Origin of the sequence: Rahnella sp. 2050 (assembly GCF_040544515.1) — a bacterium.
Lineage (GTDB): Bacteria > Pseudomonadota > Gammaproteobacteria > Enterobacterales > Enterobacteriaceae > Rahnella > Rahnella aceris.
This window is the reverse complement of sequence record NZ_JBEPKE010000002.1, coordinates 922,747-1,343,263: the sequence shown is the minus strand read 5'-3', so window position 1 is coordinate 1,343,263 and position 420,517 is coordinate 922,747. Positions and strand designations below refer to the sequence as shown.

Genomic DNA, 420,517 nt, shown 5'->3' with positions numbered 1-420,517 from the left:
TGATTGTGTTCATGTGATATCACTCCTGAATTAATTGCAGTCAATAGAGTATGGCACTGGCTACTTCAGGGAGGGGCGTCCATAACATCACTACACAAGGCAATGGCGCAGACGGCTACCGGATAGCGCTGCACGGAATGGAGCGTCTAAAATAACAAACGCAATGCTGTCGGGCTTTCACAGCCCGACGAAGTTATCGAAGCCGCAGCAGGCGTTTGAAAGGATTAAGGTTCAGAGATTTGGTATGCAGACTTATTTTTATGGCGAGGTCTTTATCTCTCAGATAATTACATGCCACCCCTACACGCTTAGGCGTACAGGGTAAAAAACCACCCTGCATATAGCCAAAGGCCCTGGCACGTAATGGTGAAGCGATAAGTCCTGCATTGATGACCCGGCCAACAATATTAGCGCAATTCTTCCCGACGGTACGAAATGATGATCCTCCTGCTTTATGACAAATATCATACCAGGCTGTTTTCATCGCACTCTCGTCCAGGTTCATCAATCCATAAATAACATCTGGTGGGTTACCTTCGGTACGGGCATCAGAACGATAAGTCGTTGAACTGGTATTCCCCATGCAAGCGATTCTTGAAGGGTATTTACCGAACATGATTTTTTTATCTTCTGTTTGTGGCCACCAGCTGACATAAGGACTGGTTTCTAAAATATCACCAATAAACATTGACGCATGGCCTACATTCCCACCATCCGGATACCAGATTAATACCCATGCACTATAACAAGTGCCGGTACCACGAGTCGGGATGCGAGTTCTGACAAAATCCCGCAGTGATGCTACATCCTTTAATTCCATTTTCTCAAATCCGTAGAGGCAAAAATGTATTTTACAGACAGGAGAAATGAGAAAAAAATACAAATTAGAGATACGAAATCAAGATATATTTAGGCAGGTTATCTGTCATAACCAGATAAAATGGTTAACACGCTGATAATAAAGGGCAATCTAACCAGCCTTATATTGTTAAACGTTATAACTCAAAGGCTGAACAGGATTTATTGAGATCTTTCCGCCGTCAGTTCCGCGATACGCATAATCACTGCAACCGCTTTTTCCATTCCTTCGAGCGTTACGAATTCGTGTTTGCCATGGAAGTTATAACCGCCGGTGAAGATATTCGGGCATGGCAAACCGCGAAACGAAAGTTGCGCGCCATCAGTGCCACCACGAATGGGCTTCATGATTGGCTCGATATCGCAATCTTTCATCGCCTGCTGAGCCAGCGCAATAATGTGCGGATGCTGAGCCACTTTGTCGCGCATGTTGTAATAGTGATCGTCGAGCGTCACTTCGATATAACAATCACGGTGCAGGCCTTTGCCGACCACGTGTGCGACATCAATAATTTTTTGCTTACGGGCTTCGAACTGCGTTTTGTCGAAATCACGGATGATGTAATGCATTTCCGCACGCTCAACGTTGCCCTTGATGGTCGTCAGATGGTAGAAACCTTCGTAACCTTCTGTATGTTCGGGCGTTTCATCTGCAGGCAGCTCGTTGTGAAAACGCGTCGCCAGTGACAGCGCATTCACCATCACCCCTTTGGCACTGCCCGGATGCACATTATTACCGACAATTTTAATCGTGGCCGACGCAGCGTTGAAGTTCTCAAACTCCAGCTCCCCCACTCCGCCACCGTCGACGGTGTAGGCCCACTGCGCGCCGAATGCAGGAATATCAAAACTCTGCGCGCCTTTGCCGATTTCCTCGTCTGGCGTGAAGGCGATACGCACCGGTCCGTGCGGAATATTGCTGTTTTTCAGTCGCACCATCGCGGTAATAATTTCTGCGATACCAGATTTATCATCAGACCCGAGCAAGGTTTTGCCGTCGGTGGTGATAATCGTGTGCCCGAGAAGCTGATGTAATACCGGGAACATCACCGGAGATAATATTTCATCGCCATTACCCAGTGCGATATCGCCGCCGCGGTAATTTTCCACAATTTGTGGATTAACGTGTTTAGCCGTGAAATCAGGCGCGGTATCCAGATGGGAAATAAAACCAATCACCGGCACTTTCCAGGCCACATTGCCTGGCAAGGTGGCCATCACGCAGCCTTTATCACTGAGCGTAACCTGAGAAAAACCTAGCTCGGTCAGTTCATTACGCAGGGCCTGCGCCAGCCTGAGTTGTCCATCGGTGCTGGGCGTGTATTTAACATTGGGCTTAGATTGAGTATCGAAAGAAACATAATGAAGAAAACGATCAAGCAACTTATTCATTTGGGTATCCTCTGGCGGCTGGGTTTTATTATGCGCAGCATGAAAACCCTGAATATTGCGTCAGGTCATTTTTCACCAAGTTTAACGAGATATGTCTATGGGGCAGGCGCAATTTTTGGCGAGAACAATAAAAAAAAGCCTGGTGATCACCAGGCCTGGTCTTTCTTGGTCAGGAACTTATGGACAAATTCCGGTACGACCTGGCTCGCCAGCCCGTAGTGCTTCATATCGAATTCGCTTTCAACCTGACTCGGTTCAAGATTCAGTTCAACAGCACAGGCGCCGCCGATGCGCGCTTCATGGACAAATCCCGCGGCCGGATAAACGTGGCCAGACGTACCGATAGCGACAAAAAAATCGGCTTTAGCCAGCGCATCGTAAATCTCGTCCATGCCAAAAGGCATTTCACCGAACCAGACTATGTGCGGGCGCAACGGTGCCGGAAACTGACAGCAATGACAGCGGTCATCCACAGTCAGATCGCCCGGCCAGTCCAATACCTGCCCCGATTGCGTACACCGCACTTTTAGCAATTCGCCGTGCATATGAATGACGCGTAAGCTGCCCGCGCGCTCGTGCAGGTTATCGATATTTTGCGTAACCAGCAGGAAGTTCTCACCGAGCGCTTCTTCCAGCGTGGCCAGCGCGTAATGTGCGGCATTCGGTTTGAGATCTTCTGCCTGCAACTGACGGCGGCGCTCATTATAAAAACGCTGTACCAGTTCAGGATCACGGCGATAGCCTTCGGGCGTCGCCACATCCTCAACATGATGTTCTTCCCACAAACCGTCAGCGGCGCGGAAAGTACGAATGCCAGACTCGGCGGAAATCCCTGCGCCGGTCAGCACCACGACAAACGGCTTCTTCAACGACGCAGCCGCCATCGAGTCACGGTGGAAAATATTCGACCGGAACCGCTGATGGCGAATGCGCTTATTTTTGCGAAACCGACACAGACGATGACGTGTGCGCATGAAGTGCTCCTTACTCTCTGTGTCTGATTAAGACTTCATTTAAAAATGGATTACTGACCGCCACTGAGTACGCGGGCAGGATCGATACGGCTCGCACGCCGCGCCGGATACCAGCTTGCCAGCAAACTCAGCACCAGGGCGGTTACCAGCACCCCTGCGACATCCAGCCAGTGAACTTCAGAAGGCAGGAAGTCGATGAAATAAATATCGCCCGACAGGAACTGGTGACCGGTCAGTTTTTGCAATGCATTGACGATGTTAGTCAGCTGGAAGGCCGCAATCACGCCGATCACTACACCTGCAACGCTGCCGACCAGCCCCGCCAGTAAACCGTACCAGATGAAGACTGCGCGGATAAGTCCGTCTTTCGCACCCAGTGTGCGCAAAATCGCAATATCGCTGCTTTTATCTTTCACCGCCATCACCAGCGTTGAAACGATATTGAAGCAGGCCACACCAATCACCAGCACCATCGCCATATACATGATAGCGCGCACCATCTGGATATCACGGTACATGTAGCCATAAGTTCCGATCCAGCTGCTGATATAAACGTAAGCCTGAGTCACTTCACCGGCGTCGTGCACCAGTTTCTGTGCGGCAAAGACATCGTTCACTTTGATATCAATACCGGTCACGCTGCTGCCCATATCCTGATATTGCTGGGCATCGGCCAGAGGCACCATGCCAAGGCTGTGATCAAGTTGTCCGCTGAGCTGCAAAATACCGGCAACCTGCAGGCGAATACGTTTTGGCTGCAACAGCTTCATTTCCGGGTCGCTGTTCGGGATCATCACGGTCACCCAGTCGCCCTGCTTCACGCCCACCGCATCCGCGACGCCTTTGCCGAGGATCAACTGTTGCTGACCGGCTTTAAAATTTTGCCAGGCATTATTCTGCACGAATTTCGGCGCGGCACTGACACGTGGTTCACTCTGTGGATCAACACCTTTCAGTTGGATGGCGCGCAGTTTGGCGCCGTGCTCAATCAGGCCGTTGAACTGGATATAGGGTGCAGCCGCCACAATACCCGGCACTTTTTCCACCCGATCCAGCACACCCTGCCAGTTGTTGAACGGCTGATTGACCGGCCGGATTTCGCCGTGCGGTACGACCGCCAGTACGCGTTCTTTCAGCTCACGTTCAAAACCATTCATGGCGCTGAGGCCAACGATCAGCACCGCCACCCCCAGTGCAATGCCTAACGTTGAAATCACCGAAATCAGCGACACCATGCCGCTGCGACGGCGTCCACGACTGAACCGCAGGCCAATCAATAATGAAAAAGGAATGCCAGACATTACTTCGCTCCCAGCAACATCGATTCCTGCTGCAACTTGCCGTCACGCATTTCCAGCTGACGCGTCAGACGGTTCGCCAGTTGCAGATCATGCGTCACCACCAGAAACGCCGTGCCCTGGCGCACATTCAGTTCGCCGAGCAATTCGAAAATGCTGTCGGCATTGCGCTGATCGAGATTACCGGTCGGTTCATCGGCCAGCACCAGCGAAGGATTATTCACCAGCGCACGGGCAATTGCCACTCGCTGACGTTCACCACCGGAAAGCTCGGAAGGACGGTGATTGCTGCGATGTTGCAGTCCCACCGCTTCGAGCATCGCCAGCGCGCGTTCCTGCACTTCGGCAGATTTCTTTTTGCCAATCAGCAGCGGCATCGCGACGTTTTCCAGCGCGGTGAAATCCGGCAGCAAATGGTGGAACTGATAAATGAAGCCCAGCTCGCGGTTACGCAATTCAGATTTCGCCGATGAAGACATCGCATTCAGAGACTGGCCTTTGAAAATCACTTCGCCGGACGTCGGGGAATCGAGTCCGCCCAGCAAATGCAGCAAAGTACTTTTGCCGGAACCGGAGGTGCCGACAATCGCCATCATCTCACCCGGCTGCATAGCGAAACTGACGTCACGCAGCACGTCGGTGTGCATTTTACCTTCCTGATAAGTCTTACAGAGGTTTTCACACTGCAATAATAAAGAATTACTCATAACGTAAAGCCTCTGCGGGATGGGTGGCAGCAGCGCGCCAGGAAGGATAAAGCGTAGATAATAAAGCAATAGCCATAGCAACCAGCGCGATGACCACGACCTGAACCGGTTCGATATCGACCGGCAGCGACGCGCCATCGAGCATCAGCCCGATAGCTGGCATAATTGTATTCAGTTGGGTGGCCAGCACCACGCCGAGCACGGCACCGAGCAACGCGCCGATCACACCGGCACTGGCACCCTGCACCATGAACAGCGCCATAATCTGGCGACGGCTTAAGCCCTGTGTTTGCAAAATGGCCACTTCGGCTTGCTTCTCCATCACCAGTAAACCCAGTGACGTAATAATGTTAAACGCGGCGACGGCGACGATCAGGCTCAGCAACAGCCCCATCATATTTTTCTCCATGCGCACCGCCTGGAACAATTCGCCGCGGCGTTCACGCCAGTCTTTCCAGCTTGCACCGTCAGGCAGTTTTTGCGTACTCAGACTGTCGACGTCCAGCGGTTTGTCGAGGAACAAACGCCAGCCGGTGACATTGCCTTTCGGATACAGCATCAGACGTGAGGCGTCCTGAATGTTCACCAGCATCTGGTAACCATCCACTTCGCTGTTGGCGGAGAAAGTGCCGATAACGTTGAACAAACGCTGGCTCGGGACGCGGCCGACTGGCGTGAACTGGCTGACACTGGTGACCATCAGACGCAGTTGATCGCCACGGCGCACTTTTAACTGCTGCGCCAGCTGATCGCCAAGAATAACGTTGTATTTACCGGGTTGAAGTTCCTGCTGGGCAACCCCAATTAAGTATTTCGCCAGCGGGTCTTTCTGGTCAGGATCGACACCGAGCATCACGCCCACCGCGACGCTGCCTGGGCTTTGCAGCACGACATCGCCGGTGGTCAGCGGTACAGCGCGGTTAACACTTTTCAGCGCCGACACCTGTTGATGGGTGATTTTCTGAGGGTCGAGGGATCCGCCCGGCGTGGTGATTAACGCCTGAGGCATCAGACCCAGGATGTTACCTTCCAGATCTTTCTCAAAACCGTTCATCACTGACAGCACGGTCACCAGCGCCATCACGCCGAGAGTGATACCAATGGTGGATAACCAGGAGACAAACCGCCCGAAGCGGTCCGAAGCACGCCCGCGCATGTAGCGCAGACCTATAAATAACGCGACAGGTTGATACATAACATCCGTTTTAAGTGCTTGGCCGCAAATAAGTGCGTGGCGCAGACTAAAGTGATCAAGGATAATAAAGGCTAGCACCGCTTTATGGAACCATTAACCCAAAGTAATCGGTTTAACTTTGTGACGCCGTTGACCCTTTTATACAGACAACGGGTTGACCCCGATTACCCCTGCAAAGCAAGATACGGTCTGCTAATTGGCCTCCGACAGCCGCCAAAACGAGAACTCAACACAGCCTATGTCTCAAGATTATCGTTATTCGTTGCCTGAACGCCCGGGCGACAACCGCCTGTTAGGCCAGCTTACAGGCTCCGCCTGCGCGCTGGAATGCGCCCAAATCAGTGAACGCCATACAGGCCCGATCCTGCTGATTGCGCCTGATATGCAAAATGCCCTGCGCCTGCGCGATGAAATTCAACAGTTTACTGACAACAAAGTCCTGAGTATTGCGGACTGGGAAACGCTACCTTACGACAGTTTTTCTCCACATCAGGAAATTATTTCTTCACGCCTTTCCAGTTTGTATCAGCTTCCTACTATGGAACGCGGCATCATTATTCTGCCGGTGAATACGCTGATGCAACGCGTCTGCCCGCACGAATTCCTGCACGGTCACGCGCTGGTGATGAAGAAAGGTCAGCAGCTTTCGCGCGATAAATTGCGTGCACAGCTGGAACAGGCCGGTTATCGCAGCGTAGATCAGGTGATGGAGCACGGCGAGTTTGCCACCCGTGGCGCTCTGCTGGATTTGTATCCGATGGGCAGCGAAGAACCTTATCGCATTGATTTCTTTGATGATGAAATCGACAGCCTGCGCATTTTCGATGTGGATACCCAGCGCACGCTGAGTGAAGTGGAACATATCAATCTGCTACCCGCGCACGAATTTCCAACCGATAAAAATGCCATTGAACTGTTCCGCAGCCAATGGCGCGAGAAGTTCGAAGTACGTCGCGATGCCGAACACGTTTATCAGCAGGTCAGTAAAGGGACCTTCCCCGCCGGTATCGAATACTGGCAGCCGTTGTTTTTCAGTCAGCCTCTGACCACGCTGTTCAGCTATCTGCCGGAAAACACGCTGGTGCTGAATACCGGCGATCTCGAAGCCGCCGCTGAGCGCTTCTGGCAGGACGCCTGCCAGCGTTACGAAAGCCGCCGGGTCGATCCGATGCGTCCGCTGCTCGAGCCGGAAAATCTCTGGCTGCGTGTGGAGTCGCTGTTTACCGAGCTGAAAGCCTGGCCACGTGTTCAGCTGCGTACTGATTCGCTGCCGAAGAAAGCCGCCAATACCAATCTGAGTTACGAAAAGCTGCCAGATTTATCCGTTCAGCCGCAGAATAAAGCGCCGATGGATAACCTGCGTCGCTTTAATGAATCCTTTGCCGGCAGCCTGGTATTCTCTGTAGAAAGTGAAGGCCGCGGCGAAACGCTTCAGGATTTGCTGGCACGCATCAAGCTGATGCCGACGCTTATCACCCGGATTGAAGAAGCCGATATCGCCGGTCGTTACATCATGATCGGCGCGTGCGAACGTGGTTTTCTGGATGCGGATAAACAGCTGGCGCTGATTTGTGAAAGCGATCTGCTTGGTGAACGCGTGGCGCGTCGCCGTCAGGACAGCCGACGGTCGATCAACACCGATACACTGATCCGTAATCTCGCCGAACTGCGTCCCGGCCAGCCGGTAGTGCATGTCGAACACGGTGTGGGCCGTTATCTCGGGCTGACAACGCTTGAAACCGGCGGCATCACTGCCGAATACCTGATACTGACCTACGCCGGTGAAGACAAACTGTATGTGCCGGTATCATCGCTGCATCTCATCAGCCGCTATGCCGGTGGCGCGGATGAGAGCGCGCCGCTGCATAAACTCGGCGGTGAAGCCTGGTCAAAAGCGCGGCAGAAAGCGGCCGAGAAAGTGCGCGATGTCGCTGCGGAACTGCTGGATATCTACGCCCAGCGCGAAGCCAAAAGTGGTTTCGCGTTTAAGCACGACAAAGCACAGTATCAGCTGTTCTGTCAGGCTTTCCCGTTTGAAACCACGCCGGATCAGGCACAGGCCATTAACGCGGTACTGACTGACATGACCCAACCGCTGGCGATGGACCGGCTGGTATGTGGCGACGTCGGTTTTGGTAAAACCGAAGTGGCGATGCGCGCAGCCTTCCTCGCCGTTTCCAACAATAAGCAGGTGGCCGTTCTGGTACCGACCACCCTGCTGGCACAACAGCACTTCGATAACTTCCGCGACCGCTTCGCCAGCTGGCCAGTGCGCATCGAAATGATGTCGCGTTTCCGCAGCGCCAAAGAACAAAACGTCGTGCTGGAAGATGCGGTTGAAGGCAAAGTCGATATTATTATCGGCACACACAAACTGCTGCAAACCGATCTACGCTGGAAAGATCTGGGACTGCTGATTGTCGATGAAGAGCACCGTTTCGGCGTACGTCATAAAGAGCGCATCAAGGCGATGCGTGCAGACGTAGATATTCTTACCCTGACCGCAACGCCTATCCCGCGTACGCTGAACATGGCCATGAGCGGCATGCGCGACCTGTCGATTATTGCCACACCGCCTGCACGTCGTATGGCGGTGAAAACCTTTGTGCGCGAGTACGACAGTCTGGTCGTGCGTGAGGCAATCCTGCGTGAAATTCTGCGCGGCGGGCAGGTTTATTATCTCTACAACGATGTCGAGAATATCGAGAAAGCCTCGCAGCGGCTGGCCGAACTCGTGCCGGAAGCGCGCATTGCCATCGGCCACGGTCAGATGCGTGAACGCGACCTCGAGCGTGTGATGAATGATTTCCATCACCAGCGTTTCAACGTGCTGGTGTGTACCACCATTATCGAAACCGGTATCGATATCCCGACGGCGAACACAATCATTATTGAGCGCGCCGACCACTTTGGTCTGGCGCAGTTGCATCAGTTGCGTGGCCGCGTAGGGCGGTCACACCATCAGGCCTATGCGTATCTGCTGACGCCGCCACCGAAAGCCATGTCGGCCGATGCACATAAACGTCTGGAGGCCATTGCCTCGCTGGAAGACCTGGGTGCCGGTTTTGCGCTGGCGACGCACGACCTTGAAATCCGCGGTGCTGGCGAACTGCTCGGCGAAGGCCAGAGCGGCCAGATGACCAGTATCGGTTTCTCGCTGTATATGGAGTTGCTGGAAAACGCCGTCGAAGCGTTGAAAGAAGGCCGCGAGCCATCGCTGGAGGATTTAACCACCAGCCAGACCGAAGTTGAAATGCGCATGCCTGCGCTGCTGCCGGAGGATTTCATTCCTGATGTGAATACGCGCCTGTCGTTGTATAAACGTATCGCCAGTGCGAAAACCGAAGGCGAACTCGATGAACTCCGCGTTGAGCTGATCGACCGTTTTGGCACACTGCCGGACGGTGCGCGCAATCTGTTGCTGATTGCCGTGCTGCGCCTGAAAGCCAAAGAACTCGGCATCCGGCGGATTGAAGGCAACGAGCGCGGCGGATTCATTGAGTTTGGCGATAAGAACCGTGTGGATCCGGGCTTCCTGATTGGTCTGTTACAGAAACAACCCCAGGTTTACCGGCTGGACGGCCCGACAAAACTGAAGTTTGTGTTAGATCTGACTGATCGCCCGAAACGCCTGAAGTTTGTCGGTGACATGCTGAATGAGTTTACTGAGCATCTGATCTGAATCTGATCTTCATGCGTTAAAAAAAGCCTGAGGTTTTCACCTCAGGCTTTTTATTTTCCACACTTCCCGCTTGATTATGAACGGGTAAGTTGCAACTGACCGCTTTTATCCAGCGGAATTTGTGTGCCCGGATCGTGGTCCATACGAACTTTCCCTTGCTGATCGCCTATTTTATAGGTCACATCATAACCGAGCGTTTTATCTTCTTTGTCATACACGGTTTTACAGCGCTGCTGTTGCGTGGTGTAGGTGTCGTTTTCCTGCATGCTGCTCTGCACGCGGTTACCCGCATAGCCACCGCCCAATGCACCCGCTACCGTCGCAACATCACGTCCGCGGCCGCCACCAAACTGGTGACCCAGTACACCACCGGCGACTGCACCGAGCACGGAGCCAGCAATCTGATGTTCATCCTGTACAGGACGTCGGTGAGTGACCGTCACATTACGACATTCCTGACGCGGGATTTTCGTGGTTTCTTTGATTGGCGTCGCGCTGACAACCTGCGCGTACTCCGGGCCAGATGAAAAAACATTCATGCTTGCAACGCCAGCAATGCCCAACGCCGCAGCCACACCGATACCGACCCCAGCTAACATTGACTTGTTCACAGGACTTCCTCCGCAAATGTTACCACGCAATGACTCCGTTACCGGAGTCCCTCAGCGGACAGCTTCACATCTGAGGTTCGGCGTGCGTGAATCGCCGTCTGTGACCATCTGTTCTTGTAAACTTATTGTTAAGTCTGCACACCTAAACGTAAGCAAACAATAAGACGAAATCTGTAAGTGAGATAAACAACCGGTGCATCCCCCTGTTTCGGAGAATTCTTAGCAGACAACCTCATCGTGGCGGGATCTTATGCTGTTCACAGGGGTATTCATGCAGATAAGAAAAAGCCTGTCAGAAACAGGCTTTGGGCTATGAAACGATTCAGCTGACGTTGAAAAAAATATCAGCGGACAGGTATCAGTGCAGTTTAAGACGCGGACGGATCACCCGGTTAATGCCGCCGACCAGCATCATCAGACCGGTTTTAATGTAACCGTGCAATGCAATCTGGTGCATACGGTACAGCGAGATATAAACCAGTCTCGCCAGACGGCCTTCGACCATCATAGAACCGCGCATCAGGTTACCCATCAGGCTGCCGACAGTACTGAAGCGTGAAAGGGAAACCAGTGAACCGTGGTCTTTATAGACGTAAGGTTTCAGGCTTTGCCCCTTACGCTGCGCCATGATGTTGGCAAAACAACGGGAGGCCATCTGATGCGCTGACTGCGCACGCGGTGGCACGAAACCGCCGGATGGCTGCGGACAGGAAGCGCAGTCGCCAATCGCATAGATGTTCGGGTCGCGCGTGGTCTGCAGCGTCGGTTCCACCACAAGCTGATTGATACGGTTGGTTTCCAGACCCGCGATGTCTTTCATGAAATCAGGGGCTTTAATCCCCGCCGCCCAGACCATCAGATCGGCGTCAATGAATTCGCCGGACTTGGTGTTCAGACCGTTCTTATCCGCGCTGGTCACCATGGTTTGCGTCAGAACGCGTACGCCCAGTTTAGTCAGCTCGTTATGCGCCGCAGCAGAAATACGCGGTGGCAGCGCAGGCAGAATACGTTCACCGGCTTCCACCAGCGTGACGTTCAGCGCTTCGCTGTCCAGCCCTTCGAAACCGTAGCTGTGCAGTTGTTTTACCGCATTATGCAGCTCGGCAGACAGCTCGACACCCGTCGCCCCGCCGCCAACAATCGCAATGTTCACTTTCTTCTGCTTGTCTGCACTGGCAGAGAATTTGAGGAACAGGTTCAGCATTTCGTTATGGAAACGGTGCGCCTGATGCGGGTTATCCAGGAAGATGCAGTGGTCTTTGACGCCCGGTGTACCGAAATCGTTAGACGTGCTGCCCAGCGCCATCACCAGGGTGTCGTACGCAATATCCCGTACCGGCACCAGCATTTCGCCGTTCTCGTCACAGATTTCAGCCAGTTTGATGGTCTGATTTTCACGGTCGATATCGGTCAGTGAGCCAATCTGGAAGGTGAAACCGTGGTTGCGGGCATGAGCCAGATAGCTCAGCGCATCCACGCCGTCATCCAGACTGCCGGTCGCCACTTCGTGCAACAGGGGTTTCCATAAATGGCTGTGGTTACGGTCGACCAGAATGATCTCCGCTTTTTTGTTGCGGCCAAGTTTATGGCCCAGGCTGGTCGCCAGTTCCAGACCGCCGGCGCCACCGCCGATAATCACAATTTTCTTCATTGGTGATGTCAAAATGACCCCCTCAAATGTGAACCAATTGTTATATAAGAGTAAAAATATAATCCTTATATAACATAGGGTTGCTTAAGTTAAATCGGTATCTGAGACGGAGGATATCACGCGTGGTGATTTGGTCATACCAAAATTGATATAGGTCAATTTAAATTCATTTGGCTAATTTGACTTAGGAAAATGGCACGCATTTTGACATCTTTAAATCAGCAAGTTAGACGCGGATCTGCCATGAAAACGAATTCTGAAGCGGGAATGTCACAAATAAAAAACCACTGCGCAAAGGCAGTGGTTTTAGCGATTTCAGAAACGAAATGTTAAATCAGACGATATTTTTGAACGCTTTAATGCGTTGCAGATGCGTCGAGATATCTTTGAATTTATGGCTCTGATGCTCGTCCCATTCAACCGGATAATAGTGATGCAATTTCTCAGCCGTTTTGCTGCTGTCGAGCACGCCATCTTCACGGGATAAAATCACCAGACAGCGGTCGCGGTTTTTCTCGCGGAAATCGCTGATGCACTTGGTGGCGATATCTTCATACTCTTCCGGGCGGTCGATTTTCCCGGTCATATTATCCTGCGGTGACAAATTCGGATTGAACATCACCTGGCGGATCCCGCACAGGAAACCGATGCGTTCAGCCCAGAATCCGCCAAGTCCGACGCCGCAAATCAGCGCATTCTTGTCCGTCGTTTCCTGCAGCACTTTATCCACTTCTTTTAGCAGATGTTGCATGTCATGACGCGGGTGCAGCGTGCTGTAACTGATGAAGCGCACGTCCGGATCAATGAACTGTAACTGCAACACTTTCTCGTGATTACCGGGACTGGTTGAATCGAAGCCATGCAAATAGATAATCATCGTTTACCTCATCCTGAATGTGCGTTGAACCCTTCACGTGGTCGGAAAAACGTTACAGGGCAGCCTGTTTATGTTCCTGCCAGCGGGCGTCGAGTGTGGTCAGATCACGGTTTGCCTCTTTCCAGCGTCTCGAATTTTGCAGGTCCTGACGGGCCTGTTTTCCACTATACAGTCCGCGATGATACAACTGTGCAACGCGCTCAGCGTTGACCGGAGACAGGTTATCCAGCACGCTGACAGCGCCCTGCCGGTTGTTACAGGCCAGGATCATGTCGCAACCCGCATCCAGAGAGGCCTGCGCGCGTTCGGGATAAGACCCCATGATTGCCGCACCTTCCATTGAGATATCATCGGAGAAGATCACGCCGTTGAAATTCAGCTCTTTGCGCAAAATTTCCTGCAACCAGTATGGCGAACCGCTGGCCGGACGTGGATCGGCCTGAGTATAAATCACGTGCGCCGGCATCACGGCATCCAGTAATTTACGTTCGTTGAGCTGACGGAAGATAGCCATGTCGTGCTGGCGGATAACTTCCAGCGGGCGATCGTCGTGTGGTGTTTCTTTATGGGAATCCGCGCTGACGGCACCGTGCCCCGGAAAATGCTTACCGGTGGTTTTCATGCCAGCGGAATGCATACCGAGAATATACTGCTCAGCCATTTCAAGCGCTTTCCGGGGTTCTGCATGGAACGAACGTTCGCCGATAGCTGCGCTGATATGTCCGATATCCAGCACTGGCGCGAAGCTGATGTCGATATCCATCACAATCATTTCCGACGCCATCAGCCAGCCGCTTTCCTGGGCCAGACGCCCCGCTTCGTGCGGTTCATTGAGCGCCGCAAAAGATTGCGCGGCAGGCAGACGGGTAAAACTTTCGCGGAAGCGCTGTACGCGCCCGCCTTCCTGATCCACGGCCAGCACCAGCCTGTCGTGCGACGCGGCGCGGATCTGGCGGATCAGTTCATGCAACTGATCGACATCATGATAATTTCGGGTGAATAAAATCAGCCCGCCCACCAGCGGGTGCTGCAAAATTTCACGTTCTTCGGCATCCAGCGCATAGCCAGCGACATCCAGCATTACAGGTCCCAACAAAATGGACGCTCCTTTTCATTTTTCAGACAATTATCACGGGTGCAACGGGCGCACCCATTCAAGATATTTACTCTCGCCGGTCTGCTGCCAGCGCACTTCGAACCACATCAGCATCAGGTAATCAACCCAGGGGATCCAGCGTTTAACCCGCTGCTGCAAAAGAGATATTTCCTGATAGCCGCCAGCATCAACGTATTCGCCGATGAACGCATTTTGCTGCTGCGCGTTCCAGTCGTTGCCACGAATAATCGCCGCCAGCTCCAGCGCAATGTCCGCATTCGCCGCATATTCCCAGTCAATCAGCCGCAGCCCGTCTGGCGTACTAAGCACATTACCGGCGTGAATATCCATATGTACCAGCGCCAGTTTCAGCGGTGACGGCGGATCCTGCGACAACATTTTGCGGTGCAAACGCAGCCAGTGCGGCGTCAGCCTGCGCCGGTCGATATGTTGCCAGTAGCGGGCAAATTGCTGCTGTAAATCCAGCCGGTAGCCTGATAGTGGCAACTGGTGTAACTGCACCAGACACTGGCACAAGGCTTTCTGGCCTGAAACGGCGGCGAGTGCCTGATCTTGCAACGGCGTTCCGCCTATCCAGTCGACTATCAGCCACGGCGGCGAATAAAGTCTGACACAAGGGCCTAATTTGTGCCGCGCGATATGCCGCAAAATCACAGATTCGCGTTGCCGGTCAGCGCCCAAAGCTTGCCGCTGTACAGACTGATGTCGTGCCAGAAACTCACCGGCAGACGAGCTGATTTTCCAGCTTTCGCCGGTCAGCCCGGCAACCGGTAATAAACGAAAACCGGCGGTTTTCACCGCCGGATAATGTTGTTCAATCAGTTGCCGGAGTTCGTGTTGCAGAAGCTCAGCGTTAATTCTGAACTGCACCGCGGCCTGACCAGATGATTTCACCACTCGGTGCGGTAATCAGACGCATCGACATGGTCGGCGCTTTCACATCACCACTCACGGTACTGTAAAGCACGTACTGCGCTTTTACGATGTTTGCCAGGCCGATGGCCTTACTGACCGAAGCCAGACTGTCATCCGGCGATAATCCCAGAGACTGTTTGGCAGAAGCCAGTTGCTCGGCGGGTACCACCTGGAAGGTCGTGTTGTTGGCCAGTGCATTGCGCAATGCATCGGTGGCTTTTGCCATTTGCAGGGAACCATTGGTGCTGTTTTTCACGCCATCCACCAGCAGAACGCTGCCCGGCTGCACACCACCGGATTTCAGCATTTTCGCAAGCATTGGCTCAACAGTTGCGGTCCAGTCGATATTGGCAAATTTAGGCGGCTGCGGAACTGGCTGGACCTGCGGTTGCTCCGGAACCGGCGGGTTAACCGGTGGCAACGGTTGCTGTGGCTGCTGCGGTTGCTCAGGCTGCTGTGGCTGGTTTGGCAACGTACAACCGCCAAGGATCAATGCGGCCATTGCCACAATGAGGAAATACTTTTTCATCAACCTTCTCCGTGCAAAAAATTAGAGATAAAGGTAAATACGCACACTGTACGCATCAAGATTGCCGTTCAGGGAACTGACGTCCACGCTGCTGTTCGCCGGAACAGTAATGGTCCTGGCCTCGGCGACCGGGAATAAATCCAGCCCCTGTTTATCATACCAATAGTAACGATAATGCAGGGTGACTGAGTGTGGCTGGTTGTTATCCAACCTGGTTGTGGCTTTTTTCTGCCCGCCGGAATCAGATACGGATGGCGAACCTGGGATTATGCCTGCCGTCAGAACGGGGGATTCCATTACCACTCTTTGTTGATTATTCAGCGCAATAGTGGGCTTGCTGCTACAACCTATCAACAAAATCACTGGCAATAACGCCATCAAAAAACGCATGTTTACCCTTACTGACGTGACAGCAATGGACCCAGTGCACGGCCACCGACCAGATGCATATGGATGTGATAAACCTCCTGACCAGCATCACGGTTGCAGTTGACGATCAGGCGGTAACCGCTTTCGGCGATGCCTTCCTGTTCGGCAATTTTCGCGGCCACCGTCATCATTCTGCCCAGCGCTGCTTCATGCGTCGCATCGACGTCATTCATTGTCGGGATCAGAACATTCGGGATAATCAAAATATGGCTGGGTGCCTGAGGAGAAATGTCGCGAAACGCAGTGACAAGTTCGTCCTGATAAACCACGTCGGCAGGGATTTCACGGCGAATGATTTTGCTGAAAATTGTCTCTTCGGCCATCTTAACTGTCCTTAACAAAGTAAAAAGCGTTGTACGCAGTATGGGTTAGAATTTCCATTCCTTTCAACCTGATTACGCTTTTTGATGCTTAATTGACGCAGAAAGCGTCAGCCAGCGCTCCGCTGAATCGCAGACATAAAAAAAGGAGGCCGAAGCCTCCTTTCTCAGAACCAGACATTGCTCACCATTAATGGCTACGCATGTACTCGTCCATATCGGTTTTCAGGTTGTCAGATTTAGTACCGAAAATCGCCTGAACACCAGAACCTGCAACTACCACACCTGCCGCACCCAGTTTTTTCAGGCCAGCCTGATCGACTTTGGAGACGTCCGCTACGCTGACACGCAGACGGGTAATACAGGCATCAAGGTTAGTGATGTTGTCTTTGCCGCCGAAAGCCTGAACCAGAGAGGCGGACATTTCAGAACCGCCCTGCGCGGTGGTTTCGCTGGTAGAGTCTTCACGACCAGGTGTTTTCAGATCCAGCTTCGCAATCAGGAAACGGAAGATGCTGTAGTAAACAACCGCATACACCGCACCTACGATTGGGAACAGCCAGATTTTGCTGCTGTTACCACTCAGAACGATGAAGTCAATCAGACCGTGCGAGAAGCTGGTGCCGTCACGCATACCCAACAGGATACAGATTGGGAATGCCAGACCGGCCAGAATCGCGTGGATCACGTACAGGATCGGCGCAACGAACATGAAGGAGAATTCGATTGGCTCGGTGATACCGGTCAGGAACGCAGTCAGGGCAGCGGAAATCATGATGCCGCCGACTTTTGCACGATTTTCAGGTTTCGCTGAATGCCAGATAGCAACCGCAGCGGCTGGCAGACCGTACATTTTGAACAGGAAGCCACCTGACAGTTTACCTGCAGTTGGGTCACCGGCCATATAACGTGGGATATCGCCGTGGAACACCTGACCTGCAGAGTTCACGTACTCACCGATTTGCATCTGGAATGGAACGTTCCAGATATGGTGCAGACCAAACGGAACAAGTGCACGTTCTACCACACCGTAGATACCGAATGCCACGACCGGGTTCTGGTAAGCCGCCCATTGTGAGAAGGTCTGGATACCTGTACCGATTGGCGGCCAGATGAAGGACAGAACCACACCCAGGATAATCGCAGCCAGACCAGAGATGATCGGAACAAAACGTTTACCGGCGAAGAAGCCCAGATATTCTGGCAACTTGATACGATAGAAACGGTTGAACATGTAAGCCGCAATCGCACCGGAGATGATACCGCCCAGTACGCCGGTATCGGCCAGATGCTTGGCTGCAATTTCTTCAGCGGGCAAATGCAGAACCAGTGGAGCCACAACCGCCATGGTTTTCACCATGATGCCATATGCCACAACGGACGCCAGTGCAGAAACACCGTCGTTGTTAGTGAAGCCTAAGGCAACACCAATAGCAAAGATCAAAGGCATATTAGCGAAGACTGAACCACCGGCTTCGGCCATAACATGAGAAACGATCAGTGGCAGCCAGCTAAAGTTTGCAGAACCGACACCAAGCAGGATACCTGCGATTGGCAGTACGGATACTGGCAGCATTAGCGATTTACCGACCTTTTGAAGGTTTGCAAACGCGTTCTTAAACATAATTGATTGTGCTCCTGAGTAATGATTCTTTTTGATACTTATTGCGGTTTAGCCTGATAACTAACCGCTTTGCAAAAGTGTTGCGAACCTTTTGCTGTCGGGTGTCTGAGCACCCCTTTTAATTTTTACGCAGGGTAAAATAATTCCCTTTGTTAATGTTTGATGGCAGTCACGTTTTTCTGAAAAATGCAGTAAGAGCGTCTTAAAAGCCACCATTTATCAACATAAAATCCGAATAAAAGCCCCCTGACACCGCCTAAAACGGTGCCAAAATACCTCATTCAGAGGATTAATTACGAGGTGAAAAATAAATACAGAGAATATGACCTGGCCTAAAGTGACATCAGGGAAGAAGAATCGATGTGAAATAATCGTGAAAAGTTGGCTGTCGTGGCTTCGGCAAGTTGTTCCACGCTCACGCCTTTGAGCACTGCCATGTAGTCGGCAACGTCACGCACATAAGCAGGCTGGTTTTCCTTTCCGCGATGCGGAACCGGTGCCAGGTATGGCGAATCAGTTTCTACCAGCAGACGATCCAGCGGGACGTAACGTGCCACTTCACGCAGCGCATCGGCATTACGGAAAGTCACAATTCCGGAGAAAGAGATATAAAAACCCAGATCGAGCAGGAATTTTGCGGTCGGCAAATCCTCGGTAAAGCAATGGAGTACACCACCGCACTCCCCTGCTTTCTCTTCTTTGAGAATATCCAGTGTATCCTGGCGGGCATCACGGGTATGGACGATCACCGGTTTGTTCAGCTCGCGGCCAATACGGATGTGCTCGCGGAAAGAGTCCTGCTGCAGTTTCAGCTGATGCGCTTCTTTCTGATAAAAATAATCCAGACCGGTTTCCCCCATCGCCACCACTTTCGGGCTGGCGGCAAGCTCACGCAGCTCGTTGAAATCGTAACCATCGTCGATATTCAGCGGATGAACACCGCAGGAAAATGCCACGTCCGGGCGATCACCAATCAGCTGCGTCATTGCCCGATAGCCCGGCAGGGTTGTTGCGACGGCCAGCATAAATTTCACATCACGTTCGCGGGCTTTTTCCAGCACACTGTCCACGCCTGAATGCAGCTCGTTGTAATCCAGGCTGTCGAGGTGGCAGTGGGAATCGACTAAAAACATAATAATTAACTCGTTGCGGTATGTTGAAGATAAAGAGTATATCAGCGCGATAGCGCGGAACTGAAAACTGACGAGGAAACCGCCCCCTGAAGCATTTGTTCCCATTCCAGCAGCTGTTCTGTCAGCAGCAGTTCGCGGTTTACCCCCACGATGGAAATCAATTGCTGACGGCAGTGCATCCACGCCGTAACCGACTGTTGCAGAGATGCGTTAGACTGCGCGCCTGCCAGCAAAGCAATCAGCGGCTGCTGATCGTGATTAATGATGAACTGCCCGGCATGTTGCTGCCATTTGACAGCATCCAGCAGTAACGTCGCCAGCCAGTACAGGCGTTCAGCGGCATCCTCATGATTAAGCTGAGACAACAGAGAAAGCATATCCTGCTGCTGGCACTGAACGTAAAGCTGCTGGCAAAGCGCCACGCGTTGTTTCCAGCGCTCCGGCTGCAACAGTTCAATGGCCGATAATGGCCCGCCGTTGGCCAAACGCAGGGCGGTTTTAATCGCGAACGGATCCGCGCTGAGCTGGCGGTTTATCCAGTGCACCGCCAGCGTTTCTTCAGGCACCGGCAGATGCCAGTAGAAGCAGCGACTGCGGATCGTCGCCAGTAAAGCCGAAGGCTCCCGGCAACCGAGCAGGAAATAAGTGCCAGCAGGCGGCTCTTCCAGCGTTTTCAGCAAGGCATTGGCCGCCGCTTCGGTCAGCATTTCCGTCTGAGGGATCCATACAACTTTTGCGCCGCCCTGTTGCGAATAGTTGTACAGCGTTTCAATAAGCTGACGCACCGGGTCGATGCCCAGAGAGCTTTTGCCCTTTTCAGGCTGGAGAATATGCCAGTCAGGATGGTTTCCGGCAATCATCAGCTGGCAGCTGTGGCAGGTTCCGCAGCTTTTTTCCCCGTCCTTATGCCGGCACAGCAACCATCGACTCAGACCATACACCAGCGCCTCATCACCCATCCCCGCAGCCGCATGCATCAGCAAAGCGTGGTGGCCACGCCCCGTCAGATATTGCCCGACCAGTTGTCTGTACGGGCCACTGAGCCACGGATACCAGTTCATGATGCGTTGCCTTGTAAAACCTGCTCATCGAACCAGTTTTTCAACGTCAGCTCGATGGAAGCGGTGACCTGCTCAATGGATTGGGAGGCATCGATGGTTTTGATGCGGCTGTCTCCGGCAGCAAGTTCGAGATAACGCGTACGCGTACGCTCAAAGAAAGGCAACGCTTCCTGCTCAATACGATCCAGTTCCCCACGGGCACGGGCACGTTGCAATCCGATAGCCGGAGGCAGATCAAGATACAGCGTCAAATCAGGACGGAAATCACCCAGGACGGTATCACGCAAGGAGGTCATCAGTTTGGCATCAATCCCGCGACCACCGCCCTGGTAGGCCTGTGAAGAAAGATCATGCCGGTCCCCGACAACCCACGCGCCACGCGCCAGTGCAGGCAAAATTACCGTTTCGACCAGCTGAACACGGGCGGCATAAAGCATCAGTACTTCTGCTTTCACGGTAGGTTTTTCGCCATCGACGCCGCGTTTGAATAAATCGCGTAATTTCTCAGCAAGCGGCGTTCCACCCGGTTCACGGGTGAAGACGATTTCGCCCACGCCGTGCTGACGCAGAGCATTGACGACCACGTCATGAGCAGTAGTTTTCCCTGCCCCTTCAAGGCCTTCAATCACAATGAAGTTACTTTTCATTCTTATTCTTAAGCGCCTCTATGTACACACGAACCGCCTTGTTATGGTTCTCAAGGTTAGTGCTGAAAGTATGCCCGCCTTTGCCGTCTGCGACAAAGTATAGATACGGGGTTTTCGCCGGATGCGCGGCGGCCTGCAGTGAGGCTTCGCTCGGCATCGCAATTGGCGACGGCGGCAGGCCGGTGATCACGTAGGTATTGTACGGAGTCGGCGTTTCCAGATCTTTCTTGGTGATGTTGCCAGTGTATTTATCACCCATCCCATAAATCACCGTCGGATCGGTTTGCAATCGCATACCAATACGCAGGCGGTTAATAAATACTGAAGCGACTTCAGGGCGCTCATCTTTAACTGCAGTTTCTTTTTCAATGATCGACGCCATGGTGACCATATCAGCAGGTGTTTTATACGGCAGAGAATCCATGCGGCCTTTCCAGATATCCGCCACCGTTTTTTCCATCCTTACGTGAGCACGTTTGAGCAGAGATAAATCGGTCATGCCCGCAGTGTAATGGTAAGTATCCGGATACAGCCAGCCTTCGAGATTTTTGGTGTCCGTTGCGCCCAGCGCGGCGGCAATGTCTTCGCCACTTTTACCACTGAGTTCATGCTTCAGATACTCTGATTTATCCAGAACTTTCATCCAGTCGCTGAGCTTAAAGCCCTCTACAAAACGAACGCTGAATTGGGCCTCTTTACCGCTTTTCAGCAGCTCAAGCATCTGACGTACTGTCATGCCTTTTTCAAAACGGTAAGTACCAGCTTTAAACTCGCTCAGTTCAGGTTCTAAACGTAATAACCACGGAAACCACGGATTGGGCTTCATCAGTTTTTTGTCAATTAGCAGTGTTTCCAGCACCACGCGTCCCGTGCCTGCGGGCAGGGTAAAGATAGTTTCGCTGCTGACATTGATCGGGCGATCCGCAAACTGTTTTACTTTTTGATAGGCAAACGTCGCCAGCCCTAACAGAATCAGGGCAATGAGGGCGAAGATTTTGGTCTTTTTGTTTGTCATTGTTTAATCACTTTTTCTTAACAGCTCTGGAGCAGGAAATCGCACAAACGCCGTGAAATGTAATATTTGTCATCGACCTGATTCACCGGCAGAACGGGCATCAGGGCGTTACAAATCAGGATTTCGTCAGCATCTGATAATGTTTCCGCAGATTCACTGACGATGTTCACAACCCAGGGGGATGTCGCTTCAAGTACGCGGATGACGTGCTGACGCATAAGACCATCAACGCCGGACTGCGATAAATCCGGAGTAAACACCTGATTTCCCTTACGCCAGAATAAATTTGCCGCACAGCATTCCACCAGGCAGCCCGAGGTGTCAACCACCAGCGCTTCATTGGCATCTGTCTGGTCAAGATGCATGCGGATCATTACCTGTTCCAGCCGGTTAAGATGTTTTATTCCGGCCAGCAACGGGTTCTTACTCAGTGTGACCGGGCTCAGCGCGAGTTTCACGCCCTGTTGCCGCCACGCGTGATAATGCACCGGATAATCAGACGCAGAAACAATACGCGTCGGCGCAGAGCAACCTGCGGCGCTGTAACCTCGGCCGCCCTGCCCGCGCGTCACGACGGCTTTAACCACTGCCTCTTTCTGCTGTCCGGCAGCCAGAACCATTTCCTGTTCCAGAGCCGTCCAGTCCACACCTTCAATCCGCAGTACCGACGCAGCACGTTGCAGACGCTGAATATGCCCGGCCAGAAACACAATCACACCGTCTGACACCCTGGCTGTGGTAAAGCAACCGTCGCCAAACTGCACTGAACGGTCACTTGCCGACAACATCGCGGCCGCCACACCATTAATCCACATGGTTACTTCCTCCGGTTCTGGAGCTTATGGTCACGATTCTCTGACAGCAGAGCCTGCGTGAGCCGGTCTGTCGCATCAAGGAGAGCATTCTTACTTTATCGTATTGACACGCGCTGCCAGCAGGAACACGCATCCCGTTTACGCATTGTTGTATTCAGTCTTCGCTTTAATTCAGACAACAAAAAGGCCCGATTAACGGGCCTTCACAAACACAGCTTGTGCGGGATCAGATCTTACGGAATACCAGCGAACCATTGGTACCGCCGAAACCGAACGAGTTGCACAAGGAATACTGCATATCTTTAACCTGGCGCGCTTCGTGAGGGACGAAATCCAGATCACAACCTTCATCCGGATTATCCAGATTGATGGTCGGCGGAACCGCCTGGTCGCGTAATGCCAGCAAGGTGAAAATGGACTCCACCGCACCCGCTGCGCCTAAGAGATGGCCGGTCATCGACTTTGTCGAGCTGACCATAACTTTATGCGCATCAGCACCAAAGACGGATTTAACCGCCTGGGCTTCGGCTTTATCACCCGCCGCAGTCGAGGTGCCGTGTGCGTTGATGTAACCAATCTGAGCCGCAGAAACACCCGCGTCACGCAGTGCGTTCTCCATCGCCAATGCCGCACCCGCGCCATCTTCCGGCGGTGATGTCATATGGTAAGCATCGCTGCTCATGCCAAAACCGACAATTTCAGCATAAATTTTTGCACCGCGTTTACGGGCATGTTCGTACTCTTCCAGCACCATAATACCTGCGCCGTCACCCAGTACGAAACCATCACGATCTTTATCCCACGGACGACTCGCCGCCTGAGGATTGTCATTGCGCGTTGAAAGCGCGCGTGCTGCACCGAATCCACCGACGCCCAACGGGGTACTGGCTTTTTCCGCGCCGCCTGCCAGCATCACGTCGGCATCGTTATAAGCGATGATACGTGCTGCATGACCAATATTATGCACCCCAGAAGTACAGGCTGTTGCAATAGAAATACTCGGCCCACGCAACCCGAACATGATACTCAAATGACCTGCAATCATGTTGACGATAGTGGATGGAACGAAGAAAGGACTAATTTTGCGGGGTCCGCCGTTAACCAATGAGGAATGGTTTTCTTCAATCAGACCAAGCCCACCGATACCGGAACCGATCGCCGCACCAATGCGTGGCGCGTTCTCAGCAGTTACCTCAAGCCCGGAGTCTTGCATCGCCTGAATACCGGCAGTAATACCATACTGAATAAAGGCATCCATCTTGCGGGCATCTTTGCGCGGGATGAAGTCTTCACAGTTAAAATCTTTTACTAAGCCAGCAAAACGCGTTGCGTAGGCACTAGTATCAAAATGGTCGATCAGGCTGATGCCACTCTGACCGGCAAGGAGAGCGTTCCAAGTGGACTCTACAGTATTGCCGACAGGAGACAGCATGCCCAGTCCAGTCACTACAACTCGACGCTTAGACACGTATGTCCTCCAGGGAGGGAAAAAAGTAGTAATACCGTGGGATAAAAAAAACTTAGGCGGTCAAATGACCGCCTAACTATCTAAACTTAAAGCATGTACGCTTACTGTTGGCTAGCGTTGATAAAATCAATTGCTGCCTGAACAGTAGTGATTTTTTCAGCTTCTTCGTCAGGGATCTCGGTATCAAACTCTTCTTCCAGAGCCATAACCAGCTCAACGGTGTCGAGAGAATCAGCGCCAAGGTCGTCTACGAAAGATGCAGCATTCACTACTTCTTCCTGTTTAACACCCAGCTGTTCAACGATGATTTTCTTAACGCGTTCTTCGATAGTGCTCATACTCTTAAATTTCCTATCAAAACTCGCTTTCGCGATGGTTTTCGTAGTGTATAAAATGTTGAAAAAGATGCAACTAAATCCAGGCTGTTCAAACCACGAATTTGCTCTATTTTGCGGTTTTTACCGCAAAAAACGCAAATAATTTCGTAATTTTTAAATCATGTACATGCCGCCATTGACATGTAATGTTTCACCCGTGATGTAGCTGGCCTCGTCAGAGGCTAAAAAAGCAACGGCGCTGGCAATTTCTTTGGCATCGCCCAACCGGTTGGCTGGAACTGATGACAAAATGCCTGCGCGTTGATCATCTGTCAACGCCCTTGTCATATCCGTCTCAATAAAGCCAGGAGCGACGACGTTGACAGTAATGCCACGTGAAGCGACCTCACGTGCCAAAGACTTACTAAAACCAATCAAGCCAGCTTTAGCCGCCGCGTAATTCGCCTGCCCTGCGTTACCCATGGTGCCAACAACGGAACCAATTGTAATAATCCGTCCACACCGTTTCTTCATCATAGCCCGCATGACAGCTTTTGACAGCCGAAACACTGAAGTCAGGTTCGTATCCAGGATATCCTGCCACTCATCATCCTTCATACGCATGAGAAGGTTATCACGGGTAATGCCGGCATTATTAACTAAAATATCAATTTCGCCAAATTCAGCTCGAATCGTCGCCAATACTTGCTCAATAGATGCAGAATCAACCACATTGAGCATGATACCTTTGCCATTCTCGCCTAAATATTCGCCGATCGCTTCTGCGCCTTTCTCGCTGGTCGCAGTGCCGATCACTTTCGCGCCACCAGCAACCAGTTTTTCTGCGATTGCGCGGCCAATACCACGGCTGGCACCGGTAACCAGTGCAATTTTGCCTTCGAAGCTCATACTCATCCTCTTATTACTGTTCAAGCGCCGCTGCCAGACTTGCCGTGTCATTCACAGCGGCAGCCGTCAGGGTGTCAACAATACGTTTGGTCAGACCGGTCAGCACTTTACCTGGTCCCACTTCTAATAACTGTTCTACGCCTTGTGCAGCGATGTATTCGACAGACTCAGTCCAGCGAACCGGGCTGTACAACTGACGTACCAGCGCACTGCGGATCGCTTCAGGAGACGTTTCGACTTTCACGTCAACGTTATTCACGACAGAGTACTGTGGCGCATTGAAAGTGACATTTTCGAGCGCAATCGCCATCTTTTCAGCGGCTGGCTTCATCAGTGCACAATGTGAAGGTACGCTGACAGGCAGAGGCAGAGCACGTTTTGCACCGGCTTCTTTACATGCTGCACCAGCGCGTTCTACGGCTTCTTTGTTACCCGCGATCACAACCTGACCAGGCGAGTTAAAGTTCACCGGAGAAACAACCTGACCCTGTGCAGATTCTTCACAAGCTTTGGCAATGGCATCATTATCCAGACCAATGATCGCATACATCGCGCCAGTTCCGGCCGGAACGGCTTCCTGCATCAGCTTACCGCGCAGTTCAACCAGAGAAATCGCCTGTTTAAAATCCAGTACACCAGCACAAACCAAAGCGGAATACTCACCCAGACTGTGGCCAGCCATCAGAACAGGCTGAGTGCCATTCTGTTGCTGCCATACGCGCCAGATGGCGACAGAAGCGGCCAGCAATGCCGGTTGCGTCTGCCAGGTTTTATTCAGTTCTTCAGCCGGCCCCTGCTGCACCAACTGCCATAAATCGTACCCCAGTGCCGAAGAAGCCTCGGCAAATGTTTCTTCAACCACCGGATGCGCAGCGGCTAAATCAGCCAGCATACCGAGTGTCTGAGAACCCTGACCAGGGAAAACCACCGCTATTTTTGTCATTTTTATCATCCTGTTAAATCAAAAACGTACCAGCGCCGAGCCCCAGGTAAAGCCACCGCCAAATGCTTCGAGCAACACTAATTGCCCGCGCTGAATTCTGCCGTCCCGGACCGCTTCGTCAAGTGCTGCAGGCACAGAAGCCGCCGACGTATTGCCATGACGATCGAGCGTAACAACGACTTTATCCATGCCCATGCCCAGCTTTTTCGCTGTTGCGCTGATGATACGCAGGTTCGCCTGATGTGGCACCAGCCAGTCAAGAGCAGAGCGGTCGAGATTATTTGCCGTCAGGGTTTCATCAACAATGTGCGCCAACTCAGTCACCGCGACTTTGAAGACTTCATTACCCGCCATAGTGACATAAGCAGGTTTTTCTGGTTCTGACTGGCTAGGGTACGCCAACGTCAACAGATTACCGTAATGACCATCGGCATGCATGTGAGTGGAGATGATGCCTTGCTCTTCGGAAGCTCCCAGCAATACTGCGCCAGCGCCATCTCCAAAGAGGATCACCGTGCCACGATCTTCAGGATCGAGTTTACGGGATAGCACATCAGATCCAATCACCAGCGCGTATTTTACAGCACCGTTTTTAATGTATTGATCGGCAACGCTCAGCGCATAGGTGAAACCTGCACATGCCGCCGCCAGATCGAACGCTGCGCAATCCCTGATGCCGAGCATATTCTGCACCTGGCAGGCTGAACTCGGGAATGCATGTGAAGATGAGGTTGTTGCAACAATGATCAAACCTACGTCGCTTGCGCTGACGCTGGCCATTTCAAGTGCTTTTTCAGCAGCGTGCAGGCCCATTGTGGCCACAGTCTCATCCGGTGCAGCGATACGACGTTCACGAATACCCGTACGTGTGACGATCCACTCGTCGGAGGTATCCACCATTTTTTCTAAGTCGGCATTAGTCCGAACTTGCACGGGCAAATAGCTCCCCGTACCGAGAATCTTTGTATACATGTACGATCAGTCACTCTTGGGTAATACAGCTTCAAGGCGCGCGGCAATCCGCTGAGGGACTTGCCGCTGCACCGCCTGCACAGCCTGTTCGATAGCAACAGCAAACGCACGCTGGTTTGCTCCGCCGTGGCTTTTAATAACGATGCCCCGTAATCCTAACAAACATGCGCCATTATACTGGTCGGGATTGAGATGGCTAAAACGCTTTAGCAATTTTTTCTGCAGAATCCGACCTAACCATTTCAACCACCAGGCCTTCTTGCCACCCTCTCCCGAGGATTTTAACAGTGACAAAAACATCCTTATTACACCTTCCATGGTCTTGAGCGTAACGTTACCCACAAAGCCGTCACACACCATCACATCTGTTTTACCGGTCAGAAGGTCGTTACCTTCAAGATAACCGATATAGTTGATTAGTGCGGTATTTTTTAAAATCGCGGCGGCTTCACGGATATTATCCAGCCCTTTGCTTTCCTCTTCGCCGATATTGAGCAAGGCAACGCGGGGATTCGTGATCCCCACCACCTGTTCGGCCATCACAGCCCCCATCACGGCAAACTGGACCAACATCGTGCTGTCGCACTCAACGTTGGCGCCCAGATCCAGCACCACAGTTTTACTACGTTGCTGGTTAGGTAGCACGCTCATCAACGCCGGGCGCTCAATGCCATCCAGCGGCTTGACAACCAGCTTGGCTAATCCCATCAGTGCGCCGGTATTCCCGGCACTGACACACGCCAGTGCGTCACCACTCTTGATCAGTTCCAACGCCACACGCATCGAGCTTCCTTTACTGGCCCGTATAGCTTGCGACGCACGTAAATCGCTGGCTATAACTGATTCAGCAGGAATTATCCGAATTCGTTCTGTTAAAGAAGGATCGGCTTTGGCTAAGAAAGGTGTGATTGCGTCGGGATCGCCGACCAGAAGGAGGTCTAATTCAGAATTAGAGATCAGTGCCTGCAATGAAGCAGGCACTGTGACGGAAGGACCGAAATCTCCGCCCATTACATCTAACGCGATGGTTAGACGAGTCAAGGTATCGCCTTGCCAGCACTTATCACGTGAATAAGTTGCAGACAAATATCAGCCGATTACCTTGCGACCGCGGTAGAAACCGTCGGCAGTGATGTGGTGACGCAGGTGAGTTTCACCAGAAGTCTTGTCCACAGACAGAGTGGAAGTGGTCAGAGCATCATGTGAACGACGCATGCCACGTTTAGAACGGGTTGGTTTATTCTGTTGTACGGCCATGGACCTTACTCCTTAAGTACTTTTCTTTAAACTCGCTAATACGGCAAATGGATTTGGTTTCTCCGCCTCTTCAGGCAGTTTACCGAATACCATGTCCGCTTCGGACACTTCACAGTGTTCAGATTCATGTACCGGCACGACAGGCAGTGAAAGAATAATTTCGTCTTCAATCATTGCCAGCAAATCAACTTCGCCAAAATCATCGACTTCGATCGGCTCGTACGCTTCCGGTAATGCCTCAGCCTGTTCATCATTCTGGACAGGACTAAAACAATATGTTGTGTGAACCTGATGTTCAAACGTCTTACCGCATCTCTGGCATTCCAGAGTGACAGCAACATCGGAGTGGCCGGTAATCACAGCCAGACGCTGTTTGTCGATATTAAACGACAAAGAGGTTTGTATATCAGAATCCACACTGACCACTGATTGGGCAACACGCGTAACCTGATCAGCAGTATAGACACCTGTATAGTCTAAACGCTTCTGGGCAGTGCGAACCGCATCAAGGGTCAGGGGTAATTTTACTTTTTGCATAGGGCGCGCATATTAACTTTGTAACGACAGAGAGTCAAAGAAAAAGGCCTTAAAACCGCACCTTTCACCAATATTCGCTTCCGCAGCGGCCGACAGTTTAAAATGTGCGATTCAATAACGCTACGCTTTGTGAAAAAAAATTATGTCAGCACATCAAAAAAAATTACTTCTGGCTTCAACATCGGTTTACCGCAAGGCCCTTCTCGATAAAGCCGGCCTGGTATTTTCCTGCGCCTCACCCGCCATTGATGAGACGCCGGGTCGGGACGAAAAACCCGCCGAACTGGTGCAGCGTCTGGCTTACAGCAAAGCCAGCGTGCTTGCAGCTTTGTATCCTGAACACCTGATAATCGGTTCTGATCAGGTCTGCGTGATTGACAGAAAAATAACCGGCAAACCGCACACGTTTGATAACGCATTCCACCAGTTGCGTGCTGCCAGTGGCAAGACAGTGACGTTTTACACCGGCCTGAGCCTGTATAACGGCGAAACACAAACGGCGCAGACTTTATGTGAAACATTTGACGTGACCTTCCGGTCATTAACTGATGAAGAAATTACCGGTTATTTGCATCGCGAACAACCTTATGACTGTGCCGGGAGCTTTAAATGCGAAGGACTGGGGATCACACTTTTCGACAGTCTGGCAGGACGCGACCCGAACACGCTGATTGGGTTGCCTCTTATTGCCCTGCTCGCCTTGTTGCGTCAGGAAGGCATCAATCCGTTGCTATAAAAGGAATAAAAAAGGCGCACTCTGTGCGCCTCTGTTTACTATTCGCACTTTAACGTGCTGTCGTTTTACCCCGTAAAACTTTCAGGCAGTTACGCAGTTTGGCATCCATCGGTGCTTCAATACGCATCGTCTCACCCGTGTTCGGATGCTCAAAACGCAACGCCGCCGCATGCAGGAATAAACGATTGAGGCCTGTTCCGGACAGTTTTGCATCGAAATCACGCTCACCATAGCGGTCATCAAACGCAATCGGATGTCCGGCATGCAATGCGTGTACGCGGATCTGATGGGTTCTGCCGGTCACCGGGCTGGCTTTAACCAGAGTTGCAAACTCATAACGTTCTTCAATTTTGAAGCGCGTTTCTGAAGGCTTGCCTTCGGCATTAACCCTGACAATACGTTCGCCGCTTTGCAGAATATTTTTCAGTAAAGGGGCCTGCACGACTTTGCAGTGTGACGGCCATTCACCCCGGACCAACGCCAGATAATCCTTTTGCATGCTTTTCACACGCAGTTGCTCATGTAAGGAACGCAGTGCAGAGCGTTTCTTGGCGACCAGCAAAACACCGGAAGTATCACGGTCCAGACGGTGAACCAGTTCCAGAAAACGAGCATCCGGACGCAGCGCACGCAGGCCTTCAATCACGCCGAAACTTAAACCACTGCCGCCGTGTACGGCAGTGCCGGAAGGTTTATTAAGGATCAGCAAATGATCGTCTTCATATAAGATGCAATCCGCCAGCGCGGCGACTTTATCCAGCTTTGCAGAAACAGGCGCTTCATCACGTTCAGCAACACGAACGGGCGGGACACGCACTTCATCACCGGCAATTAATTTATATTCCGGCTTAATTCTTTTCTTATTTACCCGCACTTCACCCTTACGCACGATGCGATAGATCATGCTCTTCGGCACGCCCTTAAGGATTTTAAGTAAGAAGTTGTCGATACGCTGACCAGCTTCGTCGTCAGAAATGGGGATTAATTGTACAGTTGGATTCTCAGTTTTCATGGCTCGCGATTCTAAATATCCGGCACGGTTCGCGCCACTGATTTTTATGTGCTTAACTTTTACTTTACCAGTAACAGCACAGGAAAACCTTCTCACTCCCCCTGTTTTTTAAGAAAGCTCAGGTTCTGACAATGCGGCGCATCTCTCATTGAGGTAAATATCTTACCTGCTTGGGAAAAGTCACCTTGCTATCACAGTGCCTGCAATGGAATAATGAAGTCACTTTCGGCGTTGTTTCTCTTAAGTTAGGGAAAACGCAGGAATTATAGATTTGCCTGATCGCACAAAAACGCAGCAATGGCGTAAGACGTAATGTGAAATCAAGCAATTAGCGGGCTGCGGGTTGCAGCTTGGCCGGCGAATGGAATGAGATCTGTTAACGCAAATTCAGAAGCTATTCCCCTAATAAAAGTGCTGCTTTCACAACGCTGGTGTCTTTAATACAGCAAAAGCAGACTTACCGAAATAATGCGCCCCTATGCAAGCGACAGCCGTGAGGTTGACGATTTGCGAGAAGACTCGGGGCCAACGGTTTATCCGGTCATGAGGTCATTTTGCCCGCAGCTCTGTCAATAATGGAATAATAATGAGTAAGTTAAGATGAAAAGAATGTTGATTAACGCAACTCAGCAAGAAGAGTTGCGCGTTGCCCTCGTAGATGGACAGCGGCTGTATGATTTGGATATTGAAAGTCCGGGCCATGAGCAGAAAAAAGCGAATATTTACAAAGGTAAAATCACCCGCATTGAGCCAAGTCTGGAAGCAGCATTCGTAGATTACGGCGCGGAACGACATGGTTTCCTCCCTCTGAAAGAAATTTCCCGCGAATATTTCCCAAGCAATTATTCTTCCCATGGCCGCCCGAACATCAAAGATGTGTTGCGCGAAGGCCAGGAAGTCATTGTTCAGGTAGATAAAGAAGAGCGTGGAAATAAAGGCGCAGCACTGACGACGTTTATCAGTCTGGCCGGTAGTTATCTGGTTCTGATGCCAAACAATCCACGCGCAGGGGGTATTTCCCGCCGTATTGAAGGCGATGACCGTACTGAACTGAAAGAAGCCTTGTCTTCCCTGCAACTGCCTGATGGCATGGGACTGATTGTGCGTACTGCCGGTGTCGGTAAATCCGCAGAAGCTCTGCAGTGGGACCTGACTTTCCGTCTTAAGCATTGGGATGCGATCAAGAAAGCCGCTGAAGGCCGCCCTGCGCCATTCCTGATCCATCAGGAAAGCAACGTTATCGTTCGTGCGTTTCGTGATTACCTGCGCCCGGACATCGGTGAGATCCTCATCGATAACCCGAAAGTCCTCGAGCTGGCAAAAGAACATATTGCTGCTCTGGGTCGTCCTGATTTCAGCAGCAAAATTAAGCCGTATGTTGGCGAAATTCCGCTGTTCAGTCATTACCAAATCGAATCGCAGATTGAATCCGCTTTCCAGCGCGAAGTCCGTCTGCCTTCCGGTGGCTCTATTGTTATCGACAGCACCGAAGCGCTGACCGCTATCGACATCAACTCCGCGCGTGCAACCCGCGGCGGCGATATCGAAGAAACCGCATTCAACACCAACCTTGAAGCTGCAGATGAAATTGCCCGTCAGTTACGCCTGCGTGACCTCGGTGGTCTGATTGTTATCGACTTCATCGACATGACACCTGTTCGCCATCAGCGCGAAGTAGAAAACCGTCTGCGTGATGCCGTTCGTCAGGACCGCGCCCGTATTCAAATCGGTCGCATTTCCCGTTTCGGTTTGCTGGAAATGTCCCGTCAGCGCCTCAGCCCGTCATTGGGTGAATCAACGCACCATATCTGCCCGCGTTGTGCAGGTACTGGTACCGTCCGTGACAACGAATCTCTGTCACTGTCGATTCTGCGCTTGATCGAAGAAGAAGCACTGAAAGAAAATACTAAAGAAGTGCATGCCATCGTTCCGGTGCCAATCGCTTCTTACTTGCTGAACGAAAAACGTGAATCGGTGAATGCCATCGAGAAACGTCAGGGTGGTGTGCGTGCAGTGATCGTGCCTAACGATCAGATGCAAACTCCGCACTACCATGTTCTTCGCGTTCGTAAAGGCGAAGAAATTTCTGCACTGAGCTATTTGCTGCCACAGATTCATGAAGCGGAAATGCTGCAACCTTCAGAAGAGTTGCCGACTGAACGTCGTCGTCCTGAGCAACCGGCACTGGCTGCGTTTGCGCTGCAAAGCGAAGCGCCTCCATCCAGCTTTGAGCAGGCAGCAGTGACCGAAGAACCGGTTAAAACCAGAACGGCAACAGTTAATGCGCCTGCGACACCTGTTGCTGAGAAATCAGGGTTTGTCAGCCGCCTTCTGAGTGGTTTGAAAAGCTTGTTCGCACCGGAGCCACAGCAGGAAGTTAAACCTGTTGAAGCACCGCAAGAGACGCCGGAAGCTACTGAAACGGAAAACCGTCGTAACAACGAACGCCGTAATCAACGCCGCCAGGGCGGACGTCGTGATCGCAACGGAGAACGCGGTGAGCGCAATGACCGCGGTAATCGTGGTGAACGTGGCGAAGGTCGTGACAACAATCGTGATAATCGTGGTGAAAGCCGTGATACCCGCGAAAATAATCGCGAACAGCGTGATGATCAGCAGCGCCGTGGCCGCCGTAATCAGGAACAGGTTGTTACCGAAACCCGTAGCGAAGAAGTTGAAACTGTCGCTCGTGAAGAACAGCAGCAACAGCCTCGCCGTGAACGTTCGCGTCGCCGTTCTGAAGACAAGCGTAAACCACAAACTGAAGAGAAAGTTCAGGATGTCGCAGTTGTCGAACAAGTTGCTGCTCCGGTGGTTGCCGATGACACTGAGCAGGAAGATCGTCAGCCAACTCAGCGCCGTCAGCGTCGTCAGTTGTCGCATAAAATCCGTTTCGAATCTGAAGCAGAAGTAGATCATGAAGAAGAAGCTGCAGCTCAGTTATTGATCACCGGCACTCGCCCTGCGGCGCCAGCGATTGCTGAGCAGGAACCTTCTGATGCTGAAACCGCAAACGTTGCTGATAGCGAAGATAATCAGAATGACAACGCCCGTGAAAATGGCATGCCACGTCGTTCACGTCGTTCTCCACGCCATCTGCGTGTAAGCGGCCAACGTCGTCGTCGTTATCGTGATGAGCGTTATCCGACCCAGTCACCAATGCCACTTGCAGGTGCGTTCGTTTCTCCGGAAATGGCTTCGGGTAAAGTCTGGGTCACTTATCCGGTTGCTCAGTCCTCTGAACAACAGGTTACTGAAACAGAAACTCCTGAAGTGCTGACTGAGCAGGTCGAGATTGCACAGGCGAATACACCGGTCATATCTGACATCACTGAAGTTACGCAACAGCCAGTCGCAGAGCCTGTCAATGATGTTGTTGACGCTGCACCACAAGAGGTGCCGGCCGAAATCGCAGCAGCAGACGTTGCACAACCTGTAGCCGACGAGCCAGTGCTGGTCGAACCGGCAACAGCTGAACCTGTTGCAGAAACACCTGTGGTTGATGTTGCGCCAGAAGCGCTCGAGCCTGCGATCGTTGAACCCACAGATGTTCTCGCTGCATCTGAAGTTCAGGCACCTGCGCCAGTCGCCGAACCCGAAGTGAAAGCTGAACCTGTTGCTGAAGTTAAACCTGCTGTGGAAACTGCGCCAGTCGCAGCCGCTCCGGCAGGTACTGAAGCTGCGGTTGTTGCACCTCGCTTCAAGCACCTCGCAACCGCGCCAATGACGAAGGCGCCAGCACCTGCCTATGTGCCAGAGCCACCTCGTCACAGTGACTGGATTCGCCCTGAGTTCAACTTTGAGGGTAAGGGCTCTGCAGGCGGCCATGCGGCAGCCACCACTGCAACAGCCCCGGCCACCAAACCTGAGATGCCAGCCGAGTAATCGCTGACCACTCAGTCTAAAAAAACCCGCCTCGGCGGGTTTTTTTATAGAAACTGTTGAAGATTCAATCTCATCAGGCCAGACTTTTCAACCGGCGAATCGTGAGTTCCTCCAGTTTACCTTCCAGGCTTTTTGCAAAATGCTGGAAATGTTCAGTTTTGTTGTGCTGATTCAGCGCTTCTTCAGAGGCCCATCGCTCGTAGAAAACAAAAGTCCCTTCTGTATCGAGATCCTGATGCAACTCATATTGCAGGCACCCTACTTCCTGTCGGCTTGGTTCAATTACGTCAAGCAACGCTTCTGTCACTTTTGCCGTAAACTCTTTTTTAGCGACAATAGTGGCAACAACTCTGATTTCCATAATGGTTCTCCTGTTTTTTTGGTCATGCTTAGCGGCGAACCGGTAAGCACTCTGACTAAAATCTGTCCCCACTATGAACCTTTCGACACATTGATTTCAATACGAACTTTATTTAACAGATGCAACACATCGCTTTTACGCTTATTCTTGTTCCCCGCCGTTAATGCTCCCATTACCGCACCTGATCCCAATATCTTGTCTCTCAATGCCGGAGTTTTGCCTGATGACCGCAACACCGCAAGTTTTGAAAATCCGCCGTCCAGATGACTGGCATATTCACCTTCGTGACGACCAAATGCTCAGCACGGTGTTACCTTTCACCAGTGAAGTATTTGGTCGTGCGATTGTCATGCCAAACCTGAGTCCTCCCGTAACCACCGTGGCGGCTGCGATAGCATATCGTGAACGTATTATGGCCGCGTTGCCTGTCGGACATAATTTTACCCCTCTGATGACCTGCTATCTGACCGATTCTCTGGATCCGGAAGAAATTGCCCGCGGTTTCGAGCAAGGCGTGTTCACAGCAGCAAAACTGTATCCGGCGAACGCGACAACAAATTCCCAGCATGGCGTTTCTGATACCAAAATGATTTACCCTGTTTTGGAACGTATGCAGAAAATCGGTATGCCTTTGCTGATCCACGGTGAAGTCACTCACAACCATGTTGATATTTTTGATCGTGAAGCCCGCTTCATTGATGAAGTGATGGATCCGGTGCGTCGTCAGTTCCCTGAATTGAAAATTGTCTTCGAGCACATCACCACCAAAGAAGCCGCGCAGTATGTTCTTTCCGGCAATCAGTATCTGGGCGCAACCATTACGCCGCAACATCTGATGTTCAACCGCAATCACATGCTGGTTGGCGGCGTGCGCCCTCACCTGTTCTGTCTCCCCATTCTCAAACGCAACGTTCATCAGGAAGCATTGCGTGAGGTCATCGCCAGCGGCGCGGATCGCTTCTTCCTCGGTACCGACTCTGCGCCGCACACCAAAGACCGTAAAGAATCGAGCTGCGGATGTGCAGGTTGCTTCAATGCCCCACTGGCGTTATCGGCTTATGCGACCGTCTTTGAAGAAATGGATGCACTGCAACACTTTGAGGCGTTTTGCTCCCTTAACGGCCCGCGTTTCTATGGCCTGCCGCTCAATGAAGACTTCATCGAAATGTCTCGTATACCGGTGACGCAGCCGGAAGAAATTGCGTTGGGCAATGAATCTGTTGTGCCATTCCTCGCAGGTCAGACACTGAACTGGAAAGTGACGTCGAACTAAATACAAATTCTCACAAGCGTGTATTGCACTGATCATGATTTGACTGTATAAATATACAGTCAAATCTATTCAGGAGGTCCTATGCGTGTTGAAGTCACAATCGATAAAACCAAGCCTCTGCCTGCTGGCGCGCTGGACGCGTTATCAGGTGAATTGAGTAAAAGAATTAACAAACAGTTTTCTGACCGCGAAAATAAAATTCAGGTCCGCTATGCGGGGGCAAATAGCCTGTCCGTTTTGGGTGGCGCAAAAACTGACCGTGACCTTATCGAGGAAATTCTTCAGGAAACCTGGGAAAGCGCTGATGACTGGTTCTCAAATCAGAACGATGAGTAACCCGATGAAATCCCTGAAAAGCCATTCACTTTTTACTCCCTATCTATAATAATCAGGTTTATTAAAACCACGCCGCAAGGCTATTGGTGTATTTCACCGGGCGTCGCAGTCCGGTTTTTTATTCTTTTTTACTGCATAAAACAGACTCTTCTGAAAAATAAAATTTAAGTTAATCTCAGATTATTCCGCTGAATAAATAATCAACACAAATTATTTACAATTTAATACGCTTAAATCACTCCATAAATCGGTTTATCTGTTTATACTGAAATTGCTCACATGATAATGAGCCGCCTTGATCCTCAGATAGTCACTCACGTCAGTCACTACAATATAAGGGGTCTATATGGACAGAAATGATGAAGTTATTCAGACACACCCGCTTGTTGGTTGGGATATCAGTACCGTCGACTCTTATGATGCCATGATGATACGCCTTCATTACCTGTCTTCAAAAGACCAGACACCCGAGGATGCTCAGGTAGACAGAACCTTGTGGTTAACTACCGACGTTGCACGGCAACTCATTAACATTCTTGAAGCCGGCATCGAAAAGATAGAATCTAACGAGTACGAATACAGTGATCACCGAAAACACTAATCTTTACCTGCCAGTCTGAGGCACCAGCGATTTATCCTGGTGCCTTTTTCTTTGCCTCCGCGCTGCTTGCCTTCTTCGCCTTAAACTCTCTATCATGCCAGTAGCCAGTTTGTTAAAAATTCTTACCACAGGAACGTTTGAATTATGGATTACGATCTCATTATCGTAGGCAGCGGTTCGGTCGGTTCAGCCGCAGGCTACTACGCCACCCGTTCCGGCTTGAAAGTGCTGATGATAGATAGCGCAATGCCACCCCATCAGGCGGGCAGTCACCATGGCGAAACACGCCTTATCCGCCACGCTTACGGCGAAGGTTCCCGTTATGTGCCAATGCTGCTGAGAGCTCAAACGCTTTGGGATGAGCTGGCAGAACTGAGCAGCGATAAGATTTTCCATCGTAGCGGCGTCCTGAATATTGGTCCTGAAAACTCTGAATTTATCGGTAACGTTAAGAACAGCGCAGAAACCTACAACCTCGTCATACAATCCCTCAGTGCGGCTGAAATTCGTGAAAAGTGGCCTCTGTTCACGCTGCAGGACGGCTATTGCGGTGTATACGAACCCAACTCGGGTTTTCTGCAAAGTGAAATGGCGGTTGCGGCATACATTCGTCTCGCACGGGAAGCGGGTTGTGCGCAATTATTCAACTGTCCCGTTGAAAGTATTAACTGGCTGGATGATGGCATTGAAGTCTCAACGATTGACGGAGTCTACCGCGGGGCCAAACTGGTAGTAACGGCGGGAACCTGGGTCACGAAAATCCTCCCGGAATTACCCGTGAAACCTCTGCGTAAGGTGTTTGCCTGGTTCCATGCAGATGGCCGCTACAGTGAAGAAAACCATTTTCCAGCCTTTACGCTCGAAACTCTGCAGGGCGATCAGTACTACGGATTCCCCTCAGTGAAGGATGAACTTAAGTTAGGTAAGCATAACGGTGGTCAATGGATAACGGAACCCGAGCAGCGTAAACCTTATGGCAGCGTCAGTCAGGATGGCACAGAGTCCTTCAATTTCTTCCGCCATTTCCTGCCGGGTGTAGGTGTCAGTTTGCGTGGTGCGTCATGCACTTATGACATGACGACTGATGAAGATTTCATTATTGATACCCTGCCGGACAGAGAAAATACCTTAGTGATTTCGGGATTAAGTGGTCACGGTTTTAAATTCGCCAGCGTATTAGGGGAAATAGTTACTCACTTCGGTAACAATCATCCTATTCCTTTTGATCTCACCCCCTTTTCTCTTACGCGGTTCAATTAACGTAAAATAATTTCAACCCTCGTGAATATTTATCGAGGGTTATCATTTTATTAACGATACGATTTTTCAATTCCAGTTTGAACAAGATCAATAGACTGGAATTTACGAATTGACAGCATTATAGAAAAGAATCTATGCTGGATACAGAAATCACAGGAGTGGTTTCGGCGCGTAATGTTACGCATGACAAGGACGTGGTATGAAAATTTGTATAATTGAACCCTGTGGTTTTACGCGTTTAGGAATTTTCTCTTATCTTATTGAAAATAACAGCCTCGATATTATCGACACTGTGAATATTTCTCACTCCCTCAATCTAATTCCTGAATTTCAACCTGATATTATTCTTGTGAATATGACAAACCATTGCCATAACGCAGAAGTATCTGAGGAATTAAAAGCGTTTTTTGAATTTTGTCAAAGCGCCCGAATATACTGCTACGTTGACGCCAGTTACCCGGATTCTGAAACACCGATTGCCGTTACCCGCGAAGTCTCTATTCTCAACAAGCAGGCACTCACCTCCCTCTTGCAGCAGATTGCAGCAGATCCCGAAGCATTTATGCCGATAAATAACTTCGGTTTGCCAAAAATGTTACTTAGCGATCAGGAAATTCTGGTAATGAGCTACTGGATGTCTGAGATGCCGAACTACCGCATTGCCAGAAAATTAAACATCAGCAGCCGTACAGTATATGTCCATAAACGACATCTGGCGCAGAAAATCAAAGTCCGTAACCGGCTGGAATTTTGTTTCATTTACAACCTGATAAAGTATTTATTCTGGCCCATTGATGATATTTCTGCGACGCCAATCAGCCGACAAATTAAAGACGACTTGCAGATGATTTACAAAACTTATAGCTAAACCTGCAAAAACCCTAAATGCCCTGATAATTCAGGGCATTTTATATCATGATATTCTTCACCCATCTTTTTAAAAATCTTGTTTTTATCCCTTCTCTCTCGCCAGGTTGCACTATGACGACAGAAGCCGACGATGGCCTTAATGTTAGCAGACTCATCTTGAGCAGCCTCACCAATGACAAGCATAATTTCTCGTCACGCGACTCCCACAAAAATCACAAACATCCTGCTTTCAGTGATTCGCTTAATGCATAAAAAAATTGAAATGTTTGCTCATCATTTTGAAGAGAAAAGCTAACTTTTATGTTCTGGCGGACCATCGCCCAGAAGCACGGCAATTTTGTGACCTGCCGCCGTAGGTTCAAGGGCTATCTTGAGCACAATCGTCAGCGGCACCGAAAGCAACATGCCGACCGGCCCCATCAGCCATCCCCAGAATATCAGCGACATAAAGACCACAAGCGTCGATAACCCCAATCCGCGCCCCAGAATTTTCGGATCAATAATGCTGCCGAAAATCAGATTGATGAGGATATAGCCCCCTGCCAGGATCAACCCTTCACTGAAACCGTTAAACAAAAATGCCTGAATGATCGGCGGAATAGCCGCGATAAAAGAACCAATATTGGGAATGTAATTCAGGGCGAAAGCCAGCATCCCCCACAGGAACGCAAAACGGATGCCGGTAACTGCCAGCAAGGCCCAAACTGCCAGCCCCGTCACCACACTTATCAGCGTTTTGATCACCAGATAGCGTGTCACGCTGTCCAGGGCACGCTGAATATTAGCCATTCCTTTGCCCGGGTCCTCAGACATCTGCTCCACTTTGTAGGGCAGTTGCGGGACTTCAAGCAGCATGAATGCCACGGTCATCAGCAGTAAGAACAGACCGGCCATGGCGTTGGACAAATAGCTGATTAACTTACTGACCATATTCAGCGTCGCCGCCGGATCGATGTAACTGGCCAGTTGCTCGGGAGATAACGTCAGTTCGCTTTGCGGAAACCTGGCCTCAATATCACTGAGTTTGTCGACAATAAGCCCGCGATATTGTGGCAATGTGCGGGCAAATTCATTGAGCGTCACCAGCAGTTTGGTGGTCAGAAAAACCATCATGCAAATAACCAGCGTTGCCACCAGCAAAACAGCGAGTGCCCGGGGCACCCGCCATTTTTCCAGTAAGACAATCAGCGGATTCAATACGAAAGCCAGAAACAGCGCCAGAATAAAGGGCACGATGATATCTGCAGCAGATTTAATCCCCGCGAAGATCACTACCAGCATCGCCATCATTACAACAATTTTCAGACCCTGAGTTGTCACGATCGTTTTACGCAAGCCTTTCTCTCCTGAAGCTGGCCGGATCCTTAGCGAGATTTCACCCACTCACGCAGACGCTGGATATGCAGATACAGCGCCGGAATAAACAGGATCCCCACCGTCGTGGATAGCAACATACCACTGAACACCGTAACGCCGATGATATGCCGACTCATGGCACCTGCACCGGATGCCATGACCAGCGGTAACACCCCGAGAATGAACGAGATTGCCGTCATCATTACCGCACGGAAACGCTGTTTCGCGCCGTCCTGCGCCGCTTCGCTGACAGATGCCCCCTCTTCTCTTCTGGCTTTTGAGAATTCAACAATCAGAATGGCATTTTTCGCCGCGAGGCCGATTAACAAGACCATACCAATCTGAGCATATACGTCGTTGCTCAGCCCCGCCATGTGCAGGCCGCCGATTGCACCAAACACCGCGAAAATCACAGAAATCATCACAACAAGAGGAATGCTCCAGCTTTCGTATTGCGCCACCAGAAACAGATACGCAAACAGCAGTGCCGCGGCATAGATAAGGATGGCCTGGCCACCAGCCTGAATTTCCTGCAATGACATGCCGGTCCATTCATAGCCGTAACCCGCAGGCAGCTTCTCGCTCAGGATATGTTCCATCTGCGCCATCGCCTCACCGGAACTGATGCCGGGTGCCGCCGAGCCGCTGATAGCCAGTGAAGGGAACTGATTATATTGCGTGATAAACGGTGCACCCAGCGACGGTGTCAGTTCAACCATCTTCGCCAGGCTAACCAGTGAGCCGTTGTCGCTGCGTACCGTGAGTGTGGATATCTGGTCTGCGCGCTGGCGATCTTCCATTTCGTTTTGCATCTGCACATTAAACAGGCGGTTATTGATGATGAAATCGCTGACGTTCACGCCACCAAGTGATGTCTGCAACGTACCGAAAATACGGCTGACCGGTACCTGTAACAGCGCCGCACGGTCACGATCCACACTCAGGGCGATTTCCGGCACGGATGCACTGAAGGTAGTAAACACACGGCTCAGATGAGGATCCTGGTTAGCGGCCTGGATCAGCGCCTGTCCGGTGACAGCCAGTTCCTGTGGCGATTGCCCCTGTAACGCCTGCAAACGTAAATCCAGCCCTGAGGCCGTACCTAATCCGGAAATCGCGGGCGGATTTATTGCCATAATCATTGCAGAGGGAATACCCGACATCGCCGGTTGCAGGCGACCAATCACCTGATCCACACTGTCGCGATCGCCCCACGGCTTGAGCAACACGATACCAAATGCGGCGTTTGGCGAACTCCCGCCACTCAGCAGGCTGAAGCCACTGATGGCGATCACATCCTCGACCGCCGGGTCTTTTTGCATAATCTGCTGCATCTGCCCGAGCACGGCATCGGTGCGGTTTAATGACGCCCCGTCGGGTAACTGCACATTCACGAAGAAGTAGCCCTGATCTTCATCCGGCAGGAAGGATTTTGGCAAACTGCTGTAGCCCCATACACAGGCTCCGCCGATCACCAGAACCGTTACAACGCTGGTGAACACATTTTTACTGATGCCCCGTGCGGCTTTCACATAGACATCGCGAACAGCGTCCAGCCCCTGATTAAACCAGTGGAAAACACGGGCCGGCTTCGCAGGTCGCGGCTTGAGAAGGGTTGCGCACAGCGCTGGGGTCAGGGTCAGCGCGTTGATACTTGAAAGAACAACGGCCGCCGACAGAGTGACAGCAAACTGACGATACAGCGCACCGGTAATACCCGGCAGAACCGCAATGGGCACAAATACCGCCAGCAGAACCACAGTAGTGGCGATGACCGGCCCGGCAATTTGCTTCAGAGCTTTGCGGGTTGCGGCCACACGCCCGAGCGACGGATCCTCCATCATCAGGCGCTCAACGTTTTCCACCACCACGATGGCGTCATCGACCACTACCGTCAGCGCCAAAATAATGGCAAATAAGCTGAGGGTGTTGGCGGAATAGCCAAAGGCATAAAGCACGGCAAACGTCCCCAGTAAAGACACCGGAATGGTCAGTGCGACGATGAATGTCGCCCGCATACTTTGCAGGAACAGATAAACAATCGACAGGACGACGACGAAGGTCAGTACCAGTGAAACGGCAATCTCATCAAGCGTAGCACTGACAAAACGAGTCGAGTCGAATTTGATTTCATAGGTAAGATCATCCGGGAAATTGCGTGCCTGACGCGACATTTCCTCCCGCACAGCATTCGCCACATTCAGCGCATTTGCCCCCGGTGCGGGATAGACTGACAGGAAGGCAGACGGCGTCTGATTCAGTGTCGCATTCACCTGATAATCCTGCGCACCCAGTTCAATACGCGCGACATCGCGCAAACGCACCGTACCGCCATGAGCATTTTTACGCACAATAATATTGCCGAACGCTTCCGGCGAACTCAGACGCCCCGCGCCGCTGATGGTCAGGGTTTGCTGCTGCATTGACGGACTCGGTGACGCGCCAATCTGCCCGGCCGCCGCCTGCACATTCTGATTCTGAATAGCGGCGCTGATTTCCATACTGCTGACATCCAGCGCTTCCATTTTGCGCGGGTCCAGCCAGATACGCATGCTGTAATCACGGGAACCGAAAACCCGGACATCACCTACACCATCCACACGCGCCAGCGCATCACGCAACTGAATGCTGGCAAAGTTGCTGATAAACAGCATGTCATGGGTATTTTCCGGTGAAAGGAGGCTGATGCCCATCAGAATATTAGAAGCCTGTTTGCGCACCGACACGCCCGTGTTCAGCACTTCCGGCGGAAGACGTGAGCTGACCTGTGAAATACGGTTTTGTACTTCAACAGCCGCCGTATCCGGATCCGTACCGCTGGCGAACGTAATAGTCAGGGTGTAGCTGCCGTTATTGCCGCTATTCGACGACATATACAGCATGTTACTGACACCGTTAACCTGCGCCTCAATCGGCGCGGCAACGGATTCCGCTACGTCCCGTGCACTCGCACCGGGATAAATAGCACTGACTGACACCACGGGTGGCGTGATATCCGGATATTGCTCAACCGGAATGACCTTCAGGGCGACGGCACCGATCAGCGCCGTCACCAGCGCGATGACAACCGCAAAGCGGGGTCTTTTAATAAATTGCTGGAGCATCGTTATTCCTTAACGTTTCTTCGCGGCCATATCCGGGGCATCCGTAGCAGCCCGTGCATTCACTTCCATACCTGGCCGGATCCATTGCAGGCCTTCTGTCACAACTTTTTCTCCGCCCTGCAAACCCTCAATGACGAAATAGCCGTGTCCCGTTTGTGCACCAAGACGCACCGGGCGTGCTTCCACGCGCTGTCCGGCATTCACCAGCAAGACAAAGTGCCCTGCCGCATTTTGCTGCAAAGCCTGCGCAGGCAGTACCGGCAGAGAATGTCCGGAACGCGGCGCTGCGGCCACATTCACGGTGCCCCCCGGCAGCAAACGATGGTCTGGATTTGCCACAGTCAGCCTGACCGGCAAGGTCCCTGTTTGCGCATCAATACGATTGCCGAGGGATTCCAGCACGGGCGCTTTCATATAAGGTGAACCGTCCGATAAGCGCAGAGAAAGCGTCATGTTATCGGCAGAGAAAGCGTCTTCCAGCGTGCCACTGCTGTGGCTGGCACTGAGAACATCACGTTCATTCACTGAAATCACCACACGTACCGGATCGAGCTGCACGATTTCCGTGAGTGCACCGCTGGCCGGATTCACCAGACTGCCGGTATGAAAATGGCTCACGCCGATGCGCCCTGCAATGGGCGCCGTAATGCGGGTATAGCTTAGTTGCAGTTCCTGCGTTTTTAACGCCGCCTGCGCCTGCGCGACAGCCGCACGGGCGGTATCACGGGCAGCCAGCGCGGTATCGACATCAGACTGGCTGACGGTACGCGCATCACCGAGACGCTGTATGCGGTTCAGATGGGTTTGTGCATGGCGTGCGGTAGCATTGGCGCTGTCGAGCTGGGCTTTGGCCTGAGCGACAGCCGCCTGATGCAAGGCGGGATCGATTTCATACAAGACGTCGCCGGCATTCACAAACTGCCCCTCCTCAAAGGCCCGGCGGGCGATAAATCCTTCCGTCCGGCTGGTCACATTGACGGCCTGAACAGCTTCAAGACGCCCGAGATAGGTCCGGCTGACGCCATCAGGTTGAGTGGTGATGGTCGCCGTGGTCACCGTCGGCAAAGGCTGCGCCGCCACGCGGGTCAGGGGGAATAATAATGTTGTCAGCAGCACTGGCACTGCCATAAAACGGCTCATTGCAGGAAACATATGTCACTCTCCATGTGATGTCGGATGGTGCTCTTTTAATTCAGCTAAAGCGCCCACACCGGCAAACATCAAATATTAATCTATAAAAAAATTCCTAATCAGGATTATTGAGAATTATAAATATTGTCTGATATCACAAACTGATCTCGATCACCTCGAGAATCAACCTTTAACATATTTACGTTTTATTTAAGAAACATTTAGATTGATAGCCTGAATAACAAAACTTCATGTTCACATCAAAATGACCGGCTAATGAAAAGCATCAACAAGGATTAATCACTCCTGAAATCATTATTTTTACTCAAATTTTTAGTATCAGGATTAACTTTACCTTCGATGACAAAACCTTACAGACCCCTGTCATCACTGAAACCGATATAATCAAAACCGCCGTAAGATAACAAAAGCAAAAGCACTGAAGGAAACCTTCCTGATACCATCAAAAATAATGAACAAGTTAAATTAATCGGTTAATTTGAAAATAATAGTTTGCCAATATGTTTCCAAATGTTTATTTTCCACAAACACCCTCTTCACTGAGAACATCATCTTATGCTGTGGAAAAATACACCTGCACGCTTTGGCCATATTTCAGTGTTAATTCACTGGCTCATCGCTTTGGCCGTTTATGGTTTATTTGCACTGGGATTATGGATGGTCGGATTGGGCTATTACGACACCTGGTATCACCGTGCACCGGAAATACATAAAAGTATCGGCATCCTGATTTTTGCTGCGATGGTATTCCGTCTTGCTTGGCGGTTTATTTCTCCGCCACCTAAGCCGCTGGCAAGCTACAGCGTGAAAACGCGTATTGGCGCCTGGCTGGCTCATGTTCTGCTGTTCATCGGCCTGTTCGGCATTCTGATCAGCGGTTATCTGATTTCGACGGCTGAAGGTCAGCCTGTCAGTGTCTTCGGCTGGTTTGAGATCCCTGCCACACTGTCTGGACTGGAACAACAGGCCGATATCGCGGGCACGCTGCATCTGTGGATGGCGTGGGGCATTGTGATCATCTCAGGTTTTCACGCCCTTGCCGCGCTTAAACATCATTTCATCGATCGTGACAGCACCCTGACCCGCATGCTGGGGCGCTGATCCGGCTCACGGTCAGCTCTTTACTTATGTTGTTCATATTATGGATAAACGGAGAATAACCATGTTGAAAAAGACCACTCTGGGTTTAACCCTGGCGTCGCTGTTACTGGCGGCGGGTTCGGCAACGGCAGCCAGCTACAAGATCGACAAAGAAGGTCAGCACGCTTTTATTGAATTCCGTATCAAGCATTTAGGGTACAGCTGGCTGTACGGCAGCTTTAATGATTTCGATGGCGGATTCACTTTTGATGAGAAAGATCCCGCTGCGGATAAAGTGAATGTCACGATTAACACCACCAGCGTATTCACCAATCACGCCGAACGTGACAAACATTTGCGCAGCGCTGAATTCCTGAATGTTGGCAAACATCCGCAGGCCACATTCAAATCAACGTCAGTGAAGAAAGAAGGTGAAAATCTGGCAGTGACTGGCGATTTCACGCTGAACGGCGTCACCAAACCTTTAACGTTACAGGCTAAGTTGCTCGGTCAGGGCAAGGATCCATGGGGCGGTTATCGTGCAGGTTTTGAAGCGGCAGGGTCCATCGCGCTGAAGGATTATGGAATTACTACCGATCTCGGTCCGGCATCGCAGAATGTCGAGCTGATTATTTCGGTCGAGGGTGTGCAGGAGAAGTAATCCCCTTCCCTCAACGTATAAAGCCCTGAATCGCTGCCGCCATTCAGGGCTTTTTTATACACGCCGGTCAGTCGTTTTCAGGTGCCGGAATATGCATGGTGGTTTGCAATAAGCCTTTGGACTTATTGAATATTTTTATGCCATTCTCACGACCCGCGCGCAATGCACGTTGTTCTTCTACTGGCAGCTTCAGCTCTGTCATACAGATTTCGCTGCAACAGCCGTCAAATTTCGCCGCACACGTCGGGCACTGAATAAACAGCAGATGGCAGCCGTCGTTTTTGCAGTTGGTATGGTTATCGCAGGCCACACCGCACTGGTGACAGTGTGCAATCACGTCATCGGAAATACGCTCGCCCATACGTTCATCAAAGACAAAGTTTTTGCCTTTAAATTTTACCGGTAACCCCTGCTCTTTGGCACGGCGTGCATATTCGATAATACCGCCTTCCACGTGATAGACGTTTTTAAAACCGTTATGCAACATGTACGCGCTGGCTTTCTCACAGCGAATGCCGCCAGTGCAATACATCACGATTTTCTTGTCTTTGTCTTCTTTAAGCATATCAACGGCCATAGGCAGTTGATCGCGGAAAGTGTCAGACGGGACTTCAATCGCATTATCAAAATGCCCCACTTCGTATTCGTAGTGGTTGCGCATATCGACAAACAATGTGTCCGGATCGTCAATCATGGCGTTGACCTGTTCGGCTTTCAGGTACTCACCCACATTTGACGGGTCGAAAGAATCATCATCAATCCCGTCCGCGACAATGCGGTCACGCACTTTGAGACGCAACACCCAGAAGGATTTACCATCATCTTCCAGCGCGACATTCAGGCGGATCTGATCCAGCGCCGGATGGCTGGAAAACAGCACGGTTTTGAACGCTTCAAACTGGCTTTGCGGCACGCTGATTTGTGCGTTAATCCCTTCTTTTGCCACGTAAATACGGCCAAATACGTTAAGGCGTGTCAGGCTGACGTACAGGGCGTCACGAAAGGCTTTTGGATCTTCGAGCTGGAAATACTTATAAAAAGAAACCGTAGTGCGGGGCTCAGTTTCAGCCAACATGCGCGCACGCAGTTCCTCATTAGAAATACGGTTATGTAACACTGGCATGGTGTACGTTCCTGTCTTTCAGGGGAATTTAACTATTGATACCGAATAGCTACTTTTGAAGCGGCAAGATTATACATTAAAGCAACAATGAGGACATCTCCCGTTGCAAATTCGTCAGGAGAAAAACACCTGCTGTACATTGCCCATTTTTGAAATGCGATAACCTATTCTTAGTTGTTATCTATTCTTGTAGTCCATCACCACGCTGAATTTTAAGGGGCATGAAACATGAGTAAGCTTTTTGAACCGATTTCCTTAGGGAAGCTGACACTCGCTAACCGCATCGTGATCGCGCCAATGTGCCAGTATTCATCCGACGAAGGGAAAGCCACGTCCTGGCATCACGCGCATCTCGGGCAGTTATCCTTTTCAGGTGCGGGTTTGCTGATCCTGGAAGCGACCGCTGTCGAGGCCGTGGGGCGTATCTCGGCTCAGGATCTGGGCTTGTGGGACGATGCAACCGAAGCGGCCATGAAGGATTTAGTGACCGGCTTACGTGAAAACAGCGATATGCCACTTGGCCTGCAACTCGGACATGCGGGACGTAAAGCGTCGTGTGCTGCGCCGTGGCAAGGCGGAGCACAAATCGCCCAGTCAGCGGGTGGCTGGCAGACGATTGCGCCTTCCGCCGTCGCCTTCACCGAAGGCACTGAGGCCCCGCAGGCAATGTCGCTGGAGCGAATCGCTGAGCTGAAAAAAGCCTATGTCGATACAGTTCGTCGCGCCGACCGTCTGGGCTTTAATCTGCTGGAACTGCACGGCGCTCACGGTTATCTGCTGCACCAGTTCCTGTCACCACTTTCAAACCAGCGCACCGACCAGTACGGCGGCTCACTGGAAAACCGTATGCGCCTGCTGCTGGAGATCTTCGGGGAAATCCGTGCGGCATTCCCGGCAGAAAAACCGATTGGTGTGCGTATTTCCGCCACCGACTGGGTGGAGGGAGGCTGGGATCTGGAGCAATCCATTGAACTCGCCAAAGCGCTTGATGAACTGGGTTGCAGCTACATTCACGTCTCCAGCGGCGGTCTGAGTCCGCATCAGAAAATCACCGTCGGCCCGAACTATCAGGTGCCATTTGCTGATGGCATTAAGCGTTATGTGAAAATGCCGGTGATCGCTGTGGGTCTGATCACTGAACCGGAACAGGCGGAAGCCATTATCGGCACCGGACAGGCAGACATGATTGCTCTGGCACGCGGTATTTTGTATAACCCGCGCTGGCCCTGGCATGCAGCGGCAAAACTGGGAGAAAAAGTGGCCGCGCCGAAACAGTACTGGCGCAGCGAACCGCATAGCGTCAAAGGCCTTTTCCTGCCGGAATAATAACCAGATTTAAGATTCACGCGAAAGTCGCCAGAAAGGGGATTTTGCAAACGTGATCACGGGCGGCCCGATAGCCGCCCGTTTCATTGACAAAAAGACATTCTCTATTGATATTTGAATTGATGGTGAATGAATATGCCGGGACATTAATGAGAATTCGTTTTGTTTTTCATTCACTCAACCTATAAATAAATGAGGTATTAGTGCCGTGAATTTTCACCTCACATCAAAAAAATGCCACAATATGTCACTTTGCTGCAGAAGATAACGGACAACACATATTCCGGATGAATATGTGTGCGTGTTTCTGTGGCAGGCTGCTGCATTAGACAGAGCTTATAAACTTTCTACTTCGACTCACTGACGCAGAGATTCTATGACTCAGGTACCAACCTTTAATCGTTCGTTACTGCACCCTCGTTACTGGATCACCTGGATGGGTCTGGGACTGCTTTATGCACTGGTGTTACTGCCTTATCCGGTTATTTATCGCATCGGTACCGGGCTAGGTCGCTTCTCAATGCGCTTCCTGAAACGTCGCTATAAAATCGCCAGACGCAATATCGAATTGTGTTTCCCGGATATGCGTCCGGAACAGCGCGAAGATATGATTGTGAAAAATTTCGAATCCGTCGGCATGGGGTTGTTTGAAACCGGCATGGCGTGGTTCTGGCCAGACTGGCGCATCGAGCGCTGGTTTAAAGTCAGCGGTCTGGAACATATCCAGCATGCGCGTGATAACAAGCAAGGCGTTCTGCTGATCGGTGTACATTTCCTGACGCTGGAACTGGGTGCACGTATCTTTGGTATCCATAATCCGGGCGTGGGGGTTTACCGTCCTCACGATAACAAGCTGATGGATTGGATCCAGACCAAAGGCCGAATGCGCTCGAATAAAGGGATGCTGGATCGCAAAGATCTCAAAGGGATGATCCGCAGCCTCAAGCAAGGCGACATCATCTGGTACGCGCCTGATCATGACTACGGCCCGCGCGCCAGCGTATTTGTACCGTTCTTCGCGGTCGATAAAGCCGCCACCACCACCGGGACATATCTGCTGGCACGCATGGGCAAACCGGCAATTATTCCCTTCACTCCGCGCCGTCTGCCGAAAGGGGAAGGTTATGAGATGATTATTCACCCTCAGGTCGCTGACTTCCCGCTGGATGATGAAGTGGTTGCCGCCACGTATATGAACAAAGTGGTGGAAAACGAGATCTGTCAGGCGCCGGAGCAATATATGTGGCTGCACCGTCGTTTTAAAACACGCCCGCAAGGTGAGCCTTCGCTCTATAAAGCCCTTAGCGATTAATCACCCGGAACCGGTCCGGCAGCCGCAGGTCCGGTTTTTTTGATTTGCTTCATCAGTTTTTTTCACAGACTTCTTCAAACTTATCAGATTTGATCCCACCCGATTTAGGCCAATACTCTCTCCATAATTTCTGCATGTGATTACTCCGCTGATTTTGGAGCCGCGTGCCTCCCGCCTCTTAAAGGCATGTTACCTTTGCAAGGAACACATTATGTTGGCAAAACTGAACTCCGCTTTTACCCGTGCTGTTGATCATCAGAACTTTGGTAAGCTTTTGTTGCGTCTGACTTTTGGTATTTTAGTTTTATTCCACGGTGTAGCAAAAATGGAAAATGGCGTGGGCTGGATTGCACAGATGTTACAGGCTGATGGCCTGCCGGGCTTTATTGCTTACGGTGCGTACATCGGTGAAGTGATTGCGCCGGTTCTGATTATTCTGGGCATCTTGACCCGCCCTGCCGCTCTGGTGCTGGCATTCAACATTTTAGTGGCAGTTTTCCTGGTCGTGGGTGGCAAATTTTTCACCGTTACTGAAGTCGGTGCATGGGGGCTGGAAGGTGAAGCTCTGTACTTCTTTGGTGGTCTGGTCATCATGTTCCTGGGCAGCGGCCGTTACTCTGTCATGAAGAACGAAGCCCTGCGCTAAGATCCGGTTTTAGTATTGCGTTTTTAATTCTTTGTCTGTCGCGGTCAGCCTCCTTGCTGACCGTTTTTTTGGCTTTCATCTGCTCTCCCTCACTCCTCAAGACTTTTTGAACCTGTATTTCACTTCGCTTGTTACAGTTCGTTAACATCATTGAAGTGAATGATAATTAGGCGCATAATTATTAAGCCAATTGATTGTTACTTATGCTCTGCCTTGTTTCTTTGTGTCATTCCAGAGCGAATCTGACCTCTTTCTTCGGTATTTTATGACTTCGGCCTCTGAACCTGAAATCGCCCCAGATCCCATTAACTGGAAACGTAATCTGTTTGTCGCCTGGATCGGTTGCTTCCTGACCGGTGCCGCATTCAGTCTGATCATGCCCTTCCTGCCCCTTTACGTGGAAACCCTCGGCGTAACCGGTCATGAATCCCTGAATATGTGGTCGGGGCTGGTTTTCAGTATCACCTTCTTGTTTTCCGCCATCGCCTCCCCCTTCTGGGGCGGACTCGCGGACCGTAAAGGCCGCAAAATCATGCTGCTGCGATCCGCACTCGGCATGTCCATCGTCATGGTATTAATGGGCTTCGCGCAGAATATCTGGCAGTTCCTGATTCTTCGCGCGTTACTTGGCTTGCTGGGTGGATTTGTTCCCAATGCTAACGCGCTGATCGCCACACAAATCCCACGCAATAAAAGCGGCTGGGCGCTGGGTACGTTATCAACTGGCGGTGTCAGCGGTGCGCTGCTCGGGCCACTGGTCGGAGGGTTGCTGGCGGACAGCTATGGTTTGCGTCCGGTGTTCTTTATCACCGCGTCGGTGCTGTTTTTGTGTTTCATCATGACGCTTTATTTTATCCGTGAGCAGTTTGTCCCGGTGAGCAAAAAAGACATGCTGAACCGTAAGCAGGTCTTTGCCTCGCTGAAAAATCCTAAACTGGTGCTGTGTTTGTTTGTCACCACCATGATTATTCAGGTGGCGACGGGTTCGATTGCGCCGATCCTGACGCTTTACGTACGGGAGCTGGCCGGTAATACACAAAACCTGGCGTTTATCAGCGGCATGATTGCTTCGGTACCTGGCGTGGCCGCGCTGATGAGTGCACCGCGTTTAGGCAAACTCGGCGACCGGATTGGCCCCGAGCGGATCCTGGTGGCGATGATGGCGTTATCTGTGTTGTTGCTGATCCCGATGGCCCTGGTACAAACTCCCCTGCAACTGGGTATTTTGCGTTTTCTGCTGGGTGCCTGCGATGGCGCATTGCTGCCGGCCGTTCAGACCCTGCTCATCTATAACTGCACTAATCAGGTAGCAGGACGGGTATTCAGCTACAACCAGTCGTTCCGTGATGTGGGCAATGTCACCGGTCCGTTACTGGGTGCGGCGGTCTCAGCCAGTTACGGCTTCCGGACGGTATTTTTTGTTACGGCGATGGTGGTGTTATTCAACGCGGGATATTCGTACTGGTGTCTGCAACGCCGGCCTCATCAGGCCATGATTGACTAAATTCCAGCCGACGAAGCAGCGAGGCTTATTGAGATTTTTCTGCCAGCGGCGGCACTGACATGTAATCCGGCACCTCGACGACGGCAAGACGCACTTCGTAATGCTTGCCTGCCGTTGTAGCCGGAAGTACCGACGTCAGTTTCTGAATAGTTTCAGTCGGGTTATCACTGGCTACGCTGGCACAGAACAGTTGCCCCGGATGGCAAAAGCCGACCATCATTGGCGGCGGTGGCAGCATGCCCTCGCCGTGGAAGGGTGGCAACCCGTGCGGCTGTTCTATCGGTGATTGGGGATGTGTATTTTCAGCCGCGGTACTGGCCACGCTGAATAATACGCCAAGGCCACACAGCGGCATGAGCAAAACGCGGGAAAGAGTCTTCATAACATTCACCTTATCTTGAGAAGTCTGAATCACTTTATGCCTCAAACGCTGCCCGTGTAGCCGGTTTGCTAAACTTTTACCCTCTCCCCTCACAGCCTTTGCAAAGCTGAAATTCCGCTGACATTCGCGCCTATGCCGTCCAGTCCCGCAAAGCCAGCACCACCCGATAACCGTCAATATCCTCGAAGGTTTTACCGCATTCATCCCAGTAGGGATTAAACGAAGGCACGACGATAAAACCGGCCTGCAGCATCCGTTCGCACTGCGTCAGCCACTGCTGATTATCAGGAATATAGAACACCAGGAGATTATCTTCGGTGGGCGCACGCCCCACGGAGGAACCGAGATGATGGGTAAACTCGAGATGATAATGATGATGCGGATGCCCGACCAGCACGCCATCAAACCCCTGGTGGTCACTAAAACTGCCGATGATGTCGAAACCCAGCCCCTGCGAATACATGCGGGCTACCTGCTCAAGATTGTCCGTCGGGCGCGCCACCCGTAATACTGATTGTCGTGAAACCATGTGCACTCCCGTTTTTTAAACCGCCGCAAAGTCGCCAGCGAGAAATTGAGAATAGCAGAAATAAATCCGACTGATTTAGTCTGAAAACTTGCATCCTGTCAGTTATAGACAACAATCATTTAATCAGGTTTTCCCCTGTCAGATGGCCGTTACTTGTTCATTAATAACGCTATTTGCTGCACAACCATTAACAGTTTCAACTCAGGAGACAACAATGAGCATGTATGCAACGCTGGAAGAAGCTATTGATGCCGCCCGCGAAGAATTCCTTGAAGCCGCGCAGGATAGGATCCATGACGACGAAGAGCCAGTTCCGGACCAGTTTAATCTGCAGAAATACATCATGCAGGATGGCGATGTGATGTGGCAGGCGGAATTCCTCAGCGGCGAAGGTGATTCCATCGATGCGCTGACGTTCCGCAGCGGTGCGGCGGCGCAGGCTATCTTTGATGAGGACTATGATCAGATAGAACTCGAAGAAGAATGGCAGGAAGAAGCCACGTTGTATGAATGGGATGAAGGTGAATACCAGCATGAACCGCCGCTGGATACTGAAGAAGGTAAAGCGGCAGCTGAAGAATGGGACGATGAAGACGAGTATCCGGGTCGTGATATTGATTAAGTGATTTTATTCGTAAGGCCCGTGGCGGGCGTCAACCGGCAGCATGAAAGTGTCGACAATCATCGACAGCGGAACATCGATGACGGTGACATAACGCCACGGACTGTCCCGCAAATCCCACTGCACACCGGGATAATACTGGTTGCCATGCCCCTGTCCCGGCACAGTCCGGCTGATAATACTGCCGCATCCGGTCAGTACCGTCGCCACTAACGCCAGCACGCATCCGCGAAAAATAACCCGATTAATCACTCACCCAACCTGTCGATTCAATTCAAAAGAGGCACATTCAGAAGCGCTGAACAGCGCTGTCAGCTTATCATGCACAGCGCCTGCCTTATGTTAAGGCGAGGTAAAATTCCTGCATGACCTGCTAAAGAGTAACCCGTCTTTCATCACAAAGAAAACGGGCAGTATGTTTTCACATACTGCCCGTTTTTTATTCACTCCATGTCATTTTCAGGCGGGTTTAACTTCCAGCGTCTGAGTGACAGGGAATGCCTGCGCATTGCGAGGTAATTGCTGGTAGTAAGCACTCCAGGTCTGCTGATCAGGTTGCGTCCACACCGCAGAGTGTAAACGCGCCATCAGCACCGGATCGCTCAGCAGAATCAGACGATCCGCCTTGCCCAGATCCTTAGGACCGGTTTTCAGCGCATGCTCCAGGTGGGCACGACGGCCGTTTTCTACCGTTTCACGCAACAGGTGACGGGATGTTGCCATCGCCGTTGCCAGTGCGTTGAAGCCCGGATCGAAGACCGCATGCATAAAGCCATTTTGCAGCTTACGCGAACGGTTCAGCGCCAGATATTCCTCGGTAGCCACCAGTTCACGCGGAGGATCATATTCTTCCGGGATCAGGAACAGCTTGGCCTTCTTACTCTTAATCCCCAGCGTTGCACGGCTCGACAGCACAGAGACGATTGGCGACAGGATCAGGGAGAAGACGATTGGCGCAAGCCACCACAGGAAACGCAAGTCCAGCCACGCCATACCGGCAGCCCAGACCGCACCCAGCAACAGCTGAGAACCATGACGTTTAAAGGCTTCGCCCCACGGAGTATCGTCGTCATCACGCTGCGGTGAGTTCCAGACCACTTCCCAACCCAGGAACGCGCTGACCACGAAGACGGTGTGGAACAACATACGTACCGGCGCCAGTAATACTGAGAACAGCATTTCGAGGAACATGGAAATCAGCAGACGGAATGCACCACCAAACTGTTTCGCCCCCTTCGCCCAAATCAGCACGATACTCAGCAGTTTTGGCAGGAACAGCAACACCATGGTGGTCGAGAACAAGGCTATCGCCAGTTCAGGACGCCACTGCGGCCACACAGGGAACAGCTGACGGGGTTGCAGGAAATACTGCGGTTCCATCAGTGTGTGCACGACCTGCAATGCGGTAGACAAAGCCAGGAACGTAAACCATAACGGCGCGGACAGATAAGACATCACGCCGGTCAGGAACACCGCACGGTGAACCGGATGCATCCCTTTCACCAGGAACAGGCGGAAGTTCATCAGGTTACCGTGGCACCAGCGACGGTCGCGTTTCAGCTCGTCGAGCAGGTTCGGTGGCAACTCTTCATAACTGCCCGGCAGATCATAAGCAATCCACACGCCCCAGCCCGCACGACGCATCAATGCCGCTTCCACAAAGTCATGAGACATAATGGAACCGGCGAAGGAGCCTTCACCGGGCAATGGTGCAAGCGCACAATGCTCAATGAACGGTTTCACACGGATAATGGCGTTATGGCCCCAGTAGTGGGATTCGCCCAACTGCCAGAAATGCAGACCGGCGGTAAACAACGGACCGTAAACACGGGTCGCAAACTGCTGGCAACGTGCATACAGCGTATCCATGCCTGACGCTTTTGGCGCAGACTGGATAATACCGGCGTTCGGGTTGGCATCCATCAGACGGGCCAGGCCGGTCAGACATTCGCCACTCATGACGCTGTCAGCATCGAGAATAACCATATAGGCATATTCCCCGCCCCAGCGACGGCACCAGTCATCAATGTTACCGCTTTTACGTTTCACACGACGACGACGACGGCGATAGAAAATACGTCCGTGACCTTCAACGTCGCGGCACACTTCCATCCAGGCTTTTTGTTCCGCTACGCAGATATCCGGATCGTAACTGTCGCTCAGCACGTAGATATCAAACTGATCCAAATCACCCGTCGCTTTAACAGATTCATACGTTGCACGCAGACCCGCGAAAACGCGCTCCACGTCTTCGTTACAAATCGGCATGATCAACGCGGTACGGTTGTTCGGATTCAGCGGCTCATTACCTTTCGTCGAGGCGGTAATGCTGTATTTGTCCCGACCGATGAGCAATTGTAAAAAGCCCATCAATGCCGTCCAGAAACCGGCCGACACCCAACAGAACAGAATGGCGAACAGCACCAGGATCCCGGTCTGTAAGACGTAAGGCAGCAGTTGCAGAACCGACTGTTGCCAGTCCTGATTGAGCATATCGCTTGGGTCGATGAGCGCCCAGCCCTGATACGGCAGAATGGTTTTCATGTACCAGGTCGCGATCGCCGTCTGCACCAGCATCAGAACCAGCAGGATATAGCGACGCACGGAACCGGCGTGACGCCAGCGCTTTTCTGACTCGGGCATATCTGATGTGGTGTGACGCGAAACCGCGCTGCGCCCCATCATATTGTCCCAGAAACGCCCGACCGGGTTGGTGCGCCAGACATCAGGGAACATGCTGGAACGTTTAACCGGTGGCATGGCGCTGGCAATCGTACGCCCTTCGTTATCGACTTCGTCTAACGAGCCCTTTTCAAGGGCATCAGGCCAGCTTGCGCCGACGCGGGCTTTCACTGACACCAATGGCGCATCAGGATCGGCCGCATCAGCTGTGGTCGAGGCATCACCGCCTAAACGGTGATGTACGGTAGCAAAAGCCTGCCCCGGCTCAGCGGGAAGCTGCTGAGAGAGCGCCGCTTTCTGTTCATCAGTAAGCGGCAAAGCTTCTACATAATCTTGAGTAGAGTGCATTGACTTATTCATTTGCAGGCAGCTGATAGCTCCAGGTTTCACTCAGAGTTTTGTCGCCATTGGCCAGAGAAGCGCGCATTTCGATCGCCTTCTTAGGATCCTTCACTTTCAGGCGCAGCGTCAGACGCCAGCCCTTCGTTACAGGATTATAGCGTACGGAGTTTTCAACCAGATCACCGTTGTCGCCCACGCTGACCTGAGACACGACTGGCGTGTCGCTCTTCAGCGCTTTCAGGTTTGGACCGACGAAGTCGACGAGGAAAGCAACGCTGCCATCTGGCTCACGGATCAGATTCGACTGTTTCACATCTCCGGTAGAGCGCATGGTGCGTTCAACCCACGCCAGATCAGGAGAATGCAATTTCTCTTCTTCACGGGTGAAATGTAAACGATAGTTCAGGCTGAGCGGTTTGCCTGCATCGGGTAACTGATCAGGGGTCCAGAAGGCGACGATATTATCGTTGGTTTCATCCGCCGTCGGGATTTCCACCAGTTCAACTTTCCCTTTACCCCAGTCACCTTTGGTCTCAACCCAACCGCTTGGACGCAGGTCATAACGATCGTCCAGGTCTTCGAAGTTAGAGAAACTGCGACCACGTTGCAGCAGCCCGAAGCCTTTCGGGTTCTCCATCGAGAACTGGCTGACGGCAAGGTGTTTCGGATTGTTCAGCGGACGCCAGATCCATTCACCGTTACCGGCGTGAATAGACAGTCCGTTGGAATCATGCAGCGCCGGACGGTAGTTCAGCACCGGCGAAGGCTGGTTTGCGCCAAACAGGAACATGCTGGTTAACGGAGCCACACCCAGTTTGCCGACTTTATCGCGCAGATAAACCTGAGACTGCACATCGACAGTGGCTTCTTTACCCGGATAAACGTCCAGACGATAAGCACCGGTCGCACGCGGGGAATCCAGCAAGGCGTAAATGACTAAATGCTTTTCATCCGGGTTAGGACGTTCGATCCAGAACTCACGAAAACGTGGGAACTCTTCGCCGGAAGCCAGCGCGGTGTCGATCGCCAGACCACGGGCAGACAAGCCATAAACCTGGCCTTTACCGATGACACGGAAGTAGCTGGCACCCAGCACACTCATAATCTCATCATCTTTGTCGGCTTTATTGATGGGATAAAGCACTTTGAAGCCGGCAAAACCGAGGTTTTTCACTGAGTCAGCGTCATGCTTGACGTTGCCAAAGTTGAAGTAGTCCGGGCTGTATTTGATTTCTTTGACTGAATCAGCCGTTACTTCGTTGATTTTCACCGGAGTGTCGAAGTACATACCCTGATGGTAAAACTCAAGCTTGAAAGGCGTATTCAGGTTTTTCCAGTACGCTTTGTCATGATTGAATTGAATTTGTTGGTAGTCTGCGAATTTGAGATCGCGGAACTGAGACGGAAGATTGCTTTTCGGCGCTTCGTAACCTTTATCGGCTAACGCCTTCGCTTGTTTGGCAACATCATCTATAGAAAAAGCCCAGGCAGATGAGGTGAACATGGTCATCAACACTGCGGCACTTAGCAAACGGACTTTGATCATACGTGACCCTATGGAAAAATTTTTATCCGACACCTTGTCTCCTTTACGCGCGCTTCATTCATTTACTGTAACTATTTTAAGGGAAGTGTCAGGTTTCCGACAACTTGAGCAGTCGATGGTTCATCCATTGATGAACCGTTTAAGCGCAACAGGGTACAAGGATATCAATTCGATGAAACTCCGGCTATGGAAACTTGTCCTATAACAAAGCATGTTTTAAGGTTAGAAACTAAACTAATGTCAACGATGGTCATTTTTGCTTACGTGCAAAATTAGCCTTAAAGACAAATTACGCTCTAAAATTAGGATGAGCTACTTACAACGGATACGTAATGACACAGCCAAAACCACAACGTGAGTTTTTCTTAGACTCCATCCGCGCATATTTGATGCTGCTGGGTATTCCTTTCCATATATCATTGATTTACTCCAGTCATATCTGGGCGGTAAACAGTGCAATACCCTCTGACGGCCTGACAATATTTAATGATGTTATTCACGCCTTCCGTATGCAGGTGTTCTTTGTTATCTCGGGCTATTTTTCTTATATGCTGTATGAGCGCTATGACCCGCAGCAGTGGCTGAAGGTGCGTCTGGAGCGGGTTGCCATCCCGCTGGCGGCGGCCTTCCCGCTGATCACGATTCCGCAGCTCTATTTCCTGATGAAATTCACCAGCAAGTTTTCTGACTGGAATAATATGGATTTTTATCAGAGAATTAATGTGACTGTATGGGAACTGGTCTCGCATTTATGGTTCCTGTTAACCCTGGTTATTCTCACCAGCATTTGCTTTTACCTCTTCAAATTTATTAAAGAAATTAAGAATAGTCGTATTCAAATAATAAAAAGCCGTACAAATAGCTTAGGAAAAATCTCAATTATATTTCTTTTTATCGGTTTAATTTACGCGGCATTTAACAGAAGCCTGTATCTTTTTGCACCAAATTTACTTTCCAACGGCGCGTTTAATTTCATCGTCATGCAAACGTTGTTTTATCTGCCGTTTTTCATCCTGGGTGCACTTGCTTATAAATTCTCCTGGCTGAAAGAACTGTTTCTGAAACCGTCCGCGACTGCCGGGGTAGTCAGCATTTTCCTGTTCGCCGCTTACATGTTCAATCAACATGTCAATACGCCACAGCTGTACTCAATGGAAATCGATGCCATCATCACTACCCTGCTCGGGTTCCTGATGGTCAATGTGGTGTTTTCATTCAGCCATTATTTACTGAATTTTCAGGCGCCATGGATCACCTATCTGGTGAACTCATCCTTGTTTATCTATCTGATCCACCATCCTTTAACGCTGATTTACGGTGCGTTCATTACACCGAAAATTCACAGCGACTGGCTGGGATTCTGGCTGGGGCTGGTGTTTGTATTCGGTATCGCCTTTTTGCTGTATGAAGTGCATAAGCGCATCCCGATCCTGCGGTTCCTGTTCTCTGGCAAACCCCAGCATCCGGCTAAAAAGAATTCAACCGACGCGAATCCGCCGCAAAATCAGGCTTCCTGATACGCGGACATTGACCCCATACAAAGTCAGCGACATGAAAAAGGCGACCTCCGGAGTCGCCTTTTTGTTTCAAAATTTGTTATTCAGCGCGATGTGATATCAATTGTCGGGATCACAGACATCCCGACTTTCAGACGCTTCGCATCGGGCTGATTACTGTCGAGCACAATTTTAACCGCCAGACGCTGTACAACTTTAGTGTAATTGCCGGTCGCATTGTCCGGCGAAATAGGCGAAAACGTCACGCCGGTGGCAGGCGAAATGCTGTCCACCTTCCCTTTGAGGGTCACACCCGGCAACGCATCCACCTTAATCTCAACCGGCTGATGCGGCTGCACATCACCCAGTTGTGTCTCAAGGTAGTTCGCCACAATGTAAGCGTTTTTCAGCGGCACCACGGCCAGAACGCGTGCTCCTGCAGCCACATATCCGCCGATACGCAACGAGCGCTGCCCGACCACGCCATCCACCGGCGCCGTAATTTCGGTATAAGAAAGATTCAGCTTCGCCTGTGCCAGCGCCGTTGCGGCTGAATCGATTGCAGCTTTCGCTTCTGCCTGTTCCGCTTTCAGCACATCAACCTGCTTTTCAGCGCCAAGTGCTGCGGCCATATCACTCTGCTGCGCAGCCAGTTTTGAACGTAAATTGGCATCAGACTCATCACGTGCATCGGCCGTGCCGGAGCCATTTTGCAGCAGGCGTTTATAACGGTCAGCACTCTGACGCGCATAAGCAATACTGGCCGCATCAGCATTAACCAGTGCCCGGGCCTGCAAGATAGTCTGTTGTTGTTTCGCCAGTTGCGCGGTCAGGCTGAGCATCTGCGCATTAGCGGTTTCCAGATTTGCTTCTGCCGTCAGTACCGCATTGCGGTAATCACGATCGTCGATTCGGGCAAGTACATCGCCGGCTTTCACCATCTGGTTATCCTGCACGTAAACATCCGCAATCGTGCCGGAAATCCGCGGCGCGACCAGCGTGGAATCTGCAGAAACAAAGGCATCGTCAGTAACGGGTAGAGTGCTCTTGCCGAGTATCCACAAGGCGATGACAACCAGAAATATCACTACCACAGCGGCACACAGCCAGCTCAGGCGGACAGGTGAGGTTTTTATCATGATGTTGTTCTCTCGTACTTTTCAGAGTGGAATACTACGGTTAATAGTGATGCGATACTCAGGGACGTTTAACCAGAGACTGAGGCGGATATGTGCGTTTAGGCAAAATGGCGACCAGCAATATCAGGGAGAGTGCCAGCCCGATGATCACCATGTAAGCGTCCGATATTCCCAGCACCAGCGCCTGCTGTCTCACCCCTTGAGAAAACCGGGTGAGTATTTCTGTCGAAATCGCTGCGCCGCCGCTGTTCAGCGGGGCCAGAAAGCTGCTGTCGCCACCATATGGCTGTGAGAGCAGATAGCTCACGCTACCGGCGTGATTGAGCAAAACATTGGAATGGAATTGTTCGCGTTGGCTGACAAAAACAGCCAGCAAAGAACCGCCCATCACGCTGCCCAAACCGCGGGTGGTGTTAAACATCGCGGAGGCAAAAGGCCCTTCCAGTGGCTGTACAACACTGGTTGCACTCATCAGGATCGGCAGGACCGCCATCGGTTGTCCGAAAGCCTGCATAATCTGGATCAGATAGAAATTATCGCGCGCCCAGGCACCGGTAAGATGTGTTCCCCAGTAACAGGAAAAGCCCACCAACCCTAATCCGCAGACAAGCACCCAGCGGCTGTCTATCCAGCGCATGGTCAGCACAAAAGCGATCAACGGGGCGAGTAATAGCTGCGGTAAACCGATAGTCAGCGCCAGCGGTCCGACCTGTATGGCACGAAATCCGCCAACCTGCTCCATATAACTGGCGGGTAACGCGGAGCCCGATAAGAAGAGAAACATCAGAGCGAACAACGTGATTAAGCCGTGCGTCAGATTATGTCTTCTCAGCATTTGTAATTTGAACAATGGCAACGGGTGATACCATTCGTTGACCAGGAAAACCGTCAGCAAGCCAAGCGCCGTGAAAAACATCAGCGTAATCAGCGGCGAACTGAACCAGTCGAGGCGTTCTCCCTGCTGCAAGGCCAGCACCAGCAGCGTTACTCCGCCCGTGCCAGTCAGCATGCCAACGACATCCATTTGCCGGAAACGCTCAAAACGCGGCGGATCCTGCGGCAGCCCGTGGGCAATCATCGCTACCGCCAGCAGACACGGTGGGATCACCTGCCAGAACACCCACTCCCAGCCGACATAATCGGTCCAGATGGCCGCCAGTGAAGTCGCCATATTTGGCCCGAAAGTCGCCGTCAGCGCATAAGCACTCAGCCCGTATAACTTGTATTGCGGCGGCATAAAACGCAGGGCGGACGTCATCAGTAACGGCGGCAAAGCACCACCGAACACGCCCTGAACTGCGCGCAGTGCAATGAATACCGGCAGATTTGGGGTGTACGGCAAAACAGCGGCAATAAGAACAAAACCCAGCGTGACGAACACGGTGAAACGACGCAGTGAAAAGGTCATGGCAAACCACGGTGCCAGCATCATTGCGGAGACTTCCGCCGCCTGATAGGCACCAATCAGCCATGAGCCCTCATCTGTGCTGATGCTGAGTGCGCCACGAACATCGGCAAGCGCAATGTCAGTAACACGGTCGTTAAGGCCAGAACACAATGAGGCGATTAAAACCCCCAGTAACCCGATAACCAGCCTTAACGTAAAAGGGGGCGGCACGGGCAGTGCAGCAACAGGCGCCATTGTGATTGTCTGATTCATCGTTAACTCCACCGCTTTATCATGGCGGCGATAGGAAGAAGGCAGGTTTTGTGTCGCAGAAGTGCAAAATAAGCGACCTGCATCACAAATATTTCGATGCATTGCACCACATTGTGATACACACAGAAATACTATAATACGGTGCACTGTATTGCAATGTGATTAAAAATTGTTTTTCACCCGTTGAGCCATTACATTGACCACTCAGGTTTATGGACAGGATCACGCACGGAGATAAAGGAGAAATCATGGCTCAGGACAATCCGGCAGACGAAGAACGCAGCGGTGGGATTCAGGTGATCTCGCGGGCGGCCACCATACTCAATTCGCTGGGAAAACATCCGCAGGGAATGAGTCTCGGTGCCATTGCCAATGAAGTGGATTTACCACGTTCGACTGTGCAGCGCATCGTCGCCGCACTGGCCGAAGAAGGGCTGGTTCGCTCAGAAGGTAGCGGAGGCGTACGGCTTGGCCCGACGCTTCTGAAACTCGTTTCAACGGTCCATACCGATGTCATCGCCATCGCCTCCCCATTTCTGCGTCAGCTTTGCGACAACACACAGGAAACGGTGTCGCTCGGGCGGGCAAGTGGTCGGCAGATCGCCAATATTCACAGCATTGTGGCCGAGCGGGAACTGCGCGTGGTGCCGCGCGTCGGCCTGAATCTGCCCATTTACAGCACATCGAGCGGCCGTGCCCTGCTGTCGCTAAAAACCGATGAAGAGATCCGCATTATTGTCGGGGATGTGCTGGAGCCCGCCACGGAAAATACCGTGCGTACCCTTGACTCACTGCTGGAAAAAATCGCCAGTGTGCGGGAAAGCGGAATTGCGATGGAAGAGGGAGAAACGGTAAACGGCGTTACCACGCTGGCTATCGCAATAGATACAATTTTAGGCCGTTACTCGGTATCGGTACTTTTCCCTACTGCCCGGCGGGCGGCCAAAGAGTCGCAAATCCGTGAAGCGTTGCTGGAATGCAAACATGCCCTGATTGGCGAAATTGGTAAATTGGATGAAACCCAGGTATCCGGTGGAAAATAATAAAGAAAGGAATTGCCGTGTTTGATGTCATTTTGTTAGCCGTAGACGGCTCAAAGCAATCCCTTCTCGTGATTGATCTCGCCCGCCAGCTGGCAAAGGGACGAGCTTCAACGGTTTTCGTCACCTGCTGCATTGACGAGTCTTACGCACTGGAAAATAACGGCGATGTTCCCGGTGAAATTGTCAGCTACCCGCCAGCAGAAGAAGAGCAAAACACCGCACGCGCCGTGGTCGGGCATGCGCTGGAAATTTTGTCGCAAGCAGGGATCAATGCGAAAGGCAATCTGATCGTCGGTCCGGCCGGAGAAGCGCTGGTGGCTGAAGCTGAAAGAATCAATGCCTCGGTGATTGTCATCGGCCACCGTCAGCTTTCAGCGTTTGGACGGATGATGAAAGGCTCAGTCAGTGCGGAAGTGATCGCGGCCGCCCCCTGCCCGGTTATGGTTGAAGTTCGCGGTAATTAATATTTCTGATGCCAGACGACAAAAAGCGCCCTCAGGCGCTTTTTCAGACGGATAAAGAACAGCAATAACGAAGCGGATTATTTAATGTTTATCAGTCCCATGGATTTTGCCCAATCTGAGATGTGATCCCGATAAAAGAAAGTGATGTCCAGTTCCAGTGAACATTCCTTTGATGGCGTCACACTGCCTAAACACGGATATTCCAGCGGACGATATTCAAAAAGGAAATCATCCATTTCCTCATCAGTCATCAACTTATCGCCTTCTATTTTATCCTGATAGAAATAGGCATCCAGCATCCAGGCGCGGTATTCAAAATCATTTTTAATCAATTGCATAGGAATAATCTCGCTAAATGACATGTTACATATCTGACAGGGCTTTCCCCTGTATGACGGCCTGTTTCATCAGATATGTGTCGTATTCGAGCCATCCATTGCCGATTTCATAACAAGAAATTAACATATTAATGACCGTTAGCAAGCTGCAATTACTCTTAAAAAAGTTTTTTCCAAACTCACCTGCGCTCAATAGAATGAAAAAACATCTTTATATAATTCAAATAAATGAATCACATTATTTGCATTCATAAAGTAATTAATTAGGAGAGAATTATTAATAGCGGGGGGAGAGAATGTGGAAGGAACAGAACTGACATTGGGGATGCTTTTGCATCGCCACTGCCAACCCTGTTCCCAAAATCTTTAACGTCTGCCCTTCAACTCATCAAACTTTCGTTACCAGCGGCCCGGAGGCGGACCTTCGCGCCAGTGTCCCGGAGGGCCATCACGCCAGTGCCCAGGAGGGCCATCGCGCCAGTAGCCGGGTGGCGGGCCTTCATGCCAGTGCTCATGATGCCAGTAGCGTGGCGGCGGCGGGGCCGGTTCGTAATAAACCCAGTGCCCGCGGCCTTCATCACGATAATGCTGGTCCCACCAACCCGGTGGACGCCAGTCACCACCATCCCAATAGTATCCGCGGTCGTCACGGTCTCCGATATGCAGTGACAACCCTGGCATATTAACGCCAAGCTCGACGTTCGCCTGTGCGACAGCTGGCAAAGTTAGCAAAACGGCGAGAACTAAAATTAGTTTTTTCATTGTGAACCTCACGACCTGCTTATCAGGTGGTGTCAAAGTACCCCCAGCTATCTTCCTGTTCTATAGGAATTTATCCCAAAAAAAAACCCTTAACGTAACCCTTACATTTGCGTCAATCCACCACCTCGTCCAACCAGGCGCAACGCTATGGCTGCAAAGGAAATTCAGTTCAACATTGCAAAGCCGTTATAAATGACAGATACAAAAAAACCGCCGAAGCGGTTTTCTTTTTGCTGCTTTGTTGTGCAAAATCAGATTTTGCAGCCTTCGCAGTCACTTTCGTCCTGAACGGCTTCAGGCACTTCTGCTGCTTTTTCAGCTGCTTTCACTTCGGCAGTTTCCAGTGCAGCATCAATGTCAAAATCAAAAATATCGTCGCTCATTATCATCACCTTAAATGTTCAAAATCGCGTTCAGTATAAACGACAGCCCCTGCCAGGCGCCGGTTTTTTTGTGCCCTGCTGCCGCCGCATTTGCATAAAGTGCATCGGGAAACCATAGTTATGGTGAATGCAACGGTGTAACAGAGACACCTTTATGAATATGAAATAAACACGAGGAGAACCGGATGACGACGTCAAACATCAAAGCGTGGGCAAATACCCGTGAAACCTCTCACGAAATCGCCGAGGCCATTTTCGAACTGGCGAATAACGACGAGACGCTGGCACAGAAAATCTGGGAAGAAGGTAACGACGAAGTATTGCCTATCGCGTTCGCCAAGACCAAAGAAGACCATTTGTTCTGGGGCGAAGAGAAAATTGATCGGCAAAATGTCTGATAGCCACAGCGTGAACGGCTGACGCTCAGCCCTGAGTCAGACTTAGGGCTGAATCTGCATTAAACCGGCCTGGCAGTTAGCTGTCGAAGCCAAATCCCATTTTATGCGCCCACTCAAAGATTTGCTCTTTGTAGAAAAAACGCGGCTCACACACCCCCGGTTCGCCTGGTGTCTGGATCATCACAGCCACGCACGGATAAGCCACCGGACGGGCGTCAAAGATAAAGTCATCCACTTCCTGATCGGCAAACTCAGAGGTTTCGCCTACCGCACTCGCCTGGAATATTTCATCCATTATCCACTGACGGTATTCAAATTCGTTGCTGATAAATTTCATCATTTACCTCTGCCTGGCTTTTACTCTGCTTGCGGTCATTGCCGGGTTAAATCAATGGTGTAAGGCGTCGCCGCCACAGCAAGGGCACACTTCGGCGCGCGTTACCGACATTTGCGCACTGCCGTCGGAGTCCCATTCTACTCTCAACGGTTTGCCGTTATCGTGTACGACTTTGATGAAACGATCAAAATGTGCAGCCTGCCCGGTCATCGTTTCGGTGACTAACAGTTCATCGCCAGCATAAATACGTGCAGTAGCTTGCGTGTCCTGCTTTTCGCCCGAAATGATTTTGTGCAGATGGTGAATGGTAAGTTTGATTCGTTCCACTATAGCTCCTGTCACGGCTCAACATCATTTTCTCGTTTAAACACATTCACGAAAATGATGCCCAGCCGCTATTTTATCAGAGCATGCAGGGTAACGTCATGGCCTGATGCCATGTTTAGAGGGGTTAAGAGTGAGCTAACTGTGCTGTTCCGGTGCTATCTGGCAAATGGCGTTCCAGCCGGGCCAGATCGTAAACATCATAGAAATCCACAAAACCTTTATGTCGGACAATGGATTCAATGCGGTTTTTGATGTGCTCGCTGACATCAGGGGCGCTGAGTATTTGCTTCACGGCATCAGCAGAAAGCTCGCGGCTGAAATACCATTCGCCGTTATAACAAACGCGTAAATCAAGCACCCCGATATCTTCGTAGCGATAAACTGGCTTAATTTCCAGCAACAGCATCGCGGACATAAAGATCAGGAAAGCCGTAAATCCGATAAACCAGCCGAGCCCCATATAAGGTGAAACGTACATGACGATGCCCACGGCGATATACCCGACCAGCATAGCCAGACATAACCAGGGATGGTTTATAAAGAACTCAGCATTGATCCGCGCTTTACCATCGCGCCCTTCCTGACGATTGATGCGATCAATTTCACTGTTTAATACGTTTTTGATTACGTCCATCTCATACCTCATTGCGTCACGACTATAATGCAATCTGATTACATAATTTTATCACGACAACTGTTATAGCGCGTAGAGCAGTTCACCGCCGTTAATCGGTAAACTGTTATAGTTTGGTATTTGCACCTTACTCAACATGGAACCCGTTCAATGCATGTCAGATAAAAGGAGATCATCGTGGCATTATTAATTGTAGAGAGACCGGCCAAAAAGCTGGTGAGCTACCGGGTGGTTGGCCCCTATCAGGAGTCAATCCACAGTGGTTTTCAGCAACTGATGAAATGGGCTGTACGGCATCATCAGCCGCAAAACGAATGGCTGACGTGGTTTCATGATAATCCTGACACCACACCGGCAGAAGCTTTACGTGCTGATCCGTCGGTGTGTGTAGCCGATAATTTTATTCTCGATGATGCAGAAGGACTGGCGTTGCAAACGCTGCCGGGAGGCACGTATGCGGCGTATCACACCACGATCACAGACGGCAATTTTGAAAAGGCCTGGCGGGAATTCTACAGCCAGCTGCTGGCCAGTACGAGCTATCGCCCGGACGGAAAAGCGTGCTTTGAGCACTATCTCAGCGACGGCTCCAAAAATGGCATCTGGGAAGTGGTTTTTTATCAGTCGGTCGAAAAAATCCCGGCAATCCGCTGAAGTGTTAAACCAGCAGCGGAATGTCGGAGAGCTCGCAGAAATCGACATAAGCCTGTGGTGGTTCAGCGTCGCTGACCACCACATTAAAACGCGCAAGCGGCGCGATGGCTGCGGGCCTGACCTGATCAAATTTGCTGCTGTCAGCGACGAGAATGCTCTGCGCTGAGCGTTCTATGGCCTGATGTTTCATCAGTAATTCATCAAAATTAAAGCAGGTCACACCGTGTTCAATACTGACGCCCGCAGCGGAAATAAAGGCTTTCGCCGGGCGGATAAAGTCGAGTTCACTGCTGCGCCCGATAGGCGTAAAAATACTGTTACTGGATTTAAACGCACCGCCGCACAAGATGACTTCACAGTGAGGTTTATCCTGCAGCGCCAGAAACGTATTGAGCGAGTAACAAATGGCCGTAAATACCCGGTTATCGGCAATGCTTTCAATCACATAAGGCATTGTCGTGCCACAGTCAAAAAATACCGTATCGTTATCCTGAATAAGACTGGCTGCGCGGGCAGCGAGACGTTGTTTCTCTGCAACATGGCGGGTTTTCTGTTCACTGATAAAGTAGTGCGTCGCCGGATTATTCTTCGGATCAATCACAATATAACCGCCGAGTAAAATTACCGGTGCGGGTGCTGCGCTGAGATCACGGCGGACAGTCATTTCCGAAACATTGAGCAGTAAAGACGCTTCTTTAAGGTGAATTTTGTCGGTCTTTTTTAATGCCAGCAACAGACGCTGAATCCTGTCTTCACGCTTATTTTCCATGATGTTATCCCGTGCCTTCCCGGTTCGCAGCCGCTCACTATACCGTTGCCCGTCAGTCACCGCAAACCCCGGTAACGCCTGACATTACTGCAGCTGAATAAGCGTCAGATAACCGCCAAATACAGCGCCCGTATCAATATAAAACTGATTGGCAAACTGCATTGCATGTTCAACCGGCGTGTGACCGAAATAAAATTCATCAGCGCCAGCTATCGGTTGAAAGCGACCCGCCAGCGCAGAATTCACACGTTCACGATCCCAGATAACCTCATCACCATCCATTAGCTTATCGAACACATATTCATTGGAAAGGTAATCAGCATGGGCCACCACGATACGCCTGCCCTCACGGTTCGTCAGTTCGAGAATATGTGGCAGCGTGTCAGCCTGTAAAATCAGCGCTTTCGCCTCTTCTTGTTTGTCGTGTTCAAGAGCATAAAACCAGTCGCCGCCATTACGTAACCAGCGCGGGATATTCTCTTCGTTTATGGCATCAATCGCCATCTGCTCGTGATTTCCGCGTACACAAGCAAACCAGGATTCATTGAGCAGTTGCAAACAACCGACACTGTTAGGCCCGCGATCGGCAAGATCCCCCACAGATAACAGCAGATCGCGGTGGGGATCGAAAGACACTTTCGCCAGCTTTTCCCCAAGCAAACTCAGGCAACCATGCAAATCGCCAACAATATAAATGTGTCTGTATATTGAACAATCAATACGCTGGTACAGAGCAGGAGTCATACTTCGCCAAAATCCATAATCAGGATGAATACCTTAAGTGTAATGCAAGATGATAATGAGGAAAGCGGAGAAAATCGGGAGAAGACTTTACTCTCTCATCAGCGGCTTATGCGCTCTCTACACTGAGTTGACGCTGAAATCCACTGATAATTAAATTATCGTTAAGTAACTGACGCCTTTTTGTGCTAGACTACTGCCCGCTCTAAGTAAAACCGGAGGTTTTATGAGTTCCACAGTTTTAAGCGCTCAAGACGAGTGTCCGTTATGTCAAAGCAGGAATAAGACGTCGGTTAATATGTCGGCGAAAATTGTTACTGTGACCTGCACTTCGTGTGGCCGCTACAGTATCTTCCGCAAAACCATGGAAGAGATTTCAATCGACAGGAAGAAACGCGTTGCCCTGCAGGCGTTTTTCACCAGCCAGCCTAACTACCATTTGCCGCTATCAATCAGGGCATTGAGCAACACTGATTCATCGGGTGAATTCTGACCCTAAAAACGCCCCTCGGGGCTGTTTTAATTCCTGATTTTCTTCATCCCTTTTACTCAACAACCGACATTGTGTTCAGAGCACCTCATTCTGGCTGAGGTCGCGTGCGCGAAGGATGTTATTGAAGAAACACTTAAGGCCCCTGTTGCAGGTGGCCTTTTTTATTGCATCTGGATTACGCGAATTTCAGGCATAAAAAAACCACCCGAAGGTGGCTATAACGACATTACTACTTTATTGCTTTTGATTATTCAGCTAATTTTCCCATGGTACCCGGGACGAGACTTGAACTCGTACAGCCATAAGCCGAGGGATTTTAAATCCCTTGTGTCTACCGATTCCACCACCCGGGCTCCGGGAAAATTGGAGGCGCGTTCCGGAGTCGAACCGGACTAGGCGGATTTGCAATCCGCTACATAACCGCTTTGTTAACGCGCCTTAAATCTTACTACTTGTCTTGCACTTAAACCAATTCACGAACCAGTTTAAGAAAATTTGGAGCGGGAAACGAGACTCGAACTCGCGACCCCGACCTTGGCAAGGTCGTGCTCTACCAACTGAGCTATTCCCGCTTTAATCAGAACGTACTGATTTTTTTAACTAATCTTCTGGCACAAGACTGGCTGCCTTCCGATGCGTTGCATTCTACTGACCTGACGGATTGAGTCAATAAAATTATCTGCTTCATGCGTTCGTTTGACGTTTTTTACGGCAGTTTGATCAGGGTTCCAGCAAATCATGGCGCGCAGCGTTGAGATATTGGAACATTGACCAGAAAGTCAGCACTGCAGCAATATAAAGTGCAACCACGCCAACCCAGACCACAATAGCATCAGGACGCCACAACAGCGCGACCAGCGACAGCATCTGCGCCGTGGTTTTCACTTTCCCGATCCATGAAACCGCCACACTGCTGCGTTTTCCAATCTCAGCCATCCACTCACGTAGCGCGGAAATAATGATCTCGCGGGCAATCATGGTCGCAGCCGGTAACGTAATCCACCAGGAGTGAAAATATTCAGCCACCAGCACCAGCGCGATCGCCACCATCACTTTATCGGCTACCGGATCAAGGAATGCACCGAAACGCGTCGTTTGCTTCCAGCGGCGTGCCAGATAGCCATCAAACCAGTCGGTCACGGCAGCAAAAACGAAAATCAACGCACAGACCATTGATGCCCATGGATAAGGCAGATAAAAGGCCAGCACGAAGAACGGTATCAGTACAACGCGGAACAGGGTGAGGCACGTAGGTATATTAAATTGCATAGCGAAGGTAACTGTTTGTCCGGTGTGGATATTATGAGTATGTTGCTACATTGCCCTTAGTGTTTCAACGCATTATGAATCTTTTCTGCCAATGCGATAGAAATACCCGGTACCTGTGCAATTTCCTCTACGCTGGCATTCAGTAATGGCTGAATGCCTCCCATGTATTTCAGTAAAACCTGACGCCGCTTCGGCCCGACGCCTTCAATTTCTTCCAGCGCACTGGTCGTACGGACTTTCGCACGTCTCTGCCGGTGGCCGGTAATCGCATGGTTATGCGAGTCATCACGAATATGCTGGATGACATGCAACGCTGGCGAATCAGCGGGTAACGCAATCCCCTCACCTTCCGGCACAAAGAACAGCGTTTCGAGCCCGGCCTTACGATCCGCACCTTTCGCGATACCAATCAGTAAAGGTTTGGATTTGTCCCACTCCACATTCAGCGAATGAAACACATCCAGCGCCATGCCGAGTTGCCCTTTGCCGCCATCAATAAAGATAACGTCAGGAATTTTATTGTCATCGAGCGTCTTACCATAGCGACGCTGCAATACCTGCGCCATCGCCGCGTAATCATCGCCGGGCGTAATGCCGGTAATGTTGTAGCGTCGGTATTCAGAACGCACCGGGCCATTGCCGTCAAAAACCACGCAGGAAGCGACTGTCTGCTCGCCCATAGTATGGCTGATGTCGAAGCATTCCATACGGTTAATTTCCGCAAGATTCAGTGTTTTTGCCAGTTCAGACAGCCGCTGATGGATTGTCGACTGCTGAGCCAGTTTGGTCGTCAGTGCAGCAGAGGCATTGGTGCGCGCCAGTTTCAGATAACGGGCACGGTCGCCCCGCGGCTTACTCTGGATTTGCACTTTGCGCCCGGCCAGTTCGCTGAGCGAATCGGCCAGCAGATCTTTTTCCGCCAGACTGAAATCCAGCAGAATTTCGCCGGGCAGTGTCCGTTGCTGACTGCCCTGCAAATAGAATTGTCCAACGAAGGTCTGCACCACTTCGCCCAGATCGGTGCCGCCTGGTACTTTCGGGAAATAACTGCGGCTGCCCAGCACTTTGCCCTGACGGATAAACAGAACGTGCAGACATGCCATACCTGACTCGAAGCCCACGCCGATCACATCCAGATCTTCGCTGTTACCCGACACGAACTGACGCTCTGTCACGCGGCGTACAGCCTGAATTTGATCTCTTATCCGCCCGGCATCTTCGAAGCGCAGCGCTTTACTGGCTTCTTCCATGCGGTTTACGAGCTGTGTGACGACCTGCTGGTCTTTACCGGACAGGAAAAGGCGAACGTATTCCACCTGATCTTTATAATCTTCCTCACTCACCAGCCCTTTGACACACGGCCCCAGACAGCGACCAATCTGATATTGCAGACAAGGGCGCGAACGGTTGCTGTATACGCTGTTTTCACACTGGCGGATCGGGAAAAGTTTTTGCAGCAGCGCCAGTGTTTCGCGCACGGCATAGGAATTAGGAAAAGGCCCGAAATACTCGCCTTTGGCGTGCTTAGCACCGCGGTGAACTGAAAGTCTTGGATGATTATCCGCGCTGAGGAAGATCAGCGGATACGACTTATCATCGCGTAACAATACGTTATAACGCGGCTGATAAAGTTTGATGTAATTATGTTCGAGGAGCAGCGCTTCGGTTTCCGTGTGGGTCACCGTCACATCGATTTGCGCGATGTTTTTGACCAGCGTTTCGGTTTTGCGGCTGGAAACCTGGACGCGAAAATAACTCGAAAGACGTTTTTTGAGGTCTTTGGCTTTACCTACGTAGATTACGGTGCCGCTGGCGTCATACATTCTGTAGACGCCAGGCTGGCTGGTGACCGTTTTCAAAAAGGCTTTTGGGTCGAAACGCTCATCACTCACTGCCTGATAAAGTCTCCGTATTGAACAAACCGTGCCGGATTGCCAGATGTGTTAACTCAACATCACCGCTGATATTTAATTTACTAAACATCCGATAACGATAACTGTTAACTGTCTTCGGGCTCAAGTTCAGCTGTTCAGAAATTTCATTGACCTTTTGTCCCTTAGTGATCATCAGCATGATCTGCAGTTCACGCTCGGATAAGGAATCAAAAGGCGTTTCAGATTGTGGTTCAATCTGGCTCAGTGCCATTTGCTGAGCAATGTCGGAGGCAATATAACGCTGACCCGAATCAACCAGACGGATAGCATTGACCACTTCCTGTGGAGCTGCGCCTTTGCTCAGGTAACCGGAAGCCCCCGCCTGCATCACTTTGGCCGGTAGCGGGTTTTCAGTATAGATCGTTAACATGATGATCTTGATATCTGGCGAAAAGCGGACAATTTTCTTGGTCGCTTCAAGCCCGCCAATACCTGGCATGTTCATATCCATCAGGACAATATCAACGTCATTGGTCCGACACCATTTGACGGCATCTTCACCGCATTGCGCCTCACCAACAACTTTGATGCCTTTGATATCTTCAAGAATGCGTCGGATCCCTGCGCGCACCAGTTCGTGGTCATCAACAAGAAGAACGCTTATCAAAGAGAATTCTCCAAAAAATAAGGGCAACACACCGTCAGGGACTTCACGCTTGTCTTACGTAAACCTACGTATCGAACATTAAAAATTTGCTCTCAGACAGCTTATAAATGAAGAGAAGGTGGCAAATAAGAGGCCAATATCAACTAACTCGCCCCACTACCGCTCATCGGTAGTATTTTTAAAGCAGAAAGACACAGTTATTTATTATAGCCCGCGTATTTTACTCTATCAGACGTTCCTGACCAAGGAATGTCTGCAAAAAACTACTTTGCTGAATGTAAATGAGAAGTACCACCAACTGTATTAATAAATTATTAAAAATACGTGTCTAATCAAAGATCAAGCAGAAAAATCTGCGGTCTCTTTTAAGCGGTAAGTAAATAACTCCAGGCCCTTACTCATATCTGAAACTCTCTTTACGCCATGCTGGCTATTTAAGCGTCAGCACTGTCACTTCATATATCTATGATATATCCAATTATTATTTGCGATCGCACGAATTGATGATGGCTTATATGAATAAGTCTGCACATAAAGATGAAAAATTCTCAATCCCCCATTACGTTTAGTATTCTTTACTCATTGTCCGGAAACACTATATGCAGACGCTTAACCTCCCGTTTTAAGCGGCCATTCTGGCCTTGCCCTAAAACGTGCCAACTATGCTAAAATGCGGCCACTTTTCACCTGTTCAGAATTCGGTGCGCTGCCTGACAGCTTGCCTGAGGGGATACAAATAATGAGTAATTGCGATTTTACGACTGAAGCAAACGTTGAAACACTGGCAACAGAAGTTGCCTGCCTGAAAGCCACCCTGACCCTGATCCTCAAAGCGATTGGCCAGGCTGATGCAGGTAAAGTGATGCTGAACATGGAGCGTTTTGTCGCGCAGATGGAAGACGAACAGCAGGCTGCCGTGTTCAAAAATTCCCTGCAGCAAATCAAGTTTGCTTACCGTCAGTAATGCTATTTCAGAGTCTGTCACCCTGACAGGCTCTGCCTCTCTCCGCCCGGTTATTCCCCGCAATGTCTGCTATAATCATGCCCTGCATTCATTCAATGAGGACATAAGCATGAGCGACGAAAAGAATAAAGAAAACAAAAGCAAAGCCGACGAAGTCCATGTCAGTGACGGGCTGGGAGAACTGTTTGAAGTTTCTGAACAACTGACGGAAGAAGAAATTGAAAAAGCGGCAGAAGAAGCCAAACAAGCCGTAGAAGACGCCAAAAAACAGAAAAATCATTGATCAATGCATCACAACTTCCTTGCCCCGCATCAGGTGCTTGCGCCTCTGGCTATTGATTATCAACATGGTGACAGCGAGCCAGCCCACAGTCACAACTGCTCACAACTGATTCATACGCTATCCGGTATTGTAGAAGTGCATACGTCGCTCGGCACCTGGATGGTGCCGCCCGGGCGCGGGGTCTGGCTGCCTGCAGAGGTTGAACACAGTCTGCGTTTTATCGGCGGTGTAAAGGCCCGCACGCTGTTTGTCGATCCCCTCGCCCGTGCTGACTTACCTGCGCAATGTCAGGTAGTGCAGATTTCTCCGCTGCTGCGTGAACTGATTTTGGCCTCGCTGACTATTCCGGCCGATTATCTGCCCGGCGGGCGCGATGAACGCATCATGGAATTATTGCTTGATGAACTGCGTCTGTTGCCGACACTGCCTCTTTATCTGCCGGAACCCAACGAGCCGGAGCTGAGCGGGCTTTGCCAGCAAATTCGTGCAGATCTTTGTTCAACGTGGGAACTGGAAGATGTCGCGCAACGTCTGAATATCAGCAGCCGAACGCTCTCACGCCGTTTCCAGCGTGAAACGGGATTACGTTTCAGTGACTGGGTTCGCCAGGCAAAATTGCTCGAAGCACTGAACCAGCTTGCCGTTGGCGTTTCAGTTATTGATGTGGCGCTGGCACTCGGCTACGACAGCCCGAGTGCCTTCAGTGCGATGTTTCGCCGGTCGCTTGGCGTCTCACCCAGCGAATATTTTAATCAGTCATAATGGCGCTGGCTGCATTGAACAGTGCCTGCAATGAAGCACTGGACACATCGCTGTCAATCCCCACGCCATAACACGTTTCGCCCAACCTCCCCCGACAGCTCAGATACGCCACCGCGCGACTGTGGCTCTGATGTCCCAGCGTATGTTCATGATAATCGCCGATTTCCAGGAGCACATCGTAACTGCGACGCAATGCATCCGCTGCACCGGACAGCAAACCGTTACCGCTACCCGTAATATGTTGTTCTTCATTACGATAGCGGATCCGCGCACTGAAATGGCAGACGGTTTGCTCATCGCTGCGGATGTCATAACTGAGCAATTTCACCACGGGCAGATCGGTTAACCCGTAACGCTGCCGGAACAGTCGCCAGATATCGCTGGTGCTCATTTCCTTGCCATGCGTATCGGTTTCACGCTGCACCGCTTTACTGAAATCAATTTGCAAACCGCGCGGCAATTTCAGCCCGTGATTCTGTTCCAGCAACCAGGCCGCCCCGCTTTTCCCGGACTGGCTGTTCACGCGGATCACCGCTTCATAACTGCAACCGACATCCGCAGGATCTAACGGCAGATACGGCACGCGCCAGACCGTGCTCTCTGATGTTTTCTGTGCAGCAAACCCTTTTTTGATGGCGTCCTGATGCGAGCCCGAAAATGCCGTAAACACCAGTTCACCGGCATACGGATGGCGCGGATGCACCGGTAACTGGTTACATTCCTCCACCGCCTCGACAATCGTCTGCAAATTGCTGAAATCCAGCTGCGGCGAGATGCCCTGCGTGTAAAGGTTCAGCGCCAGCGTCACAATATCCACGTTGCCGGTGCGTTCACCGTTACCAAAAAGACATCCTTCCACACGGTCGGCACCGGCCAGCATCGCCAGCTCAGCACAGGCCACACCGGTTCCGCGGTCATTGTGCGGATGAACGCTGATGGAAACCTGTTCGCGGTGGCTGAAATGACGGCAGAACCATTCAATCTGGTCGGCATAAACATTCGGTGTGCTGACTTCTACTGTTGCCGGTAAATTAATGATCATCGGCCTTTCATTGCCCGGTTTCCAGACATCCGCCACGGCTTCACACACTTCCAGCGCAAACTCCAGTTCAGTGAAGCAGAAGGTTTCCGGTGAATACTCAAATGTCCATTCAGTTTGCGAATATTGCCCGCACAACTGACGAATTTGCTGAGCGCCGCGAACCGCCAGCTCGCGCGTTGCGGCCTGATCCTGATTAAATACCACTTCACGGAACACAGGCGCAGTGGCGTTATATAAATGCACAATGGCACGCGGCACATCTTTGAGTGCCTCGAAGGTGCGGGCAATCAGATCCGGCCGCGAAGGCGTCAGCACCTGAATCACCACATCATCCGGGATGAGCCTCTCTTCAATCAGGCTGCGGACAAAATCGAAATCGGTTTGTGAAGCCGAGGGAAACGCCACCTCAATCTGCTTAAAACCACACTTCACCAGCAAATCAAAAAACTGACGCTTACGGGCATTATCCATGGGTTCTGCAAGCGCCTGATTGCCGTCACGCAAATCACTTGAACACCATTGCGGCGCTTTACAGAGCACATTTCCTGGCCACTGGCGATCGGGTAAATTCACCTGCGGGAAGGGGCGATATTTTTGCGACGGGTCGTTTAACATACGATTCTCCTTTTATCATTGGGCAGCGGTTATGTTCCGTTAAATACATAGTACGCAAACGATAACTTCCTGCGCCTGACTAACTGACAGTCACCCTCGCAAAACGGACAAAAAGAAAATGATCATAAAAAAACCCGCATTCTGCGGGTTTATTCATTTTGTTATTTATTGCCGCTGCCTTCCGGCCGGATATTGTAGGTTCCGAAGAAGCTGCGATCCGTTTCCAGACTGATACTTTTACCATTCGCATCAACGGTAATCGAACCTGATGTCTTGGTCAGCGCGCAGGCAATGCGAACATCAATAGTGCGCATCCCGTTCGGCACATTCAAATCCACGTACTGATTAAAATGCAGGGAAGCCACGGTTTGTCCGTCTAAAAACACTATCAGCGGACAGGTTTTCTCAAACGGCACGACTGACCACTGATCTAAACGGTGTAAACGGATGTGGGTCTGCCCTGCCGGCGCTGCCGAGCTGGCGTTAGCGAAAGATGACTTGACCTGCAGCGTCGGTTCATAAGGATTGGCCGCACACCCGGCTAAAAATAAAGCAGCCAAGGCCACCAGTGTTTTTTTCATCGTTATCTCCCTGAGTTTATGCACGAATGATAGCAGTGTGCGCGCAGCGGGCAACAAAAAACCGGTGGGAGCGTGTACGGAGTGTCCGCAAGCGTAAAAAAGTCATCTAAATCTGTGACGTTAGTACAAAAAAACATCACCCGAATTGCTAATAGTCCTCCACTGGTATTTGATATTCTTGTTAGGATTTATCCGATCAGTTGTTCAACTCAGTTTCAGGAATCACTATGTACAGCTACACATTAATCGCCCCCGCAGGGATCGTTAAAGCCTACGAAGACGAATTCCGCGACAAAGGGATTGAGTTACTGGTTGCCAAACAGAATCGTTCGGAGACGGTCGTCTTGCGCAGTGACCGGTTCACCGAAGAAAGCACATTTATCACGCACGTTCATCTGCTGATCTTCAGCCTGTGCATGCGTGTACAAAAACAACTCAAAAATGGCAATGCACCCAATACCACCATTATGTATTGATGCATTCCTGCACTTAACACTGTTTTGGCCTCAAACCGGGGCCTGACAGCTATTCCCTGTATTTCTTCCTTCCGCTCATCTTTATATGCCATAAAAATATTCCTGCCAGATTGCGTAAATAAACGACAAACCGTTGAGGTTTATTTCCCGACAGGCGATGACTTTATTAGCAGTGCATAAAACAGAGGAACTGACGGATTAAAGAAGAAGGGAAATAAAAGCAGAAGGAGCTTAATGCATTGATTAATCATTTGTTGGTGGGTCGTGGCGGGTTCGAACCGCCGACCAATTGATTAAGAGTCAACTGCTCTACCGACTGAGCTAACGACCCAACGGGACGGATTATTCTCCTCTGCAAGGATGATGTCAAACGCTTACCCTCACTTTTTTGCCGTTATTTTCATTAATATTTGTGAAGCTCATCACTCTTAAAAACGCTATTATTCCCACCGTCTCTGAAGAGACTTGATTAATTAACACTCAGTTATCCGCGATGTAAAAATTACGATACATTTTTTCCGTTGGCATTTTTCATGCCAGTTATAATAAATGCGCACTTAACATTACTATTACAACGTTCACGCACGCTGTCGTTCCGGTCGTGGTGACCAAAGGGCCACTCAGAGCTCAAAAAATTGACGTAAATGAATGCGATATGGCGGAGTTCATACGCAAAAAGCAAAAAACAGGAATCAATACAACATGCAAGAAGAGTCAAAAATCCTCGTCCAGCCTGGGGAAGAGAACGCTGAAGGTTTGCGGCGAAATCTTTCCAACCGTCATATCCAGCTCATTGCCATTGGCGGCGCGATCGGTACCGGCCTGTTTATGGGCTCAGGCAAAACCATCAGCCTCGCCGGTCCGTCCATCATCTTCGTCTACATGATCATCGGCTTTATGCTGTTTTTCGTCATGCGCGCGATGGGCGAACTGTTACTGTCCAACCTCGAATACAAATCTTTTAGTGATTTTGCCGCCGATCTGCTGGGCCCGTGGGCCGGGTATTTCACCGGCTGGACCTACTGGTTCTGCTGGGTGGTCACCGGCATCGCCGACGTCGTCGCTATCACCGCTTACGCACAGTTCTGGTTCCCCGGACTCTCGCAATGGGTCGCATCCCTGCTCTGCGTGCTGGTGCTGCTGAGCCTCAATCTCGCTACTGTGAAAATGTTCGGTGAGATGGAATTCTGGTTCGCGATGATCAAAATCGTCGCCATCGTCGGGCTGATTATCGCCGGGCTGGTGATGGTGCTGACGCACTTCCAGACGCCGACCGGCACCGTCGCGTCCTTCAGCAATCTGTGGAATGATGGCGGGTTCTTCCCGAAAGGCGTGAGCGGTTTCTTTGCCGGTTTCCAGATAGCGGTGTTCGCGTTTGTCGGTATCGAACTGGTGGGCACCACCGCCGCAGAAACTAAAGATCCGCAGAAATCCCTGCCGCGCGCCATCAACGCCATTCCGCTGCGCATCATCATGTTTTATGTGTTCTCACTGATCATGATTATGTCGGTGACACCCTGGAGCCATGTGGTGGCGGATAAAAGCCCGTTCGTTGAACTGTTCGTACTTGCCGGTCTTCCGGCTGCGGCGAGCATTATCAACTTTGTAGTGCTGACTTCGGCGGCGTCTTCCGCCAACAGTGGCGTATTCTCCACCAGTCGCATGTTGTTCGGTCTGGCACAGGAAGGCAATGCGCCGAAAGCGTTCGGCAAGCTCTCTTCCCGCGCTGTACCGTCGAACGGCCTGACATTTTCCTGCATCTGCCTGCTCGGCGGTGTGGTGCTGATTTACCTGATCCCGAATGTGGTGACGGTCTTCACGCTGGTCACGACCGTTTCGGCGATTCTGTTTATGTTCGTCTGGACCATCATCCTCTGCTCTTATCTGGTCTACCGCCGTCAACGTCCGCAACTGCACGAAGCTTCAATCTACAAAATGCCGCTCGGCAAACTGATGTGCTGGGTCTGTATGGCATTCTTTGCTTTTGTTCTGGTACTGCTGACCTTGCAGGATGATACCCGTCAGGCGTTACTCGTCACGCCGCTGTGGTTTGTGATTCTGGCGATTGGCTACGGGTTGCGCAGACGCCAGTCCTGATTGCACGAATATACTGCCAAAGGTATTTGGTAATCACAGTGTCCTGAATTACTGAGGAGCATAAAAATCCTCCTCAGTAATTCTCTCTCATTAATTATTAATCTCTTTTTTATTATAAAGGCGCTGCAAATCCTTTGCGGTACTTTCATTTAAATATTTAAATCATAAACATTCACTAAAAAATATAATTTCCTCTGCGTGATTATTTATGATACACGCCCGCCTCATACCTTAGTTAGCATTAAATTGAATTTAATGTCGATTAGCGTGAGGTCTATATTATGTGTTCTGCAAAGCAAGATGTACAACCAGAAATTATCATTCAGGATAATGACCCCTCTATTATTTATACCGGAAACTGGACCCGATATACCGGACGAGCATACAGCGATGATGGTGCAAGTATGGCGCTGTATGATAACGGTAAGTATTTTGAATACACATTTACCGGTTCAGGCATTGGGTATTACAGCGAAGGAAATACCGATCAGGGCGAAATAGATTTTTATCTTGATGGCGTGTTACACGGTACGGCAACAACCAAAACTTCAACGCGCCAGTACAGCGATCTTATTTATTATATTACCGACATATCGCCCGGAGAACATACTTTTAAAGGGGTGAAAAAAAACGGATCCTGGATGCTGCTTGATCAGCTTAAAGTGTATAACGATGCCGCGCTTACCGCTGAAGTAGAGCAATTTTTAGGCGCAGGCAGTGAAGGGACAGCACGGCTTCAGTTCAATCAATCGCTGGATAGCCAAAGCGGAACTGAACCGGGAAATTATCAGTTGAACAACGGAGCAAGCGTTATCTCCGTCACTTTAAGCAATGACCGAAAGACTGCTGACCTCACCATTACCGGGCTGACCACGCAAACGGATTACACACTCACGTTGAGCCAAATCAGCAACCAGATTCTGACCACCACCGTTCAAAACCAGACCTTTACGCTAAACTACACTGCACTTCCTGCGGAACAGGTTTATGACGACCCGGTCGCCGACATTGTATATGCCGGTAAGTGGACGCACAGCACGAACCGTACACAAAGTATCTTTTATCACACCACCTCGTATACCCAGAGTAATAACTCTGCGACCTTTACACTAAACTTTATTGGTACCGGTATTTCTTATATTGCCGAAAGCAGTAGCGATCAGGGTGATGTTGAAATTTATATTGATGGTGTGTCTCAGGGCAGAATAAGCACCTGGTCTTCCACCCATCTGGACAGCCATATTCTGTATCAAAAGGTGGATTTACCGTTTGGTTCACACACGATTCAGGGAATTAAACGTTCGGGGTCTTATGCACATCTGGATGCATTAAAAGTCTACAATGCCGGTGATCTTGAAATTGTTGAAACCACTACCGACAGTAATAACAATATTCTGGTGACGTTTAACCAGGCTCTGTATTCAACGAGTGCGTTAACTCTCACTAACTCTGTGCTGGATAATAGTGGCGTTATTCAAAGTGTCGCGCTGGATGATTTAAAAACCACACTGACACTTAATGTGCCTGACTTACAAACTGGAATTCCCTATACCCTGACTTTCCACGGATTTAAAAATGAGATCCTGACGAAAGATTTTGCCGATATTCAGGCCACGTTTACTTACAACCAGGGCATGAAGTATTACTACACCTTTGATGATGAAACTGACGGGGCTTTCTTAGAGACCATTAATAACCAACGTAGTGCAATAAGCCAGGGGCAAGCCCCCTCGCTGGTGACGGCAAAGCTTAACAATGGTATCGATTTTGCCAGCGGGCAGCCGGGTTATATTGATTTAGGCGTGCTTGATTGTTTGCAATATTCCGCCTTTACCGTGGAAGCCTGGATATACCCGCGTTCAACAGCGATGAGTATGATCGTCAGCCAGGACACGCGTAATAACAACAACCAGCGCTGGCAGCTTTATACCCAGGACAATCAGCTGGTTTGCACGATGTCGAATGATACCAACAGCACCTCATTTACTTTAAAAACCAAGTCTTTTATTCCGCTGAATGCCTGGACCCACGTCGCCATTTTGCGCCAGGGTGATGAATATGCCCTGGCCGTTAACGGCAATATGGCGATGACAGGCGGCAGTAACGTGGTGCAAACGAACGTCACCACTTCGGTGAAAGTGGGCGGACGGCTGGATACCAACGGCGCGGTGACGGATGCTTTCGACGGTATCATTGATGAAGTTAAATTCTTTGATTCACAGATAAGCCCGCAAACGTTGAGCGGGCATTATCGTCAACTGGCCGACACGAACTTCAACCTTCAGGCGAGTAACGGCACGCTGAAAGCTGCGTTTGTTCACCCGCAATCTGTCGAGCCTGTGCTGAGTGATTTCCGGACACACCTCAAAGTGAACAGTGAAATGCGCGTGGGTTTGCCAATAACTGGTTTTGTGTGGGATGCGGCAAGCAATACGGCAACACTCTCTTTCACGCCACTCGAACTTGCGGCGGTTGAACAAAATATCATCTTCACCGTGCGTTATCGGGAGTTGCCTGTCGATGCGGATTTCTCGCTGGAACCGACCACGATAGCCGCGCCTTCCCTCTCGTCACTGGTATTAAACGGTTCGTTACTGACGCGCGAAATTTTACGCCCGGATTATCTTTTTACTGACCCCGGCGGTTTTGCAGAAAATGGCAGTGAATACCTGTGGGAAGTGGCGGGCAGTACGACTGGCCCATTCAGTACCATCAACGGGTTGCATACCCGCACAATGATGCTGTTGCCTGAGCACAACGGGAAATACATTCGTGTCACGGTTACACCGCGCAATGAACGCCTGTGCTTTGGTGAGTCACAATCTGTGATTGTCGGGCCTGTCGTTGCGCGAAGTGGCAACCCGCGAACCGACTGGTTCCGCAATGCGCACTACGGCGTATCGCACCATTTCCTGCCTAACTATCTCAATCTCTCATCGGATATTCCGCAAGATGAGAAATGGCAGCCGGGCGAAAGCTGGGACGATTTCCTCAGTACTTTTGACGTGCAGGCTTATGCCAAAGCCGTCAGCGAAACGGGGGCGGGATTTGTTCTGCTGACGATGGATCAACATGCCGGATATAACCTTGGCCCGAATAAAACTCATGACGCCATTCTGGATATTGAACCTGGCGTGCGCAGCGCCATTCGTGATTTGCCGCTGGAAATGGCTCAGGAACTGGCGAAATACGATATCAAACTGATGTTGTACATGATGGGTTACGCGCCTGCTAAAGCCAGCCTGGTCTATTACGATGATGACGCGAATCAGCACTCGCCGGATCGCTGGGGTGACATGCTGGTCCCGCATCTGTACGAATGCTCCCCGTTTGACAACGTTATCACGTCAGAAACCACGCGCATGAATTACGCGGTGGTAAGAGAGTTTGGTGAACGCTACGGTGATTTGTTAGCAGGCTGGTGGTTCGATGGCATGTGGAATAACTACACCGACATGAGCCAGCCCTACAATATCAATGACGTGGTGGACGGCTCGCGGGCGGGGAATCCGGACCGAATTGTCACCGGGATTGGTGTTCATACCCTGACTTACACGGATTACTCAGCGGGTGAATCCTACGGCTCGAAAAATGCCGAAGGCAACTATGTGATGACTGACCTGCCGGACACACGCTGGGACAGCAACGACGGCTATCATCAGTGGTTCCGCTGGATAGCACTCGGTAACCAGGCGGTGAATGCGGGCTGGGGCGCGATGGGTTCAAGCGATACCGGTAAACATTACGACACCGACGCGCTCGCCCAATGGGTGAAAGACGTAGCTGCCCGTGATGGCGTGGCCTGTATGGATATTCGCATCAACCGTTTCGGAGAACTGGACCCGATTGTTTCTCAACAACTTGCGGCCGTCAACGCGGCAGTTTATCCGTCCCTCGATGACGAGCAGTTGCTTGATAAAGTACAGCAAACCACGCTGCGCTATTTCTGGGACTACGCACACCCGACCAGCGGTCTGGCTTTTGAGCGGTTATATCGCAACAGCGATGCCGGGCCTGATGAACCCATTGCGATTGGGGGGAGCGGCTTTGGCATCATGGGGATTTTAGTGGCGATTGAGCGCGGTTTCGTCAGTCGTGAGGATGGGTACGACCGCATTAACAAAATGGTCGATTTCCTTGGCGGGCCGACCACGCGCTACAAAGGGGCCTGGCCGCACTGGATTAACGGCAGCACGGGCGCGACCATTCCGTTTGGTTCCGATGATAACGGTGCCGATCTGGTGGAAACGTCGTATATGGTGCAGGGCTTGTTAACAGCGCGTCAGTATTTTAACGACACTGCGCTGACGGACAAAATCAACGCCCTCTGGCATGACATTGACTGGAACTACTTCACCAATAACAGCAACAGCCTGTACTGGCATATCGATAAAGATTTGCAGTTCACCATGGGGATGAAAATCACCGGCTGGAATGAGGCGATGATAACCTATCTTTTGGCTATCGCTTCTCCGACGCATGCCATCGACCCGGCACTCTGGAAAAGTGGCTGGTCACAGGGAAGTTATAACAACAAAAACAAAGTCTATTACGACATCACGTTGCCGATCGGCCCGACGATGGGCGGCCCGATGTTCTTTATGCACTACTCGTTCCTCGGTTTTGACCCGCGTAACCTGCGGGACAGTGCTAATAACGTGAATTATTTCCAGCAGGGTGAAGCGCAAAGCCAGATCCAGCAGGCTTACAGTATCGATAATCCTGGCGGATTTAACGGCTATGCAGAAAATTACTGGGGACTGACATCGGGTTACGGGCCTGCAGGTTATGCAAGTCATGATCCAACGTCTGATGACGGCACGATTACCCTTACCGCTGCACTATGTGACTTACCTTATTTACCTGAAGCGTCGATGGCAGCGCTGCGCCATTTTTATGACGACCTGGGAAATGCGCTGTGGACAGAGAAATGCGGGTTTATTGATGGTGTTAATCTTTCCAAAAACTGGTATTCCGATGGATATCTGGCCATCGACCAGGGGCCAATCATTGGCATGATTGAAAACCATCGTAGTGGATTGTTATGGCGCTATTTTATGACCTGCCCTGAAATTCAGCAGGCCTTATCTCTTATCGGTTTTGTCGATGATGACATTCCGCCACGTGAGAGTTAATTAACGGTCGGATCTCCGGTGTTTGTCTGCGAGAGTCAATGCAGGCAAACACTTCCCACCGTTATGACAACACTTTGATGCTAACACCTCAGTCCGGGGAGCCCACGGGCTCCTTTTGCTTTATTGCAGATTACTCCACTTCCAGCGCCTGTCTGAACTGATCCCACATTTTCACCGCCGACGGTCTGGCGGATGCCACTTTCACCGGCAGTTCTGGCGGTGCACCGGCTTTCATCTCGCCGAGATCGAACACAAAGGTGTAATCCGGTTCCTGCCCCATACGTAAATCGCTGACCAGAATATGGCCGCCCTGCTCTTTTACGCTGAAAAAGCCGTGGCTGAACCAGGCGACACGCGCCAGAAAGGCATTATCTTTGTGTGCTTCATACAACGCTTCGCCGCGCGGATAGAAGCGGAAACGGATCGGCGAATCCGGATGCAGCAGCGAGGTAAACCCTTCGCCGTAACTGTCTTTACTCATCACCACCACACGCCACACCAGCGAATTGAGCGGGGTCGGCGTGACCAGAATCTGTGTGCTTTCGATGTTCTGGCGTTGTAATTCCTCGCCCACATGCCGCGTCACCTGATGTTGCTCGAAGGCGGTACAGGCCAGATATAAACAACTCACGCCCAGCAGCACGTTATTCCACATGATCCCACGCTGTTGCTCGCGGTACAGCGCCAGCCCGACGCCGATGATCAGCGGTAAGGTATAAAGCGGATCGACGATGAAAATGCTGCCGACCGCAAACGGATAGTTTGTGAATGGCAATCCAAGCTGCGTGCCGTACACCGTCATCAGATCCAGCAACGGATGAGTGATCAGTGCCAGCCAGGCCGCGCCCCACCAGCGTTTGAAATGCTGCCCGCCGCTGAGCAATTTTGCCATCAGCCAGGCAATCAGCGGCGAAACCAGCGTCAGATAAAACAGCGCATGGCTTTCGGTGCGATGCAGGGTCATATTGCTGATGGCGTCACCGTGATCGTAAAACACATCCAGATCGGGCAAGGTTCCGCATACCGCGCCAGCCAGTGCAGATTTCCACACCGGCACCCGTTTGCCCATCACCGCAATGCCGACCGCAGCGCCAAGAACTAATTGTGAAACCGAATCCATTCTGCCCTCTCAGACCCGAAGCTGAATGCCTTCGGTAATAATGCGCTGCACGTTACTCACCGTTTGTTCAAAGAACTCAGGATCACTGAGCGTTTTGCCGGTGATGGCTTCGACCTGCACGCCGAAATCGGCGTAATGCTGCGTGGTCGCCCACAGCATAAATATCAGTTGCATCGGGTCAACAGGTGCGATCAGTTCTGCTTTAATCCAGCCGCGTATCACATCCGATTTATCTTCCACCAGCGTTTTCAGGCTACCGCCCAGTTCCTGTTTCAGCAGCGGCGCGCCCTGCACCATCTCCAGACAAAACAGCTTTGATGCCTGCGGGTGATCGCGCGAAACGCACAGCTTCAGGCGGATATATTCCCGGATAGCTTCCAGCGGATGTTGATCCGACTGCAACGCTTTCAGCGGCGCCAGCCAGATATCCAGCAACCCTTTGAGCACCGCGATATACAAATCTTCTTTCGACGGGAAGTAATACAGCAGATTGGTTTTGGACACGTCGGCGCGCTCGGCAACCTGATCCAGACTGGTGCCATGCATGCCGTACAACGAAAAGAACTCCAGCGCCGCCGCCATGATATTGCTGCGTTTGGCGGCGACGGCCCGCGAGCGTCGCGTCGGCGCTTTCGCCGCCGTCTGGCGGGATTTTTTCTCTCCGGCGTGAGGCAACGGAGGTTCAACCAATGGCTTCACAATGTCTCCCTGAGACAAACAGCAAGACGGAAATCATAACAAATGGAGGTACAAGCGACTATCGCTAAGCCTGTCGATGATGAAAGTAACACCAAAGACAATAAACATTAACCACAAAGAGTTATCCGTTTAACAAATTTGCACCATTTTTGTTCAATCCTGCCTGATAGATGTGCAGTTATTTTTGACCAGATGGTCTGAAACAGACCATTTGCTCCACCTGAAAACGAAACACATTTTTAACTCATTGATAACACTGCGCATTCTAAAAGTGGCATCACGTTTGCAATAGCTTTCCCGTCAGGAGATTTCAGCACGGTGCAATTCGGAACCCGCAGGACGCACTCAAGCCGCGCAGAGATTTTCGCAATCCCTTGTTTTGGTAATTTTTATTTTCAACCGAGGTGAGCTATGAAAATCGGTGTATTCATTCCTATCGGCAACAACGGCTGGTTAATTTCAGAAACTGCGCCGCAGTACAAACCGACCTTCGAACTGAACAAAACCATCGTGCAGAAAGCGGAGCATTATCATTTTGATTTCGCGCTGTCGATGATCAAACTGCGCGGCTTCGGTGGCAAAACCGAATTCTGGGAACACAATATGGAGTCGTTCACGCTGATGGCCGGTCTGGCTGCCGTGACCTCCCGCATCCAGCTTTACGCCACCGCCGCCACGCTGGTGATGCCTCCGGCGATTGTGGCGCGCATGGCCGCCACCATTGATTCCATTTCCAACGGACGTTTCGGCGTGAACGTCGTCACCGGCTGGCAGAAACCGGAATACGAGCAAATGGGCATGTGGCCGGGCGATGACTATTTCAGCCGCCGCTATGATTACCTGACCGAATACGTCAGCGTGCTGCGCGACCTGTGGGGCACCGGTCACTGCACACTCGACGGCGAATTCTTCAAAATGGACGACTGCCGTGTCAGTCCGCGCCCGCAGAGCGAAATGAAAGTGATCTGCGCCGGACAAAGCGATGCGGGTATGGCGTTCTCCGCCAAACATGCCGATTTCAACTTCTGCTTCGGCAAAGGTGTTAACACACCGACCGCCTTTGCACCGACCGCCGCACGCATGAAAACGGCGGCCGAAGCCGAAGGGCGCGACGTTTCTTCTTATGTCCTGTTTATGGTGATTGCCGACGAAACCGACGCCGCTGCCCGCGCCAAATGGGATTTGTATAAATCCGGTGCTGACGCCGAGGCGCTCGCGTGGCTCACCGACCAGAGCAGCAAAGACACAAAATCCGGCGCTGATACCAACGTCCGCCAGATGGCTGACCCGACTTCGGCGGTCAATATCAACATGGGCACACTGGTCGGTTCTTACGCCAGCGTTGCCAGAATGCTTGACGAAATCGACACCGTGCCCGGCGCAGGCGGCGTACTGCTGACCTTTGACGATTTTGTCGAAGGCATCGAAAACTTTGGCCGTTATATCCAGCCACTCATGAAAACCCGCCAGCACATCGGCACTGAGCAGAAAGAGGTCGCATGATGAACGTTGTTGAGAATCAAACTGTGGTCCGCCGCGAGCCCCACAACACCGGCGAGGAAACGATCCTCACAGCACGTCCTGAAGCCATTGCCTTTACGCCGCAGCAAACGGCGCTGATTGTGGTGGATATGCAAAACGCCTACGCCTCACAGGGCGGTTATCTGGATCTGGCGGGGTTTGATGTCTCCGCCACCGCGCCGGTGATTGCCAATATCAAAGTGGCGATTGCCGCTGCCCGCGCCGCCGGAATCAAAGTGATTTTCTTCCAGAACGGCTGGGACAATCAGTACGTCGAAGCTGGCGGTGCCGGTTCGCCTAACTTTCATAAATCCAATGCGCTGAAAACCATGCGTAAACGCCCGGAACTGATGGGCAAACTGCTGGCGAAAGGTGACTGGGATTATGACCTGGTGGATGAACTGCAGCCGCAGCCCGGCGACATTGTCCTGCCCAAACCACGCTACAGCGGCTTCTTCAATACTCAGCTCGACAGCCTGCTGCGCAGCTACGGTATTCACCATCTGGTGTTCACCGGCATCGCCACTAACGTCTGCGTGGAATCTACGCTGCGTGACGGCTTCTTCCTCGAATATTTCGGTGTGGTACTGGAAGACGCCACCCATCAGGCCGGGCCGGAATTCGCGCAAAAAGCGGCGATTTATAATATCGAAACCTTCTTTGGCTGGGTCTCCAGCGTACGTAATTTCTGCGACGCCGTGGGTTACAAAACTGAACAAAACGCGGCCTGACCGCTTTCTGAAAAGGACAATTAACCATGCCTAAAAGCGCCATTATTCCGGCTGGCAGCGGCGTTCCGCTGGCACCTTTTGTTCCGGGCACCCTCGCCGATGGCGTGGTGTATGTTTCCGGCACGTTGCCGTTTGATAAAGACAACAATGTCGTGCATGTCGGCGACGCCGCTGCGCAAACCCGCCACGTACTGGAGATCATCAAAAAGGTGATCGAAACCGCAGGCGGCACAATGGATGACGTCACCATGAACTCAATTTTCATCACCGACTGGGCGAACTACGGTGCGGTAAATCAGGTTTACGCCGAATACTTCCCGGGCGAAAAACCGGCACGGTTCTGCATTCAGTGCGGGCTGGTGAAACCGGATGCGCTGATTGAAATCGCCTCGATTGCCCATATCGGCAAATGATGCGTGCGATGGAACCTGTCCTGAACTCCCTGAGGTAACAGCATGTATTACAAGGTACTGGGTAAGAAAAATGCTGATGCAGAAACCGTCGTGCTTTCCTCCGGCCTCGGCGGTTCCGGTGGTTTCTGGCAGCCGCAACTGACCATGCTCGCGGAGCATTTCCGCGTGGTGGTCTATGACCAGCACGGTACCGGCGTCAGTCAGGGCACGGTGCCCGCCGGTTACCGGATGGAAGACATGGCCGATGAACTGGCGGGTATGCTCAACGGGCTGGATATCAGCCGCTGTCATCTGGTCGGTCATGCGCTCGGCGGCATTATCGGCCTGCATCTTGCCCTGCGTTATCCGGCGTTGTTGCAAAGTCTGGTGGTGATTAACGGCTGGACGAAGCTCGACAGCCAGACGCGGCGCTGCTTTGAAGTGCGGCAGAATTTACTGCTCAACAGCGGGGTCGATGCCTACGTGCAGGCGCAGCCGCTGTTTCTGTATCCGGGTGACTGGCTTTCTGAACATGACGCGTTATTGCAGGAAGAGCGCCAGCATCAGGTGGCGCATTTTCAGGGGATGGAAAACCTGCTGCACCGTTTGCAGGCGCTGATGAATTCAGACCTGACGGCGTCGCTTGGACAAGTGATCACCCCGACGCTGGCTTTCAGTTGTAAAGACGATTTGCTGGTGCCGTGGTCGCGTTCGGTCGATCTCGCTTCCCGTCTGCCTAACGGCGAACACACGCAAATGCTGTACGGCGGCCACGCCATGAGCGTAACCGACCCGGAAACCTTTAACCCGATTTTACTGGACTGGCTGCTGCGGCACTCATCGCAAGCGTCCGCTACGCCGTCCGGTCACCTGCCCACGGAGACATCATGGCCGAAGCATTAACCGCCACCGCGCTGGCAACCTTATTCACCGAAGCCCGCACACACAACGGCTGGCTGGATAAACCGGTCACCGGTGAACAACTGAAAACGATTTACCAACTGGCACGCATGGGGCCGACCTCAGCCAACTGCAGCCCGCTGCGCATCGTGTTTATTCAGAGTCCGGAGGCGAAAGAAAAACTGGCTCCGGCGCTTTCGGGCGGCAATCTGAAAAAAACCATGACTGCGCCGGTGACGGCGATCATTGCCTGGGATCCGGAATTTTACGAACTGCTGACGGAACTGTATCCCTCCGGCGATGCCCGTTCGTGGTTCACCTCCAGCCCGCAACTGGCGCACGACACGGCATTTCGCAACAGCAGCTTGCAGGCCGCGTACCTGATCATGGCCTGCCGCTCCCTCGGGCTGGATACCGGGCCGATGTCCGGTTTTGACAACGCCAGAGTCGATGAAACATTTCTGGCGCAGGAAGGCTGGAAATCTAATTTCCTGATCAACATCGGTTACGGCGATCACAGCAAAGTGTATCCGCGTGCACCACGCCTTGATTTCGACCGCGCCTGCCGCGTGCTGTAAGCATCAATGAAAAAATTTGAGGACACGACCATGCCATCCACCCTGAACGCCACACTGCCTGTTCCCGATATGCCAGTCGTCGAGAAACACGCTGCCGTTGAGAAACACGCTGCCGTTGAGAAACACGCTGCCGTTGAGAAACAAGCCGCCGTTGAAAAACAAGAGTATCGCGATGCGATGGCGCGCCTCGGCTCAGCCGTCAACATCATCACCACCGACGGCCCCGGCGGACGTGCAGGTTTCACCGCCTCCGCCGTATGCAGCGTCACCGATTCGCCGCCGACATTGCTGGTCTGCCTGAACCGCTCAGCGTCGGTGTATCCGGTCTTCAAAGAGAATCAGGTGCTGTGCGTTAACACGCTGGCTGATTGCCATGAGTCACTGTCCAATTTATTCGGTGGAAAAACGCCGACGGAGCAACGCTTTGAAGCCGCTGAGTGGGAACGCCTCGCCACCGGCTCGCCGATCCTCACCGACGCGCTGGTGTCGTTTGACTGCAAAGTCACGCAAATCACCAGCGTCGGCACCCACGACATTTTGTTTTGTGAAGCCGTTGCGTTACGACGCAACGACGACAGCCACGGACTGGTGTATTTCGACCGGCGCTATCACCCGCTGATGCGTCAGATAGCCTGATAACTCAATCCTCAACTTAGTAAGGGTCGTGCATGGCAAATACCTGGTTTCCACAATGGCGTAAAAGAGAAGGCAATCTGGATGGCGCGGTGATCGCACCGGATGAACGATTGCCGTTCGGATCGACAGTAATCATGGGGCTGCAACATACGGTGGCGATGTTTGGTGCCACCGTGTTAATGCCATTGCTGATGGGTTTTGATGCCAACATGGCGATTTTGATGTCGGGCATCGGCACCCTGCTGTTCTTCCTGGTGGTCGGCGGACGCGTACCCAGTTATCTCGGTTCCAGCGCCGCGTTTGTCGGGCTGGTGATCGCCGTGACCGGCTACAGCGGCCATGGTGCGAACCCGAATATCGGCGTGGCGCTGGGGGGCATTATTGCCTGCGGCGTGATTTATACATTGATCGGTTTTGTGGTGATGGCAGCCGGTACGCGCTGGATTGAACGTCTGATGCCGCCGGTCGTCACCGGTGCGGTGGTGATGGCAATTGGTCTGAACCTCGCGCCGATTGCCATTAACAGCGTGTCGGCCTCGTCATTTGACAGCTGGATGGCGGTAATGACCGTGCTGTGTATCGGCTCGGTGGCGGTGTTCACCCGCGGCCTGGTGCAGCGCCTGTTATTGTTGCTCGGTCTGGTGGCGGCGTACCTGATTTACATGGTCATTACCAACGGCCTCGGGCTGGGCGCACCGGTAGATTTCAGCGCTGTGGCACAGGCGCCGTGGTTTGGCATCCCGGCCATCACCACGCCGGTGTTCAGTTCTCACGCCATGCTGATGATTGCGCCAGTGGCGGTAATTCTGGTGGCGGAAAACCTGGGCCACATTAAAGCCGTGGCCGGTATGACCGGCAAAAATCTCGACCCGTACATGGGCCGCGCGTTTGTCGGTGACGGTCTGGCAACCTTACTTTCCGCCTCGGCGGGCGGCACCGGTGTCACGACTTATGCCGAAAACATCGGCGTGATGGCGGTCACCAAGATTTACTCCACGCTGATTTTTGTTGCTGCGGCGATTGTTGCCATTGTGTTGGGCTTCTCGCCCAAGTTTGGTGCACTGATCCACACCATTCCGGGGCCGGTACTCGGCGGCGCATCGATTGTGGTGTTCGGACTGATTGCTGTGGCAGGTGCCCGCATCTGGGTACAAAACCAGGTGGATCTGGGACTTAACGGAAATTTGATCATGGTGGCAGTCACGCTGGTACTGGGTGCAGGCAACTTTACCCTGAGCCTGGGCGGCTTCAGCATGGGCGGCATCGGCACAGCCACGTTTGGTGCCATTTTACTCAATGCCTTCCTGAGTCGCAGCAAACAGGCAAAAATTCAGCCTGAAATAAAAGCTGGCACAGAAGCTGCATTAAAAGATCACTGACGACCTCAGTTTCTCCTTAGCTCATCATTTTTGATGATCGCCAGCGGTTAGCCGGTCCACCCGTCCGGATTAGCCGCTGGTTTTTTTCTTTCTGCCTCCCGCACATTTTCCCTAATGCCGTTTCCAGCTAACGATTGCAAAATTCCTTCGTTCACCTCCCTCTTAAATTGGTTTGTTATGGGCTCAGCACTTTGGTTCTAAGCACGCCAAAGTCATCACCTGTCACCATGACCAATAAGAAAAAGGGTTTAACGATGAAGAACATTCGCCGGATTAACGCGGTGACCCGCGCACTGGCTTTAGGGGCACTTCTCACCAGCACGTTTTCTGCCATCGCCGCCGACGGCACACCGGTTCAGGGCGGCACGCTGATTTATCTTGAACAGCAGGCGCACACCAACCTGTATCCGCCCGCAGGTGGCTTCTACCCGAACGGCGGCATACTCAATCAGATCACCGACAAACTGACTTACCAGAATCCGAAGACGCTGGAGATTGAACCCTGGATTGCTGAATCCTGGTCATTCAACGCAGATAAAACCGAATACACCTTTAAACTGCGTCCGGGCGTGACCTTCTCCGACGGCACGCCGCTCGATGCCAACGCGGTCGCCAAAAACTTTGATACTTACGGTCTGGGCAACAAAGAGCATCACCTGCCGGTTTCCGAAGTCATCAACAATTATGACCACAGCGAAGTGGTTGATCCGCTGACCGTGAAGTTCTATTTCAAAAAATCCTCGCCGGGATTCCTGCAGGGCACGGCAACCATTGGCTCCGGTCTGGTGTCGCTGAGCACGCTGGATCGTAATTTTGATGCGCTGGGCGACGCCACGCACATCATCGGTTCCGGCCCGTTTGTGGTCAGCAAAGAAACGCTGGGGCGTGAAGTCGATCTGACTGCCCGCAAGGATTACAACTGGGGGCCGAAAAACCTTAAACAGCAGGGTCGCGCGAATCTTGACGGCATCAAAGTGATCGTGACCGGTGAAGACAGCGTGCGTATCGGCGCACTGCTGGCGGGTCAGGCTGATTTCATCCGTCAGGTTCAGGCGTATGACGAGAAACAGGCCAAAGACCAGAGCTTCCCGCTTTATGCCGCGCCGACCAAAGGCGTTAACGACAGCATATCGTTCCGGCCGGACAACGCGCTGGTGTCGGATCTGAAAGTGCGTCAGGCGCTGCTGCACGCCACCAACAGCAAACAGGTGGTCGATACGCTGTTCTCGCCAAACTATCCGCAGGCCACTTCGGTGATTGCCAAAACCGCAGCCGGTTATGTCGATCTGAGCCACAAACTGACCTACGACCCGACGCTGTCCAAAAAGCTGCTCGATGAGGCGGGCTGGAAACCAGGCCCGGACGGCATCCGCCAGAAAGACGGCAAAACGCTGTCACTGACTATTTATGAATCGCTGCCACAGCCGCAGAACAAAGAGGTGTTGCAGCTGGTTTCCCAGCAATGGAGCCAGGTCGGCGCGAAGCTGAATATTCTGGCGGGCGACGCGGGCAGCCGTGTGGCGGATAACCTCGATCCGGAGAAAACCCCGGCTAACGTGGTGGAAGTCGGACGCGCCGATCCGGACGTCATCAAAAGCTCCTTCTACCCGACCAACCGCGATGCGCTGCTGCAAAAAGGCGGCCTGAGCAGCAAGGTGAAAAGCTTCCGCGACGACAAACTTAACGATTTGCTGACCGCGATTTCTGCCGAAGTCGATCCGAAAAAACGGCTTGAACTGACCGGTGACGTGCAGAACTACCTGCTCGATCAGGCGTATGTCATTCCGATTTTCGAAGAGCCGCAGGTGTTTGCCGGTGCGCCGTATTTCAAAGGCGTAAGCTTTGAAGCGGTCGGGCGTCCGAGCTTCTACGGCGCATGGCTGGAAAAGCATTAACTGACGGGGAGTAAATCATGAGCCGATACGTGAGCGGTCGATTCGGGCAGGCTTTGCTGGTGTTGTGGGCGGCGTTTACCGTCTCCTTCATCCTGTTGCAGGTGCTGCCCGGCGACGCGATTCTGATTAAATTCCAGAACCCGGACATGGGATTAAGCCCGGCACAAATCGCCGATATGCGTGCCGCTTACGGCGCGGATGTGCCGGTCTGGCAACAATATCTGCATACGCTGGGCAATTTCCTGCGCGGGGATCTGGGTTACTCGATTCAGGCTGGCGTACCGGTCACCGAATTACTCAGCAGCAACTTTCCGCCGACACTGCGTCTGGCGCTGATGGGTTTTGCTCTGGCCGCCGTGGTGGCTTTTGCGCTGGCATTTCTCTCCAGCCTGCTGCATTTCGGCTGGCTGAAAAATGCTTTGCAGGCGGTGCCGTCGCTGTTTATTTCCATCCCGACCTTCTGGCTGGGCATCGCGCTGATTCAGTTTTTCTCGTTCCATCTGCGCTGGATCCCGGTGATTAATCCGGGTGAATGGGTCGGGCTGATTCTGCCGGTTATCACCCTGGCGGTACCGATTTCCGCGCCGCTGGCGCAGATCCTCATCCGCAGTATTGATCAGGTGCAAACCCAGCCGTTTGTCGCCGTCGCCCGCGCCAAAGGTGCCAGCCGCAGCGGCGTGTTGTGGCGTCATGTGGCGCGCAACGCCCTGCTTCCGGCGCTGACCATTGCCGGTTTGCTGTTTGGCGAACTGATTGCCGGAGCGCTGATCACCGAAACCGTCTTCGGTCTTAACGGCCTCGGGCAACTGACCCAGCAGGCAGTGAATAATCAGGATGTCGCGGTATTGCAGGCGATTGTGGTGATTTCCGCCGCCGCCTTTGTTGGCATCAATTTACTGGTCGATTTGCTGTATCCGCTGCTCGACCCGCGCCTTAAAACCTCTGCCTCTAAACATTCAGGAGGAGCCACCGCATGAGCAGTTTACCGCTTGGCAAAAGCATTCTGTCGTTGCCGGTGACACAGCGCCGCCGCTGGAAACCTGCCCGCCTGCAACCGGGGTTAATTCTCGCCTGGCTGGTGATGGCGACCGTCATTTTGTGGGCGATTGCCCCCGGCTTATTTACGGATTACAGCGGTACCGAAGGGATTGCCGGTGCGCAGCGTCTGGCGCCGCAGGCCGGACACTGGCTGGGCACGGATCAGCTCGGCCGCGATGTGTACGCGCGCATTGTGTATGGCGCATCGCATTCCCTTTCCGGCGCACTGGTTGCGGTGGCGCTCGGGCTGGTGTTCGGCACCGCGCTAGGGCTGGCGGCGGGTGCCAGCGGCGGTCTGGTGGATGCCATTGTCATGCGCATCAATGACGTATTGCTGTCAATTCCCGGCCTGCTGTTGTCACTGAGCGTGATTATTCTGCTCGGCTTCGGCACGGTGCACGCAGCGATTGCCGTCGGTGTCACGTCGGTTGCCAACTTCGCCCGCCTGGCACGTGCCGAAGTGGTGCTGGTACGTCACAGCGATTACGTCGAAGCCGCGTACGGCAGCGGCGGTTCCTTCTTCTCTGTTTTGTGGCGACACATTTTGCCCAACTCGCTGACCTCAGTGATCGCCTTCTCGGCGTTGCAGTTTGGCAGCGCGATTCTGGCGATTTCCACCCTGAGTTTTCTCGGTTATGGCACGCCACCGCCGACACCGGAATGGGGTTTACTGATTGCCGAAGGCCGCAATTACATTTCCACCGCCTGGTGGCTGACCACCTTCCCCGGCGTGGTGGTGGTTTTAGTGGTGCTTTCCGCCAACCGCATCAGCCAGTCATTACGCAGGAGAACGCGATGAACGCACAGGCCACTTTTACGCATGACGCTCCGCCGGTTCTCGAACTGGAAAACGTATCGATTGCCTACGACGGCAAACCGGTGGTGCATAACGTATCGTTTTCCATTAACGCCGGGGAGGTGCTGGCGCTGGTCGGCGAATCCGGCTCAGGGAAAACCACCACCGCACAGGCGATTATTGGCCTGCTGGCAGAGAACGGCCATATCGAACAGGGCGAAATCCGTCTGAACGGTTCCGACATCAGCCAGTGGTCGCAGCGCCGTCTTGATGCCCTGCGCGGTGCGCGCATCAGCCTCATTCCGCAGGATCCGACCAGTTCGCTGGATCCGGTGAAAACCATCGGTTCGCAGGTGGCGGAAATTCTCGATATCCATCAGCGCCTGCCGCGTGTGCAGCGCGACGCCCGCGTGGTGGAACTGCTGTCACACGTCGGTCTTTCGCATCCTGAGCAACGGGCGAAACAGTATCCGCACGAGCTTTCCGGCGGCATGAAACAGCGCGTTTTAATCGCCATTGCCATTGCGCTGCAACCGGCGCTGATCATCGCCGATGAGCCGACCAGCGCGCTGGACGTCACAGTGCAAAAACGCATTCTGGATTTGATCGACGAACTGCGCCGCGAATCCGGCACCGCCGTGTTACTGGTGACACATGACCTGGCGATCGCTGCCGAACGCGCCGACCGGTTGCTGGTGTTCCGTCACGGCAAAGTGCAGGAACAGGGCATCACACGCGAGGTGCTGGATGCACCGAAAAGTGATTACACCCGCCAGCTTTTCGCCGATGCCCCGGCCCTTTCCGGCCGTCACCGTGCACAACTTCGCGCAGCGGAAGATCCGGTGCTGGTGGTCGAAAACATCACCCATGATTTCACGCTGGGTGGCAAACATCAGGCGGCGTTCCGCGCGGTGGATCACGTCTCTTTCAGCATTCCGCGTGGCACCACCCATTCGCTGGTCGGCGAATCCGGCTCTGGCAAAACCACGCTGGCGCGCATTCTGCTCGGTTTTCAGAAACCGGACAGCGGACGCGTACTGATCGACGGTGAAGACATCACACGGCTAAAAGGTGAAGCCTTGCGGCAGTTACGCAAGAAAATCCAACTGGTATATCAGAACCCGTTCGCCTCGCTGGATCCGTCGCAAACGCTGTTTCGCGTGATCGAAGAACCGCTGCTGAATTTCGAAAAAATCCCGGCTGCCGTGCGCCGTGAACGGGTGCTGGATATCGCCCGCCGCGTGGCGCTGCCGGAAGAATTACTCAGCCGTAAACCTCGCGAACTGTCCGGCGGTCAGCGCCAGCGTGTGGCGATTGCGCGCGCACTGATTTTAGAGCCGAAAGTGCTGATCCTTGATGAAGCCACGTCGGCGCTCGACGTCACCGTGCAGGCGCAAATCCTGACGTTACTTCAGCAGTTACAGGACTCACTCGGCCTGACCTATTTGTTTATTTCGCACGATCTGGCCACCGTCCGGCAAATCTCACACAGCGTCTCGGTGTTAAACCGCGGGCAGCAGGTGGATTCCGGCAAGGTGGAAGACGTTTTCGCCCTGCCTTCCAGCGATTACACCCGCCAGCTAATCGATGCTATTCCCGGTCGCCACCGCGCCGCATAAACCAGACCATGAAACAAGAGGGACATTATGAGCAGTAAACGTCTTGGATTTTTCACCCGCCTGCTGGACAACACCAGTGCGCAGGAACGTTACCGGCTGGCGACCGAGCAAATCATTCATGCCGAACAGTTAGGTTTTGATTCCGCGTGGGTCGCGCAGCACCATTTTCATGAAGCCGAGGGCGGCCTGCCTGCGCCACTGGTTTTTCTTGCGCTGGTCGCGGCACATACCCGCTTTATCCGTCTCGGCACCGGCGTGATCACGCTGCCGATGGAAAACGCATTGCGCGTTGCCGAAGACACCGCCGTGCTGGATTTACTCTCCGGCGGACGGCTTGAAATCGGTTTAGGCTCAGGCGGCACACCGTCATCTTTCCCGCCGTTCGGGCTGGAAAGTCACGAACGCGGTACGGCATTTGGCAATAATCTGCAAACCCTGCTCACCGCCTGGCGTGGCGAACCGCTGGCGGGCACCGATAACCGCTTATATCCGGCGGCGCCGCAACTGGCGAACCGCGTCTGGCAGGCGACTTTCTCGGTGGACGGCGGCGCACGTGCCGGTAAATCCGGCGACGGGCTGATGCTCTCGCGCACCCAGCCACGTCCGGTGGACGCGCCGGATTTGCGTCTCGATGAGCTGCAAAACCCGATCATTGATGCCTATCTGGATACGCTGCCCGACGGCGTAGCGCCGCGCATCATGGGTTCGCGTACCGCATTCGTGACCGAAAACGGCGACGAAGCGCGTGAGCTGGCGCAAAAAGGCTTACGCCGTCAGGCCGAAAATCACCGTGCCAGCGGACAGACGGTGCAAGGCGACACGCTGGATGATTACATCCGCGCCTTCGACGTGCATCTCGGCACGCCAGCGCAGGTGACCGCAACGTTGCAGGCCGATACCGCGCTGGCCCGCGTCACCGATCTGGCGTTTCAGGTGCATTCCATCGATCCGCCGCATCCGTATATTTTACGTTCCATCGAACTGATTGCCCGTCACGTTGCGCCCGCGCTCGGCTGGGTTCGCCGCACGCCGCAACGCAGTGTTTCCACCTCTTCTGCCGATTCCTCATTCTCAAGGGAAGCCCTATGACTACCTGTTCGACCGACCTGCTGGAAAAACTGGCCGATATTGCCCCGGATTCCGCATTGAAACAGGCTCGCGATACCCGCGACGCCACCACCCGTCACGCACAGGGCAGCTATGACGCGCTGTTTACCGAACAGGATGGCGTGGATTTCTCACTGGCTGAGCGCCTGCGGCTGGCGCAAAACGTCGCGCGCTGGCACGGCGATTCGCAGCTGACTAATCACTATTCCGAGCGTTTGCAGGATTTGCCGGATATCGACGAAACCGCGCGCCTCGACGCGGCACTGACCCACGGTGAACGTCTGAGCTTCAAACCTGCCAGCGCGACGCCGGCGCATTTGCAGGCACTGAAAAAAGCCGGCTGGTCGGTGGATGCCATTGTCACGCTGTCGCAACTGATCGCCTTCGTCAGTTTCCAGAGCCGCGTGCTGCGCAGCTACCGTCTGATCGGTGGCAAGCCGGTGGAGAACGGCAGCAATAAGCCGGTCGGTGCCGCGTTCTGGCGCACCGAACCCAATACCCACAGCGGCCGCGATGCACCGCAGGCCTTTACTCAGGAAGAACTGGGCTGGGAGCCGTGGATCCCGGCAAAAAAACTGGAAGAATTTGATGAAGCCCAGCAGGCTATTCTGGCGAAATTCGGCCATACCGATTCTGACTATTTCCGCCTGTTAGGTCGTAATTTACCGGTACTCGAACAGCGCACGCTGACCGACAAAGGGATTTTCTATACCTCCGGCGGGTTGCCGCGCAAAGAGCGCGAACTGGCGGCGACGGTTGCCAGCAAAATTAACGGCTGTATTTATTGCGCCTCGGTGCATTCGCGCAAAGCCAGCCAGCTTTCCAAACAGACGGAAGATGTCCAGCGTCTGATCGACACCCCGCCGGGCGGCATTCTCAGCAAAGAACAATCTCCGCGCTGGCAGGCTGAAATTGATTTCGCCGCCGCGCTTTCCGCTACCCCACCGGTCGCCACTGAGCAGCACATTGCGGCGCTGCGCGAGCAAGGTTTAAGTGAGCTGGAGATTGTCGATCTGGCGCAGTCTGCGGCGTTCTTCGCCTGGGCAAACCGTCTGATGTTAACGCTGGGAGAACCGTTTAATGACTGAAGCACAACATTCGCAGCCCCTTCGCCCGCAGCTTGATCACGTGGTGATCAACGTCGCCGAACAACTGGATCAGGCCGGGCAGCAGTTCCGCCGTTTGGGGTTTCATCTCACGCCGCGTGGCCATCACTCGCTGGGATCCAGTAATCATCTGGCGATTTTCGGCGAAAACTATCTTGAACTGCTCGGCTATGAGCCGGGCAACGCTCACACCCGCAAAGACCTGTGGCAGGCGCCGCTCGGCCTGACCGGTCTGGTGTGGAAAACGCAGAATTCATCGGCGGTGTACGAACATCTGCAACAGCAAGATATTGCCGGTTCCGCACCGGCGGAGTTCTTCCGCCCCGTCGGGCTCAACGACGGCACTTCACCGAATGCGCGATTCCGCACCGTACCGCTGGCCGCCAGCCGCGTACCGAATGGCCGCAGTTTCTTTTGTCATCATCTGACGCCGGAACTGGTGTGGCGCAACGAATGGCAACACCACCCGAACGGTGTTGCCGATATCACCGGTTTCGTGATTTCTGCGGCAAATCCGCAGGAAGCCGCTCAGGTGTATGGCGAATTGTTTGGTGTCAGTGCGCTGGAGTTCAAACCGCAGGAAGTCGTGCTGCGCGCAGGCCGCGCCACCGTCCGGTTTATCACACCGGAGCAAGCCGCCGCCGAATTCGGCATTGTGCCGGAAGGCGAGAACGGCAGCGCCCGCATGGTCGGACTGGAATTCGCCACGCGGTCGCTGGAGGCAGTACGGAATAGTTTGCGGGTCGGGGAAATACCTTTCAGGGATGACGTTAACCGTGTGTCTGTCCGGGCAGCGGACGGGCTTGGCGTGGCGCTTGGATTCAGCGAGGAATGATCTGCTTTTAGCTCCTCCCCCTGCGAAGGGGGAGGCCGGGAGGGGGTTTTAAGTATTAACGCAAATGCCTGTCCGGTAACTTAACCCGCTGATTTGTCTTTAATACCCCACCCCAACCCTCCCCTTCGCAGGGGAGGGAGTCGATCGAGTTTCCGCTGAAGACTTTAGATCTTTTCGCTCTTAGTTATCACTTTTATTTTGTTGCTTAAATTCCCTGATATGTTAAAACTCTGCTACTGCGAGTCTTAGACGGCTAAACGTCTAAATCCCCAACCGTCTATTTAATAAGGCCCAACGCCCAGTGACTTCCTCCCTCCTTGAGATGCGTAATATCTCGATTTCATTTGCCGGTTTTCCTGCCCTGCGCCAGGTGGATTTCACGCTGGAAGGCGGATCCGTCCATGCATTAGTCGGCGCAAACGGCGCGGGGAAATCGACGCTGATGGCGGTGCTTTCCGGCACGCATGACCATTACACCGGGCAGATCACTATCGACGGCGAAGCGGTAAATATCCGCCTGCCGCATCATGCCCGCGAGCACGGTATTCATCTGGTGCAGCAGGAAGTGGACGTCGCGCTGGTGCCGACGCTGAACGTTGCCGAAAACATCATGCTCGACCGCCTTTCCGAACCGGGCCATCTGCATAACTGGCCGCAGCTTTACCGCCAGGCGCAACTGCTGACTGAGCAGCTCGGCCTGAACATCAGCCTGCGGGCGCGGATCGAAAGCTGCACGCTGGCCGAGAAACAACTGATTTTGCTGGCGCGGGCGTTATCGCATAAATGCCGTTTTCTGATCCTTGATGAACCGACCGCCCCGCTGGATCAGGCGGAAAGTGCACGCCTGTTCGCGCTGGTCCGCAAGCTGAAAGCCGCCGGAATGGCGATCGTATTTATCTCGCACCGCATTCATGAACTGCGCGATATCTGCGACCGTATGACGGTGCTGCGTGACGGGCGTCTGGTCAGCGATGACAGCATGGACGGCCTGAGCAACGAGCACATTATCGAGAAAATGATCGGCCATCAGCTCGACGATATTTATCCGCCGCGCCGTCCGCCGCACAGCGGTGAAACGCTGCTAAGCATTCACGGGATGCACGATAAAGACAAACTGCGCGATATCTCGCTGCGACTGCATCGTGGCGAAATTCTCGGCATTGCCGGGCTGGCGGGTGCCGGAAAAACGGAACTGTGCAAAGCGTTGTTTGGCGCAACGCCGAGTCAGGTAGAAAGCGGTGAGCTGAATGGCAAACCGTGGAAGCCGAAGGAGCCGCACCTTTCTGTCGAACAGGGGCTGGCGTTAGTACCGGAAGAACGGCGCAAGGAAGGGATTTTCATTGACGAAAATATCCCGATGAACCTGAGTGTGACCGCTGATGACACCTTTTCGCGCTGGAGTATTTTCAACGCGCGCCAGTCGCTGTCATGGGCAAAAGACATTATCAGCCGCTTAGGCATTCGCGCTTCCGGGCCGATGCAGAAGCTGGCCCGGCTTTCCGGCGGCAACCAGCAAAAGGTCGCCATCGGGAAATGGCTGCGCAGTGAGAGTCAGGTGTTGATCTTCGACGAACCGACCAAAGGCGTGGACATCAAGGCCAAAACGGACGTGTTCAGGCTGATCGACGGCCTGGCGCAACAGGGAAAAGGCATTATTTATGCTTCCGGTGAGTTCGCCGAACTGGTCGGTTTATGCGACCGCATTCTGGTGTTATGGGACGGCCGTATCGTCGCCGAACTGAACGCCGCAGACGTCGACGAAGAAACCTTATTAGTCTATTCAACCGGAGGAATACCCGCGTGAACAAAGCCGTGGTGAGTAAAGAAAACGTGCCCGATGCCCGCCAGCCGTGGCGTCATCAGCTGTTCGAATTTTTATATAAATGGGGCATGTTGCTGACCGTGGTGTTGCTGATCGCCGCTTTTGGTCTGGCGTCAGATAACTTCCTCGAACCGTCGAACATCATCAATATCTTGCGTTCGATTGCCATCGTGACGGTGATTGCCATCGGCGTGTCGATTTCCCTGGCGGTCGGCGGCTTCGATTTATCGGTCGGCTCCACGGCATCGCTTGCCAATGCGCTGGTGATTTCGATGTTCGTCTGGCACGGTTTTGGCACGACCGAAGCGATACTTATCACGCTGGCGTTGTGTACGCTGGTCGGCCTGTTCAACGCCTTTCTGATCGTCATCCTGAAAATTCCTGACATGCTGGCAACGCTCGCCAGTCTGTTTGTGATTCAGGGCGCAGCGATGACTTACAGCTACGGCGGTTCCATCACTGAAAACATGTTATTGCCGAGCGGCGACATGGCCGAAGGCACGGTCCCTGCGGTGTTCAGCCTGCTCGGTCAGGTGCCGGTGATTGTGATCGTGATGGCCGTCGTGACCATTGCGGTGCAACTGTTTATGTCGCTGACCAAGCATGGCCGCCGCATGTACGCCATCGGCGGAAATCCGCTGGCCGCACGTCTGGCGGGGATCCGCACCGCGCGCTACCGCGTGATTGCTTATGTGATGTCATCTGTTCTGGCCGGTGCAGGCGGGATTTTGCTGGCTTCACGCATCGGTTCTTCGCAGGTGAATGCCGGTGGCGGCTATCTGATGGACGCCGTTGCCGCCGCTTATATCGGTTTCTCGCTGGCAGGTTCCGGTAAGCCTAATGCGCTCGGCACACTGCTTGGCGCGGTGATTTTAGGCGTGCTGTCGAACGGGCTGGTGATGTTGTCGGTGCCGTATTATGCGATGGATATCATCAAAGGGTTAGTGCTGGCAGTGGCGTTAGCGCTGACGTATATCCAGAAGAGATAGCGGAGGCCGCTGCTATATTTCGGCCTCTTTAAGGTCAACACCGTGGGCTCGCCGCCCACACTGGCCCAAAGGGTTTTAAACGAAACCCTTTGGAATCCTGCGTTTTTTTAACTGCGCGCTTCGCTCGCTGGCTATGTTTCAGAAACCACAGCGACAGGCTGGAAATCTTGCCGCTGCGCGGTACCTTCTCTCGGTCCTGGAGCCTCGGGTCTCCAGGCCGCTCCGTTCAGCAAGATTTCTGAATCGCCCGCACGATCTTAAATTCAAAGGCAGAATGATTTCATCTTTTAGATAAATGGAATGGCGTGCTCAAAATCCAGCTGAACGGAGCGGCTTCGAGACCATAGGCTCGAAGACCGAGAGAAGGCAGTGCGAAGCACCTGGATTTGCGCCACTCACTAATGCCCCAGAACATGTCCGTCATACCTGCGACAGCGCGCAGTGAAAGAGCCCGGGGGGTCTTGGGGGGCGGCGGCGATAAGCCGTCCCCCAAGTCGGTGTGGGCCGACGCCCACGACCTTGAATTTGAAGTTGAAGTTGAAGTTGAAGTTGAAGTTAAAACCGCCCCTGATTCGGTCAAAATCAGATCACACCAGCACCTTATACATCACACTCGTCGACTCCAGCATTCCCCCCGTCGACATCGCATAATGCGGAATCGTCCCGCTCAGGGTGAAACCCTGATTTTCATACAATGTCTGTGCCGGACTGCCGGTGACGGTATCCAGCACCAGCAAGGTTTTGCCCTCTTCCCGCGCCAGCGCTTCAACCGCCGTCATCAGTTTACGCGCGATACCCTTGCGGCGGCCATCGGGGTGAACCATCAGTTTAACCACGTCACCGCGGTGCGCACCGTTGGCGGGCTGATCGACCACCAGTTGCACCGTGCCGATGATTTTGCCTGCCATGCGCGCCACCAGCAGGCGTTTTTCGCCACGCTCAAAAGCCGGTAACAGCTTTTGCCAGAACGCCTGCGCCTGCACAAAACCGAAAGGCAAAATAAAACCGATGCTGGCACCCAACGCCACGGACTGCATCAGGGTTTCGGCCAGCGCATCCAGATCGATTTGCGACAATACGCCGCCCTGCACTTCACTGATCACCACTTCATTGCTGTTTTGCATCATGTTAAACCTTACTCAGTCAGACATTTAAGGACGTGAAATGACGATGGCGTAGCGGGCATCTGCGGGGCCGGGCACATAGAAAGAAGTCCTGCCGTGAAGATGAAAACGCAGGCAGTCGCCCGGTTCCAGCCGGTAGCTGCGGCCATCGAGCGCAAATTCCAGTACGCCTTCAAGCATCCAGATATGCTGTTCGAGTCCCTCTACCGGCGGTGCGTCGTAAGTAATGCTGGCGCCAGCTTTCAGCACACCTGAAATCAACTCAGCACGAAAACCCGGTGCCGGTGCGGAAACGGAACGACGCTCGAAGCCGGTTTCCCGGTCATGCCACACCGGTTGTTGCGATGCGCGGATAAGCTCCGGGGGGTTATCTTCCAGCGCCATCAGCAAACGGGAAGTGGTCAGCCCGTAAGCCGCACTCAGTTTGCCCAGCAACGAGGCCGTCGGGCTGGTCTCTGCCCGCTCCACGCGTGAAAGTGTCGCGCGGCTGATGCCGGTCATCTGCGCCAGTTGTTCAAGTGACCAGCCCTGGCTGACGCGTAATTCTGCCAGCCGTTCCGCCAGACGGAGATCGTGATTGTCCTGCCCTTCTCCCATTTTCTTATCCTGCTGTAAAATCTCAATACAGGGAAAATATCTCTTATATGAGAATGTCGCAAGTTAAAAAAGTGTAACCAAAAGGATTTTCCAAGTTGTACAAAAATAATAAAGTTGTACAACTTTACGATGTGGCGCTAGAGTTAGCTTATAAGTGGTATGAATATTTGGATGGAAATATGTCTCTGTACAGCATCGGTGAAGTCGCCCGAATTTGTGGTATCAACCCGGTCACGTTGCGTGCCTGGCAGCGGCGTTATGGCCTGCTGAAGCCACAGCGCACAGAGGGTGGCCATCGTCTGTTTAATGATGATGATCTCGACACCATCCGCACCATTCTGGGCTGGATCAATCGCGGTATTCCGGTTGGTCAGGTGAAATCTTTGCTGGAAGGTAAAGTGGACGTGCTACCCGTTGGCTGGTCGCAGTCAGAACATCAGCTGCTGACCGCCTTACAGGATGGCCGCCCGCAAAAAGTTCGTCAGTTGATGCTGGAGTTCGGTCGTGAATACCCGGCGGTAACATTTGTGAATAACGTGCTTCGCCCCCTGCGTGAGCGCCTGAGTTCCGGCGATTCACGACTGCTGATGCTGCGCAGCCAGCTTGACGGTCTGATCATTGAACACGCGGTGATGTGCATGAACGCCGCCCGTAAGCGTCCCGGACCGGCTGCCACGTTGATCGGCTGGGGGAATACAGACAGCACCGAGTTGTGGCTTGAGGCCATTGTGCGGTGCGAAGAAGGTTTGCAGGTCGAAATATTGCCGGTTCCTCTCAGCGAGCCGTATCTGGAAAACCTGAGCGGCTCGCAAATTCTGTTGTGGTCCGAAGGCAAGCTGACGCAGGTTCAGCGCCAGCGGCTGCAGCACTGGATGGCGCAGGGTTTGTCGATCATCCTGCTGGGCAGCTCAGCTATCCTGCTCGGCGCAGAAGAAACAGACGCTAAGGAAGATGAGCTCAGCGCCTCCCCCGATGACGATGATCATCGCGCCAGTCTTCGTATTGAGCCTGCTCGTCGGGAGGGGAAAAATGATGCTTAAACATGCTTCTGAACACGCAACCCCGGCCGATGTTCTGGCACGGCTGTGCGAATTTTACCGTCACCTTGATACCAGCCGCCTGCCGCAGCTTTCCCTTATTTATCATCCGAATGTGGTGTTTATCGATCCGGTTTCACATTACGACGGCGTGGATGCGCTGGAACACTATTTTGCGCAGCTGCTTGAGAAAACGAATTACTGCCGCTTTGAGATCCAGCCTCCACTTATTCAGGGTGACGAAGTGTCGCTGTTCTGGCGGATGGAATTCTCACACCCGGCGTTGAAAAAAGGTCAGGCAATGTTTCTTGATGGCACAAGCCATCTGCGCCTGAATGAAAACCTTATTATCTATCAGCGCGATTATTACGATCTCGGTGCCATGTTGTACGAGCACATTCCGGTGCTCGGCGGTGTCGTGCGCGCCGTCAAAGCCAGGTTGAAATAATGGGGCGCGTACTGATTACCGGTGCCAGTTCTGGCATTGGCAAACAACTGGCACTGGATTATGCCAGCGGAGGCTGGGAGGTCATTGCCTGCGGGCGAGATGGCGCAAAGCTGACGGCCGTCGCCGCCACCAGCCCGCTGATCATCCCGCTGTGTTTTGATATCACCGATTTACAGGCTACCCGTGAAGCATTGCAGGGCAGGCAGGCCGATTTAGTGATTCTTTGCGCGGGCACCTGCGAATATCTCGACAACGGCGTCGTCGATGCCGAGAAAGTCATGCGGGTGATGAACACCAATTTTTCCGGTCCGGTCAATTGCCTCGACGCCCTGCTCCCCGGCTTAGCGCCCGGCAGCCGGATAGCGCTGGTGGGTTCCGTCGCCTGGCTGCTGCCGTTTTCACGCAGTGAAGCCTATGGGGCATCCAAAGCCGCGCTGGCCTTTTTTGCCCGCTCTCTGGCGGTTGATCTGGCGAAACGTCAGATTCACATTTCGCTGATTCAGCCGGGTTTTGTCGAAACACCACTGACATCGCGCAATGACTTCCCGATGCCGATGATGGTGAGCGTCGCCCAGGCGTCGAAGCACATTCGTAAAAAACTGGCGCGCGGTGCGAGTGAAATCGCCTTCCCTCCGCTTTTTGCCCGTTTACTCAAGGTGCTCTCCTTGCTGCCCGTCAGTTTGCAACAATGGTTATGCCGGAAAATGGTGAAATAAAATGACAACAAAAGTGGCGATTGTAGGCAGCGGAATTTCAGGGCTGAGCTGTGCCTGGCTGCTGGCAAAAAGTCAGCCCGGCTGTGAGATTACCGTCTTTGAAGCGTCTGAAACCTTAGGCGGACATACTGCCACGCAGGATGTGATTTCCGACGGAAAAGAATACGCCATCGATACCGGTTTTATTGTCTATAACTCCCGGACATACCCGCATTTTATTGCCCTGCTCAAAGAACTGGGCATTGAAGGACAGCCGACGGAAATGAGTTTTTCCGTACGCAATCCGGTTAATAAACTCGAATACAACGGCCACTCGCTGAACAGCCTGTTTGCCCAGCGCCGCAACCTGCTCAAACCGCAATTCTGGCGCTTTATTCTCGAGATCCTGCGGTTTAACAAACTGTGCAAGGCGCGCCTGCTGAATCCGCACAATGACGAAGATACGCTGGCTGACTTGCTCGATCAAAACGGTTTCACCCCGTTTTTCGCCCTGCATTATGTGCTGCCGATGGGGGCGGCCATCTGGTCTTCTTCGCTGAGCGATATGGCGAATTTCCCCCTGTCGATGTTCCTGCGCTTTTTCGATAATCACGGATTACTGGACGTCAGCAACCGCCCGCAATGGATGGTGGTCCCCGGCGGTTCACGGGAATATATCCGCCGGATGCAGGAAAAACTGCCGGCCCGCGTCAGGCTGCTGACCAGCGCACCGGTCAGTAAAGTCGTCCGCACACCCTGCGGTGTGACGCTGCATTCCCCGCATGGCGAGGCGCATTTTGATCAGATTATTTTCGCCTGCCATTCCGATCAGGTGCTGACCATTCTGGGTGACAACGCCACTGCTGATGAGCAAAGCATTCTCACTGCCCTGCCTTATCAGAGCAACGACGTCATTTTGCATACCGATACCCACCTGCTGCCTCGCGAAAAACGCGCCTGGGCGAGCTGGAATTATCAGTTGCCGAACGCGCTGAATCTGGCGGACCACGCGGATATACGCGACAGCAATCCTTCGCACCGCCGCCGCGCCAGCGTGACCTATAACATGAATATTTTGCAGGGGCTGAATACGCCGCAGACATTTTGCGTGTCACTCAATCCGCTGACGCCGATTGATGAAAACAAAGTCCTGTTCCGCACCACGTATATGCACCCGGTTCTCAATCTGGCCAGCCGCCACGCACAGCTGGAACGCCACCGGATCAACGGCCACAACCGCACCTGGTTCTGCGGTGCGTACTGGTACAACGGCTTTCACGAAGACGGTGTCAACAGTGCGCGTGACGTGGTGGAACAACTCAATCTGCAACTTTTCAGTGCGCAGCAACAGAATGAGCAGGAAAAACGGGAGGCGTCATGAACAGCCAGTTGTATGTCGGCACGGTGCGCCATCGGCGGTTTACGCCGGTTGAACACCGATTCGACTACGATATTTTCATGCCGCTGATTGACCTTGATGAACTGGACCAGTTACCTGCACAAGGTATCCAGCTCGACCGGTTTTCCGCCGCCAGTTTTCGCCGCAAAGATTATCTCGGCGGCGGTGATATCAAAACCAAAGCGCAGGCGAGAATCGAAGCGCTGACCGGCGAACGCCCGGACGGGCGGGTGATGTTGTTATGTCAGTTGTGTTATTTCGGCTGTTATTTCAATCCGGTGAATTTTTACTATCTTTATGATCAGCATGGTGTTTTGCGCTGGATGCTGGCCGAGGTGCGCAATACCCCCTGGAACGAACGTCACACCTACGCCGTTCTGCCTGACGGTTCACAACCGGTGCCGAAAGCCTTTCATGTGTCGCCCTTTAATCCGATGGACATGGTCTATCACTGGCGGCTGACACCCCCTGGAAAGCAGTTACACATCACTATCGAAAATCACCGTAAAGAACGGGAATTCGATGCAGCCCTTTCACTGACAGCCCGTCCGCTGACCCGCGCGGCGTTGCGTCAGCAATTGTGGCGGCTGCCTGTCATGACCGCTAAAACCGCACTGACTATCTACTGGCAGGCACTGAAACTGTGGCTGAAACGGGCGCCCATTTATTCTCATCCTCCCGTTGATAAGGACTGACCATGAGCCAACCTGAAATGCAACTCGCCCGTGAAGGGACGAATAACAGGCGCAGCAAAGCGGCGCGCGCGCTCATCCTTAGCGTCCTGAAGCAGCTCAAAGGCGCGGGCCTGACGCTGCGTGAACCCGGTGAGCAGGCGATATTTTTTGGCGATCCGACGGCTATCTTGCAGGGTGAAATTGACATTCTGCATCAGCGCGCTTACCGGCGTGTCTTACTGGGCGGCAGCGTCGCAGCGGGTGAGAGTTTTATTGATGGCGACTGGACCACGCCTAATCTGACCGTCGTGCTGCAACTGCTGGCCGAGAACCTGAAGCTGGTCGATAAAATCGAGGCACGCCTCAGCTGGCTCAACACACCGGCCAAAAAAGTCATTCATTTTTTCCGCCGCAACAGTCCGTCGCAGGCGCGTAAAAATATCTCGGCGCATTACGATCTGGGCAACGATTTTTATCAGGGTTTTCTCGATGAGAAGATGCTGTATTCCTCCGCCTGGTATCAGGAGCCGCAGATGACGCTGGAACAGGCGCAGGAAGCCAAAATGCGCCGCCTGTGTGAACAGCTGCAATTAAAAGCGGGCGATCATCTGCTGGAAATCGGCACCGGCTGGGGCGCGATGGCCGAATTTGCCGCGCGCGAATACGGCTGTCAGGTCACCACCACCACCATTTCCCGCGAGCAATATCGCTTTGCCTGTGAGCGGATTGAAAAAGCCGGGCTGAGTGACCGCGTGACGGTGCTGTTCGAAGACTATCGTTCGCTGCAGGGGCAGTTCGACAAACTGGTGTCGATAGAGATGATCGAAGCAGTCGGCAAACGCTATCTCTCCACCTTTTTCAAACGCTGCAATGCGCTGCTCAAACCGCACGGGCGTATGGCAATTCAGGCAATCACCATCGCCGACCAGCGTTATGCCGCCTACAGCCGTAACGTCGATTTTATTCAGTGCTACGTTTTTCCCGGCGGTTTTCTGCCCTCAATTACCGCCATGAATGACACCATGACCCGCTGCACCAGTCTGGTGGTGCGTGATCTGTTCGATATCGGTTCCGATTACGCCCGCACCCTTCATGAATGGCGTGAGCGGGTGCAGCGCTACTGGAATGCACAGACTGACGGCGTGCAGGACGAATATTTCCGCCGTCTGTGGCTGTTTTATCTGTGCTACTGCGAGGCAGGTTTTCGTGCACGCACCATCAGCACCGTGCAGTTGGTCGCCGAGCGACGCGGATGAAAACCTTGCGCTTCTGGCTGCTGACACTGGGTTTTGATGCCTGGTGGACGCTGGCCGTCTGGGGGCGCGGACGGTTTATCCTCTTCCTGCTTTTAAGCAGTTTTCTGATGCTGGCGTTTGCACCATCAAAACGCCGGTTGTGGGTCGCCACTGCCTGTACGCTGGGCATCATGATGGACTCGCTGTGGTGCATTTTGGGTCTGTTTGAATTTAGCGATTCTTCCGCCGTACCGCCGTGGATGATGGCGTTATGGCTGGGCTTCAGCGCCTGGTGGCTGTGGTTACTCGGCTATTTACGGCTGACATGGTACTGGCTGATGCCTGTCGGCGCGGTCAGCGGCCCGCTGGCCTATTACCTCGGCATGCAGCTCGGTGCCATGCAACTTCTCGCCGCACCGGTTTATGTCTGGCTTCTGCTGGCGGCGGGCTGGGCGATATTCTTACCGCTGATCAGCCTGCCGGTGCTGCTCAGCCATGACACAGAGCGGAAAACCTGATGATGCGCGCATTTCTGGCCGTACTTTCGCTGATGATTTCTTTCTCTGCCTTTGCCGCCACGCCGTGGAACCAATGGCAACAGGTCGGACGTGCCACGCTGAGCTGGGGGCCTTTTGAGGTTTATCATTCGCAACTGCTGACGCCCGACGGTACGTATCAGGCCGGAAAATGGCCGCAGGCGCTGAAGATTGAGTATCTGCGCAGTATTGATCATCAGGAGCTGACCAAAGCAACAGAAGAGCAATGGCAGGCACTGGGATTGCTGGCACAGGCACAGAAAAATGGCTGGCTGGAGGCGGTACAAAACACCTGGCCGGATGTCAGCAACGGCAGCGAAATCATGTTTGTCGCCACTGAAAATGGCGGCCAGTTTTACAGCCAGCCCGCAAACAGCGTGCTGAGCACACCGGTCGGTCAGCCTTTCAGCCCGGCATTCCGCGATGCCTTTCTGGCGATCTGGCTCTCGCCCGCCACGCAATATCCTGATTTACGCAGCAAGCTGACCGGCGCATCCGCGTCCGATTAATGGCATCTTATGGAGGTTTTATGACTGTTCTGCGCAAGATTTTTGTCACGCTGATCGTCGGCGGAATGCTGTTACTCACCGGCTGTAAAGCCAATATTCAGGATTACGCACAAGCGCAACCGAAGCTGGATATTTTCACCTGGTTTGCCGGTGACAGCGTGGCCTACGGCATGGTGCAGGATTACAGCAACAAACAGACCCGGCGCTTCACCGTGAAAATCCGCGGTGATGTGGCGGGCGATACGCTGACGTTGCATGAAGACTTTGTGTATGACGACGGCGAGAAACAGACCCGCGTCTGGCGGATCCGCAAACTGGCAGACGGCAGCTATACCGGCACGGCGGGCGACATTATCGGCACCGCCACCGGGCAATCCGCAGGCAATGCCTTTAACTGGAAATACGTGATGGACGTAAAATCAGGCGGCAGCACCTACCGGCTGACGTTCGATGACTGGATTTATCAGCAGGACGAACAGCACTTGTTTAACGTCACCGCGCTGAAAAAATTCGGCGTGGAAGTGGCGCGGGTGACGATTTTCTTTGAGAAAAAATAGGCTTAACCCGGTCTGATCCCTCCCCTGCGAAGGGGAGGAGCAAAACAAAATCAGCTTTCACATTTGCGAAAAGGAAGCGGTTTAAACCTTCACTTCTTTAATCACCGTCTTCTTACGCCCGAACACCAATTTCCCCAGCGTCACCAGCAGCACCGCGCAGAGGATCACGCCCAACGCCACCCATTCGACCGGAGACAAGGATTCACCGGCGAAGCCGATGCCGAGCAACACCGCCACAATCGGGTTTACATAGGCGTAACTGGTGGCCACGGCGGGACGCACAGTTTTCAGCAGAAACATATAGGCGCTGATGGCAATCATCGAGCCAAATACCACCAGATAACCGAGCGCCAGAAAACCGCTCAGCGAAGGCGTCGCGGTCATGTGTTCCCCGGTGACACGACTTGCCACCAGCAACACCACACCGGCGATAATCATTTCCGCCGCACCCGCCATCAGGCCGGTTGGCAGCGGCAAGCGAGAACTCCACACCGAACCGAATGCCCAGCTTAGTGAGGCGAGCAGGATCAGCGCCGCGCCCCACGGGTTCCCTTCCAGATTACTGCCGGTATTAAGCAGCACAATCCCGAACAGGCCGATGGCGACACCGGTCCATTCCAGGCGGCTGTTGGGCATTCCCCACAGGCGGCTGAAACACAGGGTAAACAGCGGCACGGTGGCGACCATTACGGCGGCAATGCCCGACGGCACCTGCATATGTTCCGCCACCGTCACCAGCCCGTTACCGACAGAGAGCAGCAAAATACCTACGGCACCGGCGGCCATCCACTGTTTCAACGTCGGGACTTTATGCCCGCGCAGCAATAAAAACGTGAACAAAATACATCCGGCGACGAAGAAACGCAGCCCGGCCATCATCAGCGGTGGCCAGCTTTCCACGCCCACGCGGATCACGAAATAGGTCGAACCCCAGATAAAATACAGCGCAAACAGTGCAGCAATTAATGGCAGCAGGGAACGGGTGGCGGAACCAGTCATAGGAATAACTTATTAGCGTGATAATGAAGGCAAACAGTTAACGCTATTGCCCTGATTTCCGGCAAGGGAATCCGTGCGATCGCGTCAAAATGTTGCTAAAAAGTTTCTGTATATGACAAAAAATGCGCTGGCATCACCGTTAAAAGTAATCACAGCATGAATAGTCTGTTGCAGGGGTGAGGAAACGATTTATAATTCGCCGTTCAAAATCCTGAGGTACTGCACATGAATTCGCTAGGCAAAAAATTATTTATCGCGCTGTTTGGTCTGATGGCGATTGGCGCAATTGGTGGCGTGATGGTTGCCGGTTATGCGGTGGTGATTCAGGACGACGCGAAACCGGTCAGCGATAACGACGCCCCTTCCGTGGTGCCTGCGCCGCCGTCTGCATCAACGAACTGATTCGTCCACTGACCGCTGCTGCCAGCGTTGTAACCCTTGGCTCCAGCGTTCAAACAGCATATCTACGCAAATCGCCAGCAACGCGACAATCACCGCACCCTGCAATACGTAGGCGGTATTAAAACCGCTCAGGCCGATGATAATCGGCGAGCCGAGGCTTAACGTGCCGACCGACGAGGCAATCGCCGCCGTCCCGATATTGATAATCACTGACGTGCGGATGCCGGAAATAATCACCGGCGCGGCCAGCGGAATTTCCACTTTCCGCAGCATCTGCCAGCGGCTCATCCCCACGCCCTGCGCAATCTCCCGCGCCGACGCCGGTACCGATTCAATCCCGGCAATCGTCCCCTGCAGGATCGGCAACAACCCGTAAAGCACCAGCGCAATAATCGCCGGTTTTTCACTGAATCCCATCACCGGCACCGCGACTGCCAGTACCGCAACCGGCGGAAACGTCTGTCCCATCGCCACCAGCGTTTCCACCAGTGAACGGAATTCTTTGCCCGCCGGACGTGTTACGCCCACCCCCGCCGCTACGCCGATAATCACCGCAATCAGGCTGGAAATGCCGACCAGCAACAGATGGGCTTCCACCAGCGCGGCAAAGCTTTCCTGCTGATACACCGGCCTGCTGAGTTCAGGGAACATCCAGTGGAACAGCCCGCCGAGCGAGGTCATACCGAAAATCAGCGCCAGCAATAAAGCGAATAACCAAATCAGAGGATCTGCAAATACCCGTTTCATGCGCGGCCCTCCGGTGCGGTCAGATCCGCAAAATGCAGCACGCCGAGCGGTTGCCCTTGTTCATCCACCACCGGTAACTGCTGAGCCTGCTGCACGACAAATTTTGACAGCGCCTGACTGAGGCTCATGGTATCGGTCAGCGGTAACTGGTTGCCGGAATACGACTCGCCGCGCCGCATCAGCGAACCCACTTCGCGCAGCGACAACAAGCGGATCCCCATCTCGCTGCCACCGAAGAAATCACGCACAAACGGCGTTGCCGGTCGGGTCAGCAATTCCAGCGGCGTCCCCTGCTGCACCACTTGTCCGTCATTGAGCAGTACGATGCGGTCGGCCAGCGCCAGCGCTTCGTCGATGTCATGCGTCACCAGTACGATGGTGCGGTGAGTGATTTTATGGATGCGCGCCACTTCTTCCTGCAACGTCGCGCGGGTCACCGGATCGAGCGCGCCGAAAGGTTCATCCATCAGCAATACTTCCGGGTCAGAAGCCAGCGCCCGTGCCACACCGACGCGCTGCTGTTGTCCGCCGGAAAGCTGATGCGGATAACGATGACGGAACTGTTTCGGGTCAAGATTAAGGAGTTCGAGCAGTTCAGTCACGCGGTCACGGATTTTCGCCTTCGGCCATTTCAGTAATTGCGGCACGGTGGCGATATTCTCCTCCACCGTCCAGTGCGGGAACAGGCCAATGGACTGGATCGCATAACCCATCCGGCGGCGCAGATCCTGCGCACGGAATTTTTCTATGGGTTCACCGGCAAATAAAATCTCCCCGCGATCGTGCTCCACCAGCCGGTTGATCATTTTGAGCGTGGTGGATTTCCCCGAACCGGAGGTGCCGATCAGCACCGTGAATTCGCCTTTGGCCATTTCCAGCGTGAGATCGCGCACGACCGCTTTTCCGGCAAAGTGTTTGCTAACCTGCTTGAAATGAATCATCTGCGTGTGGTTTCCAGAATTGAGACTGCAAATTTAAAGACGCTGTCGACAACAACGGCCATCAGCACCGCCGGGATCACCCCGAGCAAGACCAGATCCAGCGCACTGCTGAGCAGACCCTGGAACATGATGGCGCCCAGTCCGCCCGCGCCAATCAGCGCCGCAACCATCGCCATACCGACCGTTTGCACCGCAACAATGCGCACACCTGTCAGGATAACCGGCAAGGCAATCGGCATCTGCACGCGGAAAAACACCTGCGCACGGTTCATGCCCATGCCGCGGGCAGATTCGATCACCGATTCCGGCACCGACTCCAGCCCGGCAATCACCCCGCGCACCAGCGGCAACAGCGAATACAGCACCAGCGCGATAATCGCCGGTGCCAGCCCGATGCCACTGATGCCGTGTTCGGCCAGCCACGGCAGCGCTTTTGCCAGCCCCGCCAGCGGTGCGAGCAGCAGGCCAAACAACGCAATCGACGGCACGGTCTGAATAATATTCAGCACCGACAATACCGGCCCGCGCCAGCGGGGTTTACGGTGACACAGCAACCCGACCGGCAGACCGATCAGCACCGCAGGCACCAGCGTGCCAAACAAAATGCCAAGATGCTGCCACAGCGCATCGTTGAACACGTCGGAACGGTTGTCATATTCCTTAAGCAGCGAAAGTTCGGCAAGCTGACCGTACGCCAGCAGCAAAACCACCGGCACGACCATCTGCACGTTGAGCAAAATACGCAGGCTGTGATTACGGGTAAAACGGGAAATGGCGTCGGAGGCGATCAGCAGACAAAGCGCCGCACCTGCCCAGAAACCGCCGCCGAGCGAGGTGCGCGCGATACTGTCTTCATCGCCCCCCGCAAGTTGCACCGCGCTGTGACCGGCCAGCCAGACCAGCACGGCCAGCAGGATTTCCGCCAGCAGCATCACCAGCAAATGATGGCGGCCATAAAGGGTCAGAAAGGCACAGGCCAGCAGCAAAACGGCAGGCAACAGGAGTAATGCAGAATAGCCATGCAGCAGGCTCGCCAGTGAAATACCTTTACCGGATACCAGCCGGTTGGGCGCATGGCTGACAAAAGCCAGCCCGAAACCGGCCAGCAACAGCAGCAAAACCAGCGTCAGCAGGACGCGGTTTTTAACGGGTGAGTGATAAGTCAAAACATTACCTGATATCAGAGAGCACGACCCGAAGATCGTGCTCAGGGCGGTCACTGCCCGGTTATTTTTTAACGAAACCTTTTTCCTGCAAGTACTTCGCCGCCACCTTCTTCGCATCCTGACCATCAACCGCGATTTTCGCGTTCAGCCCCTGCAGCGTTTTGGTATCAAGCGAAGCAAACACCGGTTTGAGCAATTCAGGAATGTTCGGATGCGCTTTCAGCGCGGCCTCGCGGATGACAGGCGCAGGCGCGTAAATCGGCTGTACGCCTTTCGGATCTTCCAGCGTTTGCAGGCCGAGCGCCGCTACCGGGCCGTCAGTGCCGTAAGCCATTGCCGCATTGACGCCGGAAGTCTGCTCAGCGGCCGCTTTGATAGTCACCGCCGTATCACCGCCCGCCAGAGACAACAGTTGCGCCTGATTAAGCTTGAAGCCATAGGCATTCTCAAACGCCGGTAAGGCATCCGGACGCTCGATAAACTCGGCTGACGCCGCCAGTTTGAAATCGCCGCCGCTGCTGATGTATTTGCCCAAATCACCCAGCGATTTCAGGTTGTGCGCACTCGCGACGTCCTGACGTACCGCGATAGTCCAGGTGTTATTGGCCGGAGACGGATTCAGCCAGACAATTTTGTTCTGGTCGTAATCCAGCTTTTTGACTTTATCGAAACCGGCCTGCGCATTTTTCCACGCCGGGTCTTTATCGTCGGAGAAGAAGAACGCGCCGTTGCCGGTGTATTCCGGATAGATATCGATTTCACCGGCGGTGATTGCGCCACGCACCACTTTCGTCGTTCCCAGCTGTAATTTATTGGTAGTGTGAATACCGTTGGCTTCCAGCACCTGAATAATAATGTTACCGAGCAGCGACCCTTCGGTATCAATTTTTGAGCCGACACGCACGGCATCATCAGCGGCCTGTGCGCTGAAACTTAACACGGAAGCCAGCGCCAGTGCTGCCACTGAAAATCCCCGTACTCGCCCAGTTGTTACAGTCATGTTCTATCCTCTTATCGGGTTATGTTGGTTTTTGTCGCCCGGCGACTGCTCTGTCTTTCGGCTTTCATCTGAATAAACAAGCTGCTAACAAGAATAGTCCAATTTCGCGCAGGGAAACGGAGGGTGAGCCATAAAAGCAGGCGGCGGAAGCGGAGTAAAATGCATAAATGTTCGAAGCTTATCCGCTAAATCACTGAGACAAGACAGGCTGTTTCCCCCGAAGAAGATGTTCAGCGCTGCCTTTTAGATCACTTTGTTTTAACTTATAGCCATTTGTTTTCACGCAACGTCTAATCAGAACTTGTGACCGGCATCACCTCGCCTCTATGCTGGTTTTTTTGTCAAAAAGCGTAAACACAACAATGTCTGATTCAATTGCGGCCTCTCAGACCGCCTCTTCAGGGGATTACAGCGCAGATTCTGCGTCTGACCAGCCGGTGGTGATTCGTTCCGCTGCCGATATTACTCAGTTAGTGAACCGCGGCGCAGCGAAAATCAGCGACGCACGCATCGTGATTGCTATCGCACTCGGCGGCGTCTTCCTCGACGCTTATGACCTCGGTGCGCTGGCTTTCGGAATGAAAGATATCACCCGCCAGTTTGGCCTGACGCCTTCCGGCGCGGGCTTTGTGGCCTCGGCGATCACTTTCGGGGCGATTGTCGGCGCATTGTTCGGCGGCTATCTGACCGACAAAATCGGCCGTTACCGCGTCTTTATGGCTGATATGTTCTTCTTCGTGATTGCCGCACTGGCCTGCGCCTTTGCACCGAATGAATGGGTGCTCGGCGGGTCGCGCTTCGTGATGGGATTAGGCGTCGGCATCGATTTACCGGTGGCGATGGCGTTTCTTGCGGAGTTCTCAAAACTTCAGGGGCGCGGCAATAAAGCCTCGCGCGTGGCAATGTGGTGCCCGACGTGGTACGCGGCGATCAGCGTCTCGTATCTGCTGGTTCTGCTGCTTTACGCAGTACTGCCTGCCACGCACACCGACTGGTTGTGGCGTCTGATCCTCGGCTTCGGCGCGGTGCCTGCGATTCTGATTATCGCTATCCGTCACCGTTATATGAATGAATCGCCGGTCTGGGCGGCCAATCAGGGCGACCTGCAAAGCGCGGCGGCGATCCTGAGAAAGTCTTACAACATCAATGCGGTAGTGGCTGAAGATGCGGACAAAACACCGCAGGTGAAAGTGCGCAAAGCCGCATGGCGTAACTACGGCACGCTGTTGCAGGGCATTTATCTGCGCCGCACCCTGCTGGCGACCGTGACGGCGGTGGCCTCGTCATTTGCCTATAATGCGGTGGCATTCGGGTTACCGGTGATTTTATCCAGCTTCCTCCAACAGTCGATGATCAGCACCATTCTGTTCTCGCTCGGCCTGAACCTGTGCTTCGCCTTCGTCGGTGGTCTGATTGCGGTACGGTATGTGTCGAAATTTGGTGCATGGAAAATGACCTACGCCGGTTACGCCTGCCAGCTGGTGGCGATGATCGGTCTGGCACTGGTCGGCCGCCCGGCAGACGGTGGCGAAGCCGCAATTTCCATCGCCATGCTGGCGTTATTCCTGTTCGGTCAGGGGTTCGGGCCGGGATCGCACACCATGACATTTGCGTCACTGAGCTACCCGACATCACTGCGCGGCATGGGTGTCGGCTTCAACCAGACGCTGATGCGCGCCAGCTCCACCCTTTCACTGTTCCTGTTTCCGGTGCTTTCCGCCGCACTCGGCACCGGCGTGTTCTGGGTGATCGCCTTAGCGCCACTGGCAGGCTTAATCGTACTGACAGCGGTACGCTGGGAACCGTCGGGATATGATGTTGATGCTGAGGATTTTCAGCAGGAAATTAAACCGGTTTAGGTTTTTGCCTTGCTCCTCCCCCTGCGAAGGGGGAGGCTGGGAGGGGGTTTTAAAGACAACACAATAGGTACTGCACTCTTCAACTCTTTGATTCTTCTTTAATACCCCACCCCAACCCTCCCCTTCGCAGGGGAGGGAGCAGATCGGTATTCTTACTCATCTCTGTGAGAAAACTGAGAGAGTGACATCAAACCACCGCACTTCTCGGCGCAAACACATACCCGATATCGTTCTTGATCATCGCGGCGACCAGTTCAAATCCGCCATTCGGTCTGGCCTGCGCAAACTCCAGTTCGCTGGTAAACACCGGACTGACCCAAAACAGATTCACCGGATCCCCGTAAATTTTTGGCAGACGCATTTTGTCTGCCGGACCGCATAATGCGGAGGAAATCACGTGTCCTTCAAAGCCGAGCGGTGCCATCGGCGACATCAGCGTGTGGCCTTCACCCAACCAGCTGAGAGTCGTCCAGGGAATCTGTGCATAACCGGATAACGCGCTGGCCATCTGCACGGCATTTTCTTCTGTCACATATTCTTTGCCGACCGAAAAGGCGAGTTCGATGCGACGATGCTTTTCTGCTTCATCGTTGAAAACAATATCAATTTGCGGCATCGGACGGATACTCATGCCGACCGTGAAGAAGTAATAATTCTCTTCATCTTCATGCTGAGTAATCGCCATCGGCGGCCAGTTGCCCTGATTGATCAGATAATATTTCAGTGATGAGCCAAAGCGATCTTCGTAGGATTCCAGCAGCTTGCGCTGGATTTTCGGCCACGGATTGCTGAATTCATTTTGCCAGTCACGCCAGAACAGGCGGGTCTTTTCTGCCAGTTCACATTGCGTGTTGGTCGAGGCAGAACCCAGCGGGAAGGTCAGCGGATTCTGTTTAATGCAGCCGGCGGAATAACACACCGAATGGTCGATATACAAACTCCAGCCGGGGATCACCGCCAGCAATAATCCCTGATACCACAACGCCGCGCCGTCATCGCTTTCATTCCAGAGGATCTGAATTTGTGCAGGCTCCAGCGGCGCTTCGCCCTCCAGATTGCGGCAGTATTGCGCCGCCAGCATCGGGGCAATCCCCTGCTCCATTGCCTCTGTGTCATCGTTCAGCGGTGCGGGCACCAGATTACGTACCCAGCAGGCGCGCATTTTCGGAAAGCGGTCGCGCAAATCTTCGCGGGCGAAAATATAAAAATACACCACGCGGTTATCCTGCTCGACCAGCGCGGTCAGGGTTTGTTTGTCGTTACTGACTTCAGCAACAATGTCGGACTGGCGCATATGACCTCAACAATATCAGGAAGCTTATTATTCCCTGTGATGGTCAGTGTAGAACGGATAAGCCAGGCCGATAACGGGCAATATTCCCAAAAATCCCCGATAAATCATTAAAACAGGTGCTTTTTTGTCAAAATATCAACATCAGCGGCAATACATCCGAAACAGCTGCGCCAGATGCGCGGCCATCGGCGTCAGCGTGGTATCACGTCGCTGAATGAGATAGAACGTGGCTTTCGGTAGCGGCAGATCAAGATCCAGCGCGACCAGACTCTGGCCGATCACCGGATCGTTAATGACATCGACGGACAACACGCTGAGAAAATCGGTTTTGGCGATCAGGCTGGTGCAGGACATAAAAGTTTCGCAAATCACGCTGATATTCGGCTCGGCATCCATTTCGCTGAACACTTCGCTGAGCAGTTTGTAATAGCTGCCGCGTGGCGTCGGCATCGTCCAGTCGCAATGCAAAAGCTCCTGCATCGAACGGGCATGCTGCATCGGATGACCACGCCTTGCCACCACGCGATACTCTTTATCCATAAGCTTTTCATATAACAGTTCGTTATCAAAGGGTCCCTGATAATAGGTATTCACGGTGAAATCCAGCTCGCCCTGACGCAGCTCCGGGATCATTGATACCAGTTGTCCCTCGGCAATCCGCACCTTCACATGGGGGAATTCACGGTGAAAACGGTCAATGACTTCCGGCATGATGGTGCGGGCAATACTGGCACCGACGCCGATATTGACCCTGCCGCTGGTCCCGCCGAGGCGCTGAGCGATGTCTTCCTGCGCCACCCGCAGCTCTTCCAGAATCAGGCTTGCGCGCTTAAAAAACGCGTCACCACAATCAGTTAGCGTCACGCCCTGACGGCGACGGACAAATAACCTCGCCCCCAGATTTTCTTCCAGTTCTTTAATTGATTTGGTCAGCGCGGGCTGTGAAAGATTCTGCATCCGGCTGGCGGCACGAATACTGCCCTGACGTGCGACCGAAACAAACGCCCGCAACTGATGCATTTTTATTTGTGATGGCATGAGATTCTTTGATAACCCCTGATTATCACTAAGAAGATTTTGGCATCTTATATGCCCTGAACGCTTTATGTACATTGAAAATCATATCAGGCCGCCTTTCGCCGCTTTCTGCGTGCGGGTCTGCACTTCCCGAAGCTTTGATTTCCTCCTTTCTGCCGCTGTGCGGAAAGCCTGCATGTCTGTGTAAAAAGAGAGTCCGTGATGGTTAATGAGATTTCTGAACGTGTAGAAAAGCTGTTCCCTTCCCTGCAAAAGCAACGTCGTGATCTGCATAAATACGCCGAATCCGGCTGGCTGGAGTTTCGTACCTCCACGCTGGTGGCCGATCGTCTGGAAAAACTGGGCTATTCACTGCAACTCGGCAAAGAAGTCATCGACGCTGATTCGCGTATGGGGCTGCCTTCCGCTGCCGTGCTGGCCGAACAGGAGCAGCGCGCACTGGAACAAGGCGCGATTGCCCGCTGGATGCCGCATTTCTCCGGCGGTTTCACCGGGATTGTCGCCACGCTGGAAACCGGTCGCCCCGGCCCGGTAATGGGTTTTCGGGTGGATATGGACGCGCTGGATTTAAACGAAGTACTGGAAGACCAGCATCGCCCGTTCCGCGACGGGTTTGCTTCGGCCAATAACGGCATGATGCATGCCTGTGGTCACGACGGTCACACCACCATTGGCCTCGGGCTGGCAGACGTGCTGATGCAGGTGCGCGACCAGCTCTGCGGCACCATCAAGCTGATTTTCCAGCCTGCCGAGGAAGGCACGCGCGGCGCGAAATCCATGGTTGAAGCGGGCGTGGTGGACGACGTGCAATATTTCACCGCCGTGCATATCGGCACCGGCGTACCGGCTAATCACATCGTGTGCGGTAACGATACTTTTATGGCAACGACCAAGCTCGACGTGCACTTCACCGGCGTGGCCTCACATGCGGGCGGTAAGCCGGAGGATGGCCGCAATGCCCTGCTGGCAGCGGCTCAGGCTACGCTCGGTTTACACGCGATCCCGCGTCACAGCGGCGGTGATTCACGCATTAATGTCGGCGTTTTACAGGCAGGTACCGGGCGCAATGTGGTGCCTTCCAGCGCCACGATGAAAGTAGAAACGCGTGGCACCACTAATGAGGTGAACGAATTTATTTATCAGCAGGCGCTGAAAGTGATTTCCGGCGCAGCCGAAATGCATCAGGTGAAATTCGACATCAAACTGATGGGCGCGGCGCAAAGCAGCACGCCGACGCCCGCCTGGGTGAATTACATCCACCGTCAGGCGGAAAAACTCGGCGAGTTTGAGCAGATTATCGACCGTCAGGAAGGCGCAGCGGGTTCGGAAGATGCCACCTATATGATGGAGCGCGTAAAAGCCCGCGGTGGCGAAGCCTCTTATGTCATTTTCGGCACTGATCTGAGCGCGGGTCATCACAATGAACTGTTTGATTTCGATGAAAAAGTGATGTCTCAGGGCATTAAAACCCTGGCGGCACTGGCGCTGAATATCGCTGAATTCAAAGGGGAACGCTGATGACGTCGCACGTGCCACATCAACAGAACGTCGTGAATTTCATCAATGATTTCATCGATAACCAGCAACCCGCGCTGGCAGAAATCAGCGATGCCATCTGGGATCATCCTGAAACCCGCTTTGTCGAATCCTTCTCTTCTGCATTACTGGCCGACAAACTCGACGCCAGCGGATTTACTGTTGAGCGCGGCGTCGGTGGCATGGAAACGGCATTTATCGCCAGCTTCGGCAGCGGAAAACCAGTGATTGCCCTGCTCGGCGAATTCGACGCGCTGGCCGGTTTAAGCCAGAAAGCCGGTTGCGATGTGGCGCAGCCACTGGTGGAAAACGGCAACGGCCACGGTTGCGGCCATAATCTGCTGGGAACGGCGGCACTCGGCGGCGCGCTGGCAGTGAAAGCCTGGATGGAACGTGAAAACATTCAGGGCACGGTGCGTTTTTACGGCTGCCCGGGTGAAGAAGGTGGCTCCGGCAAAACCTTTATGGCCCGCGAAGGATTGTTCGATGACGTCGATGCCGCACTGACATGGCACCCGGAAACCTACAGCGGCATGTTCAGCAACCAGACGCTGGCCAATATTCAGGCGTCGTTCAGCTTTAAAGGCGTGTCCTCACACGCCGCCACCGCGCCACATCTGGGTCGCAGCGCGCTGGATGCCCTCACGCTGATGAACACCGGGTCGAACTTCCTCCGTGAGCACATCATTCAGGAAGCGCGCCTGCATTACGCGATCACCAACGCGGGCGGGATTTCGCCAAACGTGGTGCAGGCAGACGCCGAAGTGCTGTATCTGGTACGCGCGCCGCAAATGGATCAGGCGCAGGCGATTTTCGACCGCGTAGTGGATATCGCCAAAGGCGCAGCGCTGATGACCGGCACACAGATGTCGATGCGCTTTGACAAGGCCTGTTCCAACTACGTGCCCAACCGCACACTGGAAAGCGCGATGTATCAGTATGTGCAGGCTTTCGGCACTCCGCATTACACCGCCGAAGAGCGGGCGTTTGCGGCGTCGATTCATGCCACGCTGAGCGAACAGGATATCGATAACAATCTGCTGAATATCTCCCGTACCAGCGGCGCGGAAGGCGTGGAATTCGCCGAAACCTTGCGCCATTCCCCGCTGACAGACTCCGTTGCTCCGTATGCCCCGAACGGCAATATCCTCTACGGCTCAACGGACGTCGGTGATGTGAGCTGGCTGGTGCCGACGGCGCAGTGTTTCAGCCCGTGTTTTGCGGTCGGTTCGCCGCTGCATACCTGGCAGATTGTGTCGCAGGGGCGGACCTCCATCGCCCATAAAGGCATGTGTCTGGCAGCGAAAATCATGTCATCGACCGCGATAGACCTGTTCACCCGGCCGGATTTACTGACGGCCTGTCAGAAAGAGCGCGATGCACAACGTGCACGACACCCGTATCAGTGCCCGATCCCGGCAGGCGTAAAACCTTCGCCATTGAAATAAATCACGGGTGTCAGTTAATGATGTAAACCGCTCATTCGCGTCCCGTTCCGGCACGGATGAGCGGCATAAATATAAAAAAAGACAAACACGACAGAGGGTTAACAGATGAGTATTCAGGCGCAAGATTCCGGCCAGAGTCCGGGGGGATTTCTTCAGTGGGTTGAACGTGTGGGGAATAAAATTCCCAACCCGTTTTTGTTATTTGTTTACCTGATCGCCGTGCTGATGGTCGCCAGTGCGGTGATTTCATGGCTGAATATTACGGCAGTAAACCCAACCAACGGTGAGGTAATCCATGTAAAAAACCTGCTGAGCGTGGAAGGTATTCAGTGGATTTTGCCGAACGTCATTAAAAATTTCAGCGGATTTACCCCGCTCGGCTCGATTCTGGCACTGGTGATTGGTGCCGGACTGGCGGAGCGCGTCGGGCTGCTGCAAAGCCTGATGTACAAAATGGCGTCCAAAGTAAACGCCCGTTACGCCAGCTATATGGTGATTTTTATCGCCTTCTTCAGCCACATTTCGTCGGATGCCGCACTGGTGGTGATGCCGCCGCTGGGCGCACTGATTTTCCTCGCAGTCGGACGTCATCCCGTGGCTGGTTTACTGGCGGCTATCGCCGGTGTTGGCTGCGGTTTCACGGCTAACCTGCTGATTGTGACCACCGATGTGTTGTTATCCGGTCTGAGTACCGAGGCGGCAAAGGCGATTAATCCGGCGGTTCAGGTCAGTGTGATCGACAACTGGTACTTTATGGCAGCCTCGGTGATTTTGCTGACCATCGTGGGTGCCATTCTGACCGATAAATTCGTTGAACCGCGCCTGCCGGTGTATCACGGCGAGCGTAACGAAGAGATGAAAAAGCTGACGCCGGAACAGAACCGCGGCCTGATGGCGAGCGGCATTGCGGCGCTGGTGTTTATCGCCCTGGTCGCCTTGCTGGTGGTGCCGGAAGCCGCGCCGCTGCGCAATCCGAAAACCGGCGGCATCATGCCTTCGCCATTTATTCAGGGCATCGTACCGCTGATTATTCTGTTCTTTTTCGTGATTTCAGTGCCTTACGGCATGGTGACCAAGCAGATCCGCAGCGCCAGTGACGTGCCGGATTTGCTGGTGGATCCGATGAAATCCATGGCGGGTTTTATTGTGATGGTGTTCCCGCTGTCCCAGTTTGTGGCGTTTTTCAACTGGAGTAATATGGGGAAATTCATGGCGATCGGGCTGACGGATGTGCTGGAAAACTTAGGCATGACCGGCATCCCGGCGTTTCTCGGCCTGATTTTCCTGTCGGCATTGCTGTGTATGTTTATCGCCAGCGGCTCGGCAATCTGGTCGATTCTGGCACCGATATTTGTGCCGATGTTTATGCTGCTCGGTTTCCATCCGGCGTTCGCGCAAATCGTGTTCCGCGTCGCGGATTCTTCGGTGATCCCGCTCGCGCCGATGTCGCCGTTTGTGCCGCTGTTCCTCGGGTTCCTGCAGCGCTACAACAAAGAAGCGAAACTCGGCACCTATTATTCGCTGGTGCTGCCGTATCCGATTGTGTTTTTCGTGGTGTGGCTGCTGATGCTGGTGGGCTGGTATCTGCTGGGTCTGCCCATCGGTCCGGGCGTTTATCCGCATCTTTAACGGTCAGTGCAGACGCCCCATACGGCGCATGGCCCGGTGCCATGAGCCGTTTCTCACCGCCCAGCGCAATACCCCTGCAATGCAACGGGTGGCGAAACGAATCCTCCGGCGCTTCGGCGGGGAAAGGGAAATCCCCAGTTGCATGGCTGCCCACTCAGGCAATAACTCAATGCCAGCCTGAATCATCAGGCTGCCCACCGGCCTGGCCAGACGGCTCGGCGCAGGTGCATTCTGCAATAATCTTACCACTTCAAGCGTCCGTTCATCGCAGCGCAACTGCGGGCGCATCGCCTGCAGATAGGCCTCTACCGCATCGACACTCTCCGGCACATTTGCCGCCCCCAGGCTTTTCGCCACACGGGAAAACTCCTGATAATAGCGGTTCTGATCGCTCAGGCTGAGCGCAGGATTGCGATAACGCAGATGCGATTGCAGGAAGCTGTACGCTTCAGCTACGTGCACCCAGACCAGTAAATCCGGATCGCTGGCCGCATAAGGCGTGCCGTAAGCATCGGTACCGGTCACCCGCAAATGAATGGATTTTACTTTTTCGATTAACGCGTTGGCGTCATTAACAGGCGCAAAAGTCGTCCCGGAAATGAACTGACTGGTGCGACGAAGTCGCCCGAGCATATCTTCACGAAATGAGGAATGATCCCAGATACCGGCAAGCGCCAGCGGATGAAGCATTTGCAGCAATAAGGCACTGACACCGCCACAAAGCATGGATGAGAAGTCTCCGTGAATTCGCCAGGTGATGCTTTGCGGACCAAACAGTCCCGGGTCACCCGGCGGATTCTCAAAGTCTATACCGCCTAACGCCAGGCCCGAAAGACTCAGCACCTGACGTTCTATTCTCTTTCTTAACAATTATCTTAACTCAGTGATTAATGTGCGGCTTTGCTGACAACCGTGGCTTTGGTCAGCTCCGGCCACAGATTCATGACCACGTCAATCAGCCGGTTGAGTTCATCAGAACTTGCGCCGTCACGGGCCTGTACGGAGAAGCCCTGAATGGTGCAGGCCAGGTATTTCGCCAGCAGCGCGCTGTCAGTTACCGCAGTCAAATCACCGCTCTGTTTTTTCTTCTCGAAATATTCAAACAGAGTGCGTTCCTGCGAAAGGTGGCGCGCACGCAGCATTTCGGCAATATCCGCAGAAGATGAAGACATCCCGGATGATGCGCTGATCATAAAGCAGCCACTTGGCGTGTCGCAGTCGGTAAACAGCTCAACGATGGCACGCAGATAGCGCCCAACCGTATCCTCAACGGACAAATCTGTTCTGCTCAGTAAACATGAGCTCTTTTCGTAAAAGTTTTTCAGATAATGTTCAACGGCTGCGCGGAAAAGCCCTTCTTTGTTACCAAATTCGGCATACAAAGTTGGCGCTTTTGCACCGGTTGCTTCGACCAAATCGGCTAATGAAGTGGCCTCGTAACCATGGCGCCAGAATAAATTCAAGGCCTTGCTCAGAGCAGTTCCACGATCGAACTGTTTTGGGCGACCGCGACTTTTCCGGACCAAAGCCGTCTGTTCAGTGCTCATACACCCTCCTTCCATCACCATTGTGATTATGGTTATTAAAATAGTTATAGAAATAACTTAACGATCATTATTAAAAATAGTTGCGCACAAGTCCAGCGGAGTTTATCATTTAATTATCGAGCGATAAGAAAATCACTCAAACCCGCAAAGCTGCACAACTAAAACGCTTTTATAAGCCTTTTGCAGACAACACATTCAGGACGTAACATCATGAGTAACTTTAAAATCCTTCTTGCAGTTCTGGCATTAACCGCTGTACCGGTTGCCAATGTTGCCGCACAGCAGGTTATCATGATGCCTTTGCAGAGTCAGGAAGTGCGGATGGTCAATGTGACCGGTGACAGTAACTTCTGTAACCCGGCCACCTGTACGAACAAAAAAATCGAACAGGGCCGTATTCCTACTTCTCCCACTCAACCACCTGCGCCTTCAACCTCTGGTCATCAGCCCGCTTCTGTTTATTACTAATGACCACGGAGCCTGATGACAGACCGTCAGGGCAGGAATCACGATAAGGCGGCTTATGTCGCCTTATCGTGATTCCTGGCCGCCCCATGTTTTATCACCCTCGCTGGCCAGAACCAACCATTAACTTAGCGATCATTAAAGATTCATTCAGCAAAATTATGCATAAAGGATTTTCAATTCTTATCGCGAATCATTTTAAAAACATTCATTTAACAAAATGAAAACAAAAACCGCGTTTAGCGTGACATTCATCACAGCACGATTAGTTAACGTTCATTAAAAAAACATCTTGCACAAACTCTCAACACTCCCTATCATTTACTTATCGAACGTTAACTAATAACTAACGTTGACCCGAAACTGAGGTTCCTGAATAAGGCACCCCGAATAAAAAATTGACTAACAGGAATTAACATCATGAAAACTATCGCAATGACAATCGCAGCACTGACACTTGCTACCGCTTCTTTCTCTACCCTGGCGGCGACTGAGGTTCAGTCTGTACCTGCGGGTGAACAAACTATCGGTACTGTCAGCGCCTCTTCAAACGGTGACCTGAGCACACTGCAGTCAAAACTGAACGCGAAAGCCACTGAAGCCGGTGCAAGCTCATACCGCATCATCGGTGCTTCTGGTGAAAACCATCTGTACGGTACTGCTGAGCTGTATAAATAAGGCCTGAAGATTTCGTTAGCAGATTGTTCCGCACAATAAGTTAACGATTAATAAATAAATGAGTTGCATAGAATGTGATCCAGGTCTAACATTTACTTATCAACTGTTAAGAAATAACAGTCGGACCTAATAATCACCTGCTGATAAACAGATAAAAAGGAAGGCCATCATGAAAAATATCACTATGACTTTAGCTGCAATTGCGCTTGCTACCGCCTCATTCTCTACCCTGGCAGCGACTGAAGTTCAGTCTGCACCAGAAGGTCAACAAGCAATTGGTGTGGTAAGTGCTTCTTCAGGCAACGATTTATCAAGCCTGCAGAACAAACTGAATGCAAAAGCCAACGAAGCGGGTGCAAGCTCATACCGTATCATCGGTGCTTCAGGTGAAAACCATCTGTACGGTACTGCTGAGCTGTATAAATAAGCACAAGAATAAGCAATTTAAGGGTACAACAGCATTTAGTTAACGATTAATAAGCTAGATGTTGTATCGGACAGAAGACAGCTTTGCACATTAAATGAACGTTGATGACAACGCCTGGCAAAGCTCAAAAAAAACGAAATGAGGAAAATAACATGAAAAACTTAACAATGACTCTTGCTGCAACCGCACTGGCTACCGCTTCATTCTCGACTCTGGCAGCGACTGAAGTTCAGTCCGCACCGGCAGGTCAGCAGGCAATTGGTGTGGTCAGCGCAACATCAGGTAACAGCCTGAGCAGCCTGCAGGACAAACTGAATGCTAAAGCCAGCGAAGCCGGTGCAAGCTCTTACCGTATCATCGGTGCTTCAGGTGATAACCATCTGTACGGCACAGCTGAACTGTATAAATAAGCTGAAGTAAGCAGTAAAAAGCAGTAAGCAGAAGAGGCGGCGTTTGCCGCCTTTTTCGTGTCTGTGTTTTATGAAAAATTTCTCTGAATGCCCCCTGCCCGCCTGACCTTGTGCTACATTTTTCTCTTCTATTTCCTTAAGGCCCTCTTTCCCAATGTAACGAACTCTCATCACTGACAGTTTTTCTTCTCCCTGTTGCCTGCGGGCAATTCGGGGTTTCTGTTATTTCTGATGAGAATCCCTTTCATGAATTCGTTATTAATTGCGCTCATACGCGCACTGCGCAGCCATCGCTGGCTGCGGCTGCTGGGCTTTGCCTTTATTTTATCATCTCTGGGTAATGGCCTGACGCAGGTGGTGGTTTTTGGTCAACTGCTGCGCTGGAACGCCTCCCCTGCTACGCTGACTTTCGCTTATATGCTGGCAACATTGCCCGGCTTTATCGGAAGTCTGTGGGGCGAACGCCTGTGCAGAAAAATGTCGCCGCTGCAGATTTTGATCCTGACCGAAATTCTCGGCATGGTGGCATTGATATTTCCGCTGTACGGCTTGCTGTCACACAATATTTCCGCGTTGCTGGCTGTTCAGTCTGCCGAGGCGTTGCTCAGCGGGATGAGTTATCCGGCGCTCACGTTGTTATTCAAACGCGGGCTGAGTGTTGATGAGTTACCGGCAGCGACGGCAATGGAAACGCTGATCTTCGCGGCGCAGGTCATGCTCGGCACCGGCACAGGGGTTTTGTTGTTCAATGTTGTTTCGCCACTCAGCATTCTGCTGCTTGATGCCCTGAGTTTTGCCGCATCTGCCATTTTGCTTCTGATCACCCGGAAAATATTTCAGGCCAGATGCGCCGACACAACGCCCGCTGATTCCGCCGTACCCGCGTCACTGCGCTGGAAAAATTACTCACCGCTATTTTAACCCCATGGGAGTGCTTTTCTTCGGCATATCTCGCAAGAATTCTCCTTACTTATCTCGTCAGACGTTGGCTGTCGTATAAAGACGTTGGCGTGAGGCATATTTAGGTATAAAATTTTATACACAAGGAAAGTGATGGTGATTAAAGATATCGACTGGCGTGGAAGTTCGTTGAAGGATTTACGTGATTTCCCCACAGACGCCAGAAAAAGAGCAGGCTATGAACTTGAACAAATTCAGCATGGGCTTCCCCCAACACAATGGAAGTCAGTCAGCGACTGGGGAGCTGGCGTGGTTGAAATCAAACTTGATGTGTTTGCCGGTACTTTTCGGGTTATCTATCTCGCTAAATTCGACGAGGCCATTTACATCCTGCACTGCTTTGCGAAAAAGAAGCAGCAAACCAGCCCGAAAGATATTTCCATTATGAAAAGCCGCTATGCCCAAATTGTCCGGGAGCGCCACAGGAGAGAAAATGAAAAAGGATGTTATTGATGTCGCATCACGACATATCACACCAGCAGGCGGAAATGTTTTCGCCGATTTGGGATTCAGCGCTGTCGAAGCACAGGCTTTACATGCCGATTCACAGCGTAAAATTGCCCATACTCTGGCGCTCAAAGAACAACTGATGACTGAAATTGGCCTCTGGATCGCCCATCAGAATTTACTTCAGAGCGATGCTGCAAAAATTTTGCAAGTTTCCCGCCCGCGCGTTTCTGACGTAGTGAACAAAAAGACGGATAAATTTACGCTCGATGCCCTGATTCTGATGCTGAGTCTGGCCGGAAAACAGGTAAAGCTGGTGGTTGAATAATCAGCAAAGAAAACGACAAAGGCAGGGATTTCTCCCTGCCTTTTCATCTCAATGCAAAATTTGAATAATCAGTTGGCAGAACTCTTCAGTTGGTTATCCTGCTGATGTTGCTCGAGCGCCAGCTCAATCAGGCGGGTGATCAGCTCACTGTAACTTAACCCGCTGGCTGCCCAGAGTTTCGGATACATACTGATGTTGGTGAAGCCCGGTAATGTATTGATTTCATTGATGACGACATCGCCCTGTTCTGTCAGGAAAACGTCCACACGCGCCATGCCGCGACATTCCAGCACCTGAAATGCCTGCAAGGCAATGGCGCGGATACGGTCGTGGGTCTCACGGGGTAAATCAGCCGGAACCGCAATGGAAGCACCGGATTCGTTGATGTATTTGGTATCGTAGGAATAAAACTCGTCGTGCAGGATCACTTCGCCACACACACTGGCCTGCGGGTGATCGTTACCCAACACAGCGCATTCAATTTCACGACCTTTAATGGCCGATTCCACCAGCACTTTGTGGTCGAAGCTGAAGGCTTTATCCAGCGCACGCTGATAGCCATCTTCATCACTGACTTTACTGACGCCCACCGATGAGCCCTGATTCGCCGGTTTGATAAAAAGCGGCAGACCGAGTTGTTGCGAAACACTGGCAAAGGTATTTTTCTGACGGTTCGCACGTGTCAGGCACACAAACGGGGCAACAGCCAGACCGGCATCGCGCAGCAAACGCTTGGTGACATCTTTATCCATGCTCACGGCGGAACCCAGCACGCCGGACCCCACGAAGGCAATATTTGCCATGCGCAGCAGCCCCTGCAAGGAACCGTCTTCCCCCAGCGTTCCGTGCACTATCGGGAAGATCACATCCACTTGCGACAACGCGCTGGCGCTGTGAGTCTCAATTAACTGATTCTCAGTCTGACCGGGGATCAGTGCAACCTGGTTATTCGAGCGGTTCAGGGCAATCAGCGACGGATTTTCAGCATTGATCAGGTAGTTACTGGCATCATTAATATGCCATTCCCCTTTCTTATCAATGCCCAGCAATGTCACATCAAAGCGTTGTTTATCAATCGCATCCACAATGTTTTTTGCCGACTGCAGTGACACTTCATGCTCTGCCGATTTACCACCGAAAATAATACCAACCCGTAATTTACTCACCTGCTGCTCCTTGTCGCCAGCCTCAGCGGACGGCGAACGTTTCTATAAACAACCACGACTAATCAACAACAAACAGTTTCGCGCCAATTGGTGTGGATGAACGGTGTGCTTCAGCATTGTCCGCCACCTGATAACTCATGCCCGGCGATAAGGTGAAATTCCGTCCGTCCTCAAGACGCGTATGAAGCTCCCCCTCCAGGCAGAACAAAACATGGCCTTTACTGCACCAGTGATCAGCCTCATAGCCAGGTGAATATTCAACGATACGCACACGGATATCGCCAAATTTTTGTGTACGCCACAGCGCCATGCCGGTATCACCCGGATGCTGCGTCGGCGTGACATCACTCCAGTCAGTCGTGCAAAACGGAATCGCATCAAGCTTCATGAGTTTCTCAATGTCGGGAAAAGGAAGGAAAGCCAGCATAAAAGTGAGCGGTAAATTTATCAATCGCTTGCTGAAAACAATTCATTAACAGCCGCTCGCAAAGTTGCGTAAAGCCGATTGTTCTTAGAGACAGGCTGCAGCGCACGTATGGCAGGGCCAGGGGAGAATGCGGGCAGCACACGCCATACCGTTGTGTTGCATGAGATGTCTGTGGGACAGCGGTCACGTTTTTTCGACTATGCTTAATGTTCTGTTGAGAACGCAGAAAGGCGCACGCACCTCAATTCCAACGTGCCGTTGTTTTCGACGACACGCCACAAAACAAGGAGCAACATATGCCATATCAAACGATAAATCCGTTCAACAATAAGCTCATCAAAGAATATCAAACACATAACGATCAGCAGGTTGAAGAGGCACTCTCTGCCGCCCATGCTTTATACAAATCTGACTGGGGTCAGGGCGATATTAAGCAACGCGTTAACGTGCTGCATAAATTGTCAGAACTGATGGCTTCCCGTGTCGATGAACTGGCGGAAGTGGTCAGTGTAGAAATGGGGAAACTCATCGGCCAGAGCCGTGGCGAAGTGCAGATTTGCGCGGATATTGCGAAATTCTATGCCGAAAACGCCGAGGAATTTCTCAAACCTGTGCCGTATAAATCCGATCTCGGCGAAGCCTGGGTCGAACATCATCCGATTGGGGTGATCATGGCCGTCGAGCCCTGGAATTTCCCGTTCTACCAGTTAATGCGCGTACTGGCACCGAATCTTGCCTCAGGTAACAGCGTGGTCGTCAAACACGCCAGTATCGTTCCCCATTGTGCGGAAACCTTTGAGAAACTGGTTACCGAAGCGGGTGCCCCAAAGGGCGCTTATACCAACCTGTTTATTTCTCAGGATCAGGTCAGTGCCATCATTGATGATGACCGCGTTCAGGGTGTCGCGCTGACCGGTTCGGAGAAAGCCGGTGCGGTCGTGGCTTCACGGGCGGCATCTAAGCTGAAGAAATCGACGCTGGAACTCGGCGGGAATGACGTGTTTGCCGTACTCGATGATGCGGATATCGATAAAGCTGCCAAAGCCGGTGCGCAGGCCCGTGTCTCTAATGCCGGACAGGTGTGTACGGCGGCCAAGCGCTTCATTATTCATGAAAAAGTCGCCGATGAATTCCTTAAAAAATTCACCGAACACTTCAAGGCACTGAAGATCGGCGATCCGCTGGATAAATCCACCACACTGGGACCGTTGTCCTCTGCCGAAGCGGTGAAAACGCTGAGCAAACAAGTGGATGATGCCGTGAAACACGGGGCGAAACTGCACTTTGGCGGTAAAAAGGTGGCAGACAATCCGGGCAACTTCTTTGAGCCAACGATTCTGACGCACATTACCCGCGATAATCCGGCCTATTTCGAAGAGTTCTTTGGCCCGGTCGCACAGGTGTACGTGGTGAAAAATGATGAGGAACTGGTGAAACTTGCCAACGACTCACATTACGGCCTCGGCGGTTCGCTGTTTACCACCGATCTGACCCGCGCCCGTAAGCTGGCGAGCCAGATTGAAACCGGTATGGTATACGTCAATTCGCCGACGGATACCGCTGCTGAACTGCCTTTCGGTGGTGTGAAACGCTCGGGCTTCGGCCGCGAACTCTCTGATCTCGGTATCAAAGAATTTGTGAACCAGAAACTGGTGGTGCTGGCCGCGAAATCATAAATATTTCAACCAGAGTTCTATACCCAAAATAATTCGGGCTGCAGGACAAAAGCTTCAGCTTTTGAACAGCGCTTGCGCTGGCCCTAATAGGGCGAGGCTTGCCGAGTAACGCGGAAAGTGAAGGGATCCCGATGAGCTTACTCAGGTAAGTGATTCGGGTCACTGAACGCAGCCAACGCATCTGCGGTTCGAATTATGATGGGTAGCCTTGATGCATGACAAAGCGCTGTCCTTATTCCCCTCTCTATAATCAGACCCGTTTGTCTTCCCACGGGTAAATCACATGGCTTATGAACTCAATCTGGACTGGCCGGAATTTTTAGAAAAATACTGGCAAAAAAAACCTGTTGTTATCAAAAAAGCGTTCTCAAATTTTGTTGATCCAATCTCTCCAGACGAATTAGCCGGTCTGGCGATGGAGCCGGAAGTGGACAGCCGTCTGGTGAGCCATAAAGATGGTGAATGGCAGGCAAGTAACGGTCCTTTTGAAGATTTCGACGGGCTGGGTGAAACCGGCTGGTCACTGCTGGCACAGGCCGTAAACCACTGGCATTTGCCTGCGGCAGAACTGGTGAAACCTTTTCGCGTATTGCCGGACTGGCGTTTAGACGACCTGATGATTTCGTATTCCGTGCCCGGCGGCGGTGTCGGCCCGCACATCGATCAGTATGACGTGTTTATCATCCAGGGCATGGGCAGCCGCCGCTGGCGCGTGGGCGATGCTCTGCCGATGCGTCAGTTCTGTCCGCACCCGGCGTTACTGCATGTGGATCCGTTCACGCCAATCATTGATGAAGATCTTGAACCTGGCGACATTCTGTATATTCCGCCGGGCTTCCCGCACGACGGCTTTACCCATGAAACCGCCCTCAACTATTCCGTCGGTTTCCGTGGCCCTAACAGCCGCGATTTCATCAGCAGTTTTGCTGACTACGCGCTGGAAAACGATCTGGGCGGCAGCCATTACAGCGATCCGGATCTCAGGCTGCGCGACCACGTCGGGAAAGTAGAAGATTACGAGCTGGAACGTGTGCGCCAGATGATGGTTGAGCTGATCAGCCAGCCGGAAGATTTCAAACAATGGTTTGGCCGTTTCGCCACTACGCCCCGCCATGAACTGGATATCGCGCCAGCCGAACCGCCATACGAATCACATGAAATTGCCGATGCACTGATGCAGGGCGAAAGCCTGGTGCGCCTGAGCGGTCTGCGGGTTCTCAACGTCGGCGAACGTTTCTTTGTTAACAGCGAGCCGCTGGAAACATCGCAACATGCCGCCGCCGATGCGCTGTGCCGCTATACGCTGATCAGTAAAACAGAGCTGGGTGCTGCGTTGCAGGATCCTGAATTTGTCGCTCTGTTAACAGATCTGGTGAATCAGGGTTACTGGTATTTCGACGAGTAAACTCCCGGCGATTCAATAACAGCAAAGGCGGCATCCATCCCGGATGCCGCCTTCTTTTATTCTGTTTCGACCGTTAACATTTACGAGCGATAAAGCTCCACCGGCGGCTTCATTTTCCGTTCTTCCGGTGCGAATAAACTAATCTCTTCGCCCAGGATATATTTGGCGCGCAGCATCGCGGAAATCTTGTCCATAATCATCACGATAGCCACTAAAATCAATGTGATAAACATCACTACATCCCAGTTCCACAGACGCATATTTTCCGCATACACCAGACCGATCCCGCCCGCGCCAACAAAACCAAGAACAGCGGCTGAACGGGTATTGGATTCAATCTGATACAGCGACAACGCAAGGAATGTCGGGAAGGATTGAGTGAAAATCCCGAAGCGGTGCGTTTGTAGCGGGGAAGCCCCCAGCGCCCGCAGGCCGCGGCTCGGCGAACGATCTACCGCCTCATGCCCTTCCGCATAAAGCTTGCCAAGCAAGCCTAAATCCTGCATCACGATCGCCAGCACACCGGCCAGCGGCCCCATGCCGACAGCACGAACGAAAATCAGCCCCCAGATCGCCATATCCAGCCCGCGTAAAACATCCAGAAGACGGCGGATGACCATGGAAACGGGTCTGAGAACCGGCGTCGACATCACATTACGCGCCGCAAGGAATGAAAGAGGCAATGCGAGGAAAGACGCGGTGATGGTTCCGGAAAACACAATCGCCAGCGTGATAGCTATTTGCGAAAAATAATACATAAACGGCCATTCGGAAACGTTATGCCAGACAAACATCCGCAGGAAATAACGTCCTACTTCGCGGGTGCCGCGCACCACTTCGCTCCATGGAATACCGAAATAACTGAAGAAATAGACGTAGTACAGCGTAATCACGACAGCCAGTATCGCGAGGTAGCGCAGATAGCGGCGCTGCGCGGCAAACAGATGCCCGTGCTTCTGCTTCAGGCTGCTGACCACATGAGGTTCGAGCGCATCAGTTAACATCAGAAAGTGCCCTCCACAACGCGTTTGCGCAATTTACCGGAAAGAAAATCCATCGCCGACACCACCAGAATAATCAGCAGTAAGGTCATGCTGACCTGGTCATATCGGTCCAGTTTGATTGAGGTCATCAGCTCCTGCCCGATACCACCGGCCCCGACCAGCCCGAGGATAGTCGACTGGCGGAAGTTAATTTCGAGGCGCATAAAGCTGTAGGATAAGAAGATCGGTTTCACCTGCGGCCACATGGCGAAACGCATGCGCTGCAAACGCCCCGCGCCACAGGCTCTGAGTCCGCGCACCGGTTTATCCGATGCGGTTTCAATGGATTCGTAGAACAATTTGGTCAGACTGCCGGCAGTGTGTAACGTCAGGGCGATAAAGCCCGGAATGGCACCGACGCCAAACGCCATCACACACATTACCGCCCAGGCCAGTTCCGGCATGGTGCGCAGGAAAGCGACAAAGGTACGGATGCTGAATTTCACCCATTTAGGCGAATCCGTATTGCTGGCGGCGAGAAAAGCCAGCACGACTGCCAGCGCCGTCGACAATATCGTCGAGGACAACGCCAGCTGAATAGTTTCCCAAATCAGCGGCAGCTGAATATTGAGACGATATCCCCAATACGCCAGTGAACCTTCTGTATGTCCGTCAGCAAATAACAATGACCAGTGTAATACCGGCACCGTCTGACCAATATAATCAAAGAAGCTCGGCGCGGAGACAATAATCGTTTTTAAATTAAGTTCGGAAACATTGCCTGACCACAGATATAACAACAACATCAGCCCTGACCAGATCAGCGCTTCCCGCTTTTGTTTACCGCGTATCTGCTGGTAATAACGATTGAAGTCTTTGTTCAAAATAATATTTCCGATTTGCGATAATCATTATTCCTCCCCCTGCGAAGGGGGAGGTCAGGAGGGGGTATTAAAAAAACAATAATGGTAAAAGCTTTCGCTTCCTGAGTTGCCATTAATACCCCACCCCAACCCTCCCCTTCGCAGGGGAGGGAGTTACGGGTTAGCGACCGCCTTTAGTCAGCTCACGCTTCATATCAATAATCTGCTGATATTCAGCCAGGGACGTTTCGCCGATATGCTGTTTGCCGCCCACCGCTTTTACGAAACAAGCGTGGTCATCTTTATCCAGTTTCTTAATGGCAGAAACCAGCTTAGCTTTAAATGCCGGTGGCAAATCGCTGCGCACTAAAATCGGACCATTAGGAATTAATGGCGATTCCCAGATAATGCGGATTTTCTTCATCAGATCCGGATGGTCCATGCGGATCATGCGGTTGAATGCACCGGAGGTATAACCGGTTTCGCGGTCGCCGATCATTGAAGTCCAGGTGACTGCGCCTTCGAACTGGCCGTTCAGCACGCCAAGAATATCCTGCTCATGGCCGCCGGAGAAGGTTACGCTGGAGAAGAAGTTGTTGTATTTGTTATCCGTCGTGCCGCCAAATTCTTTCTTGAATGTCTGGTTTGGGATCAGGTAACCCGAAGTAGAATCCGGGTCAGCGAAACCGAATGATTTGCCTTTCAGGTCAGATAATTTCTGGTACGGGCTGTCGGCTTTCACGACAACCACGGAGTGATAACCCCGGGATTTATCCGTATCGTCAATGACAATGCCGACCAGATCCACCGCTTTCGGATTATTAATATAAACCGAAGCAAAAGATGACGGGGACATGCTTAATACCATATCCACTTTCTTACCTAATAACCCCTGAATAACACCTGAATAATCGGATGAATTACGCAGTTTGGTATCCACATTTAATTCTTTATCGAAGAAATCTTTTACACACTGATTATCGCCGATTTGCTGGGTGGCATTCTGGCCACCCAGAATACCTAAGTTTAATTCTTTAGGAGCATCTTCTGCCATGCTGTGCATTGCAGTAAAAGAACCTGCTACGAAGACTGCCAGACGTAATAACTTCTTCATGTAATGATGACCTTGTGTAGATTGAGAGAAAGTAGAAATAAGCACTGCAAAATAAATAACGTTATTGTTTAACTGTTTATCGCTTCGTGTTCTTCACCGTATAACTGATGCAAAATGCCTTCAGTTAACTGGTCCGGATGGCCGTCGAAAATAATCTGCCCTTTCGCGATGCCGATAACGCGGGTGCAATAATCTTTCACCAACTCGACAGAGTGCAGGTTGACCATCACGGCGATATTCTCTTCGCTGACTTTTTTCAGCGCATTCATGATGCGCAGGGTATTTTTCGGATCCAGTGACGCCACCGGTTCATCGGCCAGCAGAATTTTCGGGTTCTGCATCAGCGCGCGACAAATCGCCACACGCTGCATCTGGCCGCCGGAAAGGTTTTCGGCACGCTGCAATGCATGCGGCAGCATGTGCAACCATTCAAGCAAAGAGATGGCGCGGGCGCGGTCTTCGTCATCGAACTGGTTAAAGAATGATTTGAACGTTGAGGTGTGGCTGAGACGCCCCAGTAACACATTTGTCAGGACATCCAGACGAGGCACCAGGCAGAAATCCTGAAAAATCATGCCACAGCCTGAACGCCAGCGACGCAATGCTTTGCCGGTAAGCCCGGCCAGCTCCTGCTGTTCACCATTTTCGTAATGACATACCACACTGCCATCCGTGAGCGGGATCGTACCGTTGAGCACATGCAGCAGGGTGGATTTACCCGCGCCAGAACGGCCAATTACCGCCACGAACTCACCGGCGTGGAGATCAAAATTGATGTCATTCAGGACACGCTGACCCGATTTATAGGATTTCACCAGGCCTTTGACGTCCAGAACTTTGTTCAGATGCTGTGGCCCGGTCTGAGGATATTCAGCCTGTGCCAGCTTAAGTTGAGCTTGCGCCATGATGCTGTCTCTCGGTTGCTTTCGTTATCTGGCGTTCATTAAGCGCGAGTTTTATGACACATCAATGACGATTTAATGGACAGCGCATGACAAAAATGCAACAGATTAAGTGAAATTACCTAACCCATATCCCGAATGACGTTTAACTTAACAAGTATCATTTAAGTCTATGATTAGATGGCATCCCATCAAAAAAGGAAGATGAAATGGATAATCAGTCACTCATCGCCACGCTGAAAGAGATTGCCGGCAGCCGCCACGTTTTAACCGGCGACAGCAACACCGAACGCTACCGCAAAGGGTTTCGCTCCGGTGGCGGCAAAGCGCTGGCGGTCGTATTTCCACAAACGCTGCTGCAACAGTGGCAACTGCTCAAAACCTGCATCGCCGCCGACAAGATTGTCATTATGCAGGCCGCCAATACCGGGCTGACCGAAGGTTCGACGCCCAGCGGCGACGACTATGACCGCGACATTGTTATTTTCAGCACCCTGAAACTGGACACGATCCAGTTACTCGACGGCGGTCATCAGGTGATCGGCTTTCCCGGCAGCACCCTGTATAAGCTGGAAAAAATCCTCAAGCCCTACAACCGCGAACCGCATTCAGTGATTGGCTCGTCCTGCATCGGCGCATCGGTGGTCGGCGGGATCTGTAATAATTCTGGCGGATCGCTGGTGAAACGCGGCCCGGCGTATACCGAAATGGCGCTCTATGCACAAATCGATGCACAAGGTGAATTGCGGCTGATTAACCATCTGGGCATTAATCTTGGTGAAACGCCGGAAGAAATCCTGACACGTCTGGAAAAAGGCGATTATCTGGAAACCGATATCCAGCATGATCAGCGTCTGGCGTCGGATCACGATTATGCCTCACGTGTCCGCGAAGTGGATGCGGATACGCCGTCGCGTTTCAACGCGGATGAGCGACGTTTATTTGAAGCTTCAGGTTGTGCGGGCAAGCTGGCGGTTTTCGCCGTGCGGCTCGATACGTTTCCGGCAGAAACGCAGCAGCAGGTTTTCTACATCGGCACCAATGACACGGCGGTGCTGACAGAATTACGCCGCCAGATCCTGCGTGACTTCGCTAACCTTCCGGTGGCAGGGGAATACATGCACCGGGATATTTTCGATATCACCGAAGTCTATGGCAAAGACACTTTCCTGATGATCGACAAACTTGGCACCGACAAAATGCCGGACATGTTTACTGCCAAAGGAAAGTTCGATGCACACGCCAGCAAGGTCCCTTTCCTGCCCAAACATTTCAGCGACCGCGTGATGCAGTGTCTGAGCAAAGCCCTGCCGAATCATCTGCCACCGCGTATGAAGCAGTATCGTGACCGGTTTGAACATCACTTACTGCTGAAAATGTCCGGCCCCGGTATTGACGAAGCCCGAACCTTTTTGACACGTTTCTTTAGTGATGGTCAGGGTGATTTCTTTATCTGTTCCGCCGACGAAGGCAAGAAAGCCTTCCTGCATCGCTTTGCCGCCGCCGGTGCCGCCGTGCGGTATCACGCGGTACATGAAAAAGAAGTGGAAGATATTCTGGCGCTGGATATCGCACTGCGCCGCAATGACCGCGACTGGTTCGAGACATTGCCGGAAGATATCGACAATCAACTGGTGGCAAAACTGTATTACGGCCATTTCATGTGCCACGTTTTCCATCAGGATTACATCGTCAAAAAAGGCGCAAACAGCAAGGCGCTGAAACACAGGATGTTAGAACTGCTCGACGCCAAAGGCGCGGAATATCCCGCCGAACATAACGTCGGCCATTTGTATCTGGCAAAACCACATTTGAAAGAATTCTACCGGCAGGCAGACCCGACCAACAGCTTCAATCCGGGTATCGGGAAAACCAGTAAGATGAAGAACTGGCAGGAATAATGTCCTTCAAAAGAGGAATGGCGTAGTCGGCGCAGGCAGTTTGTTCCCAGACAGCGCGGAGGACCCGGAGCGTACATAAAGTACGTGAGGAGTCCGAGCACTGCCCGGGGGCAAAATGGCAAGTAAGATAGCCATTAAGTTAAAATAACTGTGTTCCGTAACCCCACATAATTACCGTCAGAGCCAGAAGCAGCTCTAATACCAGAACGCCCATTGCCAGTGTTGAACTGGAGAACAGGAACCCTTCGCGACGGTCGATATTGAGGAAGTTAGGAATGCCGAGATACAACAGGTATCCGCTGTAACACAGGCCGATCAGCCCGACAAACAGGCATAACCAGACCATCGGATACAGGGCTACGACCCCGCTGAGGAACATGGGTGTGGCCACGTAGCCGGCAAAGACGATACAGTTGTTGAGTGTCGGGCGGCTGTCATAGCGACGCGCCATTCCGTAGATAATCCGCCCCATCAGTGCGACAGCAGCGAGCATCAGAACATAGAAAATGACGGCGATATAAGACGCGGTAAACATGGAAACCATCAGCTTCTCGCCATCACCGAAGTTCCAGCCAAGTTGTGTTGTTCCGATGAAAGAACAGACAACCGGGATGAGCGCCATTAAAAGAACATGGTGGGAATACACATGTGAAACGGTTTCCCGCTCACGCTGGATTTGTTGCAATTCGGGACCCGGATTGGATATCAGTCCCCAGACATGATTAGCCATGAAACACCCCCTTGTACGCCGAAAGCCGCCAGCAGCGCGCAGTGATAAACCTTCGGGATTGCCCGTCAGACAAGGGCATAAAGAAGGTGGCGACCTGTCTATATTATAGTCGCTCTTGCCAGCTTTGCTGATACGGCCAATTCAGCGTAATGGGAGATCAACCGTATCAGGTCGCCGTTAGTGAATATAGCGTGCAGCCGTAAACGTCACGCCAACCAGTACCAGCATCATGCTGACAATCCATCGGGTCTGTTTAATCATGAGATCGTAAAACATTGCCTGCATTGCACTCAGTGAAGCTTCAATCTTCACAAAGCGTTCATCTACTTTTTCAAAGCGCCGGTCGATCTTCTCAAATCGTTGTTCTATTTTGTCAAAGCGCTCATCTACACGATCGAACTGTTTATCGACCTGTTGAAACTGTTTATCTACCTGTTCAAACTGTTTATCTATCCTCACCAGATGATCGTCAATTCTCAGCAGGTGCCCGTCGATGCGCGCGATGCTCTGTTCGGTTTTCCCGACACGACCCCCGATATCTGTCACCGCTTCAGTGAGCGTGACCATCTGGTGCTCCAGTTTGCCGACACGGAGATTCGTCTCCGTGATCACTACCGTTAGCTGACTGACCTGCTGTTCCACCTTCCCTACCCGCAGATTCAGCCCGGCAATTTCCTCACCATTTTTGATTCCCTGCTTTTCAATATTGTTGATCTGGTTTTGCATGAGCTTTTCCATGAGCGATTTTCCTTTGTAATCTTCCGGCCAGGCAGGCGCGCCTGGAAAATAGAGCATCCTGTTGATCGGCGATAGATCCCGTCTGCTGAGCTGAAACATAGTTGTTGTCCCTCACATGAGCTTTCCCTGTTTAGAAATCCTTAATCTGGCCACAGTTTGCACTGGATAAATAACCACCTCAAATCAATTTCCTTCTCGATAAATACGCGATTGCTTATGTATCTATATATGGTTGAGTTGCATTACCTTAATGAATAAATACCAATGAAAATAACCTGTTACGGGGATCGTTAACAGGTCAAACTTAAGGAATTACGGACGGGCGCGGGTTATGGAAATCATAGCGTGCACCGGGGAAACCGGGCATTTTCCAGCCCGCATTAACTCATCAGTTTTTACAGGTAAAAAAGTCTGCGGTACGGTTAAAAAATCATTAACGTAGAGGCAGACACTTATCAGGAGAATTACATGCGCATTACCTGCTTACACACGGCCGACAGCAATATTGCGGTTTTCGAAAATACGGCTCACGAACTTGGGCTGGATCAGCATAAGTTTGTGCATGTTTCGCGGCCCGATTTACTGGCTGCAGCCGAAAAGGCGGGCGGGCTGACTGCAGAAATTCGTCAGCAAACGGCGGATGTGCTGCTGGCATTGAGTGAAAATGCCGATCGCGTTTTACTGACCTGCTCGACGCTGGGTTCTGCCGCGACGCTTGCCAGCGAAAGTGCCGCGGTGCCGGTGTTGCGTGTCGATCAGACGCTGGCGGAACAGGCCATGAAAACAGCGGGCAGTGTGGTTGCACTCTGTGCGGTCGAAACGACCCTGGAGCCGACGCGGCAGTTGTTCGCGCAGGTGGAAAAACATCCGCAGGCGCAGTTTGAAATCCATCTGGTGGCAGGCGCATGGGAAAAGTTTAAGCAGGGGGATCTGGCCGGATATTTACAGGCTATCGCGGCGGCGGCTGATGTGGAATACAGGCGAGGCGCGGCCTGCGTGGTGCTGGCTCAGGCTTCGATGACCGGTGCGGCACAACTGACCCAAATGGGCAAACCGCTTACCAGCCCGGAATGTGGTCTGCGCGCGGCACTGGCCTGAAATTAGCAAGCACACAGCAAAAATGCAGGCAGAAGCTATACTGATAAGGAATATCATTGGCTTAGCCGGATGGCCGATGACGACTGAAGGTTATGTTAAGGAGAAAACATGAAAATTATTCTGTGGATCATCGCCATCATCTTTATCGTCGGCTTACTGACCCTGACAGGGGTGTTTAAACTGATTTTCTGACCACGTTGTCTGTCCCTGCAAAACAAAAAGTCCGGCATCTGGCCGGACTTTTTCATTTCAATCATCTGCTCAATCATCCGCCTCTTCGACGGAAGGCTGCGTTTTCTGCTGCTCTTTCTGCTTACGGTAGTTTTTGGCAATCTGTGGAACAGGCACTGCTTTGCCGGTTTCCATCCAGGTGCGCAGGCGGTTGGCATCGGCAAAGGCCGTAAATTTCCCGAAGGCATCCATCACGACCAGCGTAACGGGCTTGCCGTTAATGGTGGTACGCATCGCCAGGCAATGGCCGGCTTCATCGGTGTAACCGGTTTTGGTCAGCTGGATATTCCACGACGGATTCATGATCAGATGGTTGGTATTACGGAACGGCAATGCATACGCCGGATGGCTGAAGACAGCCGTTTTTTCAGCAGTCGTACTTAGCTGACCGATCAGCGGATAGCGCTGTGAAGCCAGCAGCAGCCGTGTTAAATCACGCGCGGTGGAGACGTTGCGCGGCGACAAACCGGTCGGTTCAGCATAATGCGTATGGGTCATGCCCAGCGATTTCGCCTTCGCATTCATAGCATTGATAAATGCAGAATAACCGCCCGGATAATGTGCCGCGAGACTGGCCGCAGCCCGGTTTTCTGAGGACATCAGCGCCAGTTGGATCATCTGACGACGGGTAATTTCACTGTTCAGTTTCACGCGGGAGAACACGCCACGCATTTCAGGTGTATTACTGATATCGATATTGATCACTTCGTCGAGTGGCAGATTCGCATCAAGCGTCACCATCGCGGTCATCAGTTTGGTCAGGGAGGCAATCGGCCTCACCTCATCCGGATTTCGGGAATAAATCACTTCGTGGCTTTTCAGATCCACCACCATGGCACTGCCGGAAGCAATTTGAACGATCGGGGCGACGGCCGGCTCATGCTTTGCAGCGGTGGCGGCAGGGGCAGACAACATGCCTGTATTTAAGGCTAATAAGCTCAGAACCAAAAGACGGATTTTCACATGCATTGCTCTGTATTTAGAAAGTTGTCATTAAGATATGTCGTAACAGCGGGCGGAATTATAAGTGAGGCGAAAAGTCTTAGCACCCGCAATTTTCAATTCTATTTGTCACAAAGTCTGTCACCACCACCCACAGACCGTGGAACGACGAGTAAGTGAACACTTGCGTAAGAATGCACTGAAAAAATAAAGGGACGCTCAGAAAGCGTCCCTTCGAAATACACAGGTGAATATTATTGATTGTCGATCAGATAACCAATCTCCTTCGACGTCTTCAGCACGCGCACTTCAGTAAATAACTCTGTCGCCTCTTCGTACTCTTTACGCAAATAACTCAGCCACTGTTTAATGCGCGCAACGTGATACAAACCGGTATCGCCCTGCTTTTCCAGACGGGTGTATTTCTGCAACAACGTTATTACCTCCGGCCACGGCATACGCGGTTCGTTGTACTTCACCACACGGCTGAGATTCGGAATATTCAGCGCACCGCGCCCGAGCATCACGGCATCACAACCGGTGGTGTGCAGACACGCCTGGCCGCTTTCGTAATCCCAGATTTCACCATTGGCGATCACCGGAATACTCAGGCGTTGACGGATTTCGCCAATCGCAGCCCAGTTAATACGTTCCGGCTTGTAGCCGTCTTCTTTGGTACGCCCGTGCACCGTCAGTTCCGTTGCACCCGCCTGCTGCACGGCATCTGCAATTTCAAAACTGTGTTCCAGCGAATCCCAGCCGAGACGCACTTTGACAGTCACCGGTAAGTGAGCGGGCACCGCTTCACGCATGGCTTTGGCGCCCTGATAAATCAGCTCAGGATCTTTGAGTAACGTTGCGCCACCGCCACTGCCGTTAACCAGTTTGGACGGGCAACCGCAGTTGAGATCGACACCGTAAGAGCCCAGTTCCACCGCACGGGCGGCGTTTTCGGCCAGCCATTGCGGATACTGACCGAGTAGCTGAACGCGCACTAACGTGCCCGAAGGCGTGCGGCTGGCATGATGTAATTCAGGACACAAGCGATAGAAGGATTTGGCGGGAAGCAGCTGATCCACCACGCGCAAAAACTCGGTGATGCACAAATCGTAGTCGTTTACTTCTGTGAGAAGTTCACGAACCAGAGGATCAAGCACACCTTCCATCGGAGCCAGTAATACGCGCATCGCAGTTCAACCCTTAAAAATGACGCGCAAGATTACCGCAAGGCCCGCCGCCGGGCAATTACCCCTGAGACAAATCGCCGCTTAATGAGGTTTTCGCCCTGCCCTGCAAGCGTCTGACTCTGACGGAGCGCCAGGCAATCCACACCGCCAGAAGCGCAGGCACCGCAAACAGCAGGAACATCCAGAATGCCGCGCTGGCTGCACCGCTATCCCCCTTATCGACGCCTGCAAAGTTAGCCACCGTTCCGGCTAACGCCGCGCCAAGCGCCGCCGCAAAAGATTGCACCACGGTTATCGACGCACCGGCTTTTTCGCGATCCTCTTCCGGTGCCTGTTGCAGAACGCGGGTCAGCAAATGCGGCCAGCCGAGGCCAATCCCAAAACCGGCCAGCGTCAGCCCGAGCACTACGCCACTGATATTCAGCCACGGCAGGCCGAAAGCGACCGGTACGGTGAACAACAGTAAAAGCAAACCGGCAGCCAGGATCAGTGGCCCGCAGATAATCGCGCCATCCGCGCGACGGCCTGTCCAGCCGGAACTGGCCACTTCACTTAATGTCCAGCCCGCGGCCGCCGCGGCAGTGATGTATCCGGCAGCCAGCGGGGTCTGACCGTGTAAATGTTGCAGCAGATACGGCACAAACAGTTCGCAACCGAGGCCGATAATCAGCAACGTCATCACCAGATACAGGCCATAGAGCGGTGAGGAACGGCGTAAAGCGTTGCGCGGCAGCAGTCTGACATCCGCCGTAAATTCGCGGTGGCGCAAGATTAAAATCATCGCCACCGCGACCACGAAACCGAGCAAGTTAATCAGCCCTGATGAAGACAGACTGCCCGCCGATACCACTAACACTGCGCCGGTCAGCAAGGCCAGTTGCATCAGCGGCAGCGGTTCGTCCGGCTGCCGGTCGTGCCGGGATTTTGGCAAAATCCGCCAGACCCACACCCCGAACAGCGACGTCACCGGCAACAGCAAACCAAACGCCCAGCGCCATGCATGCAGTTCGGCGAAGATACCCCCTACCGCCGGGCCGACCAGCGTCGCAATGCCCCACATCGCCGAAATCAGCGCCATGGCGCGCGGCCAGAGAGATTCTTTAAACAGGAGGTTGATCATCGCGTAGGAGAGTGCGAACAGGAATCCGCCCCCCAGTCCCTGCAGCGCCCGTCCGAGCAGCAGCACCGGCATATTCGGCGCGGCGGTACAAATGGCGGCACCGGCAATAAAAATAGCGGTCGCCATCAGATAGCTGCCACGCGGCCCGGCGGTGCGCATCAACCGTGCAGAAAGTGCTGAGCCGAGAATGGAACACACAACGTACAGCGTAGTGTTCCAGGCATACCACGCCAGCCCGCCGATATCCTGCACAACGGAGGGTAAAATCGTGATGACGATGTAGCTGTTAGTCGCATAAAGCGCGACGCCTGCGCTCAGGGTAATGGCACTGCCGCGGTTTTCGGCGCTGAATAAATCCGCCCATCCGTTCTGACTTCCCGACATTTTCTCTGCATCCCTTTGGTTTGTACTTTCCACGCATTGAAGCGTGCTGTGGTTATGATATGATTAAAACAAGAAATAACTTGGAATATTTTTTACGTAATCTAGAACCCGTCGAGGCAATATGTCAAGCAATGACCTGGAAAATAAAAATGACGTACGGCAAAGCGTCGCAGAGCGCTTACTGATGCTGCTGAAAACCCACGGGCAACTTCAGGCCAGCGATGGCGGCCATCTGCTGGGTACCACAGGTGAAGCCGCGCGCCAGCAGTTTGTGAAGCTGGCGAAGGAAGGACTGGTGGACGCCAAATCTGTCTCACAGGGTGTCGGACGCCCGGCGCAGTTCTGGCAACTGACCGCCGCCGGTCATGCGCGATTTCCCGATGCCCACGCTGACCTCACCGTACAACTTTTGCAACTGATCCGCACCTCTCTGGGGGATTCGGCGCTGGATCAGCTCATCACCTCGCGGGAAAAAATCACGCAGGAACACTACCGCCAGGCGATGCTCGGGGCGGTGTCGATGGAAGACAAATTGCAAAGGCTGACGGATATCCGTACCCGTGAAGGCTATATGGCGGACTGGAAAATGCAGGAGGATGGCAGTTATCTGTTTGTCGAAAATCACTGCCCGATTTGCGCTGCCGCAGCCACCTGTCAGGGATTTTGCCGTGCGGAACGCGATGTATTCAGCGATGTGCTGAACGCCAGTGTCGAACGCACCGAACATATTTTGCAGGGTGCACGCCGTTGTGCGTACGTGATTCGTTAGATTACCCGCGAAAAAAAACCGCCTTCAGTGAAGGCGGTTTGATTGAATTACAGGGGATCCGGAAACTTATTTGTTGCCGCTGCCTGCATTGCCGGTGCGACGCTGGCCTGCATGGGCAGGACGCGAACGTGCCGGACGGTTCTCAGCTGAACCACGGTTTTCTGAACCCCGGTTTTCAGACGTACCGCTGCGCTGACCGTTACCGCCCTGACGCGGAGCGCCTGAACGTGGAGCACCCGTACGCGGTGCGCCAGGACGCTGGCCCTGACGTGGCGCGCCACGACTACCACCACCGCCGCTGCCCTGACGACCATTGATGATCGGCTCAGCTTTGATGCTCGGATCGGGCTCGTAACCTTCCAGTGCGATGCGAGGAATTTCACGTTTCAGCAGACGCTCGATATCACGCAGCAGTTTGTGTTCGTCCACACACACCAGAGAAATCGCTTCACCGGTGGCTTCCGCACGACCGGTACGGCCGATACGGTGAACGTAATCTTCCGGTACGTTTGGCAGCTCATAGTTGACCACGTGCGGCAACATATCGATATCCAGGCCACGCGCAGCGATGTCTGTTGCCACCAGAACACGGACAGAACCGGCTTTAAAATCAGCCAGTGCACGGGTACGTGCGCCCTGACTTTTGTTGCCGTGAATAGCAGCAGCCGTGATGCCATCTTTATTGAGTTGTTCGGCTAAATGGTTTGCACCATGTTTTGTCCGGTTGAACACCAGCACCTGTTTCCAGTCGCCTTCACCGATCATCTGCGACAGCAATTCTCTTTTGCGTTTCTTATCAACAAAATGAACGCTTTGTTCAATTTGCGCAGAAGCGGTGTTACGACGCGCGACTTCGACAGAGGCCGGGTTGGTCAGCAACTTGCTCGCCAGACCTTTAATCTCATCAGAGAACGTCGCGGAGAACAGCAGGTTCTGACGCTTGGCAGGCAGTTTTGCCAGCAGGCGACGGATATCGTGAATGAAGCCCATGTCCAGCATGCGGTCGGCTTCATCCAGCACCAGAATTTCAACCTGAGATAAATCAACAGCACGCTGATGTTCCAGATCCAGCAAACGACCCGGCGTTGCGATCAGCACATCCACACCACCGCGCAGTTTCATCATCTGCGGGTTGATGCTCACACCACCAAATACCACCAGAGAACGCAGGGTGAGGTATTTGCTGTAGGCCTGTACGTTTTCACCAATCTGCGCCGCCAGCTCACGGGTTGGGGTCAGGATCAGCGCACGAACCGGGCGACGTCCTTTGAATTGCGCGTTGGTATGGCTGAGCATATTGAGCAGCGGCAAGGTAAAACCAGCGGTTTTACCGGTACCGGTCTGCGCACTCGCCATCAGGTCACGGCCTTCCAGCACGACAGGAATAGCCTGACGCTGAATAGGCGTAGGTTCGCGATAGCCCTGTTCTTCAACAGCACGCAAAATTTCGGCACTTAAGCCGAGGGAATCAAATGACATATAAGGAAAAGCTCCAGTCCACTCTAACCCGAACGGGGTTCGGTGCAGTTTCAAGAGTGGATGATCAGACGAGGCAAATGAGGCATTACCACGAGGATTCGGCACAAACTGCAGTGCGCCAGTTGGGGCGATAGTAGCACAAAACGCCGCTCTGCGTGAAGTTATCTCCTTCAGGCCTGTAACTGATGGTTACAGCCGCAGATTCTGGTAACAGTTTCAGGCCGCATAATCTGCCGCGATAATCCGAAACTTTGACACAGGATAATCAATTATAAACCTGATGAATGGGTTCCCACTTTTTGCGTCCCACTTCACAGATTTGATTGCTATGCTTCTTTTCTCTCACTCCTCTGTCCATAAGGCTACATCGCTGCAACATGGAAACCTGGAAAGTAAATTTAATCTCCGTCTGGCTGGGCTGTTTTTTTACCGGCATGGCGATGAGTCAGATCCTGCCTTTTTTACCCCTTTATATCGAACAACTTGGCGTAACGTCTCATGAATCCCTGAGCCTGTGGTCAGGGCTGGTATTCAGCGGCACGTTCCTGGTTTCCGCCATCGTTGCGCCGTTGTGGGGCAGTCTGGCTGACCGCAAAGGCCGCAAACTGATGTTGCTGCGCGCCGCGCTGGGGATGGCGATTGTCATGATGTTGCAGGGGTTCGCCACCAACGTCTGGCAGCTTTTCATTCTGCGCACACTAATGGGCCTGACGTCCGGGTATATTCCCAACGCGATGGCGCTGGTCGCCTCGCAGGTCCCCCGCGATAAAAGTGGCTGGGCGCTCGGCACGCTGTCTACCGGTCAGGTATCCGGCGTGATTATCGGCCCGCTGCTCGGCGGCTTTATGGCTGACCATCTCGGCCTGCGCACGGTGTTTTTCGTCACCAGCGGCATGCTGTTTATCAGCTTTCTGATCACATTATTTTTGATTAAAGAACGCGTTGTGCCGGTCACCAAAGCCAACCGTCTGAGCGGCAAAGCCGTATTTACTACGCTGCCCTACCCGTGGCTGATTGTCAGCCTGTTCGTCACCACCATGATGATTCAGCTCGCCAACGGTTCCATCAGCCCGATCCTGACGCTATTTATCCGCGAACTGTCATCGGATACCAGCAATATCGCCTTTATCAGTGGCGTGATTGCCGCCGTGCCGGGCGTTTCCGCGCTGATGGCCGCCCCGAAACTTGGCAAGCTCGGCGACCGCATTGGCGCGCATCGCATTCTGATTGCCGCGCTGGTTTTTTGCTTCATTCTGTTTTGCCTGATGGCACTGATTAATACGCCGACCCAGCTCGGGATCCTGCGTTTCATGCTCGGTTTCGGCGATGGCGCGCTGATGCCTGCGGTACAGGCGTTGCTGGTGAAATACAGCAGTGATCAGGTCACCGGCCGGATATTCGGTTACAACCAGTCTTTTATGTATCTCGGGAATGTGGTCGGGCCGCTGATTGGCTCAAGTGCCTCGGCACTGCTTGGCTTCCGCTGGGTGTTTATCGTCACGGCGATACTGGTGCTGTTCAATACGGTGCAGGTTTGGTGGAGTTTTCGGCAGGTGCCGACGGGGCGGGTCAGGTTTTGATTTGCTCCTCCCCCTGCGAAGGGGGAGGCCGGGAGGGGGTTTTAAGGGCTGACACCATTATCCCTGCACACTTCAGCTTTCATTTTTTGATCTTAATACCCCACCCCAACCCTCCCCTTCGCAAGGGAGGGAGCTAATAAATCTAACCTGTCAGCATAAAAAAAGGGACACTTCTCAGTGCCCCTTTCTCATATTTGAAATCAAAAAACCTTACCGGCGGTTGCCGAAGATCCGCAACAACATCAGGAACAGGTTGATGAAATCGAGATACAAGGTCAGTGCGCCAACAATCGAGTATTTACGAAAGTTATCGCGGTCATCCGCTGACAACTGCGCACCCATATTTTTCAGCTTCTGCGTGTCATACGCCGTCAGACCGACGAAGATCAGCACACCAGCGTACGAAATGATGTTCGCGAGGCCGGAGCTTTTCAGCCACATGTTCACCAGTGATGCCAGCACCAGACCAATCAGCGCCATGAACAACATGCTGCCGATCCCGGTCAGGTCGCGCTTGGTCACGTAACCGTAGACACTCATTGCGCCGAACATACCGGCAGCGACGATGAACGTTCCGAAGATTGAATCACCGGTGTAGACCAGAAAAATGCTGGAAAGCGTCAGACCGGTCAGTGCGGAATACAGCATAAACAGGCCGGTGGCGACCGTGCCGCTCAGGCGGTTCACCATGCCTGAAATCACGAACACCAGCGCCAGTTGCGCGATGATCAAGCCGAAGAAAGTAATCTGGCTGGAGAAAACAAAGCTCATGATTTTTTCAGAGCCGGAAGCGTACCAGGCCACAAATGCGGTCAGCAGCAAACCACAGAACATCCAGCCATACACTTGCGCCATGTACGCCTGAATGCCGGTATTCGCGCGTTCAACAATTGAACCGTTACTGCGTGGATATCGATCCATGATGATTACCCTTTTGCATGGAGGATGAAAAATGAGGCCAAAACAGCCTCCCGATTTGTAAAGCGTATCACAGATAGAGAGAAAAGCATGGGAGGTCTGCGTGTGGTTGAGGCGCTATTTACCAGCGCGCCGCCGCCTGTTTATCACTGTCGCGGGCATCGACCCAGCGATCACCCTCTTCTGTGGCTTCACGCTTCCAGAACGGCGCGCGGGTTTTCAGATGATCCATAATGAATTCATTGGCTTCAAAAGCCATGCCGCGATGTGCGCTGGTCACGCCGACAAACACAATTTCATCGCCCGGATACATGGGTCCCACACGGTGATAAACAGACACACGTTGCAGCGGCCAGCGGGTACGGGCTTCAGCAACAATCTCAGCCAGCGCTTTTTCGGTCATGCCCGGATAATGTTCCAGCGTTAAGGCGCTGACATGATTACCCAGATTATGATTACGCACTTTGCCGGTAAACGTGACCACGGCACCGTCGGCGTCCGATTGCGCCAGCCAGTTGTACTCATCACCCACGCTGAACGGCGCGGCATCAACAACAATTTTCGTCTGATCCATCTCAGCCCCCGGTGACCGGCGGGAAGAACGCCACTTCATCGCCCGCATGCAGCGGATGCGCCATCGTGGTCAGCGTCTGGTTAACCGCCACCAGTAATTTCCCGGATTCCAGCGCCAGTGCCCAGCGGTCGCCGCGTCCGGTGAGCGAAGCGCGCAGCTCTTCCACCGTGGCGAAATCAGCAGGGAGTTGCAGACCGGAGGTGCCGGTCAGTTCGCGTACCTGCGCGAAGAACAGAATGTCGATCATACTTCCACCTTACCTTCCGCCTTAAAATCTCCTGATTTACCGCCGCTTTTCTCCAGCAGGCGGATCGGGCCAATCACCATATCTTTTTGCACGGCTTTGCACATGTCGTAGATAGTGAGTGCCGCCACAGAAGCCGCCGTCAGCGCTTCCATTTCCACGCCGGTTTTACCGCTCAGACGGCAGCGGGATTCGATGCGCACACGGTTATGTTCCGGCTGTGCTTGCAGATTCACTTCCACTTTGGTCAGCAGCAGCGGATGACACAGTGGGATCAGATCCCAGGTTTTCTTCGCCGCCTGAATGCCAGCGATACGCGCCGTAGCAAACACATCACCTTTATGGTGATTGCCGTTGATGATCATCGCCAGCGTGTCAGCGGCCATTTCAACAAAAGCTTCGGCGCGGGCCTCGCGGACCGTTTCGGCTTTACCGGAAACATCCACCATGTGAGCGTCGCCGGACGCATTAATATGGGTCAGTTCAGACATACTTATTTCTTCAAATGTGGAGTGAAATTGCACGGCCCCTGACGGGCATCGAGCTGCGCTTCAATAATGTTGTCCCAGGCGGTCTGGCAGGCGCGGGTTGAGCCGGGCATAGCGAAAATCACCGTCTGGTTGGCGATGCCGCCGATGGCGCGCGACTGAATCGTCGAGGTGCCGATATCTTCAAACGACACCATGCGAAACAGCTCGCCAAAACCTTCGATTTCACGGTCAAACAAAGGCTTCAGCGCTTCCGGCGTATTGTTGCCCGCGTTAAAACCCGTGCCACCGTTGACCAAAATCGCCTGAATCTTTTCATCCGCAATCCACGCAGATACAACAGCGCGGATGCTGTAAATGTTCTCTTTGACAATTTGCTGCGCGACGACATGATGGCCGCCTTCGGTCACCGCTTCTTTCAGGTAATGCCCGGACGTGTCTTCAGCGTCGGTTCGGCGGTCAGAAACCGTCATGATCGCGACAGATAAAGGCAAGAACTCTTTACTGGCTTTGCTCATCAGTTTGCTCCTTAAACGATCAGTACCGGGTTTAGCCGCCGATAAACGACAGGTTCTGAGTAATTCCGGTATTGCCTTCATGCAGGAAGTGGGTTTGTTTTTTACGGCTGAGGCCGCCCTGAATGCGGTCCATCAAATCGTCCTGTTGCATGTCGTCGGCTAATAAATCCCGTAACGGAATGCCTTGCTCGCCGAACAGACACAAATGCAGATTGCCGAGGGCAGACACACGCAGCCGATTGCAACTGGCGCAGAAGTCTTTTTCGTACGGCATGACCAGACCGATTTCACCCAGATAATCCGGATGACTGAAGACTTGCGCGGGGCCATCACTGCGTGAGCGAAGTTGTAACTGCCAGCCCTGACGCACCAGTTGCTCGCGCAGCACCTCACCGGAAACGTGGTGTTTGCGGAACAAGTCGCCGCCGTCGCCGGTTTCCATCAGTTCAATGAAACGCAGCTGGATCGGACGGGTTTTTATCCAGTCGAGGAAGGTATTCAGGCTGGCGTGATTGACATCGCGCATCAGCACGGTATTGACTTTCACCTTGCTGAAACCGGCGTCAAAGACCGCATCTATACCCGCCATAACGTCGCGGAATTTATCCTGACCGGTGATGGCGTGAAACTGGCGGGCGTCGAGACTGTCGACGCTGACGTTGATGTTGGTCAGCCCCGCATCGCGCCATTTCGCAATATCACGTGCCATGCGGTAACCGTTGGTGGTGACTGCCAGCGTTTTGATGGAGGGGTTTTCGCGCACTGCGGCAATGATCTCGCAGAAATCGCGGCGCAGCGACGGCTCTCCACCGGTCAGGCGCACTTTTTCCGTTCCCAGATTGGCGAACGCGCGGCTGACCCGACGGATTTCATCGGGCGAGAGAAAGCTTTTATTGCTGTGTCCGTGCGGCTTGTAGCCATCCGGCAGACAATAGGTGCAACGAAAATTGCACACATCTGTGATCGACAGCCGCAAGTAATAAAACTTGCGGGCAAAAGCATCAGTAAGTTGAAGCACCTTAACACCTTTCCAGATACGGGAGATGCGGGCATTTCTGCCATGCACCCTGGTGACTTTCGTCACGGCCAGGGCTCCATATTGTTTCTGTGGGAACGACGTCAGAAAGGCAACTTAGGAACCAGGGCTAGGAGTTGATTCATGCCGTCCGTAGCGGATCGAGAATGAATACGGGGGTAACGGGGGATATTCTAACGCCGCAAAGTCCTGAACGCCAAGATGGTTTTTCGTTATGTATTTTGATACATAACGATTTTTTACGACAAAAGGCTGCATTTTCAACGCTGAAACTGCCCGGTTTTTAATGTCCTGAGAGTGGCGTGAAGGGATAACATCTTGTTGCAAAATTAGGTAAAATCCGCCGCAGAAAACGATGTAAACCCGCCGCTCCCCATTTGAAAGGAAAACCATGCGCAACCGAACATTAGCAGACCTCGACCGGGTGGTGGCATTAGGCGGAGGTCACGGGCTGGGCCGTGTGATGTCTTCACTCTCGCTGCTGGGTCCGCGCCTGACCGGCATTGTGACGACCACCGATAACGGCGGTTCGACTGGCCGTATCCGCCGTTCCGTTGGCGGCATTGCCTGGGGTGATATGCGCAATTGCCTGAATCAGCTGATCACCGAACCGAGTCTGGCGTCGGCGATGTTCGAATACCGTTTCAGCGGCCAGGGCGAGCTGGATGGCCATAATCTTGGCAATCTGATGCTGCGCGCGCTGGATCATCTCACCGTGCGCCCGCTCGAAGCGATCAATCTGGTACGAAGCCTGCTGAAAGTCGACGCAGAACTGATCCCGATGTCAGAACAGCCGGTCGATCTGGCGGCCATTGATGCCAATGGTGAACACGTCCACGGCGAAGTCAACGTCGATAAACTGACGCTGATCCCGCGAGAACTGCGGCTGGAACCTCAGGTGCCGGCCACGCGCGAAGCGTTACAGGCCATTGCTGAGGCAAATCTGATCCTGATCGGGCCGGGGAGTTTCTTTACCAGCCTGATGCCGTTGTTACTGATGAATGATCTGACAACCGCGCTGCGCCGCAGCCGGGCGCATATCGTGTATATCGGAAATCTGGGGAAGGAACTGAGTGTCGCCGCCGCGTCGCTGACGCTGGACGACAAACTGGATATGATCGAGAAACGCATCGGCCGCCGCGCCGATGCCGCGATTGTCGGGCCGAAAGTCAAAATCGGCGGAAGTGCCACTGAACATCTGATTATTCAAAGCCCGCTCGAAGCCAGTGATGTGCCCTATCGTCATGACCGCGACATGTTACGCATGGCGATTGAAGAGGCGCTGCAAAAAATGATCTGATTGGTAAACATCAGAGATAAGAAAGGCCGCGCGATGCGGCCTTTTTTGCGTCCGAAAACTGAATTTACTGCCAGTCAGCCAGGATTTCCGCAGTGGTTTTTACCGTTACCGGATTTCCCGGCACAGATAACTCACGCCACACTTCATTATGCTGCCCGATCAGTTGCTGCGCCGTCGCGTGTGTGCGATCGCCGGTAGTGTGCGCATCTGACGCAACCGTCACGGCATAGCCTTTGCTGGCAGCGATTTTGATGGTGGTGTCTACGCAATAATCCGTTGCACAACCGCAAAGGGTAAAACGGGTCGCATTCAGTTCCTGCAGAACGTTATCGAGTGAAGTGCGGTAGAAGGAATCACAGGCGGTTTTAGTCACAGAAATCGCGCCTTCCGGCTGATGCAATTCCGGTAATATCTGCCAGAATTCGCTGCCTTCGGTCATTTCACCTTCAGCGTGCTGAATGAAAATAACCCGCCCTGCCCGGTCAATCAGCTGATTAATGCGCTCAGCCCGTCCGCTGCGGTCATAACGCGGGGAAGCGAACACCCCGTTTTGCATATCCACCACGATAAGAACATGTTGCTCTGACACGATCCTTCCCCTCAAATGAACAGAATGAAATGCGCCTAAATTACTTTTTCACCAGCGGATGGTTATTCCACGGGCTGTCGGCAGCCGGTTTGGCGGTGCTGACTTTTGGCTTTTGCGGAGCCTGTGCTGAGAGCGGTGTGCGGCGCTTGCTGCGGGTCATATCCGGGCGCAGATGACCTTCAATGAAATCCAGATACAGCGTTTCCACTTCCTTACGCGCCCACGGCGTGCGGCGCAGAAATTTCAGGCTGGATTTCACACTCGGGTCGCTTTTGAAGCAGTTGATATTCACCTGCGAGGCCAGCGCCGGCCAGCCAAAGTTATCCACCAGCGTTGTCAGCAGTTTTTCCAGCGTGACGCCGTGCAGCGGATCTTTCGCTGCGCCAGGGTTTTGTGGTGTATCAGTCATTGGCTCGCTCTTCGTTAAAATGTCTGGGTCATGATTTTTAAGCCGCGCAGTCTACCACCCTTCTCGTTACGAAATCGCAATAAACTGCTCACGCAAGGCATGCAACTCGTCGCGCGTGTTGGCCGCCTCTTCGAATTCCAGATTTTGCGCGTGCGCATACATCTTGCTTTCCAGCTCTTTGATGCGTTGCTCCAGCGCTTTCGGCGTAAGCGATTTGAAGGTTTGCGCCGCTTCGGCATCGCGTTTGTCTTTGTTCTTTTTGGTTTTCGGCTGACCGAGTTGCAGGATGTCGGAGATCTTCTTGTTCAGCCCCATCGGCGTGATGCCGTTTTCGAGGTTGTACGCTTCCTGTTTGGCGCGACGTCGTTCAGTTTCTTCAATGGCGCGGGCCATTGAATTGGTAATTTTATCGCCATACAGAATCGCTTTACCGTTGAGGTTACGCGCCGCACGGCCGATGGTCTGGATAAGCGAACGTTCAGAACGCAGGAAGCCTTCCTTGTCCGCATCGAGAATCGCCACCAGCGACACTTCCGGCATGTCCAGCCCTTCGCGCAGTAAGTTGATGCCGACCAGCACGTCAAATTCCCCCAGACGCAAATCGCGGATAATCTCGACGCGCTCGACGGTATCGATATCAGAGTGCAGGTAACGCACCTTCTCGCCGTGTTCTTCCAGATACTCAGTCAGATCCTCGGCCATACGCTTGGTGAGCGTGGTGACCAGCACACGCTCGTTAATCGCCACACGCTTGCGGATTTCAGACAGCAGGTCATCAACCTGCGTGGTTACCGGTCGCACTTCGATGATCGGATCCAGCAAACCGGTCGGACGCACGACCTGATCGACCACATCGTCACCGGATTTCTCCAGCTCGTATTTGCCCGGCGTGGCCGAGACATAAATACTTTGCGGCGCCAGGGCTTCGAATTCCTCAAAGCGCATCGGGCGGTTATCCAGCGCCGAAGGCAGGCGGAAACCGTATTCCACCAGCGTTTCTTTACGCGAGCGGTCGCCTTTGTACATACCGCCGATTTGCGGAATGGTGACGTGCGATTCATCGACAATCAGCAGGCCGTCAGCCGGCAAATAATCAAACAGCGTCGGCGGCGGCTCGCCCGGCCCGCGGCCAGACAGATAACGTGAGTAGTTTTCGATACCGGAGCAATAACCCAGCTCGTTCATCATTTCGAGATCAAACTGCGTACGCTGGCTGATGCGCTGTTCTTCCAGCAATTTGTTGTTGGCCAGCAACACTTTGCGGCGATCCGCCAGTTCGACTTTAATTTCTTCCATCGCCTGCACAATACGTTCGCGTGGCGTGACGTAGTGCGTTTTCGGGTAGATGGTGAAACGCGGCACTTCATGCTGCACCTGGCCTGTCAGCGGATCAAACAGCGAAAGGCGTTCAACTTCCTGATCAAATAACTCAATGCGCAGCGCCAGATCGTCCGATTCCGCCGGGAACACATCAATCACTTCGCCACGCACGCGGAAAGTACTGCGCTGGAAAGCCTGATCGTTGCGTGCATATTGCAGTTCCGCCAGACGACGCAGGATCGAACGCTGATCGATAATCATCCCTTTGGTCAGGTGAAGCATCATTTTCAGGTATAAGTCCGGGTCGCCCAGACCGTAAATCGCAGAAACAGAGGCCACCACAATGACATCGCGCCGTTCGAGCAGCGCTTTGGTGGCAGAAAGACGCATCTGCTCAATGTGTTCGTTCACCGAGGCGTCTTTTTCGATAAAGGTATCGGAACTCGGAACATACGCCTCAGGCTGATAATAGTCATAGTAAGAGACGAAATATTCGACGGCGTTTTCCGGGAAGAACTCTTTCATCTCGCCGTATAACTGTGCGGCCAGCGTTTTGTTGGGGGCAAGCACCATCGTCGGACGGTTCAGATCCGCAATCACATTCGCCACGGTAAAGGTTTTTCCTGAACCGGTTACCCCGAGCAATGTCTGGTGCGCCAGTCCGTTCTCCAGCCCTTCTTCCAGACGGCGTATTGCCTCAGGCTGGTCACCTGACGGTTTAAATTCGGAATGCAGTTTGAACTCTTTACTCATGACGGGCTACCTGACTGAAATGGGAATGCATAGGGCCGTGCGCGCTGAACGGGTGAACAGTTTGCGGAAAAATAGTATGAAAGACTTCGCGATTTTTGCCAGCCCTGATTTTACCTTCGCTATAATACTGTATATAAAACCAGCTTCCAATCGATAAAAAGTGTTGGCGTTTTAACGTGCTGTCGATGCTGCACTTTTTTAGGATATGACGAATGAGAATTCTCACCATCAGATGACATTTTTTCCCAAAATCCGCATTCCCTCCATTTTCTGACCACAGGTTGACGAAGATTGACACAACTATGACGAACGAATTACGGCTGTATTGCTTTTAACTAACTCGTTGATTAAAAACAGTATCATTAAAAAGCTGCGAATACGGGCAAACTAAGCGGAACCCGCATGCTGACTCGTCTGTAGCAACTTTTCTCACTCTCATGCACAAGGTTATCCACAGGAATAGTGGATAAGTCCCAGCACGCCCCGCGCTGCGGGAGTTGGTAAAAAACTGAATTTTGCCTTCCGTGGGTCTGAAAGGTCTTTTTTAGTTATTTTTTATCTTTTTTATCTCCTTATTTATGCCTATTTTGCCTAAATTTCTGGGCTGATGTTTCTTGCAAAAAACAAAAGTGCATCTCACCAGAATTTTTTGCTCACGTTTGTCCATGTGTTTGCACCAAAAACAGTGAAGACGGCACTGGCAAAGTGCAGGTCACCGTGGACTACTCCTTATGGGGTAATCTCAAAAACCTCAGAAATGCTAATGAATAATCCGAAATCATCAGCGGCGCGCCTGTTAACACCCCTGTAACTTCTCTTTCCCTGGCCGTTTTTACAAACTTGGCCTGAGAGTTGCAACGTCTCTGCATGTGGAGGTTGCGACAGCCGGAACTGCTTTTTTCGCCCCGCCATAAAAAATGAGAATTTCCCTGCTTTCAGGCAGGAAAAATCATTTTTAGCGCAAGGAAATGCCCCTTAACCCCATTTATCACTGATTAAGGGGGATTTATCTGTAATTGATGCTGTCAGGTTAGCCGTCAACAAACGGAATTAAATTCTGCGTTGGGGCATTAACAGCGGAACATAAATGTCAGAAATATGACAGTGGCCGTCAAAATGAAGTTCAGCGGAAGGCTCCGTGCGGGAGGGAGGTCTGATGTTAAGTGTAAAATCAGTTAATCAGTATTATGGGCAAAAACATATTCTGTGGGATATCAATCTCGAACTGTACCGCGGTCAATGTACCTGCCTGATCGGGCGAAATGGCGTGGGAAAAACCACGCTGGTGAACTGCATCATGGGGCATCTTCCGGTGAAAAGCGGCGCCATCTCCTGGCAGTCGCGTGACGAAGAGCCGCAAAGTCTGCTGAATTTGCCGGTCGAAAGCCGCGCGCAAATGGGGATTGGTTATGTGCCACAGGGACGGCAGATTTTTTCGCAGATGAGCGTCGATGAAAACCTGCAAATCGCCATGATGGCCAGCCGGAATAAGACCCGTCGCGTGCCGGAAGAGGTGTATGACCTGTTTCCGACATTAAAGGAGATGGGGGCGCGCAAAGCCGGTGAGCTCGATGAAAGCCAGCAGCAGCAACTGGCAATCAGTCGTGCGCTGGTTCAGGAACCTGAATTACTGATTCTGGATGAACCGACCGAGCACACCAGCGCATCGATGGCGGCAAACATGGGCAATATCATTCACCGCCTGAACCGTGATCTCGGCCTGACATTGTTGCTGGTCGGTCATAAACTGCCGTTCATCCGCAGCGTTGCCGACCGGTTCTGCCTGGTCGACGGCGGACGCAACATCGCGCAAGGCACACTGGCGCAGCTTGACGATACATTAGTCAAAAATTATCTGACCGTCTGACGTCTCATGCCGTGAGACGGTTAAGATGAAGATACTGTCCCAAATTAACGTCAGTTCCGGCACTCAGGTACGGGATCTCGCCCAGCAAAGGCGCAGGCAGCATACGCGTGAGCGTATCCATGTATGCCTGATGATGCTTCCCCGTTTCCTGTACGTCGTTAGCTATCCAGCCCGCCAGATGCAACCCGCTTTGTGTGATGGCCTGCGCCGTCAGCACGGCGTGGTTAATGCAACCCAGCCGCATGCCTACCACTAACACTACCGGCAACTGCTCGGCGATAACCCAGTCAGCAAAGGTATAATCTGCCGTCAGCGGTGTGTACCAGCCGCCTGCGCCTTCCACCACCACCCAGTCCGCCAGCGGTTCGAGATGACGTAATCCGTCTGATAGCACCCGCGGATCAATCGGCCGTTTTTCCAGTTCGCTGACGATATGTGGCGAAGTCGGTTCGATAAAGGTGCAGGGGTTCACTTCGTCATAACGCAGCCCGACGGTGCTGTAAGCCTGTAACGCCAGCGCATCACTGTTGCGCGGGCCTTCGCCGGTCATTTCACTGCCGGATGCCACCGGTTTGTATCCGGCTGTTTTGTGTCCTGCCTGCGCGGCAGCCTGCAAAAAAGCGGTGGTCGCGACGGTTTTACCGACTTCAGTGTCGGTGCCGGTAATAAAGTATTTTTGTTTCATGAAAAGCCTGGTGTTGGTTTTAGCTCCCTCCCCTGCGAAGGGGAGGGTTGGGGTGGGGTATTAATGGCAACTCTGACTTTCAAGTTGCCTGCAAAACCCCCTCCCAACCTCCCCCTGCGAAGGGGGAGGAGTAAATCAGCGTGGGATAAGTTCTTCGACCTGCAAAATGCCGTAGACCAGCCGGTAGTTGAGCGGCAGGATGCCGTCGCGGCGGGCATAGTGTTTGTCCAGCAATTGCAGACGTTCACGCCCGCCCAGACCGCCGAGGCGACCATTTTTGATGTGCGTCGCACCGATGCCTTTCAGCGAGCGCAGCAGCGACATCACATCGGGGAATTGAGCAACATGATCGCTGAAGGTCACATCATGGCGATACGGCGCGCAGGCTTCGGCGATTTTGTCCGGCGTCAGGAACTGATTCACGTGACGTCGGCCATCGACCTTCATCCATGCCGCGGCCAGCTCATTGAGCGAACCTTCTGCCAGCGTGGAAAACAGCACCAGCCCGCCGTTGCGGGTGACGCGGTGCATTTCTTCCAGTGCGCGTGGCAGCGCGTTACACCACTGCACCGCCAGATTGCTGAAGCAGATGTCGACAGAGTTGTCGGCAAACGGCAAACGTTCGATGTCGCCCGGCACGTATTCATCAGCAGAATCCAGCTCACGGGCGCGATTTAACATGCCCTCAGAGAGATCCAGCGCAATGACATGTTTACCCTGCGCACGCCAGTAACGGCTGAAGTGGCCGGTGCCACAGCCCGCATCGACGACAATCTTACCGGCGTCTTGCAGATACGGCGCAGCCAGCGCCAGTAATTCCTCACCCACATCACGCTGCAACTGCGCGGCGTTTTCGTAACTGATAGCGGCACGACTGAACGCATCGGCCACCGCTTGTTTGTTCACTAATTCAGTGACTGCACCCATGAAGGGACTCCAGCAAAAAATCGATATCTTCCGGCTCATGCGCCGCTGTCAGGGTAATGCGCAGCCGCGCACTGCCCGGTGGCACCGTCGGTGGACGGATGGCGCTGACCCACAATCCGCGATCGCGCAAGGTGGATGCCAGATCCAGCGCGGGCTGGTTTTCACCCACAATCACCGGCTGGATCGCCGTCTGTGAACCGGTCAGCGGATACGGCAAACCGGCGGCACCCGCGCGAAAACGGGCAATATTGGCGGCCAGTTTATCACGCAGACCGTCATCCTGCCGGACTCGTGCCAGTGCAGCCTGTAACGCGCACACCTGCGCGGCGGGCATCGACGTGCTGTAAATCAGATGGCGGGCAAACTGCAACAGGTAATCGGCGGTAGCATCATCACACAACACCGCCGCGCCGCTGCAACCGAAAGCTTTTCCGAATGTGACCACCAGCAGTTCCGGCCGGATGCCCTGTTGCCAGCAACTGCCGCGCCCTTCTTCACCGGTAACGCCCACACCGTGCGCGTCATCAACCATCAGCCAGCTACCGTGCGCTTTGGACAAGTTATGCAGATCAGCCAGCGGCGCGGCGTCGCCGTCCATACTGAATACACCTTCGGTCACCACCAGCGTTTCACCGGCTACGGGTTTTTCCAGCAGGCGCTGCAGGGAATCCGGCTGATTGTGGTGAAAACGCCGCAACTGCGAAGGTGCATGGGTTGCGGCTTCCAGTAAAGACGCGTGACTGAGTTTGTCAGCCAGCACGCGATCCTCAGCCTGCATCAGCGCCGCGAGAATCGCCTGATTCGCCGCAAAACCGGAGATAAACAGCAAAGCCCGCGGATATCCCTGCCACTGCGCCAGTTGTTGCTCAAACGCGGCATGCACCTCGCTGTAACCGGTGACGTGTCCTGAACCGCCGCTGCCGACACCGTATTTAGCCGCACCCTGCTGCCACGCGGCGATCACCTCAGCGTCCTGACTCAGGCCGAGATAATCGTTACCGGAAAAATTCAGATAACGCCGCCCGCCCTGCGTCAGAAAACGCGCACTGCCGCCCTCATTCGGCTGCCGTACACGAAATGCCGCCGCCTGTTTGCGCGCCGCCACCGCGTCGTTGATCCGCGTTTGCCAGCTCACCGGTTATACCGCAGCGTTGTAGAACTGATCGGTATCGGCGTGGACCAGCTGCTCGGCAAGCGCGGCCTGCTGCTGGTTATCGCCCATTTCTGTTTCAAATGACTGCGGGTTAAGCCCCAGCTTGCCGAACAGAATCAGGTCTTTATCTTCTGCCGGGTTTGGCGTGGTCAGCAGTTTGCAGCCGTAGAAGATGGAGTTGGCACCGGCCATAAAGCACATCGCCTGGGTCTGCTCACTCATCTGCTCACGTCCGGCAGACAGACGCACATAAGATTGCGGCATCATGATGCGCGCGACCGCGATCGTGCGGATGAAATCAAACGGATCCACATCGTCATTATCCGCCAGCGGCGTACCTTTCACTTTCACCAGCATGTTGATCGGCACACTTTCCGGCGGCACCGGCAGGTTCGCCAGTTGCATCAGCAAACCGGCGCGGTCTTTGACGGTTTCACCTAACCCCACAATGCCGCCGGAACAGACTTTAATGCCCGCGCCGCGCACTTCCGCCAGCGTATCCAGGCGTTCCTGATAGCTGCGGGTCGTTATGATGCTGCCGTAAAATTCCGGCGAGGTATCAAGGTTATGGTTGTAGAAATCCAGCCCGGCGTGCGCCAGACGCTGTGCCTGCGTAGTGTTCAGCGTGCCGAGGGTCATGCAGGTTTCCATGCCCATTTCTTTCACGCCCTGCACCATCTGCTCGAGGTACGGCATGTCACGATCGTGCGGGTTTTTCCACGCCGCGCCCATACAGAAACGGGTTGAACCGGCGGCTTTCGCCTGTCGGGCAGATTCGAGCACCTGCTCGACTTGCATCAGACGTTCAGATTCCAGCCCGGTTTTGTAACGGGAACTTTGCGGGCAATATTTACAGTCTTCGGGACAGGCACCGGTTTTGATCGACAGCAAGGTGCTGACCTGAACCTGTCGCGGGTCAAAATGCTGACGGTGAATTTGCTGCGCTTCGAACATCAGCTCCAGGAATGGCTTATCGAACAGGGCCTGCGTTTTTTCCAGCGTCCAGTGGGTGCGGGCAGTCATTGCGACTCCTTTAAAAAGTGTTCAGTTGTATTTTTTTCATAATCCGTAAACCATTTTTAATTTGTTTTGGTTTACCGTCAACGTTAAAATTATTTTTTAGTTTACAGCTTACGCCTCAGGATTCGTTTATGACTCCCGCCGATATTGAATTCGACCAGCGCCACATCTGGCATCCGTATACCTCCATGACCAAACCGCTGCCCGCCTATCCGGTGGAATCCGCGTCCGGCGTGATGTTGCAACTGGCTGATGGCCGCAAACTGGTTGACGGCATGTCGTCCTGGTGGGCGGCAATCCACGGTTACAACCATCCGCAGTTGAACCAGGCGGCCATCGAACAAATCGGAAAAATGTCACATGTGATGTTTGGCGGGATCACCCATCCGTCGGCGGTTGCGTTGTGCCGCCGTCTGGTAGAAATGACCCCCGCCGGGCTGGAATGCGTGTTTCTGGCGGATTCTGGTTCGGTGGCCGTTGAAGTAGCACTGAAAATGGCGATGCAATACTGGCAGGCGCGCGGTGAAAAACGCCAGACGTTGCTGACCCTGCGCAACGGCTATCACGGCGACACCTTTGGCGCGATGTCAGTCTGTGACCCGCAAAACTCGATGCACAGTTTGTATCAGGGTTATCTGCCACAGCATCTGTTCGCCGATGCGCCGCAGAGCCGTTTTGACGGGGAATGGGATGAGGCGGATATCGCGCCATTTGCCAAAATGCTGGACGAAAATCACCGCAAAATCGCCGCAGTCATTGTAGAACCCATCGTTCAGGGGGCGGGCGGGATGCGGATTTATCACCCGCTGTATCTCAAACGCGTGCGTAAGTTATGCGATGAATATGGCGTGTTGCTGATTGCCGATGAAATTGCCACCGGATTTGGCCGCACCGGCAAGCTGTTTGCCTGTGATCACGCCGGGATTTCGCCGGATATCCTCTGCCTCGGCAAAGCCCTGACCGGCGGCTACATGACACTTTCCGCCACGCTCACCACCCGCCATGTGGCGCAGGTGATCAGTGACGGCGAGGCGGGATGTTTCATGCACGGCCCGACATTTATGGGCAATCCGCTGGCCTGCGCGGTCGCCAGCGCCAGCCTGCATTTACTTGCGGAAAACCGCTGGCAGGCGCAGGTATTGAGCATTGAGAAACAGCTGAATGCCGGTTTACTGCCGCTGGCAGCACATCCGGCGGTCGCCGATGTGCGGGTGCTCGGGGCGATTGGTGTGGTGGAAATGCGCCAGCCGGTAGACATGGCGCAATTGCAGAAGCATTTCGTCGGTCAGGGCGTGTGGATCCGCCCGTTCGGCAAGCTGATTTACCTGATGCCGCCGTACATCATTTCACCTGAAGAACTGAGCAAACTGACCGGCGCAATCGCCAGCGCACTGGCTGCGCTTTACTGATTAGCCTGTGGTGACTAACCGGTGTGAGGTAGATAACAGCGCGCTCAGTTTTTCCCGGCTGAGCCGCGCTTCTTCATTAAGAAAATCAATTGCCACTTTCAGCGCAGGGGTCGGGTTTTCCGGATACAGCAACGTATAAGACGCGCCGCTTGCCACGCACAACGGGAACGGCGCAATCACCCTTCCCGCCTGCAAATCATCTTCAATTAATGTCAGATCGCCTATCGCCACACCGTAGCCCTGCAACGCCGAATTGATCGCCAGATCCAGCGTATCGAAATGCTGTGATTTGGCTGACGGCAATCCCTGTACGCCCTCCTCCCGCAGCCACAACAACCAGTCGCGACGGTCACGCGTCGGGTGAAGCAGCGTTTTATCGGCCAGATCCGCCACTTTCGTTTTCCCTTTATGACGCGGCAGAAACTCCGGCGTACACACCGGCGTCAGCACTTCATCAAACAGATGATGCGCCCGGCGCTGTGATTCCGGCGGACGACCAAACACTACGGCAGCATCAAAATGTTCGTTGCTGAAATCCACGCCGTGGGCGATGGAAGCTGTCAGCTCAATCTGCAAATCCGGCCTGTCGTTTTGTAGCTGGATAACACGCGGCAACAGCCAGCGCATGGAACAGGTCGGGCATTTAATGCGTAAGGTATCCGGATGCGAACCCACACGTTGCAGGGCTTCTCCCATCAGCGCCAGTGCCTGTTGTACCGGCGGCAACAACTGCGCCCCGCGCGGGGTCAGCGTCAGCCCGCGGGCCTGACGTAAAAACAACGGATAACCCAGCGTGGCCTCAAGTCCGGTGATCTGGCGACTGACCGCGCCCTGGGTGATGTGCAGCAACGCCGCCGCGTGTGTCAGATTCAAGGTTTGCGCAACCACGGCAAAGGTTTTCAGCACGTTGAGCGAGGGTAAATTCAGATACGGCAGTTCAGGAGAAAAACTCACAGTTACCTCGTCAGAAACGTTATAAAGCCATGACTTCAGATCATAACGAGTATGACAAACTTTCCATTGTCGGCACAGGGGAACTATTGCTTAATCATTCAACACCCGTTTTTACCTTCTCATGGCCACCCGGCCTGCTTTTTGGGGAAAATGCTATGAAGAGCGCCATGTCGCCCCTGTCAAAATTACCTGACGTCGGCACCACCATTTTTACCGTTATCGGCCAGCTCAGCGCTGAACATAACGCCCTGAACCTGTCACAGGGGGCACCGAATTTCTCATGCCAGCCCGCGTTAATCGACAGCGTCGCAAAAGCCATGCGCGAGGGGCATAACCAGTACGCACCAATGAGTGGCGTGGCGGCATTACGCCATGCGTTGTCCGCCAAAGTCGAAGCGCTTTATGGCTGCAAATATGATGCCGACAGCGAAGTGACGGTGATTGCCAGCGCCAGCGAAGGCCTGTATTCCGCCATCAGCGCCCTGGTACATCCGGGCGATGAAGTCATTTATTTCGAGCCGTCATTTGACAGCTATGCACCGATCGTCCGTTTACAGGGCGCGAAGCCGGTGGCTATCGGCCTGTCGCTGGATGATTTCAGCATCGACTGGGATCAGGTCGCCAGCGCGATCAACAGCCGCACGCGAATGATCATCATCAACAGTCCGCATAACCCGACCGGTGCCATTTTCACTGAATTTGATATCGAACGACTGACCGCGCTGACCCAAGACACCGACATCGTGATTTTGTCCGATGAAGTGTATGAGCACGTGGTGTTCGACGGCGAGCGCCACGAAAGCATGGCCTGCTATCCGCAACTGGCTGAGCGCAGCGTGATTGTGTCGTCTTTCGGCAAAACCTATCACGTCACCGGCTGGCGTGTGGGTTATTGCCTGGCACCGGCAGAACTAATGGATGAAATCCGCAAAGTGCATCAGTTTATGGTGTTCTCTGCCGATACGCCGATGCAGGTCGCATTCGCCGAAGCGCTGGCTGACCCGCAAAGTTATCTGGGACTGGCCGATTTTTATCAGCAAAAACGCGACCTGCTGGCCGAAGCCCTCAGCGAATCCCGCTTTGAATTACTGCCAAGCCGTGGCAGTTTCTTTATGCTGGCGCGTTTTAGTCATTTCAGTCCGCTGACCGACGACGAATTTGTGCTGAGCCTGATCCGCGATCATCAGATCGCGACCATTCCGCTGTCAGCCTTTTACAGCAATAACCAACCAACAGGGCTTATCCGTCTGAGCTTTGCCAAAGATAACGACACGTTGTACGAAGGCGCACGCCGGTTGTGTCGCGTCTGAACCTTTGTATTCATCTCAATAACGCCGGGGAATTGTGAATAATGAAAAAATTGAAAATCGCATTGCTGTTAGGTTGTGCCGTCGCGTCTTTCTCCGCACTGGCGGACGGTTCCACGCTCAAATTTGGTCTGGAAGCGCAATATCCACCGTTCGAATCGAAAAGTGCGACCGGTGAATTACAGGGTTTTGATATCGATCTGGGCAACGCCGTCTGCGCCGCCGCCAGTGTGAAATGCGACTGGTACGACACTTCTTTCGACGGCCTGATTGCGGCCCTGCAGGCGCGTAAATTTGATGCGATTAACTCGGCGATGAACGTGACGGATAAACGTCGTCAGGCGATTGATTTTACCAACGTGATTTACCGCGTCCCCACCAAACTGATTGCGAAGAAAGATTCCGGCCTGCTGCCGACCACGGAGTCGCTGAAAGGCAAGCATATCGGCGTGTTACAGGGGTCGATTCAGGAAAGTTATGCGCAGGCACACTGGGCACCGAAAGGCGTGGATATCGTCTCTTATCAGGATCAGAATCAGGTGTATCTGGATCTGTCATCCGGTCGTCTCGACGGCACATTAGTGCTGGCCCCGGCCGGTCAGACCGGTTTCCTGTCGCGTCCGGACGGTAAAGATTACGGCTTCGTCGGTGACGCCGTACGCGATGACAAAATTCTCGGCAGCGGCATCGCCTTCGGCCTGCGTAAAGGCGATACCCAGTTGAAAGAAAAGCTGGATACAGCGATCGCTAAAGTGCAAAAAGATGGCGTGGTGAAAGAGCTTTCGAAGAAATACTTTGGTGATATTGATGTGAGCGTGAAGTAAAGCCGCCAGGAAGACAGGTTTAACTTTTGCGCCTCCCTCTGCGAAGGGGGAGGCCGGGAGGGAGTTTTTAAGGGCTAACACCTCGTCAAAAAAACTTCAACCCATTGATTTTGCTTTAATACCCCACCCCAGCCCTCCCCTTCGCAGGGGAGGGTGCCACTTAATACTCCGAATTTACAATGACTTCTTCGCCAAACGCACCGGCTTGTGGCAATGGTTTGTAGCTTGAGTTAGAGGCGCGCAGTACGCGGATCCCCCTCGCGCTCACGGCCTGAGCGGCAGTGATATCATTGTCAGAGTCGCCATAAAACACTTTAATTTGCTTATCTTTCAGCCACTGCGTTTTTGTGTTCTGACCGGCTTTGTCACCGGCGAAAATAACCGCATTCACTTTGTCCTGCGGGATTTGGAAATCGTTCTGCAGCGTCTTCGTCACGGTCTCAGTTTTGGTTTCGCTGCGGCCGGTCACGAAGTAAATGCTGTCGCCGCGTTTAAGGTGCATGGCAATCAGGCTCTTTGCCACCTCTTTTGGCATGCTGAAATCATCCCAGCCGTTGTTCATTTTCTCCCAGAATTTCGGGTTCTTCAGATAATCCTGTTTTCCGGGGGAAAACTCGACCTGCCCGCGGTAAAAGCCCGGCGAGGAAAACAACACCGTGTCATCGATATCAAAACCGACAGCTATTGGCGGGCGGCCGTTCAGGCTGTTTTCAATTTGCGCGACCGACACCCAGTGAACCGGCGATTGCTGCGCGAGTTGCGCCACATTGACGCCCGGCCAGAGCGGCGCGGGCGCGGGCTCTTTGGCGAAGGCAGACTGATTCAGGCTGAGCAACAGGAAAACGGCACTCAGTGCCAGAGGAGTTTTACGCATTAGGATCCCTTTTTTATGCTTATTAATCTTGCAGATAAAGTGGAGCAACGGGTCAAAAATCTTACCGACCATACCTGTGCAACCTGCAGATTTAAAGGAATTTTCCGGCAGATGTCATAGGAAAAGATGATGGTCACATTTCAGGGAAAAATCGCAGGGTTTATTCAAACATGGCATAAAGCGCTTGGTTCGAAAACTGTTTAGCGTCCTATACTTATTCCCAATTACGTTAGCTTTTAACTTTCTTATAAGAAAACGAAAAGGAATGACTATGCCCCAGTTACAGTCTGAAAACCGCCGCATCGTGCTGGCTTCACGCCCTCACGGCAAACCCGTCGATGACAATTTCCGTCTGGAAAAAGCGCCGTTACCGCAGGCCAGAGACGGTCAGTTATTGCTGCGTACCGTGTGGCTTTCGCTCGACCCGTACATGCGCGGACGTATGAGCGATGCGCCTTCTTACGCTGCGCCGGTACAAATCGGTGAAGTAATGACCGGCGGCGCAGTTTCCCGCGTGGTGGAATCAAAAAGCCCGGATTTTAAAGCCGGGGATTTCGTGGTCGGCAGCACCGGATGGCAGGATTATTCCGTGGCCGACGCCAAAGCCGTGAAGAAACTCGAAGGCGCGGCACTCAAACAACCTTCCCTTGCACTCGGTGTTTTAGGCATGCCGGGCTTCACCGCTTTTATGGGGCTGCTGGATATTGGCGAACCCAAGCCGGGGGAAACGCTGGTCGTTGCTGCAGCGACCGGGCCGGTCGGCTCGCTGGTCGGACAAATTGGTAAAATCAAAGGCTGTCGCGTGATCGGGATTGCCGGTGGTGAAGAGAAATGCCGCTATGCCGTTGAACATTTCGGTTTCGATGAATGCCTGGATCACCGCGCCCCGGATCTGGATAAACGCCTGAAAGCGGCCTGCCCGGATGGCATTGATGTGTATTTTGAAAACGTCGGTGGTGCGGTGTTTGATGCCGTATTGCCGCTGCTCAATACCAAAGCGCGTATTCCGCTGTGCGGGCTGGTTTCCCAATATAACGCGACCGGTCTGAAAGAGGGACAAGATCGCCTTTCCCTGCTGACCGGCACCATTCTGAAGAAACGCATGCGTGTGCAGGGCTTTATTATTTTTGATGATTACGGCCATCGCTATCCGGAGTTTGCAAAACAGATGAGCGAATGGTTTGAACAAGGGAAAGTGAAATTCCGCGAAGATATCGTGGAAGGATTAGAGAATGCACCGCAGGCGTTCTTTGGCCTGCTTGAGGGTAAAAACTTTGGCAAACTGGTCGTTCGTGTCGGTCAGGACTGATTACTCCTTAACTAAAGCTGACGGCGTCCACAGGAGGTAACATGAAATTACTGATTGTATTGACATCACACGATAAGCTCGGCGAAACCGGTAAGAAAACCGGTTTCTGGCTGGAAGAATTTACCGCGCCTTATTACGAGTTTCTGGATGCAGGCGCCGGGCTGACGCTGGCCTCGCCGAAAGGCGGACAGCCACCACTCGATCCGAAAAGTGATGAGCCGGATGCGCAGACCGAAACAACCGAACGCTTCCGCAGTGATAAAGATGCGCAGAAGGTGCTGGCGAACACGCACAAACTTGCTGATGTTAACGCTGATGACTTCGATGCCATTTTCTATCCGGGTGGTCACGGACCGTTGTGGGATCTGTCTGAAGACCCGCATTCCATCGCGCTGATCCAGGCTTTCTGGGCAGCGGGCAAACCGGTTTCTGCGGTCTGCCACGCGCCGGGGGTGTTGCGCAATGTGCTGGTGGAAGATGGCACGCCGCTGGTGAAAGACAAGCGCGTAACCGGCTTTAGTAACAGCGAAGAAGACGCGGTTGGCCTGACCGACATCGTGCCTTTTTTGGTCGAAGACGAGCTGAAGAAAAATGGCGGCGATTACAGTAAGGCAGCGGACTGGCGGCCTTATGCCGTCACCGATGGCAAACTGATCACCGGTCAGAATCCGGCCTCTTCCAGAGCAGTCGCGCAGGCATTACTGAAAATGCTGGGCGGCGGCGAGGTCGGCAAGTAATCTGCCCGTGACTATTTCATCATCTGAAGAGGGTTCTATGGCATTTACACTCACCAGTAATGATTTGCGCGATGGCGACAAAATGCCGGAAACGCAGGTTTTTAACGGCATGGGCTACAACGGCGACAACCTTTCGCCGCATCTGGCCTGGTCCGGTGCCCCCGAGGGCACCAAAAGTTTTGTGATAACCGTTTATGACCCGGATGCCCCGACCGGCTCCGGCTGGTGGCACTGGGGCGTCGCGAATATTCCGGCAGACGTCACCGAATTGCCGCAAGGCGCGGGCTCCGGCAAAGGCGGTTTACCTGCCGGTGCCGTGCAGACCCGCACCGATTTTGGCAAAGCCGGTTATGGCGGCGCAGCCCCTCCGCAGGGCGAACACCATCACTATCATTTCACCGTATACGCCATCGATACAGAAACGCTGGAAGTCGATGAGAATGCCAGCGGCGCGTATCTCGGCTTCAATGTGCATTTCCATACTCTCGGCAAAGCATCACTGACAGTGATATACAGCTGATTCCTGTGGTATAAAAGACGCAGAAAAGGTGGTCAGTTTTACTGGCCACCGTTTTTTTATTGCGGCGATGACCGCAACATTGAAAAAAAAGAACAATCTTCTTCATCAAGGAGTCAGTCACAGTGAAAATTTCCACCCTGTCGCGCGCGTGCGCTATGTTGTCTGCCAGCCTGATCCTGGCGGCATGCAGCAGCAGCCATCAAGGCTTATCCAGCCAGGTTGCTCCGGGCACCGCGTCACTGCCCGTGTTATCAGCGGACGAAGCGGCCAATTTTACAACGAAAAATTATCTGGCCTTTGGCGGCCCTTCTTTGCAGGTTCAGCAACAGGGCTGGTTCCCTAAACTGGCCAGCACTGACGGTGTGAACACCCATTTCGTGGTCGGCCCGCAGTTAGGCACCGACGGCGCAGAATACTCTAACGTTCAGATGGCGGTAAACGCGGCACTGGCTGTGCGTAACCACGGTGAACGTATCTTCATTAAAATCCTGCCAGGCACTTACAACGGCGCCGTGTACATCCCGGCGGGTTCACCACCGGTCACCTTATTCGGTGCGGGCAACAGCTCTGCTGATGTGACCCTCGCACAAGGTCTGGAAGCCGCAGCGGCACCCGCCACTTACCGTTCAACAGTCAGTCCTAACGGCCAGTTCCTGCCGGGCGATCGCGCGTTCTATATGTTCCAGAACTGCGCCACCCTGACCACTGAAACCATCGGCACCGGCTGTACCGCGACCGTGTGGTCACAAAGCAACGGTGTGCAGATTCAGAACCTGACCATCGGCAATTCCCTGCTCGATACTGTTGACGGGGGCGATCATTCCGCCGTTGCGCTGCGTACCGACGGTGACAATGTGATTCTGGATAACGTGCGCCTGATTGGCCGCCAGAATACCTTTATGGTGAACACCGCCAACATCCACAACCAGACTGACAACAGTCGTTACAGCCGTGCATACGTGCATAACAGCCTGATCGTGGGTGATGTGGATTACGTATTTGGCCGGGCGAATGCCGTCTTTGACCACGTTGAATTCCACTCCGTCAGCAGCCGTGGCGTGAAACAGGCGTCTGTCTTTGCGCCAAACACGCCAGCCGCTGCGCCGTATGGCTTCCTGGTGATCGACAGCAACCTGACCGGCGACCGTGGCTTCGAGCAGGCTGCGAAAGCGAAAATGGGGCGTGCGTGGGATGCTGATGGCGCAAGCAGCCAGCTGGTAATCCGCGACAGCAGCTTCGACAACAGCTATGACCAGATGAATCCGTGGGGCGCTTCTGTCTTCTCCGGCCAGCCATTTGCCGGCAACGTGCCAAAAGATGAGAAACAACAGCGCAATCTGAATGACACTAACTTCAACCGCCTGTGGCAGTACAACAACGTGCTGACACAGCCTGCGAAGTAATTCAGTCTGATGCCATGAAAAAACCGCCGGGGTTGCCTCCGGCGGTTTTTTTTCGTTCTGCGGACTTCGTTCTGCGAAAATGTTACAACGCTTCGTTGCCCAGACGGAATACCGACACCGTGCGTTCCAGATTCACCGCCTGCTCATCGAGCGAAGCCGCCGCACTGGCAGACTGCTGAACCAGCGCCGAGTTTTGCTGGGTGACGGTATCCATCTCTGCCACCGCCTGCGCAATCTGACTGATGCCGCGACTTTGCTCGTCAGACGCCGATGCGATCTCATGAATGATTTGCGTGACATGACGGACAGAGCCGACGATTTCTTCCATGGTGTCACCCGCTTTGCCAACCAGCACAGAGCCGTTATTGACGTTAATCACCGATTTACCAATCAGCCCTTCAATCTCTTTCGCCGCCTGCCCGCTGCGCTGCGCAAGGCTGCGGACTTCGCTGGCGACCACGGCAAAACCGCGGCCCTGCTCCCCTGCCCGCGCCGCTTCAACCGCAGCATTCAGCGCCAGAATATTGGTCTGGAAAGCGATGCTGTTGATGACCGTGGTAATTTCGGAAATCTGCTTCGAACTGACAGTAATCTCTTTCATCACGCCCACGACATCGGCCACCAGTTTACCGCCCCGCGCTGCCGTATTGGCCGCATCGGAGGCCAGCTGACTGGCCTGCGCTGCATTGTCGGCGTTCTGTTTCACCGTTGAGGTCAGTTGTTCCATGCTGGCCGCTGTTTGCCCCAGCGCTGCCGCCTGCTCTTCGGTACGGGCTGACAGATCGATATTACCTGCGGCTATTTCGCCCGAAGCGCGGGTCACCTGCGTTACGCCTTCGCGGATATCACCGATGATGCCGTGCAGGTTCTGGTTCATGGTTTCAATGGCGCGGCTCAGTTGCCCCACTTCGTCAAAACTGTGGCTGGTGGCATGAGTAGAAAGATCACCGGCAGCGATACGTTCTGCGGTTTGCAGCGTGCGGCGCAGAGGAAGTGTCAGCTGACGGGTCATGCGCCACGAAATCAACACACCGGCAACCACAGTCGCCACAATGATCACCAGCATTTCAGAAATGGTGCGCGTCACTTCGTTATGCAGATTGTTCATCTCATGATCGAGCAACGTGTTAGACGCAGAGGTCAGGGCCAGCCCGGCTTCGGCCAACTGCGCGGTGATTTTTTCCGCATCGCTGCCTGCCGGAGGATTCAGCGTGTGCTGCCAGCTTTCACGATAACGGCGGATATTTTCCGGCATGGTTTCCACCAGACGCTGGTCTTGCGGATCCCAGGAGTACGCCTCAACATCAGCCTGACGGGCTTCCAGTTTATCCAGCGCCTGGCGGTTTTCTTCAACAAATTTGGGGTCTTTGCTGGCCATATATGAAAGCCGGGTAAATTTGGCATCGCTCAGCAAATCGTTAACGGTCTTAAGCAAGGACGCCTTTTCAGCGCGTTGATTGATGCTGGTCAGATGGTAGACACCGGACACAGCGATAAAGGATCCCAGAAGCAACACCAGCGCAAATCCTGCACCGAGCTTGCTGGCAATTGTGGCATGGCGAACCCGGCCAGCGATCCCTGAAAGTACATTCATTTTCTTCTCCCTGATAACCAAAAGGACTGACTCTGAAGTGGCAACGCCACCGAAGAATGAGTGAATAACGGGAGAGTTATCGACCAGCAATGTTCAACATTTATAGAAACATTAAAATATTTCTTATCAATAGCACGTATAGCACAGGCAATAAAAAAGCCCCTTATTACAGGGGCTTGATCATTATTTCAGAGCGGTATTATTGATCAGTTAAAAATAAATCATTAGGTAAACTAACCAGTAAACAGCCGTGATTAATTAATTTCCAGAATGCTTACCCACATCGGGCCTTTACCCACTGCGTAGGTTTTCAACGTCGTCAGCTGACCGTTTTGCGGATCAATTTTCGCCACTTCAATCGCATCCGATTTCTGCCCTGCGGTGATCACATACTGGCCGGAGTGATCAATATTGAAACCACGCGGCTGTGTCTGGGTGACGTGATGCCCGGCCAGTTCAAGCACGCTGCCATCTTCTGAGACGGTCAGCACAGAAATCAGGCTGGCAGTACGGTCTGAGGCATACAGGAATTTGCCGTCCGGCGTGATGTGCAAATCGGCCGCCCAGCAGGTGCCGGTGAAATCAGCGGGCATAATCCCCAGTGTCTGCACCTGACGGTATTCGCCGCTGGTGACGTCTTTCTGGTACACATCCACGCTGCTGTTCAGCTCATTTACACAGTAGGCAAAATGATGATTCGGGTGGAATGCCATATGACGCGGGCCCGCACCCGCTGCGGTTTTCAGCTCCGGCGCGTTATGCGGCGTCGCTTCGCCGTTCACACTGAAGTCAAACTGGCGGATACGGTCTTCTTTCAGCGCCGGGATCATCAGCACCTGATTGGTCGGGTCAATATTGGCTGAGTGCGGAGCCTGGATGTTTTCCAGCACCTGCACCGGGGCCAGCGCGAGGCCTTTTTCATCCAGCGGATGAATGCTGACATTGTTAAAGCTGTAGGACGCGGAGAACACAAAACGCCCCTGAAGGTCTATACCCAGATGCGTCGGACTGCCCGGCAGAGGTGCCATCGCGGCTTCTTCCAGTTTACCTTCATGGTCGATGCGGTAGGTCAGCACGCCGAACTCAGGACGTACGCCGACGTAAAGACGATGACCATCGGGATGAATCACCATCGGCTGAACCTGTCCCGGAACGTCCACCGTTTGCAGCAGGCTCAGTTCACCATTGTCTGCCAGACGAAAAGCGTGGATTTGCTGGCTCTCAGGGCTGGCAATGTAGACAACTTGCTTCATCACATCTCCTTATTAAGACTGAATGAGTCGTTATGTTTTTTACAGCGTAGCTCAGGTTAGCACGATACGACGGCACCTTTAGTGCCGGATACCCGGTTTAATTAGCAGGCTAAAAAAGGTAATATGGCGATAATTTCCCCTTATTCCCCCTCACTTACGATGGACTGCTCATGACTTATCGCATTATTGCGCTCGATCTCGACGGGACGCTGCTGGACCGCCAAAAACGTATCCTTCCAGAATCCCTTGCCGCACTGGCCGATGCCCGTGCACAGGGAATCAAAGTGGTCGTCGTGACCGGACGCCATCATGTCGCTATCCATCCGTTTTATCAGGCATTGCAGCTCGATACACCTGCTATCTGCTGTAACGGCACCTATTTGTATGATTATCAGGCACGTAAGGTCTTAACTTCTGATCCGCTGGATCCGGTCAAAGCAAAAAAAGTGGTCGACTTGCTGGAATATCACGGCATCCACGGTCTGTTGTATGTCGATGACGCCATGCTGTATCAGCAACCGAGCGGCCACGTCAGCCGGTCCATTGCCTGGGGGCAAACCCTGCCGGAACATCAGCGCCCAAACATTATTCAGGTGAACAGTCTTCGCGAAGCCGCTGATGATGCGCAGTCGATCTGGAAATTCGCCACCTCACATCAGGATCTCGATGCCCTGCATACGTTTGCCTCGCAGGTTGAAAACGAGCTGGGTCTGGCCTGCGAATGGTCATGGCATGATCAGGTGGATGTGGCGAAAGGAGGCAACAGCAAAGGTCGCCGCTTGCAGGAATGGGTCGAATCGCAGGGTATGAGCATGCAGGATGTGGTGGCGTTCGGTGATAACTACAACGACCTGAGCATGCTGGAAAATGTCGGTCTGGGCGTGGCGATGGGCAATGCAGCAGATGCTATCAAAGAACGTGCCGCGCTGGTGATTGGCGATCACGAAACACCCGGCATCGCTGAAGTTATCCGTAATAAAGTGTTGAACTAATTTTACCAATGCACCTTCCTCTGCCACAGAGGAAGGTGTTTTTTTTGCAGGATAATCAGTCGCTTTTCAGCGTCTTATTCCTGACCGGCCGGACGGCGCGGGTAATTAATTGCTTATTCTCGTCGAAGTACCGGCTGGGCCAGATCACCGACGGATGGATATCCAGAGCCTGAGCAATGATCAGTTCCCCTTTCGGCCACGGACGCGCCAGCGCATTGGCCAGTGTGGATGAGCCTAAACCGGCTTGACGCGAGACCGCCGCCAGTGAGGATTTTTTCTTACGTAATGCAGCAATGATATCTGCCGGATGCCAGTCATTTTCCATTTTTATCCCTCTTCCTTATGTTGTTTGTTCAACTATCTGAATTGTGAATTACACTGACATATAACGATGTCCAGTAACTCTAAACAACAATAATGTTAAGTGATGCTAAACATAACGTCAATACAGTTTCTATGGTTATTGATAATGATCCCACATCGACTGAAATCCGCACGGACAAAAGCCAGACTTACGCAGGAAAAATTGGGTGTTTTAGCCGGAATAGATGAGAGCACTGCGCGTTCGCGGGTGTCGCAATATGAAAACGGCACGTACAGCCCGAACTTCGACACCATGTGTCATTTCGCCCGGGTGCTTAACGTGCCGGAATGCTATTTCTATATTATTGATGACGCGTTTGCCGAAGAGGTTCTGGTGCTTTACGCCGCCTTTAACCCGTCAGAAAAGTAAGGTGCAATACGATTAACGACTGACCGACACACTTTTGATCTGCGCATACAACCACTGGCCTGCGCGGATCATCAGTTCGTCCCGCGCCCACGGCGAGATCCGCGCCCAGATGATGTGATCGGCCATCGCCAGTTTGACCTCCACCTGATTCCCCAGATCCAGACATTCGAGCACTTTCGCTGGCAGAATATTGCGGATACTGCTGTTGTTAGCCGTCGGTTGCAGCACCAGCGAAACGTCCGTGGAATTCACGCGAATGCGCAACGCCGTGCCGGGCGCCTCTTCGACTTTACTGATCCATAAACGCTGATCGCCAATCGCCAGTGCGGTCATTTCATAGCGCGGATGATGTTCCAGTACGCTGACATTCAGCACGCTGCTTTGCTCTTCTTTCGGCAGCCACGGCCGCATCACATTGCTCGCCCACACGTCTTCCAGCGTGCCCATTGCCAGCACTTTACCGCCGTCGAGCACCAGCACTTTTTCCGCCAGACGTAAAATCTCATCGAGGCTGTGCGTCACATACAAAATCGGAATGCTGACTTCCTGCGCCAGACGCTCCAGGTAAGGCATCAGTTCGCGTTTACGCGGGATATCGAGCGCGGCCAGCGGCTCATCCATCAGTAAAATTTCCGGTGCTGTCAGCAGCGCACGACCAATTGCCACCCGCTGTTTCTCGCCACCTGAAAGCGTGAGCGGGAAGCGGTCCAGCAAGGGGGTGATACCGAGCAACCGCACGATGTTATCGAACTGTCCGCGCATCGACGGCGCCATGCCGTATTGCAGATTGCCTTTCACACGGTAATGCGGGAACAGTCGCGCATCCTGAAAAACATAACCGACGCGGCGTTTTTCTGGCGGCAGGAAAATGTTGTTTTGCTTATCCGATAAGATGCGGCCGTTCAAGGTAATGCGGCCACTATCAGGTTGGGTCAGGCCGCCGATCGCATTAATCAGCGAGGTTTTTCCTGCGCCTGACAAACCAAAAATGGCCGTTATCCCCTGCGCCGGTAAGGTCTGCGACACCTGTAATTCCAGGCTGCCCAGCGTCTGGCTGAAATCGAGTTCAAGCATGTCAGCCTCCCAGCCGGATACGGCTGCGTTTTGCCAGCCAGTCAGAAATCAGCAATGCCGCCAGAGACAGCAGGATTGCCAGCACGCAAAGCCGTGCGGCAGCGCCTTCCGCGCCCGGCGTTTCAATCAGGGTATACATCGCCAGCGGAATGGTGCGGGTCTCACCCGGAATATTCGAGACGAAGGTGATCGTTGCACCAAACTCGCCCAGCGAACGGGCAAATGCCAGCACCACGCCGGCAATGACGCCCGGCACGGAAAGCGGCAGTGTGATGGTGAAAAAGACCCGCCACGGCGAAGCACCGAGCGTGCGGGCGGCGAGTTCAAGTTTGGGGTCAACCGCCTCCAGCGACTGGCGTATCGCCCGCACCATCAGCGGAAATGCCACCACCGCCGAGGCCAGCACTGCACCGTGCCAGCTGAAACTGAAGCTGAAACCAAACCATTCGTACAGACGCTGGCCGATAAAGCCGCGCCGCCCCATCACCACCAGCAGCAAATAGCCAATCACCACCGGCGGTAATACCAGCGGCAAATGAATAATACTGTCGAGCAGGGACTTGCCGGGAAAGCGGCCGCGGGCGAGGACCCACGCCATCAGAATACCAAGCGGCAGACTGCAAACAACGGCCAGGCTCGATACTTTCAGACTAAGAAGTACCGCCTGCCACTCATATTCACTCAACATCATGTCGGTTTCTTAATCCTGAATTTATGTGTCGCAGAGATAAAATATCGGCAAAAATTTCGCAGGCTTTAATTTACGTCAAAGTATAGAGAATCACACACGGGGAAAGAAACCGGGATGGACAGATAAAGCCTGCGCTGCGCCAGGAGGCTTTATCTGTTTTCAGCAACAGCGATGAACTTAGCCGCGAGGCGTGAAACCGTATTTTTTGAAGATTGCAGCCGCTGCCGGGGTTTTCAGATAATCATAAAAACCGCTGACGGTGGCATTTTCGTGCCCTTTCACCATCGCCATCGGATACTCAACCGGCTTATGGCTGGAGGCAGGGAAAATCCCGATCACTTTCACTTTTTTACTGGCGACGGCGTCAGAACCATAAACTATGCCCACTGGCGCTTCTTCGCGTTCAACCAGCGCCATGGCCGCACGGACGTCGCTGGCGCGCGCCAGTTTAGGTTCCAGCGTGGTCCAGGCCCCCAGTTTTTGCAGCGCTTCTTTGGCATAAATCCCGGCCGGGACATGATCAGGGTCACCCACCGCCAGGCGGCTGTCGCCCGTCAGTTTGGTCCATTCGGTTTTCTCAGAGATGTCGACTTTGTTGATTTTGCTGTTAGCCGCAGAAATCAGCACCAGTTCGTTGCCCAGCAACGTGTAACGGGTGTTATCGACCATCTGCTGCTTGCTGATGGCATAATCCATCCATTGCTGATCGGCAGAAATAAACAAATCTGCCGGCGCGCCCTGTTCAATCTGGCGGGCCAGTGTCGAAGATGAGGCGAAGGATGAGACCACCTGCACGCCTTTTTCTTTCTGGTATTGGGTGGCGATATCCTGCAAAGCATTGGTGAGTGATGCAGCGGCAAACACCGTGATTTTCTCTGCTGCCTGCGCCTGAACGCCAAGCCCTGCGACCAGAATGGTTGCGGTGAATACTTTACCCCATTGATATGTCATCGTTTTCCTTCGCCTTTATGAAGAGATATTTCGCTATGTAATCTTTAATATAGCGCGACGAAAAACGATGTCATTCATTTTTATGAGTCAGGGGGAGATAACCTATGTTTTTTTGATCTGAACTATAAAAAGAAAACCCGGAAAAAAGAAAACCCGGCGCAAGGGCCGGGTTCCGGAAACAAACAGTCTCATTAATCAGTAATGAGGTTTCTCACGGGATTCTTTAGAGTGGCCCACGTGAGAGATGATGTTGAATACTTCGCCCAGCCCCCAGATCAAGCCCAGGATCACAGCGATGAAGACCGGCACCATGATGGCAGCGAAAATCAAACTTTCTAATAGTTCTAACATGATAGCCTCACTTAACTGGCTGAATCGCCCTGAGGCGATGTTGGACTTCGTACATGAAGTCAAAAACGAAAAATCAAACTGTTGCGGATAATAACAGCACGGGACGGTAATTACTTTAGCATTTAGCCAACTTGCCTGCCTGCAGGTTTAGCGGCGACAATAAGCCATGATTCTAACAAGGAAGCTGCGATGCAAGCCGAAATTCTCTTAACCCTTAAACTTCAGCAACGTTTGTTTGCCGATCCGCGCCGTATTGAATTACTGCGGCAGGTGCGCCACACCGGTTCAATCAGTCAGGGGGCTAAGCTCGCGAACATCAGTTACAAAAGCGCCTGGGATGCCATCAATGAAATGAATCAGCTTGCCGATCAGACGCTGGTCGATCGCAGCACCGGCGGGAAAGGCGGTGGCGGCGCAGTGCTGACACCTTACGGCGAGCGCCTGATCCAGCTTTATGAATTACTGGCGCAAATCCAGCAAAAAGCCTTCGACGTGCTAAAAGAAGATTCGCTCCCTCTCGACAGTTTGCTGGCGGCCATTTCACGCTTCTCCCTGCAAACCAGCGCGCGCAACCAGTTCTTCGGCAACGTGATTGAACGCGATAACAGCACCGTTCAGCAGCATATTGATGTCCTGCTGGCTGACGGCAAAACAAAAATCCGCGCCGCGATCACTGAACAAAGCGCAGACCGTCTGGCGTTAACGCCCGGCAAGGAAGTGCTGGTGCTGATCAAAGCGCCCTGGATCACCCTTGGCTTCACCGCAGAAAATCCGCATAACGCCTTGCAGGGCAGTGTCACCCACATCCAGCGCGGTGAAAACAGCAGCGAAGTGCTGATGAAACTGCAAAGCAGTGAAATTCTGTGTGCGACGGTACCGAATGCCGAAGCCGATAAACTGGCTCTGAAAAACGGTCAGAGCGTTTACGCGCAGTTTGATGACGACAAAGTGATCCTGGCCACCCTGTGCTAAAAGCAGAATTTAATCAGTATCTTGCAAAATCAGCGTTTTCATTTTGCAGATTTGTCAATTGACTTGCGAAGGTGCAGCGCTTATCCCTTGTTTTATAATCATTTGAAAATGAGAGATTAAGATGTCGTCGTTACATATCTCGCAAGGCGTTTTCCGTCTCAGTGATACCCGAACCCTCACACTTTCTGATCTGAATATCCAGCAGGCCGACAGCTGGGCGTTTGTCGGCTCAAATGGCAGTGGAAAATCCGCACTGGCACGAGCGCTGGCAGGCGATTTAACCCTGCTGAAAGGTACCCGGGAAAACAATTTTCCGCATATTGTGCGTCTCTCATTCGAACAGTTGCAGAAGCTGGTGGCCGATGAATGGCAGCGTAACAACACCGACTTACTGAGCGAAGGTGAAGACGATACCGGCCGCACCACCGCTGAAATTATTCAGGATGAAGTGCGCGACCCCGCCCGCTGTGCTGCCCTTGCCGCACAGTTTGGTATTGAGAAATTGCTCGACCGCCGTTTCAAATATTTATCGACCGGCGAAACGCGCAAGACACTGCTGTGCCAGGTGCTGATGCAAAAACCCGATTTGCTGGTGCTTGATGAGCCGTTCGATGGCCTCGACGTCAACGCCCGGGCGCAACTGGCACAGTTGCTGGAAACCTTGTCCGGCAAAGGTCAGACGATGGTGCTGGTGCTTAACCGCTTTGACGACATTCCTGCATTTGTGAAAAATGTCGGCGTTCTGGCTGACTGCACGCTGGCCTCGGTGGGTGCGCGCGAACAGGTGATGGCTGATGCGCTGGTCGCGCAACTGGCACACAGCGAAAGCCTGAACGGCATGGCTGTGCCGGAAGCAGAAGATCCGACAGCCCGCGTCAGTCCGCCTGCCGACAGCCCTTTGATCGTACTGCGTGACGGCGTGGTGCAGTACAACGACAAGCCGATCCTGCACAATCTGAGCTGGCAGGTCGATCACGGTCAGCACTGGCAGATCACCGGCCAGAACGGTGCCGGGAAATCCACCTTACTGAGCCTTATCACCGGCGATCACGCACAGGGCTACAGCAATGATCTGACGCTGTTCGGTCGCCGGCGTGGCAGCGGTGAAACCATCTGGGACATCAAACGCCATATCGGCTACGTCAGCAGCAGTCTGCATCTGGATTATCGCGTCAGCACCAGCGTGCGCAATGTCATTACTTCCGGCTTCTTCGATTCGATCGGCATTTATCAGGCGGTATCTGACCGGCAGAGATTGCTCACCTCGCAATGGCTGACACTGCTCGGACTGGACGGCGATGCCGGTGATAGCCCGTTCCACAGTTTATCCTGGGGACAACAGCGGCTGGCGCTCATCGCCCGCGCGCTGGTCAAGCATCCGGCGCTGTTAATTCTGGATGAACCTTTGCAGGGTCTGGATCCGATCAACCGCCAGCTGGTGCGCCGTTTTGTCGATATTCTGATCGGCGAAGGCGAAACCCAGTTGCTGTTTGTTTCGCATCATGCGGAAGATGCGCCGGAATGTATTACTCACCGGCTGAGCTTTATTCCTGATGGCGAAATCTACCGTTATCAGATTGACGCGCTGTAACGTTATTTTGCTTCGCCTTTGCGGGAACCATCAGCGCGGTCACGACACCAGCCAGCGCCAGTGCCGCCAGCAATGCAAATCCGTTTTCAATCCCCTGCTGGCCGGGGTTATTTCTCAGTAGCAGAATGAGCAGTGCCAGTATCACTATGGTACTGCTCACCCGAACCCAACCTCCCAGCAGGATTGCATAATGGTATTCGGCCCCGGTGAGCAGATCCCTTTCTGCCGCGGCGGCCTGGCGAACCATACCCGCCCCGAATCCGGTCAGTAACAATCCCGGCAGCAGCACCGGCCAGAACGAGGGTGTCATCGCCATCCCCTCCAGTCCGCCCGCCACAATCATAAAACCCCACAGCAAGGTGCGGGCAGATGTCATTCTCCGCCCGAGCTTTTCGCTGAGCGCTTTGCCCGGCAGCATTATCAGCAATAAGGCAACAAAGCTGAGAATAATGCCCGGTACGCCCAATCCGTAAAGCTGATACATCGCCACCGCCAGCATGAACCACGTGGCATAAGTGACCGCTGTGACGAAAATACGCGTCCAGAGACTTATCTGTAACAGCAACGACGACCGCAGATGACGTGGCAGTAGCGGTTCGGGGTGATAACGTTCGCTGATGATAAACAGTACAAAAAAGAGTGCGGCAGCCCCCGCCAGCGAGTGGGACAGCGGTGTGTCCAGACCGTAAAAGGCGACGCTCAGCAGTGTCAGCGCCAGGTTCAGCACAAACAGCGTGCCCAGCGCAGACGCCAGCAACGGCATGGGTAATTTTTTGGCGTTCATAGCAAGTTCCTTTATCAACATTCATCGGCTCAGCAGATGAATATGCTTCATCTTCATCGTGTTGATAAAAGAGCTTACACCGCCTATTTTAGCTAACTCAAAGTCATAGATTTCAGCAATGGATGAAAATAACTCATCATGAAGAAGATCCGTTTACCGCCGCTGGGTTCGCTCAAAGCGTTTGATGTCGTGGCGCAGCAAAGGAGTTTCAAACGCGCGGCAGAAGATATCGGCGTGACGGCCACCGCCATCAGCCATCAGATCCGTGTGCTTGAAGAAGCACTGGGCACGGCGGTGTTTGAGCGCAGCGCCCGTGAGGTCAGGCTAACCGCTGCGGGGAAAATTCTGCGCCACGCCACCCGGCAGGCATTTGCCGGATTACAGGCAGCCGTCGAAGAAATCCATCACGCCGGGTTGCCTGCGGCACTGACACTGACCACCACGTCCAATTTCCTGACGCACTGGCTGGTGCCGCGGCTGGCGGACTTAAAAGCCGCAGCGCCCGAAATGGATTTACGCCTGCACACCGGCATCGAACTGGTGGATTTAACCCGTAATACCGTGGATGTGGCGATCCGTTACAGTGAATCCGCCAATGAAAGCCTCGATTCAACGTTGCTTTATCACGACACTTTTGTGCTGGTTGCCAGTCCTGCACTGGCGCTGAAAACGATGGAAGATCTGAAAGAGGTGACGTTGTTTCATGTGGAAAACCGTCATATTCCCCATCCTTCTCCCGACTGGGAAAACTGGAAAAAACACGTCGGTCCCGCGCAATTAAATACCGACAGCGGCCTGCGCTTTACAGATGAAACCCATGCCATTCAGGCGGCAATTGCCGGTCAGGGCGTGGCGATTGTCAGCAGTTTGCTGGCACATGACTTCATTGAAAAAGGCATTCTGACCACGCCATTCCCTCAATATCTTCCCGGCGCAAACTATTATCTGGTGACCGCAAAAGAGAAAGCACTGCGCGAGGACATCGTGACGCTCCGCCGCTGGTTACTGGACAAAATGTCGGCATTTCCCCGGCTGGAGTCTGAAAATGAGCACGGAAAACTGATTCAGACAAAGCATAAATGTTAGTGTAAGCGATTACACAACCCATCCTTTCTGGATTACTGCCGGCTGCAGAAGGCTTTCTGCATGGCACGCAGCACCTGTTGAGTCATGTTGAAAGGTGGTAAACTGTTTGTGTAAGCGATTCCATTTTATTGGGGATGGATCACCTTTTTCAGCCTTGCAGCGTGATATCGTTGCATCAAGATAATCATCGGGGAGCTCTTATGTACGTCTTAGTCACAGGTGGTAGCGGTTACATCGGTAGTCATACTTGCGTGCAACTGATTGATGCAGGCTTTACGCCAATCATTCTTGATAACCTTCATAACAGCAAAGTCAGCGTACTGGAACGCATCCACAGCCTGACCGGCAAAACGCCGCTGTTCTACGAAGGTGATATTCGCGACCGCGCGCTTCTCGATAAAATTTTCAGTGAGCACCCTGTTCATTCCGTCATTCATTTCGCTGGCTGGAAAGCCGTGGGTGAATCGGTGGCAAAACCGCTGGCTTATTATGACAACAACGTCACCGGCACGCTGGTGCTGGTTGAAGCCATGCGTGAAGCTGGCGTTAAAAACCTGATTTTCAGCTCTTCGGCGACCGTGTATGGCGATCAGCCAAAAACGCCTTACGTCGAAGATTTCCCGACCGGCAATCCGTCCAGCCCGTATGGCCGCAGCAAACTGATGGTCGAGCAAATTCTGCAGGATGTGCAGCGTGCAGAACCTGAATGGAGCATTACGCTGCTGCGTTACTTCAACCCGGTCGGCGCACATCCGTCTGGCCTGATGGGTGAAGATCCCCAGGGCGTGCCAAATAACCTGATGCCATTTATCGCGCAGGTAGCGGTAGGCCGTCGTGAGTCCGTGGCGATTTTCGGCAACGATTATCCGACCCCGGACGGCACCGGCGTGCGTGATTATATCCATGTGGTGGATCTTGCCGACGGCCATCTGGCGGCAATGAAAACCCTGCACAACAAAGCGGGCGTACATATTTATAACCTGGGCGCGGGCTTCGGCCACAGCGTGCTGGATGTGGTAAATGCCTTCAGCAAAGCCTGCGGCAAGCCCGTGAATTACAAGTTTGCACCGCGCCGTGAGGGCGACTTACCGGCTTACTGGGCGGATCCGACCAAAGCGGCGAAAGAGCTGAACTGGAAAGTCACCCGAACGCTTGAAGACATGGCCAACGATACCTGGCTATGGCAGTCGAAAAACCCGCAAGGCTACCCGGACTAAGGTGCACTAAGGAAAGTTTATGACCACGTTTAACCCGATTGATCACCCGCATCGCCGCTACAACCCGCTGACCGATCAGTGGGTGTTAGTCAGCCCGCACCGCGCAAAACGTCCGTGGCAAGGCCAGCAGGAAGCCGTTTCGCAGGAAACGCTGCCTGCGCATGACCCGGACTGTTTCCTGTGTCCGGGCAACACCCGTGTGACTGGCGATGTGAATCCGAAATACACCGGCACGTTTGTGTTTACCAATGATTATGCCGCGCTGATGCCGGATACCCCTTTTGCGCCGGAAAGCGATGATCCACTGATGCGCGTTCAGAGCGCACGCGGCACCAGCCGGGTGATCTGTTTCTCGCCGGATCACAGCAAAACGCTGCCACAACTGTCGGTTGAAGCCCTGACGGAGATCGTCAGAACCTGGCAGGAGCAAAGCGCGGATCTGGCAAAAACCTATCCATGGGTGCAGGTTTTTGAGAACAAAGGCGCGGCGATGGGATGCTCCAACCCGCATCCGCATGGTCAGATCTGGGCCAACAGCTTCCTGCCTAACGAAGCCGAACGCGAAGATCGCCTGCAACGCACCTATCTTGAACAGCAAGGTTCGCCGATGCTGCTGGATTACGTGCAGCGCGAACTGGCCGATGGCAGCCGTACGGTGGTCGAAACCGAACACTGGCTGGCGGTGGTGCCTTACTGGGCAGCGTGGCCGTTCGAAACCTTGCTGTTGCCGAAAGTTCACGTCAAACGCATTACCGAACTGAGCGATGCACAACGCGGTGATCTGGCGCTGGCGCTGAAAAAGCTGACCAGCCGTTATGACAACCTGTTCCAGTGCTCTTTCCCGTATTCGATGGGCTGGCATGGCGCGCCATTTACCGAAGACGACAACGAACACTGGCAGTTGCACGCACATTTCTATCCGCCGTTGCTACGTTCAGCCACGGTGCGCAAATTTATGGTCGGCTACGAAATGCTGGCTGAGACCCAACGCGACCTGACAGCGGAACAAGCCGCCGAGCGTCTGCGGGCGGTGAGTGATGTCCATTATCGTGAGGCCGGAGAAAAATAATGAAACTGAAGACCAAAACCCTGGAAATCTTTGCCGATAAATTCGGCTACCCTGCCACCATTACCATCAAAGCACCGGGCCGCGTAAATCTGATCGGCGAACATACCGATTACAACGACGGTTTCGTGCTGCCATGCGCCATCGATTATGAAACAGTGATTGCCTGTGCACAGCGTAATGACCGCACCATCCGCGTGATCGCCGCCGATTTCGATAACGACGAAGACAGCTTCTCGCTCGACGAGCCTATTTTGCACAGCGATGCGCACCCGTGGGCCAACTACGTGCGTGGCGTGGTGAAGCATCTGATGCTGCGTAACAAAGATTTCTCCGGCGCGGACATGGTGATCAGCGGCAATGTGCCACAGGGTGCAGGCCTGAGTTCATCCGCATCGCTGGAAGTGGCGGTCGGTCAGGCGCTGAAATCATTGTACGATCTGCCGCTGGACGGCGTTGCGCTGGCACTGAACGGTCAGGAAGCGGAGAACCAGTTTGTCGGCTGTAACTGCGGCATTATGGATCAGCTTATTTCTGCGCTGGGCAAAGAAAATCATTCACTGCTGATCGACTGTCGCTCGCTGGAAACCCGTGCAGTGTCCATGCCGAAAAACGCCGCGGTGGTCATTATCAACTCCAACGTGAAACGCGGTCTGGTGGACAGCGAATACAATGCCCGTCGCGAACAGTGCGAAGTGGCGGCACGCTTCTTTGGCGTAAAAGCGCTGCGTGACGTTGACCCTGCCCTATTCTTCTCCATTCAGGATGAGCTGGATCCGGTCGTTGCCCGCCGTGCACGTCACGTCATCACAGAAAATGACCGTACGCTGGCAGCAGCTGATGCGCTGGCCAGTGGCGACCTGAAACGTATGGGCGAGCTGATGGCAGAATCTCACGCCTCAATGCGTGATGATTTTGAAATCACCGTGCCGCAAATCGATAAGCTGGTGGAAATCGTTAAAGAAGTGATTGGCGATAAAGGCGGCGTGCGCATGACCGGCGGCGGCTTTGGCGGTTGCATCGTGGCGCTGGTGCCGGAAGACATGGTGGAGAAAGTCCGTCATGCCGTTGAACAGCAATATCACGCGCACAGCGGTCTGAAAGAAACCTTCTACGTTTGCACAGCTTCCCAAGGAGCAGGCATATGTTAAAACCTGAAAACACGCAACTGGCGCCCGATGGCCAGCCGTTTGAACAGGTTACGCTACAGAATGCGGCGGGTGCCACCGCCACATTCATGGACTGGGGCGCGACCTGGTTATCCTTTACCCTGCCGCTGACGGATGGCTCCACGCGTGAACTGCTGCTGGGCTGCCAGTCGCCGCAGGAATACATGAACCAGAGCGCGTATCTGGGCGCGACCGTCGGACGTTATGCCAACCGTATCGCCCGCTCGCAGTTTGATATCGACGGCAAACCGCATCTGGTGGTCGCCAATCAGGGCGTGCATCAGCTTCACGGCGGGCCGGAAGGTTTCCATGCGCGTCGCTGGACTATTCTCGAACAGACCGCGCAGAAGCTGACGTTTCAGCTATTTTCGGCCGACGGCGATCAGGGTTATCCGGGCAACATGACGGCGAAAGTGCATTACCAGCTGACTGACGATAACCGTCTGGAAATCCGTTACGAAGCGACGGTTGATAAGCTGTGCCCGGTCAATCTGACCAATCATGCCTATTTCAATCTCGACGGCGAAGGCACCGATGCGCGCCAGCACAAGCTGCAACTGTTTGCGGACCGTTTCCTGCCGGTCGACAGCGATGGCATTCCCTGTGCGGATCCGACCCCGGTTGAAAACACCGGCATGAATTTCAACGCAGCCAAAACGCTGGCGAAAGATTTCCTCACCGACCGCGACCAGCAACGCGTGAAAGGCTATGACCACGCCTATCTGCTCAACCGCACCTGCAACAGCGGCAGCAATCCGGCAGCGCATTTGTGGTCTGCCGACGGCAAAGTCAAAATGACAATGTTTACGTCTGCGCCCGCCGTGCAACTCTACAGCGGTAATTTCCTGGGCGGAACACCGAACCGCAGCGGCGGTGAATACGCCAGTTACAGCGGTGTCGCGCTGGAAAGCGAATTTCTGCCGGACAGCCCGAATCACGCCACCTGGCCGCAACCGAGCTGCTGGGTCAAACCGGGTCAGACGTATAAATCCTCGACGACGTATCAGTTCTTCGCGTTGTAATTCGTTCAGGACAGGGCTTCCAGGCTCTGTCCTTTTCCCAAACTTCTTCGAATTTGTGACTGACTGCGCATCTGCTTCCGCACTTTCTCAGCTAAACATCTAAACTCAGAGGGTGTCCTGCATAAAAGGACGTTTATTAAGGAGTTTTGATATGCGTTTACCTGTTGTGCTATCCCTGCTGGCAACGCTGTGCGCGGCGGGTTCCGCTCTGGCGGCGGACCCGGTGAAAGTCCCTTCTCCTGCTCAGACTGAGCAACGCCAAAAAATGACCGATTGTAATCAGCAGGCCACTACGCAGTCCCTGAAAGGGGATGAACGTAAAAAATTCATGAGCAATTGTCTGAAAGCAGAGACTAAAACTGACGATAAAATGAATCCTCAGCAGATGAAAATGAAAACCTGTAATGCCGATGCCGCGAAGCAAAATCTGAAAGGCGATGCGCGTAAATCCTTCATGAGTACCTGCCTGAAAAAAGCCAGCTGATCACGCTGACCTGCTTGTACAAAACGCGCTGTCAGGGTGACCTTCTGCGCGTTTTGTTTTACATCGTCGCAGCAAATTCGTTATGTTTAATACAAACAGCGTCCCGCAAAGATTTCCTGAGGAAGTTTCAGATTGCTGAGTGGGATGCCCAGACCCTATAATGATAACTGTTATCATTGAAAATTGAGTTAACTGAGGAGTTTAGCTATGGCTGTAACCAAGCTGGTGCTGGTAAGACACGGTGAGAGTGAGTGGAACAAAGAAAACCGCTTTACCGGTTGGCATGATGTTGAACTGTCCGATAAGGGCCGCACCGAAGCAAAAGCTGCTGGTCAGCTGCTGAAAGACGAAGGCTTCCAATTCGATTTTGCATACACCTCTGTGCTGAAACGTGCCATCCACACACTGTGGAGCGTTTTGGACGAACTGAACCAGCCATGGCTGCCAGTTGAGAAATCCTGGAAACTGAACGAACGTCATTACGGTGCGTTGCAGGGTCTGGATAAAGCAGAAACTGCACAGAAATACGGTGACGAGCAAGTTAAACAATGGCGTCGTGGTTTTGCTGTGACGCCACCAGAACTGGATCGCGCTGACGAACGTTTCCCTGGCCACGACCCACGTTACGCTAAACTGACTGCGGCAGAACTGCCAACGACAGAAAGCCTGGCGCTGACCATCGAACGCGTCATCCCTTACTGGACTGAAGTGATCAAACCACGCATCGCCAGCGGCGAGCGCGTCATCATCGCGGCACACGGTAATTCCCTGCGCGCACTGGTTAAATATCTCGACGACCTGAGCGAAGAAGAAATTCTGGAACTGAACATCCCTACCGGTGTTCCACTGGTTTACGAGTTTGACGAAAACTACAAACCAATCAAACGTTACTATCTGGGTAATGCCGACGAAATCGCAGCGAAAGCAGCGGCCGTGGCAAACCAGGGTAAAGCGAAGTAATTTCACGTTTTCTTCTGCGTTAAGCAGGAAGATTGGCAAGGCACGCACACGCGTGCCTTTTTTGTTTTCTGAATCCGACACTCCCCCGCCCTTATCCGGATTTCCGGTAAATCCTCCCTGTTGTGAAAATCGTGATCCAACGCCGGCTTTTCAGATAACAGTTTTGCTACATTCATTTAAACTTTCGAATGAAAGTAATTTAATATTCGTACGAAATAATCATTTCAGCAACCTGCCGGAGGTTTTATGGATAACAGATTTACGTCAACGACATTACCTGTTGATTATAAAAAGAATATTATCGAGATGAAAAAACAACTCCGCGCACAGATTAGCGATGTTGAAGGACTCTTCCGTCAGGTATGCGAAAAAATTGAAACGGAGATCGCCGCAGCACGGGCGGAGGAGGCAGCGAACGGGACTGCATGGCCACAAATCAGCTGGGCAGCGCTGGCGGAAGGCCGGGTTTCTGATGCGCAAATTGCTCAGGTGAAACGCCGCGGCTGTCTGGTGGTCCGTCAGACATTTGACCGCGATGACGCGCTGGCGATGGATAAATCCATGCTGCATTACCTCGATGCCAACCATTTCGATGAGGTCTACCGCGGGCCGGGTGATAACTTCTTCGGATCGCTGGAAGCTTCCCGGCCTGAAATTTATCCGATCTACTGGTCTCACGCGCAAATGGAAGCCAGACAGAGCCAGGAAATCGGCACGGTTCAGTCATTTTTAAACCGTCTCTGGAAGTTCGGGGACCATCAGGGCGCATGGTTTAATCCTGACGTAAATATTATCTATCCGGACAGGATCCGCAGGCGTCTTCCGGGCACCACTTCTAAGGGGCTGGGCGCGCATACCGATTCCGGCGCGTTAGAACGCTGGCTGTTACCGGCGTATCAGAAAGTCTTCCGCAAGATTTTCACCAACCGTTTTGAGGAATACGATCCATGGGATGCGGCTTTCAGACCCGACGTCAATGAATACGATGTGGAAAACACGACGAAATGCTCAGCGTTCCGGACATTCCAGGGCTGGACTGCGCTATCTGATATGCAAACCGGACAGGGCTTGCTGCACGTCGTTCCGGTGCCTGAGGCGATGGCGTATGTGCTGCTGCGTCCGCTGCTTGATGATGTGCCGGAAGATGAACTCTGTGGCGTTGCGCCTGGCCGCGTTTTACCTGTTTCAGAAAAATGGCATCCGCATCTGATTAAAGGCCTGTGCAGTATTCCGGAACTTCAGGCGGGCGACTCGGTATGGTGGCATTGTGACGTCATTCATTCCGTCGCGCCGGTTGAAGATCAGCAAGGATGGGGAAATGTGATGTACATTCCAGCCGCGCCGCTGTGCGAAAAGAATGTCGCTTATGCCCGTAAGGTACACGAAGCGCTGAAGACAGGCGCTTCACCAGCGGATTTCCCCCGCGAAAACTATGAAGCAAACTGGACAGGCCGATTCCTTGAACGAGATCTCAACGCTAACGGACGGCTGGGCGTAGGGCTGAAGAAGTAACTCCGCGGCTACGTTTTCAGTAATGCATAAAACAATAAGCCCCGATAATTAACCGGGGCTTTGACTTTCTCATCAGGCAAAATCAGAAACACGTTAGCACTGAAAATAACGTTGTATTAATTGCGCAAGGAAAGCCATAAACAAGCCAAACCACAAGATTTTGATAAACCAGCGAGCGTACCGCCAGAGATAACGTTCCCTTTCATTAGCTTTGTGAATGGCTTTATCCAGTTCGTCTTCTGTCATCATCCTGCTCTTGCTTTATCAGGTATTTGAATCTTCTACTATCCTGATATTCATCCGTTTAATACGTGAGTAAATCCACAATCCCAGGCAAATAAATGTTCCAAAGAATAGCGTGAACACTTGTGACATTAAGCAGGCAAGGACCGGCGCGGTGATAAACGCTGTAATGCCATAGACGTATTCGCCATTCAGTAAAATCACGTCATACCCAAAAGCCCCCATAATTCCCATCAGCAAACCCACAGGTAAGGCTGCAAACAGCATGCCGACAGACACCAATTTATAGACAGTCCCGGCGGTGATTTTTCGGATTTCTATTGTTCTTATCTGTACTGCGTTCATCTCTCATCCCTGTCAGTTTTTATTGTTAGCAAAAGATAATGTTACACCTCGCGGTGAAAAAATAAACTTCATATTCAACACATTGAGCGATGAATTCATGTAAGTTATTTCTGAACGCCATCAAAAAGGAGATAACAATGCCCGTCAGACTCGCCTGCCCCGATGAAGCGGAAATACTCTGGGAAATCAGAAATCAGGCTATCCGCCACGGATGTAAAAATACCTATGGCGCAGACATTGTGATGGCGTGGACGCCCGAACAGATGCCTGCCGGATATCGCAAAGCTATTGCGGAGAATCCTTTTTTTGTCGCACAGGTGCACGGGCTGGAGACACCGGCGGCAACAGGTTTTCTCGATCTGAAAAATGGCAGTGTTGAAGCGATTTTTACGTTGCCGGAATTCGAAGACAAAGGTCTCGCCACGCAAATTCTTGCTGCCATAAAAGCGGAAGCCAAATCGCGGGGATTCACAGCACTTACGCTGGCTTCCACACCGAATGCTTTTGAATTTTATAAGAGGAACGGTTTCAGTCTGGTAAAAGAGAGTCTTTACCGCTCTGAGATGGCGAATGCTGATTTGCGTTGTATGGATATGAAATGCACGCTCTGAACATATTCAGGTAATAAAAAGCCCCGCAAAAGCGGGGCTCAGAAAGATATGCTGGCGTTAAAGAATTATCCGCGACGCGCTTTAACGGCGTTCGCGAGATTACGCAGCAGCACTTCGGTATCTTCCCAGCCGATGCAGGCATCGGTCACGCTCTGGCCGTAAACCAGTGGCTCGCCGCTGTCTAGGCTCTGATTCCCTTCGACCAGATGACTTTCGACCATCACGCCCATCACCGCCTGTTCGCCACCCGCAATCTGACCACAAACGTCTTCACACACTTCCATCTGCTTTTTGAATTGCTTACTGCTGTTGGCATGGCTGAAATCGATCATAATACGGGCTGGCAGTCCGCCTTTTTTCAGGCCTTCTTTCACTTCCTGCACATCCTGAGCACTGTAGTTTGGCTTTTTGCCGCCGCGCAGAATGATATGACAGTCGTTATTCCCGCTGGTGTTCACGATAGCGGAGTGACCCCATTTGGTGACAGACAGGAAGCAATGCGGCGCGCCAGCCGCGTTGATGGCGTCGATCGCCACTTTAATGGTACCGTCGGTGCCGTTTTTGAAACCAACCGGGCAAGATAAGCCGGAGGACAACTCACGGTGTACCTGAGATTCCGTGGTACGTGCGCCGATGGCGCCCCAGCTCATTAAATCCGCCAGATATTGTGGCGTAATCATGTCCAGGAACTCGCCCGCCGCTGGCAGACCGCTGTCATTAATATCCAGTAACAGTTTGCGGGCAATGCGCAAACCGTCGTTAATCTGGTAGCTGTTATTCATGTGCGGATCATTAATGAGCCCTTTCCAGCCCACCGTAGTGCGCGGTTTTTCAAAATAAACACGCATCACCACTTCCAGCTCACCTTGCAGCTCTTCACGCATTTTCAGCAAACGGGCAGCGTATTCTTTCGCGGCTTTCGGATCGTTAATGGAGCACGGCCCGATGACGACAAGAAGGCGATCATCGTTTCCTTTCAGTATCTTATGAATGGCATTGCGAGCCTGAGAAACTGTTTTTGCCGCTTTGTCAGTGGCGGGAAATTTTTCGAGCAGGGCAACCGGAGGTAAAAGTTCTTTGATTTCTTTAATGCGTAAATCGTCGTTTTGATAATTCATAACTGTTCCATTCGGGTGTTCATAAGAGACAAAGCGAAACGCTGACCGCGTTCAATCTAGCCGTATTGAATGTCAGTGTAAACCTGCTTTTACACCTACGATTCGTCTCATTTTGATTTAGGACATAATTTATTTAGCTAGGCTTTTATCAGGCACATGAAAAACGACCATGGACCTTTAACGAAACAATGGAGATGAACATTATGAAAAAGCTCGCAATCATGTTACTGACCGCAACCATGGCGCTGACCACCGGCGCTGCTTATGCTGCCGGCGAATCCTCAGCCAGCGATAACAATGGCCAGGCAAATCAGTCCGGATCGCCGGGTTCAATTCAGAAAATTGCGCCAAAAAGTGTGAGCAACGATCAGATCAACAATACCAGTAAACCTGTGAATGAAGTGAATACCAAAACGGATACCACTACGCATCACATGAGCAAAGACAAACAGCATAAGAAAACCATGTGCAAAGATGGCCGTTGTCCGAATCAGACCCCGGGCACAACACCGTCGAAAGAAACCGGTAACTAATCCCGTCACGGTTGTTCACACAGGAGGAACTTTGTTTCCTCCTTCTTCCTTAACTTCCCCTTCTTGCAACACGTTATGATTACGCTATTGTGATTGTCTCGGTTCATCATTTTTGTGAATATAATTATGTCTTCTTCCCTGTTACCACAGGACAAAAACAGTCGCCGTTTGTTGCTGGCTTTCCTCGTTACTGTGATTTTCATGGTGGCCGAAGTGATTGGCGGGCTGGTCTCCGGCTCTCTGGCGCTTCTGGCCGATGCAGGACACATGCTGACTGACGCCGCCGCGCTGCTTGTCGCATTGCTTGCCGTACGCTTTGCTAAACGTAAGCCGAATACCCGCCATACTTTTGGCTATTTGCGCCTGACGACCATGGCGGCCTTCGTCAATGCCGCTGCGCTGCTGGTGATTGTCGTTCTGATTGTCTGGGAAGCCATCGCGCGATTCTTTAATCCACAGCCGGTGATGGGCACCACTATGCTGGTGATCGCCATCGCTGGCCTGTTTGCCAATATTCTGGCCTTCTGGCTGCTGCATCAGGGCCAGGAAAAAGCCAACATTAATGTGCGTGCCGCCGCGCTGCATGTTCTGGGTGATTTGCTGGGGTCAATTGGGGCGGTCGCTGCGGCGCTGATCATCATGTATACCGGCTGGACACCTGTGGACCCGATTTTATCAGTGCTGGTTTCCTGCCTGGTGTTAAACAATGCCTGGCGGTTGCTGCGGGAGAGTTTCCATGAGTTGCTGGAAGGCACACCGGAAGAGATCGATATCAATAAACTGCGCCGGGATTTATCCCTGAGTATCCCGGAGGTGCGCAACGTGCATCACGTTCACGTCTGGCAGATTGGTGAACAGCGTCTGATGACCGTGCACGTGCAGGTTGTTCCACCGCACGATCACGACGCGCTGCTTTACCGCATTCAGCACCATTTACTGGAAAAATGCCGCATCGGCCATGCCACGATACAGATGGAATATGGCCAGTGTGAAGCACCGGATTGTGAGATGAATGAAATTCCCGTGACCAGCGCCGGGCACGATCATCATGGTCATAGCCATGCACATCATCACCACTGATTCCTCAGGTCAGAACGAGAAAGCAAAACGCCTCCGTTATGGAGGCGTTTTTTATGGTCGCAAAATCAGGCCGGTTGCAAAGGCTGAGAACCGTTTTGCTTTGCACTTTTGATCCACAGCCACGAACCGTTCAGTGCAATCAGCGTCAGCAGCACGTATTCAAGCGCCATCGCATAAACGCCCTGATAAGCGAAAATCGCGACGCTGATGACATCAATGATGACCCACAGCAGCCAGTTCTCGACATATTTTCGGGTCATCAGCAGCATTGCCACAATCGACAACACCATCATTGACGAATCCCAGAACGGGAAGGCATCAGGTTGCAGTTCAGGCATCTGCACATTCAGCCCCAGCGCCTGCATCAGATTCACCGCCACTAGCGTCAGGGTGGCAAAAACACGGTCAATGTTGAAGGTCATCAGCAGAATGCCTGCGACGCACACTACGCCCCATATCAGCGCTTTGCCACGCGGCAACCAGCGGATCTGCAATTCAGCTTCCTGATCGGCTGTCTGACGACTCCAGGCATACCAGCCGTAGATATTCGCGGCAAAGAAGAAAATCTGCAGCAGCAGGCTGGCGTAAAGCTGGATCTGGAAAAAGATGATCGCAAACAATGTGACGTTGATCAGACCGAACGGATAGTTGATCAGCTTTTCTTTGCTGGCGTACCAGATGCAGAGCAATCCAAAAAGGGTGCCTACAGCTTCAATCCACGACAGGTCATATCCGCCCTTTCCAAGCGGTATATGAACCAGAATATTGCTGGTACTGAAAAAATCCATCATCACATCCTTTTCCTTTTATTGTCAGTCACAAGACATTATCAGTCACAAAAAATGCTTACAGCGCTTTAGCCTGCGTCCGTAATCTAAGTTGGGCAGCAAAATCCAGCATGCGATTCAGGGGGATCAGTGATTTCACACGCAGCGCTTCGTCAACCTCGATAGCATGTTCCGTGCCGCCGTGTTCCAGACCTTCAGCAATGGCTTTAAGGCCATTCATCGCCATCCACGGACAATGCGCGCAGGTTCGGCAACTTGCGCCCTCACCCGCCGTCGGCGCTTCAAACAATTCTTTGTCCGGGCACGCCTGCTGCATTTTGTAAAAAATGCCACGGTCAGTGGCGACGATCAGTTGCTTCTGAGGCAACGTTTTTGCCGCCTGAATAAGCTGACTGGTAGAACCGACCGCATCAGCCATATCAACGATCGCCTGAGGAGACTCCGGATGCACCAGAACAGCGGCGTTCGGATACAAGCCTTTCATTCGGGCCAGGGCCTGTGTTTTAAACTCGTCATGGACGATACAGGCGCCCTGCCAGCACAAGACGTCTGCCCCCGTCTGCTTACGGACGTAATTTCCGAGGTGCCGGTCAGGTGCCCAGATTATTTTTTCACCCAGACTATCGAGATGTTCAATCAGCTCAACCGCAATGCTTGAGGTCACGACCCAGTCGGCTCTGGCTTTTACTGCTGCTGAGGTATTAGCGTAGACCACAACGGTGCGGTCGGGGTGCTGGTCGCAAAAATCTGAGAAAGCTTGCTCCGGGCAGCCCAGATCCAAAGAACATTCAGCGTTGAGGGTTGGCATCAGCACGGTTTTTTCCGGGCTGAGGATTTTGGCCGTTTCTCCCATGAAGCGCACACCCGCGACAAGCAGGGTCGAAGCAGGATGCTGGCTGCCAAAACGCGCCATCTCTAAAGAATCCGCGACAATACCACCGGTTTCTTCAGCGAGCGCCTGAATTTCAGGATCGGTGTAATAATGCGCCACCATCACGGCATCACGTTCCTTCAGCAGTTTTCTGATCTTCTCTTTATAGAAGGTCTTTTCATCTGCATTCAGCACGGCGGGTTTCGGAGGGAAAGGATAAACCGTCGCATTCAGATCCAATGTTTCGCTCATACTCGTTATCTCATTCAGTCAGGCAACTTGCCCGGATAGCCATAAGCCACAACAGATCCCACCCGGGAATCCTTAGTTTTGTATGCTAAACAAAATACCGCAAAAAGCAGGGAAAGTCGTCCAAATAATAGACGCAGGGCTTAAAATGTTTACTGGACTTAAAAGAGTCTCGAATGAGACACGCAACGGGGGAACAAAAAGCGAAGACTTAAGAAAAAATGAGGTCTTTTGGGACTCACATGCGAAAAAAGCGCCAAAAGGCGCTTTTCTCTGAATTCTGCAATTTAGATGGCTTCACTAAAAAAGTGGTGGGCCGTGCTGGATTGACTCGGTTTCACCTCGCCCTGCGGGCAACGCTTGCGCGTTGTCGTCTCGCTTCGCTCGGCTCGAACCTATGGTTCTCATCCTGCACTGCTTCACTACATTTTCCACTTTGAAAGTGGTGGGCCGTGCTGGATTCGAACCAGCGACCAATTGATTAAAAGTCAACTGCTCTACCAACTGAGCTAACGGCCCATCTAAATGCTGCGTACTGCTTTTACTGTCGGCTTCTAAAATTATTCAGGACATTACACTCTAAAGAGTGGTGGGCCGTGCTGGATTCGAACCAGCGACCAATTGATTAAAAGTCAACTGCTCTACCAACTGAGCTAACGGCCCTTCCTGAATACTGCTTATTGCCAGCGTGTCTTGCAGTTGGTGTGCAAGCCACATGCAATGCTGATTTAGATTGGTGGCCGTGCTGGATTGACTCGGTTTCACCTCGCCTGCGGGCAACGCTTGCGCGTTGTCGTCTCGCTTCGCTCGGCTCGAACCCATGGTTCTCATCCTGCACTGCTTCACTGCATTTTCCACTTTAAAAGTGGTGGGCCGTGCTGGATTCGAACCAGCGACCAATTGATTAAAAGTCAACTGCTCTACCAACTGAGCTAACGGCCCATCTAAACCTGCTGCATATTGCCTAAATCTCTGACAGCGTTAGCCGTTTGGAGTTGTCTGGGCAACGGCGGCATATATTACTTATTTAACTTTTCAGTGCAACTTTAATTTTCAGAAAGAGTGCTAACTGATGGCGTTTCACACACTCAAGCCCAGAAAATGCACGATATGTACATTTTCCGGACCTGAACGAGGAACTATTTTGCAGATAAACGTTTTTGAGCTTGTTTTGCCGCATCGGTATTTGGGTACTGTTTCACGACCTGTGCGAAGACGGCTTTGGCTTTATCAGCCTGCCCTTTCTCCTGCATGATCACCCCAACCTTGAACATTGCGTCAGAACTTTTTGGAGACTTAGGGTAGTTTTTGACCACAACTGCAAAATAATAGGCAGCATCGTCTTTTTTACCCTTGTTGTAATACAACTGTCCCAGCCAGTAATTGGCATTAGGCTGATAAGTTGAATCAGGATATTTTTTTACGAAACTCTGAAAAGCCGCAATGGCTTCATCATACTGTTTCTTTTCCAGCGCCAGTGAAACTGCAGCATTGTAGTCACTGTTCACGTCACCGGTGCTTGCCGGGGCTTGTGCAGCACCCGCATCAGGCGTTGTGGCAGCAGAACCGGAAGCGTCACCTGTGGCTGCTGCAGCACCCGTGCTGACGGCTCCGGCAGAACTCTGGCTTAAGCTGTCCAGTTGATTAAAAATCTGCTTCTGGCGATCACCAAGCTGACTCAACTGATATTGGTTCTCCTGGATTTGACCACGAAGAGTATCCATATCACGTTGGGTATCAGAAAGTTGTTGCTGGAGTTGAGTTAATAGCTGGCTGTGAGCGTTAGAAATACGCTCCAGAGAGGTGACCCGATCTTCAATCGAGCCTGAGCCGACATTACTGATTGGCGCTTGGGCAGTAGCGGCCCATGGGACCGCTACGCCAACCAGTAACGACAGACTCAACAAGTGAGTTCTGAAGTTACTGCTCATACTACTCTCTTAGTATACCAGTACGGCACGACGGTTTTTAGCGTATGCCGCTTCGTCATGGCCCAGTACAGCTGGTTTTTCTTTACCGTAAGAAACGATAGAGATTTGGTCAGCAGAAACGCCTTTGCCTTGCAGGTACATTTTAACAGCAGTAGCACGACGTTCGCCCAGGGCGATGTTGTACTCTGGAGTACCACGTTCGTCAGCATGACCTTCTACAGTCACTTTGTAAGACGGGTTGCTACGCAGGAAAGCAGCGTGCGCGTCCAACATCTGAGCGAATTCAGAAGACACATCGTATTTGTCCAGGCCAAAGTAAACGATGTTGTTTTTCTGCAGTTCTTGCATCTGCAGACGAGCTTGCTCTTCTGAAGACATGTTTGCGTTTTCAGTGCCTGCGCCAGAGTTCAGACCCATACCGTTGGATTGGTCGTTGTCTGCGTTCTTGTGAGAACTACAAGCAGCTACTGCCAGTACAGGCAACGCCAGCATCAGCCCTTTCAGCACTTTATTCAGTTGCATCTATTCGATCCTTTTATAATTTTTTGCCATACATAGTTTTTCTATGCATTACAGATACGGCGACCAGGCAGGAAATTTGACCTGTCCATCAGTTGCCGGAAGACGCGCTTTGAAGCGCCCATCAGTCGATACCAACTGCAATACGGAACCCAGTCCTTGAGAGGAACTGTAAATTACCATGGTGCCATTTGGTGCGAGGCTAGGCGTTTCATCCAGGAACGTGTCCGTCAATGTTTGAACGGCTCCCGTTGCCAGATCTAGTTTAGCGATGTGCTGTGTACCGCTGGCGCTGCTCACCATAACCAGGAACTTGCCATCTGTACTTACGTCAGAGTCCTGATTCTGCGAGCCTTCCCAGGTCAGACGCTGAGGCGCACCGCCATTAATGTTGACTTTATAAACCTGCGGACGACCGCCCTGATCCGACGTGAATGCCAGATTCTGGCTGTCCGGGAACCAGGTTGGTTCCGTATTGTTGCTACGTCCGTTAGTCACCTGACTAATCTGGCCAGAAGACAGATTCATCACATACAGGTTCAGGCTACCGTCTTTAGACAGTGCGAAAGCCAGTTTGCTGCCATCCGGAGAGAAAGCAGGTGCACCGTTGTGACGAGGGAATGAAGCAATCTGCTTGATTGCACCGTTTGCCAGCGTCTGAACCACCAATGCTGAACGACCGCTCTCAAAGGTGACGTAAGCCAGTTTGCTGCCGTCCGGAGACCAGGCCGGAGACATCAGAGGCTCAGGTGAACGGTGAACGACAAACTGATTGTATCCATCGTAATCCGCTACACGCAGTTCATACGGGAATTTCCCGCCGTTAGTCTGCACGATATAAGCGATACGGGTACGGAATGCGCCTTTAATACCGGTCAGCTTTTCAAACACTTCATCGCTGGCGGTATGGGCGGAATAACGCAACCATTGTTTGGTCACTTTGTACTGGTTTTGCGCCAGCACGGTACCTGGTGCGCCAGAGGTATCCACCAGTTGGTAAGACACCACATAGCTGCCATCGGCTGCAGGCTGAACCTGACCGATAACAACAGCATCAATACCCAGCGCGGTCCAGGCTGCAGGGGTCACTTCTGCGGCGGAGGTTGGCTGCTGAGGCATACGTGATGCATCAATAGGATTGAATTTGCCACTGTTACGTAAGTCAGCAGCAACGATACCACCCACATCTTCAGGTGGTGTACCCGGGCCAGCCCATTTGAATGGCACAACGCCAATCGGACGAGCTGTATCTACCCCTTGGGTAATTTCAATGCGAACTTCTGCATGAACCACAGATGCCCACATCATCAAAAGGCCGAACGCTACTCGAAATGCCTGCTTCATTGTATCTCCCTTATCTGGACGTATCTGCCCGCGATAATTTAGCAGAATTTTAACAAACCAACGCACACAAAACTAGAATCACACCCTGCAAACCATCGTAAAAATCTGAAAAGTTATCATTTTCATCTTTTATTGAGGTTTGAAATCTATCGGAGCATTTTTAAATACTTCATAGACGGCTTCAGAAGGCGGTTTCGGGAACTTCGCCTGTCGGGCTGCGGCAAGCGCCGCCTGACACAGTGCAGGATCCCCACCTTCTGCCGACACACTGATTAATGAGCCATCAGGGTTCATTTTAACGCGCAACGCACAGGTTTTGCCTGTATAAGATGACGCGTCATAGAATCTGCTCTCGATGGCAGCCTTAATCTGGCTACCATAGTTCGCAATATCAGCCCCGGATGCCCCCGCCTTTTTCTGAGTCCCCTTCCCTGAAGGAGCAGAAGCGCCGCCACCTGTTGCGCCTTTCGGTGCATTTTTGGAGTCGGCAAGGCCATCAAATAAGTTATTCGCATCAGCGGCTTCTTTGGCTGCGGCGGCGGCGGCAGCTTTTTTATCCGCTGCAGCTTTCTTGGCAGCAGCGGCAGCTTCCGCTTTTTTCTCTGCGGCAGCGGCAGCTTTTGCATCGGCGGCGGCTTTGGCATCGGCGTCAGCTTGTGCCTTCGCATCAGCCGCGGCCTGAGCTTTTGCCTCAGCAGCAGCCTGTTTTTTGGCTTCTGCGGCCGCTTCTTTCTTAGCGTCCACTTCGGCTTGTTTCTTCGCTGCGGCAGCGGCGGCGGCAGCTTCAGCCTCTGCTTGTTTTTTAGCATCAGCTTGTGCTTTAGCCGCTTCTTTCGCAGCATCTGCTTTCGCCAGAGCGGCCGCTTTGGCCGCTTCAGCCTTCGCTTGTGCGGCAGCAGCTTCTGCCTGTTTCTGCTGTTCTTTCGCCTGCTCAGCGGCTTGTTCAGCCTGCTTCTGCTGCTGAGCCTGTTCCTGAGCCTGCTGCTTGGCATTTTCCTGCGCTTGCAGACGCTCTTTCTCAAGTTCTTTCAGGCGTTGCTGTTCTGCGGCCTGTTTCTGTTGCAGCTCTTCAGCCTGTTGTTCTGATTTTTTCTGACGCGCTGCGGCAGCACGTTGGGAATCAGCCTGCTGCTGCTGCTGACGGTTGTACTGATCGACCACGGCACTTGGATCAACCATTACGGCAGAGATATCGCTACCGCCACCGCCGCCACTCATGCTGGTATCTTCGTCCAGCGATCCCCAAATCAACAGGGCTATAATGATGATATGCAGAACGACCGAAACAATAACGGCGCGTTTGAGCTTATCGTTTTGTTCAGTTGCAGTTGCCTTTACCAAAATAGATTTCCCAAGACAGGATTACTAAAAACCCGGTTTCCTGTATTGCCTGTCATACTTTTAACAAGCCAGAGAATGCCGGGTTTCAAATAAGTGTTACAAATTACCTATCCTCAGATAGGTTGTGTCATCAATCCGACAGACTTCACGCCAGCCTGATGCAGCATGTTCAGCGCCTTAATAATTTCATCATAAGGCACATCTTTCGCACCACCGATCAGAAATACCGTCTTCGGATTGGCCTGAATACGGCTGGTCGCTTCCGCGATCACCTGCTGTTCAGGCAATTGTTCCATACGCTGATGGTCAACCACGATGGTGTATTGACCCACGCCAGACACTTCAACAATCACTGGCGGATTATCATCGCTGGACACCGTTTTAGAATCCGTTGCGTCAGGCAAATCAACTTCCACACTCTGGGTAATGATGGGCGCTGTTGCCATAAAAATCAGTAACAGAACCAGCAGTACGTCCAGCAGCGGAACGATATTGATCTCCGACTTACCTTCGCGACGGTTACGACGACCTCGTGAACGAGCCATACTCTCCCCCTTTAGTTACTGCTGGTTTCGCGAGAGAAAGCCTGACGGTGCAGGATAGCCGTGAATTCTTCCATGAAGTTATCGTAGTTTTGCTCAAGCTTGTTCACACGCTGGTTCAGGCGGTTGTACGCCATAACAGCAGGGATAGCGGCAAACAGACCAATCGCGGTGGCGATCAGTGCTTCTGCGATACCCGGAGCAACCATTTGCAACGTTGCCTGTTTCACAGAACCTAAACCGATAAAGGCGTGCATGATCCCCCAGACTGTACCGAACAGACCGATATAAGGGCTGATAGAACCGACAGTACCAAGGAACGGAATGTGAGTTTCAAGTGATTCGAGTTCACGGTTAAAAGAAATACGCATCGCACGTGAAGAACCTTCAATCACGGCTTCTGGCGCGTGGCTGTTGGCACGATGAAGGCGGGCGAACTCTTTAAAACCGGAATGGAAGATCTGCTCTGCCCCGCTCAGGGTTTCGCGGCGGCCCTGACTTTCCTGATACAGACGGGAAAGTTCGATACCGGACCAGAATTTATCTTCGAACGCTTCTGCCTCGCGGGTGGCGGCATTCAGCACTTTGGTGCGTTGAATGATGATCGCCCAGGACGCGATAGAGAAGCACACCAGGACAAGCATAATCAGCTTGACCAGGATGCTGGCCTTCAAAAATAAATCAAGAATGTTCATGTCAGTCACTGCTTAAACTCCGCGACAATAGACTTAGGAAGCGCTCGGGGCTTCATTTGGTTTGGATCAATGCATGCGATCAACACTTCTGCAGAACTCAGAAGGTTTCCATGCGAATCAAGAATTCGTTGTGCAAAAGTAAGAGAAGCTCCGCGAATGGACGTAATCTCACTCTGAACATCCAGCAGGTCATCTAAGCGAGCTGGTGCAAAGTATTCGACCGTCATGCGGCGGACAGCAAAAGCGACGTGTTCACTCAGCAACTGCTGCTGGTGAAAATTGCGTTGGCGCAACATCTCTGTGCGAGCCCTTTCATAAAAGGCGACGTATCGGGCATGGTAGACCACACCTCCCGCGTCTGTGTCCTCAAAATAGACACGAACCGGCCATCGGAACAACGAATTACTCACTGTACATCCCGTAATGCAATTTGACGGCACTACTATACGCAAGAGAATTGGGGTTGGGAATGGGTAGGATTGCTGGAATGAAAATAATTATGGGCCAGCACGGCCCATAAGAAAATTACTGTAAATTTGTCTTTTTTTTATGCAAAAAATCAGCTGAAAAAGTAATAAAGTCCTGCAGCTAGCGCAATCATCGCCAGCAATGGCGAGAAGAAAGCCTTCCAGACTGATTTATTCGGGCGAAAACCCAGGCCGTGGATCACGCCACTGCACACAGCCCATATCAAAATGAGCCCATGCCAGACTTCAAGCTGACTGGTCGACGAGGCAAACATGCCCGGTTTCCAGAAAACGCAACCGGCCAGTGCCAGTGACATCACAAGCGAAAGGGCCCGCAAGGGGCCCTTGTCTGTGATGGCGTAGAGTTTATCCACGATCACACTCATTATTACTTCTCTTCTTTAGCCGCTTTATTGGCTTCGCTGTGTTCAAACGCCAGCGCGGTAATGATACCGAATGAGCAAGCCAGTAAGGTGCCGAGGATCCAGGCAAAATACCACATGGTGTTCTCCTTAATACAACGAATGCTTGTTGTTCTCGATGTAGTGTTTATCGAGGCGCCCGAACATCTTGTAATACGCCCATGAGGTGTAAATCAGGATGATTGGCACAAAGATACAAGCGACAACGGTCATCACTCTCAGCGTCAACAGCGTAGATGTTGCATCCCACATTGTCAGGCTGGCATTCGGTTCAGTGATAGAAGGCATCACGAACGGGAACATAGTGATACCGGCAGTCAGGATCACACAGGCGATAGTCAGTGAGTTACTGATGAACGCCAGCGCGGCTTTATTCATGCGCGAGAACAAAATGGTCAGCAGCGGCAAAATCACACCTAACGCAGGAATTGCCCACAGGCCCGGCGTCTTGTTGAAGTTCGCCAGCCATGCACCCGCTTCATGAGACACAGTTTTGCGCAGCGGGTTAGACGGACCCGCGTGATCCATAACGGATGTCACGGTGAAGCCATCAATCCCTTTCACTAACCAGATACCCGCCAGCAGGAAGCACACCATCATCACCAGCGCAGAAATCTGCGACGCGGTACGGGTACGCAGGTGCAGTTCACCCACAGTACGCATTTGCAGGTAGGTAGCGCCCTGGGTGATCAGCATAGTCAGGCTCACCAGACCGGCCAGAATGCCGTACGGGTTCAGCAAGCCCAGCAGATTACCGGTGTAGAACAGACGCAGGTCGCTGTCGATATGGAACGGCACCCCTAACAGAAGGTTACCGAAGGCCACACCGAACACCAGAGCGGGCACGAAGCTGCCGATAAAGATGCCCCAGTCCCACATGCCACGCCAGCGAGCGCTCTCGAGTTTTGAACGGTAATCAAAGCCCAGCGGACGGAAGAACAAGGCGCACAACACCAGCACCATCGCGGCATAGAAGCCGGAGAAAGCCGCTGCGTAGACCATCGGCCAGGCAGCGAACAATGCGCCACCGGCCGTAATCAGCCAGACCTGGTTGCCGTCCCAGTGCGGGGCGATGGCGTTAATCATCACGCGGCGGTCAGTATCGGTTTTACCGATAATGCGCACCAGGATGCCTACGCCCATATCAAATCCATCGGTGACGGCGAAGCCGATAAACAGCACGCCAATCAGCACCCACCAGATGAACCGTAAAACTTCATAATCAAACATAAGTGGACTCCCTATTACCGAGCTTGCTCAAGTGGCGCTGAAGTTTGTTCATAATGATAACGGCCAGTTTTCAGGCTGCTTGGGCCCAGGCGCGCATATTTGAACATCAGGAACATTTCAGCGACCAGGAACAGGGTGTACAGACCGCAGATGAGGATCATCGAGGACAGTACATCACCCACAGTCAGTGAAGAGTGTGCAACCGCAGTCGGTAACACTTCACCAATCGCCCAAGGCTGACGACCATATTCAGCCACGAACCAGCCCGCTTCGACAGCAATCCACGGCAATGGCAGGCCGATGAATACCGCGCGGTGTAACCAGCGTTTCTGACCAATCTTGCCGCGCAGGACGGTATAGAAGGACAGCGCAATCAGGACGAACATCAGGATGCCGCAGGCAACCATGATACGGAATGCGAAGTACAGAGGCAGAACGCGTGGAATAGAATCTTTGGTCGCTTTCTGAATCTGTGCGTCAGTCGCTCCCGCCGGGTTGTCGGTATAGCGTTTGAGCAACATACCGTAGCCCAGATCCTGCTTAGCATTTTCAAAATCGCTGCGGACTTTCGGGTCAGTATTGCCCGAACGCAGTTCTTCCAGCAGGGTGTACGCTTTCATACCGTTGCGGATACGCACTTCATGTTGCGCCATCAGGTCTTTCAGACCAGTAACCGGCGTATCCACGGAACGCGTAGCAATCAGGCCGAGCAGGTAAGGAATTTGAATGGAATATTCATTTTCCATTTTGTCCTGATTAGGCATGCCGAACAGCGTGAAACTTGCCGGTGCAGGTTGGGTATCCCACTCTGCTTCGATAGCCGCCAGTTTGGTTTTCTGTACGTCACCCATTTCATAACCGGATTCATCACCCAGTACGATAACGGAGAGCACTGCGGCCAGACCGAAGCTTGCAGCGATAGCAAATGAACGCTTCGCAAAACCTACGTCGCGGCCTTTTAACAGGTAGTAAGAGCTGATAGCCAGAATGAACATCGCGCCAGTCACATAACCAGACGCTACGGTATGAACGAATTTAACCTGTGCGACCGGGTTCAGAACCAGCTCAGAGAAGCTGACCATTTCCATACGCATGGTTTCGTAGTTGAAGGTCGATGCAATCGGGTTTTGCATCCAGCCGTTCGCCACCAGGATCCACAGTGCTGACAAGTTTGAGCCAAGGGCAACAAACCAGGTCACTGTCATATGCTGAACTTTAGAAAGACGGTCCCATCCGAAGAAGAACAGGCCCACTAAAGTGGATTCCAGGAAGAACGCCATTAAACCTTCAATCGCCAGAGGCGCACCGAAGATATCACCGACGTAATGTGAGAAATATGACCAGTTAGTCCCGAACTGGAATTCCATGGTTAAACCGGTTGCAACGCCCAATGCAAAGTTAATTGCAAAAAGTTTGCCCCAGAATTTGGTCATATCTTTATAGATTTGTTTGCCGGAAAGCACATAAACCGTTTCCATAATTGCCAGTAAAAACGCCATACCCAGCGTTAATGGGACAAATAGGAAATGGTACATGGCTGTTAAAGCAAACTGTAAACGCGACAGTTCAACGATATCAAACATCTTGACCCCTTGCTCCTCGGAGGAAGACCCCAAATTGCGATCTCTGACGAACCGGTTGCCGGAACGCCTCATGACTACCAGTATTCAAATGTGTGCAGAACAGAGAGCCAGCATTCAGTGCGAGTAACGCTGTCAGCGGGACACTCTGAACCCGGAAAAAGCGCGATCAGCGGGCCTGTAACAGGCTGATGAACGGGCAAAATCACGGGAAAAATAATCATACAAAAAACGGATGGTTACAGGAGCATTATGTTACGCCAGTAATCCCACACATTAAATAGGTTTTTTAGTGACCCAAAGCGGATTTCCGTGTACAGGTCAATTTAAGAACAAAACAGTGATAATCGCTGTAATTGATCTGACGCAATTTAAGCCTATCTCATTGTTTATTTCTATAATGTCTTCATCAATTTCGAAAAAAATATTTCAGGATGTTAACCGTTGGTTTCATTGAGCTTTAAGGGTGGCCTTTATGTTAATTAATTGTGTTTATATGGTTATCGTTAATATTTATTTTGCTACCTGTTTAAACCTAATTATTAACCTTTTATTTCCAATGAACCTATCGTGCTGTGTTAATAAATATAGCTCAATTCAGCGAATGTTAACTATTTCGCTTAAAATAAAAAAGGCCACCCGAAGGTGGCCAACATGTCGAATCTTTTTCTTAAATAAATCGGCTTCACCCGCACCGTAATTTCACCGGTGCGGGTGGGTAATACTTATTGCGGAAGCAATGATTTCACGGCTTCGCCGATATCGGCCAGGCTGCGAACGGTTTTCACGCCTGCCGCTTCCAGCGCTGCAAATTTCTCATCAGCAGTGCCTTTACCACCGGCAATGATGGCGCCTGCATGGCCCATACGTTTGCCTTTAGGCGCAGTCACACCCGCGATATAGCCCACAACCGGTTTGGTCACGTGTGCTTTGATGTACGCGGCAGCTTCTTCTTCCGCGTTACCACCGATTTCACCGATCATCACGATCACTTCAGTCTGTGGATCTTCCTGGAACAGCTTCAGGATATCGATGAAGTTAGAGCCCGGGATCGGGTCACCGCCGATACCGACGCAGGTAGACTGGCCGTAACCGTAATCAGTTGTCTGTTTAACGGCTTCATACGTCAGCGTACCGGAACGGGAAACGATGCCCACTTTGCCTGGCAGATGAATGTGGCCCGGCATGATGCCGATTTTGCATTCGCCCGGCGTGATAACACCCGGACAGTTTGGCCCGATCATCACTGCATCGCTCTGATCCAGTTTCACTTTAACCACCAGCATATCCAGCGTCGGGATGCCTTCAGTGATACAGATGATCAGTTTAATACCTGCATCCAGCGCTTCCAGAATAGAGTCTTTACAGAACGGTGCCGGCACATAAATCACAGACGCCGTTGCGCCGGTAGTTTCTACCGCTTCACGCACGGTATTGAACACTGGCAAGCCCAGATGCTCGGTGCCGCCTTTGCCTGGCGTAACGCCGCCAACCATTTTGGTGCCGTAAGCGATGGCTTGTTCGGAGTGGAAAGTCCCCTGGCTACCGGTGAAACCCTGGCAGATAACTTTGGTGTTCTTGTTGATTAAAATCGACATTATTTCCCCTCCACTGCCGCGACAACTTGTTGAGCCGCATTCGTCAGGCTGGTCGCTGCAATGATGTTCAAACCGCTGTCTGCCAGTTTTTTGGCACCCAGCTCGGCATTGTTACCTTCAAGACGCACCACAACCGGTACGCTGACGCCCACTTCTTCCACCGCGCCGATGATACCGTCGGCGATCAGGTCGCAACGAACGATACCGCCGAAGATGTTAACGAAGACAGCTTTGACTTTTTCATCGGACAGGATGATTTTGAAGGCTTCGGTCACGCGTTCTTTGGTTGCGCCACCGCCAACATCCAGGAAGTTAGCCGGTTCGCCACCGTGCAGTTTCACGATATCCATGGTACCCATTGCCAGACCGGCACCGTTCACCATGCAACCGATGTTGCCGTCGAGTGCAACGTAGTTCAGTTCCCACTGCGCTGCCTGAGATTCACGGGCATCTTCCTGGCTGTAATCGCGCATTTCACGCAATTCTGGCTGACGGAACAAGGCGTTGCCGTCTGCACCCAGTTTGCCGTCGAGGCAGATCAGGTCGCCAGCGGTAGTCACCACCAGCGGGTTGATTTCGATCAGCGCCAGATCGCGCTCAAGGAAGATGTTCGCCAGACCCATGAAGATCTTGGTGAACTGCTGAACCTGCTTACCGGTCAGGCCCAGTTTGAAAGCCAGTTCGCGCCCCTGATAAGGCTGCGGACCTGCCAGCGGATCCAGTGCCACTTTATGGATCAGGTGTGGCGTCTCTTCTGCCACTTTCTCAATTTCCACGCCGCCTTCTGTAGACGCCATGAACACCACGCGACGGGAGCTGCGATCCACTACCGCACCGAGGTACAGTTCCTGATCGATATCCGTTGCCGCTTCAACCAGGATCTGGTTAACCGGCTGACCGCTGGCGTCTGTCTGGTAAGTGACCAGACGTTTACCCAGCCAGTGCTCAGCAAAAGCGCGGATCTCTTCTTTGCTTTTGACCACTTTCACGCCGCCCGCTTTACCGCGGCCACCGGCATGAACCTGACATTTCACCACCCACGGACCGGCACCGATTTTCGATGCAGCCTCTTCCGCTTCACGCGGGGTGGAACAGGCGAAGCCCGTCGGTGCTGGCAGGCCGTAGCGCAGGAACAGCTGTTTCGCCTGATACTCGTGTAAATTCATGATGTTCTATCCATTCTTAGTAGGAAGGCTTATCAGGGCACAGCGAACTGTGCCGCAGATTTTTCGATCTCTAATCTTTCGCAGTGCCGGGACTAGACGTCCAGCAGCAGACGAGCCGGATCTTCCAGCATCTCTTTAATGGTCACCAGGAAGCCGACCGATTCACGGCCATCAACCAGACGGTGATCGTAGGACAGCGCCAGATACATCATTGGCAAAATCACTACCTGACCATTGACCGCCATAGGACGATCTTTAATGGCATGCATGCCGAGGATCGCACTCTGTGGTGGGTTGATGATTGGCGTGGACATCAGGGAGCCGAAGACGCCGCCGTTGGTCACAGTAAAGTTACCGCCGGTCAGTTCTTCCACTTTCAGTTTGCCGTCACGACCTTTGATCGCCAGCTCTTTGATTTGCTTCTCGATATCCGCCATGCCCAGCGTATCGACATCACGCAGAACCGGGGTCACCAGGCCGCGTGGCGTGGATACCGCGATGCTGACATCGAAATAGTTGTGGTAAACCACATCCTCGCCGTCAATAGAGGCATTCACTTCCGGGTAGCGTTTCAGTGCTTCAACCACGGCTTTCAGATAGAAAGACATGAAGCCCAGACGCACGCCGTGACGTTTTTCGAAACCATCACCGTACTGCTTACGCAGATCCATGATTGGCTTCATGTTGATTTCGTTGAAGGTCGTCAGCATCGCAGTGCTGTTCTTCGCTTCAAGCAGACGCTCAGCAACACGCTTACGCAGACGGGTCATAGGCACACGTTTTTCGCTACGTGAACCCAGAGCCGGAGCGGCGCTGGTCGCTGCCGGAGCGGCGGCTGGCGCGGCTGCCGGTTTCGCGTCTTTGGCTTTCGCCAGATGCTGTTCGATATCTTCACGGGTCAGACGACCACCAACACCGCTGCCTTTAATCGCGCTGGCATCCAGAGAATGTTCAGCAATCAGGCGGCGGATAGCCGGGCTGAGTGCGTCGTTGTTCTCTTCTTCCAGTGCTGCTGTGTGGCGTGCCGCAGGAGTCGCTTCTTTATCGGAGCTTTTCTCAGTGCTTGGCTTACCGCTGCTGTTACCCGGACGAATACGCGCCAGGATCTGACGGGAAATGACCGTCGCACCTTCGTCTTCGATAATGCTGTCCAGGATACCGGCTTCACTCGCCGGGACTTCCAGAACCACTTTGTCGGTTTCAATTTCTACCAGTACATCGTCACGCTCAACACTGTCGCCCGGCTTTTTGTGCCAGGTGGCAACCGTCGCATCCGCAACGGATTCAGGAAGGTCAGGGACCAGAATATCTACGCTACTCATTATCAATCCTTCTTATGTTCCATATAGTTAACTGACACCGACGCGGTTATTTAACGTTCAGCGCATCGTTAACCAGATCTTGCTGTTGCTTCTGGTGAACGGACATGTAGCCCACTGCCGGAGAGGCAGAGGCCGGGCGTCCTGCGTAACGTAAAGAAGCCCCGAAAGGAATCACTTCACGGAAATTGTGCTGGCTGCAATACCACGCGCCCTGGTTCAGTGGCTCTTCCTGACACCAGACGAAATCATGAACGTGTGAGAATTTCTCAAGCACTTCCTGAATTGCCTTGTGCGGGAACGGGTAAAGCTGTTCGATGCGGACAATCGCCACATCGGTTTGCTCGTTTTTGCGACGTTGTTCCAGCAGGTCGTAATAAACCTTACCGGAGCACATCACCACGCGCTTAACCTGTTTCGGATCCAGTTCGTCGACTTCACCAATCGCTGGCAGGAAGCTGCCGTCAGCCAACTCCTCAAGCGTAGAAACCGCCAGAGGATGACGCAACAGAGACTTCGGTGACATCACGATCAGCGGACGGCGCATACCGCGCAGTGCCTGACGGCGGATCATGTGGTAAACCTGCGCCGGGGTAGACGGGATACATACCTGCATATTTTGCTCAGCGCAAAGTTGCAGATAACGTTCCAGACGCGCGGAGGAGTGCTCCGGCCCCTGCCCTTCGTAGCCGTGCGGCAGCAGCATCACCAGACCACACATGCGGCCCCATTTCTGTTCGCCGGAACTGATGAACTGGTCGATAACCACCTGTGCACCGTTGGCGAAGTCACCGAACTGCGCTTCCCAGATGGTCAGGGTGCGCGGTTCAGCGGTCGCGTAACCGTATTCAAAGGCCAGCACCGCTTCTTCGGAAAGCACGGAATCCCAGACATTGAATTCGCCCTGGCTGTTATGAATATTGGCCAGCGGCACGTACACGGAACCGTTTTTCTGGTTATGGATCACCGCATGGCGATGGAAGAAGGTGCCGCGGCCGGTATCTTCACCGGACAGACGAATCGGAATACCTTCATCTACCAGCGTAGCGTAGGCCAGATTTTCCGCGCCACCCCAGTCGAACTTCTTATTGCCTTCGGCCATCTCGTTACGGTCGCCGTAAATCTTGGCAACGCGGGATTGCATTTCGATAGCATCAGGCACATGGCTGACACGACGCGCCAGTTCCTGCAGGCGTTTCAGCTCGACCTTGTTCGGATAAGCCTCATCCCACTCATGATTCAGATACGGTGACCAGGTGAAAGTGTGCATGTCATTCTGACGCCACTCTTCCACCACGCATTCACCGGCATCCAGCGCATCGCGGTACAGGTTGACCATTTCCGTGGCATCTTCGAGGCTGGCTACGTTTTGCTCAGTCAGGACATCAGCATAAATCTTGCGTGGCGTCGGGTGTTTCTTGATCTTGTTGTACATCAGCGGCTGGGTTGCGCTAGGTTCGTCGGCCTCGTTATGGCCGTGGCGACGGTAGCAAACCAGGTCGATCATGACGTCACGTTTAAAGGTGTTACGGAAATCCAATGCCAGGCGGGTCACGAAAGCCACCGCTTCAGGGTCATCGGCATTGACGTGGAAAATCGGTGCCTGCACCATTTTTGCAATATCGGTACAGTAATCGGTAGAACGCGCATCTTTCGGATTCGAGGTGGTGAAGCCCACCTGGTTATTAATGACGATACGCACGGTACCGCCCACTTCATAACCGCGTGCCAGCGACATGTTCAGGGTTTCCTGAACCACACCCTGACCGGTAATGGCCGCGTCACCGTGAATGGTGATTGGCAGAACCATGTTGCTGCGCGCTTCGTCCAGACGGTCACGACGGGCACGAACAGAACCGATGACCACCGGGCTGACGATTTCCAGGTGCGACGGGTTAAACGCCAGCGCCAGGTGAACCATACCGCCTTCGGTTTCCACATCAGACGAATACCCCATGTGGTATTTCACATCACCGGTGCCCAGGTGTTCTTTATGCTTACCGGAGAATTCGTCGAACAGGTCCTGAGGTTTTTTGCCCAGCACGTTGATCAGTACGTTCAGACGACCGCGGTGCGCCATACCCAGCACGACTTCGCGGGTTCCGTTTTTGCCGGCATGACGGATCATTTCTTTCAGCATCGGAACCAGCGCATCGCCACCTTCGAGTGAGAAGCGTTTTGCACCCGGGAATTTCGCCCCCAGATAACGCTCCAGACCTTCTGCAGCGGTCAGCTCTTTAAGAAACGTTTTCTTCTCATCATTGGTGAAGCTCGCACGACCTGCCACGGATTCGATTCGCTGTTGGATCCAGCGTTTCTCTTCAGTGTTGGTAATGTGCATGTATTCCGCACCAATGGAACCGCAATAGGTTTGCTTCAGGGCTTTATACAGCTCGCCGAGCTGCATGGTTTCCTTGCCAATGGCAAATGAACCGACGTTGAAGGTTTCCTGGAAATCAGCTTCAGTCAGATGGTGGAACGCCGGGTCCAGATCAGGCACGGCGTCCAGCTTCCACAGGCCGAGGGGATCAAGGTTTGCGTTCTGATGACCACGGAAGCGGAAGGCGTTGATTAACTGCAGCACCTTGACTTGCTTGGCATCCGTTTCCGGATCGCTGATGGAGGAGTTATAACGTGACGCGTCTTTCGCCAGGCGGCGGAAGTAGTCCCGAGTTTGAGAATGGAGTTGCTCTGGTTTCACACCCACTGTTGGTAGCTGTTTAAAAATCGAACGCCAGCTATCGTCAACGGAACCAGGATCGGTTAAGTAGTCTTCATAGAGTTGCTCTATGTAAGACTGGTTTGCACCCGCCAGATAGGAGGAATCCAGCCAGGCCTTCATTGCGCCGTTCTGCATCGTGATCCCTTAAGCTTTGAAGCTTTAGTTTTCGCCGTGGTTAATAATAATGACCGTGATACACCGCGGTAAAACGGTTTTCCATACTAAAACAGTTCGTTGGTTGAGCGGTTGGCTCTTCAAGGAACCTTCAGAAATCCGCCATGCGCGTGACTGATTTTTGAAGTTACCCTGCTTATTTCTGCTGCCTTTCGGGGGATTTTTATCTCCCGGTTTTTGACCCGGCTATCTTACTCCAGTCAGGCGCAACTTTGTTGCACTTGTTGCTACTTTGTTATTAAAAAATTAATTATTTGCTATCCCCACCTCAGTTACCACATTTGTAACTAAAGAAAGCGAAAAACCGGTGGTAACTAAATAACAGCGGGAACCTGAGTTCCCGCTGTGCGTGCTTATCAATCAGGCACCGCGTTGTAGCAGCATCGATTTAATATGGCCGATAGCCTTGGTCGGGTTCAGCCCCTTTGGACATACACTCACACAGTTCATGATGCTGTGGCAGCGGAATACACTGAAAGCATCATTCAGATCGTCAAGGCGCGATTGTGTCTCGGTATCGCGGCTGTCGATCAGGAAACGGTAAGCGGCCAGAAGACCTGCCGGACCGACAAACTTGTCGGGATTCCACCAGAAAGACGGGCAGGACGTTGAACAGCAGGCGCAGAGAATACATTCGTACAATCCGTCCAGCTTTTCGCGGTCATCCGGCATTTGCAAATGTTCACGCGCCGGAGGATTTTTCCCATCATTCAACAAGTAAGGCTTAATCTTCTCATACTGCTTATAGAATTGTCCCATGTCTACTACAAGGTCACGGACAACCGGTAACCCCGGCAACGGACGGATTACAATTTTCTTGCTGCCGTTACGCAACGTCGAGACGGGGGTGATACACGCCAGGCCGTTTTTGCCGTTCATGTTGACGCCATCTGACCCGCAAACACCTTCACGGCATGAGCGGCGGAAAGCCAGCGTCGGATCCTGTTCTTTCAGCAAAATCAGCGCGTCGAGCAACATCATATCGCGCCCTTCTTTAGCTTCCAGCACGTAATCTTTCATGTACGGCACGTCATCAACGTCCGGGTTGTAGCGATAAATCGAAAATTCAATTTTCATAATCTGTCTCCGCTCCGCCCTAGTAAGTACGCGCTTTCGGCGGGAACGCCGCGCGAAGCTTAGGCTGCATGTTCACCTCACGGCGGGTCATGCTTTCTGTTTCTGGCTGATACAGCGTGTGGCACAACCAGTTCGCATCATCACGCTCAGGGAAGTCGAAACGGCTGTGAGCACCACGGCTTTCAGTGCGGTAGTTTGCAGAGACAGCGGTGGAGAACGCAGTTTCCATCAGATTATCCAGTTCCAGACACTCAACGCGCTGGGTATTGAATTCTGAGGACGTATCATCCAGACGGGCAGATTTCAGACGCTCGCGGATCACTTTCAGTTCTTCCAGACCTTTCGCCATCGCATCACCTTCACGGAATACCGAGAAGTTGTTCTGCATGCACGATTGCAGGTCTTTACGGATAGCCACCGGATCTTCACCTGAACGGGTGTTGTTCCAGCGGTTCAGACGCTCCAGAGATACATCAATGTCGTCCTGAGAAGCATCACGGCTTTCGCCCTGTTCGGTGATAGATTCCTGCAGATGCATACCCGCCGCACGGCCAAACACCACCAGATCCAGCAGTGAGTTACCACCGAGACGGTTAGCGCCGTGTACCGATACGCAGGCAATTTCACCCACCGCGAACAGACCCGGAATCACTTCATCCTGACCCTGTGCGTTAACACGCAGCGCCTGACCGGTCACTTTGGTCGGAATGCCGCCCATCATGTAGTGACAGGTTGGGATAACAGGGATCGGTTCTTTCACCGGATCGACGTGTGCGAAGGTACGCGACAGTTCAAGGATGCCCGGCAGGCGGGATTCCAGAACGTCTTTACCCAGATGATCGAGTTTCAGTTTAGCGTGCGGGCCCCACGGACCTTCGCAGCCACGGCCTTCACGGATTTCGATCATGATGGAACGCGCCACCACGTCACGACCCGCCAGGTCTTTGGCATTCGGCGCATAACGTTCCATGAAACGTTCGCCGTCTTTATTGAGCAGATAACCGCCTTCACCACGGCAGCCTTCTGTCACCAGAACGCCTGCGCCGGCGATACCGGTCGGGTGGAACTGCCACATTTCCATGTCCTGCACCGGAACACCTGCACGTAACGCCATGCCAACACCGTCGCCAGTATTAATGTGGGCGTTGGTGGTGGACTGGTAAATACGGCCTGCGCCGCCGGTCGCCAGTACGGTCGCTTTGGCTTTGAAGTACACCACTTCGCCGGTTTCAATGCAGATTGCGGTACAGCCGACGATCGCGCCGTCCTGGTTTTTCACTAAATCCAGTGAATACCATTCGGAGAAAATCGTGGTGCCTTTTTTCAGGTTTTGCTGATACAGCGTGTGCAGCAAGGCGTGACCGGTACGGTCAGCGGCGGCCGCAGTACGTGCCGCCTGCTCGCCACCGAAGTTTTTCGACTGGCCGCCAAACGGACGCTGATAAATGCGGCCATCTTCAAGACGGGAGAAAGGCAGCCCCATGTGTTCGAGTTCCAGAATCGCTTCCGGCCCGGTTTTACACATATATTCAATGGCGTCCTGGTCACCGATATAGTCGGAACCTTTTACGGTGTCGTACATGTGCCATTCCCAGTCATCCTCATGGGTGTTACCCAGCGCGACGGTGATACCGCCCTGCGCGGACACCGTATGGGAGCGGGTCGGGAAGACTTTTGAAATCAGGGCGCAAGACAGCCCCATTTGTGAAATCTGTAACGCGGCACGCATACCGGCGCCACCTGCACCGATGACGACAGCATCAAACTCTCTGACTGGCAGATTCATTTACTACGCTCCCCAAACAACAATTGTTCCGTAAAGTAGGTAAACCACTAACACCACGACGATAGCCAGTTGCAGCATCAGCCGGACAGCCAGCGGTTTCACATAGTCCGTTAACACCTGCCACATGCCGATCCACGCGTGTATCAGAATTGAGAGCAGCGCCAGCAGTGTGAATACTTTGGTGATGGAGGAAGAGAAGAAGCCATGCCAGACATCAAATGTCAGTTCCTGAGCCAGAACCACGAAGCCCAGAATATAGAGGATATACAGGGTGAGGATAATTGCGGAAGCACGCAGTAACAGCCAGTCGTGCACACCATTACGCCCTAACGCAGAAACGTTGCTTACCATACGAGAACTCCAGCCAGAATTGACAGCACGACGGTCAGCCCGATTGCCACCTGGGCAGAACGGGTACCGGCAGCCAAACTCTCTTCGATATAGCCAAAATCCATCAGCAAATGGCGTACGCCACCGCAAACGTGATAGGCCAGCGCAGTGAGTATTCCCCAAAAGATGAATTTGACGAAGAAGCTATTCATGATGGCGGCAGCATGCGCAAACCCTTCAGGAGAAGAGAGAGACAGGCCTAACAGCCAGAGGAGGATACCGACGGCGACGAAGGTAATTACGCCAGAGACTCGGTGTAAGATGGACGCTATCGCAGTAACAGGAAACCGGATCGTTTGCAGATCCAGATTGACAGGTCTTTGTTTTTTCACGGTTTTGCCCACACAGCTCTTATTATTTTTCCTCCGGTCCGGAGCAGTATGTCAGACAGCACCCTTTCCTTCGTTCTTGTCGTTGTGGATGCGTTGACTTACCGCCTCCCCACAGAACCAATAACGTTGGAAAGCTGAGCTAAAAGCCCAACATTTCACGCGCTCAAACAACGACATCCGATGTGCTTAAACGGCGCAGAAATGTGTTTTCCTTTAAGTCCATTTTCATAAAATCTGAGACAAAAAAGAGAGTGCTGGGTGCTCCTACTTCGGATTGCCCGGAGACCTTGTAGGAGTATAGGTTGATCACATTCCTATTACAATTGCCCTACAAATGCTTTATTCACATTTCTCCGAAACAGTGAGTTAGCTCCCATTTTTCACAAAAGACACGAAATAAATTATCCAGTTTGACATTTGATCAACATTTCCATTACAAATGAACTATCCCTATAGGACTGTGATTCTGCGCACATACCGGCTTCGCCTTCACGCACCAAAATGGTGAAAGTTTCTGAAGAATCAGTGGATCACACAATCGCAATGCAGGGTCTTCCCTGACGGCTCAAGTTATGCAAAAGTGGTGATTGTGTAAATCCTCATACTCTTCACAGGTACTGAGCGACAGAACAGTAATGATTTACCGAATCGTTAACAACGATGAAACGCCGCTTGTTTGTCACAGAGCAGTCTGAGACTGCACTTCGACTCAGCTCTACGTTCCCTTCCCATTCGATCGCAGAGCTAAGGCTGACAATAATAATGACCTTACAAGGCGTCGCTTCCAGGCATTTCTGTTGTTACTGATTTTTAAAAATAAGGCGCTAAGGAGACTGTAAATGGCTGATAAGAAAGCGACACTTACCCTACAAGGTCACGACCCGATTGAACTAAACGTGCTGTCCGGCACACTGGGCCAGGATGAAGTGGATATCCGCACCCTCGGTTCTAAAGGTCTTTTCACTTATGACCCCGGTTTCACCTCTACTGCATCCTGCGAGTCCAAAATCACCTATATCGACGGTGACGAAGGCGTTCTGCTGCACCGTGGTTTCCCGATTGACCAGCTGGCACAGGAGTCCACTTTCCTTGAAGTGAGCTATTTGCTGCTGAACGGCGAAGTGCCGACTCAGAAACAGTACGATGAATTCAAAACCAATGTCACCCGTCACACCATGGTGCATGAGCAAATCACCCGTCTGTTCCACGGCTTCCGTCGCGACTCTCACCCGATGGCTGTGCTGTGTGGCGTCACCGGCGCACTGGCCGCCTTTTATCACGACTCCATCGACGTAGAAAACGAACGTCACCGTGAAATCGCGGCTTACCGTCTGCTGTCTAAAATGCCGACCGTCGCTGCCATGTGTTACAAATATTCTATCGGCCAGCCGTTTGTATATCCGCGCAACGACCTGTCCTATGCAGGTAACTTCCTGCACATGATGTTCGCCACCCCATGTGAAGAATACAAAGTGAATCCAATTCTGGAACGCGCGATGGATCGTATTCTGATCCTGCACGCTGACCATGAGCAAAACGCCTCCACGTCCACCGTGCGTACCGCCGGTTCTTCTGGCGCTAACCCGTTCGCCTGTATTGCTGCCGGTATCGCGTCCTTGTGGGGACCGGCTCACGGCGGCGCGAACGAAGCTGCACTGAAAATGCTGGAAGAAATCAGCAGCGTTGATCACATCCCTGAATTTGTGAAACGTGCAAAAGACAAGAATGATTCTTTCCGCCTGATGGGCTTTGGTCACCGTGTTTACAAAAACTACGACCCGCGCGCAACCGTGATGCGTGAAACCTGTCATGAAGTGCTGAAAGAGTTGGATCTGAAAGACAACCTGCTGGAAGTAGCGATGGAGCTTGAACATATCGCACTGAACGACCCGTACTTCATCGAGAAGAAACTGTACCCGAACGTCGATTTCTACTCCGGCATCATCCTGAAAGCCATGGGTATTCCCTCTTCCATGTTCACCGTGATCTTCGCGATGGCGCGTACTGTTGGCTGGATTGCTCACTGGAGCGAAATGCATCAGGAAGGTATCAAAATTGCCCGTCCTCGCCAGCTTTATACCGGCTATGACAAACGCGATTTCCATTCTCAGCTGAAAAAATAATTCCCTCCTGTCCTAATATACAAGGCCGATGAATAATTCATTGGCCTTTTTATTTATTCAACCCAAAGAGACCTTAATTATATATTAAGCATAAATTAACGATTCAATATATCAGTACCAATATTTGACGCTTATCCTTCCGTGATATACCATCCCCCCGAAATTCATCTGACAATAAACTCATAGTCATCAACAATATGATTCATTGCAATCCGCCAATTAAAAAAGCGTATTAATGAAACATGTAAGATAAACACGCCATTATTAAAACAAAGGACATTTTGACATGGAAGAATATCGGGAACACCCGCATTCATTTAAAAAAACATTATTATCGAGCGCCATCTTTAGTCTTTTATTACCGTCATCTATTGCACTTGCAACAACCACATTTTCAACGGGCATAACCCCTGCTGATGCCTTGAGTTTCGCTACGACGGGTACGGGCGATCACGCTTACACCATCACCGGCGCGGGTACAGAAGTTATTGTTGATGGTGAAATCACTATTCCCGGAATACCTTCGCCAGTGCCCGTTCAATCCGTGGTTTCCACGACCGGCAGCGAAGCTTATGCATTCAATATTATTAGCGGAGGTAAGTTAATCCTTAATTATGCTGATGTCAGCACAACAGATTCCAGCAAAACATTTAACATTATTACTGGCGCATCAGCCGAAATTAATAATACCGACATCCGTACGGGTAAAGATGACAGCAGTGTTATTTATGTCTCAGATGTCGGTTCAACATTAACAGGTAATGATATACGTATCACCAGTGATGCCGCTCAGGCACAGGGAATTAATATCCAGTCGGGTGCATCGGTGAACCTGAGTAATGTAAACATAGAATTAACTAACGCAAAACATGCGCTCACCGTTTCTGACGCCTCATTGAGCATTGAAAATCTCACGGTTAAACAAAACTCTGCAGGTTCCCAAAATGTCATTTATGCGTCAGGTTCCAGCGATGCCAAAAGAACTACCGTTGACATAATAAACGGCAACGTCGAAATGACCGGCACTGACGATATCATGGTGAATAGCAACGCCTATAGCGATGTGACGTTGACAGGCGGGACCTACACCACGACAGGCAATAATAACATCGGTTTTTTTGCCAGTCAGGGCGCAACGCTAACGGCCAAAAATATAGTGCTCAAGACCGAAGGTACCCGTTCAGCCGCTGCTTTAGCCACAGGCTCCGGGGCTATGGCACTTGATACCGCTGAGATCACCACAACCGGTACGGGAAGTAATCTGCTGGTTGCGATGAATGATTCTACCCTTGATGCCAATGCGGTTACGGGGATTTCTACCGGCGAAGGGGCTTCCGCTGTCCGTTCCTACGCCAACAGCCAGATGACCATCAGCAACAGCGAGTTATCGGCCTCCGGTGCATTCGCAAATGGCATCTATACGCAGGGTTTTGATGCAGATCATCAGGCTATCGTGACGCTGGGTAACAGCCTTGTCAGCAGCGCCACCAGTGAGGGAATACTGGCTGCAGGTGCCAATACCCGGATTAACGTGAACAACCGGTCAACCGTGCAAAGCGGAAACGGTATTCTGCTGAGAGCCGGAAGTTTCACAGATACTGATACGGGCGTTACCGCGCAAAGTCAGGTGAATTTATCTGCCAGTAATTCTTATATGGAAGGCGATATCATTGCCGATACCGGCAGTGTTGTGGATGTCTATCTTAACAGCGGCTCTGAATGGCAAGGCATCACCGCCAGTACCAACAGCATTAATATCGACGATTCCAGCCGGTGGACGCTGACCGGTGATTCCACGATTTCGCAGATGAACTCCGGTGGCACCACGTTCTTCACACATAACGGTAATGAATACTCTGAACTTACCGTGAACAGCAATATGACCGGCGACGGCACATACCGTATCAATACCTATCTGGATGACAGCAACTCGCCGACAGACAAGATCCACGTAACGGGCGACATTACCGGTCAAAATACCTTGTTTGTCACCAGCACAGGCGGCAACGGTAACTATACACAGGGCAACGGGATTGAAGTGGTTACCGTGGATGGAACCAATACACAGGGAACCAATGCCTTCACGCTGGGGAATTCTGTCTCAGCGGGTGCGTTCAACTACGGGCTGCGTAAAGGTGATATCACCACCGGTGAGGGTGAAAACTGGTATCTGAGCACCTGCGCTAATTATGATTGTTCAACGCCGATCCCTGCCCCTACGCCTGATCCAACGCCTGATCCAACGCCAGATGATAATCCGGACGCGAATCCGGACGCCAATCCGGATGTGAACCCAACTCCGACGCCATCCGACGACATCCAGCCATGGCGTGAGGAAGTGCCGGGATATATCGCGGCACCGGCGCTGAATATGCAGTATGGCTTTGATGCGATTGGCACTTATCACCAGCGTACCGGCGGTGATGTGCTGCATAAAGACGGCGCATGGGGTCGGATTGTCGGTACTCACACCGAGAATGACGCAGGCCGTTACAGCTATGATACCGATACCTGGTATGCGCAGTTGGGTATGGATCTGATATGGGATAAAAACGAAGAAAACACCGAACGCAGTGCCGGTATTCTCGTGACACTCGGACGTCAGAATACCGACGCGGAAGACAGCCTTCGCAGCAATAACCCGATATATTCCGTACAAGCTGGCAGTGTAGACAGCGACATCTATAGCCTCAGCGGTTACTACACGCTAAAAGCGCAGGATGGCGGCTACATTGACGCGGTGGGTATGGGCAGCTGGTATAAAAACAGCTATGACAGCACGCATGATGCCGATCAGGACGGTTATGGCGTCGCGTTATCAGTAGAAGCCGGCAAACCCTTTACACTGCATGAAAATCTGAAAATTGAACCTCAGGCGCAGGTGATTTATCAGTATCTGAATCTGGAAGATTTCAACGATGGCATCAGCAATGTCTCCGGCGTATCAACCAGTAATGCGCAGGCACGCGGCGGTGTGCGGTTGTTCATGGATAATCCAACCTGGACGCCTTATCTGACGCTGGATGCCGTCACGACTATTGGCGATGAACCCGAAGTACAATTCGCGACTCAACGGCTTAAAGCGGAATTCAGCGACAGCTGGTGGCAGACTGGCGCAGGGCTGGCGGGCAAACTCAGTGAAAATACCACGATTTATACAGACGTCCGCTACCAGAAAGGATTTGATTCAGATCTGGAAGGTTACAGCGGTAATCTGGGTATCAAAGTGAATTTCTGATTCTGAAAACACTGAGCAAGGGCACTCCGGTGCCCTTTTCTTTTTTATCTTTCAGACCTGGCACACCGGACACCAGAAGAATGGTCGCGATGACACACTGGTTTTCATGATCGGATCGCCGCAACGTTCACATGGCTGGCCTGTGCGGCCAAATACCTTAAAACGGAACAGCGCGCCGTGATGCACATTTTCATCCATCGTACCTCGCGTGGCGTACGACAACCGCGCAACAGACAAACAGGCATCGGCCAGCGCATCCCGTTCCGTGTCATTCAGCTCTTTCGGTTTATGATCCGGCAGCAGTTTCGCCAGCCAGAGAATTTCCGCCCGCAGATAATTCCCCAACCCGGCCAGAAAAGCCTGATCCAGCAACATTCCGCCTAACTGCCGGTTGCAGAATTTAGGTGAAAGTAACCGTTCACGTACCTGTGCGACCGTCAGTCGCTCATCCAGCACGTCGGGGCCGATACGTTGCAGGAACGGATGCTTTTCGATTTCCGCCGTATCGTAAATACTGATTTCGGACGCGCTGTAGAGCAAAATCGCCGCTTCGGTGGTTTCCAGCTTTACCCGCAGCGAGCGTTTGGTTTCTTTCGCCACTTCACCGGCATTGACCACCCGCCAGACGCCGTAAAGCTGATTGTGGCTGTACAACGTCAGTCCGTTGGAAAAGTGCGTCAGCAGGGCTTTCCCCCGCGTTTCAATCGACGTGATTCTGGTTCCACGCAGCGCTGACTGATAAGGTTTCAGCGCAGGAAACGCAAACCAGACATCCGTCAGAGGCTTATTCACTACCGCCGTAGCCAGCACATCGGCCGCACGGCGAATTTCAGGACCTTCAGGCATCAGTGAGTCGCACCCCCGGCAATTTTCAAATCTTGTTCCGTGTGCAGCGCGATGGCGATCGTCAGCTCAAGGGCGTTCAGAACAGTATGTACTGACATACTTGGCGCCCCCGGATGATGCGCGGCCTGTTCAGGCAGATAAGGAATATGGATAAAACCGCCCTTCACCACCTTACAGGCAGGCTGCGCCAGACGATGCATCAGGCCGTACATCACGTGGTTACAAACGTAGGTACCGGCGGTTTGCGACACCGATGCCGGGATTCCCGACTCGCGCAATCCGTTGACAATTGTCTTGATCGGCAGAGTGGAAAAATACGCCGCCGGGCCGTCGCTGACAATCACCTCATCCACCGGCTGATTGCCGTCGTTATCGGCAATACGCGCGTCATCGACGTTGATCGCCACGCGTTCGATGCTGAAATCATTGCGGCCACCGGCCTGTCCGACGCAGATCACCATTTCCGGCAGCACTTCATCGATCGCCGCATTCAGCGCATCAATGGCTTTGCCGAACACGCACGGCAACTGACGAACCACAATCTGCGCGCCCGACAATTCCAGGTCGCCCAGTTGCTTTACTACTTCCCATGATGGATTAACGCGCTCGCCGCCAAAAGGCTCAAAACCGGTGACTAAAACTTTACGCATAGAGGTACTCCTCAGATTTTGCAAAAATCAGCCTGCGCTGATCTGAATATCCTGTTCAGCAAACGCGTGCCTCAACCGGCGGGCAAACGTCAGCGCGTGCTCACCATCACCATGCAGACAGACAGTCTCCGCATTAACGGGCACCCAGACACCTTCGCGGCTGAGCACTTTTTGTTGCTGTATCATCGACAATGTCTGATCCAACGCCAGTTCGTCGCTTTCGATCATCGCATCCGGCTGAGTGCGCGGCACCAGTGATCCGTTGTTCTGATAACGCCGGTCAGCGAACACTTCCTGACGGGTTTGCAGGCCAAGGCGTTCGCCAGCACGAATTAATTCGCTGCCCGCCAGCCCGACCAGACGCAATGCCGGATCCACCGCATGTACCGCTCGGGCGATGGCATCCGCCAGCACGGCGTCGGTTGCTGCCTGGTTGTACAACATGCCGTGCGGCTTTACATGCACCATATGTCCGCCCTCCGCACGGGTGATGGCAGCCAGCGCACCCAGCTGATACACCACCTGCGCATACACGGTTTCGGCAGGGAGTTGCATGGCGGTGCGGCCAAAATTTTCCCGATCAGGGAAACTCGGGTGCGCGCCAATCGCCACACCGTATTTCAGCGCCCGGCGCACGGATTGCTGCATGGTCTGCGCGTCACCGGCATGAAATCCGCAGGCGATATTGGCTGAACTGACGAGCTGCAACAGCGCCTCGTCATTCCCACAGCCTTCGCCTAAATCGGCGTTAAGATCAACAACCATGCAGCCCCCGTTTAATCTGTTCGATAAAGAGTGATTGCTCACGTAAGGCCTTCTGCGCGTCTTCCGGTGTGCATTTGACGAAATGAATCGGTTCGCCCAGGCGGATTTGCGCCAGATTATACAAATCCGCCTCAATAACACAGGCAATACGCGGATAGCCGCCAGTGGTCTGAGCATCGGCCATCAGAACAATCGGCTGGCCACCATGTGGCACCTGCACAACGCCCGGCAATAAGCCGTGCGACAGCATTTCACGGTCAGTTTCGCGTTTCAGGGTATGCCCGTGCAGACGGTATCCCATACGGTTACTTTGCGGGCTGAGCTGCCAGGCGGCGCGCCAGAATTCATCGCGCGACTTCTCGCTGAATTCCTGATACTCCGGCCCCGGCAATGCACGAATGCGGTTGCCAAACAGCAGTTGTTTAATGCCACCGGTTTTTTGCGGTTGCCGGAACGAATCACCGATGGGCAACATATCGCCATCCTGCAACGGACGCCCGTGGAAACCGCCGAATTTGGCTTTCAGATCGGTACTGCGTGATCCCATAACTTCCGGCACATCAATGCCGCCGGAAACTGCCAGATAGCTGCGCATGCCGCGGGTGGGCATTTTCAGAGTCAGCACCTGCCCCGGTTTCACTTCGTAACACCAGCCGGTCCACACCTCTTTACCATCAAGTTGTGCGTGACAACCGGCGCCGGTCAGCGCGATCCAGCCTTCGCGGTGAAACCCGGCACTGAACTGACCGAGGGTAATTTCCAGCGCAGCCGCATTTTCGTCATTGCCAACCAGCAGATTGGCAGACCGCAGCGCCGGGGCATCCAGCGCGCCGGACTGACTGACGCCCTGCTGGCGGTAACCATTGCGGCCTAAATCCTGCACCGTGGACAACATCCCGGCGCGTAAAACCTTCAGCATACGCCCTCCTTCTGTGGCACAAAACGCACGCTGTCGCCCGGCAGCAATAATGTCGGCTGTTCCCGCAGCGGATCAAACATCGCGATGAGCGACTGGCCGATCAGTTGCCAGCCCCCCGGGGTCTCAAGAGGATAAATACCTGTCTGACTGCCGCCAATGCCAACCGAACCCGCAGGCACTGACAGGCGCGGTTCGCCGTGACGTGGCGTGGCAAGTGTCGCAGGCATGCCGCCCAGATAAGGGAAACCTGGCTGGAAACCGAGAAAATAGACGATGTAATCAGCACCTGCATGACATTCGACGACCTGCCGCGGCGTCATGCCGGTATGACGCGCCACGTTGTCCAAATCCGGCCCCTGCGCCTTCCCGTAAATCACCGGAATTTCGATCAGCCGCGATTCAGGCTCGATGGCTTCGCTTTCTTCCCACCAGTTTTGCAGACGCTCAATGGCATCCAGCGCCGAACTTTGCGCCTCGGAGAGTAATACCGTCAGATTATTCATGCCGGGAATGACTTCACGCACGCCCGGATACGCGGCGCGATCCTGTAAACGTTGCGTCAGCCCCCAGATCCGTTGCTGGCTTACCAGTGATACCGGGGGTTCAAGTTCCAGCACTACCGCGCGTTCGCCCAGCAGGTAACATCGTGCTCGTTGCACTCAGGCACTCCTTAAAGAAGGGTTGTGGATCATTGGGTTATTCATCGAATCAATAGCGTGAGATTTGTTATCAGTTATGCGTGAAACAGAGTGCTGATGTCAACTCATCTGCCTCTTTGCGCAGGCGACGGAGGTTTCGCCCGCCGCCTGCAACTGCTACTCTCAGAAACGTTGCTGTTTTTTAGCGTTTGGATAACGCCTTCGTTACACAATAGGGATGGCCTGTGAGAAAACCATTAGCACTCTTTTTTCCGCTCTACACCACGACATTACTGATGTTACTGGGTTCCGGCCTGCTGACGACTTACATTTCCCTGCGTCTTTCCGCGATTCATGTCAGCGGCGCGATGATCGGGGCGATCATCGCAGCCAACTACATCGGGCTGGTGATCGGCGGCAAAGTCGGCCATATCCTGATCGCCCGCGTCGGCCATATTCGTGCCTACGTTTCCTGCTCCGGCATTATCACCGCCGCCGTGCTGGGCCATGGCCTGACTGACATCATCCCGGTCTGGGTGGTGCTGCGCCTGATCATCGGCTTATGCATGATGGTGCAATATATGGTGCTGGAAAGCTGGCTCAACGATCAGGCCGAAGCCAGTCAGCGCGGCGTGGTTTTCGGCTTTTATATGGTGGCGTCTTATCTCGGGATGGCGCTTGGTCAGGTCGTACTGATGCTCAACAGCGATTTAGGCGTCAGTACGCTTATCGTTATTGCCTTGTGTTTTGCCCTGTGCCTGGTGCCGATTGCGCTGACTACACGCACCAACGTCGGCCATATGTCGCCAGCGCCGATGGAACTGAAATTCTTTATTGGTGCTATCCCCAAAGTGCTGGCTATCACGTTGCTGATTGGCATGGTCGTCGGTTCGTTCTACGGGCTGGCGCCGATTTACACCAGCCAGCAATCGCTGAGCACACAACAAACCGGTCTGTTTATGGCGCTGGCGATTTTCGCCGGGCTGCTGGCACAGTTCCCGCTCAGCTGGCTTTCCGACCGCTATAACCGCAACATGCTGATGCGCATAAACGCCATCCTGCTGGCCGTTACCGCCCTGCCGCTGGCGTTGTTCAGCCACATCTCATTCCCGCTGTTGCTCGCCATTGGTTTTGTCGTCAGCCTGATGCAGTTCACGTTGTACCCGCTGATCGTCGCACTCGCCAATGACATGATCGAACCGGAGCGTCGCGTCTCGCTTTCAGCCTGTCTGCTGATGGCTTTTGGCGTCGGCGCCTGTATCGGCCCGCTGGCGGTAGGCGCGCTGATCGAACCGCTGGGTGGCAATATCCTGTATGCGTTTTTTGCCCTGTGCGGTGCCGGGATTGTGGCACTGAGCCGGACGTCGAAAAAGGAAGAAGAAACACAGATGGCGGTCGATGCACCGGTTCCGCACATCGCCATGCCGGACAGCCTGAGCAGTTCCCCGCTCTCGCCTGCGCTAAACCCGGCGTTTGACGAACAGATGATTCAGGAAACCATGCCCGCACCGGAAAACGTGGTGGAACCGCAGGTTGAGGAAAGCGAAGCCGCAGAGGAAGAAGAAGAGGAAAGCAAGTATCCACCGCAGGGCGCAGACCCCGAAGTGGATACCGGATTACAGCGGGCGTTTACCCTGCTGGAAGACAACGTTTCTGAAGAGACGGTCGAAAAGAAAAATTAGGCAGGATTGTCGATGTCGATGAACATGACGTCTAACCCGTGTTCCGCTGCCAGCCATTCGCCCAGCGCTTTCACGCCATAACGTTCGGTGGCGTGATGGCCTGCGGCAAAGAAATGCAGGCCCATTTCACGGGCAATATGAATGGTTTGTTCAGACACTTCGCCGCTGATAAAGGCATCGACGCCAAATTCTGCGGCTTTCTGAATGTAGCCCTGACCGCCACCGGAACACCATGCCACGCGACGGATTTCGGCAGGTGCATTCTGTGAACTGTGCAGCACGTTGCGATCCAGCGTCACTTCAATGCGCTGGCGGAATGCTTCACCGGTCAGTGGTTTTTCCAGCTCGCCCCACGGCAACAGCAGGGCAATTTCCCCCTGCACGTCGATACCGAACAGTTTCGCCAGTTGCGCGTTATTCCCCAGCTCCGGATGGCCGTCCAGCGGCAGATGGTAGGCGTACATATTGGTATCCGTTGCCAGCAACGTCTTAAGACGGTTACGCTTCATGCCGCGGATTTCAGCCGGTTCGTCTTTCCAGAAATAACCGTGATGCACCAGAACCGCATCAGCTTCGACAGCAATCGCGGCATCCAGCAGATCCTGCGACGCCGTCACGCCGGTCACCACGCGCTGCACTTCACGACGCCCTTCAACCTGCAATCCGTTCGGTGCGTAATCTTTGTAATTGCTGATATCCAGTTTCTGATTAATCAGCTTTTCAAGCTGGAGATTATTCATGGCGTTTCTCGTTATTAATGGATGGTCTACTTGATCTCTAATTTATCACCCTGCGCCATCCTGACAAAATTCACGCCCAGATTATTCCCTTTTTCCAGCTGCGCCATGATCGCCTGTTCAGGATCTGCCCCGGCTTTCAGGCTGGGTTTAACGTGGCTGATAATCACCGTCAGGCCTTTCAGCGAACCTTCGCCACCGGCGTATTGTTGCAGCGTTCCCAGCTCTTTCAGCAGCCAGTGCGGCGTCAGATGCCCAAACAGTTTGCTGTCGGGTACGCCATCGGGATACGACGTTTCGATAATCAGCCCTTTCAGCCGTTGTGCTTTCACTTCATCGCCCAGCACGCGCCACACGGTATCGAGATTTTTTGATTTCTCGACTTCATCCGGGCCGGTGTCGCCGAAGAAGGCAAAAGACTGATTATTGCGGCTGACCAGGATCATGCTGGATGGCGTACCGCCGTGACTCAGAGGATAAATAATGCCGTCCAGACCGGTCAGCCCGAGAGAAAATCTCTGTGCCGGACGCTGCTGGTTGAGGCGATAGGTGCCGATACGTAAACCACTGCCGGAGTCGGTAAAGTTCGGCCAGACGCGACCATTGAAATAATGCTGACGCAGCGTGCCAATGGTATCGGCCATGCCGTAAATCGGTTTTTTGCTGTCTTCCGGCGAGCTGATAATCAACCCTGCAAGATGGTCGAGATGACCGTGACTGATAAAGTATCCGCCAATCAGGTTACGGAAAACCGCGCCCTGCGGGGTCAGCGGTGCGGCATTTTCGGCGGTGACCTGCGGAAAACTGCCTTTCTCCAGCGCCTTGCGGATGCCCGGTAAAACAGAACCGGCATCCAGTCCGAGATAGAGTTTTTGATCGTCACTTCGGATCAGATAGGAGGTGAGGTTACCTTCTTCGACGCCGCCGTTCACGCCGAGCGCCACAACATCAAATCCCGCATTGGCCTGGCCCGCCCAGCATGCCAGCATCATCGCCAGCAGGTATTTTTTCATCACATCGCTCCTTGTCGTGGTGAGAGAGTAAAGTCAGTCTGACCGGTTTTTTGCCGCCTCAAACGCCGCGAGCGTGTCTTTTCTCGCCTGCGCGTGATCAATAACCGGCAGCGGGTAGTCTAGCACGCGATGATGTTTTTCCGCCCAGCGATGCGGTTGATGAATGTCTCTTTCCGGCACATCCGCGAGTTCAGGCACCCAGGCTTTGATAAAGCGTCCGGCTTTATCAAAACGTTCGCCCTGTGTCGTCGGATTGAAAATACGAAAATACGGCGCGGCGTCAGTACCCGTCGAAGCACCCCACTGCCAGCCGCCGTTGTTGGCGGCCAGATCACCATCCAGAAGTTGCGACATGAAATAGCGTTCGCCTTCACGCCAGTTGATCAGTAAATCCTTCACCAGAAAACTGGCGACAATCATACGCAGACGGTTATGCATCCAGCCAGTCGCATTCAGCTGACGCATAGCCGCATCTACAATCGGATAACCGGTTTTCCCGTCTTTCCACGCCTGCAAATCATCGGGCGCATGACGCCAGCGCACGTTGTCAGTCCATGCAACGAACGGCTGATGTTTGCAAAGTTTCGGCCAGGCGACGATCAGATGGCGGTAAAACTCGCGCCACACCAGCTCATTCAGCCAGCCGAACGCGCCGCCGTCGGTTTTCTCCAGCACGTCCGGGCATTCGGCGCGCAGACGGTTCAGACACTGGCGCGGCGAAAGCACGCCAATGGCCAGATACGGCGAAAGCGAACTGGTGCCGTCGGCCGCCGGTAAATCACGTTGTTCGAGGTAATCCTGCACCTGTTCACGACAAAAACTTCGCAGCCGGTTACGCGCGGCTTCCTCGCCAATCGCAAAATGATCGCCGATATCCGCCAGCGGATAATCGAACGGCATCAGCCGGTGTGTCACCACTTTTTCAGCATTTTCTCGCGCCTGTGGCGCAGGCAGCGAACGGCTGTCAGATTCGGTCAGGCGGGATAAAAACGCGCGGCGAAAAGGCGTATAAACCTTGTACATTTCATTATTGCCGGTCATTACCGAACCCGGCGGCAGCAGCAGACTGTCGTCAAAAGCGTGGCAGATGACCGATTCACTGACCGCGTTCTCCAGCGCCGCATCACGCTGACGCTCGTTGAACTCATACTGTTTATTGTAAAACAGCGCATCCACTTTTTCGGTTTTGCAGAAATCTTTCAGCCACGCCACGCTGTCGGCAAAATCATCACACTGGTGGTAATGCAGACCGATGCCACGCTCAGCCAGCGCATGCTGTAACGCCTGAAGATGTTGATAAATAAACATCGCCTGCCGCGGTGCCATTTCATGTTGTTTCCACTGTTCGGGCGTGGCAACAAATACGGCAATAACACGCGCCTGCGGGTCTTCACAGGCGGCATGCAACGCGCGATTGTCGGTTATCCGCAGGTCATTACGGAACCAGACTAAATGCGTGGTCATATTTTCCCTTTTATATCCGTATTAATGTCCGTATCGAAGTTTTAAAGCTTCCGGATAAGGCTCGAAATAACGCTGGTCAGCCAGATAGGCATCCGGGTATTCCGACATGTAATGTTTGAGCAAGGTGATCGGCGCCAGCAACGGCTGCATGCCCTGGCGATAGCGGTCGATCAGGCCCGCAAGTTCCTGACGCTGCGGCGAACTCAGCTGTTTGCGGAAATACCCCTGCACATGCATCAGCACGTTGGTGTGATTGCGGCGCGTGGCTTTGTGGAGCAACAGGTTCATCAGCCGTAACCGGTATTCAGTGAAGTAGTCCTCAAGGGAATCCCACTCTGCCATCGCAGCCACAAAGCGCCCCAGCTCACGATATTCCGGCTGAGAATGGGCCAGCAAAATGAGTTTATAACGGCTGTGAAATGCCATCAGTTTGCCGCGCGTCAGGCCACTTTCGCGAAGCTGGTTCAGTTCAAACAGCGCAAAAACGCGCTCAACAAAATTCTCCCGCAGCACCGGATCGTTTAACCGGCCATCTTCTTCCACCGGCAACCACGGATGCTGTTTCATCAGCTCGGCGGTATACATCCCGATACCGGCTTTTTTGGCATCTTTACCGTTAGCGCTGTACACCCGCACCCGCTCCATCCCGCAGCTCGGGGATTTTGCACAGACGATATAACCGCAAAGGCCGGTCAGCGGCGCCACGCGTTTTTCGGCGTAACTCTGCATCTTTTCGGTGACGTCGATGCACTCGTCATTGCTGAAACGCATCACGATACTGTCATCCATTTTCACCAGACGCAGCGCCGGACGCGGCGTCGGTAAGCCTATCGCCATTTCCGGGCAGATCGGCTCGAACCGCACATAAGGCGCCAGTTGCTCTACGGCAAACGCCAGACGTTTATGCCCGCCATCAAAGCGGACATTTTCACCCAGCAGGCATGCACTGATACCAATCGGAATTGTTTTCGTCATTGTCGGCGCCTTGTGTCCCAGAAAGGAAAGTAAGAGGTGGCATTGATTCATCACCCTTATGTATAACTTTAGCACAAGTTATACATAAAAATAATATTGTACAAGTTTATCGACAGGCAATAAAAAACCCCGCGGGGAACGGGGTTTCTGGCTCCTCCCCTTCGCAGGGGAGAGAGCTAAATCAGTAAAAGTCTTGGGTCGCCATCTCGGCATGACTCAGCCATACCGGCTTATCGCTGGTTTTCATCCAGACACGGTGTAAATAGCTGTAAAAACGGGCGCGGTCAGCGCGGAACAGCATGACCGGCAGGGCCAGAACACCGGCAGCGATAACAAAAGCGCGGCGGGCCAGTATGCGGGTCATTGTGTATGGCGTGTAATCATTCATCGCGTTGCTCCTGTGCAATTTGGAAAGTTTTCGGAAACTGTAAGTTGTGAAAAATATACTGCAATTGATGAAATTTTACTACTCATCTGACCACTTTAAAGTGTAAATTTTCGCCAATTTTGGCCTGTTGCTGTAATTGAGTTACAAAATGGTTAAATAAATACGTAACCCAGGTTAACCACCAATTCCTAAGTCATTGGAGTAACAGCAAGGCAGCAGGCGAAAGCATCCCGATGAGCGGACTCAGGTCAGTGATTCGGGTTAGTGAGCGCAGGTAACGCCGCTGTGGCTTTAAGGACGAAGGAATTTTTATACTTTTTTTACACGCAGGAACGCTTTCTTTTCAGGATCTTTTCCCGCCTTTCCTTATTCTCGCCACAACATAAAAACACACCTGTGGAGGTGGATTGTGAGTGTTGGCGTAATCTGCGGCGCATTACTGGTTCTTCTGCTGCTCGGCTATCTGGTTTATGCCCTGCTGAATGCGGAGGATTTTTAAATGGCTGCAACCGGATTCTTACTGATTGCCAGTTTTATGCTGGTGCTTTTGCTGCTGGCAAAACCACTGGGTAACTTTATTGCTCAACTGATTGAAGGACAGCCCGGCGCATTTATTCAGCGCATAGAAAACGGTGTTTTACGCACGTCTGGCAGCAGCAATGCTGAAATGAACTGGTGGCAGTATGCACTGGCGATCATGGTATTTAACATTCTGGGCATTATCGTGCTGATGGCGCTGCTGATGGCGCAAGGCGTATTGCCGATGAACCCGCAGCATTTCGGCGGATTGTCATGGGATCTGGCCTTTAATACCGCAGTGAGTTTCGTGACCAATACCAACTGGCAGGCTTACAGCGGCGAAAGCACGTTGAGCTATCTCAGCCAGATGGTCGGGCTGACTGTGCAAAACTTCCTCTCCGCAGCGACCGGTATCGCCGTGGCGTTTGCCCTGATCCGCGCCTTTGCACGCCCTTCAGCACACACCATCGGCAATGCCTGGACGGATTTATGGCGCATCACACTGTATCTGCTGCTGCCGGTGGCTTTCCTGCTGGCACTGTTTTTCGTCAGTCAGGGTGTACTGCAAAACTTCGAAGCGTACCAGCACATCACCACACTGGAAGGCCTGCAACAGACCTTACCTATGGGGCCGGTGGCTTCGCAGGAAGCGATCAAAATGCTCGGCACCAACGGCGGTGGCTTCTTTGGTGCTAACTCTGCCCATCCGTTTGAGAACCCGACCGCACTGACCAACATGGTGCAGATGCTGGCGATCTTCATTATCCCTTGTGCCTTGTGCTTCGCTTTTGGCCGCGTGGTCGGCGATAACCGTCAGGGGCACGCGCTGGTCTGGGCGATGTCGGTGATTTTCGTGGTGTCGGTCGTGGTAGTGATGTACGCCGAGCTTAAAGGCAATCCGCACTTCATAGCACTTGGTGCCAGCAGCAATTTTAATATGGAAGGTAAGGAAAGCCGCTTCGGCATTCTGGCCTCCAGCCTGTACGCCGTCGTCACTACGGCGGCCTCGTGCGGTGCGGTCAACGCCATGCACGATTCCTTTACGGCACTCGGCGGTATGGTGCCGATGTGGCTGATGCAGATTGGCGAAGTGGTGTTCGGCGGCGTGGGTTCCGGTCTGTACGGCATGCTGCTGTTTGTACTGCTGACGGTGTTTATCGCCGGGCTGATGATTGGCCGTACACCGGAATATCTCGGTAAGAAAATCGACGTTTACGATATGAAGATGACCGCGCTGGCAATCCTGGTGACACCGACGCTGGTGCTGCTCGGCACGGCACTGGCGCTGGTCACCGACGCCGGTCGCGCAGGCATTTTAAACCCCGGCGCGCACGGATTCAGTGAAGTGCTGTATGCGGTGTCTTCCGCCGCCAATAACAACGGCAGTGCGTTTGCCGGGCTGAGCGTCAATACGCCGTTCTACAACCTGTTGCTGGCAGCCTGTATGTTCTTCGGCCGCTTCGGCGTCATCATTCCGGTGCTGGCGATTGCCGGTTCTCTGGTGATGAAAAAACGCCAGCAGGCAGGCAACGGCACGTTGCCGACATCCGGCCCGCTGTTCATCGGTCTGCTGGTCGGTACCGTGTTGTTAGTCGGTGCACTGACCTTTATTCCGGCGCTGGCGCTGGGACCGGTGGCAGAACATTTGCAGGTCTGGTCAGCACAGTAATGCTGCGTAACTCGTTGAACTGATGAATATAGAGACTAAAAAGATGAGTCGTAAACAACGTGCGTTATTTGAACCCCGTCTGATCCGCACTGCCCTGCTGGATTCGGTGAAAAAACTGGATCCCCGTGTTCAGTGGCGCAATCCGGTGATGTTCGTGGTGTATCTGGGCAGCATTCTGACCACACTGATCTGGCTGGCAATTCTGCTGCACCGGACCGACGGCAGCGCGGCTTTTACCGGCAGCGTGTCGCTGTGGCTGTGGTTTACCGTGCTGTTCGCCAACTTCGCCGAAGCACTGGCGGAAGGCCGCAGCAAGGCGCAGGCGCAGAGCCTGAAAGGCGTGCAGAAAACCAGTTGGGCGAAAAAAATCTACGAACCACGCCCTGAATCGCCGGTGATTAAAGTCGCCGCCGATACCCTGCGCAAAGGCGATTACGTGCTGATCGAAGCAGGCGATACCGTGCCATGCGACGGTGAAGTGCTGATCGGCGGTGCGTCGGTGGATGAAAGCGCCATTACCGGTGAATCTGCGCCGGTCATCCGCGAATCCGGCGGCGACTTCTCCTCGGTCACCGGCGGGACGCGCGTCTTGTCAGACTGGCTGGTGGTCGAATGTTCGGCGAACCCTGGCGATACCTTCCTCGACCGTATGATTGCGATGGTCGAAGGTGCGAAACGCCGCAAAACGCCAAACGAAGTGGCGCTGACGATTTTGCTGGTCGCGCTGACGCTGGTGTTCGTGCTGGCTACCGCCACGCTGTATCCGTTCTCGCTGTTCAGCGTTGACGCCAGTCACGCCGGTATTCCGGTGACTGTCACCGTGCTGGTCGCCCTGCTGGTGTGTCTGATCCCGACCACCATCGGCGGTTTGCTGTCGGCGATTGGCGTGGCGGGTATGAGCCGCATGCTGGAAGCGAACGTCATCGCCACCAGCGGCCGTGCGGTGGAAGCCGCCGGTGACGTGGATGTGCTGCTGCTGGATAAAACCGGCACCATCACGCTCGGTAACCGCCAGGCATCGCAGTTCCTGCCCGCGCCGCAGGTGACGGAACAGGAACTGGCCGATGCCGCGCAGTTATCCTCTCTGGCTGATGAAACGCCGGAAGGCCGCAGTATTGTGGTGCTGGCGAAGCAGCGCTTTAACCTGCGTGAACGCGATATTCATTCGCTGAATGCAACCTTCGTGCCCTTCTCCGCGCAAACCCGCATGAGCGGCGTCAACGTCGGTGACCGCAGCATCCGTAAAGGGGCGGTTGACGCTATCCGTCGCCATGTGGAATCCAACGGCGGTACCTTCCCGAAAGCCGTCGAGGGGCTGGTGGAAACCGTGGCGCGTAAAGGCGGCACGCCGCTGGTGGTCGCTGAAGGCGCGAAAGTGCTGGGCGTGGTTGAGCTGAAAGATATTGTCAAAGGCGGTATCAAGGAACGCTTTGCCGAGCTGCGCAAAATGGGCATTAAAACGGTGATGATCACCGGGGATAACCGCCTGACCGCCGCCGCGATTGCCGCCGAAGCGGGCGTGGATGATTTTCTGGCGGAAGCCACACCGGAAGCCAAACTGGCATTGATTCGTCAGTATCAGTCAGAAGGTCGTCTGGTGGCGATGACCGGCGACGGTACCAACGATGCGCCGGCGCTGGCACAGGCCGATGTCGCGGTGGCGATGAACTCCGGGACGCAGGCAGCGAAGGAAGCCGGGAACATGGTCGATCTCGACTCCAACCCGACCAAGCTGATTGAAGTGGTGCATATCGGTAAACAAATGCTGATGACACGCGGCTCGCTGACCACCTTCAGTATTGCCAACGACGTGGCGAAGTATTTCGCCATTATCCCGGCGGCGTTCGCGGCAACCTATCCGCAACTCAATGCGCTGAACGTCATGCACCTGACGTCGCCGTCTTCGGCCATTATGTCGGCGGTCATTTTCAACGCCCTGGTGATTGTGTTCCTGATCCCGCTGGCGCTGAAAGGGGTGAGCTATAAAGCCATGAGTGCCGCCGCCCTGTTGCGCCGTAACCTGTGGATTTATGGTGCGGGCGGGCTGCTGGTGCCGTTTGTGGGTATCAAGCTGATAGACGTGATCCTGACCGTTTTACATCTGAGCTGATTTTTAAGGAAGACCATTATGTCCGTTACAAGAATGTCCTATGTGCGTCCGGCTCTGGTGATGACAGTTCTGCTGACGCTGGCAACCGGCGTCGTTTATCCACTGCTGACCACCGGCGTTTCAGAGCTGGTATTTCGCCCGCAGGCGATGGGTTCGCTGATTAAAGACAGCGGCAATAAAGTGATTGGCTCAGAACTGATCGGGCAGAATTTTACCCGCAATGATTACTTCTGGGGCCGGCCGTCCGTCACCTCCGATTCGCCGTATAACCCGATGGCGTCGGCAGGGAGTAATCTGGCGGCCAGTAACCCGGCGCTGGATCAGGCAGTGAAAGACCACGTGGCAGCGCTGCGCAAAGCCAATCCGCAAAGCCCGGCAACGGTGCCGGTGGATCTGGTGACCAGCAGCGGCAGCGGACTGGATCCGCAGATTTCAGTGGAAGCGGCACAATGGCAGGCTCCGCGCATTGCTGCCGCACGCGGGCTGCCACTGGCGCAAGTGAATAAATTGATTGATGATAATACATCATCACCGCTGATTGGTTACCTTGGCCCCGACGTCGTTAATGTGCTCGGCCTGAATCAGGCGCTGGATGAACTGAAAACCCATTAACCAACCTCACAGGATAATATGACAGAAGATCGCCCCGATCCCGACAGCCTGCTGGCGCTCGCCAACGAGAAGCCACGCGGGCAACTGAAAGTCTTTTTCGGTGCCTGCGCGGGCGTCGGTAAAACTTTTGCCATGTTGCAGGAGGCGCAGCGCCTGCGCGCCACCGGCCTCGACGTGCTGGTTGGCGTGGTGGAAACCCACGGCAGGCAGGAAACACAGGCGCTGTTGCCGGGGCTTTCTCTGTTACCGCCGAAACGCATTCAACACCGCGGACGTCAGGTGCAGGAGTTTGACCTCGACGCTGCGCTGGCCCGCCGCCCTGCCCTGATCCTGATGGACGAACTGGCGCACAGTAATGCTGCCGGTTCGCGCCATCCGAAACGCTGGCAGGATGTCGAAGAGTTACTCGATGCCGGTATCGACGTATTTACCACCGTGAACGTTCAGCATCTGGAAAGCCTGAACGATGTGGTCAGCGGCGTCACCGGCATCATTATTCGTGAAACGGTTCCCGACCGTCTGTTTGATGGCGCCAGCGAAGTCGTGCTGGTGGATTTACCCCCCGACTCCCTGCGTCAGCGCCTGAAAGAAGGCAAAGTTTATATTCCCGGTCAGGCCGAACGCGCCATCGAACACTTCTTCCGCAAAGGCAATCTGATTGCCCTGCGCGAGCTGTCCCTGCGTCGTACCGCCGACCGGGTGGACGATCAGATGCGCGAATACCGCGATGATCAGGGCATCAGCCGTGTCTGGCATACCCGCGATGCGCTGTTGCTGTGTATCGGTCACGGTGGCGGCAATGAGAAATTAGTCCGCGTCGCCTCGCGCCTGGCAGCGCGCCTCGGTTGCGTCTGGCACGCGGTGTATGTCGAAACCCCGCGTCTGCACCGTTTACCTGAAGGTCAGCGTCGCGCCATTTTGCGTTCCCTGAAACTGGCGCAGGAACTGGGGGCAGAAACTGCCACGCTCTCCGATCCGCAGGAGGAACAGGCGATTTTGCGTTACGCCCGCGAACATCGTTTGGGCAAAATCATGACCGGCAGACGCCGTGAAAAGCGCTGGAAATTCAGCGCCAGTTTTGCTGATAAGCTGGCGGAAATCGCGCCCGACCTCGATTTAATCGTCGTCGGGCTGGAAGATGCACCGGTCACGCCCCTGCGCAAAGAGCAGGACTCGCGCACGTTTGCTGATCGCTTCAGTCGCCAGTTGTGGGGCTGTGCACTGGCCGTGGCGCTGTGCGCGGTGATCACCGTGATGTCGCAATGGCTGGTGCCGACGTTCGATCAGGCCAATCTGGTGATGGTGTATCTGCTCGGCGTGGTGATTGTCGCGCTGTTTTATGGCCGCTGGCCGTCGGTGCTGGCGGCGGTGATTAACGTCATCAGCTTTGATCTGTTTTTCGTGCAACCCCGTGGCTCGCTGGCGGTGACTGACGCGCAATATCTGGTGACTTTCGGCGTGATGCTGACTGTCGGCATACTGATCGGGAACCTGACAGCAGGGGTGCGTTATCAGGCGCGTATCGCCCGTCACCGTGAAAAGCGTGCGCAGCATCTGTATGAAATGTCCAAAGGGCTGAGCCAGTCGCTGACGCCGGAAGCCATCGCGCAGACCAGCCGCCACTTTATTTCTTCCAGTCTGAATGCCAAAACCGCCATTTTGCTGCCGCAGGAGAACGGTGAACTGGCGCAGCCTGCGGGTGAAATCACCTCGATTGTGGTGGATGACGCTATCGCCCGCTGGAGTTTCGACAAAAAACTGCCAGCCGGTGCGGGCACGGATACCCTGCCTGGCGTGCCGTACCAGCTTCTGCCGCTGATTGCATCCGGCGAATCACGCGGCCTGCTGGCGGTCGAACCGCCGAATATCCGTCAGTTGTTAGTGCCTGAACAGCAGCGTCTGTTGCAGACCTTTACCGTGCTGATTGCCAATGCGCTTGAACGTCTGCATCTGGCTGCCCGCGCGGAAACGGCACGGCTGGAAACCGAACGCGAACAATTGCGCAACTCGCTGCTTTCAGCGCTTTCCCACGATTTACGTACCCCACTGACGGTGCTTTTCGGGCAGGCGGAAATCCTTACGCTGGATCTGGCGTCGGAGGGCTCGAAGCACGCACCGCAGGCCAGCCAGATCCGCCAGCAGGTGCTGAGCACCACGCGGCTGGTGAATAATCTGCTGGATATGGCGCGCATTCAGTCCGGCGGATTTAATTTGCGCAAAGAGTGGCAGTCAGTGGAAGAAATCACCGGCAGCGCATTGCGGATGCTCGAACCCGTACTGGCGCACGACAACATCGAAATTGATTTGCCGAAGGAAATGGTGTTGGTTAACTGCGATGCCAGCCTGATTGAACGGGTGCTGATCAATTTGCTGGAAAATGCCCATAAATATGCCGGAACCGGTGCGACAATTGGCATTAAAGCCACGCCGCTGGATGAATGGCTGGAGATGGAAGTCTGGGATAACGGCCCTGGTATTCCGGCTGGCGCCGAGCACACCATTTTCGAAAAATTCGCCCGCGGTAATAAAGAATCCGCCATTCCGGGTGTGGGGTTGGGATTAGCGATTTGTCGTGCCATTATTGAGGTGCACGACGGACGGATCTGGGCGGAAAATGGCCCGAACGGCGGTGCGCGTTTTCGTTTCAGGCTGCCGCTCGAGGCATCGCCGGAGATGGAAAGTGACATGGAATCAGACATCGACGAGGTATCGTGAGCGCATCCCCGATAAATATTTTAATTGTTGAAGACGAAAAAGAGATCCGCCGCTTTGTGCGTACGGCACTGGAGGCGGAAGGCCTGCGGGTATTTGAAAGTGAAACGCTGCAACGCGGGCTGATTGAGGCCGGCACGCGTAAACCGGATCTGGTTATTCTCGACCTCGGTTTACCAGACGGTGACGGCCTGACGTATATTCGTGATTTGCGCCACTGGAGCGCCATCCCGATTATTGTGCTGTCGGCACGCACCCGTGAGGAAGACAAAATTGCCGCGCTGGATGCCGGTGCCGATGATTTTCTCACCAAGCCGTTTGGCGTGGGTGAACTGCTGGCGCGGGTTCGTGTGGCCCTGCGCCGCCATACGGGCAGCGCGCAGGAAAGCCCGCTGGTGACGTTTTCTGATGTGACGGTAGATTTGATCAACCGGCGCGTACAGCGTAACGGTGATGACTGTCATCTGACGCCGATTGAGTTTCGTCTGCTGGCCGAACTGCTGGCGAACAGCGGCAAAGTCATTACTCAGCGTCAGTTACTGAGCCACGTGTGGGGCCCGAATTACGTCGAACACAGCCATTATCTGCGCATCTACATGGGGCATTTGCGCCAGAAACTGGAAGCCGACGCCACCCGGCCACGTCATTTACTGACCGAAACCGGCGTGGGCTATCGCTTTATGCCTTAGGTTCGTCAGTCTGCGGTTTGGTTTCGGCAAATTCGGCTTCCAGACTTTCTGCAGCCTGCTGCAAAATCGCACTCACCCGCACCACCTGTTCCGGCGTTAAATCCGCACGCATCATGTTACCGCGCAGTGCATGCCTCAGGCGGTGCATCGACTCATGAATGCCCTCTGCCAGGTTGTTTTCACGCGGACGCTGCGCGCCAGCCAGACGGGCAAAAATCACATCAACCACCGCCTGATGTTGCGCCAGTTCCACTTTACCGGCTTCGGTGATCTGATAACTTTTCCGGCCATTACCGGTGGCGACAGGCTCGAGGAAATCCTGCTCTTCCAGCAGCGTCAGCGTCGGATAAATCACGCCAGGGCTTGGTACGTAAAGACCTGACGATGCCTCTTCAATCGCTTTGATCAACTCATAACCATGGCTCGGTTTTTTCGCCACCAGCGCCAGCAGGACGCGGCGTAAATCACCGTGTTCGAACAGACGATGTACACCGCGCTCGCCACGACCACCCCGACGACCATCGCCACGCCCGCGATGTTCACGCCCTTCCTCACCCCTGTCTTCCCCACGATGACGACCATCACGGCGTAACATGTGACGCTCACTGTGATCACTGCGTTCTGATTCATGACGGCAATGGCCGCGATGCCCTTCTTCCCGGCTACCGTGACCGCGATGGCGACCTTCAAACATTTTGCTAAACATAATTTATGTCCCATTTAGATATATCGAATTATTTCGATATATCTAAACTAGATCGGTTTTCAGAAACTGGCAAGCCGAAAAACGCATTTAGATAACTCTTTTTGATGTCTGAACTTCCGGCAAAAAATGGACAAAAAAAAGCGCTGAATAATCAGCGCCTTTGATGAGAAGCAGAGAACGGCTTATTTAGCGTCGGCAAGCACTTTGCTGACGATTTCTACCGCTTCTTTCTCGATTTGCTCACGGTGTTCAGCACCGAGGAAGCTTTCACAATAAATCTTGTAAGCTTCTTCTGTACCGGACGGACGAGCCGCGAACCAGCCGTTTTTGGTCATCACTTTCAGGCCGCCGATGGACGCGCCGTTGCCCGGTGCGTTGGTCAGACGGGCGGTGATCGGGTCACCGGCCAGCGTGTCGGCTTTCACCTGTTCAGGAGAAAGTTTAGACAACGCGGCTTTCTGCGCATGAGTCGCAGGTGCCTGAATACGGTTGTAGCTTGGTGCGCCAAAGCGGGCAGCCAGCTCATTGTAATGTTCCTGCGGGTTCTTACCGGTAACGGCAGTAATTTCCGCCGCCAGCAGGCACATGATGATGCCGTCTTTGTCGGTAGACCACGGCGTGCCGTCGAAACGCAGGAAAGAAGCCCCTGCACTTTCTTCGCCACCAAAACCGAAGCTGCCGTCAAACAAACCATCAACGAACCATTTGAAACCAACCGGCACTTCCACCAGTTTACGGCCCAAATCTTCCACCACGCGGTCGATCATCGCACTTGAGACCAGCGTTTTACCGACGGCAACGTCTTTGCCCCACTGCGGACGGTGCTGGAACAGATACTGAATCGCCACCGCCAGATAATGGTTCGGGTTCATCAGACCCGCAGGCGTCACGATACCATGACGGTCATAGTCAGGATCATTAGCAAAGGCCAGATCGAATTTATCGCGCAGCGCCAGCAGACCCGCCATTGCGGATTCGGACGAGCAGTCCATACGGATCACGCCGTCGTGGTCGAGATGCATGAAACGGAAAGTCTGATCGACTTCATCGTTCACCAGCGTCAGATCCAGTTTGTAATGCTCCGCGATGCGTTTCCAGTATTCGATACCGGAACCGCCGAGGGGATCCACCCCCAGTTTCAGACCCGCTTTCTGAATCGCAGCCATATCAACGATGTCGGTCAGCCCTACGATAAACGGCTGAACCAAATCTTTCGCTGCCAGATGACCACTTTTCCACGCCAGATCCAGAGACTGACGTTTCACACCTGTCAGCTTCGCGGCCAGCAATGCGTTAGCACGTTTCTCAATCACGGAGGTCAGGTTGGTATCCGCCGGACCGCCGTTGGTCGGGTTATATTTGATGCCGCCATCTTCCGGTGGGTTGTGCGAAGGCGTGATGACGATGCCATCCGCCAGCGCGCCGCCGTTGCGGTTATGCGTCAGAATGGCGTGAGACACAGCCGGTGTCGGCGTAAACCCGTTGTTTTCCTGAACAATGACATCAACGCCATTGGCGGTCAGCACTTCCAGCACGGAAATAAACGCCGGTTCAGACAACGCGTGCGTGTCTTTACCCACGTAGCATGGCCCGGTGGTGCCCTGCTCTTTACGCACTTCGGCAATCGCCTGAGCAATCGCCAGAATATGCGCTTCATTAAAGCTGTGACGCAACGCGCTACCGCGATGGCCGGACGTGCCGAATTTCACAGCATGCGCCGTGTTTGCCGGATCCGGTTGCAGAACGTAGTACTGTGACGTTAACTGCGCCACATTGATCAAATCGCTTTGCTGAGCAGGTTGCCCTGCACGGGGGTGATTAGCCACTGGCGCTTCTCCCTTACGCTGAAATTAAAGGGTGCCGCAAACTTTGTCAGTCAGTTCCGTCGGGAACTGCATGAGCTGCATGATGTGTTCAATCATGCTGCGTTTGCGACCTGTGTTGGTATTCGTAATAACCCAATACGGCGTTCCGGGAACGTGTTTAGGCTTGGTATGAATGCCGTTTTGCAGCAAGGTTTGCTGGTCACCGGCAAAGTAAGTCCGCGTGCGCCCGGTCAGAGAGTCGGTCGCCGTCGCAAATTCTTTAGGGTTCAGGGTATACAAGGTCGAGAGGATCAGCATAAAACGGTTAACCGCTTTAGTCTGTTCTGCGTATTCGTCGGACAGCAACAGTTCACGAACGGCGCGGACTTTATCACGCGACGTCGGTGCGGCGGCGGCGGCAGGTTTTTCCTGCGCGACAGTTCCGGCGATAACAGAAGTGGTCACTGGTACGGCAGGAGCGGTCTGACCGGCAGTAAACTTCAACATACGGCGTAAAATATCAGACGCACTTTCACCGATTGCTTGCGTGTGGCTGGCAATGTAGCGGTAGAGTTCTTCGTCAACCTCAATAGTTTTCATCTTTATCCAGTACTGTTTTTCTACTTAATTCATTCGAAAGGATTATACAAATTTCTACGCAGTAACAAACAGAGGAATTGCGCCGCGAAGTAAAATCCAGACAACTTCCCGATTTTGCTGCATGCAGGCTCCGGCCCGTTCTGCTCCTGGTAGTCAAATCCCGCTCAGGCATCTGGCAGAAACTTTCTGTTTTAAAAAATTATCCGCAAGTCATGATAACCTAATGAGATTGTTTATCTGTATGAACTTCTCTATGAAATTACATTATCGCCTGCAAGAATCTGAAGTCGCTGGCAGCACTGCACTGCCGGTTTTGCTCATCCACGGATTGTTCGGCACCCTTGATAATCTGGGCATTCTGGCCCGGGACCTGAGACAACAGCATAACGTGTTACAGGTGGATTTGCGTAATCACGGCCAGTCAGGACGTTCTGATGAAATGTCTTACGCCACCATGGCGCAGGATTTAGTGGAAACGCTGGATGCTGTTGGTTTCCAAAAAGTCATTGTGATCGGCCATTCAATGGGTGGGAAAGCGGCGATGGCGTTGACGGCACTGATCCCCGACCGTATCGAAAAGTTGATCGCCATTGATGTCGCGCCGGTGGATTATCACGTGCGTCGCCATGATGAGATTTTTGCGGCGATTAATGCCGTGACCGAGGCAGGACTCCGCGACCGTACCTCCGCTACCGAATGTATGCGCACGTATATAAAGGAAGACGGCGTGATCCAGTTCCTGCTCAAATCATTCCAGCAGGGAGAATGGCGCTTTAACGTGCCGGTGCTGCTCAGTGAATACGAAACTATTACCGGCTGGGAAGACGTGCCTCCGTGGGATCACCCGGCGCTGTTTATCCGTGGCGGGCTATCGCCGTATGTGCAGGATGAATATCGCGACGCGATTGCCCGACAATTTCCGCAGGCCAAAGCGCATGTGGTGGCGGGAGCCGGTCATTGGGTGCACGCGGAAAAACCCGATGCAGTACTGCGCGCGGTGCACCGTTTCATCGATGCGGCCTGAGGTTTAACATCCTGGGGATAAATTGTGCAAAAAGTCTGCACAACTTAAGAAGTTATCATGAAATCAGGGCAATCAGGCGTTGTGAACCCCTGGTGCGCCAGTGTATGATTGCGCGCTATAATTTTGCCGCCCCGTTTACTCACAGTGAGTCGCGGGAGGTGAATTGGGTCAGGGTTTCTTAGCCCGAAATGTGTGAAACGCTCGTCAGGAACCGGCTTGCGGTTTTCCGATGTAAAAACTTCCCTGGTTGTACCGCTACCTATGGCAAAAGAACAACTGGATCGCACGACGATTGATCTGTTCGCAGATGACCGTCGTCCGGGGCGTCCAAAAACAAATCCGCTATCCCGTGATGAACAGCTCAGGATCAATAAGCGCAACCAGTTACGCCGCGATAAAGCGAGCGGCCTGCGTCGTGTGGAGCTGAAAATGAATGCCGATGCTGTTGATATGCTCAATAAGCTGGCAGAAGAACGCAATATCAGTCGTAGCGAATTGATTGAAGAGATGCTGCTGTCGCATCTTAACGGTCATGAAGGCTGATTGAAAAGCGGGTAACCCTCTCAGGCTACCCGTTTGTTTTTTCTTACTTATTCCATATTAATTCACGTCTTCCTGCTCAGAACGTTTCCCAGTTTTCAGCACTTTTCGCCGAAAGCATGCTGGTATCCGGACGCAATAACGGTGCGGAAATTGACTTCGCCGGACGTGAACCGACGCTCGTCACGCTATCTTTAAGTTTGAACGTAGCAACGGCATTGTTCAGCAATGAAGCCTGCTCTTCCAGTGATACCGCAGCCTGCGACGCCTGTTCTACCAGCGCGGCGTTCTGCTGTGTGACGCTGTCCATTTCTGTGACGGCAACCGCCACCTGACTGATTCCTTTGCTTTGCTCATCGGATGCAGAGGCGATTTCCGCCATGATGTCAGTGACATGCGTAATTGAGCGCACCACTTCATTCATCGTCTGACCGGCGTTTTCAACCAATTTCGAACCGCTGTCGACGCGGGAAACCGATTCGCTGATAAGCTGCTCGATTTCTTTCGCCGCCTGCGCACTGCGTTGTGCAAGATTGCGCACTTCGCTGGCAACCACTGCAAAACCGCGCCCCTGCTCGCCCGCACGTGCCGCTTCGACGGCAGCATTCAGCGCCAGAATGTTGGTCTGGAAAGCGATGCTGTTAATCACAGAAGTGATTTCAGCAATTTTCTTCGAGCTGCCGGAGATATCTTTCATGGTGCTGACCACGTCTGCCACGATGTTGCCGCCCTTCTGCGCGGTGGTGGAAGCCTCCATCACCAGCTGGCTGGCGTGATGCGCGTTATCGGCATTGTGTTTAACGGTAGCCGTCAGTTCTTCCATGCTGGCAGCGGTTTCTTCCAGCGCCGACGCCTGTTCTTCCGTACGGGAAGACAAATCGTTGTTCCCGGCTGAAATTTCTGACGCGCCCTGATAGATGTGATTGGTGCAGTTGCGGATGGTCTGAACGGTATTGACCAGGCTCAACTGCATCTCGTTCAGCAACGGAATCAGCTTACCGGCGCAGTTTTTACCGAATTCTTCCAGATAAAACGTCAGATCGCCGCTGGCGATCACCGCGAAGTGACCGCGGATTTTATCCAGCGGCTTCACCAGCGCCATCACCAGATAACGGTCAGTCAGCAATAAAATCACCAGCCCGATACCAAATGCCGTCAGCAGAATCACTTTGCTAAATGACGTCAGATGGGTGGATTGCCGTTGTGCCGCATCAAAATCGACAGCGATCTGACCGCTGACTTTCTCCATCGATGAGCCAAAGCTGCGGCTCAGTGCAGGTACGGTGGAATTGGCTAGCTGGTTATAGGACTCCGTATTTTTGCTGCGGGCTGCGTCGAACAATGGCGTGACGCCCTGCGTGATCAGATTTTCCCAACTGGTGATTAATTCCTGCACGGAGGAATCTTCCAGCCCCGGATGCGGTGCCGCTTTAAAACTGGCCAGAGCCTGCGTCAGCCCGCTGAGTGATTGTTTGGCGGTATCAAAAATTTCCGGACCTTTTGACGGATCGGCCTGAAGCTGTGCCACGGCGCGGCTCAGGCGCGTCACGGTACGAAAATACTGATCATTTCCTTTATTGATCAGCGCCATATTGTTGACCAGCTCGGTACTATTTTTGGTATTTTGGGTCAGTGTGTCCAGTGAGGTGACGGTGTAAAGGGAAACACCTGCCCACATGACGCAAAAGATGCCAAGAATGGTTAATAAAGCGGCCCTGATGGTGATATTTTTTAAAAACTGCACGATATGCCTCTCTCGAAACATGTCTGTTTCTGGCCTGAGGATTGACGGGGATGCGGAGAATCAAGACAGGTAACCAGCAGGCAAGTGCCCCAGGACATGTTTGAACACCTCTCCGGGCATCGATTTCTTTATTATGTTGAGATTGCTCCCGAATCATCTATCGGCGGAATGTTCTCGAAATTTAGTATTGTGACGACTTATTTCTCAAACTTGCTTTTGACCTCATTAACCCTGAGGTTAATTCGCCGCAGGTGAAAGCACACAAAGGCGATAACACTTAAAAATATTGCCCGATAAACTTATTTCCCAGTTAAGAAGGCGAGCAGAAGCATATTCTCCGCCGCACGAGTTTGCTATCATCTGCATTATTATTGCCTGCGTTGCAGAGCACTTCATTGAGAACAAGAGGTTAGGTAATCTTATGGCCGTTGTAGGTATCTTCTTTGGATCCGATACAGGTAACACCGAAAACATCGCAAAAATGATCCAGAAGCAATTGGGTAAAGATGTTGCAGAGGTGCATGACATTGCGAAGAGCAGCAAAGAGGATCTGGAAAAATTCGATATTTTGCTTATCGGCATTCCAACCTGGTATTACGGTGAAGCGCAGTGTGACTGGGACGACTTTTTCCCAACGCTGGAAGAGATAGATTTCGAAGGTAAGCTGGTGGCACTGTTTGGTTGCGGTGACCAGGAAGACTACGCCGAATATTTCTGCGATGCGCTGGGCACCGTGCGCGATATCATTGAGCCACGCGGCGCAGTGATTGTCGGACATTGGCCTACCGAAGGTTACCACTTTGAAGCATCTAAAGGCCTGGCGGATGATAAGCACTTCATAGGACTGGCAATTGACGAAGATCGTCAGCCCGAACTGACCAGCGAACGTGTTGATGCCTGGGTGAAACAGATCACAGAAGAACTTAGCCTTTCTGAAATTATTGGCTAAAAACCCTGTTGGCCCTGAGGATTTATTCTACAATTGAAGGGCCAAACTATTACTGAAATTAACAATTTAACTGCTACAAAATTGTAACTTTCGGTCGTATCAAGGTACACTGAGTTCCTCTGTTTTTTCTATTGATCAAGTCGTTGCATTACAAATGTGACCGGCAATTTGTGATCTTTATTAACAGGCTGTCGTTGACGAGAATTGGCACATTGCGTTAAACGAAGAGACTAAACGAATAATTTTGTGCCGCCGATGCCACAGGCTGCATGCCTCAACTTGATTAGCACATAGTAACAGGACTGAATCCGCATGACTGACAACAACACCGCACTGAAGAAAGCCGGCTTAAAAGTCACGCTTCCGCGCCTCAAAATCCTGGAAGTGCTGCAAGCGCCGGAAGGTCATCACGTTAGTGCGGAAGATCTTTACAAGCAACTGATTGATATGGGTGAAGAAATTGGCCTGGCGACGGTTTACCGCGTTCTGAACCAGTTTGACGACGCCGGTATTGTCACCCGTCATAACTTCGAAGGCGGCAAGTCCGTATTCGAACTGACCCAGCAACATCACCACGACCACCTGATCTGTCTGGATTGCGGTCGTGTGATCGAATTCCGTGACGAATATATTGAAGGTCGTCAGCGTGAGATTGCTAAGAAACACGGTATCAAGCTCACCAACCACAGCCTGTATCTGTACGGCCACTGTGAAGCAGGCGATTGCCGCGAAGATGACTCTTTGCACAACGATAAACCTGCGCAGTAATCTGCACAGGCTTTGACTAAATTAACCGCTGAAAAGCGGTTTTTTTATGTCTGATATCGACGCAGATTGAGCCCGGATAGCAGGCATAAAAAACCCCGGCAAGCCGGGGTATGTTTCGCTGCTGAGATTCACGGCTTAGGTGAATTGTTCGTTTTTATTTCCTGCCAGATTTTCCCGCAATCAGCAGCATATGCCTGACCGTCGCCAGTTTTACGCGCCGTCAGACATCGCTGATAATCCACCACGCGCACCGTCTCCTGTTCTGCAAATTGCTGGTGGGCTTTTTCCTGTTTCAGTTTATTCAGTAACACCTCGCAGGATGCCAGTTTGTCCGGATTGCCTTCTGACGTATTGATACAGGCACGGTAATCTTCCCGCGTTTGGGATATTTGTGCCTGATCGGCGGTGGGTGCACAACCGGCCAGCAAAACAGCCGAAACCATGATCATCAGTAATTTATTCATCGACATAGCGACCTCAGAAAATAGTAAATGGAGCGATAACGATGAATTTCACGTCTTTTTCATCCTGGAAAATGTTGCCGTAACCGCCGCCCCAGCTCGGTATGTCCGAATGGTTGTCGTACTGGGTGTAATGCAGTTTGAACAACGTCCCTTTGGCGCGCCCTTCCTGAATGGTGTACAGCGCATCCAGGCTCCATGCGCTTTCTTTCAGACGCTGGCTCTGGTCATAAGCGGCGTTGGTGCTCGGTTTGGCATCCCACGCATAGACGTACGAACCACCGACCGCGAACCCCGGCAGGTCCCATTTCGCCAGATCATAAAGCACGCCGGCATACACGGCTTTTTCACCATTGGCGTTGAAGTCCGAGCGGTTGTCCCACCACACATCAAGACGGCCGTTTGAGGAAGAATAAGTCGGGGTCATGCGCTGCAGGAAGTAGCCCTGATTCCCTTCCGCTTTCACCATCGTCCCTTCCAGACGCCAGTTAAACTGCCCGGTGGTATAGCCAAAGGTCAGTGCCTGCAACCATGCCAGACCGTCATACAGACTGTTCGGATCATTCTTGTCACTGATGCGGTCTTCTGCACCATAGAACTGATAGCTGGTGGTCAGCGGATTGCCCAGCAGATCCATTTTGTACGAGGCTTTAGCAAAGTACTGATCGACATAACTTTCAGCCTGGCCAAATGCGCCTTCCAGTACGAAGTCATTTTTAAAATCATATTTCGCACCGAGCGAATGAATATAAGAAACGCCGGTTTTCTTGTCATTCTGGCGGAAATCATCCATTTCCAGATGCCACGGCGATTTATATTCATCAGCCCACATATAGGAGAAACTCAGTTCACCCGGGTCACCGAAATCGTGTTTATAACCGGCTTCCGCACCGCGATACGTACCCGGCATAAAGCTCCAGTGCGGTGCGATCAGCGTCTGTCCGGTAGGCTGAATATACCCTGCGTGCCCCCAGAATCCGCCGTATTTGAATTTACCGGCTGCCTTATAAAGACTGACCCCACTTTTATCCCCGGAGTAATCTTCGTCGTAGGCGCGGTTGCTGTTGGAAAAGGCGATTTCGTTGGGATGGCCGCTCTCGCTGCTCTCGGCCATTTCAATCGCCGTAAAGGCTGCGATATCAATACCAAACATGTCCCAGGCATAGCCGGAAGAAAAATCGAGGTTCAGGTTAGCGGTAGAATGCGAAAGGTTGGTTGTATAGTCTTTGTAGTGGTCACTCGCCGGATCCATGTCCTTGCGGTCACGTTCACGCTGCCAGTAGTACACACCGCCGGTCAGTGTGGAATCATCAATAAAACCGGCTGCTTTGGTCTCTTGTGAAAACATCATTCCGCCACCCAGTAAGGTGCCGGCGAGAGAATACATGGCAGGTTTCAGGTAAGCCGATCCCTTGCCCCTGTTACGGTGCTTGTGCATAGAGATTCCTCATGTTGACTAAAAAAACGAGCAAAACCCAAACGGGTATAAAAAGCGGTCGCCAGAGGCGTAACCGGTTAAATCAACATCAAGAGTATTTTTCGCGACGCGAATTATCAATGAGTAATTAATCATTAATTATCGAAATATGACAAAGTGCACATAAAGATGAAAAAGCATTACAGAGGTATGCAGGAAAGGATTAAAGCAATGGACTATAATAATATATAATTAAAACATACGATTAAACAAAATCATCTTACAGTTTAAACGTTTCAGCAATATGAACGGCTGTGGCACAACGTTTTAAAAGTAAGCATAGGAAATACATTAATTCGCGACGAAAAACAAAAGGCATCTCTGACAAGAATAACAGGCGAAAAAAAACGCAGCCTGAACTGCGTTTTTATTACCTCATACTGAGGGCTTACGCGACGGGTTTGCTTTCCCAGGTATCACGCAGGCCAACGGTACGGTTAAACACCAGATGTTCAGCACTTGAGTAGCGGTTGTCGGCACAGAAGTAACCTTCACGCTCAAACTGCAGGCTGATTTCAGCCTGTGCAGCCACCAGTGATGGCTCCACGAAACCGTGGGAAATCACCAGGGAATCCGGGTTGATGGTGGTCAGGAAGTCTTCCGCCTGGCCCGGGTTTGCGACGCTGAACAGACGGTCATACAGGCGGAACTCAGCCGGTTTGCCTTCAGACGCGGACACCCAGTGGATCACGCCTTTCACCTTGCGGCCATCGGCAGGATCTTTGCTCAGCGTGTCGATATCGTAAGAACAGAAGATAGTGGTGATATTCCCTTCCTCGTCTTTCTCGATACGTTCTGCTTTGATCACATACGCATTACGCAGGCGCACTTCTTTGCCCAACACCAGACGCTTGTACTGCTTGTTGGCTTCTTCGCGGAAATCAGCCTGATCGATGTAAATCTCACGGGTAAACGGCACTTCGCGGGTGCCCATTTCCGGTTTGCCCGGATGATTCGGCATCTTCACCATCTGCACATCATCACCGGTAAAGTTTTCAATGATCACTTTAACCGGATTGATAACCGCCATGGCGCGCGGTGCGTTCTCGTTGAGATCGTCACGGATGCAAGATTCCAGCGCCATCATTTCGACGTTGTTATCCTGCTTGGTAACGCCGATACGACGGCAGAATTCACGGATAGACGCCGCGGTATAGCCCCGGCGACGCAGACCTGAAACGGTCGGCATGCGCGGGTCATCCCAGCCTTCAACAATCTTCTCGGTCACCAGCAGGTTCAGCTTGCGCTTGGACATGATGGAGTATTCGAGATTCAGACGGGAGAATTCGTACTGACGCGGGTGGCATGGAATAGAAATATTATCCAGAACCCAGTCGTACAGACGACGGTTATCCTGGAATTCCAGCGTACACAGCGAATGGGTGATCCCTTCCAGCGCATCGGAAATGCAGTGGGTGAAATCGTACATCGGATAGATGCACCATTTTTTACCGGTCTGGTGATGTTCTGCGAATTTAATACGGTACAGAACCGGATCACGCATCACAAAGAATGGCGAGGCCATATCGATTTTTGCACGCAGACACGCAGCGCCTTCGGCGAACTCACCGTTACGCATTTTTTCAAATAACGCAATGTTCTCTTCCACGGTGCGATCGCGGTACGGGCTGTTTTTACCCGGCGACGTCAGGGAGCCGCGATATTCACGGATCTGGTCAGGAGACAGTTCATCAACATACGCCAGACCTTTGTTGATCAGTTCAAGCGCATAAGCATGCAGTTGATCAAAATAGTCCGAGGAGTAATGAATATCGCCGCTCCAGTCGAAACCTAACCACTGGACGTCGCGTTTGATTGACTCAACGAATTCGATGTCTTCTTTTGCCGGGTTGGTATCGTCAAAACGCAGATTACACTGGCCCTGATAGTCTTGCGCGATGCCGAAATTCAGGCAGATAGATTTTGCATGACCGATGTGCAGATAACCATTAGGCTCAGGTGGGAAACGGGTGTGAACGGTATTGTGTTTCCCGGTCGCCAGATCTTCATCAATAATCTGACGGATAAAATTTGTTGGGCGGGCTTCAGCCTCACTCATTGTGCAATTCCTCTACGCAACATTGACTCTACGGATAACCGCTTATGTTCCAACAAGCCACGCCGGGAAACAACCGTTAGTTGCATTAAATCGTGGTTATCTCTGCTGCCTCTGTCCTCAGACAATAAAAAGCGGGAAGAGATCGCTCTCTTCCCGCTGTCACTACGTCGACCTGTTACGTCATCCGCAGGGTTATTTGCCCTGGATATCGAACAGTTTCGTTTGACCGGCAACCACTGAACCGCTGGCCAGTGACGTCACACCGGTATAATCATCAATATTGCTGACGACTACCGGGCTGATCATTGAGCGCGCATTGGCATTCAGATAATCCAGATCCAGTTCCAGTACAGGCTGACCGGCAGTGACTGTTGTCCCTTCTTCAACCAGGCGGGTAAAGCCCTGGCCGTTCAGTGCAACAGTATCAATCCCCATATGCACCACGATTTCAGCACCGGAAGTCGTTTCCAGGCAGAACGCATGATTGGTATTGAAGATTTTCACCACCGTGCCCGCAGCCGGCGACACAACGATTTTATCGGTAGGACGGATGGCAACACCATCACCCACCGCTTTGCTGGCAAAGGCTTCATCAGGCACCTGATCCAGCGCCACAATGTCACCGGTAACCGGAGACACTAAAGTTTCCACTACCGTTTTCACGCTGTTTGGCACTGCCTGAGGTTTGATTTCAGACACTGGCGCAGCCGGAGTCACGGTAGCCGCAGCAATCGGGCCTGCATTCAGTGCGGTACGCATCGCACCGGCAATGATTTCGGCACGGGTACCGACAATCACCTGCACGCTTTGTTTATTCAGACGGATAACTCCTGAAGCGCCCAGACGTTTCGCCAGTCCGTCGTTGACCAGTGCGGAGTCTTTCACGTTCAGGCGCAGACGGGTGATACAGGCATCAATGCCGGTCAGGTTTTCTGAACCGCCGATGGCACTGATATAACGACGTGCCAGAGCAACGGTTTCATCACCTTTGTTGCCAGCAGATTCCACATCAACGTCGTAACCGTCCGCTTCGTCACCGGCCACTGCCAGTTCACGTCCCGGGGTCAGCAGGTTGAATTTCTGGATGGTGAAACGGAACACCACATAGTAAATCACGAAGAACACCAGACCCTGAGGGATCAGCATGTACCAGTGAGTCGCCAGCGGGTTACGGGAAGACAGCACCATATCCACCAAACCTGCGCTGAAGCCGAAACCGGCAATCCAGTGCATGCTTGCTGCGATGAAGACCGAAATCCCGGTCAGTACGGCGTGAATCACATACAACACCGGCGCAACGAACATGAAGGAGAATTCCAGCGGTTCGGTGATACCGGTAAAGAAGGAAGCGAAAGCAGCAGCCAGCATGATACCAGCAACTTTTGCTTTGTTTTCAGGACGTGCGCAGTGGTAAATCGCCAGTGCCGCGCCCGGAAGACCAAACATCATGATCGGGAAGAAACCTGCCTGATAACGACCGGTGATACCCACCACCGCTTTACCTGACTGGATAGATTCCTGACCACCGAGGAAGTTAGGGATATCGTTAATACCTGCAACATCAAACCAGAACACGGAGTTCAGTGCATGATGCAGACCGACCGGGATCAGTAAACGGTTGAAGAAGGCATAGATACCGGCACCGGCAGAACCCAGTTGCTGGATATGCTCACCGAAGGTCACCAGACCGTTGAAAATCAGAGGCCATACATACATCAGGATGAAGGCAACGATGATCATCAGGAAAGAAGTCAGGATCGGAACCAGACGACGACCACTGAAGAATGACAGCGCTTTCGGCAACTCGACGTGGCTGAAACGGTTGTACAACTCAGCAGAAATGATACCGACTAAGATACCGACAAACTGGTTATTGATTTTACCAAATGCCGCCGGCACCTGGTCTAACGGGATCTTCTGAATCATGGACACGGCTGCAGGCGAACACAGCGTGGTCAGCACCAGGAAACCGACAAAACCCGTCAGTGCAGCTGCACCGTCTTTGTCTTTGGACATGCCATACGCCACACCGATCGCAAACAGTACGGACATGTTTTCAATAATGGCGGAGCCAGATTTAATGAAAAATGCCGCCAGCGCATTGTCTCCCCCCCAACCCACAGGGTCGATCCAGTAACCGACGCCCATGAGGATTGCGGCGGCTGGCAACGTAGCAACGGGCACCATTAATGCCCGGCCAATCTTTTGTAAATAACTCAGTATATTCAACATTCCCCCTACTCGCCCGTAAGCGAATCACCAAAGTAGTTTAATTAGTATGTTTACTACCTTTTACATTTACCGTTCCGATTTAACCAACTGCAATTGCGAGTGTAAAAATATTATTTCGTATCGCAAATTAAAACCTCTCTTTTTGTGAGATTTGTCACCAAAAAGAGGTCATAACATGCCATTTCACTGGTCAATACACCAAACTTATTTTATCATTAAAAAAATCCAGACGGTATTGTGCCAGTCATAAACCGTTGCGGTGGTTTACGCTTAACAAGACCGCCCTGAACCCAAAACTGCTTTCTGACTTATTGTCCCGCGCTAGCACTTCTGCGGAGGACAGACACATTATATTCAATATTCTGAAACTAAGAGGTATCTGATGAGACTTATTCCATTAAACACCCCCACTGAAGTTGGCAAATGGGCTGCACGTCATATTGTTGAACGCATCAACGCATTTAAACCCACTGCTGACCGCCCTTTTGTTCTGGGCTTACCAACCGGTGGTACGCCGCTCGAAGCTTACAAACATTTAATCGCCATGCATAAAGCAGGCCAGGTTAGCTTTAAGAACGTAGTGACCTTCAACATGGACGAATATGTCGGTCTGCCGCAGGAACACCCTGAGAGCTACCATACGTTTATGTACAAAAACTTCTTTGACCACGTTGATATTCCACGCGAAAACATCAATCTGCTGAATGGTAATGCACCAGACGTCAACGAAGAATGCCGCCAGTACGAAGCGAAAATTAAGTCTTACGGCAAAATTCACCTGTTTATGGGCGGCGTGGGTAATGACGGTCATATCGCATTCAACGAACCAGCCTCTTCTCTGGCTTCCCGTACGCGTATCAAAACCCTGACCCATGAAACCCGTATCGCGAACTCACGTTTCTTCGACAACGATGTCTCTCAGGTGCCAAAATACGCCCTGACCGTTGGCGTGGGCACGTTGCTGGACGCAGAAGAAGTGATGATTCTGGTGACCGGCCATGCGAAAGCGCAGGCGCTGGAAGCGGCAGTTGAAGGTAATATCAACCATATGTGGACCATCAGCTGCCTGCAATTGCACGCGAAAGCCGTTATGGTGTGTGACGAACCGTCCACCATGGAACTGAAAGTCAAAACTGTTAAATATTTCCGCGAGTTAGAAGCGGAAAATATGAAAAATCTCTGATCCAAAATTATGCCCAAAGCCAGTCGGGTTGCGGCAAGGCGGCAACGAGCGAATCTCCGGGAGCTTACTGAAGTAAGTGACCGGAGTGAGTGAGGCCGCCAACGCAGCAGCAGCGTGACTGGAGAAGGGCAAACGTACTAGGGGGCATGATGTACGCTTTAGTGAACGGCCGGGTCTATACCGGTCATGACGTTCTGGATAACCACGCGGTGGTCATTGCCGATGGCAAAATTGAACGTGTCTGCCCGGTAAGTGAATTGCCGGCGAATGTGGAAACCCGCAGTCTGGATGGCGCCATTCTTGCCCCCGGATTTATCGATCTGCAACTTAATGGTTGTGGCGGCGTGCAATTCAACGATTCACTGGAAGCCATTTCAGTAGAAACGTTAGAAATCATGCAGAAAGCCAATGAAAAATCCGGCTGTACCAGTTTCTTACCGACGCTGATTACCTGTAGCGACGACTACATGAAACACGGTATCAGCGTGATGCGTACCTATCTGGAAAAGTATCCTAACCAGGCACTGGGTCTGCACCTTGAAGGACCCTACCTCAGCCCGCTGAAAAAAGGCACGCACAACCCGGCCTTTATCCGCCTGCCAGACAGCGCGATGATTGATTTTCTGTGTGCAAACGCGGACGTGATCACCCAACTGACGCTCGCACCCGAACAGGTTGATGCAAAATATATCCGCCAGATGCGTGATGCAGGAATAGTGATTTCCGCAGGCCATTCAAATTCCACCTATGCTGAAGCCCGTGCCGGTTTTGCCGCAGGTATCAGCTTTGCTACGCACCTTTATAATGCAATGCCAGCCATCACGGGCCGTCAGCCTGGTCTTATTGGTGCAATCTTCGATACGCCAGAAGTCTATACCGGCGTGATTGCTGATGGTCTTCACGTTGACTGGGCGAATATTCGCAATGCGAAAAAGCTCAAAGGCGAGAAGCTGGTGCTGGTCACTGACGCAACGGCTCCGGCTGGCGCGAATATTGATGAGTTCATTTTTGCCGGTAAAACAATATACTACCGTGACGGACTCTGTGTGGACGAAAACGGAACACTGAGCGGCTCTGCGCTGACGATGATCGAAGCGGTACAAAATAGCGTCGAACATGTTGGCATCGCGCTGGACGAAACGCTGCGTATGGCAACGCTTTATCCGGCACGCGCCATTGGTGTTGAAGACCAACTGGGCAGCATCGAAGCAGGTAAAGTCGCCAACCTCACCGCGTTCACTCATGATTTTAAAATCACAAAAACTATCGTTAATGGTGACGAAGTTTAATTGAGCGGATAACAGCATTGATGACAACTGGCGGACAGCAGGCACAAATCGGCAACGTTGATCTGGTTAAGCAGTTAAACGGCGCGGCGGTTTACCGCCTGATTGACCAACAAGGTCCCATCTCGCGCATTCAGATTGCTGACATGAGTCAGTTAGCGCCCGCCAGTGTGACCAAAATTACCCGACAATTGCTTGAGCGCGGGCTGATTAAAGAAGTTGATCAGCAGGCTTCCACCGGAGGGCGCCGCGCTATTTCTATCATCACCGAAACCCGCCCTTTCCATACCATCGCAGTACGTCTTGGTCGCCATGATGCGACGATAACGCTTTATGATCTCAGCGCAAAATCGCTGGCCGAACAACATTACGCCCTGCCCGAACGCACTCAGGAAACCCTGGAGAACGCGCTGTTCGAGGCTATACAGCAATTCATTGAACTAAATCAGCGCAAAATCCGCGAACTGATTGCCATTTCCGTCATCCTTCCGGGGCTGGTCGATCCGAATAAAGGCATCGTGCGCTATATGCCGCATATCAGCGTGGGCGCGTGGAAATTAGTCGATGCGCTGGAAGCCCGGTTTAAAGTCACCAGTTTTGTCGGCCACGATATCCGCAGTCTGGCGCTTGCCGAACACTACTTCGGTGCAACCCGCGACTGTCAGGACTCCATTTTGGTTCGTTTACACCGTGGTACCGGTGCCGGAATCATCGTTAACGGCCAGATTTTTCTCGGCAGTAACGGCAACGTCGGTGAAATCGGCCATATTCAGATCGACCCGCTGGGCGAACGCTGCCACTGCGGTAATTTCGGCTGTCTGGAAACCGTTGCGGCTAACGCTGCCATCGAAAATCGGGTGCGCCATTTACTGACGCAAGGCTACGCCAGCAAGCTGAGTCTGAATGACTGTTCAATTTCGGCGATCTGCAAAGCGGCCAACCGCCACGATCCGCTGGCAACCGAAGTCATCGAACACGTTGGCCGCCAGCTGGGTAAAGGGGTGTCGATCGCGATAAATCTGTTCAACCCGCAAAAAGTCGTGATTGCCGGCGAAATCACCGAAGCCGATAAGGTTCTGCTTCCGGCAATTCAGAACTGCATTAATGCGCAGGTTCTGAAAGATTTCCGCCGTAATTTACCGGTAGTGACCTCTGCCCTGAATCATCAGTCAGCGATTGGTGCGTTTGCCCTGGTTAAACGGGCGATGCTGAATGGCGTTCTGTTACAGCGTCTGATGGAAAATTAAGACGTGCTATAGTATCTGGCTGCCAGGAATGGGACTGAAAATGTGGGTTTGGAAATTATGACGATAAAGAACGTAATTTGTGACATTGATGGCGTGCTGTTGCACGACAATACCGCAGTACCTGGCGCCGATCGTTTTCTGGCGCGGATTCAGGAACAGGGAATGCCTCTGGTTATTCTCACTAACTACCCTTCCCAGACAGCACAGGATCTGGCAAACCGCTTCGGCGCTGCCGGTCTCGACGTGCCTGAAAGTGCATTTTTCACCTCTGCGATGGCCACAGCCGATTTCCTCAAACGTCAGGAAGGCAAAAAAGCCTATGTCGTCGGCGAAGGTGCGCTGATTCATGAACTCTATAAAGCCGGTTTTACCATTACCGATATCAATCCTGATTTCGTGATTGTCGGCGAAACCCGTTCTTATAACTGGGACATGATCCATAAAGCCGCCTATTTCGTGGCAAACGGCGCGCGCTTTATCGCGACAAATCCTGATAACCACGGACACGGTTTTGTTCCTGCCTGCGGCGCATTGTGTGCACCGATCGAAAAAATTACCGGACGCCAGCCATTTTATGTCGGCAAACCGAGTCCGTGGATTATCCGTTCGGCGTTAAATAAAATGCAGGCGCATTCCGAAGATACCGTCATTGTGGGGGATAATCTGCGTACTGACATTCTGGCGGGCTTCCAGGCAGGTCTGGAAACCGTTCTGGTGCTGACTGGCGTTTCAACGCTCAACGATATTGAGGGAATGCCTTTCCGTCCGACCTGGATTTACCCTTCAGTTGCCGATATCGACGTGATTTAAGCGTTTCCGGCCACTGCCTGAAAACGAGCCTGGATCTTTATTCAGGCTCTTTTTTTTGTCTTGCCGTCTGATTTTTATCCACTTTTCTCTTTTTTGAATCCTCCTCAATTTTTGGCGATTAAATTAATAATCCGCTAATAAAATCGCCATAAAACTGGTGATTCATCAAAGATCACCCACCATCAACCAACTATTTATCAGAAGAGCGTTAAACCACTTGCACAACATAGGGGTTTTGACGCATTTTCATAGTCAGCAACGCAACAACGCCGGGCTAAAACTGAAAGAACGGCAACGTTGATCCTCATTCGTAATCATAAAAATAACAGCCAGAGAAAGGTCGTTAGGGAGAAAGTCATATGTGTTCAATTTTCGGTGTGCTCGATATCAAAACTGACGCTGTCGAGCTGCGCAAAAAAGCGCTGGAACTGTCGCGCCTGATGCGTCACCGCGGACCCGACTGGTCCGGTGTGTTTGCCAGCGATAAAGCCATTCTGTCGCATGAGCGTCTGTCCATTGTCGACGTGAACAACGGCGCACAACCTTTGTACAACGCAGCACACACCCACGTTCTGGCTGTGAACGGCGAAATTTACAACCATCAGGCATTGCGCGCAGAACTGGGCGACAAGTATGAATTCCAGACCGCATCTGACTGTGAAGTCATTCTGGCGCTGTATCAGGAAAAAGGCCCTGCCTTCCTCGATGAACTGCAAGGTATGTTCGCCTTTATTCTGTATGACACAGAAAAAGACGCGTACCTGATTGGCCGCGACCATCTGGGCATTATCCCGCTGTACATGGGCTACGACGAACACGGCAACATGTACGTCGCTTCAGAAATGAAAGCGCTGGTGCCGGTTTGTCGCACCATCAAAGAATTCCCGGCAGGCAGCTATCTGTGGAGCCAGGACGGTGAAATTCGCGAATACTACCAGCGTGACTGGTTTGACTTCGAAAACGTCAAAGACAACGTCACTGACGCTGCGGCGCTGAAAGATGCACTGGAAGAAGCGGTAAAAAGTCACCTGATGTCTGACGTGCCTTACGGCGTGCTGCTGTCTGGTGGTCTGGATTCCTCCGTGATTTCCGCCATCACCAAGAAATTTGCCGGCCGCCGTATCGAAGATAAAGATCAGAGCGAAGCCTGGTGGCCGCAACTGCACTCCTTTGCCGTCGGTCTGCAAGGTTCACCGGACCTGCGCGCTGCTCAGGAAGTCGCCAACCATTTAGGCACCGTGCACCACGAAATTCACTTCACCGTGCAGGAAGGTCTGGATGCTATCCGCGATGTTATCTATCACATTGAAACGTATGACGTCACGACTATCCGCGCATCAACGCCGATGTATCTGATGTCGCGTAAAATCAAAGCGATGGGCATCAAAATGGTGTTGTCTGGCGAAGGCGCAGACGAAGTGTTGGGCGGCTACCTGTATTTCCATAAAGCACCAAACGCTAAAGAATTCCATGAAGAAACCGTGCGTAAATTGCTGGCCCTGCATATGTATGACTGTGCGCGTGCCAACAAAGCCATGTCAGCCTGGGGTGTTGAAGCCCGCGTCCCGTTCCTGGACAAAAAATTCCTCGACGTCGCGATGCGTATCAACCCGAAAGACAAGATGTGCGGCAACGGCAAGATGGAGAAACATATCCTGCGTGAATGTTTCGAGTCTTATTTGCCACACAGCGTGGCCTGGCGCCAGAAAGAACAGTTCTCTGATGGCGTAGGTTACAGCTGGATCGATACCTTAAAAGAAGTGGCCTCTCAGCAGATCACCGATCAACAGCTTGAAACTGCACATTTCCGTTTCCCGTACAACACGCCGACCTCGAAAGAAGGCTACCTGTACCGTACGATTTTTGAAGAGTTATTCCCGGTGCCAAGCGCGGCTGAATGTGTGCCTGGCGGGCCGTCAGTGGCCTGTTCTTCAGCGAAAGCTATTGAATGGGACGAAGCGTTCAAAAACATGGACGATCCTTCTGGCCGTGCCGTTGGCGTGCATCAGTCCGCTTATAAATAACCGATTTACCGGTAAATATCCTTGTAGCAAACGGGCCTCTTCAGGCCCGTTTTTTAATGGGTAAAGTCAGTAAAAATAATGTCTTTTGTCCAATTAATCACCAGAGTGGTTATAAGCCAGACAAATGGACGCCGTCAGGCCTTTTTCTCCAAAAAAGGTGTTGACGCAAAACGGTCATATACGCATAATGCGCCCCGCAACGCCGATGAAGGTAGCGCGAAAAAAGATGGCTACGTAGCTCAGTTGGTTAGAGCACATCACTCATAATGATGGGGTCACAGGTTCGAATCCCGTCGTAGCCACCATCTTTTTGCGGGAGTGGCGAAATTGGTAGACGCACTAGATTTAGGTTCTAGCGCCGCAAGGTGTGCGAGTTCAAGTCTCGCCTCCCGCACCATTTCCAGACATCGGCAGCACAGTTGGGGTATCGCCAAGCGGTAAGGCACTGGTTTTTGATACCAGCATTCCCAGGTTCGAATCCTGGTACCCCAGCCATTTTCTTACCTTTCACATTGTTGTACTGATGTGGTTGTGAGGAAAATCCAATTTGAAGAAGTTGTACTGTTGGGGTATCGCCAAGCGGTAAGGCACTGGTTTTTGATACCAGCATACCCTGGTTCGAATCCAGGTACCCCAGCCATACTTCTTTCTGTATAATTGGTAAGCACTTGAAATTTATTATTAAGTTAGTTAAATTAGTGCTTGAAGTTTTGAAGTAAGTCAGTAGAATTTGGCTACGTAGCTCAGCTGGTTAGAGCACATCACTCATAATGATGGGGTCACAGGTTCAAATCCCGTCGTAGCCACCATTTTACTTGCAGTACACTACTCAAAAGGTAGTGAGAAACAAAATTGGGGTGTCGCCAAGCGGTAAGGCTCTGGTTTCTGATACCAGCATACCCAGGTTCGAATCCTGGCACCCCAGCCACATTAGAAAGGCCTGCTTTTTAGCAGGCCTTTTGCTTTTCTGTATTTTAAATATTTATCTAAAAATAGAGGTCTGGTGGAGATGTTTTCCCACCAGCCTTGACGTCATTAAATCCCCAATGCGTATTTAAGTGCTTTGGTTTTCAGTGCGCCCGTACGTTGTGCGGTCATCAGCGCCAGATTACGCAACGCTTTCACCGGTGCCAGATCGTTACTGAAGGCGGTATAGAATAAATCCATCCCGCTTTGCATCAGCAGATTATCCAGACGACGCTGACGCTGATAGCGCAGTAAGACTTTCTCGCTGCTCCACGCTTCATCATGGTCACGCGCCTTTTCCAGCACCGATAACAATGCTTCCACATCACGGTATCCCAGATTGACGCCCTGCCCTGCCAGAGGATTGATGGTGTGCGCTGCGTCACCCACCAGCGCCAGCCCCGGTAAGACATAACGCTGAGCGTGACGGCGAACCAGTGGGAATGCACCTGCGGATATTGCTTTCACTGTGCCCAGCCGTGCCGGGAAAGCCTGCATCACTTCTGTCGTAAGTTGCTGCATATTCAGCGTTTTCAGATAACGGATACGCTGCGGGCTGTCATACCAGACCAGCGAGGCCTGATTATCAAACAGCGGCAGGAACGCCCGCGGGCCGGAAGGGAAAAATTGCTGCCATGTCACGTCCTGATTCGGCGTTGCGGTTTCGACATGAATCAGCATACAGTGCTGGCGGTATTCCCAGCCATCCACACCAATCCCCGCTAACTGCCGCACCAGGGAATTCGCACCATCGGCAGCGACCACAAGTGGCGTGCGCAGTAATTCACCCGTAGTCAGTTGCAAAGACCAGGTTTTATCATCGTGCTGCAAAAGGTGACGCAATTTTGCCGGGCACAAACGGGTCAGACTGGTGAGGGCATCAAACTGTTGCCACAGCGCCAGCTGAAGTACCCGGTTTTCGACCATGAAGCCCAGTTCCGGCAATCCGAGAGACTGCGCATCAAATTTCACTTCAGAACCGTCAACTTCCCAGGTTTCCAGGCGGCGGTATGGGACTGAGCGCATTTTCTCAACCGCCCCCCACGCCCCCAGTTTCTGTAAAAAGCGCACAGACGCACAACCAATCGCGGAGATACGCAAATCAGCCGGCGCTGACGGATCAAACCCGGCAGGTTCTTCATTCTCTATCAGAGCGACCTGCAATCCCTGCTGCGCCAGCCCCAGGGCTGTGGCAGCGCCCACCATGCCGCCACCCACAATGACTGCATCAAATGTCTTCTCAGAATTATTCATTTTATTCCGGCTTTCTGTTCAGTTCATTATGCGAAGTGTACCGGATTTTTGTGTTGGCATCAGGGCCTAAGCTGCTTTCCTGCACTGGTCAGCACTGGAGTGAGGGTTTACAATAGCGCCCCTGAACTATGCTATGCACTGCGGCACTGCCGATCTAACGTTTCCCGTATTGAGTACTGACACGCTGATGACTAAAAAACTGCACATAAAAACCTGGGGCTGCCAGATGAATGAATATGATTCATCCAAAATGGCTGACCTTCTCGACAGCACCCATGGTTACCAGCTGACGGATAACGCTGAAGAAGCAGACATTCTGCTGCTGAATACCTGCTCAATAAGGGAAAAGGCGCAGGAGAAAGTGTTCAGTCTGCTCGGACACTGGAAATTACTGAAAAAGAAAAACCCGAATATTATCATTGGGGTGGGTGGCTGCGTCGCATCACAGGAAGGCGAAATGCTGCGTAAACGTGCGCCTTGTGTCGACATCGTCTTCGGTCCGCAAACCTTGCATCGTTTACCGGAAATGGTGAACCACGTACGTGGCACCAAAAGCCCGGTCGTGGATATCAGCTTTCCTGAAATCGAAAAATTTGACCGGCTGCCGGAACCGCGCGCAGACGGCCCGACCGCTTTCGTTTCCATCATGGAAGGCTGCAACAAATATTGCAGCTTCTGTGTAGTGCCTTATACGCGCGGTGAAGAAGTCAGCCGCCCGTGCGATGACGTATTGTTTGAAGTGGCACAACTGGCCGCGCAAGGCGTGCGTGAAGTTAACCTGCTGGGCCAGAACGTTAATGCGTATCGTGGCGATGCGTTTGAGGGTGGCGTGTGCACCTTCGCTGAGCTGCTGCGTCTGGTGGCAGCGATTGACGGTATCGACCGTATTCGTTTCACCACCAGTCATCCGGTCGAATTTACTGATGATATTATAGAAGTCTATAAAGATACGCCTGAAGTGGTGAGCTTCCTGCATCTGCCGATCCAAAGTGGTTCCGATCGCATTCTGACGATGATGAAGCGTCCTCATACAGTGCTGGAATATAAATCGACTATCCGCAAGTTACGCGCCGCGCGTCCTGATATTCATTTCAGTTCAGATTTTATCATCGGTTTCCCTGGCGAAACGAACGAAGATTTTGAACGCACGATGGATTTGATTGCGCAGGTGAATTACGACGTCAGCTTCAGCTTCATCTATTCTCCGCGTCCGGGCACACCGGCGGCAGATATGGTTGATGATGTGAGCATGGATGAGAAGAAACAGCGTCTGGCGCTGTTACAGGACAGAATCACACAGCAAGTCATGCGCTTTAGCCGCGCCACGCTGGGTACTGTTCAGCGTATTCTGGTGGAAGGCACGTCCCGCAAGGACATTATGGAGCTGACCGGCCGTACCGAATGCAACCGCGTGGTCAACTTCGAAGGCACACCGGACATGATTGGTAAGTTCGTTGATGTCGAAATTGTCGACGTGTATGCCAACTCACTGCGCGGTGTGGTTGTCCGTACGGAAGAACAGATGGCGCTTCGCCTGCATGAATCACCACAATCAGTTATCGAACGCACCCGCAAAGAAAATGAATTGGGCGTTGGACTATATCAACCCTGAACCACCAGAATAATGCACAGCCTGAAATCAACAGGGCGCTCCGGCGTCCTGTTTCTTTTGAGATTTTCGGTAATAACCTCATCATAAGGGTTTAATTTTCCAGCAAAGGCCGCATATCCGGATGACGGTGCCTGCAACTGCTGCCACGGCGCAGCATATTTTGCCAAGGGCATGTATTATTAAGTCAGGTATGGTTGGCGGCTGAAAGCAGTGACTCAGCCGGGTGAAATGACAACTGGTCCGAAGTGACCCAGAGGATTCGTTTGAACGTTGTAACACAAGAGATTTTACTGGAGCCCGAAGACAACCAGCGTTTGCTGAGCCTGTGCGGGCCGTTTGATGACAATATCAAACAACTGGAGCGCCGGTTGGGCGTTGAAATCAACCGTCGTGATAACGCGTTTAAATTGGTCGGAAAGAGCCTGCCGGTTGCGGCAGCCGCCGACATCCTGCGTGATTTATACGTTGACACTGCGCCGCTGCGCGGTGAGATCCAGGATATCGATCCTGAAAAAATTCATCTGGCGATCAAAGAAAGCCGGGTACTGGAACAAACAGCAGAAAGTGTGCCCGACTTCGGCAAAGCGGTCATCATCAAAACCAAGCGTGGCATGGTGAAGCCGCGCACGCCCAATCAGGCGCAGTATATCGCCAACATTCTCGACCACGACATCACCTTCGGGATCGGTCCTGCAGGTACCGGTAAAACATATCTGGCCGTGGCTGCTGCGGTGGATGCGCTGGAGCGTCAGGAAGTGCGCCGCATTCTTCTGACCCGCCCTGCCGTTGAAGCCGGTGAAAAACTGGGCTTCCTGCCGGGGGATCTCAGTCAGAAAGTTGACCCATATCTGCGCCCGCTGTATGACGCATTGTTCGAAATGCTCGGTTTTGAGAAAGTTGAAAAACTGATTGAGCGCAACGTTATTGAAGTCGCCCCGCTGGCTTACATGCGTGGACGTACATTGAACGACGCTTTTATTATCCTTGATGAAAGCCAGAACACGTCTATCGAACAAATGAAGATGTTCCTGACCCGTATTGGCTTTAACTCCAAAGCGGTGATCACCGGTGACGTGACGCAAATCGACTTGCCGCGTCATCAGAAATCAGGGCTTCGTCATGCGATTGAAGTGCTGTCGTCAGTCGAAGAACTCAGCTTTAACTTCTTCCACAGTGAAGACGTGGTACGTCATCCGGTCGTTGCGCGCATTGTTGTCGCGTACGAAGCCTGGGAAGAAGAAGATCAAAAACGCCGCGATGCGATTGCCGCAGAGCGTAAACATGAACATCAGAACAGCTCAACACAACAGGCCAGTCAATGAACACGGTAATCCTCGATTTACAAATTGCCTGCGAAGATGCAGCAGGTTTACCGCCAGAAAATGATTTCCAGACCTGGCTTGAAGCGGTTCTTCCTCAGTTTCAGGAAGAATCAGAAGTCACAATCCGTCTGGTCGATATCCCTGAAAGTCATGAACTTAATATGACTTATCGTGGGATGGATAAACCGACCAACGTGTTATCCTTTCCGTTCGAAGCACCTCCTGGTATGGAGATGCCGCTTCTTGGCGACCTGATTATTTGTCGCCAGGTTGTGGAGAAAGAAGCAAAAGAGCAGGACAAAGAACTTCTGGCTCACTGGGCGCATATGGTCATTCACGGCAGTTTGCATTTGCTGGGCTATGACCATATCGTTGACGAAGAAGCCGAAGAAATGGAATCGATTGAAACTGAAATCATGCAGGGTCTGGGGTATCCGGATCCGTATATTTCAGAGAAAGAAGATAACTAAGCTTCACAGTAAACTCGCGTAATGCCTGCCTGATAACGTGTTTATCCGCAGGCGTTTCGCATAATTTTCACTAACTACGAGTAAAAAAAACCAAACGCCATGAGCGATGACCATTCACAAAATAGTGACAGCCCCAGTCCCAAGAAGGGCTTCTTTTCCCTTATCCTTAGCCAGCTTTTTCACGGTGAACCAAAAAACCGTGGCGATTTGGTTGAGCTGATCCGTGATTCAGAACAAAACGATCTGATCGACCCCGATACCCGTGACATGCTGGAAGGCGTGATGGATATCGCCGAGCAGCGCGTCCGGGACATCATGATCCCACGTTCACAAATGATCACGCTAAAACGCAACCAGCCGCTGGAAGAGTGCCTCGATGTCATTATTGAATCTGCACACTCACGCTTCCCGGTGATCAGCGAAGATAAGGATCACATTGAAGGCATCCTGATGGCCAAAGACCTGCTGCCGTTTATGCGCACAGAGTCTGAGCCATTCAGCATAGATAAAGTGCTGAGAACCGCGGTCGTTGTCCCTGAAAGCAAACGCGTAGACCGCATGCTGAAGGAATTCCGCTCACAGCGTTACCACATGGCGATTGTCGTTGATGAATTCGGCGGCGTTTCAGGTCTGGTAACCATAGAAGATATTCTCGAACTGATCGTCGGCGAAATCGATGATGAGTACGATGAAGCAGAAGATCTGGATATCCGTCAGCTCAGCCGCCATACCTACACCGTCCGCGCACTGGCACCGATCGAAGATTTTAATGAAGTGTTCCGGACCCATTACAGTGACGACGAAGTCGATACGATTGGTGGTCTGGTCATGCAGTCATTCGGCCATTTACCGGCGCGTGGTGAAAGCATTGAAATTGACGGTTACCTGTTCAAGGTTGCGATGGCTGACAGCCGTCGTATCATTCAGGTTCATGTAAAAATACCGGACGACGCGCCGCAACCGATACTGGAAGAATAATTACTTCATGGCAATTGCCTCTTTATATCAACGCCAGCGGGTTCGCGCCCTGCTGGCGCTCTTTTTCGGTGCCTGTGGCACGCTGTCATTTTCCCCTTATGACTTCTGGCCTGCGGCGATCATTTCGCTGTGCGGTCTGCTGGCATTAACGCTCGATCGTCGTCCGGCTCAGGCCGCGCTCATCGGCTTTTTCTGGGGAATGGGTCTTTTTGGCAGCGGCGTAAACTGGGTTTATGTCAGCATCGCCACGTTTGGCGGCATGCCGGAAGCGATCAACCTTTTCCTGGTGGTCTTGCTGGCAGCGTATTTATCGCTGTACACGATGTTGTTTGCCGGCTTGTTCAGCAAACTGTGGCCGAAAACCACCTGGTGGAAACTGGCACTTGGCGCGCCCGCCTTGTGGCAAGTTACTGAATTCCTGCGCGGCTGGGTGCTGACCGGTTTCCCGTGGTTACAGTTCGGCTACAGCCAGATCGACGGTCCGCTGAAAGGCCTCGCGCCGATTACCGGCGTCGACGGCATCACGATTTTACTCACCTCGCTGAGCGGACTGATTGTGTACGCAGTACATCAGCGTCGCGTCACACCGGGAATTATCGCTGTTGCCATGCTGTTACTGCCGTGGCCGCTGCGTTATATCCACTGGTATCAGGAACAGCCAGATAAAACGGTCGATGTGGCACTGGTTCAGGGCAACATTCCACAGTCCATGAAATGGGATCCGAAAGCACTGGAAAGTGCGCTGCAGACCTATCTGGATCTCAGCCGCCCGTACGTGGGTAAATCCAGCATGATCATCTGGCCGGAATCAGCAATTTCAGACATTGAATCCGATCAGCAGGGCTTCCTGAGCATGGTGGATAATATCTACCGCTCACACGGCACCCAGTTAATCACCGGCATTATCGATGCCCGTCGCAATGAAGAAGGCATGAAAGTGTATAACAGCGCCATCGTGCTCGGCGGTGAAAAGCCCTATCACTATCCTGACGAAAACCGCTTCAACAAACATCATCTGGTGCCTTTTGGAGAGTTCGTACCGCTGGAAGCCATTCTTCGCCCGCTGGCACCTTTCTTCGATTTGCCGATGTCCGGGCTGACCAGTGGTGATTACGTGCAGAAACCGTTGTTTGTCAGTGGCCTGAATCTGACCACGGCGATTTGTTACGAAGTCGTCTTCGGCGAACAGGTGCGCGACAATCTGCAACCGGATACTAATTTCCTGCTGACGATTTCAAACGATGCCTGGTTTGGTCATTCGATTGGCCCATGGCAACACTTCCAGATGGCGCGAATGCGTTCGCTGGAACTGGGCCGTCCGTTGCTGCGCAGCACCAATAATGGCATTACCGCCGTCGTTGATGCTCAGGGCGATGTGACCCACGAAATTCCGCAGTTTACCCGTCAGGTGCTGAACGTGAAGGTCACACCGACAACGGGTATGACACCTTATGCCCGGGCTGGCTGGTGGCCGGTGTGGTTTGCTACGGCAGTCATGGCGGCAGTTGCGCTGTGGTTGGGTCGCCGTAAATCCTGAGTACAAGCGTTTTGTTTCTAAAACAGGCACCTCCGGGTGTCTGTTCTTTTTTGTAGCACCCCTTTTTAATCTCAATACCCCTCCCCTTTTACCTGCTGCCGATTGTTTCGACTGCGGCATTAAGCGCTGCCGATTTGCCCGCTTATGAAGTTAAATCAGGCCATTTGGCACGACTCTTGCTACATCTGATTGAAAGATATCTGATTAGTTACTTTTTATGACGGGATGCATCATTTTGGTACAAACAGGCTGCTCCTCATGCACTTTCCGGGTGCATAGCCGTTTGATTGCTTTGATTTGGTGCGTGTCTCGTCTCAAAAAAGAAACAATGTGGTTTCATAATATTCACATTCAGCTATTTTCTAGCTTCATATGACGAGGCATTAGTACTTTCTGATCCCTGAGTTTGGATCCCTAATGACAGCAAGGAGTTGGACATGCAATTGCGCAAATTGGCGTTATCAGTACTGTTGGCAAGCGTTACCGTGAGCAGCTTTGCTCACGCAGAAGAACTGACCGGCACCCTGAAAAAAATTAAAGACAATGGCGTTATCGTGGTGGGTCACCGTGAATCCTCAGTGCCATTCTCTTACTACAACAACGAACAAAAAGTTGTGGGTTATTCACAGGACTATTCTGACGCTATCGTTGACGCAGTGAAGAAAAAACTGAACCTGCCTGACCTGCAGGTCAAAATGATGCCAATCACTTCGCAGAACCGTATCCCGCTGCTGCAAAACGGCACCTACGATTTCGAATGTGGTTCAACCACCAACAACCTGGAACGTCAGCAACAAGCAGCCTTCTCTGACACCATCTTTGTGATCGGTACACGTCTGCTGGTGAAAAAAGGTTCAGAGATTAAAGATTTCACTGACCTTAAAGGCAAAACTGTTGTTGTAACCTCCGGTACGACTTCCGAAGTTCTGCTGAACAAGCTGAACGAAGAGAAAAAACTGGATCTGCGCATCATCAGTGCCAAAGACCACGGTGACTCCTTCCGTACGCTGGAAACTGGCCGCGCAGTGGCCTTCATGATGGATGACGCCTTGCTGGCCGGTGAACGTGCGAAAGCCAAGAAACCAGACAACTGGGAAATTGTCGGTACGCCGCAATCCAAAGAAGCTTATGGCTGCATGATGCGTAAAGACGATGCTGAGTTTAAAAAACTGGTTGATGACACCATCGTGCAGGCACAAACCTCCGGTGAAGCAGGCAAATGGTTTGAAACCTGGTTCAAAAAACCAATTCCTCCGAAAAACCTGAATATGAACTTTGAGCTGTCCGATGACATGAAAGCTCTGTTCAAAGCGCCAAACGATAAGGCGCTGTAAGTCATACCAAATGGACGGGTATAACCAAGAGAAGAGTGAAAAGTGACTAAAATACAAGGTTGGACCACCAACCTGTGATGATACAGATGCGGGGTGGTCGTTCCCCACCCCGCATTCTTTCCCATTCACTTTAGGCGAATTGCGTCATCACTCAGATGGGTAAGCCTTTACCCGCTTTACGGAGTTTTTATGTCAATAGATTGGAACTGGGGCATTTTTCTGCAACAAGCCCCCTTCGGTAACACCACTTATCTGGGCTGGATTTGGAATGGATTTCAGGTCACTGTCGCACTGTCAATTTGCGCATGGATAATCGCCTTCCTCATCGGTTCTCTATTCGGTATTTTGCGTACCGTCCCCAACCGCATCCTTTCGGGTATTGGTACCTGTTACGTCGAATTATTCCGTAACGTGCCATTAATCGTGCAATTCTTCATTTGGTATCTGGTGGTCCCTGAACTGCTGCCTGAAAATATCGGCATGTGGTTTAAATCCGAACTGGCGCCTGACGTACAGTTCTTCACTTCCTCGGTAATTTGCCTCGGGTTGTTCACCGCCGCCCGTGTATGCGAACAGGTGCGTGCAGCCATCCAGTCCCTGCCAAGCGGACAACGCAATGCCGGACTGGCGATGGGCCTTACGCTGCCGCAAACTTACCGCTATGTGCTGTTGCCCAATGCTTACCGCGTGATCGTGCCGCCAATGACCTCTGAGATGGTTAACCTGGTGAAAAACTCCGCCATTGCCTCGACCATTGGTCTGGTTGATATGGCCGCACAAGCCGGTAAGCTGCTGGATTACTCCGCGCATGCGTATGAATCATTCACTGCAATCACCGTTGCTTATGTCCTTATCAATGCCGTCATCATGCTGCTGATGCATTTCGTAGAACGTAAAGTCCGCCTGCCGGGCAACATGGGAGGGAAATAAGCATGCATGAATTCGACTGGAGTTCTATTGGTCCCGGCCTGCCCTATCTGTGGCAAGGCATGGTCATTACGCTGAAGATAACGTCGCTGGCGATTGTAGTCGGTATTTTGTGGGGCACCCTGCTGGCGGTCATGCGCCTGTCAACGTTCAAGCCGATCAGCTGGTTTGCCTCGGCTTACGTCAACCTTTTCCGCGCGGTTCCGCTGGTCATGGTGCTGTTGTGGTTCTATCTGATTGTGCCGGGCTTTCTGCAAAAAGTGCTCGGACTGTCACCTAAAACCGATATCCGCCTGATTTCTGCGATGGTCGCGTTTGCGTTATTTGAAGCGGCGTATTACTCGGAGATTATCCGCGCAGGGATTATCAGCATCGCACGCGGTCAGTCTTCTGCAGCGCTGGCGCTGGGTATGACGCAATGGCAATCCATGAAGCTGGTTATCCTGCCGCAGGCTTTCCGCGCGATGGTGCCGTTACTGCTGACGCAGGCGATCGTTTTGTTCCAGGATACTTCGCTGGTGTACGTTCTGGGCCTCGCAGACTTCTTCCGCAGCGCATCTAATATTGGTGACCGTGACGGTACACTGGTTGAGATGGTGCTGTTTGCAGGACTTATTTACTTTGTTATCAGCCTTTGTGCTTCCTTGCTGGTGCGTTATTTGAAGAAAAGGACCGTTTCATGATTTCACTGAAGAATGTTTCTAAATGGTACGGGCACTTTCAGGTGCTTACCGATTGCAGCACCGAAGTTAAAAAAGGTGAAGTTGTGGTGGTTTGCGGGCCTTCAGGCTCAGGGAAATCGACGCTGATCAAAACCGTTAACGGACTCGAACCAGTTCAGAAAGGTGAGATCCTGGTCAACGGGACGCCGGTCAATGACAAGAAGACCAATCTGGCGCAACTGCGTGCAAAAGTGGGCATGGTTTTCCAGCATTTCGAACTGTTCCCGCACCTTTCCATCATCGATAACCTGACACTGGCACAAGTCAAAGTTTTAAAACGTGATAAAGCGGCAGCGAAAGACAAGGGCCTGAAATTACTGGATCGTGTCGGTTTGTCCGCGCACGCCAATAAATTCCCCGGCCAGCTTTCCGGTGGTCAGCAACAGCGTGTGGCGATTGCCCGTGCATTGTGTATGGATCCGATCGCGATGTTGTTTGACGAACCGACGTCCGCTCTTGATCCGGAAATGATCAACGAAGTGCTCGACGTTATGGTTGAGCTGGCAAACGAAGGTATGACAATGATGGTGGTGACACACGAAATGGGCTTCGCCCGTAAAGTGGCCAACCGCGTGATTTTCATGGATGAAGGCAAGATTGTAGAAGATCGCAATAAAGACGATTTCTTCAATAATCCGGAATCCGATCGCGCCCGGGATTTCCTGGCGAAGATCCTGCACTGACCGGCACTGAAAAAAAGAAAGCACACCTGCCCCGACTCTCCGGGGCAGGTGTCTGACGCTTAAGGTTCAAACGGACGACGCGTAAACTCAGTGTTACCACATTTCGGGCATTTACTCAGAATTTCCGGCGTATACACCGCTAAGTGAAAATGACAGTTTTCACACACCAGATTGCCCAGACCGACGACTTCTCCGCTGTGATAAATCCCGTGATGGCTGACATCTTTAAAAACCTCTTTCCATTCCAGCTGGGTTTTATCGGTCATATCGGCCAGCTCTTTCCACAAGCTTTCTTTAATGACCCGCATGAACACACTGTCCGTGCCGTCATCTTCTTCTGCCACGGCTTGCTGGTTTTCTTCATAGTTGCGGGCAAATTCGTGCAAATCGCGGCGTACCGCCGACGTTAACTGTTCAATCTGGATTTCCGTCAGCTTGCCCTCTTCCTGCAGTCTGACGCGGGCATCCTGTACCAGCGCGCTGATATCACGTTCACCGTGTTTTAACCGCTCGGTCAGTGATGTCACCAACTGACGGTAAGATTGCGTAATATTGCTCATATTTCCTCTCCTTGAACTGTCATAACCATTTTCACGGCGGGAACGCACTGCCTTTATTTTAGTCGTAAATCCCTGATCCGTTGCGCAGATTATCTCGCGCTGACTCGCAGATTATGAATATTGCGCCAGAAGCGGACAGAAATTCCCTTTAGCCTTCGCTGGGTGTTGTTGCTCCAACCGCTTATCAGCTATGCTATGCGGATCTTTTGATTAAAACTTTTTGAGCTACAGGCGTAGCTGTTTTCACTCACAGGACCACCGGCCGCCATGCAAGAGCAATACCGTCCAGAAGACATCGAGTCACACGTTCAGCTTCACTGGCAAGAGAAGCAAACCTTCAAAGTTACCGAACAGCCTGGCAAGGAGAAATATTACTGCCTCTCCATGTTGCCTTATCCATCAGGCCGTCTCCACATGGGACACGTGCGCAACTACACCATCGGTGACGTGATTTCCCGTTACCAGCGCATGCTCGGTAAAAACGTTCTGCAGCCGATTGGCTGGGATGCGTTTGGCCTGCCAGCGGAAGGAGCAGCGGTTAAAAACAACACCGCACCTGCGCCGTGGACTTACGAAAACATCGAATACATGAAGAACCAGCTTAAATTGCTGGGCTTCGGCTATGACTGGGATCGTGAAATCGCGACCTGTAAGCCTGATTATTATCGCTGGGAACAATGGTTCTTCACCAAGCTGTACGAAAAAGGTCTGGTTTATAAGAAGACCTCCGCAGTGAACTGGTGTCCGCATGACCTGACCGTTCTGGCGAATGAACAGGTTATCGACGGCTGCTGCTGGCGTTGCGATACCAAAGTAGAACGTAAAGAAATTCCTCAGTGGTTTATCAAAATCACCGATTACGCCGATCAGCTGCTTAACGATCTGGACACGCTGGAAAGCTGGCCAGAGCAGGTGAAAACCATGCAGCGCAACTGGATTGGCCGTTCCGAAGGCGTGGAAATCACCTTTGATGTGGCTGACAGCGATGAAAAAGTCACGGTGTACACCACCCGTCCTGATACGTTTATGGGCGCGACCTACGTCGCTGTGGCTGCCGGTCATCCTCTGGCACAGTTGGGCGCACAGAATAATCCTGCGCTGAACGATTTCATCGACGAATGCCGTAACACCAAAGTTGCCGAAGCAGAAATGGCGACGATGGAAAAGAAAGGCATGGCAACCGGTCTGTTTGCCATTCACCCGCTGTCTGGTGAAAAGCTGCCAATCTGGGTCGCTAACTTCGTGCTGATGGAATACGGTACCGGCGCAGTGATGGCCGTGCCTGGTCACGATCAGCGCGACTGGGAATTCGCCACCAAATACGATCTGCAGATCAAGCCGGTTATCCTGAATCTGGACGGCAGCCATCCTGACGTCAGCGCAGAAGCCATGACTGAGAAAGGTACACTGTTCAATTCTGGCGAATTTGATGGTCTCAGTCACGAAGACGGTTTCAATGCCATTGCCGATAAACTGGTTGCTCAGGGTGTCGGTCAGCGCAAAGTGAACTATCGCCTGCGCGACTGGGGGGTTTCCCGTCAACGTTACTGGGGCGCACCAATTCCGATGATCACGTTGGAAGACGGCACCGTTATTCCTGCGCCTGAAGATCAACTGCCGGTTATTCTGCCCGAAGACGTCGTAATGGATGGCATCACCAGCCCGATTAAAGCGGATCCTGAGTGGGCGAAAACTACCGTCAACGGTATGCCGGGTCTGCGTGAAACCGACACCTTTGACACCTTCATGGAATCTTCCTGGTATTACGCGCGTTACACCTGCCCGCAATATGACGAAGGTATGCTGGATCCTGCGGCCGCCAACTACTGGTTGCCAGTCGATCAGTATGTCGGTGGTATTGAACACGCCATCATGCACCTGATGTATTTCCGCTTCTTCCACAAACTGATGCGTGATGCAGGTTTGGTGGAGTCTGACGAACCGGCCAAGCGCCTGTTGTGTCAGGGTATGGTTCTGGCTGACGCGTTCTACTACACCGGTAACAGCGGCGAACGTATCTGGGTTTCCCCGGCGGATGCCATTGTTGAACGTGATGAAAAAGGTCGCATCACCAAAGCCACTGACCCGCAAGGCCACGAACTGGTTTACGCGGGCATGAGCAAGATGTCCAAGTCTAAAAACAACGGCATCGACCCGCAGGTGATGGTCGATAAATACGGTGCAGATACCGTGCGTCTGTTTATGATGTTCGCTTCTCCGGCAGAAATGACGCTGGAATGGCAAGAGTCCGGCGTTGAAGGGGCAAACCGCTTCCTGAAACGTGTCTGGAAACTGGCCTTCGAGCACACAGAAAAAGGTCCTGTTGCCGCTCTGGATGTGGCTTCTCTCAATGAAGCACAGAAAGATCTGCGTCGTGACTTGCATAAAACCATCGCCAAAGTGACCGATGATATCGGTCGTCGTCAGACCTTCAACACCGCTATCGCGGCAATCATGGAACTGATGAACAAGCTGGGTCGTGCACCTCAGGATAGCGAACAGGACCGTGCGCTGCTGCAGGAATCCTTGCTGGCGGTTGTCCGTATGCTTTATCCATTCACTCCGCACGTCTGCTTCAGCCTCTGGCAGTCGCTGCAAGGAGAAGGCGACGTGGATACCGCGCCATGGCCACAAGCTGATGAGCAGGCAATGGTTGAAGATTCCAAGCTGGTCGTTGTACAGGTGAACGGTAAAGTGCGTGCTAAAATCACCGTAGCCGCTGATGCTACCGAGCAACAAGTGCGCGATCGTGCGGCAGAAGAACATTTGGTCGCAAAATATCTGGATGGGGTTACGGTTCGCAAAGTAATCTACGTCCCGGGCAAACTGCTTAACCTGGTTGTAGGTTGAGTCAAGGAGGATCTGTGCGACATCCCATAATGACATTGCTGCTCACCGCAGCAGTGCTGGTTACAGCAGGTTGTGGATTCCATTTACGTGGGAAAACCAATGTTCCTGACGAACTGAAAACAATCGTTTTGGACAGTGGGGATCCATATGGTCCGTTGACTCGTAATATCAGGACCCAGTTGCGTCTAAGTAATGTGACCATTGTTGATGATCCGACCAAAGAACAGCGTAAGGATATCCCGTCGCTGCGCATTGGGGCTGAGTCAGTGGGTCAGACTACCGCATCAATCTTCCAGGACGGTAAGACTGCGGAATATCAGATGGAAATGAACATTAATGCGACGGTTCTGATGCCTGGCAAGGATTTGTATCCTATCCATGTAAAAGTGTTCCGTTCCTTCTTTGACAACCCGTTAACGGCGCTGGCCAAAGATAACGAACAGGACATCATTATCGAGGAAATGCGCCAGCAGGCTGCGCAGCAACTGATCCGTAAGTTGCTGACCGTCCATGCTTCAGAATTGCAGAAAGCAGAGGATGTCGGCGGGCGTCAGGTAGAAGTCATTTCTACCGGTTCATCAGCCACGACGTCGTCTGATGCCTCTGCGGCATCTTCCACGGCACCGGCCACCCCTTCCGCACAATGATCCGAGTTTATCCGGAACAACTTGCCGCGCAGCTCCGTGAGGGGCTGCGCGCTTGTTATGTGTTATGTGGAAACGACCCTTTGCTTTTGCAGGAAAGCCAGGACAGCATACGTCACGCTGCCCAGCAGGCTGACTTCCAGGAGCACTACACCTACATTCTTGACGCCCATACCGAATGGGAGTCCATCTTCAGCATCTGTCAGGCCCTGAGCCTGTTTGCCAGCCGGCAGACCCTGATGCTTATTCTGCCCGAAAATGGCCCGACGGCGCCGATGGCAGAACAATTACTCAAACTGACCACCCTGCTCCACGACGATATTCTGCTGCTGTTGCGCGGTACAAAACTGACTAAAGCGCAGGAAAACAGCGCCTGGTTTAAAGCGTTAAGTGACAAAGGTGTTTTCGTCAGTTGTCAGACGCCCGAACAGGCACAACTTCCCCGCTGGGTGACCCGTCGCGCCAAAGAACTTTCACTTGAACTCGATGAACCGGCTAATCAGCTTTTGTGCTACTGCTATGAAGGAAATTTGCTGGCGCTGGCGCAGTCGCTGGAGCGTCTTTCCCTGCTCTATCCGGATGGCAAACTCACGCTACCGCGCGTCGAAGAGGCCGTCAACGATGCGGCACATTTCACACCTTATCACTGGCTGGATGCGTTACTGGCCGGGAAAAGTAAGCGAGCCTGGCATATTTTGCGTCAGTTGCAACAGGAAGACAGCGAGCCGGTTATTTTACTGCGAACCGTACAGCGTGAGCTGCTGATGCTGCTCAATCTGAAACGGAAAATGGACACGACGCCGATCAGGACCCTGTTTGATCAGCAAAAAGTCTGGCAAAACCGCCGGGCGCTGGTGACTCAGGCACTGCAACGCCTGTCTCTTGCCCAGCTGTCTCAGGCCGTTCGCTTACTGACCCAGATGGAAATCACACTAAAACAGGATTACGGTCAGTCAGTCTGGGCCGAGCTTGAAAGCCTGTCTATGCTACTCTGTGGGAAATCCTTACCCACCGGATTGACGGAGTTGGGTTCGTATTGAAGCAGGACACCGTTATGCCGCGCCGCGCCGCACATTCTTCTGCAACCGCTGAAAAGCTGCTGGCTTTTTTTGGCGGTACGTTTGACCCGATCCATTATGGTCATCTGAAACCCGTTGCAGCGCTGGCAGCGCAGGCCGGGTTTGATCAGGTGATCCTGCTGCCCAACAACGTTCCTCCCCACCGGCCACAACCCGAAGCCACGCCGCAGCAACGTCTGCATATGGCGAAGCTGGCTGTGGCGGATAACGCGCTGTTTTCAGTCGACCCCCGCGAGCTGGCTGTTGATACGCCCTCCTACACGATTGAGACACTTGCAACGTTACGTAAAGAACATGGCGACAAATGCCCGCTGGCGTTTATCATTGGCCAGGATTCGTTACTGACGCTGCATAAGTGGCACCGCTGGGAATCGTTACTGGATTTCTGTCATATCGTGGTGATGGCGCGTCCGGGTTATCAGGAACAACTTGATACACCGGAACTGCAGAAATGGTATGACGCCCATCGGGTGAATGATGCCAATGCGCTTAAGCAAAAACCGGCCGGATTCATTTATCAGGCCAATACCCCATTGCTGGATATTTCAGCGACTGAAATCCGTGAACGCCGTCATGCGGGTCTTGATTGCTCAGATTTACTGCCTTCCGCCGTTGAGCGTTATATAGAATCACAGGGCTTGTACCGCGAGTAGCTAACGCGTGCTATACTGCGCCGCTTAATTTCGGCTCTCGATAACGCTGCGTAATCAACCAATACAATGTATTGATTGTTAAACGTTTTAAGCTGTTTTCCAGACAACCGCTATGTTTATCCTTCATGAGATTGATCATTGCTTCGGTGCCACACCGGCGGACATCTCGTGAGGTCAATTGTTTCAAACATCCCCAGGGGGAACCTTTGCAAGGTAAAGCGCTCCAAGATTTTGTTGTCGATAAAGTCGATGACCTGAAAGCACAAGACATCATCGCCATTGATGTTAAAGGTAAATCCAGTATTACTGACTGCATGATTATCTGTACCGGCACGTCAAGCCGCCATGTCATGTCCATCGCCGGGCATCTGGTTGAAGAAATTAAAGCCGTTGGCCTTGATGCCATGGGTGTGAAAGGCATTAATGAAGCTGACTGGGTGGTTGTCGATCTGGGCGAAGTGATCGTGCACGTTATGCAGGAAGAAAGCCGTCAGTTGTATGAGCTTGAGAAACTCTGGGGCTGATGCGTGAAGCTGCAACTTGTCGCCGTCGGCACCAAAATGCCTGACTGGGTGCAAACCGGTTTTAACGATTATCTGCACCGTTTCCCTAAAGATATGCCGTTTGAACTGACAGAGGTTCCGGCCGGGAAACGTGGGAAGAACGCAGACATCAAGCGCATTCTTGAAAAAGAAGGCGAGCAGATGCTGGCCGCTGTCGGTAAAGGGAATCGCATCGTGACGCTGGATATTCCAGGGACACCATGGGAAACCCCGCAACTGGCGCAACAACTGGAACGCTGGAAGCAGGACGGACGCAATGTCAGCCTGTTGATCGGCGGTCCGGAAGGGCTGGCACCGGCCTGTAAAGCAGCAGCGGAACAGAGCTGGTCGCTCTCTCCGTTGACGCTTCCTCACCCGCTGGTGCGGGTTCTGGTGGCGGAAAGTCTTTATCGCGCCTGGAGTATTACCACTAATCATCCATATCACCGCGAATAACGGGTGGTGAATGTCAGCAACATGAATTAAGTAGTGGGATGAAAATAGATCGTAACCCTTTTCGCGACTATACGGCTGAATCAGCCCTCTTTGTGCGCCGTGCACTGGTGGCGTTTATCGGCATTCTGCTACTTAGCGGCGTTTTAGCTTTTAATCTTTATAATCTGCAAATTGTCCGTTTTCAGGATTACCAAACCCGTTCTAACGATAACCGTATCAAGCTGGTGCCGATCGCGCCCAGCCGCGGCATTATCTATGACCGCAACGGTACGCCGCTGGCGCTGAACCGCACGATCTATCAGCTTGAACTGGTGCCGGAAAAAGTGGACGATTTGCAGGCCACGCTTGAAGGCCTCAAACCGATAGTTGACCTCACGCAGGAAGATATCGATAACTTCAAAAAAGAGCGCCAGCGTTCGCGACGCTTTACGTCTATTGCCGTCAAAACGGCCCTGACTGAAGTTCAGGTTGCGCGTTTCTCCGTCAACCAGTTCCACTTCCCCGGCGTTGAAGTCAAAGGCTATCAGCGTCGCTACTATCCGTATGGTTCAGCGCTGACGCACGTTATCGGCTATGTATCGAAAATCAATGACCGTGACGTTGAACGCCTCGATAAAGATGGCATTCTGGCCAACTATGCCGCCACGCACGACATTGGTAAGCTCGGCATTGAGCGCTATTACGAAGATACGCTGCACGGTAAAACCGGCTATGAAGAAGTTGAAGTGAACAACCGTGGCCGCGTTATCCGCCAGCTACACGAAGAACCGCCGCAGGCGGGCAAAGATATTTACCTGACGATCGACTTGCCATTACAGCAATATATTGAAGTCTTGCTGACCGGCAGCCGCGCCGCTGTGGTGGTTACCGATCCGCGCGATGGCGCCATCCGTGCACTGGTGTCTAACCCGAGTTATGACCCGAACCTGTTTGTGGATGGCATCTCCAGTAAAGATTACAACACGCTGCTTAACGACCCCAATAAGCCGCTGATCAACCGGACAACGCAGGGGGTTTATCCGCCAGCGTCTACTGTGAAACCGTATATTTCAGTTTCTGCGCTGACAACGGGTGTTATCAATAAAAACACCTCCCTGTTTGATCCAGGCTGGTGGCAGTTACCGGGTTCAGACAAGCGTTACCGCGACTGGAAACACTGGGGGCATGGTCGCCTGAATGTGACGAAAGCCCTTGAGGAATCGGCTGATACCTTCTTCTATCAGGTTGCTTATGATATGGGGATTGACCGTCTTTCCGAGTGGATGGGCAAATTTGGTTACGGCCAGTACAGCGGTATCGATTTATCAGAAGAACGTAGCGGGAATATGCCAAACCGCGACTGGAAATTTAAACGCTTCAAAAAACCCTGGTATCAGGGCGACACCATTCCGGTGGGTATCGGTCAGGGCTACTGGACCGCAACTCCAATCCAAATCATGAAAGCCATGACCACGCTGATTAATGACGGCAATGTCAAAACGCCACATTTGTTGCTGAGCACCAAAGTTGACGGCCAGCAGGTGCCGTACAAACAACAGGAAACGACCCAGATTGGCGATATTCATTCCGGCTATTGGGAAATTGCCAAAGACGGTATGTATGGCGTAGCAAACCGTCCGAACGGTACGGCCCGCAAGTACTTTGCTGACGCGCCTTATAAAGCCGCCGCAAAATCCGGGACAGCACAAGTTTACGGTTTGAAAGCCAATGAAATCTATAATGCGCATAAAATCGCTGAGCATCTGCGTGACCACAAGCTGATGACCTCTTTTGCACCCTATGACAAACCGACCGTGGCCGTTGCCGTAGTTCTGGAGAATGGCGGTGCGGGTCCGGCAGTGGGGACAATTTCACGCCAGATACTCGACCACATTTTACTGGGCGACAACACGACACAATTACCGGCTGACGCGCCAGCGCCACCGGGAACCGAAGGTGATTAACCGTCAATGACTGAGAACCAACAAAAAAGATCATTGTGGTCGAAAATGCATATCGACCTGACGATGTTGCTGATCGTGCTCGCGCTGCTGACCTACAGTGCGTTCGTGATGTGGAGCGCCAGTGGTCAGGACATGGGCATGATGGAACGTAAAATCGGCCAGATCCTGATGGGTCTGGTGATTATGCTGGTCATGGCACAAATCCCGCCGCGCGTTTACGAAAGCTGGGCACCTTATCTCTACATCTTCTGCGTTTTCCTGCTGGTGCTGGTGGATGCCTTCGGCAGTATCAGTAAAGGTGCACAGCGCTGGCTGGATCTGGGGATCATTAAATTCCAGCCGTCAGAACTGGCGAAAATCGCCGTGCCTCTGATGGTCGCGCGCTTTATCAACCGCGACGTTTGCCCGCCTTCACTCAAAAATACCGCGATTGCCCTGGCATTAATCTTCATCCCTACCCTGCTGGTCGCGGCACAGCCCGATCTGGGCACCTCGATTCTGATTGCCGCATCCGGTTTATTCGTGCTGTTCCTTTCGGGCATGAGCTGGAAACTGATTGCCGTCGCCGCCCTGCTGGTTGCCGCATTTATCCCGATCCTGTGGTTCTTCCTGATGCACGACTATCAGCGCGACCGCGTCATGATGTTGCTTGATCCTGAAAGCGATCCGCTGGGTGCGGGCTATCATATTATTCAGTCTAAAATTGCCATCGGCTCTGGCGGTTTTTCCGGCAAAGGCTGGTTGCATGGCACGCAGTCTCAGCTGGAATTCCTGCCCGAGCGACATACCGACTTTATTTTCGCTGTACTCGCCGAAGAATTGGGGTTGATTGGTGTTCTGGTGCTGCTTGGGCTGTACTTATGCCTGATCATGCGCGGTCTGGTGATCGCCGCCCATGCACAGACTACTTTTGGCCGCGTGATGTCCGGCGGACTGATGCTGATTCTGTTCGTTTATGTGTTTGTTAACATCGGCATGGTCAGTGGTATTGTCCCGGTAGTTGGGGTACCTTTGCCTCTGGTCAGCTATGGCGGGTCAGCACTCATCGTGCTAATGGCAGGGTTTGGTATCGTTATGTCGATACATACTCATCGAAAAATGTTGTCGAAAAACTTATAGAGGTGAGCAATGCGTAAGGAGTGGCTTGGAGCTGTCATTATCGGTTTGCTGTTAAGTGGTTGTGCCACTGAAGATACACAGCAACAACAACCGGCACCGCAGCAAGCCTACAATGGCCCTGTGGTAGAAATCGGCGGGGCTGATCCGCGTTACGAACCTTATAATCAGGGCACGATGCAGGATTATACCGTTAACGGTAAAACCTATAAGATCATCAAAGACCCGTCCAACTTTTCGCAGGTAGGGCAAGCGGCCTGGTACAGTCAGGAGAATGGAGGCAACACTACCGCGCTCGGTGAAGAATTCGACCCGACAGCCATGACCGCTGCGCATCCGACATTGCCGATCCCAAGCTATGTCCGCGTCACCAACATGGCGACAGGACGCATGCTGGTCGTGCGTGTTAACGATCGTGGCCCTTATGTGCCGGGCAAAATTATCGATTTGTCTCAGGCTGCGGCAGACCGTCTGAACCTGACCAACAGTACCAAAGTACGCATTGATTTTATCAACGTTGCGCCTGACGGTACGCTTTCCGGCCCGGGGACTATTGGTACGACCGTCGCCAAACAATCTTATGCATTACCGTCTCGTCCAAGCTTAGGCGCCAGCAACATGGGTACGCCTACGCTGACAGCAGAGCCGGTGAATACGTCAGATGTACGCCCGATCAGTAACAGCACCCTGAGTAATCCTAATGCTGCGCCATTAACGAATGACGAAGATAACAACGGCGCCGTAGCCTCTGCGCCAGCAGCGACCACGATGTCCGGTAACAGCAGCGGCGGCGGGTTTCTGAGCGCGCCAACACCTCTGCGTCAGGGTGTGTTAGAAGGCAGCGAACCGGTAACAGCACCGGTTGCTGTCGCCAGTGCCGCGCCGGTAGCAGCAGCTGCGGCCTCCGCAGCGCCTGCGCATACCACTGCCATTCCTTCCTCGGGATTTATGGTACAGGTTGGCGCACTGAGTAATCCTCAGAACGCGCAACTGTGGCAAAAAAGCCTCAGCCAGCGCTTCTCTGTACCCGGTAAAGTACAGGCGAATGGCAGCACCTATCGCGTGCAGCTTGGTCCGTTCAGCACCCGCCAGCAGGCCGAACAGCTGAAACAGCGACTGGCCAGCGAAGCTCAGCAGCAGTCTTTCGTCACTGCTGGCATGTAATCTCAAAATACGGGGCATCGGCCCCGTTCTTATAAGTCCCCTGCCTTATAAGTAAAAGTCAGTAAGCGCCGGTAATCGAAGATGTCTGACTTATGACTCTTCTGCTATAGTGGCGCACGTTTATCACTTACTCCCACGGATGTTGTTGTCCCGATCATGAAACTTGTAAATACTTCACGTTTAGTCAAAAGCCTCGCATTTGGCACCGTAATCACTCTGAGTGCAGCGTCCGCCTATGCCGACGATGTTAATTTAAAAACAATGATCCCTGGCGTTCCGCAGATTGATGCTGAAGCCTATATCCTGATCGACTACAACTCCGGCAAAGTTCTGGCAGAAATGAATGCCGATGCGCGCCGCGACCCAGCCAGCCTGACTAAAATGATGACCAGTTATGTTATCGGTCAGTCCATCAAAGCCGGCAAAATCTCTCCGACCGACATCGTTACCGTGGGTCCGGACGCCTGGGCAACCGGCAATCCGGTGTTCAAGGGCTCTTCCCTGATGTTCCTCAAACCCGGCGACCGTGTACCGGTTTCTGAGCTCAACCGCGGGATCATTCTGCAATCCGGTAACGACGCCTGTGTGGCAATGGCCGACCATGTGGCCGGAAGTCAGGATGCTTTCGTTGCCATCATGAACAATTACGTGAACTCTCTGGGTCTGAAAAATACCCATTTCGGCACCGTTCATGGTCTTGATGCCGCTGGCCAGTACAGCTCAGCCCGCGATATGGCGCTGATTGGTCAGGCGCTGATCCGTGATGTACCGGAAGAATATGCCACCTACAAAGAGAAAGAATTCACCTTCAACAATATCCGCCAGATGAACCGTAACGGTTTGTTGTGGGATAACAGCTTGAATGTTGACGGCATTAAAACCGGTCATACTGATTCAGCGGGCTATAACCTGGTAGCTTCTGCGACAGAAGGCCAGATGCGTCTGATCTCCGCAGTGATGGGCGGTCATACGTATAAAGGCCGTGAAGTTGAAAGTAAAAAATTGCTGACCTGGGGCTTCCGTTTCTTCGAAACCGTTTCTCCGCTGAAAGCCGGTAAAGAGTTCGCGTCAGAACCTGTCTGGTTCGGTGATACCGACCGCGTCGCACTGGGCGTTGAGAAAGATGCTTACCTGACGATCCCACGTGGTCGTATGAAAGATCTGAAAGCCAGCTACGTGCTGAACACACCGGAACTGCATGCGCCCTTGCAGAAAAATCAGGTGGTTGGGTCGATCAACTTCCAGCTTGATGGCAAAACCATTGATGAGCGCCCTCTGGTGGTCATGAACGAAGTGAAAGAAGGCGGCTTCTTCGGTCGCATCGTGGATTACATCAAACTGATGTTCCACCACTGGTTTGGCTAAGTTGCCCGCTTGAAAAAGTTTGCAACAATCCCCATATAACCGGTATAGATTATAGCTCCCGCTACGGCGGGAGTTATACTTTCAGAGACAACACTTAATACGCTGTACAACACGCTGGAGTGCACATGAAAACCAAACTGAACGAACTGCTCGAATTCCCTTGTCCCTTTACCTACAAAGTAATGGGCCTGGCACAACCCGAGCTGGTAGACCAGGTTGTGGAAGTCGTGCAACGCCATGCGCCTGGCGATTACAATCCTCAGGTAAAACCGAGCAGTAAAGGGAATTACCACTCCGTTTCGATTACGATCACTGCGACTCACATCGACCAGGTCGAAACCCTGTACGATGAACTGGGCAATATCGAAATTGTCCGCATGGTGCTGTAAGCCCTTTCTGACCGATCCGCGCGGGAGTCACACTGTCGCGCGTTTTCCCCCTCTTCAATGACGATAACTGCCGTGCAATCACAAAATCCGCAAGAACGTATCGTACTGCGCCAGCTTGGTCTTCAGCCCTATGAACCGGTTTCTCTGGCCATGCACCATTTTACTGAGCACCGAAATGCCGACTCGCTTGATGAAATCTGGCTGGTTCAGCATCACCGTGTCTTTACGCAGGGTCAGGCAGGCAAAGCTGAACATGTTCTGATGCCCGGTGATATTCCGGTTATCCAGAGCGATCGCGGCGGTCAGGTGACGTATCACGGTCCCGGTCAGCAGGTAATGTACGTGATGGTGGATTTAAAACGAAAAAAACTCGGTGTCCGTCAACTGGTGACGGCCATTGAGCAAACGGTGGTGGATACGCTGGCACACTTCTCTATCGACGCTTATCCGCGTGCGGACGCGCCGGGCGTGTATGTCGATGGCAAAAAGATTTGTTCGCTGGGGTTACGCATCCGCAAAGGCTGTTCGTTACACGGCCTGGCATTAAATATTGATATGGATCTGGAGCCTTTCCACCGCATCAACCCCTGTGGTTATGCTGGCCTTGAAATGACGCAGGTTAGCCTCGAAAAACCGGGGCTGACGGTCGATCAGGTGATGCCGGTTCTGGTGAAATCCTTCAACCATCGCCTTGATTATCAGCAAGTTGATTATCTGCCCTGGCAGATAGAACATTACGCCCCTTCTCCGCCGTGATTTTTGGGCAGAGTTGATACGGCTGTACTGATCTTTTCTCGCGTACCTCGTGTTTTTGTCATTTATCGGGAGCGCGAGAAAATATTTACACACCATTAACACCCCATCAGCCCCTTCAGGGAACCGTTAAAATAATTAGTATTTTCAAAATATTACATTCAATTAATGACTCCTTTTTTGATAACCCTTCCTGTTTAAGGTTAAAAAATTGCAGCATTTAGCACTTCCGGTCATGACGAAGGGCTGAACGAAGGGATGCTTCAATGATATAATTTCCGCATTATTTCTACTTTTTTTGATGAATCAGCCAGTTCATTGAATGTCCTGAAAAAACTCGGATAACGAGTGACAAACCTGGAAGCTGCAAGATTATGAGTAAACCGATTCAGATGGAACGCGGCGTCAAATACCGCGATGCAGATAAGATGGCGTTAATTCCGGTGAAAACCGTGGTCAGTGACCGGCAGGAAATGTTACGTAAGCCGGCATGGATGAAAATCAAACTGCCTGCCGACTCAACAAAAATTCAGGGCATTAAATCAGCACTGCGCAAGAATGGCCTGCATTCCGTTTGTGAAGAGGCGGCCTGCCCTAACCTTTCCGAGTGCTTCAACCACGGTACCGCAACGTTCATGATCCTCGGTGCCATTTGTACCCGTCGCTGCCCGTTCTGCGATGTGGCACATGGTCGTCCAACCGCACCTGATACCAACGAGCCGGAAAAACTGGCACAGACTATTTCTGATATGGGTCTGCGTTATGTCGTGATCACCTCGGTTGACCGGGATGACTTGCGCGACGGCGGTGCTCAGCATTTTGCGGATTGTATTACGGCTATCCGTGCAAAAAACCCGACCATCAAAATCGAAACGCTGGTACCAGATTTCCGTGGACGTATGGATCGTGCGCTGGAAATTCTTAACGCCAGCCCGCCGGACGTGTTTAACCACAATCTGGAAAACGTGCCGCGTGTTTACCGCCAGGTTCGTCCGGGTGCTAACTACGAGTGGTCCCTGACGCTGCTGCAACGTTTTAAAGAAGCGCACCCGGAAATTCCAACCAAATCAGGTCTGATGGTGGGTCTGGGCGAAACAAACGAAGAAATTATCGAAGTGATGCGCGATCTGCGTCGTCATGGCGTAACGATGCTGACACTCGGCCAGTACTTACAGCCAAGCCGTCACCATCTTCCGGTGCAGCGTTATGTGAGCCCTGAAGAGTTTGATCAGATGAAAGAAGCAGCGATGGAAATGGGCTTCACCCATGCAGCCTGCGGTCCGTTCGTGCGTTCTTCTTATCACGCCGACCTGCAAGCCAAAGGGTTAGAAGTTAAGTAATATCTCGTTACTTTTTCGCTTCAGAAAGACAAAAAGGTTGTTCGCAAGAACAACCTTTTTCGTTTGCTAAGAGGCCGGAGACTGGCGTTCTGAAAACTCAGTCTTTGTGCTCAACACGTTGAGCTGGCTTTTCTTCTGCGGTTTTTTCAGCAGAAGCGGGAGCCGGATCATCGTTCATGGCTTTCTTAAAGCCACGCAGTGCCGCGCCCAGGTCACCGCCCAGAGAACGCAGTTTGCTGGTACCGAACAACAGAACGATCAGCACGCCGACCACCAACAATTTAGTAATACTTAAACCTTCCATACATACCTTCTTTACACTGAGTGCTGGAAAACAGCAGTGACAATTTGCCGTTATTAACGGCTATTCGCGACGTTAATACAACCCGAAAATGTAACAGAACGGATCCGGAACTGTGCGCATTGTGACCAGAGTGAGTTATTATGAGCGTGAACAGCACGCCCATAAAGGGTTTCTGTCTTTATTTACAGCAAACCACCTGCAAACTTGATTTCGGATCAGATAAAGCGGCTCAGGAAAGCCTGTGTCCGCTGATGTTTCGGATTGACCAGAACATCATCCGCTGCCCCCTGCTCAACGACAACGCCGCGATCCATAAACACCACGCGATCTGCAGCCTCTTTCGCAAAACCGATTTCATGCGTCACCACAATCATCGTCAGCCCCTGCTTTGCCAGATCCCGCATGGTAGCCAGCACTTCGCCCACCAGTTCAGGGTCGAGGGCGGACGTTGGCTCATCGAACAGCATCAGTTTAGGTTTCACCGCCAGCGCACGGGCGATAGCAACGCGCTGTTGCTGACCACCGGAAAGATGACGCGGGTAGGCATTCGCTTTATCACTCAGGCCGACTTTTTGCAGCAATTCACGCGCATATTTCTCCGCTTCATGACGGCTTTCTTTATGCACACCAACCGGCGCTTCAATGATGTTTTGCAATACGGTCATGTGCGGATAAAGATTGAATTGCTGGAATACCATGCCGATATCCCGGCGTTGCCGCGCAATCGCCCGTTCGGGCAGTTTATGCAGACGGTCACCGCGCAGTTCATAACCGATTTGCTCGCCACCGACCATAATGGAACCGCGATCAATATCTTCCAGATGATTTATACAGCGCAAGAATGTCGATTTACCTGAACCCGACGGCCCGAGGATCACCACCACTTCGCTGGGTTTCACATCCAGATCAATCCCCTTCAGCACTTCGTTATCACCATAACTTTTATGCACATTACGGGCGACCACCAGTGATGCTTGTCCGGATGACTGTACGTCAGCGGGCAATTGACTCATAAGTCCTCCTTTTGGGCCATGCCCGGTGAATTGATGATCGGCGCGGTTTTTTCTTCCGCATTGCTCTGACGCCGTTTGGCATTTGGCAACGTCCGGCGTGTACCGCGGGAATAATAGCGTTCAATCGCAGACTGTCCGAGATTGAGCAATGACGTGATAAACAGATACCAGATCACCGCTACCATCAGCATAGGCACCACTTCAAAGGTCCGGTTGTAGACAGTTTGCACGGAATACAGCAAATCGCCCATCGCGATAACGCTGACCAGCGACGTCGCTTTAATCATGCTGATCAGCTGGTTACCGGTCGGCGGAATAATCGAACGCATGGCCTGCGGAATGATGATCCGGCGCAGCGCACGGCCACGACTCATGCCAAATGCCTGCGCGGTTTCCGCCTGACCGTTATCGACTGACAGCAAGCCTGCCCGAATGATTTCTGCCATATATGCCGCTTCATTCAGCGCCAGACCGGCAATGGCAGCGGTCAGCGGCGTGATCAGATCATTGGTATTCCAGCTCATGTACTCCGGGCCAAACGGGACGCCGAGTACCACGCGCGGGAACAGCGTCGACATGTTGTACCAGAATAATAACTGTACCAGCAGCGGCGTGCCGCGGAAGAACCAGATATACAGCCCTGCTAATCTTCTCAGCAACAGGCTGTCAGACAAACGGGCAATCGCCAGCATCAGCCCGATGAACACACCGAGCAGCATCGACACCACGGTAAGGCCGAGCGTGACGCCCAGACCTTTGATCACCGACCCTTCCGTGAACCACTGCGCCACCACATGCCATTCGAAGTTCGGGTTGTGCGAAACGGCCCAAACCACATCAGCGGCAATCAGCAACACCACTATCCAGGCAATCCAGCGGCCGTAGTTACGCGGTGCGTGGGAAAACTCAACGTTACGTCGCGGATCCTGCGTATAGTCGTCCTTGACTGCCGGCGTTGAACTATACGATTTATCCGTCATTTAGACTGCGCCTTTGCCAGGTTAATGCCCGGTGCTGAAATCATATTGCCTTCCAGCCCCCATTTTTTCATGATGATGGCGTACGTGCCGTTGTCGAACAGTTTCTGATAACCGGCGAGGATCGCGTCACGAACCGGTGAGTCTTTGGCGACGACCGTCCCCTGGAAGATATCGCCAAAGCCGTTGGATTTGCCGGTGCCGGTCAGTTCAAGCTGACCGTTGGCTTTTTCCACAAAATAGGTCAGCGGTGCCTGAGAAGAGAAGAACGCGTCGGAACGGTTAGAACGAACCGCCAGAATCGACGTAGGCTGATCGGCAAATGACTGTACAGTCACGGCCGGTTTGCCGTCTTTGACACACACATCAGACTGCTTACGGATAACCTGTTCAGCCGATCCCCCCGCCATCACGGCAATGCGTTTACCGCAGGTATCATCAAGGGAATTGATATTTTCCGGGTTACCTTTGCGCACCCCGAAGACGACATATTCTTTGACGAAATCGATGAAATCATTTTTCGCCTGACGATCAGGATAATCGCCGATCGGGCCGATGCCCATCTGGTAGCGTCCTGCGGCCATGCCGCTGAGGATGCCGGATAAGCCGCTCACGGAAGCATGCTCTATTTTTACCCCCATGACTTGTGCCAGCGCATGCGCCAGATCCGCACTCGCGCCATCCAGACCGTTGGCGCTGGTCACGATTTCATACGGAGGGAAAGAGCCGTTATTCACAGAGGTCATCACACCTGACTTCTGAATATCCGCAGGTAATTTTGCGTGGATCGCCGGATCCATCGTCTGAGTCGGGATTGTCACGTTTTCAGCAGCAAAGGCATTTATGGAAGATACGGAAAGTAATGCAGCGGTCAGTACAGCAATCTGACGAAGTTGTTTTGCCATCATTCTCTTGTTTCCTCTGTGTAAAAAGTCGGTCTGTGAGTTTATGAATGTTGTGGTTTTATAGTGATTACCTTCCGTGGCAACTTTCCGGGTTTTTCTTTTTATGGCTGTTTATCTATAGAAAAAACAAACGCATCCCCTGGTGAGGGCGCGGTACTGCATGAGCGCTGAGGCAGCCGTTGAGGACCGGCCGCGCACAGACTCAGTCGTTACGCAGTTGCGGTAAACCAAAACGACGGTTTGCCAGCACCGGTAACACTTTTCTGGCATGCGCCAGACGATCTTTATCCAGCTCGGCAAACACCAGTGCCGGGGCCTCGGCTGCGCGGGCGATAGCCACACCCAGCGGATCAACCACCATACTGTTGCCGATATTGCGCTCGCCACATTCACCCACGGCCACCATATAGGTGGTGTTTTCCAGTGCGCGTGCCGTGACCAGCACTTCCCAATGCATTTCTTTCAGCGGGCCTTTCACCCACGCGGCAGGCAGCACCAGTACATCGGCACCGTCGAGCACCAGACGCCGCGCCAGTTCCGGGAAACGCACGTCATAACAGGTCATCAGGCCGACGTTAAACCCGGCGACATTCACCAGCGGCGGTACTTCGTCACCCGCCGTGACATTTTTTGATTCCTGAGAGGAGAACGCATCATAAAGATGCAACTTTTGATATTCAGAAATAATCTCGCCATTACGGATTGAAATCAGCACGTTATATGCACGGCCATCCGGTGCAGGCGTATGCACGCTCATCATGGTGGTCATCTGATTGCCACGACTGGCCGCCAGCAACTGACTGACAAACGGGCCATCCAGAGGTTGTGCTGCTTTTAAAACCAAATCCGGATCGGTAATGTCACGCGCCAGAATGCCTTCCGGCAGCACCAGCAAATCCACGCCCGCTTCGACAGATTTCGCCATCAGCGAAAGACAGGTTTCGACGTTGGCTTCCCATTCACGGGAAACCGCAAACTGACCTAATGCAACTTTCATTTTTGACTCCCCCCGTCGCTTATTTATGAAAGCGATCGGTTAAGTGTGACTGAGCAAAGTTCGGGAACAAATCTCCCGGCGTCAGGCGCCTGGCAGTCAGCCCCTGGGCATGTAATTCCTGCGCAAAATCGTCGATCATCTTTTCATTGGCGGCGTAACCGTTTGCATTCCAGTCCGCAGGTAAATCGACCACAGTGCGACGTAAATCATCCAGCAACCATGGCGTGGTGTCGGCATATTTCGCGCGCTTATCCATCCAGACTTCATAAGAGCGATCGATGATTTCGCTCAGCGCCTGCGGTAACCACGGATGCTCTTCGGCCAGCGCAGGTTTGATTGCCAGCAGGTGAATACCGGGGATGTACCCGACGCGGTTGAAATAGGCCAGTTCGGCGGCACGAAAATCCGGCTGGAACTGACGGAAACCGGAATCAGGCTTGAAGAATCCCTCAGGCATAAACGGTGTAAATACCGCATCCAGCCAGCCTTCCTGTAACAACTCCATCATAGGACGTTCTTCCGGCACGGCTTCGATGCGCCCTTCGCGGCCAAAACCGGCCAGACGGTCAACAATCGGGTGCGCTTCGGTCAGGCGGCCGACATACCAGTTCGCATCTTCAATGCCCACACCTTCAAGTGCCAGCAACGTGCGGGTCCAGGTATTGCCGGAATCCTGCCAGCCGGTCAGGCCAATACGTTTACCGGCCAGTTGATAAAGTTCGGTCAGCGGGCTGTCTTCACGGGTGATGATGCAGCGCTGACGGAAGCCGCGCATCAGAAAATGCGGTATCGCCAGTAAATCAGATTCGCCCCGCGCACGCCCTTGTGCATAACGGCTGAAAGACACTTCACCCGCATCGTATTTATCGCTGGTCCCCAGGTTATCAACCAAAGTGCCCACGCGGTCTATCTCGAGATTAAACCCTTCCGGTTTAAGATCGCCTAATGCCAGCGGCGTAAAATAATCCCAGTCACGAACCGCCAGCCTGATGGTAATCGTCACATCTTTCCCCTTAAGTGTCAGCATGGTTAATATGCAGAAAAACAACTGTGCGTTTACAAACCTGCCCGAAAACACACCAAATTCTTTTACTAAGGCCATCATCTTCACGGCAAGATGATTATTTTATCGCCTGCGTTGGCTAAGTTTGATACTAATGGCATAAATTAATATGTACAATAGAATCTTTGTTACTGAACAAAAGGCAAAAAAATGACAGAAAACTCTCTCGAAAAAACGCTGGATGCAGAATGGTTGGCGACGCAATTACAGGATCGTTCCATGCGGGGCATTGCGATTGAAACCGCAGCGATGATCCGATCCGGTGTGATCGAGATTGGTACGCATCTTCCCGCCGTGCGTGAACTCGCGCAGGCGCTGGGCGTCAGTCCGGCCACGGTTTCAGCCGCCTGGGGTCAGTTGCGACGTCAGAAAGTGATCGCCGGACGGGGGCGAAACGGCGTCTGGGTGTGCGGCGACATGCTGTCTCCACGACCTGCACGCTTCGAGAAAATCGGCAATTTTGGTGAGCATATTATTGCGGATCTGGCGCTGTCATCGCCGGATCCGGCACTGTTGCCTGACTTGCACGAAGCCATGCAGCGCGGTGTTGGCGCAGACAATCTGAACAGTTATCAGCGTGAGGCTATCGCGCCGTCGCTGCTTGAGGCCGCACGCCAGGACTGGCCTTATGACGCCCCCGCTTTTATGGCGGCGGATGGCGGATTTGACGGCATGAACCTGACGCTGCAAACCCTGCTGATGCAGGGTTCGGTGGTGGCAATTGAAGACCCGACTGCCACACGCCTGCTGGATATGCTGGACAATCTCGGTGCGCAGGTCATTCCGGTGAAGTGCGACGAATTCGGCCCCACGCCGGAATCACTCAGTCAGGCACTGCTGAAAAATCCTTCAGCCTTTATTTTTCAGCCACGTACCCATTCGCATTGTGGCCATGCGATTAACGCAGAACGTTATGCTGCGCTGGCCAACATTCTCAGCCAAAGTAACACACTGATTATTGAAGATGACGGAATCGGACAGTTGTCACGTTACGCGCCGCTGAGTATGGGCAGCAAACTGCCGGACCGCACGGTGCATGTCCGTTCTTATTCCAAAGCGTACGGCCCGGATTTGCGGCTGGCGGTGATTTCGGGATCGGTGGATTTAATCAAACAAATCAAATCATTCCGTAACTTTGGTGCCGGCTGGTCGAGCCGTATTTTGCAGGAAGCGCTGGCGTGGCTGATTAACGATCCGAAAACGCAGGAAGGGATTACGCAGGCTAAAAAAGTGTATGCGGAGCGACGCAAAGCCATGTCCGATGCGTTGCGCATTCGCGGCGTGAATATCCCCGACCGCGACGGACTGGCGATGTGGATCCCCGTGCCATCGGAACAGTTTGCGCTGGTAACGATGGCCGCGCGTGGTATTGCGGTTCTGCCCGGCGAACGCAGCCGCATCGGGCCGGGGCAATTTATCCGTATCAGCACCAGTCAGATGAAACCGGAGCAGGTTGATCTGATCGCCGACGCTATCGTGCTGGCGCTGGATGTCTGATCATTCAGAGTTTTTTCAGCAGATACTTTGGCGATTCCTCGTACTGCGCCCGCGCATAAAAAGTGTGGGCGCGTACACGGCGGGTATGGCTGTGAACTTCCATCCGGTCACACCCCCGGTCCGCTGCCAGACGTTCGGCCTCATCCAGCAATTTCTGGCCAATACCGCCGCCACGCGCGTGATCGCTGACGCACAAATAACTGATACGACAAAATTCGCCAGCCAGCGCAATTTGCGGAATAAAATGCAACGAAATAAACCCGACAGCCTGACCTTCTGTTTCGGCCACTAACAGGCGGCTGTCCGGGTTCACGGCCATTTTTGCCACACGTTCTGCTATCGCTTCAGACCTGTTGGGATAATCCAAATCCCCCAGCAATTGTGCCAGAACTGGCGCATCCTGCACGGTACCTTCTCTGATTAACATCGCCTTTTCCTTTTCAAAAACTGTTTCCGAAACGCGTCTACACAAGCGCCATCACACAATGTAAACTGAGCGCCTGCATTACTTTACACTGTGGAGATGACATTCCTCCCAAACCGCCTTTACCGGCTGATGATGTCTGCGCAATCTCGCGAGAGGTTCGTAGCGTCATGTCCGGGCCTTTCTGAATTTCATCTATTTTTTAAGGTATCACTATGTTTAGCACCTTACTTGCAGTCTTTATTGGCGGTGGTATTGGCAGCGTTGTGCGCTGGTATGTCAGTCTCAAAATGAACGGAATGAGTCCGCTACTGCCCGCCGGCACCCTGACCGTGAATCTGGTCGGCGCCTTTATCATTGGTCTGGGCATCGCGATTTTCACCCGCCTGACCCATATCGACCCGGTATGGAAGCTGCTGATCACCACCGGCTTCTGCGGTGGTCTGACAACCTTCTCCACCTTCTCTCTGGAAGTGGTTTACATGCTACAGGATGGTCGCTTTGGCGCCGCCCTGCTGAACATGGCGCTGAATCTGGCCGGCTCACTGGCCATGACATTACTGGCGTTTATGCTGGTCAGCTGGTTCAGCGCACACTGATCCTATCCTCCGGCGATGCCTTTTTAATGACAAAAGGCATCGCTGTGATAAATCTGTGACGCGGGTTCACCTCCTCCCGCCGTATCTTAATGTTTCCTTCATCTTATCTGCAGATAATAGCGTCAGTTCACTCTGGTTTATCTTTGAGGTATGACATGTTTTCTGTTCCAAAAACGTCTTCTGAGTTCCTGGTTGTTGCCCTCTGTGTTCTGACAGTTGCGGCTTTTTTACAGGCATACTTTGCTTAACAGCCCCGCCTGACCCGCAGCCCCCCTTCCCGTAAACGGCGCATTCCTCTGGATTGCGCCGTTTGCCTTTGTGCGTCACGCTTAATTGCGCGGAAACGAAACGCCACTTTTTATTTCATTCATAATACAAATATTTACCTGTTCCTCCTTATTGCCTATACTTGAGAATGATCGTTCGCAACCTACATCAGTCACATTACCGGGTATCTCATGCTTCACCCACAACAATGCACTAAAGATGCGCGCATCAGCGCACGACGCGACCAGATTATTGCCGCCGCCCGCCTGTGTTTTCGCAAGCATGGTTTTCATGGTGCCGGTATGGCTGAAATCGCTAAAACTTCACAGCTCAGTGTGGGGCAGATATACCGCTACTTCGCCAATAAAGATGCGATCATCGAAGATATCGTGCGGCGAATAGTGATGAAAAAAATCAGGCTGATGACCGGCAACGCGCATAATTTGCAGCAGGTGGCTCATAACCTGGCGCACCGTCGGATTGGCAATTTAAGCGCGCCGTATAAAGAAGATCAGTGCATCGAACAAAAAGAGCAGGCCGAAATTGACCACGCGCTGATGCTGGAAGTCGCCGCAGAAGCGACCCGTAATCCGATCGTGGAAAAAATCTGGCGTGACTCCGAAAAACAGCTTTTTAACGAAGCAAAAACGCTCCTCAGTGCCACCTTCCCGCAATTTTCCGATGCTGAAATGACCGCAAAAGTCGAATCATTAGCGGTCATTTGCGAAGGCACGGCTTTTCGTCGCCTGACGACTGTTCACGCCGACGCTGAGATTCTGGAAGCCTTATACCATCGCTACTTCCGGAGCCTCTTCGAAACGGATTTAACCACCAGCAAACTGGAATAAACTTTCACCATGAGCGCTCACCTGCACGAAAAACGCCTCGGTTACGCCCTTGTTCTAGGCTCGCTTGCCGCACTCGGGCCGTTATGTACGGATTTATATTTACCGGCATTGCCGGAGATGGCTGGCGACCTGAATACGTCCACCGCCAGCGCGCAGTTAAGCCTGACCGCCGGTTTACTCGGCCTCGGTTTCGGCCAGTTACTGTTCGGCCCGCTGAGCGACCGCTATGGCCGTATGCGCCCGCTATTATGGTCACTGGCGTTATTGCTGGCTGCCTCGGTCTGGTGTGCGGTGGCACAGGACATCAGTCAGCTGATTGTCGCTCGTCTGTTGCAAGGGATCGCCGGTGCCGGTGGCGCGGTATTGTCACGCGCGGTGGCAAGGGATTTGTATAACGGGCACGAACTGACACGGTTTTTTGCGTTGCTGATGCTGGTGAACGGGCTGGCACCGATCATCGCCCCGGTACTGGGCGGCGCAATGTTGCACTGGGTTAACTGGCGGGGAATATTCGGCGTACTGGCGTTTATTGCCATCTTACTGTTCAGCTTCTCCTCGCTAAAACTGCATGAAACCTTAACGCCCGAACGCCGTTCAGGGGGCGGTATTTTCAGCATGCTGGGCTCGGTATTCAGCCTGCTGAAACATCGTCCGTTTATGGGGCTGTGCCTGACACAGGGCTTTATTATGGCCGGGATGTTCGCGTATATCGGCGCGTCACCTTTTGTGCTGCAACAGATTTACCATCTCAGCCCGCAGATGTTCAGCCTGTGCTTTGCGATTAACGGCATCGGCCTGGTGATTTCCGCACAGGTGTCTACCCGTCTGAGCCGCCGCTTCGGCGAAATGGCGCTGGTCAAGGCCGGTTTGTGCATCGCCGCAGTGGCCTCGGTGGCGCTGGTGATTTCCGCCAGCCTGAATGCGCCACTCGTGATGTTACTGGTGCCGCTGTTCTTCTCGGTGATGGTGATAGGGATTATCAGCCCGAATGCAGGCTCGCTGGCGATGCAAAGTCAGGGGAAAAATGCAGGCAGCGCGTCTGCCCTGCTGGGCGTGTGTATGTTTGCGCTCGGGGCAGTTGCCGTACCGATAACGGGTTTCGGCAGCCATCCGGCGTTGTCGATGGGGCTGACCATTCTCGGCTGCTACGCGATTGCTATCCTGATGTTCGTGACGCTGGTGCGTAAACCGGCATAAGGTTCTGGCGAACGGCAGGCAAAAAAAAACCCGCTTCGGCGGGTTTTTCAATAAATCGGCTAAAGTCAGATAGCGATAACGTTAGCAGCCGACGGGCCTTTGGCACCATTGGTGATTTCGAACTCTACGCGTTGGCCTTCAGCAAGGGTTTTGAAACCGTTGCTGGAAATAGCAGAGAAATGAACGAAAACATCTTTGCTGCCATCTTCAGGGGTAATGAAACCAAAACCTTTAGATTCATTGAACCACTTAACGCTACCTTTAATCTTAGACATCAAACTTACCTTTACGTGAATGTTGGACACAAAATGTGTGTCAAACACAGTACAGCAACAGATTTGGCTTTTGTCCAGAATTCTGATGGCAATAAGCGATAAACCTCTCACTCTTCACCTTCTGCTGCTTTTTTCTGCTGCCAAAAAGCCCCTTAATAGCCTTATGACATCAACCGGTTAGAAGAATGAGTCATCATCATTGTTGAAATCATCAGTGTTGAAGTCATCATTTCCAAACCCCAAATCCGAATTGTCATTACGCAGCGACGCATCTTCCCATGACGGCTGATTGCTGTCGAAACCCTGACTGTTATCGAGGAAGCTGCTGTCGGCAGGATTGAGATCCTGCACTGGCGGTTCTTCGATGATATTGACGATTTCCTGCGGCTGGCTGTGATGGAACATGCCGGTCAGCATATCCGCCAGCACCACCCCACCCGCGACGCCCGCCGCCGTGCGCAATGCACTGCCCAGAAAACCCGGCTGCTGGGGTGCAGCTTGTGCCGGTGCCTGCTGTTGCGGCTGTTGGGCATATTGCTGTTGCTGAGGCTGACTTCCCCAGCCTTGCGTACCGGGAATGGGCTGGCTGCCCTGCGAAGCCTGGCGTTGCGGTTCAGGCTGAGACGTGCCACCGCCAAACAAGCCAGCCAGAAAACCGGTGCTTTGCGGTTTGGCCGTCTGCGCCTGTTGTTGCAACTGCTGAACCTGCTGTTGCAATTCTTGTACCTGCGCATTCAGTTTGGTCAGCGCCGCTTCCTGAATAATCATTGCCTGCGCCATGTAATACGGGGCAGATGGCTGCTGACGAATATGGGCCTGAATCACACGTTCAGCTTCCGCATCACGCGGTGCCGTGTTGGACTCAGCCTGTTGTAAGCGACTAAAAAGCCCGTCAATTAAACGCTGTTCTTCAGATTGCATAAATTCACCTTGTTGATATGTCGTACTGCGTCAGGAGCGACGCCGGTCGGCGTTATTCAGATACAGTAATACAGTTAGTTTTTTGTATAAATTAACGGAGTGTCAACAAATGTGACGGAGGTAAAGTTAGTGCAGAAAGCGCGCAGAGGGATTGAAAAACCGCCTGCGGGGCCACAGGCGGGGGAATTATCAGCACTTACTTTTTCGGTGTCCAGCCAAGGATGAAATCCTGATCCGGCAGGTTGGTATAGTTACGTACGATGTCGTGGTAAGTCTTCGCCGGGTCCAGATCTTTAAACTGTTGCGGATAAATAAACTTCGCCAGATATTCCATCCCGACAATGTTATACGGATGGTTGTAGAACTGGTGATAAATACCGTAAACGTGGCCCGCATTCACCGCAGGGATTTGCGCCACGCCGGTGCGTGAAAGCAACACTTTGGCTTCTTTATCCACATCCGCTTCATCCGCACCGTAGCCAAACGGCAGAATATGCGTCACAGAGCCACTTTTCGGACGTGCCGAACCGGTCATGATGTAAACGTCCGGCTTCATGCTGATCACCTGTTCCAGAGAAACGGTGCCTGATGCGCCCGGCAGGAGGCTGGAACCGATGTTATTGGCATCTACCGCCTGGATCAGTTTTCCCCATCCCGCATTACCGTGTGTGAAACAGCAGGAGTCGTCGCGACCGGCAATTGGCTCGATAAACACATTCGGCCTGGTTTTAATCGCCTCTGCGGCTTTCTGAATAGCCTGGAAATGCTGGTTATAGAACGTGGTGTAGGCGCGGGCGTTATCCTCCTTATTCATCACTTTGCCGAGCAGATCAATACTTGGCGCGGTGTTTTTTGCCGGATCCAGTTCGTAATCGACAAACAGTACAGGGATGTGCAACGCGGCGAGTTTATCCAGCACCCCGGCCTGCGCCAGTGAATCTTTCGCCCTCATCTGCGCAATCATCAGATCTGGTTTTTTAGCGATCACCGTTTCCAGATCCACCTGCCCTTTGTCGCTGAATCCCATATCGAGGATTTTCGCCGATTCAGGCCATTTGCTTTTCAGCATCTCCCAGGTGCCGCTGTCAGTTTTCTTCAGCAGGTTATTCCAGGCCACCACATGCTGAAAAGGATTGGCTTTATCCAGCACCGCCAGCGCCAGAAGATCGCGCCCGTCCTGCAAAATGACCCGTTGCGGCGCTCTATCGATGGTGACTTTCTGACCGGCTATGTCCGTGACCGTCAGCGGATACGTGGTAGCAAAACTGGCAAAGGAGGCCGCCATCAGACCGGCAACAGACAGCACGCGAGCAGTATTCTTTAACATGCGATTACCCGAAAATGAGAATGAATGAGAAATGATTTTGATAATTGTTATCAACACAAGCCGAAATAATAAACAAGGAAAGGTGAAGGGGGCAACGTTTTTAAAGCGGACAGAGGGAGTTAAAACATGTCGAAATATTAACGGGATACCACAGAGGCATCCCGTTTTTCATCAGACTCTCGCGGGCAATATCAGCCGCTGGCTTTGTCACGGCCAATAAAGTGCAGCAGAAATTCGCTCACCATCACCCGTTTAAACGCGGACTGTTTTTTGTCAGCCGCGGCGCTGTGGCCGCCGTCAGTATTCTCGTAAAAATAGACCTGCGGGATACCCAGCGCCTGCATTTTCGCTGCCATTTTACGTGCATGGTCAGGCCCGACGCGGTCATCGCTGGTCGCCGTTGAGAACAATACCGGCGGATATTTTTTTGCCGGATCGATATTGTGATACGGCGAAAATTCGCGGATAAACGCCCATTCTTCCGGTTTCTGCGGGTCGCCGTATTCAGCCATCCACGAAGCGCCAGCCGAGATTTGCGTGTACCGGTACATATCCAGCAGCGCCACTTCACACACGATGGCCCCGAATAATTCCGGGTAGCGTGTCAGCATATTGCCGACCAGTAAACCGCCGTTGCTGCCGCCCTGCGCCGCCAGATGGGCCGGTGAGGTGATCTTGCTGGCAATCAGCGCCTTCGCCACGGACGCGAAATCTTCGTAAGCGCGCAGACGTTTTTCTTTCAGCGCCGCTTTATGCCATTCCGGCCCGTATTCGCCACCGCCACGGATATTTGCCACCACAAACACGCCGCCGCGATCCAGCCACGACACACCGCTGACCCCGAGATAATACGGCTCAAGGGAGACTTCGAAACCACCGTAGCCATAAAGCAGCGTCGGGTTCCTGCCGTCATACGCCACATCTTTGCGCGAGATGACAAAATACGGCACGCGGGTACCGTCGTCGGACACCGCGAAATGCTGGCTGACCTGATAACGGGTGGCATCAAAATGCGACGGATCTTGTTTCAGCAGTTCGGCTTCCACGTCCGCGCCACTATCCAGATTTCCGAGCGACAAACTGGCCGGTTGCAGGAAACCGCTGACACTCATGAAATATTCATTGGTCTCATCATCCACGCCCCACGCATTGATTTTGCTCAGTTCCGGCACTTTGCCGAACGGCTCACGCTGCCAGTCGCCGTCTTTTGGCGTCAGCACTTCAAGCCGGTTGACGACATCACGCGTGATACTGAGGATGATATGATCACGGGTGTAGGAATAGCCGTTGAGCTGGTCACGGGTTGCCGTCACGCCGCTGAGAGAAGAATGCGCACCCGGCATAAACAGGGGTTTCAGCGTGCGACCGCCTGCCATAAAAGCGTCAAAATTCATGGTCAGCAACGAACCGGACGGCCAGCTTTCGCCGTTCACCTGCCATTCACTTGAAGGCTGGATCAGGATCCACTCGCGCCAGCTACTGAATTTGGCATCCGCCGGCAGATCGATTTTGATTAAGTTTTTGTCGTCATCAAGCAGGAACACTTCACGGTGATAGAAGTCGGTGACACGCACCACATAATTGCGCTCAAACCCTTTGGTGGCATCGCTATAACCCGCCGCCATCATGTCTGTCTTTTCTGCGCTGAACACCGTGACCGCTTCGCACAGCGGTGTACCACGCTGCCAGATTTTGACGATGCGCGGATAACCGGAACCGGTCATTGAGCCTTCACCAAAATCAGTGGCGACAAACAAATGGTCGCGGTCAATCCAGCTGATGCGGCTTTTCGCGACCGGCAAATAAAAACCGTCCGGCACAAAATCCTGAGTGATTAAATCAAACTCACGCACTTCAGAGGCATCACCGCCGTCTGGCGACAGCACTAACAACGCACGCCCGAAATCCGGTTTTAAATTCCAGAAACCGTGAAACACCCACTCCTTCCCTTCGGCTTTACCCAGCGCATCGATATCCAGTACGGTGTGCCATTGCGGTTCGGCTTTACGGAATTCATCAAGCGTGGTCTTGCGTAAAATGCCTTTCGGGTTCTTCGCGTCCTGCCAGAAGTTGTACCAGTCGTTGCCACATTTCCACACGCCGGGGATTTGATCCGGCGAATTCAGGCCTTCCAGCACTTTCTCCCGCAGCGGCTCGAAATCGTGACCCTGCGTAAACGCTGCCAGCGTGATGGCATTTTGCTCACGCGCCCATTCAAGGGCTTTTTCGTTGCGTAAACCTTCGAGCCAGATGAAATCATCCTGCGGGGGAGTGCCTGAGTCAGTTGTCATGTCATTCTGCTCCTTCAGTCAATACAGCCATTTTGAATGCTTTTACATCAACGCTTTTACTCTCAGCGATAACTTTTACTCTCAAGATAAAAAGTGTCGCTTATCGCTTCAGGAATTTATTGCACCAGGATGCCCTGGATCAGGCTGGCTTTGACAATCGTCACCTGTGAGATATTCAGCGCCTGCATAAAGCCCTCCACCAGCAGTAAATTGCTGACATCGGTCGCGCGGTATTCGCCGGTAAGTTCACTGTCCCCTTTCCACACCTGATTTTTCGACACGCGTTCTACATCAGCCAGACTGTAAGTATTGTTCGCCGGATGGATCTGGTCTTTCAGCGAAAAACCATGAACGCCGCCGATACCAATCACCCGGCGGGTTTGCGCATCCTGTTTGATTTGAGGACTGACGTGGGTCCTCGCGTAGAAATTCACGTAACGCAGCACCGTATTGCGCAGCGATCCAATCGGGTTCGGCGAGGCGGCTTTATCCAGTTCCTGATTTTTAAGCACGCTGATAATGAATTCTTTCAGGGTTACCGATGCCAGTTTGCCCTGATATATATCCGTCACTGGCTGACCGTTTTGTTCGCGGATGGCGGTCATTTGCATCGAGCCGCCGCCGATATCCCAGACCAGCAGATCCTGATTGTTGATGGTGTTGTCATGCAGCGCCGCCTTCGCCGACAGGAAACCCAGCTCCGCCTCCTGTTCCTGAGAAATCACACGAAGCTGGATTTGTGTCTGCTGGTTGAAACGGTCAATAACCTGCTGACCGTTAGCCGCTGAACGAAACACTGCGGTGGCAACGCCGGTAATGCGCTGCGGATGAAAGCTGCGGGCTTTATCAACCATCTGTTTCAGCGCCGTCACGCCCTGTTGTTGCATGGCCTCGCTGATCTGGTTGTTGCCGGATTTGCCCAAATCCTCATTAAAGCCCAGCGGTTTTTGGTCTTCATACAGCACTTTTCCCGGCAGATGTCGGCAAATATCAACCTGCGCCACCTGAATTTTGGTGGTGCCGGATCCCATGTCAATTGCCCCGCGGGTTTCGATACAGTTTTCTGCCAGCACAGAAAATGTGCTCAACGCGAATAAGGTGCCCAGAAAACCCTTTACCCAATAATTCATCTCATCCTGCCCCTGAAAAATAAAAGAAAAGTAGAAAGCATCCAGAAATACCCGTTTTATGGCGGTGATTTCAAGTCTTTTAGTTTCCTTTTACGTTCTGAATAACCTTCCGAAAAATGCAAGATTGTCCTTAAATAATCCATTCTGCGATCTGCATGGTTTCGGCAATCCTTTTTTGTGAGTCACTTCAAGCAATGAAATAACAGGAACGCCTATAAAGAAATCATTACTTTGTCATGACAAAAAATGACAGGGATTTGAGGTAGAAAAGGGAAACGAAAATCAGGCAGCCACAGAAAAGGAGTGAATGTATGGAATGGAAGATCATCGACATCCTGAATATCCCGCAGACCGGACTGAAATATATCTGTATCCAGGCTTTTAAAAACCTGAAGCTGATTTTGTCCGTAGACAATGATTTTAAGCTGCAAACCGGCGATACCTTAGAGATTACGCCGGAGGGCTATTCACTGAACCGTCATCAGGCACAGAGCCTGAAAATTCACCGAATGATGCCGTATTGTCAGCAACGCTGGCAGTCGCTTTCCATTCAATAAATGGGTTTACACGCACGTCAGCCATAGAAAAGCCGGCATTCAACTGACCGGCTTTTTCTTTTGTTCACGTCGCTGGTCCGAAATGCCGTCGTGATCACCAAATTGTTGCTCAGGTACATCCACCCAGCGGTCTTTGCGCGTCGCTTCATATTCCTGATTCAGAGGGTAATAAATCCGGTTTTCCGGCTTATTTGCCTCCCCCACCACCAGCAGCCGCACTTCCTCATCGCTGTTATTAATGAAGGTGTGACAGATACCGGTGCCGTGCGGAAAGGCCACGGCATCGCCCGGTTTCAGCGGATGCAGATGGCCGTTAATCCACGCGTCAGGATACCCTTCCAGCACGTACACAAATTCATCTTCCGCACTTTCCGCATGGGCGTAACAGGTACGACGCCCCGGTAATAAACGTTCGTGATGAATACCAATTTTCGTCAGGCCAAGCGCTCTGCCGAGCGGTGCGCCAATCGACATCAGTTCATCATCGCCGGGATAATTGCCGTCGTCTGGACCTTCCAGCTCGGTCCAGTGTCGGATAAAATCAGGTCTTTCCTTGCTCATAAAATCTCCGGATAACATTGCCAATAGTCAATTTTAGTACAGCGAAGGCGACTTCTGCTGCATTGAGTACGGACTTTGCGTCTGCGCAATATTTTTAGGCAGACAGGCAAATCTTATGTGTACCTTCTCGCCGTCGTTGCTTTCACCCAGCGTCTGGAATTTGCCGCTACAAAAATCGAAGATCTTTTTGTAGGTATCCGCGCGACGCTGCCGCTCAAGGATTGAAAACACGGATGTCGTATAACTTGCTTCGCCCTGCGTAAACGACGGGTCAAAATTGGCCGGGCGATAGGTAGCATCACCAACCGGTTTATCGATAGATGAACAGCCTGCCAGCAAACCTGCGGCGACGGCCGCAGCGACCCACATTATGGTGATATTTTTCATTACTCATCCCGGAAAACGTTAACGTTATTCAGTGTAGCTGAGCAGAAGTATCTGTCCTGCTCACGCTGCCAATACTGTTTTTGCCATTTTGTTTCACATTCACCAATGCCCGTTCGGCAGCCGCCAGCCACTGGTTATAATCTTCATGATTGCGGGATGTCGCCACGCCGATACTCAGCGAACACTGGAAACCGGAATCCTGCGATAAGCGGATTTCTGAGGTTTTCAGTAATAACCGGTAACCCACGGCATACGCTTCTTCTTCAGAAACCCCCGGCAGGATCACCACAAATTCATCGCCCCCCAGAATAGCCGGGAAATCATTTTGCCCGGTTTCCTGCCGTAAAATCGCTGACACCGAGCGCAACACATAATCCCCCGCTTCGCGCCCGAACAAATCATTTACCATTTTCAGGTCATCAACGCCCAGCACCATCAGGCAGGATAAATCATGTTTTGCGCGTTCAAACTCCAGCATCAGACGCCGGTCGAGTAACCGCCTGTTAGGCAAACCGAGAAAAGGATCCATCAGGGCGGCCTTTTCCAGCTCGTGTTGTTTATCCCGCAGCTTTCTGGAAATGGAATAATTCGCTGCACTGAAAGCAATAATATAAATCGTGGAAAGCGGCAACGTCAGCCACAACGTCCGGTCAGTGACGGTGAAATAAAACGTCATTCCCGACAACAGCCAGCAGACAATAAAACCGGCGCAATAAAACAGCGCAGCGCGGCGCAGCAACTGCCAGCCACCGGCAGAAAAACGGTCAGCGATGAGAATAGCCGTAATAATGGCCGACGGCAGCGGACAAACGCCCATCAGCGCAACCCAGGCTCCCCCCGCGATGGCATCAAATGCCAGATTTCGGAATTCCGCCTGATTAGGGTGATTTGAGCGTTGTGAAATCAGCATAGCGACATGCGGCCAGACAAAGGCATTCAGCGCCAGCAGGCTGATGGCGATCCAGGAAGCATTGCGTTCAAGAAGGACAGAAAACACAGGAAAAAAGCAGAGAAAAGTGCCAAGTATCCGCATTAAGTACATTCGCCGTAAGAAGCGCTCTGAGCGCTCACGGACGAGACTTTCACCTGGAGAATAATATGGCATACGGGAAACGGCTCTTGAGTTGATTTCTATTTATATTAGTCGAGTTACTTATCTCAGAGCTACTGAAAGCGATAATTTTAATGCGCCGAACAACGGGGGTTTTTAGCGTTAAATAAGACAGGTTAATGGTTAACCAGAGAATTTAGGATAAAAATTCGGAAATACAGAAATAACTGTATCGATTTTATGCAGTCACAATATATTGCCACAAAAAAGGCGGCTTTTACGCCGCCCTTTTGAGCAAAGGTTATATAAATTCCACCAGGACAGGTGATTACTTACTGTACTGCGCGTCCGTCACCTTTTCCATCCACTCAACCGGACTGCCGTTCAGGGACTCGGCAATCGCGATGTGCGTCATGGCATTCTCCGGGGTCGCGCCGTGCCAGTGTTTCACCCCTTCCGGGATCCACACGATATCGCCCACATTCATTTCGCGAATTTCGCCGCCCTCCTCCTGCAACCAGCCACGGCCTTGTGTGATGATCAACGTCTGACCCAGCGGATGCGTGTGCCAGGCGGTACGCGCACCCGGTTCAAAGGTCACGATTGCGCCACCGACACGGGCAGAGGCAGTGCCGCTGAACGGCGAGTCGATACGCACCTTGCCGGTGAAGTAATTTTCCGGGCCGTTTTGTGAAGGGACAGAACCACTTTTGGTAATTTTCATTTTATCAGTCATTTCATTCTCCGCCTGGGGGACTGCTGCTGGAAAGTTCGTCATGTCATAAACAATAGCGCCGTTCGTTTATGACGACCAGAGGGCAAAATATGAAAGGAGCTATGAGATAAATTCATAAGTCAGCACGCGCGGCAGGACAGCGATATAAAAATAACAATAAAGATCACGATTTGATCACAATCATCTCTAAAAAACGGACACTTATTTCAGGAAGATAATTAATTGATTTTATTTAAATTTTGTCTCATTCTGTTCGCACTTTAAGAAATATTGTATTTTTTGCATTTGCAGCCCGCCTCAGAGCGGGCTTTTTTATGTCGGAGAGACGGTCAGGTAAACATTACGTCAGTTTCCGCACCACCTTGCAGGGGTTTCCACAGGCAACCACGCCCGCTGGCACCGGTCGCGTGACCACACTTCCGGCGCCAATCGTGCAACCATCGCCAAGGGTCACGCCGGGCAAAATCACGCATCCGCCGCCAATCCAGACATCGTTGCCAATAGTGACTGGCCGGGCGCTGCCAATATGTTCACGACGTAAATCAATATCCAGCGGATGCTGTGCGGTATAAATTTGCACATCAGGGCCGATAAAAACGTTATTCCCTATTGTGACCGGCGCGCAATCAAGTAACACAAAATTAAAATTGATGAAAACATTATTGCCGATTCGGGTATTTATGCCGTAATCAATGCGCATGCCTTTTTCAAAATGGACATTGCTGCCCACTTCCCCAAATATTTCCCTGATCAGGGCATCTTTCTCCGCCGTCTGACGGGCGCTCAGCGCATTAAATCCATCCACTTTATCGCGGGTCTGATAACGAATTTCACGTAATTCGTTATCATTAATATAGTAATCCAGCCCGCTGGTCATTTTGAGTAAGTCGCGCATCAACTGTTCCCTGATATTGTTCACATCCACAATGAATCACCGGCGTGTTTACTGCCCGATATCGCGCAGTTTTTTTCCGGACATAAGGTTTCTTTCTATTTGCTCCAGCGTGACGTTTTTCGTTTCCGGTATCAGGATGAAAGTGATCACCACGAACACCACGTTCAGCGCGGTGTACAGCCAGAATGTCCCTGCTGCACCGATATTGTCCATCAGCGTCAGGAAAGTAGCGCCGATAATCATGTTCGAAATCCAGTTGGTGGTGGTCGAACAGGTGATACCAAAATCACGGCTTTTCAGCGGCTGAATTTCAGAACACAGGATCCATACCACCGGCGCCGCACTCATGGCGTAACCGGCAATACACATCATGGTCATACCGACCGACAGCCAGGAAAGCGCGGCACCGGCCGTGCCCTGATTGAATTGCTGAAGACAATATCCCAGCACCAGCGTGCCGAGCGCAATCACGCTAAAGCCAATTTTCAGTGCCGGTTTGCGTCCCGCTTTATCAACCATGCCGATGGCAATAAACGTCGCGAGCACAAACGTCAGACCGACAATAATCGTGGCGATCATCTGCTGGCGTGTACTGGTAAATCCCGCCAGATTAAAAATCTTCGGCGCGTAATACATGATGATATTCATGCCGGTAAACTGCTGCATCGCCTGCAACAACATGCCTAAGCCGACGGCCCGGCGCACATTACTGTTGGCTTTAAATAATTCCCATCCGCCCTGTTTCAGTTTCAGGCTTTCACGGATTTCATTCAGTTCCTGGCGGGCCTTTTCCGAGGTATCACGCAGCATTCTCAGCACACGCTCGGCCTCAATATGCTGCCCTTTGGCGGCCAGCCAGCGCGGGCTGTTTGGTAAAAAACACACCGCAATCATCAGCACAAACGCCGGAATCGCCAGCACGCCCAGCATTGCGCGCCAGTCACCGCTGCTGCTGAATGCGGTATCAGAAAGGAAAGCCAGCAAAATGCCGATCGTCACCATCAGCTGATACATGGCAATCATCTTGCCGCGAATGGTTTCTGACGCCATTTCAGACAGATACAGCGGTGCGGTGTAGGACGCAATGCCGACAGCAAAACCGAGGATCAGGCGCGACACCATCAGGATTTCAATGCTGGAAGCGAAGGCGGAGCCGAGAGAACCGAGAATAAACAACAGCGCTGCCGCCATCAGGCTGTATTTGCGTCCCAGCCGGAAAGAGAGCCAGCCATTGGCCAGCGCACCGAACGCTGCGCCGAGCATCATGATGCTGACAACCCATTCCTGCTGGCGGCTGCTCAGCACAAAATGCTCAGTAATAAAGGGAAGCGCACCAGAAATCACACCAATATCGAGACCGAATAACAGCCCCGCCATCGCCGCCGCAAAAGACACAAACAGGTTCATCACTTTGGTGTTTTTGAGCGAACTTTCAGTCAGTTTAACCACATCAGATGACGACATTTTTTTCTCCGGAAAGGGGGAATACAGCAACGGACATCAGAAAAAAATCATTCAGCCATTACGATAAGCACAAGTGCCCTGTGGGGTGAGAGCAGGAAAGGCACATATATACACAATCGTGCTGCACCGGACTTTCTGTGATCGGGATCACTGGGGAGAAGATGGCGGCGATATGGTGCAGGGGAATAAAAGTCAGGCAGAACCGATCCTTGCGAGATATCTTCCAAATCTGATTACAACTCCCTGTAAATGCATCCAGCCGGTTTCTTTGCTTCGGCAGCAGGAATAAAGTCTCCTTGCTGCGGCAAAATCCGCAGCCGGAATTAGCGTTCCGAAAGACATAACTAGGCGACATTGTGTAATAATGCCGCGCACTTTGATTCACCCTAAATAATGGTGGCTCAGGTGGGGGCTTCGAAAGAAGCACCGGTTTTCCTAGTGTGTCCGGTACGCTAACCCCGTCTGAGCTGCCACCCAAGTTTAGCGTCTTGTGTTGCAGTCATTTAATCATCTAGGAGGTTTTAAAATGACGAACACCGAAACTGCTTTCTCTGAAAACTCAATCACCGTCTTCCGCTCACTGATCGCCGAGCTGGATTTCAGCCGCTTCAAAGATGCTCAGCTTTACGATCTCAGCGCGCTGGCGTCGGACTCTGCCGAAGGATTGTGCCACGGCCTGCTGTGCCTGAGCGAAGGGCTGGAGAATGGTGAGATATTACCGCCGGAAGGTATCCCGCAGGTCAGCGCCTATCTCAAGGCGACCGCGCATTTATTACCCGTATTGTTTGAGCTGAGTGAACGGGCGAATGACAGCTTAGGGAAAGCGGGAAAAGTGAGTCCTGCCGCGATTAACTGACAGGTATCAGACATGAAAAGGCCCGCCGCACTGTTCTGGCGGGCTTTAAAGCACCCACTCTCCCCACATCCTTTAATCCGGAAAATTTTTTACTTTTCAGTTTGCACTGAGTCGTGTCTGGCGTCAGGATTTACCCTGATTCCCCATTGGCAGTGATAAAGGCTTATCGATAATGACGACTCAGACACCTAAAACGCCGGTTGCGGCAGGGACAATTTTTAGCGCAGCCGGTCTGCAATTTCTGAATAAACTCGCGCAAAACAACACCCGGGACTGGTTTAAGGCTAATCAGGACGAATACGAGAATACGCTGAGAACGCCCGCGCTGCGCTTTATCGAGCAAATGCAGCCAGAGATTATTGCCATTTCCCCGAGACTGACTGCTGTCGCGAAAAAAGTGGGGGGCAGCCTGATGCGCCCGCAGCGCGACAGCCGGTTCAGCAAAGATAAAACGCCGTATAAAACCAATGTCGGCATTCAGTTTCGTCATTTCCAGGGCAAAGATGTGCACGCACCCGGCCTCTATCTGCACATCGCCGAAGACGGTTGTTTTATTGCGGCAGGGATCTGGCACCCGGAATCAAAAGCGTTAAACGCGATTCGCGCCTGTATTGATGAGAACCCGAATGCCTATCAGAAAGCGCTCAAGACATTGCACGATAACGGGTTTGTGATGGACGGCGACAGTCTGAGTCGTCCGCCAAGAGGCTACGACAAAAACCACCCGCTGTTAGCTGAATTAAAACGCAAAGATTTTATCGCGATTAAAAACATCGCCTTTGAAGATCTGTGCAAGCCAGATGTTATTGATTTTTGCGCAGAGCAGTTCAGACATTGCGCGCCGTTGATGTCCTATCTGTGTTTTGCACTTGAGCTGGACTTCTGAAGCTGATGAGACGACAGGTTTACCCTGCCCGGTGAAGTGCGAAGCATTCTTGACACCTGAAACAGCCAAAATTATATTTTCACTGTCATGACAGCAACCGGCCAGAGGCCTCGTGGTTGAATGCGCTGGCCGGTTTGCTAAATCCCTTTCCCCTGACAGCATGTGTACTGTTGCGCTCAGGGCTGTGATGTTCTGCTCATTTCAACCCGGCTAGCGGACCGGGCTTTGGTGCGTGTAACCCACTACTCTCTAAGACCTTCTATCGCCTGACACAATGCATCATTAGGCTTACCTGTTATTGTCACAGCTGATTGTTGAACACGCTCTAAACGACTGGCAATTCTAGAGCGACTTATCTCTTCCCCATTCTGAGCAAGCATAAAGCAACATTCACCTACCATCCTGCACGCTTCTTCAAAAACGGGATTCAAAATCTCCATAAAACCTCCAAACGGACTAAAAAAACCCCCGTAGAGTAGCTGAAGATTTCAGAAAAAATTTTTCCATTAGAAAAATTAACAATCATCTCTGAATGCGCATCAAAACGGTTTTAGCTGACAACAGATCGTCTGCCAGCCCCAGGCATTATTTTGCACTGACGAAAATCCCCCTGACAGGGTGAGTTCAATCGATAGCTGCAACTTGTTCAGCTTCGCACGCGGCAACGTTCAGCCGCGAACACTAGCCGATGATAAACGCAGTGCTGATTCGCTTTGCGTTGAATCAGAATCGCAGGCCGTTAAATCCGCCCGTAGAAGGTCATTCTGGCAGACTCAGACAACGAAATATCAGGCTGAGAATTGTAAGCCAAAACCACCAGCATGCGCGTGGTCTCCCCCTCCGTTGGAGTCACACGATGAATCGCATTCCGGCCGCGGAACAGCACCAAATCGCCTGCCTCAATGCCGAGTTTTTTCGGCTCAGTTTGCTTATCCAGTAATTTTTCCACGCCATCAAAATTCATGTCGCCAGCATCAGCGTCGCGTAAGTTCTCAACGTATTCAAACACACCGCCAGCCTGAGGTTTTTGAATCAGCAGGGTGATGGCAAAAGAGGAGTTATCGAAATGCCAGCCCAGCTCCTGGCCTTCGCTGGCGTAATGCAGGTTGATTGAAGAGAGTTTATCAGCGTAAGGATACAGTTGCGCCTCACCCAGCACCGCGCAAAGAAACGCACGAAACACTGGCGCGTTATACAGTGCGCGCAGTGCCGAATCCTGCGGGATCTCTTCATCGGTAATACAGCCCTTTGAGGAAACAATCTGCCGATTTCTTGGATGCGAATCTGGCAGCCCGGCATCAGGTTTCAATAGATAAACATTATGATTATTGCTGGTGTAATAGGCCAGATGGCGATTTTCATCCCCCTCACGCTTAATCGCTTTCAGCGCAGCAGGATTAAGAAAGTCATGCAAGACCAGGGCGCCCTTTTCATTCAGCGTCTGTTTACACTGAGAAAGAAAATTCGTATCCAATATCGGATTCGCCGCGAAATTTACGATCGTATCGAGTTCTTGCATCATTAATTCTCATGAATTATTCAGGGGGAAAATAGTCGCTTCTACTTTAACCAAGTCATTAATAGCTGGGAAATGAAAAATAGTGATCACATTATCGCCATGAATCCCCATTGGGGTAAGTTTGCAAGGGGTTTAGCCGCCTGATGTCTCTCCCTTTGACGCAACACGCAAATATCATATTAAACATTTCTATTGATAAAGATTCTCCTCATCCCTGCCGATATTTCTGATACAGGCGGCAACACCGCCTCTCATTCCAATGTGCGCCAGCGATAGCACGCCCCCTGCCGCTAATACAGTTTAGTCAACATGCTTTCCTCCCCCCTTATGAAAGGCGTACATATGAATTGCATCTTCAGCGTGATCTGGAACCACAGCCGTAATGCTTTTGTGGTCGTCAGTGAGCTGACCACTCGCCGTGGAAAACGCAGTGACGTCCGTGCGATTCAGGTCGATGATCATTCAACCCCATTCAACGGCGCGATCACGCCGCCACCGTTTGCCATTGCCCTTATCTCATTCATTGTTTCATTCATGCCTGTTATCAGCATGGCCGCAGATTTGCCCACTGGCGGTAATGTCGTTCTCGGCAGCGGCCAGATTGGCGCGGCGGCCGATCATCAACTGACGATCAACCAGTCCGGCCAAAAAATGGCAATTGACTGGCAGAGTTTTAATATTGGCAAAGACAACAAAGTGACCTTTGTTCAGCCCGGCGCTGATTCGGTTGCCCTGAACCGGGTGATCGGTGCTGACGGCTCGAAGATCATGGGCCAACTCAACGCCAATGGCCGGGTGTTCTTAATCAACCCCAATGGCGTGCTGTTTGGTCAGGACGCCTCCGTCAGTGTCGGCGGGTTGGTGGCTTCGACACTCAATATCTCGAACCAGGATTTTGCTAACGGCAAGTACAGGTTCAGGGGGGATGGCAGCAACGCCAGCGTCATCAACCAGGGCACGATTAACGCTGCCGACGGGGGAGCCGTGGTGTTACTCGGCGGCACCGTCAGCAACCAGGGCGTGATTGTTGCGAAACAGGGTACCGTCGCATTGGCCGCCGGCAATGCGGTGACGCTGGACTTCGCAGGTGATGGCTTGCTTAACGTCCAGGTCGATGAAGCGACCAGAAATGCCTTGGTGGAAAACCGCCAGTTGATTCAGGCCGACGGTGGCCAGGTCATTATGACCGCGGCGGCCAGCAATGCGCTGCTCAGGACGGTGGTCAACAACACCGGTGTGATTGAAGCGCGAGGCTTGCAGAACAAGAACGGTAAGATTTCCCTCGGTGGCAGTGACAGCGGTCTGGTGCGCGTCGCCGGTACCCTGGATGCCTCTTCAACCCGGGGCACGGGCGGCGCGATTCAAATCACCGGCCAGAACATTGCGCTCACATCCGCCACTCTGAATGTCTCAGGTGCCAGCGGTGGCGGCAGCATCAAGATCGGCGGCGACGCTCAAGGCAAAGGCCCCCTGGCTAACGCACAAGGTGTCAGCGTGGATGCGGGCAGCAGCCTCAAGGCTGACGCCGGAACCACGGGAAAAGGCGGCAACATAGTCGTCTGGTCCAACGGAACGACCGTGGCCAAGGGCAATTTCTCAGCCAGGGGCGGCACGCAAAGCGGTGACGGAGGATCCGTAGAAACCTCCGGCCATCACGTTGACTTCACTGGCATCCAGGTGAACACCTCGGCAACCAAAGGCAAAACGGGTAACTGGCGGGTGGATCCTGAAGACCTGAACGTTGATGACGCTTCAGCGGCCACGATCAACGCCGCTCTCCTGAACACCGACGTCACCCTGCAAACCACCGGCACCCTCACATCCACGGCAACAGGCCTCGGTGATATTTCCGTTAATTCAGCCCTGAGCTGGAGTTCACCAAACACCCTGACGCTGGACTCGTTCCACTCTATTGCGATCAATGCCAATGTCTCCGTCACCGGTGCAGGTGGTCTGGTGCTGGTGACGAATAACAACAGCAACGGTACCAGCAGTGGCAGCGGTGATCTCACGTTTGCCAAAGGCGTCTCGGCCAGTTTCACGGCACCGGAAGGCAGCGGGCAGCGTTTGAACATCAACGGTTCGGCTTACACGCTGGTTTACAGCATGGCCGACATCGACGGAATCGACGGGGATCCGGCTTCGTCTGGCGCAATTACAGACCAGACAGCGGCAGGCGGACTGGCAGGGCATTACGCCCTGGCCCGTAATCAGGATGCCAGTGGCGTCATATATACGAACGCACTCGTGGGGAGCAATTATGATTATGATTCGCCCTTCTCCGGCACCTTTGAAGGCCTGGGTCATACCCTATCGAATCTGACCATCACGGCTCCGGACGCAAACAACACGGGGCTGTTTGGCGACAATCAGGGGGCAACGGTTCGGGATCTGGGTGTAGTTAATGGCGCTATCAGCGGCGGATCTTACGTCGGCGGTATCGTCTCTATGAACCAGAGTTCCTCCTCTGTATTAAACAGCTATTTCAGCGGCACGGTGTCAACGTCATCCTCCGGCATAATGGTCGGGGGGATCGCCGGCTTTAATGGAAATAACTCGACGATTGCAAACAGCTATAGCATGGGCACGGTAACGGGCACCCGCTGGACAGGGGGAATAACGGGCTATAACGGCAGTGCCCTGGTGACAAACAGCCACAGCTCCAGCAACGTAAATGGCGGTAATGGTGACTACGTTGGCGGGGTCGTGGGCGCTAACGAAAGCGCCACCATCACTAACAGCTATAGCACCGGCAACGTGTCGGGCAATACACGTGTTGGCGGGGTGGCAGGCAACAGCTACCGGGGGTCGATTTCTGACAGCTACAATACGGGCAACATATCGGGCAACAGTTTTGTTGGCGGTGTTGTTGGCCTTAACGATACTGCCAGCTCCCTCGCCAATAGCTACAATTTCGGCAATGTCCAGGCTGACTATAATGTGGGCGGGGTCGCAGGCTATAACGACAGCGCTATTTTCTCCAGTTATTCCACCGGTCAGGTGCGGGGGGCGACGGGCAGTAACGCTGGCGGTGCTATTGGCTACAATCAAGCCAATAGCACGGTGACAAACGTTTACTGGAATAGCGTCACCAGTGGCAACACTGTCGGGATTGGCGGCGGCGTCACTTCCGGGGTCACCGGTTTAACCCTCGCACAGTTACAGGGCGTATTACCTTCTTATTTCGATAATACCGTTTGGGGCACAGCCAGCGGTCTTTACCCCTATTTGAAATCCCAATATCCGAACGGCACACCGCAAGCCATTTCCGGCTTCGCTCAAAACAGCGATGCGGCTGGCCAGGTCTCCACCGTGATTAACGGCCTGGTGGTCGGTACCTCCTCCATCGGCGCCGGGGGTTACTACTACAGTCTGCTCGCGCCCGGCACCCTGGCGAACACTGATGTGTTCACCTATGCGCAAAGCGGCGGCAATCTGGCTAATACCTTCACGCAGGGTGTGACGGGGACGACCAGTAACATCAATCTGACGGCTGACACGCTGGTACTGACGGGCAATGAAAACTCTCTGTCCTCGCTGCTGACAGATTTGAACACGGCCAGCGGCAGCGCAGACAGCGCCCACAAGCTGTTTACCCTCGATGCCAGTGGTCTGAACGCCACCGGTAATGTGCAATTCACCCGGGCCGGGAGTTTCATTTTTGACCAATCCCTGAGCGCGGTCGGCAACAGCAACGTGAGCGTCGCAGGGGATTTGACCATCGCATTGGGCGAGCATGTCAGCGGGTCTGATGTGGTGTTATCCACCACGGGTGCCTTTATTAACAACGCGGGCAGTCATGCCGTTACCGCCTCAACTGTCGGCGGACACCACTGGGTGATTTATTCCAATACCCCCGCCACCGGTACCTTTACCGGACTGAACAGCAACAATACTGCTATCTGGAATGCCAGCATTAATACCCTTCCGGCGAGCTCCGTAACCGGTAACCGGTACGTGTTCCGCTATCAACCGACGGTCACCTACACCCCGGCAAATGTCAGCAAGACCTATGGTGATACGGCAGATGTCAGCTCTGCGTATACAACCTCTGGAGTAAGTGCCGGGGTTACAGGAGCATTTGCAGCCGATACCCTGGCTAACGTGGTAGCGGGCACTTTAGCGATATCTTCAACGGGAACAGCGGCTACTGCGGGTGCAGGCACTTACGCCATCCTGGCAAGCCAGGGGACTTTAAGCGGTTTGCAGGGTTACCTGGTCGCACTTGCAAGCCACGGAAACTTAACTGTCAATGCCAGAAACATCACCGTGGCGGCCAGCAGTGGCAGCTCAACGTACGGCGCGACCCCTGTCCAGCCAGCCCTGAGCGCCATCGGCCTGGTCAACGGCCAGGATGTGTCGGTACTCAGCGGTTTGAGCAGCACAGGCATTAGCGGCACCACCAACGTCGGCACCCATGTGGTGCGCGTGGAGGGCGTCCTGACCAATGGCAACTACAGCGTGACTCAAACATCCGATGGCCAATGGATCGTCGCTCCCCGCGCCCTGGCCGTTATTGCTAACAACCTTGGCAAAATCGTCAACACCAGCGACCCGGCACTGACCTGGTTCACCAATGGAAATCTGGTTAACGGTGACCACCTCAACGGCAATCTGACGCGCAGTGCTGGCGAAACAGTCGGTCAGTACAGGATTGAACAAGGCTCGCTAAACAACAGCAATTACGCCATCGCTTTCACTGACGGTACGTTCAACATCGGTGTAACGCCGCTAAACCAATTGCTCAGTTTGCTCAATGCCCCCGAAAACGTAGCGGTGGTGACCACCCAACCTCTGCGTAAATTACCGACCCCCACCACGTCTCTGGCGGTGCAGTTGCCGTCCGACGGCCTCTATAGCGTAATTGAGCAAGGCTTGCGCCTTCCGGAAGGACTTTGATTTATGCGTATCCGTCTTACTCCCATTGCCCTGGCTCTCCTGACGTTAACTGCCAGTACGGCCCGGGCTGAAATTGTGCCGGACGCGGGTCAGTCAATCCGTGAGATCCAAACTAAACCGCCGGTTTTACCGCCGCGCCAGACGCTGGAACTGAACCTTCCCGACACGCCGGACACTCATCCGACTGCCCGCGGGCCAACGATGCAGGTTGCGCAATTCAGGTTGACAGGCAATCAGGCGATCAGCAGCGCCGATCTGCTGCCATTGCTGGCTGACCTGCAAAATCGCACGGTCAGCTTTGGTGAGTTGCAGGCGGCGGCCGGGCGTATCACCCTGTTTTATCGACAGAAAAATTACCCGCTGGCACGGGCTTATTTGCCGGCTCAGGACGTGGAGAATGGCGTCGTCACCATTGCCGTCCTCGAAGGTCATTTTGGCGAAGTGAAGCTTAATAACGCTTCGCGCATCAGCGACGGCACGTTGGCTGCGCCGCTCCGCGCGCTGAAAAACGGTGAAGCGGTGCGCGCCGGCCCTCTGGAACGCAGTCTGCTGTTGCTTCAGGAAATCCCCGGCGTTGAAGTCCGGTCCACGCTGAAACCCGGTACCGCCGTGGGTGCCAGCGACCTGGTGGTCGATGCCCGCTCGGCGCCGATGGTTTCGGGTCAGGTGGATCTGGACAACTATGGCAACCGCTTCACCGGTGAATACCGTCTGGGCAGTACGCTGAACCTCGCCAGCCCGTCAGGCATGGGTGATCAGGCCAGCATACGGATCATGGGTTCTGATGAAGATCAGCATTACTTCCGGGCAGCGTATCAGTTACCGATCGGTCCGTGGGCGACGCAAGTCGGTGTCGCTTACTCGTACATGAATTATCAGTTAGCCAGGAACTTTGACAATCTTGATGCCTCGGGTAACGCGAAGATTGCCAGCGTGTTTGTGCAGCAGCCACTGATTCGCCTCCGGGATTTCAGCCTGACTGCGCAACTGCAATTCGATGACAAACGCTTAAGAGATGACATCGATCTTTACGACTATAAAAGTCACAAACAGTCGCATGTCGTGACTGCCAGTCTCAACGGCAACTCCCGCGACAATTTTTTGGGTGGCGGTTCGAATGCATTCTCGCTGGCCTGGAGCCAGGGCAACCTGACGCTGGATAACCCGCAAGACAAAGTGCTGGATGATCTCACAGCCAGGACTCGCGGCACCTTTCAGAAGATCAATCCTGGCATCGTGCGCCTGCAGCGCCTGACGGATCGGATCAGTCTTTATGGTCAGTTCCAGGGCCAATGGACTGACGGCAACCTTGATTCCTCTGAAAAAATCAGCCTCGGCGGCGCGTATGGCGTACGGGCTTACCCGGAAGGCGAAGCACAGGGTGACCAGGGGTATGTGACCAGCGCCGAACTGCGATACGCACTGACCGAAATGGTGCAGTTGTTCACCTTCGTCGATCATGGCGAAGTACGGCTGAACAAAGACACCTGGGCTGACGGCGAAAATCACCGCAGCCTTTCTGCTACGGGTGTGGGCTCGACATTGTCTGCCGGCAACTGGCATCTGATGGCGGTCGCGGCATGGAAACTGGGTAATGCCGATGCACAAAGCGACACGGATCGCACGCCCCGGGTGTGGGCACAGGCTAGTCGTACGTTTTGAGGGGATGTTTACGATGCCAACACATGTACCAACAGATAGTACTTGATGTCGGTTGATATAGGTAAAATCAGCTTGAACCATGAAGCGCTAAAACCTGATAACTCACTGAATTTAATGCATAAAAATAGACGTCAGTTGACGTCTATTGACCTGAACCCTACAGGGCCCGAGCCTGTGACCTGCGGCTTAGAATCTCTAAGAACCGTGCAATAAATCATTAACTTACCGCATATAGCCCCGCTCACACGTCCCAACATGCAAAAAGATGACAAGCGTTGTTTCGATCGCTTTCAAACGTTCAGACAAAGTAGCGATAAATTCTGCCTGGTCTTCATTACGTTTCTTTAATGCTTTTATCGCAGCGCCAGAATATGCGGCTGATACTCCAAGGGTGAGTTCACCCTACAGAAATAAATCGGGTTGCAGTCTGAAAATTAAATGAGAGAAGCTAATCCCTTTTGGTAAAAAAACCCTGCTGATACACTTACCGATTGATTCTTTTTAAAAATTTACTATTTATCGTCGAGGGCTACGTTTTGCTTTGGAATATCCTGACCTATTTTGGCGACAGCATGCTCATTTTGCCAACCGGAATAACCCTCGCTTTATTTATGTTATGGAAGGCTGACAACCCAGTCACAGCATTAATCTGGCTGATTATACTGGGTATTTCTGGCCTCGCGGTGAGCATCTCAAAGCTGTTGTTTCTCGCCTGGGGCATTGGCAGCAGTACATTTAATTTTACAGGCTTCAGCGGGCATACCACGATGTCAGCCACTTTATGGCCGGTCATGTTCTGGCTGATAGGCCAACGTTTTCAACCTGACGGACGCAGGCTGATGATTACTGCTGGGTATTTCATTGCCATTATGGTGGGTATCAGCCGGCTCGCACTGCATGCTCATTCCGTCAGCGAAGTGATCTCAGGATTTATTCTCGGCAGTCTTTGCAGCGTAATCTTTTTATATACACAACACGACCGCAACATGCGCTATTTCACATTCACTCCATTAGCTATTCTGCTTATTCTCCCTCTGTCACTGATGAGCTTTGGCAAGAAAGCACCCACACAGCAGCTTCTCGAACATATCGCTACGCAAATCACAGGCAAACAACCCTGGACGCGGGAAGAATATCAGCTTATGGCTGAGAAACCGGAAATCTCAAAAAGCGCGTGGAACTAAAGCAGAGATACTTACAATACCACTTGATTTGGGTATAACTGAGTTGACTTCGATAGAACCCGGGACAGAAAAATTCAGTAATTTCAGGGAATATAAAGGAGAAAAAGCGAATTCAGCAGAGGTGTGTTGACTTGAAATGGTACGCCCTACAGGGCTCGAACCTGTGACCTACGGCTTAGAAGGCCGTTGCTCTATCCAACTGAGCTAAGGGCGCATTGCTTGTCCCTTTCGGGAGCGTTGCGGGTTCGGATTATACGGGCAGACCGGGATGAGTCAATGGCTTTCGAACTCACTGCTTAATGCCTGAACAATTTGCCGATATTCCCGGACTGTCTTGCAACGTTATGTGATCAGTATCGGCTATTTTTCGGATTTCAGCGCGGCAGCAATCACGCGGGCAGACGCGTGATAGGCTACACCTTCGTAAGCCGTCAGTTCCGGTCGTAATGTTTGTACGATACCTTTTTTACCAATCACCGCTGGCTGGCCGATATAAACGCCCAGTTGTTCATCGAGGGCAGACACCGGCCAGACACTGCGGGCGTCGGACAAAATGGCATCCACCAGCCGCGCTGTTGCAGTAGCGATGCCAAAACTGGTCCAGCCCTTGCCTTGCAGGATTTCCCAGCCACCGCCGCGCACAGCGTCGTTCATTGTTGCCCAGTCGACGTCACGGTCGCCTGCCAGTTCTGCCACCGGACAGCCGCCAAGTGTCACGGTGCTCCAGGCCACAAACTGTGATTCGCCGTGTTCGCCCATCACGTAGCCAGTGACGCTTTTCGGATCGAAACCGAAGAACTCACCGACCACGCGTTTCATGCGCGCGGTATCGAGCGAGGTGCCGGTGCCGAACACCTGTGCGTCAGGGAATCCGCTGGTCTGCTGAATAATCTGAGTAATGACATCGCACGGATTGGTGATATTGACGATCACGCCGCCAAAGCCGCTGGCAATCACGCGCGGGATCACTTCACGCACGGCGGCACGGGTCTCAGCAAGTTCTTCCAGACGATCTTCACGCAGCAAGGTTTTCGGGCCGACGGCGATGACCAGCACATCGGCATCATGCAGTTCGCTGTAGTCGTTGGCGATAACCTGCACGCGTGAGGTCGTCAGCGACGCCATATCCCGCAACTCCAGCGCCTGACTGGCCGCTTTAGGTTCGTTTTCATCCAGCAAGACAATCACGTCACACAGCCCCAGCGTGACCAGAGAGAATGCAACGTCAGCGCCCACATGACCGGCACCGATGATCCCCACTTTGCGTGTCATTTGTTTCTTTCCTTATGATTTAAAAAGAGTCATACCTAAAATAGACACTTTTTTCGCCACTGTCGCAGGTTAAATTCTCATCCGCAGATAACAAGTTATTCGCATTCAACGCCTGACAGCGCCCGCGGCTTCTGACAAAATAGGCGCATCCCCCTGCATTTATTAATTAATGGATTTATTCCCTGATGGCAGCAAAGATTATTGACGGTAAAACGATTGCGCAGCAAGTCAGAAGCGAAGTTGCAGCGCGTGTTCAACAACGACTGGCTGAAGGAAAGCGTGCGCCCGGTCTGGCCGTGGTGCTGGTCGGTGAAAATCCGGCGTCACAGATTTATGTCGCCAGCAAACGCCGTTCTTGTGAAGAAGTCGGGTTCATCTCCCGCTCTTACGACCTGCCAGCCACCACCACTGAAGGTGAGTTGCTGGACCTGATCGAAAAACTGAATAACGACAGCGAAATCGACGGCATCCTGGTTCAGCTTCCGCTGCCTGCCGGTATCGATAACATCAAAGTGCTGGAACGTATTCATCCGGATAAAGACGTCGATGGCTTCCATCCTTATAACGTCGGCCGTCTGTGCCAGCGCGCGCCGACGCTGCGCCCTTGTACGCCGCGTGGCATTGTGACGCTGTTAGAACGTTACGGTATTGAAACCTTCGGCCTGAACGCCGTGGTGATTGGCGCATCCAACATTGTGGGCCGTCCGATGAGCATGGAATTACTGCTGGCCGGTTGCACCACCACCGTCACCCACCGTTTCACCAAAAATCTGCGCCATCATGTTGAGAATGCCGATCTGGTGGTTGTCGCTGTGGGTAAACCGGGCTTTATTCCCGGCGAATGGATTAAACCGGGCGCGATTGTCATTGATGTCGGTATTAACCGTCTGGAAAGTGGTAAAGTTGTCGGCGATGTGGAATATGATGCCGCCGCCGAGCGTGCTTCCTTTATCACACCGGTGCCGGGCGGTGTTGGCCCGATGACGGTCGCGACGCTGATTCAGAATACCTTGCAGGCGTGCGAGGAATATCATGACGTCAGCGCCAGTAAGTCTTAAACCCTTTGCACTACACAAAAAGTCAGGAATACATGGAAACTTTCTTTCTCGAAAAACACCCGCACGTTGAACTGTGCGATCTGCTCAAATTTATGGGCTGGTGTGACAGCGGCGGTACGGCGAAAGCAGTGATTGCCGAAGGCCAGGTTAAGGTCAACGGTAAAGTCGAAACCCGTAAGCGCTGCAAAATCGTTGCTGATATGAACGTCGAGTTCGCCAGCAACAAAGTCGTGGTGAAAGCGTCCGAATAATCTTTCCGGTAGCGTTGCACGACAAAAGAAAATGCCCTGCAAGCGAAAGCTCACAGGGCATTTTTTTATTTATCGGCAGAGTGACAGGCCGAAGGCAAATTACTGCTGCGTCACCCACAACACCGGCCATTCGCCACCGCTGCTGTAACCGTCGCAGCTGGGTTCAGAGGCAAATGCCGCCAGACGGAACTGTTTACCATCAAACACCCAGCGTGAAGACACGCCACAATCACCGATGCCGCGCCCTTTATCGTAAGTCGAGAGCATACCGGTTTTCGGGTCGAAATCAGCGTTGATCAGTTCCGGCGAATCATCATCTTCGCCCAGTTTGAACGGCATATTCAGCGCCAGATTGTCCATTTTATAAGGCGCCTGACGCGAAACCAGGAAGCCCAGCGCATACAGGTTATACGCGCCCATGTCGCAGTTGACAGTCATCAGGGCTTTATCGTTGCTCAGCGCGAAAATATGCACTTCCCGTTCGGAAGGGTCGAGGCTGCAATCATTATTCTCAATGGTGGCGGCGGCGTTCTGCGTGATGGCCGAAATCTCAGTTTCGGATAATGCATGCGGTTCACTGAAACGCGGCAGAACCGGCGTGGCAGGAATGGGCGGCACGGTATTCGCCGGTTTCGCACCACGATTAATCCAGGCCGTTTTGGTGCCAACGCGCCCCTGCTGCGCATCAATGGCCAGCAAGGCGGCTTTGATCCCTTTCAGTGAAACTTCCGGTTTAACGGGCTGAGCCGGGTCAGCTTTCACTGCCAGCTGAATACTGCTGCCTTCGCGGATCGCGGCAATAAAATCATTCACCACCAGACGGTTAGTGGTGGAAAGATGTTTTTTACTGACATCCCATTCACGGTGATTAAAACTCAGTGTCTTACCGTTCATCTGCAAGCGGCTGGCAACCGGCGCATCCGTCGTCTGCTCATCACTGTTACGCTGGTAATCAATGCTGACGGAGGATTTCCCTTCCGGCCCGGCTTCGCGGGTGATTTTCATCACCAGTTCCTGCCCGTCCTGCGAATTACGCGCGACGCAGTGATTCAGGTTGTCACAGCTGACCTGCCAGTCGTTATAAATAGCCTGCAACGGCTCAGCCTGGGCGCTAAAAGCCAGCATGGTGGCCAGCAGGCATAAAGGGGCGGTTATCCATCTGCACATTATAAGTTTCAGCTCTGTTCGAAATTATCTTTCTGATAATAGCGTAACCCTCGCCAGGAGACTGCCTTCAATGCAGCATTTTTTACCCGAAATTATAAAGAGATACTCCACCCGCAGGGTTTGCGGCAGACAATAATTTTTCATGACATACGAGAAGCCGCAATGGTGACGCAGGGAAACTTTCAGTACACTGGCTGAGCCAAAAACAAACAATAATGGCGAAAAGGATGAAGATCATTTCTCTGGGAGATACGGATGAAGTTATTGATTTTGATGATAACGCTGTTATCACTGCCGGCGCTGGCTGAAGAGCCTCCGGTGGTGTACGCCGGCACACTGGGTAAAACCAGCATTGTCGTCGAACTCGATTTAAATAAACCTGACGAAGTGACCGGACGGTATTTCTATCAAAAATACCGTCTGGATCTGCCGCTCAACGGAGCGCTGGATGGTCAGGAACTGAAATTACAGGAAGGTCTGGATGATTTCGACGATACACCGCGCCCTGAACTGACGCTGACCAAAGATGAAAACGGTGACTGGCAAGGCAACTGGACCAACCCGCAGGGCAAAACACTGCCGGTTAAGCTGCAACCCGCGCAGTTACCGGCAGCCGCCACGGACGACGGCTATCTCAGTTCGCTGATCCACACCGATCCGTACGAGTATTTGCGTTTATCCGCGCTGCAACTGAAAGCGGGCAAAAACGAAAACTTCATGGGCTATCAGCTGCAATGGTGGACGGAACCGCAATCAAAAATCAGTTTCTTTGAGATTGTCTCCGGTTATCCGGAAGCCAGTTTACCGGCCATTAACCAGAAGCTGCGCGCCCGTCTATGGCAGGAAGTCAGCGGCTGGCATGCCTGTATGCTCGGGGCAAGCCGTTTTGGTCAGGGAGAATATCAGCAAACGGTGACGCCGAAGTTCATGAGTCCCGATGTGGTCAGCATCAGCGTATTTACCTCTTATGACTGCGGCGGTGCGCATCCTGATTTCGGCGAAGCGCCGATCAACCTGAACGCCAAAACCGCAGAAACGCTGACGCTGGAAGATGTGATTTGGGTGGGCGATGGCGCACCGTTCCACTATCTGAATGCTGAAGATCGCGCCCTTACGGGTAAAAACGATGTGGATTTCGATACCTTCGCGCAGTACCGCGATAAGAAATGGGCGCCGTGGCTGGTGAAACAACTGACCGCGGCTTATCCGCAACAGATGAAAAAGCCGACGGAAGAAAGCGAAGACGATTGTGATTATTCAGACCCGTCGGTCTGGCAATTCCCGGCCTGGTATTTCACGCAAAAAGGGCTGTATTTTGATCCGACGTTTGCCCGTGTCATGCGTTCATGCGAAGGCCCGGAATGGTCCGTTCTGCCATGGTCTGCCATGAAAGGCCACGCGGGCAGCACCGCAATAAACCTGGAACACTGAAATAACAAAGGCACCCGCGGGTGCCTTTGCCTCAGATGCATTTTCGCCGGTCATCTTTACGCCAGCCAGCCCTGAATCTGCGCATATTGCAGCAACATAATGGTTTTGCCATCTCTGATGCGGCCATCTTTGATCATCGCCAGCGCCTCGGTAAACGGCACCTCCAGCACATCAATGTCCTCGTCTTCCACGCCGCCACCGGCGTTCTGACGCTGCGACTCATCGTATTCTGCCGCGAAAAAATGCACGATTTCGGTCACGCTGCCCGGCGACATATAGGCTTCAAACAGTTTATCTACCTTGCCCACTGCAAAACCGGTTTCTTCAATGGCTTCTTTACGGATGCAATCTTCCGGCGAATCGTTGTCGAGCAAACCGGCGCAGGTTTCCAGCAACATACCGGTCGGGTTGCCATTGACGTAGGTCGGCATACGGAACTGTCTGATCAGCAGAACGGTTTTTTTAGGACGGTTATAAAGCAGAATAGTCGCGCCATTTCCCCGGTCATACACTTCACGGGATTGCGGCTGGCGTTCGCCATTACGTTTGATTAAATCGTAGGTGTATTTGCGAAGAACATACCAGTTATCAGAGAGTAACTGGTTTTGAACGTTTTCGATCCGGGATGACTTGTCATCAGATGACATAAAGCGTGCCTCCGCTCAGAGGGTGAGAGAAGCCAGACATCATAGCGGCATTACATCGCGCACGCCAGATTCAGCCGTGCTCAATTGCATTAAGCAGTTGTTCCCGATGGCGTTCAACCCACTTTGCATCCAGCGGCCCCCAGCCTGAAAGCTGATAATAACCGTCATTATTGCGCACACCCTGCTGCACAAATTCCAGTTCGACACCCATACCCGGTAGCGCTTTCAGTACGTCCTGCAAGGTGCGGCGCGGCCAGCCGGTGATTTCCATCAGTTTTGGTACGTTCGGTTTTTGTTCAGAGTCCAGCAACCAGCAAAGGTAGAGACGACGGGCGAAAACCGAATTTAACATCAAACTCATCTGAACGGCTCCAGTGTGGACATACGAATGCGTGTCATAAAAAAGCAGGCTGTCAAAGCGTAGACGGTATCAGCGAATCTGTCTGCGGCATAACCCTGTGTACAGGGAGGTTTTTTTTACATTATCTCCTTTATTTCTCCACGTTTTATGCGACATGAGAAGGTAAAGTGCATTGACGTAGAACTCCACTCTAACACTTGCTCAGTCCCGTCGGGACGGTTCCGCCTCTGAGACTGCCTATGAGAAAATAGCGCTCAGGGGATTTTTTTGTCAGATTACTGACGTTCTGTTTGTTTGCTGATGTTAGTTACTCACGCCAGAGTGACAACGAGGTTCCTGAAGCATGGCTAACTTTTTTATCGATCGCCCAATCTTTGCCTGGGTTTTAGCGATCATCATTTCCTTGTCCGGCGCACTCGCTATCTATTTTCTGCCGGTTGAACAGTATCCCGATCTGGCTCCGCCAAACGTCAGGATTTCTGCAACCTATCCCGGCGCATCAGCACAAACATTAGAAAATACCGTTACCCAGATTATCGAACAGAACATGACCGGCCTCGATAATCTGATGTACATGTCATCGCAAAGCAGTAACGACGGTAAGTCGCAGATAACCCTGAGCTTTACCGCCGGTACCGATCCCAACGAAGCGCTGCAACAGGTGCAAAACCAGTTGCAGCAGGCGCTGAAACGCCTGCCGCAGGACGTGCAGACGCAGGGTGTGACGGTGTCAAAAACCGGTGACACTAACCTGATGATGGTGGCGTTTGTCTCCACCGACGGCAGCATGGATAAGCAGGATATCGCCGACTATGTGGCGTCCAACATTCAGGATCCGCTGAGCCGCGTGCCTGGCGTCGGCAGCATTGATGCTTACGGTTCACAGTACGCGATGCGCATCTGGCTGGATCCGGACAAGCTCAATAATTACCAGCTGACCACCGCCGATGTGGTCACCGCCATCAAAGCGCAAAACAGTCAGGTCGCTGTCGGTCAGCTCGGCGGCGCACCTTCTGTGGATTTTCAGGCCCTGAATGCCACCATTAATGCCCAGGCACAGTTACAGACGCCGGAACAGTTCCGCCAGATCACCCTGAAAGTGAATCAGGACGGTTCGCAGGTCAAACTTGGCGATGTCTCCACCATCGGTCTCGGCGCGGAAAACTACGCCCTGCTCAGCCGGTATAACGGACAGGCTGCATCAGGGATGGGCGTTAAACTGGCGTCCGGTGCCAACGAACTGCAAACCGACAAAGCCGTCCGTGCGCGCCTTGATGAGCTTTCTCACTATTATCCGCACGGTCTGAAAGCCGAAATCGCTTACGAGACCACGCCGTTTGTTAAAGCGGCGATCACCGACGTGGTGAAAACGCTGTTTGAAGCGATCGTGCTGGTGTTCCTGGTGATGTATCTGTTCCTGCAAAACTTCCGCGCTACGCTGATCCCGACAATTGCCGTGCCGGTGGTCTTGCTGGGGACGTTCGCCGTGCTGCATCAGTTCGGTTACAGCATCAATACTCTGACGATGTTCGCGATGGTGCTCGCCATCGGCCTGCTGGTGGATGATGCCATCGTGGTGGTGGAAAACGTCGAGCGCGTGATGAGTGAAGAAGGCCTCAGCCCCAGAGAGGCCACGCGAAAATCGATGGGACAAATTCAGAGTGCGCTGGTCGGTATCACCATGGTGCTGTCGGCGGTGTTCGTGCCGATGGCATTCTTCGGCGGTACCACCGGCGCGATTTACCGCCAGTTCTCCATCACCATTGTCTCGGCGATGGTGCTGTCAGTGTTCGTCGCGCTGACGCTGACACCAGCGCTGTGCTCGACCATTCTCAAACCTGTCGCGCAGGGACATCATCACGGTAAACGCGGTTTCTTCGGCTGGTTTAACCGCATGTTTGACCGCAACGCGCGTCGCTACGAAAATGGCGTGGCGAGGGTTCTGCGTAACAGCCTGCGTTATATGCTGGGATATGCCGCACTGGTCGCCTTGCTGGCCGTTATGTTTATCAAACTGCCCACCTCCTTCCTGCCGATGGAAGACCGTGGCGTGTTCACTGTTCAGGTTCAGTTGCCGCCGGGTTCAACGCTGCAGCAGACACAAAAAGTGGTGGAAAAGGTCGAAAAGTATTTCCTGACTGAAGATAAGAAAGACGTGCTTTCGGTGTTCTCAACCATCGGTGCTGGCCCCGGCGGTAACGGGCAAAACGTTGCGCGTATGTTCGTGCGCCTGACGCCATGGGATGAACGCACCGGCACCGACGATTCTTCCTTTGCACTGATTGAGCGGGCGACCAAAGCGTTTAACAAGATAACCGAAGCCCGCGTGATCGCCAGCAGCCCGCCTGCAATCAACGGTCTGGGCAGCGCCACCGGCTTTGATATGGAATTACAGGACCACGCCGGGCTTGGTCATGATGCGCTGATGGCGGCGCGCGATCAGTTGCTGGCCATGACATCCAAAGACAGCAACCTGACCCGCGTGCGTCACAACGGTCTGGATGACAGCCCGCAGTTGCAGATCGATATCGATCAGGTGAAAGCGCAGGCGCTGGGCGTGGCTATCTCTGATATCAACAGCACGCTGAGTACCGCGTGGGGCTCAACCTACGTCAATGACTTCGTTGACCGTGGCCGTGTGAAGAAAGTCTACGTGCAGGCCGCTGCACAATACCGCATGCTGCCGGACGATATTGACCGCTGGTATGTGCGAAACTCCGCCGGAACCATGGTGCCCTTCTCCGCTTTCGCCACGTCGAAATGGCTGACAGGTTCGCCGCGTCTTGAGCGTTACAACGGCTATTCCGCGCTGGAAATTGTCGGTGAACCGGCAACGGGCATCAGCAGCGGTACTGCGATGGATGACATGGAAAAACTGGTCGCGAAGTTGCCGGTGGGTATTGGTCTGGAATGGACCGGTCTGTCGTATCAGGAAAGACTGTCAGGTTCTCAGGCACCGGCGCTGTATGCGATTTCCCTGCTGGTGGTGTTCCTGTGTCTGGCGGCGTTGTACGAGAGCTGGTCCATTCCGTTCTCCGTCATGCTGGTGGTGCCGCTCGGCGTGCTCGGCGCGGTAATTGCCACCTGGCTGCGCGGGCTGGAAAACGATGTGTATTTCCAGGTCGGTATGCTGACCATCATCGGTTTGTCAGCGAAGAACGCCATTCTGATTGTCGAATTTGCCAATGACCTGAATGTTCGCGGGAAGGAACTGCTGGAGGCCACGCTCGAAGCCGCCAGAATGCGTCTGCGTCCGATTCTGATGACCTCGCTGGCATTTGTTTTCGGCGTTCTGCCGATGGCGACCAGCATGGGGGCCGGTTCAGGCAGCCAGCACGCCGTCGGTACCGGTGTGATCGGCGGGATGATTTCCGCCACGGTGCTGGCGATTTTCTTCGTACCGCTGTTCTTTGTGTTGATCCGCCGTCGTTTTCCGGGCAAACACACTGCACCGGTAATTGCTGATATCGTGGAAACGGCCCCCGCCGAACACCGGTAAAAACGCCGGATCGCAGGCAACAAAAAAGGCGTTAATTCACATTAACGCCTTTTTTATTCATGATTTACTGGCTGTGAGAATCGTCGCTAAATGCAACGTAATGGTCTTCCTGAACAAACGTTTTTATAATGACGTGCTGCACTGAGAATAAATCTTTTCTTTGCTTTGTCGGTAACGATGTGGGCAATTACGCTTTCAACATACGGTCGATAAAGTCTTTCCAGTGACCTAATTCTTGCTCTAACATTTTACTCCCCTTGATTGGACGCTGGCAGTATACGTTTATTTTTTGACCATGCAAAAACTCCGTGACTAATTTTTAAGCGCGATCACAATCCCGCCCCGTCTGGATCCTGCCGGCGTTTTGCCTCATTATGTGTCCTTCTCTGACGCCACTTATCAGCGCAGCTAAAAAGCGCTTATTTTACTGACAGGTTACGTTTTTCTATGGCAACAACTTCAGCTCAAAACTCATTTATTCTCTACGGCATAAAAAATTGCGACACCGTTAAGAAAGCCCGCCGCTGGCTGGAAGAAAACGGTGTTGAATGCCAGTTTCATGATTATCGGGTCGAAGGGCTGGATGCCGCGTTGCTGCAGGATTTGTTAGATAAACAAGGCTGGGAAGCGATGCTCAATACCCGTGGCACTACCTGGCGCAAGCTCGATGAGGCCACGCGCGCAGCCTGTGATAACGAAGCCAGCGCCAAAGCGCTGATGCTCGAACATCCGGCTGTCATCAAACGTCCGTTTTTACTGGCGCCAGAAGGCCAGTCTCTGCTGGGATTCAAACCAGAAAGCTATCAGCAATTCCTTGCACAGGTGAAGTAACATGAGTTGTCCGGTTCTCGATTTAGCGCAACAGTTAATCCGCCGCCCTTCCCTCAGCCCGGACGATGCGGGTTGCCAGGAGATTATGATTGCCCGCCTTGAGGCCATTGGTTTTCACATTGAGCCGATGCATTTTGGCGATACCCTGAATTTCTGGGCGACACGTGGTGAAGGCAAAACCCTGGCCTTTGCCGGGCATACCGATGTGGTCCCTACCGGCGATCACAAGCTGTGGGTTACCGGCCCGTTTGAGCCAACGCTGCGCGACGGCATGTTGTATGGTCGCGGCGCGGCAGACATGAAAGGCTCACTGGCGGCGATGGTAGTGGCAGCAGAGCGGTTTGTCGCCGCCAATCCCCATCATCAGGGTCGTCTGGCTTTTCTCATCACTTCTGATGAAGAAGCCAGCGCCGTCAACGGCACCGTCAAAGTGGTCAACGCGCTGATGGCACGCAATGAGCGCCTTGATTACTGTCTGGTCGGCGAGCCTTCCAGCACCACGCGCGTCGGCGATATTGTGAAAAATGGCCGTCGCGGTTCCATGACCGCCAACCTGCATGTGCATGGCGTTCAGGGGCATGTGGCGTATCCGCATCTGGCGGATAATCCGGTACACCGCGCCATGCCCGCGCTGAATGAGCTGGTCGCCACCGTGTGGGATAATGGTAACGAATTCTTCCCGCCAACCAGCATGCAAATTGCCAATATCAACGCGGGCACCGGCAGCAACAACGTCATTCCGGGCGAACTTTATGTGCAGTTCAACTTCCGTTTCAGCACCGAGCTGACTGATGCCATCATCAAACAGCGCGTCGCCGAATTACTGGATCGCCATAACCTGCAATACACCCTGAACTGGGTGGTTTCCGGCCAGCCATTCCTGACATCACGCGGTGAGCTGGTGGATGCCGTAGTCAATGCGGTGCGCCATTACAGTGAAATCACGCCGGAACTGCAAACTACCGGTGGTACCTCTGACGGGCGTTTTATCGCGCTGATGGGGGCGCAGGTGGTTGAACTCGGGCCGGTCAACGCGACTATCCACAAAATCAATGAATGCGTACATGCCGCCGATCTGCAGGTGCTCAGCCGCATGTATCAGCGCATCATGGAACAATTAGTCGCATGATCACTCACGAGATGCTGACCGGACGCTCCGCTGCGCATCTGGTGATTATCGACGACGGGCCGCATCGTTTGCAGAAGGAAGCGGCGCAGGCATTCGAAAAAATGCGTCTGGCAGCCCGTGAAGCCGGTTTTGACTTGCAACCGGCCAGCACCTTTCGTGATTTCGATCGGCAACTGGCTATCTGGAATGGCAAATTTCGCGGCGAGCGACCAGTATTAGATAAGAACAGTCAGCCGGTGGATGTCAGCGCGCTGACGACAGCAGAACGTTGCGAGCTGATTTTGCGCTGGTCTGCGCTGCCGGGTGCAAGCCGTCACCACTGGGGCAGTGACCTGGATGTGTACGATCCTTCATTGTTACCGGCGGGTAAGACGCTGCAACTGGAGCCGTGGGAATATGAAGAAGGCGGGTATTTTTATCCGCTGAACCAATGGATGTCAGCGCATATGACAGAATATGGTTTTTACCGGCCATATGCGGAAGATCGCGGCGGTGTGGCTGTCGAACCCTGGCATCTGAGTTACCGCCCGCTGGCGGCAGAATGTGAAAAACAGCTTACGCCGCAGGTGTTGATCAGTTCCTGGACCGGAAAAGACGTCGCTGCTGCAGACTGGTTAGCCGGGCAAATGGACACTCTTTTCCCGCGATTTATCGCCCTCTCACCCTTTTAAGGAGTACACCATGGAGTGGATTAAAGATTACTGGTGGATCGTTCTGATCATTCTGGTCGGCATGTTTATCAGCGGCATCAAAGAGCTGAACCGCGTTGATGTGAAAAAGTTCCTGAAAGATAAACCTGAGATCCCGCCGCATCGCGACAACAATGCCGAGTGGGATAAAGATGACGACTGGCCAAAGAAAAAGTAATCCCACCCCGGTAGCATCTCACTTTTAATCAATATTAGTCGGCGGATAATCTAGCGATTCTCCGCCGATTGACTTTACCTCCTGCCGTTATCATTCAACATGAAACTGATGCACGGAGAGAACAAGTCTTTGCAAACATTACCTATTACCCGGGCGGATCAGGCAGTGCCTGAACGCTTTGACGCGTCGAAATTTCTGGGTCTGGCTCCGTTTCTACGTATGAGCATCGCGGGCGAGGAATGGTCTGACATCGCGCAGATACTGATCACCCGTGCGCAACAGACCCCGGATGACGCCGTATTATGGATGAACCTTTCCACTGTCATGCTGTGCCTGCAACGCACTGAACTGGGTTTGACGATTCAGAATCAGGCACTGGCGATGCAGCAGGTCTATACCCTTTGCCCCGCGCTACAACCGGCGAAGTTACGCTTACTGATACTCATGGTGCCCGGCACGCTTTCCGCGAATGTGCCGCTGGATTGCCTGCTGGAAAACAGCGACATCGAGCTGATTTATTACTACATCACGCCCGAAGCCCCTTTTGAAGCCCCGATCCCTGAACATGATTTACTGATGGTCGGCATCAGCGCCACTACCGAAAATCTGTTCCTGTTGCAGCAACTGGAAGATGTCACGGAACATTGGCCGGTGCCGGTGATCAATGCGCCACAGCATATCCCGAGCTCTGAACGCCAAACCGCCAGCCGCCTGTTGCAAAACCAACCGGGTTTAGCCATTGCCCAGGCGCATGCGATGACGTTTGCGGCGTTATCTGCCGTCGCTGCCGGAGAAACCACGCTGCACGCTGCGCTGCCTGACAGCAGTTATCCGGTGATCCTGCGCCCTGCGGGTTCGCACGGTGGTCACGGTCTGGAAAAAATCACCGGTCAGGAAGAACTGGCTGATTATCTGACCCGCGTGCAGGTTGAAGATTATTTCCTGTCGCAGTTTATTGATTACAGCAATGAAGACGGTCAGTTCCGTAAGTACCGCATTTCGTTGATCGACGGCGTGCCGTATGCCTGTCATATGGCGATTTCATCCCACTGGATGGTGCATTACGTTAACGCCTTCATGTATGAAGATATCCAAAAGCGTGAAGAAGAAGCCGCATTCCTGAACAACTTCCACGAATTTGCCACCCGTCACCAGCAGGCGCTGAAAGCGATTTATGACACCACGCAGCTCGACTATCTCGGCATCGATTGCAGCGAAACACCGGACGGCGAATTGCTGGTGTTTGAAATTGATCCGGCGATGGTGGTGCACGCAATGGATCTGGAAGTGATGTTCCCGCACAAAAAAATCCACATGAATAAAGTTAAAACAGCATGCCGCGAGTTGCTGTTATCCCGTGCCTTTGCGCACACCGACACCTCTGCTGATGCGTTTAAAGGACAAGAATAAACATGATTTCACGTAACGCCCTGAACTTCTCCGGTGGCCCTGGCGCATTGCCGGAAACCGTTCTCACTCAGGTTGAAGCCGCGATAAAAGAAGTGCCGGAAGTCGGCCTGTCGATCCTCGGTATCAGCCACCGTTCAGACTGGTTTGCCGCCATTGTGCAGGAAACCGAAAACAACATCCGCACCCTGCTCGGCTTGTCGAAAGATTTCCATATCCTGTTCCTGCAGGGTGGCGCAACGCAGCAGTTTTCGATGGTGCCGATGACGCTGTTGCGCGGTCAGAAGCATGCGGCAGAATATCTGGATACCGGTTACTGGAGCAGTAAAGTCGTGACCGAAGCGCGTCGCGAAGGGCCGGTAAAAGTGTTGTGGAGCGGCGAATCGTGCGGATTCAACCGTCTGCCCTCTGACGAAGAACTGGCATTCTCGCCTGATGCGCCCTATCTGCATTATGTCTCGAACGAAACAGTGGAAGGGTTACAGTTTCAGCGCGTTTTGGGCCGCGACGACGTACCCCGCGTCTGCGATATGTCTTCCGATTTCCTGTCCAAACCGTGCGATGCCAATAAGTTTTCAGTCATCTACGCTCATGCGCAGAAAAACATCGGCCCGGCGGGCGTCACCATCGTGCTGGTGCACGATACCGTGGTGAAAGCGTCATCTGACGAATTGCCATCATTCCTGAATTACCGCCGCCAGGTGGAATCTCATTCCAACCTCAATACGCCGCCGGTATTTGCGATTTATGTGGTGCTGCTGGTCACCCGCTGGCTGCTTAACGACGTCGGCGGTCTGGAAAATATGGAACAAACCAACCGCCATAAAGCAGAACTGCTGTATGCAATGCTCGACAACAGCGACGGTTTCTACAATGGCTGGAGCAGCAAAGCCGACCGTTCACACATGAACGTTGCGTTTAAGTTGCCGGATGCGGATCTGGAGAAGAAATTCCTGGCCGAAAGCCAGGAAGCTGGCTTCTCAGGTCTGGCAGGGCACCGTGCGATTGGCGGCATCCGTGCCTCTATCTACAACGCCCTGTCACTGCCAGCGGCAGAAAAGCTGACGAACTTCATGGATGATTTTATGCGTAAAAACCGCAAATAATCGCCTCAGTCAGACATTAAAAAAACGCCCCCGGTTGTGATGCAGCCGGGGGCGTTTTTCAATAAAAGTGGCAATGAAATCAGTGCTGATGCGACTTCGGTTCGTAATTTTGCAAATGCGCTATCGCCGTATTAATCATGTGCGAATCCAGCCCGTGTCCCATACCTGGCTGAAGATTGAGCGTACATTCACAGCCCAATGATTTCAGACGTTCTGCCGCACTTTTCGACTGGAACGGATTAATCACCGGATCCTGTTCGCCATGAATGAAATGCACCACCGTACTGGCGGCAATCGGTTTTTCCGGAAGCGTTGAAAAACGCCCGCTGAACGCAATAATGCGCGACGCCAGATGCTCTTCCACTTTCGTCGATTCCAGCGCCATGATGGTGCCCTGCGAAAAGCCGACTAATGTGGTGTGTTCCGGCGTAACGCCGGTTTTTTGCTGCCAGTCACGGACAATCTGCACAAAAGCTGGCATTGCGGCATCCACTCGCGGCTGACGGTTTTGTTCGGTCACGCCCTGCACGGAAAACCACTGGAAGCCCCGGCCAAAATCACAAATATCCGGGCTGCCGACGCTTATCACCTGCGCCTGCGGGAATGAAACAGCGAAAAACTTACCGATTTCGCCCATAGAAATCGGGTTATCACCCACGCCATGAAATAATAAAATCAGCTGGTTAGCGATTTCTTCCGGCTGCTGGACGATAATTTGTTCTGAGCTCATTGCTCTCTCCCGTTGTCATTTAATGAGTTCACTATACGCCGCCCGCCGGTCAGTGAAATCGGGTTTTATTGAACGAGTCTTTCCATTTTTTGCAATGAAACCGCTGATTTATTCAGCCATTCCCGCGGCTTTCAGCGCCTGTCGTGTCTCCTCACGCCAGCGCGAAACCAGCGCTTTACGGCCGGAAAGCTTCAGCGACATGACGACTTGCGCGACACTTTGCCCCTGTTGCAGATGCGCACGCAACGCCGTCAGTGGCAAAGTGCTGTGCAACAGCACGCGACTGAGCGCCGGTAAACTGCTTTCCAGCGGACGATGGGCGAACGCAAATCCGTTCAGCTCGCGCCAGTCGGCATCATCGGGTTGCGTATCCGCAGTGGTGCCGAGCGGCAGGGTTAAATCCATCTGAGGCGCCAGCCAGCGCCAGTCACGGTCAAGCTGATGCACGGCTCTGTCCGCCAGTGCCTGCCCCGCCACGCTCAGCGGTAATATCGCCATTGCGGCATAACAGCCGCTGCTGGCTTCTTTCTGCATACTGACGCGCACCAGCCGGAATCCGGCCTGTTGCCACAATGCCGCCAGCGCCGTGGTGTAACCAAAACTGACGGACAGAAAATCCAGCCCCGCCTGCTGCGCCTGCTGTTTCTGCGCTGCTAACAAATCACGGGCAATACCCTGACGGCGAAACGCGGGATGTACCGCAATCCGGCTGACACGCCGTGAACGCATAACGGCAGCCTCGGGGAAACCCGCGTGCGCGGCGAGAGACTGCGCCACCAGATTGCCGCGCGGACGTCGCCTGCCCGCCCAGACTTCCTGCGCCAGTTCAGCACTCAGCCCGCCTTCATCCACCAGCCATAACGCGCCGGTCAGGGTGTTTTTCTGTCGTGACGCGCTGAATGTCATGCCCGGCGCATCCAGCAAACGCCGCAGATCCAGCGGCGACGTGCGGTAGTGCGCGCTGGTCAGCAGGCCGTAGAATTCCTCTAACAGCGCCGGTTCACTCAGCCAGTCGTCGGCATCAATGGAGAAAATTTCTGATGTGCCGCCCGTCTGTTCTGCTACAGGCAAATGCTCGTCAAACAACAATAACTGACTGATAAACGGCTCAAGCGTGTCGGATGATGACCAGCGGATCGGGGAATTCAGACGCAGGTCATGCCACCGCGGCAGGGACGCACAGAATTTAAGTAAGAACCCGCGTCCGGTGCCTTCGTATCCCTGAACCGTAGTGGTCAGTAACACACGCGGAAAAGCCGCGATAATTTCCGAAAGCATCGGCGTCGGAATTGCTGCCGCTTCGTCGATAATCAGCCAGTCAATGTCCGTTACCGCGCCTTCGCGGCATAATGAAAGCAACGCATCCGGCGCGATAAAGCGGGCAGACTCTGTTTGATGATTGAGAATCTGGCTGGCTGAGGCTTTCGCCGGTGCGGTTACCCAACAGGTGCCCGGCCACTGTCTGGCAAGCATTCCCGCCAGCGTCGATTTGCCACGGCCACGGGCAGCCGTCAGCACCCATACGCCGGACTGAGCCTGCATCAGTTGTTGTAAAATCTGCGATTGTTCAGCGGTGGGCTGACCGTCGGGTGGCAGCCAGTCGGGTGCTGCTGGCAGCGGGGGGATATCAAAAGGCTGATCCTGCTGGCAAACCGTAATGTTGCGATCTTGTTCGAGTAAAGACCGGAAACGGCGGATGAAACGCGGCGTCGGGATCGCCTGCGGTTGTTCGCTCCAGCGCAGGCTGTCCGCGTCCGGCGTGTCAGGCCAGGCGTTCCATTCCGGTATTAGCAGAATCAGCCAGCTTCCGGCTTTCAATGTGCCGGAAAATACCGCCAGCGCCTCGGTATTGAGGCCATAACGCGCATCAAACACACCGTGAAAAATGTCCTGTCCGAGCAGCGTCTGCGCCGCTGAAGGCGGGCAGGATGTGACGCCATCAGGCGGTGAATCACTCAGCCACAGCCAGTCACCGGCACTTTGGGCAGAGAACAGGACAGCCTGTTGTTCACACCACTGCGTCCCGCCACTGAACACCAGCAAACGCCGGACACCCAGCCGCTGCATCTGCTGCTGTAGCAACGTCGCAGACATGTCAGGTTTTCCCGACAATCATCGATAACAGACCGGCAGCAATCAGCGGCCCGACCGGTACGCCTTTAAACAACGCCACGCCCAGCACGGTGCCGACTAACAGGCCAGCCACCAGATGCGGCTGCGTGCCCATCAGCGTCAGGCCACGTCCGCCAAGCCACGACACCAGCACACCCACCAGAATGGCGACAATAGATTTCCAGTGGAGGAAAGAATGCACCATGGTGCTGGCGCTGATTTTTCCGCTGGCAATCGGCGCCATCACGCCAATGGTCAGAATAATAATGCCGATAGTCAGGCCGTATTTTTCTATCCACGGAAAAAAACTGTTCAGTGGCGTAATACGCACCGTGAGGAGGAAGAACATTGCGATGGTGACGGCGCTGTTGTGGCTGATAATGCCCAGACCGGCGAAAACAAGTAAGATCAATAGGGTTGGATCGAGAAAAGCCATGGCATTCCCAGCGGTTCAACATGAAAATGAAAGAGAGGCCCGGGGAGCCTCTCTGGATCGGTCATTGATTATTGAACAGTTTTTAGCAGCAGACCAGCGCTTCCTGCCACTTAATCAGCGGCTGGCAAAGGTATTACACTGGTCCGGATTACCGGTATCAAAGCCGCGTTTGAACCAGGTATAACGCTGCTGGGAAGTACCGTGAGTGAAGCTGTCCGGCACCACGCGCCCCTGACTTTGCTGTTGCAACCGGTCATCGCCGATGGCCTGCGCGGCATCCAGCGCTTCTTTCAGATCGCCCTCTTCGAGAACATTTTGCTGCTGCATCGCGTGCCCCCAGACACCGGCGTAACAGTCAGCCTGTAATTCCATTTTCACCGACAACTGATTTACCACAGTCTGCGACGCGCCCTGCTGCATCTCGCGAACCTTGCGTTCGGTGCCCAGCAAATTCTGCACATGGTGGCCGACTTCGTGCGCCACCACATAGCCCTGCGCAAAATCACCGCCCGCGCCGAGTTTGTTCTGCAATTCCTGATAGAACGACAGATCGATATACACCGTGCTGTCCGCCGGACAATAGAACGGCCCCATCACTGACTGGCCGGTGCCACAACCGGTGCGGGTCGCGCCGCGATACATCACCAGTTTGGGTTCACGATAAGTCATGCCCTGCCGCTGGAAAATCTCTTTCCAGGTGTCTTCCGTCGAAGCGAGGATCACCGAGGTGAATTTTGCCTGCTCGTCATCTTTCGGGCTGATGGATTGTGACTGTGTTTGCTGCATGCCGCCGGACTGACCGCCGTCAATCAGCGGAGTGAGGTCGATACCGTAATAACCAGCAACCAGCACCACGATGATGATCACGATACCGCTTTTGCCACGGATCGGCAGGCGCATTCCTCCGCCGCCTAGACCGCCGCCGTTAGATCCCTGTCCGCGTCTGTCTTCTACATTGTCGCTTTCGCGACGCCCTTGCCAACGCATAGATACCTCCAACCTGTTTTTTTAAGACTAGCCAGCACACGCAGTTAATACCATCTGCGAAAGGACGTAAGTTTAGTGGCGGAGGAATTAAATGAAAGGAATCAGTGTTAAAACAAGAAAATTAAATGCAGGAAAGAGAACGGGTGACGGAGGCCATCACCCGTTTAGTGCATACCGCGTAAACGATTGCGTAGTCTGGCTAAAAAAATAACGTGCAGCTTAGTCCAGTTTCACACCGATACGGTGAGCGACTTCTTCGTAAGCTTCGATCAGGCCACCCAGGCTCTGGCGGTAACGGTCTTTGTCCATTTTGTTCAGGGTTTCTTTATCCCACAGGCGGCTGCCGTCTGGAGAGAACTCATCACCGAGCACCACTTCCCCGTTGAACAGACCGAATTCCAGTTTGAAGTCGACCAGGATCAGACCGGCATCATCAAACAGTTTGCTCAGCACGTCGTTGGCTTTGTAGCTCAGCTCTTTCATGCGCGCGAGGTTTTCTTCGTTCACCCAGCCAAAGGTCTTGCAATACGATTCGTTGATCATCGGGTCGTGCATGGCGTCATTTTTGAGGAACAAATCGAACAACGGTGGGTTCAGTTCCAGACCTTCTTCAATGCCCAGACGTTTTACCAGCGAACCAGCAGCACGGTTACGGATCACGCATTCAACCGGGACCATATCCAGTTTTTTCACCAGCACTTCGGTGTCAGACAGCAGGCGTTCCATTTGAGTAGGAATACCGGCTTCTTCCAGCTTAGCCATGATGAAATGGTTAAATTTATTGTTAACCATGCCTTTACGGTCGAACTGCTCAATACGCTGACCATCCAGTGCTGACGTATCGTTACGGAACTCCAGTACCAGAAGGTCCGGGTTTTCGGTGGTGTAGACGGTTTTCGCCTTGCCGCGATACAACTCAGCTAACTTTTGCATCTTTACTTACTCCAGTGGAAAAAACAGATGTAAAAAGGGGCCGGAGCCCCTTGGTATTATTTTGCGCTACTCTGGCTAAACGCGGCCTGCATGACCGCCACCATCGCATCGTTCTGCGACTGGCTGAGAGCATGTCCTTTCGGATCAAGGAACTGCAAACTACTACGGTTGTCGAGGTCGCCAACCTGAAGTTTGTAATCACCGGAAGTCAGCCCCGGATCTTTCGCACCCAGTGTCTGCCACGCATCGTCATTCAGCGGTTTGTAGGTCACAGACAATGTGCCTTGCGGACGGCTGCTGTCGGTCACTTTCATGCCGACTTTTGTCAGGGCATTTGGCAGGCGATCCCACACAACACCGTAGCTCTCACGAACAATCAGCACCGGCAGGCCGGTATCATCTGCACCGCTCTGAACATCAATCTCACCAACACGACGGTTGTCGAGGCGTGCCTGAGTATCCTGCTGCACTTTATCCAGGCTCGCCGTGATGGCGTTCATCATCTGGCTGTTGTAACGCTGGATTTCAGCAGAAGAGGTCACAGGTTTATCCTGTTGTTTCAGCTCAAGCGTTTTCACCGTCAGCGCTAACTGGTAACTCTGCTGTTTCACGCTGATCTGATAACGCCCCTGATACTGGAAGTCTTCATCCGCACGATTCCAGTCAACGAAATCGGTGGTCAGTGTCTGGTTAGCATCATCACGGTTGGCAATTTTGAAATTATTTTGCTCAACCGCTTTCACGACGTTATTCCACAGATCACGATTCTGCGCGGTATTTTCCAGCAACACGGTGCTGCTGTTGCCAGAGAATTGCGTCTGGGAACCGCTCAGCAGCGCCAGTGGCTGGGATGGTGGACGGATGTCGAGCTGTTTGCCCACGGCGCCCTGCATCGATCCTGCCTGAACTTCATACGTTCCGTTCTGCACGGGAAGAATCATCCCGACCGGCGCTTTCAGCTCATGCAGACCTGACGCATCCAGGTAGGCTTCATCGCCACTTACCTGGCGTTTGTAACGTTGATCGCTTGAACAGGCGGCCAGCAGCATGATCAGGGAAACCCCGACCACTTTTGCTACGGCCGTTTTCTGCAATCGGGTCATCTGGAAACTGTTCTTGTCAAATAAAGAGGCCATCAAATCTTCCTAAGAGTTACAGCAAACCGGCGCTTTTTAATGCTTCTTCCACGACCGGACGGGCAGCATCTGTTAACGGCGTCATAGGCAGACGCATCGTATCGGTTGCCATCAAACCCAGTGCCTTACAGGCCCATTTCACCGGGATTGGGTTTGCTTCTACAAACAAATTCTGATGCAAAGGCATCAGGCGCTGATTCAGGCGACGCGCTTCGGCAAAGTTGCCAAGCGCTGCCAGCTCACAAAGTTGGGCCATTTCACGGGCAGCTACGTTAGCCGTGACGGAAATAACGCCCTTACCACCGAGTTGCATAAAGTCCAGACCGCTGGCGTCATCGCCGCTCAGCAAAATGAAATCTTCATCATCAACCAGCACTTGGATCTGACTAACCCGACTTAAGTTCCCTGTTGCTTCTTTAACAGCAACAATATTCTTCAATTTTGCTAAACGCGCGATAGTCTGCGGCAACATATCGCAGCCGGTACGTGAAGGCACGTTGTAGAGAATTTGCGGCAAAGAGGTATTTTCAGCGATGGCTTTGAAGTGCTGATACAGACCTTCCTGCGTCGGACGGTTGTAATAAGGGGTGACTGTCAGGCAACCAACAACGCCACTTTTTTCAAAACGTTGCGTAAGAGAAATCGCTTCAGCAGTCGCGTTTGCGCCAGTGCCTGCGATAACAGGGATGCGTCCATCAGCCAGTTCCAGCGTCTGTAAGACCACGTCACCGTGCTCTTCATGGCTCAACGTGGCCGACTCGCCGGTCGTGCCAACGGAAACGATCGCCGCAGTACCACTGGACACATGATAATCAATCAGTTTTTTCAGACTCGCGCGATCGACAGCACCTTTGGTGTCCATCGGCGTAACCAGTGCAACAATACTTCCCGTAAACATTGACCTTCCCCTCCACAAACAGGTCACTCATGGTACTTTTGACACCACTGCAAAAGCAAGCAATCAACGAGCGGTAACCGCTTGTCCGGCGGTTTTTTTTATGTTTACCTTGGGAATACTCCCAAGCACGACAGGAAGACCTATTTTGCCGCAGCCACAACAACATTATCTCGTGATCACCGCCTTAGGCGCTGATCGTCCGGGTATCGTCAACACCATTACCCGTCAGGTCAGCAGCTGCGGCTGTAATATTGAAGACAGCCGTCTGGCGATGCTCGGTGATGAGTTTACGTTTATCATGCTGCTTTCCGGAAGCTGGAACGCGATTACACTGATCGAATCCACTCTGCCGCAAAAAGGCGCAGAGCTGGAATTATTGATCGTGATGAAGCGAACCAGTGCACATGAACGCCAGCCAATGCCTGCTACGGTCTGGGTGAAAGTGGAGGTGAAAGACTCTCCGCATCTGATCGAACGTTTTACCGATTTATTCGATACGCATCAGATGAATATCGCCGAACTTGCCTCAAAAACGCGCCCGGCAGATGCCGCCACGCCAGCACAGTTATCGATTCAAATAACGGCGCACAGCGCAGCCAATACCGATGCGGCAATTATTGAGCAGGCGTTTCATCAGCTATGTACAGAACTGAAAGCGCAAGGCAGTATTAACGTGGTTAGTTATTCTGAGAATGAAGATAAACTGCAGTAATCGCTAAGAGATATGGAGAAAGACAATGAGCCCACTGAAAGCCGGTGACCCTGCGCCGCAATTTAGTTTGCCCGACCAAGACGGTGAACAAATTAATCTGGCCGACTTCCAGGGACAGAAAGTCCTGGTCTATTTCTATCCTAAAGCCATGACGCCGGGCTGTACCGTACAAGCCTGCGGACTGCGCGATAACATGGATCAGTTAAAAAATGCCGGAGTGGAAGTGCTGGGGATCAGCACCGATAAACCGGAAAAACTGTCGCGTTTTGCTGAGAAAGAGTTGCTGAACTTCACCTTGTTGTCCGATGAAGATCATCAGGTCTGTGAGCAGTTTGGCGTCTGGGGTGAAAAATCCTTTATGGGGAAAACCTACGACGGCATCCATCGCATCAGCTTCCTGCTCGACGGCAATGGCAAAGTCGAGAAAGTGTTCGACGATTTCAAAACCACCAATCACCATGACATCGTCATGGCCTACCTCAACGGTAAATAGCCGACACGGTCAGATTGTGGAGACAAAAAAAGCGCAGACGCGCTTTTTTTATTGGGTGCGGTAAGCAGAAAAAATCAGACCGTTTCGTTGAGTGATTCATCCGGCCAGACGTGAACCACGGCTTTGACCAGCGTCGCCAGCGGTATGGCAAAGAACACCCCCCAGAATCCCCACAGACCGCCAAACACCACGACAGAAAGAATAATCACCAGCGGATGCAGGTTCACGGCCTCGGAGAACAACAGCGGCACGATCACATTACCGTCCAGCCCCTGCACCACCAGATAGGCGACGAAAAGCGTCCAGAAATCCGCGCCCAGCCCCCACTGGAACATCGCGACAATCACCACCGGAATGGTCACCAGCATCGCGCCGATATACGGGATCAGAACGGATACGCCGACCAGCACCGCCAGCAGCAGCGAATAATGCAAATCCATCACCCAGAACACCAGATACGTGGCCACTCCGACGATAATCATTTCGAGCACTTTGCCGCGAATATAGTTGGTGACCTGCTGATTCATCTCCACCCAAACCTGTCCGGCCAGCCCGCGATCGCGGGGCAGAACGCGACGCACGGCACTCAGCATCTGCTCTTTATCTTTGAGCAGAAAGAACACCATCATCGGCACCAGAATCAGGTAAATTGCCAGCGTCAGTAAACCGACCAGCGAGGCCAGTGAATATTTCACTACTGACTCACCCAGCCCGGATAATTTGCTGCGCATGTTTTCCGCCATCATATCGATGATGCCCGCATCCACCAGCGCCGGATAACGCTTCGGCAATGTTGCGGCGAAATCATAAAAGCGGTTCAGCATGCTCGGTAAATCGGTCATCAGGTTCACCCCCTGCTGCCAGGTCACGGGGGCAATGACAAACATACCGAGCAGCAAAATACCGGCAAAAATAATCAGCACCACGCTGACCGACAGCGTGCGGGAAAGCCCGACATGTTGCAGACGCACCGTCGGCCATTCCAGCAAATAGGCGAGTACGATCGCCACCAGAAGCGGCGCAAGGATACCATTGAGAAAATAGAGGATGCAGAATCCTGCGACCAGAATCGCCAGCAGCGCGATAGCCTGCGGGTCGGTAAAGCGACGGCGATACCACTGTAATAACATATCCAACATTAATAAAACGCTCCTGTAATTTCGGGTCTGGCATCTACGCGCTGTTCGTTCCCTGCGCGCTCAGACACAAGTAACTATTTAAAAAATTCGTTGTCACACGACTGTAGCTTCGGAGTGTTTTAAACTCTCACGCGGATAGCTACTATAGAGACCAGCGCAGAGAAAAGCGCAAGAAAATAATGGTCTGACTGACTGTCCGCAGAAGAAAGGCTCGCAAAGCTCATCGGTATCGCGGTTAACTTATTGGGAAGCAAATGTTTATGGTCATGCGGTTGAAAAAAAGGGTGATTGCCCTGTGTCTGGGCAGCCTGCTGGCGGGTTCCATACCGCCCGCCGGTGCGGATGACAGTTCATTCTGGTCAACCCCCGTGAGCCCCGTAAAAAGCCCTAACTCGCCGTTAGCCCCGCCGGTGAGCGACCAATTACCGGACATCGGCACCACTGCGGGCGGCACGCTCAGTATTAATCAGGAATTACAGATGGGCGATTTTTATGTCCGTCAGATGCGCGCCAGCACGCCGCTGATTAACGATCCACTGCTCAATCAATACATCAACGAACTGGGGCAACGGCTGGTGGCGCATGCCTATTCCGTCCGCACGCCGTTCCATTTTTTCATCGTCAATAACGATGAGCTGAACGCCTTCGCCTTCTTTGGCGGCAATGTGGTACTTCACTCATCACTGTTCCGTTATACCGATAACGAAAGCCAGCTGGCGTCCGTCATGGCGCACGAAATTTCCCACGTGACCCAGCGCCATCTGGCGCGTGCGATGGAAGACCAGCAACGTAACGCGCCGCTCACCTGGGTGGGGGCGCTGGGGTCAATTCTACTGGCGATGGCCAGTCCGCAAATGGGCATGGCGGCGCTGACCGGTACACTAGCAGGCACGCAGCAAGGCATGATCAGCTTCACGCAGGGCAATGAGCAGGAAGCCGACCGTATCGGCATTCAGGTCTTACAGCGTTCGGGGTTTGATCCGCAGGCGATGCCCGCCTTCCTGCAAAAACTGGCAGATCAGGCGAGCTACTCAACCCGTCCGCCGGAAATGTTGCTGACGCACCCGTTGCCCGACAGCCGTCTGGCCGATATCCGTAACCGCGCCAACCAGATGCCGCACCCGATTGTGCAATCTTCACAAGATTATACCCTGGCGAAAGTACGCATATTGGGGATGTACGGTTCAGAGAGCTTCCCGCTGAGTGACGACTATCTGCTGAAACTGAGCAATGGCAATATCCGCGAGCAACTGGCGGCAAAATACGGCCATGCACTGCAATTTTATAAAGCAAAAAAATATGATCAGGCGCGGACGATCCTTGAACCGCTGCTGGCTCAGAATCCGGGCAACGAATGGTTACTCGATTTAGCCACCGATAATGATATCGACAGCAAACGTGCGCCGCAGGCGATAGCGCGTCTGGAGCAGGCCGGTGCGGCCAGCAGTGCCAACGCCGTGCTGCAACTCAATCTGGCCAATGCTTATCTCGAAGGTGCGAAGCCGGCCAATGCCATGAAAATCCTCAACCGCTATACTTTCAATTATCCGGGTGATCCGAATGGTTGGGATTTGTTGTCTCAGGCCGCCGCAGCACAGGGTTTACGTGCGCAGGAACTGGCTGCCCGTGCGGAAAGCGTGGCATTAGTCGGACGTCTGGATCAGGCGATTGAAATGCTGAGCAATGCCAGCGCATTACAAAAATTAGGCAGTCTGGAACAGGCCCGTTATGACGCACGAATCGACCAGCTTCGTCAGTTGCAGCAACGATTCCGTCAGTATCAGAAAGGCTGATTTCAGTGCCAGAATGGAGAAACTTTTATGCAACACGATGTCGCAATCTATCATAACCCGGCATGCTCGAAGAGCCGTGAAACCCTGAAATTGCTGGAAGCAGAAGGCATTGAACCGCAAGTGATTTTGTATCTGGAAACGCAGCCGTCAGTGGATAAGCTGAAAGAATTGATCGACCTGCTGGGTTTCAGCTCTGCACGTGAACTGATGCGTAAGGGTGAGCAGATTTATAAAGACATGAATCTGAAGGATACCAGTCTGAGCGAGGACGCGCTGTTACAGGCGATGGCCGATCATCCGCGGCTGATTGAACGTCCGATTGTGGTGGCCAACGGCAAAGCGCGTTTAGGGCGTCCGCCGGAACAGGTCAAAGAGATTTTATAACCCCGCGCTTTCAGTTCGGGTTCAGTGCTAACGAACCCGGACATCCCTTCCTGTCACAACCCGAGAATTTCTTTCACGAACGGGATCGTCAGTTTCCGCTGCGCCGTAATCGAAGCGCGATCGAGCTGATCCAGGGTCATAAACAACGTACGCATTTCCCGATCCAGACGTTTGAGCAGGAAACGGCCCACGTCTTCCGGCAGTTCAAACCCGCGCAGTTTAGCGCGTAGCTGCAATGCCTGAAGTTTTTCTTCATCGGAAAGCGGCTGAAGTTTGTAGATTTGCCCCCAGTCGAGACGGGAAGCCAGATCCGGCAGGCTGAGATTGAGCTGACGCGGAGGTCGATCGCCGGTAATAAACAGGCGCGTACGGCCGGTTTCAAGAATGCGGTTATAGAGATGGAAAACAGCCGCTTCCCATTCATCATCACCGGCAATGCCTTCGATATTATCGATGCACACCAGCGCCAGGTGCTCCATACCGTCCAGCACTTCAGGCACGAAATACGCGCGTTTGTCTAATGGCACATAACCGACGGCTTCACCGCGCTGTGATAATTCGGCGCAGGCTGCATGCAGCAAGTGGCTGCGGCCGCCGCCCTCGCGTGACCAGAAATAAATATAAGTGCCGTGTTCCTGATGCAATGCGCTCTGAATGGCAGAAAGCAGAGAGGGGTTTTCCCCCGGATAAAAACTGGCAAAGGTTTCATCATCGGGAAGATAAAGTGGCAAAGAAAGCTGTGCCGGCGTATTCAGAAGCACCTCAACCAAAGCGGTATAATGACCGCAGATGTTGTCACGTCAATAAAAGGAACTGCCGAATTCTAGCAAGGATCCGTTGTGAAATGAACTGTGCCGGGTGCAACCGCTTGCGATCCGAGCACCTGACCGGCTGGCAATACACCCGCCGGTCAGGGATTCACTTAAAAACGTGCAGATCAGACCGGCGGATTTTCCCGCTCATCTTCAACATCAATGATCTGTTCTTCGCCACGGAAAATCTCGATAACTTTGAACAGCAGACTCAGGAAAATGCCCACGATCGTTGCCAGCGCCATGCCTTTCAGCTCCGCTGCACCAATGTGGATTTTCGCGCCGCTGACACCGATGATCAGGATCACTGCGGTCAGGATCAGGTTTTGTGCTTTATTGTAATCCACTTTCGATTCAATCAGCACGCGGATACCGGATGCACCAATCACACCATAAAGCAGCAATGAAACGCCGCCCATCACCGGTACCGGCACAGCCTGGATGGCTGCCGCCAGTTTGCCGATACAGGAAAGCAGAATAGCCAGAATGGCCGCGCCGCCAATAACCCAGGTGCTGTATACCTTGGTGATGGCCATGACGCCGATGTTTTCACCGTACGTGGTATTTGGCGTTGAGCCGAAGAAACCGGACAACACGGTCGACAAACCGTTTGCCAGCATCGAACGGTGCAGGCCCGGATCACGCAGTAAATCTTTCTTCACAATGTTTGCCGTCACAACCAGATGCCCGACGTGTTCGGCAATAACCACCAGCGCCGCAGGCAGGATCGTGAGGATGGCGACCCATTCAAAACGTGGCGTATAGAAGGTTGGCAGCGCGAACCAGTGCGCATTCTCGATCGTTGAGACATCCACCACCCCCATAAAGAACGACAGTGCATAACCCACCAGCACGCCGATCAGGATCGGGATAATCGCCAGGAAACCACGGAACAGCACGGACCCCAGAATGGTCACAGACAGTGTCACCAGCGAAATGGTAATGGTGGTGGAATCCACCGCCGCGCCCTCGGCAGGTAACAGACCCGCCATATTCGCCGCCACGCCCGCCAGTTCCAGTCCGATGACGGCAACGATTGCGCCCATCGCCGCAGGCGGGAATATCACGTTAATCCAGCCAATTCCGGCTTTCTTAACAATCAGCGCCACCAGGCAGAACAACAGCCCGCAGGCAATAAAACCACCGAGCGCCACCTCATACCCCATCGGTAACAGCAACAGCACCGGGGAAATAAACGCGAAGCTCGAGCCAAGGTAAGCCGGTATTTTCCCTTTACAGACAAATAAATACAGCAAAGTCCCTATGCCATTGAACAGCAGCACCGTTGCCGGGTTGATCTTAAACAGAATGGGCACCAGGACGGTGGCACCAAACATGGCAAACAGATGCTGGAAACTCAGGGGAATCGTCTGCAGCAATGGCGGACGTTCGCTTACCCCGATGACACGACGGGTCATGAATGTGATCCTCTCAATGGTGTGATGTTGTATATGACGAGCAAAAAAAAGCCGACTGATTAGTCGGCTAAACGCTTATTTATTTCGTACCAAATATCTTGTCGCCCGCATCGCCTAGCCCCGGGATGATGTAGCCTTTATCGTTGAGTCCCTGATCCACCGAGGCGGTGTACAACTCAACGTCCGGGTGTGCGGCTTCGAGAGCGGCGATCCCTTCAGGCGCGGCAACCAGCACCAGCACTTTAATGCTCTGGCAGCCGGCTTTTTTCAGCAGGTCGATGGTGGCAATCATAGACCCCCCCGTCGCCAGCATCGGATCAACCACCAGTGCCAGACGTTCTTCAATGTTAGAAACCAGTTTCTGAAAATACGGCACAGGCTTGAGGGTTTCTTCATCACGGTACACGCCGACCACACTGATACGCGCACTCGGAACGTGTTCCAGTACGCCTTCCATCATGCCCAGACCGGCACGCAGGATAGGCACTACGGTAATTTTCTTGCCTTTAATCTGATCGATTTCAACCGGGCCATTCCAGCCTTCGATCGTCACTTTTTCAGTTTCTAAATCAGCAGTCGCTTCATACGTCAGCAGACTTCCCACCTCAGAAGCCAGTTCGCGAAAACGTTTCGTGCTGATGTCGTTTTCACGCATCAGGCCCAGCTTGTGTTTCACCAGCGGGTGTTTCACCTCGACGATCTTCATTATTTATTCTCCTAAGGTGGTTGAGCTGCAAAAAAAATCGCGAGATTATAACGCCATTTTTTTTGAACGCCATACCAAATAGCCTGATCTGGATCATCAGTAACCCGGTTAGAGTATAGACAGCCTAAAACTCATCATCGAATAAGGCGCTCGCAAACGTTTGCTTCCACTGTTAGAATTGCCCCGCTTTATTCTTCAACCACCAACCCAAACCGCCGTGGGGACTTCGCAGTGACCGACAAAACCTCTCTCAGCTATAAAGACGCAGGCGTAGATATCGATGCCGGTAACGCATTGGTAGACCGCATTAAAGGTGTAGTAAAACAGACTCGCCGCCCTGAAGTGATGGGTGGACTGGGCGGTTTTGGTGCCCTCTGCGCGCTGCCGCAAAAATATCGTGAACCCGTACTGGTTTCGGGTACCGACGGCGTTGGCACCAAGCTGCGTCTGGCGATGGATTTGAAACGCCATGATACTATCGGTATCGATCTGGTCGCGATGTGCGTCAACGATTTAATCGTTCAGGGCGCTGAACCGCTGTTCTTCCTCGACTATTACGCCACCGGCAAACTGGACGTCGATACTGCCGCCAGCGTAATCACCGGTATCGCAGAAGGCTGTAAACAGTCTGGCTGTGCGTTAGTCGGTGGTGAAACCGCTGAAATGCCGGGCATGTATCACGGCGAAGATTACGACGTGGCAGGCTTCTGCGTGGGTGTGGTGGAAAAATCAGAAATCATCGACGGCAGCAAAGTGGCTGACGGGGATGTGCTGATCGGCCTGGCCGCCAGTGGCCCGCATTCCAACGGTTATTCTCTGGTGCGCAAAATTCTGGAAGTCAGTAAGACTGACCCGGAAACCACCGTTCTGGCAGGCAAACCGCTGGCCGATCACCTGCTCGCACCAACCAAAATTTACGTGAAATCGATTCTGAACCTGATCGAAAACGTGGATGTTCACGGCATCGTCCATCTGACCGGTGGCGGCTTCTGGGAAAATATCCCACGTGTATTGCCGGACAACACGCAGGTGATTATCGACGAATCAAGCTGGCAGTGGCCGGATGTCTTCACCTGGCTGCAAACCGCCGGTAATGTCAGCCGTCACGAAATGTACCGCACCTTTAACTGTGGTGTGGGCATGCTGGTGGCACTTCCGGCAGAACTGGCCGATCAGGCGATTGCATTACTGAACGATAATGGCGAAAAAGCGTGGAAAATTGGCTACATTAAAGCCTCTGACTCCGCTGAACGCGTGGTTATTGAATAAAACCAGTAAATCAACTGACTGAAGACGGGTAGCAAAATGAAAAGGATTGTGGTTCTGGTATCGGGCGAGGGGAGCAATTTACAGGCCCTGATTGATGCCTGCCAGCAGGGACGAATTAACGCAACACTCAGTGCGGTCTTCAGCAATAAAGCAGCTGCATACGGGCTTGAAAGAGCCCGTTTAGCCGGTATTCCCGCGCATGCACTGGATGTTAAGGCTTACCGGGACCGGGCGGAATTTGACGTTGCACTGGCAGATGCCATTGACACTTTCCAGCCTGATCTGGTGGTACTTGCCGGTTATATGCGTATTCTGACCGCTGAATTCGTCCAGCGCTTTGCCGGACGCATGATCAACATCCACCCTTCCCTGCTGCCAAAATATCCGGGTCTGCACACCCACCGTCAGGCCATTGAAAATCAGGATGCGGAACACGGTACGTCCGTGCATTTTGTGACTGAAGAACTCGATGGCGGTCCGGTGATTTTACAGGCCAAAGTCCCGGTGTTTGCTGACGATACAGAAGAAGAGCTGATTGCCCGCATACAAACGCAGGAACACAGCATTTATCCGCTGGTCGTCAGCTGGTTCGTTGACGGACGTTTGTCGCTGCAAAAGGGTCAGGCGCTGCTGGATAACAATCCGCTTTCTGAACGCGGATATGCAGAAGATTAATCTACCACTGCATCATGATTTCACTATAAACCGGCCATGCGCCGGTTTTTTATTTTCCGTCATTTGACATTTGTTTACATTTCGTCCGATATAATGCACATCCCGGCGCACGTTTAAACGTCGTTTGTGCGCCGACCTTCATCGGGAACACGGTTGTTTCCGATTTCATATTTACGAAGGTTACCCTCATAAAACGGCTTTTATAGTTGAGGAACACCCCATGTTTAGCCATAACAGCGTCAGATTACGTCCACTGGAAAAGGACGACCTGTCGTTTGTTCATCGTCTTGATAATAACGCCAGCATCATGCGTTACTGGTTTGAAGAACCTTACGAGGCTTTCGTCGAACTGACCGACTTGTATCACAAGCATATTCACGACCAAAGCGAACGCCGCTTTATTATTGAATACGAAAGCGGACCGGTCGGCCTGGTCGAGCTGGTGGAAATTAATCATATTCACCGCCGCGCGGAATTTCAGATCATCATCGATCCGCAGCATCAGGGCAAAGGCTTTGCCGGTGACGCTGTCCGTCTGGCGATGGATTATGCCTTCTCCGTTCTTAACCTCTACAAACTGTATTTAATCGTGGATAAAGAAAATAAAAAGGCGATCCACATTTACAGCAAATTAGGCTTCGAGCTTGAAGGTGAACTGAAACAGGAATTCTTTGTGAACGGCGAATATCGCAGCGCCATCCGCATGTGTATTTTCCAGCCGCAGTTTCTGGCGAAATACAAAACCAAGCCTGTTCAGGTCAAACCGGAATCCCTGATTGGCGCCAGCGCGGTTTAATTCCATCGCGACATAAATCGGTAAAATAATGACCGGTGAAGGATGCAAATGTCCTTCATCGGTAACACTTTTCTCTCTTTTGACTCCCCGTTAAAGACTCTCCTGAAATCATCCCTTGTTATGTTGGACTTTCCTGTCAATCTTTCGCAATATTGATAGTAGACACTAGGCCCCTCTCACAGATGACTTCCTGCTGCGCTGGCCGCTTAAAAGGCGGGCAACACGAAGAATATGTTGAGCTACATTGCGGTGTTTTCAGGCAAATTTTCCTGTATGGGCCAGGTTGCAAGCTAAATGAACGGAGTGAAAATGGGTCAGGAAAAGCTTTATATCGAGAAAGAACTAAGCTGGCTGTCCTTCAATGAGCGCGTGTTGCAGGAAGCGGCTGACAAAAGCAATCCCCTGATCGAACGGATGCGTTTTTTAGGGATCTACTCCAATAACCTGGATGAGTTTTATAAAGTCCGTTTTGCCGATTTAAAACGACGGATCCTCATCAGTGAAGAACAAGGTTTTCTGGGCGCGTCCCGTCATTTGCTGAAAAAAATTCAGGCGAAGGTGCTGCGCATTGATCAGGAATTCGACAGTCTTTACAACGATTTGCTTCTGGAAATGGCGCGTAATCAGATCTTCCTGATTAACGAACGCCAGGTTTCTGAAAACCAGCAAGCCTGGCTGCGTCAGTACTTCAAACATCAGCTGCGCCAGTACATCACACCGATTCTGATTAACCACGATACCAATCTGGTGCAATTCCTCAAAGACGATTACACCTATCTGGCAGTAGAAATTATCCGTGGCGAAGAGATCCATTATGCGCTGCTGGAAATCCCGTCCGATAAAGTGCCACGTTTCGTTAACCTGCCGCCGGAAGCACCACGCCGTCGTAAGCCGATGATCCTGCTGGATAACATCCTGCGTTATTGTCTGGATGATATTTTCAAAGGCTTCTTCGATTACGATGCACTGAACGCGTACTCCATGAAAATGACCCGTGACGCCGAATATGATCTGGTCACGGAAATGGAATCGAGCCTGCTTGAGCTGATGTCATCAAGCCTGAAACAGCGTCTGACCGCCGAACCGGTACGTTTCGTTTATCAGCGCGATATGCCGGATGAAATGGTCGAACTGCTGCGCGGTAAACTTGGCATCTCCAATTATGATTCGGTGATTGCCGGTGGACGTTATCACAATTTTAAAGATTTCATCGGCTTCCCGAACGTCGGCAAAGCCAATCTGGTCAACCGTCCGCTGCCACGTCTGCGCCATTTGTGGTTCGATAAATTCCGCAACGGCTTTGCAGCGATCCGCGAGCAAGACGTGCTGCTGTATTATCCGTACCACACGTTTGAGCACGTACTGGAACTGTTGCGTCAGGCATCGTTCGATCCGAACGTGCTGTCGATAAAAATCAATATTTACCGCGTGGCGAAAGATTCCCGCATTATCGAATCGATGATCCACGCCGCGCACAACGGTAAGAAAGTCACTGTTGTCGTCGAACTGCAGGCGCGCTTCGATGAAGAAGCCAATATTCACTGGGCGAAACGTCTGACTGAAGCCGGTGTGCACGTTATTTTCTCTGCGCCGGGCCTTAAAATACACGCAAAACTCTTTCTTATTTCCCGACGCGAAGGCGACGAAATTGTCCGCTATGCTCATATCGGGACCGGTAACTTTAACGAGAAAACGGCGCGCCTTTATACCGACTATTCACTGCTCACCGCCGATGCGAGGATCACCAACGAGGTTCGCCGCGTCTTCAACTTTATTGAAAACCCTTACCGCCCGGTGTCGTTCGAGCATCTGATGGTGTCACCGCAAAACTCGCGTGACATGCTTTACCGTTTGATCGACCGTGAAATTGCCAACGTTCAGGCGGGCGGAACAGGCGGAATTACGCTAAAAATCAATAATCTGGTGGATAAAGGGCTGATAGACCGCCTCTACGTCGCGTCTAACGTCGGGGTGAAAATCCGTCTGCTGATCCGCGGGATGTGTTCTCTGGTGCCGAATTTACCCGGCTTTAGCGAAAACATTCAGGTTACCAGCATCATTGACCGCTATCTGGAACACGATCGCGTGTATGTCTTTGAAAATGGCGGCGATTCCAAAGTCTTCCTGTCTTCAGCCGACTGGATGACGCGTAATATTGATTATCGTATTGAAGTGGCCGTCGCCCTGCTCGATCCGCGTTTGAAACAGCGCGTTCTGGATATCCTTGAGCTGCTGTTTAGTGACACAGTAAAAGCCAGAGTGATTGATAAAGAACTGAGCAACCGGTATGTTCCACGCGGAAATCGCCGCAAAGTCCGTGCGCAACTGGCGATTTATGAATATCTGAAAGAGCTGGAACAACAAAGTCAGCAAGCCTGAACCCCTGGAGCGTTACACAACTATGCCCCTTAAAAGCAGCCCACTGAATGCCAAGCCACAGGAAATTGCGGCGATTGATCTCGGGTCGAACAGTTTCCATATGGTCATTGCACGCGTCGTTAACGGCGCGCTGCAGGTCCTGGGACGCCTGAAACAGCGCGTCCATCTGGCCGATGGTCTCGACAGTAAAAATGTGCTCAGTGAAGAAGCCATTCAACGCGGGCTGGATTGCCTGGCTTTATTCGCCGAACGCCTGCAGGGTTTTCCGGAAAATAACGTCACTATCGTCGGTACACATACGCTGCGTCAGGCAGTGAACGCCGAGGAATTTCTCAAGCGTGCCAAAGAAGTCATCCCCTACCCGATTGAAATTATTTCCGGGCAGGAAGAAGCACGACTTATTTTTATGGGTGTTGAACATACGCAGCCTGAAAAAGGCCGCAAGCTGGTGGTCGATATCGGTGGCGGTTCAACAGAACTGGTCATCGGAGAGGACTTCGAGCCGTTGCTGGCCGAAAGCCGCCGTATGGGCTGTGTCAGTTTTGCGCAGATGTTTTTCCCCAATGGCGAAATCAGCCGCAGTAACTTCAAACGTGCCCAGCTCGCTGCTGCGCAAAAGCTGGAAACCCTGGCGTGGCAGTACCGCCTGCAGGGCTGGCAGTATGCTTTGGGTGCCTCCGGCAGTATTAAAGCGGCACACGAAGTGCTGGTCGCGATGGGCGAAAAAGACGGCTTAATTACCCCTGAACGGCTGGAAATGCTGTCCGAAGCGGTACTGAACTTTAAACATTTCAGTGCCCTGGATTTACCAGGCTTATCGGAAGACAGGCAATCGGTGTTCGTGCCGGGGCTTGCCATTCTGCGCGGTGTGTTCGATGCGCTGGCGATCAAAGAGCTGCGTCTTTCTGACGGCGCACTGCGTGAAGGTGTGCTGTATGAAATGGAAGGCCGTTTCCGTCATCAGGATATCCGTACCCGTACTGCCAAAAGTCTGGCTGAGCATTACAACATTGACCGTGAACAGGCGCGCCGTGTGCTGGATACCACAGAGCAATTGTATGCCCAGTGGCTGGCGCAAAATACCAAACTGGTGCAGCCACAGCTGGAATCACTGTTGAAATTCAGCGCCATGTTGCATGAAGTCGGTCTGAGCATTAACCACACCGGCATGCACCGCCATTCCTCGTATATCCTGCAAAATACCAACTTGCCGGGTTTCAACCAGGAACAGCAAACGCTGCTGGCCACACTGGTCCGCTTCCACCGAAAAGCCATCAAGCTGGAAGAACTGCCGCGCCTGAATCTGTTCAAGAAGAAACACTACATTCCGCTGATCCAGCTTCTGCGTCTAGGGGCGTTGCTCAACAATCAGCGTCAGTCAACGACAACGCCTGAATCCCTGCGGTTATCTACCGATGATAATCACTGGACGCTGCGTTTCCCGGCCGGATATCTGGCTCAGAACAACCTGGTTCAGCTGGATTTCGAAAGAGAACAGAGTTACTGGGATGACGTGACAGGCTGGAAACTGATGCTTGAGGAAGAAGACGGTATTGTGAAAAACTAACCGTTTCGCTGCAATAAAAGAGCCCTCTGGCATCTGATGCGCAGAGGGCTTTTTCTTTCCGGACATCGCTCAATGTCAGACGTTCGGGAATTCCAGTAGTTTGTTTAACGGTTGCGGTTTACCCACCAGATAACCCTGCATGTAATCCACACCCAGCTCGTGCAACGCGATTTTCTGTTCTTCAGTTTCCACATACTCCGCCACAATCGACAGATGCTTCATGCGCGCCACCTGACAGATTGACTGCACAATGTAGGCGTCCAGCGAATCAGTGAGCATATTGCGCACGAAGCTGCCGTCAATTTTCAGGATATCGGCCTGAATAGCCTTCAGACGACCGTAACTGGCGTAGCCCGTACCGAAGTCATCAATCGCAATGCGGCAACCGTAGGAACGCAATTCCCGCATCGCCAGGTCGGCATATTTCATGTTCTGCAGCAGATGGGATTCGGTCACTTCCAGCACGATCTGGAACGGTTCTACCTCATATTCCAGCATCAGCGTTTTAAAATCGCGGCTAAAGGTCGGGCGGCACAGCGTCGAGGGCGTGAAATTCACCGCAAAGCGCAGACTCGGCAAACGAACACGGTTCTGATTAATAAACATCAGTGTATGTTTCAGCACCCACATATCCAGCTGATACGACAAACCGAACTCATGCACCACCGGCAGGAATTTATCCGGTGTGATCAGCGTTCCTTCTGCGCTGTCAGACAGACGCAGCAGGATTTCATGATAACTGTCGCCACGTACCCCGAAGATGGGTTGCGCCATCAGCACAAAGCGATCGTCATCCAGTGCCCGCTGAATTTTATGCAGCATGTCGACTTTTTCTCTGATCTCCAGTTGTACCTGACTGTGGTCGTTTTTATTGGATTCCGGCTGCCCGGTGGTCAGGGAAACTTCAGCAATACCGCTCAGTTCGCCCAGCAAAATCGGCAGATGTTCCACTGGCGAATACACGGTACAGTACGATAAGCCTATATTGGGATGCAGCGGCAAGCCGTTCCAGATCAGGCGGAAATCTTCCAGATAGTCATGCAAATTCTGCAATTTTTTATCCGAATCTTCGCAGTTAAGCCGCAAGACCAGATCATAACCCGGTAAATGATAAACCCGCTCACCCGGTTGCAGATAAGGCTTCAGCCCGTGGGCCAGTTGTTGTTTAAACTGGATACGCAACTGCATGCCGTAGTTACGGCTCAGCACGTCCATATCGGAAACACGGATAAAACACAGCATGGAACGCGGATAGCTCGCCAGATCGCGGTTGAAGGCACGCAGGTTTGGCAGACCAAACACCGGATCCTGCAATGCGGCGGCGCTGGATTTTTTCATCAGCAGACGCTGACGTGAGGCGATGGCCGCCATCAGCAACAACGTCATCGTATAGACCAACATCAGGGCGGACACGAACACCAGATTATGAACAAAGCCGTGTTCGGAGATAAACCCCTGATAAAATTCAAATAACACAGTCAGGGTGACGGTCCAGACGATACTGATAAAGTAATAACCGTAGCGCCAGGCTCCAAACAGCAATACCGGAAACAGTAGCGTCAGCGTGTAATCGCTGAGTAAAATCTTCATGAACGGTTCACTCAGCCCCGGCAGGCACAACAACGTGACCATGCCCCCCAGAACCGCAAACCACAGCATAATCTCAGCAAACTTCACGCCTGGTGCCATTTCCTGACGCAACCTCGTGCAGACCACACGTAAATAATGCGGCTTGCGGATAATGCGTATCACCAGATAAATCACATGCGAGTTAAGCAGAATACCAAGGACCATCCCCTGTAAATTGACCAGGGTCCTGAGCGTGAAAAAGTCCCGCGTCGCCATGCCGAGATAATCGGGCAGCAATCCGCTTTCAATCACAATTTGCAGCACGATGACTAAGAATAATGTCAGGAAAATCAGCAACCAGCCTACCCGGGCTTTCGCCAGATTCATCAGACCGAGCGGTGCGGACCAGCGACTTCCCGCCTGCCAGCGATAGCCCAGCCAGGCCAGAGACAGCGCGGCGAAATAAATCACCGTCATCAGCATCCCCATCTCGAAGCCAATCCGCAGGTAATAGCGCAGGAAAAGCGTCAGGACGATGCCCGGCAATGCGGCCCAGTCAAATACCATCAGCAACGCGACGCAGGTCGCCATCGGCATATAAATGAGATAAGTACGGCCATCCGGCAGGGAAATCATCGGAGAAAGCCACGAGGTCACCGGGATCAGCACCAGAGCAAAAATCGCAGGAAGGCCCCACCATTTATGTCGCATGTCTTGCCAGGAAAATTTTTTACGCATCAAGTCCATCTAAGTTTTGCGCATGAACTTCATGCTGCAGTGAAGGGTTCAGGGTGTAATAGACATCAGACAGACAGTCCGATGACGATGGCCACAGGTTCCGTCCTCAATTATCGTTGTAAAAACGTCATCTCACAGAAAAAACGCAGAAGAAAAAAGAATACAGCGGAGGTCGGGATATAAATTTTAAAATATGGCTGGATTCTAATGTGACTTATCTTAAATCCCTTGATGCATATCAATAAACACAATCTTTGTGATTTGACAAAAATTCATCTCAGACAAATTCATCGCGTGATGCATGAAATAAAATTTTTTGGCAATTTCATGCGATCCTTCTTAAGGAGAACGAAAAGTCTTAGGTTTGATGGATTTATACCCCTTTAAACCGCGCGTTTGCCCTTAATCCGATTATCTGGCTGCCTGTTTAGATGTGTTATATATTGTAAACGTTATCATTTGCACACCTTCATTCCTTCACCGGAGCAACGATTTACTTAAGCGATTAAATTATGTCTCGAAAAACCAACATCAGAATGACGAAAATCGTTTTAGCGATAAGCTTCATTATTTTGTTCGGGCGTCTGGTCTACTCCGCTATCGGTGCGTATTCACATCATCAGAATCAAAAACAAACCCGGACCGATACGCAAACTGTGGAGTTACAGGAACAGACTCCGGCAAAAACCTGTACCGGCACGCTGAAAACCTGTCGTTACTCAAAGGACTAAGGATCACAAATGTCTGGTGGAAAACCAAAGAATTACGGCCAGAAACTGGCTGAAAGCCGCAGCAGGATCCTCGATCTCCTTCTGAACACCGATGACCTCGCCGACAGTATTCTGGGCGAGGAACCTGATGTTGATGACGCCACCCGCGCACAACTGATGGACAACACCGCCGAGCTGACCTCGCGGGTACAAAGTCTTCACGCGGCGGACGTTGCGGACGTACTGGAAGCACTGCCGATCCGTGAACGTCTGGCGCTGTGGCGGCTGGTCGAACCCGCTGCACGCGGTAAAGCGCTGGTGGAAGTCTCAGAAACCGTCTGGGACAGTCTGATCGAAGAAATGAGCGATAAGGATTTGCTCAAAACCATGTCACTGCTGGATGTGGACGATCAGGTTTATCTGGCGGAATATCTGCCCCGCGACCTGATTGGCCGCGTACTGACCTCACTGGATCCCCGCCAGCGAGAGAAAGTTCGCGAAGTGATGAAATTCAGCAAAGAATGTGTTGGCCGTATCATGGATTTCGAGTTGCTGACCGTTCGCCCGGATGTCTCACTGGGCACCGTTCAGCGCTTTCTCCGCTCACGTAAGTCAATCCCGCAGGCAACCGATAAAGTCTTTATTACTGACCGGAAAAATACGCTGCTTGGCGAATTGCCGCTGACCACGATTTTATTGAACGCGCCGCATACGCTGGTTTCCGACGTGATGATCACCGATCTCACCAGTTTTGAACCGGAGGACAAAGCCGAAGACGCCGCCAGCGCGTTCGAACGTTATGACCTGATCACCGCAGCCGTCGTGGATAAAAAAGGTAAACTGATGGGCCGCCTGACGGTGGAAGAAATCGTCGATTTCGTCAATAACGACACCGACAGCAACTTACGCCGCATGGGTGGCTTAAGCCCTGAAGAAGACGTTTTCTCGCCGGTAACCAAAGCCGTGCGTAACCGCTGGGCGTGGCTGGCCATCAATCTGTGTACGGCGTTTGTGGCTTCCCGTGTGATCGGCCTGTTTGAACACACGATTTCGCAGCTCGTTGCGCTGGCCGCGCTGATGCCCATTGTCGCCGGTATCGGCGGAAATACCGGCAATCAGACCATCACCATGATTGTCCGAGGGCTGGCGCTGCACCATGTTCAGCTCGGCAATCTGAAATTCCTGATGTTCAGGGAGCTGGGCGTGGCACTGATCAACGGCCTCGTCTGGGGCGGATTAATGGGGATTGTCACCTGGCTGCTCTATGGCAACTGGGAGATGGGCGCGGTGATGACGCTGGCGATGGTGCTAAATTTACTGCTGGCCGCGCTGATGGGTGTCGTCATCCCCCTCACCATGGTACGCCTGGGCCGCGACCCTGCGGTCGGATCCAGTGTGATGATTACCGCGCTGACAGACACTGGCGGATTCTTCATTTTCCTCGGCCTTGCCACCATTTTCCTGCTTTAACGAAATGAATTCCGGCTTTCTGGCCGGAAAATTCGTTATCTATTACAGCGTAATGTAGAATTTATATTAATCATTAGCGCTGATTTTCCGGTACTCATTAACCCCTGCCGCAGTTCGCCCTGCGGTAGTGCATTGATAACATTAATCAATAAGTATCACTGCGACTGCCTGCAACGCTCCGTCAGCCAGAAAAAGGTTTTCACCGTGGAAAATAGCAAGCCGCCCTCAACTGGGGCTAATCGGGCAAACTGGACATCCTGCTTACTTTTAGGCATCTCAACCTGCCTGCTGGCCTTTGCCTGTTTGAGTATCATTCAGAAGTCGTCCAGCCTCGCCGGATTGTGGCTACCGACAGCATTGCTGATCCCTGTTTTATTCCACCATCGCTATCGCGACTGGATCCCGCTGCTGTGCGCCGCCGCACTGGGCATCGCGGCATCACATACGATCCTCGGTACGCCCTTCTTTCGCTATCTGCCTTATCTGCTCAACAACCTTATTGAGGCTTCTCTGTGTGCGGATTTATTGCGCAGAATATTGCCGGCGCAGGATCCGCTTTCGGGGCTGAGTTCCTGGATGAAATTCCTTTTCGTCGCGGTGATCTTCTGCCCGCTGGTCAGCGCGTTAATCATGCTGTTGTTTATTCTGCATGTTCATTCTCCGGCAGAATTACAAAGTCGCTTTACCACCTGGTTTATGTCAGAAGCCGTGGCGATCCTCGCGCTCACGCCGCTGGGGCTTATCTACCATCGCGGCTACCTGGTTAAACTGATCACCTCGCCGCGTCTTTTCGGACTGCTTCTGACGTTGATCCTGACGCTGGCGGCCGGTTTTCTGGCCCTGAAATGGCTGCCTTACACTTTCGCCTTTATCACCATTCCGCTGTTATCGGCCGCCATCCGTTTACCCCGTATGGAATCGTTCATCATTTTCCTCTCGATGACACTGATGATTGCGTTACTGCATACCAGCGGCATTATTTCCGTTCAGCCGCACCTGGCGGATCAGCTCCCTCAGGGATTGATTTTCCTGCCGCTGCTATTGATTCTGATGCCTGCGAATGCCATGGCGATGGCAATGCATGCGTTGCGTACTGAAAAATCTCACATCACGCAAAGTGAAAATCGCTTCCGAAACGCCATGGAATATTCCGCAATTGGCATGACGCTGGTATCACCGGAAGGCAAGCTGCTGCAGGTGAACAAAGCCCTGTGTCATCTGCTGGGTTATGAGGCGGAATATCTGACCACCCTGACGTTCCAGGAAATTACCTATCATGAAGATCTGGGCAAAGACCTGGCGCTGTTGCAGCAATTGCTGAACGATGACATCCAGAGTTACACCCTGGAGAAGCGTTATCTGCGCCGCAGCGGAGAAGTTATCTGGGCATTCCTCGCCGTATCTCTGGTGCGTGATGAACACCATAATCCGATGTATTTCATTTCTCAGATTGAAGATATCAACGAGCTTAAACACACCGAAATGACTAACAAGCGCCTTTCGGAAGCGCTGCATGAAGAAAAAGAGCTGCTGCATATCACGCTGAATTCTATCAATGAAGCGGTGATCTCCACCGACCGGAATATGAATATCACTTTCATGAATCCGGTCGCAGAGAAAATGACTGGCTGGACAGAACAGCAGGCGCAGGGGCAACCGGTAGGCCGCATCGTGCGCATCAGCAAAGGAGCGGGAGGGCCGCTTATCGACGATCTTTTGCAGTTTGATATCAATGAAAATCTGCACTCTTCCGTTGAGCGTTCGCTGGTTCTGCACGGCCATCACACGGCTTTGTTTGATGTTCAGCTGGCAGTGTCACCGCTGCGCACCCTGAAAGACGAACCGATTGGCATTGTGCTGGTGCTACAGGACGTCAGTAAATCCCGCGAACTGATGCGAAAACTCAGTTACAGCGCCTCTCACGATTTACTCACCGGGTTGTCGAATCGTGGCAGTTTCGAATCGAGCCTGAAAAAAGCGCTGAATCTGACTGCAACACAACGTCAGCCTCACGGTCTGGCGTTTATCGATCTGGATCATTTTAAAGCGATTAACGACACCGCAGGACATGCCGCAGGAGATGAACTGCTGCGCCAGATCAGCGCACTGATGCAGGAGAACATCCGCAACAGCGACCGGCTGGCAAGGCTGGGCGGCGATGAATTTGCGCTGATCTTATTTGATTGTCCTCAGGAAGAAGGGCTGGCAACGCTGCAGCATCTGGTGGACAAAATCAACGATTTCAAATTTATCTGGGAAGGAAATGCCTACCGGATCGGAGCCAGCGCAGGAATGACGCAAATAAACGATGCGAACATCACCGGCAGCGAATACATGGCACAGGCGGATATGGCCTGCTACATCGCCAAACACAACGGACGCGGGCGGGTTTATAAATATGAACCGGCGCAAAAAACGGCCACTGCACATACCAGCGGTGCCATCCCCCCTGAAGACCATCAGTCTGGCACAGAAGTGTCACGTTAATCCCCGCCTACGGCGTATCCGGCTGCCACTCATTATTGAACCACAAATGCAGCGTGGCGTAGGTGCGCCAAGGTTTCCAGACTTCGGCATAGCGGGCTATCTTCGCGGGCGTCATGCCCGGAAAACGCTGTTTAATCAGATAGTCACCGCCGAGAAAAATATCAGGCGCAGACCAGGCGCGCATTGCCACATAACTGGCAGTCCAGTTGCCAATCCCCGGCATCGCCTGCAGCTGTTTTATTCCGTCCTGCACATCGGTGATGTCATCCAGCGGCAAGCGCCCCTCATCCACTGCCTGCGCAATATTAATCAGACACGCTGCACGTTTGGCCTGCACACCAATACCCCGTAAATCGTCTACCGTTAACTGCCCGATGGCCGCTGCAGACGGAAACAAATGCGTCAGCGCGGCAAACGGCGTACGCACCGGTTCGCCCCATTTTTCAGTCAGCCGCGTCGCCAGTGTCGCCGCCATTTTCACGCTCACCAGTTGCCCGAGGATCGCGCGCACCATCAGTTCAAAACGGTTGACGCAGCCCGGCAGGCGTAATCCCGGCGCATTGTCAGCCAGTCCCCCCAGACCCTCGGCGATAAGCGTGGGTTGCGCGTCCAGATCCAGCAACCGCCGCACCCGGGCAGCTATGTTCTCCGTGACCGGCGAAAGCGACGCCGACACTTCCAGCTCAACGCCATTTCGCTCAGGCAACGGACGCAACCGCAACCAGCCGGTCAGCCGTTCGCCGTGGTGCATCACCGCCAGCGTACGCTGGTAATATTCGCCATCCTGCTGTTCAACACCCTGCAATGCACGCGCGCCGAGAAATGCCGTCATCCATTGCCAGTCATACGGAGGCTGATAGGTCAGAAACAGGGTTGTCACAGCATGATCCTTATAAAAATGGCCCCCGGTTGGGAGCCATAATTCAGTATTAAGAACAAAAGAATAGACTATTTTCTACGCCAGGTGGTCCCTGCCGCGCCGTCTTCTAACACGATACCCATTTCATTGAGACGATCACGCGCTTTATCCGCCATGCCCCAGTCTTTGCTGGCGCGGGCATCGTTACGCTGTTTAATCAACGCTTCGATTTCAGCCACTTCGTCATCGTTATCCGCCTGAGCACCGGATTTCAGGAACTGCTCCGGATCCTGCTCCAGCAGGCCAAGTACACCTGCCAGTTGCCGCAGTTCCGCTGCCAGACCGTTGGCCGCAGACAGGTCTTCCGTTTTCAGACGGTTGATGTCACGTGCCATATCGAACAACACGGAATAAGCTTCCGGTGTGTTGAAATCATCGTCCATAGCCGCACGGAAGCGCGTAACGAAAGCCTCACCACCGGCTGGCGTTGCAGCGGCGTCAGTGCCGCGCAGTGCGGTGTACAGACGCTCCATTGAGGTACGCGCCAGTTTCAGGTTCTCTTCGCTGTAGTTTAGCTGGCTGCGATAGTGACCCGACATCAGGAAGTAACGCACGCTTTCAGCGTCATAATATTTCAGCACATCGCGCACGGTGAAGAAGTTATCCAGTGATTTGGACATCTTTTCGCGGTCGATCATCACCATGCCGGAGTGCATCCAGGTATTCACATACGGGCCGTCATGGGCACAGCTTGACTGCGCAATTTCGTTCTCGTGGTGCGGGAACATCAGGTCAGAACCGCCACCGTGAATATCGAAATGCGCACCGAGCTGTTTGCAGTTCATCGCAGAACATTCGATATGCCAGCCCGGGCGACCTTCGCCCCACGGAGATGTCCAGCTCGGTTCGCCCGGCTTGGACATTTTCCACAGTACGAAATCCATCGGATTGCGTTTCACGTTGGCTTCGACTTCGACGCGCGCACCCGCCTGTAACTGATCCAGATCCTGACGGGACAACAGTCCGTAATCCGGATCACTTTCCACCCAGAACATCACATCACCGTTCGACGCGACATAGGCGTGGTCACGGTCAATCAGCTTCTGCACGATATCGATAATTTCGTGAATGTGCTGCGTGGCGCGCGGTTCGGAGTCCGGCGGCAGAATGTTCAGTGAAGCAAAATCAGCATGCATCTCGGCGATCATACGGTCGGTCAGCGCCATAAACGTTTCGCCATTTTCAGCGGCACGTTTAATGATTTTATCGTCGATATCGGTGATATTGCGCACGTATTTCAGGTCATAACCGAGGTAACGCAGGTAACGCGACACCACGTCGAAAGACACAAAGGTGCGACCGTGGCCGATATGACACAGGTCGTAAACAGTGATCCCACACACGTACATCCCGACTTTACCGGCATGAATTGGCTTGAATTCCTCTTTTTGGCGACTCAGGGTATTAAAAATCTTCAGCATCAGGCTATTCCGTGTGTTGGGCGTAGAAAATGACGTTGGCGCGTTTAAGCGACACTAACGCGTATAATATAACGAAAATGATTTCACCGAAACGGCATAAGGCCGCCGGACGGGCTTTAGTCGTCACAAAGCCGCTGCTGACGGCAACTTTTGAGTTATGGTATAAGAAAAGGCTATAGTAGCCGCTCTTACTAAGAGCACACATCAACATTAGCAGGATGATAATTATGGTCACTTTCCACACCAACCACGGCGACATCGTCATTAAAACTTTCGCTGACAAAGCGCCAGCCACGGTTGAAAACTTCCTGAACTATTGCCGTAAAGGCTTCTACGACAACACAATTTTCCACCGTGTGATTAACGGTTTCATGATCCAGGGCGGCGGTTTTGAGCCAGGCATGAACCAGAAAAACACCGATGCACCTATCAATAACGAAGCAGACAACGGCCTGAAAAACACCAAAGGCACGCTGGCGATGGCGCGTACCAACGATCCGCATTCCGCCACGGCACAGTTCTTCATCAACGTAACTGACAACGACTTCCTGAACCACAGTGGCAAAAACGCACAGGGTTGGGGCTACTGCGTATTCGCAGAAGTGGTTGAAGGTCAGGACGTGGTTGACGCGATCAAAGCCGTCAAAACCGGCCGCAGCGGTATGCACCAGGACGTTCCAAAAGAAGATGTTGTGATCAAAAGCGTCACAGTCAGCGAATAATCAACGTCGGGATGACCACGTTTTTTATCGCAGATATCCATCTTTGCGCACAGGAACCGGCAATCACTGCCGGTTTTCTGCGTTTTCTACGTGAAGATGCGCCGCAGGCCGACGCCCTGTACATTCTCGGTGACCTGTTCGAAGCCTGGATTGGCGACGATGATCCGCAGCCGCTTCACGCTGAAATCTCGGCGGCCCTAAATCAGTTACACCAGCAAGGTGTGCCCTGCTTCTTCATTCACGGCAACCGCGATTTTCTGCTCGGCAGACGTTTCGCCCGCGACAGCCTGATGACGTTGCTGCCGGAGAAAAAAGTGCTGGAACTGTATGGCCGCCGCGTCCTGATCCTGCACGGTGACACGCTGTGCACCGACGATGTCGCGTATCAGAACTTCCGCAAAAAAGTCCACAATCCGCTGATCCAGAAACTGTTCCTGATGCTGCCGCTGAAATGGCGACTGGGCATTGCTGCCAGAATGCGCGCCAACAGCAAGGCGTCGAATCAGGGCAAATCACTGGAAATTATGGATGTGAACCCGCAGGCGGTTGTCAGCGAAATGCAGATGGCAGGCGTGGAGTGGATGATTCACGGTCACACCCATCGTCCGGCAATTCACGATGTGCCGCTGGAAAATAAAACCGGCCACCGCGTGGTACTCGGCGCATGGCACGAAGAAGGCTCGATGGTGAAAGTCACCGCCGATAACGTGGAGCTGATCAGCTTCCCGTTTTGAGTCACCTCAAAGTTACCCAAAATAATTTGAGTTGCTGGAAGGCGACAAGCTCATGAATCCCTGGGAGCTTAGCTGACTAAGTGACCGGGGTGAATGAGCGCAGTCAACGCATCAGCAGCCCGAAGTATGAAGGGTAACGGGTACGCCTGAATGGAAGCGGAATTGTTCGTCCGGCGTGAGGATCAGTTCCGCTTCAATTCTGCCAAACTCCTCTACCCGCTCACTGATATCCGTTCCGGCATATTGCTCCGCCAGCGCCAGATAATCGGCAAAATGCCGTGATTCTGAACGCAGCAATGAGGTGTAAAAACGCGACAAGGTTTCGTCGAGATGCGGCGCAATTTTGGCAAAACGCTCACAGGATCGCGCTTCTATGTACGCCCCGATAATCAGCCGGTCGACCAGAATATTCAGATCATCGTGATGACGGGTATGTTTGATCATACCGCTGGCGTAGCGCGAGGGGGAAAGCTGGGTATAAGTAATATTGCGCTTTTGCATGATTTCCACCACTTGTTCGAAGTGATGAAGCTCTTCACGCGCCAGACGCGCCGCACAAAACAGCAGCTCGGTGCGATCCAGATATTTGGTCATCAGGCTCATCGCCGTGGCCGCCGCTTTCTTTTCACAGTTAGCGTGGTCGATCAGCATCACCGTCTGATTTTCCAGCGCCACATCCACCCACAGAGCGGGTGTTTCACAGTGAAGAAAATCATAAATCGGTGCCAGTAAAGCCTGCGTCATAAATCAGTTTCCAATGAAGTTTGTCATTAATATATTGGTTTGGATTATACAAATCTGCCGCCAACTTCTCATCAAAAATGCGCCGTTTTCCGGCGACGCAACCGTTTTCCTCCCTCACGGAGCGTGCTATCATTTGCGCCCTCGCAGTTTCTATTTCCGAATCACAGGAGCTTTACAGACATGTCATCCAACGTTACCCCGGCAAAAATCGCCATCGTTATGGGGTCTAAAAGTGACTGGGCGACCATGCAGTTCGCCGCCGACGTCCTCACAACGCTGAATATTCCTTTCCATGTCGATATCGTCTCCGCTCACCGTACGCCGGACAAATTGTTTACTTTCGCTGAGCAGGCTTCCGCTAACGGTTTTGATGTGATCATCGCGGGTGCCGGTGGCGCAGCGCATTTACCGGGCATGCTGGCGGCGAAAACGCTGGTGCCGGTGCTGGGCGTGCCGGTGCAAAGTGCTGCACTCAGTGGCATCGACAGTCTCTATTCCATTGTGCAAATGCCGCGTGGTATTCCGGTCGGTACGCTGGCGATTGGTAAAGCCGGTGCCGCAAACGCCGCATTGCTGGCGGCACAGATTCTGGCGCTGCACGATGCTGAGATTGCTAAAAACCTGGCCGCGTGGCGCACCGCACAAACTGACGAAGTGCTGAATAACCCCGACCCGCGGGAGGAAGCATGAAACCGGTTTGCGTACTCGGAAACGGCCAGTTAGGCCGAATGCTGCGTCAGGCCGGTGAACCGCTGGGCATCGCCGTCTATCCTGTCGGCCTTGATGCTGAACCGGAAGCCGTGCCGTATCAGCAAAGCGTGATCACCGCTGAAATCGAACGCTGGCCGGAAACGGCACTGACCCGCGAACTGGCGACGCACAATGCGTTCGTTAACCGCGACATTTTCCCGCGTCTGGCCGATCGCCTGACGCAAAAACAGTTGCTCGACCAGCTCGGTCTGGCGACTGCGCCGTGGCAATTGCTGGCCGATGCCGCCGAATGGCCGCAGGTATTCTCCCGGCTTGGCCAACTGGCGATTGTGAAACGTCGCGTCGGCGGGTACGACGGCCGGGGTCAGTGGCGTCTGCGTTCTGGTGAAGAAAATACCCTGCCGCAGGATTGCTATGGCGAATGCATCGTTGAGCAGGGTATCAACTTCTCCGGTGAAGTTTCGCTGGTGGGCGCGCGCGGTCACGATGGTAAAACCGTGTTTTATCCGCTGACCCATAACCTGCATCAGGACGGCATTCTGCGCACCAGTGTTGCGCTGCCGCAGCCGGACGTCACCCTGCAACAGCAGGCAGAAAACATGCTGTCAGCGATCATGAACGAACTGAATTATGTCGGCGTGATGGCAATGGAGTGTTTCGTGGTCAGCGAAGGTTTGCTGATCAATGAGCTGGCACCGCGTGTGCATAACAGCGGGCACTGGACACAGAACGGCGCCTCTTACAGTCAGTTTGAAATGCATCTGCGCGCCATCCTTGGTCTGCCGCTGCCGAAACCGGTGGTGAGCACACCGTCAGTGATGGTGAATCTGATTGGCACGGATGTGTCAGAAAAATGGCTGAGCCTGCCGCTGGTCAATCTGCACTGGTACGAGAAAGACGTGCGTCCGGGTCGTAAAGTCGGACACCTGAATCTCAACGACGCCAGCGCCAGCCTGCTGAAAGACAATCTCAACGCACTGGTCCCGATGCTGCCGGAAGAATACGCCAGCGGGATTGAATGGGCGATTGAAAAGCTTTGATTTGATCGGCTCCCTCCCCTGCGAAGGGGAGGGTTGGGGTGGGGTATTAAGGTCAAAATCTCATAGTTAAAGTGTGCTTTGACAAACAGTTAGCCATTAAAACCCCCTCCCTGCCTCCCCCTTCGCAGGGGGAGGAGTTTAGAAACTACGAGTCGTATTGCCGGAACAACGCCCGCCCCCGCAGCAACCGCACACCCAGCCAACCGCCGCAAACCGACAGCAGCACCGCGCTGACCACCGGTACCGCAATCCACATCAGATAATTCGGTTCCCATGGGAAATCGAAAACCTGGCGTTGCAGTAGCCACAATGCAGCTTCCGCGCCGATGGCGGCGGCGATCCCCGCCACCAGCCCGAGCACGGCAAATTCACACCACAATGTCCGGTGCAGCATTTTTTTGCTGGCACCCAGCGTGCGGTAAACAATCAGCTCCTGACGGCGCTGACGCATGCCAACCTGAATCTGCGCCAGCAGCAGCAATCCGCCGCACAGCATCACCAGGATCACCATCACTTCCAGCGCCCTGCTCACCTGCTGTAATACCTGGCCGACCTGACGCAGGATCGAGCCGATATCCAGCAAACTCAGCGTCGGGAACTGACGGTTAAGCTGCGTGATGGTGCTGACATCACCGTGATAACGGAAACTGGTCAGCCAGCTTTGCGGTTGTGCATCCAGCGCACCCGGCGGGAAGATGAAGTAGAAATTCGGCTTCAGGCTGTCCCAGTCCACTTTACGCAGGCTGGTGATTTTGGCGCTGAATTCCTGCGTATCACCGCTGAACGTGACGGTATCGCCCAGCTTCAGTCCCAGACGCCCCGCCAGCCCTTCATCTACCGACACTTCACCGGCTTTCGGCGGTCCGTTGCCTGCAACCAGCGGATTGTGATCCGGCAGTCCCTGCATCCAGGTCAGATTCAGTTCACGGTTGACCGCCTCTCCCCCTGCGTCATCCGGTTTGATGATATCAGTGGCAACTTTGTCGTTAATCTTCGTCAGACGTACCCGCACAATCGGGTAGAAGGTTTCCGGTTGCGCGTTATGCTGATGCAGGAAATCCGTCACCTGCGGGATTTGGTCTTTGGTGATATTAAGCAGGAAGTAATTCGGGCTGTCCGGCGGCAGTTGTTGCTCCCAGCGATCCAGTAAATCCCCGCGCATCACCAGCAGCAACGCCAGCAACATAAATGACATCGAGAATGCCGCCAGTTGGCTGAGCGTCACCCACGGCTGACGCAGCAGACGGTTGACCGCCAGACGCAGCGGTAACTGACGGAATGTCAGCTTGCGTAACAGCAGCAGCGCCCCCCAGCCAATCAGACCAAGCAGCAGCGAAAGTACCAGTACGCCCGCCAGCAATGACCAGAGCAGCGAACTGCCGCCCATCAGCGCCGCCAGCAAACCCACCACTACCACAACCATCACCGGCAGGAAATAACGCAGCGGCCAGACATTTGCCACCACATCATGGCGCAGCACCCGCAGTGGCTGGGTCGCAAGCAACTGGCGATACGGACGAATGCCGATCAACAGCGAGATCACCACCATCGCGCCCATCGACCACACCCACGGCCAGCCACCGGCAGGCGGTAATTCTGCAGGCAAAACCGGCGCCAGCACTTTCATCAGGATGGCTTCAAATGCCAGACCAACCACGCTGCCGCACAACCCCGCCAGCGCCAGCACCGCCAGCCACTGACCGATAATCAGTTTTTGCAGCGCCTTTTTCCCGGCACCCAGCGTTTTCAGGACCGCAACCAGATCATAACGGCTGCGGCAGTAATGCCCCATCGACACGGCAATCGCGGCGATTGACAGCATCAGGGTCAGCAGTGCCGACAGCGTGAGGAATTGCTGAGAGCGCTGTAATGATTTGCCCAGCGCCCCGTCGGAATCCTCCATCCCGCTCCAGCGTTGTTCAGGCTTAAGCAGCCCTTTTATCGCTTCGCCGTAACTTTGAATCGCTTGCGGCGAACCGGCAAACATATAGCGATAGGTCAGACGACTGCCCGGCTGAACAGCCCCGGTTTTCGGCACGTCTTCCAGATTCATGATCACCCGGGGCGCAGTCTGGAACGGGTTAAAGCCCGAATCCGGTTCCTGAACAATCACACCGGCAATTTTCAGCGTGGTATCTCCGACATCCAGATTGTCGCCGACTTTTACGTTCAGCAGTGCCAGCAGGCGCGGCGCGACCAGCACCGTTCCCGGTTCAGGTTTCAGTCCTGCCGGTTCGGTTTGTAACGCGCCATACAGCGGATATGCCAGATCGGTGGCTTTCACCGCCGCCAGTTGCGGCGTTTCGCCGGCAAACGTCATGGTCATAAAAGAGAGCTGACGGCTGACTTTCAGCCCCTGCGACTGTGCATCCTGCAACCAGGCTTCCGTAATCGGATGCGCGGAACGCAGGACGCGATCCCCGGCGATAAACTCACGGCTTTGCTGACTCAGCCCTTTGTCCATGCGGTCGCTGATACTGCCAAGCGCCAGCACACAGGCCACTGCCAGGGTCAGCGCCAGCCAGACGATCAGCAGCGAAGGCGAACGCCATTCCCGCCAGAACCAGCGCCAGATCATGCTTCCTCCCATAATTTCCCGTCACGCAGACGCAACCGCCGCTGACAGCGCGCCGCCAGCTGTTCGTCATGGGTGACCAGAATCAGCGTCGTTGCCGCATCGCGGTTCAGTGAAAACAGCAAATCGACAATACGCTCGCCGGTCACGCGATCCAGATTGCCGGTCGGCTCATCGGCAAACAATAATTTCGGCTTGCCGATGAATGCCCGCGCCAGCGCCACACGCTGTTGTTCGCCGCCGGAAAGCTGCGCCGGAAGATGATGCAGACGCCCGCCCAGCCCGAGACTTTCCAGTAACTGCACGGCCTGCTGACGACTGCTGCTGTCGCTTTCACCGCGCAACAACGCAGGAAGCTGGACGTTTTCCAGTGCGTTGAGTGTCGGCACCAGCATGAAAGACTGGAACACGAAACCGACATTTTTTGCCCGTAGCGCCGCGCGCCCTTCCTCATTGAGTTCGCTGAGGGATTTGCCCAGTAATTTCACATCACCCTGGGTGCCATCATCCAGCCCGGCAAGAATGCCCAGCAAGGTGGATTTACCGGAACCGGATTCGCCAATCAGGGCAATTGTCTGGGCAGGTTTGACAACCAGCTCCACACCGGACAGGATGGTGAGCTGACCTTCACCCTGACCGACGTGCTTACTTAGATGATGAACTTCAAGAACATTTTCCGCTGGCATCTCCCCTTCCTTATGTTGTTAGGATTATTGAGTTTTCGCGCCGTTGCTGCTGATAACTTGCTGATTATTGGCGACAGTTTGAGTGCAGTCTATCGCCTTCCGGTAGCCGAATCCTGGCCGACATTACTGAATAACACATGGCAAAAAGAAGGTGGTAAGCCCACCATAATTAACGCCAGTATCAGCGGCGATACCGCTGAACAAGGGCTGGCACGCCTGCCATCCTTGCTGCAACAACATCACCCCCGCTGGGTGCTGATTGAACTGGGCGCCAACGACGGATTGCGGGGTTTCCCGCCACAAACCCTTTCCCGGACGCTGCAACAGGTGATTGAACAGGTAAAACAGAGCAATGCCCAACCGTTGCTGATGCAAATCCGTCTGCCACCCAATTATGGCCGCCGCTACGGCGACGCGTTCTACGCCATTTATCCGGCGCTGGCAAAGCAGGAAAACATCCCGCTGGTGCCGTTCTTTATGGAGCAGGTCGCCGTGAAACCTGAATGGATGCAGGACGACGGTTTACATCCTGCGCTGGCAGCACAATCGTTTATTGCCGGATGGATGTCAGAAAAACTCACGCCGCTGCTGACGCATTAGGGTTAAAATACGACGAATAAAAATAATACCGGGACGTGAGCAAAACCAAGACGTTACCTTTTTCACCCGACTCCCTAGTAAATCACAGTCATAAAAAATAGGGACACCTCACAGGTAAAGTTATGCAAAAAGCAGTATTAATCACCGGTTGTTCCAGCGGTATCGGGCTGGTTGCCGCACAGGATTTGCGCGCACGCGGTTATCGGGTACTGGCGGCATGTCGGAAAACGCAGGATATCGACACGCTGCAGCAGATGGGGTTTGAAACTATTCAGTGTGATCTTGATGATAAACAGAGCGTCGAACTTGCGGCCGCCGAGGTCATTGCGCTGACAGGCAACCGTCTGTATGGCTTGTTTAATAATGCGGGTTACGGCGTTTATGGCCCGCTCAGCAGCATCAGCCGTGAGCAGTTCGAACAACAATTTTCCACCAATTTATTTGGTACACATCAGCTGACGCAGCTTCTGTTACCCGCCATGTTGCCACACGGCGAAGGCCGTATTATCCAGACCAGCTCGGTGATGGGGCTGATCACTACGCCGCGCCGGGGCGTGTATGCTGCCAGTAAATTTGCACTGGAGGCCTGGTCCGACACACTGCGCATGGAGCTGCACGGCACCGGTATTCAGGTCAGCCTGATTGAACCCGGCCCGCTGAGCAGTAATTTCACCTCCAATGTGAGTCAGTCGCAGACCGACCAGCCGGTCGAAAATCCGGGTATTGCCCGTCGTTTTACACTCAAGCCGGAGGCGGTTTTACCCAAACTGCACCATGCTTTAGAACATCCGCGCGCGCGCCTGCGTTATCCGGTCACACTGGTCGCCCATGCACTGACGGTGCTGAAACGCCTGTTGCCCGCGCGCGTGCTGGACAAAATATTACGCGGAAACAGCTAAGTAAAAGCGATACGGGGTTGAAGCAGCTCGCGTCGCCCCCATTTCTTTAGTAATGCTTTAAACGCCTTAGTCAGAGAGAACGAATTCATGCTTGCACAACCTACAGTAATCGATATCAACGAAACCAACCTGCACCAGACGCTGGAACAATCCATGTCTGTGCCGGTGATGTTCTATTTCTGGTCTGAACGCAGCCAGCATTGCCTGCAACTGGGTCCGGTTCTCGACAAACTGGCCGTCGAATACGCCGGTCAGCTAATCCTGGCAAAAGTGGACTGCGATGCCGAGCAGATGATCGCCCAGCAGTTTGGTCTGCGCTCGATCCCTGCCGTTTATCTGTTCAAAGACGGTCAGCCGGTCGATGGTTTCCAGGGTCCGCAGCCGGAAGAAGTGATCCGCGAACTGCTGCAGAAAGTGTTGCCGAAAGAAGAAGAGCTGAAACTGGCTCAGGCGCAGGAAATGTTGCAAGCGGGCGATGTGAATGGTGCCCTGCCGTTGCTGAAAGAAGCATGGCAGTTGAGCAATCAGCGCAGTGACATCGGTTTGTTGCTGGCGGAAACACAAATTAATCTGAACCGTACTGACGATGCCGAAGCCGTGCTGGCGACCATTCCGTTACAGGATAAAGATTCCCGTTATCAGGGGCTGATTGCGCAGATCGAGTTGCTGAAACAGGCCGCCGATACGCCGGAAATTCAGCAACTTCAGCAGGCGTTGTCGCAGGATCCTGAGAATGCCGAGCTGGTGGTCAAACTCAGCCTGCAACTTCATCAGGTCGGGCGTAATGAAGAAGCGCTGGAACTGCTGATGGCTCCGCTGAAGAAAGACTTAGGGGCGGCGAACGGTGCGGCACGTAAAACGCTGATGGATATTATGGCAGCACTCGGCACCGGCGATGCGCTGGCCGCCAAATACCGCCGCCAGTTATATTCCCTGCTCTATTGATTCATCCGGTTTCACCGTAAACGCCCTGCGCACGTCACTTCTCCGGACGTGCGTTTTTTTTAGCATTTCCCCCGTCTTTTATCCTCTGAACTATCCTTTTATTAATACGATGACTTAACGATTTGTGCGACAATTGAACACGCGCCTGACCGGTCGGTGAGTGCGCCAGGGACATGTTTTTATTCGATTATTCCCCCGTGGATAGTCAGAACACAGTTTTACAGGAGTTTCATACTATGTTTGACCTTATTCCCATCCCTATCCTTATTCTGATCGTACTGGCGCTGCTGATGGTGTACGCCGGGATCAAGATCGTGCCCCAGGGCTACCAGTGGACCGTCGAACGTTTTGGCCGCTATACCAAAACCCTGATGCCGGGGCTGAACCTGGTGGTGCCGTTTGTCGACCGCATCGGTCGCAAAATCAATATGATGGAACAGGTACTGGATATTCCTTCTCAGGAAGTGATTTCCCGCGATAACGCCAATGTTGCCATCGATGCGGTGTGTTTCATTCAGGTGATTGACCCGGCGCGCGCCGCCTATGAAGTCAGCAATCTGGAGCAGGCGATCGTTAACCTGACGATGACCAACTTCCGTACCGTTCTCGGCTCGATGGAACTGGACGAAATGTTGTCACAACGCGACAACATCAACGCACGTTTGCTGCATATCGTCGATGAAGCTACCAATCCGTGGGGCGTGAAAATCACCCGTATCGAGATCCGTGATGTGCGCCCACCGGCTGAACTGATCTCTGCGATGAACGCACAGATGAAAGCCGAACGTACAAAACGTGCCGACATTCTGGAAGCCGAAGGTGTACGTCAGTCCGCCATTTTACGTGCTGAAGGTGAAAAACAGTCGCAAATTCTGAAAGCCGAAGGTGAGCGTCAGTCAGCATTCCTGCAGGCAGAAGCGCGTGAACGTGCGGCGGAAGCGGAAGCCCAGGCCACCAAAATGGTGTCCGAGGCGATTGCGGCCGGTGATGTGCGGGCGATTAACTACTTCGTGGCACAAAAATATACCGATGCCCTGACGAAAATCGGTTCTGCCAATAACAGCAAAATCATCATGATGCCGCTGGATGCCACCAGTCTGATGGGCTCCATTGGCGGAATTGCTGAGTTGCTGAAAGAAACCAAAGGCGGCAAATAATGCTGCATGATTTCATGGCAAATCCGCACGTATTCTGGCTGTCTCTGGGTGGCCTGTTACTGGCAGCTGAGCTGGTGGGTGCGAGTGGTTACTTGCTGTGGAGCGGCGTGGCGGCGGCCCTGGTGGGTGCTGTCACGTGGATCCTGCCGCTGCCGTGGGCATGGCAGGGCACGGCATTTGCCCTGCTGACCATTCTGGCGGCGTGGCTGTGGTGGAAGTGGCTGAACCAGCGGGTGGATAAATCTTCCGGCAATGCCGCACTCAATCAGCGAGGCCAGCAATTAGTGGGCACTTACGCTACGGTGCTGGAACCGGTAACTAACCAGTTCACACGGGTACAAATCGGTGACAGCAGCTGGCGTGCGATCTGCAGCTCCCCTCTGAACGTCGGGGACAAAGTCGTTATCACCGGCGTGGAAGGGGCGACGCTGCGCGTAGAACCCGATGCGCGTTAATGTTTGTTATGACAGCAGCCGCTGAGATTATCGATGATCGGGCAATCCGCCCCCTCGTCGCCGGGGCAGGATTCCGCCAGCGTCAGTAAGCGCTCACGCATCACTTTCAGTTCTTCAATGTGCCGCGCAATTTCGGCGGCCTTTTCTAATGTCCGCGCTTTTACGTCAGCACTGTGCCTGTCAGGATTGTGGAATAATGCCACCAGCTCCTGACACTCTTCCAGCGTAAAACCAACCTGCCGCGCCTGGCGCAACAACGTCAGTTCTTCGATATGTTTTTGTGCATAGCTGCGGTAGCCGTTTTCACTGCGAGCCGGTGCGGTGACCAGCCCTTTCTCTTCATAAAAACGAATCGCTTTGCTGGTCAGCCCGGTTTTTTTCGCCACATCACTGATGTTCATTTTGCCTCCTTGACCTTACCCTTGCTGGAAGGTTTATGCTCTATAACTAGTGAAATTTGACAATCAGGTCAAGGCAAAAAGGAAATTCATCATGACGACTACCATATTATCCCTGCAAGGCTTGTCCTGCGGGCACTGTGTCGCTTCAACGCGGAAAGCGCTGGAAGCGGTTGAAGGCACCACCTCTGTAGAAGTCTCTCTGGATAAAGCCATCGTCAAAGGCGATGCCAGCAGCCAGAGCCTGATCGACGCCGTAGTGAACGCCGGCTACGACGCGCAGGTTGCAGGAGATACATCCCCAAAATCTGAGCCGCTGACCGATAAGGCGAGTGTTTTGCCGGAACCCCTGTCAGCGGCTGCGTCACCTGTTCCGGCTGAGACTCACGCCCCGCAAGCCGCTGATGACAGCGTGCAATTATTGCTCAGCGGCATGAGCTGCGCCAGTTGTGTCAGTAAAGTGCAACGGGCGCTGGAAGGCGTGAATGGTGTCGAGCAGGCACGGGTCAATCTGGCGGAACGCAGTGCGCTGGTCAGCGGCAAAGCTGATCAAAACGCACTGATTGCCGCCGTTGAACGTGCCGGTTATGGCGCTGAAATTATTATCGACGAAACCGAACGCCGTGAGCGCCAGCAACAAACCTCACGCAAAAGCATGATCCGCTTTAGCTGGCAGGCAGCGCTCGGCCTGGCTGCCGGTATCCCGATGATGTTATGGGGATTGCTCGGCGGCGAAATGATGGTCACCGCCGGTAATCAGACCGGCTGGCTGATTATCGGCCTGCTGACATTGCTGATTATGATTGTCGCTGGCGGGCATTTTTACCGCAGTGCATGGAAAAACCTGATGCACGGCAGCGCGAATATGGACACGCTGGTGTCACTCGGTACCGGCGCAGCGTGGATTTTCTCCTTCGCTGTCAGCCTGTGGCCGGACGCGTTCCCGATGCAGGCGCGCCATCTTTACTATGAAGCCAGCGTGATGATTATTGGCCTGATTAATCTGGGTCACGCGCTGGAACAACGCGGACGTCAGCGTTCATCAAAAGCACTCGAACGCTTGCTGGACCTGACCCCACCGACCGCACGCGTTGTCACCGCAGAAGGCGAAAAAACCCTGCCGCTGGCTGAAATACAGCAAGGCATGACGCTGCGGCTCACCACCGGTGATCGTGTGCCGGTTGACGGTGAAATTCAAAGCGGCGAAGCCTGGATGGATGAAGCTATGCTGACCGGCGAACCCATCCCACAGCAGAAATCCCAGGGTGAAAAAGTGCATGCGGGGACGCTGGTCAAAGACGGCAGCGTGCTGTTCCGCGCTGACGCTATCGGCAGCCAGACGACCCTTTCGCGGATCATCAAACTGGTGCGCGAAGCCCAGAGCAGCAAGCCTGAAATCGGTAAGCTGGCAGATAAAATATCTTCTGTCTTCGTGCCCGCCGTAGTGCTGATTGCTTTGTTCAGTGGCGCAATCTGGTACTTCTTTGGTCCGCAGCCACAACTGATGTATACGCTGGTGATCGTCACTACCGTGCTGATTATCGCCTGTCCTTGTGCGCTGGGATTAGCGACGCCGATGTCGGTTACCGCGGGCGTCGGCCGTGCGGCGGAATTCGGCGTACTGGTGCGTGATGCCGATGCGCTGCAAAAAGCCAGTACCCTCACCACGCTGGTATTTGATAAAACCGGGACGCTGACGGAAGGCCAGCCGAAAGTGACGGATACATACACCTTTGGCGGTATCCGTGAACAGCAGGCGCTGCGCTTTGCCGCCGCGCTGGAAAAAGGCTCGCACCACCCGCTGGCGCAGGCGATTGTTGAAAAAGCTGGCGGGCTGGACATTCCTGACGTGCTGAATTTCCGTACCCTTGGCGGTCTGGGTTTACGCGGCGATGTTGACGGTACGGCGTTATTACTGGGTAATCAGGCGCTGATGCAGGAAAATGGCGTGGATACCGTGGATGCCAACACTCTGCTGGAAAGCATGGCAGGCGAAGGCGCAACACCGGTATTACTGGCGGCAAACGGACAACTGGCGGCGCTGTTCGCACTGCGTGACCCATTACGTGAAGACAGCGTCAGCGCCTTACAACGTCTGCATCAGCTTGGGTATCAGCTGGTGATGCTGACCGGCGACAATCCGCGTACCGCTCAGGCAATTGCCGCACAAGCAGGAATCGATAAAGTGATTGCCGGTGTGCGTCCCGAAGGCAAAGCCGATGCCATTAAAGCGTTGCAGGACAAAGGCCGGCAGGTCGCCATGATCGGCGACGGCATTAATGATGCCCCGGCACTGGCGCAGGCCGATGTCGGGATTGCGATGGGCGGAGGCAGCGATGTGGCGATCGAAACAGCGGCCATTACCCTGATGCGTCCGAGTCTGCACGGTGTCGCCGATGCGCTGGCGATGTCTCAGGCGACGCTGCGTAACATGAAGCAGAACCTGCTGGGCGCTTTTATCTATAACGTGATTGGCATTCCCGTTGCGGCTGGTGTGCTTTATCCGCTGACCGGTACCTTGCTCAGCCCGGTCGTGGCAGGTGCAGCGATGGCACTGTCATCCATTACCGTCGTCGCTAACGCAAATCGCCTGTTGCACTTTAAGCCGAAAAAACAAGACGTTTCCCCTGTTCGCTAAAACGATGACGCGTTAGCATGGTCTCTCATTTTTCGGGAGACCATGCACTATGGCGCATTTTTTCAACCGGGTATTAAGCGGGTTCCGCAAGTTGTTTCCCGTCGAGTATTCTTATCCCGCCATTGATATTCAGCTTCCCGGCAACCGCTCCCTGCATCTGGTCGGCAGCATTCATATGGGCACGCAGGACATGCACCCCCTGCCCGCCCCCCTGTTGCGCCGCCTGCAAAAAGCCGATGCACTGATTGTCGAAGCCGATATCAGCGGCACGGAATCTCCCTTCAGCATGACCGGCGAATTTCCGCCACTGGCCGAACGTCTGCCCGAATCCCAGTATCTGCACGTCGAACGTTTATGCGAAGAACTGGGCGTATCCATGTGGACGCTCAATCCGCTGCCCTCGTGGCAGGTGGCACTGATGTTGCAGGCCACGCAGGCGCAGCGCCTCGGGTTGCGCGGAAATTACGGCATTGATTATCAGCTGTTGCAGACCGCCAAAAAGCAGGGGACGAAAATCATCGAACTGGAAGGTCCGCAGGAACAGTTCGAATTATTGCAGCAGTTGCCAGATGGCGGACTCACGCTGCTGGAAGATACCCTGACGCACTGGCACACCAATGCCCGCTTGCTGCAAACCATGATCAGCTGGTGGCTGGATACCAAACCGGGGCTGGCGACCGAGCAATTGCCTAACACTTTCAGCAGCGATTTGTACGATATCCTGATGAATCAGCGAAACATTCGCTGGAAACAACTGTTGCTGGATCTCCCGGCGGGAAACTATGTGGTCGCAGTAGGTGCGCTGCATTTGTATGGCGAAGGGAATCTGCCGGAATTACTCGCAAAGAAGAGATAGCCTGAAGGATGACGGAGATTAAAAAAATGGCCGATATTTCTATCGGCCAGTCAAAGAGGAATTTCATTTTATTAGTTATAGCTTCAGTGTCAGCCTTTACAGGCGCAACACCGGCTGGCACAGGGTAGCAATCTGTGTTGGGTCTTGGCAATAACCATTCATTGCTCTACTATTTCTCCTTCGCTTATTAAGTGCACTTTATTGTTTAATTTCATCAGATTGAACAGGTGATGAAATTTCGAACAACAACATAAAATAAAACAGAGGAGACAGGCTATGACCCCTGCCGTATTACTCCTGGAAAAGAATAAAGTCAGCTTCACCCTTCATCCGTATGAACACAGCAGCGATGAAACCAATTTTGGCGATGAAGCCGTAAAAAAACTCGGTCTGGACGCCCGTCAGGTTTATAAAACCCTGCTGGTTTCGTTGAATGGCGATGCTAAAAATCTGGCCGTGGCGGTCACGCCGGTGGCATCCCAACTGGACTTAAAAAAAGTCGCGAAAGCGCTGGGGGCGAAAAAAGCCGATATGGCGGATCCTATGATTGCACAACGCGTTACCGGTTATCTGGTCGGTGGCATCAGTCCCCTCGGACAGAAAAAGCTGCTGCCCACGGTGATCGACAGCCCGGCGCAGACGTTCAATACCATTTATGTTTCAGGCGGTAAACGCGGCCTTGATATTGAACTGGCGGCAGGTGATCTTTGTCGCTTACTGAAAGGTCAGTTTGCTGAGATCGCGAAAATCAGCTGACAGGCCGGTACTCTGCACCTCTACAATAAGAAGGCTTCCTCTGCTATGACAGACACGACGTCAACGCCAGCCAGCCCGCAGAAAGACGCAGTCAAAAAGACTGCGTTTTCTATTCTGGCGGCGATCAGCGTTTCTCACCTGCTTAATGACATGATCCAGTCGCTGATACTGGCGATTTATCCGTTGCTGCAAAACGAGTTCTCTCTGAGCTTCACACAGATCGGGCTGATCACGCTGACGTATCAGATCACCGCATCACTGTTGCAGCCGCTGATCGGCTATTACACCGACAAACATCCGCAACCCTATTCTTTGCCGGTCGGCATGGGCTTTACGCTCTCCGGGCTGCTGCTGCTGGCTGTGGCGCAGAGTTTCCCTGTCGTGCTGCTGGCGGCGGCGCTGGTCGGGACGGGTTCTTCGGTTTTCCACCCTGAGTCTTCGCGCGTGGCACGCATGGCTTCCGGCGGTCGTCACGGGCTGGCGCAATCGCTGTTCCAGGTGGGCGGTAATTTCGGCGCTTCCCTCGGCCCGCTGCTGGCTGCACTGATTATTGCGCCTTACGGTAAAGGCAATGTAGCGTGGTTCTCACTGGCTGCGCTGCTCGGCATTGTGGTGTTACTGCAAATCAGTAAATGGTATCGCCAGCAAAACCTGATCGCCAAAACGCGCGGGCCGGTGAAAAGTCATGTGACCCTGTTGCCACGTAAAACGGTGGCGATGTCACTGGGTATTTTGCTAATCCTGATATTTTCCAAGTACTTCTACCTGACCAGCCTGAGCAGCTATTACACCTTTTACCTGATCCATAAATTTGGTGTATCGGTGCAAAGCGCACAAATCCATCTGTTTGTTTTTCTGTTTGCAGTGGCTGCGGGCACCATTATCGGCGGGCCGGTGGGTGATAAGATTGGGCGCAAATACGTCATTTGGGCTTCAATTCTCGGCGTCGCGCCATTTACACTACTTTTGCCGCACGCCAGTCTGATGTGGACCAGCGTGCTTAGCGTGATTATCGGCGTGATCCTCGCCTCGGCATTCTCAGCCATTCTGGTGTTCGCGCAGGAGCTGATGCCGGGCAAAGTCGGCATGGTTTCCGGCCTGTTCTTCGGTCTGGCCTTTGGCATGGGCGGGCTGGGGGCTGCGGTGCTCGGCTATGTGGCCGATAAAACCAGTATCGAACTGGTGTATCAGATTTGTGCCTTCCTGCCGTTGCTCGGGATCCTGACAGCATTCCTGCCAAATATAGAACGCAAATAGCCATTAACCTTTCCTTCCCGGCTGCCGATAGTTAAATATCGGCAGCGTCTGAACCCTTATTCCCTTGATATCTGCCTGATAAAACCCATTTAAATCCCGCGTTGGAATTTTTTTTATCGTCTGCTGATGATTTTAAATAAAAAAGGCCAAAATTCCCCAACGTGAAAACGATTTTTACCATAAACTTAGAAACAATCAGCAACATATTTGCTTTATGCATAACCAGAAGGAGTCTGAATGCATCATTCTACGCCTCTCATCACTACCATCGTTGGCGGTCTGGTCTTAGCGTTCCTGTTAGGAATGCTCGCCAACCGCCTGCGAATTTCTCCTCTGGTTGGCTATCTCGCTGCTGGCGTGCTGGCCGGTCCGTTTACACCGGGCTTCGTTGCAGACACTTCACTGGCACCGGAGCTGGCAGAAATCGGCGTCATCCTGCTGATGTTTGGCGTAGGTTTGCATTTTTCTCTGAAAGATTTACTCGCCGTAAAGTCGATAGCCATTCCCGGCGCTGTAGCGCAAATCGCGGTTGCAACACTGCTTGGAATGGGATTATCAAGCCTGATGGGCTGGGATCTGGCCACCGGACTGGTGTTCGGGCTGTGTCTGTCCACCGCCAGTACCGTGGTGTTGCTGCGGGCGCTGGAAGAACGGCAACTGATTGAAAGCCAGCGCGGGCAAATCGCCATCGGCTGGCTGATTGTTGAAGACCTGGTGATGGTGCTGACGCTGGTTCTGCTGCCTGCGTTCAGCGGCATGCTGGAAAGCCATCACTCCAGCCCGGTAGAACTGCTCACCGGCCTTGCCGTGACGATTGGTAAAGTGATCGCGTTTATGGTGCTGATGATGGTGGTGGGCCGCCGTGTAGTGCCGTGGATCCTCGCCAAAACCGCCAGCACCGGTTCACGTGAACTGTTTACGCTGTCAGTTCTGGCACTGGCGCTGGGCATCGCTTACGGCGCCGTGGAATTCTTTGATGTGTCGTTCGCGCTGGGCGCGTTCTTCGCCGGTATGGTGCTCAATGAATCCGAACTCAGCCAGCGTGCCGCGCACGACACGTTACCACTGCGCGATGCCTTCGCGGTGCTGTTCTTCGTCTCGGTTGGCATGCTATTCGACCCGATGATTCTGGTGCGTGAACCGCTGACCGTGATCGCCACACTGGCGATCATCGTGTTCGGTAAATCCATTGCCGCGTTCCTGCTGGTGAAGATGTTCGGGCATTCCAAACGCACCGCGCTGACGATTTCCGTCAGTCTGGCGCAGATCGGCGAATTCGCCTTTATTCTCGCCGGTCTGGGGATTTCGCTGGGACTGCTGTCTGAACATGGCCGTAATCTGGTGCTGGCGGGGGCAATTCTGTCGATTATGTTTAACCCGCTGCTGTTCACGCTGCTGGAAAAATATCTGGCGAAAACGGAAACCATCGAAGACCAGAGCGTTGAAGAAGCGGTTGAAGACGAGAAGCAAATCCCGTTCGATTTGTGCAATCACGCACTGCTGGTCGGTTACGGACGCGTCGGCAGCCTGCTCGGCGAGAAACTTCAGGCTGCGGGGATCCCGCTGGTGGTGATTGAAAATTCGCGTCCGCGTGTCGAGGCGCTGCGTGACCAGGGCATTAGTACGGTGCTGGGCAATGCCGCCAATCAGGAAGTGATGGATCTGGCGCGTCTCGACTGCGCCCGCTGGCTGCTGGTGACCATTCCCAACGGTTATGAAGCCGGTGAAATCGTCGCATCAGCCCGCGTCAAGCGGCCAAATATCGAAATTATCGCCCGTGCGCATTATGACGATGAAGTCACCTATATCCTGGAACGCGGTGCGGATCGCGTGGTGATGGGCGAGCGGGAAATCGCCAACAGCATGCTGGGTATGCTTCAAATCGATATTATGACCGAAGACGAAAAGCGTCCGTTTTGCCCGATCTGATCATCTGTTAGTGATTAAAAAAATAAGGGCGCAGTTCATCACTGCGCCTGTTTAAGTGGCTTTATAAAAAATGGCTTCTATCTCAACGCCCTTCTGATTTTCATCAAAATGTTGACAGCCGCCTGACTCCCTAGCGCTCCCAGTAACTCTCTTCCAGGCTGTCTTCACGTTCCGGCAGGCCACGCGTCAGACGCGGCGAGTGCTGGTTCAGCACCTGATAACTCACACGGTTGGCGTATTTACACACCTGCGCCAGCGAGGAATAGGTCAGATACTCGCGGGAATGTTTGCTGGAATTCGGCACAGAAGTCCGGTGGAAACCGTTGGCGGCGATATCATGCAGCAGCGCCGATAATGCCCCGTCACCCGCTCCGTTGGTGTTCATGATTTTCTCCGGCCCGCCCATATACGGCGCGATGTGGGAATAAATCTTCAACGGTTGCTGACAACAGTCACGACGCATCGCGCGGCTGAATTCGTACTGATTGAATTCGGCAATCGCCCCCGGCAGCAGCGGATGCTGGGTGGTGCGCTTGAACTCGTCTTCGGTATAACTCGCCATAAACAGGCCGTTCGGCCCGGCGGTACACAACACCAGATCGACCCAGTCCAGCGCCTTATCCGCCGCCATCAGCGGATCTTTCAGACCAGTCAGCGCAAAACCTTCATCTTCGTTCATCGCAAGAATCGACACGTTATCACGGATGAAATCACGCCATGCCTGCGGATCTTCGGCGATAACGTATTGTGTGCCCAATGTTAAGACCACCGGCACATGGTACTTCTTCGCGTACTCAATCGCCTGCATGGTGGCTTCCGGCATCGGTTCGCCCGGCTTGCTGCGCAGCAAATACGAGGTCAGTAACAGCGCGGAGGCTCCTGCTATCACATCTTCCGGCACATTTTCCGCACGCAGACCGTTCATTTTGCCCGGACTGATGGCAAAGGTGCGCTCGCCGGTATCGCTGATCAGCGTAAAGCAACGACCTATCGCGCCATCCACGCCCTGCAGGAAGTTAAGATCTACGCGGCTGGAGGTGTTGCAAAGATAACGGTAAGCATAATCGCCAATTTTAACGTTATTACACATCACGCCGAGCAGCACAGAACGGTCATCGGCCAGCACGGAATAGTTGTGCAGTGTGTTACCGACAGTACCGCCCGCAAACTGGTGCGTGATCAGGGCGTTGCTCATCAGTTCCTGATACAGCGTTTCCGACATCTCATCATCCAGAATATTGGATTCACCGGGCGTCAGCCCGTAGCGGGCAACAAAATTCTCATCAACACGCGCTTCGATATCGACCATCGTCTGGTCAATGCCGGCGATGTACGAGGCACCGGCTTCTGACTCCGGCTGCATTGCCTGTAACATAGAATCACGCAATAAAGGGTCGCGTGCGCTGACCGGAAAATAGTGTTTGGACTTACGTTTACCAGGAAATTTCATGCATTATTCTCGGGAGATTCAAAAAACTCAGGCTTCAGTCAGAAGTGCTGAGTGACCAGCTGTTGCAGCAAATCAATATGTTCCGGCTGGTCGTTTAAGGCGTCAATATATTCGAAGCGCTCGCCGCCTGCATGAATAAAAATCTCGCGGTTCTCGCCTTTGATTTCCTCCAGTGTCTCCAGACAGTCTGCCGCAAAGCCAGGGCAGAGGATCTGAATATGCTTAACACCCTGAGCCGGAAGGCCTTTCAGCGTTTCATCGGTGTAAGGCGTCAGCCATGGTTCGCGACCAAAGCGAGACTGGAAGGTCAGCATAATTTTGCCCGCAGGCAGTTGCAGCGCATCGGTCAGCGCCTGCACTGTATCGCGGCAACGCTGTTCGTAGTCATCACCCTGCGCGACAAAACGCTTTGGAATGCCGTGGAAGGACAACACCAGACGGTCCGGTTCGCCATGCTGAGCGAACGAACGTTCGATGCTAGCTTTCAGCGCGGAAATATAAGCCGGATGCGTGGCGTAATCACGGACAAAGCTCATTGAAGGCAGGCGACGCTGCGATTTCAGCACACGCGCCACGCCGTCAAATACCGCGGCGCTGGTTGAGCAAGAGTATTGCGGATACAGCGGCAGCACCACCATTTTGGTCACGCCCTGCGCCAGCAGTTTTTCAATCGGTTCTTTCATGCCCGGCTTGCCGTAACTCATCGCCAGTTCAACCGGCGTACCCGGCAGGCGTTCTGCCAGCGCTTTCTGCTGACGACGGCTGTAAACCATCAGCGGTGAGCCCTCTTCCATCCACACGGCTTTATACAGTTTGGACACGCGCGGGGAACGCAGCGGCAGGATCACCAAATTCAGGATCGGCCACCACAGCCAGCGGGGGGTATCAACCACACGGATATCACTCAAAAATTCAGCCAGATATTTTCTAACGGCCTGCGGGGTCGGAGCTTCCGGCGTCCCGAGGTTGACCAGGAGAACACCGAATTTGGTCTGCGTCATGCTGAATTTCCTAAATTGAAGGCACTGAAGCCAGTGCGAAAAGTTATGGGCGCCACCGTTTATTTGTGATGCGGCAAAGAGGCGCAGGTCATTGTAACGAAAACAAAGACGATGGGAACAACGGCAGAAACTATCAATGCGAATTGTTATTATTAATCCCCGTCACGCTCGCTTGCCGCCGCTCGAATTATTTTGGGTATTGGAAATGGAGACCCTAAAAAAACAAACGGGGCGACCGTAGTCACCCCGTGATAGTGCGCAGAACAGACGATCAGCTCAGAATAGCAGCCAGTTCGTCACGCACTGCAGAGACCTGTTGTGTACCGTCAATTTTGACGTACCTGGTATTGCCCGCTTCAGCTTCTTTGCTGTAGTAGGACACCAGCGGCTCAGTCAGCTCATGGTATTCCACCAGACGTTTACGCACGGTTTCTTCCTGATCATCTTTACGGGTGATCAGTTCTTCTCCGGTGACATCGTCTTTACCTTCCACTTTAGGTGGATTGTAATGGATGTGGTACACACGGCCGGAGCCAGGGTGTACGCGACGACCTACGATGCGATCGACGATCAGTTCGTCAGGCACGTCGAATTCCAGCACGTAATCCACTTTGATGCCCGCGTCTTTCATGGCATCAGCCTGCGGAATGGTACGAGGGAAACCGTCTAACAGGAAACCGTTGCGGCAATCTTCCTGCTGAATACGTTCTTTCACCAGTGCGATAACCAGTTCGTCGGTCACCAGTTTACCGGCATCCATAATCTCTTTTGCTTTCTTGCCGAGTTCACTTCCGGCCTTCACAGCGGCGCGCAACATATCACCGGTAGAAATTTGCGGAATACCAAATTTCTCCATGATGAATTGAGCCTGAGTACCCTTACCTGCGCCCGGAGCGCCCAGCAGAATGATACGCATTGCGTAAATCCCCTTGCATGTAATTTTTATGAATCTCGAAAAACGGTCAACCATACCATTCTGAGCACTTTTGCTCAAGGAACAAGCCCTGCTGAAATTGGGGTTAAGCCTGCGCCATCCGTCGTTCCACCCGCCAGTTTGCGGGACCACGACCAGCGAGAACATCACGCTACCGGCATGATTGCTGAACTTGACTCACAGGCTTTCAGGGAATGGAAACGGGAAGAAGCAAAGCAATAAAAAAGGGTGTCGCTTTCACGACACCCTTTTCGTTTTACGCCAGCTGATTACGCCTGTAACAGCGTATTCATGCGACGGATGAACAGGTTTGGATCTTCCAGCGTGCCGCGTTCTGCGAACAGCGCCTGATCCAGCAGCAGCTCAATCCACTCGCTGAACTGATCTTCATCAGCCACATCAGAAGCACGTTTCACCAGCGCGTGTTCCGGGTTCAGCTCAAAGATGTATTTCACTTCCGGCGCATCCTGACCGGCAGCGGCAAACAGTTTTGCCATCTGCGTGGTCATTTCGTCGGCACCGGTGGTAACGATGGCTGGCGTATCGGTCAGACGGTGCGTCAGACGCACTTCTTTCACACGATCACCCAGCAGCGTTTTCACGCGCTCAACGAACGGCTCCATCGCTTTTTCAGCTTCTTTCTGCTCTTCGCTTTCGTCAGCCAGTTTGTCCAGTGTATCGTCGGCCTTGCTGACGGACTGGAAGACTTTGCCATCAAACTCAGTCAGATAGCTCATCATCCATTCGTCGATACGGTCAGACAGCAACAGGACTTCAATGCCTTTTTTGCGGAACAATTCCAGATGCGGGCTGCTCTTCGCGGCCGCATAGCTGTCGGCAGTGATGTAATAAATTTTGTCCTGGCCTTCAACCATCGACGCTACATACTCTTCCAGCGACAACGTCTGCTCGCTGCTGTCGTTGCGGGTGCTGGCGAAACGCAGCAGTTTGGCGATCGCTTCTTTGTTCGCACCGTCTTCTGCCGGACCTTCTTTCAATACCAGACCAAACTGTTTCCAGAATTGCAGGTATTTTTCGTTGTCGTCTTTCGCCAGTTTTTCCAGCATTTGCAGAACACGTTTGGTCAGCGCACTGCGCAGGTTCTGGGTGATGCGGCTGTCCTGCAGAATTTCACGGGACACGTTCAGCGGCAGATCGTTGGAATCTATCAGACCACGAACAAAACGCAGGTAGTTCGGCATGAACTGCTCGGCTTCGTCCATGATAAACACGCGCTGCACATACAGTTTCAGGCCGTGTTTATGGTCGCGGTTCCACATATCCCACGGTGCCTGTGAAGGGATGTACAGCAGGCTGGTGTATTCCTGCTTACCTTCAACGCGGTTGTGGCTCCAGCTCAGCGGATCGCTGAAATCATGGGAAATGTGTTTGTAGAATTCTTTATATTCGTCGTCGGTGACTTCCGCTTTACCGCGGGTCCACAGGGCCTGTGCCTTGTTGATTTGTTCCCAGGTGACGGTGTCGTCTTCTTCGTTACGGGTTTCGACTTCAACCGGCAACGCAATATGGTCGGAATATTTACTGATGATGGAGCGCACGCGCCAGTCATCCAGGAATTCGTCCTGATCTTCGCGCAAATGCAGGGTAATTTCAGTCCCGCGATCGGCTTTCTCGATATCCGCCAGGGTGTACTCGCCTTCACCGGCAGATTCCCAGAATACGCCTTCGTCAGCGCTGGCACCGGCTGCGCGGGTGCGCACGGTGACTTTGTCTGCCACGATAAAGGCAGAGTAGAAGCCCACACCAAACTGACCAATCAACTGGCTGTCTTTCGCCTGCTCGGAACCGACAGATTGCAGGAACGCTTTGGTGCCGGATTTGGCGATGGTACCGAGGTTATCGATAACTTCGTCACGGCTCATGCCGATACCGTTATCACTCAGCGTCAGGGTGCGTTTTTCTTTATCAAATGCCAGACGGACATGCAGCTCGCCATCACCTTCATAAAGTTCAGGCGCAGACAATGCGCGGAAACGCAGTTTATCAGCGGCATCTGAGGCGTTGGAAATCAGCTCGCGCAGGAAAATTTCTTTGTTTGAATACAGGGAATGGATCATCAGATGAAGCAGTTGTTTTACTTCAGACTGGAATCCGCGTGTCTCTTGTCCTTTCATACTCATCAAATTACCTCAATCCAGATACTGTTATTGACCAAATCAGACGTTGAGGAATAAGTGGGGTTACGTGTCAGGCTTTTCAAGCACAGGGAGAAAATTTTAAGAAGAAATGCAGAGGGATAGCTGAATAAAACGGGGCGCAGAGAACCGCGCCCGCATAACAGTCAGAACCGAAAGGGATGGCGTCCGGCAAGGGAATGCGACAGCGTGGTGCCGTCGACCATATCCAGTTCGCCTCCGACTGGCACACCGTGCGCAATGCGGCTCGCCAGTACGCCATACTGGCCGCACATTTCAGCGATGTAGTTGGCGGTCGCTTCACCTTCAACCGTCGGGTTAGTCGCCAGGATCACTTCCTGAATATTTTCACTTTCAAGACGCTCTTCCAGACGGCCTAAACCGATGTCGTCCGGCCCGATGCCATCGAGTGGTGACAGGTGTCCCATCAGCACAAAATAGCGACCAGAGAACTGACCGGTTTGTTCTATCGCATGAATGTCCGCCGGGCTTTCCACCACACAAACCTGACCGTTTTCTTTACGCCGTGGATTGGCGCAAATCGTACAGACTTCCTGCTCGGTGAAGGTACGGCAATCGGCACAATGGCCGATCTCAGACATGGCACGCGTTAAAGACTGCGCCAGCCGCATTCCGCCGCTGCGATCACGTTGCAGCAACTGGAATGCCATACGTTGCGCGGACTTCGGGCCGACGCCCGGCAGGCAACGCAACGCCTCCATTAAAGATTCAAGGAGAGGGCTGGTTTGCATCAGAATGGCATCTTGAAGCCTGGTGGCAATTGCATGCCGCCAGATACGGCTGCCATTTTTTCTTTCTGAGTTTCATCGATACGACGTGCAGCATCGTTGAACGCCGCAGCGATCAGATCTTCCAGCATGTCTTTATCGTCTTCCAGCAGGCTTGGATCGATTTCAACGCGACGCACGTTGTGCGCACCGTTGATGGTGATTTTCACCAGGCCAGCGCCTGACTCACCAGTCACTTCCAGCTGAGCGATTTCCGCCTGAGCCTGTTGCATTTTTTCCTGCATTTGCTGGGCCTGTTTCATCAGGTTACCAATGCCGCCTTTTCCAAACATAGTCTTCTCTCTCAGCAATGGCCGCGTCACAATCGCGGCGTTTAAATTGGGCGAATACTTTCTTCATCCAGCTCAGCGTCGAAGAAACGGCGCAAAGTCTGAATGTTGTTATCCGCAATAATAGACTGACGCGCCTGCGCCAGTTTTTCTTCATAAATGGCCTGTCGCCATTCCAGCGGCGTCTTCACCGCCAGATTATCATCTTCCAGCACGGTCAGTTCAACCGGCGTCTGATGCAATGCCGATAAAGCATCCGTCAGCACTTTCTGCGCGGACGGCGAATTCAGGTGCTTTTGCGAGGAACGCAGGTGCAGGCAAATTTTGCCTGGTTCCGGCTGCTCACGATACGCATTCAGCGCCAGTTGCTGCACCAGTTTCGGAATGGTCATCCGGCTGATCTCAGCCGCCCATTCATCACGTTCAATCGCTTCTTCCGCCAGGCGGGAAGCCAGTTCCGGCGATTTTTCATGTTCCAGCGCGGTGCGCAGCGCTTTCGGTGTCGCCACCGGTTCCGGTGCGACTTCCGGTTCCATCATCGCTTTCCAGCGATACGCTTCTTCTTTTATCGGCGCGGCAGGTTCTTTCTTCACAGCCAATGTCTGCGCACGCTCAGTCACCGAAGCGAGACGCTCCAGTGCTGAGGTTGCCGGCCGCGCTTTTCCTGGCGCTGCCGGCTCAGCTTTTTTTGGGGTGGTACTCCCCTGCCTGAGCAATTGTGTTCGTGCCTGTAAAAGTTGCGCGGTGGAATCCGGCATTGACGCCGGTTCTGCATTTCCCTGCGGCGCAGGCGCATTATCGTTTTGTTGCGGCGGTGCGTTACGCGGTGCCGCCGGTTGTGATGGAGCCTGCGGCGCCACATAAGCTGGGGCTGCGACTGGCTGAGGAGCCGGTTCAGCAATAATCACTTTAGGATGGAAGGCCAGCGCGCGCAGCAGCGTCATTTCAACGCCCATACGTTTGTCCGGCGCATAGGCCAGCTCTTTGCGGCCAATCAGTAAGGTCTGATAATAAAGCTGTACGTCCGCAGGCGGAATGACACGCGCCAGTTCGCGCAGGCGTTGTTCAATCGCCGCGTAATGATTATCGAGAACCGATGGTAACAACTGAACCATTGCAATGCGGTGCAGCAACGCCAGCGTTTCCACCAGCAAATTTTCCCAGTCCACGCCACGGGACGCGGCCTGTTCGACCTGCGCCATCATCTGTCCGCCATCGGCGCTGACCAGCGCTTCCAGCATTGCCAGCGGTTGTTCGTCATCCAGTGTACCGAGCATTTGTGCCACGGTTTCGGTCGTCACCGCGCCCTGCCCCATCGCGATCGCCTGATCGGTCAGGCTCAGCGCATCACGCATACTGCCGTCGGCAGCGCGCGAAAGCAGCTGTAAAGCGCGCGGTTCCGTGGTAATGGTTTCCTGGGTTAATACATGTTCGAGCTGTTTACGGATCTGTTCAGCGTCCAGCGCTTTCAGATGGAACTGCAAACAACGCGATAAAATGGTGACCGGCAGTTTTTGCGGATCCGTCGTTGCCAGCAGGAATTTGACGTGTGCGGGCGGCTCTTCCAGCGTTTTCAACAGCGCATTAAAACTGTGACGCGAGAGCATGTGCACTTCGTCAATCAGGTAAACTTTGAAGCGGCCCCGCGCCGGTGCATATTGCACGTTATCCAGCAGCTCACGGGTGTCTTCGACTTTGGTACGGGAAGCGGCATCGATTTCAATCAGATCGACAAAACGGCCCTGCTCGATCTCGCGGCAGTTATCACACACGCCACAAGGGGTGGAGGTAATGCCAGTTTCGCAGTTAAGGCCTTTCGCCAGCAGACGGGCGATGGTGGTTTTCCCTACGCCACGGGTACCGGAAAACAGGTAGGCGTGATGGATGCGCCCGAGCGACAAGCCATTGGCCAGCGCGGTCAGCACATGTTCCTGTCCGACGACGTCGGCAAAAGTTTGGGGGCGCCACTTACGGGCAAGAACCTGATAGCTCATTAACACTTCATCGTTGATTTATAATGAATAATTTGACGATACACGAAAAAACATCGTTTAACCCGTCTTTCTGCGCTGGTCTGCGAAACGGAGACTGAAGACTCAGCATAATGATGCCGGAGCCAGACTGCCACTTCTTAGTGTACCAGCAGGGTCGCCATCATTCCTATTACTTTACTTTTTGCGCAGCGCGCCGCAGTTTCTCCACCTTCCTCCTCCTCCTGACAATTCGCCTCACGGGATGAGGGCAAATTTTGCCCACTCATTACACTTAAATTCACCTCTGTTCTGATAATGCTTCCTGCCTTTCGTAAGGAGAGCCATGAAACACCTGACACTGCCTTTATTATTGCTCATTTCTCCCGCCGCACAGGCCGACTGGACGCTGCAAGGCTTCCCCGGTTTCGCCGAACCGGTCAGCGGAATATTCACCAGCCACGCCACATTACCTAAGGGACAACGCACACTGGAATTACATCAGGATAATCAGTGCTGGCAACCCACGGGTGCGGTAAAGCTTAACGAAATGCTGTCGCTGCAACCTTGTGAAAGCCAGGTGCCGGTTAACTGGAAACTGTTCCGCGCGGGGGATTATCAGGTCCGAATTGATACCCGCAGCGGCACACCCACGCTTCAGCTCAGTTTGAAAACGGTGGAGGAAACCGTCGCCCCGGTGGCGAAAACCTGTCCGCGTGGAGATGGAAAACCGCTGACCGTCGATGTCTCCGGCACTTTTGCTGAGGGTGAAACTGTTCGCGATTTTTATTCTGGTCAGAGCACACAGGTCAGCGGCGGCCACATCACCATGATGCCGGATCCGGCCAGCGGCGGCCTGTTGTTACTGGAAACAGCAGAGCGCAAAGCGCCCGCGGCGTTTAGCTGGAAAAACGCCACAGTGTATTTCGTACTGACCGATCGCTTTGAAAACGGCAATCCGGATAACGATCACAGCTATGGCCGTCACAGTGACGGAATGCAGGAAATCGGCACTTTCCACGGCGGTGATCTGGCCGGGCTGACCAGCAAACTCGACTATCTGCAACAGCTCGGCGTTAACGCACTTTGGATCAGTTCGCCGCTCGAGCAGATCCACGGTTGGGTCGGCGGCGGCACAAAAGGCGACTTCCCGCATTATGCCTATCACGGCTATTACACGCTCGACTGGACAAAACTCGATGCCAATATGGGCACCGGCGAAGATTTACAGAAACTGGTCAGCGAAGCGCACAAACGTGGGATCCGCATTTTATTTGACGTTGTCGTCAATCACACCGGCTACGCCACGCTGGCAGACATGCAAACCTTCCAGTTCGGCTCGTTGTATCTGAAAGGTGATGACATCGGAAAAACACTCGGCAAAAACTGGACTGACTGGAAGCCCGGTCCAGGCCAGAACTGGCACAGTTTTAATGATTATATTAATTTCGGCGACAAAGACGGCTGGAGCACCTGGTGGGGGAAAAAATGGATCCGCACCGACATTGGTGACTATGACTCGCCCGGTTATGACGATCTGACGATGTCATTGGCCTTCCTGCCGGATATTAAAACGGAATCGACGCAAGCCAGCGGCCTGCCCGTTTTCTATCGCAACAAACCCGATACGGCCGCACGTGAAATTCCCGGTGCAACACCGCGTGATTATCTGGTCACCTGGCTCAGTCAGTGGGTGCGGGATTACGGCATAGATGGATTCCGTGTGGATACCGCCAAACACGTCGAAAAAGCGACACTGGCATTACTCAAAGACCGTTCAGCCGAAGCCCTGAAGCAATGGAAAACGGCCAATCCTGCAAAGGCGCTGGATGACGCACCATTCTGGATGACCGGCGAGGCATGGGGCCACGGTGTGATGAAAAGCGATTATTACGCCAATGGTTTTGACGCAATGATTAATTTTGATTTTCAGGATCAGGCCGCGGCGGCGCTGAGTTGTTTTGCCAGCATCGATGCAACTTATCAGCAGATGGCGGAGAAAATGCAGGATTTCAATGTCCTCAGTTATTTGTCATCGCATGATACCCGGCTGTTTTTCGCTGCCGATGCCAAAGGTTCTCTACCGTTACAGCAGCGCGCCGCAGATTTCTTGCTACTGGCACCCGGCGCGGTGCAGATTTATTACGGCGATGAAAGTGGTCGCCAGTTTGGCGCGACGGGTTCAGATCCTTTACAGGGAACGCGTTCTGACATGAACTGGAGTGAGCTGACCGGCCCGAAACAGGCTTTACTGAAGCATTGGCAAAAACTGGGAACTTTCAGGGAACAACATCCGGCGGTTGGCGCAGGCGTGCAGAAATCGCAGCTGACGGCGCAATATTATGCCTTCAGCCGTCAGCAAGGTGACGATAAAATAATGGTGGTCTGGGCAGAAGAAAGAGGGAAATAACGGCGCAGAAAGCAAAAGGCCTCGCGTTAACGGCGAGGCCAGTTCACATCAACGCGCATGAATCAGTGGCCGTCGAAACAGACCAGGCTGTAGCAGTTGATATTTGAATCGTTCAGGCGTTTTTCACCGCCCAGTTCCGGCAGGTTAATGATGAATGCAGCATCAGTCACTTCTCCCCCCAGACGACGGATCAGTTTCGCGGTGGCTTCAATCGTGCCGCCTGTTGCCAGCAAATCGTCGATCACCAGAATTTTTTCGCCAGGTTGAATCGCATCAACGTGGATTTCAAGACTGTCAGTGCCGTATTCAAGATCGTAGGTTTCGCTGATGGTTTCACGCGGTAATTTGCCCGGTTTACGCACGGGAACAAAGCCCACGCCCAGAACCAGCGCAACCGGTGCGCCAAACAGGAAACCTCGTGCTTCAGTGCCCACCACTTTGGTGACGCCGGCATCGCGGTAACGATCGGCCAGTAACTGAATGCTTGCAGCGTAAGCTTTTGGGTCTTCCAGCAAGCTGGTGACGTCACGGAACAGTATGCCTGGCTTAGGATAGTCAGGGATGGTTTTGATACTGTCTTTAATAAACTGTAGCTGCTGTGCGGTAGCGGTCATAATGTAATTGCCTGATAAAGCTGCTGTTCATACTTAAACGCGGGCGGTCAAATGTCCCCCGCCATGCCTGTATAAAGCATGTCGTTCAAGGAAGGAAATTGGGAGCGCACCGACGTACGAGATGCCCAAATCTATGCAAAGCTGCTTTAAAAAGCAACCCGCAGCCGGACATGATCGCCTGTTTTATTGCTCAAGGTCAACCACTGGTAATCGCCACATCATGATCAGCAACGCAAACATCATGCAAACCAATAAAATACGCACCCACAATAACGGCACAAAATATATCGAAATCGCGAAAGTCACCACAATCAGCGCAACCGCTTTCGGTTTTACACCTTTCGGTAACGCGCGATGTGTCTGCCAGTGGCGCAGATAGCTGCCAAACCATGAGCGGTACAATAACCACTGATGGAAACGGGGTGAGGACCGGGCAAAGCACCAGGCCGCCAGCAGTAAAAAGGGGGTTGTCGGCAACAACGGTAACACCACGCCGAGCGTCGCCAGCACCACACACAACCAGCCAACGGTAATCAGTAGTACACGTTTCATGCATTTCCTTCAGCTTAAAACAGGCTGCATAGACGATTTACGGTTTCTCAGTGTAAACAAGTGCGCAGAGGCTGTCATACCGGTAAGCTACGCCAGAGTTTAAGGGAGATTATCGTGAGCACAGAACGAATTTTACATGTCCTCGATCAGCAGATCGAAACACTGGCTCGGGAAATTGAACCGATCGGCCATGTTTCCGCCTCACAGGCACGGTTTGATGTCGCACTTTTCTCAACCAAAGGCACCCGGTTGCGCGATTATCTGGCAGAAATTAAAACCAATTTGCGGCAACTGAATCAGGAAGTACTCGAAAAACGCTCTGCGCAGGTGGCGTTTATCGCCGAACGGCTGGTGGCACAAATTACCGCCATGCAGCGCGAGCTGGCGACCCAGTCTCTGCGCAAAACGCACCAGACACCGGAACGCAAAAGCCATGATAATTACACCAAACTGGCGGAAACTCAGCAGTTCGAGCGACGTCTGATTGCGATGATTGAAGATCGGGAAACCACGCTGGGTCAGCTGGCGACATTCAGCGATCAGCAGCGGGTGCAGAAGGAACTGGCGGCGCTCGAAGGACGTTTAATGCGTTGTCGTCAGGCGCTGGCCAAAATAGAGAGACAAATCGAGCGGCAGGAAAAAGGTTTTTGAATCTTTATCACATTTTTTTAATCCGGCATTCAGGCCGGACCTTTTCTTATCTATAATAGTAAGTCCAAAACCTGCTAATCATAATGTTGGCCTATATGTCCGTAGAAAATGCGCCCCCCGAACTTCAGCTTGCTGTCGATTTGATTTACCTGCTTGAGTGCAACGAAATTGCCCCTGAAACCGCGCTTGCGGCGCTGGAAATCGTACAACGCGATTATCAGGAAAAGTTGAAAAACAGTAAGAGTACACTTTCGATCAGTTACCTTTAAGCTGACCGGCTGCCTGCTTCAGGGGAACCCGTCAATTTCCCCTGAATGGCAACGAATTTCTCAGCTCTGTGGCAATGCATCCGGTTCATCGCCCGGTTGTCGCATTACACGTTTCACTTCCTGCACTTCACTGCCGTCCTGATTATGCAGATACACCTCCAGCTGATTGAACGCGATATTAATGCCGTTTTCGCGGCAAAGCTTATCAATGCTGCGATTGAGTTCATCCACGGTATAACTGCGATCCCCCAGCTCACGTACATACACTCGCAGTTCGTGATCGAGCGTGCTGGCTCCGAAATTCAGGAAGAACACCAATGGCGCGGGGTCACTCATCACACGGGCATTTTCATGCGCCGCCTGCAATAAGATCTCTTTCACTTTGTCGAGATCGGAACCATACGCCACACCGAGTTTGATCAACACGCGGGTGACGGTGTCGCTCAACGACCAGTTGATCAGCCGCTCGGTCACAAACGCTTTATTCGGGATGATCACTTCTTTGCGGTCGAAATCGATAATCGTGGTCGCACGGATACGAATGCGGCTGACGGTGCCTGAGAATGTCCCGATGGTCACGGTATCGCCAATACGCACCGGGCGTTCAAAGAGAATGATCAGCCCTGAAACAAAGTTCGCGAAGATCTCCTGCAAACCAAAGCCCAGCCCCACCGACAGCGCGGCCACCAGCCATTGCAATTTATCCCACGAGACGCCGAGCGATCCAAGCGCTGTCACTGCGCCAATCACCGTAATCGAATAGGTCAGAATGGTCGTAATGGCGTAGGACGTCCCCTGCCGCAATTGCAGCCGCGACAACACGACAACCTCAAGCAATCCCGGCAAATTTCGCGTTAATACATACGCCACAATCACCGCGAGGAAACCGAGCAGGAAATTCCCCAGCGTCACCGTTTGCTGAATAACCGCGCCCGCCACCGTGCTGGAGTAATGCCACAAGGTAATGCTGTCCAGATACGAAATCACCGTCAGCAAATCCGACCAAATCCAGTAAAACACTGTCGCGAAGATAAAGAACAGGCCCATCGTGGTCAGGCGTAATGACTGCTGGTTGATCTGATCCAACCCGATCTGCGGCTCTTCGACCGGCTCGTTGCCCTCCGCGCCATCTTTCGCCGCTATGGTCTGGCGACGCGCCAGCGCTCGGCGATAAGCCAGGCGCCGCGCGGCAACACTGAGTCCGCGCAATGCCGCAAGATAGGCAATGTTCCAGAAAATCAGCAGATACAGGCTGTCAATCCAGCGACCTGCCAGTCGCAACGTGGTGTAAAAATACCCGCTGACCACCAATCCGACGAAGAAAATCGGTGCCAGGGCAATCGCCGTCACCACCACCAGCCGAATACTGTGCGAATCTTTTTCACGCCAGCCATCGCGCGCAATCGGGAAAACCAGAACAGTCAGGGCTAGCATCGTCAGGAAAATCACGACCTGACCGATGATGTCATCCACCAGCCCGAGCGGCGCTTTCTCACCGCGTACCGACCAGAAAATCAGCGGTAACATCACCAGACTCAGACGAATGACAGAACGACGATAGTGAGCACAAGTGGCCGCCGGCGTATTGAAGTGCCGTTCATTTATGCCGCCCGGTTTGAGAATTCGATAACAAAAGCCCATCACCAGCTGGAAAACCGCCAACCGTTGCGCCAGTGTCCAGAAGAAATCACTCGGCTCGATATCACACACTGAAAGCCAGTAGCCGATGCCGAGCATCAGCAGGACGCCGGGCAAAACATTCAGCGCCATTAATGCCAGCGCCTGCGGCGTATGCAGTTGGCTGTCCCGCTTGAGCTGTCCGACATCATTGCTCAACATTTCAATCCGCTGGTTAATATATTTCCTGCGCCACAGCAGCAACAAAATTACGGTTAACAGCGGAATAGTCACCGGCAGGGAATGCAGTGCACCCAGCATCAGCTCACCCGGCGGAATACTGACATGCAGGCTGCTCAGCTGATTTTTCACTTCATCTGGCAATGACTTGATGAACTCCCAGTTCATCGGTTTATTGCTGCTCACCCAAAAAATCTGCTGGGTCAGCGTTTCGGTCAGCGACTGGTTGATGCTCAGCAATTGTTGCTGGTTAATCTGCAAACTGATGGCCAGCGACAGCTGATTACCGAGCTGTTTATTCAGTTGATCAAGTAGCTCACGTCGCATGTCGACAATCTGATCCAGTGCATCACTGATATCGCCGTTAATCGTCTCTTTGCTGTTGGCCACTACGCCCTGAATGTAGCTGTCGCCCTGGAATAAGGCATCACGCTGCTGATTGATCTTGAACTGTTCGAGACGCAGATCGGCAATGTGCGTGCTCATGTCCGTTATCAGGCCGGAAGGCGGGATGGTATTTTGTTGTTGCTGATATAAAATGCGCGACAGCAATAAACTGCCCTTCAGTACAGTGATTTGCTCTTTGAGGTCATGCTCAGCCTGCGCCGAACGGTCGAGCCAGTTTTTCACCGTGATGTTTTTCTGCACCAGCTGGTTGCCCTCTTCCGTGGCGGCAATCAGGCGTTCACTGAGCTGGCGGTTAATCCCCAGTTCCTGCGCAACAAGCGGATCATTTTGGATGTCCGAGGTGTCGTCCGGGGTCTGTGCTTCTTTTGCCGTGCGTTCAGACAAAATCAGCCGCTTTCCGTTGACCACTTCCTGCAACAGCTGCGCGGTATGTTCCAGCTGGCTGATGTGCGCATTGGTGTAATCGCGTTGTTTTTGCAGTAAATCCTGTAACGTAGTGTTGGCCTCGAGGCTCTTACGTTGCAGATCAATCTGCGCAGTCAGCAAAGCCTGCTGCGTCACGAGCATATTTTGCTGAGTAGTTCGTAAATCTTGCTGACCAGGCGACATGCCATTGAGCTGATTGCGGATTTTCTGGATAGCCAGCGAATAGGTGTACATCGCGTTCTGCACGCGTTCCGGCTGGGTTTGCAGGGAAATCAGCTGGGTATTGAATGTGGATAAATCTTCCTGAGAAGACTGAAGATCATCGAGGGTATCGTTAAGACGATTTTCCAGCTGACGCAGCGATAAAGCGCCAAGTTGCGCTTTGTTGACGTCATCTTTGGGGTTGTTTTTGATTTGCTCGAGGCCATCCATCGCCACCCGTAATTTCTGCGGTGCTTCTGCGACCTGTTTTTGCAGCTGATTAACTTCCTGTTTCACCCGATCAAGCGCATCAAGGTATTCCAGCGTGTGGATCAAATCCTGTTGCGATAGCTTATCGACCGGCGTCAGGTTTTTTTGGCGATTTAACGCATCAAGCTGGTTTTGAACTTCATTACGGCCCGGAATATCATTACTGGCAGCATGACCGGGGAAGGAGAAAAGAAACAATGCAACGCATATCACAAACGTAAAAAAACCTGCCATTCCCTTTTTTTTCAGGAGAGAAATTACGTCAGAAGCGGCGGCCAGAAACCAGATAAACATACGTCGGTGTCAACTCATACCAAATGAATAATAGGTGATGACAATAGCAGCGTTCACGATGAAAGGAAGGAGAAAAGCGTATCTGAATACAACATCAGTGTGTTTATTTTGTCGCCAAAATGGAGAACAGATTTGCAGGCTTATTAATACAGCGGAAAGCAGTAAGACGTTATTTTATCATGGTAAGAAAGGATGAGTGGCGAAGCATATCTATATACGTATCCACAAACCTTCCGGCATTGCCTTCTAAATCAAAGCTTTCAGGAATAAATAACCAGTTTTCCATTAAACCGGAGAGATAGGCGCGTAAAATAACGGCGGCCTGGCGGGTATCGAGATTGGCCGGGAGTTGCTTTTCTTCTATGCAGCGTACGAGAATACGCTCAATTTTACCGTATCCTTCCATATAGAGCGCTTTGCGCGCTTCATGAACCGATGTCATCTCCCCAACAAATTCACATTTATGGAATATAATCTCCATCAATGCTTTACGCTGGCTATCTGTGACGGTGGCGACCAGTATGTAAATAAGGATTTCGCGCAAAATACGCAGTGGATTATTCGGAAACTTTGTCTGATACTCTACTTCGAGCACTTTTATCCGGGATTCATAAGCTTCCCAGATCGCGTTAAACAGTTCCACTTTGTTCCTGAAATGCCAATAAATTGCGCCCCGCGTCACACCGGCTGCATTTGCAATATCAGTCAGTGATGTCGACGATACTCCACGGGCAGAAAATTCACGCACAGCAGCATCCAGAATCTGTTGTCTGGTTTCCAGTGCCTGTGATTTGGTTTTTCGTGCCATAGGTTTATCTTTATGGGGAGTTTGATTTACATACATTCTTGAATGTATGTAACATAGCACGCACATACTAAAAGCGCAGCAATGGATTTGGGATGTTGTGATCCATTGGACAATTTGAAATCGGACACTTGAGGTTTATTTATGAACAAAAACAGAGGGTTAACGCCTCTGGCGGTAGTTCTGATGCTATCCGGAAGCTTAGCACTTACAGGATGTAACGATAAAGAAGCTCAGCAAGGTGCGCCACAGGCTCCGCAGGTTGGCGTCGTTACTCTGAAAACTGAACCGCTTAATGTGACTACCGAACTTCCTGGTCGTACTGCTGCTTTTCGCATTGCTGAAGTGCGCCCGCAGGTTAACGGTATCATTCTCAAACGTAACTTCGTTGAAGGTAGCGACATCAAAGCCGGTACCTCCTTATATCAAATTGATCCTGCCACTTATCAGGCCGCGTATGACAGCGCTAAAGGCGATCTGGTAAAAGCTCAGGCGAATGCACAAATTTCCCGTCTTACCGTGACACGTTACAAGCCTCTGCTCGGTACCAGTTACATCAGCAAGCAAGATTACGATACGGCTGTCGCAACTGCGGCACAGGCTGATGCTGCAGTAGTCAGTGCGAAAGCAGCCGTTGAGTCTGCACGCATCAATCTGGCTTACACCAAAGTGACCTCCCCGATCAGCGGACGTATCGGTAAATCGTCTGTGACAGAAGGTGCACTGGTGTCTAACGGCCAGGCCACTGCGCTGGCAACCGTGCAACAGCTCGACCCTATCTACGTTGACGTAACACAGTCCAGCAATGATTTCCTGCGTCTGAAACAGGAACTGGCTGACGGTTCACTGAAACAGGCTGACGGTAAAGCGCAAGTCAAACTGCTGATGGATAACGGTAAAGAATATTCACAGCCGGGTACATTAGAATTCTCTGATGTGACTGTTGATGAAACCACCGGTTCCATTACTTTACGAGCCATCTTCCCGAATCCAAATGATTCCCTGCTGCCGGGTATGTTTGTGCGCGCACGTCTTGATGAAGGTGTTAACAACAACGCACTGCTGGTTCCGCAGCAAGGTATCACTCGTAACCCACGTGGTGATGCAACAGCGATGGTTATCGGCGCTGACAATAAAGTTGAACTTCGTACTGTGACCACAACACAAGCTATTGGCGACAAATGGGTTGTTACTGACGGTTTAAAAAGTGGCGATAAAGTTATCGTGACAGGACTGCAAAAAATTAAGCCAGGCGTACAGGTTACTGCACAGGAAGTCGATCAAAACGCAGCAGCGCCCGCTACAGCGACGAAGTCTTAATAGGAGCCGGTAATTCATGGCTAAGTTTTTTATAGATCGTCCCATCTTTGCATGGGTGATCGCCATCATAATCATGTTGGCGGGGGGATTGGCAATTCTTAAATTGCCAATTGCGCAGTATCCAACCGTTGCGCCACCGGCTATCCAGCTGACCGCAACCTATCCGGGCGCGGATGCGCAAACGGTACAGGATACCGTTACTCAGGTTATTGAACAGAACATGAACGGTATCGACAACATGATGTACATGTCGTCGACCAGTGATTCATCCGGTACTGTTCAGATTACCCTGACCTTTGCTTCAGGTACTGACGCGGATATCGCACAGGTACAGGTTCAGAACAAACTGCAGCTCGCAACGCCGTTGCTGCCGCAGGAAGTTCAGCAACAGGGTATCTCCGTTGAGAAATCGAGCAGCAGCTTCCTGATGGTGGCCGGTTTTATTTCCAACAATGGTTCAATGACTCAGGATGACATCGCCGACTACGTCGGTTCCAACGTCAAGGATCCTATCAGCCGTACCGCCGGTGTGGGTGACGTTCAGCTGTTCGGTGCTCAGTACGCGATGCGTATCTGGATGGATCCGAACAAACTGAACAACTTCCAGCTGACGCCGGTGGATGTGATTAACGCCATCAAAGTTCAGAACAACCAGATTGCAGCCGGTCAGTTGGGTGGTACGCCACCGGTTCCGGGCCAGCAGTTGAACTCCTCTATCGTGGCCCAGACCCGTCTGAAGTCACCGGATGAATTCGGCAAAATCATTCTGAAAGTGAATCAGGATGGTTCTCAGGTTCGCCTGAAAGATGTGGCTAAAATCGAACTCGGTGGTGAAAACTACGACGTTATTGCCCGTTTTAACGGACAACCTGCGTCAGGTTTGGGTATCAAACTGGCAACGGGTGCGAACGCCCTGAACACCGCAGCGTCTGTAAAAGCCACGCTGGCTAAACTTGAACCGTTCTTCCCGGCTGGCTTAGAAGTTGTTTACCCATACGACACTACGCCGTTCGTAAAAATCTCGATTAAAGAAGTCGGTAAAACGCTGTTCGAGGCCATCGTCCTGGTATTCCTGGTGATGTTCCTGTTCCTGCAAAACTTCCGCGCAACCCTGATCCCAACGATCGCGGTTCCTGTGGTCTTGCTGGGCACCTTTGCAATCCTGGCGGCATTCGGTTATTCGATAAACACCCTGACGATGTTCGGGATGGTGCTCGCGATAGGCTTGCTCGTCGATGACGCCATCGTCGTCGTCGAGAACGTCGAACGCGTCATGGTCGAAGAAGGGCTGCCGCCTAAAGAAGCCACCAAAAAATCCATGGAGCAGATCCAGGGTGCATTGGTCGGTATCGCGATGGTGCTGTCCGCAGTATTCATTCCGATGGCCTTCTTCGGCGGTTCAACCGGTGTTATCTACCGTCAGTTCTCCATCACCATCGTTTCTGCCATGGTGCTGTCGGTTCTGGTGGCGATGATCCTGACGCCTGCGCTTTGTGCGACCATGCTTAAGCCGGTTGCCAAAGGCGAGCATCACGAGAAGAAAGGTTTCTTCGGCTGGTTTAACAAGAAATTCGAGCAAAGTACGCACCACTACACCGACAGCGTAGGCAACATTCTGCGCAGCACCGGTCGTTATCTGGTGATTTATCTGTTGATCGTTGTCGGCATGGCATTCCTGTTTATCCGCCTGCCAACCTCCTTCCTGCCGGAAGAAGACCAGGGTGTATTCCTGACCATGGCGCAGTTGCCAGCAGGTGCAACCCAGGAACGTACGCAGAAAGTGCTCGATGAAGTTACCGATTACTATCTGAACAAAGAAAAAGCTAACGTGAACTCGGTGTTTACGGTTAACGGCTTTGGCTTCGCAGGTCGTGGTCAGAATACCGGTATCGCGTTCGTCAGTCTGAAAGACTGGTCTGAGCGTAGCGGCGCTGAAAACAAGGTTCCTGCGATTGCAGGCCGTGCAATGGGTGCGTTCAGTACCATTAAAGATGCACTGGTGTTCCCGTTCAACTTACCCGCGATTGTTGAGTTGGGTACGGCGACAGGCTTCGACTTCCAGCTGATTGACCAGGCTAACCTTGGGCATGACAAACTGACACAAGCACGTAACCAGTTGCTGGGCATGGTGGCTCAACATCCTGACTTGCTGACTCAGGTTCGTCCGAACGGTCTGGAAGATACACCACAGTACAAAATCGAGATTGATCAGGAAAAAGCAACGGCACTTGGCGTTTCAATTTCCGACATCAACACCACATTGGGTGCCTCGGTTGGTGGTAGCTACGTCAACGACTTCATCGATCGTGGTCGTGTGAAGAAAGTGTACGTTCAGGCTGAAAATAAATACCGTATGTTGCCATCAGACATCAACAATCTGTATGTCCGTGGCAGCGCAGGCCAGATGGTGCCGTTCTCCGCGTTCTCAAGTGCGAAATGGGAATACGGCTCACCGCGTCTGGAACGTTATAACGGCCTGCCATCAATGGAAATTCTGGGTCAGCCAGCTCCGGGTAAAAGTTCGGGTGCTGCCATGGCGATGATGGAGTCTCTGGCTTCTAAACTGCCAAACGGTATCGGCTATGACTGGACTGGCCTGTCTTATCAGGAACGTTTGTCAGGTAACCAGGCCCCGGCCTTGTACGCTATCTCCCTGATCGTCGTCTTCCTGTGTCTGGCAGCGTTGTACGAAAGCTGGTCAATACCGTTCTCGGTTATGCTGGTGGTTCCGCTCGGTGTTGTCGGTGCACTTATTGCAGCTACGATGCGCGGTTTGAGCAACGACGTATACTTCCAGGTGGGTCTGCTGACCACTATCGGGCTGTCTGCGAAGAACGCCATATTGATTGTTGAATTCGCCAAAGACCTGATGGATAAAGAAGGCAAAGGTCTTATCGAATCAACGCTTGAAGCGGTTCGTATGCGTCTGCGCCCGATCCTGATGACATCGCTGGCGTTCATCCTTGGTGTTATGCCGCTGGTTATCAGTTCCGGTGCAGGTTCCGGCTCACAGAACGCTGTAGGTACCGGCGTAATGGGCGGGATGATCACGGCGACCCTGCTGGCGATCTTCTTTGTTCCGGTCTTCTTCGTGGTGGTTCGTCGCCGCTTTGGTAAGAAGAACGAGGATATCGAACATACGCACAAAGTAGAGCATCCGACGCTGTAACCGGATCTCCCATCTAAACGAAAGGCCGCTTATGCGGCCTTTTTTTTCGCCTGAGACTTGAACCGGAAAAAGGATGAGTGCATAATTAATGTTATAGTATAACATAACACTTAGAGGCATTATGAAACCCACTATCCATCCTGCGTACCGCACCGTGGTTTTTCACGACACCAGTGCTGACGAATACTTCAAAGTTGGCTCGACTATCTCGACGGACCGCACCATTGAACTGGAAGGGGCTACCTACCCGTATATCAGCATTGAAGTGTCTTCAGCCTCTCACCCTTACTACACCGGTAAGCAGAAAGAGTATTCCAAAGAAGGCAGTACCGCGCGCTTTAACCAACGCTTCGGCAGCTTCCTCGGTAAGAAATAAATGACATCAGGGAAATCGTTATGCAGGTTCTGAGTTCATTACGTTCAGCGAAAAATCGTCATCCGGATTGCCGCGTAGTCCGCCGCAAAGGCAGGGTTTATGTGATTTGCAAAAGCAATCCACGTTTTAAAGCCGTACAAGGTAAGAAGAAAAAGCGTTAACACCTCGTCTTCTCATTCCTTCTGTACTAAAAACAAAAGCCCCGTCGCTTGCCCGACAGGGCTTTTTCTTATGCTAAGACATGATGTAAAGCTCCCCACAGCATAGCCGTGAGGAGCGAAGATCTTATTTCATGCTGGCGACAATCGTCTCAACGTTATGCTTAAACGCTTTCACGTAAGTTGTCGCTGGTCCTTTCGGGCCGGACAATGCTTCAGGGTACAACTCCCCCCCTGGCTCAGCACCGCTGGCTGCTGCTATCTGTTTAACCAGACGCGGGTCGGTCTGATTTTCGATGAAGTAAGTTTTCACCTTCTCTGCTTTAATCTGCTTAATCAGAGAAGCCACACCACTGGCACTTGCTTCAGCTTCCGTAGAAAAACCAACGGGCGCCATAAAGCTGACGTGATATTCCTGACCAAAATAGCCGAAGGCATCATGGCTGGTCAGCACTTTACGTTTCGACTGTGGGATACCGGTAAATTCAGTTTTTGCCCACGCATCCAGCTTTTGCAATTGTTCAATATAAGCAGTGCCGCGCTGACGGAAATAATCCGCATCTTCTGGATCCACTTTGATCAGCGCATTCATCACGTTAGTGGCATAAATCACGCCATTCGCCATACTGTTCCATGCGTGAGGATCGGTGATTTGCTTACCGTCTTCTTCCATTTTGCGGGAATTTACGCCTTCCGATGCTGTTACCAGATGACCTTTATAACCCGATGCAGTCACCAGGCGATCGATCCACCCTTCCAGGCCCAGACCGCTGACAAAGACAACATCAGACGCATTGATGGCTTTGCTGTCTTTAGGTGAAGGTTCGAAGCTATGCGGGTCACCGTCCGGTCCGACTAACGTCGTGACTTTCACATGCTCCCCCCCCACTTCCTGAACGATATCTCCAAGAATTGAAAAGCTGGCTACCGCATTGACGGTTTTAGCCATCGCCAGCGGACTCGACAGCAGGGCAGCTACTGCGAGTGATACAGGTAATAATTTCATCATGTCCCCTTAATTGTGGTACTGCTTATTAACGTATTGCTGCTTAACTTCGCGAGGCGGTTAACATGCCGCCCCGCTTTCCGAATAAAACCGAAATGAAGAAGATCACTGTCGCACTCAGCACTATCGCGGGCCCGGCGGGCAACGAAGCATAATAAGACCAGATGAGTCCTACAACGCTGGCAATCACACCAATAATCATCGCGCTCAGTAAGGTATGAGGCAGGTCGCGAGCCCAGAAACGGGCACTGGCGGCAGGCAACATCATCAGCCCGACAGACATCAGAGTGCCGAGGATCTGGAAACCCGCCACCAGATTGATCACCACCAGCGCCAGAAACATTCCATGGATCGCTGCCAGCCATTTTCCGGCGCTGACGCGCAGAAATAGCGAATCAAATGACTCAATGACCAGTGCACGGTAAATGCATGCCAAGACCAGTAAAGAAAGACTGGCGATAATACCGACCATAATCATGGCGGATGAATCGATGGCAAGAATTGAGCCAAACAGCACATGTAAAAGATCCACGCTCGAACCGCGCAGGGAAACCAGCGTGACCCCAAGTGCCAGAGAGCCAAGATAGAAACCGGCAAAACTGGCGTCTTCTTTCAATTGTGTACGACGACTCACCAGCCCGGACAGCATCGCAACAGCCAGGCCTGCGATAAAACCACCAATCCCCATGGCGACCAGCGACATCCCCGAGATCAGATAGCCAATCGCTGCGCCGGGTAAAACAGCATGCGAAAGTGCATCACCCACCAGACTCATCCGGCGTAATAACAGGAAAACGCCCAATGGCGTGGCGCTGATTGATAATGCGATGCAGGCAATCAAAGCGCGCCGCATGAAACCGAATTCAATGAAAGGATCGGCAAGCAGATGAAAAAGCATCATGAATTTGCGACTCCCGTCGTCAGGGAGAAAGGTTCTGTCGAAATGCAGGCATGCGCCTGATGAGGAAAATGCCCGAGGACATCCTGTGCGCTTCCCCATAAATTCTGCTGTCCACTGAGGTAAAGCACGTGCGGAAAGTGTCGTGCAACCATCGAAATATCATGCAAAACCGCGATGACAGTTTTTCCTTCCTGATGCCATTGCGCGATGACTTTTAACAGTAAATCGATGGTTTGAGTGTCGATACCTGTGAACGGTTCATCAAGCATAATGAGGGGTGCCTGTTGCACCAGTAAGCGGGCAAACAGCGTACGTTGCAATTGCCCGCCAGAAAGCGATCCTACGGGCAGATGCGACATTTCCGTCATCCCCACCGTCTCCAGCGCCTTATCGACGGCTATCGCAGACTGTTGGTTTATGCCACCGAATAACCCGCTTTGCGGCCAGCATCCCATCGCGACCAGATCAAACACGCTGATAGGGAAACTGCGATCCAGCTCAGCCTGCTGTGGCAAATACGCCAGTCGGGGGCGTTTCCCGCCCGTGAAAGTTATATTCCCTGCCACAGCCTGCTGCAAACCGGCTAATGTTTTGAGAAAGGTGGATTTCCCGGCACCGTTGGCACCAATGACAGCTGTCAGGGAACCCGGACAAAACTGTCCGTTAAGGGGCATGGCCACCGCCTGACGGTCATACCCCACTTCGAGGTCATTAACAAAAATCATGGTAGTGAAATTGCCCAGTAAATAGCTGCCCATAACAAAGCGAGCACAGCCAGTACAGCGACGCAGCGTACCGGCGAAGAAAGTGTAAAGAGTGTTTTTGTCATACCCCCTCCAAAAAGTTATAATATAACATCACAATAGGGTATGAGTATCAATACATGAACTGTTTCAGTTTTTTACGGCAGAAGGGATAGCAGGCCGTTTTTGAGAGAACACGGATCTTAACTGTTAAAAAAGAGTAAAAATTGATGAATGAGTTGTAATTTGCACTACAATCAAAAAGTTATGGAATTTTGGTTTGGAAATTTTTTTCTCTGCCCAAAACACATCCTGATGAAAATATGCGATAATGAAGGGATATGTGCTTAAGAGGTAAATGCCTTTGAAGAAATTGATCCATTGTGATATTAATGGGAATATTCTTACGGTTGATGAGTTACAACAGATTATTGAACCTGCTTTGTCTGAAATTGAAGAGTCCTTAATTGGAGATTTAACTTATTTTTCAGAAAATGCACGTTATGAAACAAATTCTTTGCAGATCGTGTCAATAACACAAATTGGCAAAAACTATTATTCAATGACTTACCAGTTCAAATGGACGATTTTCAATGGTTGTCTGGACATTAATGCTGATGAGTTAACGAAGCAAAGTGTCAGATTCTGGGTTAAACCTGACGGATTGGAGTTTGATATTATTGAGTCCTTCAAAGGCTCAACGGCTGAAGAATTGTAAGTTTGAGTAATACGTTTGCACAGCTTTCTAAAAATGAATTATATTTAAAATACCGGCTGTATATTAAATCCTTTAAACCTCATCCCGAACACTGTTCATTGTGATTGTCTTTGATGTTTAAGCCAGTTCATAGCGTTTTAGTGAGAGCCGTTTCCTGTAAGCCATTAAGTTTTGTTGTTTACTCACAGAGTGTTATCAACACCGAATAAACCATTACGGAGGGGATGATATGGATGAGTACTCGCCTAAGCGGCACGATATCGCTCAGTTACGCTACCTGAATGAAATGCTGTATGATGAAGGGATTGCGACACTGGGTGACAGTCATCATGGTTGGGTTAACGATCCGACTTCGGCTGTTAACTTGCAGCTCAATGAACTGATTGAGCACATTGCATCCTTTGTGATGAGTTTTAAAATTAAGTATCCAGACGATAACCATTTAAGTGATCTGGTTGAAGAGTATCTGGATGATACCTACACGCTGTTCAGTAATTATGGAATTAACGATTCTGATTTACGCCAATGGCAAAAGACCAAGAAGCGGTTATTCAGAATGTTCTCAGGGGACTACATCTGTACCCTAATGAAGACTTGAGTAATAATTTATATGCAGTCATCAGATAAAAATCAAAAGGCTAAGATGAACAAAATCGACTATTTGATGCGTTTACGAAAATGCACCACTATCGATACACTTGAACGTGTTATTGAAAAAAATAAGTACGAACTTTCCGACGACGAGCTGGAATTGTTTTACTCGGCAGCTGACCATCGTTTAGCGGAGCTAACGATGAACAAGTTGTACGATAAAATCCCGGTATCAGTGTGGAAATTTGTACGCTGATCTATAAAGCCAGGCCGGAATATCCCCCGGTCTGGCTGGTTAATATTTAACCATATTATCGTTAATATTATTTAACTATATCTTTGAGTTAAGTTTTTCTACTTTCTCTTTGATCTGCCGATGAAATGTTTGCAACAGAAACTGAAAACATTGTTCCGTTTTCGGTGAACGCAATGGTGCGGGTTTGCGCATCATCGCCACTGTTCTGCTTAATGTGGGCTGCTGCAAGTGAATCACTGTTAATTCATTATCGTTAAGTGTTGCAGTATATAACTCTGGTAATATTGCTAATGCCAGACGCGAACGCACCAGTCCATATAACGTCTCCTGAAAATCTACGCGATAACTCACCCGTAAATTCAAACGATGACTCTCACTCAGTGATGTCACCAGCCTGCTAACATTCCCCTTTGAGAACAAGGCAATATCTCTTTTCAGCAGTTGTCGCCAGGGAATATTGTGATCCTGAGAAAGCGGATCGTCGCGTCTGATAACCGCCACAAAAGGATCTTCCAGCAGTGGATAAACAGCTATGGATTCCGGCACTGTACTGTCTGTTGCACCGATACCAAAATCCACTGATCCCTTCTCCAGTTCCAGTAATAATGCATCGTTTGTCAGGTCATGAAATTCCACACGCATATCAGGGAAATATTCCGCCAGTAATTGTGGAACGGCCGGAAATAACAATGTACTCACCGAAGGTACTAATCCAATGCGTAATGTGCCATCCCCGCCCTGACGCATAATTTGCTGCATATCATCGAAAACACTAAGCGCGGTATTCAATAAACGTTCTGCATATGGCAGAACAGCCTCACCCTGTTCAGTCAGACTCACACCTTGTGCCGTCCGGTTGAGTAGTTTGCCCCCTAATACCGATTCAATTTGCCGAAGCGCGCTACTCAGCGCGGGCTGACTGATCGCCAGACGATTCGCCGTATCGGTGAAACTGCGCAGTTGTGCCAGCGTCACAAAGTATTGAATTTGCTTGAGGGAAAGGGCAGGTAACCGGCGCCAGGGTTCAGACATATGAGCAGCTATTCCGCGAAAAATAGAAAACGTTTGCTCAGCATAACCGTATCTTATAAACGGATAAAATAATTCATCTGTGCAAAGCCCCCCCTGCTCCCTACATTAGCCTCACCATTGTTTAAATCCGGACACTGATATGACCGACGGCATCACCTCCCAGCCCCTGCGCCAGCGGGCTATAAACGCAGCACTGGGGAACATCCCTTTCGACCGTCTGCTGATTAATGCCCGTGTCATCGACATGGTCACAGGGGAAATTCGCGAAGCCGATGTCGGCATCACCGGCAATATGATTGCCAGCGTTCATTCACGCGGGAAATTCACGCAGACTGAAAACGTTGATGATTTATCAGGAAATTACCTCTCTCCCGGCCTTATCGACACGCACGTTCACATCGAAAGCTCGCATTTGCCACCCGAAAAATACGCCGAAATCGTCGTCGCTCAGGGCACAACAACGGTGTTTTGGGATCCGCATGAACTGGCGAATGTGCTGGGCGTTGCCGGGGTGCAGTACGCCATCCAGTCCAGCCGTAATCTGCCATTACGCGTGATATGCGCTGCGCCTTCCAGCGTGCCGTCAACACCGGGCTTAGAGATGTCCGG

At 52.7% G+C, this 420,517-nt stretch carries 393 protein-coding genes, 14 tRNA genes, 2 other RNA genes, 2 pseudogenes, 2 riboswitches and 1 other annotated feature (1 of these 414 cut by a window edge); of the genes and pseudogenes, 198 read left to right on the top strand and 213 right to left on the bottom strand.

The features are described 5' to 3' along the window. Positions 1-193: 193 nt before the first annotated feature. The 6 genes from ABIC79_RS13570 to lolC all read right to left on the bottom strand — a co-directional run bounded on the left by ABIC79_RS13570 (position 194) and on the right by lolC (position 6,424). Positions 194-820 (bottom strand): hypothetical protein, encoded by a 627-nt coding sequence (locus tag ABIC79_RS13570; protein ID WP_126124253.1) that lies wholly within the window; start codon positions 818-820, stop codon positions 194-196. Between the two features lie 200 nt (positions 821-1,020). Then, positions 1,021-2,250, bottom strand: a complete 1,230-nt coding sequence (gene pepT / locus ABIC79_RS13565; RefSeq protein WP_354567390.1) for a peptidase T — start codon at positions 2,248-2,250, stop codon at positions 1,021-1,023. A 146-nt stretch (positions 2,251-2,396) separates the two neighbouring features. After that, the gene (gene cobB / locus ABIC79_RS13560) at positions 2,397-3,224 is read right to left on the bottom strand and encodes a Sir2 family NAD+-dependent deacetylase (protein ID WP_013576224.1); all 828 of its coding nucleotides are present in this window, start codon (positions 3,222-3,224) and stop codon (positions 2,397-2,399) included. A gap of 50 nt (positions 3,225-3,274) precedes the next feature. Further along, a complete protein-coding gene (gene lolE / locus ABIC79_RS13555) occupies positions 3,275-4,525 on the bottom strand; it encodes a lipoprotein-releasing ABC transporter permease subunit LolE (RefSeq protein ID WP_037037364.1) in 1,251 nt (416 codons plus the stop codon). Continuing rightward, positions 4,525-5,229, bottom strand: coding sequence for a lipoprotein-releasing ABC transporter ATP-binding protein LolD (gene lolD, locus ABIC79_RS13550; protein ID WP_013576226.1), 705 nt, complete (start codon positions 5,227-5,229; stop codon positions 4,525-4,527). Before lolD ends, lolE begins: the two co-directional genes overlap by 1 nt. Then, positions 5,222-6,424, bottom strand: a complete 1,203-nt coding sequence (gene lolC / locus ABIC79_RS13545) for a lipoprotein-releasing ABC transporter permease subunit LolC (protein WP_013576227.1) — start codon at positions 6,422-6,424, stop codon at positions 5,222-5,224. The genes lolD and lolC overlap by 8 nt, the downstream gene beginning before the upstream one ends. A gap of 238 nt (positions 6,425-6,662) precedes the next feature. Here lolC and mfd point away from each other — a divergent pair, with 238 nt between their 5' ends. Beyond that, positions 6,663-10,106, top strand: coding sequence for a transcription-repair coupling factor (gene mfd / locus ABIC79_RS13540; RefSeq protein ID WP_354567386.1), 3,444 nt, complete (start codon positions 6,663-6,665; stop codon positions 10,104-10,106). 74 nt (positions 10,107-10,180) lie between these two features. On the opposite strand, the gene ABIC79_RS13535 is transcribed toward mfd, so the two are convergent. The 22 genes from ABIC79_RS13535 to yceD all read right to left on the bottom strand — a co-directional run bounded on the left by ABIC79_RS13535 (position 10,181) and on the right by yceD (position 29,253). Next, on the bottom strand, positions 10,181-10,717 hold the full coding sequence (locus ABIC79_RS13535; RefSeq protein ID WP_013576229.1) for a glycine zipper 2TM domain-containing protein: 537 nt from the start codon (positions 10,715-10,717) through the stop codon (positions 10,181-10,183). Between the two features lie 358 nt (positions 10,718-11,075). Next, positions 11,076-12,380, bottom strand: a complete 1,305-nt coding sequence (locus ABIC79_RS13530) for an NAD(P)/FAD-dependent oxidoreductase (RefSeq protein ID WP_013576230.1) — start codon at positions 12,378-12,380, stop codon at positions 11,076-11,078. 322 nt (positions 12,381-12,702) lie between these two features. Then, positions 12,703-13,245, bottom strand: coding sequence for an alpha/beta hydrolase YcfP (gene ycfP / locus ABIC79_RS13525; RefSeq protein ID WP_013576231.1), 543 nt, complete (start codon positions 13,243-13,245; stop codon positions 12,703-12,705). A 52-nt stretch (positions 13,246-13,297) separates the two neighbouring features. Beyond that, complete coding sequence (gene nagZ / locus ABIC79_RS13520; protein WP_013576232.1) at positions 13,298-14,326, bottom strand: beta-N-acetylhexosaminidase; 1,029 nt, start codon at positions 14,324-14,326, stop codon at positions 13,298-13,300. Between the two features lie 48 nt (positions 14,327-14,374). Further along, positions 14,375-15,232 (bottom strand): phosphotransferase, encoded by an 858-nt coding sequence (locus ABIC79_RS13515; RefSeq protein WP_131638034.1) that lies wholly within the window; start codon positions 15,230-15,232, stop codon positions 14,375-14,377. Then, on the bottom strand, positions 15,216-15,806 hold the full coding sequence (gene lpoB / locus ABIC79_RS13510) for a penicillin-binding protein activator LpoB (protein WP_354567382.1): 591 nt from the start codon (positions 15,804-15,806) through the stop codon (positions 15,216-15,218). The genes ABIC79_RS13515 and lpoB overlap by 17 nt, the downstream gene beginning before the upstream one ends. Before the next feature lie 21 nt (positions 15,807-15,827). Further along, positions 15,828-16,196: a YcfL family putative periplasmic lipoprotein gene (locus tag ABIC79_RS13505; RefSeq protein ID WP_013576235.1), complete on the bottom strand. Its 369-nt coding sequence runs from the start codon at positions 16,194-16,196 to the stop codon at positions 15,828-15,830. An 8-nt stretch (positions 16,197-16,204) separates the two neighbouring features. Continuing rightward, positions 16,205-16,558 carry a purine nucleoside phosphoramidase gene (gene hinT / locus ABIC79_RS13500; RefSeq protein WP_013576236.1) on the bottom strand — a complete coding sequence of 118 codons (354 nt, stop codon included), beginning with the start codon at positions 16,556-16,558 and terminating at the stop codon, positions 16,205-16,207. A gap of 187 nt (positions 16,559-16,745) precedes the next feature. Continuing rightward, complete coding sequence (gene ptsG, locus ABIC79_RS13495) at positions 16,746-18,179, bottom strand: PTS glucose transporter subunit IIBC (protein WP_013576238.1); 1,434 nt, start codon at positions 18,177-18,179, stop codon at positions 16,746-16,748. A 332-nt stretch (positions 18,180-18,511) separates the two neighbouring features. After that, complete coding sequence (locus ABIC79_RS13490) at positions 18,512-19,312, bottom strand: metal-dependent hydrolase (protein WP_015690189.1); 801 nt, start codon at positions 19,310-19,312, stop codon at positions 18,512-18,514. Between the two features lie 41 nt (positions 19,313-19,353). Further along, on the bottom strand, positions 19,354-20,373 hold the full coding sequence (holB, locus tag ABIC79_RS13485) for a DNA polymerase III subunit delta' (RefSeq protein WP_112198440.1): 1,020 nt from the start codon (positions 20,371-20,373) through the stop codon (positions 19,354-19,356). Beyond that, positions 20,370-21,020, bottom strand: coding sequence for a dTMP kinase (tmk, locus tag ABIC79_RS13480; RefSeq protein ID WP_013576241.1), 651 nt, complete (start codon positions 21,018-21,020; stop codon positions 20,370-20,372). Before tmk ends, holB begins: the two co-directional genes overlap by 4 nt. Continuing rightward, entirely contained in the window at positions 21,010-22,035 is a 1,026-nt protein-coding gene (gene mltG / locus ABIC79_RS13475) for an endolytic transglycosylase MltG (protein ID WP_013576242.1), read from the bottom strand. The genes tmk and mltG overlap by 11 nt, the downstream gene beginning before the upstream one ends. A gap of 17 nt (positions 22,036-22,052) precedes the next feature. Then, positions 22,053-22,850, bottom strand: coding sequence for an aminodeoxychorismate lyase (pabC, locus tag ABIC79_RS13470; RefSeq protein ID WP_112151609.1), 798 nt, complete (start codon positions 22,848-22,850; stop codon positions 22,053-22,055). A gap of 226 nt (positions 22,851-23,076) precedes the next feature. Further along, positions 23,077-24,318 carry a beta-ketoacyl-ACP synthase II gene (gene fabF / locus ABIC79_RS13465; RefSeq protein WP_013576244.1) on the bottom strand — a complete coding sequence of 414 codons (1,242 nt, stop codon included), beginning with the start codon at positions 24,316-24,318 and terminating at the stop codon, positions 23,077-23,079. Positions 24,319-24,419: 101 nt separating this feature from the next. Continuing rightward, the gene (gene acpP / locus ABIC79_RS13460; RefSeq protein ID WP_015690190.1) at positions 24,420-24,656 is read right to left on the bottom strand and encodes an acyl carrier protein; all 237 of its coding nucleotides are present in this window, start codon (positions 24,654-24,656) and stop codon (positions 24,420-24,422) included. 153 nt (positions 24,657-24,809) lie between these two features. After that, complete coding sequence (gene fabG, locus ABIC79_RS13455; protein WP_013576245.1) at positions 24,810-25,544, bottom strand: 3-oxoacyl-ACP reductase FabG; 735 nt, start codon at positions 25,542-25,544, stop codon at positions 24,810-24,812. Positions 25,545-25,557: 13 nt separating this feature from the next. Continuing rightward, positions 25,558-26,487: an ACP S-malonyltransferase gene (gene fabD, locus ABIC79_RS13450; protein WP_013576246.1), complete on the bottom strand. Its 930-nt coding sequence runs from the start codon at positions 26,485-26,487 to the stop codon at positions 25,558-25,560. Between the two features lie 18 nt (positions 26,488-26,505). Further along, positions 26,506-27,459, bottom strand: coding sequence for a beta-ketoacyl-ACP synthase III (locus tag ABIC79_RS13445; protein ID WP_013576247.1), 954 nt, complete (start codon positions 27,457-27,459; stop codon positions 26,506-26,508). 6 nt (positions 27,460-27,465) lie between these two features. After that, positions 27,466-28,500, bottom strand: a complete 1,035-nt coding sequence (gene plsX / locus ABIC79_RS13440) for a phosphate acyltransferase PlsX (protein WP_013576248.1) — start codon at positions 28,498-28,500, stop codon at positions 27,466-27,468. A gap of 48 nt (positions 28,501-28,548) precedes the next feature. Continuing rightward, entirely contained in the window at positions 28,549-28,716 is a 168-nt protein-coding gene (rpmF, locus tag ABIC79_RS13435) for a 50S ribosomal protein L32 (RefSeq protein WP_013576249.1), read from the bottom strand. A 12-nt stretch (positions 28,717-28,728) separates the two neighbouring features. Next, the gene (gene yceD, locus ABIC79_RS13430) at positions 28,729-29,253 is read right to left on the bottom strand and encodes a 23S rRNA accumulation protein YceD (RefSeq protein WP_354567373.1); all 525 of its coding nucleotides are present in this window, start codon (positions 29,251-29,253) and stop codon (positions 28,729-28,731) included. Positions 29,254-29,395: 142 nt separating this feature from the next. Between yceD and ABIC79_RS13425 the strand changes: the two genes are divergently transcribed. Next, entirely contained in the window at positions 29,396-29,989 is a 594-nt protein-coding gene (locus tag ABIC79_RS13425) for a Maf family protein (protein WP_013576251.1), read from the top strand. A gap of 49 nt (positions 29,990-30,038) precedes the next feature. On the opposite strand, the gene rluC is transcribed toward ABIC79_RS13425, so the two are convergent. Further along, positions 30,039-31,001 (bottom strand): 23S rRNA pseudouridine(955/2504/2580) synthase RluC, encoded by a 963-nt coding sequence (gene rluC / locus ABIC79_RS13420; RefSeq protein WP_013576252.1) that lies wholly within the window; start codon positions 30,999-31,001, stop codon positions 30,039-30,041. Positions 31,002-31,601: 600 nt separating this feature from the next. On the opposite strand from rluC, the gene rne reads away from it, so the two are divergent. Beyond that, positions 31,602-34,886 (top strand): ribonuclease E, encoded by a 3,285-nt coding sequence (gene rne / locus ABIC79_RS13415; protein WP_013576253.1) that lies wholly within the window; start codon positions 31,602-31,604, stop codon positions 34,884-34,886. Between the two features lie 73 nt (positions 34,887-34,959). On the opposite strand, the gene ABIC79_RS13410 is transcribed toward rne, so the two are convergent. After that, complete coding sequence (locus ABIC79_RS13410; RefSeq protein WP_013576254.1) at positions 34,960-35,247, bottom strand: putative quinol monooxygenase; 288 nt, start codon at positions 35,245-35,247, stop codon at positions 34,960-34,962. A gap of 223 nt (positions 35,248-35,470) precedes the next feature. Here ABIC79_RS13410 and pyrC point away from each other — a divergent pair, with 223 nt between their 5' ends. The 5 genes from pyrC to ABIC79_RS13385 all read left to right on the top strand — a co-directional run bounded on the left by pyrC (position 35,471) and on the right by ABIC79_RS13385 (position 39,585). Further along, positions 35,471-36,520 carry a dihydroorotase gene (gene pyrC / locus ABIC79_RS13405; RefSeq protein ID WP_119261813.1) on the top strand — a complete coding sequence of 350 codons (1,050 nt, stop codon included), beginning with the start codon at positions 35,471-35,473 and terminating at the stop codon, positions 36,518-36,520. Between the two features lie 81 nt (positions 36,521-36,601). Beyond that, positions 36,602-36,856, top strand: a complete 255-nt coding sequence (gene dinI / locus ABIC79_RS13400; protein ID WP_013576257.1) for a DNA damage-inducible protein I — start codon at positions 36,602-36,604, stop codon at positions 36,854-36,856. A gap of 346 nt (positions 36,857-37,202) precedes the next feature. Further along, positions 37,203-37,457, top strand: coding sequence for a biofilm formation regulator BssS (gene bssS / locus ABIC79_RS13395; protein ID WP_013576258.1), 255 nt, complete (start codon positions 37,203-37,205; stop codon positions 37,455-37,457). 144 nt (positions 37,458-37,601) lie between these two features. After that, positions 37,602-38,717, top strand: a complete 1,116-nt coding sequence (gene solA / locus ABIC79_RS13390; protein WP_119261814.1) for an N-methyl-L-tryptophan oxidase — start codon at positions 37,602-37,604, stop codon at positions 38,715-38,717. A gap of 199 nt (positions 38,718-38,916) precedes the next feature. Further along, the gene (locus ABIC79_RS13385; protein WP_119261815.1) at positions 38,917-39,585 is read left to right on the top strand and encodes a LuxR C-terminal-related transcriptional regulator; all 669 of its coding nucleotides are present in this window, start codon (positions 38,917-38,919) and stop codon (positions 39,583-39,585) included. On the opposite strand, the gene ABIC79_RS13380 is transcribed toward ABIC79_RS13385, so the two are convergent. The 4 genes from ABIC79_RS13380 to ABIC79_RS13365 all read right to left on the bottom strand — a co-directional run bounded on the left by ABIC79_RS13380 (position 39,582) and on the right by ABIC79_RS13365 (position 45,199). After that, positions 39,582-39,770, bottom strand: a complete 189-nt coding sequence (locus ABIC79_RS13380; protein WP_041673160.1) for a hypothetical protein — start codon at positions 39,768-39,770, stop codon at positions 39,582-39,584. The two genes, ABIC79_RS13385 and ABIC79_RS13380, sit on opposite strands and share 4 nt — an antisense overlap. A gap of 108 nt (positions 39,771-39,878) precedes the next feature. Next, the gene (locus ABIC79_RS13375; protein WP_126124254.1) at positions 39,879-40,922 is read right to left on the bottom strand and encodes an AI-2E family transporter; all 1,044 of its coding nucleotides are present in this window, start codon (positions 40,920-40,922) and stop codon (positions 39,879-39,881) included. 29 nt (positions 40,923-40,951) lie between these two features. Further along, entirely contained in the window at positions 40,952-44,047 is a 3,096-nt protein-coding gene (locus ABIC79_RS13370) for an efflux RND transporter permease subunit (protein ID WP_354567366.1), read from the bottom strand. A 9-nt stretch (positions 44,048-44,056) separates the two neighbouring features. After that, a complete protein-coding gene (locus tag ABIC79_RS13365) occupies positions 44,057-45,199 on the bottom strand; it encodes an efflux RND transporter periplasmic adaptor subunit (protein ID WP_354567364.1) in 1,143 nt (380 codons plus the stop codon). A gap of 555 nt (positions 45,200-45,754) precedes the next feature. Here ABIC79_RS13365 and ABIC79_RS13360 point away from each other — a divergent pair. Together ABIC79_RS13360 and ABIC79_RS13355 are read left to right on the top strand one after the other, a co-directional pair. Continuing rightward, on the top strand, positions 45,755-46,300 hold the full coding sequence (locus ABIC79_RS13360; protein ID WP_037037309.1) for a cytochrome b: 546 nt from the start codon (positions 45,755-45,757) through the stop codon (positions 46,298-46,300). A 64-nt stretch (positions 46,301-46,364) separates the two neighbouring features. Continuing rightward, positions 46,365-46,940: a YceI family protein gene (locus tag ABIC79_RS13355; RefSeq protein WP_015690191.1), complete on the top strand. Its 576-nt coding sequence runs from the start codon at positions 46,365-46,367 to the stop codon at positions 46,938-46,940. Positions 46,941-47,007: 67 nt separating this feature from the next. Here the strand turns inward: ABIC79_RS13355 and trhO are convergent, their stop codons facing one another. After that, complete coding sequence (gene trhO / locus ABIC79_RS13350; RefSeq protein WP_013576267.1) at positions 47,008-48,063, bottom strand: oxygen-dependent tRNA uridine(34) hydroxylase TrhO; 1,056 nt, start codon at positions 48,061-48,063, stop codon at positions 47,008-47,010. Positions 48,064-48,291: 228 nt separating this feature from the next. Here trhO and ABIC79_RS13345 point away from each other — a divergent pair, with 228 nt between their 5' ends. The 4 genes from ABIC79_RS13345 to mdtG all read left to right on the top strand — a co-directional run bounded on the left by ABIC79_RS13345 (position 48,292) and on the right by mdtG (position 52,851). Further along, entirely contained in the window at positions 48,292-49,389 is a 1,098-nt protein-coding gene (locus ABIC79_RS13345; protein WP_354567361.1) for an NADH:flavin oxidoreductase/NADH oxidase, read from the top strand. Between the two features lie 376 nt (positions 49,390-49,765). Beyond that, the gene (locus ABIC79_RS13340; protein ID WP_013576269.1) at positions 49,766-50,701 is read left to right on the top strand and encodes a Kdo(2)-lipid IV(A) acyltransferase; all 936 of its coding nucleotides are present in this window, start codon (positions 49,766-49,768) and stop codon (positions 50,699-50,701) included. A 211-nt stretch (positions 50,702-50,912) separates the two neighbouring features. After that, a complete protein-coding gene (locus tag ABIC79_RS13335) occupies positions 50,913-51,347 on the top strand; it encodes a DoxX family protein (RefSeq protein ID WP_013576270.1) in 435 nt (144 codons plus the stop codon). A gap of 265 nt (positions 51,348-51,612) precedes the next feature. Next, positions 51,613-52,851 (top strand): multidrug efflux MFS transporter MdtG, encoded by a 1,239-nt coding sequence (mdtG, locus tag ABIC79_RS13330; RefSeq protein WP_013576271.1) that lies wholly within the window; start codon positions 51,613-51,615, stop codon positions 52,849-52,851. Between the two features lie 25 nt (positions 52,852-52,876). On the opposite strand, the gene ABIC79_RS13325 is transcribed toward mdtG, so the two are convergent. Together ABIC79_RS13325 and ABIC79_RS13320 are read right to left on the bottom strand one after the other, a co-directional pair. Next, entirely contained in the window at positions 52,877-53,233 is a 357-nt protein-coding gene (locus ABIC79_RS13325; RefSeq protein ID WP_153374691.1) for a hypothetical protein, read from the bottom strand. A gap of 130 nt (positions 53,234-53,363) precedes the next feature. Then, positions 53,364-53,762, bottom strand: coding sequence for a VOC family protein (locus ABIC79_RS13320; protein WP_112151615.1), 399 nt, complete (start codon positions 53,760-53,762; stop codon positions 53,364-53,366). A 214-nt stretch (positions 53,763-53,976) separates the two neighbouring features. On the opposite strand from ABIC79_RS13320, the gene ABIC79_RS13315 reads away from it, so the two are divergent. Next, entirely contained in the window at positions 53,977-54,384 is a 408-nt protein-coding gene (locus ABIC79_RS13315) for a MysB family protein (RefSeq protein WP_013576274.1), read from the top strand. Positions 54,385-54,390: 6 nt separating this feature from the next. Here the strand turns inward: ABIC79_RS13315 and ABIC79_RS13310 are convergent, their stop codons facing one another. The 3 genes from ABIC79_RS13310 to ABIC79_RS13300 all read right to left on the bottom strand — a co-directional run bounded on the left by ABIC79_RS13310 (position 54,391) and on the right by ABIC79_RS13300 (position 58,954). Then, on the bottom strand, positions 54,391-54,636 hold the full coding sequence (locus ABIC79_RS13310; protein ID WP_013576275.1) for a YceK/YidQ family lipoprotein: 246 nt from the start codon (positions 54,634-54,636) through the stop codon (positions 54,391-54,393). Positions 54,637-54,843: 207 nt separating this feature from the next. Further along, entirely contained in the window at positions 54,844-57,426 is a 2,583-nt protein-coding gene (gene mdoH / locus ABIC79_RS13305; protein ID WP_013576276.1) for a glucans biosynthesis glucosyltransferase MdoH, read from the bottom strand. Then, complete coding sequence (locus tag ABIC79_RS13300; RefSeq protein WP_013576277.1) at positions 57,419-58,954, bottom strand: glucan biosynthesis protein G; 1,536 nt, start codon at positions 58,952-58,954, stop codon at positions 57,419-57,421. The genes mdoH and ABIC79_RS13300 overlap by 8 nt, the downstream gene beginning before the upstream one ends. Before the next feature lie 332 nt (positions 58,955-59,286). On the opposite strand from ABIC79_RS13300, the gene mdoC reads away from it, so the two are divergent. After that, the gene (mdoC, locus tag ABIC79_RS13295) at positions 59,287-60,471 is read left to right on the top strand and encodes a glucans biosynthesis protein MdoC (RefSeq protein ID WP_013576278.1); all 1,185 of its coding nucleotides are present in this window, start codon (positions 59,287-59,289) and stop codon (positions 60,469-60,471) included. Between the two features lie 83 nt (positions 60,472-60,554). Here mdoC and ABIC79_RS13290 read toward each other — a convergent pair whose 3' ends face one another. Both ABIC79_RS13290 and ABIC79_RS13285 read right to left on the bottom strand, forming a co-directional pair. Further along, entirely contained in the window at positions 60,555-61,589 is a 1,035-nt protein-coding gene (locus tag ABIC79_RS13290; RefSeq protein WP_037037276.1) for an HlyD family secretion protein, read from the bottom strand. A 58-nt stretch (positions 61,590-61,647) separates the two neighbouring features. Further along, entirely contained in the window at positions 61,648-63,249 is a 1,602-nt protein-coding gene (locus ABIC79_RS13285) for an MFS transporter (RefSeq protein WP_166860506.1), read from the bottom strand. 248 nt (positions 63,250-63,497) lie between these two features. On the opposite strand from ABIC79_RS13285, the gene ABIC79_RS13280 reads away from it, so the two are divergent. Both ABIC79_RS13280 and ABIC79_RS13275 read left to right on the top strand, forming a co-directional pair. Continuing rightward, positions 63,498-64,292, top strand: coding sequence for an IclR family transcriptional regulator (locus ABIC79_RS13280; RefSeq protein ID WP_013576281.1), 795 nt, complete (start codon positions 63,498-63,500; stop codon positions 64,290-64,292). A gap of 17 nt (positions 64,293-64,309) precedes the next feature. After that, positions 64,310-64,756 (top strand): universal stress protein, encoded by a 447-nt coding sequence (locus ABIC79_RS13275; protein WP_013576282.1) that lies wholly within the window; start codon positions 64,310-64,312, stop codon positions 64,754-64,756. A 77-nt stretch (positions 64,757-64,833) separates the two neighbouring features. Here the strand turns inward: ABIC79_RS13275 and ABIC79_RS13270 are convergent, their stop codons facing one another. The 3 genes from ABIC79_RS13270 to ABIC79_RS13260 form a co-directional block, all read right to left on the bottom strand. After that, positions 64,834-65,118 carry a hypothetical protein gene (locus ABIC79_RS13270; protein ID WP_015690197.1) on the bottom strand — a complete coding sequence of 95 codons (285 nt, stop codon included), beginning with the start codon at positions 65,116-65,118 and terminating at the stop codon, positions 64,834-64,836. A 375-nt stretch (positions 65,119-65,493) separates the two neighbouring features. After that, the gene (locus ABIC79_RS13265) at positions 65,494-65,856 is read right to left on the bottom strand and encodes a DUF2502 domain-containing protein (protein ID WP_013576284.1); all 363 of its coding nucleotides are present in this window, start codon (positions 65,854-65,856) and stop codon (positions 65,494-65,496) included. Positions 65,857-66,107: 251 nt separating this feature from the next. Beyond that, positions 66,108-66,239, bottom strand: a complete 132-nt coding sequence (locus tag ABIC79_RS13260; RefSeq protein ID WP_013576285.1) for a hypothetical protein — start codon at positions 66,237-66,239, stop codon at positions 66,108-66,110. Positions 66,240-66,424: 185 nt separating this feature from the next. On the opposite strand from ABIC79_RS13260, the gene ABIC79_RS13255 reads away from it, so the two are divergent. Further along, positions 66,425-66,637 carry a YccJ family protein gene (locus tag ABIC79_RS13255; protein ID WP_013576286.1) on the top strand — a complete coding sequence of 71 codons (213 nt, stop codon included), beginning with the start codon at positions 66,425-66,427 and terminating at the stop codon, positions 66,635-66,637. A gap of 76 nt (positions 66,638-66,713) precedes the next feature. On the opposite strand, the gene ABIC79_RS13250 is transcribed toward ABIC79_RS13255, so the two are convergent. The 3 genes from ABIC79_RS13250 to ABIC79_RS13240 form a co-directional block, all read right to left on the bottom strand. Beyond that, a complete protein-coding gene (locus tag ABIC79_RS13250; protein WP_015690199.1) occupies positions 66,714-66,977 on the bottom strand; it encodes a hypothetical protein in 264 nt (87 codons plus the stop codon). Between the two features lie 48 nt (positions 66,978-67,025). Further along, the gene (locus ABIC79_RS13245; protein WP_119261819.1) at positions 67,026-67,301 is read right to left on the bottom strand and encodes a hypothetical protein; all 276 of its coding nucleotides are present in this window, start codon (positions 67,299-67,301) and stop codon (positions 67,026-67,028) included. Between the two features lie 124 nt (positions 67,302-67,425). Continuing rightward, a complete protein-coding gene (locus tag ABIC79_RS13240) occupies positions 67,426-67,935 on the bottom strand; it encodes a YlaC family protein (protein ID WP_013576289.1) in 510 nt (169 codons plus the stop codon). Between the two features lie 177 nt (positions 67,936-68,112). Between ABIC79_RS13240 and ABIC79_RS13235 the strand changes: the two genes are divergently transcribed. Continuing rightward, positions 68,113-68,589, top strand: a complete 477-nt coding sequence (locus ABIC79_RS13235; protein ID WP_112198567.1) for a GyrI-like domain-containing protein — start codon at positions 68,113-68,115, stop codon at positions 68,587-68,589. Positions 68,590-68,593: 4 nt separating this feature from the next. On the opposite strand, the gene deoR is transcribed toward ABIC79_RS13235, so the two are convergent. Next, positions 68,594-69,358, bottom strand: coding sequence for a DNA-binding transcriptional repressor DeoR (gene deoR / locus ABIC79_RS13230; protein WP_112198566.1), 765 nt, complete (start codon positions 69,356-69,358; stop codon positions 68,594-68,596). A gap of 84 nt (positions 69,359-69,442) precedes the next feature. Then, complete coding sequence (locus ABIC79_RS13225; RefSeq protein ID WP_119261821.1) at positions 69,443-70,102, bottom strand: metallophosphoesterase; 660 nt, start codon at positions 70,100-70,102, stop codon at positions 69,443-69,445. Positions 70,103-70,325: 223 nt separating this feature from the next. Between ABIC79_RS13225 and ABIC79_RS13220 the strand changes: the two genes are divergently transcribed. Next, positions 70,326-70,592: a hypothetical protein gene (locus ABIC79_RS13220; protein WP_013576293.1), complete on the top strand. Its 267-nt coding sequence runs from the start codon at positions 70,326-70,328 to the stop codon at positions 70,590-70,592. A 267-nt stretch (positions 70,593-70,859) separates the two neighbouring features. Here the strand turns inward: ABIC79_RS13220 and ABIC79_RS13215 are convergent. The 6 genes from ABIC79_RS13215 to uvrY form a co-directional block, all read right to left on the bottom strand. Beyond that, positions 70,860-70,945, bottom strand: a tRNA-Leu gene (locus ABIC79_RS13215). 11 nt (positions 70,946-70,956) lie between these two features. Next, positions 70,957-71,030 (bottom strand) — tRNA-Cys (locus ABIC79_RS13210). Between the two features lie 58 nt (positions 71,031-71,088). Further along, positions 71,089-71,164: transfer RNA gene (locus ABIC79_RS13205), tRNA-Gly, on the bottom strand. 148 nt (positions 71,165-71,312) lie between these two features. After that, positions 71,313-71,861 (bottom strand): CDP-diacylglycerol--glycerol-3-phosphate 3-phosphatidyltransferase, encoded by a 549-nt coding sequence (gene pgsA / locus ABIC79_RS13200; protein WP_013576294.1) that lies wholly within the window; start codon positions 71,859-71,861, stop codon positions 71,313-71,315. A 56-nt stretch (positions 71,862-71,917) separates the two neighbouring features. Continuing rightward, positions 71,918-73,753 (bottom strand): excinuclease ABC subunit UvrC, encoded by a 1,836-nt coding sequence (gene uvrC / locus ABIC79_RS13195; RefSeq protein WP_013576295.1) that lies wholly within the window; start codon positions 73,751-73,753, stop codon positions 71,918-71,920. After that, entirely contained in the window at positions 73,746-74,402 is a 657-nt protein-coding gene (uvrY, locus tag ABIC79_RS13190; protein ID WP_013576296.1) for a UvrY/SirA/GacA family response regulator transcription factor, read from the bottom strand. Before uvrY ends, uvrC begins: the two co-directional genes overlap by 8 nt. A gap of 739 nt (positions 74,403-75,141) precedes the next feature. On the opposite strand from uvrY, the gene ABIC79_RS13185 reads away from it, so the two are divergent. From ABIC79_RS13185 to ABIC79_RS13175, 3 genes are all read left to right on the top strand, one after another. Continuing rightward, positions 75,142-75,366, top strand: coding sequence for a DUF2594 family protein (locus ABIC79_RS13185; RefSeq protein WP_037037254.1), 225 nt, complete (start codon positions 75,142-75,144; stop codon positions 75,364-75,366). A gap of 109 nt (positions 75,367-75,475) precedes the next feature. Continuing rightward, positions 75,476-75,649 carry a hypothetical protein gene (locus ABIC79_RS13180; protein ID WP_162906065.1) on the top strand — a complete coding sequence of 58 codons (174 nt, stop codon included), beginning with the start codon at positions 75,476-75,478 and terminating at the stop codon, positions 75,647-75,649. 3 nt (positions 75,650-75,652) lie between these two features. After that, positions 75,653-76,411 carry an AraC family transcriptional regulator gene (locus ABIC79_RS13175; RefSeq protein WP_112151624.1) on the top strand — a complete coding sequence of 253 codons (759 nt, stop codon included), beginning with the start codon at positions 75,653-75,655 and terminating at the stop codon, positions 76,409-76,411. On the opposite strand, the gene leuA is transcribed toward ABIC79_RS13175, so the two are convergent. Beyond that, on the bottom strand, positions 76,398-78,068 hold the full coding sequence (gene leuA, locus ABIC79_RS13170; RefSeq protein WP_119261822.1) for a 2-isopropylmalate synthase: 1,671 nt from the start codon (positions 78,066-78,068) through the stop codon (positions 76,398-76,400). The two genes, ABIC79_RS13175 and leuA, sit on opposite strands and share 14 nt — an antisense overlap. Positions 78,069-78,229: 161 nt before the next feature. Then, positions 78,230-78,649, bottom strand: a complete 420-nt coding sequence (locus tag ABIC79_RS13165; RefSeq protein ID WP_013576301.1) for a hypothetical protein — start codon at positions 78,647-78,649, stop codon at positions 78,230-78,232. Between the two features lie 227 nt (positions 78,650-78,876). On the opposite strand from ABIC79_RS13165, the gene ABIC79_RS13160 reads away from it, so the two are divergent. Continuing rightward, positions 78,877-79,125 carry a hypothetical protein gene (locus ABIC79_RS13160; RefSeq protein WP_013576302.1) on the top strand — a complete coding sequence of 83 codons (249 nt, stop codon included), beginning with the start codon at positions 78,877-78,879 and terminating at the stop codon, positions 79,123-79,125. 255 nt (positions 79,126-79,380) lie between these two features. On the opposite strand, the gene ABIC79_RS13155 is transcribed toward ABIC79_RS13160, so the two are convergent. Further along, positions 79,381-79,456 (bottom strand) — tRNA-Lys (locus ABIC79_RS13155). Between the two features lie 371 nt (positions 79,457-79,827). On the opposite strand from ABIC79_RS13155, the gene cycA reads away from it, so the two are divergent. Continuing rightward, entirely contained in the window at positions 79,828-81,222 is a 1,395-nt protein-coding gene (gene cycA / locus ABIC79_RS13150) for a D-serine/D-alanine/glycine transporter (protein ID WP_015690203.1), read from the top strand. A gap of 404 nt (positions 81,223-81,626) precedes the next feature. Then, complete coding sequence (locus ABIC79_RS13145; protein ID WP_354567346.1) at positions 81,627-86,357, top strand: glucoamylase family protein; 4,731 nt, start codon at positions 81,627-81,629, stop codon at positions 86,355-86,357. Between the two features lie 130 nt (positions 86,358-86,487). Here ABIC79_RS13145 and ABIC79_RS13140 read toward each other — a convergent pair whose 3' ends face one another. Both ABIC79_RS13140 and rutR read right to left on the bottom strand, forming a co-directional pair. After that, positions 86,488-87,477 carry a metal-dependent hydrolase gene (locus ABIC79_RS13140; protein ID WP_354567344.1) on the bottom strand — a complete coding sequence of 330 codons (990 nt, stop codon included), beginning with the start codon at positions 87,475-87,477 and terminating at the stop codon, positions 86,488-86,490. A 9-nt stretch (positions 87,478-87,486) separates the two neighbouring features. Beyond that, positions 87,487-88,176 (bottom strand): HTH-type transcriptional regulator RutR, encoded by a 690-nt coding sequence (rutR, locus tag ABIC79_RS13135; protein ID WP_013576306.1) that lies wholly within the window; start codon positions 88,174-88,176, stop codon positions 87,487-87,489. A gap of 411 nt (positions 88,177-88,587) precedes the next feature. On the opposite strand from rutR, the gene rutA reads away from it, so the two are divergent. The 16 genes from rutA (at position 88,588) to ABIC79_RS13055 (ending at position 105,520) form a co-directional block, all read left to right on the top strand. Then, positions 88,588-89,679, top strand: coding sequence for a pyrimidine utilization protein A (rutA, locus tag ABIC79_RS13130; protein ID WP_015690205.1), 1,092 nt, complete (start codon positions 88,588-88,590; stop codon positions 89,677-89,679). Continuing rightward, positions 89,676-90,428 (top strand): pyrimidine utilization protein B, encoded by a 753-nt coding sequence (gene rutB, locus ABIC79_RS13125; protein WP_015690206.1) that lies wholly within the window; start codon positions 89,676-89,678, stop codon positions 90,426-90,428. Before rutA ends, rutB begins: the two co-directional genes overlap by 4 nt. A 26-nt stretch (positions 90,429-90,454) precedes the next feature. Further along, a complete protein-coding gene (gene rutC / locus ABIC79_RS13120; RefSeq protein WP_013576309.1) occupies positions 90,455-90,841 on the top strand; it encodes a pyrimidine utilization protein C in 387 nt (128 codons plus the stop codon). A gap of 42 nt (positions 90,842-90,883) precedes the next feature. Then, a complete protein-coding gene (rutD, locus tag ABIC79_RS13115; protein ID WP_013576310.1) occupies positions 90,884-91,723 on the top strand; it encodes a pyrimidine utilization protein D in 840 nt (279 codons plus the stop codon). Then, positions 91,708-92,298, top strand: coding sequence for a malonic semialdehyde reductase (locus tag ABIC79_RS13110; RefSeq protein WP_112151628.1), 591 nt, complete (start codon positions 91,708-91,710; stop codon positions 92,296-92,298). Before rutD ends, ABIC79_RS13110 begins: the two co-directional genes overlap by 16 nt. 30 nt (positions 92,299-92,328) lie before the next feature. After that, a complete protein-coding gene (gene rutF, locus ABIC79_RS13105; RefSeq protein ID WP_119261825.1) occupies positions 92,329-92,934 on the top strand; it encodes an NADH-dependent FMN reductase RutF in 606 nt (201 codons plus the stop codon). A gap of 32 nt (positions 92,935-92,966) precedes the next feature. Next, positions 92,967-94,313: a pyrimidine utilization transport protein G gene (gene rutG, locus ABIC79_RS13100; RefSeq protein ID WP_015690210.1), complete on the top strand. Its 1,347-nt coding sequence runs from the start codon at positions 92,967-92,969 to the stop codon at positions 94,311-94,313. A gap of 254 nt (positions 94,314-94,567) precedes the next feature. Beyond that, complete coding sequence (locus ABIC79_RS13095; protein ID WP_015690211.1) at positions 94,568-96,208, top strand: TIGR04028 family ABC transporter substrate-binding protein; 1,641 nt, start codon at positions 94,568-94,570, stop codon at positions 96,206-96,208. 17 nt (positions 96,209-96,225) lie between these two features. Then, complete coding sequence (locus ABIC79_RS13090; RefSeq protein WP_013576315.1) at positions 96,226-97,185, top strand: ABC transporter permease; 960 nt, start codon at positions 96,226-96,228, stop codon at positions 97,183-97,185. Then, positions 97,182-98,045, top strand: coding sequence for an ABC transporter permease (locus ABIC79_RS13085; RefSeq protein WP_126125041.1), 864 nt, complete (start codon positions 97,182-97,184; stop codon positions 98,043-98,045). Before ABIC79_RS13090 ends, ABIC79_RS13085 begins: the two co-directional genes overlap by 4 nt. Then, the gene (locus ABIC79_RS13080; protein WP_112198067.1) at positions 98,042-99,661 is read left to right on the top strand and encodes a dipeptide ABC transporter ATP-binding protein; all 1,620 of its coding nucleotides are present in this window, start codon (positions 98,042-98,044) and stop codon (positions 99,659-99,661) included. The genes ABIC79_RS13085 and ABIC79_RS13080 overlap by 4 nt, the downstream gene beginning before the upstream one ends. Before the next feature lie 27 nt (positions 99,662-99,688). Then, the gene (locus tag ABIC79_RS13075; RefSeq protein ID WP_354567337.1) at positions 99,689-100,750 is read left to right on the top strand and encodes a putative FMN-dependent luciferase-like monooxygenase; all 1,062 of its coding nucleotides are present in this window, start codon (positions 99,689-99,691) and stop codon (positions 100,748-100,750) included. Next, complete coding sequence (locus ABIC79_RS13070; protein WP_112198065.1) at positions 100,747-101,856, top strand: alkylhydroperoxidase domain protein; 1,110 nt, start codon at positions 100,747-100,749, stop codon at positions 101,854-101,856. Before ABIC79_RS13075 ends, ABIC79_RS13070 begins: the two co-directional genes overlap by 4 nt. After that, the gene (locus tag ABIC79_RS13065) at positions 101,849-102,709 is read left to right on the top strand and encodes a VOC family protein (protein WP_013576320.1); all 861 of its coding nucleotides are present in this window, start codon (positions 101,849-101,851) and stop codon (positions 102,707-102,709) included. The genes ABIC79_RS13070 and ABIC79_RS13065 overlap by 8 nt, the downstream gene beginning before the upstream one ends. Before the next feature lie 322 nt (positions 102,710-103,031). After that, the gene (locus ABIC79_RS13060; RefSeq protein ID WP_112198698.1) at positions 103,032-104,513 is read left to right on the top strand and encodes a sugar ABC transporter ATP-binding protein; all 1,482 of its coding nucleotides are present in this window, start codon (positions 103,032-103,034) and stop codon (positions 104,511-104,513) included. 11 nt (positions 104,514-104,524) lie between these two features. Then, positions 104,525-105,520, top strand: a complete 996-nt coding sequence (locus tag ABIC79_RS13055) for an ABC transporter permease (protein WP_015690214.1) — start codon at positions 104,525-104,527, stop codon at positions 105,518-105,520. A 587-nt stretch (positions 105,521-106,107) separates the two neighbouring features. Here ABIC79_RS13055 and ABIC79_RS13050 read toward each other — a convergent pair. Both ABIC79_RS13050 and ABIC79_RS13045 read right to left on the bottom strand, forming a co-directional pair. Then, a complete protein-coding gene (locus tag ABIC79_RS13050) occupies positions 106,108-106,644 on the bottom strand; it encodes a GNAT family N-acetyltransferase (protein ID WP_112198505.1) in 537 nt (178 codons plus the stop codon). Positions 106,645-106,671: 27 nt separating this feature from the next. Next, complete coding sequence (locus ABIC79_RS13045) at positions 106,672-107,241, bottom strand: helix-turn-helix domain-containing protein (protein ID WP_200226979.1); 570 nt, start codon at positions 107,239-107,241, stop codon at positions 106,672-106,674. A 179-nt stretch (positions 107,242-107,420) separates the two neighbouring features. On the opposite strand from ABIC79_RS13045, the gene ABIC79_RS13040 reads away from it, so the two are divergent. From ABIC79_RS13040 to ABIC79_RS13000, 9 genes are read left to right on the top strand one after another with little or no spacing between them, the layout of a single operon-like run. Then, positions 107,421-108,281 (top strand): MerR family transcriptional regulator, encoded by an 861-nt coding sequence (locus ABIC79_RS13040; RefSeq protein ID WP_354567334.1) that lies wholly within the window; start codon positions 107,421-107,423, stop codon positions 108,279-108,281. After that, on the top strand, positions 108,271-108,726 hold the full coding sequence (locus ABIC79_RS13035) for a nuclear transport factor 2 family protein (RefSeq protein ID WP_223509285.1): 456 nt from the start codon (positions 108,271-108,273) through the stop codon (positions 108,724-108,726). The genes ABIC79_RS13040 and ABIC79_RS13035 overlap by 11 nt, the downstream gene beginning before the upstream one ends. Beyond that, on the top strand, positions 108,726-109,442 hold the full coding sequence (locus ABIC79_RS13030) for an SDR family NAD(P)-dependent oxidoreductase (protein ID WP_013576327.1): 717 nt from the start codon (positions 108,726-108,728) through the stop codon (positions 109,440-109,442). Before ABIC79_RS13035 ends, ABIC79_RS13030 begins: the two co-directional genes overlap by 1 nt. Position 109,443: 1 nt before the next feature. Further along, positions 109,444-110,802, top strand: a complete 1,359-nt coding sequence (locus tag ABIC79_RS13025; RefSeq protein WP_354567331.1) for an NAD(P)/FAD-dependent oxidoreductase — start codon at positions 109,444-109,446, stop codon at positions 110,800-110,802. Further along, positions 110,799-111,515, top strand: a complete 717-nt coding sequence (locus tag ABIC79_RS13020; RefSeq protein ID WP_013576329.1) for a DUF1365 domain-containing protein — start codon at positions 110,799-110,801, stop codon at positions 111,513-111,515. The genes ABIC79_RS13025 and ABIC79_RS13020 overlap by 4 nt, the downstream gene beginning before the upstream one ends. 2 nt (positions 111,516-111,517) lie before the next feature. Then, the gene (locus ABIC79_RS13015) at positions 111,518-112,750 is read left to right on the top strand and encodes an SAM-dependent methyltransferase (RefSeq protein WP_217244039.1); all 1,233 of its coding nucleotides are present in this window, start codon (positions 111,518-111,520) and stop codon (positions 112,748-112,750) included. Then, positions 112,747-113,247 (top strand): DUF2878 domain-containing protein, encoded by a 501-nt coding sequence (locus tag ABIC79_RS13010; protein ID WP_112151639.1) that lies wholly within the window; start codon positions 112,747-112,749, stop codon positions 113,245-113,247. The genes ABIC79_RS13015 and ABIC79_RS13010 overlap by 4 nt, the downstream gene beginning before the upstream one ends. Continuing rightward, positions 113,247-113,774: a hypothetical protein gene (locus ABIC79_RS13005; RefSeq protein WP_121020051.1), complete on the top strand. Its 528-nt coding sequence runs from the start codon at positions 113,247-113,249 to the stop codon at positions 113,772-113,774. Before ABIC79_RS13010 ends, ABIC79_RS13005 begins: the two co-directional genes overlap by 1 nt. 20 nt (positions 113,775-113,794) lie before the next feature. Continuing rightward, positions 113,795-114,331 carry a DUF3833 domain-containing protein gene (locus ABIC79_RS13000; RefSeq protein WP_037037201.1) on the top strand — a complete coding sequence of 179 codons (537 nt, stop codon included), beginning with the start codon at positions 113,795-113,797 and terminating at the stop codon, positions 114,329-114,331. 81 nt (positions 114,332-114,412) lie between these two features. On the opposite strand, the gene yedA is transcribed toward ABIC79_RS13000, so the two are convergent. Beyond that, positions 114,413-115,330, bottom strand: a complete 918-nt coding sequence (yedA, locus tag ABIC79_RS12995) for a drug/metabolite exporter YedA (RefSeq protein ID WP_013576334.1) — start codon at positions 115,328-115,330, stop codon at positions 114,413-114,415. A 225-nt stretch (positions 115,331-115,555) separates the two neighbouring features. Here yedA and ABIC79_RS12990 point away from each other — a divergent pair. Beyond that, positions 115,556-115,657, top strand: a pseudogene (locus ABIC79_RS12990) (YohO family small membrane protein); the annotation flags it as partial. A gap of 63 nt (positions 115,658-115,720) precedes the next feature. Here ABIC79_RS12990 and ABIC79_RS12985 read toward each other — a convergent pair. The 4 genes from ABIC79_RS12985 to osmF form a co-directional block, all read right to left on the bottom strand. Beyond that, entirely contained in the window at positions 115,721-116,479 is a 759-nt protein-coding gene (locus ABIC79_RS12985; protein WP_013576336.1) for an ABC transporter permease, read from the bottom strand. Further along, positions 116,476-117,420, bottom strand: a complete 945-nt coding sequence (locus ABIC79_RS12980) for an ABC transporter ATP-binding protein (RefSeq protein WP_112151642.1) — start codon at positions 117,418-117,420, stop codon at positions 116,476-116,478. The genes ABIC79_RS12985 and ABIC79_RS12980 overlap by 4 nt, the downstream gene beginning before the upstream one ends. Next, positions 117,417-118,586, bottom strand: a complete 1,170-nt coding sequence (locus ABIC79_RS12975; RefSeq protein ID WP_112151643.1) for an ABC transporter permease — start codon at positions 118,584-118,586, stop codon at positions 117,417-117,419. Before ABIC79_RS12975 ends, ABIC79_RS12980 begins: the two co-directional genes overlap by 4 nt. Before the next feature lie 61 nt (positions 118,587-118,647). After that, a complete protein-coding gene (gene osmF, locus ABIC79_RS12970; RefSeq protein WP_112198498.1) occupies positions 118,648-119,586 on the bottom strand; it encodes a glycine betaine ABC transporter substrate-binding protein OsmF in 939 nt (312 codons plus the stop codon). A gap of 362 nt (positions 119,587-119,948) precedes the next feature. Between osmF and ABIC79_RS12965 the strand changes: the two genes are divergently transcribed. Next, a complete protein-coding gene (locus ABIC79_RS12965) occupies positions 119,949-121,445 on the top strand; it encodes an MFS transporter (RefSeq protein ID WP_131638086.1) in 1,497 nt (498 codons plus the stop codon). Positions 121,446-121,632: 187 nt separating this feature from the next. On the opposite strand, the gene ABIC79_RS12960 is transcribed toward ABIC79_RS12965, so the two are convergent. Then, entirely contained in the window at positions 121,633-122,739 is a 1,107-nt protein-coding gene (locus ABIC79_RS12960) for a suppressor of fused domain protein (RefSeq protein ID WP_119261835.1), read from the bottom strand. 141 nt (positions 122,740-122,880) lie between these two features. Beyond that, positions 122,881-123,777 carry a LysR family transcriptional regulator gene (locus ABIC79_RS12955; protein ID WP_013576342.1) on the bottom strand — a complete coding sequence of 299 codons (897 nt, stop codon included), beginning with the start codon at positions 123,775-123,777 and terminating at the stop codon, positions 122,881-122,883. A gap of 201 nt (positions 123,778-123,978) precedes the next feature. Here ABIC79_RS12955 and ABIC79_RS12950 point away from each other — a divergent pair, with 201 nt between their 5' ends. The 3 genes from ABIC79_RS12950 (at position 123,979) to abgT (ending at position 128,390) form a co-directional block, all read left to right on the top strand. Beyond that, positions 123,979-125,295, top strand: a complete 1,317-nt coding sequence (locus tag ABIC79_RS12950; RefSeq protein ID WP_013576343.1) for a M20 family metallo-hydrolase — start codon at positions 123,979-123,981, stop codon at positions 125,293-125,295. Then, positions 125,295-126,761 (top strand): M20 family metallopeptidase, encoded by a 1,467-nt coding sequence (locus ABIC79_RS12945; protein WP_354567323.1) that lies wholly within the window; start codon positions 125,295-125,297, stop codon positions 126,759-126,761. The genes ABIC79_RS12950 and ABIC79_RS12945 overlap by 1 nt, the downstream gene beginning before the upstream one ends. Before the next feature lie 105 nt (positions 126,762-126,866). Continuing rightward, on the top strand, positions 126,867-128,390 hold the full coding sequence (gene abgT / locus ABIC79_RS12940) for a p-aminobenzoyl-glutamate transporter (protein WP_354567321.1): 1,524 nt from the start codon (positions 126,867-126,869) through the stop codon (positions 128,388-128,390). A gap of 3 nt (positions 128,391-128,393) precedes the next feature. On the opposite strand, the gene ABIC79_RS12935 is transcribed toward abgT, so the two are convergent. Both ABIC79_RS12935 and ABIC79_RS12930 read right to left on the bottom strand, forming a co-directional pair. After that, positions 128,394-129,260: an oxygenase MpaB family protein gene (locus ABIC79_RS12935; protein WP_354567319.1), complete on the bottom strand. Its 867-nt coding sequence runs from the start codon at positions 129,258-129,260 to the stop codon at positions 128,394-128,396. A 17-nt stretch (positions 129,261-129,277) separates the two neighbouring features. Beyond that, positions 129,278-129,937: a TetR/AcrR family transcriptional regulator gene (locus ABIC79_RS12930; protein WP_013576347.1), complete on the bottom strand. Its 660-nt coding sequence runs from the start codon at positions 129,935-129,937 to the stop codon at positions 129,278-129,280. Positions 129,938-130,147: 210 nt separating this feature from the next. On the opposite strand from ABIC79_RS12930, the gene ABIC79_RS12925 reads away from it, so the two are divergent. From ABIC79_RS12925 to ABIC79_RS12895, 7 genes and pseudogenes are all read left to right on the top strand, one after another. Next, the gene (locus ABIC79_RS12925; protein WP_013576348.1) at positions 130,148-130,405 is read left to right on the top strand and encodes a hypothetical protein; all 258 of its coding nucleotides are present in this window, start codon (positions 130,148-130,150) and stop codon (positions 130,403-130,405) included. 417 nt (positions 130,406-130,822) lie between these two features. Further along, positions 130,823-131,080, top strand: a complete 258-nt coding sequence (gene bhsA / locus ABIC79_RS12920) for a multiple stress resistance protein BhsA (RefSeq protein ID WP_013576349.1) — start codon at positions 130,823-130,825, stop codon at positions 131,078-131,080. Positions 131,081-131,249: 169 nt separating this feature from the next. After that, on the top strand, positions 131,250-131,507 hold the full coding sequence (bhsA, locus tag ABIC79_RS12915; protein WP_015698030.1) for a multiple stress resistance protein BhsA: 258 nt from the start codon (positions 131,250-131,252) through the stop codon (positions 131,505-131,507). Between the two features lie 152 nt (positions 131,508-131,659). Continuing rightward, the gene (bhsA, locus tag ABIC79_RS12910) at positions 131,660-131,917 is read left to right on the top strand and encodes a multiple stress resistance protein BhsA (protein ID WP_241917030.1); all 258 of its coding nucleotides are present in this window, start codon (positions 131,660-131,662) and stop codon (positions 131,915-131,917) included. Positions 131,918-132,163: 246 nt separating this feature from the next. Continuing rightward, positions 132,164-132,832, top strand: a pseudogene (locus ABIC79_RS12905) (MFS transporter); the annotation flags it as partial. 138 nt (positions 132,833-132,970) lie between these two features. Beyond that, positions 132,971-133,330, top strand: a complete 360-nt coding sequence (locus tag ABIC79_RS12900) for a type II toxin-antitoxin system RelE/ParE family toxin (RefSeq protein WP_217244046.1) — start codon at positions 132,971-132,973, stop codon at positions 133,328-133,330. Next, complete coding sequence (locus ABIC79_RS12895; protein WP_013576354.1) at positions 133,311-133,652, top strand: helix-turn-helix domain-containing protein; 342 nt, start codon at positions 133,311-133,313, stop codon at positions 133,650-133,652. The genes ABIC79_RS12900 and ABIC79_RS12895 overlap by 20 nt, the downstream gene beginning before the upstream one ends. Before the next feature lie 68 nt (positions 133,653-133,720). Here the strand turns inward: ABIC79_RS12895 and ddlA are convergent, their stop codons facing one another. Both ddlA and ABIC79_RS12885 read right to left on the bottom strand, forming a co-directional pair. Then, a complete protein-coding gene (gene ddlA / locus ABIC79_RS12890; protein ID WP_013576355.1) occupies positions 133,721-134,818 on the bottom strand; it encodes a D-alanine--D-alanine ligase in 1,098 nt (365 codons plus the stop codon). A 58-nt stretch (positions 134,819-134,876) separates the two neighbouring features. Then, complete coding sequence (locus ABIC79_RS12885) at positions 134,877-135,206, bottom strand: DHCW motif cupin fold protein (protein ID WP_013576356.1); 330 nt, start codon at positions 135,204-135,206, stop codon at positions 134,877-134,879. A gap of 335 nt (positions 135,207-135,541) precedes the next feature. Here ABIC79_RS12885 and ABIC79_RS12880 point away from each other — a divergent pair, with 335 nt between their 5' ends. Further along, positions 135,542-136,921 (top strand): NAD-dependent succinate-semialdehyde dehydrogenase, encoded by a 1,380-nt coding sequence (locus ABIC79_RS12880; RefSeq protein WP_013576357.1) that lies wholly within the window; start codon positions 135,542-135,544, stop codon positions 136,919-136,921. A 283-nt stretch (positions 136,922-137,204) separates the two neighbouring features. Further along, positions 137,205-138,326 carry a ribosomal protein uL16 3-hydroxylase gene (locus ABIC79_RS12875; RefSeq protein WP_200227005.1) on the top strand — a complete coding sequence of 374 codons (1,122 nt, stop codon included), beginning with the start codon at positions 137,205-137,207 and terminating at the stop codon, positions 138,324-138,326. A gap of 80 nt (positions 138,327-138,406) precedes the next feature. On the opposite strand, the gene phnE (ABIC79_RS12870) is transcribed toward ABIC79_RS12875, so the two are convergent. From phnE (ABIC79_RS12870) to phnC, 4 genes are all read right to left on the bottom strand, one after another. Further along, the gene (gene phnE / locus ABIC79_RS12870; protein ID WP_013576359.1) at positions 138,407-139,330 is read right to left on the bottom strand and encodes a phosphonate ABC transporter, permease protein PhnE; all 924 of its coding nucleotides are present in this window, start codon (positions 139,328-139,330) and stop codon (positions 138,407-138,409) included. After that, positions 139,330-140,193 carry a phosphonate ABC transporter, permease protein PhnE gene (gene phnE, locus ABIC79_RS12865; RefSeq protein ID WP_013576360.1) on the bottom strand — a complete coding sequence of 288 codons (864 nt, stop codon included), beginning with the start codon at positions 140,191-140,193 and terminating at the stop codon, positions 139,330-139,332. The genes phnE (ABIC79_RS12870) and phnE (ABIC79_RS12865) overlap by 1 nt, the downstream gene beginning before the upstream one ends. A 160-nt stretch (positions 140,194-140,353) precedes the next feature. Beyond that, complete coding sequence (gene phnD, locus ABIC79_RS12860) at positions 140,354-141,286, bottom strand: phosphonate ABC transporter substrate-binding protein (protein WP_013576361.1); 933 nt, start codon at positions 141,284-141,286, stop codon at positions 140,354-140,356. A gap of 68 nt (positions 141,287-141,354) precedes the next feature. Continuing rightward, the gene (gene phnC / locus ABIC79_RS12855; protein ID WP_015690220.1) at positions 141,355-142,191 is read right to left on the bottom strand and encodes a phosphonate ABC transporter ATP-binding protein; all 837 of its coding nucleotides are present in this window, start codon (positions 142,189-142,191) and stop codon (positions 141,355-141,357) included. 206 nt (positions 142,192-142,397) lie between these two features. Here phnC and dld point away from each other — a divergent pair, with 206 nt between their 5' ends. Then, the gene (gene dld, locus ABIC79_RS12850; RefSeq protein WP_354567311.1) at positions 142,398-144,089 is read left to right on the top strand and encodes a D-lactate dehydrogenase; all 1,692 of its coding nucleotides are present in this window, start codon (positions 142,398-142,400) and stop codon (positions 144,087-144,089) included. A gap of 139 nt (positions 144,090-144,228) precedes the next feature. Here dld and ABIC79_RS12845 read toward each other — a convergent pair whose 3' ends face one another. Beyond that, positions 144,229-144,819 (bottom strand): Yip1 family protein, encoded by a 591-nt coding sequence (locus ABIC79_RS12845; RefSeq protein ID WP_013576364.1) that lies wholly within the window; start codon positions 144,817-144,819, stop codon positions 144,229-144,231. A 177-nt stretch (positions 144,820-144,996) separates the two neighbouring features. Next, positions 144,997-145,656 (bottom strand): hypothetical protein, encoded by a 660-nt coding sequence (locus ABIC79_RS12840; RefSeq protein WP_013576365.1) that lies wholly within the window; start codon positions 145,654-145,656, stop codon positions 144,997-144,999. Between the two features lie 369 nt (positions 145,657-146,025). Between ABIC79_RS12840 and ABIC79_RS12835 the strand changes: the two genes are divergently transcribed. Both ABIC79_RS12835 and ABIC79_RS25650 read left to right on the top strand, forming a co-directional pair. Further along, positions 146,026-146,655 carry a hypothetical protein gene (locus ABIC79_RS12835; protein ID WP_013576366.1) on the top strand — a complete coding sequence of 210 codons (630 nt, stop codon included), beginning with the start codon at positions 146,026-146,028 and terminating at the stop codon, positions 146,653-146,655. Between the two features lie 108 nt (positions 146,656-146,763). Then, entirely contained in the window at positions 146,764-146,847 is an 84-nt protein-coding gene (locus ABIC79_RS25650; protein ID WP_019105993.1) for a small membrane protein YohP, read from the top strand. A gap of 69 nt (positions 146,848-146,916) precedes the next feature. Here the strand turns inward: ABIC79_RS25650 and pbpG are convergent, their stop codons facing one another. The 3 genes from pbpG to ABIC79_RS12820 form a co-directional block, all read right to left on the bottom strand. Beyond that, entirely contained in the window at positions 146,917-147,855 is a 939-nt protein-coding gene (gene pbpG / locus ABIC79_RS12830; RefSeq protein ID WP_015690223.1) for a D-alanyl-D-alanine endopeptidase, read from the bottom strand. 227 nt (positions 147,856-148,082) lie between these two features. Beyond that, complete coding sequence (dusC, locus tag ABIC79_RS12825) at positions 148,083-149,015, bottom strand: tRNA dihydrouridine(16) synthase DusC (RefSeq protein WP_013576368.1); 933 nt, start codon at positions 149,013-149,015, stop codon at positions 148,083-148,085. A 58-nt stretch (positions 149,016-149,073) separates the two neighbouring features. After that, positions 149,074-150,519 carry an MFS transporter gene (locus ABIC79_RS12820; protein ID WP_015690225.1) on the bottom strand — a complete coding sequence of 482 codons (1,446 nt, stop codon included), beginning with the start codon at positions 150,517-150,519 and terminating at the stop codon, positions 149,074-149,076. A gap of 121 nt (positions 150,520-150,640) precedes the next feature. Between ABIC79_RS12820 and ABIC79_RS12815 the strand changes: the two genes are divergently transcribed. Beyond that, positions 150,641-151,288 carry a helix-turn-helix transcriptional regulator gene (locus ABIC79_RS12815; protein WP_241917028.1) on the top strand — a complete coding sequence of 216 codons (648 nt, stop codon included), beginning with the start codon at positions 150,641-150,643 and terminating at the stop codon, positions 151,286-151,288. 66 nt (positions 151,289-151,354) lie between these two features. Here the strand turns inward: ABIC79_RS12815 and rhlE are convergent, their stop codons facing one another. Further along, positions 151,355-152,767 carry an ATP-dependent RNA helicase RhlE gene (gene rhlE / locus ABIC79_RS12810; protein ID WP_354567306.1) on the bottom strand — a complete coding sequence of 471 codons (1,413 nt, stop codon included), beginning with the start codon at positions 152,765-152,767 and terminating at the stop codon, positions 151,355-151,357. Between the two features lie 377 nt (positions 152,768-153,144). Here rhlE and ABIC79_RS12805 point away from each other — a divergent pair, with 377 nt between their 5' ends. Continuing rightward, positions 153,145-154,347 (top strand): multidrug efflux MFS transporter, encoded by a 1,203-nt coding sequence (locus ABIC79_RS12805; protein WP_013576372.1) that lies wholly within the window; start codon positions 153,145-153,147, stop codon positions 154,345-154,347. A gap of 210 nt (positions 154,348-154,557) precedes the next feature. On the opposite strand, the gene ABIC79_RS12800 is transcribed toward ABIC79_RS12805, so the two are convergent. From ABIC79_RS12800 to moaA, 6 genes are all read right to left on the bottom strand, one after another. Beyond that, entirely contained in the window at positions 154,558-155,268 is a 711-nt protein-coding gene (locus tag ABIC79_RS12800) for a Bax inhibitor-1/YccA family protein (RefSeq protein ID WP_013576373.1), read from the bottom strand. A 118-nt stretch (positions 155,269-155,386) separates the two neighbouring features. After that, positions 155,387-155,839, bottom strand: a complete 453-nt coding sequence (gene moaE, locus ABIC79_RS12795) for a molybdopterin synthase catalytic subunit MoaE (protein ID WP_166860537.1) — start codon at positions 155,837-155,839, stop codon at positions 155,387-155,389. Between the two features lies 1 nt (position 155,840). Next, a complete protein-coding gene (gene moaD / locus ABIC79_RS12790; RefSeq protein WP_354567303.1) occupies positions 155,841-156,086 on the bottom strand; it encodes a molybdopterin synthase sulfur carrier subunit in 246 nt (81 codons plus the stop codon). Continuing rightward, positions 156,083-156,574, bottom strand: a complete 492-nt coding sequence (gene moaC, locus ABIC79_RS12785) for a cyclic pyranopterin monophosphate synthase MoaC (RefSeq protein WP_013576376.1) — start codon at positions 156,572-156,574, stop codon at positions 156,083-156,085. The genes moaD and moaC overlap by 4 nt, the downstream gene beginning before the upstream one ends. A 2-nt stretch (positions 156,575-156,576) precedes the next feature. After that, the gene (gene moaB / locus ABIC79_RS12780; RefSeq protein ID WP_013576377.1) at positions 156,577-157,089 is read right to left on the bottom strand and encodes a molybdenum cofactor biosynthesis protein B; all 513 of its coding nucleotides are present in this window, start codon (positions 157,087-157,089) and stop codon (positions 156,577-156,579) included. A 31-nt stretch (positions 157,090-157,120) separates the two neighbouring features. Continuing rightward, positions 157,121-158,107 carry a GTP 3',8-cyclase MoaA gene (gene moaA / locus ABIC79_RS12775; RefSeq protein ID WP_354567300.1) on the bottom strand — a complete coding sequence of 329 codons (987 nt, stop codon included), beginning with the start codon at positions 158,105-158,107 and terminating at the stop codon, positions 157,121-157,123. Next, positions 158,097-158,253: riboswitch (molybdenum cofactor riboswitch) on the bottom strand. Its footprint overlaps the gene before it by 11 nt. Positions 158,254-158,516: 263 nt before the next feature. Here moaA and ABIC79_RS12770 point away from each other — a divergent pair. After that, positions 158,517-159,425, top strand: coding sequence for a gluconeogenesis factor YvcK family protein (locus ABIC79_RS12770; protein ID WP_354567298.1), 909 nt, complete (start codon positions 158,517-158,519; stop codon positions 159,423-159,425). Between the two features lie 64 nt (positions 159,426-159,489). On the opposite strand, the gene ABIC79_RS12765 is transcribed toward ABIC79_RS12770, so the two are convergent. The 3 genes from ABIC79_RS12765 to uvrB form a co-directional block, all read right to left on the bottom strand. Further along, entirely contained in the window at positions 159,490-160,014 is a 525-nt protein-coding gene (locus tag ABIC79_RS12765; RefSeq protein ID WP_015690230.1) for an isochorismatase family protein, read from the bottom strand. A gap of 40 nt (positions 160,015-160,054) precedes the next feature. After that, a complete protein-coding gene (locus ABIC79_RS12760; protein ID WP_013576381.1) occupies positions 160,055-160,423 on the bottom strand; it encodes a VF530 family protein in 369 nt (122 codons plus the stop codon). A gap of 66 nt (positions 160,424-160,489) precedes the next feature. Further along, complete coding sequence (uvrB, locus tag ABIC79_RS12755; RefSeq protein WP_013576382.1) at positions 160,490-162,496, bottom strand: excinuclease ABC subunit UvrB; 2,007 nt, start codon at positions 162,494-162,496, stop codon at positions 160,490-160,492. 1,156 nt (positions 162,497-163,652) lie between these two features. Here uvrB and ABIC79_RS12750 point away from each other — a divergent pair. Continuing rightward, positions 163,653-164,363, top strand: coding sequence for an ABC transporter ATP-binding protein (locus ABIC79_RS12750; protein WP_013576383.1), 711 nt, complete (start codon positions 163,653-163,655; stop codon positions 164,361-164,363). Between the two features lie 4 nt (positions 164,364-164,367). Here the strand turns inward: ABIC79_RS12750 and bioD are convergent, their stop codons facing one another. The 4 genes from bioD to bioB all read right to left on the bottom strand — a co-directional run bounded on the left by bioD (position 164,368) and on the right by bioB (position 168,151). Beyond that, a complete protein-coding gene (gene bioD, locus ABIC79_RS12745; protein WP_013576384.1) occupies positions 164,368-165,048 on the bottom strand; it encodes a dethiobiotin synthase in 681 nt (226 codons plus the stop codon). Between the two features lie 135 nt (positions 165,049-165,183). Further along, the gene (gene bioC, locus ABIC79_RS12740) at positions 165,184-165,975 is read right to left on the bottom strand and encodes a malonyl-ACP O-methyltransferase BioC (protein ID WP_223509268.1); all 792 of its coding nucleotides are present in this window, start codon (positions 165,973-165,975) and stop codon (positions 165,184-165,186) included. Next, positions 165,959-167,110 (bottom strand): 8-amino-7-oxononanoate synthase, encoded by a 1,152-nt coding sequence (gene bioF, locus ABIC79_RS12735; protein WP_354567293.1) that lies wholly within the window; start codon positions 167,108-167,110, stop codon positions 165,959-165,961. Before bioF ends, bioC begins: the two co-directional genes overlap by 17 nt. A gap of 3 nt (positions 167,111-167,113) precedes the next feature. Further along, positions 167,114-168,151: a biotin synthase BioB gene (gene bioB / locus ABIC79_RS12730; RefSeq protein ID WP_013576387.1), complete on the bottom strand. Its 1,038-nt coding sequence runs from the start codon at positions 168,149-168,151 to the stop codon at positions 167,114-167,116. Between the two features lie 128 nt (positions 168,152-168,279). Here bioB and bioA point away from each other — a divergent pair, with 128 nt between their 5' ends. Next, positions 168,280-169,557, top strand: coding sequence for an adenosylmethionine--8-amino-7-oxononanoate transaminase (bioA, locus tag ABIC79_RS12725; RefSeq protein ID WP_354567290.1), 1,278 nt, complete (start codon positions 168,280-168,282; stop codon positions 169,555-169,557). Here the strand turns inward: bioA and ABIC79_RS12720 are convergent, their stop codons facing one another. Further along, positions 169,558-170,511 carry a LysR substrate-binding domain-containing protein gene (locus tag ABIC79_RS12720; protein WP_013576389.1) on the bottom strand — a complete coding sequence of 318 codons (954 nt, stop codon included), beginning with the start codon at positions 170,509-170,511 and terminating at the stop codon, positions 169,558-169,560. It lies immediately after the preceding gene. 155 nt (positions 170,512-170,666) lie between these two features. Here ABIC79_RS12720 and ABIC79_RS12715 point away from each other — a divergent pair, with 155 nt between their 5' ends. Continuing rightward, positions 170,667-171,821 carry a methionine aminotransferase gene (locus ABIC79_RS12715; protein WP_112197390.1) on the top strand — a complete coding sequence of 385 codons (1,155 nt, stop codon included), beginning with the start codon at positions 170,667-170,669 and terminating at the stop codon, positions 171,819-171,821. 41 nt (positions 171,822-171,862) lie between these two features. Then, positions 171,863-172,642: an ABC transporter substrate-binding protein gene (locus tag ABIC79_RS12710; RefSeq protein WP_037037147.1), complete on the top strand. Its 780-nt coding sequence runs from the start codon at positions 171,863-171,865 to the stop codon at positions 172,640-172,642. Between the two features lie 160 nt (positions 172,643-172,802). On the opposite strand, the gene aphA is transcribed toward ABIC79_RS12710, so the two are convergent. Further along, the gene (gene aphA, locus ABIC79_RS12705) at positions 172,803-173,516 is read right to left on the bottom strand and encodes an acid phosphatase AphA (RefSeq protein ID WP_119261838.1); all 714 of its coding nucleotides are present in this window, start codon (positions 173,514-173,516) and stop codon (positions 172,803-172,805) included. A 271-nt stretch (positions 173,517-173,787) separates the two neighbouring features. Between aphA and curA the strand changes: the two genes are divergently transcribed. From curA to ABIC79_RS12685, 4 genes are all read left to right on the top strand, one after another. Continuing rightward, entirely contained in the window at positions 173,788-174,825 is a 1,038-nt protein-coding gene (gene curA, locus ABIC79_RS12700) for an NADPH-dependent curcumin/dihydrocurcumin reductase (RefSeq protein WP_013576393.1), read from the top strand. 41 nt (positions 174,826-174,866) lie between these two features. Then, positions 174,867-175,562 carry a type 1 glutamine amidotransferase domain-containing protein gene (locus tag ABIC79_RS12695; RefSeq protein WP_013576394.1) on the top strand — a complete coding sequence of 232 codons (696 nt, stop codon included), beginning with the start codon at positions 174,867-174,869 and terminating at the stop codon, positions 175,560-175,562. Between the two features lie 37 nt (positions 175,563-175,599). Next, positions 175,600-176,082: a kinase inhibitor gene (locus ABIC79_RS12690; RefSeq protein ID WP_013576395.1), complete on the top strand. Its 483-nt coding sequence runs from the start codon at positions 175,600-175,602 to the stop codon at positions 176,080-176,082. A 122-nt stretch (positions 176,083-176,204) separates the two neighbouring features. After that, the gene (locus ABIC79_RS12685) at positions 176,205-177,485 is read left to right on the top strand and encodes a putative acyl-CoA thioester hydrolase (RefSeq protein ID WP_354567286.1); all 1,281 of its coding nucleotides are present in this window, start codon (positions 176,205-176,207) and stop codon (positions 177,483-177,485) included. 82 nt (positions 177,486-177,567) lie between these two features. Here the strand turns inward: ABIC79_RS12685 and ABIC79_RS12675 are convergent, their stop codons facing one another. Together ABIC79_RS12675 and pgl are read right to left on the bottom strand one after the other, a co-directional pair. Next, positions 177,568-179,079 carry a methyl-accepting chemotaxis protein gene (locus ABIC79_RS12675; RefSeq protein WP_037037141.1) on the bottom strand — a complete coding sequence of 504 codons (1,512 nt, stop codon included), beginning with the start codon at positions 179,077-179,079 and terminating at the stop codon, positions 177,568-177,570. Between the two features lie 254 nt (positions 179,080-179,333). After that, complete coding sequence (gene pgl, locus ABIC79_RS12670; protein ID WP_354567284.1) at positions 179,334-180,332, bottom strand: 6-phosphogluconolactonase; 999 nt, start codon at positions 180,330-180,332, stop codon at positions 179,334-179,336. Positions 180,333-180,502: 170 nt separating this feature from the next. Here pgl and ABIC79_RS12665 point away from each other — a divergent pair, with 170 nt between their 5' ends. After that, the gene (locus ABIC79_RS12665; protein WP_013576399.1) at positions 180,503-181,324 is read left to right on the top strand and encodes a pyridoxal phosphatase; all 822 of its coding nucleotides are present in this window, start codon (positions 180,503-180,505) and stop codon (positions 181,322-181,324) included. 55 nt (positions 181,325-181,379) lie between these two features. On the opposite strand, the gene ABIC79_RS12660 is transcribed toward ABIC79_RS12665, so the two are convergent. Beyond that, positions 181,380-181,649: a helix-turn-helix domain-containing protein gene (locus tag ABIC79_RS12660; protein WP_013576400.1), complete on the bottom strand. Its 270-nt coding sequence runs from the start codon at positions 181,647-181,649 to the stop codon at positions 181,380-181,382. Between the two features lie 144 nt (positions 181,650-181,793). Here ABIC79_RS12660 and ABIC79_RS12655 point away from each other — a divergent pair, with 144 nt between their 5' ends. After that, positions 181,794-182,057, top strand: a complete 264-nt coding sequence (locus tag ABIC79_RS12655) for a helix-turn-helix transcriptional regulator (protein ID WP_013576401.1) — start codon at positions 181,794-181,796, stop codon at positions 182,055-182,057. A 12-nt stretch (positions 182,058-182,069) separates the two neighbouring features. On the opposite strand, the gene modC is transcribed toward ABIC79_RS12655, so the two are convergent. The 4 genes from modC to ABIC79_RS12635 form a co-directional block, all read right to left on the bottom strand. Further along, positions 182,070-183,131, bottom strand: a complete 1,062-nt coding sequence (gene modC, locus ABIC79_RS12650) for a molybdenum ABC transporter ATP-binding protein ModC (RefSeq protein ID WP_015690239.1) — start codon at positions 183,129-183,131, stop codon at positions 182,070-182,072. Position 183,132: 1 nt separating this feature from the next. Next, on the bottom strand, positions 183,133-183,822 hold the full coding sequence (gene modB / locus ABIC79_RS12645; RefSeq protein ID WP_013576403.1) for a molybdate ABC transporter permease subunit: 690 nt from the start codon (positions 183,820-183,822) through the stop codon (positions 183,133-183,135). Positions 183,823-183,999: 177 nt separating this feature from the next. Then, on the bottom strand, positions 184,000-184,773 hold the full coding sequence (gene modA, locus ABIC79_RS12640; protein WP_013576404.1) for a molybdate ABC transporter substrate-binding protein: 774 nt from the start codon (positions 184,771-184,773) through the stop codon (positions 184,000-184,002). A 195-nt stretch (positions 184,774-184,968) separates the two neighbouring features. After that, entirely contained in the window at positions 184,969-185,124 is a 156-nt protein-coding gene (locus ABIC79_RS12635) for an AcrZ family multidrug efflux pump-associated protein (RefSeq protein WP_013576405.1), read from the bottom strand. 189 nt (positions 185,125-185,313) lie between these two features. Here ABIC79_RS12635 and modE point away from each other — a divergent pair, with 189 nt between their 5' ends. After that, positions 185,314-186,096 carry a molybdenum-dependent transcriptional regulator gene (gene modE / locus ABIC79_RS12630; RefSeq protein WP_112151656.1) on the top strand — a complete coding sequence of 261 codons (783 nt, stop codon included), beginning with the start codon at positions 185,314-185,316 and terminating at the stop codon, positions 186,094-186,096. Positions 186,097-186,217: 121 nt separating this feature from the next. Next, positions 186,218-187,687, top strand: a complete 1,470-nt coding sequence (gene modF, locus ABIC79_RS12625; RefSeq protein WP_354567279.1) for a molybdate ABC transporter ATP-binding protein ModF — start codon at positions 186,218-186,220, stop codon at positions 187,685-187,687. Here the strand turns inward: modF and ABIC79_RS12620 are convergent. Then, complete coding sequence (locus ABIC79_RS12620; protein WP_013576408.1) at positions 187,641-188,471, bottom strand: MFS transporter; 831 nt, start codon at positions 188,469-188,471, stop codon at positions 187,641-187,643. The genes modF and ABIC79_RS12620 overlap by 47 nt on opposite strands. A gap of 138 nt (positions 188,472-188,609) precedes the next feature. Here ABIC79_RS12620 and ABIC79_RS12615 point away from each other — a divergent pair, with 138 nt between their 5' ends. The 8 genes from ABIC79_RS12615 to ABIC79_RS12580 all read left to right on the top strand — a co-directional run bounded on the left by ABIC79_RS12615 (position 188,610) and on the right by ABIC79_RS12580 (position 196,987). Beyond that, positions 188,610-189,557 carry a LysR substrate-binding domain-containing protein gene (locus ABIC79_RS12615; protein WP_037037127.1) on the top strand — a complete coding sequence of 316 codons (948 nt, stop codon included), beginning with the start codon at positions 188,610-188,612 and terminating at the stop codon, positions 189,555-189,557. A 200-nt stretch (positions 189,558-189,757) separates the two neighbouring features. Next, positions 189,758-190,774 carry a UDP-glucose 4-epimerase GalE gene (gene galE / locus ABIC79_RS12610; RefSeq protein ID WP_013576410.1) on the top strand — a complete coding sequence of 339 codons (1,017 nt, stop codon included), beginning with the start codon at positions 189,758-189,760 and terminating at the stop codon, positions 190,772-190,774. Between the two features lie 19 nt (positions 190,775-190,793). Further along, complete coding sequence (galT, locus tag ABIC79_RS12605) at positions 190,794-191,843, top strand: galactose-1-phosphate uridylyltransferase (protein WP_013576411.1); 1,050 nt, start codon at positions 190,794-190,796, stop codon at positions 191,841-191,843. Then, entirely contained in the window at positions 191,843-192,991 is a 1,149-nt protein-coding gene (gene galK / locus ABIC79_RS12600; protein ID WP_013576412.1) for a galactokinase, read from the top strand. The genes galT and galK overlap by 1 nt, the downstream gene beginning before the upstream one ends. Then, positions 192,985-194,031 (top strand): galactose-1-epimerase, encoded by a 1,047-nt coding sequence (gene galM / locus ABIC79_RS12595; protein WP_112198511.1) that lies wholly within the window; start codon positions 192,985-192,987, stop codon positions 194,029-194,031. Before galK ends, galM begins: the two co-directional genes overlap by 7 nt. A gap of 151 nt (positions 194,032-194,182) precedes the next feature. Beyond that, a complete protein-coding gene (locus ABIC79_RS12590) occupies positions 194,183-194,515 on the top strand; it encodes a PsiF family protein (RefSeq protein WP_013576414.1) in 333 nt (110 codons plus the stop codon). 207 nt (positions 194,516-194,722) lie between these two features. After that, positions 194,723-195,475, top strand: coding sequence for a 2,3-diphosphoglycerate-dependent phosphoglycerate mutase (gene gpmA, locus ABIC79_RS12585; protein ID WP_013576415.1), 753 nt, complete (start codon positions 194,723-194,725; stop codon positions 195,473-195,475). A gap of 246 nt (positions 195,476-195,721) precedes the next feature. Then, entirely contained in the window at positions 195,722-196,987 is a 1,266-nt protein-coding gene (locus ABIC79_RS12580; RefSeq protein WP_013576416.1) for a DUF1479 domain-containing protein, read from the top strand. A 264-nt stretch (positions 196,988-197,251) separates the two neighbouring features. On the opposite strand, the gene ABIC79_RS12575 is transcribed toward ABIC79_RS12580, so the two are convergent. Further along, entirely contained in the window at positions 197,252-197,575 is a 324-nt protein-coding gene (locus tag ABIC79_RS12575; RefSeq protein ID WP_015690247.1) for a hypothetical protein, read from the bottom strand. Positions 197,576-197,712: 137 nt separating this feature from the next. Between ABIC79_RS12575 and ABIC79_RS12570 the strand changes: the two genes are divergently transcribed. Beyond that, positions 197,713-198,186 (top strand): GNAT family N-acetyltransferase, encoded by a 474-nt coding sequence (locus ABIC79_RS12570; RefSeq protein ID WP_241917024.1) that lies wholly within the window; start codon positions 197,713-197,715, stop codon positions 198,184-198,186. Between the two features lie 65 nt (positions 198,187-198,251). Here ABIC79_RS12570 and aroG read toward each other — a convergent pair whose 3' ends face one another. Next, positions 198,252-199,304, bottom strand: a complete 1,053-nt coding sequence (gene aroG, locus ABIC79_RS12565; RefSeq protein WP_112151663.1) for a 3-deoxy-7-phosphoheptulonate synthase AroG — start codon at positions 199,302-199,304, stop codon at positions 198,252-198,254. Positions 199,305-199,507: 203 nt separating this feature from the next. Between aroG and ABIC79_RS12560 the strand changes: the two genes are divergently transcribed. Further along, complete coding sequence (locus ABIC79_RS12560) at positions 199,508-199,837, top strand: protein YbgS (RefSeq protein WP_013576421.1); 330 nt, start codon at positions 199,508-199,510, stop codon at positions 199,835-199,837. A gap of 126 nt (positions 199,838-199,963) precedes the next feature. Continuing rightward, positions 199,964-200,917 (top strand): CDF family zinc transporter ZitB, encoded by a 954-nt coding sequence (gene zitB / locus ABIC79_RS12555; protein WP_013576422.1) that lies wholly within the window; start codon positions 199,964-199,966, stop codon positions 200,915-200,917. Between the two features lie 65 nt (positions 200,918-200,982). Here zitB and pnuC read toward each other — a convergent pair whose 3' ends face one another. The 26 genes from pnuC to sdhC all read right to left on the bottom strand — a co-directional run bounded on the left by pnuC (position 200,983) and on the right by sdhC (position 223,472). Further along, positions 200,983-201,705, bottom strand: coding sequence for a nicotinamide riboside transporter PnuC (gene pnuC, locus ABIC79_RS12550; protein WP_015690252.1), 723 nt, complete (start codon positions 201,703-201,705; stop codon positions 200,983-200,985). Positions 201,706-201,763: 58 nt separating this feature from the next. Beyond that, the gene (gene nadA, locus ABIC79_RS12545; RefSeq protein WP_354567271.1) at positions 201,764-202,828 is read right to left on the bottom strand and encodes a quinolinate synthase NadA; all 1,065 of its coding nucleotides are present in this window, start codon (positions 202,826-202,828) and stop codon (positions 201,764-201,766) included. 306 nt (positions 202,829-203,134) lie between these two features. Then, positions 203,135-203,254, bottom strand: a non-coding RNA gene (locus ABIC79_RS12540) — RtT sRNA. 14 nt (positions 203,255-203,268) lie between these two features. Beyond that, positions 203,269-203,344, bottom strand: a tRNA-Lys gene (locus ABIC79_RS12535). 68 nt (positions 203,345-203,412) lie between these two features. Then, a tRNA-Lys gene (locus tag ABIC79_RS12530) sits at positions 203,413-203,488 on the bottom strand. A 71-nt stretch (positions 203,489-203,559) separates the two neighbouring features. Further along, a non-coding RNA gene (locus ABIC79_RS12525) (RtT sRNA) lies at positions 203,560-203,676 on the bottom strand. 15 nt (positions 203,677-203,691) lie between these two features. After that, positions 203,692-203,767, bottom strand: a tRNA-Lys gene (locus tag ABIC79_RS12520). A 197-nt stretch (positions 203,768-203,964) separates the two neighbouring features. Continuing rightward, complete coding sequence (cpoB, locus tag ABIC79_RS12515; RefSeq protein ID WP_314521200.1) at positions 203,965-204,756, bottom strand: cell division protein CpoB; 792 nt, start codon at positions 204,754-204,756, stop codon at positions 203,965-203,967. 9 nt (positions 204,757-204,765) lie between these two features. Next, complete coding sequence (gene pal, locus ABIC79_RS12510; protein ID WP_013576426.1) at positions 204,766-205,278, bottom strand: peptidoglycan-associated lipoprotein Pal; 513 nt, start codon at positions 205,276-205,278, stop codon at positions 204,766-204,768. Positions 205,279-205,326: 48 nt separating this feature from the next. Further along, on the bottom strand, positions 205,327-206,619 hold the full coding sequence (gene tolB, locus ABIC79_RS12505; protein ID WP_013576427.1) for a Tol-Pal system beta propeller repeat protein TolB: 1,293 nt from the start codon (positions 206,617-206,619) through the stop codon (positions 205,327-205,329). A gap of 129 nt (positions 206,620-206,748) precedes the next feature. Further along, a complete protein-coding gene (gene tolA, locus ABIC79_RS12500) occupies positions 206,749-207,960 on the bottom strand; it encodes a cell envelope integrity protein TolA (protein WP_314521195.1) in 1,212 nt (403 codons plus the stop codon). 113 nt (positions 207,961-208,073) lie between these two features. Beyond that, the gene (gene tolR / locus ABIC79_RS12495; RefSeq protein WP_013576429.1) at positions 208,074-208,505 is read right to left on the bottom strand and encodes a colicin uptake protein TolR; all 432 of its coding nucleotides are present in this window, start codon (positions 208,503-208,505) and stop codon (positions 208,074-208,076) included. Between the two features lie 11 nt (positions 208,506-208,516). Further along, complete coding sequence (gene tolQ / locus ABIC79_RS12490) at positions 208,517-209,206, bottom strand: Tol-Pal system protein TolQ (protein WP_013576430.1); 690 nt, start codon at positions 209,204-209,206, stop codon at positions 208,517-208,519. Next, positions 209,203-209,607, bottom strand: coding sequence for a tol-pal system-associated acyl-CoA thioesterase (gene ybgC / locus ABIC79_RS12485; protein WP_013576431.1), 405 nt, complete (start codon positions 209,605-209,607; stop codon positions 209,203-209,205). Before ybgC ends, tolQ begins: the two co-directional genes overlap by 4 nt. Positions 209,608-209,756: 149 nt before the next feature. Next, entirely contained in the window at positions 209,757-210,050 is a 294-nt protein-coding gene (gene ybgE, locus ABIC79_RS12480) for a cyd operon protein YbgE (protein WP_013576432.1), read from the bottom strand. Positions 210,051-210,052: 2 nt separating this feature from the next. Then, positions 210,053-210,166: a cytochrome bd-I oxidase subunit CydX gene (gene cydX / locus ABIC79_RS12475; protein WP_013576433.1), complete on the bottom strand. Its 114-nt coding sequence runs from the start codon at positions 210,164-210,166 to the stop codon at positions 210,053-210,055. Positions 210,167-210,176: 10 nt separating this feature from the next. Then, on the bottom strand, positions 210,177-211,316 hold the full coding sequence (gene cydB, locus ABIC79_RS12470) for a cytochrome d ubiquinol oxidase subunit II (protein WP_013576434.1): 1,140 nt from the start codon (positions 211,314-211,316) through the stop codon (positions 210,177-210,179). A gap of 14 nt (positions 211,317-211,330) precedes the next feature. Further along, positions 211,331-212,899, bottom strand: coding sequence for a cytochrome ubiquinol oxidase subunit I (gene cydA, locus ABIC79_RS12465; RefSeq protein WP_013576435.1), 1,569 nt, complete (start codon positions 212,897-212,899; stop codon positions 211,331-211,333). A 722-nt stretch (positions 212,900-213,621) separates the two neighbouring features. Continuing rightward, positions 213,622-214,494 carry a succinate--CoA ligase subunit alpha gene (gene sucD / locus ABIC79_RS12460; RefSeq protein WP_013576436.1) on the bottom strand — a complete coding sequence of 291 codons (873 nt, stop codon included), beginning with the start codon at positions 214,492-214,494 and terminating at the stop codon, positions 213,622-213,624. Next, a complete protein-coding gene (gene sucC / locus ABIC79_RS12455) occupies positions 214,494-215,660 on the bottom strand; it encodes an ADP-forming succinate--CoA ligase subunit beta (RefSeq protein ID WP_013576437.1) in 1,167 nt (388 codons plus the stop codon). Before sucC ends, sucD begins: the two co-directional genes overlap by 1 nt. A gap of 92 nt (positions 215,661-215,752) precedes the next feature. Then, positions 215,753-216,982: a 2-oxoglutarate dehydrogenase complex dihydrolipoyllysine-residue succinyltransferase gene (gene odhB / locus ABIC79_RS12450; protein ID WP_013576438.1), complete on the bottom strand. Its 1,230-nt coding sequence runs from the start codon at positions 216,980-216,982 to the stop codon at positions 215,753-215,755. 46 nt (positions 216,983-217,028) lie between these two features. After that, entirely contained in the window at positions 217,029-219,836 is a 2,808-nt protein-coding gene (sucA, locus tag ABIC79_RS12445; RefSeq protein WP_013576439.1) for a 2-oxoglutarate dehydrogenase E1 component, read from the bottom strand. A 399-nt stretch (positions 219,837-220,235) separates the two neighbouring features. Next, positions 220,236-220,952, bottom strand: coding sequence for a succinate dehydrogenase iron-sulfur subunit (locus tag ABIC79_RS12440; RefSeq protein ID WP_013576440.1), 717 nt, complete (start codon positions 220,950-220,952; stop codon positions 220,236-220,238). 19 nt (positions 220,953-220,971) lie between these two features. After that, the gene (sdhA, locus tag ABIC79_RS12435; protein WP_013576441.1) at positions 220,972-222,738 is read right to left on the bottom strand and encodes a succinate dehydrogenase flavoprotein subunit; all 1,767 of its coding nucleotides are present in this window, start codon (positions 222,736-222,738) and stop codon (positions 220,972-220,974) included. 3 nt (positions 222,739-222,741) lie between these two features. Further along, complete coding sequence (gene sdhD, locus ABIC79_RS12430; RefSeq protein ID WP_013576442.1) at positions 222,742-223,089, bottom strand: succinate dehydrogenase membrane anchor subunit; 348 nt, start codon at positions 223,087-223,089, stop codon at positions 222,742-222,744. Further along, the gene (gene sdhC, locus ABIC79_RS12425) at positions 223,083-223,472 is read right to left on the bottom strand and encodes a succinate dehydrogenase cytochrome b556 subunit (protein WP_013576443.1); all 390 of its coding nucleotides are present in this window, start codon (positions 223,470-223,472) and stop codon (positions 223,083-223,085) included. The genes sdhD and sdhC overlap by 7 nt, the downstream gene beginning before the upstream one ends. An 827-nt stretch (positions 223,473-224,299) precedes the next feature. Here sdhC and ABIC79_RS12420 point away from each other — a divergent pair. Then, the gene (locus ABIC79_RS12420; RefSeq protein WP_013576444.1) at positions 224,300-225,583 is read left to right on the top strand and encodes a citrate synthase; all 1,284 of its coding nucleotides are present in this window, start codon (positions 224,300-224,302) and stop codon (positions 225,581-225,583) included. Positions 225,584-226,004: 421 nt separating this feature from the next. Then, entirely contained in the window at positions 226,005-228,821 is a 2,817-nt protein-coding gene (locus ABIC79_RS12415) for an autotransporter family protein (protein WP_354567261.1), read from the top strand. A gap of 51 nt (positions 228,822-228,872) precedes the next feature. On the opposite strand, the gene nei is transcribed toward ABIC79_RS12415, so the two are convergent. From nei to pxpB, 5 genes are read right to left on the bottom strand one after another with little or no spacing between them, the layout of a single operon-like run. Beyond that, positions 228,873-229,667 carry an endonuclease VIII gene (gene nei, locus ABIC79_RS12410; protein ID WP_037037099.1) on the bottom strand — a complete coding sequence of 265 codons (795 nt, stop codon included), beginning with the start codon at positions 229,665-229,667 and terminating at the stop codon, positions 228,873-228,875. Next, a complete protein-coding gene (pcp, locus tag ABIC79_RS12405; protein ID WP_013576447.1) occupies positions 229,667-230,317 on the bottom strand; it encodes a pyroglutamyl-peptidase I in 651 nt (216 codons plus the stop codon). The genes nei and pcp overlap by 1 nt, the downstream gene beginning before the upstream one ends. A 27-nt stretch (positions 230,318-230,344) precedes the next feature. Beyond that, the gene (pxpA, locus tag ABIC79_RS12400; RefSeq protein ID WP_013576448.1) at positions 230,345-231,082 is read right to left on the bottom strand and encodes a 5-oxoprolinase subunit PxpA; all 738 of its coding nucleotides are present in this window, start codon (positions 231,080-231,082) and stop codon (positions 230,345-230,347) included. After that, on the bottom strand, positions 231,072-232,001 hold the full coding sequence (gene pxpC, locus ABIC79_RS12395) for a 5-oxoprolinase subunit PxpC (RefSeq protein ID WP_112151670.1): 930 nt from the start codon (positions 231,999-232,001) through the stop codon (positions 231,072-231,074). The genes pxpA and pxpC overlap by 11 nt, the downstream gene beginning before the upstream one ends. Further along, positions 231,995-232,660 carry a 5-oxoprolinase subunit PxpB gene (gene pxpB, locus ABIC79_RS12390; RefSeq protein ID WP_166860555.1) on the bottom strand — a complete coding sequence of 222 codons (666 nt, stop codon included), beginning with the start codon at positions 232,658-232,660 and terminating at the stop codon, positions 231,995-231,997. Before pxpB ends, pxpC begins: the two co-directional genes overlap by 7 nt. 275 nt (positions 232,661-232,935) lie before the next feature. Here pxpB and ABIC79_RS12385 point away from each other — a divergent pair, with 275 nt between their 5' ends. Beyond that, positions 232,936-234,321: an MFS transporter gene (locus ABIC79_RS12385; protein ID WP_254309119.1), complete on the top strand. Its 1,386-nt coding sequence runs from the start codon at positions 232,936-232,938 to the stop codon at positions 234,319-234,321. Here the strand turns inward: ABIC79_RS12385 and ABIC79_RS12380 are convergent. From ABIC79_RS12380 to ABIC79_RS12360, 5 genes are all read right to left on the bottom strand, one after another. Further along, the gene (locus ABIC79_RS12380) at positions 234,318-235,061 is read right to left on the bottom strand and encodes a type 2 GTP cyclohydrolase I (RefSeq protein ID WP_013576452.1); all 744 of its coding nucleotides are present in this window, start codon (positions 235,059-235,061) and stop codon (positions 234,318-234,320) included. The two genes, ABIC79_RS12385 and ABIC79_RS12380, sit on opposite strands and share 4 nt — an antisense overlap. A gap of 26 nt (positions 235,062-235,087) precedes the next feature. Next, positions 235,088-236,071, bottom strand: coding sequence for an MBL fold metallo-hydrolase (locus tag ABIC79_RS12375; RefSeq protein ID WP_166860557.1), 984 nt, complete (start codon positions 236,069-236,071; stop codon positions 235,088-235,090). A 33-nt stretch (positions 236,072-236,104) separates the two neighbouring features. Continuing rightward, positions 236,105-237,535, bottom strand: coding sequence for a deoxyribodipyrimidine photo-lyase (gene phrB / locus ABIC79_RS12370; RefSeq protein ID WP_166860558.1), 1,431 nt, complete (start codon positions 237,533-237,535; stop codon positions 236,105-236,107). Positions 237,536-237,556: 21 nt separating this feature from the next. Next, positions 237,557-238,510 (bottom strand): YbgA family protein, encoded by a 954-nt coding sequence (locus tag ABIC79_RS12365; RefSeq protein WP_166860561.1) that lies wholly within the window; start codon positions 238,508-238,510, stop codon positions 237,557-237,559. Between the two features lie 181 nt (positions 238,511-238,691). Continuing rightward, positions 238,692-238,898, bottom strand: a complete 207-nt coding sequence (locus tag ABIC79_RS12360) for a YbfA family protein (protein ID WP_013576456.1) — start codon at positions 238,896-238,898, stop codon at positions 238,692-238,694. Positions 238,899-239,307: 409 nt separating this feature from the next. Here ABIC79_RS12360 and ABIC79_RS12355 point away from each other — a divergent pair, with 409 nt between their 5' ends. From ABIC79_RS12355 to kdpE, 6 genes are read left to right on the top strand one after another with little or no spacing between them, the layout of a single operon-like run. Further along, on the top strand, positions 239,308-239,397 hold the full coding sequence (locus ABIC79_RS12355) for a K(+)-transporting ATPase subunit F (protein ID WP_071823630.1): 90 nt from the start codon (positions 239,308-239,310) through the stop codon (positions 239,395-239,397). Then, positions 239,398-241,086 carry a potassium-transporting ATPase subunit KdpA gene (kdpA, locus tag ABIC79_RS12350; protein ID WP_013576457.1) on the top strand — a complete coding sequence of 563 codons (1,689 nt, stop codon included), beginning with the start codon at positions 239,398-239,400 and terminating at the stop codon, positions 241,084-241,086. A gap of 43 nt (positions 241,087-241,129) precedes the next feature. Further along, a complete protein-coding gene (gene kdpB / locus ABIC79_RS12345) occupies positions 241,130-243,196 on the top strand; it encodes a potassium-transporting ATPase subunit KdpB (RefSeq protein ID WP_013576458.1) in 2,067 nt (688 codons plus the stop codon). Positions 243,197-243,229: 33 nt separating this feature from the next. After that, entirely contained in the window at positions 243,230-243,808 is a 579-nt protein-coding gene (gene kdpC / locus ABIC79_RS12340) for a potassium-transporting ATPase subunit KdpC (protein WP_354567420.1), read from the top strand. Between the two features lie 18 nt (positions 243,809-243,826). After that, positions 243,827-246,523: a two-component system sensor histidine kinase KdpD gene (kdpD, locus tag ABIC79_RS12335; protein ID WP_037037073.1), complete on the top strand. Its 2,697-nt coding sequence runs from the start codon at positions 243,827-243,829 to the stop codon at positions 246,521-246,523. Next, on the top strand, positions 246,520-247,209 hold the full coding sequence (gene kdpE, locus ABIC79_RS12330) for a two-component system response regulator KdpE (RefSeq protein WP_013576461.1): 690 nt from the start codon (positions 246,520-246,522) through the stop codon (positions 247,207-247,209). Before kdpD ends, kdpE begins: the two co-directional genes overlap by 4 nt. On the opposite strand, the gene ABIC79_RS12325 is transcribed toward kdpE, so the two are convergent. The 3 genes from ABIC79_RS12325 to seqA all read right to left on the bottom strand — a co-directional run bounded on the left by ABIC79_RS12325 (position 247,199) and on the right by seqA (position 250,320). Next, positions 247,199-247,915 (bottom strand): PadR family transcriptional regulator, encoded by a 717-nt coding sequence (locus ABIC79_RS12325; RefSeq protein WP_013576462.1) that lies wholly within the window; start codon positions 247,913-247,915, stop codon positions 247,199-247,201. The genes kdpE and ABIC79_RS12325 overlap by 11 nt on opposite strands. A gap of 182 nt (positions 247,916-248,097) precedes the next feature. Continuing rightward, positions 248,098-249,741: a phosphoglucomutase (alpha-D-glucose-1,6-bisphosphate-dependent) gene (pgm, locus tag ABIC79_RS12320; RefSeq protein ID WP_354567252.1), complete on the bottom strand. Its 1,644-nt coding sequence runs from the start codon at positions 249,739-249,741 to the stop codon at positions 248,098-248,100. A 24-nt stretch (positions 249,742-249,765) separates the two neighbouring features. After that, the gene (seqA, locus tag ABIC79_RS12315) at positions 249,766-250,320 is read right to left on the bottom strand and encodes a replication initiation negative regulator SeqA (RefSeq protein WP_037037064.1); all 555 of its coding nucleotides are present in this window, start codon (positions 250,318-250,320) and stop codon (positions 249,766-249,768) included. A gap of 241 nt (positions 250,321-250,561) precedes the next feature. Between seqA and ybfF the strand changes: the two genes are divergently transcribed. Together ybfF and ybfE are read left to right on the top strand one after the other, a co-directional pair. Next, positions 250,562-251,344, top strand: a complete 783-nt coding sequence (gene ybfF, locus ABIC79_RS12310; RefSeq protein ID WP_119262248.1) for an esterase — start codon at positions 250,562-250,564, stop codon at positions 251,342-251,344. Between the two features lie 261 nt (positions 251,345-251,605). Beyond that, the gene (gene ybfE / locus ABIC79_RS12305) at positions 251,606-251,887 is read left to right on the top strand and encodes a LexA regulated protein (protein WP_015690259.1); all 282 of its coding nucleotides are present in this window, start codon (positions 251,606-251,608) and stop codon (positions 251,885-251,887) included. 76 nt (positions 251,888-251,963) lie between these two features. On the opposite strand, the gene ABIC79_RS12300 is transcribed toward ybfE, so the two are convergent. Continuing rightward, the gene (locus tag ABIC79_RS12300) at positions 251,964-253,628 is read right to left on the bottom strand and encodes a methyl-accepting chemotaxis protein (protein WP_037037061.1); all 1,665 of its coding nucleotides are present in this window, start codon (positions 253,626-253,628) and stop codon (positions 251,964-251,966) included. A gap of 421 nt (positions 253,629-254,049) precedes the next feature. On the opposite strand from ABIC79_RS12300, the gene fldA reads away from it, so the two are divergent. Both fldA and fur read left to right on the top strand, forming a co-directional pair. Beyond that, the gene (gene fldA / locus ABIC79_RS12295; protein ID WP_013576468.1) at positions 254,050-254,577 is read left to right on the top strand and encodes a flavodoxin FldA; all 528 of its coding nucleotides are present in this window, start codon (positions 254,050-254,052) and stop codon (positions 254,575-254,577) included. A 312-nt stretch (positions 254,578-254,889) separates the two neighbouring features. Further along, on the top strand, positions 254,890-255,345 hold the full coding sequence (gene fur / locus ABIC79_RS12290) for a ferric iron uptake transcriptional regulator (RefSeq protein ID WP_013576469.1): 456 nt from the start codon (positions 254,890-254,892) through the stop codon (positions 255,343-255,345). 128 nt (positions 255,346-255,473) lie between these two features. Here the strand turns inward: fur and chiQ are convergent, their stop codons facing one another. The 4 genes from chiQ to nagE form a co-directional block, all read right to left on the bottom strand. Next, entirely contained in the window at positions 255,474-255,809 is a 336-nt protein-coding gene (chiQ, locus tag ABIC79_RS12285) for a ChiQ/YbfN family lipoprotein (protein WP_015690261.1), read from the bottom strand. Positions 255,810-255,822: 13 nt separating this feature from the next. Continuing rightward, positions 255,823-257,193, bottom strand: coding sequence for a chitoporin ChiP (chiP, locus tag ABIC79_RS12280; protein ID WP_223509244.1), 1,371 nt, complete (start codon positions 257,191-257,193; stop codon positions 255,823-255,825). Positions 257,194-257,671: 478 nt separating this feature from the next. Continuing rightward, positions 257,672-259,342 (bottom strand): glutamine--tRNA ligase, encoded by a 1,671-nt coding sequence (gene glnS, locus ABIC79_RS12275; RefSeq protein ID WP_015690263.1) that lies wholly within the window; start codon positions 259,340-259,342, stop codon positions 257,672-257,674. A gap of 192 nt (positions 259,343-259,534) precedes the next feature. Beyond that, positions 259,535-261,571: an N-acetylglucosamine-specific PTS transporter subunit IIBC gene (nagE, locus tag ABIC79_RS12270; RefSeq protein WP_015690264.1), complete on the bottom strand. Its 2,037-nt coding sequence runs from the start codon at positions 261,569-261,571 to the stop codon at positions 259,535-259,537. 385 nt (positions 261,572-261,956) lie between these two features. Here nagE and nagB point away from each other — a divergent pair, with 385 nt between their 5' ends. The 11 genes from nagB to ABIC79_RS12215 all read left to right on the top strand — a co-directional run bounded on the left by nagB (position 261,957) and on the right by ABIC79_RS12215 (position 269,052). Beyond that, on the top strand, positions 261,957-262,757 hold the full coding sequence (gene nagB / locus ABIC79_RS12265; protein WP_013576474.1) for a glucosamine-6-phosphate deaminase: 801 nt from the start codon (positions 261,957-261,959) through the stop codon (positions 262,755-262,757). A 149-nt stretch (positions 262,758-262,906) separates the two neighbouring features. Continuing rightward, positions 262,907-264,046, top strand: coding sequence for an N-acetylglucosamine-6-phosphate deacetylase (nagA, locus tag ABIC79_RS12260; RefSeq protein ID WP_013576475.1), 1,140 nt, complete (start codon positions 262,907-262,909; stop codon positions 264,044-264,046). Between the two features lie 20 nt (positions 264,047-264,066). After that, positions 264,067-265,290, top strand: a complete 1,224-nt coding sequence (gene nagC / locus ABIC79_RS12255; RefSeq protein ID WP_013576476.1) for a DNA-binding transcriptional regulator NagC — start codon at positions 264,067-264,069, stop codon at positions 265,288-265,290. Positions 265,291-265,347: 57 nt separating this feature from the next. Continuing rightward, positions 265,348-266,100 (top strand): HAD-IIA family hydrolase, encoded by a 753-nt coding sequence (locus ABIC79_RS12250; protein WP_015690266.1) that lies wholly within the window; start codon positions 265,348-265,350, stop codon positions 266,098-266,100. Positions 266,101-266,459: 359 nt separating this feature from the next. Next, positions 266,460-268,124, top strand: a complete 1,665-nt coding sequence (gene asnB / locus ABIC79_RS12245) for an asparagine synthase B (RefSeq protein ID WP_013576478.1) — start codon at positions 266,460-266,462, stop codon at positions 268,122-268,124. A 228-nt stretch (positions 268,125-268,352) separates the two neighbouring features. Next, a tRNA-Met gene (locus tag ABIC79_RS12240) sits at positions 268,353-268,429 on the top strand. A 7-nt stretch (positions 268,430-268,436) separates the two neighbouring features. Then, positions 268,437-268,521 (top strand) — tRNA-Leu (locus tag ABIC79_RS12235). Between the two features lie 23 nt (positions 268,522-268,544). Continuing rightward, positions 268,545-268,619, top strand: a tRNA-Gln gene (locus ABIC79_RS12230). Positions 268,620-268,689: 70 nt separating this feature from the next. Then, a tRNA-Gln gene (locus ABIC79_RS12225) sits at positions 268,690-268,764 on the top strand. 92 nt (positions 268,765-268,856) lie between these two features. Beyond that, a tRNA-Met gene (locus tag ABIC79_RS12220) sits at positions 268,857-268,933 on the top strand. A 44-nt stretch (positions 268,934-268,977) separates the two neighbouring features. Continuing rightward, positions 268,978-269,052, top strand: a tRNA-Gln gene (locus tag ABIC79_RS12215). Positions 269,053-269,159: 107 nt separating this feature from the next. Here the strand turns inward: ABIC79_RS12215 and ubiF are convergent. Further along, positions 269,160-270,344: a 3-demethoxyubiquinol 3-hydroxylase gene (gene ubiF, locus ABIC79_RS12210; RefSeq protein ID WP_153374617.1), complete on the bottom strand. Its 1,185-nt coding sequence runs from the start codon at positions 270,342-270,344 to the stop codon at positions 269,160-269,162. A 187-nt stretch (positions 270,345-270,531) separates the two neighbouring features. On the opposite strand from ubiF, the gene miaB reads away from it, so the two are divergent. From miaB to ABIC79_RS12165, 9 genes are all read left to right on the top strand, one after another. Continuing rightward, on the top strand, positions 270,532-271,956 hold the full coding sequence (gene miaB / locus ABIC79_RS12205; protein WP_013576480.1) for a tRNA (N6-isopentenyl adenosine(37)-C2)-methylthiotransferase MiaB: 1,425 nt from the start codon (positions 270,532-270,534) through the stop codon (positions 271,954-271,956). A gap of 245 nt (positions 271,957-272,201) precedes the next feature. Beyond that, a complete protein-coding gene (locus tag ABIC79_RS12200) occupies positions 272,202-273,278 on the top strand; it encodes a PhoH family protein (protein WP_112151683.1) in 1,077 nt (358 codons plus the stop codon). Next, positions 273,275-273,748, top strand: coding sequence for an rRNA maturation RNase YbeY (gene ybeY / locus ABIC79_RS12195; protein WP_121019797.1), 474 nt, complete (start codon positions 273,275-273,277; stop codon positions 273,746-273,748). Before ABIC79_RS12200 ends, ybeY begins: the two co-directional genes overlap by 4 nt. 99 nt (positions 273,749-273,847) lie before the next feature. Then, positions 273,848-274,726 (top strand): CNNM family magnesium/cobalt transport protein CorC, encoded by an 879-nt coding sequence (gene corC, locus ABIC79_RS12190; RefSeq protein WP_013576483.1) that lies wholly within the window; start codon positions 273,848-273,850, stop codon positions 274,724-274,726. Positions 274,727-274,733: 7 nt separating this feature from the next. Next, entirely contained in the window at positions 274,734-276,263 is a 1,530-nt protein-coding gene (lnt, locus tag ABIC79_RS12185) for an apolipoprotein N-acyltransferase (protein WP_013576484.1), read from the top strand. A 437-nt stretch (positions 276,264-276,700) separates the two neighbouring features. Further along, positions 276,701-277,597 (top strand): amino acid ABC transporter substrate-binding protein, encoded by an 897-nt coding sequence (locus ABIC79_RS12180; protein WP_013576485.1) that lies wholly within the window; start codon positions 276,701-276,703, stop codon positions 277,595-277,597. A gap of 189 nt (positions 277,598-277,786) precedes the next feature. Further along, a complete protein-coding gene (locus tag ABIC79_RS12175; RefSeq protein ID WP_013576486.1) occupies positions 277,787-278,527 on the top strand; it encodes an amino acid ABC transporter permease in 741 nt (246 codons plus the stop codon). A gap of 2 nt (positions 278,528-278,529) precedes the next feature. Next, the gene (gene gltK, locus ABIC79_RS12170; protein WP_013576487.1) at positions 278,530-279,207 is read left to right on the top strand and encodes a glutamate/aspartate ABC transporter permease GltK; all 678 of its coding nucleotides are present in this window, start codon (positions 278,530-278,532) and stop codon (positions 279,205-279,207) included. Next, positions 279,204-279,929 (top strand): amino acid ABC transporter ATP-binding protein, encoded by a 726-nt coding sequence (locus ABIC79_RS12165; RefSeq protein WP_013576488.1) that lies wholly within the window; start codon positions 279,204-279,206, stop codon positions 279,927-279,929. The genes gltK and ABIC79_RS12165 overlap by 4 nt, the downstream gene beginning before the upstream one ends. Before the next feature lie 59 nt (positions 279,930-279,988). Here ABIC79_RS12165 and ABIC79_RS12160 read toward each other — a convergent pair whose 3' ends face one another. Beyond that, positions 279,989-280,489, bottom strand: coding sequence for a zinc ribbon-containing protein (locus ABIC79_RS12160; protein ID WP_013576489.1), 501 nt, complete (start codon positions 280,487-280,489; stop codon positions 279,989-279,991). 267 nt (positions 280,490-280,756) lie between these two features. Here ABIC79_RS12160 and leuS point away from each other — a divergent pair, with 267 nt between their 5' ends. The 13 genes from leuS (at position 280,757) to lipA (ending at position 294,783) form a co-directional block, all read left to right on the top strand. Then, positions 280,757-283,339: a leucine--tRNA ligase gene (gene leuS / locus ABIC79_RS12155; RefSeq protein WP_354567240.1), complete on the top strand. Its 2,583-nt coding sequence runs from the start codon at positions 280,757-280,759 to the stop codon at positions 283,337-283,339. A gap of 14 nt (positions 283,340-283,353) precedes the next feature. Continuing rightward, positions 283,354-283,986, top strand: a complete 633-nt coding sequence (gene lptE / locus ABIC79_RS12150) for an LPS assembly lipoprotein LptE (RefSeq protein WP_037037035.1) — start codon at positions 283,354-283,356, stop codon at positions 283,984-283,986. Further along, positions 283,983-285,023 carry a DNA polymerase III subunit delta gene (gene holA, locus ABIC79_RS12145; protein WP_013576492.1) on the top strand — a complete coding sequence of 347 codons (1,041 nt, stop codon included), beginning with the start codon at positions 283,983-283,985 and terminating at the stop codon, positions 285,021-285,023. The genes lptE and holA overlap by 4 nt, the downstream gene beginning before the upstream one ends. Before the next feature lie 14 nt (positions 285,024-285,037). Beyond that, positions 285,038-285,715 (top strand): nicotinate-nucleotide adenylyltransferase, encoded by a 678-nt coding sequence (gene nadD, locus ABIC79_RS12140; RefSeq protein ID WP_013576493.1) that lies wholly within the window; start codon positions 285,038-285,040, stop codon positions 285,713-285,715. 206 nt (positions 285,716-285,921) lie between these two features. After that, positions 285,922-286,239 (top strand): ribosome silencing factor, encoded by a 318-nt coding sequence (gene rsfS / locus ABIC79_RS12135; RefSeq protein ID WP_015698163.1) that lies wholly within the window; start codon positions 285,922-285,924, stop codon positions 286,237-286,239. 3 nt (positions 286,240-286,242) lie between these two features. Continuing rightward, a complete protein-coding gene (rlmH, locus tag ABIC79_RS12130; protein ID WP_013576495.1) occupies positions 286,243-286,713 on the top strand; it encodes a 23S rRNA (pseudouridine(1915)-N(3))-methyltransferase RlmH in 471 nt (156 codons plus the stop codon). 38 nt (positions 286,714-286,751) lie between these two features. Next, the gene (gene mrdA / locus ABIC79_RS12125) at positions 286,752-288,656 is read left to right on the top strand and encodes a peptidoglycan DD-transpeptidase MrdA (RefSeq protein ID WP_013576496.1); all 1,905 of its coding nucleotides are present in this window, start codon (positions 286,752-286,754) and stop codon (positions 288,654-288,656) included. Between the two features lie 6 nt (positions 288,657-288,662). Then, positions 288,663-289,775, top strand: coding sequence for a peptidoglycan glycosyltransferase MrdB (gene mrdB, locus ABIC79_RS12120; protein WP_013576497.1), 1,113 nt, complete (start codon positions 288,663-288,665; stop codon positions 289,773-289,775). 9 nt (positions 289,776-289,784) lie between these two features. Beyond that, positions 289,785-290,936 (top strand): endolytic peptidoglycan transglycosylase RlpA, encoded by a 1,152-nt coding sequence (rlpA, locus tag ABIC79_RS12115; protein ID WP_217217956.1) that lies wholly within the window; start codon positions 289,785-289,787, stop codon positions 290,934-290,936. A gap of 156 nt (positions 290,937-291,092) precedes the next feature. Continuing rightward, complete coding sequence (gene dacA / locus ABIC79_RS12110; protein WP_013576499.1) at positions 291,093-292,301, top strand: D-alanyl-D-alanine carboxypeptidase DacA; 1,209 nt, start codon at positions 291,093-291,095, stop codon at positions 292,299-292,301. 125 nt (positions 292,302-292,426) lie between these two features. Beyond that, positions 292,427-292,690: a DUF493 family protein YbeD gene (gene ybeD / locus ABIC79_RS12105; protein ID WP_013576500.1), complete on the top strand. Its 264-nt coding sequence runs from the start codon at positions 292,427-292,429 to the stop codon at positions 292,688-292,690. A 57-nt stretch (positions 292,691-292,747) separates the two neighbouring features. After that, positions 292,748-293,446, top strand: a complete 699-nt coding sequence (gene lipB / locus ABIC79_RS12100; RefSeq protein ID WP_013576501.1) for a lipoyl(octanoyl) transferase LipB — start codon at positions 292,748-292,750, stop codon at positions 293,444-293,446. 371 nt (positions 293,447-293,817) lie between these two features. Beyond that, positions 293,818-294,783, top strand: a complete 966-nt coding sequence (gene lipA, locus ABIC79_RS12095) for a lipoyl synthase (RefSeq protein ID WP_013576503.1) — start codon at positions 293,818-293,820, stop codon at positions 294,781-294,783. Between the two features lie 97 nt (positions 294,784-294,880). On the opposite strand, the gene tatE is transcribed toward lipA, so the two are convergent. The 6 genes from tatE to ABIC79_RS12065 all read right to left on the bottom strand — a co-directional run bounded on the left by tatE (position 294,881) and on the right by ABIC79_RS12065 (position 299,982). Beyond that, on the bottom strand, positions 294,881-295,087 hold the full coding sequence (tatE, locus tag ABIC79_RS12090; protein WP_013576504.1) for a twin-arginine translocase subunit TatE: 207 nt from the start codon (positions 295,085-295,087) through the stop codon (positions 294,881-294,883). A gap of 215 nt (positions 295,088-295,302) precedes the next feature. Beyond that, complete coding sequence (locus tag ABIC79_RS12085; RefSeq protein WP_013576505.1) at positions 295,303-296,100, bottom strand: amino acid ABC transporter ATP-binding protein; 798 nt, start codon at positions 296,098-296,100, stop codon at positions 295,303-295,305. After that, entirely contained in the window at positions 296,097-297,080 is a 984-nt protein-coding gene (locus ABIC79_RS12080; RefSeq protein ID WP_013576506.1) for an amino acid ABC transporter permease, read from the bottom strand. Before ABIC79_RS12080 ends, ABIC79_RS12085 begins: the two co-directional genes overlap by 4 nt. Further along, positions 297,077-297,985 carry an ABC transporter substrate-binding protein gene (locus ABIC79_RS12075; protein ID WP_013576507.1) on the bottom strand — a complete coding sequence of 303 codons (909 nt, stop codon included), beginning with the start codon at positions 297,983-297,985 and terminating at the stop codon, positions 297,077-297,079. The genes ABIC79_RS12080 and ABIC79_RS12075 overlap by 4 nt, the downstream gene beginning before the upstream one ends. 199 nt (positions 297,986-298,184) lie before the next feature. Then, a complete protein-coding gene (locus tag ABIC79_RS12070; protein WP_015690273.1) occupies positions 298,185-298,979 on the bottom strand; it encodes a deaminated glutathione amidase in 795 nt (264 codons plus the stop codon). Positions 298,980-298,998: 19 nt separating this feature from the next. Beyond that, positions 298,999-299,982, bottom strand: coding sequence for a substrate-binding domain-containing protein (locus tag ABIC79_RS12065; protein WP_121019805.1), 984 nt, complete (start codon positions 299,980-299,982; stop codon positions 298,999-299,001). Between the two features lie 210 nt (positions 299,983-300,192). Between ABIC79_RS12065 and ABIC79_RS12060 the strand changes: the two genes are divergently transcribed. Then, positions 300,193-301,539: an aminotransferase class I/II-fold pyridoxal phosphate-dependent enzyme gene (locus tag ABIC79_RS12060; RefSeq protein WP_013576510.1), complete on the top strand. Its 1,347-nt coding sequence runs from the start codon at positions 300,193-300,195 to the stop codon at positions 301,537-301,539. A 4-nt stretch (positions 301,540-301,543) separates the two neighbouring features. On the opposite strand, the gene ABIC79_RS12055 is transcribed toward ABIC79_RS12060, so the two are convergent. Further along, positions 301,544-301,966 carry a GNAT family N-acetyltransferase gene (locus ABIC79_RS12055; protein WP_126125060.1) on the bottom strand — a complete coding sequence of 141 codons (423 nt, stop codon included), beginning with the start codon at positions 301,964-301,966 and terminating at the stop codon, positions 301,544-301,546. An 83-nt stretch (positions 301,967-302,049) separates the two neighbouring features. Then, a riboswitch (Fluoride riboswitch) is annotated at positions 302,050-302,112 on the top strand. Positions 302,113-302,178: 66 nt separating this feature from the next. Between ABIC79_RS12055 and crcB the strand changes: the two genes are divergently transcribed. The 3 genes from crcB (at position 302,179) to ABIC79_RS12040 (ending at position 304,874) form a co-directional block, all read left to right on the top strand. Next, positions 302,179-302,562 carry a fluoride efflux transporter CrcB gene (gene crcB, locus ABIC79_RS12050; protein WP_037037017.1) on the top strand — a complete coding sequence of 128 codons (384 nt, stop codon included), beginning with the start codon at positions 302,179-302,181 and terminating at the stop codon, positions 302,560-302,562. Positions 302,563-303,020: 458 nt separating this feature from the next. Beyond that, entirely contained in the window at positions 303,021-303,677 is a 657-nt protein-coding gene (locus tag ABIC79_RS12045) for a TetR family transcriptional regulator (protein WP_013576513.1), read from the top strand. Positions 303,678-303,686: 9 nt separating this feature from the next. Continuing rightward, complete coding sequence (locus ABIC79_RS12040) at positions 303,687-304,874, top strand: multidrug effflux MFS transporter (RefSeq protein ID WP_354567230.1); 1,188 nt, start codon at positions 303,687-303,689, stop codon at positions 304,872-304,874. A 65-nt stretch (positions 304,875-304,939) separates the two neighbouring features. On the opposite strand, the gene cspE is transcribed toward ABIC79_RS12040, so the two are convergent. From cspE to ABIC79_RS12015, 5 genes are all read right to left on the bottom strand, one after another. Then, complete coding sequence (gene cspE / locus ABIC79_RS12035) at positions 304,940-305,149, bottom strand: transcription antiterminator/RNA stability regulator CspE (RefSeq protein WP_009636912.1); 210 nt, start codon at positions 305,147-305,149, stop codon at positions 304,940-304,942. A 177-nt stretch (positions 305,150-305,326) separates the two neighbouring features. Beyond that, positions 305,327-306,070 carry a DUF2076 domain-containing protein gene (locus ABIC79_RS12030; protein ID WP_013576515.1) on the bottom strand — a complete coding sequence of 248 codons (744 nt, stop codon included), beginning with the start codon at positions 306,068-306,070 and terminating at the stop codon, positions 305,327-305,329. Between the two features lie 196 nt (positions 306,071-306,266). Beyond that, positions 306,267-307,397, bottom strand: a complete 1,131-nt coding sequence (locus ABIC79_RS12025; protein WP_126125061.1) for an ABC transporter substrate-binding protein — start codon at positions 307,395-307,397, stop codon at positions 306,267-306,269. A 191-nt stretch (positions 307,398-307,588) separates the two neighbouring features. Continuing rightward, positions 307,589-309,688: a prolyl oligopeptidase family serine peptidase gene (locus ABIC79_RS12020; protein ID WP_354567226.1), complete on the bottom strand. Its 2,100-nt coding sequence runs from the start codon at positions 309,686-309,688 to the stop codon at positions 307,589-307,591. Between the two features lie 116 nt (positions 309,689-309,804). Continuing rightward, the gene (locus ABIC79_RS12015; RefSeq protein WP_013576518.1) at positions 309,805-310,818 is read right to left on the bottom strand and encodes a Ppx/GppA phosphatase family protein; all 1,014 of its coding nucleotides are present in this window, start codon (positions 310,816-310,818) and stop codon (positions 309,805-309,807) included. A gap of 311 nt (positions 310,819-311,129) precedes the next feature. Here ABIC79_RS12015 and ABIC79_RS12010 point away from each other — a divergent pair, with 311 nt between their 5' ends. Further along, a complete protein-coding gene (locus ABIC79_RS12010) occupies positions 311,130-311,375 on the top strand; it encodes a hypothetical protein (RefSeq protein ID WP_013576519.1) in 246 nt (81 codons plus the stop codon). Between the two features lie 39 nt (positions 311,376-311,414). Here ABIC79_RS12010 and ABIC79_RS12005 read toward each other — a convergent pair whose 3' ends face one another. The 6 genes from ABIC79_RS12005 to ABIC79_RS11980 all read right to left on the bottom strand — a co-directional run bounded on the left by ABIC79_RS12005 (position 311,415) and on the right by ABIC79_RS11980 (position 316,496). After that, positions 311,415-311,936, bottom strand: coding sequence for a cupin domain-containing protein (locus tag ABIC79_RS12005; RefSeq protein ID WP_013576520.1), 522 nt, complete (start codon positions 311,934-311,936; stop codon positions 311,415-311,417). Between the two features lie 33 nt (positions 311,937-311,969). Further along, entirely contained in the window at positions 311,970-312,323 is a 354-nt protein-coding gene (locus ABIC79_RS12000) for a hypothetical protein (RefSeq protein WP_013576521.1), read from the bottom strand. Positions 312,324-312,351: 28 nt separating this feature from the next. Next, positions 312,352-313,356: a diguanylate cyclase gene (locus tag ABIC79_RS11995; RefSeq protein WP_223509239.1), complete on the bottom strand. Its 1,005-nt coding sequence runs from the start codon at positions 313,354-313,356 to the stop codon at positions 312,352-312,354. A gap of 346 nt (positions 313,357-313,702) precedes the next feature. Beyond that, positions 313,703-314,098, bottom strand: a complete 396-nt coding sequence (locus ABIC79_RS11990; protein WP_015690278.1) for a (R)-mandelonitrile lyase — start codon at positions 314,096-314,098, stop codon at positions 313,703-313,705. Positions 314,099-314,450: 352 nt separating this feature from the next. Continuing rightward, positions 314,451-315,005, bottom strand: a complete 555-nt coding sequence (locus tag ABIC79_RS11985; RefSeq protein ID WP_013576524.1) for a sugar O-acetyltransferase — start codon at positions 315,003-315,005, stop codon at positions 314,451-314,453. Positions 315,006-315,053: 48 nt separating this feature from the next. Next, the gene (locus tag ABIC79_RS11980; protein WP_255425171.1) at positions 315,054-316,496 is read right to left on the bottom strand and encodes a sugar porter family MFS transporter; all 1,443 of its coding nucleotides are present in this window, start codon (positions 316,494-316,496) and stop codon (positions 315,054-315,056) included. A gap of 499 nt (positions 316,497-316,995) precedes the next feature. Here ABIC79_RS11980 and ABIC79_RS11975 point away from each other — a divergent pair, with 499 nt between their 5' ends. Further along, positions 316,996-317,325, top strand: coding sequence for a hypothetical protein (locus ABIC79_RS11975; RefSeq protein WP_013576526.1), 330 nt, complete (start codon positions 316,996-316,998; stop codon positions 317,323-317,325). Positions 317,326-317,497: 172 nt separating this feature from the next. Further along, positions 317,498-318,211, top strand: a complete 714-nt coding sequence (locus ABIC79_RS11970) for a DUF2461 domain-containing protein (RefSeq protein ID WP_013576527.1) — start codon at positions 317,498-317,500, stop codon at positions 318,209-318,211. Positions 318,212-318,950: 739 nt separating this feature from the next. Here ABIC79_RS11970 and ABIC79_RS11965 read toward each other — a convergent pair. After that, entirely contained in the window at positions 318,951-319,730 is a 780-nt protein-coding gene (locus ABIC79_RS11965) for a HalD/BesD family halogenase (RefSeq protein WP_015690279.1), read from the bottom strand. A 342-nt stretch (positions 319,731-320,072) separates the two neighbouring features. Between ABIC79_RS11965 and ABIC79_RS11960 the strand changes: the two genes are divergently transcribed. From ABIC79_RS11960 to ABIC79_RS11950, 3 genes are all read left to right on the top strand, one after another. After that, on the top strand, positions 320,073-324,629 hold the full coding sequence (locus ABIC79_RS11960; protein ID WP_354567222.1) for a two-partner secretion domain-containing protein: 4,557 nt from the start codon (positions 320,073-320,075) through the stop codon (positions 324,627-324,629). Positions 324,630-324,632: 3 nt separating this feature from the next. Further along, the gene (locus ABIC79_RS11955) at positions 324,633-326,291 is read left to right on the top strand and encodes a ShlB/FhaC/HecB family hemolysin secretion/activation protein (protein WP_166860592.1); all 1,659 of its coding nucleotides are present in this window, start codon (positions 324,633-324,635) and stop codon (positions 326,289-326,291) included. Positions 326,292-326,827: 536 nt separating this feature from the next. Then, positions 326,828-327,475 (top strand): phosphatase PAP2 family protein, encoded by a 648-nt coding sequence (locus tag ABIC79_RS11950; RefSeq protein ID WP_166860594.1) that lies wholly within the window; start codon positions 326,828-326,830, stop codon positions 327,473-327,475. A gap of 137 nt (positions 327,476-327,612) precedes the next feature. Here ABIC79_RS11950 and ABIC79_RS11945 read toward each other — a convergent pair. Then, positions 327,613-327,689 (bottom strand) — tRNA-Arg (locus tag ABIC79_RS11945). 146 nt (positions 327,690-327,835) lie between these two features. Continuing rightward, positions 327,836-328,747, bottom strand: coding sequence for an L-lactate dehydrogenase (locus ABIC79_RS11940; protein WP_112151693.1), 912 nt, complete (start codon positions 328,745-328,747; stop codon positions 327,836-327,838). A gap of 185 nt (positions 328,748-328,932) precedes the next feature. Between ABIC79_RS11940 and folD the strand changes: the two genes are divergently transcribed. Together folD and ybcJ are read left to right on the top strand one after the other, a co-directional pair. After that, complete coding sequence (folD, locus tag ABIC79_RS11935; RefSeq protein WP_013576534.1) at positions 328,933-329,805, top strand: bifunctional methylenetetrahydrofolate dehydrogenase/methenyltetrahydrofolate cyclohydrolase FolD; 873 nt, start codon at positions 328,933-328,935, stop codon at positions 329,803-329,805. A 32-nt stretch (positions 329,806-329,837) separates the two neighbouring features. Next, the gene (ybcJ, locus tag ABIC79_RS11930) at positions 329,838-330,056 is read left to right on the top strand and encodes a ribosome-associated protein YbcJ (RefSeq protein ID WP_013576535.1); all 219 of its coding nucleotides are present in this window, start codon (positions 329,838-329,840) and stop codon (positions 330,054-330,056) included. Between the two features lie 99 nt (positions 330,057-330,155). On the opposite strand, the gene ABIC79_RS11925 is transcribed toward ybcJ, so the two are convergent. Beyond that, a complete protein-coding gene (locus ABIC79_RS11925; protein WP_037036947.1) occupies positions 330,156-331,223 on the bottom strand; it encodes a DUF1176 domain-containing protein in 1,068 nt (355 codons plus the stop codon). A gap of 255 nt (positions 331,224-331,478) precedes the next feature. On the opposite strand from ABIC79_RS11925, the gene ABIC79_RS11920 reads away from it, so the two are divergent. Continuing rightward, positions 331,479-332,654 (top strand): hypothetical protein, encoded by a 1,176-nt coding sequence (locus ABIC79_RS11920; protein ID WP_013576537.1) that lies wholly within the window; start codon positions 331,479-331,481, stop codon positions 332,652-332,654. Positions 332,655-332,710: 56 nt separating this feature from the next. Here the strand turns inward: ABIC79_RS11920 and nudK are convergent, their stop codons facing one another. Further along, positions 332,711-333,301 (bottom strand): GDP-mannose pyrophosphatase NudK, encoded by a 591-nt coding sequence (gene nudK, locus ABIC79_RS11915; RefSeq protein WP_013576538.1) that lies wholly within the window; start codon positions 333,299-333,301, stop codon positions 332,711-332,713. A 70-nt stretch (positions 333,302-333,371) separates the two neighbouring features. Next, positions 333,372-333,662 (bottom strand): winged helix-turn-helix domain-containing protein, encoded by a 291-nt coding sequence (locus ABIC79_RS11910; protein WP_112197529.1) that lies wholly within the window; start codon positions 333,660-333,662, stop codon positions 333,372-333,374. 343 nt (positions 333,663-334,005) lie between these two features. Here ABIC79_RS11910 and acrD point away from each other — a divergent pair, with 343 nt between their 5' ends. Continuing rightward, positions 334,006-337,161 carry a multidrug efflux RND transporter permease AcrD gene (gene acrD, locus ABIC79_RS11905; protein ID WP_015690282.1) on the top strand — a complete coding sequence of 1,052 codons (3,156 nt, stop codon included), beginning with the start codon at positions 334,006-334,008 and terminating at the stop codon, positions 337,159-337,161. 187 nt (positions 337,162-337,348) lie between these two features. On the opposite strand, the gene ypfM is transcribed toward acrD, so the two are convergent. After that, positions 337,349-337,408 (bottom strand): protein YpfM, encoded by a 60-nt coding sequence (gene ypfM, locus ABIC79_RS25645; protein ID WP_487383164.1) that lies wholly within the window; start codon positions 337,406-337,408, stop codon positions 337,349-337,351. Between the two features lie 200 nt (positions 337,409-337,608). On the opposite strand from ypfM, the gene ABIC79_RS11900 reads away from it, so the two are divergent. From ABIC79_RS11900 to ABIC79_RS11875, 6 genes are all read left to right on the top strand, one after another. After that, positions 337,609-337,992: an ArsC family reductase gene (locus ABIC79_RS11900; RefSeq protein ID WP_119261864.1), complete on the top strand. Its 384-nt coding sequence runs from the start codon at positions 337,609-337,611 to the stop codon at positions 337,990-337,992. Position 337,993: 1 nt separating this feature from the next. Beyond that, on the top strand, positions 337,994-339,121 hold the full coding sequence (dapE, locus tag ABIC79_RS11895) for a succinyl-diaminopimelate desuccinylase (protein WP_013576542.1): 1,128 nt from the start codon (positions 337,994-337,996) through the stop codon (positions 339,119-339,121). After that, positions 339,118-339,792, top strand: a complete 675-nt coding sequence (locus ABIC79_RS11890) for a M15 family metallopeptidase (RefSeq protein WP_015690284.1) — start codon at positions 339,118-339,120, stop codon at positions 339,790-339,792. The genes dapE and ABIC79_RS11890 overlap by 4 nt, the downstream gene beginning before the upstream one ends. 10 nt (positions 339,793-339,802) lie before the next feature. Continuing rightward, complete coding sequence (locus ABIC79_RS11885) at positions 339,803-339,988, top strand: YpfN family protein (protein ID WP_013576544.1); 186 nt, start codon at positions 339,803-339,805, stop codon at positions 339,986-339,988. 129 nt (positions 339,989-340,117) lie between these two features. Continuing rightward, the gene (locus ABIC79_RS11880) at positions 340,118-341,398 is read left to right on the top strand and encodes an ATP-grasp domain-containing protein (RefSeq protein ID WP_223509232.1); all 1,281 of its coding nucleotides are present in this window, start codon (positions 340,118-340,120) and stop codon (positions 341,396-341,398) included. 2 nt (positions 341,399-341,400) lie between these two features. Beyond that, on the top strand, positions 341,401-342,501 hold the full coding sequence (locus ABIC79_RS11875) for a phosphoserine transaminase (RefSeq protein ID WP_013576546.1): 1,101 nt from the start codon (positions 341,401-341,403) through the stop codon (positions 342,499-342,501). Positions 342,502-342,580: 79 nt separating this feature from the next. Here ABIC79_RS11875 and ypfH read toward each other — a convergent pair whose 3' ends face one another. The 7 genes from ypfH to dapA all read right to left on the bottom strand — a co-directional run bounded on the left by ypfH (position 342,581) and on the right by dapA (position 349,733). After that, complete coding sequence (gene ypfH / locus ABIC79_RS11870) at positions 342,581-343,231, bottom strand: esterase (protein ID WP_119261865.1); 651 nt, start codon at positions 343,229-343,231, stop codon at positions 342,581-342,583. A gap of 108 nt (positions 343,232-343,339) precedes the next feature. Continuing rightward, complete coding sequence (locus ABIC79_RS11865) at positions 343,340-345,325, bottom strand: tRNA(Met) cytidine acetyltransferase TmcA (RefSeq protein WP_354567214.1); 1,986 nt, start codon at positions 345,323-345,325, stop codon at positions 343,340-343,342. A gap of 1 nt (position 345,326) precedes the next feature. Beyond that, positions 345,327-345,779 (bottom strand): DUF441 domain-containing protein, encoded by a 453-nt coding sequence (locus ABIC79_RS11860; RefSeq protein WP_013576549.1) that lies wholly within the window; start codon positions 345,777-345,779, stop codon positions 345,327-345,329. 114 nt (positions 345,780-345,893) lie between these two features. Next, positions 345,894-346,766 (bottom strand): KPN_02809 family neutral zinc metallopeptidase, encoded by an 873-nt coding sequence (gene ypfJ / locus ABIC79_RS11855; RefSeq protein WP_013576550.1) that lies wholly within the window; start codon positions 346,764-346,766, stop codon positions 345,894-345,896. A 219-nt stretch (positions 346,767-346,985) separates the two neighbouring features. Further along, positions 346,986-347,699, bottom strand: a complete 714-nt coding sequence (purC, locus tag ABIC79_RS11850) for a phosphoribosylaminoimidazolesuccinocarboxamide synthase (RefSeq protein ID WP_013576551.1) — start codon at positions 347,697-347,699, stop codon at positions 346,986-346,988. 56 nt (positions 347,700-347,755) lie between these two features. Further along, entirely contained in the window at positions 347,756-348,835 is a 1,080-nt protein-coding gene (gene bamC / locus ABIC79_RS11845; protein ID WP_112151697.1) for an outer membrane protein assembly factor BamC, read from the bottom strand. A 16-nt stretch (positions 348,836-348,851) separates the two neighbouring features. Beyond that, on the bottom strand, positions 348,852-349,733 hold the full coding sequence (gene dapA, locus ABIC79_RS11840; RefSeq protein WP_013576553.1) for a 4-hydroxy-tetrahydrodipicolinate synthase: 882 nt from the start codon (positions 349,731-349,733) through the stop codon (positions 348,852-348,854). A gap of 145 nt (positions 349,734-349,878) precedes the next feature. Here dapA and ABIC79_RS11835 point away from each other — a divergent pair, with 145 nt between their 5' ends. Together ABIC79_RS11835 and bcp are read left to right on the top strand one after the other, a co-directional pair. After that, positions 349,879-350,445: a glycine cleavage system transcriptional repressor gene (locus ABIC79_RS11835; RefSeq protein ID WP_013576554.1), complete on the top strand. Its 567-nt coding sequence runs from the start codon at positions 349,879-349,881 to the stop codon at positions 350,443-350,445. A 25-nt stretch (positions 350,446-350,470) separates the two neighbouring features. Continuing rightward, positions 350,471-350,938, top strand: a complete 468-nt coding sequence (bcp, locus tag ABIC79_RS11830; protein WP_013576555.1) for a thioredoxin-dependent thiol peroxidase — start codon at positions 350,471-350,473, stop codon at positions 350,936-350,938. Positions 350,939-351,012: 74 nt separating this feature from the next. On the opposite strand, the gene ABIC79_RS11825 is transcribed toward bcp, so the two are convergent. Further along, complete coding sequence (locus ABIC79_RS11825) at positions 351,013-352,077, bottom strand: AI-2E family transporter (RefSeq protein ID WP_013576556.1); 1,065 nt, start codon at positions 352,075-352,077, stop codon at positions 351,013-351,015. Between the two features lie 260 nt (positions 352,078-352,337). On the opposite strand from ABIC79_RS11825, the gene bepA reads away from it, so the two are divergent. Beyond that, positions 352,338-353,870 carry a beta-barrel assembly-enhancing protease gene (bepA, locus tag ABIC79_RS11820; protein WP_015690291.1) on the top strand — a complete coding sequence of 511 codons (1,533 nt, stop codon included), beginning with the start codon at positions 352,338-352,340 and terminating at the stop codon, positions 353,868-353,870. A 27-nt stretch (positions 353,871-353,897) separates the two neighbouring features. Then, on the top strand, positions 353,898-354,254 hold the full coding sequence (arsC, locus tag ABIC79_RS11815; RefSeq protein WP_112151698.1) for an arsenate reductase (glutaredoxin): 357 nt from the start codon (positions 353,898-353,900) through the stop codon (positions 354,252-354,254). 53 nt (positions 354,255-354,307) lie between these two features. On the opposite strand, the gene hda is transcribed toward arsC, so the two are convergent. The 3 genes from hda to upp all read right to left on the bottom strand — a co-directional run bounded on the left by hda (position 354,308) and on the right by upp (position 357,190). Further along, entirely contained in the window at positions 354,308-355,015 is a 708-nt protein-coding gene (gene hda, locus ABIC79_RS11810; RefSeq protein ID WP_013576559.1) for a DnaA inactivator Hda, read from the bottom strand. Positions 355,016-355,191: 176 nt separating this feature from the next. After that, positions 355,192-356,484, bottom strand: a complete 1,293-nt coding sequence (gene uraA, locus ABIC79_RS11805) for a uracil permease (protein ID WP_013576560.1) — start codon at positions 356,482-356,484, stop codon at positions 355,192-355,194. Positions 356,485-356,563: 79 nt separating this feature from the next. Continuing rightward, on the bottom strand, positions 356,564-357,190 hold the full coding sequence (gene upp / locus ABIC79_RS11800; protein WP_013576561.1) for a uracil phosphoribosyltransferase: 627 nt from the start codon (positions 357,188-357,190) through the stop codon (positions 356,564-356,566). A gap of 231 nt (positions 357,191-357,421) precedes the next feature. Here upp and purM point away from each other — a divergent pair, with 231 nt between their 5' ends. The 5 genes from purM (at position 357,422) to ppx (ending at position 363,876) form a co-directional block, all read left to right on the top strand. Then, positions 357,422-358,459 carry a phosphoribosylformylglycinamidine cyclo-ligase gene (gene purM, locus ABIC79_RS11795; RefSeq protein WP_354567208.1) on the top strand — a complete coding sequence of 346 codons (1,038 nt, stop codon included), beginning with the start codon at positions 357,422-357,424 and terminating at the stop codon, positions 358,457-358,459. 36 nt (positions 358,460-358,495) lie between these two features. Further along, positions 358,496-359,134, top strand: a complete 639-nt coding sequence (gene purN / locus ABIC79_RS11790; RefSeq protein WP_013576563.1) for a phosphoribosylglycinamide formyltransferase — start codon at positions 358,496-358,498, stop codon at positions 359,132-359,134. Positions 359,135-359,354: 220 nt separating this feature from the next. Then, positions 359,355-359,930 (top strand): spermidine N1-acetyltransferase, encoded by a 576-nt coding sequence (gene speG, locus ABIC79_RS11785; protein ID WP_013576564.1) that lies wholly within the window; start codon positions 359,355-359,357, stop codon positions 359,928-359,930. Between the two features lie 309 nt (positions 359,931-360,239). Then, entirely contained in the window at positions 360,240-362,309 is a 2,070-nt protein-coding gene (gene ppk1, locus ABIC79_RS11780; RefSeq protein ID WP_013576566.1) for a polyphosphate kinase 1, read from the top strand. Positions 362,310-362,331: 22 nt separating this feature from the next. Further along, the gene (gene ppx, locus ABIC79_RS11775; protein WP_013576567.1) at positions 362,332-363,876 is read left to right on the top strand and encodes an exopolyphosphatase; all 1,545 of its coding nucleotides are present in this window, start codon (positions 362,332-362,334) and stop codon (positions 363,874-363,876) included. A gap of 75 nt (positions 363,877-363,951) precedes the next feature. Here the strand turns inward: ppx and ABIC79_RS11770 are convergent, their stop codons facing one another. Then, positions 363,952-366,156: a sensor domain-containing phosphodiesterase gene (locus ABIC79_RS11770; protein ID WP_354567205.1), complete on the bottom strand. Its 2,205-nt coding sequence runs from the start codon at positions 366,154-366,156 to the stop codon at positions 363,952-363,954. Between the two features lie 539 nt (positions 366,157-366,695). Here ABIC79_RS11770 and ABIC79_RS11765 point away from each other — a divergent pair. From ABIC79_RS11765 to ABIC79_RS11755, 3 genes are all read left to right on the top strand, one after another. Continuing rightward, a complete protein-coding gene (locus ABIC79_RS11765) occupies positions 366,696-366,914 on the top strand; it encodes a YfgG family protein (protein ID WP_013576570.1) in 219 nt (72 codons plus the stop codon). Between the two features lie 9 nt (positions 366,915-366,923). Then, a complete protein-coding gene (mgtE, locus tag ABIC79_RS11760) occupies positions 366,924-368,363 on the top strand; it encodes a magnesium transporter (RefSeq protein ID WP_037036915.1) in 1,440 nt (479 codons plus the stop codon). A gap of 204 nt (positions 368,364-368,567) precedes the next feature. After that, positions 368,568-370,850: a diguanylate cyclase domain-containing protein gene (locus ABIC79_RS11755; RefSeq protein WP_013576572.1), complete on the top strand. Its 2,283-nt coding sequence runs from the start codon at positions 368,568-368,570 to the stop codon at positions 370,848-370,850. Between the two features lie 7 nt (positions 370,851-370,857). Here ABIC79_RS11755 and alkA read toward each other — a convergent pair whose 3' ends face one another. Then, a complete protein-coding gene (alkA, locus tag ABIC79_RS11750; protein ID WP_217244363.1) occupies positions 370,858-371,730 on the bottom strand; it encodes a DNA-3-methyladenine glycosylase 2 in 873 nt (290 codons plus the stop codon). Positions 371,731-371,798: 68 nt separating this feature from the next. Then, positions 371,799-373,190 (bottom strand): cysteine--tRNA ligase, encoded by a 1,392-nt coding sequence (gene cysS, locus ABIC79_RS11745; RefSeq protein WP_013576574.1) that lies wholly within the window; start codon positions 373,188-373,190, stop codon positions 371,799-371,801. 227 nt (positions 373,191-373,417) lie between these two features. Between cysS and ppiB the strand changes: the two genes are divergently transcribed. Together ppiB and lpxH are read left to right on the top strand one after the other, a co-directional pair. Then, positions 373,418-373,912: a peptidylprolyl isomerase B gene (ppiB, locus tag ABIC79_RS11740; protein WP_013576575.1), complete on the top strand. Its 495-nt coding sequence runs from the start codon at positions 373,418-373,420 to the stop codon at positions 373,910-373,912. A gap of 11 nt (positions 373,913-373,923) precedes the next feature. After that, positions 373,924-374,646: a UDP-2,3-diacylglucosamine diphosphatase gene (gene lpxH, locus ABIC79_RS11735; protein WP_119261874.1), complete on the top strand. Its 723-nt coding sequence runs from the start codon at positions 373,924-373,926 to the stop codon at positions 374,644-374,646. Positions 374,647-374,757: 111 nt separating this feature from the next. Here the strand turns inward: lpxH and ABIC79_RS11730 are convergent, their stop codons facing one another. Continuing rightward, positions 374,758-375,390 (bottom strand): MiaE family protein, encoded by a 633-nt coding sequence (locus ABIC79_RS11730; protein ID WP_013576577.1) that lies wholly within the window; start codon positions 375,388-375,390, stop codon positions 374,758-374,760. Between the two features lie 180 nt (positions 375,391-375,570). On the opposite strand from ABIC79_RS11730, the gene purE reads away from it, so the two are divergent. Together purE and purK are read left to right on the top strand one after the other, a co-directional pair. Then, entirely contained in the window at positions 375,571-376,080 is a 510-nt protein-coding gene (purE, locus tag ABIC79_RS11725; RefSeq protein WP_013576579.1) for a 5-(carboxyamino)imidazole ribonucleotide mutase, read from the top strand. Then, positions 376,077-377,141, top strand: coding sequence for a 5-(carboxyamino)imidazole ribonucleotide synthase (gene purK / locus ABIC79_RS11720; RefSeq protein WP_354567201.1), 1,065 nt, complete (start codon positions 376,077-376,079; stop codon positions 377,139-377,141). Before purE ends, purK begins: the two co-directional genes overlap by 4 nt. A gap of 145 nt (positions 377,142-377,286) precedes the next feature. On the opposite strand, the gene ybbP is transcribed toward purK, so the two are convergent. Together ybbP and ybbA are read right to left on the bottom strand one after the other, a co-directional pair. Next, on the bottom strand, positions 377,287-379,719 hold the full coding sequence (gene ybbP, locus ABIC79_RS11715; protein ID WP_354567413.1) for a putative ABC transporter permease subunit YbbP: 2,433 nt from the start codon (positions 379,717-379,719) through the stop codon (positions 377,287-377,289). After that, positions 379,716-380,402 carry a putative ABC transporter ATP-binding protein YbbA gene (gene ybbA / locus ABIC79_RS11710; RefSeq protein WP_013576582.1) on the bottom strand — a complete coding sequence of 229 codons (687 nt, stop codon included), beginning with the start codon at positions 380,400-380,402 and terminating at the stop codon, positions 379,716-379,718. The genes ybbP and ybbA overlap by 4 nt, the downstream gene beginning before the upstream one ends. Between ybbA and tesA the strand changes: the two genes are divergently transcribed. From tesA to ABIC79_RS11685, 5 genes are all read left to right on the top strand, one after another. Beyond that, a complete protein-coding gene (gene tesA / locus ABIC79_RS11705) occupies positions 380,373-381,002 on the top strand; it encodes a multifunctional acyl-CoA thioesterase I/protease I/lysophospholipase L1 (protein ID WP_015690300.1) in 630 nt (209 codons plus the stop codon). The genes ybbA and tesA overlap by 30 nt on opposite strands. Before the next feature lie 122 nt (positions 381,003-381,124). Then, positions 381,125-381,901 carry an SDR family oxidoreductase gene (locus ABIC79_RS11700; RefSeq protein ID WP_013576584.1) on the top strand — a complete coding sequence of 259 codons (777 nt, stop codon included), beginning with the start codon at positions 381,125-381,127 and terminating at the stop codon, positions 381,899-381,901. An 87-nt stretch (positions 381,902-381,988) separates the two neighbouring features. Beyond that, positions 381,989-382,846, top strand: coding sequence for a co-chaperone YbbN (locus ABIC79_RS11695; protein ID WP_013576585.1), 858 nt, complete (start codon positions 381,989-381,991; stop codon positions 382,844-382,846). A 236-nt stretch (positions 382,847-383,082) separates the two neighbouring features. Continuing rightward, on the top strand, positions 383,083-384,003 hold the full coding sequence (locus ABIC79_RS11690; protein ID WP_037036893.1) for an SPFH domain-containing protein: 921 nt from the start codon (positions 383,083-383,085) through the stop codon (positions 384,001-384,003). Beyond that, the gene (locus tag ABIC79_RS11685) at positions 384,003-384,458 is read left to right on the top strand and encodes an NfeD family protein (protein ID WP_013576587.1); all 456 of its coding nucleotides are present in this window, start codon (positions 384,003-384,005) and stop codon (positions 384,456-384,458) included. Before ABIC79_RS11690 ends, ABIC79_RS11685 begins: the two co-directional genes overlap by 1 nt. Here the strand turns inward: ABIC79_RS11685 and cueR are convergent. Next, a complete protein-coding gene (gene cueR / locus ABIC79_RS11680) occupies positions 384,455-384,859 on the bottom strand; it encodes a Cu(I)-responsive transcriptional regulator (RefSeq protein ID WP_013576588.1) in 405 nt (134 codons plus the stop codon). The genes ABIC79_RS11685 and cueR overlap by 4 nt on opposite strands. Before the next feature lie 91 nt (positions 384,860-384,950). Here cueR and copA point away from each other — a divergent pair, with 91 nt between their 5' ends. The 5 genes from copA (at position 384,951) to ybaL (ending at position 392,292) form a co-directional block, all read left to right on the top strand. Continuing rightward, complete coding sequence (gene copA / locus ABIC79_RS11675; RefSeq protein WP_354567196.1) at positions 384,951-387,494, top strand: copper-exporting P-type ATPase CopA; 2,544 nt, start codon at positions 384,951-384,953, stop codon at positions 387,492-387,494. A gap of 49 nt (positions 387,495-387,543) precedes the next feature. Further along, positions 387,544-388,350: a TraB/GumN family protein gene (locus ABIC79_RS11670; RefSeq protein ID WP_013576590.1), complete on the top strand. Its 807-nt coding sequence runs from the start codon at positions 387,544-387,546 to the stop codon at positions 388,348-388,350. A 276-nt stretch (positions 388,351-388,626) separates the two neighbouring features. Next, positions 388,627-389,106: a Cys-tRNA(Pro)/Cys-tRNA(Cys) deacylase YbaK gene (gene ybaK / locus ABIC79_RS11665; RefSeq protein ID WP_013576591.1), complete on the top strand. Its 480-nt coding sequence runs from the start codon at positions 388,627-388,629 to the stop codon at positions 389,104-389,106. A gap of 45 nt (positions 389,107-389,151) precedes the next feature. Beyond that, positions 389,152-390,363, top strand: a complete 1,212-nt coding sequence (locus tag ABIC79_RS11660) for an MFS transporter (RefSeq protein WP_037036886.1) — start codon at positions 389,152-389,154, stop codon at positions 390,361-390,363. Between the two features lie 237 nt (positions 390,364-390,600). Beyond that, entirely contained in the window at positions 390,601-392,292 is a 1,692-nt protein-coding gene (gene ybaL / locus ABIC79_RS11655; protein WP_037036885.1) for a YbaL family putative K(+) efflux transporter, read from the top strand. 130 nt (positions 392,293-392,422) lie between these two features. On the opposite strand, the gene ABIC79_RS11650 is transcribed toward ybaL, so the two are convergent. The 7 genes from ABIC79_RS11650 to dnaX form a co-directional block, all read right to left on the bottom strand. After that, positions 392,423-393,742 (bottom strand): inosine/guanosine kinase, encoded by a 1,320-nt coding sequence (locus ABIC79_RS11650; RefSeq protein WP_013576594.1) that lies wholly within the window; start codon positions 393,740-393,742, stop codon positions 392,423-392,425. Positions 393,743-393,780: 38 nt separating this feature from the next. After that, a complete protein-coding gene (gene hemH, locus ABIC79_RS11645) occupies positions 393,781-394,743 on the bottom strand; it encodes a ferrochelatase (RefSeq protein WP_354567192.1) in 963 nt (320 codons plus the stop codon). 271 nt (positions 394,744-395,014) lie between these two features. Then, entirely contained in the window at positions 395,015-395,659 is a 645-nt protein-coding gene (gene adk, locus ABIC79_RS11640) for an adenylate kinase (protein WP_013576596.1), read from the bottom strand. A 287-nt stretch (positions 395,660-395,946) separates the two neighbouring features. Beyond that, on the bottom strand, positions 395,947-397,812 hold the full coding sequence (gene htpG, locus ABIC79_RS11635) for a molecular chaperone HtpG (protein WP_354567411.1): 1,866 nt from the start codon (positions 397,810-397,812) through the stop codon (positions 395,947-395,949). Between the two features lie 167 nt (positions 397,813-397,979). Beyond that, entirely contained in the window at positions 397,980-398,585 is a 606-nt protein-coding gene (gene recR, locus ABIC79_RS11630) for a recombination mediator RecR (RefSeq protein WP_112197396.1), read from the bottom strand. Beyond that, the gene (locus tag ABIC79_RS11625; protein ID WP_013576599.1) at positions 398,585-398,914 is read right to left on the bottom strand and encodes a YbaB/EbfC family nucleoid-associated protein; all 330 of its coding nucleotides are present in this window, start codon (positions 398,912-398,914) and stop codon (positions 398,585-398,587) included. The genes recR and ABIC79_RS11625 overlap by 1 nt, the downstream gene beginning before the upstream one ends. Positions 398,915-398,955: 41 nt before the next feature. Next, on the bottom strand, positions 398,956-400,905 hold the full coding sequence (gene dnaX, locus ABIC79_RS11620) for a DNA polymerase III subunit gamma/tau (protein WP_013576600.1): 1,950 nt from the start codon (positions 400,903-400,905) through the stop codon (positions 398,956-398,958). Continuing rightward, positions 399,556-399,620, bottom strand: a sequence feature (DnaX frameshifting element). Its footprint overlaps the gene before it by 65 nt. A gap of 322 nt (positions 400,906-401,227) precedes the next feature. Between dnaX and ABIC79_RS11615 the strand changes: the two genes are divergently transcribed. Continuing rightward, positions 401,228-403,291 carry an alpha-amylase gene (locus ABIC79_RS11615; RefSeq protein ID WP_126125076.1) on the top strand — a complete coding sequence of 688 codons (2,064 nt, stop codon included), beginning with the start codon at positions 401,228-401,230 and terminating at the stop codon, positions 403,289-403,291. Between the two features lie 62 nt (positions 403,292-403,353). Here the strand turns inward: ABIC79_RS11615 and apt are convergent, their stop codons facing one another. Further along, positions 403,354-403,905 carry an adenine phosphoribosyltransferase gene (gene apt, locus ABIC79_RS11610; protein ID WP_013576602.1) on the bottom strand — a complete coding sequence of 184 codons (552 nt, stop codon included), beginning with the start codon at positions 403,903-403,905 and terminating at the stop codon, positions 403,354-403,356. Between the two features lie 183 nt (positions 403,906-404,088). Then, the gene (locus tag ABIC79_RS11605) at positions 404,089-404,457 is read right to left on the bottom strand and encodes a DUF454 family protein (RefSeq protein ID WP_013576603.1); all 369 of its coding nucleotides are present in this window, start codon (positions 404,455-404,457) and stop codon (positions 404,089-404,091) included. A gap of 114 nt (positions 404,458-404,571) precedes the next feature. Here ABIC79_RS11605 and priC point away from each other — a divergent pair, with 114 nt between their 5' ends. Then, positions 404,572-405,108: a primosomal replication protein PriC gene (gene priC / locus ABIC79_RS11600; protein WP_013576604.1), complete on the top strand. Its 537-nt coding sequence runs from the start codon at positions 404,572-404,574 to the stop codon at positions 405,106-405,108. Positions 405,109-405,203: 95 nt separating this feature from the next. Further along, positions 405,204-405,377, top strand: coding sequence for a pleiotropic regulatory protein RsmS (gene rsmS / locus ABIC79_RS11595; RefSeq protein ID WP_015690305.1), 174 nt, complete (start codon positions 405,204-405,206; stop codon positions 405,375-405,377). Positions 405,378-405,437: 60 nt separating this feature from the next. Here the strand turns inward: rsmS and mscK are convergent, their stop codons facing one another. Continuing rightward, entirely contained in the window at positions 405,438-408,833 is a 3,396-nt protein-coding gene (mscK, locus tag ABIC79_RS11590) for a mechanosensitive channel MscK (RefSeq protein ID WP_013576606.1), read from the bottom strand. 169 nt (positions 408,834-409,002) lie between these two features. Then, positions 409,003-409,641 (bottom strand): multidrug efflux transporter transcriptional repressor AcrR, encoded by a 639-nt coding sequence (acrR, locus tag ABIC79_RS11585; RefSeq protein ID WP_013576607.1) that lies wholly within the window; start codon positions 409,639-409,641, stop codon positions 409,003-409,005. Between the two features lie 141 nt (positions 409,642-409,782). On the opposite strand from acrR, the gene ABIC79_RS11580 reads away from it, so the two are divergent. From ABIC79_RS11580 to ykgO, 4 genes are all read left to right on the top strand, one after another. Beyond that, complete coding sequence (locus tag ABIC79_RS11580) at positions 409,783-410,958, top strand: efflux RND transporter periplasmic adaptor subunit (protein ID WP_013576608.1); 1,176 nt, start codon at positions 409,783-409,785, stop codon at positions 410,956-410,958. Between the two features lie 16 nt (positions 410,959-410,974). After that, entirely contained in the window at positions 410,975-414,127 is a 3,153-nt protein-coding gene (acrB, locus tag ABIC79_RS11575; protein WP_013576609.1) for a multidrug efflux RND transporter permease subunit AcrB, read from the top strand. A 121-nt stretch (positions 414,128-414,248) separates the two neighbouring features. Then, on the top strand, positions 414,249-414,503 hold the full coding sequence (locus tag ABIC79_RS11570; protein ID WP_013576610.1) for a type B 50S ribosomal protein L31: 255 nt from the start codon (positions 414,249-414,251) through the stop codon (positions 414,501-414,503). Positions 414,504-414,523: 20 nt separating this feature from the next. Continuing rightward, positions 414,524-414,664: a type B 50S ribosomal protein L36 gene (ykgO, locus tag ABIC79_RS11565; protein WP_013576611.1), complete on the top strand. Its 141-nt coding sequence runs from the start codon at positions 414,524-414,526 to the stop codon at positions 414,662-414,664. A 124-nt stretch (positions 414,665-414,788) separates the two neighbouring features. On the opposite strand, the gene ABIC79_RS11560 is transcribed toward ykgO, so the two are convergent. From ABIC79_RS11560 to ABIC79_RS11550, 3 genes are read right to left on the bottom strand one after another with little or no spacing between them, the layout of a single operon-like run. Beyond that, the gene (locus ABIC79_RS11560) at positions 414,789-415,667 is read right to left on the bottom strand and encodes a metal ABC transporter substrate-binding protein (RefSeq protein WP_013576612.1); all 879 of its coding nucleotides are present in this window, start codon (positions 415,665-415,667) and stop codon (positions 414,789-414,791) included. Positions 415,668-415,710: 43 nt separating this feature from the next. Then, the gene (locus tag ABIC79_RS11555; RefSeq protein WP_013576613.1) at positions 415,711-416,568 is read right to left on the bottom strand and encodes a metal ABC transporter permease; all 858 of its coding nucleotides are present in this window, start codon (positions 416,566-416,568) and stop codon (positions 415,711-415,713) included. Next, positions 416,565-417,293, bottom strand: coding sequence for a metal ABC transporter ATP-binding protein (locus tag ABIC79_RS11550; protein WP_173362112.1), 729 nt, complete (start codon positions 417,291-417,293; stop codon positions 416,565-416,567). The genes ABIC79_RS11555 and ABIC79_RS11550 overlap by 4 nt, the downstream gene beginning before the upstream one ends. 376 nt (positions 417,294-417,669) lie before the next feature. Here ABIC79_RS11550 and ABIC79_RS11545 point away from each other — a divergent pair, with 376 nt between their 5' ends. The 3 genes from ABIC79_RS11545 (at position 417,670) to hha (ending at position 418,876) form a co-directional block, all read left to right on the top strand. Beyond that, positions 417,670-418,029 (top strand): hypothetical protein, encoded by a 360-nt coding sequence (locus ABIC79_RS11545; protein WP_015690306.1) that lies wholly within the window; start codon positions 417,670-417,672, stop codon positions 418,027-418,029. A gap of 229 nt (positions 418,030-418,258) precedes the next feature. After that, on the top strand, positions 418,259-418,627 hold the full coding sequence (tomB, locus tag ABIC79_RS11540; protein WP_013576616.1) for an Hha toxicity modulator TomB: 369 nt from the start codon (positions 418,259-418,261) through the stop codon (positions 418,625-418,627). Between the two features lie 45 nt (positions 418,628-418,672). Further along, positions 418,673-418,876, top strand: a complete 204-nt coding sequence (gene hha, locus ABIC79_RS11535) for a hemolysin expression-modulating protein Hha (RefSeq protein WP_013576617.1) — start codon at positions 418,673-418,675, stop codon at positions 418,874-418,876. A 75-nt stretch (positions 418,877-418,951) separates the two neighbouring features. Here the strand turns inward: hha and ABIC79_RS11530 are convergent, their stop codons facing one another. Further along, positions 418,952-419,908 (bottom strand): LysR family transcriptional regulator, encoded by a 957-nt coding sequence (locus tag ABIC79_RS11530; RefSeq protein ID WP_217192332.1) that lies wholly within the window; start codon positions 419,906-419,908, stop codon positions 418,952-418,954. Between the two features lie 139 nt (positions 419,909-420,047). On the opposite strand from ABIC79_RS11530, the gene ABIC79_RS11525 reads away from it, so the two are divergent. Continuing rightward, positions 420,048-420,517, top strand: the 5' portion of a protein-coding gene (locus ABIC79_RS11525; protein WP_121019776.1) for an adenine deaminase. 1,318 nt of this gene lie beyond the right edge of the window; the window shows 470 of its 1,788 coding nt (coding positions 1-470); the start codon lies at positions 420,048-420,050; its stop codon lies beyond the right edge, outside the window.

Bases quoted from the DNA above. Each gene is read 5' to 3' on its own strand.
- ABIC79_RS13570 (WP_126124253.1), bottom strand. From the start codon at position 820: ATGGAATTAAAGGATGTAGCATCACTGCGGGATTTTGTCAGAACTCGC.
- pepT (WP_354567390.1), bottom strand. From the start codon at position 2,250: ATGAATAAGTTGCTTGATCGTTTTCTTCATTATGTTTCTTTCGATACT.
- cobB (WP_013576224.1), bottom strand. From the start codon at position 3,224: ATGCGCACACGTCATCGTCTGTGTCGGTTTCGCAAAAATAAGCGCATT.
- lolE (WP_037037364.1), bottom strand. From the start codon at position 4,525: ATGTCTGGCATTCCTTTTTCATTATTGATTGGCCTGCGGTTCAGTCGT.
- lolD (WP_013576226.1), bottom strand. From the start codon at position 5,229: ATGAGTAATTCTTTATTATTGCAGTGTGAAAACCTCTGTAAGACTTAT.
- lolC (WP_013576227.1), bottom strand. From the start codon at position 6,424: ATGTATCAACCTGTCGCGTTATTTATAGGTCTGCGCTACATGCGCGGG.
- mfd (WP_354567386.1), top strand. From the start codon at position 6,663: ATGTCTCAAGATTATCGTTATTCGTTGCCTGAACGCCCGGGCGACAAC.
- ycfP (WP_013576231.1), bottom strand. From the start codon at position 13,245: ATGATTATCTATTTGCATGGCTTCGATTCAACCAGTCCCGGTAATCAC.
- nagZ (WP_013576232.1), bottom strand. From the start codon at position 14,326: ATGCTGGATGTCGCTGGCTATGCGCTGGATGCCGAAGAACGTGAAATT.
- lpoB (WP_354567382.1), bottom strand. From the start codon at position 15,806: ATGAAAAAGTATTTCCTCATTGTGGCAATGGCCGCATTGATCCTTGGC.
- ABIC79_RS13505 (WP_013576235.1), bottom strand. From the start codon at position 16,196: ATGCGTTTTTTGATGGCGTTATTGCCAGTGATTTTGTTGATAGGTTGT.
- hinT (WP_013576236.1), bottom strand. From the start codon at position 16,558: ATGGCCGAAGAGACAATTTTCAGCAAAATCATTCGCCGTGAAATCCCT.
- ptsG (WP_013576238.1), bottom strand. From the start codon at position 18,179: ATGTTTAAGAACGCGTTTGCAAACCTTCAAAAGGTCGGTAAATCGCTA.
- ABIC79_RS13490 (WP_015690189.1), bottom strand. From the start codon at position 19,312: ATGTTTTTAGTCGATTCCCACTGCCACCTCGACAGCCTGGATTACAAC.
- holB (WP_112198440.1), bottom strand. From the start codon at position 20,373: ATGAACTGGTATCCGTGGCTCAGTGGCCCGTACAGACAACTGGTCGGG.
- tmk (WP_013576241.1), bottom strand. From the start codon at position 21,020: ATGAAAAGTAACTTCATTGTGATTGAAGGCCTTGAAGGGGCAGGGAAA.
- mltG (WP_013576242.1), bottom strand. From the start codon at position 22,035: ATGACAAACAAAAAGACCAAAATCTTCGCCCTCATTGCCCTGATTCTG.
- pabC (WP_112151609.1), bottom strand. From the start codon at position 22,850: ATGTGGATTAATGGTGTGGCGGCCGCGATGTTGTCGGCAAGTGACCGT.
- acpP (WP_015690190.1), bottom strand. From the start codon at position 24,656: ATGAGCACTATCGAAGAACGCGTTAAGAAAATCATCGTTGAACAGCTG.
- fabG (WP_013576245.1), bottom strand. From the start codon at position 25,544: ATGAGCTTCGAAGGCAAAATTGCACTGGTTACCGGTGCCAGCCGTGGT.
- fabD (WP_013576246.1), bottom strand. From the start codon at position 26,487: ATGACAAAAATAGCGGTGGTTTTCCCTGGTCAGGGTTCTCAGACACTC.
- ABIC79_RS13445 (WP_013576247.1), bottom strand. From the start codon at position 27,459: ATGTATACAAAGATTCTCGGTACGGGGAGCTATTTGCCCGTGCAAGTT.
- rpmF (WP_013576249.1), bottom strand. From the start codon at position 28,716: ATGGCCGTACAACAGAATAAACCAACCCGTTCTAAACGTGGCATGCGT.
- yceD (WP_354567373.1), bottom strand. From the start codon at position 29,253: ATGCAAAAAGTAAAATTACCCCTGACCCTTGATGCGGTTCGCACTGCC.
- ABIC79_RS13425 (WP_013576251.1), top strand. From the start codon at position 29,396: ATGTCAGCACATCAAAAAAAATTACTTCTGGCTTCAACATCGGTTTAC.
- rluC (WP_013576252.1), bottom strand. From the start codon at position 31,001: ATGAAAACTGAGAATCCAACTGTACAATTAATCCCCATTTCTGACGAC.
- rne (WP_013576253.1), top strand. From the start codon at position 31,602: ATGAAAAGAATGTTGATTAACGCAACTCAGCAAGAAGAGTTGCGCGTT.
- ABIC79_RS13410 (WP_013576254.1), bottom strand. From the start codon at position 35,247: ATGGAAATCAGAGTTGTTGCCACTATTGTCGCTAAAAAAGAGTTTACG.
- pyrC (WP_119261813.1), top strand. From the start codon at position 35,471: ATGACCGCAACACCGCAAGTTTTGAAAATCCGCCGTCCAGATGACTGG.
- dinI (WP_013576257.1), top strand. From the start codon at position 36,602: ATGCGTGTTGAAGTCACAATCGATAAAACCAAGCCTCTGCCTGCTGGC.
- bssS (WP_013576258.1), top strand. From the start codon at position 37,203: ATGGACAGAAATGATGAAGTTATTCAGACACACCCGCTTGTTGGTTGG.
- solA (WP_119261814.1), top strand. From the start codon at position 37,602: ATGGATTACGATCTCATTATCGTAGGCAGCGGTTCGGTCGGTTCAGCC.
- ABIC79_RS13385 (WP_119261815.1), top strand. From the start codon at position 38,917: ATGAAAATTTGTATAATTGAACCCTGTGGTTTTACGCGTTTAGGAATT.
- ABIC79_RS13380 (WP_041673160.1), bottom strand. From the start codon at position 39,770: ATGCTTGTCATTGGTGAGGCTGCTCAAGATGAGTCTGCTAACATTAAG.
- ABIC79_RS13370 (WP_354567366.1), bottom strand. From the start codon at position 44,047: ATGCTCCAGCAATTTATTAAAAGACCCCGCTTTGCGGTTGTCATCGCG.
- ABIC79_RS13365 (WP_354567364.1), bottom strand. From the start codon at position 45,199: ATGTTTCCTGCAATGAGCCGTTTTATGGCAGTGCCAGTGCTGCTGACA.
- ABIC79_RS13360 (WP_037037309.1), top strand. From the start codon at position 45,755: ATGCTGTGGAAAAATACACCTGCACGCTTTGGCCATATTTCAGTGTTA.
- trhO (WP_013576267.1), bottom strand. From the start codon at position 48,063: ATGCCAGTGTTACATAACCGTATTTCTAATGAGGAACTGCGTGCGCGC.
- ABIC79_RS13345 (WP_354567361.1), top strand. From the start codon at position 48,292: ATGAGTAAGCTTTTTGAACCGATTTCCTTAGGGAAGCTGACACTCGCT.
- ABIC79_RS13340 (WP_013576269.1), top strand. From the start codon at position 49,766: ATGACTCAGGTACCAACCTTTAATCGTTCGTTACTGCACCCTCGTTAC.
- ABIC79_RS13335 (WP_013576270.1), top strand. From the start codon at position 50,913: ATGTTGGCAAAACTGAACTCCGCTTTTACCCGTGCTGTTGATCATCAG.
- mdtG (WP_013576271.1), top strand. From the start codon at position 51,613: ATGACTTCGGCCTCTGAACCTGAAATCGCCCCAGATCCCATTAACTGG.
- ABIC79_RS13325 (WP_153374691.1), bottom strand. From the start codon at position 53,233: ATGAAGACTCTTTCCCGCGTTTTGCTCATGCCGCTGTGTGGCCTTGGC.
- ABIC79_RS13320 (WP_112151615.1), bottom strand. From the start codon at position 53,762: ATGGTTTCACGACAATCAGTATTACGGGTGGCGCGCCCGACGGACAAT.
- ABIC79_RS13315 (WP_013576274.1), top strand. From the start codon at position 53,977: ATGAGCATGTATGCAACGCTGGAAGAAGCTATTGATGCCGCCCGCGAA.
- mdoH (WP_013576276.1), bottom strand. From the start codon at position 57,426: ATGAATAAGTCAATGCACTCTACTCAAGATTATGTAGAAGCTTTGCCG.
- ABIC79_RS13300 (WP_013576277.1), bottom strand. From the start codon at position 58,954: ATGATCAAAGTCCGTTTGCTAAGTGCCGCAGTGTTGATGACCATGTTC.
- mdoC (WP_013576278.1), top strand. From the start codon at position 59,287: ATGACACAGCCAAAACCACAACGTGAGTTTTTCTTAGACTCCATCCGC.
- ABIC79_RS13290 (WP_037037276.1), bottom strand. From the start codon at position 61,589: ATGATAAAAACCTCACCTGTCCGCCTGAGCTGGCTGTGTGCCGCTGTG.
- ABIC79_RS13285 (WP_166860506.1), bottom strand. From the start codon at position 63,249: ATGAATCAGACAATCACAATGGCGCCTGTTGCTGCACTGCCCGTGCCG.
- ABIC79_RS13280 (WP_013576281.1), top strand. From the start codon at position 63,498: ATGGCTCAGGACAATCCGGCAGACGAAGAACGCAGCGGTGGGATTCAG.
- ABIC79_RS13270 (WP_015690197.1), bottom strand. From the start codon at position 65,118: ATGTCATTTAGCGAGATTATTCCTATGCAATTGATTAAAAATGATTTT.
- ABIC79_RS13265 (WP_013576284.1), bottom strand. From the start codon at position 65,856: ATGAAAAAACTAATTTTAGTTCTCGCCGTTTTGCTAACTTTGCCAGCT.
- ABIC79_RS13260 (WP_013576285.1), bottom strand. From the start codon at position 66,239: ATGAGCGACGATATTTTTGATTTTGACATTGATGCTGCACTGGAAACT.
- ABIC79_RS13255 (WP_013576286.1), top strand. From the start codon at position 66,425: ATGACGACGTCAAACATCAAAGCGTGGGCAAATACCCGTGAAACCTCT.
- ABIC79_RS13250 (WP_015690199.1), bottom strand. From the start codon at position 66,977: ATGATGAAATTTATCAGCAACGAATTTGAATACCGTCAGTGGATAATG.
- ABIC79_RS13240 (WP_013576289.1), bottom strand. From the start codon at position 67,935: ATGGACGTAATCAAAAACGTATTAAACAGTGAAATTGATCGCATCAAT.
- deoR (WP_112198566.1), bottom strand. From the start codon at position 69,358: ATGGAAAATAAGCGTGAAGACAGGATTCAGCGTCTGTTGCTGGCATTA.
- ABIC79_RS13225 (WP_119261821.1), bottom strand. From the start codon at position 70,102: ATGACTCCTGCTCTGTACCAGCGTATTGATTGTTCAATATACAGACAC.
- ABIC79_RS13220 (WP_013576293.1), top strand. From the start codon at position 70,326: ATGAGTTCCACAGTTTTAAGCGCTCAAGACGAGTGTCCGTTATGTCAA.
- pgsA (WP_013576294.1), bottom strand. From the start codon at position 71,861: ATGCAATTTAATATACCTACGTGCCTCACCCTGTTCCGCGTTGTACTG.
- ABIC79_RS13185 (WP_037037254.1), top strand. From the start codon at position 75,142: ATGAGTAATTGCGATTTTACGACTGAAGCAAACGTTGAAACACTGGCA.
- ABIC79_RS13180 (WP_162906065.1), top strand. From the start codon at position 75,476: ATGAGCGACGAAAAGAATAAAGAAAACAAAAGCAAAGCCGACGAAGTC.
- ABIC79_RS13175 (WP_112151624.1), top strand. From the start codon at position 75,653: ATGCATCACAACTTCCTTGCCCCGCATCAGGTGCTTGCGCCTCTGGCT.
- leuA (WP_119261822.1), bottom strand. From the start codon at position 78,068: ATGTTAAACGACCCGTCGCAAAAATATCGCCCCTTCCCGCAGGTGAAT.
- ABIC79_RS13165 (WP_013576301.1), bottom strand. From the start codon at position 78,649: ATGAAAAAAACACTGGTGGCCTTGGCTGCTTTATTTTTAGCCGGGTGT.
- ABIC79_RS13160 (WP_013576302.1), top strand. From the start codon at position 78,877: ATGTACAGCTACACATTAATCGCCCCCGCAGGGATCGTTAAAGCCTAC.
- cycA (WP_015690203.1), top strand. From the start codon at position 79,828: ATGCAAGAAGAGTCAAAAATCCTCGTCCAGCCTGGGGAAGAGAACGCT.
- ABIC79_RS13145 (WP_354567346.1), top strand. From the start codon at position 81,627: ATGGCGCTGTATGATAACGGTAAGTATTTTGAATACACATTTACCGGT.
- ABIC79_RS13140 (WP_354567344.1), bottom strand. From the start codon at position 87,477: ATGGATTCGGTTTCACAATTAGTTCTTGGCGCTGCGGTCGGCATTGCG.
- rutA (WP_015690205.1), top strand. From the start codon at position 88,588: ATGAAAATCGGTGTATTCATTCCTATCGGCAACAACGGCTGGTTAATT.
- rutB (WP_015690206.1), top strand. From the start codon at position 89,676: ATGATGAACGTTGTTGAGAATCAAACTGTGGTCCGCCGCGAGCCCCAC.
- rutC (WP_013576309.1), top strand. From the start codon at position 90,455: ATGCCTAAAAGCGCCATTATTCCGGCTGGCAGCGGCGTTCCGCTGGCA.
- rutD (WP_013576310.1), top strand. From the start codon at position 90,884: ATGTATTACAAGGTACTGGGTAAGAAAAATGCTGATGCAGAAACCGTC.
- ABIC79_RS13110 (WP_112151628.1), top strand. From the start codon at position 91,708: ATGGCCGAAGCATTAACCGCCACCGCGCTGGCAACCTTATTCACCGAA.
- rutF (WP_119261825.1), top strand. From the start codon at position 92,329: ATGCCATCCACCCTGAACGCCACACTGCCTGTTCCCGATATGCCAGTC.
- rutG (WP_015690210.1), top strand. From the start codon at position 92,967: ATGGCAAATACCTGGTTTCCACAATGGCGTAAAAGAGAAGGCAATCTG.
- ABIC79_RS13095 (WP_015690211.1), top strand. From the start codon at position 94,568: ATGAAGAACATTCGCCGGATTAACGCGGTGACCCGCGCACTGGCTTTA.
- ABIC79_RS13090 (WP_013576315.1), top strand. From the start codon at position 96,226: ATGAGCCGATACGTGAGCGGTCGATTCGGGCAGGCTTTGCTGGTGTTG.
- ABIC79_RS13085 (WP_126125041.1), top strand. From the start codon at position 97,182: ATGAGCAGTTTACCGCTTGGCAAAAGCATTCTGTCGTTGCCGGTGACA.
- ABIC79_RS13080 (WP_112198067.1), top strand. From the start codon at position 98,042: ATGAACGCACAGGCCACTTTTACGCATGACGCTCCGCCGGTTCTCGAA.
- ABIC79_RS13075 (WP_354567337.1), top strand. From the start codon at position 99,689: ATGAGCAGTAAACGTCTTGGATTTTTCACCCGCCTGCTGGACAACACC.
- ABIC79_RS13070 (WP_112198065.1), top strand. From the start codon at position 100,747: ATGACTACCTGTTCGACCGACCTGCTGGAAAAACTGGCCGATATTGCC.
- ABIC79_RS13065 (WP_013576320.1), top strand. From the start codon at position 101,849: ATGACTGAAGCACAACATTCGCAGCCCCTTCGCCCGCAGCTTGATCAC.
- ABIC79_RS13060 (WP_112198698.1), top strand. From the start codon at position 103,032: ATGCGTAATATCTCGATTTCATTTGCCGGTTTTCCTGCCCTGCGCCAG.
- ABIC79_RS13050 (WP_112198505.1), bottom strand. From the start codon at position 106,644: ATGCAAAACAGCAATGAAGTGGTGATCAGTGAAGTGCAGGGCGGCGTA.
- ABIC79_RS13045 (WP_200226979.1), bottom strand. From the start codon at position 107,241: ATGGGAGAAGGGCAGGACAATCACGATCTCCGTCTGGCGGAACGGCTG.
- ABIC79_RS13040 (WP_354567334.1), top strand. From the start codon at position 107,421: ATGTCTCTGTACAGCATCGGTGAAGTCGCCCGAATTTGTGGTATCAAC.
- ABIC79_RS13035 (WP_223509285.1), top strand. From the start codon at position 108,271: ATGATGCTTAAACATGCTTCTGAACACGCAACCCCGGCCGATGTTCTG.
- ABIC79_RS13030 (WP_013576327.1), top strand. From the start codon at position 108,726: ATGGGGCGCGTACTGATTACCGGTGCCAGTTCTGGCATTGGCAAACAA.
- ABIC79_RS13025 (WP_354567331.1), top strand. From the start codon at position 109,444: ATGACAACAAAAGTGGCGATTGTAGGCAGCGGAATTTCAGGGCTGAGC.
- ABIC79_RS13020 (WP_013576329.1), top strand. From the start codon at position 110,799: ATGAACAGCCAGTTGTATGTCGGCACGGTGCGCCATCGGCGGTTTACG.
- ABIC79_RS13015 (WP_217244039.1), top strand. From the start codon at position 111,518: ATGAGCCAACCTGAAATGCAACTCGCCCGTGAAGGGACGAATAACAGG.
- ABIC79_RS13010 (WP_112151639.1), top strand. From the start codon at position 112,747: ATGAAAACCTTGCGCTTCTGGCTGCTGACACTGGGTTTTGATGCCTGG.
- ABIC79_RS13005 (WP_121020051.1), top strand. From the start codon at position 113,247: ATGATGCGCGCATTTCTGGCCGTACTTTCGCTGATGATTTCTTTCTCT.
- ABIC79_RS13000 (WP_037037201.1), top strand. From the start codon at position 113,795: ATGACTGTTCTGCGCAAGATTTTTGTCACGCTGATCGTCGGCGGAATG.
- yedA (WP_013576334.1), bottom strand. From the start codon at position 115,330: ATGACTGGTTCCGCCACCCGTTCCCTGCTGCCATTAATTGCTGCACTG.
- ABIC79_RS12985 (WP_013576336.1), bottom strand. From the start codon at position 116,479: ATGAAACGGGTATTTGCAGATCCTCTGATTTGGTTATTCGCTTTATTG.
- ABIC79_RS12980 (WP_112151642.1), bottom strand. From the start codon at position 117,420: ATGATTCATTTCAAGCAGGTTAGCAAACACTTTGCCGGAAAAGCGGTC.
- osmF (WP_112198498.1), bottom strand. From the start codon at position 119,586: ATGACTGTAACAACTGGGCGAGTACGGGGATTTTCAGTGGCAGCACTG.
- ABIC79_RS12965 (WP_131638086.1), top strand. From the start codon at position 119,949: ATGTCTGATTCAATTGCGGCCTCTCAGACCGCCTCTTCAGGGGATTAC.
- ABIC79_RS12960 (WP_119261835.1), bottom strand. From the start codon at position 122,739: ATGCGCCAGTCCGACATTGTTGCTGAAGTCAGTAACGACAAACAAACC.
- ABIC79_RS12955 (WP_013576342.1), bottom strand. From the start codon at position 123,777: ATGCCATCACAAATAAAAATGCATCAGTTGCGGGCGTTTGTTTCGGTC.
- ABIC79_RS12950 (WP_013576343.1), top strand. From the start codon at position 123,979: ATGGTTAATGAGATTTCTGAACGTGTAGAAAAGCTGTTCCCTTCCCTG.
- ABIC79_RS12945 (WP_354567323.1), top strand. From the start codon at position 125,295: ATGACGTCGCACGTGCCACATCAACAGAACGTCGTGAATTTCATCAAT.
- abgT (WP_354567321.1), top strand. From the start codon at position 126,867: ATGAGTATTCAGGCGCAAGATTCCGGCCAGAGTCCGGGGGGATTTCTT.
- ABIC79_RS12930 (WP_013576347.1), bottom strand. From the start codon at position 129,937: ATGAGCACTGAACAGACGGCTTTGGTCCGGAAAAGTCGCGGTCGCCCA.
- ABIC79_RS12925 (WP_013576348.1), top strand. From the start codon at position 130,148: ATGAGTAACTTTAAAATCCTTCTTGCAGTTCTGGCATTAACCGCTGTA.
- bhsA (WP_013576349.1), top strand. From the start codon at position 130,823: ATGAAAACTATCGCAATGACAATCGCAGCACTGACACTTGCTACCGCT.
- bhsA (WP_015698030.1), top strand. From the start codon at position 131,250: ATGAAAAATATCACTATGACTTTAGCTGCAATTGCGCTTGCTACCGCC.
- bhsA (WP_241917030.1), top strand. From the start codon at position 131,660: ATGAAAAACTTAACAATGACTCTTGCTGCAACCGCACTGGCTACCGCT.
- ABIC79_RS12900 (WP_217244046.1), top strand. From the start codon at position 132,971: ATGGTGATTAAAGATATCGACTGGCGTGGAAGTTCGTTGAAGGATTTA.
- ABIC79_RS12895 (WP_013576354.1), top strand. From the start codon at position 133,311: ATGAAAAAGGATGTTATTGATGTCGCATCACGACATATCACACCAGCA.
- ABIC79_RS12885 (WP_013576356.1), bottom strand. From the start codon at position 135,206: ATGAAGCTTGATGCGATTCCGTTTTGCACGACTGACTGGAGTGATGTC.
- ABIC79_RS12880 (WP_013576357.1), top strand. From the start codon at position 135,542: ATGCCATATCAAACGATAAATCCGTTCAACAATAAGCTCATCAAAGAA.
- ABIC79_RS12875 (WP_200227005.1), top strand. From the start codon at position 137,205: ATGGCTTATGAACTCAATCTGGACTGGCCGGAATTTTTAGAAAAATAC.
- phnE (WP_013576359.1), bottom strand. From the start codon at position 139,330: ATGTTAACTGATGCGCTCGAACCTCATGTGGTCAGCAGCCTGAAGCAG.
- phnD (WP_013576361.1), bottom strand. From the start codon at position 141,286: ATGAAGAAGTTATTACGTCTGGCAGTCTTCGTAGCAGGTTCTTTTACT.
- phnC (WP_015690220.1), bottom strand. From the start codon at position 142,191: ATGGCGCAAGCTCAACTTAAGCTGGCACAGGCTGAATATCCTCAGACC.
- dld (WP_354567311.1), top strand. From the start codon at position 142,398: ATGGATAATCAGTCACTCATCGCCACGCTGAAAGAGATTGCCGGCAGC.
- ABIC79_RS12845 (WP_013576364.1), bottom strand. From the start codon at position 144,819: ATGGCTAATCATGTCTGGGGACTGATATCCAATCCGGGTCCCGAATTG.
- ABIC79_RS12840 (WP_013576365.1), bottom strand. From the start codon at position 145,656: ATGTTTCAGCTCAGCAGACGGGATCTATCGCCGATCAACAGGATGCTC.
- ABIC79_RS12835 (WP_013576366.1), top strand. From the start codon at position 146,026: ATGCGCATTACCTGCTTACACACGGCCGACAGCAATATTGCGGTTTTC.
- ABIC79_RS25650 (WP_019105993.1), top strand. From the start codon at position 146,764: ATGAAAATTATTCTGTGGATCATCGCCATCATCTTTATCGTCGGCTTA.
- pbpG (WP_015690223.1), bottom strand. From the start codon at position 147,855: ATGCATGTGAAAATCCGTCTTTTGGTTCTGAGCTTATTAGCCTTAAAT.
- dusC (WP_013576368.1), bottom strand. From the start codon at position 149,015: ATGCGCGTATTACTGGCTCCGATGGAAGGTGTGCTTGATCCTCTGGTT.
- ABIC79_RS12820 (WP_015690225.1), bottom strand. From the start codon at position 150,519: ATGTCGGGAAGTCAGAACGGATGGGCGGATTTATTCAGCGCCGAAAAC.
- ABIC79_RS12815 (WP_241917028.1), top strand. From the start codon at position 150,641: ATGTCAAGCAATGACCTGGAAAATAAAAATGACGTACGGCAAAGCGTC.
- rhlE (WP_354567306.1), bottom strand. From the start codon at position 152,767: ATGTCATTTGATTCCCTCGGCTTAAGTGCCGAAATTTTGCGTGCTGTT.
- ABIC79_RS12805 (WP_013576372.1), top strand. From the start codon at position 153,145: ATGGAAACCTGGAAAGTAAATTTAATCTCCGTCTGGCTGGGCTGTTTT.
- ABIC79_RS12800 (WP_013576373.1), bottom strand. From the start codon at position 155,268: ATGGATCGATATCCACGCAGTAACGGTTCAATTGTTGAACGCGCGAAT.
- moaE (WP_166860537.1), bottom strand. From the start codon at position 155,839: ATGGATCAGACGAAAATTGTTGTTGATGCCGCGCCGTTCAGCGTGGGT.
- moaD (WP_354567303.1), bottom strand. From the start codon at position 156,086: ATGATCGACATTCTGTTCTTCGCGCAGGTACGCGAACTGACCGGCACC.
- moaC (WP_013576376.1), bottom strand. From the start codon at position 156,574: ATGTCTGAACTGACCCATATTAATGCGTCCGGCGACGCTCACATGGTG.
- moaB (WP_013576377.1), bottom strand. From the start codon at position 157,089: ATGAGCAAAGCCAGTAAAGAGTTCTTGCCTTTATCTGTCGCGATCATG.
- ABIC79_RS12770 (WP_354567298.1), top strand. From the start codon at position 158,517: ATGCGCAACCGAACATTAGCAGACCTCGACCGGGTGGTGGCATTAGGC.
- ABIC79_RS12760 (WP_013576381.1), bottom strand. From the start codon at position 160,423: ATGACTGATACACCACAAAACCCTGGCGCAGCGAAAGATCCGCTGCAC.
- uvrB (WP_013576382.1), bottom strand. From the start codon at position 162,496: ATGAGTAAAGAGTTCAAACTGCATTCCGAATTTAAACCGTCAGGTGAC.
- ABIC79_RS12750 (WP_013576383.1), top strand. From the start codon at position 163,653: ATGTTAAGTGTAAAATCAGTTAATCAGTATTATGGGCAAAAACATATT.
- bioD (WP_013576384.1), bottom strand. From the start codon at position 165,048: ATGAAACAAAAATACTTTATTACCGGCACCGACACTGAAGTCGGTAAA.
- bioC (WP_223509268.1), bottom strand. From the start codon at position 165,975: ATGGGTGCAGTCACTGAATTAGTGAACAAACAAGCGGTGGCCGATGCG.
- bioB (WP_013576387.1), bottom strand. From the start codon at position 168,151: ATGACTGCCCGCACCCACTGGACGCTGGAAAAAACGCAGGCCCTGTTC.
- bioA (WP_354567290.1), top strand. From the start codon at position 168,280: ATGACTCCCGCCGATATTGAATTCGACCAGCGCCACATCTGGCATCCG.
- ABIC79_RS12715 (WP_112197390.1), top strand. From the start codon at position 170,667: ATGAAGAGCGCCATGTCGCCCCTGTCAAAATTACCTGACGTCGGCACC.
- ABIC79_RS12710 (WP_037037147.1), top strand. From the start codon at position 171,863: ATGAAAAAATTGAAAATCGCATTGCTGTTAGGTTGTGCCGTCGCGTCT.
- aphA (WP_119261838.1), bottom strand. From the start codon at position 173,516: ATGCGTAAAACTCCTCTGGCACTGAGTGCCGTTTTCCTGTTGCTCAGC.
- curA (WP_013576393.1), top strand. From the start codon at position 173,788: ATGCCCCAGTTACAGTCTGAAAACCGCCGCATCGTGCTGGCTTCACGC.
- ABIC79_RS12695 (WP_013576394.1), top strand. From the start codon at position 174,867: ATGAAATTACTGATTGTATTGACATCACACGATAAGCTCGGCGAAACC.
- ABIC79_RS12690 (WP_013576395.1), top strand. From the start codon at position 175,600: ATGGCATTTACACTCACCAGTAATGATTTGCGCGATGGCGACAAAATG.
- ABIC79_RS12675 (WP_037037141.1), bottom strand. From the start codon at position 179,079: ATGAATGTACTTTCAGGGATCGCTGGCCGGGTTCGCCATGCCACAATT.
- pgl (WP_354567284.1), bottom strand. From the start codon at position 180,332: ATGAAGCAAGTTGTCTACATTGCCAGCCCTGAGAGCCAGCAAATCCAC.
- ABIC79_RS12665 (WP_013576399.1), top strand. From the start codon at position 180,503: ATGACTTATCGCATTATTGCGCTCGATCTCGACGGGACGCTGCTGGAC.
- ABIC79_RS12660 (WP_013576400.1), bottom strand. From the start codon at position 181,649: ATGGAAAATGACTGGCATCCGGCAGATATCATTGCTGCATTACGTAAG.
- ABIC79_RS12655 (WP_013576401.1), top strand. From the start codon at position 181,794: ATGATCCCACATCGACTGAAATCCGCACGGACAAAAGCCAGACTTACG.
- modC (WP_015690239.1), bottom strand. From the start codon at position 183,131: ATGCTTGAACTCGATTTCAGCCAGACGCTGGGCAGCCTGGAATTACAG.
- modB (WP_013576403.1), bottom strand. From the start codon at position 183,822: ATGATGTTGAGTGAATATGAGTGGCAGGCGGTACTTCTTAGTCTGAAA.
- modA (WP_013576404.1), bottom strand. From the start codon at position 184,773: ATGACATATCAATGGGGTAAAGTATTCACCGCAACCATTCTGGTCGCA.
- ABIC79_RS12635 (WP_013576405.1), bottom strand. From the start codon at position 185,124: ATGTTAGAACTATTAGAAAGTTTGATTTTCGCTGCCATCATGGTGCCG.
- modE (WP_112151656.1), top strand. From the start codon at position 185,314: ATGCAAGCCGAAATTCTCTTAACCCTTAAACTTCAGCAACGTTTGTTT.
- modF (WP_354567279.1), top strand. From the start codon at position 186,218: ATGTCGTCGTTACATATCTCGCAAGGCGTTTTCCGTCTCAGTGATACC.
- ABIC79_RS12620 (WP_013576408.1), bottom strand. From the start codon at position 188,471: ATGAACGCCAAAAAATTACCCATGCCGTTGCTGGCGTCTGCGCTGGGC.
- ABIC79_RS12615 (WP_037037127.1), top strand. From the start codon at position 188,610: ATGAAGAAGATCCGTTTACCGCCGCTGGGTTCGCTCAAAGCGTTTGAT.
- galE (WP_013576410.1), top strand. From the start codon at position 189,758: ATGTACGTCTTAGTCACAGGTGGTAGCGGTTACATCGGTAGTCATACT.
- galT (WP_013576411.1), top strand. From the start codon at position 190,794: ATGACCACGTTTAACCCGATTGATCACCCGCATCGCCGCTACAACCCG.
- galK (WP_013576412.1), top strand. From the start codon at position 191,843: ATGAAACTGAAGACCAAAACCCTGGAAATCTTTGCCGATAAATTCGGC.
- galM (WP_112198511.1), top strand. From the start codon at position 192,985: ATGTTAAAACCTGAAAACACGCAACTGGCGCCCGATGGCCAGCCGTTT.
- ABIC79_RS12590 (WP_013576414.1), top strand. From the start codon at position 194,183: ATGCGTTTACCTGTTGTGCTATCCCTGCTGGCAACGCTGTGCGCGGCG.
- gpmA (WP_013576415.1), top strand. From the start codon at position 194,723: ATGGCTGTAACCAAGCTGGTGCTGGTAAGACACGGTGAGAGTGAGTGG.
- ABIC79_RS12580 (WP_013576416.1), top strand. From the start codon at position 195,722: ATGGATAACAGATTTACGTCAACGACATTACCTGTTGATTATAAAAAG.
- ABIC79_RS12575 (WP_015690247.1), bottom strand. From the start codon at position 197,575: ATGAACGCAGTACAGATAAGAACAATAGAAATCCGAAAAATCACCGCC.
- ABIC79_RS12570 (WP_241917024.1), top strand. From the start codon at position 197,713: ATGCCCGTCAGACTCGCCTGCCCCGATGAAGCGGAAATACTCTGGGAA.
- aroG (WP_112151663.1), bottom strand. From the start codon at position 199,304: ATGAATTATCAAAACGACGATTTACGCATTAAAGAAATCAAAGAACTT.
- ABIC79_RS12560 (WP_013576421.1), top strand. From the start codon at position 199,508: ATGAAAAAGCTCGCAATCATGTTACTGACCGCAACCATGGCGCTGACC.
- zitB (WP_013576422.1), top strand. From the start codon at position 199,964: ATGTCTTCTTCCCTGTTACCACAGGACAAAAACAGTCGCCGTTTGTTG.
- pnuC (WP_015690252.1), bottom strand. From the start codon at position 201,705: ATGGATTTTTTCAGTACCAGCAATATTCTGGTTCATATACCGCTTGGA.
- nadA (WP_354567271.1), bottom strand. From the start codon at position 202,828: ATGAGCGAAACATTGGATCTGAATGCGACGGTTTATCCTTTCCCTCCG.
- cpoB (WP_314521200.1), bottom strand. From the start codon at position 204,756: ATGAGCAGTAACTTCAGAACTCACTTGTTGAGTCTGTCGTTACTGGTT.
- pal (WP_013576426.1), bottom strand. From the start codon at position 205,278: ATGCAACTGAATAAAGTGCTGAAAGGGCTGATGCTGGCGTTGCCTGTA.
- tolB (WP_013576427.1), bottom strand. From the start codon at position 206,619: ATGAAGCAGGCATTTCGAGTAGCGTTCGGCCTTTTGATGATGTGGGCA.
- tolR (WP_013576429.1), bottom strand. From the start codon at position 208,505: ATGGCTCGTTCACGAGGTCGTCGTAACCGTCGCGAAGGTAAGTCGGAG.
- ybgE (WP_013576432.1), bottom strand. From the start codon at position 210,050: ATGAGTGTGATCGTGGATAAACTCTACGCCATCACAGACAAGGGCCCC.
- cydX (WP_013576433.1), bottom strand. From the start codon at position 210,166: ATGTGGTATTTTGCCTGGATCCTCGGCACCTTACTGGCTTGCTCATTC.
- cydB (WP_013576434.1), bottom strand. From the start codon at position 211,316: ATGTTTGATTATGAAGTTTTACGGTTCATCTGGTGGGTGCTGATTGGC.
- cydA (WP_013576435.1), bottom strand. From the start codon at position 212,899: ATGTTTGATATCGTTGAACTGTCGCGTTTACAGTTTGCTTTAACAGCC.
- sucD (WP_013576436.1), bottom strand. From the start codon at position 214,494: ATGTCGATTTTAATCAACAAGAACACCAAAGTTATCTGCCAGGGTTTC.
- sucC (WP_013576437.1), bottom strand. From the start codon at position 215,660: ATGAATTTACACGAGTATCAGGCGAAACAGCTGTTCCTGCGCTACGGC.
- odhB (WP_013576438.1), bottom strand. From the start codon at position 216,982: ATGAGTAGCGTAGATATTCTGGTCCCTGACCTTCCTGAATCCGTTGCG.
- sucA (WP_013576439.1), bottom strand. From the start codon at position 219,836: ATGCAGAACGGCGCAATGAAGGCCTGGCTGGATTCCTCCTATCTGGCG.
- ABIC79_RS12440 (WP_013576440.1), bottom strand. From the start codon at position 220,952: ATGAAAATTGAATTTTCGATTTATCGCTACAACCCGGACGTTGATGAC.
- sdhA (WP_013576441.1), bottom strand. From the start codon at position 222,738: ATGAATCTGCCAGTCAGAGAGTTTGATGCTGTCGTCATCGGTGCAGGT.
- sdhD (WP_013576442.1), bottom strand. From the start codon at position 223,089: ATGGTAAGCAACGTTTCTGCGTTAGGGCGTAATGGTGTGCACGACTGG.
- ABIC79_RS12420 (WP_013576444.1), top strand. From the start codon at position 224,300: ATGGCTGATAAGAAAGCGACACTTACCCTACAAGGTCACGACCCGATT.
- nei (WP_037037099.1), bottom strand. From the start codon at position 229,667: ATGCCTGAAGGTCCTGAAATTCGCCGTGCGGCCGATGTGCTGGCTACG.
- pcp (WP_013576447.1), bottom strand. From the start codon at position 230,317: ATGCGTAAAGTTTTAGTCACCGGTTTTGAGCCTTTTGGCGGCGAGCGC.
- pxpA (WP_013576448.1), bottom strand. From the start codon at position 231,082: ATGGTTGTTGATCTTAACGCCGATTTAGGCGAAGGCTGTGGGAATGAC.
- pxpC (WP_112151670.1), bottom strand. From the start codon at position 232,001: ATGCTGAAGGTTTTACGCGCCGGGATGTTGTCCACGGTGCAGGATTTA.
- ABIC79_RS12385 (WP_254309119.1), top strand. From the start codon at position 232,936: ATGTTACTGGGTTCCGGCCTGCTGACGACTTACATTTCCCTGCGTCTT.
- ABIC79_RS12380 (WP_013576452.1), bottom strand. From the start codon at position 235,061: ATGAATAATCTCCAGCTTGAAAAGCTGATTAATCAGAAACTGGATATC.
- ABIC79_RS12375 (WP_166860557.1), bottom strand. From the start codon at position 236,071: ATGAAAAAATACCTGCTGGCGATGATGCTGGCATGCTGGGCGGGCCAG.
- phrB (WP_166860558.1), bottom strand. From the start codon at position 237,535: ATGACCACGCATTTAGTCTGGTTCCGTAATGACCTGCGGATAACCGAC.
- ABIC79_RS12365 (WP_166860561.1), bottom strand. From the start codon at position 238,510: ATGACGAAAACAATTCCGATTGGTATCAGTGCATGCCTGCTGGGTGAA.
- ABIC79_RS12360 (WP_013576456.1), bottom strand. From the start codon at position 238,898: ATGAATGATTACACGCCATACACAATGACCCGCATACTGGCCCGCCGC.
- kdpA (WP_013576457.1), top strand. From the start codon at position 239,398: ATGGCTGCAACCGGATTCTTACTGATTGCCAGTTTTATGCTGGTGCTT.
- kdpB (WP_013576458.1), top strand. From the start codon at position 241,130: ATGAGTCGTAAACAACGTGCGTTATTTGAACCCCGTCTGATCCGCACT.
- kdpC (WP_354567420.1), top strand. From the start codon at position 243,230: ATGTCCTATGTGCGTCCGGCTCTGGTGATGACAGTTCTGCTGACGCTG.
- kdpD (WP_037037073.1), top strand. From the start codon at position 243,827: ATGACAGAAGATCGCCCCGATCCCGACAGCCTGCTGGCGCTCGCCAAC.
- ABIC79_RS12325 (WP_013576462.1), bottom strand. From the start codon at position 247,915: ATGTTTAGCAAAATGTTTGAAGGTCGCCATCGCGGTCACGGTAGCCGG.
- seqA (WP_037037064.1), bottom strand. From the start codon at position 250,320: ATGAAAACTATTGAGGTTGACGAAGAACTCTACCGCTACATTGCCAGC.
- ybfF (WP_119262248.1), top strand. From the start codon at position 250,562: ATGAACTTCTCTATGAAATTACATTATCGCCTGCAAGAATCTGAAGTC.
- ybfE (WP_015690259.1), top strand. From the start codon at position 251,606: ATGGCAAAAGAACAACTGGATCGCACGACGATTGATCTGTTCGCAGAT.
- fldA (WP_013576468.1), top strand. From the start codon at position 254,050: ATGGCCGTTGTAGGTATCTTCTTTGGATCCGATACAGGTAACACCGAA.
- fur (WP_013576469.1), top strand. From the start codon at position 254,890: ATGACTGACAACAACACCGCACTGAAGAAAGCCGGCTTAAAAGTCACG.
- chiQ (WP_015690261.1), bottom strand. From the start codon at position 255,809: ATGAATAAATTACTGATGATCATGGTTTCGGCTGTTTTGCTGGCCGGT.
- chiP (WP_223509244.1), bottom strand. From the start codon at position 257,193: ATGTATTCTCTCGCCGGCACCTTACTGGGTGGCGGAATGATGTTTTCA.
- glnS (WP_015690263.1), bottom strand. From the start codon at position 259,342: ATGAGTGAGGCTGAAGCCCGCCCAACAAATTTTATCCGTCAGATTATT.
- nagB (WP_013576474.1), top strand. From the start codon at position 261,957: ATGAGACTTATTCCATTAAACACCCCCACTGAAGTTGGCAAATGGGCT.
- nagA (WP_013576475.1), top strand. From the start codon at position 262,907: ATGTACGCTTTAGTGAACGGCCGGGTCTATACCGGTCATGACGTTCTG.
- nagC (WP_013576476.1), top strand. From the start codon at position 264,067: ATGACAACTGGCGGACAGCAGGCACAAATCGGCAACGTTGATCTGGTT.
- ABIC79_RS12250 (WP_015690266.1), top strand. From the start codon at position 265,348: ATGACGATAAAGAACGTAATTTGTGACATTGATGGCGTGCTGTTGCAC.
- asnB (WP_013576478.1), top strand. From the start codon at position 266,460: ATGTGTTCAATTTTCGGTGTGCTCGATATCAAAACTGACGCTGTCGAG.
- ubiF (WP_153374617.1), bottom strand. From the start codon at position 270,344: ATGAATAATTCTGAGAAGACATTTGATGCAGTCATTGTGGGTGGCGGC.
- miaB (WP_013576480.1), top strand. From the start codon at position 270,532: ATGACTAAAAAACTGCACATAAAAACCTGGGGCTGCCAGATGAATGAA.
- ybeY (WP_121019797.1), top strand. From the start codon at position 273,275: ATGAACACGGTAATCCTCGATTTACAAATTGCCTGCGAAGATGCAGCA.
- corC (WP_013576483.1), top strand. From the start codon at position 273,848: ATGAGCGATGACCATTCACAAAATAGTGACAGCCCCAGTCCCAAGAAG.
- lnt (WP_013576484.1), top strand. From the start codon at position 274,734: ATGGCAATTGCCTCTTTATATCAACGCCAGCGGGTTCGCGCCCTGCTG.
- ABIC79_RS12180 (WP_013576485.1), top strand. From the start codon at position 276,701: ATGCAATTGCGCAAATTGGCGTTATCAGTACTGTTGGCAAGCGTTACC.
- ABIC79_RS12175 (WP_013576486.1), top strand. From the start codon at position 277,787: ATGTCAATAGATTGGAACTGGGGCATTTTTCTGCAACAAGCCCCCTTC.
- gltK (WP_013576487.1), top strand. From the start codon at position 278,530: ATGCATGAATTCGACTGGAGTTCTATTGGTCCCGGCCTGCCCTATCTG.
- ABIC79_RS12165 (WP_013576488.1), top strand. From the start codon at position 279,204: ATGATTTCACTGAAGAATGTTTCTAAATGGTACGGGCACTTTCAGGTG.
- ABIC79_RS12160 (WP_013576489.1), bottom strand. From the start codon at position 280,489: ATGAGCAATATTACGCAATCTTACCGTCAGTTGGTGACATCACTGACC.
- leuS (WP_354567240.1), top strand. From the start codon at position 280,757: ATGCAAGAGCAATACCGTCCAGAAGACATCGAGTCACACGTTCAGCTT.
- holA (WP_013576492.1), top strand. From the start codon at position 283,983: ATGATCCGAGTTTATCCGGAACAACTTGCCGCGCAGCTCCGTGAGGGG.
- nadD (WP_013576493.1), top strand. From the start codon at position 285,038: ATGCCGCGCCGCGCCGCACATTCTTCTGCAACCGCTGAAAAGCTGCTG.
- mrdA (WP_013576496.1), top strand. From the start codon at position 286,752: ATGAAAATAGATCGTAACCCTTTTCGCGACTATACGGCTGAATCAGCC.
- mrdB (WP_013576497.1), top strand. From the start codon at position 288,663: ATGACTGAGAACCAACAAAAAAGATCATTGTGGTCGAAAATGCATATC.
- rlpA (WP_217217956.1), top strand. From the start codon at position 289,785: ATGCGTAAGGAGTGGCTTGGAGCTGTCATTATCGGTTTGCTGTTAAGT.
- dacA (WP_013576499.1), top strand. From the start codon at position 291,093: ATGAAACTTGTAAATACTTCACGTTTAGTCAAAAGCCTCGCATTTGGC.
- ybeD (WP_013576500.1), top strand. From the start codon at position 292,427: ATGAAAACCAAACTGAACGAACTGCTCGAATTCCCTTGTCCCTTTACC.
- lipB (WP_013576501.1), top strand. From the start codon at position 292,748: ATGACGATAACTGCCGTGCAATCACAAAATCCGCAAGAACGTATCGTA.
- lipA (WP_013576503.1), top strand. From the start codon at position 293,818: ATGAGTAAACCGATTCAGATGGAACGCGGCGTCAAATACCGCGATGCA.
- tatE (WP_013576504.1), bottom strand. From the start codon at position 295,087: ATGGAAGGTTTAAGTATTACTAAATTGTTGGTGGTCGGCGTGCTGATC.
- ABIC79_RS12085 (WP_013576505.1), bottom strand. From the start codon at position 296,100: ATGAGTCAATTGCCCGCTGACGTACAGTCATCCGGACAAGCATCACTG.
- ABIC79_RS12080 (WP_013576506.1), bottom strand. From the start codon at position 297,080: ATGACGGATAAATCGTATAGTTCAACGCCGGCAGTCAAGGACGACTAT.
- ABIC79_RS12075 (WP_013576507.1), bottom strand. From the start codon at position 297,985: ATGATGGCAAAACAACTTCGTCAGATTGCTGTACTGACCGCTGCATTA.
- ABIC79_RS12070 (WP_015690273.1), bottom strand. From the start codon at position 298,979: ATGAAAGTTGCATTAGGTCAGTTTGCGGTTTCCCGTGAATGGGAAGCC.
- ABIC79_RS12060 (WP_013576510.1), top strand. From the start codon at position 300,193: ATGACAGAAAACTCTCTCGAAAAAACGCTGGATGCAGAATGGTTGGCG.
- ABIC79_RS12055 (WP_126125060.1), bottom strand. From the start codon at position 301,966: ATGTTAATCAGAGAAGGTACCGTGCAGGATGCGCCAGTTCTGGCACAA.
- crcB (WP_037037017.1), top strand. From the start codon at position 302,179: ATGTTTAGCACCTTACTTGCAGTCTTTATTGGCGGTGGTATTGGCAGC.
- ABIC79_RS12045 (WP_013576513.1), top strand. From the start codon at position 303,021: ATGCTTCACCCACAACAATGCACTAAAGATGCGCGCATCAGCGCACGA.
- ABIC79_RS12040 (WP_354567230.1), top strand. From the start codon at position 303,687: ATGAGCGCTCACCTGCACGAAAAACGCCTCGGTTACGCCCTTGTTCTA.
- cspE (WP_009636912.1), bottom strand. From the start codon at position 305,149: ATGTCTAAGATTAAAGGTAGCGTTAAGTGGTTCAATGAATCTAAAGGT.
- ABIC79_RS12030 (WP_013576515.1), bottom strand. From the start codon at position 306,070: ATGCAATCTGAAGAACAGCGTTTAATTGACGGGCTTTTTAGTCGCTTA.
- ABIC79_RS12025 (WP_126125061.1), bottom strand. From the start codon at position 307,397: ATGTTAAAGAATACTGCTCGCGTGCTGTCTGTTGCCGGTCTGATGGCG.
- ABIC79_RS12020 (WP_354567226.1), bottom strand. From the start codon at position 309,688: ATGACAACTGACTCAGGCACTCCCCCGCAGGATGATTTCATCTGGCTC.
- ABIC79_RS12015 (WP_013576518.1), bottom strand. From the start codon at position 310,818: ATGAATTATTGGGTAAAGGGTTTTCTGGGCACCTTATTCGCGTTGAGC.
- ABIC79_RS12010 (WP_013576519.1), top strand. From the start codon at position 311,130: ATGGAATGGAAGATCATCGACATCCTGAATATCCCGCAGACCGGACTG.
- ABIC79_RS12005 (WP_013576520.1), bottom strand. From the start codon at position 311,936: ATGAGCAAGGAAAGACCTGATTTTATCCGACACTGGACCGAGCTGGAA.
- ABIC79_RS12000 (WP_013576521.1), bottom strand. From the start codon at position 312,323: ATGAAAAATATCACCATAATGTGGGTCGCTGCGGCCGTCGCCGCAGGT.
- ABIC79_RS11995 (WP_223509239.1), bottom strand. From the start codon at position 313,356: ATGCGGATACTTGGCACTTTTCTCTGCTTTTTTCCTGTGTTTTCTGTC.
- ABIC79_RS11990 (WP_015690278.1), bottom strand. From the start codon at position 314,098: ATGAAAATTACCAAAAGTGGTTCTGTCCCTTCACAAAACGGCCCGGAA.
- ABIC79_RS11985 (WP_013576524.1), bottom strand. From the start codon at position 315,005: ATGCGCGACTTACTCAAAATGACCAGCGGGCTGGATTACTATATTAAT.
- ABIC79_RS11975 (WP_013576526.1), top strand. From the start codon at position 316,996: ATGACGAACACCGAAACTGCTTTCTCTGAAAACTCAATCACCGTCTTC.
- ABIC79_RS11970 (WP_013576527.1), top strand. From the start codon at position 317,498: ATGACGACTCAGACACCTAAAACGCCGGTTGCGGCAGGGACAATTTTT.
- ABIC79_RS11965 (WP_015690279.1), bottom strand. From the start codon at position 319,730: ATGCAAGAACTCGATACGATCGTAAATTTCGCGGCGAATCCGATATTG.
- ABIC79_RS11960 (WP_354567222.1), top strand. From the start codon at position 320,073: ATGAATTGCATCTTCAGCGTGATCTGGAACCACAGCCGTAATGCTTTT.
- ABIC79_RS11955 (WP_166860592.1), top strand. From the start codon at position 324,633: ATGCGTATCCGTCTTACTCCCATTGCCCTGGCTCTCCTGACGTTAACT.
- ABIC79_RS11940 (WP_112151693.1), bottom strand. From the start codon at position 328,747: ATGACACGCAAAGTGGGGATCATCGGTGCCGGTCATGTGGGCGCTGAC.
- folD (WP_013576534.1), top strand. From the start codon at position 328,933: ATGGCAGCAAAGATTATTGACGGTAAAACGATTGCGCAGCAAGTCAGA.
- ybcJ (WP_013576535.1), top strand. From the start codon at position 329,838: ATGGAAACTTTCTTTCTCGAAAAACACCCGCACGTTGAACTGTGCGAT.
- ABIC79_RS11925 (WP_037036947.1), bottom strand. From the start codon at position 331,223: ATGTGCAGATGGATAACCGCCCCTTTATGCCTGCTGGCCACCATGCTG.
- ABIC79_RS11920 (WP_013576537.1), top strand. From the start codon at position 331,479: ATGAAGTTATTGATTTTGATGATAACGCTGTTATCACTGCCGGCGCTG.
- nudK (WP_013576538.1), bottom strand. From the start codon at position 333,301: ATGTCATCTGATGACAAGTCATCCCGGATCGAAAACGTTCAAAACCAG.
- ABIC79_RS11910 (WP_112197529.1), bottom strand. From the start codon at position 333,662: ATGAGTTTGATGTTAAATTCGGTTTTCGCCCGTCGTCTCTACCTTTGC.
- acrD (WP_015690282.1), top strand. From the start codon at position 334,006: ATGGCTAACTTTTTTATCGATCGCCCAATCTTTGCCTGGGTTTTAGCG.
- ABIC79_RS11900 (WP_119261864.1), top strand. From the start codon at position 337,609: ATGGCAACAACTTCAGCTCAAAACTCATTTATTCTCTACGGCATAAAA.
- dapE (WP_013576542.1), top strand. From the start codon at position 337,994: ATGAGTTGTCCGGTTCTCGATTTAGCGCAACAGTTAATCCGCCGCCCT.
- ABIC79_RS11890 (WP_015690284.1), top strand. From the start codon at position 339,118: ATGATCACTCACGAGATGCTGACCGGACGCTCCGCTGCGCATCTGGTG.
- ABIC79_RS11885 (WP_013576544.1), top strand. From the start codon at position 339,803: ATGGAGTGGATTAAAGATTACTGGTGGATCGTTCTGATCATTCTGGTC.
- ABIC79_RS11875 (WP_013576546.1), top strand. From the start codon at position 341,401: ATGATTTCACGTAACGCCCTGAACTTCTCCGGTGGCCCTGGCGCATTG.
- ypfH (WP_119261865.1), bottom strand. From the start codon at position 343,231: ATGAGCTCAGAACAAATTATCGTCCAGCAGCCGGAAGAAATCGCTAAC.
- ABIC79_RS11865 (WP_354567214.1), bottom strand. From the start codon at position 345,325: ATGTCTGCGACGTTGCTACAGCAGCAGATGCAGCGGCTGGGTGTCCGG.
- ABIC79_RS11860 (WP_013576549.1), bottom strand. From the start codon at position 345,779: ATGGCTTTTCTCGATCCAACCCTATTGATCTTACTTGTTTTCGCCGGT.
- ypfJ (WP_013576550.1), bottom strand. From the start codon at position 346,766: ATGCGTTGGCAAGGGCGTCGCGAAAGCGACAATGTAGAAGACAGACGC.
- purC (WP_013576551.1), bottom strand. From the start codon at position 347,699: ATGCAAAAGTTAGCTGAGTTGTATCGCGGCAAGGCGAAAACCGTCTAC.
- bamC (WP_112151697.1), bottom strand. From the start codon at position 348,835: ATGGCCTCTTTATTTGACAAGAACAGTTTCCAGATGACCCGATTGCAG.
- dapA (WP_013576553.1), bottom strand. From the start codon at position 349,733: ATGTTTACGGGAAGTATTGTTGCACTGGTTACGCCGATGGACACCAAA.
- bcp (WP_013576555.1), top strand. From the start codon at position 350,471: ATGAGCCCACTGAAAGCCGGTGACCCTGCGCCGCAATTTAGTTTGCCC.
- ABIC79_RS11825 (WP_013576556.1), bottom strand. From the start codon at position 352,077: ATGTTGGATATGTTATTACAGTGGTATCGCCGTCGCTTTACCGACCCG.
- bepA (WP_015690291.1), top strand. From the start codon at position 352,338: ATGGTCATGCGGTTGAAAAAAAGGGTGATTGCCCTGTGTCTGGGCAGC.
- arsC (WP_112151698.1), top strand. From the start codon at position 353,898: ATGCAACACGATGTCGCAATCTATCATAACCCGGCATGCTCGAAGAGC.
- uraA (WP_013576560.1), bottom strand. From the start codon at position 356,484: ATGACCCGTCGTGTCATCGGGGTAAGCGAACGTCCGCCATTGCTGCAG.
- upp (WP_013576561.1), bottom strand. From the start codon at position 357,190: ATGAAGATCGTCGAGGTGAAACACCCGCTGGTGAAACACAAGCTGGGC.
- purN (WP_013576563.1), top strand. From the start codon at position 358,496: ATGAAAAGGATTGTGGTTCTGGTATCGGGCGAGGGGAGCAATTTACAG.
- speG (WP_013576564.1), top strand. From the start codon at position 359,355: ATGTTTAGCCATAACAGCGTCAGATTACGTCCACTGGAAAAGGACGAC.
- ppk1 (WP_013576566.1), top strand. From the start codon at position 360,240: ATGGGTCAGGAAAAGCTTTATATCGAGAAAGAACTAAGCTGGCTGTCC.
- ppx (WP_013576567.1), top strand. From the start codon at position 362,332: ATGCCCCTTAAAAGCAGCCCACTGAATGCCAAGCCACAGGAAATTGCG.
- ABIC79_RS11770 (WP_354567205.1), bottom strand. From the start codon at position 366,156: ATGCGACATAAATGGTGGGGCCTTCCTGCGATTTTTGCTCTGGTGCTG.
- ABIC79_RS11765 (WP_013576570.1), top strand. From the start codon at position 366,696: ATGTCTCGAAAAACCAACATCAGAATGACGAAAATCGTTTTAGCGATA.
- mgtE (WP_037036915.1), top strand. From the start codon at position 366,924: ATGTCTGGTGGAAAACCAAAGAATTACGGCCAGAAACTGGCTGAAAGC.
- cysS (WP_013576574.1), bottom strand. From the start codon at position 373,190: ATGCTGAAGATTTTTAATACCCTGAGTCGCCAAAAAGAGGAATTCAAG.
- ppiB (WP_013576575.1), top strand. From the start codon at position 373,418: ATGGTCACTTTCCACACCAACCACGGCGACATCGTCATTAAAACTTTC.
- lpxH (WP_119261874.1), top strand. From the start codon at position 373,924: ATGACCACGTTTTTTATCGCAGATATCCATCTTTGCGCACAGGAACCG.
- ABIC79_RS11730 (WP_013576577.1), bottom strand. From the start codon at position 375,390: ATGACGCAGGCTTTACTGGCACCGATTTATGATTTTCTTCACTGTGAA.
- purE (WP_013576579.1), top strand. From the start codon at position 375,571: ATGTCATCCAACGTTACCCCGGCAAAAATCGCCATCGTTATGGGGTCT.
- purK (WP_354567201.1), top strand. From the start codon at position 376,077: ATGAAACCGGTTTGCGTACTCGGAAACGGCCAGTTAGGCCGAATGCTG.
- ybbP (WP_354567413.1), bottom strand. From the start codon at position 379,719: ATGATCTGGCGCTGGTTCTGGCGGGAATGGCGTTCGCCTTCGCTGCTG.
- tesA (WP_015690300.1), top strand. From the start codon at position 380,373: ATGAACTTCAAGAACATTTTCCGCTGGCATCTCCCCTTCCTTATGTTG.
- ybbA (WP_013576582.1), bottom strand. From the start codon at position 380,402: ATGCCAGCGGAAAATGTTCTTGAAGTTCATCATCTAAGTAAGCACGTC.
- ABIC79_RS11700 (WP_013576584.1), top strand. From the start codon at position 381,125: ATGCAAAAAGCAGTATTAATCACCGGTTGTTCCAGCGGTATCGGGCTG.
- ABIC79_RS11695 (WP_013576585.1), top strand. From the start codon at position 381,989: ATGCTTGCACAACCTACAGTAATCGATATCAACGAAACCAACCTGCAC.
- ABIC79_RS11690 (WP_037036893.1), top strand. From the start codon at position 383,083: ATGTTTGACCTTATTCCCATCCCTATCCTTATTCTGATCGTACTGGCG.
- ABIC79_RS11685 (WP_013576587.1), top strand. From the start codon at position 384,003: ATGCTGCATGATTTCATGGCAAATCCGCACGTATTCTGGCTGTCTCTG.
- cueR (WP_013576588.1), bottom strand. From the start codon at position 384,859: ATGAACATCAGTGATGTGGCGAAAAAAACCGGGCTGACCAGCAAAGCG.
- copA (WP_354567196.1), top strand. From the start codon at position 384,951: ATGACGACTACCATATTATCCCTGCAAGGCTTGTCCTGCGGGCACTGT.
- ABIC79_RS11670 (WP_013576590.1), top strand. From the start codon at position 387,544: ATGGCGCATTTTTTCAACCGGGTATTAAGCGGGTTCCGCAAGTTGTTT.
- ybaK (WP_013576591.1), top strand. From the start codon at position 388,627: ATGACCCCTGCCGTATTACTCCTGGAAAAGAATAAAGTCAGCTTCACC.
- ABIC79_RS11660 (WP_037036886.1), top strand. From the start codon at position 389,152: ATGACAGACACGACGTCAACGCCAGCCAGCCCGCAGAAAGACGCAGTC.
- ybaL (WP_037036885.1), top strand. From the start codon at position 390,601: ATGCATCATTCTACGCCTCTCATCACTACCATCGTTGGCGGTCTGGTC.
- ABIC79_RS11650 (WP_013576594.1), bottom strand. From the start codon at position 393,742: ATGAAATTTCCTGGTAAACGTAAGTCCAAACACTATTTTCCGGTCAGC.
- hemH (WP_354567192.1), bottom strand. From the start codon at position 394,743: ATGACGCAGACCAAATTCGGTGTTCTCCTGGTCAACCTCGGGACGCCG.
- adk (WP_013576596.1), bottom strand. From the start codon at position 395,659: ATGCGTATCATTCTGCTGGGCGCTCCGGGCGCAGGTAAGGGTACTCAG.
- htpG (WP_354567411.1), bottom strand. From the start codon at position 397,812: ATGAAAGGACAAGAGACACGCGGATTCCAGTCTGAAGTAAAACAACTG.
- recR (WP_112197396.1), bottom strand. From the start codon at position 398,585: ATGCAAACCAGCCCTCTCCTTGAATCTTTAATGGAGGCGTTGCGTTGC.
- ABIC79_RS11625 (WP_013576599.1), bottom strand. From the start codon at position 398,914: ATGTTTGGAAAAGGCGGCATTGGTAACCTGATGAAACAGGCCCAGCAA.
- dnaX (WP_013576600.1), bottom strand. From the start codon at position 400,905: ATGAGCTATCAGGTTCTTGCCCGTAAGTGGCGCCCCCAAACTTTTGCC.
- ABIC79_RS11615 (WP_126125076.1), top strand. From the start codon at position 401,228: ATGAAACACCTGACACTGCCTTTATTATTGCTCATTTCTCCCGCCGCA.
- apt (WP_013576602.1), bottom strand. From the start codon at position 403,905: ATGACCGCTACCGCACAGCAGCTACAGTTTATTAAAGACAGTATCAAA.
- ABIC79_RS11605 (WP_013576603.1), bottom strand. From the start codon at position 404,457: ATGAAACGTGTACTACTGATTACCGTTGGCTGGTTGTGTGTGGTGCTG.
- rsmS (WP_015690305.1), top strand. From the start codon at position 405,204: ATGTCCGTAGAAAATGCGCCCCCCGAACTTCAGCTTGCTGTCGATTTG.
- mscK (WP_013576606.1), bottom strand. From the start codon at position 408,833: ATGTTTATCTGGTTTCTGGCCGCCGCTTCTGACGTAATTTCTCTCCTG.
- acrR (WP_013576607.1), bottom strand. From the start codon at position 409,641: ATGGCACGAAAAACCAAATCACAGGCACTGGAAACCAGACAACAGATT.
- ABIC79_RS11580 (WP_013576608.1), top strand. From the start codon at position 409,783: ATGAACAAAAACAGAGGGTTAACGCCTCTGGCGGTAGTTCTGATGCTA.
- acrB (WP_013576609.1), top strand. From the start codon at position 410,975: ATGGCTAAGTTTTTTATAGATCGTCCCATCTTTGCATGGGTGATCGCC.
- ABIC79_RS11570 (WP_013576610.1), top strand. From the start codon at position 414,249: ATGAAACCCACTATCCATCCTGCGTACCGCACCGTGGTTTTTCACGAC.
- ykgO (WP_013576611.1), top strand. From the start codon at position 414,524: ATGCAGGTTCTGAGTTCATTACGTTCAGCGAAAAATCGTCATCCGGAT.
- ABIC79_RS11560 (WP_013576612.1), bottom strand. From the start codon at position 415,667: ATGAAATTATTACCTGTATCACTCGCAGTAGCTGCCCTGCTGTCGAGT.
- ABIC79_RS11555 (WP_013576613.1), bottom strand. From the start codon at position 416,568: ATGATGCTTTTTCATCTGCTTGCCGATCCTTTCATTGAATTCGGTTTC.
- ABIC79_RS11550 (WP_173362112.1), bottom strand. From the start codon at position 417,293: ATGATTTTTGTTAATGACCTCGAAGTGGGGTATGACCGTCAGGCGGTG.
- ABIC79_RS11545 (WP_015690306.1), top strand. From the start codon at position 417,670: ATGCCTTTGAAGAAATTGATCCATTGTGATATTAATGGGAATATTCTT.
- tomB (WP_013576616.1), top strand. From the start codon at position 418,259: ATGGATGAGTACTCGCCTAAGCGGCACGATATCGCTCAGTTACGCTAC.
- hha (WP_013576617.1), top strand. From the start codon at position 418,673: ATGAACAAAATCGACTATTTGATGCGTTTACGAAAATGCACCACTATC.
- ABIC79_RS11530 (WP_217192332.1), bottom strand. From the start codon at position 419,908: ATGTCTGAACCCTGGCGCCGGTTACCTGCCCTTTCCCTCAAGCAAATT.